This window comes from Psychrobacter immobilis, assembly GCF_904846285.1.
GTDB lineage: Bacteria > Pseudomonadota > Gammaproteobacteria > Pseudomonadales > Moraxellaceae > Psychrobacter > Psychrobacter immobilis_D.
In genome coordinates this window covers 1-457,323 of sequence record NZ_CAJHAD010000001.1, presented here as the reverse complement: position 1 = coordinate 457,323, position 457,323 = coordinate 1, and the positions used below count along the sequence as shown (strand labels likewise).

General features: G+C 42.9%; 387 protein-coding genes, 7 tRNA genes, 1 other RNA gene, 4 pseudogenes and 2 riboswitches. Of the genes and pseudogenes, 187 read left to right on the top strand and 212 right to left on the bottom strand.

Annotated features, from left to right (window positions below):
* Positions 1 to 313 precede the first annotated feature (313 nt).
* The 4 genes from JMX13_RS13745 to JMX13_RS01980 form a co-directional block, all read right to left on the bottom strand.
* Positions 314 to 445 (bottom strand): hypothetical protein, encoded by a 132-nt coding sequence (locus tag JMX13_RS13745; RefSeq protein WP_413786295.1) that lies wholly within the window; start codon positions 443 to 445, stop codon positions 314 to 316.
* Positions 446 to 583: 138 nt separating this feature from the next.
* The gene (locus JMX13_RS01990; protein WP_201609222.1) at positions 584 to 1,156 is read right to left on the bottom strand and encodes a TetR/AcrR family transcriptional regulator; all 573 of its coding nucleotides are present in this window, start codon (positions 1,154 to 1,156) and stop codon (positions 584 to 586) included.
* Positions 1,157 to 1,865: 709 nt separating this feature from the next.
* Positions 1,866 to 2,999 (bottom strand): flavin monoamine oxidase family protein, encoded by a 1,134-nt coding sequence (locus JMX13_RS01985; protein WP_201609220.1) that lies wholly within the window; start codon positions 2,997 to 2,999, stop codon positions 1,866 to 1,868.
* A gap of 1 nt (position 3,000) precedes the next feature.
* The gene (locus JMX13_RS01980) at positions 3,001 to 3,699 is read right to left on the bottom strand and encodes a cupin domain-containing protein (protein ID WP_201609218.1); all 699 of its coding nucleotides are present in this window, start codon (positions 3,697 to 3,699) and stop codon (positions 3,001 to 3,003) included.
* 106 nt (positions 3,700 to 3,805) lie between these two features.
* On the opposite strand from JMX13_RS01980, the gene JMX13_RS01975 reads away from it, so the two are divergent.
* On the top strand, positions 3,806 to 4,741 hold the full coding sequence (locus JMX13_RS01975; protein WP_201609216.1) for a LysR substrate-binding domain-containing protein: 936 nt from the start codon (positions 3,806 to 3,808) through the stop codon (positions 4,739 to 4,741).
* Between the two features lie 160 nt (positions 4,742 to 4,901).
* On the opposite strand, the gene JMX13_RS01970 is transcribed toward JMX13_RS01975, so the two are convergent.
* The 6 genes from JMX13_RS01970 to JMX13_RS01945 all read right to left on the bottom strand — a co-directional run bounded on the left by JMX13_RS01970 (position 4,902) and on the right by JMX13_RS01945 (position 13,694).
* Positions 4,902 to 6,188, bottom strand: a complete 1,287-nt coding sequence (locus JMX13_RS01970; RefSeq protein WP_201609214.1) for an NAD(P)/FAD-dependent oxidoreductase — start codon at positions 6,186 to 6,188, stop codon at positions 4,902 to 4,904.
* A gap of 12 nt (positions 6,189 to 6,200) precedes the next feature.
* On the bottom strand, positions 6,201 to 7,667 hold the full coding sequence (gene nhaC / locus JMX13_RS01965; RefSeq protein ID WP_201609212.1) for a Na+/H+ antiporter NhaC: 1,467 nt from the start codon (positions 7,665 to 7,667) through the stop codon (positions 6,201 to 6,203).
* A 279-nt stretch (positions 7,668 to 7,946) separates the two neighbouring features.
* On the bottom strand, positions 7,947 to 9,437 hold the full coding sequence (locus JMX13_RS01960) for an aldehyde dehydrogenase family protein (RefSeq protein ID WP_201609210.1): 1,491 nt from the start codon (positions 9,435 to 9,437) through the stop codon (positions 7,947 to 7,949).
* Between the two features lie 168 nt (positions 9,438 to 9,605).
* The gene (locus tag JMX13_RS01955) at positions 9,606 to 11,006 is read right to left on the bottom strand and encodes a VOC family protein (RefSeq protein WP_413786298.1); all 1,401 of its coding nucleotides are present in this window, start codon (positions 11,004 to 11,006) and stop codon (positions 9,606 to 9,608) included.
* 199 nt (positions 11,007 to 11,205) lie between these two features.
* A complete protein-coding gene (locus tag JMX13_RS01950) occupies positions 11,206 to 12,477 on the bottom strand; it encodes an aspartate aminotransferase family protein (RefSeq protein WP_201609206.1) in 1,272 nt (423 codons plus the stop codon).
* Positions 12,478 to 12,746: 269 nt separating this feature from the next.
* Positions 12,747 to 13,694: a LysR substrate-binding domain-containing protein gene (locus JMX13_RS01945; protein ID WP_201609204.1), complete on the bottom strand. Its 948-nt coding sequence runs from the start codon at positions 13,692 to 13,694 to the stop codon at positions 12,747 to 12,749.
* Between the two features lie 414 nt (positions 13,695 to 14,108).
* Here JMX13_RS01945 and JMX13_RS01940 point away from each other — a divergent pair, with 414 nt between their 5' ends.
* On the top strand, positions 14,109 to 15,308 hold the full coding sequence (locus JMX13_RS01940) for a sugar transporter (RefSeq protein WP_201609202.1): 1,200 nt from the start codon (positions 14,109 to 14,111) through the stop codon (positions 15,306 to 15,308).
* Between the two features lie 110 nt (positions 15,309 to 15,418).
* On the opposite strand, the gene arfB is transcribed toward JMX13_RS01940, so the two are convergent.
* Positions 15,419 to 15,832 (bottom strand): alternative ribosome rescue aminoacyl-tRNA hydrolase ArfB, encoded by a 414-nt coding sequence (gene arfB, locus JMX13_RS01935; RefSeq protein ID WP_201609200.1) that lies wholly within the window; start codon positions 15,830 to 15,832, stop codon positions 15,419 to 15,421.
* A gap of 366 nt (positions 15,833 to 16,198) precedes the next feature.
* On the opposite strand from arfB, the gene uvrA reads away from it, so the two are divergent.
* Positions 16,199 to 18,766 (top strand): excinuclease ABC subunit UvrA, encoded by a 2,568-nt coding sequence (gene uvrA / locus JMX13_RS01930; protein WP_201609198.1) that lies wholly within the window; start codon positions 16,199 to 16,201, stop codon positions 18,764 to 18,766.
* 125 nt (positions 18,767 to 18,891) lie between these two features.
* Here uvrA and JMX13_RS01925 read toward each other — a convergent pair whose 3' ends face one another.
* The 4 genes from JMX13_RS01925 to JMX13_RS01910 are packed head-to-tail and all read right to left on the bottom strand — an operon-like array spanning position 18,892 to position 23,354.
* The gene (locus JMX13_RS01925; RefSeq protein WP_201609196.1) at positions 18,892 to 19,653 is read right to left on the bottom strand and encodes an SDR family oxidoreductase; all 762 of its coding nucleotides are present in this window, start codon (positions 19,651 to 19,653) and stop codon (positions 18,892 to 18,894) included.
* Positions 19,654 to 19,698: 45 nt separating this feature from the next.
* Positions 19,699 to 20,481, bottom strand: coding sequence for an SDR family NAD(P)-dependent oxidoreductase (locus JMX13_RS01920; RefSeq protein WP_201609194.1), 783 nt, complete (start codon positions 20,479 to 20,481; stop codon positions 19,699 to 19,701).
* A 3-nt stretch (positions 20,482 to 20,484) separates the two neighbouring features.
* Positions 20,485 to 21,492 carry an NADP-dependent oxidoreductase gene (locus tag JMX13_RS01915; protein ID WP_201609192.1) on the bottom strand — a complete coding sequence of 336 codons (1,008 nt, stop codon included), beginning with the start codon at positions 21,490 to 21,492 and terminating at the stop codon, positions 20,485 to 20,487.
* 56 nt (positions 21,493 to 21,548) lie between these two features.
* Positions 21,549 to 23,354, bottom strand: coding sequence for an acyl-CoA dehydrogenase (locus JMX13_RS01910; protein ID WP_201609190.1), 1,806 nt, complete (start codon positions 23,352 to 23,354; stop codon positions 21,549 to 21,551).
* A 181-nt stretch (positions 23,355 to 23,535) separates the two neighbouring features.
* Here JMX13_RS01910 and JMX13_RS01905 point away from each other — a divergent pair, with 181 nt between their 5' ends.
* Positions 23,536 to 24,558 (top strand): GlxA family transcriptional regulator, encoded by a 1,023-nt coding sequence (locus tag JMX13_RS01905; RefSeq protein WP_201609188.1) that lies wholly within the window; start codon positions 23,536 to 23,538, stop codon positions 24,556 to 24,558.
* 130 nt (positions 24,559 to 24,688) lie between these two features.
* Here JMX13_RS01905 and JMX13_RS01900 read toward each other — a convergent pair whose 3' ends face one another.
* A complete protein-coding gene (locus JMX13_RS01900) occupies positions 24,689 to 25,972 on the bottom strand; it encodes an LD-carboxypeptidase (RefSeq protein ID WP_201609186.1) in 1,284 nt (427 codons plus the stop codon).
* A gap of 274 nt (positions 25,973 to 26,246) precedes the next feature.
* On the opposite strand from JMX13_RS01900, the gene JMX13_RS01895 reads away from it, so the two are divergent.
* The gene (locus JMX13_RS01895) at positions 26,247 to 26,657 is read left to right on the top strand and encodes a YkvA family protein (RefSeq protein WP_201609184.1); all 411 of its coding nucleotides are present in this window, start codon (positions 26,247 to 26,249) and stop codon (positions 26,655 to 26,657) included.
* Positions 26,658 to 26,765: 108 nt separating this feature from the next.
* On the opposite strand, the gene JMX13_RS01890 is transcribed toward JMX13_RS01895, so the two are convergent.
* Positions 26,766 to 27,071 carry a hypothetical protein gene (locus JMX13_RS01890; RefSeq protein ID WP_201609183.1) on the bottom strand — a complete coding sequence of 102 codons (306 nt, stop codon included), beginning with the start codon at positions 27,069 to 27,071 and terminating at the stop codon, positions 26,766 to 26,768.
* Between the two features lie 68 nt (positions 27,072 to 27,139).
* Positions 27,140 to 27,697, bottom strand: a complete 558-nt coding sequence (locus tag JMX13_RS01885) for a hypothetical protein (protein WP_413786294.1) — start codon at positions 27,695 to 27,697, stop codon at positions 27,140 to 27,142.
* A 305-nt stretch (positions 27,698 to 28,002) separates the two neighbouring features.
* Between JMX13_RS01885 and dnaQ the strand changes: the two genes are divergently transcribed.
* The 9 genes from dnaQ (at position 28,003) to JMX13_RS01840 (ending at position 37,473) form a co-directional block, all read left to right on the top strand.
* Positions 28,003 to 29,640: a DNA polymerase III subunit epsilon gene (gene dnaQ, locus JMX13_RS01880; RefSeq protein ID WP_201609271.1), complete on the top strand. Its 1,638-nt coding sequence runs from the start codon at positions 28,003 to 28,005 to the stop codon at positions 29,638 to 29,640.
* Positions 29,641 to 29,815: 175 nt separating this feature from the next.
* Positions 29,816 to 31,498 carry a hypothetical protein gene (locus JMX13_RS01875; RefSeq protein ID WP_201609182.1) on the top strand — a complete coding sequence of 561 codons (1,683 nt, stop codon included), beginning with the start codon at positions 29,816 to 29,818 and terminating at the stop codon, positions 31,496 to 31,498.
* Between the two features lie 86 nt (positions 31,499 to 31,584).
* The gene (gene nudC, locus JMX13_RS01870) at positions 31,585 to 32,646 is read left to right on the top strand and encodes an NAD(+) diphosphatase (RefSeq protein ID WP_201609181.1); all 1,062 of its coding nucleotides are present in this window, start codon (positions 31,585 to 31,587) and stop codon (positions 32,644 to 32,646) included.
* Between the two features lie 162 nt (positions 32,647 to 32,808).
* Positions 32,809 to 33,660, top strand: a complete 852-nt coding sequence (locus JMX13_RS01865; protein WP_201609180.1) for an RnfABCDGE type electron transport complex subunit B — start codon at positions 32,809 to 32,811, stop codon at positions 33,658 to 33,660.
* A 53-nt stretch (positions 33,661 to 33,713) separates the two neighbouring features.
* On the top strand, positions 33,714 to 34,409 hold the full coding sequence (gene nth, locus JMX13_RS01860; RefSeq protein ID WP_201609179.1) for an endonuclease III: 696 nt from the start codon (positions 33,714 to 33,716) through the stop codon (positions 34,407 to 34,409).
* A gap of 105 nt (positions 34,410 to 34,514) precedes the next feature.
* Positions 34,515 to 35,111: a DJ-1/PfpI family protein gene (locus tag JMX13_RS01855; RefSeq protein ID WP_201609177.1), complete on the top strand. Its 597-nt coding sequence runs from the start codon at positions 34,515 to 34,517 to the stop codon at positions 35,109 to 35,111.
* Between the two features lie 144 nt (positions 35,112 to 35,255).
* Positions 35,256 to 36,422, top strand: coding sequence for a methionine adenosyltransferase (gene metK / locus JMX13_RS01850; RefSeq protein ID WP_201609176.1), 1,167 nt, complete (start codon positions 35,256 to 35,258; stop codon positions 36,420 to 36,422).
* Between the two features lie 135 nt (positions 36,423 to 36,557).
* A complete protein-coding gene (locus tag JMX13_RS01845; RefSeq protein WP_193031653.1) occupies positions 36,558 to 36,911 on the top strand; it encodes a DUF3144 domain-containing protein in 354 nt (117 codons plus the stop codon).
* A gap of 202 nt (positions 36,912 to 37,113) precedes the next feature.
* Complete coding sequence (locus JMX13_RS01840) at positions 37,114 to 37,473, top strand: hypothetical protein (RefSeq protein ID WP_201609174.1); 360 nt, start codon at positions 37,114 to 37,116, stop codon at positions 37,471 to 37,473.
* A 161-nt stretch (positions 37,474 to 37,634) separates the two neighbouring features.
* Here the strand turns inward: JMX13_RS01840 and JMX13_RS01835 are convergent, their stop codons facing one another.
* The 8 genes from JMX13_RS01835 to JMX13_RS01800 form a co-directional block, all read right to left on the bottom strand.
* The gene (locus JMX13_RS01835) at positions 37,635 to 39,290 is read right to left on the bottom strand and encodes a BCCT family transporter (protein WP_201609173.1); all 1,656 of its coding nucleotides are present in this window, start codon (positions 39,288 to 39,290) and stop codon (positions 37,635 to 37,637) included.
* A gap of 222 nt (positions 39,291 to 39,512) precedes the next feature.
* Positions 39,513 to 41,162, bottom strand: coding sequence for a BCCT family transporter (locus tag JMX13_RS01830; protein WP_201609172.1), 1,650 nt, complete (start codon positions 41,160 to 41,162; stop codon positions 39,513 to 39,515).
* A gap of 263 nt (positions 41,163 to 41,425) precedes the next feature.
* Positions 41,426 to 42,682 carry a PQQ-dependent sugar dehydrogenase gene (locus tag JMX13_RS01825; RefSeq protein WP_201609171.1) on the bottom strand — a complete coding sequence of 419 codons (1,257 nt, stop codon included), beginning with the start codon at positions 42,680 to 42,682 and terminating at the stop codon, positions 41,426 to 41,428.
* Positions 42,683 to 42,887: 205 nt separating this feature from the next.
* Positions 42,888 to 45,485 (bottom strand): ATP-dependent chaperone ClpB, encoded by a 2,598-nt coding sequence (gene clpB / locus JMX13_RS01820; RefSeq protein WP_201609170.1) that lies wholly within the window; start codon positions 45,483 to 45,485, stop codon positions 42,888 to 42,890.
* A gap of 474 nt (positions 45,486 to 45,959) precedes the next feature.
* Complete coding sequence (locus JMX13_RS01815; protein ID WP_201609169.1) at positions 45,960 to 46,523, bottom strand: L,D-transpeptidase family protein; 564 nt, start codon at positions 46,521 to 46,523, stop codon at positions 45,960 to 45,962.
* 132 nt (positions 46,524 to 46,655) lie between these two features.
* Complete coding sequence (locus tag JMX13_RS01810; protein ID WP_201609167.1) at positions 46,656 to 47,435, bottom strand: SDR family NAD(P)-dependent oxidoreductase; 780 nt, start codon at positions 47,433 to 47,435, stop codon at positions 46,656 to 46,658.
* 86 nt (positions 47,436 to 47,521) lie between these two features.
* Positions 47,522 to 49,231: an AMP-binding protein gene (locus JMX13_RS01805; protein WP_201609165.1), complete on the bottom strand. Its 1,710-nt coding sequence runs from the start codon at positions 49,229 to 49,231 to the stop codon at positions 47,522 to 47,524.
* A 202-nt stretch (positions 49,232 to 49,433) separates the two neighbouring features.
* On the bottom strand, positions 49,434 to 50,567 hold the full coding sequence (locus JMX13_RS01800; RefSeq protein ID WP_201609163.1) for a DNA topoisomerase IB: 1,134 nt from the start codon (positions 50,565 to 50,567) through the stop codon (positions 49,434 to 49,436).
* A 179-nt stretch (positions 50,568 to 50,746) separates the two neighbouring features.
* Between JMX13_RS01800 and JMX13_RS01795 the strand changes: the two genes are divergently transcribed.
* Complete coding sequence (locus JMX13_RS01795) at positions 50,747 to 51,214, top strand: GNAT family N-acetyltransferase (RefSeq protein ID WP_201609161.1); 468 nt, start codon at positions 50,747 to 50,749, stop codon at positions 51,212 to 51,214.
* Between the two features lie 90 nt (positions 51,215 to 51,304).
* Here JMX13_RS01795 and JMX13_RS01790 read toward each other — a convergent pair whose 3' ends face one another.
* From JMX13_RS01790 to JMX13_RS01780, 3 genes are all read right to left on the bottom strand, one after another.
* Positions 51,305 to 51,589, bottom strand: a complete 285-nt coding sequence (locus JMX13_RS01790; RefSeq protein WP_201609159.1) for a pyrimidine/purine nucleoside phosphorylase — start codon at positions 51,587 to 51,589, stop codon at positions 51,305 to 51,307.
* Positions 51,590 to 51,808: 219 nt separating this feature from the next.
* Positions 51,809 to 52,904 (bottom strand): peptide chain release factor 2 gene (prfB, locus tag JMX13_RS01785; protein WP_201609157.1). Its coding sequence is split into 2 segments (ribosomal slippage): positions 51,809 to 52,831 and positions 52,833 to 52,904, totalling 1,095 coding nucleotides; the frame shifts between segments, so codons are not numbered across the junction.
* 116 nt (positions 52,905 to 53,020) lie between these two features.
* Positions 53,021 to 53,722 (bottom strand): HAD family hydrolase, encoded by a 702-nt coding sequence (locus JMX13_RS01780; protein WP_201609155.1) that lies wholly within the window; start codon positions 53,720 to 53,722, stop codon positions 53,021 to 53,023.
* Positions 53,723 to 53,919: 197 nt separating this feature from the next.
* Between JMX13_RS01780 and JMX13_RS01775 the strand changes: the two genes are divergently transcribed.
* On the top strand, positions 53,920 to 54,366 hold the full coding sequence (locus tag JMX13_RS01775; protein ID WP_201609153.1) for a hypothetical protein: 447 nt from the start codon (positions 53,920 to 53,922) through the stop codon (positions 54,364 to 54,366).
* 137 nt (positions 54,367 to 54,503) lie between these two features.
* Here the strand turns inward: JMX13_RS01775 and JMX13_RS01770 are convergent, their stop codons facing one another.
* Positions 54,504 to 55,040, bottom strand: coding sequence for a gamma carbonic anhydrase family protein (locus tag JMX13_RS01770; RefSeq protein WP_201609151.1), 537 nt, complete (start codon positions 55,038 to 55,040; stop codon positions 54,504 to 54,506).
* Positions 55,041 to 55,282: 242 nt separating this feature from the next.
* Between JMX13_RS01770 and JMX13_RS01765 the strand changes: the two genes are divergently transcribed.
* The 8 genes from JMX13_RS01765 (at position 55,283) to JMX13_RS01730 (ending at position 67,212) form a co-directional block, all read left to right on the top strand.
* Positions 55,283 to 55,831, top strand: coding sequence for a phosphatase PAP2 family protein (locus tag JMX13_RS01765; RefSeq protein ID WP_201609150.1), 549 nt, complete (start codon positions 55,283 to 55,285; stop codon positions 55,829 to 55,831).
* 545 nt (positions 55,832 to 56,376) lie between these two features.
* The gene (carA, locus tag JMX13_RS01760) at positions 56,377 to 57,609 is read left to right on the top strand and encodes a glutamine-hydrolyzing carbamoyl-phosphate synthase small subunit (RefSeq protein ID WP_201609149.1); all 1,233 of its coding nucleotides are present in this window, start codon (positions 56,377 to 56,379) and stop codon (positions 57,607 to 57,609) included.
* 145 nt (positions 57,610 to 57,754) lie between these two features.
* The gene (carB, locus tag JMX13_RS01755; RefSeq protein ID WP_201609144.1) at positions 57,755 to 61,009 is read left to right on the top strand and encodes a carbamoyl-phosphate synthase large subunit; all 3,255 of its coding nucleotides are present in this window, start codon (positions 57,755 to 57,757) and stop codon (positions 61,007 to 61,009) included.
* A 378-nt stretch (positions 61,010 to 61,387) separates the two neighbouring features.
* Entirely contained in the window at positions 61,388 to 61,864 is a 477-nt protein-coding gene (gene greA / locus JMX13_RS01750) for a transcription elongation factor GreA (RefSeq protein WP_079691347.1), read from the top strand.
* A 406-nt stretch (positions 61,865 to 62,270) separates the two neighbouring features.
* Complete coding sequence (locus JMX13_RS01745; RefSeq protein ID WP_201609139.1) at positions 62,271 to 63,200, top strand: hypothetical protein; 930 nt, start codon at positions 62,271 to 62,273, stop codon at positions 63,198 to 63,200.
* Positions 63,201 to 63,473: 273 nt separating this feature from the next.
* On the top strand, positions 63,474 to 64,742 hold the full coding sequence (locus tag JMX13_RS01740) for a putative DNA modification/repair radical SAM protein (protein ID WP_201609137.1): 1,269 nt from the start codon (positions 63,474 to 63,476) through the stop codon (positions 64,740 to 64,742).
* Between the two features lie 57 nt (positions 64,743 to 64,799).
* Entirely contained in the window at positions 64,800 to 65,672 is an 873-nt protein-coding gene (locus JMX13_RS01735) for a TIGR03915 family putative DNA repair protein (RefSeq protein ID WP_201609135.1), read from the top strand.
* Positions 65,673 to 65,832: 160 nt separating this feature from the next.
* Positions 65,833 to 67,212 carry a glycosyltransferase gene (locus tag JMX13_RS01730; protein WP_227686169.1) on the top strand — a complete coding sequence of 460 codons (1,380 nt, stop codon included), beginning with the start codon at positions 65,833 to 65,835 and terminating at the stop codon, positions 67,210 to 67,212.
* 317 nt (positions 67,213 to 67,529) lie between these two features.
* Here the strand turns inward: JMX13_RS01730 and JMX13_RS01725 are convergent, their stop codons facing one another.
* The 3 genes from JMX13_RS01725 to JMX13_RS01715 form a co-directional block, all read right to left on the bottom strand.
* Entirely contained in the window at positions 67,530 to 68,969 is a 1,440-nt protein-coding gene (locus JMX13_RS01725; RefSeq protein ID WP_201609133.1) for an APC family permease, read from the bottom strand.
* 264 nt (positions 68,970 to 69,233) lie between these two features.
* Positions 69,234 to 70,493, bottom strand: a complete 1,260-nt coding sequence (gene gabT / locus JMX13_RS01720) for a 4-aminobutyrate--2-oxoglutarate transaminase (RefSeq protein WP_201609131.1) — start codon at positions 70,491 to 70,493, stop codon at positions 69,234 to 69,236.
* A 176-nt stretch (positions 70,494 to 70,669) separates the two neighbouring features.
* Positions 70,670 to 72,142, bottom strand: a complete 1,473-nt coding sequence (locus JMX13_RS01715; RefSeq protein ID WP_201609129.1) for an NAD-dependent succinate-semialdehyde dehydrogenase — start codon at positions 72,140 to 72,142, stop codon at positions 70,670 to 70,672.
* A gap of 252 nt (positions 72,143 to 72,394) precedes the next feature.
* On the opposite strand from JMX13_RS01715, the gene JMX13_RS01710 reads away from it, so the two are divergent.
* Positions 72,395 to 73,159 carry an IclR family transcriptional regulator gene (locus JMX13_RS01710; RefSeq protein ID WP_201609128.1) on the top strand — a complete coding sequence of 255 codons (765 nt, stop codon included), beginning with the start codon at positions 72,395 to 72,397 and terminating at the stop codon, positions 73,157 to 73,159.
* Positions 73,160 to 73,221: 62 nt separating this feature from the next.
* Here JMX13_RS01710 and JMX13_RS01705 read toward each other — a convergent pair.
* The 3 genes and pseudogenes from JMX13_RS01705 to JMX13_RS01695 form a co-directional block, all read right to left on the bottom strand.
* Positions 73,222 to 74,175, bottom strand: a pseudogene (locus JMX13_RS01705) (histone deacetylase family protein).
* Positions 74,176 to 74,401: 226 nt separating this feature from the next.
* Positions 74,402 to 75,601, bottom strand: a complete 1,200-nt coding sequence (locus JMX13_RS01700; protein WP_201609127.1) for a CaiB/BaiF CoA transferase family protein — start codon at positions 75,599 to 75,601, stop codon at positions 74,402 to 74,404.
* 294 nt (positions 75,602 to 75,895) lie between these two features.
* Positions 75,896 to 77,080: an acyl-CoA dehydrogenase gene (locus tag JMX13_RS01695; RefSeq protein WP_201609126.1), complete on the bottom strand. Its 1,185-nt coding sequence runs from the start codon at positions 77,078 to 77,080 to the stop codon at positions 75,896 to 75,898.
* Between the two features lie 175 nt (positions 77,081 to 77,255).
* Between JMX13_RS01695 and JMX13_RS01690 the strand changes: the two genes are divergently transcribed.
* The 4 genes from JMX13_RS01690 to JMX13_RS01675 all read left to right on the top strand — a co-directional run bounded on the left by JMX13_RS01690 (position 77,256) and on the right by JMX13_RS01675 (position 81,994).
* Positions 77,256 to 78,083: an IclR family transcriptional regulator gene (locus JMX13_RS01690; RefSeq protein ID WP_201609125.1), complete on the top strand. Its 828-nt coding sequence runs from the start codon at positions 77,256 to 77,258 to the stop codon at positions 78,081 to 78,083.
* A 179-nt stretch (positions 78,084 to 78,262) separates the two neighbouring features.
* Positions 78,263 to 78,721, top strand: a complete 459-nt coding sequence (locus JMX13_RS01685; protein ID WP_201609124.1) for a DIP1984 family protein — start codon at positions 78,263 to 78,265, stop codon at positions 78,719 to 78,721.
* Between the two features lie 569 nt (positions 78,722 to 79,290).
* A complete protein-coding gene (locus JMX13_RS01680; protein WP_201543779.1) occupies positions 79,291 to 81,093 on the top strand; it encodes an FMN-binding glutamate synthase family protein in 1,803 nt (600 codons plus the stop codon).
* A gap of 58 nt (positions 81,094 to 81,151) precedes the next feature.
* Complete coding sequence (locus JMX13_RS01675) at positions 81,152 to 81,994, top strand: phosphodiester glycosidase family protein (protein WP_201609123.1); 843 nt, start codon at positions 81,152 to 81,154, stop codon at positions 81,992 to 81,994.
* A 102-nt stretch (positions 81,995 to 82,096) separates the two neighbouring features.
* Here JMX13_RS01675 and JMX13_RS01670 read toward each other — a convergent pair whose 3' ends face one another.
* The 4 genes from JMX13_RS01670 to JMX13_RS01655 form a co-directional block, all read right to left on the bottom strand.
* Positions 82,097 to 83,320 (bottom strand): vWA domain-containing protein, encoded by a 1,224-nt coding sequence (locus tag JMX13_RS01670; RefSeq protein ID WP_201609122.1) that lies wholly within the window; start codon positions 83,318 to 83,320, stop codon positions 82,097 to 82,099.
* A 93-nt stretch (positions 83,321 to 83,413) separates the two neighbouring features.
* Positions 83,414 to 84,280 (bottom strand): AAA family ATPase, encoded by an 867-nt coding sequence (locus JMX13_RS01665; protein ID WP_201609120.1) that lies wholly within the window; start codon positions 84,278 to 84,280, stop codon positions 83,414 to 83,416.
* Between the two features lie 199 nt (positions 84,281 to 84,479).
* Entirely contained in the window at positions 84,480 to 85,145 is a 666-nt protein-coding gene (locus JMX13_RS01660) for a hypothetical protein (RefSeq protein WP_227686168.1), read from the bottom strand.
* A 304-nt stretch (positions 85,146 to 85,449) separates the two neighbouring features.
* Complete coding sequence (locus JMX13_RS01655; protein WP_201609119.1) at positions 85,450 to 85,770, bottom strand: YcgL domain-containing protein; 321 nt, start codon at positions 85,768 to 85,770, stop codon at positions 85,450 to 85,452.
* A gap of 331 nt (positions 85,771 to 86,101) precedes the next feature.
* Positions 86,102 to 86,237: riboswitch (glycine riboswitch) on the top strand.
* A gap of 54 nt (positions 86,238 to 86,291) precedes the next feature.
* Positions 86,292 to 86,445: riboswitch (glycine riboswitch) on the top strand.
* 164 nt (positions 86,446 to 86,609) lie between these two features.
* On the opposite strand from JMX13_RS01655, the gene gcvT reads away from it, so the two are divergent.
* The 4 genes from gcvT (at position 86,610) to gcvP (ending at position 92,255) form a co-directional block, all read left to right on the top strand.
* Positions 86,610 to 87,782: a glycine cleavage system aminomethyltransferase GcvT gene (gene gcvT / locus JMX13_RS01650; RefSeq protein ID WP_201609118.1), complete on the top strand. Its 1,173-nt coding sequence runs from the start codon at positions 86,610 to 86,612 to the stop codon at positions 87,780 to 87,782.
* A gap of 69 nt (positions 87,783 to 87,851) precedes the next feature.
* Entirely contained in the window at positions 87,852 to 88,232 is a 381-nt protein-coding gene (gene gcvH, locus JMX13_RS01645) for a glycine cleavage system protein GcvH (protein ID WP_011280078.1), read from the top strand.
* Positions 88,233 to 88,512: 280 nt separating this feature from the next.
* On the top strand, positions 88,513 to 89,283 hold the full coding sequence (locus JMX13_RS01640) for a nitroreductase family protein (protein WP_201609117.1): 771 nt from the start codon (positions 88,513 to 88,515) through the stop codon (positions 89,281 to 89,283).
* Positions 89,284 to 89,357: 74 nt separating this feature from the next.
* Positions 89,358 to 92,255, top strand: a complete 2,898-nt coding sequence (gene gcvP / locus JMX13_RS01635) for an aminomethyl-transferring glycine dehydrogenase (protein ID WP_201609116.1) — start codon at positions 89,358 to 89,360, stop codon at positions 92,253 to 92,255.
* Positions 92,256 to 92,367: 112 nt separating this feature from the next.
* Here the strand turns inward: gcvP and JMX13_RS01630 are convergent, their stop codons facing one another.
* The gene (locus tag JMX13_RS01630) at positions 92,368 to 92,844 is read right to left on the bottom strand and encodes a hypothetical protein (RefSeq protein ID WP_201609115.1); all 477 of its coding nucleotides are present in this window, start codon (positions 92,842 to 92,844) and stop codon (positions 92,368 to 92,370) included.
* A gap of 104 nt (positions 92,845 to 92,948) precedes the next feature.
* Here JMX13_RS01630 and JMX13_RS01625 point away from each other — a divergent pair, with 104 nt between their 5' ends.
* Positions 92,949 to 93,671: an esterase/lipase family protein gene (locus tag JMX13_RS01625; protein WP_227686167.1), complete on the top strand. Its 723-nt coding sequence runs from the start codon at positions 92,949 to 92,951 to the stop codon at positions 93,669 to 93,671.
* A gap of 17 nt (positions 93,672 to 93,688) precedes the next feature.
* Here the strand turns inward: JMX13_RS01625 and JMX13_RS01620 are convergent, their stop codons facing one another.
* From JMX13_RS01620 to JMX13_RS01605, 4 genes are all read right to left on the bottom strand, one after another.
* Complete coding sequence (locus tag JMX13_RS01620) at positions 93,689 to 95,020, bottom strand: ribonuclease D (protein ID WP_201609113.1); 1,332 nt, start codon at positions 95,018 to 95,020, stop codon at positions 93,689 to 93,691.
* Positions 95,021 to 95,168: 148 nt separating this feature from the next.
* Positions 95,169 to 95,762: a recombination mediator RecR gene (gene recR, locus JMX13_RS01615; protein WP_201609111.1), complete on the bottom strand. Its 594-nt coding sequence runs from the start codon at positions 95,760 to 95,762 to the stop codon at positions 95,169 to 95,171.
* A 197-nt stretch (positions 95,763 to 95,959) separates the two neighbouring features.
* Entirely contained in the window at positions 95,960 to 96,289 is a 330-nt protein-coding gene (locus JMX13_RS01610) for a YbaB/EbfC family nucleoid-associated protein (protein ID WP_201543753.1), read from the bottom strand.
* 79 nt (positions 96,290 to 96,368) lie between these two features.
* Entirely contained in the window at positions 96,369 to 97,658 is a 1,290-nt protein-coding gene (locus tag JMX13_RS01605; RefSeq protein WP_201609109.1) for an O-succinylhomoserine sulfhydrylase, read from the bottom strand.
* 454 nt (positions 97,659 to 98,112) lie between these two features.
* Between JMX13_RS01605 and JMX13_RS01600 the strand changes: the two genes are divergently transcribed.
* The 3 genes from JMX13_RS01600 (at position 98,113) to dusA (ending at position 102,598) form a co-directional block, all read left to right on the top strand.
* Entirely contained in the window at positions 98,113 to 99,861 is a 1,749-nt protein-coding gene (locus tag JMX13_RS01600) for a phospholipase D family protein (protein ID WP_201609107.1), read from the top strand.
* 258 nt (positions 99,862 to 100,119) lie between these two features.
* The gene (locus JMX13_RS01595; protein WP_201609105.1) at positions 100,120 to 101,421 is read left to right on the top strand and encodes an MFS transporter; all 1,302 of its coding nucleotides are present in this window, start codon (positions 100,120 to 100,122) and stop codon (positions 101,419 to 101,421) included.
* A gap of 205 nt (positions 101,422 to 101,626) precedes the next feature.
* A complete protein-coding gene (gene dusA / locus JMX13_RS01590; RefSeq protein WP_201609103.1) occupies positions 101,627 to 102,598 on the top strand; it encodes a tRNA dihydrouridine(20/20a) synthase DusA in 972 nt (323 codons plus the stop codon).
* 109 nt (positions 102,599 to 102,707) lie between these two features.
* On the opposite strand, the gene JMX13_RS01585 is transcribed toward dusA, so the two are convergent.
* From JMX13_RS01585 to JMX13_RS01570, 4 genes are all read right to left on the bottom strand, one after another.
* Positions 102,708 to 103,511, bottom strand: a complete 804-nt coding sequence (locus JMX13_RS01585; protein ID WP_227686166.1) for a CPBP family intramembrane glutamic endopeptidase — start codon at positions 103,509 to 103,511, stop codon at positions 102,708 to 102,710.
* A 72-nt stretch (positions 103,512 to 103,583) separates the two neighbouring features.
* Positions 103,584 to 104,471 carry an alpha/beta fold hydrolase gene (locus JMX13_RS01580; RefSeq protein ID WP_201609101.1) on the bottom strand — a complete coding sequence of 296 codons (888 nt, stop codon included), beginning with the start codon at positions 104,469 to 104,471 and terminating at the stop codon, positions 103,584 to 103,586.
* A 147-nt stretch (positions 104,472 to 104,618) separates the two neighbouring features.
* The gene (gene sppA / locus JMX13_RS01575; RefSeq protein WP_201609099.1) at positions 104,619 to 105,674 is read right to left on the bottom strand and encodes a signal peptide peptidase SppA; all 1,056 of its coding nucleotides are present in this window, start codon (positions 105,672 to 105,674) and stop codon (positions 104,619 to 104,621) included.
* Between the two features lie 271 nt (positions 105,675 to 105,945).
* Positions 105,946 to 109,107 (bottom strand): ComEC/Rec2 family competence protein, encoded by a 3,162-nt coding sequence (locus JMX13_RS01570; RefSeq protein WP_201609097.1) that lies wholly within the window; start codon positions 109,105 to 109,107, stop codon positions 105,946 to 105,948.
* A 247-nt stretch (positions 109,108 to 109,354) separates the two neighbouring features.
* On the opposite strand from JMX13_RS01570, the gene JMX13_RS01565 reads away from it, so the two are divergent.
* Complete coding sequence (locus JMX13_RS01565) at positions 109,355 to 109,930, top strand: DUF2062 domain-containing protein (RefSeq protein WP_227679215.1); 576 nt, start codon at positions 109,355 to 109,357, stop codon at positions 109,928 to 109,930.
* A 98-nt stretch (positions 109,931 to 110,028) separates the two neighbouring features.
* Here the strand turns inward: JMX13_RS01565 and JMX13_RS01560 are convergent, their stop codons facing one another.
* From JMX13_RS01560 to JMX13_RS01550, 3 genes are all read right to left on the bottom strand, one after another.
* Positions 110,029 to 110,346 carry a hypothetical protein gene (locus JMX13_RS01560; RefSeq protein WP_201609095.1) on the bottom strand — a complete coding sequence of 106 codons (318 nt, stop codon included), beginning with the start codon at positions 110,344 to 110,346 and terminating at the stop codon, positions 110,029 to 110,031.
* A gap of 194 nt (positions 110,347 to 110,540) precedes the next feature.
* Entirely contained in the window at positions 110,541 to 111,221 is a 681-nt protein-coding gene (gene lolD, locus JMX13_RS01555) for a lipoprotein-releasing ABC transporter ATP-binding protein LolD (protein WP_183618766.1), read from the bottom strand.
* 44 nt (positions 111,222 to 111,265) lie between these two features.
* On the bottom strand, positions 111,266 to 112,501 hold the full coding sequence (locus JMX13_RS01550; protein WP_201609094.1) for a lipoprotein-releasing ABC transporter permease subunit: 1,236 nt from the start codon (positions 112,499 to 112,501) through the stop codon (positions 111,266 to 111,268).
* 461 nt (positions 112,502 to 112,962) lie between these two features.
* Between JMX13_RS01550 and JMX13_RS01545 the strand changes: the two genes are divergently transcribed.
* Complete coding sequence (locus JMX13_RS01545; protein WP_201609092.1) at positions 112,963 to 113,946, top strand: hypothetical protein; 984 nt, start codon at positions 112,963 to 112,965, stop codon at positions 113,944 to 113,946.
* A gap of 106 nt (positions 113,947 to 114,052) precedes the next feature.
* On the opposite strand, the gene JMX13_RS01540 is transcribed toward JMX13_RS01545, so the two are convergent.
* Positions 114,053 to 114,442, bottom strand: a complete 390-nt coding sequence (locus JMX13_RS01540) for an SCP-2 sterol transfer family protein (protein WP_201609090.1) — start codon at positions 114,440 to 114,442, stop codon at positions 114,053 to 114,055.
* An 853-nt stretch (positions 114,443 to 115,295) separates the two neighbouring features.
* On the opposite strand from JMX13_RS01540, the gene ccoN reads away from it, so the two are divergent.
* From ccoN to JMX13_RS01510, 6 genes are all read left to right on the top strand, one after another.
* On the top strand, positions 115,296 to 116,777 hold the full coding sequence (gene ccoN / locus JMX13_RS01535; RefSeq protein ID WP_201543736.1) for a cytochrome-c oxidase, cbb3-type subunit I: 1,482 nt from the start codon (positions 115,296 to 115,298) through the stop codon (positions 116,775 to 116,777).
* 9 nt (positions 116,778 to 116,786) lie between these two features.
* Positions 116,787 to 117,425: a cytochrome-c oxidase, cbb3-type subunit II gene (gene ccoO / locus JMX13_RS01530; RefSeq protein ID WP_201609088.1), complete on the top strand. Its 639-nt coding sequence runs from the start codon at positions 116,787 to 116,789 to the stop codon at positions 117,423 to 117,425.
* Positions 117,425 to 117,607, top strand: coding sequence for a cbb3-type cytochrome oxidase subunit 3 (locus JMX13_RS01525; protein ID WP_191690612.1), 183 nt, complete (start codon positions 117,425 to 117,427; stop codon positions 117,605 to 117,607). The genes ccoO and JMX13_RS01525 overlap by 1 nt, the downstream gene beginning before the upstream one ends.
* Positions 117,604 to 118,761 carry a cytochrome-c oxidase, cbb3-type subunit III gene (ccoP, locus tag JMX13_RS01520; protein WP_201609086.1) on the top strand — a complete coding sequence of 386 codons (1,158 nt, stop codon included), beginning with the start codon at positions 117,604 to 117,606 and terminating at the stop codon, positions 118,759 to 118,761. Before JMX13_RS01525 ends, ccoP begins: the two co-directional genes overlap by 4 nt.
* A 517-nt stretch (positions 118,762 to 119,278) precedes the next feature.
* Entirely contained in the window at positions 119,279 to 120,688 is a 1,410-nt protein-coding gene (gene ccoG / locus JMX13_RS01515; RefSeq protein ID WP_201609084.1) for a cytochrome c oxidase accessory protein CcoG, read from the top strand.
* 201 nt (positions 120,689 to 120,889) lie between these two features.
* Positions 120,890 to 121,471 carry a FixH family protein gene (locus JMX13_RS01510; protein WP_201609083.1) on the top strand — a complete coding sequence of 194 codons (582 nt, stop codon included), beginning with the start codon at positions 120,890 to 120,892 and terminating at the stop codon, positions 121,469 to 121,471.
* Between the two features lie 147 nt (positions 121,472 to 121,618).
* On the opposite strand, the gene ttcA is transcribed toward JMX13_RS01510, so the two are convergent.
* A complete protein-coding gene (gene ttcA, locus JMX13_RS01505) occupies positions 121,619 to 122,824 on the bottom strand; it encodes a tRNA 2-thiocytidine(32) synthetase TtcA (RefSeq protein WP_201609082.1) in 1,206 nt (401 codons plus the stop codon).
* A 228-nt stretch (positions 122,825 to 123,052) separates the two neighbouring features.
* Here ttcA and queC point away from each other — a divergent pair, with 228 nt between their 5' ends.
* Together queC and JMX13_RS01495 are read left to right on the top strand one after the other, a co-directional pair.
* Positions 123,053 to 123,832 carry a 7-cyano-7-deazaguanine synthase QueC gene (gene queC / locus JMX13_RS01500; RefSeq protein WP_227686165.1) on the top strand — a complete coding sequence of 260 codons (780 nt, stop codon included), beginning with the start codon at positions 123,053 to 123,055 and terminating at the stop codon, positions 123,830 to 123,832.
* Between the two features lie 387 nt (positions 123,833 to 124,219).
* A complete protein-coding gene (locus JMX13_RS01495) occupies positions 124,220 to 124,549 on the top strand; it encodes a hypothetical protein (RefSeq protein ID WP_201543728.1) in 330 nt (109 codons plus the stop codon).
* 459 nt (positions 124,550 to 125,008) lie between these two features.
* On the opposite strand, the gene JMX13_RS01490 is transcribed toward JMX13_RS01495, so the two are convergent.
* The 4 genes from JMX13_RS01490 to JMX13_RS01475 are packed head-to-tail and all read right to left on the bottom strand — an operon-like array spanning position 125,009 to position 126,226.
* Complete coding sequence (locus tag JMX13_RS01490; protein WP_201609081.1) at positions 125,009 to 125,224, bottom strand: hypothetical protein; 216 nt, start codon at positions 125,222 to 125,224, stop codon at positions 125,009 to 125,011.
* Between the two features lie 3 nt (positions 125,225 to 125,227).
* Positions 125,228 to 125,470: a hypothetical protein gene (locus JMX13_RS01485; protein ID WP_201609080.1), complete on the bottom strand. Its 243-nt coding sequence runs from the start codon at positions 125,468 to 125,470 to the stop codon at positions 125,228 to 125,230.
* Positions 125,471 to 125,473: 3 nt separating this feature from the next.
* Positions 125,474 to 125,728 (bottom strand): hypothetical protein, encoded by a 255-nt coding sequence (locus JMX13_RS01480; protein ID WP_201609079.1) that lies wholly within the window; start codon positions 125,726 to 125,728, stop codon positions 125,474 to 125,476.
* A 9-nt stretch (positions 125,729 to 125,737) separates the two neighbouring features.
* Positions 125,738 to 126,226: a hypothetical protein gene (locus JMX13_RS01475; RefSeq protein ID WP_201609077.1), complete on the bottom strand. Its 489-nt coding sequence runs from the start codon at positions 126,224 to 126,226 to the stop codon at positions 125,738 to 125,740.
* A 192-nt stretch (positions 126,227 to 126,418) separates the two neighbouring features.
* On the opposite strand from JMX13_RS01475, the gene JMX13_RS01470 reads away from it, so the two are divergent.
* Positions 126,419 to 126,841, top strand: coding sequence for a hypothetical protein (locus JMX13_RS01470; protein ID WP_201609075.1), 423 nt, complete (start codon positions 126,419 to 126,421; stop codon positions 126,839 to 126,841).
* Positions 126,842 to 127,095: 254 nt separating this feature from the next.
* Here the strand turns inward: JMX13_RS01470 and JMX13_RS01465 are convergent, their stop codons facing one another.
* The 7 genes from JMX13_RS01465 to JMX13_RS01435 form a co-directional block, all read right to left on the bottom strand.
* Positions 127,096 to 129,201, bottom strand: a complete 2,106-nt coding sequence (locus tag JMX13_RS01465; RefSeq protein WP_201609073.1) for a DUF3987 domain-containing protein — start codon at positions 129,199 to 129,201, stop codon at positions 127,096 to 127,098.
* The gene (locus JMX13_RS01460) at positions 129,194 to 129,394 is read right to left on the bottom strand and encodes a hypothetical protein (RefSeq protein WP_201609071.1); all 201 of its coding nucleotides are present in this window, start codon (positions 129,392 to 129,394) and stop codon (positions 129,194 to 129,196) included. The genes JMX13_RS01465 and JMX13_RS01460 overlap by 8 nt, the downstream gene beginning before the upstream one ends.
* Entirely contained in the window at positions 129,387 to 129,647 is a 261-nt protein-coding gene (locus JMX13_RS01455) for a hypothetical protein (protein WP_201609069.1), read from the bottom strand. The genes JMX13_RS01460 and JMX13_RS01455 overlap by 8 nt, the downstream gene beginning before the upstream one ends.
* On the bottom strand, positions 129,644 to 129,880 hold the full coding sequence (locus JMX13_RS01450; RefSeq protein WP_201609068.1) for a helix-turn-helix domain-containing protein: 237 nt from the start codon (positions 129,878 to 129,880) through the stop codon (positions 129,644 to 129,646). Before JMX13_RS01450 ends, JMX13_RS01455 begins: the two co-directional genes overlap by 4 nt.
* A 2-nt stretch (positions 129,881 to 129,882) precedes the next feature.
* Positions 129,883 to 130,122: a helix-turn-helix domain-containing protein gene (locus JMX13_RS01445; protein WP_201609067.1), complete on the bottom strand. Its 240-nt coding sequence runs from the start codon at positions 130,120 to 130,122 to the stop codon at positions 129,883 to 129,885.
* A gap of 95 nt (positions 130,123 to 130,217) precedes the next feature.
* The gene (locus JMX13_RS01440) at positions 130,218 to 131,186 is read right to left on the bottom strand and encodes a hypothetical protein (protein WP_201609066.1); all 969 of its coding nucleotides are present in this window, start codon (positions 131,184 to 131,186) and stop codon (positions 130,218 to 130,220) included.
* Between the two features lie 128 nt (positions 131,187 to 131,314).
* Entirely contained in the window at positions 131,315 to 132,640 is a 1,326-nt protein-coding gene (locus JMX13_RS01435) for a tyrosine-type recombinase/integrase (RefSeq protein ID WP_201609065.1), read from the bottom strand.
* 355 nt (positions 132,641 to 132,995) lie between these two features.
* Between JMX13_RS01435 and JMX13_RS01430 the strand changes: the two genes are divergently transcribed.
* From JMX13_RS01430 to JMX13_RS01400, 7 genes are all read left to right on the top strand, one after another.
* Complete coding sequence (locus JMX13_RS01430) at positions 132,996 to 133,493, top strand: peroxiredoxin (RefSeq protein ID WP_201609064.1); 498 nt, start codon at positions 132,996 to 132,998, stop codon at positions 133,491 to 133,493.
* Between the two features lie 72 nt (positions 133,494 to 133,565).
* A complete protein-coding gene (locus JMX13_RS01425; protein WP_201609063.1) occupies positions 133,566 to 135,077 on the top strand; it encodes a dihydrolipoyl dehydrogenase in 1,512 nt (503 codons plus the stop codon).
* A 91-nt stretch (positions 135,078 to 135,168) separates the two neighbouring features.
* Complete coding sequence (locus tag JMX13_RS01420; RefSeq protein WP_227686164.1) at positions 135,169 to 136,377, top strand: mechanosensitive ion channel family protein; 1,209 nt, start codon at positions 135,169 to 135,171, stop codon at positions 136,375 to 136,377.
* Positions 136,378 to 136,635: 258 nt separating this feature from the next.
* On the top strand, positions 136,636 to 137,163 hold the full coding sequence (locus tag JMX13_RS01415) for a peroxiredoxin (protein WP_201609060.1): 528 nt from the start codon (positions 136,636 to 136,638) through the stop codon (positions 137,161 to 137,163).
* A gap of 439 nt (positions 137,164 to 137,602) precedes the next feature.
* Positions 137,603 to 139,900: a bifunctional 23S rRNA (guanine(2069)-N(7))-methyltransferase RlmK/23S rRNA (guanine(2445)-N(2))-methyltransferase RlmL gene (gene rlmKL / locus JMX13_RS01410; RefSeq protein ID WP_201609059.1), complete on the top strand. Its 2,298-nt coding sequence runs from the start codon at positions 137,603 to 137,605 to the stop codon at positions 139,898 to 139,900.
* A 330-nt stretch (positions 139,901 to 140,230) separates the two neighbouring features.
* The gene (locus tag JMX13_RS01405) at positions 140,231 to 140,806 is read left to right on the top strand and encodes a TerD family protein (protein WP_025650997.1); all 576 of its coding nucleotides are present in this window, start codon (positions 140,231 to 140,233) and stop codon (positions 140,804 to 140,806) included.
* A 264-nt stretch (positions 140,807 to 141,070) separates the two neighbouring features.
* Positions 141,071 to 142,138, top strand: coding sequence for a DUF475 domain-containing protein (locus JMX13_RS01400; protein WP_201609058.1), 1,068 nt, complete (start codon positions 141,071 to 141,073; stop codon positions 142,136 to 142,138).
* A 263-nt stretch (positions 142,139 to 142,401) separates the two neighbouring features.
* Here the strand turns inward: JMX13_RS01400 and JMX13_RS01395 are convergent, their stop codons facing one another.
* Positions 142,402 to 143,061 carry a 7-cyano-7-deazaguanine/7-aminomethyl-7-deazaguanine transporter gene (locus tag JMX13_RS01395; RefSeq protein ID WP_201543719.1) on the bottom strand — a complete coding sequence of 220 codons (660 nt, stop codon included), beginning with the start codon at positions 143,059 to 143,061 and terminating at the stop codon, positions 142,402 to 142,404.
* Between the two features lie 350 nt (positions 143,062 to 143,411).
* On the opposite strand from JMX13_RS01395, the gene JMX13_RS01390 reads away from it, so the two are divergent.
* The 3 genes from JMX13_RS01390 to JMX13_RS01380 all read left to right on the top strand — a co-directional run bounded on the left by JMX13_RS01390 (position 143,412) and on the right by JMX13_RS01380 (position 145,655).
* Entirely contained in the window at positions 143,412 to 143,987 is a 576-nt protein-coding gene (locus tag JMX13_RS01390; RefSeq protein WP_201543718.1) for a TerD family protein, read from the top strand.
* Between the two features lie 195 nt (positions 143,988 to 144,182).
* Positions 144,183 to 144,935: a TIGR00266 family protein gene (locus JMX13_RS01385; RefSeq protein ID WP_201609057.1), complete on the top strand. Its 753-nt coding sequence runs from the start codon at positions 144,183 to 144,185 to the stop codon at positions 144,933 to 144,935.
* A gap of 111 nt (positions 144,936 to 145,046) precedes the next feature.
* On the top strand, positions 145,047 to 145,655 hold the full coding sequence (locus JMX13_RS01380; protein ID WP_201543716.1) for a TerD family protein: 609 nt from the start codon (positions 145,047 to 145,049) through the stop codon (positions 145,653 to 145,655).
* A 111-nt stretch (positions 145,656 to 145,766) separates the two neighbouring features.
* On the opposite strand, the gene JMX13_RS01375 is transcribed toward JMX13_RS01380, so the two are convergent.
* Positions 145,767 to 147,050, bottom strand: a complete 1,284-nt coding sequence (locus JMX13_RS01375) for a TerD family protein (RefSeq protein WP_201609056.1) — start codon at positions 147,048 to 147,050, stop codon at positions 145,767 to 145,769.
* A 326-nt stretch (positions 147,051 to 147,376) separates the two neighbouring features.
* Between JMX13_RS01375 and JMX13_RS01370 the strand changes: the two genes are divergently transcribed.
* The 7 genes from JMX13_RS01370 to JMX13_RS01340 all read left to right on the top strand — a co-directional run bounded on the left by JMX13_RS01370 (position 147,377) and on the right by JMX13_RS01340 (position 156,030).
* A complete protein-coding gene (locus JMX13_RS01370) occupies positions 147,377 to 148,540 on the top strand; it encodes an ATP-grasp domain-containing protein (RefSeq protein ID WP_201609055.1) in 1,164 nt (387 codons plus the stop codon).
* Between the two features lie 73 nt (positions 148,541 to 148,613).
* Positions 148,614 to 149,867, top strand: a complete 1,254-nt coding sequence (locus tag JMX13_RS01365; protein ID WP_201609053.1) for a trypsin-like peptidase domain-containing protein — start codon at positions 148,614 to 148,616, stop codon at positions 149,865 to 149,867.
* A 64-nt stretch (positions 149,868 to 149,931) separates the two neighbouring features.
* Positions 149,932 to 151,269 carry an NYN domain-containing protein gene (locus JMX13_RS01360; RefSeq protein WP_201609050.1) on the top strand — a complete coding sequence of 446 codons (1,338 nt, stop codon included), beginning with the start codon at positions 149,932 to 149,934 and terminating at the stop codon, positions 151,267 to 151,269.
* Complete coding sequence (locus JMX13_RS01355) at positions 151,262 to 152,581, top strand: phosphoribosyltransferase domain-containing protein (RefSeq protein WP_201609048.1); 1,320 nt, start codon at positions 151,262 to 151,264, stop codon at positions 152,579 to 152,581. Before JMX13_RS01360 ends, JMX13_RS01355 begins: the two co-directional genes overlap by 8 nt.
* Positions 152,582 to 152,689: 108 nt before the next feature.
* The gene (locus JMX13_RS01350; protein WP_201609047.1) at positions 152,690 to 153,511 is read left to right on the top strand and encodes an HAD hydrolase family protein; all 822 of its coding nucleotides are present in this window, start codon (positions 152,690 to 152,692) and stop codon (positions 153,509 to 153,511) included.
* 121 nt (positions 153,512 to 153,632) lie between these two features.
* Positions 153,633 to 154,820 (top strand): cysteine protease StiP domain-containing protein, encoded by a 1,188-nt coding sequence (locus JMX13_RS01345; RefSeq protein ID WP_201609046.1) that lies wholly within the window; start codon positions 153,633 to 153,635, stop codon positions 154,818 to 154,820.
* A gap of 133 nt (positions 154,821 to 154,953) precedes the next feature.
* Positions 154,954 to 156,030, top strand: a complete 1,077-nt coding sequence (locus JMX13_RS01340; RefSeq protein WP_201609045.1) for an HpcH/HpaI aldolase/citrate lyase family protein — start codon at positions 154,954 to 154,956, stop codon at positions 156,028 to 156,030.
* Between the two features lie 189 nt (positions 156,031 to 156,219).
* Here the strand turns inward: JMX13_RS01340 and JMX13_RS01335 are convergent, their stop codons facing one another.
* Positions 156,220 to 157,032, bottom strand: coding sequence for an alpha/beta fold hydrolase (locus JMX13_RS01335; protein WP_201609044.1), 813 nt, complete (start codon positions 157,030 to 157,032; stop codon positions 156,220 to 156,222).
* 318 nt (positions 157,033 to 157,350) lie between these two features.
* On the opposite strand from JMX13_RS01335, the gene JMX13_RS01330 reads away from it, so the two are divergent.
* A complete protein-coding gene (locus JMX13_RS01330) occupies positions 157,351 to 158,148 on the top strand; it encodes an enoyl-CoA hydratase/isomerase family protein (RefSeq protein ID WP_201609043.1) in 798 nt (265 codons plus the stop codon).
* A 92-nt stretch (positions 158,149 to 158,240) separates the two neighbouring features.
* On the opposite strand, the gene JMX13_RS01325 is transcribed toward JMX13_RS01330, so the two are convergent.
* The 3 genes from JMX13_RS01325 to acnB all read right to left on the bottom strand — a co-directional run bounded on the left by JMX13_RS01325 (position 158,241) and on the right by acnB (position 162,142).
* Positions 158,241 to 158,687 carry a PACE efflux transporter gene (locus JMX13_RS01325; protein ID WP_201609042.1) on the bottom strand — a complete coding sequence of 149 codons (447 nt, stop codon included), beginning with the start codon at positions 158,685 to 158,687 and terminating at the stop codon, positions 158,241 to 158,243.
* Positions 158,688 to 158,887: 200 nt separating this feature from the next.
* Entirely contained in the window at positions 158,888 to 159,331 is a 444-nt protein-coding gene (locus JMX13_RS01320; protein WP_201609041.1) for a DUF805 domain-containing protein, read from the bottom strand.
* Positions 159,332 to 159,538: 207 nt separating this feature from the next.
* On the bottom strand, positions 159,539 to 162,142 hold the full coding sequence (acnB, locus tag JMX13_RS01315) for a bifunctional aconitate hydratase 2/2-methylisocitrate dehydratase (protein ID WP_201609039.1): 2,604 nt from the start codon (positions 162,140 to 162,142) through the stop codon (positions 159,539 to 159,541).
* A gap of 337 nt (positions 162,143 to 162,479) precedes the next feature.
* On the opposite strand from acnB, the gene JMX13_RS01310 reads away from it, so the two are divergent.
* The 4 genes from JMX13_RS01310 to JMX13_RS01295 all read left to right on the top strand — a co-directional run bounded on the left by JMX13_RS01310 (position 162,480) and on the right by JMX13_RS01295 (position 166,499).
* Entirely contained in the window at positions 162,480 to 162,875 is a 396-nt protein-coding gene (locus JMX13_RS01310) for a carboxymuconolactone decarboxylase family protein (protein WP_201609038.1), read from the top strand.
* Positions 162,876 to 163,072: 197 nt separating this feature from the next.
* On the top strand, positions 163,073 to 164,116 hold the full coding sequence (gene lipA, locus JMX13_RS01305; protein WP_201609037.1) for a lipoyl synthase: 1,044 nt from the start codon (positions 163,073 to 163,075) through the stop codon (positions 164,114 to 164,116).
* Positions 164,117 to 164,280: 164 nt separating this feature from the next.
* Positions 164,281 to 164,667: a hypothetical protein gene (locus tag JMX13_RS01300; protein WP_201609036.1), complete on the top strand. Its 387-nt coding sequence runs from the start codon at positions 164,281 to 164,283 to the stop codon at positions 164,665 to 164,667.
* Between the two features lie 146 nt (positions 164,668 to 164,813).
* Complete coding sequence (locus JMX13_RS01295) at positions 164,814 to 166,499, top strand: alkaline phosphatase D family protein (RefSeq protein WP_201609035.1); 1,686 nt, start codon at positions 164,814 to 164,816, stop codon at positions 166,497 to 166,499.
* 140 nt (positions 166,500 to 166,639) lie between these two features.
* On the opposite strand, the gene JMX13_RS01290 is transcribed toward JMX13_RS01295, so the two are convergent.
* From JMX13_RS01290 to uvrB, 3 genes are all read right to left on the bottom strand, one after another.
* Positions 166,640 to 167,017 (bottom strand): hypothetical protein, encoded by a 378-nt coding sequence (locus JMX13_RS01290; protein ID WP_201609034.1) that lies wholly within the window; start codon positions 167,015 to 167,017, stop codon positions 166,640 to 166,642.
* Between the two features lie 285 nt (positions 167,018 to 167,302).
* A complete protein-coding gene (locus tag JMX13_RS01285) occupies positions 167,303 to 168,379 on the bottom strand; it encodes a pyridoxal phosphate-dependent aminotransferase (protein WP_201609033.1) in 1,077 nt (358 codons plus the stop codon).
* Positions 168,380 to 168,620: 241 nt separating this feature from the next.
* The gene (gene uvrB, locus JMX13_RS01280) at positions 168,621 to 170,732 is read right to left on the bottom strand and encodes an excinuclease ABC subunit UvrB (RefSeq protein WP_201609030.1); all 2,112 of its coding nucleotides are present in this window, start codon (positions 170,730 to 170,732) and stop codon (positions 168,621 to 168,623) included.
* Between the two features lie 371 nt (positions 170,733 to 171,103).
* On the opposite strand from uvrB, the gene dps reads away from it, so the two are divergent.
* Complete coding sequence (dps, locus tag JMX13_RS01275; RefSeq protein ID WP_201609028.1) at positions 171,104 to 171,601, top strand: DNA starvation/stationary phase protection protein Dps; 498 nt, start codon at positions 171,104 to 171,106, stop codon at positions 171,599 to 171,601.
* A 173-nt stretch (positions 171,602 to 171,774) separates the two neighbouring features.
* On the opposite strand, the gene JMX13_RS01270 is transcribed toward dps, so the two are convergent.
* The 8 genes from JMX13_RS01270 to JMX13_RS01235 all read right to left on the bottom strand — a co-directional run bounded on the left by JMX13_RS01270 (position 171,775) and on the right by JMX13_RS01235 (position 180,138).
* A complete protein-coding gene (locus tag JMX13_RS01270; protein WP_227686163.1) occupies positions 171,775 to 172,506 on the bottom strand; it encodes a DUF2059 domain-containing protein in 732 nt (243 codons plus the stop codon).
* A gap of 105 nt (positions 172,507 to 172,611) precedes the next feature.
* The gene (locus JMX13_RS01265) at positions 172,612 to 173,700 is read right to left on the bottom strand and encodes a cation diffusion facilitator family transporter (RefSeq protein ID WP_201609026.1); all 1,089 of its coding nucleotides are present in this window, start codon (positions 173,698 to 173,700) and stop codon (positions 172,612 to 172,614) included.
* Positions 173,701 to 173,899: 199 nt separating this feature from the next.
* The gene (locus tag JMX13_RS01260; RefSeq protein ID WP_227686162.1) at positions 173,900 to 174,508 is read right to left on the bottom strand and encodes an acyl-CoA thioesterase; all 609 of its coding nucleotides are present in this window, start codon (positions 174,506 to 174,508) and stop codon (positions 173,900 to 173,902) included.
* 195 nt (positions 174,509 to 174,703) lie between these two features.
* Entirely contained in the window at positions 174,704 to 175,114 is a 411-nt protein-coding gene (locus JMX13_RS01255) for a DUF2177 family protein (RefSeq protein WP_201609024.1), read from the bottom strand.
* A 40-nt stretch (positions 175,115 to 175,154) separates the two neighbouring features.
* Positions 175,155 to 176,513 (bottom strand): SAM-dependent methyltransferase, encoded by a 1,359-nt coding sequence (locus JMX13_RS01250; RefSeq protein ID WP_201609022.1) that lies wholly within the window; start codon positions 176,511 to 176,513, stop codon positions 175,155 to 175,157.
* A 61-nt stretch (positions 176,514 to 176,574) separates the two neighbouring features.
* Positions 176,575 to 177,609: a DUF1365 domain-containing protein gene (locus JMX13_RS01245; RefSeq protein ID WP_227686161.1), complete on the bottom strand. Its 1,035-nt coding sequence runs from the start codon at positions 177,607 to 177,609 to the stop codon at positions 176,575 to 176,577.
* Positions 177,581 to 179,368, bottom strand: coding sequence for an NAD(P)/FAD-dependent oxidoreductase (locus JMX13_RS01240; protein ID WP_201609020.1), 1,788 nt, complete (start codon positions 179,366 to 179,368; stop codon positions 177,581 to 177,583). Before JMX13_RS01240 ends, JMX13_RS01245 begins: the two co-directional genes overlap by 29 nt.
* A 32-nt stretch (positions 179,369 to 179,400) precedes the next feature.
* On the bottom strand, positions 179,401 to 180,138 hold the full coding sequence (locus JMX13_RS01235; protein WP_201609018.1) for an SDR family NAD(P)-dependent oxidoreductase: 738 nt from the start codon (positions 180,136 to 180,138) through the stop codon (positions 179,401 to 179,403).
* Positions 180,139 to 180,535: 397 nt separating this feature from the next.
* On the opposite strand from JMX13_RS01235, the gene JMX13_RS01230 reads away from it, so the two are divergent.
* From JMX13_RS01230 to JMX13_RS01195, 8 genes and pseudogenes are all read left to right on the top strand, one after another.
* Positions 180,536 to 180,611 (top strand) — tRNA-Asn (locus JMX13_RS01230).
* A gap of 380 nt (positions 180,612 to 180,991) precedes the next feature.
* On the top strand, positions 180,992 to 182,758 hold the full coding sequence (locus JMX13_RS01225) for an amidohydrolase (RefSeq protein WP_201609016.1): 1,767 nt from the start codon (positions 180,992 to 180,994) through the stop codon (positions 182,756 to 182,758).
* Between the two features lie 106 nt (positions 182,759 to 182,864).
* A complete protein-coding gene (locus tag JMX13_RS01220) occupies positions 182,865 to 183,806 on the top strand; it encodes an alpha/beta fold hydrolase (RefSeq protein ID WP_201609014.1) in 942 nt (313 codons plus the stop codon).
* 149 nt (positions 183,807 to 183,955) lie between these two features.
* On the top strand, positions 183,956 to 184,777 hold the full coding sequence (dapD, locus tag JMX13_RS01215) for a 2,3,4,5-tetrahydropyridine-2,6-dicarboxylate N-succinyltransferase (RefSeq protein ID WP_201609012.1): 822 nt from the start codon (positions 183,956 to 183,958) through the stop codon (positions 184,775 to 184,777).
* Between the two features lie 277 nt (positions 184,778 to 185,054).
* A pseudogene (locus tag JMX13_RS01210) lies at positions 185,055 to 185,795 on the top strand (radical SAM protein).
* 113 nt (positions 185,796 to 185,908) lie between these two features.
* Positions 185,909 to 187,090, top strand: coding sequence for a multidrug resistance efflux transporter family protein (locus JMX13_RS01205; protein WP_201609011.1), 1,182 nt, complete (start codon positions 185,909 to 185,911; stop codon positions 187,088 to 187,090).
* Positions 187,091 to 187,104: 14 nt separating this feature from the next.
* Entirely contained in the window at positions 187,105 to 187,740 is a 636-nt protein-coding gene (locus JMX13_RS01200; RefSeq protein ID WP_201609009.1) for a trimeric intracellular cation channel family protein, read from the top strand.
* Positions 187,741 to 187,818: 78 nt separating this feature from the next.
* Positions 187,819 to 188,481, top strand: coding sequence for a trimeric intracellular cation channel family protein (locus JMX13_RS01195; protein ID WP_201609008.1), 663 nt, complete (start codon positions 187,819 to 187,821; stop codon positions 188,479 to 188,481).
* A gap of 78 nt (positions 188,482 to 188,559) precedes the next feature.
* Here the strand turns inward: JMX13_RS01195 and recJ are convergent, their stop codons facing one another.
* On the bottom strand, positions 188,560 to 190,392 hold the full coding sequence (gene recJ / locus JMX13_RS01190; RefSeq protein WP_201609007.1) for a single-stranded-DNA-specific exonuclease RecJ: 1,833 nt from the start codon (positions 190,390 to 190,392) through the stop codon (positions 188,560 to 188,562).
* A gap of 355 nt (positions 190,393 to 190,747) precedes the next feature.
* Here recJ and JMX13_RS01185 point away from each other — a divergent pair, with 355 nt between their 5' ends.
* Complete coding sequence (locus tag JMX13_RS01185; RefSeq protein ID WP_201543648.1) at positions 190,748 to 191,263, top strand: hypothetical protein; 516 nt, start codon at positions 190,748 to 190,750, stop codon at positions 191,261 to 191,263.
* Between the two features lie 158 nt (positions 191,264 to 191,421).
* Here the strand turns inward: JMX13_RS01185 and JMX13_RS01180 are convergent, their stop codons facing one another.
* The 3 genes and pseudogenes from JMX13_RS01180 to JMX13_RS01170 all read right to left on the bottom strand — a co-directional run bounded on the left by JMX13_RS01180 (position 191,422) and on the right by JMX13_RS01170 (position 193,483).
* The gene (locus tag JMX13_RS01180; protein WP_201609006.1) at positions 191,422 to 192,186 is read right to left on the bottom strand and encodes a DUF305 domain-containing protein; all 765 of its coding nucleotides are present in this window, start codon (positions 192,184 to 192,186) and stop codon (positions 191,422 to 191,424) included.
* Between the two features lie 135 nt (positions 192,187 to 192,321).
* On the bottom strand, positions 192,322 to 192,789 hold the full coding sequence (locus JMX13_RS01175) for a DUF305 domain-containing protein (RefSeq protein WP_201609005.1): 468 nt from the start codon (positions 192,787 to 192,789) through the stop codon (positions 192,322 to 192,324).
* Between the two features lie 148 nt (positions 192,790 to 192,937).
* A pseudogene (locus tag JMX13_RS01170) lies at positions 192,938 to 193,483 on the bottom strand (DUF411 domain-containing protein).
* 390 nt (positions 193,484 to 193,873) lie between these two features.
* Between JMX13_RS01170 and JMX13_RS01165 the strand changes: the two are divergent.
* A complete protein-coding gene (locus JMX13_RS01165) occupies positions 193,874 to 194,581 on the top strand; it encodes a heavy metal response regulator transcription factor (RefSeq protein WP_201609004.1) in 708 nt (235 codons plus the stop codon).
* A gap of 1 nt (position 194,582) precedes the next feature.
* Positions 194,583 to 196,118: an ATP-binding protein gene (locus JMX13_RS01160; protein ID WP_201609003.1), complete on the top strand. Its 1,536-nt coding sequence runs from the start codon at positions 194,583 to 194,585 to the stop codon at positions 196,116 to 196,118.
* Between the two features lie 152 nt (positions 196,119 to 196,270).
* Here JMX13_RS01160 and JMX13_RS01155 read toward each other — a convergent pair whose 3' ends face one another.
* From JMX13_RS01155 to JMX13_RS01145, 3 genes are all read right to left on the bottom strand, one after another.
* A complete protein-coding gene (locus JMX13_RS01155; RefSeq protein ID WP_201609002.1) occupies positions 196,271 to 198,544 on the bottom strand; it encodes a nitric-oxide reductase large subunit in 2,274 nt (757 codons plus the stop codon).
* A gap of 570 nt (positions 198,545 to 199,114) precedes the next feature.
* Complete coding sequence (locus tag JMX13_RS01150; RefSeq protein WP_227686160.1) at positions 199,115 to 200,032, bottom strand: HpcH/HpaI aldolase/citrate lyase family protein; 918 nt, start codon at positions 200,030 to 200,032, stop codon at positions 199,115 to 199,117.
* Positions 200,033 to 200,124: 92 nt separating this feature from the next.
* Complete coding sequence (locus tag JMX13_RS01145; protein WP_201609001.1) at positions 200,125 to 200,574, bottom strand: DUF1971 domain-containing protein; 450 nt, start codon at positions 200,572 to 200,574, stop codon at positions 200,125 to 200,127.
* A gap of 314 nt (positions 200,575 to 200,888) precedes the next feature.
* Here JMX13_RS01145 and JMX13_RS01140 point away from each other — a divergent pair, with 314 nt between their 5' ends.
* A complete protein-coding gene (locus JMX13_RS01140) occupies positions 200,889 to 202,367 on the top strand; it encodes an MFS transporter (RefSeq protein WP_201608999.1) in 1,479 nt (492 codons plus the stop codon).
* 161 nt (positions 202,368 to 202,528) lie between these two features.
* On the opposite strand, the gene narL is transcribed toward JMX13_RS01140, so the two are convergent.
* Positions 202,529 to 203,188: a two-component system response regulator NarL gene (narL, locus tag JMX13_RS01135; protein WP_201608997.1), complete on the bottom strand. Its 660-nt coding sequence runs from the start codon at positions 203,186 to 203,188 to the stop codon at positions 202,529 to 202,531.
* A 129-nt stretch (positions 203,189 to 203,317) separates the two neighbouring features.
* On the bottom strand, positions 203,318 to 205,372 hold the full coding sequence (locus JMX13_RS01130) for a histidine kinase (RefSeq protein ID WP_227686159.1): 2,055 nt from the start codon (positions 205,370 to 205,372) through the stop codon (positions 203,318 to 203,320).
* Positions 205,373 to 205,967: 595 nt separating this feature from the next.
* On the opposite strand from JMX13_RS01130, the gene JMX13_RS01125 reads away from it, so the two are divergent.
* The 16 genes from JMX13_RS01125 (at position 205,968) to modB (ending at position 225,059) form a co-directional block, all read left to right on the top strand.
* Positions 205,968 to 207,347: a NarK family nitrate/nitrite MFS transporter gene (locus JMX13_RS01125; protein WP_201608993.1), complete on the top strand. Its 1,380-nt coding sequence runs from the start codon at positions 205,968 to 205,970 to the stop codon at positions 207,345 to 207,347.
* Between the two features lie 363 nt (positions 207,348 to 207,710).
* On the top strand, positions 207,711 to 211,469 hold the full coding sequence (locus tag JMX13_RS01120; RefSeq protein WP_201608991.1) for a nitrate reductase subunit alpha: 3,759 nt from the start codon (positions 207,711 to 207,713) through the stop codon (positions 211,467 to 211,469).
* A gap of 105 nt (positions 211,470 to 211,574) precedes the next feature.
* Positions 211,575 to 213,113, top strand: coding sequence for a nitrate reductase subunit beta (gene narH / locus JMX13_RS01115; RefSeq protein ID WP_201608989.1), 1,539 nt, complete (start codon positions 211,575 to 211,577; stop codon positions 213,111 to 213,113).
* Positions 213,114 to 213,171: 58 nt separating this feature from the next.
* Positions 213,172 to 213,963 (top strand): nitrate reductase molybdenum cofactor assembly chaperone, encoded by a 792-nt coding sequence (narJ, locus tag JMX13_RS01110; protein WP_201609260.1) that lies wholly within the window; start codon positions 213,172 to 213,174, stop codon positions 213,961 to 213,963.
* A gap of 14 nt (positions 213,964 to 213,977) precedes the next feature.
* Positions 213,978 to 214,703, top strand: coding sequence for a respiratory nitrate reductase subunit gamma (gene narI / locus JMX13_RS01105; protein WP_201608988.1), 726 nt, complete (start codon positions 213,978 to 213,980; stop codon positions 214,701 to 214,703).
* Positions 214,704 to 214,917: 214 nt separating this feature from the next.
* Complete coding sequence (locus JMX13_RS01100) at positions 214,918 to 216,099, top strand: globin domain-containing protein (protein WP_201608987.1); 1,182 nt, start codon at positions 214,918 to 214,920, stop codon at positions 216,097 to 216,099.
* Positions 216,100 to 216,421: 322 nt separating this feature from the next.
* Positions 216,422 to 217,522 carry a peptidylprolyl isomerase gene (locus JMX13_RS01095; RefSeq protein ID WP_201608986.1) on the top strand — a complete coding sequence of 367 codons (1,101 nt, stop codon included), beginning with the start codon at positions 216,422 to 216,424 and terminating at the stop codon, positions 217,520 to 217,522.
* A 164-nt stretch (positions 217,523 to 217,686) separates the two neighbouring features.
* The gene (glp, locus tag JMX13_RS01090; RefSeq protein ID WP_201608985.1) at positions 217,687 to 218,982 is read left to right on the top strand and encodes a gephyrin-like molybdotransferase Glp; all 1,296 of its coding nucleotides are present in this window, start codon (positions 217,687 to 217,689) and stop codon (positions 218,980 to 218,982) included.
* A 291-nt stretch (positions 218,983 to 219,273) separates the two neighbouring features.
* Complete coding sequence (moaA, locus tag JMX13_RS01085; RefSeq protein WP_201608984.1) at positions 219,274 to 220,374, top strand: GTP 3',8-cyclase MoaA; 1,101 nt, start codon at positions 219,274 to 219,276, stop codon at positions 220,372 to 220,374.
* A 57-nt stretch (positions 220,375 to 220,431) separates the two neighbouring features.
* The gene (moaB, locus tag JMX13_RS01080) at positions 220,432 to 220,962 is read left to right on the top strand and encodes a molybdenum cofactor biosynthesis protein B (protein ID WP_201608983.1); all 531 of its coding nucleotides are present in this window, start codon (positions 220,432 to 220,434) and stop codon (positions 220,960 to 220,962) included.
* Between the two features lie 3 nt (positions 220,963 to 220,965).
* Positions 220,966 to 221,712, top strand: a complete 747-nt coding sequence (locus tag JMX13_RS01075; protein WP_201608982.1) for a molybdenum cofactor guanylyltransferase — start codon at positions 220,966 to 220,968, stop codon at positions 221,710 to 221,712.
* Positions 221,713 to 221,771: 59 nt separating this feature from the next.
* Complete coding sequence (gene moaC / locus JMX13_RS01070) at positions 221,772 to 222,305, top strand: cyclic pyranopterin monophosphate synthase MoaC (protein WP_201608980.1); 534 nt, start codon at positions 221,772 to 221,774, stop codon at positions 222,303 to 222,305.
* 52 nt (positions 222,306 to 222,357) lie between these two features.
* Positions 222,358 to 222,648 carry a MoaD/ThiS family protein gene (locus JMX13_RS01065; RefSeq protein ID WP_201608978.1) on the top strand — a complete coding sequence of 97 codons (291 nt, stop codon included), beginning with the start codon at positions 222,358 to 222,360 and terminating at the stop codon, positions 222,646 to 222,648.
* Between the two features lie 136 nt (positions 222,649 to 222,784).
* On the top strand, positions 222,785 to 223,276 hold the full coding sequence (locus JMX13_RS01060; RefSeq protein WP_201608977.1) for a molybdenum cofactor biosynthesis protein MoaE: 492 nt from the start codon (positions 222,785 to 222,787) through the stop codon (positions 223,274 to 223,276).
* A 91-nt stretch (positions 223,277 to 223,367) separates the two neighbouring features.
* On the top strand, positions 223,368 to 224,213 hold the full coding sequence (modA, locus tag JMX13_RS01055) for a molybdate ABC transporter substrate-binding protein (protein ID WP_201608975.1): 846 nt from the start codon (positions 223,368 to 223,370) through the stop codon (positions 224,211 to 224,213).
* Positions 224,214 to 224,357: 144 nt separating this feature from the next.
* The gene (gene modB, locus JMX13_RS01050) at positions 224,358 to 225,059 is read left to right on the top strand and encodes a molybdate ABC transporter permease subunit (RefSeq protein ID WP_201608973.1); all 702 of its coding nucleotides are present in this window, start codon (positions 224,358 to 224,360) and stop codon (positions 225,057 to 225,059) included.
* A gap of 53 nt (positions 225,060 to 225,112) precedes the next feature.
* Here the strand turns inward: modB and JMX13_RS01045 are convergent, their stop codons facing one another.
* The 22 genes and pseudogenes from JMX13_RS01045 to JMX13_RS00940 form a co-directional block, all read right to left on the bottom strand.
* Positions 225,113 to 226,117 carry a D-cysteine desulfhydrase family protein gene (locus JMX13_RS01045; protein ID WP_201608972.1) on the bottom strand — a complete coding sequence of 335 codons (1,005 nt, stop codon included), beginning with the start codon at positions 226,115 to 226,117 and terminating at the stop codon, positions 225,113 to 225,115.
* Between the two features lie 205 nt (positions 226,118 to 226,322).
* Positions 226,323 to 226,910, bottom strand: a pseudogene (locus JMX13_RS01040) (HAD-IC family P-type ATPase); the annotation flags it as partial.
* On the bottom strand, positions 226,871 to 227,026 hold the full coding sequence (locus JMX13_RS01035; protein ID WP_201608970.1) for a hypothetical protein: 156 nt from the start codon (positions 227,024 to 227,026) through the stop codon (positions 226,871 to 226,873). The pseudogene JMX13_RS01040 and the gene JMX13_RS01035, both read right to left, overlap by 40 nt.
* 344 nt (positions 227,027 to 227,370) lie before the next feature.
* Entirely contained in the window at positions 227,371 to 228,027 is a 657-nt protein-coding gene (locus JMX13_RS01030; protein ID WP_201608968.1) for a c-type cytochrome, read from the bottom strand.
* A 105-nt stretch (positions 228,028 to 228,132) separates the two neighbouring features.
* Positions 228,133 to 229,746: a flavin monoamine oxidase family protein gene (locus JMX13_RS01025; RefSeq protein WP_201608967.1), complete on the bottom strand. Its 1,614-nt coding sequence runs from the start codon at positions 229,744 to 229,746 to the stop codon at positions 228,133 to 228,135.
* Between the two features lie 75 nt (positions 229,747 to 229,821).
* Complete coding sequence (locus tag JMX13_RS01020) at positions 229,822 to 231,189, bottom strand: cytochrome c (RefSeq protein WP_201608966.1); 1,368 nt, start codon at positions 231,187 to 231,189, stop codon at positions 229,822 to 229,824.
* 88 nt (positions 231,190 to 231,277) lie between these two features.
* The gene (locus JMX13_RS01015) at positions 231,278 to 231,892 is read right to left on the bottom strand and encodes a YceI family protein (protein ID WP_201608965.1); all 615 of its coding nucleotides are present in this window, start codon (positions 231,890 to 231,892) and stop codon (positions 231,278 to 231,280) included.
* Positions 231,893 to 232,014: 122 nt separating this feature from the next.
* Positions 232,015 to 232,644 (bottom strand): DedA family protein, encoded by a 630-nt coding sequence (locus JMX13_RS01010; protein WP_201608964.1) that lies wholly within the window; start codon positions 232,642 to 232,644, stop codon positions 232,015 to 232,017.
* Between the two features lie 182 nt (positions 232,645 to 232,826).
* Positions 232,827 to 233,525 (bottom strand): VIT family protein, encoded by a 699-nt coding sequence (locus tag JMX13_RS01005; protein WP_201608963.1) that lies wholly within the window; start codon positions 233,523 to 233,525, stop codon positions 232,827 to 232,829.
* A gap of 93 nt (positions 233,526 to 233,618) precedes the next feature.
* Positions 233,619 to 234,302 carry a ferric reductase-like protein gene (locus JMX13_RS01000; RefSeq protein WP_201608962.1) on the bottom strand — a complete coding sequence of 228 codons (684 nt, stop codon included), beginning with the start codon at positions 234,300 to 234,302 and terminating at the stop codon, positions 233,619 to 233,621.
* A gap of 2 nt (positions 234,303 to 234,304) precedes the next feature.
* A complete protein-coding gene (locus JMX13_RS00995) occupies positions 234,305 to 235,447 on the bottom strand; it encodes an FAD:protein FMN transferase (protein ID WP_201608961.1) in 1,143 nt (380 codons plus the stop codon).
* Positions 235,448 to 235,502: 55 nt separating this feature from the next.
* The gene (locus JMX13_RS00990) at positions 235,503 to 235,832 is read right to left on the bottom strand and encodes a hypothetical protein (RefSeq protein WP_227686158.1); all 330 of its coding nucleotides are present in this window, start codon (positions 235,830 to 235,832) and stop codon (positions 235,503 to 235,505) included.
* Positions 235,822 to 236,397 carry a hypothetical protein gene (locus JMX13_RS00985; RefSeq protein WP_201608960.1) on the bottom strand — a complete coding sequence of 192 codons (576 nt, stop codon included), beginning with the start codon at positions 236,395 to 236,397 and terminating at the stop codon, positions 235,822 to 235,824. Before JMX13_RS00985 ends, JMX13_RS00990 begins: the two co-directional genes overlap by 11 nt.
* A gap of 88 nt (positions 236,398 to 236,485) precedes the next feature.
* A complete protein-coding gene (locus JMX13_RS00980) occupies positions 236,486 to 237,964 on the bottom strand; it encodes an ATP-binding protein (RefSeq protein ID WP_201608958.1) in 1,479 nt (492 codons plus the stop codon).
* Between the two features lie 92 nt (positions 237,965 to 238,056).
* Positions 238,057 to 238,731, bottom strand: a complete 675-nt coding sequence (locus JMX13_RS00975) for a response regulator (protein ID WP_201608956.1) — start codon at positions 238,729 to 238,731, stop codon at positions 238,057 to 238,059.
* A gap of 36 nt (positions 238,732 to 238,767) precedes the next feature.
* Positions 238,768 to 239,394 (bottom strand): cytochrome b/b6 domain-containing protein, encoded by a 627-nt coding sequence (locus tag JMX13_RS00970; protein ID WP_201608954.1) that lies wholly within the window; start codon positions 239,392 to 239,394, stop codon positions 238,768 to 238,770.
* 300 nt (positions 239,395 to 239,694) lie between these two features.
* Positions 239,695 to 240,423 (bottom strand): PAP2 family lipid A phosphatase, encoded by a 729-nt coding sequence (locus JMX13_RS00965; RefSeq protein WP_201608952.1) that lies wholly within the window; start codon positions 240,421 to 240,423, stop codon positions 239,695 to 239,697.
* A 47-nt stretch (positions 240,424 to 240,470) separates the two neighbouring features.
* Entirely contained in the window at positions 240,471 to 240,905 is a 435-nt protein-coding gene (locus JMX13_RS00960) for a diacylglycerol kinase (protein ID WP_201609257.1), read from the bottom strand.
* Between the two features lie 318 nt (positions 240,906 to 241,223).
* A complete protein-coding gene (locus tag JMX13_RS00955) occupies positions 241,224 to 241,811 on the bottom strand; it encodes a PepSY domain-containing protein (protein WP_201608951.1) in 588 nt (195 codons plus the stop codon).
* 180 nt (positions 241,812 to 241,991) lie between these two features.
* Positions 241,992 to 242,516, bottom strand: coding sequence for a cytochrome b (locus JMX13_RS00950; RefSeq protein WP_201608950.1), 525 nt, complete (start codon positions 242,514 to 242,516; stop codon positions 241,992 to 241,994).
* A gap of 644 nt (positions 242,517 to 243,160) precedes the next feature.
* A complete protein-coding gene (locus JMX13_RS00945; RefSeq protein ID WP_201608949.1) occupies positions 243,161 to 243,601 on the bottom strand; it encodes a hypothetical protein in 441 nt (146 codons plus the stop codon).
* Positions 243,602 to 243,620: 19 nt separating this feature from the next.
* Positions 243,621 to 244,106 carry a hypothetical protein gene (locus JMX13_RS00940; RefSeq protein ID WP_201608948.1) on the bottom strand — a complete coding sequence of 162 codons (486 nt, stop codon included), beginning with the start codon at positions 244,104 to 244,106 and terminating at the stop codon, positions 243,621 to 243,623.
* Positions 244,107 to 244,416: 310 nt separating this feature from the next.
* On the opposite strand from JMX13_RS00940, the gene JMX13_RS00935 reads away from it, so the two are divergent.
* Together JMX13_RS00935 and JMX13_RS00930 are read left to right on the top strand one after the other, a co-directional pair.
* Positions 244,417 to 245,211, top strand: coding sequence for a hypothetical protein (locus JMX13_RS00935; RefSeq protein ID WP_265088383.1), 795 nt, complete (start codon positions 244,417 to 244,419; stop codon positions 245,209 to 245,211).
* Positions 245,212 to 245,519: 308 nt separating this feature from the next.
* Positions 245,520 to 246,212 (top strand): DUF1345 domain-containing protein, encoded by a 693-nt coding sequence (locus tag JMX13_RS00930; protein WP_201608947.1) that lies wholly within the window; start codon positions 245,520 to 245,522, stop codon positions 246,210 to 246,212.
* A gap of 21 nt (positions 246,213 to 246,233) precedes the next feature.
* Here the strand turns inward: JMX13_RS00930 and JMX13_RS00925 are convergent, their stop codons facing one another.
* The 3 genes from JMX13_RS00925 to JMX13_RS00915 form a co-directional block, all read right to left on the bottom strand.
* Entirely contained in the window at positions 246,234 to 247,538 is a 1,305-nt protein-coding gene (locus JMX13_RS00925) for a sensor histidine kinase (protein WP_201608945.1), read from the bottom strand.
* A gap of 100 nt (positions 247,539 to 247,638) precedes the next feature.
* Positions 247,639 to 248,325, bottom strand: coding sequence for a response regulator transcription factor (locus JMX13_RS00920; RefSeq protein ID WP_201608943.1), 687 nt, complete (start codon positions 248,323 to 248,325; stop codon positions 247,639 to 247,641).
* A gap of 44 nt (positions 248,326 to 248,369) precedes the next feature.
* Positions 248,370 to 250,085, bottom strand: a complete 1,716-nt coding sequence (locus JMX13_RS00915) for a phosphoethanolamine transferase (RefSeq protein ID WP_201608942.1) — start codon at positions 250,083 to 250,085, stop codon at positions 248,370 to 248,372.
* A gap of 165 nt (positions 250,086 to 250,250) precedes the next feature.
* Here JMX13_RS00915 and JMX13_RS00910 point away from each other — a divergent pair, with 165 nt between their 5' ends.
* Positions 250,251 to 251,246: a phosphatase PAP2 family protein gene (locus JMX13_RS00910; protein WP_201608941.1), complete on the top strand. Its 996-nt coding sequence runs from the start codon at positions 250,251 to 250,253 to the stop codon at positions 251,244 to 251,246.
* A gap of 198 nt (positions 251,247 to 251,444) precedes the next feature.
* Here JMX13_RS00910 and JMX13_RS00905 read toward each other — a convergent pair.
* The 4 genes from JMX13_RS00905 to msrB form a co-directional block, all read right to left on the bottom strand.
* A tRNA-Asp gene (locus tag JMX13_RS00905) sits at positions 251,445 to 251,521 on the bottom strand.
* A gap of 65 nt (positions 251,522 to 251,586) precedes the next feature.
* Positions 251,587 to 251,662, bottom strand: a tRNA-Val gene (locus tag JMX13_RS00900).
* Between the two features lie 223 nt (positions 251,663 to 251,885).
* Complete coding sequence (locus JMX13_RS00895) at positions 251,886 to 252,380, bottom strand: glutathione peroxidase (protein ID WP_201547072.1); 495 nt, start codon at positions 252,378 to 252,380, stop codon at positions 251,886 to 251,888.
* 152 nt (positions 252,381 to 252,532) lie between these two features.
* The gene (msrB, locus tag JMX13_RS00890) at positions 252,533 to 252,958 is read right to left on the bottom strand and encodes a peptide-methionine (R)-S-oxide reductase MsrB (protein ID WP_201547070.1); all 426 of its coding nucleotides are present in this window, start codon (positions 252,956 to 252,958) and stop codon (positions 252,533 to 252,535) included.
* A gap of 508 nt (positions 252,959 to 253,466) precedes the next feature.
* Here msrB and JMX13_RS00885 point away from each other — a divergent pair.
* The gene (locus JMX13_RS00885) at positions 253,467 to 255,098 is read left to right on the top strand and encodes an aminotransferase class I/II-fold pyridoxal phosphate-dependent enzyme (RefSeq protein WP_201608940.1); all 1,632 of its coding nucleotides are present in this window, start codon (positions 253,467 to 253,469) and stop codon (positions 255,096 to 255,098) included.
* 120 nt (positions 255,099 to 255,218) lie between these two features.
* On the opposite strand, the gene JMX13_RS00880 is transcribed toward JMX13_RS00885, so the two are convergent.
* The 3 genes from JMX13_RS00880 to JMX13_RS00870 all read right to left on the bottom strand — a co-directional run bounded on the left by JMX13_RS00880 (position 255,219) and on the right by JMX13_RS00870 (position 259,543).
* Positions 255,219 to 256,826: an inorganic phosphate transporter gene (locus tag JMX13_RS00880; RefSeq protein WP_201608939.1), complete on the bottom strand. Its 1,608-nt coding sequence runs from the start codon at positions 256,824 to 256,826 to the stop codon at positions 255,219 to 255,221.
* A gap of 673 nt (positions 256,827 to 257,499) precedes the next feature.
* Complete coding sequence (locus JMX13_RS00875; RefSeq protein WP_201608938.1) at positions 257,500 to 259,146, bottom strand: ATPase; 1,647 nt, start codon at positions 259,144 to 259,146, stop codon at positions 257,500 to 257,502.
* A gap of 229 nt (positions 259,147 to 259,375) precedes the next feature.
* Positions 259,376 to 259,543, bottom strand: a complete 168-nt coding sequence (locus tag JMX13_RS00870; RefSeq protein WP_201608936.1) for a hypothetical protein — start codon at positions 259,541 to 259,543, stop codon at positions 259,376 to 259,378.
* On the opposite strand from JMX13_RS00870, the gene JMX13_RS00865 reads away from it, so the two are divergent.
* From JMX13_RS00865 to JMX13_RS00845, 5 genes are all read left to right on the top strand, one after another.
* The gene (locus JMX13_RS00865; protein ID WP_201608935.1) at positions 259,542 to 260,264 is read left to right on the top strand and encodes an FFLEELY motif protein; all 723 of its coding nucleotides are present in this window, start codon (positions 259,542 to 259,544) and stop codon (positions 260,262 to 260,264) included. The genes JMX13_RS00870 and JMX13_RS00865 overlap by 2 nt on opposite strands.
* Before the next feature lie 103 nt (positions 260,265 to 260,367).
* The gene (gene ubiE, locus JMX13_RS00860) at positions 260,368 to 261,492 is read left to right on the top strand and encodes a bifunctional demethylmenaquinone methyltransferase/2-methoxy-6-polyprenyl-1,4-benzoquinol methylase UbiE (protein WP_227686157.1); all 1,125 of its coding nucleotides are present in this window, start codon (positions 260,368 to 260,370) and stop codon (positions 261,490 to 261,492) included.
* Between the two features lie 167 nt (positions 261,493 to 261,659).
* Entirely contained in the window at positions 261,660 to 262,355 is a 696-nt protein-coding gene (locus tag JMX13_RS00855) for an SCP2 domain-containing protein (protein WP_201608934.1), read from the top strand.
* Positions 262,356 to 262,460: 105 nt separating this feature from the next.
* The gene (locus JMX13_RS00850) at positions 262,461 to 264,119 is read left to right on the top strand and encodes an ABC1 kinase family protein (protein ID WP_201608933.1); all 1,659 of its coding nucleotides are present in this window, start codon (positions 262,461 to 262,463) and stop codon (positions 264,117 to 264,119) included.
* A 184-nt stretch (positions 264,120 to 264,303) separates the two neighbouring features.
* Positions 264,304 to 265,740 (top strand): FAD-binding oxidoreductase, encoded by a 1,437-nt coding sequence (locus JMX13_RS00845; protein ID WP_201608932.1) that lies wholly within the window; start codon positions 264,304 to 264,306, stop codon positions 265,738 to 265,740.
* 106 nt (positions 265,741 to 265,846) lie between these two features.
* Here the strand turns inward: JMX13_RS00845 and ruvB are convergent, their stop codons facing one another.
* From ruvB to JMX13_RS00820, 5 genes are all read right to left on the bottom strand, one after another.
* On the bottom strand, positions 265,847 to 266,827 hold the full coding sequence (gene ruvB / locus JMX13_RS00840; RefSeq protein WP_201609254.1) for a Holliday junction branch migration DNA helicase RuvB: 981 nt from the start codon (positions 266,825 to 266,827) through the stop codon (positions 265,847 to 265,849).
* Positions 266,828 to 267,000: 173 nt separating this feature from the next.
* A complete protein-coding gene (gene ruvA, locus JMX13_RS00835; protein WP_201609253.1) occupies positions 267,001 to 267,624 on the bottom strand; it encodes a Holliday junction branch migration protein RuvA in 624 nt (207 codons plus the stop codon).
* A gap of 119 nt (positions 267,625 to 267,743) precedes the next feature.
* Positions 267,744 to 268,781, bottom strand: a complete 1,038-nt coding sequence (fba, locus tag JMX13_RS00830; RefSeq protein ID WP_201608931.1) for a class II fructose-bisphosphate aldolase — start codon at positions 268,779 to 268,781, stop codon at positions 267,744 to 267,746.
* Positions 268,782 to 269,178: 397 nt separating this feature from the next.
* The gene (locus tag JMX13_RS00825; RefSeq protein ID WP_201608930.1) at positions 269,179 to 269,565 is read right to left on the bottom strand and encodes a hypothetical protein; all 387 of its coding nucleotides are present in this window, start codon (positions 269,563 to 269,565) and stop codon (positions 269,179 to 269,181) included.
* 259 nt (positions 269,566 to 269,824) lie between these two features.
* The gene (locus JMX13_RS00820; protein ID WP_201608928.1) at positions 269,825 to 271,027 is read right to left on the bottom strand and encodes a phosphoglycerate kinase; all 1,203 of its coding nucleotides are present in this window, start codon (positions 271,025 to 271,027) and stop codon (positions 269,825 to 269,827) included.
* 390 nt (positions 271,028 to 271,417) lie between these two features.
* On the opposite strand from JMX13_RS00820, the gene JMX13_RS00815 reads away from it, so the two are divergent.
* Complete coding sequence (locus JMX13_RS00815; RefSeq protein ID WP_201608926.1) at positions 271,418 to 271,747, top strand: TraR/DksA family transcriptional regulator; 330 nt, start codon at positions 271,418 to 271,420, stop codon at positions 271,745 to 271,747.
* A 29-nt stretch (positions 271,748 to 271,776) separates the two neighbouring features.
* Here the strand turns inward: JMX13_RS00815 and JMX13_RS00810 are convergent, their stop codons facing one another.
* Together JMX13_RS00810 and JMX13_RS00805 are read right to left on the bottom strand one after the other, a co-directional pair.
* Positions 271,777 to 272,448 (bottom strand): thiamine phosphate synthase, encoded by a 672-nt coding sequence (locus JMX13_RS00810; protein ID WP_201608924.1) that lies wholly within the window; start codon positions 272,446 to 272,448, stop codon positions 271,777 to 271,779.
* Positions 272,449 to 272,541: 93 nt separating this feature from the next.
* Entirely contained in the window at positions 272,542 to 273,645 is a 1,104-nt protein-coding gene (locus JMX13_RS00805; protein WP_201547049.1) for a serine hydrolase, read from the bottom strand.
* 475 nt (positions 273,646 to 274,120) lie between these two features.
* Here JMX13_RS00805 and JMX13_RS00800 point away from each other — a divergent pair, with 475 nt between their 5' ends.
* The 3 genes from JMX13_RS00800 to JMX13_RS00790 all read left to right on the top strand — a co-directional run bounded on the left by JMX13_RS00800 (position 274,121) and on the right by JMX13_RS00790 (position 278,525).
* Entirely contained in the window at positions 274,121 to 274,756 is a 636-nt protein-coding gene (locus JMX13_RS00800; protein WP_201608923.1) for a response regulator, read from the top strand.
* 97 nt (positions 274,757 to 274,853) lie between these two features.
* Entirely contained in the window at positions 274,854 to 276,671 is a 1,818-nt protein-coding gene (locus tag JMX13_RS00795) for a sensor histidine kinase (protein ID WP_227686156.1), read from the top strand.
* Positions 276,672 to 276,797: 126 nt separating this feature from the next.
* Positions 276,798 to 278,525, top strand: a complete 1,728-nt coding sequence (locus JMX13_RS00790; RefSeq protein ID WP_201608922.1) for a sigma 54-interacting transcriptional regulator — start codon at positions 276,798 to 276,800, stop codon at positions 278,523 to 278,525.
* A 46-nt stretch (positions 278,526 to 278,571) separates the two neighbouring features.
* Here JMX13_RS00790 and JMX13_RS00785 read toward each other — a convergent pair whose 3' ends face one another.
* Both JMX13_RS00785 and gpmI read right to left on the bottom strand, forming a co-directional pair.
* Positions 278,572 to 280,059, bottom strand: coding sequence for a S41 family peptidase (locus JMX13_RS00785; RefSeq protein WP_227686155.1), 1,488 nt, complete (start codon positions 280,057 to 280,059; stop codon positions 278,572 to 278,574).
* A gap of 513 nt (positions 280,060 to 280,572) precedes the next feature.
* Positions 280,573 to 282,231 carry a 2,3-bisphosphoglycerate-independent phosphoglycerate mutase gene (gene gpmI, locus JMX13_RS00780; RefSeq protein ID WP_201608920.1) on the bottom strand — a complete coding sequence of 553 codons (1,659 nt, stop codon included), beginning with the start codon at positions 282,229 to 282,231 and terminating at the stop codon, positions 280,573 to 280,575.
* Between the two features lie 246 nt (positions 282,232 to 282,477).
* On the opposite strand from gpmI, the gene ssrS reads away from it, so the two are divergent.
* Positions 282,478 to 282,673, top strand: a non-coding RNA gene (gene ssrS / locus JMX13_RS00775) — 6S RNA.
* A 134-nt stretch (positions 282,674 to 282,807) separates the two neighbouring features.
* Here ssrS and JMX13_RS00770 read toward each other — a convergent pair.
* A complete protein-coding gene (locus tag JMX13_RS00770; protein WP_201608919.1) occupies positions 282,808 to 283,431 on the bottom strand; it encodes an FxsA family protein in 624 nt (207 codons plus the stop codon).
* 153 nt (positions 283,432 to 283,584) lie between these two features.
* Between JMX13_RS00770 and ruvC the strand changes: the two genes are divergently transcribed.
* Positions 283,585 to 284,169, top strand: coding sequence for a crossover junction endodeoxyribonuclease RuvC (ruvC, locus tag JMX13_RS00765; protein WP_149488967.1), 585 nt, complete (start codon positions 283,585 to 283,587; stop codon positions 284,167 to 284,169).
* Positions 284,170 to 284,453: 284 nt separating this feature from the next.
* On the opposite strand, the gene JMX13_RS00760 is transcribed toward ruvC, so the two are convergent.
* The 5 genes from JMX13_RS00760 to JMX13_RS00740 form a co-directional block, all read right to left on the bottom strand.
* Positions 284,454 to 285,500, bottom strand: a complete 1,047-nt coding sequence (locus JMX13_RS00760) for an META domain-containing protein (RefSeq protein WP_201608917.1) — start codon at positions 285,498 to 285,500, stop codon at positions 284,454 to 284,456.
* Between the two features lie 315 nt (positions 285,501 to 285,815).
* Positions 285,816 to 286,478 carry a glutathione S-transferase family protein gene (locus tag JMX13_RS00755; protein WP_201546880.1) on the bottom strand — a complete coding sequence of 221 codons (663 nt, stop codon included), beginning with the start codon at positions 286,476 to 286,478 and terminating at the stop codon, positions 285,816 to 285,818.
* A gap of 237 nt (positions 286,479 to 286,715) precedes the next feature.
* Positions 286,716 to 287,354: a peroxiredoxin gene (locus tag JMX13_RS00750; protein ID WP_201608915.1), complete on the bottom strand. Its 639-nt coding sequence runs from the start codon at positions 287,352 to 287,354 to the stop codon at positions 286,716 to 286,718.
* 247 nt (positions 287,355 to 287,601) lie between these two features.
* Positions 287,602 to 288,366 carry a phospholipase D family protein gene (locus JMX13_RS00745; RefSeq protein WP_201608913.1) on the bottom strand — a complete coding sequence of 255 codons (765 nt, stop codon included), beginning with the start codon at positions 288,364 to 288,366 and terminating at the stop codon, positions 287,602 to 287,604.
* Between the two features lie 144 nt (positions 288,367 to 288,510).
* Positions 288,511 to 290,250: a glutamine--tRNA ligase/YqeY domain fusion protein gene (locus tag JMX13_RS00740; RefSeq protein WP_201608911.1), complete on the bottom strand. Its 1,740-nt coding sequence runs from the start codon at positions 290,248 to 290,250 to the stop codon at positions 288,511 to 288,513.
* A gap of 273 nt (positions 290,251 to 290,523) precedes the next feature.
* Between JMX13_RS00740 and JMX13_RS00735 the strand changes: the two genes are divergently transcribed.
* Together JMX13_RS00735 and JMX13_RS00730 are read left to right on the top strand one after the other, a co-directional pair.
* On the top strand, positions 290,524 to 291,039 hold the full coding sequence (locus JMX13_RS00735; protein ID WP_201608910.1) for a peptidylprolyl isomerase: 516 nt from the start codon (positions 290,524 to 290,526) through the stop codon (positions 291,037 to 291,039).
* 115 nt (positions 291,040 to 291,154) lie between these two features.
* Complete coding sequence (locus JMX13_RS00730) at positions 291,155 to 291,991, top strand: UDP-2,3-diacylglucosamine diphosphatase (RefSeq protein ID WP_201608909.1); 837 nt, start codon at positions 291,155 to 291,157, stop codon at positions 291,989 to 291,991.
* A 109-nt stretch (positions 291,992 to 292,100) separates the two neighbouring features.
* Here the strand turns inward: JMX13_RS00730 and orn are convergent, their stop codons facing one another.
* Positions 292,101 to 292,694 (bottom strand): oligoribonuclease, encoded by a 594-nt coding sequence (gene orn / locus JMX13_RS00725; RefSeq protein ID WP_201546899.1) that lies wholly within the window; start codon positions 292,692 to 292,694, stop codon positions 292,101 to 292,103.
* A 218-nt stretch (positions 292,695 to 292,912) separates the two neighbouring features.
* Here orn and rsgA point away from each other — a divergent pair, with 218 nt between their 5' ends.
* The 4 genes from rsgA (at position 292,913) to secB (ending at position 295,871) form a co-directional block, all read left to right on the top strand.
* Complete coding sequence (gene rsgA / locus JMX13_RS00720; protein WP_201546909.1) at positions 292,913 to 294,016, top strand: ribosome small subunit-dependent GTPase A; 1,104 nt, start codon at positions 292,913 to 292,915, stop codon at positions 294,014 to 294,016.
* Between the two features lie 157 nt (positions 294,017 to 294,173).
* Complete coding sequence (locus JMX13_RS00715) at positions 294,174 to 294,623, top strand: rhodanese-like domain-containing protein (RefSeq protein WP_201546911.1); 450 nt, start codon at positions 294,174 to 294,176, stop codon at positions 294,621 to 294,623.
* Positions 294,624 to 294,942: 319 nt separating this feature from the next.
* Entirely contained in the window at positions 294,943 to 295,206 is a 264-nt protein-coding gene (gene grxC / locus JMX13_RS00710) for a glutaredoxin 3 (protein ID WP_201546920.1), read from the top strand.
* A gap of 212 nt (positions 295,207 to 295,418) precedes the next feature.
* Positions 295,419 to 295,871 carry a protein-export chaperone SecB gene (secB, locus tag JMX13_RS00705; protein ID WP_149488954.1) on the top strand — a complete coding sequence of 151 codons (453 nt, stop codon included), beginning with the start codon at positions 295,419 to 295,421 and terminating at the stop codon, positions 295,869 to 295,871.
* 190 nt (positions 295,872 to 296,061) lie between these two features.
* On the opposite strand, the gene adk is transcribed toward secB, so the two are convergent.
* The 6 genes from adk to JMX13_RS00675 all read right to left on the bottom strand — a co-directional run bounded on the left by adk (position 296,062) and on the right by JMX13_RS00675 (position 303,222).
* A complete protein-coding gene (gene adk / locus JMX13_RS00700) occupies positions 296,062 to 296,718 on the bottom strand; it encodes an adenylate kinase (protein WP_201608908.1) in 657 nt (218 codons plus the stop codon).
* A gap of 219 nt (positions 296,719 to 296,937) precedes the next feature.
* Positions 296,938 to 298,218 (bottom strand): c-type cytochrome biogenesis protein CcmI, encoded by a 1,281-nt coding sequence (gene ccmI / locus JMX13_RS00695; RefSeq protein WP_201608907.1) that lies wholly within the window; start codon positions 298,216 to 298,218, stop codon positions 296,938 to 296,940.
* Complete coding sequence (locus JMX13_RS00690; RefSeq protein WP_201608906.1) at positions 298,215 to 298,826, bottom strand: cytochrome c-type biogenesis protein; 612 nt, start codon at positions 298,824 to 298,826, stop codon at positions 298,215 to 298,217. The genes ccmI and JMX13_RS00690 overlap by 4 nt, the downstream gene beginning before the upstream one ends.
* Entirely contained in the window at positions 298,823 to 299,491 is a 669-nt protein-coding gene (locus JMX13_RS00685) for a DsbE family thiol:disulfide interchange protein (protein ID WP_201608905.1), read from the bottom strand. The genes JMX13_RS00690 and JMX13_RS00685 overlap by 4 nt, the downstream gene beginning before the upstream one ends.
* Before the next feature lies 1 nt (position 299,492).
* Positions 299,493 to 301,502 (bottom strand): heme lyase CcmF/NrfE family subunit, encoded by a 2,010-nt coding sequence (locus JMX13_RS00680; protein WP_201608903.1) that lies wholly within the window; start codon positions 301,500 to 301,502, stop codon positions 299,493 to 299,495.
* Positions 301,503 to 301,887: 385 nt separating this feature from the next.
* The gene (locus tag JMX13_RS00675; RefSeq protein WP_201608902.1) at positions 301,888 to 303,222 is read right to left on the bottom strand and encodes a hypothetical protein; all 1,335 of its coding nucleotides are present in this window, start codon (positions 303,220 to 303,222) and stop codon (positions 301,888 to 301,890) included.
* 584 nt (positions 303,223 to 303,806) lie between these two features.
* On the opposite strand from JMX13_RS00675, the gene mrdA reads away from it, so the two are divergent.
* From mrdA to scpB, 8 genes are all read left to right on the top strand, one after another.
* Positions 303,807 to 305,798, top strand: coding sequence for a penicillin-binding protein 2 (mrdA, locus tag JMX13_RS00670; protein ID WP_201608900.1), 1,992 nt, complete (start codon positions 303,807 to 303,809; stop codon positions 305,796 to 305,798).
* Between the two features lie 52 nt (positions 305,799 to 305,850).
* Complete coding sequence (gene rsmD / locus JMX13_RS00665) at positions 305,851 to 306,543, top strand: 16S rRNA (guanine(966)-N(2))-methyltransferase RsmD (RefSeq protein WP_201608898.1); 693 nt, start codon at positions 305,851 to 305,853, stop codon at positions 306,541 to 306,543.
* A gap of 211 nt (positions 306,544 to 306,754) precedes the next feature.
* Positions 306,755 to 307,183, top strand: a complete 429-nt coding sequence (rplM, locus tag JMX13_RS00660) for a 50S ribosomal protein L13 (protein WP_201608895.1) — start codon at positions 306,755 to 306,757, stop codon at positions 307,181 to 307,183.
* Positions 307,184 to 307,193: 10 nt separating this feature from the next.
* Positions 307,194 to 307,580 carry a 30S ribosomal protein S9 gene (rpsI, locus tag JMX13_RS00655; protein ID WP_201608894.1) on the top strand — a complete coding sequence of 129 codons (387 nt, stop codon included), beginning with the start codon at positions 307,194 to 307,196 and terminating at the stop codon, positions 307,578 to 307,580.
* A gap of 316 nt (positions 307,581 to 307,896) precedes the next feature.
* Positions 307,897 to 308,997 (top strand): lysophospholipid acyltransferase family protein, encoded by a 1,101-nt coding sequence (locus tag JMX13_RS00650; RefSeq protein ID WP_201608893.1) that lies wholly within the window; start codon positions 307,897 to 307,899, stop codon positions 308,995 to 308,997.
* A 153-nt stretch (positions 308,998 to 309,150) separates the two neighbouring features.
* Positions 309,151 to 310,230 carry a tryptophan--tRNA ligase gene (gene trpS / locus JMX13_RS00645; RefSeq protein ID WP_201608892.1) on the top strand — a complete coding sequence of 360 codons (1,080 nt, stop codon included), beginning with the start codon at positions 309,151 to 309,153 and terminating at the stop codon, positions 310,228 to 310,230.
* Positions 310,231 to 310,410: 180 nt separating this feature from the next.
* A complete protein-coding gene (locus JMX13_RS00640; protein ID WP_201609250.1) occupies positions 310,411 to 311,220 on the top strand; it encodes a segregation and condensation protein A in 810 nt (269 codons plus the stop codon).
* 28 nt (positions 311,221 to 311,248) lie between these two features.
* The gene (gene scpB, locus JMX13_RS00635; RefSeq protein WP_201608891.1) at positions 311,249 to 311,794 is read left to right on the top strand and encodes an SMC-Scp complex subunit ScpB; all 546 of its coding nucleotides are present in this window, start codon (positions 311,249 to 311,251) and stop codon (positions 311,792 to 311,794) included.
* A 180-nt stretch (positions 311,795 to 311,974) separates the two neighbouring features.
* Here the strand turns inward: scpB and lolA are convergent, their stop codons facing one another.
* The 3 genes from lolA to rplU form a co-directional block, all read right to left on the bottom strand.
* The gene (gene lolA, locus JMX13_RS00630) at positions 311,975 to 312,661 is read right to left on the bottom strand and encodes an outer membrane lipoprotein chaperone LolA (RefSeq protein ID WP_201565200.1); all 687 of its coding nucleotides are present in this window, start codon (positions 312,659 to 312,661) and stop codon (positions 311,975 to 311,977) included.
* A 473-nt stretch (positions 312,662 to 313,134) separates the two neighbouring features.
* Positions 313,135 to 313,392 (bottom strand): 50S ribosomal protein L27, encoded by a 258-nt coding sequence (gene rpmA / locus JMX13_RS00625; RefSeq protein WP_055123782.1) that lies wholly within the window; start codon positions 313,390 to 313,392, stop codon positions 313,135 to 313,137.
* A gap of 91 nt (positions 313,393 to 313,483) precedes the next feature.
* Positions 313,484 to 313,795: a 50S ribosomal protein L21 gene (gene rplU, locus JMX13_RS00620; protein ID WP_144297745.1), complete on the bottom strand. Its 312-nt coding sequence runs from the start codon at positions 313,793 to 313,795 to the stop codon at positions 313,484 to 313,486.
* A 793-nt stretch (positions 313,796 to 314,588) separates the two neighbouring features.
* Between rplU and JMX13_RS00615 the strand changes: the two genes are divergently transcribed.
* The 5 genes from JMX13_RS00615 (at position 314,589) to hemB (ending at position 323,957) form a co-directional block, all read left to right on the top strand.
* The gene (locus tag JMX13_RS00615) at positions 314,589 to 315,518 is read left to right on the top strand and encodes a polyprenyl synthetase family protein (protein ID WP_201609249.1); all 930 of its coding nucleotides are present in this window, start codon (positions 314,589 to 314,591) and stop codon (positions 315,516 to 315,518) included.
* 673 nt (positions 315,519 to 316,191) lie between these two features.
* Positions 316,192 to 317,589 carry an efflux RND transporter periplasmic adaptor subunit gene (locus JMX13_RS00610; protein WP_201608888.1) on the top strand — a complete coding sequence of 466 codons (1,398 nt, stop codon included), beginning with the start codon at positions 316,192 to 316,194 and terminating at the stop codon, positions 317,587 to 317,589.
* A 34-nt stretch (positions 317,590 to 317,623) separates the two neighbouring features.
* A complete protein-coding gene (locus tag JMX13_RS00605) occupies positions 317,624 to 320,872 on the top strand; it encodes an efflux RND transporter permease subunit (RefSeq protein WP_201608887.1) in 3,249 nt (1,082 codons plus the stop codon).
* A complete protein-coding gene (locus JMX13_RS00600) occupies positions 320,869 to 322,680 on the top strand; it encodes an efflux transporter outer membrane subunit (RefSeq protein WP_201608886.1) in 1,812 nt (603 codons plus the stop codon). The genes JMX13_RS00605 and JMX13_RS00600 overlap by 4 nt, the downstream gene beginning before the upstream one ends.
* 269 nt (positions 322,681 to 322,949) lie before the next feature.
* Entirely contained in the window at positions 322,950 to 323,957 is a 1,008-nt protein-coding gene (gene hemB, locus JMX13_RS00595) for a porphobilinogen synthase (protein WP_201608885.1), read from the top strand.
* A gap of 97 nt (positions 323,958 to 324,054) precedes the next feature.
* Here the strand turns inward: hemB and JMX13_RS00590 are convergent, their stop codons facing one another.
* The gene (locus JMX13_RS00590; RefSeq protein ID WP_201608884.1) at positions 324,055 to 325,032 is read right to left on the bottom strand and encodes a glutathione S-transferase family protein; all 978 of its coding nucleotides are present in this window, start codon (positions 325,030 to 325,032) and stop codon (positions 324,055 to 324,057) included.
* Between the two features lie 364 nt (positions 325,033 to 325,396).
* A tRNA-Val gene (locus JMX13_RS00585) sits at positions 325,397 to 325,473 on the bottom strand.
* 212 nt (positions 325,474 to 325,685) lie between these two features.
* On the opposite strand from JMX13_RS00585, the gene JMX13_RS00580 reads away from it, so the two are divergent.
* Positions 325,686 to 326,438, top strand: coding sequence for a type 1 glutamine amidotransferase (locus JMX13_RS00580; protein ID WP_201608883.1), 753 nt, complete (start codon positions 325,686 to 325,688; stop codon positions 326,436 to 326,438).
* A 27-nt stretch (positions 326,439 to 326,465) separates the two neighbouring features.
* On the opposite strand, the gene JMX13_RS00575 is transcribed toward JMX13_RS00580, so the two are convergent.
* The 4 genes from JMX13_RS00575 to JMX13_RS00560 all read right to left on the bottom strand — a co-directional run bounded on the left by JMX13_RS00575 (position 326,466) and on the right by JMX13_RS00560 (position 329,416).
* Positions 326,466 to 327,311 (bottom strand): sterol desaturase family protein, encoded by an 846-nt coding sequence (locus tag JMX13_RS00575; protein ID WP_201608882.1) that lies wholly within the window; start codon positions 327,309 to 327,311, stop codon positions 326,466 to 326,468.
* A 117-nt stretch (positions 327,312 to 327,428) separates the two neighbouring features.
* The gene (locus JMX13_RS00570) at positions 327,429 to 328,373 is read right to left on the bottom strand and encodes a DMT family transporter (RefSeq protein ID WP_201608881.1); all 945 of its coding nucleotides are present in this window, start codon (positions 328,371 to 328,373) and stop codon (positions 327,429 to 327,431) included.
* A gap of 104 nt (positions 328,374 to 328,477) precedes the next feature.
* A complete protein-coding gene (locus tag JMX13_RS00565) occupies positions 328,478 to 328,966 on the bottom strand; it encodes a M48 family metallopeptidase (RefSeq protein WP_201609248.1) in 489 nt (162 codons plus the stop codon).
* 105 nt (positions 328,967 to 329,071) lie between these two features.
* Positions 329,072 to 329,416 carry a DMT family transporter gene (locus JMX13_RS00560; RefSeq protein WP_201544929.1) on the bottom strand — a complete coding sequence of 115 codons (345 nt, stop codon included), beginning with the start codon at positions 329,414 to 329,416 and terminating at the stop codon, positions 329,072 to 329,074.
* A gap of 488 nt (positions 329,417 to 329,904) precedes the next feature.
* On the opposite strand from JMX13_RS00560, the gene JMX13_RS00555 reads away from it, so the two are divergent.
* The 3 genes from JMX13_RS00555 (at position 329,905) to JMX13_RS00545 (ending at position 331,505) form a co-directional block, all read left to right on the top strand.
* Positions 329,905 to 329,980: transfer RNA gene (locus JMX13_RS00555), tRNA-Asn, on the top strand.
* 208 nt (positions 329,981 to 330,188) lie between these two features.
* Entirely contained in the window at positions 330,189 to 330,515 is a 327-nt protein-coding gene (locus JMX13_RS00550) for a CopG family transcriptional regulator (protein WP_149488924.1), read from the top strand.
* Positions 330,516 to 330,743: 228 nt separating this feature from the next.
* Complete coding sequence (locus JMX13_RS00545) at positions 330,744 to 331,505, top strand: hypothetical protein (RefSeq protein ID WP_201608880.1); 762 nt, start codon at positions 330,744 to 330,746, stop codon at positions 331,503 to 331,505.
* A 77-nt stretch (positions 331,506 to 331,582) separates the two neighbouring features.
* Here JMX13_RS00545 and JMX13_RS00540 read toward each other — a convergent pair.
* The 3 genes from JMX13_RS00540 to JMX13_RS00530 all read right to left on the bottom strand — a co-directional run bounded on the left by JMX13_RS00540 (position 331,583) and on the right by JMX13_RS00530 (position 335,065).
* Positions 331,583 to 331,673 (bottom strand) — tRNA-Ser (locus JMX13_RS00540).
* 128 nt (positions 331,674 to 331,801) lie between these two features.
* Positions 331,802 to 332,989, bottom strand: coding sequence for a type I glyceraldehyde-3-phosphate dehydrogenase (locus tag JMX13_RS00535; RefSeq protein ID WP_201609247.1), 1,188 nt, complete (start codon positions 332,987 to 332,989; stop codon positions 331,802 to 331,804).
* A gap of 144 nt (positions 332,990 to 333,133) precedes the next feature.
* Complete coding sequence (locus JMX13_RS00530) at positions 333,134 to 335,065, bottom strand: AAA family ATPase (protein WP_201608879.1); 1,932 nt, start codon at positions 335,063 to 335,065, stop codon at positions 333,134 to 333,136.
* A 289-nt stretch (positions 335,066 to 335,354) separates the two neighbouring features.
* Between JMX13_RS00530 and JMX13_RS00525 the strand changes: the two genes are divergently transcribed.
* The 9 genes from JMX13_RS00525 to JMX13_RS00485 all read left to right on the top strand — a co-directional run bounded on the left by JMX13_RS00525 (position 335,355) and on the right by JMX13_RS00485 (position 346,946).
* Complete coding sequence (locus JMX13_RS00525) at positions 335,355 to 336,881, top strand: aldehyde dehydrogenase family protein (RefSeq protein WP_201608878.1); 1,527 nt, start codon at positions 335,355 to 335,357, stop codon at positions 336,879 to 336,881.
* A gap of 97 nt (positions 336,882 to 336,978) precedes the next feature.
* A complete protein-coding gene (gene adhP, locus JMX13_RS00520) occupies positions 336,979 to 338,007 on the top strand; it encodes an alcohol dehydrogenase AdhP (RefSeq protein ID WP_227686153.1) in 1,029 nt (342 codons plus the stop codon).
* Positions 338,008 to 338,218: 211 nt separating this feature from the next.
* Positions 338,219 to 338,545: a DUF779 domain-containing protein gene (locus JMX13_RS00515; protein ID WP_201608877.1), complete on the top strand. Its 327-nt coding sequence runs from the start codon at positions 338,219 to 338,221 to the stop codon at positions 338,543 to 338,545.
* A gap of 231 nt (positions 338,546 to 338,776) precedes the next feature.
* A complete protein-coding gene (locus tag JMX13_RS00510; protein ID WP_201608876.1) occupies positions 338,777 to 340,420 on the top strand; it encodes a GMC family oxidoreductase in 1,644 nt (547 codons plus the stop codon).
* Between the two features lie 547 nt (positions 340,421 to 340,967).
* On the top strand, positions 340,968 to 342,608 hold the full coding sequence (locus JMX13_RS00505) for an ABC transporter substrate-binding protein (protein WP_201608875.1): 1,641 nt from the start codon (positions 340,968 to 340,970) through the stop codon (positions 342,606 to 342,608).
* Positions 342,609 to 342,812: 204 nt separating this feature from the next.
* Positions 342,813 to 343,829: an ABC transporter permease gene (locus JMX13_RS00500; protein ID WP_201608874.1), complete on the top strand. Its 1,017-nt coding sequence runs from the start codon at positions 342,813 to 342,815 to the stop codon at positions 343,827 to 343,829.
* Positions 343,830 to 343,980: 151 nt separating this feature from the next.
* Positions 343,981 to 344,895, top strand: a complete 915-nt coding sequence (locus JMX13_RS00495; RefSeq protein ID WP_025650615.1) for an ABC transporter permease — start codon at positions 343,981 to 343,983, stop codon at positions 344,893 to 344,895.
* A gap of 43 nt (positions 344,896 to 344,938) precedes the next feature.
* Positions 344,939 to 345,985: an ABC transporter ATP-binding protein gene (locus JMX13_RS00490; RefSeq protein ID WP_201609240.1), complete on the top strand. Its 1,047-nt coding sequence runs from the start codon at positions 344,939 to 344,941 to the stop codon at positions 345,983 to 345,985.
* Entirely contained in the window at positions 345,975 to 346,946 is a 972-nt protein-coding gene (locus tag JMX13_RS00485; RefSeq protein WP_201608873.1) for a peptide ABC transporter ATP-binding protein, read from the top strand. Before JMX13_RS00490 ends, JMX13_RS00485 begins: the two co-directional genes overlap by 11 nt.
* Positions 346,947 to 346,958: 12 nt before the next feature.
* On the opposite strand, the gene JMX13_RS00480 is transcribed toward JMX13_RS00485, so the two are convergent.
* A complete protein-coding gene (locus tag JMX13_RS00480) occupies positions 346,959 to 347,990 on the bottom strand; it encodes an NERD domain-containing protein (protein WP_201608872.1) in 1,032 nt (343 codons plus the stop codon).
* A 225-nt stretch (positions 347,991 to 348,215) separates the two neighbouring features.
* On the opposite strand from JMX13_RS00480, the gene JMX13_RS00475 reads away from it, so the two are divergent.
* Positions 348,216 to 348,821 carry a YceI family protein gene (locus JMX13_RS00475; protein ID WP_201608871.1) on the top strand — a complete coding sequence of 202 codons (606 nt, stop codon included), beginning with the start codon at positions 348,216 to 348,218 and terminating at the stop codon, positions 348,819 to 348,821.
* 160 nt (positions 348,822 to 348,981) lie between these two features.
* Here the strand turns inward: JMX13_RS00475 and JMX13_RS00470 are convergent, their stop codons facing one another.
* The 3 genes from JMX13_RS00470 to serS form a co-directional block, all read right to left on the bottom strand.
* Positions 348,982 to 349,302, bottom strand: coding sequence for a hypothetical protein (locus JMX13_RS00470; protein WP_201608870.1), 321 nt, complete (start codon positions 349,300 to 349,302; stop codon positions 348,982 to 348,984).
* Between the two features lie 483 nt (positions 349,303 to 349,785).
* On the bottom strand, positions 349,786 to 351,783 hold the full coding sequence (gene tkt, locus JMX13_RS00465; RefSeq protein WP_201608869.1) for a transketolase: 1,998 nt from the start codon (positions 351,781 to 351,783) through the stop codon (positions 349,786 to 349,788).
* Between the two features lie 305 nt (positions 351,784 to 352,088).
* A complete protein-coding gene (serS, locus tag JMX13_RS00460; RefSeq protein WP_201608868.1) occupies positions 352,089 to 353,375 on the bottom strand; it encodes a serine--tRNA ligase in 1,287 nt (428 codons plus the stop codon).
* Between the two features lie 498 nt (positions 353,376 to 353,873).
* On the opposite strand from serS, the gene JMX13_RS00455 reads away from it, so the two are divergent.
* Both JMX13_RS00455 and JMX13_RS00450 read left to right on the top strand, forming a co-directional pair.
* Entirely contained in the window at positions 353,874 to 354,539 is a 666-nt protein-coding gene (locus JMX13_RS00455) for a YcxB family protein (protein WP_201608867.1), read from the top strand.
* A gap of 352 nt (positions 354,540 to 354,891) precedes the next feature.
* A complete protein-coding gene (locus JMX13_RS00450; protein ID WP_201608866.1) occupies positions 354,892 to 355,380 on the top strand; it encodes a Dps family protein in 489 nt (162 codons plus the stop codon).
* 122 nt (positions 355,381 to 355,502) lie between these two features.
* On the opposite strand, the gene JMX13_RS00445 is transcribed toward JMX13_RS00450, so the two are convergent.
* The 3 genes from JMX13_RS00445 to JMX13_RS00435 form a co-directional block, all read right to left on the bottom strand.
* Positions 355,503 to 356,201 (bottom strand): DUF2057 family protein, encoded by a 699-nt coding sequence (locus JMX13_RS00445; RefSeq protein ID WP_201608865.1) that lies wholly within the window; start codon positions 356,199 to 356,201, stop codon positions 355,503 to 355,505.
* 66 nt (positions 356,202 to 356,267) lie between these two features.
* Positions 356,268 to 357,071, bottom strand: a complete 804-nt coding sequence (gene hda / locus JMX13_RS00440) for a DnaA regulatory inactivator Hda (protein WP_201608864.1) — start codon at positions 357,069 to 357,071, stop codon at positions 356,268 to 356,270.
* A gap of 294 nt (positions 357,072 to 357,365) precedes the next feature.
* On the bottom strand, positions 357,366 to 358,472 hold the full coding sequence (locus tag JMX13_RS00435) for an AI-2E family transporter (protein WP_201608863.1): 1,107 nt from the start codon (positions 358,470 to 358,472) through the stop codon (positions 357,366 to 357,368).
* A 374-nt stretch (positions 358,473 to 358,846) separates the two neighbouring features.
* On the opposite strand from JMX13_RS00435, the gene purM reads away from it, so the two are divergent.
* Positions 358,847 to 359,896, top strand: a complete 1,050-nt coding sequence (purM, locus tag JMX13_RS00430; RefSeq protein ID WP_201608862.1) for a phosphoribosylformylglycinamidine cyclo-ligase — start codon at positions 358,847 to 358,849, stop codon at positions 359,894 to 359,896.
* Positions 359,896 to 360,585 (top strand): phosphoribosylglycinamide formyltransferase, encoded by a 690-nt coding sequence (gene purN / locus JMX13_RS00425; protein WP_201608861.1) that lies wholly within the window; start codon positions 359,896 to 359,898, stop codon positions 360,583 to 360,585. The genes purM and purN overlap by 1 nt, the downstream gene beginning before the upstream one ends.
* A 163-nt stretch (positions 360,586 to 360,748) precedes the next feature.
* Here purN and JMX13_RS00420 read toward each other — a convergent pair whose 3' ends face one another.
* Positions 360,749 to 362,137: an NAD-dependent succinate-semialdehyde dehydrogenase gene (locus tag JMX13_RS00420; RefSeq protein ID WP_201608860.1), complete on the bottom strand. Its 1,389-nt coding sequence runs from the start codon at positions 362,135 to 362,137 to the stop codon at positions 360,749 to 360,751.
* Between the two features lie 396 nt (positions 362,138 to 362,533).
* The gene (locus tag JMX13_RS00415; protein ID WP_201544900.1) at positions 362,534 to 363,523 is read right to left on the bottom strand and encodes a LysR family transcriptional regulator; all 990 of its coding nucleotides are present in this window, start codon (positions 363,521 to 363,523) and stop codon (positions 362,534 to 362,536) included.
* 906 nt (positions 363,524 to 364,429) lie between these two features.
* Here JMX13_RS00415 and JMX13_RS00410 point away from each other — a divergent pair.
* Both JMX13_RS00410 and JMX13_RS00405 read left to right on the top strand, forming a co-directional pair.
* The gene (locus tag JMX13_RS00410) at positions 364,430 to 366,016 is read left to right on the top strand and encodes an isocitrate lyase (protein WP_201608859.1); all 1,587 of its coding nucleotides are present in this window, start codon (positions 364,430 to 364,432) and stop codon (positions 366,014 to 366,016) included.
* Positions 366,017 to 366,281: 265 nt separating this feature from the next.
* Entirely contained in the window at positions 366,282 to 367,898 is a 1,617-nt protein-coding gene (locus JMX13_RS00405) for a CYTH and CHAD domain-containing protein (RefSeq protein ID WP_201608858.1), read from the top strand.
* Between the two features lie 217 nt (positions 367,899 to 368,115).
* On the opposite strand, the gene JMX13_RS00400 is transcribed toward JMX13_RS00405, so the two are convergent.
* A complete protein-coding gene (locus JMX13_RS00400) occupies positions 368,116 to 368,730 on the bottom strand; it encodes a nitroreductase family protein (RefSeq protein ID WP_413786293.1) in 615 nt (204 codons plus the stop codon).
* A 212-nt stretch (positions 368,731 to 368,942) separates the two neighbouring features.
* Positions 368,943 to 369,482 carry a L,D-transpeptidase gene (locus JMX13_RS00395; RefSeq protein ID WP_201608856.1) on the bottom strand — a complete coding sequence of 180 codons (540 nt, stop codon included), beginning with the start codon at positions 369,480 to 369,482 and terminating at the stop codon, positions 368,943 to 368,945.
* Positions 369,483 to 369,628: 146 nt separating this feature from the next.
* On the opposite strand from JMX13_RS00395, the gene JMX13_RS00390 reads away from it, so the two are divergent.
* A complete protein-coding gene (locus JMX13_RS00390; protein WP_201608855.1) occupies positions 369,629 to 370,921 on the top strand; it encodes a hypothetical protein in 1,293 nt (430 codons plus the stop codon).
* Between the two features lie 155 nt (positions 370,922 to 371,076).
* On the opposite strand, the gene JMX13_RS00385 is transcribed toward JMX13_RS00390, so the two are convergent.
* Entirely contained in the window at positions 371,077 to 372,315 is a 1,239-nt protein-coding gene (locus JMX13_RS00385) for an argininosuccinate synthase (RefSeq protein ID WP_201608854.1), read from the bottom strand.
* A gap of 398 nt (positions 372,316 to 372,713) precedes the next feature.
* Here JMX13_RS00385 and pyrC point away from each other — a divergent pair, with 398 nt between their 5' ends.
* The 3 genes from pyrC (at position 372,714) to JMX13_RS00370 (ending at position 375,270) form a co-directional block, all read left to right on the top strand.
* Positions 372,714 to 373,784 (top strand): dihydroorotase, encoded by a 1,071-nt coding sequence (pyrC, locus tag JMX13_RS00380; protein ID WP_201609238.1) that lies wholly within the window; start codon positions 372,714 to 372,716, stop codon positions 373,782 to 373,784.
* A gap of 289 nt (positions 373,785 to 374,073) precedes the next feature.
* Positions 374,074 to 374,733 carry a ribonuclease T gene (gene rnt, locus JMX13_RS00375; protein ID WP_413786297.1) on the top strand — a complete coding sequence of 220 codons (660 nt, stop codon included), beginning with the start codon at positions 374,074 to 374,076 and terminating at the stop codon, positions 374,731 to 374,733.
* 461 nt (positions 374,734 to 375,194) lie between these two features.
* A tRNA-Glu gene (locus JMX13_RS00370) sits at positions 375,195 to 375,270 on the top strand.
* Positions 375,271 to 375,513: 243 nt separating this feature from the next.
* Here the strand turns inward: JMX13_RS00370 and JMX13_RS00365 are convergent.
* The 11 genes from JMX13_RS00365 to JMX13_RS00315 form a co-directional block, all read right to left on the bottom strand.
* On the bottom strand, positions 375,514 to 376,128 hold the full coding sequence (locus tag JMX13_RS00365) for a BLUF domain-containing protein (protein ID WP_227686173.1): 615 nt from the start codon (positions 376,126 to 376,128) through the stop codon (positions 375,514 to 375,516).
* Between the two features lie 426 nt (positions 376,129 to 376,554).
* Entirely contained in the window at positions 376,555 to 377,346 is a 792-nt protein-coding gene (gene ispD, locus JMX13_RS00360; protein ID WP_227686152.1) for a 2-C-methyl-D-erythritol 4-phosphate cytidylyltransferase, read from the bottom strand.
* Between the two features lie 116 nt (positions 377,347 to 377,462).
* Positions 377,463 to 377,771, bottom strand: a complete 309-nt coding sequence (locus JMX13_RS00355) for an FtsB family cell division protein (RefSeq protein WP_201608851.1) — start codon at positions 377,769 to 377,771, stop codon at positions 377,463 to 377,465.
* Positions 377,772 to 377,906: 135 nt separating this feature from the next.
* Positions 377,907 to 379,223: a phosphopyruvate hydratase gene (gene eno / locus JMX13_RS00350; protein ID WP_201608850.1), complete on the bottom strand. Its 1,317-nt coding sequence runs from the start codon at positions 379,221 to 379,223 to the stop codon at positions 377,907 to 377,909.
* Positions 379,224 to 379,554: 331 nt separating this feature from the next.
* Positions 379,555 to 381,903 carry a heavy metal translocating P-type ATPase gene (locus tag JMX13_RS00345; RefSeq protein WP_201608849.1) on the bottom strand — a complete coding sequence of 783 codons (2,349 nt, stop codon included), beginning with the start codon at positions 381,901 to 381,903 and terminating at the stop codon, positions 379,555 to 379,557.
* A gap of 351 nt (positions 381,904 to 382,254) precedes the next feature.
* The gene (locus JMX13_RS00340; protein ID WP_201608848.1) at positions 382,255 to 382,479 is read right to left on the bottom strand and encodes a heavy-metal-associated domain-containing protein; all 225 of its coding nucleotides are present in this window, start codon (positions 382,477 to 382,479) and stop codon (positions 382,255 to 382,257) included.
* Positions 382,480 to 382,731: 252 nt separating this feature from the next.
* On the bottom strand, positions 382,732 to 382,986 hold the full coding sequence (locus JMX13_RS00335) for a heavy-metal-associated domain-containing protein (RefSeq protein ID WP_201608847.1): 255 nt from the start codon (positions 382,984 to 382,986) through the stop codon (positions 382,732 to 382,734).
* Positions 382,987 to 383,013: 27 nt separating this feature from the next.
* The gene (gene kdsA / locus JMX13_RS00330) at positions 383,014 to 383,889 is read right to left on the bottom strand and encodes a 3-deoxy-8-phosphooctulonate synthase (RefSeq protein ID WP_201608846.1); all 876 of its coding nucleotides are present in this window, start codon (positions 383,887 to 383,889) and stop codon (positions 383,014 to 383,016) included.
* Between the two features lie 258 nt (positions 383,890 to 384,147).
* Positions 384,148 to 385,782, bottom strand: a complete 1,635-nt coding sequence (locus JMX13_RS00325) for a CTP synthase (protein WP_201608845.1) — start codon at positions 385,780 to 385,782, stop codon at positions 384,148 to 384,150.
* A gap of 224 nt (positions 385,783 to 386,006) precedes the next feature.
* On the bottom strand, positions 386,007 to 387,056 hold the full coding sequence (locus JMX13_RS00320) for a porin (RefSeq protein WP_201608844.1): 1,050 nt from the start codon (positions 387,054 to 387,056) through the stop codon (positions 386,007 to 386,009).
* Between the two features lie 577 nt (positions 387,057 to 387,633).
* Positions 387,634 to 389,832: a malate synthase G gene (locus JMX13_RS00315; protein ID WP_201608843.1), complete on the bottom strand. Its 2,199-nt coding sequence runs from the start codon at positions 389,830 to 389,832 to the stop codon at positions 387,634 to 387,636.
* Positions 389,833 to 390,546: 714 nt separating this feature from the next.
* Here JMX13_RS00315 and JMX13_RS00310 point away from each other — a divergent pair.
* Complete coding sequence (locus tag JMX13_RS00310; protein WP_201608842.1) at positions 390,547 to 391,260, top strand: tRNA-(ms[2]io[6]A)-hydroxylase; 714 nt, start codon at positions 390,547 to 390,549, stop codon at positions 391,258 to 391,260.
* Positions 391,261 to 391,391: 131 nt separating this feature from the next.
* On the opposite strand, the gene JMX13_RS00305 is transcribed toward JMX13_RS00310, so the two are convergent.
* The 5 genes from JMX13_RS00305 to mtgA form a co-directional block, all read right to left on the bottom strand.
* Positions 391,392 to 391,763: a hypothetical protein gene (locus tag JMX13_RS00305; RefSeq protein WP_227686151.1), complete on the bottom strand. Its 372-nt coding sequence runs from the start codon at positions 391,761 to 391,763 to the stop codon at positions 391,392 to 391,394.
* Positions 391,764 to 391,868: 105 nt separating this feature from the next.
* Positions 391,869 to 392,120 carry a hypothetical protein gene (locus JMX13_RS00300; RefSeq protein WP_201608841.1) on the bottom strand — a complete coding sequence of 84 codons (252 nt, stop codon included), beginning with the start codon at positions 392,118 to 392,120 and terminating at the stop codon, positions 391,869 to 391,871.
* 90 nt (positions 392,121 to 392,210) lie between these two features.
* Positions 392,211 to 392,381: a hypothetical protein gene (locus tag JMX13_RS00295; RefSeq protein WP_201608840.1), complete on the bottom strand. Its 171-nt coding sequence runs from the start codon at positions 392,379 to 392,381 to the stop codon at positions 392,211 to 392,213.
* 346 nt (positions 392,382 to 392,727) lie between these two features.
* Positions 392,728 to 394,950: a polyphosphate kinase 1 gene (gene ppk1, locus JMX13_RS00290; protein ID WP_413786296.1), complete on the bottom strand. Its 2,223-nt coding sequence runs from the start codon at positions 394,948 to 394,950 to the stop codon at positions 392,728 to 392,730.
* A 215-nt stretch (positions 394,951 to 395,165) separates the two neighbouring features.
* The gene (mtgA, locus tag JMX13_RS00285) at positions 395,166 to 395,852 is read right to left on the bottom strand and encodes a monofunctional biosynthetic peptidoglycan transglycosylase (protein WP_201544861.1); all 687 of its coding nucleotides are present in this window, start codon (positions 395,850 to 395,852) and stop codon (positions 395,166 to 395,168) included.
* A gap of 284 nt (positions 395,853 to 396,136) precedes the next feature.
* Here mtgA and JMX13_RS00280 point away from each other — a divergent pair, with 284 nt between their 5' ends.
* The 4 genes from JMX13_RS00280 to JMX13_RS00265 all read left to right on the top strand — a co-directional run bounded on the left by JMX13_RS00280 (position 396,137) and on the right by JMX13_RS00265 (position 399,729).
* Positions 396,137 to 396,451 carry a glutaredoxin family protein gene (locus JMX13_RS00280; protein ID WP_201608839.1) on the top strand — a complete coding sequence of 105 codons (315 nt, stop codon included), beginning with the start codon at positions 396,137 to 396,139 and terminating at the stop codon, positions 396,449 to 396,451.
* A gap of 80 nt (positions 396,452 to 396,531) precedes the next feature.
* Positions 396,532 to 397,719, top strand: coding sequence for an alpha-hydroxy acid oxidase (locus tag JMX13_RS00275; protein ID WP_201608838.1), 1,188 nt, complete (start codon positions 396,532 to 396,534; stop codon positions 397,717 to 397,719).
* A gap of 134 nt (positions 397,720 to 397,853) precedes the next feature.
* On the top strand, positions 397,854 to 398,840 hold the full coding sequence (locus JMX13_RS00270) for a rhomboid family intramembrane serine protease (protein ID WP_201608837.1): 987 nt from the start codon (positions 397,854 to 397,856) through the stop codon (positions 398,838 to 398,840).
* A 76-nt stretch (positions 398,841 to 398,916) separates the two neighbouring features.
* Complete coding sequence (locus JMX13_RS00265) at positions 398,917 to 399,729, top strand: MipA/OmpV family protein (protein ID WP_201608836.1); 813 nt, start codon at positions 398,917 to 398,919, stop codon at positions 399,727 to 399,729.
* A gap of 177 nt (positions 399,730 to 399,906) precedes the next feature.
* Here JMX13_RS00265 and JMX13_RS00260 read toward each other — a convergent pair whose 3' ends face one another.
* From JMX13_RS00260 to fumC, 3 genes are all read right to left on the bottom strand, one after another.
* Entirely contained in the window at positions 399,907 to 400,695 is a 789-nt protein-coding gene (locus JMX13_RS00260; RefSeq protein WP_201608835.1) for a hypothetical protein, read from the bottom strand.
* Between the two features lie 190 nt (positions 400,696 to 400,885).
* On the bottom strand, positions 400,886 to 401,317 hold the full coding sequence (locus JMX13_RS00255; RefSeq protein WP_201608834.1) for an adhesin: 432 nt from the start codon (positions 401,315 to 401,317) through the stop codon (positions 400,886 to 400,888).
* 333 nt (positions 401,318 to 401,650) lie between these two features.
* A complete protein-coding gene (gene fumC, locus JMX13_RS00250; RefSeq protein ID WP_201608833.1) occupies positions 401,651 to 403,054 on the bottom strand; it encodes a class II fumarate hydratase in 1,404 nt (467 codons plus the stop codon).
* Positions 403,055 to 403,194: 140 nt separating this feature from the next.
* On the opposite strand from fumC, the gene JMX13_RS00245 reads away from it, so the two are divergent.
* Positions 403,195 to 403,917, top strand: a complete 723-nt coding sequence (locus tag JMX13_RS00245) for a 5-formyltetrahydrofolate cyclo-ligase (RefSeq protein ID WP_201608832.1) — start codon at positions 403,195 to 403,197, stop codon at positions 403,915 to 403,917.
* Complete coding sequence (locus tag JMX13_RS00240) at positions 403,914 to 404,147, top strand: hypothetical protein (protein WP_201608831.1); 234 nt, start codon at positions 403,914 to 403,916, stop codon at positions 404,145 to 404,147. The genes JMX13_RS00245 and JMX13_RS00240 overlap by 4 nt, the downstream gene beginning before the upstream one ends.
* Positions 404,148 to 404,251: 104 nt before the next feature.
* On the opposite strand, the gene JMX13_RS00235 is transcribed toward JMX13_RS00240, so the two are convergent.
* Complete coding sequence (locus JMX13_RS00235) at positions 404,252 to 405,613, bottom strand: Na+/H+ antiporter family protein (RefSeq protein ID WP_227686149.1); 1,362 nt, start codon at positions 405,611 to 405,613, stop codon at positions 404,252 to 404,254.
* A 320-nt stretch (positions 405,614 to 405,933) separates the two neighbouring features.
* Here JMX13_RS00235 and lon point away from each other — a divergent pair, with 320 nt between their 5' ends.
* The 4 genes from lon (at position 405,934) to JMX13_RS00215 (ending at position 411,646) form a co-directional block, all read left to right on the top strand.
* Positions 405,934 to 408,552: an endopeptidase La gene (gene lon / locus JMX13_RS00230; protein ID WP_227686148.1), complete on the top strand. Its 2,619-nt coding sequence runs from the start codon at positions 405,934 to 405,936 to the stop codon at positions 408,550 to 408,552.
* A 140-nt stretch (positions 408,553 to 408,692) separates the two neighbouring features.
* Positions 408,693 to 409,757 carry an META domain-containing protein gene (locus tag JMX13_RS00225; protein WP_201608830.1) on the top strand — a complete coding sequence of 355 codons (1,065 nt, stop codon included), beginning with the start codon at positions 408,693 to 408,695 and terminating at the stop codon, positions 409,755 to 409,757.
* A 38-nt stretch (positions 409,758 to 409,795) separates the two neighbouring features.
* Positions 409,796 to 410,917 carry an META domain-containing protein gene (locus tag JMX13_RS00220; RefSeq protein ID WP_201608829.1) on the top strand — a complete coding sequence of 374 codons (1,122 nt, stop codon included), beginning with the start codon at positions 409,796 to 409,798 and terminating at the stop codon, positions 410,915 to 410,917.
* 171 nt (positions 410,918 to 411,088) lie between these two features.
* A complete protein-coding gene (locus tag JMX13_RS00215; RefSeq protein ID WP_201608828.1) occupies positions 411,089 to 411,646 on the top strand; it encodes a superoxide dismutase family protein in 558 nt (185 codons plus the stop codon).
* Between the two features lie 130 nt (positions 411,647 to 411,776).
* Here the strand turns inward: JMX13_RS00215 and topA are convergent, their stop codons facing one another.
* Complete coding sequence (gene topA / locus JMX13_RS00210; protein WP_227686147.1) at positions 411,777 to 414,443, bottom strand: type I DNA topoisomerase; 2,667 nt, start codon at positions 414,441 to 414,443, stop codon at positions 411,777 to 411,779.
* 281 nt (positions 414,444 to 414,724) lie between these two features.
* Positions 414,725 to 415,321: a hypothetical protein gene (locus tag JMX13_RS00205; protein ID WP_201608827.1), complete on the bottom strand. Its 597-nt coding sequence runs from the start codon at positions 415,319 to 415,321 to the stop codon at positions 414,725 to 414,727.
* A 370-nt stretch (positions 415,322 to 415,691) separates the two neighbouring features.
* On the opposite strand from JMX13_RS00205, the gene JMX13_RS00200 reads away from it, so the two are divergent.
* On the top strand, positions 415,692 to 416,231 hold the full coding sequence (locus JMX13_RS00200; protein ID WP_227686146.1) for a DUF2799 domain-containing protein: 540 nt from the start codon (positions 415,692 to 415,694) through the stop codon (positions 416,229 to 416,231).
* 270 nt (positions 416,232 to 416,501) lie between these two features.
* On the opposite strand, the gene JMX13_RS00195 is transcribed toward JMX13_RS00200, so the two are convergent.
* From JMX13_RS00195 to JMX13_RS00185, 3 genes are all read right to left on the bottom strand, one after another.
* The gene (locus tag JMX13_RS00195; RefSeq protein ID WP_201608826.1) at positions 416,502 to 416,903 is read right to left on the bottom strand and encodes an ExbD/TolR family protein; all 402 of its coding nucleotides are present in this window, start codon (positions 416,901 to 416,903) and stop codon (positions 416,502 to 416,504) included.
* Positions 416,904 to 417,009: 106 nt separating this feature from the next.
* Positions 417,010 to 417,717 (bottom strand): MotA/TolQ/ExbB proton channel family protein, encoded by a 708-nt coding sequence (locus JMX13_RS00190; protein WP_201608825.1) that lies wholly within the window; start codon positions 417,715 to 417,717, stop codon positions 417,010 to 417,012.
* Positions 417,718 to 417,828: 111 nt separating this feature from the next.
* Positions 417,829 to 418,791, bottom strand: a complete 963-nt coding sequence (locus tag JMX13_RS00185; RefSeq protein ID WP_201608824.1) for an energy transducer TonB — start codon at positions 418,789 to 418,791, stop codon at positions 417,829 to 417,831.
* A gap of 434 nt (positions 418,792 to 419,225) precedes the next feature.
* On the opposite strand from JMX13_RS00185, the gene JMX13_RS00180 reads away from it, so the two are divergent.
* From JMX13_RS00180 to JMX13_RS00165, 4 genes are all read left to right on the top strand, one after another.
* On the top strand, positions 419,226 to 420,278 hold the full coding sequence (locus JMX13_RS00180) for a siderophore ABC transporter substrate-binding protein (RefSeq protein ID WP_201608823.1): 1,053 nt from the start codon (positions 419,226 to 419,228) through the stop codon (positions 420,276 to 420,278).
* A gap of 58 nt (positions 420,279 to 420,336) precedes the next feature.
* A complete protein-coding gene (locus JMX13_RS00175) occupies positions 420,337 to 421,446 on the top strand; it encodes an ABC transporter permease (RefSeq protein ID WP_265088380.1) in 1,110 nt (369 codons plus the stop codon).
* Between the two features lie 120 nt (positions 421,447 to 421,566).
* A complete protein-coding gene (locus JMX13_RS00170; RefSeq protein ID WP_201608822.1) occupies positions 421,567 to 422,661 on the top strand; it encodes an iron chelate uptake ABC transporter family permease subunit in 1,095 nt (364 codons plus the stop codon).
* 52 nt (positions 422,662 to 422,713) lie between these two features.
* Complete coding sequence (locus JMX13_RS00165; protein WP_201589227.1) at positions 422,714 to 423,484, top strand: ABC transporter ATP-binding protein; 771 nt, start codon at positions 422,714 to 422,716, stop codon at positions 423,482 to 423,484.
* A 12-nt stretch (positions 423,485 to 423,496) separates the two neighbouring features.
* On the opposite strand, the gene JMX13_RS00160 is transcribed toward JMX13_RS00165, so the two are convergent.
* The gene (locus JMX13_RS00160; protein WP_201608821.1) at positions 423,497 to 424,912 is read right to left on the bottom strand and encodes a PepSY-associated TM helix domain-containing protein; all 1,416 of its coding nucleotides are present in this window, start codon (positions 424,910 to 424,912) and stop codon (positions 423,497 to 423,499) included.
* 155 nt (positions 424,913 to 425,067) lie between these two features.
* Positions 425,068 to 427,131, bottom strand: coding sequence for a TonB-dependent receptor domain-containing protein (locus JMX13_RS00155; RefSeq protein ID WP_201608820.1), 2,064 nt, complete (start codon positions 427,129 to 427,131; stop codon positions 425,068 to 425,070).
* A 567-nt stretch (positions 427,132 to 427,698) separates the two neighbouring features.
* On the opposite strand from JMX13_RS00155, the gene JMX13_RS00150 reads away from it, so the two are divergent.
* The 5 genes from JMX13_RS00150 (at position 427,699) to JMX13_RS00130 (ending at position 431,903) form a co-directional block, all read left to right on the top strand.
* A complete protein-coding gene (locus JMX13_RS00150) occupies positions 427,699 to 428,004 on the top strand; it encodes a Trp family transcriptional regulator (RefSeq protein WP_201608819.1) in 306 nt (101 codons plus the stop codon).
* Between the two features lie 72 nt (positions 428,005 to 428,076).
* Entirely contained in the window at positions 428,077 to 429,495 is a 1,419-nt protein-coding gene (locus JMX13_RS00145) for an anthranilate synthase component I family protein (RefSeq protein ID WP_201608818.1), read from the top strand.
* 34 nt (positions 429,496 to 429,529) lie between these two features.
* A complete protein-coding gene (locus JMX13_RS00140) occupies positions 429,530 to 430,192 on the top strand; it encodes an anthranilate synthase component II (RefSeq protein ID WP_201608817.1) in 663 nt (220 codons plus the stop codon).
* Between the two features lie 108 nt (positions 430,193 to 430,300).
* The gene (locus tag JMX13_RS00135; RefSeq protein WP_201608816.1) at positions 430,301 to 430,954 is read left to right on the top strand and encodes a lysozyme inhibitor LprI family protein; all 654 of its coding nucleotides are present in this window, start codon (positions 430,301 to 430,303) and stop codon (positions 430,952 to 430,954) included.
* 310 nt (positions 430,955 to 431,264) lie between these two features.
* Positions 431,265 to 431,903, top strand: coding sequence for a hypothetical protein (locus tag JMX13_RS00130; protein ID WP_201608815.1), 639 nt, complete (start codon positions 431,265 to 431,267; stop codon positions 431,901 to 431,903).
* Between the two features lie 380 nt (positions 431,904 to 432,283).
* Here JMX13_RS00130 and JMX13_RS00125 read toward each other — a convergent pair whose 3' ends face one another.
* From JMX13_RS00125 to gdhA, 5 genes are all read right to left on the bottom strand, one after another.
* Positions 432,284 to 433,027 carry an amino acid ABC transporter ATP-binding protein gene (locus JMX13_RS00125; RefSeq protein ID WP_201608814.1) on the bottom strand — a complete coding sequence of 248 codons (744 nt, stop codon included), beginning with the start codon at positions 433,025 to 433,027 and terminating at the stop codon, positions 432,284 to 432,286.
* Between the two features lie 54 nt (positions 433,028 to 433,081).
* The gene (locus JMX13_RS00120) at positions 433,082 to 433,765 is read right to left on the bottom strand and encodes an amino acid ABC transporter permease (protein ID WP_201609226.1); all 684 of its coding nucleotides are present in this window, start codon (positions 433,763 to 433,765) and stop codon (positions 433,082 to 433,084) included.
* Positions 433,766 to 433,818: 53 nt separating this feature from the next.
* Complete coding sequence (locus JMX13_RS00115; RefSeq protein ID WP_201608813.1) at positions 433,819 to 434,655, bottom strand: amino acid ABC transporter substrate-binding protein; 837 nt, start codon at positions 434,653 to 434,655, stop codon at positions 433,819 to 433,821.
* A 458-nt stretch (positions 434,656 to 435,113) separates the two neighbouring features.
* Positions 435,114 to 435,695: a PepSY domain-containing protein gene (locus JMX13_RS00110; RefSeq protein ID WP_201608812.1), complete on the bottom strand. Its 582-nt coding sequence runs from the start codon at positions 435,693 to 435,695 to the stop codon at positions 435,114 to 435,116.
* A 260-nt stretch (positions 435,696 to 435,955) separates the two neighbouring features.
* Positions 435,956 to 437,302 carry an NADP-specific glutamate dehydrogenase gene (gdhA, locus tag JMX13_RS00105; protein WP_201608811.1) on the bottom strand — a complete coding sequence of 449 codons (1,347 nt, stop codon included), beginning with the start codon at positions 437,300 to 437,302 and terminating at the stop codon, positions 435,956 to 435,958.
* Between the two features lie 697 nt (positions 437,303 to 437,999).
* Between gdhA and JMX13_RS00100 the strand changes: the two genes are divergently transcribed.
* The 6 genes from JMX13_RS00100 (at position 438,000) to JMX13_RS00075 (ending at position 442,476) form a co-directional block, all read left to right on the top strand.
* Complete coding sequence (locus tag JMX13_RS00100) at positions 438,000 to 438,362, top strand: roadblock/LC7 domain-containing protein (RefSeq protein WP_010201036.1); 363 nt, start codon at positions 438,000 to 438,002, stop codon at positions 438,360 to 438,362.
* Positions 438,363 to 438,710: 348 nt separating this feature from the next.
* Positions 438,711 to 439,205 (top strand): PAS domain-containing protein, encoded by a 495-nt coding sequence (locus tag JMX13_RS00095; protein WP_201608810.1) that lies wholly within the window; start codon positions 438,711 to 438,713, stop codon positions 439,203 to 439,205.
* 3 nt (positions 439,206 to 439,208) lie between these two features.
* A complete protein-coding gene (locus JMX13_RS00090; RefSeq protein ID WP_201608809.1) occupies positions 439,209 to 439,958 on the top strand; it encodes a PhnD/SsuA/transferrin family substrate-binding protein in 750 nt (249 codons plus the stop codon).
* Positions 439,959 to 440,158: 200 nt separating this feature from the next.
* On the top strand, positions 440,159 to 440,785 hold the full coding sequence (locus tag JMX13_RS00085; RefSeq protein ID WP_201608808.1) for a hypothetical protein: 627 nt from the start codon (positions 440,159 to 440,161) through the stop codon (positions 440,783 to 440,785).
* Between the two features lie 55 nt (positions 440,786 to 440,840).
* On the top strand, positions 440,841 to 441,455 hold the full coding sequence (locus JMX13_RS00080) for a hypothetical protein (RefSeq protein WP_201608807.1): 615 nt from the start codon (positions 440,841 to 440,843) through the stop codon (positions 441,453 to 441,455).
* A gap of 361 nt (positions 441,456 to 441,816) precedes the next feature.
* A complete protein-coding gene (locus JMX13_RS00075) occupies positions 441,817 to 442,476 on the top strand; it encodes a class I SAM-dependent methyltransferase (RefSeq protein ID WP_201544780.1) in 660 nt (219 codons plus the stop codon).
* A 112-nt stretch (positions 442,477 to 442,588) separates the two neighbouring features.
* Here JMX13_RS00075 and JMX13_RS00070 read toward each other — a convergent pair whose 3' ends face one another.
* The 6 genes from JMX13_RS00070 to JMX13_RS00045 form a co-directional block, all read right to left on the bottom strand.
* Positions 442,589 to 443,110 (bottom strand): HdeD family acid-resistance protein, encoded by a 522-nt coding sequence (locus JMX13_RS00070; RefSeq protein WP_201608806.1) that lies wholly within the window; start codon positions 443,108 to 443,110, stop codon positions 442,589 to 442,591.
* Positions 443,111 to 443,292: 182 nt separating this feature from the next.
* On the bottom strand, positions 443,293 to 444,090 hold the full coding sequence (locus tag JMX13_RS00065; RefSeq protein WP_201608805.1) for an NTP transferase domain-containing protein: 798 nt from the start codon (positions 444,088 to 444,090) through the stop codon (positions 443,293 to 443,295).
* Complete coding sequence (locus JMX13_RS00060) at positions 444,087 to 445,340, bottom strand: XdhC family protein (protein WP_201608804.1); 1,254 nt, start codon at positions 445,338 to 445,340, stop codon at positions 444,087 to 444,089. The genes JMX13_RS00065 and JMX13_RS00060 overlap by 4 nt, the downstream gene beginning before the upstream one ends.
* 162 nt (positions 445,341 to 445,502) lie before the next feature.
* Positions 445,503 to 447,923 carry a xanthine dehydrogenase family protein molybdopterin-binding subunit gene (locus JMX13_RS00055; protein ID WP_201608803.1) on the bottom strand — a complete coding sequence of 807 codons (2,421 nt, stop codon included), beginning with the start codon at positions 447,921 to 447,923 and terminating at the stop codon, positions 445,503 to 445,505.
* 2 nt (positions 447,924 to 447,925) lie between these two features.
* Positions 447,926 to 448,918, bottom strand: coding sequence for an FAD binding domain-containing protein (locus JMX13_RS00050; RefSeq protein ID WP_201608802.1), 993 nt, complete (start codon positions 448,916 to 448,918; stop codon positions 447,926 to 447,928).
* Positions 448,915 to 449,589: a 2Fe-2S iron-sulfur cluster-binding protein gene (locus JMX13_RS00045; RefSeq protein WP_201608801.1), complete on the bottom strand. Its 675-nt coding sequence runs from the start codon at positions 449,587 to 449,589 to the stop codon at positions 448,915 to 448,917. The genes JMX13_RS00050 and JMX13_RS00045 overlap by 4 nt, the downstream gene beginning before the upstream one ends.
* Before the next feature lie 373 nt (positions 449,590 to 449,962).
* Between JMX13_RS00045 and JMX13_RS00040 the strand changes: the two genes are divergently transcribed.
* Positions 449,963 to 450,622 carry a DsbA family oxidoreductase gene (locus tag JMX13_RS00040; protein ID WP_201608800.1) on the top strand — a complete coding sequence of 220 codons (660 nt, stop codon included), beginning with the start codon at positions 449,963 to 449,965 and terminating at the stop codon, positions 450,620 to 450,622.
* A gap of 125 nt (positions 450,623 to 450,747) precedes the next feature.
* Positions 450,748 to 450,996, top strand: coding sequence for a DUF2164 domain-containing protein (locus JMX13_RS00035; protein ID WP_201608799.1), 249 nt, complete (start codon positions 450,748 to 450,750; stop codon positions 450,994 to 450,996).
* A gap of 79 nt (positions 450,997 to 451,075) precedes the next feature.
* Here JMX13_RS00035 and JMX13_RS00030 read toward each other — a convergent pair whose 3' ends face one another.
* Positions 451,076 to 452,200 (bottom strand): S-(hydroxymethyl)glutathione dehydrogenase/class III alcohol dehydrogenase, encoded by a 1,125-nt coding sequence (locus tag JMX13_RS00030; protein WP_201608798.1) that lies wholly within the window; start codon positions 452,198 to 452,200, stop codon positions 451,076 to 451,078.
* 196 nt (positions 452,201 to 452,396) lie between these two features.
* On the opposite strand from JMX13_RS00030, the gene JMX13_RS00025 reads away from it, so the two are divergent.
* Positions 452,397 to 453,284 (top strand): LysR family transcriptional regulator, encoded by an 888-nt coding sequence (locus tag JMX13_RS00025; RefSeq protein WP_227686145.1) that lies wholly within the window; start codon positions 452,397 to 452,399, stop codon positions 453,282 to 453,284.
* Between the two features lie 181 nt (positions 453,285 to 453,465).
* On the opposite strand, the gene JMX13_RS00020 is transcribed toward JMX13_RS00025, so the two are convergent.
* The 4 genes from JMX13_RS00020 to JMX13_RS00005 all read right to left on the bottom strand — a co-directional run.
* The gene (locus JMX13_RS00020) at positions 453,466 to 453,753 is read right to left on the bottom strand and encodes a DUF4031 domain-containing protein (protein WP_201608797.1); all 288 of its coding nucleotides are present in this window, start codon (positions 453,751 to 453,753) and stop codon (positions 453,466 to 453,468) included.
* 160 nt (positions 453,754 to 453,913) lie between these two features.
* On the bottom strand, positions 453,914 to 454,147 hold the full coding sequence (locus JMX13_RS13740) for a chlorhexidine efflux transporter (protein ID WP_201608796.1): 234 nt from the start codon (positions 454,145 to 454,147) through the stop codon (positions 453,914 to 453,916).
* Between the two features lie 389 nt (positions 454,148 to 454,536).
* Complete coding sequence (locus JMX13_RS00010) at positions 454,537 to 454,995, bottom strand: outer membrane protein assembly factor BamE (RefSeq protein WP_201608795.1); 459 nt, start codon at positions 454,993 to 454,995, stop codon at positions 454,537 to 454,539.
* A 91-nt stretch (positions 454,996 to 455,086) separates the two neighbouring features.
* A partial coding sequence (locus JMX13_RS00005) for a YadA family autotransporter adhesin (protein ID WP_201608794.1) occupies positions 455,087 to 457,323 on the bottom strand: 2,237 nt, incomplete at its 5' end.

The following is a 457,323-nucleotide window of genomic DNA, read 5'->3' as shown; positions in this document are numbered from 1 at the left end:
TGGATGGAAAATGACTTATCTAAATTGTTTTATGATATTCATCCAAATCATAACTCTTTTGTAGTGCAGTGACTATATAATATAAAACCTGATGAAAATAAAGAGGCTAAAATAAGCCGCGCGACAATTGCTGTCGCTCAATCATTGATTATTAGATTTATCACTAGATTTCTCATTAAATTCACTATTCATTGAACCAATTTATATAAAAAACCCCAATAAGCTGCACGCAACTTATGGGGTTATCTTTTGCCAAATTGTTAATCAAATATCTAAAATCTAGCAAGCCATATACTGGCGTTTGATGAACGAATTAACGTTCTAAATGGAGATACTGCATATGACATTCGTACTGATGCAAAATATCGACCAGCACTTGCTCTTTGGTATAGCCAACTAAGTCATACTCTTGCGAGCCATCACTTAAAAATACCTCAGCTACCAAATAATGTCGTCATGGGTTAAGTATTTAAAAAAATTTATATCGTTTATTTCTAAAATATTTTCTTTCAGTGTTTCTTTGATAAACGTTTGAAGCGCTGTGTTTAAAGCATTGTTTTTGAATCAAAGGAAAACTAGCGTTTTACCCATGCTCAGGTTGGGTCATTTTTAGCAAACGCTCACGTAATGATTTTTTATCGGATATATTAATGCCGGAAAAATCAGAGAGCCAAATACCATCAGCGACCAAACGCACCATACATAGCGTTTCAGTATTATCAGTTGGTTTATGCTTATCTAATTGCGCATTTGACCACTCAGCCCACAGCTTGCGCAGCTCACTGTCCGCCAGCATCAATACATATAAGGTTGCTTGATTATCAAACTCTTCCTGCCCTTTTTCGCCCAAGCTAATCGTGGCATTGATGTAGGCACGGGTAAACGAACCGTAAGGCACTGGGTCTTTGGCCATCGCCGTATCGACCTCTGTCTCAAACTTTTTCATCGCGTCATGAAATACTTCTAAAATCAAAGCATTCTTGGTGGTGAAATGATGCATCACCCCACCTTTGGTCACGCCAACTGCATCAGCCACCGCTTGAAAGGTCACTTTAGACAATCCCTGCTCTAGCGTGATGCGTGATGCCTGATCAAGCAGTGCACGACGTACGATTTCTGGCTGTTTTTTACGTTTATAAGCATTTTCTGTTTTCATTTTTATCTCGATGTTCATGCACCAAAAAGTTTGAGAATAAGTTTGTCGCCACTATTGCTATTATTGCCGCTATCTATGCCACCAATAATTCTGACAATTTTGACAATGCTAGTGATAGCAACTACCACCGTATAACCAGTCTTTAATAAATATCTCGCGCCAAGCATTTAAAAAATAATGACTCTTGCAAGCTCGTCATAAGCTTCCATTAGTGATACTAAGACCCAGCTGTGGAGTTTCAGCTTTAAAGAAAATATGGATTATTTATACTAAGCTCAAAAAGCCGTTTTATAAGGATAAAGTTATCTACCGTCTAAAAGAAACCAAACGGTCGGTATTTTATAGAAATAAAGCAGCAATGTGAAGGGCTAGTATGTATCTGGGTTTTACAGAACATTATTCTAGATAAAGTTGTTTTAGAAAATACTATTTCAGAATATGCTGATTTAGACAACACTGGGTTAGATAAAGCTGCATTGTCTAAATATAAAGAGAAATTAATTTTGAAGTTTTCAATCAAGTAGACTGATGGGAAGTATTAAGTACCAATCTTAGGCTCTGGCATTATCAATCAGCTATAGTAGAATTGCTTTAAAATCGATACAGTGCGACTGGGATGAACTTTTCGTAGCCTCTGTGATAACAGCAAGCAAGGAAAATTTATACCAGTCGCATATAGCTATAACGTAGCGCTTTTATTTTGAACTGACTATACTATCAACTCAGGTAAATTCTTAACGCCGATGCTTGCTGCATCGATAGCGCCCGCAATATAACCAGGGAACTGTGCTGACCACTCGCTACCGATACCGATCAGACCGTTTGCCCATATGCCAGATAGTGCTTTAGACATAGGTGCAGCGGCATGCTGACCATCACTATTAGCATCGGCAGCAGTTGCCGTAAACGTCTCTTGCGCCCAATCTTTAAGATACTCAGCCTTAGGCGCGTCTGCTTGCTCCCCAAATAAACGTACCAGTTGCGCACGGCAATAGGCCTTTAATACTTCTGTAGAGACACTTTGGCGTGCCGCTGCAGGTACACCTATAAAACCAAATAATGCCCCGCTGCCATCTGCCACTGATGCATCATGAATCTCAACCATCGGTCCTTGTCCGCTGCGTGCTGAGCCTGACAACCCTTGTTCTTGCCAAAATGGACTGTCATAAACAGCAAGGTACTTAGCGTGCGGCGCCATCCAAGTGGCCGTCCCTCGCCACTGTGTCGTGATATTGGCGGGTAAGGCTGGCTCAAAGGTTATGCTTTCTGCTACCAATCGAGGTGGTAGCGCCAGTAACACATGCTGCGCTTGCCACTGCTGTGTATGAAAAACAGCCTCTTGCCCAGACTCACCTTCGCTAGTGATTTCAATATATTGACCAGTATTATGCAGCTGACGCACTTTTTGATTGGTCAAAATTCGCGTGGCATCTAAACGCTGATAGAGCGCGTCAATCAATGTCGCCATACCACCTTTAAGCCGCATAGACGGTGGCGCACTTTTATAGCCGTGTGTACGCATAGCAGGCTCATTAGGCGAGCGCTCAACCAGCATATCGCCCTCTTCGAATTGGGCAAAGCTCTCTAATTCCAATTCATCAATCAGACGCGCCAACTGCTGCTGATACTCTGGCCAAAACCATGATGGTCCCAAATCAAAGCCATTCATGCTATTTGTTATTTGTGCAGTATTTGGGTCAGTTGCCCGCGCCGTCACAATACGACCACCCAAAGTTGGACGAGCTTCTAAGAGTACATAATCAACGCCTTTTTTTTCCAATAAATAAGCCGCATACAAGCCACTTAAGCCGCCACCTATAATCGCTACAGATACTGTTTGCATATTATGCTCCTTCCACGTCAGCGCCGATGATATGAGACAAATGACCGGTTTTGAGATAAACCGTAACACCTTGCGCGCCTGCTTTTATTTTGGACAGCGCACCTACTGGTAAGCGTATCCAGCTACCGCGAGTATAGGTTTGAGCATTATCAATTATGTCATCATCTATTAACTCGCCGTCTAGCACTAGTATCTCTGCGCCGCCTCTAACTGTGCCGGTAAATAGCGCCTCATTGGCATTTAAGCGCTTTAAGCTGACCTGTTCGCTGGCGTCTGAAAATAAATGACAAACATCACGATTACCTTGTTTCTGCCAATTTGCCGCATCATTGGTATCGATGGCGACATAACGTGCCTCTTCTGCTGGCATTTGCCAAAGTTTGACAAAAATAACCGCGCCCTCTTTACTATAGGGCTGATGGCCAGAGTTTGGTGGATTGCGTAAGTACCAACCCGCTGGATAATCGATATTATCTGCCGAAAAAGTACCCGACAACACCAAAATCTCTTCGCCGCCCGGGTGCAAATGATGGGGGAAATAAGAATCAGGAGCATAGCGCACAATGCTGGTGGCACGGGCTTTTTCTGCGCCGACACGGTCAAGCATGACCCGTTCAACACCATTTTGCGGTGATGACACCCATTGATAGTTTTCGGATGCTAATAAAGCACGGCGGGTAAAATCTGCATTGATAAGCATAGAATGTTTTCCAAAGATAAGGTTTAATGCCGTCAATTATCAACTGATTTACATCGGTTAACAAACGAGATAATATTCACTTATCTAAAAGAAAATATTTGTCGCTATGAAGAAAGTTGTTTATTTAAATTCCCTACGTGCCTTGGAAGCGAGCGCCCGTCATAAAAGTTTTTCTGCGGCAGCAGAGGAACTAAACGTGACTCCTGCTGCCGTTGGACAACTGGTTCGTAGTTTGGAGGATTCGGTAGGACTACCGCTGTTTTATCGCAAAACCAGTGGTAAATCGCGCTTAATCCCCACAAAAACAGTCGAGCTGGCATTGCCTCATATTCGGGCGGGCTTAGATAACTTGGCACAAGGATTGGCGCAGTTACAAGCAGGATCAAATAGCGGCGTGCTCACGGTGACCGTCAGTCCTGCCTTTGCCGCTAAATGGCTGTTGCCGCGTATCGATCGATTCCAAAGCCTACAACCAGATATCGATGTACGGCTTGATACCAGTGCCAAATCAATAGATTTTTCTGTCCAAGAAGTGGATATCGGTGTGCGCTACGGAGCTGGCACTTGGGCAGGATTGCTGAGCGAAAAGCTGATGGAAGAAGAGATTTATCCGGTTTGCTCGCCGCAATTATTACAAGGAAAAAGCGCGCTTGATTTGACCCAAGAAACGCTCATTCATGACCGCTCAATGGATGGTTATATTGGTTTTCCTTCGTGGGATGATTGGCTTGCACAAGCAAGTTTAACCAATGCAGCGCTCACCAAAGTAGATACCTCGCGAGGGATGCAAATCAATAACTCAGCAGCGGTGCTACAAGCGATCATTAATGGTCATGGTGTTGCGTTGGCGCGTAGTGTGATGGCACGTGATGATGTCGCTGCCGGACGTTTGGTGCGATTATTTCCTGAGATTACCTTTAGCTCGCCACTGGCTTATTACGTCGTTTATCAAGCGGAATCTGCCAATATGACAAAGCTTAAAGCCTTTCGCGATTGGCTATTTGCAGAAGTGTTGTCCACTCATGAGAACAAATTTATTTAAGTATAATCAGCTCAATATAAAAAGGTATAGGCGATTCAATATAAAAAAATATAGCCGATTCAATTTAGAGAAAAATACTGCCTAAACCTATTCAGCGGTTTAGGCAAAGTTCAGCATTCTTCTCAGAATAGGGCGTGTTCTTATTCTCTACCCAACTTTCCTACCCAATGATTCTCAAGCATTGACCCGCATGATACAAAGTCAGTCCCAGCTCAGTAAAACCAGACTTGATGCCTCCAAAAGAGACTTTCGCCTCTTCTAAGGTCTTAAATGGTAAGGGAATACTGTCTCTATTACCCGTCATTATATAATCGGCAAAGCACTTACCCATTAGCGTGCCTGTGGTAATGCCGCGACCGTTATAAGCCGTTGCTGTCAGCAAACCCTCAGCGGGCTCCATGACTCGAAAAATATGATCTTGCGTAAAGCCAAAGCTACCAGTCCATTCATACTGCCACTTAAATGCTGGCAAATCTGGATAATAGCTTTTTTGCACCGCATTGGCCCATGATTGATAAAAGGATTTTGGTTTAAGCTGTGTACCACCCACCGTTCCCAATAATAGGCGATCATCGTCATCACGGCGAAAGCTAGACAAGGCCAAGCGTGTATCCCATGCCCCTGTTTTGTATGGCAAAATCCGATCTGCCGCCTCTCCTCTGAGCGGCTCAGATGCAATCTGATAATAATAAACCAGATAAAATGTCTTTTTAATTTCTGTCCATTCGCCTTCGGTATAAGCGTTGGTTGCAACAATGACGCGCTCAGATTTCACGCGCGCTTTAGAAGTCCTTGCATACCAATAGCCATTCACCTTTTCTAAGGCTTCAACAGCGGAATGCTCATAGATAGTGACGCCAAGATCTTTTGCTACTTTGGCCAGTCCTCTGACATAAGCCAGCGGGTTTATGGTACCAGCACGGTGATCGAGTAACGCCTTGTTGATATTCTTGGTACCACAATACTCATGGCATTTACTGCCAGTTAATACCTCAACATTCGCACCGCGACGACTTAGCTGCTCGTATCTAATATCGACATCGACTTCACCTTTAGCGTTATGTGCCATGTGGATATTACCGGCTTGAGTGGCTTGGGCGTCGATATTATAACGTTTGATTAAGTCGAATACTAAGCTTGGCGCTTGTCCAAGGGCGTCTGTCAAGCGCTCACCTGCCGCTTCGCCTAGCGCAATATTCAAATCATCAGGGCGCGCCCAAGTACCTGCATTGACGAGCCCTACGCTTTTTCCTGAGCCGCCACTGCCTATCGTATGGCTCTCTAAGAGGATGACTTTGACGGCTTTTTCAGCCAAATGAATCGCAGCCGATAGTCCGGTATAACCACCGCCTATGATACAGATAGTCGCTTCAGTATCGCTATTCATCTGGCTGTAGGTATCGATAAGGGGTGCGGTCATATTCCACAAACATTGCTCTTGCAACATCTCATATTCCTTCTAAATTAACACATTGTCTACAGTGGGGAGCTCGCTTGTGTCTTTATTAACAGTAGGTTCTTCGCGGGGGATGAATTTGTTCAAGACCACCCATAACAAACCAAATAGAGGCGATAACCAGCAAGCAAAAGCGAATGGCGCGTAAGTGAGTGTCGCAATACCTAAGGTTGCGGCGACGAAACTACCGCCCATGTTCCAAGGAATAAGGGGAGATAACAGGGTGCCAGTATCTTCGATAGAACGGGTAAGCGTCGTGCGCTTGTAGCCCATCTCTTGATATTTATCTTTCAATAGGCGACCTGGCAACACCAGTGTGGTATAGACGTCACCGATGAGGGTACCCACACCGAGCGTGCTAGCATAAGTGGTAATCACTAAACCGAATCTCGATTTCACCATTTTATTGATTTTTGCCATAATGGCTTTGAGCGTACCGTAATGCTCAATGGCGCCGACGAATGCTAAGGCAAATATGGTTAAGGTCACAACCCATGTCATCGACATGACACCGCCTTTAGACAGCAATTGGTCAACGACAGCAAATCCAGTCTTACTGACAAAGCCATTTTGTAGGACGTTAAAGATATCGTGAACGCCCACACCTTGCATAAAGAAAGCAACCAAGCCTGCAACCACCACACCTGATAATACCGTTGGAATGGCTGGCATTTTCATCACCGCCGCAATGACAACGACAACAGCAGGCAATAAAGTAATAATACTCAGGTTATAGTTAGCTGCTAGTGAGGCTTGAATGTCTCTGATTGATGTTAAATCGACATTTTCCGCGCCGTAGCCCATCCCAATCCAAGCATAGATAATTAGGGCAGTCACCATGGCAGGTACCGTGGTGGGCAACATACCGCGAATGTGTTCCCAAAGGTCAACACCGGCAGCGGCTGGTGTTAAGTTGGTGGTGTCAGACAATGGAGACATTTTGTCACCAAAAAAAGCGCCAGAAACAATAGCACCGCCTGTTAGTGACGGCGGAATACCTAGTCCTAAACCAATACCCATCATCGCAAGGCCGACCGTGCCGACCGTGCCCCACGAGGTACCCGTTGCGACAGAAATGATAGAACAGATAAGACAAACAGAGACTAGGAATGACGAGGGAGAAAAAACGCTAAAGCCATAATATAAAATCGTGGGAACGGTACCAGCGATAATCCAAGCACCAATGAGCATACCAACACCCATCAAGATGATCATGGCAGGTAGACCGATTTTCACGACCTTTAAGAAACTCTCTTCCATGCCATGCCAGTCACGGCGCCGCAGCTTCATAAACAAGCCAGTAATTAAAATACCGCAAGCCAAGGGAATGTGAGGGGTAAAATCTTTGAATACAAAAAACTGAACCATCAGAATAATGGCAGTCAACACCAGAGGTGCAATATCTAATAAAAAACTAGAAGACGGACCATAGCCATCTTTAGCTTCGTCATAAGGTTTATTATCCATCATAAGACACCTACCTTCCTTAGTAGTGGAAACTACTGCCATAAAAATAACAGTAGTAGAAACAACCAATCCATGGCTGCCGATAATTCTGAAAAGAGGATAAAAAGCCTGTTTTTGAAATCATGAATATTTATTCATCACTTCCGCAGGCTTTATTAATAAAATAAAAATACTTGATAATTGGCTTGTTAAATAGGCTCTGAGCCTACTTAACAAACATCACAACACGTGATTGATAAAGACTATTAAATGACACTATTTATTAGTGACATACCGTTGTTATTAGCCAAAGTTGATGCCTTGCGCGAGTGGTAGCTCGGTTGAGTAGTTGACCGTATTGGTCTGACGACGCATATAGGCTTTCCATGCGTCTGAACCTGACTCACGACCACCGCCGGTTTCTTTTTCGCCGCCAAATGCACCGCCAATCTCAGCACCACTGGTTCCGATGTTGACGTTAGCGATACCACAATCACTGCCACGATCACTGAGGAAAGTTTCAGCTTCACGTAAGTCATTGGTAAAAATACAAGATGACAGCCCTTGTGGCACATCGTTTTGCATCGCTAGCGCATCGTCAAACTCTTTATAGGGCATGACATATAAAATCGGTGCAAACGTCTCACTACGTGCTACGTCATTTTGCTCATCAAGCTCAACAATCGCAGGGGTCACATAATAAGCATCTGGGAACTTATCCATCAGAACTCGGTCGCCGCCTGTGACTTTACCACCAGTATTGCGAGCCTTTTCTAATGCCGCTTGCATGTTATTAAAGCTGTCTTCATCAATCAGTGGACCGACCAAATTGCCTTCAAGCGGATGGCCGATGCTCACCGTCTCGTAAGCAGACTTAACGCGCGGTAAGATATCGTCTTTGACCGACTCATGAACAAACAGACGGCGTAAGGTGGTGCAACGCTGACCTGCCGTTCCTACTGCTGAGAATAGAATGCCACGTAGCGCCAAATCTAAATCGGCAGTGGGTGCCAAAATCATGGCGTTATTACCACCAAGCTCGAGCAAACATTTACCAAAACGCTCAGCCACTTTCGGTCCTACTTCTCGGCCCATGCGTGTACTGCCGGTGGCACTGACTAAAGCGATGTTTTTATTTTCAACCAAGGCATTACCGATATCGGTCTTGCCCAATATGATTTGCGATAAATGTGCTGGTGCCTCACCAAATTTTGCCAACGCTTTTTCAAATAATGCTTGGCACGCTAAGGCGACGAGCGGGGTTTTTTCTGAAGGCTTCCAGATGACAGGGTTGCCACAGACGATGGCCAACGCAGTGTTCCAAGACCAAACGGCGACGGGGAAGTTAAAGGCAGAGATGACGCCGATGACACCAAGTGGATGCCATGTCTCACGCATGTGGTGACCTGGGCGCTCTGAGGCGATGGTTAGACCATAAAGCTGGCGCGATACGCCGACAGCGAAGTCACAGATATCAATCATTTCTTGGACTTCGCCAAGGCCTTCTTCTTTGATTTTTCCGGCTTCTAATGATACTAAGATACCCAAATCTTCTTTGTGCTCACGCAGGACTTCACCCAACAGACGAATCAACTCACCACGTTTAGGGGCAGGAACGACACGCCATTCTTGAAAAGCTTGTTTGGCATTTTGGATTTTAGTATCGACGTCGGCGACTGTATCTAATGTGACTTTACCGATGACTGAGCCATCAATTGGGGTGGTGACTTCAAAGTCCCCATTTTGATAGTGTGCTTCTTCTACGCCCATTGCAGACATATATTGCTTAATCATAATCAATCCCTTGCATATTGGTATAATGGTTTACTACGTCCTTGACTGACTTATAAAATTACCCTGCTACCTACTAAGTTGCAAAATAATAAATTTCTTACAGTCATTCCTTTTTGGAATGACGTGCTAATAAGTCGGCTATACGCTAGACATTTCTAGCATAATTTGTTAGATACTAACACTAGACAGGCACTGCTCAAGACTTTGAGCTTGCATCGCTTCATACAATGCCATCTCATCGTGAATAGCTGCTCCCAAATCACGCTCAAAACTTTGTTGGCTTGAGCGACCGTCATATTGGTTTGGCTGCGCCTGTTGTAGGTTTGATTGAAAGATACCGGCGGCACTGACGGGCAAAAAATCCTCATAAACGATAGGTTCAATGCGAAGCACCTCATCATTAATCAGAGCGCTCAGCTTAGCATTAGGCACTTTATTCAAATCATCATTGGTTAAGGTAGCGGCCAATAATGCTTGACCATTTTCAGAATCTAGGGTGCTATCCGTCAACTGGTAATAAAAGTACGCCAGCCCTTCATCGTGTAGAGTTTGATAATTATCAGGAAAAGCGGTAAATACTTCGGCTAAAATTTGATTGTACTGATCCGCATTATCTTCATTTGGGGTAGCGCCAAGCTGGCGGCGAGCTGCAGCCAATAATTCATCATAAAGCGCGCGACCCTTTTGCGTTAACGCCACACCGCGTTGCTCAATCTCTCCAAAGCGCGCGGTATGATACCCTTGCTCATACTTTTCATGGCTAGCGTCTGAGGTATCAGCAACTTTAAAGCCAACCGCTTCTTGTAGCGCCTTAAAACTGGTTTGCCTTAATAAGATAGGACACGCTCTACGTGGCGGCCCTTCGATGATGGCTTTTGATGGTATACCGCGGACTTGCATCCCTTGTTGCACCGCATCAATATCCAAGGTTCGAGGCGTTAAATGATTGATATGCGGGCCCTTAAAGCCGACCACATCAGCGACAAGTGGATGCTGATCTAGTAAGCGCTGATAGAGCGCTTTTGCCACCGGCGTTTTATCATGCCAACGAAATGTCTCTAGCGCTTCTTGGACAAACTGCTGTGCTTGCTCAGTGATCAAGCCACCTTGCGCCTCGAAAATCTTAATTAGCTCAATAACACCAGTAGTGAATATCTGACGCTGCGCCAATGTGGCCGTGGCTTCTTGTTTTAAGGTTTCATCAGCAATCAAATCCAAACGCAATAACGAGGTAAAGACGCGAAAGGGACTTTTATGCAATGAATGGGAGTCAAGCGCACGAAAGGCTGTTGAGTGGACTGGCACACCAGCAGGTGCTAAATCGTAGTAGCCAACAGGGTACATACCCATCACCGCAAAGAGACGGCGCATCATGCTCAGCTCTGCTGCGGTACCCAGTCGAATCGCCCCGTGGCGCTCCATGCTCAGACGCTCAATCTCGCCCGTATGTAGCAGTTGTGATTTGACATCGGGATGTGAGGTCAACACCTCTGCATTGACATCACTGACCAAATCAACCAAGTCACCGTATAGCGGCACCTCATTTTGGTACATGGCTGACATGGCCATAGAAAAATGATGACGTATATCATCGCTGCAGATAAAATCCTCATCTAGACTGACGCTATTATTTTTCACAAATAAACATCCTTGTAATAGAGTTAATAAATTTTTAGCTTAATAATAAGTATTTTATTTCGAGCATTTGGTTATAACGATGCGCTATCTGTCCTAAGTACTCTTAAATATTCCTAAACATACCTAAGCATTAAGCGGCAGGCAATCCATCAGGAAGTGCGATGAGCACCTCTTTTAGAATATCCAACCCTTCTTTTAGGGTGTCAGGCTCTATAGTGAGAGGTGGCAATAAGCGGATGATATGGCGATATTGCCCACTTGGCATCAGCAGCAATCCACGCTTGCGTGCTTGCACTAATACTTGTGCCATCACACTCGGATGCACATCATGCTCAGGATGACGCAGCTCGATACCGCGCATCGCACCGATACCCGTAAGACCAAACAACCAAGGCGAGATACCTTCTTGTTGCCATTGGCTGATGGTCGTCTGAATTGTCTCTGCATAATGTTTGGCTGACTGCCAAACGTCATCGGCTTCCATGATATCGAGCGTGGCATTGGCAGCAGCGCAGGCGACTGGATTGCCCGAATACGTACCACCCAAGCTGCCTTTGGGTAGACCATTGACCACACTAGCCTTCCCTATGACTGCGCCTAAAGGCAAGCCGCCCGCAATACTCTTGCCAACTAATATAAGATCAGGCTCAACCCCTAAATGGGTAAAAGCAAACGGCGTGCCAGTACGTCCATAACCAGATTGGATTTCGTCCATGATGAGTAACATGCCGTGCTCATCACAAAACTTACGTAGATACTGCGCAAAGGTGGGCGACAACAACTGAAAACCGCCTTCCCCTTGTACAGGTTCGACGATGATGGCACCGATATTATCGATATCTGTTTCTATCATAAATAAACGCTGTAGCGCGTCAATCGCTTGCTCGTCGCTGACGTTGTTATCGGGACTGGGGAAAGGAATGTGATAAACGCCGCTGGCCAAGGCACCAAGTCCGCGCTTATAAGGCGCGACCTTACCATTGAGATTGACGGCAGCCAGTGTGCGTCCATGAAACCCACCATCAAACGCAATAACGCCTGTGCGACCCGTTTTCATACGCGCTATCTTTATGGCATTTTCGGTCGCTTCTGCGCCGCAGTTGGTAAGCATGCCTGCCAGCTCGCCGTTGATGGGCACCAGCTCACACAATCGCGGCATAAAGCTTTGATACGGCTGATGCGCTGCCGCATTGTAGGCATAGTGAATCAGCGACTGGGCTTGATGAATGATGGCGTCAACGATGTGAGGGTGGCAATGACCAAAGTTTAAAACTCCAATACCGCCGACAAAATCGATATAGCTGCGGTCATTGTCGTCCCAAACTCTGGCATTTTTGCCTTTGATGAGCGTGAGTGGATGCACCATCGTAAAGGCATCGGTCACTTTATAAAGCTTATCCATGATGAATCTCTATCTCTTCCTTGAGTTAGACTCATTTCAACAAAACATCATTCCAGCAGCAAACGAATAATAGTTGTGGTGGCATTCCTTTTAGTCATTACCAGTAAATTAACTTCCTAGACGAATCCTTTAAAAACAAAAAAACTGCGTATTAAGGCAGTTTTTTGTTTAGCTTATTAAATGTTTACAGCAAAGGACTTTACAGGATGGCATTCACAAGATCAGTGCTATAGACAAATACTTTAGATCATAAATAAACGTAAGTGACATTATAAAACCAGCCCTAATGCCTTTTCACGCTCATCTGAGATTGTTAAATAAGCCGTAATCCATTCTAAAACTGCTTTGACCTTATGCGATTGCCTCGAAGAGATAGGATAAGTCACATAATAGCTGCCGCGACCCTTTGCCGCATAATCCCACGCCATCACCAAAGCGCCTGATTGTAGCTCGGGTTCGACCAAACGTAACGGCACCAAAGCAATACCATAGCCAAGTAAGGCGGCAGAAATGCAAGCATGAAAGGTCTCAAAACGCGGACCTACAAAGGTGCCATCAACGCTGATATCTTGCTGCTTAAAATACTCATACCACGCACTTAAGCGCGAGCTTATTTGCAATAGCACATAGTCATTTAAACACTCGGTACTCAGCGTCTTATCTTGCAAATACTGCGGCTGACAAACAGCAACGCAATATTCATCGAATAATTTTATGGCCTCCATATTGCTCCACATCCCATCACCATATAAAAAAGCAATATCGACATTTTGGTCTTCAGAAAAAAATGGACCTACTAATTCTTTGATATCTATGTTGATAAGCGGGTATTCTTGACTAAAGCCACTGAGTGCTGGAATCAACCAACGAGCACAAAATGTCGGATGCGAGACGATTTTTAGCAGCTCGGTATTACTACTATGCGACATCAAATTGGTGGTCGCCACCTCGATATGTTTTAAAATCTCTAATACTTCAAGATAATATACCTTGCCAGCAGGGGTCAATGAAATCCGGTGCGGTGTCCGATAAAACAAAGACAGGTTTAGCATCTCCTCTAACTGCGCCACTTGCTTACTAATGGCGCTTTGGGTCATGTGCATCTCTTGCGCCGCATTGGTAAAACTCAAATGACGGGCAGCGGTCTCAAAACATTGCAGCGCTGTCGTTGAAGGGTATCTTCTAAAGGCCAGCGGTTTATTGGTGTCTGTTTTCATAGATTGGTTTTCTTTTATCCCATCTTAGTAAAATATCAATAACTCTTTAAAATCACATTATCAGGTATTCCTAGCCTATGGCGTCATCATACCTATACTCAAGCTTAAATAGCGATACCTCACCATAAGCACTATGTAACTGACAATGCTACCATTATCGGTTTTACTTAATCATGAATTTGAAAGTCCACTTAATTATTCAGTCGCCAATTTTAAAGACTCTCCTACAAAAAACACCATCAATTCCTGATAAAATAGTAGGGTCTGATGATAGGCTCTGACATACCGCAACTGATTTGCTATCTTGCCCTCCTCTTTTTCATCATTACGACCTATGCCGCCGTTATTCTTAAACTCAAAATTATTTTAAGCTAACGTTATTTGTTGGCACCTTCTTTATTTGTATTGGATCATATGAAACATAACCTTGAGGTGAGCGCAAATGCTCGCCGAACTCAGTATTTCCAAGTATTTTTGATGGGCGTCAGCGCCTTTATTATGAATACTACCGAATTTGTCCCCGTTGCTCTATTAAGTGATATCGCCCAAGATTTTTCCATCACCACGGCTGAGACTGGCTGGATGTTGACGCTGTATGCGTGGATTGTCGCGGCGATGTCATTGCCATTGATGCTACTTACCAGCCGCTTTGAGCGTAAAAGCTTACTTTTAGGCTTGTTTATAGTTTTTATTGCCAGCCATGTATTGTCAGTATTCGCATGGAGCTTTGATGTATTGCTGATTAGCCGCGTGGGCATTGCACTCTCGCATGCGATATTTTGGTCAATCACCGCAGCGATTGCGATACGCGTAGCACCAGAAGGCAAAAAAGCACTGGCGCTTAGCGTGCTTGCGACCGGAACTTCATTGGCGATGGTGCTTGGCGTGCCACTAGGGCGCTTAGTTGGTCAATGGTTTGGCTGGCGGGCGACTTTTGGTGGTATTGGCGTGATTGCTTTTATCGTATTTATTCTACAAGCAAGGCTATTGCCAACGCTACCAAGTATGTTTGAAGGCTCTTTTAGAAAGATTCCAGAATTGCTTAAAAACCCCTTATTGGTCTGTTTATATTTGCTTATTTTGCTGGTCTTTACTGCTCACTATACCGCTTACTCTTATATCGAACCTTTCATGCGGCAGGTTGGTGCTATTAGTGAAAATTCGGCTACTTTTATACTGCTACTGTTTGGTGTCGCTGGGATTGCGGGCAGTGTAATATTCAGCCGTTGGGGCGATCGTTTTAATACTAAATTGATGCTGATATCGATAATATTAATGCTGATATCTATGCTGGTACTATTGTTTGCCGTGACCTCCATCTGGGCACTGAGCTTGATTGCGTTACTTTGGGGCGCGGCGCTTATGCTGCTGATTATCTCTATGCAAGCCAAAGTCATCATGGTTGATGTCACGGCGCAAGACATGCTGATGTCGATGTTCTCAGGGATTATTAACTTAGGGATTGGTGCAGGTGCGCTATTCGGTGGTTATGCAGTGACGCATATTTCCATATCAAGCGTTGGCTATGTAGGTGCTGCTATCGCCAGTGTGTCGCTGCTCTTGATGTTGTTTATGATAAAGCGCTTTCCTGAATTAAGCAGAAGACTTGGTTAGCTAAGGGCAGATTAACCAAAGTTCATTCAGAGCACAAGAAAATGCCAGCCACTTAAAGGGGCTGGCATTTTGCTGTTTGGTCTATTTGCAAATAGGAAATAAGCCGCCCATTAAAAATCTACTTTACCGCGCAAGGCTTTTGTTTTGCCGCGCTGGGTCTTTGCATCGACGCGCTTACTTTTGGCATTTCTACTCGGTTTGGTAGGCTTGCGAGTTTTATTCACATAAGTGGCTTTTACAATAAAGCTCTGCAGCCGCTCAAACGCATCAATCCTATTGCGTTCTTGAGTACGAAACTGCTGCGCCTTAATAATAAGCACGCCTTCTTTGGTGATTCGGCTGTCTTTACTGTCCAATAAACGCTGTTTGTGCTCATCACTTAGGCCTGAGGTATAAATATCAAAGCGCAAATGAATCGCAGAGGACACTTTATTAACGTTTTGCCCACCTGCCCCTTGTGCGCGTATGGCGCTAATTTCAACTTCACTGTCATTAAGACTGATATTACTGCTGATAAAAATCATAAAATACTTTTATAAATCATGGATAGATAAGGTTAATGATAAAGCATTCTCAATTAACTCGCTACTTGCCTGCTTAACGGTTCTCAAAAATCCATATTTCTTAACATCTATAATCTGCAATTTATAAGGTAAACCTCATAAATGTTATCGTTTGACGTCACTATGTCTATTCTCTGTCTGTAAAGCGTAAGCCCGTCCAAAAATTCTTTTTTGCCATGCTAGGATGATTTTAAATTACTAAGACATTTTTTGATTAGCTGTCTATTTAACAAGCAAACTTTTTAATAAACAAATTCTTAGCCCATACTTTTAAAACTAAAACTAAAACTAAAACTAAAACTACGAGCTGATAGGAATAAGTTCTTTATGAGCAACAATAATAATAAAACTAAATCTTCTTTTACCACCAACCAAGTCTCAGCTGATAACAGCATTCAGGTCAGAGGCGCGCGGGTGCATAATCTCAAAAATATTAATGTTGATTTACCGCGTAATGCGTTGGTTGTTTTTACGGGCATATCAGGCTCAGGCAAGTCGTCATTGGCGTTTGGCACCTTGTTTGCTGAGTCGCAACGCCGCTATCTTGATTCGGTATCGCCTTATGCACGGCGCTTAATTGACCAAGTTGGCGAGCCTGATGTCGATTCAATAGAAGGCTTACCACCAGCCGTCGCCCTGCAACAACAACGCGGTACGCCGTCGGTACGCTCATCGGTTGGTAGCGTGACCACCATCTCAAATGGTCTGCGTATGCTGTACTCGCGAGCGGGCGAGTACCCTGCTGGGCAAGACATGCTGTATGCCGATGCCTTTTCGCCAAATACGCCAGAAGGTGCTTGCCCTACTTGCTCAGGTATTGGTCGCGTGTTTGAGGTCACAGAAGATTTGCTCGTGCCCGACAAGACTAAAACCATTCGAGAACGCGCCATTGCTGCATGGCCACCAGCATGGCAAGGGCAAAACCTAAGTCGGATATTGACGACACTTGGCTACGATATCGATAAACCTTGGAACACGTTACCCAAGCAAACCCGCGATTGGATTTTATTTACCAATGAAACCCCAGAAGTGCCGGTGTACCCAGAATACAATCTCGAGCAAGTACGCGAGGCGATTAAAAAAGGTGAAAAGCCCAATTATAAAGGCACCTTTACCAGTGCAAAAAACTTCGTCTTACATTCTTTTGCCACCACCCAAAGTCCGCGTACCAAAAAACGCGTGGCGCAGTTTATGCAAATTTCAGAATGCCCAAGCTGCCATGGTAAAAAACTCAAAAAAGAATCGCTGTCGGTTAAATTTGTGGGGCTTGATATTGGTGAACTGTCACAATTAACCTTGACTGAACTGACGCTAAAACTTCAAGACGCTGCTAATAAAAAACTCAGCGATGATATGCTCGACCGTGAAAAAGCCATCGTTGCCAAGCGTATTTCCAGTGACATTTTATCGCGTGTGCAAGCGTTAACCAGACTTGGGCTAGGTTACTTATCCCTTGAACGCACAACACCTACCTTATCGCCCGGCGAGCTACAGCGCCTAAGACTTGGCACCCAAATTCGCTCTAAACTATTTGGCGTGGTTTACGTGCTCGATGAACCGTCTGCTGGCCTCCATCCTGCCGATACTCAGGCGCTATTAGGCGCTCTAGACGAGCTGGTAGAGGCGGGTAATTCATTATTCATTGTCGAGCATGATGTCAGCGTCATTCGCCATGCCGATTGGATAGTCGATGTCGGACCAAAAGCGGGCAGTCATGGCGGTGAAATCATGTATAGCGGCCCTGTCGAAGGCTTGCGAGATATCTCTGATTCCTATACTGGACAATATCTTTTCAATCATGATTCCACAGACCATCAATCGAAAAGCCAGCAATTAACAAGCCAGCAGCCAAAACAACCTAATCATTGGCTAAAGCTTGCTAATATCGAGCGCAATAATCTACAAGGGTTAGATATCGCATTTCCTTTAGGGATATTAACAACGGTAACAGGCGTTTCAGGTTCGGGGAAATCGAGTTTGGTCAGTCAGGCGTTGGTTGAACTGGTCTACAATGCGCTAGGGCAAAAAACCGTGATTGAAACGCCCACTGATGAAGCGGCTTTACTTGAGCAAGAGCAACAAACGCCAATAGGCGGTGAGATAGTCAGTGGTATGGAGCATATAAAACGCTTAGTCACCGTCGACCAAAAAGCCATCGGGCGCACGCCGCGCTCGAATTTGGCGACTTATACTGGACTGTTCGACCATGTGCGCAAATTATTTGCCGCTACCAAAGAAGCAAAAGCACGACGTTACGATGCGGGTCGCTTTTCATTTAACGTTAAAAAAGGACGTTGCTCAAATTGCGAAGGCGTCGGTTTTGTCAGTGTTGAGCTGCTATTTCTGCCGAGTGTTTACTCGCCTTGCCAAGCTTGCCATGGTCAGCGCTACAATGACGAAACCTTAGAAATTAATTATCAAGGTAGAAACATCGCTGAAGTGCTCGATTTAACGGTTGAAGCTGCTTCTGAATTTTTCGTTGATGACGCCCCGATAATGCGCGCATTAGATGCCTTGCTAAAAGTTGGGCTTGGCTATCTAAGACTTGGGCAACCAGCGACCGAACTGTCTGGTGGCGAAGCACAGCGCATCAAGCTTGCTACCGAATTGCAGCGTACCCAGCGCGGCGATACGCTGTATGTGCTCGATGAACCGACCACTGGTTTACATCCTTCTGATGTCGCGATGCTGATGGCCCAATTAAATGGGCTGGTCGCAACTGGTAATACGGTGATTATGGTAGAGCACGATATGCAAGTCGCGAGCAACAGCGATTGGATTATCGATATGGGCCCGAGTGCTGGCGATGAAGGTGGTCTTATTGTCGCACAAGGTACGCCTAAAGAGGTGGCTAAGTCCAAAGAGAGTCGCACTGCGCCTTTTTTATTGAGTTAGTATAGATATAGCAATGCAAGAAGTGAAATGGATGAATAAAAACATCGGTATTAAAAAACCGCATTACTATTAAAGTCATGCGGTTTTATATTTAAAAAACTAATTTTTTAAATATAAATCTATAACTAAGCCAGCATACCGCCATCAACAACGATCGTAGCGCCCGTCGTATAACTTGAGGCATCAGACACTAGGTACAATACCGTGCCCGCCATCTCGTCAGGATTAGCCACACGCCCTAGAGGAATAGCGTGTAGCGCCATTTTTAAAACTTTATCATTGGTGGTCAACGCCGAGGCAAACTTGGTATCCGTCAGACCAGGCAATAAGGCATTGACGCGAATATTTAATGGACCGCACTCTTTGGCAAAGGCTTTGGTCATACTAATCACCGCAGCTTTAGTGATTGAGTAGATTCCTTGCTTGTCACCTGCGACTAGGCCATTGACCGAAGCAGTATTTAAAATTACTCCACCGCCCTGCTCGCGCATCATCTTGCCAGCAGCCGTCGACATAAAGAAATAACCGCGAATATTAACTTCCACAGTTTTATCAAAAGCAGCTAAGTCTGTATCTAAGATATGACCGTAGTAAGGATTTGCTGCGGCGTTATTGACTAAGATATCAATTTGCCCAAACTCGTTTTTGATGTGCTCAAAAATCGCCTCAATCTGCGCCATCTCGCCCACATGACAAGCAAAGGCGCTGGCTTTATGACCTTCAGCGACGATGCTATCAGCGACCGCTTGGCAAGCATCAATCTTACGGCTAGACACGATCACATGCGCGCCTCTTGAGGCTAATAAGCGTGCGATAGATTCACCAATACCGCGACTTGCGCCAGTTACTAAAGCAATCTTGCCCGTTAAATCAAATAAATCTTTCATAGCTATTCCTTATATTTTTAAATATTTTAATAAATACTTTTGATGTTAAGCCAACATACCGCCATCAAGGGTAAACGCATGACCATTCATAAAGCTGCTTTCATCGCTCGCCAGCCAAGCAATGGCTCCCGATACTTCATCAACTTCACCCAAACGGCGTAGTGGACTGGCTTTTATCGTCGCTTGCTGGGCGCGCTCGTCCATTTTTGCCATGGTATTACGCACCATTGGCGTATCGATAAAGCTTGGGCAAACGGCATTAAAGCGGATATTGACTCGAGCATATTCATGAGCAGCAGATTTAGTCAGCCCCATCACGCCATGTTTAGCCGCACTATAGGCGGATAACAGCGGCGCAGAACGCAAACCAGCAATCGAGGCAACATTGATCACGTGACCACCGCCATTCGGTGCCATACAAGTAACCGCAGCACGCATACAATGCCAAACACCTTTTAAATTAACGGCGATATTGCGATCAAAATCCTCATCGCTAAGCTCATGCATCGGCGCAGGTTGATGGTCGATGCCAGCGTTATTTATAACGACATCAAGACCACCCAATGTTTCCATGGCAAAGGCAAACAACGCGCGTACTTCATCACCGCTAGTGACATTGACTTTTTTAAAGACTATGCTATTACCAGCATGTTGGGCTTGCTTGGCAACAGCAGCACCCATCTCTTCTGCCAAATCGCCAATCACCACTTTCGCACCGCGACTGGCTAACAATAGCGCACTGGCAGCACCTATACCAGACGCGCCGCCGGTGATTAAAATGCGTTTACCAGAGACGTCTGATGCAATTCCATTTGTATTCAGTGTCATGATTTATCCCTCTACCTTAAGTAGCAGTTTGCCAAAGTTTTCACCTTTAAATAACATCATCAACGTATCAGGGAAGGTTTCGATACCTTCAACGATATGATCTTTTACTTTTAACTCGCCAGACTGAATCCAGCCAGCGATATCTTTCATCGCCGTCGGATATTCTTTGATATTATCAAAGACGACGATGCCTTCCATACGTGCACGATTGACCAATAAAGACAAATAGTTCGATGGCCCTTTGACCTCTGTGGTGGTGTTATATTGGCTAATCGCACCGCAAATCACGATACGCGCGCGCAGATTAATTTGCGTGAGGACGTCATTTAAGATATCGCCGCCTACATTGTCAAAGAATACATCGACACCTTTTGGACAGGTTTCTTTTAACGCTTTTTTTACATTCTCATTTTTGTAGTCGATTGCCGCATCAAAACCTAGCTCATCGACTAAGAACTTACATTTCTCAGCATCACCTGCGATACCGACCACGCGGCAGCCTTTGAGTTTGGCAATCTGTCCAACCAAACCACCAACCGCACCAGCAGCGCCAGAAACAACGACCGTCTCGCCCGCTTTTGGCTCGCCTGTTTTTAATAGACCAAAATAGCCAGTCATACCCGGCATACCGAGTACACCTAAGTAATAAGACAATGGCGCAAGCTTTGGATCGACTTTATGTAGCCCTGCGCCATCGCTGACCGCATACGATTGCACGCCGTTATGACCTACGACATAATCGCCAACGGCAAACTTCTCATGCTTACTTTCGATGACTTTGCCCACCGTTCCTGCACGCATCACCTCACCAATCTGTACCGGCTCGATATAAGATTTAGCATCATTTAACCAACCACGCATCGCTGGATCCATCGAGATGTATTCAATTTTTATCAGTAACTGACCGTCTGTGATATTCGGTAGTTCTGACTCAGTATAATCCCACGTCTCTGCACTCGGCGCGCCAACAGGTCGTTCTTTTAAGCGCCACTGCTTATTGATTGTTGTCATTATTTATTCCTTTAAAGTTGTATTTATTATTAATACAAAATATGATTCAAAATCCCTTAAAACCACTCTGCTTGCATATCGATACATACTGCATTGTCGTTATTTAACAGCTCAATATCGCGCTTGATTAACGGCAATTCCCAATCGATAAAATATTTTGCTGCTTGGATTTTACCTTGATAGAAGTTTTGCTTATCAACGTCAGCCGTATCATTTAATAATTGCTCAGCTTTACTCGCTTGGCGAATCCAAATCCAACTGACCACGATTGAGGCGAAAATATTCATCAAGGCCTGCGCATTACCAGTCAACGTGATGGCTTTTTCCGTTTGTAGGATTTTGCTTAAATGCATGAGCACTTCATGCAAATGACCCATATAAGGCATCAATTTACCAGCGAGTTTTGCGGTTTCAGGTGTGCTGATATTCTCTAAATCTTTGGTAATTTCACGTTTTAGAATTTGAATACCCAGACCACCTTTTTGCCATAACTTACGAAATGACAAATCTAACGCTTGCACGCCATTTGTGCCTTCATGAATGGGATTGAGACGATTGTCACGCCAAAACTGCTCGGCTTGATATTCACGTGTATAGCCTGCGCCGCCCAATACTTGAATACCCAAATCATTGGCTTTTGAACCATATTCAGACGGCCATGCTTTTAGTACTGGCGTAAGTAAGTCCAATAACTCTGACAGCTCAGCTTTTAGCGTAGCATCTTCACAGGTATTGATACGGTCAATCAGATTTGAGCCATATAGACAGAGTGAAATACCGCCCTCGCTATAGGCTTTTTGCGCAAGGAGCATACGCTTCACATCACCATGCTGAATGATTGCCGTTGCTGCATCTTCAGGTTTATTATTGGGTGCAATTCTGCCTTGCGTCCTGTCTTTGGCATAATCGAGCGAGTATTGATAACCACGATAGCCAATCATCGCTGCGCCAAAGCCAACCGCTATGCGCGCTTCATTCATCATCTTAAACATGTAGCGCAGGCCGAAATGCTCTTCGCCGATAAGGTAGCCATAGCACTCGCCTACATCACCGAAACTTAACGCCGTAGAAGTCGCGCCGCGATAGCCAAGCTTATGAATGAGCCCAGTCAAATGCACGTCATTGCGCTCGCCAACCGATAAATCATCATTTAGACGGTATTTTGGTACGGCAAATAAAGAGATGCCTTTGACGCCAGCAGGACCGCCCGGTACTTTTGCTAAAACCAGATGCACGATATTGTCGGACAACTCATGATCACCCGCTGAGATATAAATCTTGCTGCCTTTTATGCGGTAAGAACCGTCGTCCTGCTTTACTGCCGTGGTTTTGATATCGGCAAGCGATGAGCCAGCATGTGGCTCAGTTAACGCCATGGTGCCCGTAAATTCACCCGTCAACATGCGCGGCATAAAGGCATTTTTAATCTCATCACTGGCGAAATGTGAGATAACATTAATCGCCGCCGTGGTTAAAAATGGATAAGCGGTGGTTGATGGGTTGGCTGCCATAAAATAGCCTGCTACCGCCGTCATAACCGTTTCCGGTAATTGCATGCCGCCATCGTCAAAGCTATAACGGCCCGCGATAAAGCCTGATTCACGAAACGCATCAAAGGCAACTTTGACATCGTCAATCATGCTAACGTTTTTACCATCAAATTGCGGCTCGTTTTTATCCGCGACATGGTTATGCGGTAAGAATAACTGAGTCGCGATTTTATTAGCGGTATCTAATACTGCATCGAAGGTTTCGCGGCTGTGTTCTGCAAACTTCGGATGCTCGGTTAAATGTTCAGCGCCCAATACATCATATAATTGGAACGGTAATTCAAAATCATTGATAAGCGTATCTGCTGCCATAGTATTCTCATTAGCTTATGAAATTTAGTGATGTATTGATATTAATCTAATTTATCGCCTTGCCGTATTGTCATTTATGACATAATTATGGTCAAATAAGACAAGCGTAATTACATTTAATTAGAAAAACGTAGTTGGAAAATACTATTTTTAAAACGTTTCTAAAGGAAATTACACAACTATGCCCTACTTTAAACCCTTTAAAGTCATCATTGTCGGTTTCGATGGCGTACTTGGTAGCGCTTTAACAGGAGCGCTAGATTTATTTTCATTTACTGGCGTCAGTTGGCAACGATTTTTAAATGAGGAAGTGGAGCCGAGGTTTAATGTACAGATCGCCAGCCTAGGTGGCGTCGATATTAGATGTAGCAACCGCTTAATTATGCAAGCGCATTGCGATATTCAGGAAGTGACAGAGTGCGACTTATTATTAATCCCAACGATTGGGGATTCGATCGATAAAGTATTGAGCCAAAATAGCGATTTAATTGCTCATATAAAGCGGCTAGCTAACACCAAGGCGGATATTGCCAGCAACTGTAGCGGCGCTTTCTTTTTGGCAAAGGCAGGTTTGTTAGATCATAAGATAGCGACGACCCATTGGGGCTATGCGAGTAAATTTAAGGCAGACTTTCCACTGGTTGATTTGCAAGAGAACCAATTTGTCACTCACTCAAAAAGCCAGTCAAAAGACCAGTCTGGCAACATATTTTGTGCGGCAGGTGGTAGCGCCTTTTATGACTTGGGATTATTATTGATAGAGCGCTATTGCGGGCGCGAGATTTCTACTCAAGTGGCAAAAACTCAGATTATTGATAGTAAACGAGGCAATCAGAACAGCTATACCAATGTGACCTTACATAAGCCGCATTCAGACCCGCTGGTCAAGCGAGTGCAAGAGTTTATCGAGGAAAAATTTAAAAATCCTATTCAAGTGAGCACTTTGGCTGCGATGATTAATATCACCCCGCGCACTTTAAACAGACGCTTTCAGTCGTCTGTCGCTATGCGTCCGATCGAATATATTCAAGCGGTCAGAATTGAACAGGCAAAACGTTTATTAGAGTCAGGAAATGTCACGATAAAATCGCTGGCGGAGCAAGTTGGCTACGATGATATCTCATCATTCACTCGGCTTTTTAAGCGTGCCACTGAGCTGACCCCGAAAGAGTATCAAGATAAGTTTTCGCGCTTAGCGATTTAACTTTATAGCAGATGCCTTTTGAAAGTAATAGGTTGCTGCTGTGATATGTTCTCTTCAGACTCTGAAGTGGCGAAGTTACACAGCAAGCAAAGAAAATTTATCACAGCAAAAAACTTTATAGACCTAAATTTTATTGCCACAACCCTTCGACATGAATCGCATCAGCTTTAATTGTTGGATAATCCGTAAATGTTAATTGGTAGCCGCCGATTGCATTGGGGCTAATTTGACACGTTGCCCCCAGTGGAAAGCTGTGTTTTTGTCCAATATGACCAAAGCTCATACCGCTATAAATAGGCAATCCTGTCAGCTTATGCAATTGACGAACCACCGTGGCAACATCATAACGCTTGTCATAACTGTCCTCACCTGTACTCGATAATGCACCAAATACGATTGCTTGCTGACCTTTAAACGCGCCTCCTAGATACAAATCATACAGCATGCGCTCAATACGATAGGCTTGCTCGCCCACATCTTCTAAGAACACAATACCGCCGTCAATACGTGGTAAATACTCACTACCTGCTAGCGCCGATACCACACTCAGATTGCCACCCCAAATAGTGCCCGTTATCGTTTTTGGCTCAGAATTTGTCAGAATACTCGGTAAATTAGGGCTGGTTAAAGACGCATCACGTATGCTGATAGCTAGATTAGGATTGGTTAGTGCCTGCACAAATTGTCGGCAGCTAACTTGGTCGGGTTTGTTTTTACCAAACTCACTATAAAGCATCGGGGCGGAAAGTGAGCTCATGCCTCCTTTTGCCAGTAGCGCACACTGAATCGCAGTCACATCGCTAAAGCCTGCCAGTATCGTGCCGCGCTCCTTCATAATGCGCCCAAGCGTCGACCAATCAACCATTGGTAATAAACGTACAGCACCATAACCACCGCGTACGCCAAGTAGCAGTTTAGGCGCTTTAATCGCACCCGTCGCGATGTTTTGTAAATCACTGGCTCGCTGCGAATCCGTACCAGCAAAACGTAAATACTGCCGAGTGGTAATCGCAGGATTGTCGACTTTAAAACCTGCACAAGCCAAACGATCTAATGCCAATTGATTGCGCTCGTCACTACCACCGACATTGGAGCTGGCAAAAAGCCGTGTCTCTATACTTGGTGTGATACAACTCGTTTGCGCCTGCAATGTTTCGGGTGCTGCTTGTTTTGATGGCAGGCTCTTATCCATCAAAACCGTTGGCAAATCGTCTTTGGTTAATAACGTATTATCTAGCTCAATAGTATTGGATGCTAATGCTTGACTAATGCTTTGGCTCATCAACAACCCCGCCCCTGCACTGATACCGATTTGACATAAAAACTGGCGACGATTAAGTCCAGAGATGGCTTCACTCGCTGTATGAGCATTTTTACTTTTATCATCTTTTAATAACTGACTCTTGGCACCCATATCTCGCTGCTACCTTATCTTTTTTATTTTAATATACTTTTGAACCATCTTTATGTTTTCGATCTACTTGCTTAATATCACAACAGCATATTGTAGACGTTTTGCACGTGATGATAGTTGCCTAACCTTTGCCCATATTTACTTTTTCGCTACCGTACGCACCAGAAACTTAATGCTACCCAATCCAAGCTATTAATAATACGCAATATTGGCACAGGCCACGACTTTGTTGTAGTATGAAGATACCGATTGCGCTTAAATAAGGATAATAATAATGGCTGATAAAGCGACTGATAAGCAGGAAAAAGATGACATCTTGGATGCTGATTTAGAGTACATCATTCATGAGGAAGAAAAATTACAAGCAAAGCTAAAAGATAGCAGCCACCTTGAACGCTTCACTAAAGATTTGATGCTATTTATGAGCCTTATTAAAGATTACTATAAAGGTAATTATCGCGACATTCCTTACAAGACCATTTCAGCGGGCGTCGTCGGTCTACTTTATACCCTCAACCCGATTGATATCATTCCGGATTTTATCCCTTTTATCGGTCATATTGACGATGCGCTAGTACTCACTTTTTGCTTAAAACTTATCGAAAAAGATTTGCAGAAATATCAAACGTGGAAGAAGAGCCAATCAGCCGTTAAAACTGCTACCAACTTAAAGAAAAAAGCTTAAACGTTCGCCAACTATAAGCTTGGAATGAGTATTTTGAAAAGCCACGACCGATAAGTAAGTTATCAGTCGTGGCTTTTTTATCAATCATGAGCCATTTATCTATACAGGTTAATCTGGAACCTCATAGTTGGCTTTTTCTGGATTTAGACCAAACGAATACACAAAGGTAGCAACCAAGCTATTCACAATGATAAAAGGCAAGTCAACGGCAATATGACCAAGCAAGTAGCGGCCGATGAGCCATGAGACAATCAGCATAATAATAAAGAACCCGCCTAGATATGCTAAAATGGCCGGATGTTTAAGATTATAAGGCTGCTCAGGTTTAGGCTGTTTATCTAAGATATAGGTTCTGACCGCCCAACCCGCCGCATAAGAAAATCCGCCTAACACCACATAACTAAAAAAATTCATATTGCCTGACTCTAATAATAGGATTGCTTGTAAAAAAGGTGTATTTAATACCCAATTATAACGCTTAGCTAAATACTGTCATTCACATTATCAATCACAATGTTTGAGTGAGGATTGGCTAAAATATCCGTATTAACGTCGTCACATTCAATATGGTAAATGGTATTGGCACCGCGATAAATATAGGACAAATACTCACTATCAAGTAGCGGATCGATATTGGCATAGACAGGCTTCACATGCGCCAGTACCAGCACTCTATCTGGACGACCGATGACCGCATCGACATTATCAGGGTCGATAGAGAAATATGTCGGTATTTCGCTATTTTCGATAACCTCTAACGGCTCAGCATCATCCCAAACACGTTTGGCACTTGCTGGCTCTTTCATCTGCATCACCCACGCACCGCCCTGTTGGCTAACTTTTATCTGTGCAGGCTCGTCATGGCTGACGGTGTAGCAGCCTTCAAATATGGATAAATCCGCTGTCGTTTCTATCTGTTTAGTATCAGCTTGCGTATTACTATCATTGCAAGCACTTAAAAACATCGCGCTACTTGCCATGATAGCGACCATCAAGGGCAACCATCTTTTATAAAACACGTTTGGGCGTACGGACATCATAGGGTTATCCTGCATTTAGACATAAAAAGCTGATATTGAGCGCATGACTATTAAAGACAATTAAAAAAACAATAAAACTGCACCATCGCACTATCATCAAAGCCATTTTAACAGAAAACCACCGCGTTACTATTATCATCACTACTATCATCTGTGCTTTTACGATTTTGTGCATGGCAGCTGCCCATAGCTGGGATAGATTTGCTATACTCAACCCTAAAATATACCGTGCTAGTTGGTGTAAAAACGGCACTACCGAAACCGCCCTGCTCCACGTTTACCATTTATTAGGTCAATACGCTTTTATGTCAGACACTTCTACTTCAGCGCAGTCATTTAATACCAACAACGCCATAAATCCGTTGGCCGCGAAACCCAACACGACGGTTGCTTATACAGACGGTGCTTGTAAAGGTAATCCGGGTGCTGGCGGCTGGGGCGCGCACCTGATATTTAGTGATGGACGCACGCAGGATTTGTATGGTGGTGATAAAGAAACCACCAATAATCGCATGGAGCTGATGGGCGCGATACAAGCACTGACCCATACTCCACACGAGCATAATCTCGAGATTTGGACAGATTCAAGCTATGTCAAAAAAGGCATTACCGAATGGATTGAGGGCTGGAAAAAAAAGGGCTGGAAAACGGCGAGTAAAAAACCTGTCGCCAACCAAGATCTTTGGCAGCAACTCGATGAGCTGTGCCAACAGCGCGCTGTTGATTGGCATTGGGTCAAAGGTCATGCTGGTCATGCGGGCAATGAAAAAGCGGACGAGCTGGCAAATTTGGGCGTGACCTGTAGCAGTGAAGATTTATCAAAAATAGACTCACAAGAGTCTGCTAAAAAAAAAGAGCAAATAGTGACCGATAACACCCAAAATACTAGTGATGATTGGCTAAAATTTGATCCATTAGGCTTCGATATGATGGATGATGAGCTTGATGCCGAGTTAGAAAGCCATACAGCAGAAAACAACGTATTAGAAGACGATGATAATAAGTATGACAATACTATAAATAATAACATGTTAGTCGAAGAAAACCGTCATCAATATGAAAACCAACATCAGTATAATGCTAGCGAAACAATGAGAAATACCGATATGTCAGATATAGATACCAATATGGATACTGAAGTAGAAGCTAAAACGGAAGCTCGCATAAAAACTGATACACCAACATTCGATGGTGACACCAGCCGTGCCAATCCGTATTTTATACCGCTACTGCCAAAACCTATTCATCGTCATGAATCTGACCGCCAGCTTATTATGGATACCGAGACTACAGGTCTTGACCCAATGAAGGGTGACCGTATTATTGAAGTCGGTATTGTAGAGATGATCGGGCGTAAATTTACTGGCGAAAAGCTCCACGTCTATATCAACCCGCAGCGCGGTATGGATGAAGAAGTGATTCGTATTCATGGTATCTCTGAGGCGTTTTTAACCGATAAACCAACCTTCGATCAAGTCGCTCAGGCGCTGTATGATTTTATGGACGGTGCCGAAATCATCGCTCATAACGCCACCTTTGATATGAACTTCTTAAACATGGAGTTCGCTAAAGTTGGCATGCATGACTTTGCTGAGCGCGTCCAAGTGACTGATTCACTGGTTATGGCCAAGCAGCAATATCCGGGGCAGAAAAACACCCTAGATGCCCTTGTTCGCCGCCTAGATGTCGGTAAGCAAGACCGTACTTTCCACGGCGCTTTACTTGACTCAGAGATTTTGGCTGAAGTTTATTTGGCAATGACCGGCGGACAAGTGACCCTTGCTATAGAGGACGACGCCCAGTCTGATGGCGGACATACAGCGCATGCAAGCTTTGCTGATTTGGCCAATTTATTAATGACGTCAAACAGCAATGAGAGCGCCAATCAAAGCTGGTATGCCGCCCTTGCAGACGATTATCCTGCGCTTAAAGATAAAATGTAGCGGTTATAAAAACTACCATTAAAATCATTTTTTATTAAAATAACCCCTTATGCTGGTAGTTAAGTCAGTTAGTCTTTATTATGACAATAAAGGTCGAAATCTTACTCATATAATTTTTTAATCTATCTTCCAAATTATTGCTATTTTCATCAGTACGTCATGGGAAAAAACAACTATGAACCATTCTACACAAATGAAATTAACTGCCCCAACCTTGAGTGTGACTGATTTTAACTTGCCATCGCTGCATTTATTGCACGATGAAATTAACGTCATCTTAAAAGACACTGAGATTCATTTGGGCGAATTCAATGATGATAATAGCCAAGCGCCTTTACTGTTAGACTCTATTATTGTGTTAAAACAGCTGTCTTGTATTTTTGAGCTGATTGCTTTGGCCGGTGCTGAGGCGCTGAATAACGCAATCGTGCATGGTTTACAACAGCTGTATGATAGTGGGGATAATAGCGATACTGCTCTAATTATGGACTTATCAGAAGCCATTATGACGCTTGATCGCTATATTGAATTTGTCCTACTGACAGAGTCGGTAGAGCCAACATTACTACTGCCTATCATTAATAAGCTCAATGCTCACGGGCAAGGCGAATCTATCGCTGCCGATTATTTTTCCACTTTTGGTAGCAGCAGCGTCATCATTGCCAATCCTGAGAACAACTTTCAACCCCTTAGCGAGCTTAATCTTGACAGCGACTTACTGACCTACGCTTATCGTAGTGGGCTCGGGGTTGCTTTATTAAATCAAGACGGTAATGTGAGCGACGATGAGCAGCAAAAATTGGATGCCATGTCAGCAGCTTGCGCCTTGATAGCGGCAAACTCTAATTGTTTGTTTTGGCAAGCAGCAACCGCCGCCGTTGCCGATATCGCCAGTATCTTACCGCTAAATTTAAGCCAAAAGCATACGCTTATTTACTTAGAGCAGCAATTCCAAAGCTATCTGCCCGTAATGGATACGCGCTTTGCGGACTTGGTTAGCTTTGCTTGCCAGCGTGATACGGCAGAGGCCAAAATCCTGCGTGAGCAATATGCTGCCAATCAGTTAGAGACACCGCAACTTGAGCAAATGGCGCGTTTCTTATTTGGCCCTAACCGTGCTTTAACTGACACTTTAAACACTATTATTCAAGCACAAATCAATAATATTAAAGAAAATGTCGATAGCTACGCACGCGGTGACTCCATCAATCCTGTCGATATGCAAACCTCGCAAATTACCGAGCAGCTTATCGAACTGCGTTCAGCGTTCCAGTTATTGGGTTTAGCAAATGCAGCAAAAAGCCTGAACGCTGCCGCAGAGGCAGTGAGCAAATGGCGCGCACCTACGCCAGAAGATTTTGACCATTTATTATTGGCATTAATGCATGCTGAAAATGCCACTATCGCTATGGCAGAGATGCATACGCCAGGGGCAATTTATTTGCCTTTGAATAATCCGCATATTTCATTACATCAGCTAAACACAGCGTATGATACGCTAATACAAGAAAGCCGTACCGCCATTGCCAGTGCCGAACAAGCCATCAATGATTATTTGGCGGAGCCTGAGCGTGATATCCTCAATATTCAAAATATCCCTGAGATGCTGCGCCAAGTAGCAGGTGCGGTGCGCTTTTTACAATTACCAACCCCTGCCAGTATGCTCAGCCAATTAGCGAGTTATTTGCAGCAGCGCATTGATAGTGGTACACGAATAGATGACGGCACTTTAGCTTATATCGCCGATGTTATTATGGCCGTTGACCATCATTTAGATGGTTTTGAGAATAATCGTCCTGTGAATAAACAGGCACTAGATGTCGGCCAACAAAGCTTAAGCCAACTGCTTGCAGCCTAAGTGCTTAGCTTCTTAACTGCTTATTTTCAACAGACTCTTACCCAAGCGGATATGAGTCTGTCTTTGATTGTTTGGAAACTTATCCTATGACCCATGCCTTTATACTTCGTGACGAGACGGTTTTATGTCGTCAAACGCCTAATGGCTGGTGGCCTGTGGAGATTCAGTTACCAAAGTCGGTTAATGATACAGCGTTAAACACTCATGACATTCAGCCAGCCTATCAAGTTGGACGAGTCACACTATTTGAAAGCTTAGCCCCTAATCATTGGTTAGTTAGCGATGATAGCGGTCAAGTTGAAGATAGTTTGAACGATTTTAAAACCGAGACTGACAATACTTTTACGGCACAAGCCACCATAGCGATTACTTATGACTATGCCATAGCTCATCATATTGATTTGCCTATTGTTTTAGAAAGCGACGATTCAGAAAATAGTAATTTAGAAAGCAATGTTCTAAATAATAGAGGTTTAACAACTAATAGCGAAGAAAGAAACACTCTAGATAATGACGAGTGCGCTTTTATTGCTTATCGCCTGCTTATCACGCAACTGCCATTCGCGTTATCTGACCAACTTAGTCAAGCCATACAGCTGTTACGTTGGCAAGCAGATACGCAGTTTTGTAGTCGCTGCGCCGCTCCAGTGATGCATGCCTCACGTGGTGAGCGCGCGATGGTTTGCCAAGTTTGCCGCTTACGCCAGTATCCGCGCGTGCAGCCATGTATCATTACCGCCATTACTCGACCCAATCCGCAAACGGGTGAAATGCAGATATTATTGGCACACCATCACCGTTATGGGCAGCAAAAAACCCCTCAACAAGCGCTACAATATGGTTTGATTGCTGGTTTTGTAGAAGTCGGTGAAAGTTTAGAGCATGCTGTGGTACGCGAAGTGGCAGAAGAGGTGAATATTAGCCTCAAAGATATTCGCTATGTCAGCAGTCAACCTTGGCCGTTTCCGTCTAATTTAATGCTTGGCTTTCGGGCAGCGCATGCTGGTGGTGACATCGTCATACAAGAAGATGAGCTGTCACATGCCGATTTCTTTGACTTATCAGATTTGCCAAAGATACCGTCAAAAGGCAGCATTGCTTATGCACTGATTGCACAAATTGCTACTGAGCATGGCATATTACTTTAATTGATAATGGCAAGAGAGCATTTATAAATGCAGCTATTGTTTATGGATGTTTACGGACTTAATCTAGCAGCGCTTATCTCATTTACAGATTTAGCGCTCCTTACTATTACCCTATTTATTCTAATGTCAGTACCTAGCACTGATATCAAGGTTTTACATTAAATGCAAAGCACCATGAGTAAAAAAAGCAATCTTATCCGTCTGACCAATCTACCTATTTTGTTCGATAGCTTGGACGTAGAGAGCTTACCTCACGCCACCCAAGAAAAGATTGCGCGCATTGACGCCTGCTTGCCGCAAACCCAATGTGGACTTTGCGACCATGCTGATGGCTGTTTACCGTATGCGGTGGCGATCGTTATCGACAAAGAGCCCTATAATAAGTGTGTACCCGGCGGTCAGCCGGTGACCGATGCGATTGCGCAAATTATCAATCAAGATGGCAGCGATACACAAGCATTTAGCGCTGCGCCGTCAAAATGGCCGATAGATGCTAGCTCGCAGCGTCCAGTAGAAGTGCGCGCGGTGATTCGAGAAGATGATTGTATCGGCTGTACCAAATGTATCCCTGCCTGCCCTGTTGACGCCATCGTCGGGACTGGCAAGCACATGCATACCATTTTTACGGACTTGTGCACGGGTTGTGAGCTATGTATCGCGCCCTGCCCGGTTGATTGCATTGACTTAGTCACCGTTGAGCGTACCCTATCAACATCTGAGCGCATACTTGAACAAGATGACTTGCGCCAACGTTATCATACGCATTTGAGACGCGTCAGTGAGCAGCTGGCTGATAGCAGCAATAGCAAACCTGTGGTCAGCATGGTGGAGGCAAAACTGAATAATGCCGCCAGTCAATCGTTAAATATCAGCGAAGCACAAGCAAAAAACACCATTGCCGCCGCTAAACTACGCAGTAAAATTAAGAAGTTAGAAAAGCAGCTTAGCGTACGTCCAAATGACAGTAAACAACTGGAACTCGAAGGATTACAAACAGAACTCGCGCAACTTTAATAGCAAATATCTGCTTCTGAATAACCAATAAATAAAGTAATGGTAAAAATGCCATGAGTAAAACTGTTAAACATAAAACTGCCGATACACCGCCATCGAGGCGTATGCCCAATCGTGATGTGCGCCCGTTTTTTGAGAAGTTGGCTGCGACGATTGATGAGCCAGTAACTGAGCTCAATTATAACAGTAACTTTGAGCTGCTTATCGCGGTCATATTATCGGCGCAGGCGACCGATGTCAGCGTCAATATTGCCACCGATCAGCTTTATCCGGTGGCGAATACGCCTGAGTCCATTTTGGCATTAGGCGAAGAAGGACTGAAAGCATATATTAAGAATATTGGCTTATTTAATGCCAAGGCCAAAAACGTCATCAAAACCTGCCGCGACTTGATTGAGAAGTTTGATAGCACCGTCCCTGATAACCGTAAAGACTTAGAGTCTCTAGCGGGTGTCGGGCGGAAGACGGCGAATGTGGTGTTAAATACCGCCTTTGGGCAGCCGACGATGGCGGTCGATACCCATATCTTTCGTGTCGGCAATCGTACGGGACTTGCAACAGGTAAAAACGTCTTAATCGTTGAGAAAAAACTGCTCGAACGTATCCCCGATGACTTTATCGTTGATGCTCACCATTACTTGATTTTGCATGGGCGCTATACTTGTCAGGCTCGCACCCCAAAATGCGGCGCTTGTCCTGTTTATGAAGAATGTATGTTTAAGGACAAAGCGGCATTTTTAGAGCTTTAAAGGCTTTTAAATATTTAGAGCTTTAAAGACTTTTAGAGCCTTAAAAACTTTTAAACATCTCCTTTCTAAACACTTCGACTTAATACTTTAATTTAAGGAAGCAGAATGCAGACCCTGACCGCACTCGTATTTGACGACTTTGAAACCTTGGACTTATTTGGGCCTATTGAGCTATTTGGTAGCTTACCTAACGATTTTCGCATTCAGTTTGCGTCAATGAAAGGTGGTATCATTCATAACCATCATGGTGTTGCCTTACAAACTGTCGCAGTAGCAGAGTTAGCCCAGCAAACGGATATATTATTGGTCGTCGGCGGTAAAGGTACACGTCCACTCATCAATGATAGTAGTTTTTTGCATACCCTGATAACGCTCGCTGATAACGCCGACTGGGTACTTAGCGTCTGTACGGGTAGTGCTTTATTGGCGAAGGCAGGCATTTTAGACCATAAACGAGCCACGTCAAACAAGCGTGCTTGGCAATGGGTAACCGAACAATCAGATCAGGTTGATTGGATAAAGCAGGCGCGCTGGGTGGTAGATGGCAAGTTTTATACTTCTTCAGGTGTCACGGCTGGCATGGATATGGCGCTTGGCTTTATTGCTGATAGACAAGGTCGCGATAGCGCAAAAGAAGTCGCTGACTATACAGAATACCGCTGGCAAGAAGACAGCCGCCTCGATGATTTCTACAATTGTTAGCCGTCATGGCTGACACTAGAGTTTTACCTCGATTCACGGTAAAATATCATAATTTTTTGATTCACTTTTACCTTCTATTTTCCGTTAACATTTAATAATGACTGATTTTATATATTACAGTCCCTGCAATTAAGCGATCCCACTATGCGCGAATATAATTTATTTACCTCAGAGTCTGTGAGCGAAGGCCATCCTGATAAAATGGCTGACCAAATTTCAGATGCTATCCTTGATGCCATTTTACGTCAAGACATCCATGCTCGTGTGGCGTGCGAAACATTAGTTAAGACTGGCGCGGTGATACTGGCAGGCGAAGTCACCACGACTGCCAATATCGACGTTGAACGTATCGTGCGTGATACGGTAAACGGCATTGGTTATCATCACTCAGACTTGGGTTTTGATGGTGAGACGTGTGCCGTTATTAATATGCTCGGTAAGCAGTCGCCAGAAATCGCTCAAGGGGTCGATCGTAGCAGCCCTGAAGAACAAGGTGCCGGCGACCAAGGCTTAATGTTTGGTTATGCCAGCAATGAGACCGAAGTATTGATGCCAGCGCCGATCGAATATGCGCATCGCTTGATGGAGCGTCAATCTGAGCTGCGCCGTGGCGGTGATCTGCCTTGGTTACGTCCAGATGCCAAAGCCCAAGTGACCCTTAAATACGACGGTAATAAACCGGTTGCCATTGACGCCGTGGTTTTATCAACGCAGCATGATCCAAGCATCTCGCAAGCAGATCTGCAAGAAGCGGTAATGGAATCTATTATTAAGCAAGTATTGCCAGCAGATTTATTGCATGCCGGTACACGCTATCATATCAATCCAACGGGCAAATTTGTCATTGGTGGTCCTGTTGGTGACGCAGGATTGACTGGTCGTAAAATTATCGTTGATACTTACGGCGGTATGGCGCGTCATGGTGGCGGTGCATTTAGCGGTAAAGATCCTTCAAAAGTCGATCGCAGCGCTGCTTACGCGGTGCGTTATGTGGCCAAAAACATCGTTGCTGCCGGTATTGCAGATCGCTGTGAGTTACAAGTGAGCTATGCGATTGGGGTTGCTGAACCGACTTCGATTTCAATCAATACTTTTGGTACTAACAAAATCAGCAACGATGAAATCATTAGCTTGATTCGTACCCATTTTGACCTACGTCCTTACGGTATTACGCGCATGCTGAATTTATTGCAGCCGATGTACCAGCAAACGGCAACCTTTGGTCACTTCGGTCGCCAAGGTTCTGAAACTGCCTTTACCTGGGAAAAAACTGACAAAGCAGAAATCTTAAAAGCCGATGCAGGTTTATAAGCCTAAGGTTAGATTTTTTACTATTTTATCCATTTTTTGATTTATCCAGTCTTTACCCTTCTTAAGTTTAAAGACTGCCGTAATATATTTAAATTTACTTACCCTTATTAGGAGTCGCTTATGTCTCAAGACAATATGCCAAACAATGCCCAAAATGACGATATTGATGCCGCTCTTGAAATCACCCCTGAGATGCAAGCCTTTTATCAGCGTGCTGATGCGATTATTGGCGTTGCAAACAGTCAACTAGGCCCTGAAGCACATTCAGGTCAAGTAGGCGCGTCACTGCTTTATGCGGCGGCACGCTATAGTGCGTCAGTTGCCTCGATTGGCTTTGTAAAGGGTGATGATTTCGCCAAAGAAAAAGACGATATCGTTGAGTTTTATACCAAACAATATCGCCAAATGCTAAGCGATAACTTGACTGACTACGCACAAAATTTTGATAAGTATGTACAGCTTAATAAAGATGATAAACCTGCACAGTAAGCTTTCTAAAATCTTATTCAAGAATTTTATTAAGAAGTAACATAAATAACCCAAGCCTTATAAGCTTGGGTTTTTTATTGTTCTAATACTGCGCTTATTAAATATGAGTAGCGAATTGAAAACTCAGTTGTGCATTTGCTTTTTGTTAAAAACTGGCGTTTAATACAAAACAAATAACAAAAACTGTATAAGGATATTTATGATGAGCGCTCTATCTAAACCATTGCTATCTTTATTAAAGCCTTCTACCCTCGCCCTATCACTCACCATAACTTTTACACTTGGTTTAGCAGGTTGTAATAATATCAGCCCTAACTCAAACCCTATGCCTGATAGCACACCTATTCAGCCGCCCGCTTCTAACACCAGTCAGCTTCCCAAAGGAATCGTTGCCCAGTGTCCAACCTTTAACCCTGAAAAAACCATGTGTACGGCGCAATACGATCCGGTCTGCGTAAAAACTCAAGTCGGCTCAGTAACAAGCTATCGTACCGCTGGCAATGCTTGCTCAGCTTGTAGCACGCCTGAGGCAATTAGCTATGTAAAAGGCGAATGTTTATAACAGTAATAATTTCGAAATCATATTGTTAAATATCTATCATTCGCTAAATACCAATACATTATTAAACGCTAATAGAAAATCCCAGCTCAAAAACTGGGATTTTTCACATTATGAACTATTAGCATTTTTCAGAAAATTAAATTTTTGAGTTATCTAAATAGTTACTCATCAATTTTCTTAATGCTCGGCGGTCCCGTCAATAACTCTTCATCACGGAACTCATTGGCGGAGTTGTGCTCAGCCGATTCTTCAGTGATAAACCACTGCTGATTACGATAAAGTATCAATCTATCACGGCTCAAGCCCCGCAGTAATGAATACATCATAATGACAATGACCACGGCAAATGGAAGGCCAGAGACGATAGAAGCGGCTTGTAGCGCACCCAAACCGCCTGCGGCTAATAGCACCGCCGCTATCACGCCTTCTGTGCCCGCCCAGAATAACCGCTGGATTTTCGGTGGGTTGGTGTCACCGCCCGAGGTCAGCATATCAATGACAAAACTGGCAGAATCTGATGAGGTGACAAACCAAAGTACAATCATCACCACGATAAGTCCGTTTAGTGCTGCGGTCAGCGGATACGACTCCATCAATTTAAAGATAGCACTACCAGTATCTGCTCGCACTGCTTCAACCAGTCCTGGTCTTGCGATATTTGGGTCAACCGCTGCCATCAGTTCCATATGAACGGTTGAACCACCAAAGGCGGTGAACCATAAGAATAAAATAGTAATCGGGATTAATAACACCCCTAGGATAAACTCGCGAATGGTACGACCACGAGAAATACGGGCAACGAACACGCCAACGAATGGTGACCAGCTAATCCACCAAGCCCAGTAGAACACCGTCCAAGACGACTGCCAGTTGGCTTCCCCTTCATAAGACTCTGTCCACAGACCAAGTGGAATCACTTGATGCAGATAATTGCCAATATTCTCAAAGAAACTGTTAAAAATAAACTGGGTTGGACCCAAAATAATGACAAAGCTTAATAGCACAATGGTGAAGAAAATATTGATATCACTTAAGCGCTTAATCCCTTTATCAAGTCCCATTAATAGCGACAATCCTGCCAGCATAGTGATAAAGGCAATCAAGATAATTTGCACGGTGATGTTATTTGGAATACCAAATAAACTCTCAAGCCCCGAGTTAATCTGTAGTACCCCAAGACCTAATGTCGTCACCACACCAAACATGGTACCAAAGACTGCCAGTGTATCGACCGTATGACCCATAGGGCCGTAGATTTTTTTGCCAATTAACGGATATAGGGTTGAGCGAATCGCCAACGGCAGACCACGGCGATAATGAAAATACGCCAAGGATAATGCCACCATGCCATAGAGTGCCCAGACATGCAGACCATAATGCAAGAACGAGATGTTCATCGCTTGCTTAGCGGCGGCAACACTTTCAGGCTCACCTAACGGCGGCGCCATAAAGTGATATAGCGGCTCAGCCGTACCCCAATAGAGCAAGCCAATACCGATACCTGCGGAAAATAGCATGCCAATCCAAGACACCAGATTGTATTCTGGGTTCTCGTTCTGGTGACCGAGCCTAATATCGCCATAGCGGCTAAATATCAGATAGATACTCATCACCAACGTTAAGTTGACCACCATGATAAAAAACCAACCAAAGCGCATCGATACAAATGCCTTCGCTTGGCCAAACACTTCGGTTGCTAATTCATTAAAAAAGGCACCGAAAATAATAAACGCGAGGATTAAAATCGCTGAGGTTAAAAAAACAGGTCTACTTACCCGTGGAAAAGGGCCCAATCGGCCAACTTTAACGTGATCCATTCAGTCGTCTCAATTTTTTAGGACGCCAACCTTAACAAGATATCTACAAACTATCAAATCGGGCCAGTCATCTGTTAATGATAAAAATGAAAAAATCCTAAGATAACGATGCATCTTAGGATTTTAAATGACAATTATTATATTTTTTTAAGTAAAACTTATAGTAGCTAACTACATGATTAGTTTAATAAAAATGCTTTTAAACTTGCTATGCGTAGCCTATCAATCACCTTTCGCAATTTTAGGCGGGCCTTTTAATAGCTCTTCATCAACGAACTCATTGGCCGAATTATGGTCGGCTGACTCGTCAGTAATGTAACGCTGCTGGTTGCGATATAAGATAAGACGGTCGCGACTCATGCCACGTAATAGCGCATACATCATCACAAATATAACCAAAGCAAACGGCAATCCTGCCACGATGGCCGCCGCTTGTAATGCGCCTAAACCACCTGCTGCTAATAAAATTGCCGCAATCACGCCCTGCATAATTGCCCAAAATAAACGCTGAATTTTAGGTGGATTGGTATCACCACCAGCGGTCAACATGTCGATGACAAAACTGGCCGAATCTGATGATGTCACAAACCAAAGGACAATCATCACCACAATTAATAAGGTGATGGGTTTGGTAAATGGATAGTATTCAACCAATTTAAAAATAGCACTACCCGTATCGGCTTGCACCGCGGCGACCAATCCTGGGCTGACCAAATCAGGACTGATAGCGGCTAGCAGCTCCATCTGAATGGCAACGCCACCAAAAGCTGTAAACCAGAAAAACAATATCGTCATAGGGATAAGCAGCACGCCAAATACGAACTCGCGAATGGTACGACCACGGCTGATACGCGCGATAAACACGCCGACAAACGGTGACCAACTGACCCACCATGCCCAATAAAATATCGTCCAAGCGCTTTGCCAATCAGTGCCACTATAAGCTTCGCTCCACGTCGATAACGTGACGATGTTTGCCAGATAGTTACCAATATTTTCAATAAAGCTGTCAAAGATAAATAACGTGGGACCCAAAATCACCATAAAGGCTAATAGAATACCGGTCAGCCCCATATTGATATCACTGAGGCGCTTAATACCTTTATCAAGACCTAACATTAGCGAGCCACAAGCCAATGAAGTCACAAAAACAATGATAATAAACTGTACGGTCAAGGTATTAGGGATACCAAACAAGCCTTCTAGACCCGAGTTAATCTGCATAACCCCAAGACCTAAAGACGTCACGACGCCAAACATCGTGCCAAATACCGCCAAAATATCGACGGTATGTCCCCATTTACCATAGATCTTTTGTCCAAGGATGGGATACAAGGTTGAGCGAATCGATAACGGCAGACCACGGCGGAAGTGAAAATAGGCTAACGACAAAGCAACGACGGTATAAATCGCCCACGCATGCAGCCCCCAATGTAAAAATGACAGATTCATCGCTTGCTTGGCCGACTCTACAGTCTGTCCCTCACCAATGGGAGGCGCCATAAAGTGGTACAAAGGCTCTGCTGTGCCCCAATAGACCAATCCAATCCCGATACCCGCCGAAAAAAGCATCGCAATCCATGAAAACAAGCTATATTGCGCTCGCTCTGTTTGTTTACCTAAGCGAATATCGCCGTAGCGACTGGCAGCAAGGTAAATACAAAACACCAGCGCCACGTTAAATAAGATGATAAATAACCAGCGGAATTTTTCGGCGATAAAGTCCTGTAAGAAACTAAAAAGCGCGGCTGCAGTTTCAGAAAATAACGAGCCAAAAATGATAAAGCCGACAATTAAGATACTTGAGGTGATAAACACAGGTTTATTTACCCGTGGAAATGGGCCGAGCTTACTTATTTTTATGTCGTTCATTCGCTAAAACCTTATATTTAAGAAAGGTTACCTTAACAAACTAACCCTTAATTATCAATTAACTACCAAATAAACTCGATAAAAACATTTTTTAGTCACAAGTTGATTGGCTGTTTTAAGGCTCTATTAAGGTTGGATTTAGAGATGCTAAGCGATTATTTTAGTTAGATTGTTTAGCTCGCTATTTATATACCTCCTGTTATATAGAGCGCGTTATATAAGGCATGTTATATAGGTCATGATGCAGATTATTAGAAAATCCACTAATTGGGTAATAATCGTAGCAGCCTACCATTAGCGCCATCTTCTAATAACCACACTTGCCCATCGACGTTTAAGACCCCACGAATACGCTCACCCATATCATAGCGATAGCGTTCTGCCGCTCCGTTATTTTTATCAAAACTCACTACGATGAGCGCCTTTGATGATAAGCCACTGATGAGTGCGTTGCCTTGCCACGCTGGAAAGTCATTGTATTTACCAGCTTCATAAATACTCATGGCAGAAGGTGATATGACGGGCGTCCAAGTAATTTTAGGCGCTGCAAAATCAGGACGCGTATCGTGGTCAGGGATATCCGTCCCTGTATAATTACGACCATTCGAGACGATTGGCCAGCCATAATTATTGCCTTTTTCAATGAGATTAAATTCATCACCGCCGCGCGGCCCCATTTCGTGCGCCCAGAGCCTACCTTTTTCATCGAAAGCCATACCAAGTACATTACGATGCCCGATGGTCCAAAATTGGGTGGCAATGCTCGTATCACTGGTATCTTTCGCAAATGGATTGTCGGCTGGCGCTGAGCCATCAGGATTTAATCTAATAATTTTGCCCAGATTTACACTCATGTCCTGCGCAGGCGTTTTTTCTTGGCGCTCACCTGAGCTGATATATAAATACTTGCCATCAGGTGAGAAGAGCAAGCGATGACTAAAGTGCCCTTGTCCTTTTAGTTTTGGAAATTGCTCCCAAATTGGCGTTATGGCTTGTAAGCTTGGCGCGTCAGTATCCAATCCTGACAGCTTGGCCTTGATAACTTGTGCACCAAATTTATTACTATCAGCGCCCTTACCTGCTTCGACATAGCTGATATAGATATTACTAGAAGTAGCAAAATCTGGTGCAAGGATAATATCGCCAAGTCCGCCCTGCCCGCCATAAGCCACTTTTGGAATACCAGTCACGGCTGTTTTCATTCCTGTTACCGTATCAACAATCAAAAGCTCGCCTGTTTTTTGGGTCACCAGCAGTTTGGCCGCTTTATCCTTAACAGTAGGTAATGCGGTCATTGCCCAAGGTTCATTAAAGGTAGCGATAGACTCGGTTGCAAAGGCAGGTTTTTCAGTGCTTGCTACTGATTTATTAGCCTCAGCTTGTCCTTGTTTATATTCTGTCAGATCGGTATCGGTATTGACGGCTGAAGGATTGGAGCACGCAGAGGCATTAAACAGTAGTGACGTCATGAGTAACGATAATAGTAATGGCGTATTTGTCTGTTTTTTATTGGTCATCATCCTGATGTCATCTCCCTTAATTTTGTCGTATTCTTATCTGCACTATCATTATTTATACCATAATCAATACAGGCAAACGGTAAATAATAATGGCGCACAAAAAAACCCCTTACTTACCATAAAAATAGGCAAGTAAGGGGTTGGTTTTAAACCATAACCGTCATTTAGCGACAGTCGTTTAGTGACAGTCATTTAGCGTTTACTATTAGCTCATTCTAAGCTTATCAAAGGTCAGCTTATCATCAGCGCCAACATCGACTTTGATGATATCGCCAGCGACAAAATCACCCGCTAATAATTTCAATGATAATGGGTTTTCAATTTCTTGTTGGATAGCGCGTTTTAGTGGACGCGCACCATACACAGGATCGTAACCCACTGCCACCAGCTTGTTCATCGCATCGGCTGATAGCTCGATATCGAGTTCCCGCTCCTGCAAGCGCTGACGCAAGCGATCCAACTGAATCGCCGCAATACCAGACATCTGCGACATACCGAGCGGATGGAATACCACAATTTCGTCGATACGGTTGACAAATTCAGGGCGGAAATGCTGTCCAACCGATTCCATAACCTCAGCTTTAATACTCTCGTAGCTTTCGCCGACCATTTCTTGGATTTTGTGCGAGCCCAAGTTACTGGTCATGATGATAACGGTGTTTTTGAAGTCAACCACGCGACCTTGCGAATCCGTTAAGCGACCATCGTCCAATACTTGTAGCAAGATATTGAACACATCAGGGTGTGCTTTTTCAACCTCATCAAACAAAATTACACTATAAGGCTTACGGCGTACGGCCTCAGTTAATGCACCGCCTTCTTCATAACCAACATAACCTGGAGGCGCACCCACCAAACGACTGACGCTATGCTTCTCCATATACTCACTCATGTCGATACGGACAATCGCATCCTCACTATCAAACAAGAAGTTCGCCAGTGATTTGGTTAGCTCTGTTTTACCAACACCCGTTGGTCCTAAGAATAAAAACGAACCTGAAGGGCGATTTGGATCCGATAAGCCCGCACGACTACGGCGTACCGCATTGGCGACCGCCTCGACCGCTTCATCTTGACCGATGACACGCTCATGAAGTTTTTCTTCCATCGCTATCATCTTGTCACGCTCGCCTTGCATCATTTTATTCACTGGAATACCAGTCGCAGCCGCCACGACCTCAGCGATTTCATGATCGGTGACTTTATTGCGCAGCAATTTTACAGTGATTGGCTCGCCAGCTTGCTCTTTTTGCTCTGCCGAATCAATCTCGGCAATTTGTTTTTCAAGCTCAGGTATCACACCATATTGTAATCGAGACATCTCTGCATAATCGCCTTCTCGACTGGCTTTCTCTAACTGAATACGTGCTTTATCCAAGTTTTCTTTATGCTGTTTACTGCCTTCAACTAACGCTTTTTCGGCCTGCCAAATCTCATTAAGATCCGCGTATTCCTTCTCTAACTCTTCGATCTGAGCATCTAGTATTTTAAGCTCTGCTTGCGCGCCCGCATCCTCTTCATTTTTGAGCACTTCGCGCTGCATTTTCAGCTGAATACGGCGACTATCGAGCTTACCTAAGGCTTCAGGTTTACTGTCCATCTCCATGCGCAAACGACTTGCCGCTTCATCAATTAGGTCAATCGCTTTATCTGGTAGTTTGCGATCGGTAATATAACGATGGCTCATGCGCGCTGCCGCTATAATCGCGCTATCTTGAATAACGACACCATGGTGCAGCTCATAACGGTCTTTTAGACCACGCAAAATTGCAATAGTATCTTCAACTGTTGGTTCATCGACCAGCACTTTTTGGAAACGACGCTCAAGCGCGGCATCTTTTTCGATATATTGGCGATACTCATCTAGAGTCGTTGCACCGACGCAATGTAATTCACCACGAGCCAGCGCAGGTTTTAGCATATTACCAGCGTCCATCGCACCATCCGCTTTACCGGCACCGACCAAGGTATGTAGCTCATCGATAAATAGAATGATATTGCCTTCTTGCTTTGATAATTCGCTGAGTACCGCTTTGAGGCGCTCTTCAAACTCACCACGGAATTTGGCACCCGCAATCAAAGAGCCCAAATCTAACGACAATACTTCTTTATGGCGTAAACCTTCTGGCACCTCACCACTGATAATTTTCTGTGCCAAGCCCTCAACAATAGCGGTTTTACCAACGCCTGGCTCACCGATGAGCACTGGGTTGTTTTTGGTACGACGTGACAATACCTGAATGGTACGGCGAATCTCTTCGTCACGACCAATCACAGGGTCAAGCTTACCAAGTTCCGCCTGTTCAGTTAAATTAATCGTATATTTATTCAGCGCATCACGCTGATCTTCGGCATTTTGATTGTCCACTGTGTCATCACCTCGCAATTGCTCAATCACGGCTTTTAACTTACTTGCGGTCACACCAGCACTTTCAAATATCTTTTTAGTGTCGCCTTGTTCAGCGAGCGCCAACATCACCCATTCAGTGGCGATAAAATCATCGCCTTCTTTTTGTGCTTGACGATCTGCCAAGTTCAGAATTTTAACTGAATTGGGGTTTAAATTAACGTCGCCTGTTGGCTCGCTAATCGTTGCTTGATTCTCAAGCGCTTTTGCCACGCCATTTTTTAGCGCAGGGATAGACGCGCCGGCTTGCTGACAGATAGATAAGTTAGACTCATCTTGCAGTAATACCGCAAGCAAATGCACAGGGTCAATACCTGTGTGGTCGCGACCTAGTGCCAAACTTTGTGCCTCTTGAATCGCCGATTGCAGTTTTTGGGTAAATTTCTCAAATCTCATATTTTTGTCCTCTTATAATTGATAATAATTTATATCTGATAGTAGCTGCGGCTTTTTATAAGTATTAAGATGCCGTAAGCTTTTCGTTGTTATCTATATCGGGTTTATTGAGTAATATTTCAATGTTAATTTAACTTTAATAAATAATTATTACAGGCTTATGAATGTCAATTCCTATCAGTTAAGAAGCCAATACACAGCGCTGAAATATCAACTTATTAAAATAAACCTTACTTATAACAATGATATGACGATAAAGCATTAATAGGCACATTTATGAGAGATTTCAAGGGAATATAGAAAAGAAAAGATAGGAATTTTTGAGTGTGTGTAAAAAGAGAAAGATATATTTTAGAGTATGATTAAACCAATAGAAAATACTATAAAACAGCATGCATTTGAAGTTTATAAAATATCTATAAAAGTAAACTATAGGTTATATATGAGCTAAATGAGAATACGCTAACAAGGTATTTATTCTACAATTTCGATCGCGGTGCCAATCTTTACCGCAGCCATGATTTCATCCATCTCATCATTGGTCACTGCCATACAGCCTTCTGTCCAATCGCGTTGTTGGTTCAGTATGCCAAATGCACCAAAGCCGTTTTTCTGTCCATGAATCATGATATCACCACCAGCACTGACGCCTCGCGATTTGGCGCGGGCTTTATCCGCCGCGTTGGGATAACTGACGTGAATAGAACGGTAATATCCAGATTTTTCATTTTTATAATCAAGTATATAGTTGCCAACAGGTGTACGTTGATCGCCTTGTTGTTGCTTATGTCCAATAGGATTACCACCGAGCGCAATGTGATAAGATTTGATCACTTTATCATCACTTAGCAACTGCAGGGTGCGAGCGGATTTATCGACAAAGACTTTATCAATCATCATACTTTTCGGCATAGCTTGTTTGTTCTCTGAAGTACTCTCAGCAGCAATGACACTCGTGCTAGTAATGATAGAGAGGCTAAAACCTATGACGATAAATAACCAATGTGAATATTTATTATTTATATTAAAAAAAGACATAGCATTTGCTTCTTAAAATTAAGCGTTAATTGATAAAACCATCTTTGATAAGATAGCAAAAGACTATGTCAATTTGTATACAAATTTTATGAATTAAACTTAAAGTTATTGCACTCAAAATCTAAAATCACCTTACACCATGCGAATCGCACCATCTAAACGAATCACTTCACCATTTAGGTAGGCATTATCGATAATGTGCGTGACCAATTTGGCAAACTCATTTGGATTACCCAAACGCTTAGGATACGGTACCGCAGCCTCTAGCTGCTCACGCGCCTTTTCAGGCAGACTTTGCATCATAGGCGTTGCAAATACACCCGGCGCAATAGTCATCACTCGGATACCATGACGAGTCAGCTCACGTGCGAGCGGCAACATCATACCAACGACCCCAGCTTTAGATGAAGCGTAACTTGCTTGTCCTACTTGCCCATCAAAAGCAGCGATAGAAGCCGTATTAATGATAATTCCGTTGTCAGCATTGACTTCGGCAGGTGTGCTAGCAGCCACACGCTTAGCAATACTGGCTGCCACCAAACGCGCCACGTTAAAAGAGCCAACGAGGTTGATATTAACGCCGCGGCTAAAAGCATCAAGGTCCGCTGGATTGTTTTCACGATCAAGCAGCTTTTGTACCACAGCGATACCTGCACAGTTAATAGAACCTTGCAAACCGCCAAATTCTTTTTCCGCCAACTCAACAGCCGCTTGTACCTCATCACCACTGGTCACATCACAACGTGCAAAGCGTACATTGTCACCTAGCTCATTAACCAAAGCTTGCCCAGTTGATTCGTTTAAATCAGCAATAACGACCTTACCGCCTTGCGCGACGATAGCACGAACCACTGATTCACCCAGACCTGATGCACCGCCGGTGACTAAAAAACTGTGTTGTTCAATTTGCATAATTATTCCTTTAATTGATGTTTTATTACTATTTTTATAAACTCACTATTTTATTATTTTCAACTACTATTAAGACTTCGATTCGCTTAAACAGCAGACAAACTGCGCAGCAAGAAACGCTGAATTTTACCACTTGGCGTTTTTGGTAACTCAGCGACAAATTCAACCTCACGCGGATAAGCATGCGTCGATAAACGCTTACGTACCAAGTATTGAATCTCTTTGGCAATCTCATCTGTCCCAACGATACCATCTTTTAGCACCACATAAGATTTAATCGTATGACCACGCACCTCATCTGGTACACCAACCGCTGCTGACTCTGCAACCGCTTCATGCTCAAGCACGGTGTTTTCGACATCGGTCGGACCTACCCGGTAGCCTGCCGTAATAATAATATCATCATCACGCCCTGAGAACCAATAACTGCCGTCGCTATGACGCTCGACCACATCGCCTGTCAGATAATAATCATCAGTGAACGCATCTTTTTCATTCCAGCTATAGCCGCGGAAATAAAACGCGGGCGATTGACTGACCACCACTGCCAGTTGTCCTTGCTCGCCATCAGGCAAGATGTTCATATCATCATCTAACACCACCAGTGTATGTCCCGGTAGCGCCATCCCCATCGAACCGACTGGACATTTATGCTCTAAAGCATGGTGCTCGCAACATGTCATGCCTGTTTCTGTCTGCCCATATTGATCACAAACTTTACAGTTTAAGTAGGTTTCAACCCAGTTGACCACTTCGGTATTCAAGGTCTCGCCTGCTGAATTGGCACAGCGTAACGATAGCTTGGCATTGGCATCGTCTTGAGCACTTTCAAATACACCACTCGATTTCATCATCCGAAATGCCGTTGGTGAAGAAGCCAAATTGCTAATCTTATGGCGGACCATAAAGTCGCGGGTATTGGCAGCATCAAAGCCCGATTCATTAAAATAAGTGGCGACGCCCATCAGTAAGGGACCCGTAATCGCGTAATATAGTCCATATGCCCAACCGGGATCCGCCATATTCCAGTAGTTATCATCGGCGCGCAAGTCAATCGCATAGCGCATATACAGATAAAAACCTGATAGCGCACTTAATGGCACGCTGACGCCTTTTGATTTACCTACGGTACCTGAGGTAAACATTTGCAAAAACGGCGCATCGGTATCCAATAACACTGGCTCGATAGCTTGCGGCTGCGTCGCCATCATTTGTGCATAGTTATCATCACCCCAGCTTTGCGCATCTACCTTACTACCAATCAACACCATTTTGGTTTGCTTAGCCAAGTCGTCAAACTTGCCACGATTTTCTTGATTGGTAAAAACAACTTTAGTATTGGCTTTATCCATCCGATACTTAATCGAATCATAACCAAAGGCAGTAAACAGCGGTTGATAGACCGCGCCAATCCGCCAAGTGGCTAATACAATAGTGAGTAGTTCAGGGGTACGCGGTAGCATCGTTGCTACTTGGTCACCCGCTTGCACGCCATAAGACAGTAATAAATTGGCAACCTGTGCACTTGCCTTGTCCAGTTCAGCAAAGCTCATACGCGTCACATTACCCGCTGTATCTTCATGCACCAGTGCAATATTATCACCGCGACCATCACGCACATGACGACCGCAGCACGCCATATAAGCATTCAAACGGTCGTCTAAATGCTCACCAAATATTTCTGTTAATAAGGCATTCATATCAAAGTTATGATAGTAATCGCTGTAGCTCATTGGTGTATGGGTAATGTCTTTAACGGAGCTTACAGATGAATGGTTCGAAGAGGAGGTGTTCATAAGCTAATCCTTTAGCAATAGAGAGTCACTGACGCTATCAGTGCTTTATCAGAAGTAAAACAGTCGTATCGTATTAACTATTTTCTCTTATGGTTCGCACATATCAAAGTGCGTATGCTCTATTAGTAACGCATTTTTATATTTATTTCAATACATAACGTATCATTTTTATAATTAATACGATTTTTTGATAACATTAAATTTATTGTATGGCACTTAAAAATCCTAGCAGCGCTTTCTCTTCACAGCTTTGATATTGCTTGGTACGTCCACGGCGTGCTTGTTTATAAGGCTCAAAAAACTGCCCTGCTAAAAACTTATTGATAATAACGGGATTGATATAAGATGCGCGGCAGACAGCAGGCGTATTGCCAAGCTCTTCTGCCACCGCTTTAACCATATTCGTGACCAGTTGCTGACGCTCATTGCTGTTAGAATCACTGGCTAATATTGCGCTGCCATCAGCAGTCTGCAGCTCATCGTATAAATAACTGGCAGCAAGGACACTCGCCATCCATGTACGAAAATCTTTTGCGCTATATAAATCGCCACTATACAGCGCGCGCTCATTATCATAAGCGCAAGTATGCGACCGTAGATAGTCATTGATATCGCTACTATCGACAACTTGCTTATTACCATTATCATCTAAATATTTAAAAACCTGATAACCCGGCAACTCCGAACAGGCTTGCACAATCTCAATTAAACGTTCGTCTTGCAGTTCGATATGATGCGCTTTAGCACTTTTACCCACAAAATCAAACGCCAAACCATTATCCGTTTCGCTGACGTGTTTGCTGCGTAAAGTGCTTAAGCCATAGCTTTTATTCATCTTCGCATAGCGGCTATTACCGATACGAATTAATGTGGTTTCCAGCAATTTAACCACGGCGGCAAGTACATTGGCGCGTGATAACGACTGCGCTTCTAAATCTTTTTCTACTTGCGCACGTAAGTTTGGCAACGCCTGAGCAAAACCTATCATGGCATTAAACTTAGCTTGATCACGGACGCGGTCCCATTCAGGATGATACAAGTACTGCTTGCGTGCTTTATCATCGCGGCCTGTCGATTGCAGATGCCCTTTATCATCTTGGCATATCCAAACCTCTGACCACATCGGCGGTATCACTAGCGCATCAAAACGCTGGCGCAACGCTTTGTCTTTGACCGTTTTGCCGGTGGCGTCTTTATAAGTAAAGCCGCGGCCCCAACGCCTACGCGTAAACCCTGGCTCATCATCGCTGACGTAACGTAAGTTGGCCAAGCGCGCCAAATGTTCATAATCATGGCGCACATCTTGCGTGGTTGTTTGGTCATCTAGCTTCGCCATAATACATACTCAATTAATCAAATAGTCGTTTTAGCATAATGAATTGCGGCTATTTTTGCTGTTTGTTTGCCACAAGCAAAGTGTAATCGATGTGTAAAAGCACTCCTTCAAAAGGTTCTAAACGATGAGATTTTAAGCCATAATTCGCTGAACCCCACAACTTAAGTCAAATAAATATAATGAAAAATACTTCGATAAAAATAGCCCCGTTATTTATAGCTCCATTGTCTAAAGCGGATTACGACGCTTGGTTAAAATTGTGGCAAAGTTATTTAACCTTTTATGAAACTCGTCTGCCACTAAGCACTACAGAAAAGACATGGCGCAACCTGCTTGATGACGATATACCGATTTATGGATTTGGCGCTTGGCAGAACGACATACTAGTAGGTATCACGCATGTGGTGCTACATCCAAATACATGGAATACCGCAGAATGTTGTTACTTAGAAGATTTATACGTTAGTGAAGCGGTTCGCGGGCAAGGCGTTGGACGCGCACTGATCGAACAGGTGTATGAATTTGCCAATAACAAAAACTGCAACCGTGTTTATTGGACGACGCAAGAAGGCAATGCGACGGCGCGCAAACTCTATAATGTAATCGCTACTCAAGCGGACATGGTGCAATATCGCAAAAATTTGTGACTCAAACTCAAATAAAAACACAGCTATAAAAAAACGCCAAGCGTTAACCACTTGGCGTTTTTTTACGACACAAATCTAAACTAAAAACGATTATTGACCATAAGTACATAAATAAGCACTTTCCACTTCTACTTTAACACCAAATTTTTGATTGGCTTCAACGGTAAATTGCTCGCCCGCATTAAAGGTTTGCCACTCATCACTTTCTGGCAGTTTTACCGTCAATGCTCCACTGACTACGCTCATGGTTTCAAATTCGCTAGTACCAAACTCATACTCGCCAATTTCCATCACGCCGACGGTAGCGGGCTTGGTTGCCGTTTGAAAAGCAATAGAAGTCACTTTATTATCAAAATAGTTATTAACGCTTGGCATAATTTTCCTTAAGTCGTTCCGTTTAAAGTTTGATTAGTGATTAAAAAGTTTGAGTGGTGATTAAATAGAATCAATAGTCTATCTATAACAACATAGCAATTTAATAAAGAACACTCGGCTCGGTTGTTCGTAAACTCTCAAAGTCGCTCGTTTATCTTTATTAAATCGCATTTCCAATATACTACTTTTAATGTTTTTAAATAAGGCTATTAAAAACCTCTATAATCCCGCTTTTAAGCTTGCTTCGATAAATTGATCGAGGTCACCATCGAGTACCGCGCCGGTATTAAAGGTTTCAACGCCAGTACGCAAGTCTTTAATGCGCGAGTCATCAAGTACATAAGAGCGGATTTGACTGCCCCAACCGACATCAGATTTATTATCCTCGACCGCTTGCTGGCTCTCCATACGCTTTTGCATCTCAAGCTCATACAACTTGGCACGGAGCATTTTCATCGCCGTCGCTTTGTTACCATGTTGGCTGCGCTCGTTTTGACACGTCACCACCACGCCACTTGGCTCGTGGGTGATACGCACCGCAGAATCGGTGGTGTTCACGTGCTGACCACCCGCGCCTGATGAGCGGTAAGTATCGATACGCAAATCGGCTGGATTGATATCAATCTCGACGTTGTCATCGATTTCAGGTGAGACAAAAACGGCGGCAAAGGAAGTATGACGACCATTATTACTATCAAATGGCGATTTACGCACTAAGCGATGCACGCCAATTTCGGTACGTAACCAACCAAAGGCATAATCGCCTTTAATCTCAATCGTCGCTGACTTAATGCCAGCGACACTACCTGACGATACTTCGATAACTTCGACTTTAAAGCCATGCGCCTCGGCCCAGCGCGTATACATTCGCAGCAGCATTTCTGCCCAATCTTGCGCTTCGGTGCCGCCACTACCTGACTGAATATCCAAGTAGCAATTGTTTGGATCCATCTCACCGCTAAACATCCGGCGGAACTCTAAATCAGCAACGCGTTTCTCTGCATTGTCGAGCTCTGCTTGCACATCCGCAAGCAAGGATTCGTCTTCTGCTTCTACTGCTAAATCAAGCATGGCAGCAGCATCTGCCAAAGTCGTTTCAAGCGAAACCACCACGTCGATGACGCTATCAAGCTGGCTTTTTTCTTTATTAATCTTGGTCGCGCGCTCTGGATCGTTCCATAGCTCGGGGTTTTCCAGTTCTAAATTGACTTCCTCTAAGCGTTCTTGCTTACCATCGAAGTCAAAGATACCTCCGAAGGTCCTGTCCACGCTCAGATAAATCTTTGATACGCTCTTGATAGGGATTGATTTCCATAAAGTTTCCTGTCTTTTTAAATAAATATCTTACTGATATGACGCTATTTTAAATGAGATTGATGCTAAATAGTTGGCTAATTAATACTGCCTTTATATTAAATAGTTATAGACCAGCTAAATCGACCAATCCTCTACTGCCCAGCGATGGGCCAGCGCGTGCGCATGCAGGGCATCATCGGGTGACACGCAGATAGCCACATCCGCCCATTCGAGTAATGGAATGTCATTTTTGGAATCTGAATAGGCATAAGTTTTATCAAAAATGATACCCGCTAATTGCTTTTTATTAAGCCACTTGTCTAGATGGTAGATTTTACCTTCTTTAAAATTGGGCTTATCGGTTAATTTACCGGTATAACGCTCGTTTTGTATCTCAAGTGGTGTCGATAGTACATTACTATCTTCAATACCAAAACGCTTAGCAATTGCCGACACCACAAAATCATTGGTGGCAGAAATAATCACTACGTCGTGACCCTGCTCAACGTGATGACAGAGCGCCTCCATGGCTTTTGGGCGAATGTGCGGCTCGATTTCCGTCTTAATATAATCTTCGCGTAGCTCATGCAGTCTGTCCATCGGCAAGCTACTCAAAAATTGCGCGACAAACTCATTGTATTCGGTCGCATCAAGCGTACCTTCGATATAATCTTGATAAAACTTTTGATTGGCGGTACGGTACTCGGCTTCGTCAACCAGATTGTGCTTGACGATATACTCACCCCAAAGATAGTCGCTATCGACGTCAAGTAACGTATGGTCTAAATCAAAGAGTGCCAACTCTTTCGACGCTTGTTCTGCTTGTGCTGCCTGCATAATGGAACCTTATTTTTTGTTTATTAAAGAGATAATTTTTTGACTATAAAATGTTTTAGAAAAAATATTGAATATAAAATGTGCTGCATCATGCGCTATAAGTCTACTGTTTACCGAACATAATTATGCTAACTTGTTTACTTTAATATCTCATTAGCTTATCTTTAGCCTGCTTGATAATAACAATAGAGAAATTTATGAAAGCGCCTGATGATAAAACTGCTTTGTCCAACCGACCGCGACGTCCTGCCCGCTCCATCAGAGAAATCAGGCGACGGCAGTTAGGCAAAAGCTATCAATCGCCTTTAGAGCGTCTGCTTTATGCGCTGTTAAATGGCTTGATGTATGGTTTTGGCGGCTTACTTATCGACCTTGCCATCGTTGTTATTCGCTCAATCGCCGGTATGGGCAATGGCGAGATATTCTGGTTATTTACCCCATTTATGTTAGTTTTGGGGGCGTTAATGGGTTTTATCGTCGGTAAAAGCGCCGGTGCTGAAAGCGTCAATGCCTTAAATATCGACGAGACGGGTAATAATCGTTACCTTAGTGACCACTCTATACGCCATGATATCTTTCGCGGCCTGATTATTGGCATTATCATTTTTGCCATTATTTGGCTTATCATGATGCTAATGGCATAACGACCGTTTGCATAAAAAGCATCACAACATAAAAAAACAGCTATAATTTAACATCTATAAAGAGAATGGGTTACTATAAAACCATCCTCTTTTTTATAAAATTGCTCTGACTCCTATTGTTCTAACATCTATAGCAATTAATCAGGCATCGCTATTTCTGTTAGGCCGGTTTTAAATTTCTGACAACGTTCGCTATAGTGCAGCGCTGATAGTTTTAACATTGCCGCCTGCTCATCGCTCAAGGTTTTGACCACTTTTGCCGGCGCGCCCATCACCAGCGAATTATCCGGAATCTCTTTACCTTCGGTGACTAAAGCTTTGGCACCAATGATACAGTTTTTACCGATTTTGGCATTATTCAATACCACCGCGCCAATACCAATCAAGCTATTATCACCAACTTCGCAGCCATGCAGCATCGCTAAATGGCCAATGGTGACGTAATCGCCGATTTTAACCTCAATCCCTGCATCGGTATGAATGACGCTGTTTTCTTGCACGTTACTATAATCACCGATATGAATACGCTCGTTGTCACCGCGAATCACCGCCCCAAACCAGACGTTGGCCTTATGACCCAAATACACATCGCCTATCACCCGTGCAGTATCAGCAACCCAACCATTAAATGGGACTGCAAACTCTGGCGTTTTGTCTAAATATTGATAAATCATCATCCATCCTTAGTAGTTATTTTTATACAAGTATATATATGGTAAAAAGCGTGCCACAAATAAATGTGACTTAAAGCATGATAGTTGTAAAGAAAGATAAAAACTTTATAGTATAATGCTGCCGCCAATCAATAGAGCAATGAGAATTTAGAATAAAGCCGTATGCCATTTATCCCTATAAAGTAACTATAGAATTTTATAGAGGCAATCAACGCTCACCAACCCTTTTTAGGATCGCAGTGATGATCAGCAAAAAATACGCCCCTATCATTTTATTATCGACCAGCTTGATGGCTGCCATCCCTGCCCACGCTGACAGTAGCACTACTAGTAAGGTAGGCGATGTGCTGGCCTTTGCCATTCCAGCTGCTGCTTACGGTAGCACTTATTATATGGATGATAAAGAGGGTCGTCAGCAATTTTACTATTCATTTGCGACCAACCTTGCTGCGACACAAGTGCTAAAGTCAGTGATAGATAAAGAGCGCCCCAACGGTCGTGATGAGGACTCCTTCCCTTCTGGTCATACTTCAGTGGCATTTCAGGGTGCCAGCTTTATTCATAAACGCTATGGTTTAGAATATAGCATTCCTGCTTATATTGGTGCAGGATTTGTGGCATATAGCCGCGTTGAGGCCGATGAGCATGATGTGACTGACGTTCTGGCGGGCGCTGCCTTAGGTATTGCCAGCAGTATGTATTTAACCAAAAGCTATTATGACGACCAATTGCATATCGCCACCAATTTATCACCCGACTATTATGGCTTATCGGTACATTATAATTTTTAACAGTCAGTTATTTGGCTTATTTAAAAACGTGTCTGATTTAATAAAGTGACAGCAACGCTATAGTAGAATTACTCTAAAATCGATACAGTGCGACTGGGATGAATTTTTCGTAGCCTCTGTGATAACAGCAAGCAAGGAAAATTTATACCAGTCGCACATAGCTATAACATATCGCTTTTATTTTGAACTGACTATACTGTCTCATCTGATTGGTCTTAAGACGTGTCCTTATCTTAAAATGGCGCTAAATATAGATCGAAAAATAACAGACGAGAGAAGGTGCTAGCCCTTAACGCAAAACTCTAGTATAATGCGCAAAATCTGTGCCAAAGCGAGCGGACATGATGTAAGTTACTTATTCACCCCTTAGTGAATCCTGTACCTTTTCATCGATGATGTCTTCTCGCTTTTTTGTGGAAAAAATTTGGCTTTAACACTTTTTTATCATTATTTAACAGCCGTTAGGTAGAGATTAAAACGCACTTTAGAGCAAGTTTTTAACCGTAAAACATCATGGCACTCACCAATAACAGCGGAGGCAACCCTTGAATTCATCGGCAGAAATACAAGCAATTTTGGCACTAGCAGACGGTACGATTTTTCGCGGTTTGAGCATCGGTAGTCTCGGTCATCGTGTCGGTGAGGTGGTATTTAATACGGCCATGACAGGGTACCAAGAAATCCTAACTGACCCAAGTTATGCGCGTCAGCTGGTCACGCTTACTTATCCGCACATTGGCAATACTGGTACCAACGCTGAAGATGTCGAGTCTGGTAACGGTCATCAAGTGTGGGCTGACGGTCTTATTATCCGCGATGCAACGATGGTCACTTCAAACTTCCGCAACTCTCAATCATTGAGTGATTATCTACAGAGCCATGATACGGTCGCTATTGCTGATATTGATACCCGCCAATTGACCCGCCTACTACGTGATAAAGGTGCTCAAAACGGCTGTATCATGACCGCTTCTAACGGTTCAACGATTAGCAGCGAAGATGAACAGCAAGCCATCAAACTGGCGCAAGAGTTCGCTGGTATCGAAGGGATGGACTTGGCAAAAGAATGCTGTACACCGACGACGTTTGAATGGACAGCCGGTAGCTGGGATTTATCAGACACTCTACTGAACCGCGATGTACCAGGTAGCCATGATAGCGGTACGGGTGGCTTCTTTAAGCATTTGGGTACGCATGTCGAAGCAAAATATAACGTGGTCGCCTATGACTTCGGTAGCAAAACCAATATCCTACGTATGCTTGTTGACCGCGGCTGCCATGTAACCGTCGTACCAGCGCAAACACCTATCGCAGATGTGTTAGCAATGAATCCAGACGGCATTTTCTTATCAAACGGCCCTGGCGACCCAGCTGCTTGTGACTATGCTATCGATGCGGTACGTCATATCATTGAAGAAACGGACATTCCAACTTTTGGCATCTGCCTAGGTCATCAGCTGATTGGTCTTGCCAGCGGTGCAAATACCATCAAAATGAAAACCGGTCATCATGGTGCTAACCATCCCGTACAAGATTTGGCCACGGGTACCGTTATGATTACCAGTCAAAACCATGGTTTCGCGGTTGATGAAGACACACTACCTGCCAACGTCAAACCTACTCATCGCTCATTATTCGATGGTACCAACCAAGGGATTGAGCTGACCAATAAGCCAGTCTTTAGCTTCCAAGGTCACCCAGAAGCAAGCCCTGGGCCGCACGATGCCGCGCCACTATTTGATAAATTTGCAGAGATGATGGCAGCCGCTAAAGCTTAAGTTATCGCTAATTAACTACAAGCAACATATAAGCATAAAGCTTGAAGCACAGACAGTGTTTCAAGCTACTCCAGACCAAACACGATAAGCTCTATTGAAAATACAGATTAATCAAAATATCACCCAAACGAAGGTAGCCTTAACTATGCCAAAACGTACCGACATAAAAAGTATTCTTATCATAGGCGCAGGTCCTATCGTCATCGGTCAAGCGTGTGAGTTTGACTATTCAGGTGCCCAAGCTTGTAAAGCACTAAAAGAAGAAGGCTACCGCGTCATCTTGGTCAACTCAAACCCTGCGACCATCATGACTGACCCTGCTATGGCTGATGCGACTTATATCGAGCCAATTACATGGCAAACGGTTGAGCAAATTATTGCTAAAGAACGTCCTGACGCTATCTTGCCAACCATGGGTGGACAGACGGCGCTAAACTGTGCCTTAGAACTAGATAAGCATGGCGTATTGACCAAATATAACTGCGAATTGATTGGTGCAACCAAAGACTCAATCGAGATGGCAGAAGACCGCAACTTATTTGATAAAGCAATGAAACGCATCGGCCTTGAATGCCCACGCGCTGAAACGGCTGAGACTATGGAAGAAGCCTTTGCAACCCAAGAAAAAATGGGCTATCCATGTATCATTCGTCCCTCATTTACGATGGGTGGTTCAGGCGGGGGCATCGCTTATAACCGCGACGAATTTATCGAGATTTGTGAGCGCGGCTTTGACTTGTCGCCAAACCATCAATTACTGATCGATGAATCGTTAATCGGTTGGAAAGAGTATGAGATGGAAGTGGTTCGTGACAAAAACGACAACTGTATCATCATCTGTGCGATTGAGAACTTTGACCCAATGGGCGTGCATACAGGCGACTCAATCACCGTTGCACCAGCACAAACTTTGACGGATAAAGAATATCAAATCATGCGTAATGCTTCATTGGCAGTACTGCGTGAGATTGGTGTTGAAACGGGTGGCTCAAACGTCCAGTTCGGTATCAACCCTGATACTGGTCGTATGGTCGTTATCGAGATGAACCCACGTGTATCACGCTCATCAGCATTGGCATCAAAAGCCACTGGCTTCCCGATTGCTAAAATCGCGGCCAAACTAGCGATTGGTTATACGCTAGATGAGTTGCAAAATGATATCACGGGTGGCAAAACGCCAGCGAGCTTCGAGCCTGCGCTTGATTATGTCGTCACTAAGATACCGAGATTCAACTTTGAGAAATTCCCGCAAGCCGATAATGTTTTATCAACCCAAATGAAATCGGTTGGTGAAGTGATGGCGATTGGTCGTAACTTTCAAGAATCGATGCAAAAAGCACTGCGCGGCATGGAAACCGGCAATGATGGTTTTGATGAGCAAATTGACTTATCAAAAGTGAGCATTGAAAAGGCACGTAGCGAAATTAATAATCGCTTAACTATTCCAACGCCTGAACGCATTTATTATATTGCAGATGCTTTCCGCATTGGCATGAGCGTCGATGAAGTATTTAACTTAACCAAAATCGACCCATGGTTTTTGGTACAAATTGAAGATATCGTCAAAACCGAAGCGCAAGTTAAAGCCTTAGGTTTTGGTAGTTTAACTGAAAAGAACTTACGCAGCTTTAAGCGTAAAGGCTTATCAGATTTGCGTTTGGCGAAACTGCTTGGTGTCTCACAAAAGCAGCTACGCACCAAACGTTGGGATTTAAACGTTTATCCAGTATATAAGCGCGTCGATACCTGTGCCGCAGAATTTGCCACCAGTACTGCTTATATGTACTCAACGTACGACAGCGAATGTGAAGCCAACCCAACGAATAACAAGAAAATCATGGTGATCGGCGGCGGTCCTAACCGTATCGGCCAAGGTATCGAGTTTGACTATTGCTGTGTCCACGCAGCACTTGCCATGCGCGAAGACGGCTACGAGACCATCATGGTCAACTGTAACCCTGAAACGGTTTCAACCGATTATGATACTTCTGACCGCCTCTACTTTGAGCCAATCACGCTTGAAGATGTGTTAGAGATTGTCCGTATAGAAAATCCTGATGGCGTGATTGTACAGTTTGGTGGTCAAACACCATTGAAACTGGCCCGCGCCCTTGAAGCTGCTGGCGTCAAAATCATTGGTACCAGTCCGGATGCGATTGACCGCGCTGAAGATCGCGAACGCTTCCAACATATGATTCAGCAATTGAATCTTATTCAACCAACCAATGCCCTAGCCACCAGCTTAGAAGATGGTTTGGTCAAAGCAAAAGACGTTGGTTATCCATTAGTAGTACGCCCATCTTATGTACTCGGTGGTCGCGCGATGGAGATTGTCTATAACGAAGATGAGCTCAGACATTACCTACGTACTGCCGTACAAGCCTCAAATGAAGCGCCAGTATTGCTCGATCGCTTCTTAGATGATGCCATTGAAGTCGATGTTGACTGTGTTAGCGACGGTACAGACGTCGTGATTGGCGGCATCATGCAGCATATCGAACAAGCGGGCGTACACTCTGGTGACTCAGCCTGTTCACTGCCGCCTTACTCATTATCTGATGAGCTGTGTGATGTGATGCGCGCGCAAACGGTTGCGATGGCAAAAGAGCTTGGCGTTATCGGTCTGATGAACGTCCAGTTTGCGGTAAAAGGTGAAACGGTTTATATTTTAGAAGTTAACCCACGTGCTGCGCGTACCGTGCCGTTTGTTTCTAAATGTATTGGTACTTCTTTAGCGCAAATCGCAGCTCGCTGTATGGCTGGCACGTCATTGAAAGACCAAGGCTTTACCACAGAAATTGTACCGTCATTTTTTGCCGTCAAAGAAGCGGTATTCCCATTTGCTAAATTCCCTGGTGTTGATCCAATCTTGAGCCCTGAGATGAAATCAACCGGTGAAGTCATGGGCGTTGGTAAAACCTTTGGCGAAGCATTCTACAAAGCAGTTATCGGTAGTAATGAGCGCTTGCCAGGTCTGCCAACTGAGGGCGAAACCAAAACCGTCTTTATCTCTGTACGTGATAGCGATAAAGAACAAGTTGCCCCTATCGCCCGTCAGCTAATCGACTTTGGCTTTGATATCGTTGCGACTGCTGGTACGCAAAAAGTATTGGCAGACAATGGTATTGAGTGCAAACAAATCAATAAGGTCACTGAAGGTCGTCCGCATATCGTCGATGCCTTGAAAAATGGTAAAATCGACCTTATTATCAATACCACTGAAGGCAAACAGGCACAAGAGGATTCATTCTCTATCCGCCGTAGTGCTCTACAAGGTAAAGTGTTTTATGTGACGACTTTGGGCGCAGCAGACGCGGTTTGTAAATCTTATGCCATTGACTTACCATTTGATGTGTATAAGCTACAAGATTTGCACGAACAAGCAAAGACTATCGCATAGCTCTATTGACTTGGCAGCATAATTTCAGTAGATTAAGCATAATTGCAGTGCTTGTTGAATAGCTAATGCAAAACTTGTTATCTATTTTTATATAACACTAGTGCTTTAAAAAACGTATTACTTTAAAAAAACAAATTTTTAAAAAGATAGACCTAAAAAGCATAGTGGCTAAACTGCGACTATGCTTTTTATTACGTAAGGTTAATGTGCATTATCTAGCAGTGTATATACGCTCATAGATAAGCGCGCATTTACTGATGACGCAATCTAAGTCTAAACCTCATTCTTTTTATATCTTCACATACTCATTGCAACAACACTGACACCATCTCACTAGGAGTAGGAGATGGTGTGGTGTTATTGGTTTAAGGAAAAAACATGCAACGTTATCCCATGACTCCGCAAGGACATGCGGCTCTAGAAGCCGAATTAAAGCAGTTAAAAAGTGTCGACCGTCCACGCATCACCGCTTCTATCGCTGAAGCTCGCGAACACGGCGATTTAAAAGAAAATGCTGAATATCATGCAGCCCGCGAACAACAAGGTTTTTGTGAAGCGCGTATCCGTGATATCGAAGCCAAACTTGGCGGCGCGCAAGTGATTGACCCGACGACGTTACCAAAAGATGGCCGTGTTATATTCGGTGTTAGTGTCGTTATCGAAAACATGGACACCGAAGAAGAAAAACAATACAAAATCGTTGGTGATGACGAAGCGGATTTTAAAGCCGGTAAAATCTCAGTCAACTCGCCTATCGCGCGTGGTCTGATTGGTAAATCTGAAGGCGACGAAGCTCGTATTGAAACACCAAAAGGCGTGGTCGAATACGAAATCATGAAAGTGATTTATGATTAATCTGGTTGGCTTTTATAGTGAGTAAAATAGTAGTTTTCTTAAGAAATATATAAAGCAAAGCACACAAAAAGTTATTGTTTATAGGAGAGCAGTTACACAACGCTGCTTTTCTACTCAATTCGTTTTAGCGCATAATTGTTGAGTTGAAATGGCTAAATAATTGGGCGCATGGCACATACTTAGCTATTCATTAAAGTAATGACGGATAAATTAGTAATTCGATAGTTTATGATTTTATCGTTTGATAACACGCTTCGATAGATAGCTTATATCGTTTGGCTGTTTCTGACTATTATTAGTACTGCTACCCTCGTTAATCTGCTCTATAGAGTCAATTAACGAGGGTATTTTTATCTAAGTGTTTGTCATTTTTGTTTTACTTATTATAACTTTAAAGGACTTTATTATGACTACTACTATTCATCGTTCATCAGGTAGCATTCAAAAAACAACGGCATTTACCGCAGTATCAGCACTGTTGGCAGGCGCAGTGATGTCTATCGCCACAGCCAATGCCGCGCCTGAGATAGCGGTTAGCTCGTCTGTTGGTAGCACGACGGTGGTTGAGCAGTATTCTGATGGTAAAACGGCGGTCATCACCGCAACGCCTAATAGCATTACCATGCAAGATGGCATGCCGTTTGCGGTGACACAAGTGACCAATGTTCCGCGCTATACGGTTCGCCAAGTCGCCAGTAACGGTGTTAGCAATACGGTCGTTACCCAAGGCAGTGCCACGGTTACGAGCGTGCCTGTGACAAACCAGATGACCAATCAAACCAGCAGAGTAGATGTCATAGCCGTGCCAATGACTAGCGTGACAGAAGTCTTGCCTGTGATGACAGCTACCCAATTGCCAGTCATCAATGCGCCAACGACGACCATAGTGACTAACCAACCGGCAACGACGCAAATCGTATCTACCTCTTTAGACGCTCTGCAACTGGTCCCAACGTTTAGCACCCCTGGTGTGGTCAATGCACAAACCAAAGTCATGAAAATATTAAAAAACAAAGATGGTCGCGAAGTAGCCGTACCAGCCAATCATATCGCGCCTGGCGACATCATCGAATATCACACCACTTATACCAATACCACAGCGCAGCCTGTTACTGATATCAATGCGATGGTGTCATTACCAAACGGCGTGCAACTGTTATCATTAAACAGTCCATTGCCAACGCTTGCCACCACTGGCGGCGACAGCTATCAAACTATCCAACAAGTTGGCAATACTGTAGTCATCACAGAAAACTATTCTGGACTAAAATGGAACTTGGTTGACCTTCCTGCTAACGCACCGCAAACGGTGGTTATACGTGCGAAAGTTCAATAATAGTTATCTTGTATAAAAAATATCTGCTGAATAACTACTCTAAAAGTCCTGCTAATGCAGGGCTTTTTTGTTTATAGAGAATATAAACAACTAACCTATTTTTGATAGTAACTTTTCGGCAGTAATTCTTCAGCTATAACTTCTCGATAATAAACTACTGTCACCTAACGACACTATCTGTCGTATTGTTCTTGAAATTCTCCAATACTTACAATGACTTAATGCCAATTTTGTTAAAATAGTCGTTCATTAATGCATTGGTAAATACCGCTCATGGCAACCATCAATTATGAACGACTGCAAGGCAAACTTAATATCTTAGCCGATGCTGCTAAGTATGATGTCTCTTGCTCCTCCTCCGCTGGTACACGAAAAAACCAAGGCGGTGGGCTTGGCGATGCTTCAGCAACTGGTATTTGTCACAGCTATACCGAAGACGGACGCTGCGTCAGCCTTCTTAAAATCCTCTTAACCAATCACTGTATTTACGACTGTGCTTATTGCACGTCACGCAAAAGTAATGACACCCCGCGTGCAGCTTTTAGTGTCGAAGAAGTGGTTGATTTAACCATGCAGTTTTATCGTCGCAACTATATCGAAGGGCTGTTTCTCAGCTCTGGGATTTTTAAAAGTGGCGACTATACGATGGAGCGCTTGGTCGAGGTTGCCAAGATATTGCGTACCCGTGAGCGTTTCAATGGTTATATTCATTTAAAAACTATTCCCGGCGCGTCAAAAGAATTGTTATTAGAAGCGGGGCTTTATGCCGATCGCCTTAGCGTCAATATCGAAATCCCTACTAAATCAGGCTTGGCTTTACTCGCACCAGAAAAATCTCATGAGCAATTAAAAGCACCAATGCAAACGGTGAAAGAAGAAATCATCACCATTCGTGAGAGCCGTAAAACGCATAAAAAAGCGCCGAAATTTGTGCCAGCAGGTCAGACCAGTCAAATGATTGTTGGCGCCAGTAATGAGACTGACTTGCAAGTGATTCAGCTATCGAATCATTTTTATAAGCAATATGATCTTAAGCGCGTTTACTACTCTGGCTATGTGCCGATGTTGTCTGATAGTCGCTTGCCAGCTATCGGTACGCCTGTCCCTATGATACGTGAAAATCGTCTGTATCAAGCTGATTGGCTGATGCGTTTTTATGGCTTTGGCGCGCACGAAATCGTTGAGCCAGATTCGCCATTTCTAGACTTGGATTGCGACCCGAAACTTGCTTGGGCAATCCGCCATCGCGAGCATTTTCCGGTTAATATTCAAACCGCCACTTACGAGATGATTGTGCGTATTCCCGGTATCGGCACCAAAACCGCTAAAAAGATAGTCAAGGCACGCAAGTTTAATCAATTGACGCTTTATCATTTGAAGAAAATGGGTGCGGCGGTTAATCGCGCCAAATACTTTATCGCAACGACGGGTAAAAACGAACATCTTGCCCATTTAACGCGTGACAACTTCCGTCAATACGTACTGGCACAAACGCAGACCAAATATAAAGATCAACGCAGTGGGCAGTTAGCACTGTTTTAGTCAGCATGGTTTTAATGAGTACGGTTTTAATTACCGCTATTTTAAATAGGAACATAAATGTCACAACTGATGCAAAGTCATGACTATCTTATCGGTCAATTAACGCCCAGTATTGTGCTTTATGAGCCCAGTTTTGAAGGTTGGCTCAGTGCGGTATTTTATGTCTATGCTAATAAGTTACAGGACGATGAATCCTTACAGCTAATTGCTCAAGACTGTTATACACCTTCATTGATAGCTCAGGCAGACAGCGTTACTACAGATAAAAATCATGCCGAACGCGTACTCACCAAGCTGCATAAGTTATTAGGTCGCTCAGGTATGCGCAACATTCTGTGGGGATTTTTATCAGAAAAAGACCATGTCGGCACGACTTTATTTCAGGTGGTTAAATATGCCATCGACTACCCTAGCCGTGCCATTATGGAAGATTTGGGTAATCTTAATGTTTTAGAGCTGGTGCAAACGGTCAAGTCCGTTGGTCGTGAGAAGCATCGTATGGAAGCCTTTGTACGCTTTGAGCATACGACTGACGATATTTACTTTGCCCGCGTTGAGCCTGACTTTAATGTCTTGCCATTGATTGGTGAGCACTTTCGTCAGCGTTATCAAGATCAGCATTGGGCGATTTATGATTTGACTCGTAATTATGGTATTTATTATGACAAAAGCCAAAGCACGCCCAAGCGCCCCGCTGCCCTGCAAACGATTACTGACCTTGATGATGCGGTACTGCGCAATCCTGCCAGCATTCATAGCGAAGATGAGCAGCGCTATCAGAAATTCTGGCAAGGGTACTTTACCAACGTCAATATCAAAGAGCGTAAAAACCCACGTCTGCATAAGCAGTACCTACCGCAGCGCTATTGGAAATACTTAAGTGAGAAGCAAGTACTACCAAATGCTGAACATCTACAAAAACGTCGCTAGCTTTTTAAGATTGATACTAAGTTAACTGTCATTAAATGATTGCTTTTAGCTAAAAAAAGCATGGCAAATTTGACCTTATCTTTTTATGTTGGTGGTTGAGTTTTCAGCACTTTTAACTGACAATAGCAGCTTGATATCTTATTCGGTGACCAACGCTATTATGAAAGTTATGCGCTTACTGTCGTCTTTAAAGCATGATGAATCCGAGCGCGGTATTTTTCATCTGGGACGCGCTTTGGTTAAAAACGAGCATACTTCTATCATTATCTCCAGCGCTGATGAAGAAAACGACTTGGTCAAACGCCTAAAGCGTGACGGCAATATTTACCATCAGCTTTATATGAATAAGAAATCTTGGCTGTCACTGCTACAAGTTGCGCCGCTGCGTCGCCTGATTGAAAAATATGACCCTGATGTCATTCATGTGCATTCGCGCACACCTGCATGGGTACTACATTTAGCACTGCGCCGAGCGCGCGTCAAGCGTCGACCAAAACTGGTCTCGACCATGTATGGCTTTTATCCCATTAATAAATACTCGCAAGCGCTACTCGATGTCGATACCATCATCACGGTCTCTGATAGCGTCACCAATTATCTAAAAAAAGGCCTGCGCCGTGAGGAGCTAGAACCCAAAGTCATTAAACGCATTTACCGCGGTGTCGATACCCGCCGTTATCCGTATCGGCATAACCCTTCTGTTTATTGGTTGCGGCATACGTTTGCCGAATATCCTGAGCTTGAACATAAAAAATGGCTGGTTTTTCCGACCATCATCGGCAATGAATATGGGCAAGAATGGCTGATTGATATTTTGGGTAATCTACAAGGACAATTTCCCAATATCCATGTCATTATTATGGATGAAGATTACCGCGAGGGTGATGTGGCGCATGAAGACTTCCGCCAACGTAGCAATACGCTTGGGCTTTCTGAGCATATCACCTATGTCGGTAGCAAACGTAATGACATGCGCGAATGGCTGTCAGCTGCTAATATCGTCATGGCGCTTGCCAATGAGCCTGAATCGATCGGTATCAATGCGCTACAAGCCATTCATTTAGGTACGCCAGTGATTGGCTGGGATCAAGCGGCCTTTAGCGAGATTTTACAGCCACTCTATCCGCAAGGATTGGTGAAAAAATATAATGCTAAAGCGTTATGTAAAGCGGTACGCAACCAGCTAGAGAGTGTCACGCGCCCTGAGATGACCAATAAATTCACCATGCGTGAAATGATTGACGAAACTCTCGCCGTGTATCGAGGTCTATATGACCAGTCGCTTGCAGAAGAACAAGCGCAGGCAGATGCAGCAGCAGTTAAAAGAATTAAAAAGAGTCTGAAACCGACGCTAAAACCTTTTGATAAACTCTCTGAGCGCTTGGTCACTACAGAGCCTGCAACAGCCGTTAATCTCAAAAAGAATAGAGCAATTGAGCATAATAATCGTGCTATGAAACCTGGCAATGAAGTGGTGGAAAATAAACATAGTATAATTTTAAAAGATAAAAAACTGGATACTGAAGCATTGGATAAGTAGTCTTTAGATAAAGATTCTTTGAAAAGTGACATATTGGATAATGAGCGTTTGTAAGATACTAATCTGGCCAATCATAGTAAATCCACTATAAAATAAACGCAGTGCTACTAGTATAAACTTTACGAAGCCTCTGGCGTGCAAAGCGCACAGCAAGCAAGGAAAATTTATACCAGTAGCGCGTTAGAATATTTGTACTTATTTTATTTCAAGCTGAATATATTTTTAGTGAATTTGCGAATCATTAAATAGATTCTATTAATGCACAAAACAAGCCTAACATTTAACGCTAGGCTTGTTTTAACGGTAATACTTTTCTTTTATTTAGGCGGATTGTCCTTTAACCATAGCTGATTGACAATTTTTAATTCGCGTAGCTCTTCTGCCATAATCGCTTCACTAATACCAGGATATTTTATTCTTGCATAGCTATATAACACGATACCTAAGACAGTCCAACCAAAGAAAATCCACCATTCAACAGCGGTCAATGCAGATGGCATACCTGGCATATATAGCATCAATAAACCAAAACTTAGCACAATCGTCACCATACCGACCAGTTTACCTGCTGGTATTCTGAACGGACGAACCATATCAGGCTCACGGTAGCGCAGTACTAAGAATGAGATAGCAACACAGGTGTAAGCGATAACGATACCAAAACCACCGGCATCGACAATCCAAACCAACATTTTGCGGCCAAATAATGGCGCAAGCGTTGCCAAACCACCGATTAATAAAATAGCATTTGATGGTGTTTTATATTTTGGGTGCAATTTACCTAAAAAGGCTGGCAACATATGCGCTCTGGACATCGCATACAGCAGACGACTACCACCGATTAAAAAGGCGTTCCAGCTGGATAAAATACCAAGCACACCGCCAATGACTAATAAAATACCTGCCCATTTGCCTTGCCACGCATTGGTCATGGCATCAGCAGTGGCGAGAGTTGAGCTCTCTGCTTGTACCAGTGGCAATGTCGTACCCACACTCCAAGCGATACCCACATACCACATCACCGCAACGATAATCGAGATAATCAAAAACTTGCCGATATTGGGGCGCGTTAAATCAATCTCTTCTGCTGCCTGCGGGATAACGTCAAAGCCGACAAACATAAAGGGCACCATGACAATAACCGCCATTATACCGCCGATACCGCCGATAAATGCTGGCGCTTGTACTGAGTTTGAGCCTTCAGGATTAAACAGTACCGCACCGACAAACAGTAACGTCCCAACAAATAAAATACCCAATACCGCGGTCTTTTGGAACCATGCACTGACCTCCATACCGCGGATATTGAGCCAAGTCACAATGACGGAGCCTAGCATACCAACCCCGACCCAAGTAGCATAGACATCCCAGCCAGCGATGGTCCAGAGATAGCCTTGGTTATAATTAGGGATAAAATATTCTACGACTGTCGGCAAGGCAACTGCCTCAAATGCAACCACTGAAAAGTAACCAAATAGAATACTCCATGAGCAGATAAAGGAGACATTGACCCCTAATGCGCGATGCGTATAAGTATGCTCACCACCAGTGACTGGCATCGATGCCGCAAGCTCTGCATAAGTCACCCCAATCAGTATCACTGCCAGTCCGCCTATGAAGAACGCGAGCATCGCGCCCCACGTACCAGCGGATAAAATCCAGCCCCCAGCTAAGACGACCCAGCCCCAACCTACCATCGCACCAAATGCTAAGGCGATAACATCCAGCGTCCCTAACGATTTTTTTAATTCAGACATAACTTACTCCTTGTCCGTGTTTCATCCTTGTGACCCTCTTGCTTATTACACTTAGAGTGACACTATTTTGTATTTAACAGGGCATTGGCCCTCATTTTTATCTTTCCATACTTCTCGGTAGAGAAGCTTGATTGTATTTTTATATCTCGATAGCAGAGACAACAACGGCGTCTTGATTTGCAAGGCGCCGCTGTAAAACCACCACTCAAAGCAGGACTTAAAAATCCTAACCTCAAACATTTATTATCTTAAATCGTCATGCTTTTAAGCGGTCAAAATACCTTTGATGATATCTAAGCCTTCTTGTAGCACTTCATCTTCGACCGTTAAAGGCACCATCACACGAATAGCGTTACCATACATACCGCAAGACGCAAGCAGCAATCCTTGTTCAAAGGCTTTGGCTTTTAAATTAGCTGTTGCTTCAACATCCGGCTTGCCTTCGCTATCGATTAGCTCAAACGCTAGCATGGCGCCTTTATGTCGAATATGACCGATGCTGCTTAAGTTTAAATCCTTTAAGAAAGCTTCAATTTTGTCGCCAATCTCAATACTGCGCTCAAGTAGGTTTTCTTCTTCGATAACTTCCATGACGGCTAAAGCTGCCACACAAGCCAGTGGGTTACCAGCATAAGTACCACCCAACCCACCGACTTGCGGCGCATCCATAATATCCGCGCGACCGATCACGGCAGAGATAGGATAACCACCCGCCAAACTCTTGGCACTGGTCATTAGATCCGGCTCAACACCCAATTGCTCAGACGCAAACAACGTACCCGTACGGGCAAAACCACACTGTACTTCATCAAAAATCAGTACAATGCCATGCTCATCACAGATATCGCGTAGAGACTTAGCAAATGAAGGGGTAACTTGATGGAAACCGCCCTCGCCTTGTACTGGCTCGATAATCATCGCCGCCACTTCGCTTGGGTCGATATCCGCTTGGAAAATCATCTCAAGGCTATGCAATGCTTGTGCTTCAGTGACATTTAGCTCTTCAGCTGGGAATAGCGCATGGAATACAGGACCTGGCATCGGACCAAAGTTCTTTTTGTAAGGCAATACTTTACCCGTCAGGCTCATGCACATAAGCGTGCGACCATGCCAACCACCGACGAAAGAAATCACGCCTGGACGACGGGTTTTTGCACGAGCAATTTTGATACAGTTTTCAACTGCTTCTGCACCAGTGGTCAAAAAGAAGGCTTTGGTATCACCGCTGATAGGGGCTTTTTGGCAAAGCTTTTCAGCAAGCTCAACATAGCATTCATAGTTAATCATTTGCGCGGCAGTATGGGTAAACTTGTCTAGCTGCTCATGTACACGCTGAGTGATTTTTGGATGGCTGTGACCAGTATTTAGTACTGAGATACCACCGACGAAATCGATATAACGATTGCCTTCAATATCCCACACTTCTGAGTTTTTGGCTTTTTCTGCAAAGATAGGGAACGCTACGCCTAGACCTGTTGGTAGGACGGCTTTGCGGCGTGCAAGTAATGATTGATTGGTGGTCATAAGAATATCCTTTTCTTTATTTTACGTAGATGCCAGTGAAGTTATGGCAGCTTATAGGGTAAGGTCTAGTGTTATCTGGGATTCATATTGTGTACTTCAGTACTATGAATCCCGTTTCATGCCGTGTGACTATTAAAAATGCTATCTATATAAAAATTTAAAATATGAATTAGATCTTAGCTGACATCAGAGCACCAGTACTTGGTCACGACATATTCTTCGATGCCATATTTTGAGCCTTCACGACCAAAGCCAGATTGCTTAACGCCGCCAAATGGCGCAACTTCAGTAGAAATCAAACCGGTATTATGGCCGATGATGCCGTACTCAAGCCCTTCGGTCATACGCCATGAGCGCGCATAACTGCCGCTATAGAAGTAAGCAGCCAAGCCATAAATCGTATCGTTAGCCTGACGAATAACGTCTGCCTCATCTTTAAAAGTAAAGATGGTAGCGATAGGACCAAAGATTTCCTCAGAAGCGATATCCATATCACTAGTGATATCACTGATGATGGTTGGATTATAGGTCAGCTCTGAGGCGCCGTTGGTGCTGCCACCAGTGATAAGCGTTGCACCTTTATCTAAGGCATCTTTTAGCAAGGCTTGAACTTTCTCTAACGCTTTTTTATTAATTAACGGACCAATATCCACACCTTCGTCCATACCATTACCGACCGTTAGCTCAGCGACTTTTTGCACGAATATATCTAGGAACTTGTCTTTAATACTGTCTTGTACATAGACACGATTGGCACAGACACAGGTTTGACCGGCGTTACGATATTTAGAGGCAATCAAACCTTCAGCAGCTTTTTCTAGATCAGCATCATCAAAGACGATAAATGGCGCATTGCCGCCAAGCTCTAATGACAGTTTTTTGATGGTTGGAGCGCACTGCGCCATCAAGGTACGACCGACTTCGGTAGAGCCTGTGAATGACAGCTTATGAATGCGCGCGTCGCCCGTTAGGATATCGCCGATGGTTGAGGACTTACCCGTCACTACTTGGATAACACCTGCTGGAATACCGGCTTGCTCAGCCAATGCAACAAGTGCCAATGCAGAAAACGGCGTTTCAGTCGCAGGTTTGATAATCATGGTACAGCCTGCCGCTAATGCAGGAGCAGCTTTACGGGTAATCATCGCTGCTGGAAAATTCCAAGGCGTAATCGCCGCGCAGACACCAACAGGCTGTTTTAAGATAACATGACGCAGCTGTGATTGGTTGGCAGGAATAACATCACCGTAGATGCGCTTGCCTTCTTCGGCAAACCAGCGGATAAAGCTATTGGCATAACCAACTTCACCACGTGATTCGGTTAAAGGTTTGCCTTGCTCGGCGGTCATGATGATAGCCAAATCTTCTTTATTGGCATCAATAAGGTCTGCCCACTTTTGTAGCAGTTCAGCACGTTCTTTTGGCGTTTTTGCTGCCCAAGTGATTTGCGCTTCATGGGAAGCAGCAACCGCATCATTGATATCATCAGTTGTTAAACTTGGCACGGTACCGATAAGTTCACCGCTAAAAGGATTGCTGACCTCAAGCGTCGACTCGTCACTAGCGACATGCCAGCCATCTTTGATGAAGCACTGCTGTTTTAGTAATTCTGGGTTTGCTAGCGGTAACGTATGTGGCAGTTGTGACATGTTGACACTCCTTGTCAATGTTGTTGTGCAAATAGAAGTTTTAGGTTTATAGCGATAAATGAATAAAAGGTAATGGATCAAATAGTTATTGATAACTTGTTAATTGTTCAATATACTGAACATATATTCTATATATGAGACATCATTATAAGAACGATGGATGTATATTTGCAACCCCTATTATCAACTTTGTGCTAATTTATCGCTTAATTTTGATACCTTTTTAATTTCACCGACTTTTATAGGTTCCTTATGAGCACCACTGCCGTTCCTGCCTTGGACAAAACCTTTCAGATTTTAGATTTGATTACCGATAGTGCACAGCCTTTAACAGCGGCTCATATTGCCAAAGAGCTCGACTTGCCTCGTAGCTCAACCCATAATATTTTGCAGAGCTTACTTACCAAGCATGTCATTTATAAAGATACTGACAACCGCTTTTATTTAGGTTCATACCTGATGTACTGGGCAGGCAAATATGAGCAGCAACAAGGCGTTATCCAGTTATTTAAAGACCTTATTGTCCAGTACCCAACCCTTTTGCAGCATACCGTCACTTTATCTAAACTAGATTTAGGTGAAGTGGTGTTTTTGGCCTGTCATGAAGCGCCGGCTCCACTCGGTTTTACCTTCCGCGCTGGTGTACGCGTACCAGCGGTATTCTCTGCTACAGGTAAAGCCATGCTCTCAACCTTATCTATGGACAGTATAAAATCCATTTATGCTAGCGGTTTCCCTACGCCAATTACTCAGTACGGTGTCGATAACTTTACCGATTTATCCAACGAGCTAACCGCTATTCAAGACAGCCGTATTTCACTGGACGATGGGCAACTGCGTGAAGGTATGTATTGCTTAGGTACTTATATACGCAATGCTTCAGGCATTGCAGTTGCCGGTATGGCAGTGAGTTTTTTGCAAGCAGAATATGAGGCAAAATACGCTGAAGTTAGTGCCGTGCTGATTGAGTTGGCTGAGCAAATTGAAAAGCGTTTAGGTTTTATTGCTAATAAATAAAGTCTAAACGCTGCTAGTGCTTTGTTTATTTCCAATAATTTCCGTTATTCTGAGGCTAATTATTAATCTTCAGAGATAAGCCCTGATAAAAATGCTTGCAAATTGTCATTGAGCTTTTCTAAGTAATAGCTGCCTTCGACCAAGACAATCAATGGCTTATTTAACGCGGTCAACTTTTGCGCCAATACTTTAAAACCTTCTGTATTCACAGCACATCTGGCTTCTGGATCGTCTTTATAGACATCAAAGCCCAAGACATGAACGATGACGTCGGGGTCAAATAGCGTTATCGCCTCGATGGATTTATCAACATATTCAAAGAATCCCGCTTCATTGGTACCATGCGACATCGAGAAGTTAACGTTATAACCCTCGCCCTCACCCGTGCCCCTTTCAAACGCATGCCCAGTCACCGCTGGATAAAAGTTAACGGGGTCATTATGTACAGAGGTATACAGCACATCTTTGCGCTCGTAAAATATCTCTTGGATACCCTGTCCATGATGCATATCCGTATCTATAATGGCGATTTTTGCGTATTTCTAACGCAGATGCTCAGCGATAATGGCGGCATTATTAAGATAGCAAAATCCGCCCGCTGCGCTCTTACGTGAATGGCGACCAGGAGGGCGTGAAAAGCAAAGCTGGATATTATTTTGAGTCCACTTAGCGTTTGATGCCTCTTCATTTAATAAAGCTTCAGCAGCATTTAGTGCTGTTTGTGCAGACCAATAGATAGAGGTCCAAGAATGCTCACTGATAGGCGCGCTATAGTCTGCCTGATACTTCGCTGCCTTTGCCATGATACCAATGCCAGGATTATCATACGGCACAAAAATCCCCGTCTGTACCTGCGCGCCTAAATCTTCCTCGAGCGCCATCCATTCATCATAGCCATGTTTGAGAAACTCCACATAACCGAAGTCATGAACCGCTAATATTGGTCCGACTCCGACATCGGTAGCAATGGTTACTTCTAAGCCGAGTGCCACTGGTGCTTTTAGCAACTCAACCATGCGTCCCGGTATCTCAAGCGGCTCGTGCATCTTGCCATAAGAAAAATAAGGCAGCGGTCTATGTAGGCTTAGGTTTTCGTGGCTGTATATTTTCATGTTTAATATTCCTTTGTTTAACACTGATTATTTAACATTGTTTTGTTCGAGAACTTCCATGTGCTAGATTTTATTTTCAGTACTTAATATTGCAAACACTGATACGTCTCATACTGCTTATATTTATGAATTAAACAATCCCATCCGCTTTAAGCTTGGCTATCATCTCGCTGTCATAGCCTAAATCAGTAAGCGTGCTATCGGTATGCTCGCTGAGTCGCGGTGGCGGTGACCGGTAAGTGACCGGTGAGGCGGATAATTTTATCGGACTACCAAGTGCTCTTACCGGACTGCCTTGTGCGGCAAAATCAACCACCATCTCACGTGCCAGCGCTTGTGGCATAGCTAACGCCTCAGCGATGTTGTGAATCGCCCCACATGGAATACCCGCTTTATCCAACACCTCTAACCAATAAGTACGAGGTTGCTCGGCAAATTGCTTAGTCAATTCATCACAAAGTAGCTCACGATTGGCAACGCGTTGTGGATTGGTCGCAAAACGGCTGTCGCTATGCCAATCAACGCCCAACATATTACAAAGCTTGGCGAACTGACTGTCATTACCACAAGCTAAAATAAAGTGCTCTTCTCCTGCTGCTGCAAATACTTGATAAGGCACGATATTGGGATGTTGATTACCCAGTCTTGGCGGGACTTTGTCGGATGCCAAATAATTCATACCGACGTTAGCTAACATCGCAAGCGCGCTATCAAGCAATGCCACATCGACATGCTGCCCAAGACCAGTATTTTGACGCGCTAATAATGCCGCTTGAATACCAATGGTCAGCTGCAAACCTGCAAACAAATCGACCACTGCCACGCCAACCTTATGCGGTTCGCCATCACTCGGACCCGTAATACTCATCAAGCCTGATAAACCCTGAATAATATAGTCATAACCGGGACGCTTGGCATCTGGTCCTGTCTGACCAAAGCCCGTCAATGAGGCATAAATCAGGCGCGGATTTTCTTGTTTCAGACTGTCATAATCTAAGCCGTACTTCTTAAGACCACCAACCTTAAAGTTCTCAACCACAATATCGCTCCTAGCGATAAGTTGCTTGATAATGGTTTGCCCTGCAGGGGTAGTGATATCGACAGTAAGGGATTTTTTATTGCGGTTAATGGTGGCGTAATAAGCGGAGGTGTCATCGCTGAATTTTGGCGGTGCCCAATGACGCGTTTCATCACCGATATGTGGACGCTCAACCTTAATGACTTCAGCGCCCAAATCTGCAAGCACTTGTGTACAAGAAGGACCGGCCAATACTCTCGATAAATCGAGCACCTTAATACCGTGTAATGCGCCTTTTGCCATATCAGTCATAATCTTCCCTTATTATGTCACTTATTCTTTTATAAAAATTTGATAAAAAATTGCTATGTATCATTTAGCTTTTAGCTTTTAGCTTTTAGCTTTTACTGTCTTTTCTTCAATACCTTAATACCTTTTAAGAACAGGCACTGCTAAATAAATGATGCATAACAACGATGGATAAAAATAATTAACAAAAACTCAGAAACGTACGTTCCTGTTTATAACAGCTTATGAAAAAGCCAAACAGTAACGTACGTTAATGGTCTAAAAACTAGCCAATACTTATTACCTAACAACCATTAATTAATAAAACGCTTGAATCCCTGTCTGCGCACGACCTAAGATGAGCGCATGAATGTCATGCGTCCCTTCATAGGTGTTTACTGCCTCTAGGTTCATCACATGACGGATAATGTGGAACTCATCAGAGATACCGTTGCCGCCATGCATATCACGAGCAATACGCGCGATATCAAGCGCTTTACCGCAGTTATTACGCTTAATAAGTGAAATCATCTCAGGTGCTGCATTATCTGCATCCATCAGACGACCAACGCGTAGCGCCGCTTGCAGACCCAAAGTGATTTCTGTTTGCATATTGGCAAGTTTCAGCTGTACCAATTGCGTTGCAGCTAGTGGACGACCAAATTGCTTACGGTCTAGCGTATACTGACGGGCAGCTTTCCAGCAGAATTCAGCCGCCCCCATTGCACCCCATGCGATACCATAACGGGCTTTATTTAAGCAACCAAACGGCCCTTTGAGTCCACGGATATCTGGGAAAGCATTGGCTTCAGGTACAAACACTTTGTCCATCACAATCTCACCCGTGACTGAAGCACGCAGTGAAAATTTACCTTCAATCTTCGGCGCTGACAAACCTTTCATGCCTTTGTCTAAAATAAAACCTCGAATCTCATCGGCATCGTCTTTTGCCCAAACGACAAACACATCTGCGATAGGACTGTTGGTAATCCACATCTTATTACCCGTCAGCTCATAACCGCCGTCAACCGCACGCGCACGTGTCGACATTGAGGCTGGATCTGACCCTGAATCTGGTTCTGTCAGACCAAAACAGCCCACATATTCGCCAGTAGCAAGCTTTGGCAGATATCTCTCTCGTTGCTCTTCAGTACCGTACGCCCAGATAGGATGCATGACCAAGCTTGATTGCACACTCATCGCTGAACGATAACCTGAGTCAACCGCTTCAACTTCCTTGGCAATCAGACCGTAAGCGACACTAGATAAACCGGCACAGCCATAACCTTCAATCGTGACGCCAAGCAAACCCATCTCACCCATCTGACGCATGATATTACGGTCAAATTTCTCGTTACGATTCGCTTCAATAATGCCAGGCATGAGCTCGTTTTGAAAAAACTGACGAGCGCTATCGGTTACCATGCGCTCTTCATCCGTCAACTGATCGCGCAATAAAAAAGAATCTTCCCAGTCAAAACTTGGACGCGTAGATGTTGCCATGTGGATCTCCTTGATGTCAGTCATCCTGACCGACGAGTAGTGATTAATGAGTAAATTTACTTCATAAGGTATTGACTTGCTAATTCCGCTGTGTGAAACTTAGTTTCATAAGTTAAATCTATTTAAGCAAAGTTTTACGGCGCTGTAAACCTTTATCAAAGAAAATGAGTGCAAAATGACAAAAAACGTATCAGCGGCTCTCCCATTACTGGGTCGAATCAATAAAGTCCTTGCACAAAGTAAGGAAGATAACGATAGACAGTTTGTGACTGCCTTAGGCCGTGGACTGACTTTGTTAGCGGCGTTTGAGCAGCATCAGCAGCTTAGTCATCAGCAATTGTGTCAAATGACTAATTTGCCAAAAGCGACTATCACTCGGCTTATTCATACTTTGATGACACTTGGTTTTTTACGCGTAACCGAGCACGGACAGTATCAATTGGGCAGTAGCGCGGTGCGACTCAGCGCGACTGCATGGAGTCGTCATGATATGGTCGCGGCAGCTGAGCCACTATTACGTCAGTTTGCCAGCAGCAATGAGGTGTCGGTAAACTTAGCCACCGAGGTCGAAGGAGAAATGCGCTATCACGCTTGCTGTCGTAGCCCTGCTCGCTTATCGGTAAATTTGCAAGTTGGCTCAGCAGTGCCCGTCGCCCTTACCGCTATTGGGCGTGCCTTTTATGCAGCTAGCTCGCCAGCGAGACAGGCTTCAATTCGTAATAACTTACAAGAGCACTTATCTACAGAAGATTATAACCATGCGCAGTCTGCTCTATCTGACGCTGCAGAGCATTATAGATTGCATGGCTATACGGTATCAGATGGTGATTTTTCTACGGATATATTGGCAGTAGCCGTTGGGGTATATGATGTTGCCACTGGGCAGTATGCTTATTCGCTTAATGCCAGTGTGCCAAGCGCTAACTGGCAAAGCGACGACTACGCAGCGGTGATTGTGCCTAAGTTGCAGGCATTGGCTGAAAAGATTGGCAGTGGTGGTTAAAAAAGACGATTGAATTTATTGTTTTTCATTGGCGTATAAAGATACTTGTAATGTGATGACAGCGTAAAGTGATTTGGTAGAAGTGGTGTATACGCTGTGGCAGGTAATTTGTGTTAAAGGATGAGAAGCGTTAAACTTTAACGTAAATATTAATAATAATAAAAATATTGGAGTAAATAATGAAACTCGCCGAAGCCCTACTCATCCGTAGCGATATGCAAAAGAAGCTCGCCCAAATTAAAGGGCGTATTCGTAGCAACGTCAAAGTCCAAGAAGGCGATACCCCAAACGAAGACCCAAACGCGCTGATGATTGAAGCCAGCCAAATTATTACCGAATTATCCATTCTCATTGAACGTATTCACCGTACCAATGCCATTGCAATGACCGATAAGGGTCAGTCGATGCTGACGCTATTGGTCGAGCGTGATACATTAGAAATGCGTCATAAATTATTAATGGAGACCATTGAAGCTACGGGCAGCGAGGTTGACCGTTATAGCCCTCGCGAGATTAAATGGCGTGTTATGGTTTCGGTTGCAGACTTACAAAAGCAAGCCGATGACATTGCAATGAAACTACGCAAGATTAATATTGTCATTCAAGCCAATAACTGGCAAATTGACCTTGTTGAATAACTACCTTTTGAACTGTTAGTTTTAGAATTTTCTATGTGCTTTATATAAGTGCATGGACTGCCTCTTTGGAACCGACTGGGCGAGTGTCAGACCCCAAACCTACACAGCAGGGGGTTGAAAATATACTGTAGTGTCCGTCACGCGTTGCGGGCAGACGCTTTTTTACTACTCATGTCCTGCACCCGTCACCGCTCACAAGGCACTATTTAGACCTTACCACCAGACACTGACAGTCGGTTTCAATCTTAGTTTTAATACTTTGCACCTTTTCGCTAATGCCACTGAATGCCATTTTCTTATCTGCTGCGCCAAAGCGTCAGCAGAATATCGTTTAAGATAATTAATCGAAGCAGTTTACGTCTAAAAACCGTCATTCTGAGAGCAAAATTAGCACTCTGTTACCCAATTAAACCGTCGCAGTGATATCATATGTGTATGATGTACGCGATAAATTTAAGCATTTAAACCACACTCAATAACCATGTTTATGACATGGTTATTTTGTTATTGAGGGTTTATTTTCTTACCGTCGCGTTTTTATTATTTACGTATCACTGTTGAGTATCGTTATGCCCCAATCTCGTACCAATCTAAATCCAAAACCCAAACATGACTCTCCTTATTTAGTCGGCGTCATGTTGCGCTATAGTACTTTTGCCGCCGCCGCCTTGTTGTTTATAGCAGGGCTGTTATTGATGAATTGGTGGCTGATCATTCTTGGCGGGCTGGGTGTATGTTTGGGAATTTATGATGTCATACAATCAAAGCATGCCATCTTAAGAAACTATCCGGTTGCTGGTCATATTCGCTATGTGCTTGAAGACTTCCGTCCTGAGATTCGTCAATATTTATTAGAAAATGACAAAGAACAAGTGCCGTTTTCACGCCAGCAGCGCGCGCTGGTTTATCAACGTGCCAAAAATGTCAGTGATACCAATGCTTTTGGTACGCTTGATAATTTATACGCGCACGGTAAAGAATGGTTTTTACAATCAGCCGTCAGTCAACCTTTAGAAAATAAAGACTTTCGTATTATCGTCGGCGGTGAGCGTTGTCAGCAGCCGCATGATATGTCAGTATTTAATATCTCAGCGATGAGTTTTGGTAGTTTATCAGCCAATGCCATTATGGCGCTCAATCAAGGCGCAAAAATGGGCGGCTTTACTCATGATACTGGCGAAGGCGCGATTAGCCCTTATCATCGTAAGTTCGGTGGCGATTTGATTTGGGAGCTGGGTACAGGTTATTTTGGTTGCCGTGATGCAAATGGTAATTTTGATGCACAATCCTTTGCCGAAAAAGCGGTCGACCCACAAGTAAAAATGATTGAGATTAAACTCTCACAAGGCGCAAAACCTGGTCAAGGCGGCGTATTGCCAGCAGAAAAAATCACCCCCGAAATCGCTGAGACACGCGAAGTGCCGCTCGGACAAGATTGCGTCTCGCCCTCGTCGCACAGCGCATTTAATACACCACGCGAGTTGGTTGCTTTTTGGCAGCAGCTGCGTGATTTATCAGGTGGCAAGCCCGTCGGCTTTAAGTTGTGTGTCGGTCAACCGTGGCAGTTTATGGCAATCGTGAAAGCTATGATAGAGACGGATAACTATCCTGACTTTATCGTGATCGATGGCGCAGAAGGCGGTACAGGCGCAGCGCCCGTGGAATTTATGGACAACGTTGGTATGCCAATGGTCGAAGGGTTTATGTTAGTTCATAATACCTTGGTTGGTGCTGGTATCCGCGACAAGATTAAAATTGGCGTCAGTGGTAAAATCGTTTCAGGCTTTGATATTGCGCGTATGATTGCGCTAGGTGCTGATTGGTGTAACTCAGCGCGCGGTTTTATGTTTGCCGTTGGTTGTATTCAATCGCGCTCATGTCATACCAATACCTGCCCGACAGGGGTTGCGACCCAAGATCCATATCGTCAAAAAGCGCTCGATGTGCCAAGTAAAGCTGAGCGCGTGGCAAGCTTCCATAAAAACACCCTTAAATCACTTGCCAGTATCGTGGGCGCGGTTGGTCTTCAGCATCCAAGCCAGTTGCAGCCTTATCATATTGCGCGCCGTTTGGACGATGGCCAAATCAAGCTGTTATCGAAGTTCTTTTACTTTGCCGACCAAGGCGCATTGCTTGAGCAAAATGCCCGTGCCGACGTCTTTAACCAAATGTGGGTCATGGCAAATCCTGATAGCTTCCTCGCCAATAATGATGCGCTGATTGCTTATAACAAAGACTCGCGTGATCGAGGTAAAGAAACCAGTGCCCCTACAAACTTGCACCCAGATGATTCGGTAGATCTTATCGATGGTGGTTTATTAATTGGTAACGTCAATAATACTTTTCGTGAAATTCCATCACTAGATGATTAAAGGTCATTAAATCCTTAAGACAGATAAACTTTATCCCTACCATAAAGATAAGTCATCGATGCCAAGTTCTATTTTTAATTTATCTTACTCACTGTTGACGGCAGCGCTCGTTGCATTAAGCATCAGCGCCTGTCAGCCAATAGACGATGTAAACAATGACGCGATAAGCAATGATAGCGAGAACTGGTCATGTCAGTCGCAAAAAATGCCCCTTGCTTATAGCGTTTGTCGTATCGAAGCGCAGACGTTATCAGACCCACGCTATTCATTACAGCTGTTTTGGCAGCAAGCGGATAGCAGTGCTAATAACAACCAGCCACTGCTAACTTTCGATACTTTATTAGCGTCACTGCCCTCTAACCAAACGCTGAATTTTGCCATGAATGCAGGCATGTATAATGAAAATTATGCCCCGATTGGCTATACCGTTATCGAAGGTAAAGAGCTGCGCGCGTTAAACCTTAACGAAGGCGGCGGTAACTTCCATCTATTGCCCAATGGCGTGATGTGGTGGGATAAGTGTGGCGAGGTGCAAATTACTGAAAGCAACGCTTTAAATGAGCAGCTCAAAAGTGGCAGCGCACAACCTTGGTATGCGACGCAATCAGGTCCTATGTTGGTCATTAATAATGAGATTCACCCACAGTTCAATCCTGACAGTACCTCGCTTAAGCTGCGTAATGGTGCCGGTGTTTGCAGTGATGGCAGTATACAATTTGTTAATAGTGAAGCTCCGGTAAGCTTTTATCAATTTGCTGCGCTGTTTAAAGATGAATTAAACTGTCCAAATGCATTATTTTTAGATGGTGGTATTGCTTCAGCACTCTATGCACCGATCATCGACAAGCAGGATAAAAAAGAGATGGGTGTAATGATTGGGCTGACAGAAACAAAGAATTAGAGAAGAAAGAGTAAGAACAAAAAATAGCCGCTATATTTTACAGCGGCTATTTTTATGAGTGTTTCAATAATAAATAAAGCAAATGATTCTTACAGTTATCAATTAGCGCGCCAGATAATTGGTCATCTCCTCTACCCCATGCAAGGTCATCGGATACATTTTATTGTCGAAGAGTTTTTTAATCTCAACGATGGTTTGCGTATAATTCCAATACGCAGGATTCTCAGGATTGAGCCAAGCGACTTTATCAAAATGCGCCAATACCCGCTTGAGCCATACGATACCCGCCTCATTATTCATATATTCGACACTACCGCCGACCGTCATCAGCTCATACGGCGACATCGACGCATCTCCAACGAATATTACCCGATATTCTCTACCATACTTGTTCAGTAGCTCAAAGGTAGGCATCGGTGCACTATGGCGACGCTCGTTGTCCTTCCAAACATAGTCGTACAAACAGTTATGGAAATAAAAAAACTCTAAGGTTTTAAATTCATTTCTAGCGGCAGAAAACAGTTTTTCTAAAGCTTCCACATGGATATCCATACTGCCACCAACATCAAATAGCATCAGCACTTTGACGCGGTTGCGACGCTCAGCTTGCATATGAATATCGAGCACGCCTTTTTTTGCGGTGCGCTTAATAGTCTCATGAATGTCTAGCTCATCGGCGCTACCGGTACGCGCAAACTGGCGTAAATTCCGCAGTGCCATCTGAATTTGGCGCGTACCAAGCTGACTATCATCATCAAGATTGCGATATTTACGCTGCTCCCAGACTTTAGCGGCGCTACGCTTACGCGATTCTCCACCAACGCGAACCCCTTCTGGATGATCACCATAAGCCCCAAATGGTGAGGTGCCGCCAGTGCCGACCCATTTACTACCACCTTGATGACGCTCTTTTTGCTCTTTAAGACGCTCTTCGAGCGCTTTCATCAATTCCTCTAATGAGCCGTATTTTTTCAGCAAGCGCCGCTGCTCTTCGGTCAGATTTTTTGGGTCGAGCTTGAGATCTAGCCATTCTTTAGGGATATCAGTCAGCTTAGCCAATAGCTCATCCATATCAAGGCTATCGACCCCTTCAAAATAATCTGCCATGGCGCGATCAAACTTATCAAAATGGCGCTCATCTTTAACCATGCAAAGTCGAATCAGCCTATACATGTCTTCGCGGCTGGCAAAGGTAGACAGTTCTGGGTTTTCAGAATGTGGCTGCATCATCAGCCCTTGATCTAACGCAGCATTTAGATCAAGTAGCTCGCGCGTACTGACAGGCACGCCGTAAGTACGTAGGGTATAGAACAATTTGATAAACATAAGAGTCGCATCGCTTATTGGCTGATATGGTGACGAGTGAAGCCGTTTATTAACTTCAATCATGAGCTTTAATCATGACAAATGGTTTATCGCTTAACGACGCATCATATTGGCAAAACGCTGCAATAAATTCACATCGGCTTCGTTTTTGAGCAGCGCACCATATAACGGCGGAATAGACTTCTCACCGCGCAAGTTTTCTTCTAACTCTGCTTGCGCCATATCGTCAGCCAGTAGCAACGTTAACCAATCGACCAATTCTGAGGTTGATGGTGGCTTTTTAAGCCCTTGGACATTACGCAGCTTATAAAAGATATCGAGCGCATCATTGACCAATTTTTCTTGAATATTAGGGAAATGCACCTCAATGATTTGACGCATGGTTGCTTCTTCTGGGAAGTCGATATAATGAAAGAAGCAACGACGCAAAAATGCATCTGGCAGCTCTTTTTCATTGTTTGAGGTAATAATAACGACTGGACGCTGCTCGGCGGTGATGGTCTCGCCTGTCTCATAGACATAAAACGACATTTTATCGAGCTCATGCAGCAAGTCATTCGGGAACTCGATATCAGCTTTATCAATCTCATCAATCAATAACACACTGCGCTCGCTGCTAGTAAAGGCCTCCCATAGCTTACCGGGCTTAATATAGTTGCCAATCTCATACACCTTATCATCGCCCAATTGAGAGTCTCTTAAGCGCGATACCGCATCGTACTCATACAGCCCTTGCTCAGCCTTGGTGGTTGATTTAATGTGCCACGTAATCAGCGGCATACCCAGACTTTCAGCAACTTCTTCAGCGAGTAACGTCTTACCGGTACCAGGCTCACCCTTGATAAGTAGCGGCTTTTGTAGCGTCATTGCCGCGTTGACTGCCAGTTGTAAGTCATCGGTAGCAATATAGTTTTGCGTACCAGTAAAGCTTTTCTTGGTTTTATCAGTCGTGGTGGTCATAAATTAAGTCTCAGTTATTGTTATAGATTAGAGGATTGAAAGGCAACTTTTGCATGATAAATAATGAATTAGACTAGCACAGCTACATTGATTGCCAAAATACTCATGCGTTCGCAGTTGCTCACAAATAAAAACGGCTTGGCATAAAAAAAGACACGCAGGGTGTCTTCTATCTTAGTCAATCAAATCTAATATTATTCTAAAGCTGGTCAGATTTATCATTCTCAGCTCGTTTCGATAGCTTATCGCCTTTTGCTAAACTAGCTTCTGTCTTACTTATTCCAGTTTTAACCATTTCAGGTTTGGCAATTTCAGGTTTAGACATCAATGCTGAATTATTAGATGGCTCGACTAAACTAGCATCGTCTACCAAGTAGTTACCTGTAGTTAGCTGCATAGTCGCTTGCGTATCTTCTGCGGTACGGCTGCGTGCTTTATCTAAACTTGACTCAAACGCGCCGCGTATCAGTTGCCAAACAAAACCAACAAACAAGCCCACGACCAATACAACGAGTATAGGTAACATATTAGCAATCGCGCCAGCCGTATCTTTCATCATAATAGCGTAGACAACACTGATACTGGCCGGTGCAATCACGCTGGGATCACCAAGCGCTGTACCTGGAGCAAGCAAAACAGCAAATAATATCATCCAACTCATGCCGCCGAGTGGGCGCGGCAAAACGCGAGCAACCAATACCCAGAGTATCAAAACGATAATGACGCCGCCAAGATACGCATACATAGGTAAGTCTGCGGCTGGCACATCTTTTACCAGCTGCCCCCACCAAATCGTAATCTCACCGAGAATATCACTAATGGCTTCCAGCGGTAAGCTGCTTACAATACCTTTTAACCAGTCCATGCGTGTTTAGTTACCTACGTTGATAAATCGTGCGTCACTTTTTTGTTTTTAAGCCTAGGTCTTTAAGCCAATGTATCTAAGTCTTTAAGTCTGTCTTGCCATATATTGTATTTTGTCACGTATATGGCCTGCTAGTTTATCACGACTTCCGAATAAAATGCATGCTGGCCACTGCTTAGTAACGTTTTTTAGCAATTGGCGGTTCGCTACTTACCTACTTATTACCACTTGCCTATCAGTGTCTTCTATAATCGGACACCGTCTTAAATCACCTTGCTATAAAACTCTCTTTAAAAAATGCCCATTAGTCATAAATATTGTCTTGTGCTTCACGAGCGCGTAATTCTGCTTGGCGGCGCATAACATCTTGTGGTGGCATTTGTACAAAATACCCTTGCGAGTTTAACTTTGCCAATACTTCTTCTTTATCGACACGAGCAAGCGTTGGCGTGGTTGCCAAGTCTAAATGCATTACAAACTGACTACGCCCTAAGCCTGCGCGGAAGTCTTTAGGTAATACCCCAAGCCAGTCTTTAATCTCGTCGGTATCGTCAGGATAATCAGGACGCGCGATGTAAACATACATATCATCGTGCTTGGGAAACTTATAAATATCGCAATGCATAAAGACACCTATTGCACACTAAAGGTTAAAATCATCTATCAAAATCGCTATTAAATGACTGCTACTAAATAGCTTAAATTAAATGAATAAGAAAGATAGGAATAATGGCTGCTAGCCTAGCATAATTTGTCTGATTTTCAATAGTAGCTTTGCGTAGCAGGTTTTGCATAGATAGCTTTTGATGACTTAATTTTGCCTTATAGAAGTGCAAGAAATTGGCTTTTTTAGCGGTTTATTTACCTCAATATCTCTAGAAAAGCGCATTTTGGTTAAATTATTCACTTTAATGCATGCGGTGGCTTGTAAAAAAACCATTAACCTTTCATAATAAAAGCGTTTTTCAGGAGAGAGTCTTTAGCGCGATATCGAGTGCGCTCATTTAATGATTTGCATTAATCATTGCGACAAGACCACCGAAGGCGCATCCACCCTGCCAATCGCTCAGGTAAAAGGACTGAAAAACACATGCCACGACTGTTTCGCTGTCTACCATCAATCGCGTAGCACACCCAAATACAAGGCATAACAAATCTGGAGAGCGGTAAGTGCGGACGACGCCTTACCCACCGAAGGGGAGAAAATGCGACATCATTGCTATTGTTCCGCAAGCAAATGCTTAGACAAAAAATGATGGTTCGTGTTGAAAATCTCAGGTCACAGGACAGATAGGGCTTTTGCTTAAACCGACGTTCAACGTCTGTTTGGCGTATTGTTCTATTTTTTCTGTGCTACCCTTGGTTGCAATGCTTGCACCCTGCAATATTGCTTCTCGTTACTATGATAATGCACATCGCTCATTACTCTACCGAGTATAACTGATGTTCACATAAGGATTTGTCATGACTGACACTCAAAACACTAACACCTCAGCCCCTAAACGCACGCCTCTTTACCAGTCTCACGTTGATAGTGATGGCAAACTGGTGGATTTTTCTGGTTGGGAATTACCAATCCATTATGGTTCACAAATCGAAGAACATGAAGCGGTGCGTACCGATGCCGGTATGTTTGATGTCTCACATATGGTTGTCGCCGATGTTAAAGGTAGCGATACCAAAGCATGGCTACAAAAGTTACTGGCCAATGATGTCGATAAACTAAAGACCGTTGGTAAAGCGCTTTATTCAGGTATGCTCAATGAGCAAGGCGGCATCATCGATGATTTAATCGTCTACCTAATGAATGAAGACGCGACCGAATATCGTATCGTCTCAAACGCTGCCACTCGCGATAAAGACATGGCACAATTTGAAAAAGTCGCTGAAGGTTTCGATATCACCATCACCGAGCGCCCAGAGCTTGCCATGATTGCCGTTCAAGGCCCAAATGCCGTTGAAAAGCTAGCGCAAACCAAACCAAGTTGGGCCGATACCTTGGCTGGTCTTAAACCTTTCGTTGGTGCTGACTTGACAGACATCGAAGGCACGGATTGGTTTGTTGCTCGTACGGGCTACACGGGTGAAGATGGTGTCGAAGTGATTATGCATGGCGACGATGCCCCAGATTTCTTTGAGCAATTAAAAGCCAACGGTGTTAAACCTGCGGGCCTTGGTGCGCGTGATACCTTGCGTATGGAAGCGGGCATGAACCTCTATGGTCATGACATGGACGAAGATATCAGCCCTTATGAGTGCAACATGGGCTGGACACTGGCGCTAAAAGACGAGCGTGACTTTATCGGTCGTGAAGCCTTAGTAAGTAAACGCCAACAAGCAAAAGACGACAACACCGCCATGAAACAAGTTGGCTTACTATTGACGACGCGCGGTGTATTGCGTGAAGGCATGACTGTGACTATCAATCAAGGATCAGACAATGAGCAAACTGGTCTGATTACCAGTGGCACCTTCTCACCGAGCCTAAAAAACTCCATCGCTATTGCCCGTGTACCTGCCAGCTTATCAGATGACGATAGCGTGCAAGTCGATTTGCGCGGCAAAGGTAAGTTCGTTGATGTACGTGTGCTTAAGCTACCGTTTGTCCGTAATGGTAAGCAACAGTTTGACGCGTAGGCATTATAAATTCTATTATTAGCTTCCACTATTTTTGTAAACCATCCTCTATCACTTAGGAGAGAGACCATGAGCAATATCCCAGCAGAACTAAAATACATCGCCAGCCACGAGTGGCTACGCCTAGAAGACGACGGTACTATCACTGTTGGTATCACTGACCATGCTCAAGACCTATTGGGTGACGTGGTATTTGTTGAATTGCCAGACGTGGGTGACATCATCGCTGTTGATGACGAAATCTCAGTAGTAGAATCAGTAAAAGCGGCCTCTGACGTTTACGCGCCTATCTCAGGTGAAGTCGTTGCGATCAACGAAGCACTAGAAGACGATCCGGAAATCATCAACTCTGACCCATACGGTGAAGGTTGGTTCTTTAGAATGAAGCCTGACAACATCGCTGACTACGAAGCGCTGCTGACTGCTGATGAGTACGAAAACGAGCTGTAATATCAGCAGCTTTGCTCATCCCTTTAAAAGCGGTATTTGACTGAAATAAAATATCACTATTTGCAACCTTAAAAAATGTAGCTTGAAAAATATAACTTGTTATGACAGATATTGGCGTCAGCCGATATCTGTACGCATTTATCTAAAATATTTATCGCTCAATTGACTACTGCCAACTGCTATTCGATTTACTCGTATTCATCACTTGTCAGACACTATTGAAAAGAGACACTCAATACTGACCTAAGTTGATCATTCAATTCCCAGTATGGATTCTAATATGACCTCTAGCACTGATAAGCAAGCAAGTTCTCAAGCAAGCTTTGCCACGCCTGATAATACCCCGCAGCTACAAGCGTTTCGCGAAGTGGTTGAATCACGTCGTTCCGTTCGTCGCTTTACCGACACAAAGATACCGGATGACGTGTTAGCAGATTGTCTGCGTTTGGCCATACTCGCGCCGAACTCGAGCAATCTACAGCCGTGGGAATTTTATGTGATTGATGATGCGGACAAGCGCAAACGCGCGGTAAAAAACTGCATGAATCAAAACGCGGCAAAAACTTCAGCTCGCTTAATCGCGGTCGTTGCGCGTACGGATATCTGGCAAGATCACGCCAAGCAAATCTTACGTGAATACCCCGATACGCCAGTGCCAAAAAAGGTCAAAGACTACTATAACAAAGTTGTGACCATGGACTTCTTGCGAGGACCGGTCAATGTAATCTCAGCAGCTAAATGGGGCGCGACGCAGGTGGTCAGACGAGTAAAAGGTCCGATCAAATCACCTTATTACACCTTTGAAGACACCAAAAACTGGGCTACCAACAATACTGCTCTTGCAGCTGAAAACCTAATGCTTGCCCTACGCGCGCACGGTTTTGATAGCTGTCCGATGGGCGGCTTTGATGAGCCTGCTATGAAGCGCTTATTAAATTTAAGCGACGATCACCATATCATTATGATGATTGGTGCTGGCGAGCGTGCTGATAATGGTGTCTACAACACCCAGTTCCGCTTTGACCAAGAACAGTTTGTGCATTACGTATAAAAACGTAAGCCGTCATTATTTATTATCAGTTATTTTAGCCATCTCCTTTATCATCCCTTTTATCAAGGACTGTTATGACTATCTCTCAAAACCCAACGTTTGATACTTTCAAAGGTTTATTCAACGAAGCTGAATTTGTCTATCGTCATTTGGGCTCAAATGATGCCAAACAAGCTGATTTGCTCAGTGCGATTGGTTATAACGATATGGCAAGCTTTATCAATGATACGGTTCCTGAGCCAGTGCGCTTGCATAAAGAGCTAGATTTGCCAGTGGCAATGAGTGAGCATGCTGCGCTTGCTAAATTGCGTACCATGGCAGACGACATCACGGTTAATAAGAGCTATATCGGTCAGGGCTACTCGCCAGTGCGTATGCCAGCGGTCATTCAACGCAACGTTCTTGAAAATCCAGGCTGGTACACCGCTTATACCCCTTATCAAGCAGAAATTGCCCAAGGTCGCCTAGAAGCCCTGCTTAACTTCCAACAAGTATGTATTGATTTAACGGGTCTTGAGCTTGCTGGTGCCTCATTACTTGACGAAGCAACTGCTGCGGCAGAAGCGATGGCCATGTCAAAGCGTGTAAGCAAAAGCAAATCAACGCAGTTTTTTGTTGATGACCGTATCTACCCGCAAACCTTAGATGTCATCAATACTCGTGCCAAATACTTTGGTTGGGAAGTAATCGTTGGTGATTTCGAATTGGCTAAATCAGGCGATTATTTCGGTGCTATTTTCCAATACGTCGGTCAAGAAGGCGATGTAAAAGACTTAACCGACGTTATCGCGGCGGTGAAGAAAAATAAAACTTATGTGAGTGTCGTGAGTGACATCATGAGCTTGGTGTTATTAAAATCACCAGCCGATATGGGCGCAGACGTGGCATTGGGTAGTACCCAGCGTTTTGGTATTCCAATGGGCTTTGGTGGCCCACATGCCGCCTACTTTGCATTCTCTGATAAAGCCAAACGCTCAGCCCCTGGTCGTATCATTGGCGTCTCAAAAGACTCGCAAGGCAATACTGCATTACGTATGGCACTGCAAACTCGCGAGCAGCATATCCGCCGCGAAAAAGCCAACTCAAACATCTGTACTTCGCAAGTCTTGCTTGCTAACTTAGCTGGTATGTACGCCGTTTATCATGGTCCAAATGGCGTCAAGCGCATTGCGACACGTATTCATGCGTTTGCCACTGCCTTTGCGAACGTTATTAAAGAAGCTAACGATAACAATCTAAACGTGGTACATGATCAATTCTTTGATACCGTCGTGGTTGATTGTGGTTCAGAAAATCTTGCGACGCAGATTTTTGAAAATGCGGACAATGTTGGTTATAACTTATGGCGTTTGGGCGACAGTAAGCTTGGCGTCGCGTTCAGTGAAATCAGTGATGAGCAAGACTTTAACGTTTTAACTCAGCTATTTGTTAGCAAATCACACGATTTACCTGAAACAGCTAGCGTATCACTCGATAGCGCTCACTTGCGTACTGATGACATCTTGAGCCATCCAGTATTTAACTCGCATCATACCGAACATGAAATGCTGCGCTACTTAAAGTCGCTTGAAGATAAAGATTTGGCGATGAACCGTAGTATGATTTCACTTGGTAGCTGTACCATGAAATTGAATGCTACCAGTGAAATGCTACCTATTACATGGCCTGAATTTGCCAATGTGCATCCATTTGCACCGCGTGATCAAGTCACTGGCTATATCGCTATGATTGATAGTTTGCAAGAGCAACTTAAAGCCATCACCGGTTTTGATGAAGTGTCTATGCAGCCAAACTCTGGCGCTTCAGGCGAATATGCTGGTTTATTAGCAATCCGTCGTTACCATGAATCATTGGGCGAAACTGACCGTGATGTTTGCTTGATTCCAATGTCAGCGCACGGTACCAACCCTGCTACTGCCATGATGATGGGTATGCAAGTGGTGGTGGTCAAAACTGATGACAATGGTAACGTTGATATCGACGACTTAACCGCTAAATGTGAAGAGCATAGCACCAATTTAGGTGCCTTGATGATTACTTACCCATCAACGCACGGTGTGTTTGAAGAAGGTATCCGTCATATTTGTGATTTGATTCATAAGCATGGCGGTCAAGTCTATATGGACGGTGCTAACATGAACGCGCAGGTCGGCATGATGCAGCCTGCTGATGTTGGTGCTGACGTACTACACATGAACTTGCACAAGACTTTCTGTATCCCACATGGCGGCGGCGGTCCAGGCATGGGCCCTATTGGCATGAAGTCACATTTGGCACCGTTTATCGCTAGCCATACTATTAGCCCGGTACATAACGCGCAAAATGATTTTTCAGCCGTATCAGCAGCACCTTATGGTTCGGCAAGCATCTTACCTATCTCATGGATGTATATTGCCATGATGGGCCGTGATGGTTTGCTAAAAGCCACTGAGCTGGCGCTGTTAAATGCCAACTATGTTGCCGCGCAGCTTAAAGACCATTACCCTGTGCTTTATACCGGCAAAAACGGCCGCGTCGCTCACGAATGTATCATCGATATTCGCCCGTTAAAAGAAGAAACTGGCATCAGTGAAAGCGATATCGCCAAGCGCTTGATGGATTATGGTTTCCACTCACCAACGATGAGCTTCCCAGTCGCGGGCACTTTGATGATTGAGCCAACTGAGTCTGAGTCGAAAGAAGAGTTAGATCGCTTTATCAGTGCGCTAAAATCCATCAAAGCCGAAGCGCTGAAATCCAAAGCCGGTGACGATGGTTGGACGTTAGAGGACAACCCATTGGTCAACGCACCGCATACTGCGGCGATGATTACCAGCAGCGAATGGTCGCATCCGTACAGCCGTGATACCGCCGCATTCCCACTGCCATACATCCGCGCCAATAAGTTCTGGCCGAGTGTGGCACGTGTTGATGATGCCTATGGTGATAAGAATCTCATGTGTTCTTGCCCAAGTATCGAAAACTACATGTAGTTTTCAAACAACTATAAACAGTTAATATAAAAATAAACCTCCAAGTCAGCAGCTGATTTGGAGGTTTTTATTTTGCATATAGAATGTCAACGTTTTTCGCTGTTGCTTAGGATTAACCACCTAACCAACCTTTATCTAAGCCACATTCTATCCAGTTCACTTTTACCTGATCTGTAATGTTAGCATTAGGATAAGTAAATGCCCCGCCACCAAGATAAAGCTCATCGCCAATCTTATAAGGCTTTCCTTCAAACAATAGAATCTCTTTATCTGCATCCCACGAAAATGAATCATCCGCTAATACCAATAAATATGTATTGTCTTTCGTCGTTAGCTCTTTACTATCCCTAGTCAAAGCAAGACTGTTATTAACAACTGTTAAATATCCAGATACCATAGCGGTAAATCGACCGTTATATTTAGTTGGTGACCAAGTAGCAATTTGCAGAGGTGGCTCAACTACTAACGGTTGGCTCACTATTGGTACGCTTGCGAGAACAGACACAGGCTTTTCTAACTCTTGACTGACGCACCCTGATAGCGATAGAACCGCGGATATTAAGAAAAAAGACCCTAGATAATTTGACAACCTTTACTCCTAAAGAGTTAATATAAAAGAACCTGTCTGTCCGCTTATTTTAATAAACAAGCATCGATAATAAATATTATGATATTACTCATTTGGACACTGTGATGACACAAAAAGATATGCAACAAAAAGCACCTAAACAAAAAAGCCGCGTTATTCTGATTCATGGTCTGCATCAAACGGCTTGGATTATGCGGCCATTGGCCAAACGCTTGCAAGTAGCAGGATTTGACACCCATCAGTATGGCTATCGTAGTATGCGTGATAGCATCAAAACCAATAGCGCCCGCCTAAATGACTGGCTAGAAACTCATCATCGTCCAGACCAACCGATAGATTTGGTCGGTCATAGTTTGGGTGGTTTGATTATTCGTAATTTTGTTAATGAATATCCACAATGGCAAATTGGACGCTGTGTGACACTTGGGACACCGCATTTAGGCAGTGTTTGTGCAGATTATATTTGGCGCTTGACCCCAGCTGTGGTGGGACGCTCATACATCGATGCACTAGATGGCACCGTCGCACCTTTACCGGAGCATCTTACCTTAGGCGTAATTGCCGGTAATCGCCCTTACGGTTTGGGGCAGTTGTTTCTGCAATATCATAATCGCAAACTGCGTCAGGCAGACAACATGCTATCAGTAGAACATCTACTACACGATGGCACAGTATATATAGAAGAAACCAAAATAGAGGCAGCCACCGATCACATTATTTTACCAGTCTCTCATACTGGCATGCTGGTCGATAAAACAGTGGCCGCACAAACCAAATATTTTTTACAACATGGAAAGTTTAACCATAGCGAGCTTAAGCACTTATAAATTCTAATCTTTATTGCTTATCGAACATTGACACCCATACCCTGCTGCAACTCGGTTTTATGCGCTTGAATCACCGGAATCAAGGTTTGCATCACCCAGTCATTGCGCCAGCCTTTTAGCCCCTCTGGTAATTCACTTAGGTCTTTATCAAAAGCAATCACTTCATATAATTGCCCTAGCCATTTTTTACGCATCAAGACACTAGCCGGTACGCCGGTTTTTTCTGCTTGGTCGTCTATTGCTTGTTGCACCGCTTTTGATAGCACTTTATTTTTTGAGCGATACGGCGGTAATAGACAGTCTGGATGCTCAGCAGGATGCAGGTTTTTGGCGTCTTTGATTACTTTCAGTAGCTCGTCGCCATATAAGCGTAGCATGCTACGATGCATAGTTGTCTTATGCGCCAGCTCACGCATAGTGTTTGGTTTTTCAGTGATAATCTCGCGCACTGCTTGTTTTTTTATCACAAAGGTACGCGGCTGATTGGTAGAACGCGCCAGTTCCTCACGCCACGTCGCAACCGCTTGTAGTATAGCCATTTGCTCAGAGGTATAACGATAATCCGCCATCGTTAGATACATCGCCTCGTCTTCAACATGCTGCGCGTCATATAAATCACTAGCATAAAGCTGGCAGTCCGCCCATACATAATCGTATAAACCTTTCTTTTTTAACTCATACTCAAGGCTCAAATAAAGCGCTGGCAAAAATCTTACGTCATCAATCGCATATTGCTCTTGCTCATCTGATAGCGGACGTTGCAACCAATCTGACTGACTATGCTCCTTATCAATGTGCATATCTAGCTGGTCATCAAGCGCCTGCTGATAGCCCATTTGTAATTGACCCGTTAAATAAGATAGGGCAATTTGCGTATCAAAGATATTGGTCAATGGCGGACAACCTGATAGCAGATAAAAAATCCCTAAATCCTCACCGCACGCATGCCAAATAGCAACATCTACTTTCATCAGTGCCTGCCACAGCTCAGCCAATTGCAATTGCGGAGCATCCAATAAATAAACATGATTGCCAGTGTTGAGCTGCACCAATGCCAAACGTGGATAATAAGTATCGCGCTTGATAAATTCAGTATCTAAGGCCACTCGCCCGCAAGTCGCCAAGGCATCGATAACTTCAGCCAAACCATCTTGCTGACGCACCCAAGTGACAGCAGCTTCATCAGCAATGTCCAATAGCGCATCGATATCCGGCTCTGGCGGCAAATCTGCTGGCGCTACCTCATTATTAATTGATAGCTTTGAAGGTTCATCATCAGTAGCAGTAGAATTGTCTGAGTGGTTTGATTGGGTGGCAGCGACTGGAGCTGTTGAAGCATGGTTGGACACGGGCAGATACCTGCATAAATAGGAGAAAATAAAACGCTAAATTGCGTCTTAATAAAAATAAATAAGAAAGCAATTATAACAATTTCATCAAATAAAATGGACAAGACTTGGTTTTTATAGAGAATTTATGGAATTACTATAAAGAATACTATAAGAAAGAACGATTTTGCATGGCTTGGCCAAGGGTCATACTATCAAGATACTCAAGCTCACCGCCCATGGGCACGCCTTGCGCCAAACGCGTCACTTTATTGACATGACGACTGACCGCTTCACTGATAAAGTGGGCGGTAGTCTGCCCTTCGACAGTGGTGCCAGTATCCAGTATTAACTCCTCAACTGGCTCTTGTTTGACACGCCAGACCAGCTGCTCAATATTTAAATCATCGGCACTAATGCCATCAATCGGTGATAAGTGACCACCTAACACAAAGTAGCGTCCACGATAGCCTGCCGTTTGTTCGATAGCCATCACATCTGCGGCGGTTTCCACCACGCATAATAGTCCATCATCACGCCTTGGGTCTTGGCATAATGGACAAACCGCCTCATCACTAAAGCTGTGGCAACGCTGGCATTCGACGATATCACGCATCGCCTCATCAAGCGCTTGGGCAAGCGCCATGCCTTGGGGACGTTTTTTAGTGAGTAGATGCAGCGCCATACGTTGGGCACTTTTTTGCCCCACGCCCGGCAAAATACGCAGCTGTTTGACCAGCTGATCAAATTTGGCTGTCAGCAAAGTAACTTCCTTTATTTAACTTAATTTATAAATCTTAGCTATAAAAATGGGGTCGTATCATGTCGATAACAACCCCGTTTTTGTGCTCAATCCGCAGTTTTTCGCGCTTAAAAGATTAATATTTAACGGCTTTGTTTTTAAAAAATTAGTCTTTAAAATTTTCGGCTTTAAAAACTTAGCGCTTGAAATCTAGCTATTTAGAACATACCTTGCATACCTGGTGGTAAACCCATACCTGAGGTCGCACCAGCCATGGTTTCTTCATATAGCTCATCTGCTTGACGCACCGCATCATTGATCGCAGCAGCGATTAAGTCTTCGATCATATCTGGCTCATCTTCCAATAAACTTGGGTCGATGGTTAAACGCTTAACCACATGACGACCCGTCATAGTTACTTTTACTAGACCACTGCCCGCTTCGGCGTGTACTTCTTTATTGGCCAATTCTTTCTTAGCGTTTTCAACGTTTGCTTCAACTTTCTTTTGCATCGTTTGTGCTTGTTGCATCAATGCTTGAATATTCATAGTTGCCTCTTTTGTTTTTAATCATAAATGATTGGTATTTTACTAAAATAAAATGCTAACAGCGATTATACCGTTATCTTTACAAACTGTCTAAACCACGCGCCAAATCTTTGATGATATCTTCCACATCTTCCAAACCCACTGACAAACGGATAAGGCTATCGTTGACACCTGCTTCTGCGCGCGCCTGAGGCGTCAGGCGAAAGTGGGTGGTGGTCGCTGGATGGGTAATCGTGGTCTTGGCATCACCCAAATTATTGGTAATAGACAGCATTTGCGTTGAGTCAATCACATGCCAAGCAGCAGCTTTTGGATCAGAGTCCTTTAAATCAGAGCTAGCCGACGGCTTAACTTCAAAGCCCATGATAGCACCATAACCACCTTTCATATGATGTTGGCGCGTAGCCAATTCGTGAGCGGGATGATTGCTTAATCCTGAAAAATGTACGGTACTGACATTAGGATGATTGACTAAGAATTCTGCCACTTGATTGGCATTTTGACAATGCGCTTGCATACGTAACTTCAGCGTCTCAAGCCCTTTAGTAAAGACCCACGCGTTAAATGGGCTCATGCTGATACCACCTGAGCGCACCACGGTAAATGCCTCTTGCATCAGCTTATCACTGCCGACCAATGCGCCCCCCAATACCCGACCTTGTCCGTCTAAATATTTGGTCGCAGAATGAATGACCACATCAGCACCCAAATCTAATGGGCGCTGCAATGCAGGCGTGGCAAAGCAATTATCAACGACCAGTAAAATATCATTGGCTTTACACAGCTCGCTCAAATAACCAATATCACAAATCTGTGCCAACGGATTACTGGGGCTTTCGCAATAAATCACCTTGGTATTCGCCTGAACCGCATTTGCCCACGCCTCATTATCGAAGCAATCGACATAGCTAACTTCAACGCCGAACTTTGCCATATAGTTATTAAACAAGCCAATTGATGAGCCAAATAATTGATTGGCAGCAAGCAGGTGGTCGCCTGCTTTTAAGTAGGCTAAGCACATTGTTAAGATTGCGCCCATGCCTGAGGCAGTCGCCACAGCACGCTCGCCATTTTCAAGTGCTGCCAAACGCCGCTCAAAGGTACGCACACTAGGATTGGTATGGCGCGAGTAAACGTTGCCCGACTTTTCGCCATTAAAGTGGGCAGCGGCATCTGCCGCTGACTCATACACATAAGAGCTGGTGGTAAAAATAGCTTCTGAGTGCTCGCCCTCGTCAGTGCGATGTTGCCCTGCTCGTACCGCAATGGTCTGCATGCCATAATTGAGGTCTAAATTGAGCGCGTCACTGCGCCAGTTTGGATCTATTTTATTCAAATTGCTATCATCATGCGTTTGCGACTGACTCATAAGTTTTCCATTGCACGGGTTATTATTAAACATACGGCTTATTTTTGATTATAAATACCATTCATTCGCGTTATCATAGCATGCCAACTTATTCCAAACAGCTGCTTTCAAAGCCATGCTAAATATTATTTTTGCATACTATTTAGTAAGAAGATTCTTAAGCATTTACAACCAAGACTGGTTAAAGCATTTGTAAGGGTGCAATGCAAGCACAAACGATGACCGGAAGATATTTACAGCATGGCTAATAAAGCGCGGCATCTAACAAAAATAACGTATTTATAATAGGCACAGATGACGACAACTGCTAAGCTTAGCGGCGCTTTGAATATTGCTTTGAGCGATATTATCATAGGCTACATTATCAGTGCTATCATCGCTAAAAATAGCCAAAAAATTCAACCCCATTTAACAAGCGCTGCGTTATATTCAGGCTCACGAAGGTAGCTCATTTATGTCGATATTCAGTATAGAACCAAGCAACTTATCGTTGAGTTTAACGCTTGGGCTCACCTTAAGTCTTAGTGGCTGCCAAACTTTGCCAAAACAGCCACATTTGCCTGAAAGCCAAGCATTATCGGCACGCGTTGACGCTTTATACCAACAGAATGATAGCCAACAGGACGCTAATCAACAAGCGGATAGCCAACAAACAGATAATCAGCAAACTGCTACTCTAGAAGGCAGTAGTAATCAAGACAGTGCTAATAAAAATAGTAGCCAAGATAATAACGCAAATATCAATCCTCAAAGCAATAGTACGGATTTGGTGGCAGCGATTAGTGAACAAAACGAGATTCACCCTGATCTATCTGGTTACCACCCGATTGTGACGGGAGCCAATGCCTTTGCGTCACGCAGTATTTTGACCAATATGGCCACCCGTAATATCGATGCGCAATATTATATCTGGCATAATGACCAAGCTGGACAGCTGATGCTAAAGGACTTGTGGGATGCCGCCGAGCGCGGGGTCATCGTGCGCCTGTTACTCGATGATTTTAATAACAGCGCCAAGTTTGATCAACATCTATTACGTTTTGCCAGCCACCCTAATATTGCGGTACGTATTATCAATCCATTGATGTACCGTAAATTTCAAACTTTAAATTTCGTAACTGGTTTACCGCGTATCAATCGCCGCATGCACAATAAAAGCATGATTTTCGATAAGCAAATTACCATTATTGGTGGGCGTAATATTGGCGATGAATACTTAAGTAACGATAAAAACAGCCAATTTGCGGATTTAGATGTTTTACTGATAGGCAAAGTCGTCGCCGATATTGATAACAGCTTTGCCAGCTACTGGTCGGCACCGATCTCATTTGATATTCAAACTTTAGCCACTCTTGATAGAGGTAAAACCACTGACTTTTTAGAGGGCTTAGATAAATTAAGAAGTGATGAGAAAAATGATAGCAGAAGTAGTTTGGAAGTCTATAAAACTGCTATCGAAGATTCGTCTATTGATACTGATTTAATCAATAAACGTGTGCCCTTTCGCTGGACGAACATGCAGTTTTTGAGTGATGATGTCGGAAAACTGACCAAAACTGTGCCAGCGGATACCAATTTGGTGCATCAGCTGCGCACCCTATTGGGTAGCCCAAGCAAGCGTCTGACTATTATCTCATCCTATTTTGTACCCACCAAAGATGGTGTTAATACCTTGGTAGCGCTGGCAGAATCGGGTATTGAAATCAATATTTTGACCAACTCTTTTGATGCTACCGATGTGACCGCCGTGCATTCTGGCTACAGTCAATGGCGTCCTAATCTGCTACGTGCAGGGGTAAAAATCTACGAGCTAAAATCTACGGCCTCTGAAGAAAAACGTGAAAACAAGCTATGGAAAGCGCGCAGCCAGTCGTCAACCAGCTTGCATGCAAAAGCTTTTGCCGTTGATGACTATCAAGTATTCATCGGCTCATACAATGTCGACCCGCGCTCCGCTAATATCAATACTGAGATGGGGGTGATTATCAATGATGATGAGCTCGCAAAACAGTTACATGATGCGCTGAGCGATGACTTGTTGACCCAAGCGTACGAAGTAAAGTTATTAGAAAACGGCAATTTACAGTGGCATACAATAGAAGATGGCAAAAAAGTGGTCTACGATTCAGAGCCGCTTGTTGATATCAGTGACCATGTTTGGCTGACCATCATGTCATGGCTACCGATTGATTGGTTGCTATAAGGGTCAAACACTTTATCGAATAAATTTTATTCGATAGAGCTTATTTAATTACTTTTAAATAGCTTTTCAACAAACAGAGCAAGCTTCAGCGCGCCATTTTAAATAGATGAATTATCGCTCATGTTTTTTTTAGCGCAAAACTTTACGTCTTCAGCAAATTATTATCCAGCTATGCTGGTTTCTTGTTTTTTACTATAGTCGGTTATCTAGATAATAACCGTCTTGATAAACTCTTCTTTATGTGGTGCTTGATTTATTATGCCTTCTCGTTCTCAATATGCACTAATGTCTTCTAAAGATAGAAATGCCGTACTATTTATCTGCTTTAGCAGCGCAGTCGCGTTTTTTGATTTTTTGATTTATTTATATCTTGCCGATATCATTGCAGCCGCTTTTTTCCCCGCTAATACCAGCGCGGCGATGGCGAAAATACAAGGGCTGGGACTGTTTGCCATTGGTTATTTGGCCCGTCCATTTGGCGGCGTTATCTTCGGGCGCTATGGAGATAGCAAAGGTCGTAAACCGATACTATTAATCAGTATCTTGGTGACCGCAGCTAGCTTACTGGCGATGGCTTGTTTGCCCACTTATACACAATTGGGCTTGTTTGCGCCAGCGTTATTTATTATTTTACGCCTGATACAAGGGATGGCATTTGGGCTTTTTGTGCCACTGGCTTGGGTTTTTGTCTCAGAACACGTGCCGCGTCAATATTTATCAATCGCCTGTAGCTATGTGACCGCCAGCTTTTTTGTCGGTGTCCTATTCTCTAACGCCTTTTTTCTTTGGCTGACCAACTCCATGACCACAGAGCAATTGGCTGACTATGGCTGGCGTGTACCATTTTTTGCCGCAGCGATATTCAGCGTTTTACCACTGTTGGCATGGCGCTGGATAGACGAGTCGCCGTTTTTCATTGCTATGAAAGCCTCAAAACCAAGTGATTATATTGCTAAGCCCTTTACCTTACTCTTTAAGCATTGTAAGCATTCTATTTTTATCGGCTTGCTGCTTACCCTTATTATATCGAGTGTCACAACCGTTATTGTCCTGTTATTACCTGATTTAATTGAGTTGCGCTTTACTTTAGACAATGATTTATTTGGATTTTCACACAGTCTAGGCATTGTATTTATGATTTTTGGCTGTGTATTTTATGGACTTATATCTAATCATCAAAACTTCGGTAAAGTGTTGGCAATTGGTTCTATGTTATTGATTGCCCAGATGTTTGCCTTCTTTTATCATCTGCAAGCAAGTGGCGATTATATTCTTATCATGTATGCGCTGTTAGGGTTTTGCTCTGGTATTGTTGGCATGGTACCGGCCATCTTGGTGCAATTATTTCCAACCAATGTGCGACTTACTGGCATGGCGCTTTGTTATAATGTCGCTTACGGTATTGTCGGAGTCTTAGTGCCTTTTGGGCTTGGTTATGCCACTTTATATATCAGTTTTTCGCCTGCCCTTTATATAGCCTTTATTGGCTTTATTGGTATCATCATGGGCATTTATTTTTATAATTTGCCCGAATTCAAAAAAATCGATGAGGTAATTTAGAGAATAGCTGTTTAATGTGACCACTATTCAATTTATTTCTATTTGGCTGTTGCATTGATTTTTTTACTATTTAACCTATATAGATAAAGTGATAAAAAAAAGGCGTCATGGACATACAAACCATGGCGCTTTATCTATTATCACTTTAACTATTCTTAAAAATGCACTGAAAAGTATGCATGCTTAATAACGAGGCTTAATTCTAATGGTTGATATGACCAACAAACGACTCTCAGTTGCGCCCATGATCGATTGGACTACGACAGATTATCGCTACTTTGCACGGCTGTTTAATCCGCACGTTTATCTTTATACCGAGATGATTAGTACCGGTGCGCTGATACATGGTAATCGCGCGCGGCATCTGCGCTTTGATGCGCTTGAACATCCGCTGGTGCTACAACTGGGCGGCGCAGATATTAGTGAGATGACCCAATGCGCTGAGTTTGCGCAGCAGCACGGCTATGATGAGGTCAATATCAACGTTGGTTGTCCCTCTGATCGCGTCCAACATAATAAGATTGGCGCTTGCCTCATGGCAGAGCCGCACACGGTTGCCGATTTGGTCAAACACATGCAGGCGGCGGTCGATATTCCGGTGACGGTCAAGCATCGTATTGGTATCGATGATTTTGATAGTTATGAGTTTATGGTAGATTTTGTTGAAAAAGTCGCGGCAGCAGGCTGTACGCGCTTTATTGTCCATGCTCGTACAGCGTGGCTACAAGGCTTGAGCCCGAAGCAAAATCGCGAAATACCGCCCTTACGTTATGATGATGTTTACCGGCTTAAACAAGACTTCCCGGCGCTTGATATTGAGATTAACGGTGGTATCGAGACAGTTGCTGATATCAAAGCGCATTTGCAGCATATCGATGGGGTGATGATTGGACGGGCGTTTTATCATAACCCGTACTTATTGGCAGAAACCAATATTTTATGGGGTGCGCCGAGTCCTAAGCGCTCAGATATTTTAGCGAAGCTATATCCTTATTTAGAAGAACAAGTCGCTAAAGGTGAAGCGCTACCAACGATGACGCGGCACTATTTAGGATTGTTCCAAGGTTTGATGGGCGCACGCAGGTGGCGACAGGCACTGAGTGGCAAACCGCAATTGAAGATTGACGATATTAAACGAGCCGCTGCCGAAGTCTTAGTATTAAATCCAGAGGCATGAAAATAAGCGACTAATTTTCTCGCATAAAACAATGGCTAACTGGTGAATGGCTAATTTGTGAAAACACTCACTAATTAGCCGTTAGCGTTAGCCGTTTATAGTTAAGCATTTAAGCAACTTGCGCTAAATACTGCCACATAGCTGCTCCATTATTAAGAATATGTAGCAACATCGGCAGCACTAGCGAGCCCGACTTAATACGTGCGTAGCAAAATAGCAATGCCAGCACCACAATGGTGCTGATTTCATAAAGACCATATTGCAAATGAATAACCGCAAATATCACGCTAGTCACTAGGCTAGCGATGACTGCCCCGCGATGCTCTGCATAGGTTGCGTCCGAGAATTGCTCTGCGATAGCCGACCACAATAACCCACGAAATATAAGCTCTTCATAAATTGGCGCGACAATCACCATCGCAAATATCAATAGCCATACTGAGCTCACAGACTGATATAAAGGGTCGACAAAGACCAATGGCGATTTATCGAGCAGGTAAGTTAATGCCTGACTGCCAATCATAAATATCAGCAACAGTCCTAGCATGCCGACACCGACTGTCCATGAAAATGACTTTAACGCCAGATACTGTTTTACATTTCCGCCTCTCACACGAATCAACAAGACGCTGATTGCCACCAATAATACACAACCAATAATGATAGAAAGACTGACCACTGTGCCATCGTTACTACCAAAAAAGAAAATATCGCCCATAGTTGCATTTTTAGTGGCGGGTAATACCAGTTTGCCGGCGATATACACGCCGATTAATTGACTAATAAAAAATGTAACCACCATCCCAATGAGTAGAAGCAACGCACCCAAGCGTGAAAATAGCGCTGCAGGCTTAGGTGCTGTAGTCATAACAGATGAGGTCATAGCAGGTGCAGGGTTCGCGTCTTTTAGCATAAAGTATCACTCAAAAGGGTGTACGAGCTGCCCACATTATATTTATGATGAGCATTAGTATAAAAGATCAGCTTATTTTGGTAACTGCTGTTTGATAAGCTCAAGCACTTGTAGCGCCACAGACTCTGGGTGCTCAAGTGGGAACATATGACCACCTGCATGGGTTTCGTAATCGATATTAAGGCGTGATTTGATTTGCTGCGGAAATCGGCGTTTAAGAAATATACTGTCTTCACCAATGATGAGTGTTACCGGCGGCTTAGGCGCACGGTTTGGGGTCAGCCAATACCATGATGGATTGGTACGAAAAACTTCAACTTCTCTTGCTTTAGGAATGGCCAGCGTTACCTTTCCATCAGCACGCTCATGTAAACCATGCTCGATATAGCCATCAAAGCTACGCTCATCGAAATCTTTAAAAAAGCCTTTATGACGCAGCTTATCATAGGCATCTTCGCGGCTATCCCAAACATCACGGCGATGCTTAGACACGCCCGCTGGCGACAGTTTATCCATCAAACGATTATTCATTAGCGGTAATCTATCTGCGGTTTTAGCCAAATGCCATAGCAGGCTAACTTTGCCATAAATCCAAGGTGGATCCATCAGCACCGCTTGCGCAAAGATTTCTGGCGCACGGTATAACGCCTGCATAGTACACATCGCACCAAGCGAATGACCGACACCCACCACCTGACTAACGCCATGCTGCTCACAAGTACGTTCCACACTATCAATAATCTGCTGCGTCAGGCTCTTCCAATGATCATCTACTGGATAATCGGGCGTATTACCCAACATTGGAATATATTCAATGGTAAAAAATTCAGCAAGCGCTGCAAAAAACGGCGCATAAACAGCACTTGGCATACCATTAGCATGGGCAAAATGAATGACCGGTTTTTGGGTTATTTTAGATTTGGGTAATGACGCAAAGGTCTGTAAATTAATGGCACTCATGACAGGCTCTCAGTAATTTAAATAGTAATTTAAACAGTTATTTGGAATAGTTATTATAATAATCTAAATTTATATACAATTAAGGCTGAGTATAATCCTATACTCAGCCTTAACAATCATACACATTAAATCTAAAATATAAAGGGCTTAGCGCATCTGCGCATTACCCTCTTCTTGTGGTAACACATCAAGCTTGATGCTTGAACTAAGGCCTGCACCTAGCTTAACGGCGAAGCGATCCATAAATAAACTAAATGGATCAGTTGGCGTGTAATTGACCACATTTTTAAGCTTAAGCTGCTTCTCTAAACTTGAGATACTGCCCTTTTTGTCTGCTAAACCAAGCTCAATAGACTGCTCGCCGGTCCAAAACAGCCCTGAAAACAGTTTGTTTTCCTCAGGGTTTTTCAGACGATCACCGCGACCTTGTTTGACCGCATTGATAAAGTGCTTATGAGTATTATTCAACACTTTTTCGACGTGCTGCTCTTCATAAGCAGTAAGCGGACGTGACAAGCTTAAGATATCTTTATACTCGCCTGCGGTAATAGTACGGTCTTCAACACCGAATTTATCCATTAAGCCTTCAATATTATAGCTTGGCATAATCACACCAATCGAACCAACCAAGCTTGATGGATTGACATAAATCTCATCCGCTGCCGAGGCAATATAATAAGCGCCAGAAGCACCCATATCACCAATCACAGCGTAGAGTTTTTTATCAGGATATTCTTTACGTAAATCCATCATCGTCTGCCAGATTTCATCAGATTGTACCGGCGAGCCACCAGGTGAATTAATATCGAGCGCCACCGCTTTGGCATTGCTGTTTTTAAAGGCACGCGTCAAGGCTTCATTGACATCATAAGCATTGGCGGTATCCCCACTACTAATCGTCCCTTGGATTTCAACCACTGCCAAATGCGGCTTGCTGGTATCTACGCCATCAAGACTGGTTGGTGTTTTGGTGCTGCAACCGCGGCCAAGGGTTAAAAATATCAATAAGATATAACCAAAGGTCAATAGCTTAAAGAAAATACTCCAGCGACGGGCGCGTCGCTGCTCAACCACACTGGCTAATAACGTATTTTCAATCAGTCGCCACTCTTGTCCGCTCGGCTGATTTGACTGCTGCAGGGGCGTTGGCTGATTTGCCGAGATGTCAGGACGTTTGTTAGGGTCTGGTGGCCAGTTGGGCATATAACTTCCTAAGTCAGAAACAATGTAAAACGATAAAAGAGAGGGTCTTAAAACTTAATCGAGCAAAAACTTAATACAACCGCAATAAGTATATTTACTTATAGAAGTGCGTTTTGTAGCGCTTTCATAAAAGTCAAACAAGCTACTAAGTATGGTGCCATTTCCCTCATGGTTCAATAGCAGAACTGTGAAATAGCTTGATATTATAAGGGCGACACCTTTAGACGCAAGGCATTTTATAAGAACAACACTATAAAGGTAAAGCTTAAGGTTAATCCTTACTATCAGTATTAAAAGATAAAGCGGCATCTAGCGGCTTATTATCGTAAGTGATTATCTCATGGATTTGTTGCTCACTTATTACATCTGCAGATATATGCGAAGTGCTGTGTCCAAGCCATGTTGTACTATTTATGGCATCATCTAAGGTATTGTTTAATGCGTTGTTTAAAGTGTCATTTTTAGCATTCGATTCAATCGCACATAATAACGACCACATTTGCCAAACGCGCGGATGCGTATCGGCATTCAGAATTAAGCGTGATTGAGGATTTTTAGCTTGAGAAGGTGGCACTTCTACATAGGACTGAAGCGTTTGTATATCAGCAGGTAATGATTTTAGTGGCTCAGCCGCATTATAATTTATCACTTGAATAGGCAGTCGACTATCAATAGCAAGTGTACAATCCCACACGCTGGCATCGTTTATTTTGCTCCAACCTGTTATTGCTTGCAAAGTTAGATTACCATTTGCAAGTTGCCAGACTTTACCTTGCTCACAACCTTGGGCGCTGATGGTTGCATAAGCTTTAGCTTGACTGGTTGTTTGATAAGCGCGCTGAAGCTCAGGCCAGTGTTCACTACGTCCTGCTTGCCAGTATTGAGCCGTTGGAAAACGTTGACTTAATTGCGCCACTGTCATTGGTAGTAATTCAGAACTGCTCGGATTATAGTTATCTGTCTTAGAAGTAGCGGTCTTCAATGTCTTGCTGTTGTTAGTCGAACTTGTCGCTGATGTTGACAATTTAGCAGTCAATGCAGCGCTACTACTTTGCACCACGATACCTTCTAAGCGCTTAATGGATAAGCTGCGTAATTGCTGCTCTAGCGTCGCGGAAAGCTTATCAGCCGTTAGCGTACTTGGCATCGTACGGACACCATTAAGTCTATGATCGGCTAAAAACAACCAACTGACATTTTTCTTATTTACCCTTATAGCGGATGCGCCTTTATTATTATCTTTAGGCACATTTTCACTATCTATCACAGGATATTGCAGCAAAACCGCACTCACATATTGGTCACCCGTCGGCAAAATATAGAGAGTTGGCGTCATAGTTAACGACTGCTGATTGGCATATACCGTCATAACCAGCAGCGTTAATGGCGGTAGCGCGAGCCAACGACTGATAAGCCCGCGAGGCAATAACCACGGCAACATAGCCAATGAAACCATCAGTAAAATAGCCGTATTGACTGGCGTATATAGCCATGCGCCTGAGAATATAGGTAATGCTGTCAGCCACGTGATTATCTCGTGTAAATAAGCAACGATGGCAATCACCAGCGTCCAAATAGCATCTGCTAACGTGGGCAAGATAAGATAGCAAAGCCCCGATAGTAGATTCAGCGGTACAATCACCCAGCCAAATAAACCAATGGCAAATAGGTTGACGATAAGCCCTAACAGTGAAGCCTTGCCAAACAATAACAAGGTAATGGGCAACAGCGCAATGAATAGCCAAAACTGTAATTTGAACAACTTTTTAAATCCAAGCGCCATGCGTTTAAGCATCTGCTTACTTGTATTATCATTATGACTAAAAACCGTTAGCTGGGTGAATTCTGCTTGACTCGACTGTACTAAGCTATCCTCATATTTTAACAATAGCGCCACTGCTATAAAAGACAGCCAATAACCTGCCTGCCACAAGACATAAGGGTCAAGCCATGCCATTAATACCGCCAGCGCCAACAATATACGCATGGTACTAATCGGTAGTAGTGTCAGACGTATCAACCCTATCGCTAATAGCATCCATGCGGTACGTGCAGCCGGTACATCAAACCCCGTAAATAAGGCATAAATAAAAGCTGCGCTAATCATGACCCACCAGCGTACTTGCCAGCGCGGGATATGACGATAAAGCGATGGATAAAAACGATTCAGCAGTAAGACCGCCAATCCCGCTAACACAATCGCTAAAAATAAAACATGCGTCCCTGAGATAGCCAATAAATGAGAAATACCGGCCAGCTGATATAAATCTTTGGTATCGCGATTGATTAAACTGCGGTCACCGGTCAGCAAACTTAAAGTCACTGCTTTTGCTTGCTGCTGTGCGGTGGTTTGCGCTACCCAATCTTGATAAAAGTGTTGGCGCAACTGCCAACGCCCTTGTTCTATAGCGCTACGAAAACGTTGTAGATAAGAATTGTCCGCTGTAGATAATGCCAATGAGTCATCAAAGGGAATAGTCGCAGTACTGGTCGCTAATATATTAGCAACCCCATCGATATGCCGCCCTCGTAACCACCGATAACTATCAAACCCCGTTGGATTATTCATCGCTTGCTCAGAGCCAACAAGAGGTGCTAGCGTCAAGGTCATAAACAACTTGTCACCAGGCTGCAAATGATTTAAGTCTATAGTATGCGATTGCTTAAATGGGTTTTTGGCTTGTTTCGTAGAATATTTTTTGAAAGGTTTTTTAGGCTTTGGCTTTTTTGGATAGGCGTTTAGCAATACACGGTATTCAGTTTTATCAAAGCCCGCAAAATTTTCAGCACTATCTCCACTCAAATCATCTTTATTTTCTCTATTATTGCTTAGGCTATTATCCAGAGATTCTCTATAATTGGCAGCGTATTGTGCCGTCAATTTGTCCAAATCCTGCGCTGTCAATTCAGACAATAACGGTGATATTTGACTGATGGTGGCGACCTGTCGATAGCCACTATCGCTTGTAATATCATAGACACTATCGCTTATTCCTTCGATACTAACTAGCGCTTGTACACGCAAAGGTTGCTTTATGGCACTATTTTGCGCCTCCTGATGGCTCATTAAAGCGAGCAGCCCACTACCTATAATCAGCACCAACGATAATCCTGCCAATAAGAAATAGCGGATACATTTAGACAGTAGTGACAAGTTATAAGATGAGGTTGTTGTAGAATTTAGAGAAGCATTTTGAGCAAGAGGTATTTTGACGTTAAAGGAATGAGGAAATGAAATAAGAAGTTGACTGACGACTAATAAGACAATAGTAAGAATCGTTAATAATAGCGGTAATATCGTAGCAGCGCTGAGCCCTGCTACGCTGAGATGCGCTAATAAGGAGCTTACAGGCAGCGCCATACTATCAGCAGCGGCCAAAACGCCCATCATAACGATGATTATTAAGCTACCAAGTAACCAGTACACCAGCATTCCTTGCTTGATACTCTGTTTGGATGACGACTGACTTTAGTCTTAATAGTAGACAATAGCGTCAGGCGATGGCATTTATTCTACTATTACCCTATACTGAGCAGAAATATTGCGACGATGATTATTCAACATTATCCTCCTGCTTTTCTGATAACATTCTTATCTGTATTTTTTATTAATAATATCACTGCATAACAGCCTAGCAATATATTTGAGCGGGCTGCAGATAACGAGTAAAGGCAATTATGTGCCAAATAAACGTCTAAAAGACCTACTTCCCACTCCTGAAAAAATCTTAGCCAGTCGCACATTAAAATGGTTTGCGCCGCAACTTGCCGACCCGCGTTTATGGCATTTTAATCGCCACAGTTTAAATAAAGCGGTTTATATCGGTGTGCTTAGCGCGTTTTTTCCGCTACCAGGACAGATGTTACTGGCATTAATTGGTGCGCTCATTTTTCGTGCCAATGTACCGATGGCGCTCGGTTTAACATGGATTACCAATCCAGTAACCAGCTTACCGGTCTTTTATGCTGGCTACTATATTGGTGCCAAAATCCTTGATGTACCAATGATTAGCTTGCGACTTATCGGCAGGATGATTGCGGATTTTAGCCTATGGGCATTATCAGACGGTGCCAACCCCTTTATTACTTATAAAGGTACGGTATCAATCGCTGCATTTTGTTTAGGGTTGACGATTTTAGCTATTATCAGCAGCATCGTATGTGGCTTAGCATTTAAAGCCATCTGGCGCTATAAAACCGTCACCAGTTGGCAAAAACGTCAGAAAAAGCCTTCTGATAAATTAACCAAGCGTTAGTAGATTTCTATTATTAATAACTATTCGTTAAAATGCAGTCTTATTATAAAAACAGTTTCATTGAAAAAACACAGAAACCGCTTATTCCTTACGCAACGTTATAGCTCATCTTCTTGCTCTTTATGCTTTTCAATAGCATTGAGAACATTATCAGTAAGATTAGTATCCATCACAAAAATATCAATCACTTTTTCATCTTTCAGCAGCGTATAGCGCTTGCCGGTTGCACTGTCCTGCGCTTTTAAATCGTAATCCGCACCAGCCAAAGTAATCGAGTCAAAAACCGGCGTGAGCAACTCTATTTGTGCCTGTTTATCAATGGTATCGAACAGGGTCGGATCCATATAAGGTTTTAATGGCTCGTTGCCTTCTTCGATACTGCCAAACGCTTCAATTGGGTCGTCATCTTTATCCATCTTATCAATCCTTATTTATGGCTTTATTTATTAGTTAAGGCTGCTAGATGCAGGCCATTTTTTTCGCATTTTTTATAAGCAGCTCTTATAAGAAATCCAACCGTATCATGCTACGGCTAAGTTACGGCAATCATGCAACTTTTAGAAGAAACGGTTAAAAATATTATTAAAAACGAAATATTAAAGATAAAGGTTTAATAATCTTCCCAATGACCATTACGCAAGAGTAGCTGACGATCAGCAAGCGCCGCTAAGCTACGGTCATGCGTCACCATTAATAGTGCTGTTTGCATGGTACTTTGTAGCTCTGATAACAGGCCAAACACGCTTTGGGCATTGTCATAATCCAAGTTACCCGTTGGCTCATCTGCCAAGATAAGCGAAGGCTTGGTCACCAGCGCACGGGCAATCGCCACACGCTGACGCTCACCACCTGATAGCTCACCCGGCCTGTGTGCCAAGCGATGCTCTAGACCAACACTGTTTAAAATATCGATAGCTTGTTGGCGCGCTTCTGTGGTCGACATTTTTGGACGCATCAATAGCGGCATAGCGACGTTTTCAACCGCAGTAAATTCCGCCAATAGATGGTGAAACTGATAAATAAATCCTAAGTGCTTATTGCGCATCGCGCCGCGCTCAGTTTCATTCATCGTATTTAGCAGCTGTCCGTGTAGCCATACCTCACCGCTGGTTGGCGTATCAAGTCCGCCGAGCAAATGCAATAAGGTGCTTTTTCCTGAACCACTGGTACCAACAATCGCAATGCGCTCACCGGCATTGACGGTCAAATCTAAACCTGTCAATACTTGGGTACTCACCGCCCCTTCATCGTAAATCTTATTAATATTGGTCGCTTTTAAAATCGCAGACATAGCGCTTCCTTTATTGTATTTATCATGGCATTAACGCCTGTAGATTACTCGTAACGTAGCGTTTGAGCGGGCTGAATTTTAGCCGCTCGTCGTGCTGGATAAATGGTCGCCAAAAAGCTCAATACAAATGACGCACTGGTAATCAGCACCACATCGGTCAAACGCAGCTGCGATGGCAGATAGTTGACGAAGTAAGCATCAAATAAGTTTAGACCAAAGCTATTATTGATAAAGCCCAAAATATCACTGACAGTCAGGGCAAAGATAATCCCAAGTATCGTGCCTGCAATCGTACCGATAAAACCAATAACCACACCCTGTACCATAAAGACATGGGTAATCAGACGCGGTGAAGCACCAAATGTTTTTAAAATGGCAATATCAGCTTTTTTGTCAGTGACTAGCATCACCAGACTTGAGACAATATTAAAAGCCGCAACTAAAATAATTAAGAATAACAGCAAGCCAACCATGGCTTTTTCCATTTGAATAGCACCAAACAGATTGCCGTGGGTTTGGGTCCAATCGCTAGGATATAATTGCTCAGGGGCGATGGCAGCAGCTCTTTGGGCGGCCATCGGTGCTTTAAAGATATCATGAAGCTTCATACGGATGCCCTGAGCACCCTCTGGCAGACGCAGTAATTTTGCCGCATCACCCATTGGAATAAACGCCATCAGACTATCTACTTCTGGACTGATGGTAAAGATACCCGTCAAGGTAAAGCGTTTAAAGCGTGGTATCACACCTGCTGGTGATGGCGACGCTTCTGGCAGCACCAACGTCACTTTATCGCCTAAGCGCAGCCCCAAAGACTGCACCATCTCTTCGCCAAGCACAATACTGAATTCGCCATTTTGCAGCGTATCAATACTACCTTCCACCATATGCTCGTTGATGATAGAGACATTTTTTTCGTATTCAGGATCAACACCAGTGACCATAATCCCAGCTACCTGACCGTTGGAGGTCAACATACCTTGCAGCTGTATAAAAGGCGCAACAGCGGCGACTTCTGGATCTTCTTTTATCTTGTCTGCCACCTGCTTCCAATCACCGATAATCTCGGTTGAGATCACCGTCGCTTGCGGCACCATACCCAAAATACGAGTCTTTAACTCACGATCAAAACCATTCATGACCGATAGCACCGTAATCAATACCGCTACGCCAAGCGTCAGACCAATCATTGAGATCAGCGATATAAAGGAGATAAAGCCATTACTACGCTCTGCTCGGGTGTACCGTAAGCCGATAAATAACGCTAAAGGACGAAACATATTCAAACTCTTTATCTTATCCACGTGCGACTTTATTTATGTTATAAAATCAGATGCAACAACCGCCTCGTAGCATTACGCTTAACAAAGCAGTTGTCGCAAAAACATATCAATCGAACACAAAAACAGGGGTTATGACCAGCAAAATGCCGCTGTCAAAAGGGAGCTAGTTTGACACAATTTGACTTATATGTGCCAGTCATTAGCGCAAACTGCCGGTATTTTTTAATAAAAACTTAACTTTTAGCATTATTTTTCATGAGGGGCTTGCTATTAGTTGCGTCTATACCTATATATTGTATGCTAAGGACAATTGTCATTAACCCCTCATTGTTGTTTGTTGCCTCTTTACTGACGACATTGCTGGTTATCATAAACCAATCCGCTCATATATTGGATAATGGTCAGCAATCACAGTTTTAGACCCAAACCTCATGGCTGACTTAAGTTTGAGTATATTCATGACCATTAATTATCAATATAAAAACATCCAATCCCCTATCAAAATCACCTTAACTGACGAGCAGTCTGCCGGCCATGCCGATCATTGGCGCATTTTGACCGATGACATGAGTCAAGACGTGCCAGAATGGCTACAAAAGATGATTGAAAAAGCGGCCATGCCAAAAGGTCTCAATAGTAATGTCAGTTCTACAAAAGACAGTTGCTTACTCTTATCTGAAGACCAGCCTTGTCATATCAATCAGGTGCTGGCGATGAAAGATGGCAAGCCTGAATGTTTTATCAATGCTTACCCTTGTGTCGATAGCCCGTATGGATTGACGTGCAAAATCGAACGCATGATTGTCAATGACAATACCCATGATGCGGTCTTGCGCTTACGCACCGCTGATGGCAGTATCATCTATGCATTCGACCAGCTTTATACCGCTAACCGTCATTTATATCAGCAGGATATGGCGTATTATGTGAATTTTAGTGCTTGGGCGCATGAGATTAAGCTGAGCGAACAAGACGAGGTGATTATGGTCGAAGACCAAGAGGCCATTCGCTATCATCGTGCTTTTAACGACATTGTCGCAGCCAATGATGGAAAAATGCCTGATGATTTACAAGAGAAAATCAAAGCATGGCAACCAGAGACCAAAGAGCAAATGGCACCAGTTGAGATTAATTTGGGTCATATGTGTGCCTACCTGTTTGGCGATACTTTAGGGCAAGAAGATGAAGCTTGGTGTCAAGGTCAAGTGCTTGGTAAGCAAGAAACGGTATTTAATGGTCAAGCCATTATCTTATTTGATGTGGTGGTACTGCGCGAGCAAGATGCTGATCCGTTTGTGATTCGTATTGGCGCACCTAAAACCTCAACGACTGCTGCTATTCAAGTGCATGATTATGTACAAGCCAATATTTGGCTACAAGCGGCGATTTATAAAGAAAATCAAAAATCGCAAGCCAGCGTGCAACAATCAAAAGCCAGTTAATTCAGAAATTACTTTACTGTTAAATTCTTTGACGAAAAAGCCCTTAATATGTATTAAGGGCTTTTTTGTGTTCAATGTTATTTATATAAAAATGAAAAGCAGACCATTAAGCCATCGTGGTCATTGATTTAATATTACTATACAGCTCTTTTTGCTCAGCACTTGGGCGCGCCGTTTGTACGGCCATTAATTGTGACATATCGCCTTCAACACGAATCTTACCACCCATAAACGCACCCATGATTTCATTGGTATCAAAATTGGTGATGATTGATTGCAAGATGCTGCGATCAAGCAATAAAGTGGTTGTCGCTGCGTCATTTAGCCCACGATGTAACAAACCATCTGCGAAACTCGCTTCAATATCTTGTTCTGTGTCAGATACCTTTAGGTTAACGATCATATTAGCCAATGCTGGTGGTAAATTTAATTCACCGGCTTCGTTGCCCATTTGTTCAACTTGCTCAAACCACTCATCTGTCAAAAAAACTGCCATATTATTATCCCTAATACTTATTATGGTAGGCTGTTGCTGTGTAGCGCTCTAGCCTAACCGCTATTTAAATGGTTAAAAGTGTCACTAACATTAATGCCAAAAGCACTTTATGACTCATCATGCTAAGTGTCATTATAAGATGCGACTTGATAATAAGTAAAACCTATTTATAGCACTAAGGCTGTAATTGTTACAAAACCTTCGTAACAATTTGTTTTTTCAGCTTGCTAGCAGTATATTTTTTCAACCCTAGAATAGTATGAAGATTGGGTATAAAATAGAGGAACAACGCAGCAATAATAAGTTGTTTGCTAATATTTTTACCAAAGAGTTTGTATTTTGGCGCATAGTTCTGATGATATTTGATTAGGTTTGCGTTACAATACCCTTAAACAGAGTCGGGAGTTTTAACTAAACATTACGTAAACATGTGTTTTTGTCAGCCGCCGCTAGCATACATCAATGGTCTATAAGCTTTTTATCATCCGTTGAATATTAGTATCTATCTTCGTTCATACTACTTTCAGTAGTAATAATTAAGATACATACTCAGCCTCAATAGATGCTTGATGCTCAAGGAAGGCGTATTTTCTTATCAAATCTGACCGTTTATTAACAATCCTACTATCGACTAGCTGTGAGCGCAGTGCGTTTTTATCGCCGTCCTCTACTCATCAGCGACAGCTGATTACTAGCGAAAGCTTAGCTTGATAGTTAATAATGTAAGAATGATAAGAGTAGTCAAAAAACAGCATGTACCGCAATCATTATCTACTTATAGATTTCTATAGGACAGATACCGCGGAGAGTTAGTTAATTCTGTTGATAATTCGGGCTGTAAAGGAATCATCCAATGAGTTTACAAAACACAGCAGTCGCCCCAGTTGACCGTGAATATGAAATCACTGTCGTAAGATTCTTTACGATAATGGCCGTGATATGGGGCATCGTCGGCATGAGTATTGGTGTGTTCATTGCTTCACAGTTAGCATGGCCAGCACTAAACTTTGACATTCCATGGCTGACATTCAGTCGTCTAAGACCGCTACATACCAACGCGGTTATTTTCGCGTTTGGCGGTTGCGCCTTGTTCGCGACGTCATACTATATTGTTCAACGTACGTGTAAAACGAGGCTATTTGCCCCTTATTTAGCTTGGTTTACCTTTTGGGGTTGGCAAGCGGTTATTGTATCAGCAGTTATTACCCTTCCTTTAGGTCTGACGTCGACTAAGGAATATGCTGAGCTTGAGTGGCCAATCGATATCTTGATTGCTTTGGTGTGGATCTCTTATGCCATCGTGTTCTTTGGTACGCTCATCAAACGTAAAACCTCACATATTTATGTGGCTAACTGGTTCTTTGCTGCTTTCATTATTACGATTGCACTACTGCATATCGTAAACAGTATGGCTATCCCTGTTAGTGCGTTTAAATCTTACTCATTATTTGGCGGTGCAACCGATGCGATGGTGCAATGGTGGTACGGGCATAATGCGGTAGGTTTCTACTTGACGGCAGCTTTCCTTGGAATGATGTATTACTTCGTTCCGGTACAGATTGGTCGTCCTATTTATTCTTACCGTTTATCTATCGTTCACTTTTGGGCATTGATTGCTTCATATATGTGGGCTGGTGGTCACCATTTGCATTATTCAGCGCTTCCAGATTGGACGCAGTCACTTGCAATGGTCTTCTCAATCATCCTATTTGCTCCATCTTGGGGTGGTATGATTAACGGTGTACTAACGCTATCAGGTAGTTGGGATAAGCTACGTACCGATCCAATCATTCGCTTTATGATTGTGGCATTGTCGTTCTACGCGATGTCGACGTTTGAAGGTCCGATGATGTCTATTAAGACGGTCAACGCCTTATCTCATAACACGGACTGGACAGTAGGTCACGTACACTCAGGTGCGCTTGGTTGGGTCGGTATGATTACCATTGGTTCGCTATATGTACTGTTACCCCGTATTTATAACAAACCAAAAATGTATTCTATCAGCTTAATCACCACGCATTTCTGGTTAGCAACAGCGGGTACTATCTTCTATATCGTCTCTATGTGGATTTCAGGTATTGGCCAAGGCATGATGTGGCTTGCAACCAATCCAGACGGTACATTGGTATACAGCTTCGTTGATACGGTTGAGTTCTCACATTTCCCATATATTGGTCGTGCTTTTGGTGGCCTATTGTATGTATCGGGTATGTTTGTCATGGCATATAACGTTTATAAAACACTTAAGATGCCAGAAGGTAAGCCTGTCAGTATTGCAGATCCTACTGATCATGAACCTAGTGTTGATAAACCTTCGGCAGCTAACGTATAAGGAGCGATCATGTCTGGTACACCGCATGAAATTATTGAAAAAAATACAGGCTTGTTGGTTATCTTTATCGTTATCGCGATCAGCTTTGCAACACTTGTTGAAATCGTACCGCTGATTTATGATAACAAGGGTCCTGAAGAAGGTGGGGTGAACGCTCCCCTACCTGCTATGGAGCCGTGGACGGCGCTTGAGTTTGAAGGTCGTGATATTTATATCCGTGAAGGTTGCCACGTTTGTCATACGCAAATGATTCGTCCGCTACGTGCTGAAGTTGAACGTTATGGACCATACTCACGCGCCGCTGAATCAACGTGGGATCACCCATTCTTATGGGGCTCAAAACGTACGGGTCCTGACCTTGCACGTGTCGGTGGACGCTATTCTGAAGATTGGCAAAAACAGCATCTGATTGCGCCACGTTCTTTAGTACCTGAGTCAGTAATGCCTGGTTTCCCTTGGCTTGCAACCAACGAAGTTAATGGGTCCAATGTGCAAAGCAAAATGCGTCTATTCCGTGATCGCTTCGGTGTGCCTTACACTGAAGAAGATATCGAAGGAGCGCCAGATGCTGTACTTGGTGCCACTGAGCTTGATGCTTTGGTTGCCTACTTACAGCAATTAGGTACCGCGATGGAAGGACAGCGCTAATGGGTATTGGTGAATTACAAACAATTGCGACCGTTTCTGCCTTTATTGCCTTCGTAGGCGTTGCATGGTGGGCGTATTCGCCAAAAAACAAAAAACGCTTCGAAGAAGATGCACAACTTGCGCTTGATGACGAAGATATCGAATCTTTGTCTGAAGAGCAGCGCAATAAGGATAAACGATGACATTTTTTTGGAGTTCTTGGATCACCATACTAAGTATTATGTGTTGGGCGGGTATCCTCGGTGTTTTGCTAATGGTTTTAAAGTACAAGCCAGAAGTAGAAGAAGACGGTACCACAGGCCACACCTACGATGGTATTCAGGAATACGATAAACCGCTGCCTAAATGGTGGTTAGTGATATTTTTTGGCTCAATCATTTGGGGTGTCGCCTATTGGGTGTTATTCCCTGCTATCTTTCCATCAAAGTGGGAAGGTATTACAACCGTAGAAGTAGATGGTAAAACTGTGCCATGGACTTCTCATAATGAGTTGAACAGCGAACTTGAAAGTAATAACAAAGTATTTACCGATAACTTTGAGCAAAACATTTTGGCCAAAGCCGATGCGAGCGGTGCAACTAAGACCTTAGCAACGCTTTCTGAGATGCAAGCAACGATGCGTCGCAGCGAAACACCGCCTGCCAATCTGCAAACCGAGATTGATGAGAAAATCGCTGAACTTGCGCCATACGTAGAAAAGCTTTCAGAAAACCCGAATGCGTTGAAAGTTGGTAGTCGTCTGTTCTTACAGAACTGTGCGGTCTGTCATGGCTCTAATGCTAAAGGTGCACTAGGCTATCCAAACTTAACGGATAATGATTGGCTATATGGTGGCGAAGCGTCAAACATCTTAACCACACTACATAATGGCCGAGTCGGTGGCATGGCCGCATGGCGTGATCAAATCGGTGAAGATGGTGTGCGTGCAGTGGCTGAATATGTTCTATCAATCTCTGGCAACCAACCAGGTTACGAGCTTGATAAAGCTAAAGTGACTCAAGGTGAGGCCATCTTTAATGAGCCTACTAACTGTGTGCTTTGTCATGGTTCAGATGCGAAAGGTATGACCTCTACTGGCGCGCCAAACTTAACAGATAATATCTGGTTATATGGTGGCGATCGCGAAACTATCCGCGAAACCTTGCGTTATGGTCGTGCAGGCGTAATGCCTGAATGGGAAACCAAACTGGGCAATGAGCGTATTATGCTACTTGCTGCCTATGTTTATTCACTATCAGACAAAACGGCTCAACCTGCTAAAGCGCAACCTGTTTCTGCTACTGCTCCTAAAGCAGCAACAGTAGCAGCCACATCAAAAACTAGCGCCACTAACTAATAATTTTTAGTCAGTCGCTATATCGTAAAAGTAAGTTTATAAAAGGGAGGGCTGTTATTGCAGTCCTCCCTTTTTGATTGTTTATCAGTTTTGCTTCTCATTTTAGGTTCTGATTTCTATTTAGAGCTCCTTCTTATTATTAACTAATGGGATTAATATATTTATAATTTCATTAATTAATAATAAATTTTTAGGATTGATTATTCCTGACTACTGTTACCCACTTATCTATCAATAATTATGATATAAATGTTGCTTTTTAACATTCTCACCCCATTTATAGTAGGGAGAATGCTAAAATAGCAATCTATTAGAAACACTATTGAATCATCCATTTAAGCATATTTAACTCAATTATTTACAATCGCTCATTTGGTAGCTAAGCCCGCAGATTTTGGCTTTTATTATATTTCGCTACTTACTGACATTGATAACATCGCACACTCATATACCTAACGATTAATGGTATTTGTTCATCATGCCAGCAGACTGATTCTTTTTTTAAAGAGGCACGTTTATGTCAGCACAACCATCCAATAAAATCCCTGTCGTTGAGGTCGATCTTAACGCCAATAAAAAACGCATCCACCCTAGATTTGTTACCGGATTTTACCAAAACATCCGTGTTATTAGTATGTATGCATTTTTGGCGTTATTTTTGATTTTACCGTGGTTACGCTATAACGGTCGGCAAGCAATCTGGTTTGATGTGCCGTCACAGCACTACTATATTTTTGGTATGACCTTCTTAACGCAAGATTTTTATTTTATTGCCGCCTTTGCGCTTATTGCTGCCTTTACACTGTTTATGGTCACTGTCTACGCCGGACGAGTATGGTGCGGCTATGCTTGCCCGCAGACTATTTGGACGCATATGTTCCAATATGTCGAAAAACTGGTCATTGGCGATCGTAATAAGCGTATCAAGTTCGATAAAGAGCCGATGAGCGCACAGAAAGCGTTTAAGCGTTTTTTGGTATATTTTATTTGGTTTGTGTTCTCGATGATTACCGCCACGACTTTCGTCAGTTATGTGTCCGGTACAGAGGCGTTGTATCAAAATTGGCAGATGATAGGGTTTATCCCTTTCCCTGATTGGTCAACGTGGATTTGGGTATCAATATTTATTTTTGCTTTCTCTACCTACGTCAATGCAGGCTATATGCGTGAGCAGATGTGTGTTCAAATCTGTCCTTATGGTCGTTTTCAAAGTGTGATGTTTGATAAAGATACGTTAATCGTTTCTTACGATTATGAGCGCGGTGAGCCTCGCGGCGCCCGTAAAAAAGGCACCAACCCTGAGAATTTAGGCGACTGTATCGAATGTCAGATGTGTGTACAGGTCTGCCCGACGGGTATCGATATTCGTGATGGCTTGCAAGTCGCTTGTATCCAGTGTGCCGCCTGTGTCGATGCCTGTAATGACGTCATGGATAAAGTCGGATACCCACGTGGCTTGATTCGTTATACCACCGAGCGTCAATTGGTAGAAAAAGAACCAAGTCGCCTATTCCGCCCCCGCTTTTTTGCCTACTTAACCTTACTGACCGTACTTTGTGGCGGCGTTATTTATGCCTTGAATGATCGTGTACCGCTAGAGATTGACATTCGCCGTGACCGCAACCAGTTGTCTTCATTGAATCAGCAAGGCATGATTGAGAACAGCTATATTGTTAAGCTGACCAATAAGACACAAGACGCTCATACTTATAAAATAAGCCTTGAGCCGCAAGACGGTCTAAGCTTAGAGCTGCGTTTTAACGATGTACCGTTAGAAGCTGGCGAAAGCTTTGATATGCCGGTCAGTATTTATGGTGACCCTGATGTGATTGAATTTGGTCAGACACCGGTTACCTTAATGGTGAAGAGTGAAGATGGTAAATACAATGTCAGCAAACAAAACATCTTTACCACGCAAGGGCAATAAGCCTTTGTGTGCTTGTTGAATATATTTTACAACTCTCATGCGTTAATTATTGATTATTATTTAAAGCTATTTATCATTAATTAATGGGTGAATCATTTGGCAATAAACTGGCCGCATTTAGCTGTCAGCTTATCCGTTGATACGACTTATAGTGATTCTTAACAGGCATCTATAAGCGAATATCTGATTAATAGGTATGTTATGTCTAGTCCAGCACCAAACTTTAAGCATCGAGACAGCCAACCATGGTACAAAAACTATATGGTGGTTATCTTTGTCATTGGCATGCCCGCTTTTGTGGTAATCGCTTGCATCTGGTTTGTTTATTATTCTTATCAAATCCGTGATAGTGTGGTACGAGACGACTGGTATATGGATGGTAAAACCCTTTACCATGACGTTTCGCGCGACAAGCTCACTTATGATTTAGATTTACACGGTAAGATGCAGTTTGCTGATAATGGTGATATTATTTTTTATTTAAACTATCCAGAGCAAAGCTTGCGGTCTGGTAAGTTATTGAACGGCGAGCCGGTAACTTATCCTGATACCTTAGATTTATCTATCTCGCACGCCACTGACATCAAAAAAGATCGTGACGTGGTCTTAAAGCATGAAGAAGGCAACAAATATAGCGCTCAGGTAAATATCGATCCTGTTAAAGCGAAGTACTATTTACAAGTTAGTAACGATGGTAAAGACGATTGGCGCATGCAAGATGTAGCAAAACTACCACGTTCAGAGGTAAGTTTTAATCCATTACAGGTTTTTGCAGAAAGCTAATACTATTTAAATAGCTACCGTTAAGATTAAAAAAACCAGCCCTTAGTTATTATGGGCTGGTTTTTTATAGAGCTAACTTTTATGGATTTAACTTTATCAAATTAACTTAAGATTATCTAAGCAACATAGCTTTAGACGATCAACTCATTAAATAACGGGGTTAATGGTTGGAATTTTCTGCGTCTTAGGGCTATTTTTCGTTATCTCATCCGCTGCTTCTGCCTGCTGATTAGGGTTCTGATTACTGGCGAATTTAGGATTAAATATTTGAGTTTTTGGTGCTACAGGTAAGCCAATTTCAGCCAGACCATCGGTCTGCCCTGCTTGGATATTATCGCCTTCAAATAAGCGCTCATTATCATCACGCTCAAGGCTTAATGTCTCAAAATCAAATAACTCACGATCCGCTAATTGTGACGGTGCCACGTTTTGCATCGCTTTAAAGATAGACGCTAAACGCTGCGGATGGGCATCATCCCATTCGCGTAACATGTCATTGATAATCGCCCGTTGTAGATTGGTCTGGCTACCGCACAGATTACATGGAATAATTGGAAATTCTTTTAAACGCGCGTATTCAATAATGTCTTTTTCTTCAACGTACGCAAGCGGACGAATAAGCAAGTTTTGCTTATCATCGCTCAGCAGTTTTGGTGGCATCGATTTAAGCGCGCCACCGTGGAATAAGTTTAAAAAGAAAGTCGCGAGCATATCATCGCGGTGATGACCAAGGGCAATTTTGGTCGCGCCAATTTGTTTGGCAAAACCGTATAGCGAGCCGCGACGCAGACGTGAACAGGCCGAGCAATAAGTTTTACCTTCTGGCACCACGCTTTTGACGATACTATAAGTGTCTTTTTCTAAAATATAATGGGCTATACCTTGTTCGTTAAGATAAGCTGGCAAAACATCTTCAGGATAACCGGGCTGCTTTTGGTCGAGATTCACGGCGACGATATCAAAGCTAATCGGGGCAATGCGCTTAAGTAGCAATAAAATATCGAGCAACGTATAGCTGTCTTTGCCGCCTGACACACAAACCATGATGACGTCGCCATCTTCAATCATATTAAAATCGCGAATCGCCCATGATACTTGACGACGAAGCTTTTTTTGTAGTTTGCGAAATTGTGCCGTTTCAGTAGGTAGCAGTTGCGTAGATGGCGATTGCTCAGCCGTACTATTATTGTTTGTGGCTTCGTCAGCGATATCGGCATATTCCATGCCATCAGTATCTTCAGCATAGCTATCCCAGCCAGCATCGGTAGAGCTAATATTTGTATAAGCAGTATCGATAGGTGCAGCATCAAACTGAGGGGTGATTTTTGGCGTAAACAAGGTCGCTACGGTCATAAGTTACTCAATATCTTTACAAGGTTAATTTTGCTACAAAGTCGTTAACAATATTTTTTGGCAGGCGCGCTTTAAAAGCAGCGATTATAACAAATTTTGCTAACGGATTGAAAACTAGCACAAAATTAGTAGCACTTTAATCCTACTTTAATAATACCCCCAAGCTTATGTAATGATGCTATGTTTGCTAGAATAAGCATTTTTCATAGACTAATAATAGATCCTAATATGACTCTCGTCACTGCGCAGACCTCCACTACCAATCCAAAAAACGACGCTAACTCAACCGCGCTGCATAAAAGCCAAAATGCCGTGGTGCTACTATCAGGTGGCCTTGATTCCGTGACTTGTTTATATTGGGCAAAGGCACGCTATGCGTCTGTGACAGCAGTTAGTTTTAACTATGGTCAACGTCATAATAGTGAGCTTGTCGCTGCCAAAGCCATCGCTGAAAGCGCAGGAGTCAATCATCGTATTATTGATATCGATATCGCGCAGCTTGGCGGCTCATCACTCACTGATCACAGCATGATTATCCCTGACGGCGATACTGATAAATTCCCGAGTAAAAATCGTGATGAAGTTGATAACGATGCTATCCCAAATACCTATGTGCCTGCACGTAATACTATATTTTTATCTTATGCGTTGGCAGTCGCGGAAGTGACCGACGCCAACCATATCATCATTGGCGTAAGTTCAGTCGATTATTCAGGCTACCCTGATTGTCGCCCAGAATATATCGCAGCTTTCGAACACATTGCAAATCTTGCCACCAGAGCTGGCGTTACCGGTCATCATTTATCGATTCAAACACCGCTGCAGCATTTAATCAAAGCCAAAACTATCGAGCTCGGTTTATCGCTAGGGGTCGATTATGGGCAGACGATTTCTTGTTATCAGGCAGATGCCAATGGTCTTGCTTGCGGTGTCTGTGACAGCTGTTTGCTACGTCGCCAAGGATTTGCTCAAGCTGGGGTTACTGACCCTACTCATTATCAGCCTTAATAGTATTAATAAATACTGTAAAAACAGGCTTATAGCTATCTTAAAGTAAGAGTATAATTGCCTTTAAGCAAAAGCCCATTAAACATTTGCGCAACATTTGCTTGCATTAACACAGCACGCTGCCGTTGTATTTTAAGCGATTTCCTTGCTATGGTATGGGCGACTATATCAGTGACGACTGTTAACTGCTCATGGTTAGGTAAATATAATGAGTCATATATACATAGAAAATTTCCTATATATTTATCTATAGACGTTATAACATGAGTGACAAAATCATTAAAAACACTATTAATTAGATCTATTAATTTAAAAAGTGACAAAATAAAACGACCAAGATTTTTATAAAAAAATCTGAGAAATCGACGCGACCCGTAGAGGATGTTTATGAAGTTTTTGCCCGTATTACCCCTAGCCCTAGCTGCTCTGTTTGCATTGCCACAAGCAAATGCTGCCGATATCAAACAGGCTAATATCAATACCTGTGTCAATGGCGCGGTCAAATATAAAGTCGCTGACAAAAATACGGCGACCAAACTATGCAAATGCACCATCGGTGTCCGCAGCAATATGACCATCGGTCAGATGTGGGAAATCGAAAGCTACGCGCAAGATAAAAAAGACCCATCAAGCTTACCTTATGTGAAAAAAATGCAAAAAGACTTGCAGCAGTGCACGGTTGGCTTGGATTTAAAGCAGCCACAAAAACCCGCATAAGCTACTTAAAAAATACTTGCTACAAAATACAAAAGACTGGTCATTGCCAGTCTTTTACTTATACCTAAGTCATTGTTTTTATTGTTTATATTTCAATAATAATATTTATTGGTAGCCATTTTGGTAGCCATTTTCATAGTTACCTATGCTTACTGGTGGCCATAGGGCGGTGTGATTGTTTAGCTCTTTATTAGTAATGACCGCTGCCATATGCATATTTTTGCGCGCGCGTAATTAAAAGTTTAGTTATTGCTTTCTGCTTTAACTTTTCTTAACTTCTTAACCTGTCCGCTTTAACCAATTATAGACGCTAAGCTATACGCTTTAAGGGTTCGGCTGTGCTGACCGCTTTAACCTATTTTTAAAACGGCTTTTATTTTGCGCGTGGCAATAGGTGGGGTGTCCGTTGGTTCGAGCGTAAATATACCAAACAATACCCCCCTCTAACGTGTCCGAAAACTAACACACTCTATCAGGATTGCGAGCGTCCACCGTTTGAATAACGATTTTAACGGGCATTACCTCGCTGTCCTTATCACTATGACCTTTATCTAGCCCCAGTAGCTTTGCTTTGCTCATCGTAGCAGCAACCATAGCAGACGCCTGTCCATTAGCCTTAGCGGTCAATCTAGCATCGTCTAATTCTGTCATCAGGTCATCAATACTTATTTTCATTCTTTACCCCATAATATTTTTATAGGCTTGGCTTGCTGCCTCAGGTGATACACCTGCAACCAACCTTATCACTGTAGGTCTGTTTGCTATCGGCTCAACGTCTTTAATCACTGGCTTATCAAGTCCTGTCAGCTTTGCCATAGTAGCAGTGGCTTGTATCATGGCTGTGGGCTTGCGTTCCTCTATCGCCATTTGCCTTGCCTGTTCTAACTGGTCAAGTAGGTCATCGAGCGTCAATCTGCTCATGGTTCAATACTCCTCATCTAATCGCTTACTGATTGCCAGTGCTGCCTCAGGTGTTAGCTCAGGAATGCGTCCGTAAAAATGTCCTAGTCCTGATTTTATATTACTGTTTGGCGTTACGTCCCTCATGTTATCCATGCCTAGTAACTTGGCTTGGCTCATTGTGGCTGTGACTATGGCGTTTGGATTGCGGTCATCAATCGCTATCTGCTTTGCTGTCTGTAAGTCTGCTATCAGGTCATTTAAATCAGGTATTCTCATTTGTTAGCCTCAACTGGTGCAACCTAGTTTATCGAGTGTTGATTGCCATATCTTAGCAGTCAGTCTGTCATGCTCATTCACTAGCCTATCAAACGTCTTTGAGTGCATGCCTTTTGGCTTTGAGCCGTTGCCGTATGCAATGCCTGATTGCCACCCTAAACGCTGTCTAATGGTATCAGCACGACTGAATACGCGGTCAATCGGTTGCTGTAACTGACTCCCATAGTTTGCACCAATGCAATGACGGCAAACATACAAGCCAGCGCAATATAAGGTCGATGTTCTTTGATAACACTTAGGGCATAGCCACCAGTAACGATGACCGCCATAGTTGCATGATGTTTTTGTTAGCTGAATAGAGTATTGATAGGGTTTGCTGCGATGGGTGTAGCTTACTTCGATACTTTGAGCATTACCTTGTCTTAGCTGCTCACGATAGCGTGATATAGGTAATTTAGCGTAGTCGTTTAAGCTGTGAGTTGTGGCAAGTGCTGGCATGTTATCTAAATCATTAACTAATTTGTTATATTATAACATTACAAAGGAACTATGTGATTAAGAGCTATTGCATAAAACATAGTTATATCTATCGCATTGATTGCTAATTTGTATACTTTAGTTGGTTTGTATAATACTATCTATAGTACAAATTAATTTAGTCATCTTGACAAAATCACTAAGGTTTCATATATGAATAAATTCTTTATCATTAGTTCTTTATTAGTTTTTGCCTCAGTTCCTGCATTTGCTCAGGAAAGATGTAGTCCACGATATGGTGGTGGTTACAACTGCTATGACTCTAATACCGGTAGTAACACAACACACACCCCACGATATGGTGGCGGTTATAATTCATATAATTCCAGCACTGGTAGTAGCACGACACACACCCCACGATATGGTGGCGGTTATAATTCATATAATTCCAGCACTGGTAGTAGCATAACAACTACTCCTCGATATGGCGGTGGTTCTAACTCATATGATTCTAGCACTGGTACTTCCATAACAACTACTCCTCGATATGGTGGTGGCTCTAACTCATATAATTCCAGCACTGGTAGCATGACAACTATCACTCCACAATATGGTGGTGGTTTTACAATAGATTAATGAAAACCTTTAATTTATTTATATATCCATAAGTCGGGAAAATGGGGAAAGTAGGAAAGTGAGTTACTAAAGCATTGGTGTATATGGCTTATAGTGTTTTCCCTTATAAATATAAAAAGGCAAACAAGGAAAGTTAGCAGCTGGTTAGCTTTTGACTTTCCCCACTTGCCTAGTAGGTTAATATTTAGGAAAGCTGGCTAGTGCATGCATGGCAAGCGTTCTAGTTATCGTTTTCCTATTTTCCTAGCTTTCCCTTATCTAGCCTCTAATAACTCAGGTCTTACTTGTATGGTTCTAGCCCTGCCATTGGTTATGATCTTAATATAGCCCTCGCTTTCTAATACCTCAGCTATCAATTCAAAGTTATGCTTTTGCCGTAAATGCTTAGGGGTAACTTTGCTTTGAGCCGTTGAGTAAGCCAGTTCTTTAATAGATTGCCTATTACAGTATTTCACTAGCCAGCTGATTAGCTTTTGAGCGTCATTGTCACCAGCTTGGGGTTTGTCCGTGTATCGCATGCGTTCGCTTATAGAGTAGTCAGTCAATTTTGATGCTCTATGTATATCATCAGCTGATATAACGCGTCTACCATCAAAGTAAGCGAGTATTGAGGCGATACGGCTAGCATTTTCATGTAAGCGTCTGGCATAGCTTGCGTATTTCTCTAACTTACCACCTTTGCATAACTGGCTTTCTTTATCGGTTTGATAATTGGCTAAAGCCTTTCTAGCCTGCCTATCCTTAAAGGGCATATTAAAGCGGATAATATTGCCCTCATTATCTCTATCTACACTATCAGCAATGGGGTCTAGCAGCGTTCTGCACCTTTGCCAGTAAGCCTGCAATCTTGGGTCTTGCTCGGGTTTAGCGTCTAGCCGTTCATCAGTGTTATAAACTATCTTACCGTTCATATTGTCAGGAAAGGCAAATAAAAAGCGAGGTAACAATCCTTGACCGTTCATAGCCTCATCATTTAACGCTGGTGCGATTACTGGTGGCTGTCCTTGCAAGTCTAGGATAAACCTAACCCCATTCATGCTGTTTTGCTCTATGGTGTCATATCGAGGGGATAGCAGCCTATCAAACGAGCCACTACTCCATATGTCACATATCTGGCTAATGTTACTTTTGGCGGTGTCACTGGTTAAGCTATGACCACTTAAAAATAGGGCTGCCTCAGCCGTTGACCATGCTATATCGGTGGTATTACCGATCAGCATATTGTCTAAAAATCCTTGGATAGTGCCAGACTTAACCAAAAGTATCGTTTGCTTAGGCTTGGGGTTTTCAAGTAACCATAGCTCTAAATCTTTTTTTGGGGTGCTGGCTTTTTGCGCAAGCCATTCATCTAGCAAAGTTCGGTATTCTTTGCGCTTGTCATTTTGATAACTGAATAGCTCTTTATGGGTAAAGTCTACCGTTCTGCTTTTACCGCCTCCGCTTTCTGCCTCAGTGAGTAAAAATAGCGAGGCTGGCATAAACTTATTACCTAACGCATAAGGGGCGTTAATATATTGCTGAATAATAGTACCTAAAGCCCCTAGCATGCATTGACCTGCCATTGCTGGCGGTACTTGTGCATGATAGATAATAGCCGTTAAAGCATCTCTTAGTACTTGCCCATCTTTGCCCCATGCCTCTACTGGATAGGGTGTGGCTTTGGTGTGTTGGTCTGCAATATCGCCTAGCTTTTCCCATGCCTCCGCTAATAAGTCTTTTATGATCGTGTCAGGGTCGCTCAAAACATCATCAAGCGTCTGGTGATTGTCAAATGATAGCAGCAAGTCAAAAGTAGTAATAATAGCTTTGACGTTTACTCCTAGCAGTGGCTTTGTGATCTCATCTTTTTTATCTATGGTAGCAGTAACGATAACTTGCTTAACCTCAGCAAAATGCTTGACCATATTATTAAAATGAAAGGGGTTAATACTCACTAAAATAGTGACGTTTAGCCCTTGGCTGGCTAGCTGCCTGTATAGCTCTATGCCCTCAGCTAGGCTCTTTACTGCATACCATTCACTATCTAGGTTAAGACTGCCAATAACAAAAGCGCATGGCTGGCTTGGGTCGGTTACCTCTATAGGTTTATCACTATTAGGCGTGTAAATACCGATATTGGCTGGCTGGTGCAAGTTATTGCTTAATACCATAGCCACCTTGCCAGCGGTATTAATAAATTCACCTGCTACACTAAAAGTATCATCAAACTGTCTTAGCTTATCGCCTTGACCTAGTGCTATAAGGCTGGTTAATACTTCATCATTTGCTATAATCTTATCTGTAGTTTGCTTTGAAATGCCTAGTAAATTGCTTAGCCCCTTGTCATCAGCTTGGGGCTTTGCTTTGTCTGTATTACTCATGATTACCCCCTCGCTGCTCATAAGTTACCCCTTGCTCTTTGGCTTGCTGGCATGATGGTATAAGTAACAATGAAAATAAAATTGTCATTAGCAGCATGTAAACGATAAAAGCACGGTTAATATACTTGCGTTGCTGAGGCTGTCTGTGTGCTTTGTCACGGGCTTTTAGCTTGTCTTTGTTATCTTTACTCATAGCGCGTCACCTCCATTTCAGGCGTTGATAACACACTGTCCATCTGTTCGCTTGCATCAGTGGCAAATAGTGAGTCCCTAAACAATGCAGCTATGACTGCTTGAATAACGCCTTGAGATACGGGGTCATTTGTCTGCACGGCTTGCAATGCCATAGCGTAATGTTCGGTATCAATTGACAATAAAATTAGCTGCTCGTTGATATGCTCGAGCGTGTCCGCTATCTTCAATAATCTATCGTTTGATTGGCTCATGATTGCACCCCATTAGCTAGATTATCCGTATCAATCCAATAGACGTTCCAGTGCTTGCCGTCTTTATCTACTCGCTTGCGCTGTATGGTTAAGCCTGTATTTTCTAGCTGATTAATGCGAGTGGGTAGCGTGGCTATTCTATAAAGTTCGATAGCTTGCCAGCGTGTGATTGATTGGCCTGTCAAAAGATGATCTTTAATGATTTGGTTTTGAGTGCGTTTTGGCTTATCCATGACTATATCCCCTCATTAGTAGCGTTTAGATAGTCCACAATGTCGCTACCTTTGAAGTAGTAAACGCCATTGATAGATAACGGCTTTGTTATCGTGCCAGCTTTGATCCAGCGTCTAATGGTTTCAGGGTGTTTTTGGAATACATCGGCTATCTGCTTAACCTGATATAGCTCTTTTGGGTTCGCTAATAGGTAAGCTAGGTTTAGCTTATTGAGGGGTGCTGCGTGGGTAGTGTTAGGCATTGCCTTAACTCCTATTCAGTTGATGAAAGTTGTTAAGGCTTATTGTGCGGTGTGGGGTGTTGTTATAAATTAAAGTTAATTAATTAAAGTTAAAGTTAGGATTTTTTCAGAGGTTGCTTGTAAAGAATGTCCGTATATTCTTGAATAGACTCGCTGATTTTAGCTATATTGGCTTTTAATCCATTAGTATCTTCATCAGCTATTTTTAAGTCATCAATTGCAAACTGATAAATAGCTTTGCTGATTTGAGTAGCATTTGGTTTGTTGTCGCCAATGGTATAGGCGCTAGATTTACTGGCAAGTAGTAAAGCTAAAATCGCTATCAGCTTTCTATCTTGTGATCTGCTATTTAGCGGTTCATTATCATGGCTTTCTTTGTCCTGTTTAGCTTCTTTAATATCCTGTGGTAGAAGTTCACCAGTAGCTATACGTTCAATTGCTGCTCTAATTCCTTCATAGTTAAGTGACTCATGTGCTACAGGCTTATATTTATCATTAATAGAGAGCAGTTTTCTTTCTTTTAACATTTCCTCATGCTTAGATAGACTGTCATTAATTAGCCTAAAAGCTCTTACAGGCATATCTAGGCTCATATCAGTTAACTTTGCCGTCACTGAGTCGCATAAATAAACTACATAGTTATATTGATGGGCCTCGTTAAAGTCAAGGTTATCTATATATTCAAGATCCTCTAAATCATTAATATTTAGATAAAAGCTATTATTTACTACTTCATATTCATCGTACTCTAACGTTTCTTTGCCTTCATGATGATATTCGTGGTTGTTTAAGTATTCAATATAAAAGTAATAACCATCTATGCTGATTTGATTAAAAAGATCATCTATATTCTTATCAACTCCATCTACTTGTACGCCTTTATGTATTCGATAATGCTTATCGACTTCATAAGAATTTATATCCTTATCAAAACCATTGTATAGCAGCCATGAAATAACAATTTCAACTGGTTCTTTCAACTTAAACGCTAAATAAAGAATAAAATCATCAATAAATACGTGATCTCTTCCAAAATCTTTTTTTGGCTTATCCATTAATCCCATAATCATGCCTTACTTGTTATTCATACCTTAGTTAAAAATAGGTGCAAGGCATGCCAGCCTAAGGCATGAAATGGCTGGCGTTCGGGTAATTAATCCTAGCCTTGCATGGTCATTGTAGCAGTAGTGTTTTACCCCTGCTTTTGTGCTTTTTGTTTAAAATCTGCATGAATAACATTATCAAACTTACCAGCCTTGATAGCGTCTAGGTAGTTGGCCCATGCTGTCATCATTTCGGCTCTTTGCTCTAAGCCTGTCATGCGATTGTATGCAGTGCCATAAGCGTTAAGCATGCGGTGACCTAGTGCCAATTCGGTTATCAGTTCATCGTAACCTAGCCGCTCCATTAGCATGGTTTTTGCTGCACTCCTAAACCCGTGTGGGCTATGAATGTCCTTATAGCTTTTGCCATTATTCATTAAATCACTATTCAATACTTTATTAATTTCTTGCGTATGATGGTAAGGCTCTTTTATACGCCTTGGATTATGAAATACATAGTCGCTATCACCTGTTAGCGGTTGCATCTGCTCTAATATGGCTATGGCTTGCGGTGCTAATGGTATAACAATATTTTCCACCATGTCGGCCCTAGTCCCTGATTTTTGCGGCTTAAATTCCCATTGTCTTTTTAGCCATTTAATATCCCCCCATTTCATCATGCAAGCGTCACCAACTCGAACAAATGTAAGGGCCAATAGCTGCAATACATGCTTGTTATATAGCTGGCTTGTATCGTCTAGCTGGTCAATGTCTTTTAGCAGTTCGGCAAATTCTTTGGGGTCTGTTAATGATGGGTAGTGTTTAGGCTTGTGAGTTTTAAGAGTGCCTTGCAAGTCGCTGGCTGGGTTGTACTCAATAACTCTATGCTTTTTAGCTAACTGTAGAATACTTTTTAACAAAATTTTGACTTGTAGGCCTTTAACGGGGCTTGTCTTTTGTATGTCAGTTATGAATTTTATAACCATACTGGGTGCTATTTCTGTAACCCTTATATGTCCTAAGTGTTTTTTGATAGGCTTTAATAATATTTCATTGTTATATAGTGTCTTAGGGCTTAAGTTTTTACTGTCCTGTAGTGTCTGCCATTCATTTATAAAGTGATCCAGCGTATTGAGCCTATCTAATAGCTCGTTTTGCTTTTCCATTTCTTTATGCTCTAAGGGGTCTATGTCCTTAGCTAGCAATGTCATGTTATTTCTATACATATCTTTAGCATCAGCAAGGCTTAAGGCTGGGTATTGTCCTAGCGTCATGTAAGGGCGTTTGCTTGTTATTGGGTGGGTATATCTATGTCTAAAATCTACTGCAGCATCTAGGCCGTTCTTATGTGGTCTTATCCGTACTTCTAAGCCTTTATAACCAGCGATGGGGTAACTAACAACCTTGCCAGCTTGGATAGTGTCTTTAATAGACTTTTGAATTTGCGAGTCTAATTTAATCGCTTTCTTGGTCATATCTGCTTGCCCCTTTCATAGTAGCCAATTTGGTAGCCATTTTGCTAATACTGGTAGCCACCTTGGTAGCCATTTTAAATGCTTTATATCGTGGCATAATGTTGCACGTTGTTAGCTATGATATAGCCAAATCCAATGTATATCAAGGTTTTATAGGGGTTATGGCAGTATTTTTATAATCTCTTATTTGTTGAAGTGGTAACTGATAACATTAAAAAAGACTGGTCATTGCCAGTCTTTTTTGTTGCGAATGAATAAGTGAAGTGTAAAACTGGCTAGTTATTGCGATGAATCTGCCTATAATAAGACCACTGAGCATAATATACGCATAAGCGAAACTAATAAGGATTTTATAATGGCCAAGCCGACTACCGAGACTATTGCCCTACCCGATTTTCCAGTCACCATCGTACGCGAGCTTGACGGCAACTTTATTCATGACGATATCAGCCTAAAAGAGCTGGTTACTCATACCGATAAAGGACTGATTCTCTATTTTTATCCCAAAGACAATACTCCAGGCTGTACAACCCAAGCGACAGATCTTACCGCGCGGCTTAATGAATTTGATGAATTGGGCTACGATATCATCGGTGTCTCGCGCGATAGCGTTGAATCTCACGAAAAATTCATCGCCAAGCACAATCTGCATATTCCACTTATTAGTGATAATGACGAGAAATTGTGCCAATACTTCGATGTTATTAAAGAAAAAAACATGTATGGCAAAATCAGCTTAGGTCTTGTACGTTCTGCCTTTGTCTTTGATAAAAATGGCACCCTTACCCATGCGCAGCGCAATCTGAGAGCAGCAGGCTATACTGATCGTTTACTTACGACGCTAGCAACCTAGTTTTATTAATGTTTTTTTGATAATTTTTAAAATCTATCCTCTACGATAAAATCCTCCTTATTTGAGAATAATATGAATAAACAGCCTGATAGCGCTGCTGATAATAGCAACAGTAAAAAAGTGACACGCAATGTATCGGTTGCAGTCATTGGCGCCGGTACTGCCGGCCAAAACGCCTTTCGCCAAGCCAGAAAATTAAAAGACGACGTCCTGATTATTAACGATGGATTTTGGACGACTACCTGTATCGCCGTCGGTTGTATGCCAAGCAAGCTCCTGATTGCCGCCGCTGACCGAGCCCACGATGCCAATCATTCTGGCGAGTTTGGTGTGCATGCCAGCGCGCAAATAGATGGTAAACAAGTCATGGAGCGCGTACGCGCAGAGCGTGATCATTTTGCCAGCTATGTTGAGGAGCAAGTAGAGAGTTGGCCTGCAGAGACAAAAATAGCCGGTCGCGCGTATATCAATAAACAAGGCTTGATTGAGGTCAATGACGAGCTGATCGAAGCGGATAAAATCATTGTTGCCACTGGCAGCTCAACCTTTATCCCAGATGGTTGGGCTGATAAGCTTGGTGATACCTTACTTACCTCCGATAGCGTCTTTGAGCTACCCGATTTACCAAAGTCATTGGCTGTGGTTGGTGCAGGCGCCATCGGCTTAGAGCTTGCGCAAGCCTTTACTCGTTTAGGCGTCGACGTTACTTTATTTAATCGTGTCAAACGCGTGGCGGGTCTAAAAGACGATGACATTAGCAATAAAGCCATTGATTGCTTAGGTCGTGAGTTGACCATACATTTGGGTAGTAACATTACCGACGTTGGCACTCAAGTAGATGCAGATAATAAAGACTCAAATGAAGGCTCAGTTGCCTTTATTGATTATGAAGATAGCGCCGGTCAAACGCAGCAATGGCAAGGTCAGTACGTTTTGGTCGCCACCGGTCGCCGCAATAATATCGATGCACTTGGCATTGAAAACCTAGGCGTTGAGCTTGATGATAAAAATCGCCCAAAACAGCTTGATAAAAAAACCGGTAAAATCGGTGATTTAGAAGTCTATATCGTTGGTGATGCCAATGCCAATCTCCCTTTATTACATGTTGCCAGTGATGAAGGTTTTAGCGCGGGTAGCATGGTTTGTGAAAATAACCAAGATGCTCATATCCGTCCGCCTGCTACGCCATTTTCTATCGTATTTTGCTCACCGCAAATCGTTAATGTCGGCATGTCGCTACCTGAGATCCAAGCAGACTCAGAACTTGAACATGTCATCGGAAGTGTGAGCTTTGACAATCAAGGACGCAGCCGCGTGATGGGTGTCAACTGCGGTTTATTGCATATTTATGGTTGCAAAAAGACAGATAGAATCTTGGGTGCAAGCATGGTTGGCCCAGATGCTGAGTATATCGGGCATATATTGGCCATGGCGATTACCAATGATATGAGTATCAAAGACATGCTTGATACGCCTTTTTATCATCCGACGATATTAGAAGGCTTGCGTACCGCATTACGTGACGTGCAGCGACTGATGAAGATACCTTATCAATCGCATGATACCCAAGAGGGTAATTTTTAAACATCTGTTTGGCTGAGTGCTTTAAGTTAATTTACAAGCAGATTTTTTATTACCCATCTTATTTAGCCCTAAACTTTGCATGGATAAAATAATGGCAATCGCTAGTATTACTGACTTCTTTCAAGAGATTGTTCGCGACCTACATACTAGCCTATACCTTGCTATTGGCGGCACCATAGATGAAGACTCTTTAGATTGGTCAGCTAAATCGGTAGAATTGGTGAGTACGGGTATCAAAATCCTCATACTGCTGGCGGTATTGGGGTTTTTTTATTGGCTTGCGATTTATATTGTCAAAAAAAGCAAAACCAGAATCCGCCTAAATGAACGCCGGTCTAAAATTGTTCGCTCAGTGCTGCGCTATATTTGGATTGTGACCAGCTTGATAGCTATCATGAGCCAGCTAAATTTTGAGCCGGAGACGGTCAAAGCTACTGCCAAAGCCAGCACTTGGGCGGGTATTTATTATGTGCTGTGGACATCATCAGGGCGAATTATTCATAAAGTCCTGCAGCATTATGGTCTGAACGCTTCTATTGAGCAGCTGCTTAAAAATATTTTATCTGTGCTGTTATTGGTCTTAGGACTTGCCAGCGTCATGGCACAATTTGGCTTCGATATCGTTTCATTGGTAGCAGGTTTGGGTATCGCTGGTTTGGCGGTCGGCTTTGCTGCTCAATCTACGCTTGCCAACTTTATAGCTGGCATTACTATCTTGCTTGAGCAATCGTTTCAAGTGGGCGACTGGGTCAATATTAATGATAATGAAGGGCGCGTCGTGGTTATCGCTTTACGGACGACCCATGTCTTAACCCGCGACAATATCACCGTTATTATTCCTAACTCAAACGTTGCATCCTCTGTGGTCACCAATTTAACCTCAAAAAACTTTATACGCTTTGATATTCGTATGCGTATTGCTTTTGAAGATGATATCGAGAAAGCGCGCGAAGTGATTTTGCAGGTATTGGCTGATAGCGAAGTGGTGCTAAAGCGCCCTGAAACGTCAGCGACCATCGACGAAATTGGCGAATATGGTGTATTTTTTATCGTGCGTTTTTGGGTCAAGCCTGCGGCGGTGGCGCGTATGCCGAAAATTAAAGAAGGCTTACGAGAGCATATAAAAAGTGCCTTTGATGCGGCAAACATCTCCACGCCCTACCCGCATATGCGCCTGCTGATGCCAAAAGATGTCGATTATCCTATTGCCACCAAACCCTTTGCCACTACTACCCAGTTGGTTACAGAAGAGGTATCGTTAAAAACAGAAGAAGTATCGTTAAAAAAGGATGATAAATAACGTTTTATTAAAGCGTGTTCCTAATCTAGAGAAGTAAGTTTAAAAGCCTTAAACGACAGAGACTACTTCAAACATAGCTCTCTAGGATATGAGCAAAGCAGCTAACGTAGCTTGTAAGGTCTAAAAAAAGCTCATATATTTTGATAGCTTATATCGCGAATATACCCTTACAGATTTGCTTATGGATTGCTATAACCATTATTATATAAATGCAGCATTTTTAAAACAAAAACACAATAACCTAAATCGGAGTAAATAATGATTACCCATGTACCTGATATGACTTTCAAAACTCGTGTTCGCGATGACTCTATCGGAGGAGACAACCCATTCACATGGTATGACCTAACAACAGATGAGTTATTTGCCAATAAAAAAGTGGTTGTGTTCTCACTACCAGGTGCCTTTACGCCAACATGTTCGACCAGCCATCTACCGCGTTATGAAGCGCTTTACCCTGAGTTTAAGGCGTTAGGCATAGATGAAATCGTTTGCATTTCTGTCAATGATGCATTCGTCATGTACCAATGGGGTCTAAAGCAAAACCGTGAAAACGTTTTCTTGCTCCCTGATGGCAATGGTGAATTCACTCGTAAAATGGGCATGCTGGTTGATAAGAGCAATCTTGGCTTTGGTATGCGCTCATGGCGTTATTCGATGCTTGTCGACAATAAAGCCATCAAAAAAGTGTTTAAGGAAGCTGGTTTTGACGACAACTGCCCAACAGACCCGTTTGAAGTATCAGATGCAGATACCATGTTAGCGTATTTGAAAAGTAATGCTTAATTACACTCCTTAAGTACAATACTTAAGTACATTGGCTCTTGACTGATATTGTCAGGGGTCGATAGAGGCTCGAATACTGTCGAACGGCTTAGTCCTCAAATATAAGGGCTAAGCCGTTTTTTTATGGTTTTTTACAGGAATCTCTATCACTGAGCGGTTTTTTTTCCTCGCTTGACTGCAATTTATCTCATATTTATTACCATTTTTAAAATGAGGACATGCTCTAGATTAAAAACCAATAATGAGCCATTTTTTTAATCTCACCCTAGATAGCCATGCTTTTAATAATGCCTTAAAGGCAAAATTTTAAACCTCATCTTTTAATCAAAGCCACTTAAACCATCCATAGCGTAATTATGGTAAAATTAGCGGTTAAACATCTTATTTTATGATGTACTTTATTTATCAATATTTATCAATTTAGCCCACAGGTATCCGTATGACCGAAACAACCACGCCCAACTCCTTACCAGCCGCTACAGCAGAGTTGTCGTTTGACCTTATTATTACCTGTGCCGATGGGCTTGAGGCACCGCTACAAACTGAGCTGACCAGTTTCGGTATTGCAAGCGAGATCAAGAGTACCGGTCGTTTGGCAGTCACCGGTACATTGCGCGACCTATATACCATTTGCTTATGGTCGCGGGTGGCATCGCGGGTATTGATGCTGATTAAACGCAAAAATATCAATGCCGAATACGATGTGGCAGAGCAGCTTTATGGTTTGGCAAAATCGGTCGATTGGACGCAACAATTTAGCTTAGAGCAAACGTTTGCGATTCGTCTATCGGTTGATAAACGTGTGGCCGTCAGTCAACAATTTGCCATGCTGCGTATCAAAGATGCGATTGCCGATACCTTTAACGAAATCTATGACAGCCGTCCTAACGTCGATAGTAAGAACCCAGATTTTTCCGTGTTTGCCACGGTCAATGACAAGCAAGCTGAGCTGTATTTAGATTTATCAGGCACCAGTTTGCATCGCCGTGGCTACCGCGTGGCCATGACTGAAGCGCCATTAAAAGAGAATTTAGCAGCGGCGTTGCTCTATAGCGCAGGTTGGCATAAGAAAAACGAACAAGGTGATGCGCCTTTCTATAATGCCTTAATTGACCCGATGTGTGGCTCAGGCACCTTTATCATTGAAGCATTGCTGATGCATTGCGATTATGCCGTCGGTATCGATAAAGCCGCCAATCAATTTGGTTTTTACGAGTGGCAACATCATGACGATGTGTTATGGAAACAAATGATTGATGATGCGCAAATGCGTTTTCGTGAAGCATTAGAAATTATTAACGAACAACCAGATACTTTGCCACTGATTTTAGGCTTCGATGCCGACAGCGGTGCGATTTTGGCGACAGAAAAGAACTTAATTGCCGCAGGTTTGCAGGATTTATTACCACTACTTGATCTTGAAACCCGCGCCCTTGACCGACTCAGCAGCATCTTAAAGCCATTGGCTGATGATGGTCGATTGAGCAATCCTTTAATCATCACTAACCCGCCTTATGGTGAGCGTTTGGGTGATGAAGAAATGATTAAACCTTTATACCAAGCGATTGGGCTGATTTTACAAGACAGTTTTGCGGGTAGTGATATCAACCCAATGCTCGGAATCTTGGCGGCCAATGTAGAACAAGTGGACATCTTGCCGATTAAAGAGCCAAAAACCTTACGTTGTCATAATGGTGCTATCACGGTTTATTTCCGCTATGGCACCTTGATTGCTGGGCAAACGGGTAACCTGGTCAGTCGCTTTGAGAAGCGTGAGATTGAAGTGGAAGAAGGACAAGACTTCATCAACCGTTTGCAAAAGAATCTTGCCAAACTGAAAAAGCTGGCTAAAAAAGACACTGTCAGTAATTTACGCGTTTATAATGCGGATTTGCCCGATTTCAAAGTAGCGGTCGATTTATATGGCGATTATGTGCACGTGCAAGAATACGCACCACCAAAAACCATTCCACCTGAAACGGCGAAAAAACGCTTTAATTTGGCGTTAATGGGTATCCGTGAAGTGTTTGGGATTAACCGTGAACAAATCTTTATCAAAACTCGCGCGCGTCAGTCTGGTAATGACCAATATAGCAAGCAAGGCAATACGGAAAAGCGTGGCAAGTTCTATGTCGCTCGTGAAGATGGCGCGTATTTCTATGTCAACTTTACCGATTATCTCGATACGGGTTTGTTTATTGATCACCGTAATATGCGCGCCCGTATCAAAGACAACAGTCGTAATAAATCCGTACTGAACTTATTTGCTTATACCTGTACGGCAAGTGTCCATGCGGCTTTAGCTGGCGCGAAAAAAGTCACCAGCGTTGATTTATCACAGAATTATCTCGATTGGGGCAAGCAGAACTTTGCCTTAAATGGCTTAAATGTCAGTGGCAATAAATATCAATTCGTCGCGGCTGATATTTTTGAGTGGATTAAAGACAATACGGAACAATTTGATATTATCTTTATCGATCCACCAACCTTTTCGAACTCGAAAAAGTTCCAAGGTACCTTTGATGTCCAGCGTGACCACTCTGCCATTATTAATCGTGCAATGAATCGCTTGACCGCTGATGGTATTTTGTATTTCTCCAACAACTTTACCCGTTTTGAGCTCGATGAGCAGTTAACTGAGCGCTATGACGTTGTTGATATCACCCAAAAAACCATTGGTTTTGATTTTGATGTTAAAAAGCCAATTCATCAGAGCTTTGAGATTCGCCATCGTTAAGGCTTATAGTTTAGGTTTATAGATGCTTATAAAGGTTAATCAGCGCATTTAGGCATTGTTTTCTAATGTGAATATCGTATTCGCATTTAAAAACAGTCTTTTATAGTCAGTCTTATCGTATACATAGCCGTACACATAACAATGACCCAATCAGCTTTGATTGGGTCATTTTTTGTTGCTATGATAGAGCGTCACTAAATACTAGCTAGGTAATAGCTAAGCAACTGTGAAGCGTAGATTTACGAGCGCTTTAATCCCACTATTGCGATTGTTTTTATTTATATAATTAACCATCAAACCCTTAATCACTCTAATAACAAGGATAACCCCATGGCTTTATCACTTAATAAAGGCGGTAACTTATCGCTTACCAAAACCGACCCAAATTTAACCAAGCTACTTATCGGTCTTGGTTGGGATGAGCGCGCAACGTCTGGCGCTGAATTTGATTTGGATGCCAGTGTATTTTTACTCAGCACGGCGGGTAAAGTACGCGGTGACCATGACTTTATCTTTTACAACCAGCTTAAATCTGACAATGGCGCGGTTGAACATACCGGCGACAACCGTACTGGTGAAGGCGATGGTGACGATGAAGTCGTTAAAGTAAACCTAACCCAAGTACCTGCTGATGTCGATAAAATCGTCGTCACGGTGACCATTCATGATGCAGCGGCTCGTAGCCAAAACTTTGGTCAAGTCGCCAACGCTTTTATCCGTGTTGTAAACGAAGAAACCGGCACGGAAGTGGTACGTTTTGATTTAGCAGAAGACTACTCTGTTGAGACGGCAATGGTATTTGGCGAAGTCTATCGTCATAATGGTGAGTGGAAATTCCGCGCCGTTGGTCAAGGCTATTCAGGTGGCTTGCAAGCCATGTGTCAGCAGTATGGCGTCGATATCTAAATTGATATTTAGCCCGTGTTAACAGCTTTAACTAGACAATAAACACGTCCAAAACTTAAAGTTATGCTACATCACTATGCGCTGTGATTATGACTGTAAAATGTGGTTGCAAAATAGTCACAATTTTCAGTCGTTAAATGATTGGTAATGCTTTATGTTTCGTTTAAAATTATGCAAAAAAAGCGGTTAGCCATAACCGCTTTTTTTGTGGTTAGTGTCTATAATAGACCGACCTTAGCTTTATGCAACCAGACAGGATGTGTCATGAGACATTTTTATTTAGACTTTATCTTCACAGCCATTGCCCTAGCGGTCGCGGCATGGTGGGGATATTCACATGGCGGTATGGGCGGTATGATAACCACCTTATCTATTACCGCTATTTTGGCCGTCATGGAAATTTCATTATCGTTTGATAATGCGGTGGTCAACGCTTCAGTCCTTAAAGGCTGGGACGAATTTTGGAAAAAGATATTTTTAACCGTTGGTATTTTAGTCGCCGTCTTTGGTATGCGCTTGGTATTTCCTATCGTTATCGTTGCGGTCACTGCTGACTTGGGTATTATGCAAGTGGTCGACCTAGCGCTAAACGATCCTAAAGAATATTCAGCCAGATTATTGGCGCATCATGCTGAAATCTCAGCATTTGGTGGTATCTTCTTATTGCTGGTGTTCTTGAACTTTATCTTTGACGATAAAGAAGTACATTGGTTTGATTGGCTTGAGAGCCGTTTGGCAAAACTGGGTAAAGTCGATGCCATGAGCGTGTTTGTAGCGCTTATCGTGTTGATGATTGCGGTATCATTTGCCAATCCTGAACAGTCAAATGCTGTCTTAGTCGCCGGTATTTGGGGTATTTTGGTATACCTTGGCGTACAAGTGGTTTCGGGTATGCTTGAAGGCGACCTTGAAGCAGATTTAGAAAATGAAGAAAATGGCTCGGGCGCTGCAGCGACCAGCGCAATTATGAAGGGCGGTATTATCGGCTTCTTATACCTAGAAGTTCTTGATGCTTCATTCAGTTTCGATGGTGTGATTGGCGCATTTGCGATTACCAATGACGTTATCGTGATTATGCTTGGTCTTGCAATCGGTGCGATGTTTGTGCGTTCGATGACTATCTTCTTGGTCGATAAAGGCACGCTTGATGAGTTTGTTTACCTTGAACACGGCGCGCATTATGCCATTGGCGCTTTAGCTATCATCATGTTGTTATCGGTGAAATTCCATGTACCAGAGATTATCACTGGTCTGATTGGTATTGCGTTTATTGGTTGGGCGTTTGTCGCTTCACTCAATTATCGTAAGCGCGAAGCGAAGTCGATTACTTAGTCTTAATTTTAGTTTAATTTTTACTACTAACTTCAAATTAAGTAAAAAGAACTTTGATAAAAGATATTAGCAATGACAGGTTATATAAAGCAATTGGTATAACCTGTTTTTGTATCTGTATTTGCATACTCTGAATAATTGAATGTTTTTGAATAATTAGCTAAATCTTCGGCGTTAATTTGAGTTTATATACACATTTGATGCATGAAAAACACCTTACCAATATATACCATCTTCAATACGCTCAACCTAGCTGTTTATTTTTACTTCCCTGCCAGCACTTTCTGCAATTTCGCCAATATCACACCATATAAAGGTAAAAAGATAAGCACGCCCATCACTATCTTAAACAAGTAGTCCATCGCGCCAATCTCAACCCAGTGCGAGGCCATAAAAGGGTCTGGGCTTTTATAAAAAGCGATGGCAAAAAAGCAAAAGCTATCGACCAGATTACCAATAAACGTCGATACTAAGGGTGCAATCCACCAAGTTTTAAGTTGGCGCAATTTATTAAAGATTTGGATATCTAAAAGCTGGCCAACGACATAAGCGCTGAAGCTTGCAAGAACAATGCGAAAGACAAATAAATTGAAATCTAGCAGATGCTCATGACCGACAAACTGTCCATCAGCAAATACGACCGAAAAATAGTACGAAATTGCTAGTGCAGGAAGCATCGCAAAAAAGATAATACGTCTAGCCAACTGCTGACCAAAAATTCGCACAGTCAAATCAGTAATCAGAAAAATAAACGGAAAGGTGACGGCGCCCCATGTGGTAATAAAACCAAATAGCCCGACAGGTATTTGCACTAAGTAATTACTGATAGCGATGATAAAGATATGCAGACTCGCAAGCCAGAATAAAGCACGGCTGTAGCGAATAGATTGAATCGGGGTGGTCAAAAGTGTACTACTGCTCATAGAAGAGTCCTTTTTTTAAGTCAGGGTAGAGGGAACCTGGGCGCGCTATTATAAATCATAATAAGATAAATAGCCAAAATAGGTCTAATATCGCCATAAATCACTTTTTTATAAACAAAAATATAACTGTCAGATAGGCACACAAAATACGCCTTGCTTAGTAAGCAAACGCTTAGTATAGTAAAACGTAATGATAGGCAGGACATGGCGTACAGGTCGATTTATTGACCTTCTGCGCTCAGATACTTTCGCTAAGTCAGTTACTTTCGCTAAAAGAGTAATCACTGCCCTATTTTTAGTTTATTTTATAAAACCAAATCCACTTAACTATTAATCCAAAGGATATTTATATGGCTATTAGCTTAACAAAAGGCGGCAACGTAAACTTATCAAAAGAAGCGCCAGGTCTCACCAATATCACTGTCGGTCTTGGCTGGGATCCACGCGCTACTGACGGTCAAGAGTTTGACTTAGATGCGATTGGCTTTTTGGTCAATGAAGCAGGTAAAGTCCGCAACGACCAAGACTTTATCTTCTTTAATAACTTAAAATCAGACAACGGCGCGGTTGAACACACAGGCGATAACCGTACTGGTGAAGGCGACGGCGATGATGAAAAAATCAAAATCAACTTAGCTAGTATCCCAGCTGACGTCAGCAAAGTGGCTATCTGTGCCATTATTTATGAAGGCCAAGCTCGTAACCAGAACTTTGGTCAAGTTGGCGACGCTTACATCCGTGTGGTAAATGATAATGGCGAAGCTGAAATTGCACGTTATGACCTATCAGAAGACGGTAGCACTGAAACAGCGATGATTTTTGGTGAATTATATCGCCATGCTGGTGACTGGAAGTTCCGTGCAGTTGGTCAAGGCTTTAGCGGCGGTCTAGGTCCATTAGCGTCATCTTTTGGCGTTAATGTTTAAGATTAAAAGCTGAATTTGTAGAATCAAAAAAAGCCATCAAGTGTGTCCAATTATCACATTTGATGGCTTTAAAATTAATTGGCTAGCAAAAGTTTGCTTTTAGATAGAATTCTTTATACAGGTGTTTAAAAACAAAGAAATAACTTTAAAAAAATTAAATCACTATTCTAATATTGATATAAGGATTTGCACCCTATGGCCGCAACGTTTAGCTTAATCGGCACTATTGAACCTTTTTTGCATTGTAACTTAAAAAAAGGCGACTCCATTTATTGTGAAGCCAATGCCATGGTGATGATGGAGTCGAACCTTGAGCTAAAAGGTAAGCTACAGGGCGGACTCATGCAGTCACTGATGCGCCGCTTTGCCAATGATGAATCATTATTTCAACAGCAAATTGAAGCAGTAGATGGCGAAGGTGATTGTCTACTCGCGCCAACGCTCGATGGCGATATGCAAATACTTGATGTCGGCGCGCAGCAATATACGCTTAGTGACGGTGCATTTGTAGCGGCGCAAACAGGTGTCGAAGTCAAAGCTAAAATTCAGCGTAACTTAGGTGGCGCGGTCTTTGGCGATACTGGTGGCTTTATGGTGATGCAAACCCAAGGTAATGGTCAGGTAGTGGTATCGGGCTTTGGCTCACTATTTGAGATTGATGTCGAACCTGGCAAAGATGTCATCATTGATAACGGTCATGTGGTCTGCTGGGACTCGCGCTTGGAATACAAACTATCGGTCGCCACCAGTAAGAAAAAAGGTTTTATGGGCAATATCATCAATTCGGTCACTAGCGGCGAAGGGATGGTTTTAAATTTCTCAGGAACGGGCAAAGTCATTATCTGCTCGCGCAATCGTGATAGCTATCAAGGCTGGCTACAAAGCATTTTAGGTACTAGCTCAGGTGGTCGCGGTGGCAGCAGTGGTTTTTTAGATAATATCTTATAATTTAAGTTTATAGCCGAAATTTATAGCTATAAAACAGCGCAGAGATTGATAACTAAAAACCAGCACTAAAAAATTAATTACTCCACTCACAATTATTATAAGGATTTTCCCATGGCAGTTAGTCTACAAAAGGGTCAAAAAATCTCTCTCAGCAAAGAAGCTGGCGGTGAGCTTACTCAAGTAAAATTGGGTTTAGGTTGGGACGTATTTCAAGGAGCACAAGAGAAAAAAGGCGGCTTCCTAGGCAAGTTATTTGGCGGCGGTAGCGGCGGCGACTCTATCGATTTAGACGCTTCATGTATTATGTTTGATGCCAATAAACAAGCTGTCGATGCGATTTGGTTCAACCAGCTACAATCAAAAGATGGCAGCATCCTCCATACGGGTGATAACCGCACTGGTGATGGCGACGGCGACGACGAAGTCATCAATGTTGATTTATCGAAAGTTCCAGCTAATGTAGTTTCACTGGTCTTTACGGTCAATAGCTTCACTGGTCAGACGTTTGAAACGGTAGAAAACGCCTTTTGCCGTATCGTTAATGCCAATAATAACACTGAAGTGGCGCGCTATAACTTATCGTCGCAAGGTACTCATACGGCAATGATTATGGCAAAAGTGTATCGTCATAATAATGAGTGGAAAATGCACGCGATTGGCGAAACCGCTTCTGGTCGTACTTTTCATGATTTGATGCCGGCTATCACACCGCATGCGTAAATAGTTTAAACAGACTGAATAATGAGGACTGTTAGTAATCTATAAGCAATCAGCCCGTCTATTTATAATAGACGGGCTGATTTTTTGTATTAAATAATACTATTAAAGCGCTTACTTGCTACCACGCTTCCAGCTAAAGCCCCAATTAAAGGCTTTATCCATCTCTTGATGGCCTTTAAAGTACTCATTAATACGTTCAACGTTGATACTGCCATTTTGATTGACCAAACGCGCAATCGCACACATTGGTAAATTACCCGCACCTTCTGTCAAACGGGTTTCAATCGGTGGCTGGTCGGGTACATGAATGGTTACGACGCCATCGGTTTGCGCCCAGTTTGGTGCACCTTCATAAATGAAAGCAAAGATAAACACTTCCTCAATCTGCGACCACTGTTGTCCATTGATATCGAGCCACTCACCGCCGCTGACTTGTCCGGTTCTATCATCGGCACGTAACAATACATAAGGCGCTGATTGTAGATTACCAAAGCGATTGCCCAAGGCCTGAATCAGCGTTTTTTCACCATTTTTCAGATGAATCATCGCCCCAACATCAAGGTCAATACCAGCGGCTTTATGCTGCTTAAACAGGTCGCCTAGCAAGCCTTTTTTAGGGGCTTGTGTGCTGCTATCTGGGCGCTGATTCCAATTAAGATTGACAGAAATTTTACCAAAATCATCGCGTTTTTTTAGATTGATGCTAGATTGGTTTTTGGTTAAGGTGATTTTACTTAGGTTAATTGACGGATTTTGAGAAGCTGTAGGAATTGGCGGCGGAGTCGTTGTTTGAGGCGCACTACCCGCTTTTTGCGTATTGATAGGTCTTTGCGTATTGATAGATTGAGATTGGCTTTGCGCTTGATTTTGTGACTGGCTTTGAGCTGGGGCTTCATCGGCAATTTCAACACCGAAATGTTCAGACAAAGGCTTTAAACCACCTTCAAAACCTTGGGCGATAAAACGGAATTTCCAACTGCCTTGGCGGCGGTAACACTCTGCTAAAATGATGGCTTTTTCATTACGTCCAGCAGCACTTAACTGACAAGTCATCAGCACTTGGCTGCCTTGTAAAACCTGAATATCCACATCGCCGACTTGCGCAAGCGTTTGCGCACTAGAAAACGCAAGGGCTATCTTCTCAATACTCGCAGGCTGCGCTGGTAAGTTAATATCAAAAAATCCATCGCTATCATGACCACGGAAACTGACGCTGCCATCATCGCTACGCGTCTGCCCATAAAATATCATGTCGCCATCGCCACGTACCTTACCGTCAGTGGTCAGGCGATAAGCGGCACAATCGATGGCGCTTTGGCTTAAAATACGAATGCTGATATTATCCGTTGGCAGCGGTGCATTAGCGCCAGCAATCAGTTTTTGAGGTTGACTCATCATTTATCCTTTAGGTTATTTATTATTTGTTTATATAGGTGAGATTGGCTATCGCTATATAGTAGCATGGATAGCGCCTGATTTTTACAGTGCACGGCCGTTCAACAAGGCATTAACAACGCTGCAAAAACATTTTTACAAATCCTTAATGCTATTTTGTCAGCAGCATTTATAACGCTTAGCATTTGTATATAATAGACCCTGCTATAACCCATACTGTTAATCAATACTGTTAACCAACGCCGTATCGCGCCTTGGGTTATTACCTTATTAAATGCCAGTCCCAGTTACTCCCTTCTAAAATTTATGATAACGCTGAGAGAATTATGAAAACCCCTGCTAACGAAAGCCCTCATACAACGTCGACTGCCGTGCCACCTGCCGCTTGGTTAGCTGAAGGTCAGTCAAGCCAGCGTGATATGTTAGCCAGCCTGCAAACCCTAAAAGCCCAATCTGATATGCCATTTAACATCATCGCGTCACACCGCCATAATAGACCTGAGATTTTTGAATTTGCCGATAGCATTTACCGTGAGCCTTCTGCGAGCGCCACAGATAGCGATGAGCAAGCAATGCTCGAACCTTTAGAGCCATTGATGCCGCGTTGGCAGTTTGTCTTAGAGCAAGCTCAGAAAAACAACGTGAAAGTGTTACTGACTGGACGCAATGGCATTGATTACGAAGCCCACCGTGAGGCATTTGAGGCAGCTGGTATTCGTTTATTGACTGGCGCGACGAGTGTGGCGGCGTTAGAAGCGATAGATGATAAATTTGCCTTTATGCAGCAGTGTCATGAGCATGATATTCCCGTGGCAGAAGCGTGGCGCTTTGATAATGTCGCAGAGCTTGAGGCGTTACTTGCTACGCACGGTCATCAGCCTTTATGCGTTAAACCGGTTACGGGTATTTTTGCCCAAGGTTTTTGGCGGCTAGATTTAGCCAAAAACCTTGGTGAACAGTACGATAGCTTTGAGCACTTATACTTTACCGAAGAGAAAAAAATCAATACCACGCAGTTTATCAATGCCTATGCAAACAGTGTTATGGTGCACGAGCGCCCTATTCCTATGTTACTGATGCCTTATTTATCAGGCCAAGAATACTCTATCGATGTCGTTTGCGAATATGGTGAAGTATTGGCTGCCATCACCCGTTATAAAACAGGGAAAATTCAGCATATCGGCTACGAGCAAGCGGTTATGGATGTGGTTATTCCACTGATTAAAGCCTTTGGCTGCGATGGTATCGTCAGCGTACAAACCAAAGCCGATGATGACGGGCAGCACCGTGTGCTTGAAATTAACAGTCGCCCCTCTGGTGGCATTGATTACACCACTCATAGCGGGGTCGATTTAACCCAAGTTGGATTTGGCTACTGGCTGGGCTTAACCGATAAACCAAAACTTGCGGATATTGCACAGCAAATCACTCCCTGCCAAGTACGCTCAATTATGGTTAGCGTAAAGATTGAAGAAGATGCTAGCGAGTAAGTAAAAACAATGAAATAAAAAATCGGCAGTAATAAATCGGCGGCAACCGAATATGTTCAATAAGAGGCAGGCGATGACAGCACAAACCACGTTAGTGTTAGGGGCAAATACGGTTATCGCCCAATCGAATTGTTCGGTCGCTTTTGCGACGACAAATCAGCTAAAGTTTGGCGAGCAGCTTGGGCTATTATGGCTGCCTTTAGATGAGCATCGTAAAGCGGCTTGTAGCCCTGCTTATCTGCATGAACCAAAAGAGTGGGCACAGCTCAATAGCAAGGATAACCCAAACACATGGCAATTGGATTTGCCTGCATTATTTGATAAACAAGGCGTAAGCTTTGTACAACTGATTGCTTATGTTTATCATGAGCCAAGCCTCAACTTACCCGCTGTCGAATTAAGCAAAGTAAATTTAACGCTAAACAATGGCGATATTCGTTATGAATTTATCGCAAGTGAGCGCCATGTTAAAGCAGCAATCATATTAGAAATATATCGGCGCAATGGACAATTTAAATGCCGCGCCCTTGGTGAGAGCTCTACGCAAGGATTGGCAAGTCTAGAGCATCATGTGCAAATTAGCCTCGATATGCGTCCGCCAGATACGCACGCCCTTATCCAAGATGCCCAGCGCGCGCAGCAGCAAGATTATCCTAACAGTGACGCGCGCCCGCCAAGACATGTTCAGTCTGGCGAAACTTGGACAGGGACGGCTTTTGCTATTGACCCTTATCATCTATTGACTTGCTATCATGTCATTGAGTCGGCGGCAATGATTGGAATTCGACAACAAGGTCAGCCTGATCGTGAGGCGCAAGTGGTGCTTAGCGATATCGGTAGTGATTCAGCCATTATTAGAGTAAGCGAGCCGCTGCCAAGTTATTTACCCTTAGCACAGCGTTGTACTGATAATTTGGGTGAAACCATTACGACTTTAGGGTTTCCGTTATCAGGATTGAGTAGTCAACTCCAAGTGACACAAGGCTGTATCTCAGGTTTGACAGGGTTTGGTGATGATATTCGCTATATGCAATTTACCGCGCCCATTCAACCCGGTTCTAGTGGCAGCCCTTTATTACTACCGACTGGCGAAGTTATCGGCATGGTAACGTCCAGCCTCGTCCACGAGCATGCACAAAATATGAACTATGCGGTGAAATTTCAGTTATTATCCGCCCTACTCGCGAGCGCTGGAATGAGTTTAGATAACTTATCTGAGTCCTCTAGCTCAGATGGCATGTCAGGCACGACAGCTGCCGCGTTGACCACACCGCAATTGAGTAAGCAAAGTCGCGGTGCTTTGTGGTTAGTAGGATGTCAGGGTTAAGTAGTCATTGCAAATTAAAAGAATATGAAAGAGTCACTTTAAGAAAGTGTATTAAGGAAAATAAATGCCCGCTAAACTCAAAAGTATAGCCGTACTTATTGATGCCGATAACGCCTCAGCAAAGAATATTGATTATATTCTGCAAGAGATAGAGAATATTGGACATATCACTTGTAAAAAAATCTATGGCGACTGGGGCAATGCACATATTCAGAGCTGGCAAGAAGCATTACTTAAATACGCCATCGACCCTATGCAACATTTCGCTTATGTAAAAGGCAAAAACGCCACTGATATCGGCATGGTTATCGAAGCCATGGACTTGCTATATAGTAACAATTACGATGGTTTTTGCCTGATATCAAGTGATAGCGATTTTACTTCACTGGCCCTACGTATTCGCAAAAACCATGTAAAAGTATTTGGCTTTGGCAAACGTAATACGGTTAGCGCGTTTTCACAGGCTTGTGATAAATTCTTTTATGTAGAGGATTTGCTAAGTGCTCATAAAAAAGCTGAAAGCGTAATCAATCCTCCTATTTATGATAGCCACAAACTAAACCAAAATAGTTCTAAAACAGTATCCGCTTGGGGTGAGAAGCGTCTAAAATGTGATACCAAGCTACTCAATAGCTTACGCGCTTCTATTATTGACCACCCTAAAGCAGAAGATGACCACTGGGTAAACTTTGCTTTGGTAGGCAGTGGAATAAAAAAACATTACCCCTCTTTTGACCCTAAGTATTATGGATACTCTAAACTTGCCGATATTATTAAAAACATTGATTTATTTGAAACAAAGTTTATAAACTCCACACTATATGTACGTGATAAGAATTACTCAAAGATAGGAATACAATCAAATGCAAGCACTATAAATAAAAATATGGACAATACTAAATCTTATCCAGTTTTTATGAATTCTAACATTGAAGTATCTTTACGAAGTCCAAGTTCCTCACATATAGATTACATCGCTTTCAGATTGACCAATGAAAACGTAGTTAGAGGTGACCAAGATATGGTTTTCTATGGTCAGAACGAGAGCCCTGATGCTAGTCTTATACTCAAAGACCTTCAATTAGCACCTTCTTCACGAGCAACTTACTTTAGCTGTAATCTTGCAGAGCAAGATAAAAAAATTACTCAGATAGTTTTCGTTGCCACCGCCCAAGATAGTAACTTAAAGTCTGCCCATCCAATAAAAGTTAGCATTAGAAACTCTAAGAAAATTATATATGAAGGAGAGTTTGGTACAGACTTAAAAAGTGCTCAAACTCGTAAGCTTTTTGTCTTAGTTAAAAAAAGCAATGAATGGCATATGCACCCTCAAAACAGCGTTATAAAAGGCGATTTACGATTTTTGTGCGAAAAATATGGGATAGAAATAAGCGATGACTGATATTAAAAATAATATGACGGCTAATAAAATGTATAAGCATAGCATCACCCTACCACGTGGCACTCTTGATTTAACCTATCAAACCAATTCAGCCACTGCAAAAGATGGAACAGAACAAAGCAATCACTATCAATTAGAAGACTTGCTTGGATTTGCGCAGCGCATTAATCCTAAACGCGCATTTTTGTTTGTCTCAAAAGTCTTAGGTCGCCATATTCCAGTCGCGCCTAGCACCATGCGTGATGCTTTTAGTGATTTGGCAAACTTAGTACCAGATGATTTGCCTGAACCTATTTTGGTCATCGGTATGGCAGAGACGGCGGTTGGGCTATCTGCGGGGGTACATCAAGCGCTACAAACTCGCTATCCACAAGCTTTATTATTAAATTCTACGCGTCATGCGCAACATGATGACAGTCATGACAAAAGCAGCCACTCTTTATTGACCACGTTTAGCGAAGACCATAGTCACGCCAGCCAGCATCTGATTTATCAAAGTGCAGATAACGTCACTCAAGCGCAGCTACTAGCGAGTAAAACCTTGATTATGGTGGATGACGAAGCGTCAACGGGCAATACTTGCGTCAATGTTGTCACGGCCTTACGTAACGCAGGGCTTGATCAATTAGAGCAAGTACATCTGACCACTTTGGTTGATTGGTCCCTAAATCAGGAACGACATCAGCATCAGGATACAGCTGACTCGGATGACGCTGTGCCTGATCAAATCGCCAAACGTCTACCTAATATCAAGTTTCAACGTCATCACTTGTTATCTGGTGCCTGGACATGGACGGATGCGCCCAATCCTGAGCCGATTACGATGCCATCGGTCGATACCACTGAGGCTGGCAGTCATACGCTAGGTGATACTGGCAACTGGGGACGCTTCCCAACCCTAGACAGCACCGATGGCTTTGATAATTACCTTTTGAAATTTCAAACCGCATTCAAGGTGTTTAATAATCAAGCCCAATCTGAGAAAGAGCAGTTGCCCAAGCGGATTTTAGTATTGGGCAGTAATGAGTTTGTCTGGCTGCCGTTTTTATTGGCTGAATGGCTTGAGACGCAAACTCAAAACTCTACCGTTAATTTTAGTGCGTTAACACGTTCACCGATTGCCCTTGGTGGCGCGATTACCACTATGCTCAGTTTTAGCGATAACTATGGGCTTGGTATGACCAACTTTGCTTATAATGTTGAGCCTAACGATTGGGACTTAATTGTTTTGTGCGTTGAAACATCGGCGGATAGTGTTGATGACATGTGGAAAGATTTGGATAATATCTTGGTGGTGAGTCCGACACTTTAAGCTGTTTTATAAAAGCTAGCTTATAAAAGCTGTCCTATTAAAACTATTCTTTAAATCCTACTTTGATTTTCACATTCAACACTTACGCACGCTTTTATGGCAAATACTATGACTACCCCATTTTTTCAAACCAATCTCGATATCACCAAACCCTACGCGCTGATGGATTTGGACGATACACTTTTTCAAACCCAACGTAAAATTGACGCATGGGATTTGCCAACGGCTAAAACTGAAAATCTAGTTTGCGCGACCGTTAATAAACAAGGCGAGCCATTAAGCTTTATGACTCAACGCCAAGCGGTATTTTTTAATTGGCTACTTACTAGTACTGAGCTGATAGTGGTCACCGCACGCGACCGCAGTGAAATTAAACGCGTTAAATTGCCTTTTGACAGTTGGCAAGTCTTAACTCATGGTGCCATTATTCTTGATAAAGACGGTACGTTACAAGCCCAGTGGCAACAGCGTATGCATAGTCAGCTTGCACCACTGCAAGATAAATTGCAGCAGCTAAGCCAATTATTTGCTAATCATAGTAGAAATGACAACAGCCAGCTGGTATTTACACCGCATATTGATAGCTTTAATGATGGCACTGTTAATGAAGAGCTAACCATTTATTTGGCTATTAAGCACGCAGAAAAAGACCATAAAGCGTTAGTAGAGCTAGCTAAAAAGTTGCCAACGTTAATACGTGACTTTGAGCAAGATTTTTATGTGCATGTGAATGCGAATAATCTGGCGATATTGCCGCACGCGGTTCATAAGCACCATGCAGTACAGTTTTTATTAGACCATCATTTAGACAGTCAGCGTCCAAGCTTTGGTTTTGGTGATAGCTTGGCCGATTTACCATTTTTGCAATTGCTTGATTGGTATGGCATGCCCAATCATGGTCAGTTGCACGATAGCTTTAGCTCTCAGTAATTCTAAACACTCAATAACTTTTAATCCTCAATTATTCTCAGCTTTTAATCGCTTTAAAATCTAAATAACTATAATAATAACCACTATTTATAGAAGTAGAAAACATCTTATGACCAATCATATGACGAACCCTAATATTCAAAAACTGGAGACATATGGCTCAGGCAGCTATCTTGCCAGCGATGTGACCGTACTACTCGATATCGTCGATAAAGCGTCAGTTGCCGATGTACCGGTTAGCCAAAAAGAAGCGCTGATTCAAAGCGGTCAGCGTCATTATTCAGACATGTTGACGTTAGAGCAAGCACCAACTGCCATGCATGAGCAATTGTATCAGCAGGCATTAGCGCAAGGTACAACGAGAACCGCGACTGATATTGCGAACTTGGCTTATACACTACATCATACTTTTCAAAACCCTCTAAACGAACGCACTGTTAATAATGAACGTCCATTAATATTAGTCAGCTTAGTACGCGCAGGTTTACCAGTTGGCGTATTGTTGCAGCGCGCATTAGCAGATACTAATAGCAGCTATGCGCTGCCAAGCATGCATTATGGTATCAGTATCATTCGCGATCGCGGACTTGATTCGGTTGCCTTACAGATGATATTGGACACTCATCCAGAGAGTTCTATCATCTTTATCGATGGCTGGACGGGTAAAGGGGCTATTTACCAAGAGTTGGCTCATAGCTTAGACGTTTTTAGTAACCCTAATCATCCAAATTTTGCCAATATTTTTCATCAAGGTGAAAATGTTATTCCCTTATTAACCCTTGCTGATCCGGCTGGCGTTGCTTGGCTAGCAGCTAGTGAGGATGACTGGCTGATTCCTTCAGGTTTATTGAACAGCACCATATCGGGACTGATATCACGCAGTTTATATACTGAGCCACAATCGGGGCTACATCGTAGTGTCTTTTATGATAGCTTGGTTGAGGTAGATCATAGCCTAGCCTTTGTTGATCATATTGATACTGCACGGCGGGCATTGTCTACGCCTCTCCAATACTTGCAAACGTTTAAGCAACCACGTTATCAGACCGCGGATTTAATCGATATGCTGGCAGCAGAGTATGACATTAGCAACCGCAATCGCATTAAGCCGACCATTGCAGAGGCGACACGAGCGATATTACGCCGTGATCCTGAGCACATCTTGCTCGCAACCGCCGATCACCCTGATACGGTGTTATTGCGCCATTTATGTAGCGAGCGTGATATCAATATCACGGTATTAGGTGCTAAAATACTCCCCTATCAAGCGATTACATTGATCAAGCAGCGCGCAACAGATCGTTCATGATTTATTAATGTATTGATGCATTGCGAAAGAAATGTATCCATATTGCACTAGCAGCGCTGTTTTTATCATACGTCCTTATGCTATGACCTTCCCTCTATAAACCATTCATTTATCACTATTTACGATGCCAACTATGTCCGATATACCGCACAACGAGTCCAACCTTTATAATAACGATCAGTCTTACGCCCACCTGATTACTGAGCGTCATGCGATGCTTAAGCCGCATACTCATCACCCGTATCAATTGGGTGCCAGCCTTTACATGCCTGCGACGCGGCAAGATATTTGGCAAGTCATTACGCGCGAAAAATTATCGACGATTAACAGTATTATTATCTGCTTAGAAGATGCGGTCAGCCATAGCGATGTTGAGCTAGCGCTCATACGACTGCAAACGCTGCTACATACGTGGGCGGCGCATGTCGATAGTATCAATGACCCAGCAAAAAAACATGGCATTCAATCAAAAGAGCAAACCGATCAGCCAACCAGACCTTTAGTATTCATACGTCCGCGTCATCCAGCGATGTTAGAGCAGCTGGCAGATTTTGCCCATATTGATTTGGTCGATGGTTTTGTGATGCCAAAAGTCGATATGTATAGCTTGTCTAATTGGCGCATGGCGTCTCAGAATTTAAGTACTGAGCATTTATTAATGCCAACGCTTGAGACGGCAGCGCTATTTAACCCTCATCACAATCAAGAATTGGCAATCGGCTTTAAAGAAGCCTTTAGCCAGCCCGTTTTTGCCTTGCGTATCGGTGGTAACGACTTATTTGCAGCGCTACGTTTGCGCCGTCCTAAAAATAGCATCGTCTATGATACCCCGATTGGTACGCTCGTCTATCAGCTGCTTGGCTGCTTTGTACCGCATGGTTTTTATCTTACCGCTCCAGTATTTGAATACTTAGAGCAGCCAACGCTGTTTATGAAAGAGCTGATGCGTGATGTAAACTTGGGACTGGTCGGCAAAACAGTCATTCACCCAAGTCAGATTGCTTTGGTACAGCAAGCGTATTGTGTGCCGTTAAGTACCTTGGATGAAGCTCAGGCAATCTTGCATAGCGAGGCAAAAGCGGTATTTAAATATAACGATACCATGCTCGAGCCTGCCACACACCGTGCATGGGCAACAGAAATCGTCAATCGCGCCGAGGTCTTTGGCACCCTTGATGATATCAATACTGACTATACGACTAGATTATAAATAAAGACATTAACCTTACTGCTTTAGAGTATGTTTTTAAAACTGCCACTTTAAAGTTAATCTGTTAATCTAAGTTTCAATAAAAAAGCCGTTATCCTATTTAAGATAACGGCTTTTTTTAGTATAAAAGATTCATCACTTTATAAATTATGATGCTTTATTCAAGACTGGTTCCAGTTTAGCTCAAAGTTAGACACAGTTTGCTAAAAAGGTATTAATCACCTTATTTACCTGCTCAGGTTCTTCTACCGTCGCCGTATGCCCAGCGCCTTTGATAACCGCAAGCTTCGAGCCTTTAATTGCAAAATGCATCCGCTCCGCCTTTGCATAAGGCGTTGCCGTATCTTCATCGCCAACGATGATTAGTGTCGGCGTGGTAATCTCCCCTAGCTGATCATAAGTGGCCGAGCGCTCAATCACGCCTGTGGTCGCCTTAACGACCCCGCCTTTACGATTACTTTGTAGCATCGCGAGCCACTCTCTGCGATCAGCCTTACGTGACTTATCAGTCAAAAAGCTATTGCCAAACATAATAGGCATGACTTTTTGGCTGACCCGCTTCATTCCCAACCAACGAATGGCTTTCATCAACTTACGATATTGTGGCACGTTTTTAGGATCTTCAGGGTCTGCTGACGTTTCAAGTAATGTTAGCGATAGCAGTAGCTCTGGACGTTTTAGCGCGATACGCTGAGCGACAAAACCACCCATGGATAACCCTAAAAAATGGCATTTATCAATATCCAGCGCTTCCAGTAATGCTAGCGTGTCTTCGGTCAGTGTCTCCATATCATAGCCAGATTTGGTGATTTCAGACTGACCTTGTCCCCGAAAATCAAATGCAATACAGCGGCAGCCAGATTTAAAATACTCAACTTGCTTGTCGAACATGCGCGTATTCCATAGCAAACCATGGGCGAATACCATGACAGGTTTTTGCTTATCCTCGGGCGCACTGTCTTCATAATAAATATCGACATTATTTACATTTATCATTGGCATAACCACTTCCTTGTTGGTGTCATAAAAAATCAAACCTTTTAAAATCTGCCTTCTATCATAATGCACCAAGCAAATACTTCATAGCGTTATTTTGGTACGGCAGATAGTATATATTCGATAATATAAATATATTAAAATAAGGAAAAATGAAATATTTTTGTCCGTGCCTTAAGCGCCCACAAAACTCGCTTCTATAATCATAACAAGCTGCTATAGTAATCAGCTTGAATGACTTGTTACACCTAACCACCCTATCCATCATAACGTCCATTGTTATCAGCAATGCTTATCTGAAACTTCTCACTAAGGAAACCAAATATGTCACAACCTCTGGTCGAATATCATAGCGAAAACCATATTGCCACCATTACCATGAATGACCCTAAGACGCTAAATGCCTTTAGCACACCATTAAAAGGCGCAATGATGGACGCGCTTGATCAGGCGGATCAAGATGCTGACGTCCGCGTGATTGTATTGCAAGGGTCGAATAATAACTTCTCTAGTGGTGGTCATATCGGCGAGATGTTAGAAAATGGTATGGAACCTGAGGCGTTGGTGGCGAAGCTTGATTTTATGCTCAGAGAAGTAGCAGAAGTAAGCCTAAAACTGCGTAATATTCATAAGCCAATTATTGCTAAATTAGAAGGGGCAGTAGCTGGTGCTGGGATGAACTTGGCATTAACGTGTGATTTCCGTATTGCGGCTGATAATGCCAAATTTGTGCAAGCCTTTGTCAATATCGGTTTGATTCCAGATGCGGGTGGCATTTACTTATTGAATCAATTGATTGGTGCGGCGAAAACGACTGAGCTTGTGATGCTGGGCGATAAACTCACTAGCGCTGATGTCGCGCGTCTAAACTTAGTCAATAGCGTCGTGAGCAAAGATGAGCTTGACGCCAGCGTACTGGCATTGGCAACACGGCTAAGCAACTTACCGGGCAAAGCCTTGGCATCAATGAAGCATATGATTAATGTTCATGCTTTTACAGGCTTAAATGAAGCGCTCGATATGGAAGTGGATCAACAAACCATGATGGCCAAAACCGCTGACTTTGCTGAAGGTATCACCGCCTTTATGGAAAAACGTAAGCCCGTTTATCAAGGTAAATAAAAACCTAATAATGCTATCATCTGTACTACTAAAAAAAGGCTACCTAATGCCAGCCTTTTTTTTGGGTCATTTAATACCATTAATCTCTTTATTCATGAAGAAGCAGATGCGGTTTTATAATGATGCGGCAAGGTAAATATCTTGTCAAAACCCAAAGTAAATACAAAGGTATAAACCAAGAAAAATAGCAATAACGCTGCTTCCATCATAAAGGCTTTGATTAAACCGACATCATACCAAATCATATATAGCGGCAAGCAAATCAATACCAAGCCGCCTTCAAACCCTAAAGCGTGAGCACTACGGATTAACAACGTGCGCTTAGTCACTTGCTTGCGCCGCTCCCACGCTTCAAAAGCCGTATTGTATAAAAAATTCCAGATAACCGCAGCCAATGACACCATCACAGCAACGGGTAACGACTCTGCCGCATCGCCGCCGCTTAGTTTCATTAATACAAAGGTAGAAGCAATGACAGCGATAAGCTCAAAGATGGTCACATAAACGATACGACGTTTGAGTGGGGATAAAATAATCAACCAAAACTCCAAAGCACTTGGCACTTTAGTATAAACAAAAAATTGCCTAGAAAAGTATCGGTTCGTCCCGAGATAGAAAAAGATAAGTCACATACAGAGCCACGGTTTCCGCCTGCCCCTATATTATACAGGAGCCAAGATAAGAAACCAAAGGCGAGAAACCAGTCGACGCTTATCGCAAAACAAGACTAATAAAAGGCTTATTTTGCTGGTGGACCCCATTGATTGGTTTCAAGCTTGGTATCGCTCGCTAAGAATACCAGTAATATAATAGAGCCTATCAATGGCAAAATGGATAGCAAAAACCACCATCCTGAACGGCTGGTATCATGTAATCTGCGAATAGTCACCGCTAAGGCCGGCAAAAACAGAGCAAGTGCTACGACGACATAAAATAGACCCGTTTCTGAGCCAAATATAGTGGCATCTAAAATCATTGCTACGATGATTAAGCCCATTTGCACTAATACGAAATACCAATACTCTTTACGTCGAGCACGACCAGAGAAGTTGATATAATTTCTTAATCCTTTTTTAAACCAATCAATAATGCCATAGTTTGCTTCAAAACTATGATTATTAACCATCCTAGTATTCGGTAAAGGTGGTGGCGTTACTTTATCAAGCATATTTTTATTTTCCATAACTTAAGTGATTTTTAGTCTCTAAAAATAAGAGTTAGTAATTAAAGATGAATGAGCGACTTTGATTATAAGCACTCAATAAAAGTTTGCAAATCATTATTGGTATATTTTAAATTTAAAAAAAACCCCGCATCATAGTGATACAGGGTTTCTATTTAAATAAGAATTGTAAAACTTAAAAATACTTAACTTAAGCTTTAACCAAAATTAGGTTAACTGAGCAACGTTAATTTTATCCGCTTCTTCAGTATAGGTTTCCATACGGTCGAAGTTCATGTATTGATACACCTCTTCGCCCATGCTATCAAGCATACCAGCATACTGCTGATACTCTTCGTTAGTTGGTAGTTTACCAAGTACCGCAGCAACAGAAGCCAATTCAGCTGATGCTAGATAGACGTTAGCACCTTGACCGAGACGGTTCGGGAAGTTACGAGTAGACGTCGAAACGGCCGTAGAGTTCGGCGCGATACGCGCTTGGTTACCCATGCATAATGAACAACCTGGCATCTCAGTACGAGCGCCGGCTTGTGCATAAATGTTGTAATAGCCTTCTTCCATCAACTGACGCGCATCCATTTTAGTTGGTGGCGCAATCCATAGACGAGTTTTCAAGCTACCCGCTGGTAAGTCTTGTAGCAGTTTACCGGCTGCACGGAAATGACCAATATTAGTCATACATGAACCAATGAATACTTCATCAATGGTGTCGCCTGCGACATCTGCCAAAGTTTTAGCATCGTCTGGATCGTTCGGGCAGCAAAGAATCGGCTCTTTGATATCAGACATATTGATGGTCATGTCAATAGCATATTCTGCATCTTCGTCAGCACGCATCAGGCTTGGATTAGCAAGCCACTCTTGCATTTGCTCAATACGGCGACTAATGGTACGTGCATCGCCATAACCTTCTGAAATCATCCACTTAAGCAAGGTGATGTTTGACGTTAGATACTCAGTCACTGACGCTTCAGATAGAGTGATGGTACAACCAGCAGCACTACGCTCAGCAGAGGCATCAGACAATTCAAACGCTTGCTCAGCCGTTAAGTCTTCTAGACCTTCGATTTCAAGAATACGACCGTTAAACTCGTTGATTTTACCTTTCTTATCAACCGTTAACAGACCTTCTTTAATCGCTTGGTAAGGGATTGCATGAACTAGGTCACGTAGCGTGATACCAGGTTGACGCTCGCCAACGAAGCGTACACGAACCGACTCAGGCATATCAAGTGGCATAACACCAGTCGCAGCAGCAAAAGCGACTAGACCAGAACCCGCTGGGAATGATATACCAATTGGGAAACGGGTATGCGAGTCACCACCAGTACCAACGGTATCTGGAAGGAGCATACGGTTCAACCATGAGTGAATAATACCATCGCCTGGACGTAAGCTGACGCCACCACGATTCATGATAAAGTCAGGAAGCGTATGCTGAGTTTCGATATCAACTGGCTTTGGATAAGCAGCCGTATGACAGAATGATTGCATCACCAAGTCTGCTTGGAAACCTAAGCAAGCTAAGTCTTTTAACTCATCACGGGTCATTGGACCTGTGGTATCTTGACTACCGACAGTAGTGATTTTTGGTTCGCAGTACATACCAGGGCGAACACCTGCTAGACCACACGCTTTACCAACCATTTTTTGCGCTAGGGTAAAACCTTTACCAGTATCAGCTGGCTCTTCTGGCTTAGCAAATACGTCTGAATGACCAAGACCCATATATTCACGGGCACGATTGGTCAAACCACGACCAACGATTAATGGAATACGACCACCTGCACGAACTTCGTCAAGCAAAGTTGGCGAGTTTAGCTTAAAGGTTGATAGTACTTCATCAGAGTCATGCTTAGTGATTTTGCCATCATACGGATAGATGTCAAACACATCGCCCATATTTAGGTTATCAACCGCTACTTTCTCGATTGGTAATGCGCCAGAATCTTCCATAGTATTAAAGAAGATAGGTGCGATATTGTTACCGAGTACTAGACCGCCGCCACGTTTGTTTGGCACGTTAGGGATATCATCGCCCATCAACCACAATACTGAGTTAGTCGCAGATTTACGGCTAGAACCGGTACCAACCACGTCGCCAACATAGGCTAATGGATGACCTTTTTCTTTTAGTGCTTCGATCTGTTTCATTGGACCAATTTCACCCTCAACGTCAGCAGTGATACCGTCGCGAGAGTTTTTGTGCATGGCTAATGAATGTAATGGGATATCAGGACGACTCCACGCATCTTGCGCAGGAGACAGATCATCGGTATTGGTTTCGCCAGTGATTTTAAACGTCGTATAAGTCGTCTTTGCTGGTACGGCATCACGGCTCAAGAACCACTCTGCATCTGCCCAAGATTGAACGACTTCTTTAGCGATAGTATTGCCCGCTTCCGCTTTTTCAGTCACGTCATTGAACGCGTCAAATACGAGTAATGTCTTTTTCAACGCATCAGCAGCTTCTTGTGCAACTTCAGCATCATCAAGAGCAGCAACTAGCGGTTGAACGTTATAGCCACCTTGCATGGTACCCAAGATTTGGACGGCTTTTTTCTTACTAACTAGTGAAGATTTCGCTTCACCTTTAACGATAGCGGCTAAAAATGCAGCTTTAACATAAGCGGCTTGGTCAACACCGGCAGGAATACGGTTTTCTAACAAGTCCATTAAGAACGCATCTTCGCCCGCTGGTGGGTTTTTAAGTAGCTCAACCAATTCTGCTACCTGCTTCTCATTTAGTGGAAGTGGTACAGTCCCTAGCTCAGCACGTTCTGCGACATGTTTACGATAAGCTTCTAACACAATAGTCGTCCTCGTCGGTTGGTGACCAGTACATCACGTGAGTCGTCAGGATGACAGCCTACATCGATGTACTGCATTGAATAATTATCCGTGCAATCATATCTCAAATCGCTCAAAATGTTAATGGCTGAGCCGCGAAAAGGCGCAGAATAAGGCCATATTGGACATTTATTATAAAAATAGTGCCATAACCAATATGATTGACGCGGTTAAATAAAAACCGCGTGCCTGCTATACTCTTATCCTATAAGAAATTATCAGATGGATTTCATCAGCAAGTTTTTGTATATATGACTTGATAAAATAGAATTTACCCGTAAATATTAAGGATAATAAGATGGACGATAATGCCAATTATAGAAACGGTCTAAAAGTTCGTACCGAAGTGATGGGCGAGGCGCATGTCAAAAGCTCGCTTGACTCAGCGACGCCATTTACCCAACCTTTGCAAGACTGGATTATCGAACACGCTTGGGGCAGCACGTGGCAAGATGACGCCATACTGCCACGCAAATATCGCTCATTAATTACCATGGCTTTTTTAATTGCACAAAAAAGTCCGGCTGAGCTAAAAGGTCATATCCGTGGGGCAATTAATAATGGTGCCAGCGTCGCTGAAATCCAAGAAGTATTGATGCATAGCCTGCCTTATTGCGGCGCACCTGCCACCCAAGAAGCATTTCGCGCTGCCATAGAAGTGCTAAATGACATGGACATTGATATCAATAAATAAAACTAGGGTAAAAATGAGCTTCGTAGTAGTCTTATTATTTATAAAAACCTTATTTATTCCTAGTAGCTTTCTTAGTTATCTTAACAAGATTGCCTAAAAAACCTTGAGCCATTATCTGCTATAATAGCTTCATTCATAAAACATTCTAATAATTCCATAAACCCTTATGCTATCAAGGGTTAAGAGAACATTTGATTATGACAAACGCCGTACAAACCCACGTCCCCGCTGCCCGTGCAAAACCGAAAAAAGCCATCCAAGGCGAAAAGCTACGTGGCTACGACAAGGTAGCGCGTATTCCAATTAAAGTGATTCCGACCGTCGAGGCGAAGAAAAAGCCAGATTGGATTCGGGTCAAAATGTCGTCACCTGCTGAAGTGGCGCGTATCAAAGCCACGCTGCGTGAGCAAAAGCTTTATACCGTCTGTGAAGAAGCTGCCTGCCCTAACCTGCCGCAGTGCTTTGCCGATGGTACGGCGACCTTTATGATTATGGGTGATATCTGTACCCGTCGCTGCCCGTTCTGCGATGTCGGTCATGGTCGTCCGAATGAATTAGATAAAGACGAACCACGCCATACCGCCGAAACCATTCAAGGTTTGGGGCTTAAATATGCCGTTATCACTTCTGTTGACCGTGATGACTTAAAAGACGGCGGCGCGATGCATTTCGTCGAAGTATTGAATGAATCGCGTGCGCTTAGCCCAAATTGCTTGATTGAAATTTTGGTGCCAGATTTCCGTGGTCGTATGGAGATTGCTTTAGATTTATTGACCGAAACGCCGCCAGATGTGTTTAACCATAACATTGAAACGGTGCCGCGTTTATATAAAGCTTTCCGTCCCGGCTCTGACTATCAGCATTCGCTCGATTTGCTTAAACTGTATAAAGAGCGTCGTCCTGATATCGCCACCAAATGCGGCTTTATGGTTGGACTTGGTGAGACTGAAGAAGAAATCTATGCGCTGCTTGATGATCTAAAAGCGCATAACGTTGATATGATCACGGTTGGACAGTATCTACAACCTAGTAAAGACCATGCACCTGTCGATCGTTATGTACATCCAGATGAGTTCCAGCGTTATATGAACTATGGCAAAAAAATTGGTTTCTTCAGCATCTGGGCAGGACCAATGGTACGCTCAAGCTACTTTGCTGATCGTCAATACTATGGTGAAGACTGCCCAGCACCAATTCGTAGCAAAAAGGCGTTAGAAGCGGAAGGTAAGCTTGGCTGCTAGATTTTAAAACCTTTATTAATATAAAAAAGAGACCTATCATGGTCTCTTTTTTTGTCTTTATTTTTTATCTTTGCCGTTATAGTCTTAAAAATCTGTAAAATAAAACCGCCACTGATATCAATAACGATACTCAAACCAATACTGATAAACAGTAAGGAAAACTTATGAAAAAACTATTTGCTTCAACTATCATGCTTGCTACATTTGCGCTGGCTGGCTGTGCCACCAATGATATCAATACCAATGCTGGCATGGCAATTGGTTCGGCAAACGAGATTGGTATGAATATCTTTAAAGCTGCGATTGATAACCAATGCCGAAGTCAGATCGAAAAACAAAACGCATGGCGCATTGCCAGTGTCGCTATGACGGATGCCCAAGAGGAAGAAGTAAAAGGTAGAGTTTGTGGCTGCGTCAGTGAGCAAGCCCCGCAGCAAGTAACTATCGTCGAGCTCGGTAATGCTGCAATAGATGCCAACTATCGCACACAGCTGGTCACTAGAGTGGTGGCAAAAACCCTACAAAGCTGTTACGGCAGTATCGTTAAATAGGCTGCTTATTAAGCTCGCTATGAAAGATTTTCATGTTTACGAAATAGGCTGGGTTGGCGATTGCTAAACCCAGCCTATTCATATAGATTATTTACTATTACGAATGATAAATGGAATTTATCTTTAACTCATATCAAGGATGACTGATGAAAAGACGTGCATTTATAAAACTGGGTGGCCAGGTAACGGTAGCCGGTACTCTACTCACGCAGCTCAGCGCTTGTTCGTCAGATGACGATGACATCAAACCGCCAAATAGCCTCGATGATTTAGATGACTTGGGTTATCAAGGTGCAGCACCTTTCGTACATGGTATCGCCAGTGGTGACCCGCTGCATGATCGCGTCATACTATGGACACGGATTACCAACGACGGTAGTATCGAGGCTTCCAGTATCCCTGTGGCTTATACAATTGCAACAGACCAAGCGCTTAAAAATATCGTCGCTCAAGGTCGCGCAATAGCGACAGCGCAATCTGACTTCACGGTTAAAGTCGACCCTAAAAACCTGCAACCCAATACCACTTATTATTATGCTTTCGAAGCATTGGGCTATCTTTCTCCTATCGGTCGTACACGCACTATACCGCATCAAGACCTCCCAGCAAACGAAGTCGATCGCGTGCGCTTAGCAGTAGTTTCCTGCTCGAACTATGGTTTTGGTTACTTTAACGGCTATGCCAATATCGCCAAGCAAGCTGATATCTCTGCCGTCATACATTTAGGCGATTATATCTATGAGTACCCAGAAGGCTTTTATCGCGATAACGATTTAAAAGAAGAGCGCCCTTTAGAACCCAAAAATGAAATCATTAGCTTAGACGATTATCGTCGCCGTTATGCTTGCTACCGTACCGATATCGACTTACAAGAATGCCATCGCCAGCATCCGTTTATCGCCGTTTGGGATGATCACGAAATAGCGGATAATTCATGGAAAGGTGGCGCAGGTTTTCATACTGAGAGTAAAGGTAGCTATATAGAACGCAAAATGTCCGCCGTGCGCGCCTATCATGAATGGATGCCTATCCGCGACGACAGCAGTAACGAGCTAGACAGCCAACTACGCATTTATAGACGTTTTGAGTTTGGTAAATTGTTTGATTTAAACATGTTAGACACCCGGATATTTGGTCGCGAAAAGCTTGATGCCAAAGCCAGTAATGAGCCTGAACGCCAATTATTAGGTCTTGAACAAGAAAACTGGCTTTATTTAAAGATGCTGGAGGGCAAGCGCCGTCAAGCAACATGGCAAATACTCGGGCAACAAGTCATTTTAGCGCCATTTAAAGGGTCTTCTGCGACCAATTCTGGGGATATTTGGAATGGTTATGCCAGTGCGCGTACACGTTTATTAGATTTCATCGAAGAAAATAGCATCGATAATACGGTTGTCTTAACCGGCGACTATCATGCATCGTTTGCTTTTGACGTCGCAAAAAATCCTTTTGATACTAGCGGATATAACTCTCTTACAGGTGAAGGCTCATTAGCAGTAGAATTTGTCTGTCCTGCCCTAACTTCTCTAGCCTTTCCAGAAAGCGGCGCAGGAATAGAAGAAAATCCACATCAAAAATTCAATAACCAAACCGATCACGGTTATATGTTATTGGACATTAACGAACAGGCTTTACAATGTGAGTGGTATTATACCGAGACCTTAAAAAAGCGTGATAATAGCGTTAGATTTGCAAAAAGTTTACTTACTCAAACACAGACTAATCACCTGATTGACGGTAGTCAATCTCGCCCGCTTACCAATGTTGCAGCCTTGTCTGCTGCTAATAAATCTATGGCAGTGAAAAAGTCTGCCGCTTTAAATGGTGCTTAAAACCATATTTTACACACTCAATGTGAAAAAAATATAAGCCAATAAAAAAGGGTAAATCATATATGATTTACCCTTTTTTATTGGCTTATATTATTATTAATAGTCTCTATAAAATGCTGATGCACTTATGGCGAGTCAACTTATAATTTACTATTAGGCAATGGACTAATAGGTAAAGAAGCTGTCGAAGGCAATATTTTACTACGATGAAAATACTTGGAAGAGCCGTCAATTATCTTATCTACTTCTTTAACCAAAGCGTGGATAACATCATCATAAACGCCATGATATAACTCGGTCTCAAACGCTGTAAAAGGATGCTTACGCGATGCTGAGCTCACTTCTGTCACGCCTTGCTTAGTATAAAAAATATCGACACGACCGTCACTGTTGAGTACACAGTTTAATAGACCGCCTTCTAATTCCATCTCTACACGCTCAGGCATAAAGATATAATCATCCACATCCATGAGCTTTTTTTCTACCTCTCTCTTAAAAAAAGATTTGATATCAAACATATATACACCCTTTGTCTTAAAATTTTAAAAACCTTTAGCACGCCTATTCTTATGGTCTTGGTCTAGCACTTATTTTTAAGATTAATAGGTCGTGCTTTATTAACCTATTCTATAAGCTGGGCGGCTGATTTTTAAGACAGAATATGTAAAACTGCGTTTGATGTTGGTAAAAATTGCGTGCTCGTTCTATCTATAGGCTATAAAAATGATTGGAAAAATAAAAAAGGAAAGCTGCCATCTAAGCCATTCACTTTTAAATTAATTAAACCATACGATTAAGCTTATTCACACCCAGCCTTTCTCACGAAATAACTGCAACGTATCGATAACCACCATCATCTCTTCGGGTGTACCGAGGGTAATACGATTGAAACCTGGGATAGAAGGAAACTCACGACCGACCGCGATACCATGCTCTTTCATTCTATCTATGTATGTTTTCACATCGCCGTTTACTTTATAAAAAATAAAATTGGTTTGCGAGGGCAAATAACGCAGTCCTAGCTTATCGAGCGCCGTCTCCATCATTTGCCTTGCTTTATTGGTGGTTTGTAAACTGTGCGCTAAAAAAGCTTCATCTTCGAGCGTTGCGATTGCGGCAACCGCACCTGATACGTTAATATTATCCGTAGACATTAAAGACCCAATTTCTGCAATAAGCTGCGGATCTGCAATCGCATAGCCAACGCGTAGACCTGCAAGTCCAAATAGTTTTGAAAAGGTGCGAACGACAATCAGGTTATCAGATAGCCCCTGCTTTACCCACTCAATGCCACTCTCAAAACTTGGGTCCGTGACATAGCCAAAGTAGGCTTCATCCAGTAAGAAGTAATGGTCCTTTGACGCATTTTTTATCCAAGCTTTGAGCGTATCCGTCGCAGTAATAATTGCCGTGGGATTATTAGGATTGCACAAATAAAACAGGCTAATACCATCAAATGCAGCGGCAGCTCTTTGTAGGTTGTCGAAATCTAAGTCATAGTCATCGCGTGTTAGTGGTACTTTGACCACTGTTACGCCAAGAGAGATTGCATACAGCTCTGCACAGCCAAAAGTTGGATCTGGAATGACTAGCTGAAACCTTTTATCTGTCTTTAAGGCTTTATCATCCAGCATTTGTACGATAGCTCTGATACTCTCGATTGAGCCATTACCCAATAAAACCTGATTTTCAGGTACGCCATTTATAGCGGCTACTTTGGTCATCAGTTGAGCGCGCTGCTTATCGGGATAGCGAGCAGCGCCATCTAAAGCTTTGAGGATAGCTTCTTTGGCAGAGTCTGACATGCCTAAGGAGTTTTCATTGAAGTCCAATCTTAGTAATTCATCAGTTTTATTATGAGTACTGGTATTTATATGCATGATAGATAATCCGCCTAAGTCGTCCGTGAGTAATAAAGCGAATGCAGCTGCTTGATATTATCTTAAGGGGCATTTGGTATAATTACAAGTTATCTAACGGCAAATTATTAGTTATCAATCTATACAGATAACGGCATCTTTGGCTTTAAGCATTAAGCATTAAGCATTAAGCATAAAAAAGGTGAGCTGCAAACTATGCAACTCACCCTATCGACGATTAAATTCAGTCCGCATTAAGCTATTAGATTAAGTGTGCTTTTAATTCCAACACTTTATCACGCGTTTTTGCTGCATCTTCAAACTTCAAGTCACGCGACATCTGCTTCATCAATTTCTCAAGACGATTGATTTCTTTAGCAAGCAAATCAGGGCTACGTAAGATACTAATATCGACATCAGGTAGATTACTCTTGATAGGAATCACTTGATTGTCGTTGGCATCCAAATCGTCACCTGTATCGATTTTATCCGTGATACTACGGCGTGCGCCTGTTGGCGTGATGTTATGCTCAAGGTTAAACGCCACTTGTTTTTCACGGCGACGATCCGTTTCATCAATCGCTTTTTGCATACTGTTGGTAATACGGTCGGCATAGAGAATGGCTTTACCATTAATATGACGCGCAGCACGACCAATAGTCTGAATTAAGGCACGTTCCGAACGCAAAAAGCCCTCTTTATCAGCATCAAATATCGCGACCAATGATACTTCGGGCATATCAAGCCCTTCACGTAGCAAGTTAATACCGACCAGCACATCATGTACGCCCGTACGCAGTTCATGAATAATCTGCATACGCTCAAGGGTATCAATATCCGAGTGCAGATAAGCGACTTTGACATCGTATTCTTTGAGATAACTGGTCAAATCTTCTGACATACGCTTGGTCAAAGTCGTGATTAATACACGCTCATCTTTTTCACGGCGCTTGGTAATCTCAGACAGCACATCATCGACTTGCGTTAAGACGGGACGAATCTCAATCTCAGGGTCAATCAGACCCGTTGGACGCACGACTTGCTCAACTACTTGCTCACTATGCTCAAGCTCATATAATGCAGGCGTGGCGCTAACATAAATAGTTTTGGGCTTAATACGTTCCCATTCTTCAAACTTCATCGGGCGATTATTCATCGCACTCGGTAGACGAAAGCCGTAATTGACGAGATTCTCTTTACGCGATCTATCGCCTTTATACATCGCACCAATTTGCGATACTGTCACGTGAGACTCGTCAATAAATAGCAACGCATCTTCTGGAATATAGTCAAATAGCGTCGGCGGTGCTTCGCCTGACGGACGACCAGAGAGATGCTGCGAGTAGTTTTCGATACCATTACAATAGCCAAGCTGCTGAATCATCTCAAGATCATACTGGGTGCGCTCTTTTAGACGCTGCGCCTCAACCAGTTTGTTATTCTCACGAAAATATTCAAGACGCGGCTCAAGCTCAGCACGAATCGTATGGGTTGCCGCTTCTAACTTATTACGTGGCGTCACATAATGCGACTTCGGATAGATAGTAATACGCGGCACCGTACGCACCGTTTTGCCCGTTAAAGGATCAAACCAGGTGATTTTTTCCACTTCATTGTCAAACAGATGGACGCGTACCGCCAGCTGTTCAGACTCAGCAGGATAAATATCCAGTAGCTCACCGCGCAGACGATACGTACCACGCCCAAAGTCGAGTTCATTACGTTCATATTGCATCTCAACCAAGCGCTTAATCGTCGCAGTACGGTCTATTTTGTCACCGACTACAACATGTAGCAGCATTTTTAGGTAACTTTCCGGATCACCCAAGCCATAGATGCACGATACCGACGCGACGATGATCGCATCACGACGCTCTAATAAAGCACGCGTGGCTGACAGACGCATTTGGTCAATATGATCATTAATGGCACTGTCTTTTTCGATAAAGGTATCGCTCGCTGCGACATATGCTTCCGGCTGATAATAGTCGTAATAACTGACGAAATACTCAACCGCGTTATTGGGAAAGAACGATTTAAACTCCCCATATAACTGCGCGGCAAGCGTCTTATTATGCGCCATGATAATGGTAGGACGTTGAGTCTCAGAGATAACCTTTGCCATGGTATACGTCTTACCAGAGCCCGTCACACCCAGTAGTAACTGCTCATCCATGCCAGAATTAATACCGTTGACGAGCTTTTTAATCGCTTGCGGCTGATCGCCTGCTGGCTCAAATTCTGTGACCATCTCAAAAGCACGACTTGATATTTGCGTACCAGACGCATTGACACCACTAATTTCAGCTTCGCCTTGCAGCTGAGTGGCCAATTGGTTTAACTGACGCGACGAGCGCGGTTCAGGCATTCGCATAATGGCTTTCTTCTTTTGAATGTTTATAACAATGTGGGGCCTAAGCTAGGGTTTTTAAAGGTAATTAAGGGTTTTATCTTACCATCTTCTCTTACAATACGAGCACCTAGACATGAGGTCACAGGCCCTATTTCTAATTAATAAATAGTACCTTCGTTATAAAAAACGCACACAGCATCCGCTAAATTTACAAAGCTTTTCATGATTAACAAACTCATTACACGACCACCTAATAAAGCCTAACGCTTGAGGGTTCCAACCTTCATTTAAGCTGCTATTATTCATAACGAATCAACAAGTAGTTCATCAGCAAAATACCAATAACAACAAATGAAGTTTTCATTAAAATAATACACATAACGGAGTAGAACATGAGAGAACGTTACGCAAGTGGAATAGATGACGCAACCGCAAAGAAAATGATTGATCTATTAAACGCTAACTTAGCGAATCTGATTGATTTAAGTATGGACAGCAAGCAGTGCCATTGGAACTTGCAAGGTACTGGCTTTATTGGGGTGCATCAGCTATTAGATGACACTTATGGGCGCTTGACGGAGGCTTATGATACGGTCGCTGAGCGCATTGTTATTCTTGGTGGTAAAGCCAATGGTATCTCTAAGCGTGTCGTTGAGGATTCTATCTTAGAGACTTACCCGACTGATATCACTGACGTTGACCAGCATGTTCGTGAGCTGACCAATCGTTATAAAACCATTGCTGCGTCTTTGCGTGAAGGGATTGATGCTGCTGGTGATGCCGGCGATGAAGATACCGCTGACCTGTTAACGGAAGTCAGCCGTATTGTCGATAAAGATGCTTGGTTTATCGGTGCAAATGCCCCTAAAAAAGATACGTCTAAAAAATAAGTCTATATTAGAAATATCTTAACTTACTTTGCTAAATAGAAAAGGTTACCTAGATGGTGACCTTTTCTATTTACGAGTTTTTATGCATGAAGATTTTAATTTTTAGTTGCAATCACATCTAAAGGAGTTGACTTTGAAGACAAGCGTTGAGATTAGACTTTAAAATAGCAAAGTTAAAAAATACCTTTAATAATCTGCTTCATTTGCGGCAACAGCTCGCCCAGCTGTGCATCAGTTTCACTGGTATCATCAGGCAAGGATTGCTGTAAAAAAGCGGCGGTAATTTGTGGTTGCTTAGCAAGAATACTTTGACCCGTTTCCGTATCATAAAACTTGATTTGGGCGTCAACTTCCGATTGCGTATAGTAAGTCTTAGCCGCACTGATATAAGCTTGCGTCAAAGTTTGCGCGTCTGTTGCATTGCCTATCCCATTGCTCATAATCTTAGCGTATTGACCTAGAACACTTTGAATTTGCTCCTGCAGCTGACGTTGACGCTTATTTAGTGGCTTATCATTTACTTGATGACTGGCGTTTTGAGCCTGTTGTTGTGTTTGCATATTGATGGCATCCATAGCCGCCTGTTGGCCATTAACGATAGATTGTATTTGCTCGTCAATATGCATCACCTGCATAAGCTTAATAATAGAAACATCGGTCGGTGCTTGTTTATTATTATTTTGCTGATTGGCGATATTGTTAATAGCATTATTTACTGGCGTCGCGACTTGTTGGTTTTGATTAGACTGACTGGCTTGCTTAGGCTCACTATGGATAATCAATTCTGCATTGGCATGGACTATAGGAGCTGACATAAGCGTCGCCACAACCAAGCTAAGTAATGGACTGATAATGGTCGTACGTTGGTTTGATTTTTTTATAGTAGCGGCATTAGAACGTTTCATATTAGGCTCTCATTATTATAGTTTTCGGTATTATAATTTTAAGTAGTACGGCTATCAGTTTTCAGTTATGAATGTTCAGTTACTAAATAGACCTTTTAAACAGTATCAGCTATCTGGTGGGCGTAAAATCTCAGCATTAGGAATTGACAGCGTTAGGATGGCTTCTTGAAATAGCGGATTGGCGCGAAACTGATTTTCAATATCTTCAAATTTTTGCGCGATTTGCTGTTCTTTCTGGTTACCAGCGATATCTACTGCAGCGACCATAAATACTTTTTTGGGTCCGACCCATTCCAAATGTAAATAAGAGACGCTATCAATATCCGGATGATTTAATAACTCAGTCAATATGTAGCAATGCATCTTTTCTGAGACTTTATAGCCCACCAAAAAGTCGCGATTGCGGCTGATTAAAAAGATGGCGACCATACCCAACAGTATACCGACAACAATTGACCCAAGCGCATCCCAAAAAGGTTGTCCGGTATAAGCATGCATGCCCATCGCCGCTGCGGCAATGACCAAGCCAATGACCGCTGCTAAATCCTCAAAGAAGACGCCGCGCAAGGTTGGGTTTGAGGTATCAATAACATAACCAAGGGCGCTAAGGTTGATAGCCTCGCCATGTTTTTTACTTTGCAAATAAGCTTGCAACAGGGAAAAGCCTTCAAGTACAAAGGCCACTGCTAAGACAATAAAGCCGATGGTATAGTTGGTGTCAGTTTCGGACGCATTCCATTCAGTAATACCGGTATAAATAGAAACAATGGAGCCCGCCATAAAGACGCCAAAGGCAGCAATCATCGACCACACGTATGATTCTTTACCATAGCCTAATGGATGGCTTTTATCAGCAGGTTTGATCGACTTTTTTTCTGCAACGATTAACAAAGTACCATTACCCGCGTCTGCCCAAGAGTGCGCGGATTCCGCTATCATAGAAGCAGAACCGGTCATAAAGGCCGCAATTGTTTTGGCAATCGCAATAATAAGATTTGCCCCAACCGCAATCAGCACAGTGATCAATGATGAAGATTTATGATCATCTTTTTTGTCATTATCATTGGGTGCAGGGTGAGAAGAAGTATTCGTGACATCAAGACGCGTGCTATTACCACCGCGAGTGCGACTGGCCTGCAGTATTGACTGCTCTGTAGAGTAGGATTCTGATAATCCTGAGGGTTTTGAACTCATATGAGTCTCTGTTTTATATAATGGGTTAAAGCAGCCAAATAAAACAGTCGAGCTATAAATGTTAGCCGCTTTACCTGTTTTTTTATCTGCCTTATTTACCATTAAATTTAACCAAAAACCAAGCGCTGGTCAGTAAGGTTTTCGTGAGACTTTGTTTAAGTATTGATAGCTTTAATAGACGCGATAGTTTGAGAGCGCCCTATTTCGCATTGCTACGCTGAGAAAGCTCGCCAACCATGCCTTTATCCGCCTTGTTTTCAGCGTCTAGATTTCCAGCGCCTAAACTTTCACCAATCATTTGATTAATATCACAACTGGGACGATGCGAGCCTTCCATACGTAGGTTTTTACGCGCTAAGCCTGAATCAAAACGGCATTGTTGCATCTCATTTTTAATTTCAAGCTCAGGCACAGGGGTTGGCTTACCATTATCATCAATTGCTACCATAGTAAAATAGCAGCTATTGGTATGGCGAATCGTACGGGCGCGAACATCTTCGGCTTCCACACGAATCCCCACTTCCATAGACGTTCTGCCGACATAGTTGATACTGGCTGCAAAGGTAACCAACTCGCCGACATAGATAGGCTCACGGAACATTACCTGATCGACCGATAGCGTCACGACGTAACTACCACTATAGCGACTGGCGCAAGCATAAGCGACTTGATCAAGCATCTTGAGCAAATCACCGCCGTGCACATTGCCTATGAAGTTTGCCATATCTGGCGTCATTAACACCGACATATATAACTCATGGTTTAAAGGTGCATTTTTGGCAGTAGAGCTGGTATTGTATTGCGACATAATATTCCTTACCGTTATCAGAAGCCTATCTATTTTGAATGTCCGTTATACAGCAGCCTCTAATAAATCGCAAATAAATGCCCGCTAAAGTACAGTCTTACGGGTATAAATGCCAAATTTTATGTCATGATAATAAATAGCAATTAATCAAAACGTCTTTGATTAACTCGTAAATGCGCTCACTGACTCGGCTCATTAGCTCAACCAATGAAAACGATATGCAAGCCAAGCGACAATCGCGCTAACCGTGCCTGTTAACAGTCCGCCCCAGACAAAGTCTACCAATGCAGTATCTAAGGTATAACCTTTATACAGTGCCAAGCTGGTAAAGTCATAAGTACCGTAAGCCATCAATCCTATCAGACCACCCATTAAAAAAATATGACCGAGCGAAGCCTGTGCTTTGATTTGTGGGTATAAGATAATGATGCACAGCGCCAATAGATAAAACAGATAAAACACGCCCGCTGCAATCATATTGGGCTCATCGGCAAGCAGATGCCCGATACGCTTTTCATAAAAAAGACCAGTCATCGTCTTTAGCCAGACCGCATCGATGCCTAAAAATATAGCCACGGCAGCAAGATAGATATATACATAACCCATAATAATATCCTTTTATACTAGGGACTAAAAATGCAGCCTATTAATGCCATACATCAATATTGTTTGGCTTGACCGCGGTGACTTGTACTACTCCAATCGTCCGCTCCAAAAATCCGCCTTCGCAGTAGCAGAAGTAAAACTCCCATAGGCGAATAAACGCTTCATCATAACCGAGCACTTTAATCTCTTCACGCTGTGCCATAAACGCAGTACGCCAATCGCGCAGTGTGTAAGCATAATCAAAGCCGTAGTCATGCAACTGCTTAATGACCATATCTGTCTGTTCGGTAAATTGCTTAGTCAATTCCTGATTAGACAGCAGACAACCACCGGGGAAAATGTGGGTCTGAATAAAATCGACTGACTTTATATAATCTTGATAATGTTGATCATTAAAAGTAATGGCTTGCAATACCATCAAGCCTATCGGCTTCAGCAGGCTATTGCATTTGGCAAAAAACGTCGGCAAATATTCGTGTCCAACTGCCTCAATCATCTCGATACTGACCAATTTATCGTACTTTCCGGTCAGCTCACGGTAGTCTTGTTTTAATAGCGTGACTTTATCTGATAGCCCAGCCTCTGCAACACGGCGCTGCGCCTCTTCATATTGCGCGTCCGATATAGTTGTGGTCGTTATTTGACAACCGTAATGCTGCGCGGCATAAATGGCAAAACCGCCCCAACCAGTGCCAATCTCTAGCACAGTATCTTCAGGTTTGAGTTGTAGACGCTCACAAATCAAGGCCAGTTTGTGCTGCTGCGCCTCAGCCAATGTCGTATCTACATTTTTATAGACTGCTGATGAATACATCATCGTATCGTCTAAAAAACGCTGGTACATATCATTGCCCAAATCATAGTGCGCTAAGATATTGGATTTCGCGCCAGATTTATCATTGCTACGCAGCTTATGATTGGCCCGCTCAAACGTTTTATTGATACCCGCAAAACGGCTTTCTAACTGATTAAGCACTGCCAAATTACGTGCCGCCAGTCGAATCAAACCCGTCAAATCGTCGGTATCCCATTCGCCATTGATATAGCTGTCCGCTAGCGCAATAGAACCGCCAAATAACAACTGACGATAAACGTTGCTGTCATGAATCATAAGTGTGATGTCTAACGGATGACGACCGATAGCTGAGCTGCTCATGTTGTCAGAAGATGGTTTGCCAAAAATATGCGGCTTAGCATCTTGTCCAACGAAATCTTCAATAATAGTAATACTGCCAAATTGAATATGAGTGAGAGCACGAAATATGGCCTGTTTTGCCACATAATTCACGCTGCTATTGATAGGTTGCAAAATAGCGCTTTCATTAATCGTTCGGCTCATGCGGGCGCTAATTCTTCCTAATTTTGAGGCGGGTGCTCTGTCGGTTGGTCGTGCTGACATTCTATAATCATCCTTGTTTAAATGCATCATGCTGAATATTAGACTTCTAAAGTCATGGAGCTTATTTTTGCAGTTTATTTTTCATACCCGGTTTTTTACCCGCCTTCGATTGTTGCTGTTGGCTATTGGCTAACTTTTCATCATAGTTAATATAAGGCACTTTTTTAATGGCATAGAGTTTGAAAGCATGCCAATAGATACGGGTCAAAGACGTCACATTCATCAATGGGTTTTTGCGCAAACTTTCGCGAATGGTGATTGCTGTCATTGGTGTACCAGACATTTTTATACCTGTTTTTAAAACCTCACCGCGCGAGTCACTGATATTAATAGCAATCCGAACTTGTAAACCGTTTCGCGACTGTTTTTTTGTCTCAGTTTTTACTGTACTTTTTATCGCAACTTGCCAGCAATACTGCTGATCAATGGGATTAAACGGCGACACATGAAAGTCTTTATCATGACAAAATTCTGTATTTGCGCCGTCTAATAGAAACCCATAATAATGGCGTTTGTCCCATGGAGTATTTGACACCTCTGCTAGCAGATGGGTAGGATTTTGCTCGCTATCAAAACCTAGATAGAAATTCACTGGGCTAAAATAAATACCAGCATTGCGGCAAACAAGCATCCCAATCATATCGCCTGTTGGCGCACTACCCGTCTGTTTAGTAAATGCCTGTATTAAACGCTGCTCTAGCGCTTGGTCAGCGCTAAATGCCTTTGCTGTATTTGATTCTGTATTCTTATTTTTACTTAGGCTATTTTCTTCTAAACCTAACCCTGGTAAATAATCATTGGGGTGGAATTGCTGCAAGGCCTTTTTGGTACCAGAGAATAAGAGCAGTTTTTTTAAAATCTTACTTTTGGGAAAAACTGACGTATTAATATTAACTTCTGGGAGTGGTTGCCCTGCCGCTAATGCACTAATATTGACCCCCCAATAACGATAAGGATAAGCAAATTTATGCATACTGGGTAACAAGCGACTGTGCCATGTACTTCCATGAAAAATTTGGTGCGGCAATCTAGTATGAATATCATCTAAGTCTTCATTTGACTTAATATTAGACGGTTGTAACGCAGTATTCATCATGCCCTCCTTGGCTAAGCCTACTAAGTGTTTTGGCTTTACGACGCGTAAAAAATCCCAGTTTTTTCTTACTGTCTACTTTGGCAGATGGCTCTAGAGTTGCAATATATACCACTAATTCTTGATTGGTCGTGGCAGTGATTATCTGACGTTTTTTAAGTTTACGTAACTGTTTGTCTGCCTTTATTGGCAAGTCTTTATATCGGAACGGCGTACGAGCACTCTCGGTATCAGGCAGATGATTTGGGTCAACGGTATCCTTAATATCGACGTCGCATCCTAATGCCTGACAGACGCGTAGCGCACTTCTTACGCCATCTTCATGAAAGCCATTGAACCAATAAGCACCGCAAAAATGGGTATGCAAATCAACACCAGAAATACGTGACCACTCATCTTGTGCAGCAATCATCTGGTTATTAAACACTGGATGGCTATAGTCTATACGCTTGATAACTTGACTTTCGTCCACCTCATGATTGAGCGTCACTAAGTAATTATGCTGTTTGGTCAAGCGCTGCAAAATATTCATATGATAGGTCAATACAGGCTTTATGGTAGTTTTAAGGGGTTCTTTATCATTGTTAATAGAATTTCTATTACCGATTAAATAATTCCAACTTGCCCAAGCGAGCGACCTCTTTGGTAAGACTGAAGTATCGGTATGTAAAACAGCAGTGTTATTGGTAAAGGTAAAATGACCCAATATCTCTTGCTCAATAGGATTGGCATCCTTTAATATTTTAAGCGCCGTATCTGCATGACAAGCGAAGATAACCTCATCAAAAATCAGTGCTTGCACAGCTGTTTTAGCTTCATTATTCATACCACCTTTGTCATTGACATCAGTCTTATCAGCGATAGTCAACGTGACTTTATCATTAAGACGGATGACAGACTGCACCGGAGTATTGACCAAAACGGTACCACCCATTTTTACAAAGCGTGTCACCAGCTTATTGACATACTGTTTGGAGCCACCCTTGATAGTGAACCATTGCGGTCGATTGACCACATCTAGCAGACCATGGTTGTCAAAAAATTGCGCAAAAAATATCAATGGAAAGTCTTGTACGTCATTCAAGCTGCTTGACCAGATAGCAGACACCATCGGCAGTAAATAATTGTCCGTGAACAAGTCACCGTACTTTTTAGTATCTAGATACTCGCCTAGCGTTTGCTTGGTAAAAACACTGATATCCTGCCCTTTTGTACGAGCTGCCTCATAATCTTGGCGCAGCTGGCGCACCTGCTTATTGAACTGCAAAATATCGGTGATAAATGCCCAAAACTTAGGACTAAGAATATTTTTGCGCTGCGATAACAAAGTATTGAGCGTATGACCGTTGTATTCAAAATTGCGCGCGGTATTCTTGACAGAAAAACTCATATCCGTCGATTGAAACGGCACTTGCAAATCATAGAGCAGGCGAAAAAAATTGGGATACGTTCGCTCATTAAAAACAATAAAACCCGTATCTATGGCGCTTTTTTCTACTTTGCTAGATTTCGCCTTTTTGCCCTCTTGTAGCGCCACATCGATGGTATTGACGTGTCCGCCGATATAATCATTGGCTTCAAATACCGTGACATCAAATTGCGCTGCTAGATAATGCGCACAAGTCAGTCCTGATACGCCCGAGCCGATGATAGCGACTCGTTTTTTCTTATGGATAGCGGCATGGCTAGAGTCTAGCAAAACACTGGGAGACTTTTTAGCCGTCTCTTCTATACTGCTACGTCTGCGGCGGATGAACGACATAAAAGATTTCCCTTGTTAGACATTTTACTCTGTTATTTTTTATTGATTTTTTCACTGACGTGTTGCCAAACCACATCAGGTAATGTCCCCAATACCTTTAATGGTAAAGTCAATTTTTTAGGAAATTCAATGACGTCATGACCGCTCTCAATACCAGTACGAATCGCTTGGCTTGCCTGCTCAGGCGTTTGTAAAAACGGCATCGGAAAATCGTTTTGCTTGGTCATTGGCGTCTCAACAAAACCAGGTACGACCAAACTTACTGACACGTCATACGGTGCAAGGCTGATCTGCAAGGTTTTCATTAAATAATGGATTGCTGCTTTTGAGCTACCATAAGCTTCAGCGCGAGCAAAAGGCACATAAGCTGATGCTGAACCCATCCCAACCAAACGCCCGCGTGAAGCGATAAGCTTAGGTAACACACCCTCGATAGCATGAGACAGCGTACCCATATTGACCGACATGACTTTCATAAAAACACTACTATCGAAGTTTGGCATATCTAAATATTCACACATGCCCGCCCCACAAATCGCCACATCTATCTGGCTAACTTTGTCAAACGCTGCTATTACCTTCTCTCGATCCATCAAATCAACATTAAGCGTTTCTGCTCCTAGTGACTTCAATTCAGCTAAGGCGTGCTCATCACGACCAACCGCATAGATATGATGTCCTGCTATTAGATAATCTTTTGCTAGCTGATTACCGATGCCTGAGGTTGCACCAGTAATAAGAATATGCTTTTTTTTAGAAGAATCTGTCATGGTGAATGTCCTTTTTAGTCGTTTTAGTTTTTTTATCATCCGTGTAGTTTTATTTTGAGCGTGCCGTCTTATTTTGATAACGTTTTAACCCTCTCATTTTTATTGTTATTACGCCCAAGCTATTAGCAATGTTTTTATTAACCAAGCCCTACACTTATTTATCAAATCTAAATAATTATAGTATAAGGTGTCAGCTTGATTTGTTGTTACTTCGCAATCATGCCTATAACAGCTGACCTGCAATAACGCTTATCTAATAAATAAATGCATAATCTTTGCTAAATATGAAAAAAAAGCTTGACGTATTTTTTATCTTTGCTAGAATACGCCCCACTTAGCAAGAACTCGTTAGAGACTTTCTAAGCTCGCAGTAAGCAATAAAACTCTTACCGCTTATTCTCCAATAGCTCAGTTGGTAGAGCAACGGACTGTTAATCCGTGTGTCCCTGGTTCGAGCCCAGGTTGGAGAGCCATATTTTAGTAGTAAATTTTTTGAATCTTTTTTGATTCGATTATGGCATTTGCCAAGACCCTCATCACTTTGATGGGGGTTTTTTTATGGCTGTTGTTTTTATTTTATAACCCGACAAGCCCTAAAAAATAGTTTGTCGCCTGCTAACATTCATCATTAGATTATTCATTTTTTTACACAATAAAATCCGTAAATAAAACAAACTTAACCATCAGCACTTCATCAAACTTCAATAGAAGTCGAAACATCATTTAAAGGATATTTGAGGTTCATAGATTATATGCTGACGATAAAATCATAAATAGCATTGACCCCTTAAAGCTTTGTCGTTAAATTGGTGATAGTAGTTATTTATCTAAAAACAATATTAAGGATAGCGCCATGACTATAAGCATCATTAAGCCGACGTTACTGAGTATTGGAATGATGGGCATGATTGGCTGCACTGCGATGCAAACCACCACAGAACGGATAAATACGGAACAGGCAAATACAGAACAAGCAAGTAATTCAGCTACTGTTTATTACAACGGCAATATCATCACGATGGAAGGTGAGCAACCGCAGTTAGTTGAAGCGTTAGTCACTCAAGCAGGCAAGATTGCTTACGCTGGTGATTTGAATACTGCTCAATCAAAATATAAAAATGCGGCGCAAGTTAATTTAAACAGCAAGACGTTATTACCAGGCTTTATTGATCCGCACAGCCACTTTGATATGGTGTCAAATACCATGGGGCAGGTAAACTTAAACCCGCCACCAGTCGGCAAAGTCAATAGTATTGAAAATATGCTGCAAGCCTTAAAAGCTTATAAAACAGATAACAAGATTGCTGATGGGGAGTGGATATACGGTTGGGGCTATGATGAGAGTCAATTAGCTGAGGAACGTCATCCAACCAAAGCAGACATCGATAAAGTATTGCCGAATAATCCTGTTTATTTGCAACATACCAGTGGCCATATGGGTGTGGCAAACAGTAAAGGCTTGTCGGCTATGAAAGTGACTGCGGCTAGCAAAAACCCAGATGGTGGTAATATTGCACGGGTTAAAGGCTCTAACGAACCAAATGGTCTCGTCCAAGAAACTGCTATGTATCCATTCGTTCGTCGTATGCTAGAGGTATTGGAGCCCAATCAAGCCAAATTCTTTGAGAAGACACAAGATTATTATGCCGAAAATGGGCTGACTACCGCGCACAATGGCTCAACGGCTCGTAATACCATTCAGTTTTTCCAAAAACAAGCCGATGCGGGCAAGCTTAAAATAGACTTGGTCGCACTGGCTGGTGTCAGTGATTTAGATGAAAACTTAGCGGACAAAAACTTTGTATGGAAAACCTATCAAAACGGCTTTAAAGTACAAGGTACTAAAATCATTGCCGATGGCTCGCCGCAAGGTAAAACCGCCTACTTTAGTCAGCCTTATTTGACGCCAGTGCCAGACTGCGAAAAAGACTGTCGCGGATTACCAAGTGTTAGCCAAGATGAGCTCAATGAGATGTTTGTAAAGGCTTATCAGCGTGATAACCAACTGTTTATTCATAACAATGGCGATGGCGCGACAGATATGATTATCAAAGCACATGAATATGCGGTTAAGAAGACTGGACAAGCCGCCGATAAAGATCGCCGTACGGTGCCTATCCATGCCCAGTTTGCGCGTCCTGACCAGCTAGAAGCCTTTAAAAAATATAAGATGCTACCGTCATTTTTCACCAATCACACCTACTTTTGGGGTGATGTGCATGTCAATAATCTAGGTAAAAAACGCGCTGATTTTTCAAGCCCGATAGCGACGGCGGATAAGATGGGATTAAAATACACCAACCATTCTGACGATACCGTGACGCCCGTCGATCCGTTATTTACCGTTTGGTCAGCGGTCAATCGCACCTCGCGCTCAGGCAGGATTATCGGTATCGATGAGCGCGCGACCCCTTATCAAGCGCTTAAAGCCATTACGACCAATGCTGCTTATGAGTACTATGAGGAAAATAGTAAGGGTACATTAACGAAAGGTAAGCTGGCTGATTTGGTTATATTAGATGCCAATCCGTTGACGATAAATGCAGATAAGCTTAAAGATATTAATGTTGTAACTACTATTAAAGAAGGTAAAATAATCTATCAGCGCCCAGCAAAATAAAACTATAATGACAGCATACTAAGACTGAATACTTTATAGTTAAATCCCTATAAGTTTGACTATAAATTATTTTATGTCTCTTTTATATCAACATCAGGATTCGTTTATGAGTAACACCGAACAAATTACCTCCTCTGACAACACCCATTATTTGCATCATACTTTTTTTGAGCCAAGTGATAATACGACGCCGATTATTGCTACCCTACTGATTGTGCATGGTATGGCAGAACACAGTGAGCGTTATGCAGAATTTGCGCAGTTTTTAGCAGATAACGGTATTGCGGTCGCCACTTATGATCAGCTTGGTCATGGACAGACGGTTAAATCAGCCAGTGATTTGGGATTCTTTGCTGAAGAACATCCGGTGCAGTCATTATTAAAAGACGTCATTATCATGGCAGACAGCCTAAAGGCACGCCATCCTAACGTGCCGCACTTTGTCATGGGGCATTCGATGGGCTCGTTTATCGTGCGCAACGTCCTCAAACATCATGCGCGTAACTTTAGCGGTGCAATTTTAATGGGCACCGCTGATGCCAATCCATTGACCAAAGTGCTACTACCGATTAATAAAGTACTGGCAAAAGTGGCGCCTAAAAAGCCAAACTCAGTTTTTGCCAATACGATGAATAAAGTGCTAAACAGCAAGCTTGATAATCGTATTTCTTCTTCAAAATTTGCCTGGTTAAACGAAGACCCTACAGCTGTCGAAGCCTACGAAGCCGATCCATTAACTGGCTTTGAATTTACTAATAATGGTTTTCTAACCTTGTTTACCTTGATGGAAGCTGGTCTCAATAAAAACTGGGCGACAACGATTACCAAAGATTTCCCCATATTATTGGTCAGCGGCGAGAATGATCCTATTGGCGATATGGGTAAAGGCATCCGTAAAATTGCCAGCCGTTTAGAAAAACAGAACTTTAGCAATGTTGCGCTACAACTCTACCCGCATATGCGCCATGAGCCAATTCATGAACAAAATAAAGCGTTGGTTTATCAAGATATTTTAGAATGGATAAAAATTAACAGCGCTGATCATTAATATCAGCATTAGCAATAATAATAGCTCTGATAATGCACCTAACCTATTTGCTAAAACCCGCTAAATTATCGGCAATACCCAAAACTTTTTATAACCGACCACACTTATTACCATCGTTTTATTTACCTTTACCAACTTTAGGAATATTTATGTCATTGCAACAAACCATTGAACAAGCCTTTGAAAATCGTAACGAATATAGCCCAGCAACCATGCCAAAAGACGTACGCGATGCCATCAATGAAGTGCTTGAGCAACTAGACAACGGTAGCTTGCGGGTGGCAGAGAAAAAAGATGGCGAATGGGTGGTCAATCAGTGGGCTAAAAAGGCCGTTTTATTATCATTTCGTTTAAACGATAACTATGTCCAAGCTGCGGGCGAACACGTGCAGTTCTATGACAAGGTACCAACGAAGTTTGCCAATTGGACAGAAGCGCAATTTAAAGCAGCCGGCGTACGCGTGGTACCACCAGCGGTTGCTCGTAAAGGTTCATATATCGCAGCTGGTGCCGTATTAATGCCCTCGTATGTCAACATTGGCGCCTACGTCGACCAAGGCGCGATGGTAGATACATGGGCAACAGTTGGTTCATGTGCCCAAATCGGTAAAAATGTGCATCTATCAGGCGGCGTTGGTATCGGCGGTGTGTTAGAGCCGCTGCAAGCCAATCCAACCATCATTGAAGACAATTGCTTTATCGGTGCGCGCTCTGAAATCGTTGAAGGCGTGATTGTAGAAGAAGGCTCAGTGATTTCTATGGGTGTTTTTATCGGTCAATCTACGCGTATTTATGATCGCGAAACGGGTGAGATTCATCGCGGCCGTGTACCAGCAGGCTCAGTCGTTGTACCGGGTAGCTTGCCATCAGAAGACGGTACGCACAGTTTATACGCCGCTATCATCGTGAAAAAAGTCGATGCGCAAACCCGTGCTAAAACATCAGTCAATGAGTTATTACGTTTGGCCTAGCTTTTTAGTTATCACGTTTTAATTATTACATTAATTGTTTTTATCATAAAAGATGCTAGGGCTGACTCGAGCATCTTTTTTAATGCTTTATGGCAGGTTAATAACAGCTTAATATCAAGTTTAATGGCAAGTTTAATGGCAGTTTGATGTAAGAGATTACGTTATAATCTTTGCCTCGTTTGGAGGCTGAAACTCTTAGCGTTAGATAGATTATTAAACCTTTTTTATTTGATAAATGCTTACGGCATTATCAACCTCTACCTGTGTTTGAAATATTATGAGTGAGTTATCTTTACACACATCATTCATTCCTGTCACCAATCCTGAAACAGGGTTACGTTTGACCGAGATTTTTTATTCTCTGCAAGGTGAAGCACTGAGCTCAGGCTTGCCAATGATATTTGTGCGCTTGACCGGCTATCCGCTGCGCTGCGTCTATTGTGATACTGAATACGCTTTTAGTGGCGGTGAGCGTCAATCACTTGAGACCATTATGGCGACTATTGCAAGCTTTCCCTGCAAGCGTATTTGCTTGACCGGTAGTGAGCCATTAGCACAGCCAAACGCCATTGAATTAATGACGCGTTTATTGGATGAGGGTTAGGAGATATCGCTTGAAACTGCAGGGGCATTAACGGTAGAAAATGTACCACCCGCGGTCAGCAAAGTCATGGACCTTAAAACGCCAAGCTCGGGTGAAGTCGATAAGAATCTTTGGTCAAATCTTAGCTACCTTACTCAACATGACCAAATCAAATTTGTCATTATGAACCGCACTGATTATGAGTGGGCGAAAGAAAAACTGCTTGCGCATCAGCTGGATAAATTGGTTGGTACGGTTTGGTTTTCACCGATGTTTAATGTCGCAGAAGAGTTACCTGATAGTGAAGCAATGAGCAGACCTGAAATGCCAGTATTGGCACGTGAGTTAGCTGAATGGATGCTGGTAGATGCTTTACCGGTACGTTTTCAATTACAATTGCATAAGATTATTTGGGCCGATACCAAAGGTAAGTAACTAAATGACTTTTACGCAAGTTATATAAGTCAACAGTTCAGATAAGCAAATATCCAAAACAACAAACTAAATATACTCTAAATAGCTAACAAGCCGACTGCAAGGACGCATGCATGGTCAAACTGATTTTATTGGGCTTATTGGCGGGGGCGTTCTTTAGCTCGACATTTATTTTAAATGAGCTGATGAGTAATGCTGGCGGTCATTGGTTTTGGTCAGCGAGCCTACGCTATGTCTTTATGTGGCTGATTATCACCGCCATTATTATCCTGCAACACGGCTTTGGTCGCATCAGAGAGCTTGCGAGCATTTTTCGTAAGCATTGGCACTTTTGGTGTCTTACCGGCAGTATTGGCTTTGGGGTATTTTATACAGGCATTTGCTATGCGGGCGACCACGTCGCTGGCTGGGTCGTTGCTGCTACCTTTATGTTTACTGTCGTCACTAGCCTATTGGTACTACTGGCTTTTGGGCAACGTTTTGATAAAAAGTTTCTCATTTATGCCTTTTTGGTGTTTATCGGAGTGGTATTGGTCAACGTCAGCGAAGGCTTGCGCGCCTCTGCCCTCGCCGATATTGATAGCGCGCCGATGGCAGAAATGCTGCTTTACGGTGCCCTACCTGCACTCATCGCGGCTTTTAGTTACCCAATCGGCAATCAGCTGGTTTGGCAAGTCTCACACAACTCACGCAAACGCAATTCTCGTAAACACAGCGAGAAGCTGCAACAAGCGCGAGAAGCCGATATTAAACTCAATAATAATAAAAATCATAACGTCGATGCTAACCAAGTACTTGTCGCAGAAGCTTTCGATTTATCTACATTCATATCTAGTACTTCGGATAACAATGTTACTTTAAAAACAACCTCTAGCATCGAAGCTAAACACTCCTCTCCCCTACAAAACCTCATCGCCCGTATTCCTGCTATCGAAACGACACTATTACAAAATGCCTTTAATAAGGTTTGGCTCATGACATTGGGTAGTTTTCCATTTTGGCTAATTTTAGGCGTTTTTATACAACCTGAACCTCCTGCAACCACCCAGTTATTTAATATCTTGCTAGTGGCATTGCTGGCTGGCGTTGCAGCGACGAGCATATTTTTTTATGCGCGTGAACAAGCAGTGACCTCAAGTGAAGTCGCAGGCGTTGACTCGACCCAAGCCAGCGAGGTAATCTTTGCTTTGATTGGCGGTATACTATTGTTGAATAACGCGCTACCTTCAACATTGGGATTGGTCGGTATTGGGCTGATTATGGTAGGCCTAATATTATTTGCAAAAGACGGTTGAGGCTCATATAAATCATGATAAGTAACTTTATTTTCCCCGATATTCTGCTGTATCTATTAGATATGGTGGGCGTTATTGCTTGTGCCATTGCCGGCACCTTACTTGCGCAGCATAAAGGCTTCGATATTGCGGGCTGTATTTTGGTTTCTATGGTCAATGCCATTGGCGGCGGTACATTACGTGATATGGCGCTCGATCGTCATCCGCTATTTTGGATGACTGACCTCAACTATGTCATCGTCATTACCCTCACCTCTCTTATTCTACAAATTTTCTTTCATTTGTATCATAAGATTGATAAAGCGCTTAAGCTGTTTGATGCGATTGGTCTGGCGGCCTTTAGTGTGATTGGTTTTAAGGTGGCTTTGGCACAAGATATGTCGCCAGTTATTGCGGTTATGATGGGGGTTTGGACGGCGATTATTGGTGGCTTATTACGTGATATTATCTGTAATGAGATACCGCTACTGTTGCAGCGCGAGATTTATATCACAGCCAGTATTGCAGGGTCTTTGAGCTATTTGGCGCTTGATTACTGGGGCGTTGACGCTATTACCAATGAATTTATGATGTTATTTATCATCTTTGCCGTGCGTATGCTGGCACTTAAATTCGACTGGCATCTGCCTTCTATCCGTTTGGTTGATTAATTAGTCGTTTAGCCGATTTTCATGATTAGCGAAGAAAACATCAGTATTTTAATATCAGTGCTTTAATGAGAAAAACGCATGCTCACCATCGCTTTAGATTCTGAATTGATTACTACTTTTGACCCGCGCTCGCTGATTTATCTGTTTGATATGATTGGGATTGTCGCTTGTAGTATTTCAGGGACGATATTGGCCAAGCATAAGAACTTTGATGTCTTTGGCTGCTTACTGGTATCGATTGTGACTGCCATCGGCGGTGGTACGGTGCGCGATGTCATTCTGGATCGTCATCCGCTGTTTTGGATGGTGGACATGAGTTATCTGACAGTTATTACTATCTCATCGCTAGTGATGCAGATATTCTTTCATCCCAACTCTAAACGTGTCGATAAGTTCCTAAAACTCTCCGATACCATTGGCCTGTCAGCCTTTACCTTAATCGGCATCAAGGTTGCTGATAGTATGGGCACCAATGTGCCGGTGGCATTACTACTCGGGGTGATTACCATTATTGTCGGCGGTATCATCCGCGATATGATTTGTAATGAGATTCCGCTGGTGTTACAGCAAGAAATTTATATCAGTGCCGCTTTGACAGGAGGTATTCTCTACTTTGCGCTGCACAATCTTGGCGTGACCGCTTGGATTGCTGATATCTCGGCAATGGCGACGATTTTTACCTTACGTATGCTTGCTATCCGTTATGACTGGCAATTTCCGACTATTGAATGGAAATATTAAAGCCATAGAGTTATTAAAGCATGGAAGCATGAAAATCTAGCAACTATTAATAAAATCACTGCCAGTCACATCAAATCGCTAGCTTTCTGCTACCGTCTCTTTTACCAGCGCTAAGTCTTTTACCATCAACTGTAAGCTTTGTTTACCATTCCACTCGTTAATATCTAGCTGAAATAATAAATGTACTTTTTCGGCGCGGTAATCCCAAGCACTGCTATCAAAATTGAATTGGATTGCCTCAATTGGATATTGCACATCAGGATAACGTAGCGACAATTTAAGATGCTTATCCTTTAATACCTTAAAGCTTAATACATCAAACACGCCATCAAATATCGGCGGCGCAAAGCCATGACCCCAAATACTGGCATTGGCTAAATGCTCCGCAAACCATAAGCTAAAGTCACCCGCTTGTAGTGCTCCATCGGTAAATTTCTGCTCGGCAAAGACTTCATCATCCATCTGCGCCATCACTTCGTTAAACGCGCTCACAAAGCCATCAAAGTTGCAACGTTTGATGGTCAAACCTGCTGCCATGGCATGACCACCGAAATGGCTGATTAAATCAGGATATCGTTCGGCAACTTGCTCAATCGCATCACGAATATGTACGCCAGCGATAGAGCGCGCCGAGCCTTTAATAGCATCGTCGTCACCCGTACGCTCTGTGTCTGCTGGCGCAAAGACGATACTGGGCAGATAATGGCTTTCTTTTAGACGGCCAGCGACGATACCGATAACGCCTTGATGCCAATCATCTTGATATAAAATAATGCTGCGATTTTGATTATTAACAGCTGGCTTTTCTGTTTTAGGCTGAATAAGAGTTTCATCGCTCTCGTCAGCATCAGTATTAACATCAATATCAGTAGCAGCTAACGCTTGCACAATACTATCCGCTTGTGCGCGCATCTCACCTTCGACATGGCGGCGGGTTCGATTCAGCTGTTCAAGCTCTTGCGCCAGACGCTGTGCGGTGCTCCAGTCATCGGTTAACAAGCACTCGATACCGATGCGCATATTATCCATACGCCCAGCAGCGTTGATACGCGGACCTAAAACAAAACCAAAATCCTTCGCCTGTAATTGCTTAGGGTCACGACCCGCTTGTTCAAGCAATGCCAATATACCGAGCGAGCAGCGCCCTTGACGAATGGCGTTCAGACCATGATGGACTAAAATGCGATTGTTTTTATCAAGTACGCCTACATCAGCAATCGTCCCAAGTGCCACCAAATCCAAATACTGGCTGACTTGCACGCTAGACTTGCCTGCTTCACGGCGCAGTTTTGCCAAGCGTCCGAGCACATAAAACGCCACGCCAACCCCTACCAATGCCTTACTGCTAAAGTTACAGTCGAGCTGATTGGGGTTGACTACTGCTTCTGCGGGCGGTGTTTCTTTGGTAGTCAGGTGATGGTCAGTAATAATGACAGTGATGCCATCAGCTTGCGCCCGCGCCACCCCTTCGTGACTCGAGATACCATTATCCACCGTCACAATCATGTCGGGCTTATAAGTCTTGATACCTAATTCGACAATCTCTGGCGTCAGCCCATAGCCATATTTGAAACGGTCAGGTACTAAAAAATCAACCACCGCACCCATCTTTGTCAGGGCGCGCATCATAAGCGCCGTACTGGTTGCCCCATCGCAATCAAAATCACCGACAATTAAGATACGCTGACCTTCATCGATAGCAATATCTAATAGACGCACCGCTTCGGTGACGCCATGCAGCATCTCAGCAGGTAGTAAACCAGATAATGCTGTTTCGAGCTCATCAGGCGCAGTGATACCGCGACCGGCATAAAGCCTAGCAAGGGTGAATGATTGAGCGGCAAGCGATTGCAAGGCGGCGGGCAACTCGTCGATGCGAGTGCTGGTATAACGGGGGGTTAAATTTAGCATGTTGGTATTCTACTGGCTTTGAAAGATAGCCACAATGGGAATTTTTAGCACTGTCGTCTAGGTTTAACGATTGCGTCGCTGCGTCTGATGGCGTAATTTATATTCCATGCTTGGCACACAAAGTTTAAAAACGGCTTATTTCTAAACGCCTTCTTGCTAAGCCGTTACTTATTTACAAAAACGGTGCAGAGTGACTGTAATTTTCTGCATTTTGCTACAAAGCAATGATTGTACAAGGCTTATAAATCCATAAAATGGTAAACATCTAAGAACCTATAAGATACTTATCATTTTGCCATTTTTGCTTTTACTATATTCACTATTTTCTGTTTTTTAAACATTTTAAGGACGCTTTATGAAAACCACACCAACTGCTGAAAAACTGCCTAATACCATTGATCCGAATTTAGATCTTGAGCAAGTGAAAAAAGAATGTCTTGCTATGGTCAAAAGACGCGCTAGAGTCTCTGCTGGTGTTGCTATCGTTCCTGTGCCGTTTTTTGATGTGGCAGTCGATGCCAGCATGCTGACTATGTTATTGCCTGAGATCAGTGAGCGCTTCGGGCTTCTAAAAGATCGTCAAGGCGCTGTTGATTTAGAATCACGTGCAGTACATTGGAAAGAGTTAAAAAATCGTACGATTGATTTTGCCGGTTTAATGGCAACTCGTGGTATCGTCAAAAAGACGGTTCAAGGCTTTGGTGGTCGTATCGCAGCCAAGCAAGTGACCAAGTTTATCCCATTAGGTGGTCAACTGGTCGCAGGTACAATGGGCTATATGATTTTCAAAAAAATTGCCACCGACCATATCAATGAATGCTATAACTTGGCAAAAGATATTCAGCAAAAGCAACATGGTAAAAATGTCTAAAAATATAACGAATCAAAAGCTTAACAATTGATTAACAGTTGAATAATAAGCTAAAAATAAACCCAGCTAAGAAGCTCTTAGCTGGGTTTTCTATTGATATTTAATTAAGCAAAATATTACGCCAAGCTTCTAGCGACTTTATTCTAGCTACCTTGCTTCTAACTATCTTGTTTGCCAATCCAGTTTTGCATCTGCTCAATCTCAGACTGCTGAGCATCGATGACAGCTTGCGCCAGCTGTCGCATTTCGGCATCTTTACCATATTTCAGCTGAACCTTCGCCATATCGACCGCGCCAACATGATGCGGCAACATGCCACGTGCAAATGCCATATCAGGATTAGGATCAGCAATACCCGCCATCATCTCATCATGCATGGCGTCCATACCATCGGCATAGGCTTGTTGCATGGCTTTGGTATCCGGTGTGGCTTCAGATGTATCAGGATGACTGGCTAGCCACGCTTGCATTTGCTCAATTTCTGCTTGTTGAGCATCGATGATCTCTTGTGCCAGTTGACGCATCTCTTTATCAGTACCGTATTTCAGCTGAATCTCTGCCATATCAACCGCGCCAATATGATGACCTAGCATCCCTTTTGCAAAGGCAGCATCTGGATCGTTATATTCCATCCCGACCATCATCTCGTCATGCATCTTTACCATAGAGTTATTGTACGCTCGATGCATCGGCGTCATATGTTCAGCATCTGCCATTGCGCCCGCAGACATATCGTGACTGGCGTGCGGACCCGTAGCCTCGGCTGCATCGTTAACATTATCAGTATCATTAACTACCGCTGTGTTTTCTGTAGCAGGCGCTGTCGCAGCCTTTTCATTGGCAGGCTGACAGGCACTGATTAGTAATGTCGCACTGATGCTAGCGGTGAGCACGGCAAGACGTGAATAATGAGTGATTTTCATGGTATATCCTTTATGTAAGTAGAAAATAAAAAATAGTAAATCAGTTAAGATTTACCAATAAAAAAACTATCAAACGAACGGGTTAAATAAATGGATTAAATCCCGTTATTTCAAAATAATTACTTATGAAACCATCTATTTAAGCGCTTCAATAAGCGCCTGCATCTCAGCGATTTCACGCTTTTGCGCCTTGATAATATCATCGGCAAGTTTCTGTACTCTTGGGTCTTCGATATCAGCGCGACTACTGGTCAAAATAGCAATCGAATGGTGTGGTATCATCGCTTGCATCCAGTCAACTTGATCGACGGTTGCTTGAGATCTGACGCCCCAAATACCCACGGCAAACATCAAAACGCTAAGACCATAAATCATAAGATTGAGCTTGGCTTTTTTATACATATTGCCCATAAATACCAGCATAATAACCGCCATGCCAGCGCCCATATACAGCGCCATATATGCTCGAGTCTCGCTAAAATACACGTGCTCCCATTGATAGGTATTGAAGTACATCATGATATACATGACTATCGTCGATGTTAAAATCATCAATGAGAATTTCACATACGGGTTCATTTTTTCTTGTTCTGAATGCTGCATACCCTAGCGTCCTTCTTTACTTAAATTATTTTTCTTATTTAGATAGTACTTAGGCTATTTAAAAGTTAATTTATTATTAAAGGTGTTTAATCAAAGACTTTTCTTCTTTTATTAGTTTCTTCCTTTATTCGTTTCTTATGCTATGAGCTTATAACTGCTGCTCAGCAGACTCAATATCTGCATATACTTGGTTGGTACCATCTTTGTTTATTTGCATAATCTGATAAGGCGCAAACTGCCCTTGATACTCCATCCACGGACTGCCCATTGGCATACCAGGCACGGCAAGCCCGATGGCTTGTGCCGGTGGATTAGCTAAAAACTGAGCAACATATTTAGCGGGTACATGACCTTAAAACACATAACCATCAGTCGTTACCGCAGTATGGCATGAGCGCATTTCAGTCGGCACGCCATAGCGATCTTTGAATAATGACAAATCCTTTGGATGTTGGCTCGTCGCTGTCAGACCATTATTTTGCGCATGTTCTATCCAGTCTTTACAGCAGCCGCAATTGACGTCTTTATAAACGGTCGCTGAGACGTTTTTGAGTAAATCAGAATGCTGGGCTTTAGCATTTATCGTAGCAGATTGGTTGGTGTTTTCTACATTATCTATCGACGTATCTACATCAGCATTTGCCTTAATATCGGCTTGATTACAGGCAAAAAGTGTCGACACTGCTAATATCATCAAGCTGCCGCGTAGAGATTTCTTTACGAGCTGATTAGGTTTTAGCTGACCGGACTTAGATTGACGACCAAATTTAGGGGCAAGGATAACCATAGTAAATGTCTCATTAATGGTAAAAATGGCAGGTATTTTTAGAAATGCATGGCATTGGTAGTTGTAGTAACAGTAATAGCAATAAGGCCTAGCGTTAAAACATGATATAAAAATCATAACAACGTCAGCCTGACAAGCAGATGACGCTAAGATGACAATTTTGTCATCTTGCCAGCTTAGCATGGGAATAGCGCTGCCATTGCTCTATGATTGATGGCAGAAAACCTAGCAATATCGCAACTGTACGAGTATAAAACATCATAAATAATGAGCACGAATAATGAGCATAGATACGCTATGAAAATACTATTGGTCGAAGATGAAATATCGCTTGGCGACTATATTAAAAAAGGCTTAAGTGAAGCGGGTTTTATCGTTGAGCATCATACAACTGGGTTAGACGGTTATCATGCTTTGATGACCGAGGATTTTAATGTGGTCATTATGGATGTGATGTTACCCGATGTGAGTGGCTTTGAGTTGGTGCGCAATTATCGGGCAGCGGGCAAACTGACACCAGTATTATTTCTAACGGCAAAAGATGATTTAAGCGACCGCGTAAAGGGCATAGAAATCGGCGGCGATGATTATCTAACCAAGCCTTTTGCCTTTGCTGAGCTACTGGTCAGAATCAAAAACCTATTGCGCCGCGTCAATCAAACCGATTATGCCAGCACAGTGCTACAGATTACCGATTTAAAAATGGATATTGCTAAACGCACAGTATCGCGTGGTGGGCAGATTATTAAATTAACTGCAAAAGAGTTTGCGCTATTGCAGTTTTTCCTTGAGCGACAGGGTGAGGTGCTGCCGCGCTCTGTGATTGCCTCGCAAGTATGGGATATCAATTTCGATAGCGACACCAATGTGATTGACGTGGCGATACGGCGTTTGCGGATTAAAATCGATGATGATTTCGATATTAAGCTGATTCATACGGTGCGCGGCATGGGTTATCGGCTCGACCATATTGATAATAGCGACATCACAGCGATGAGTCAGTAATATGACACCGATTGCGACAGATGGTCGCTTATCTTTATTGTGGCGCACTATTCTATTATTAAGCCTGTGCGTTATCGTCACCCAGATATTTCTATATATTTGGATACAGCGCTCGGTTAATGACCATTTTGAGCAAATGGATGCAGAGATTTTGACCCATGCGGCGTTTAATTTACGCCAATATATGGACAGCAATCACATCGGCGACACTGGTAACACTGGTAACACTGGTAACACTGGTGACATTGCCAACATTAATAATATTGCTACTACCGATGCTGACTCTAAAAAGGAAAAACTACTTTCTCAGCAGACGCTAGCATTACAGAACGCTAGCATCGACTATGAAGTCAAAACTGTCATTACCGATAATAACGGGCAAGTCCTTATTAGTGTGCCCGCAGGTTTTATCAATCAATCGAGCAATGATGGTGCCGTTAAAAATCTGTGGCAAAAACATCATGAGCAGCCGTTTAATTTAACTATCAACGAGCGCCACTATCGCGCTATTATCATTCAGCACGCCAATCGCTTGGCACTCATCGCCCTACCCATCGATGTTCATCATCAGTATTTGGCGCAATTTAACCGTCAGCTGATTATGATTTTAATCGCCATTACCTTTATTTTAGTATCTATCGCCGCTTTTAGTGTGCATTTGGGCTTTGCGCCGCTGGCGACTATTAGGCAAAAAATGAGCGGCATCAATGCCGAACAGCTCGACGATAGAATTGTGATAGCTGATATGCCCAGTGAGTTGCGCCCGCTTGCTGAGACGTATAATGCGATGATGGATAAGCTGGCGCACAATTTTGCATCGCTTTCACGCTTCTCAGACGATATCGCCCACGAGCTGCGCACACCGCTTGCTACTCTTAGCACCCAAACCCAAGTGATGCTTAGTAAACCGCGAGATAGCCAAGAATATATCGAGCAGCTGCATCATCAGCATGACACCTTAGCGCAGTTATCCAATCTCATTAACAATATGCTGCTACTGGCAAAAACTCAAAAAGGGTTGATTCATTCGCAATTTCATCGCGTGGATAGTGATCTACTGCTAACTAAGATGATTGATTATTATGAATGGATAGCGGAAGACCGTGCTATCTCTTTTGAGAAAACAGGTGAGTTTAAAGCTGTGCTTGGTGATGAAAGCTTATTGCAAAGGCTGTTTGCCAACTTACTTGCTAACGCGGTCTATTATGCCGCCAGTGATAGTATTATTTATATTAGCGCCGCAACTGTAACGGATAACGTTGCAAGTAGTGGGCAGGTTTTATCTTTATCAGGCATGCCTATCTCGTACCTGCAAATTACTTTTACCAATCGTCTAACCGCACCAATGACGCAAGCAGAAGTAGATAAATTATCAGAGCGCTTTTATCGCCATCATAAAACCATATCGATGCATGCAGGTACAGGCCTAGGTTTATCGATTGTGCACGCGATTGTCAACGCCCACAATGGTAAAATAGCCATCACTGTCAAAGATGAACATTACTTTGCGGTCAGTATCAAACTCCTGATTGCTTAATAAAAAAAGTAAAGAGTTTAACCTTAAACCGTATTTTCATTAACAGCTTTTTATTAAACGTTTTTTATTAGAAAATACTTTTATTTAAGCCCTAAAAAAGCCCTGCCATTGCAGAGCTTTTTTATTCTTTAACCTTGTTAATGACTTAGATACTAATCATTTACAGGGTTTTCAGGTTGGTAGTTTGAATGTGATGGTTTTGCAAAGGCAAACTTAACGACCTGCAATGCCACACAAACGGCACCAGTGATCAAGACCACGTCACCAAAGGTACGAATCCAACGTAGTGTCTGTAAGAAATCTTGCTGTAAGAAACCTTCACTACGAGCGTACCATAGACCTTCGGTCATTGATGCGTGCGCTTGGAAAATACCGATCGGTAATAAGCTGGTGACAATCATCAATACCAAGCCTGCATTTAGCGCCCAAAAACCGGTTTTGATAAGGTTTTCACTAAACACATAATCTGGGCGGATATAACGCATGACCAGTAAGACAAAGCCGATTGCTAAGAATCCATAAACTCCGAATAAAGCGGCATGTGAGTGAACGGCTGTGGTATTTAACCCTTGTAAATAGAACAGCGACACAGGTGGGTTAATCATAAAGCCGAACACCCCTGCACCCAACATATTCCAGAAGGCGACCGCAACGAAACACATGATAGGCCATTTAAGTTTATTCATCCATGGCGCTTGACGCTGCATAGACCAATGCTCATAACCTTCGTAACCTAATACGACCAAAGGTACAACTTCCAAGGCACTAAATGAGGCGCCGATTGCCATGACTGGCGTGGTTGTACCTGAGAAATATAAATGGTGGAAGGTACCTGGGACACCGCCGAGCATAAATAGTGCGGCTGAAGCGATGGCAGAACCAGTGGCGATTTTTTTATTGACCAAGCCTAAGTTATAGAAAATGAAAGCCAATGAGACGGTGGCGAATACCTCAAAGAAGCCTTCTACCCATAAATGTACCACCCACCAGCGCCAGTATTCCATGATGGTTAAGTGTGTACGCTCGCCGTAGAACAAGCCGGCACCGTAGAATAAACCCACGCAAACGACTGAGGCAAAGAAGATGGCTAATAAGTTTTTATCGCCTGGCTCTTTAAATGCTGGTAAGCAACCACGGGTCATTAATACCAACCAGAATAATACGCCAACCCATTTTAAAATCTGCCAGAAGCGACCAAGGTCAATGAATTCATAGCCTTGATGACCAAACCAGAAGTTATATTTTGCAGGCATAATGCCAGCAATCGCAAAGTATTGGCTAATAAACGAGCCAACGACCACGATGATTAATGCCACCCAAAGTATATCAACGCCCAATTTTTGGTATTTAGGATCTTTACCACCATTGATAAGCGGCGTTAAGTACAAGCCTGCCATTAAGAAAGCGGTAGCAATCCAAAACAAGGCTGCCTGAACATGCCATGTACGTACTAACGAATATGGGAAGTAATTGGAGACGGCGATACCGTAAAACTCTTGTCCCTCAACGGTATAATGCGCGACGAAACCGCCAATAAATACCTGAAAGACAAACAGCCCCATCACTAAAACACCGTATTTTGCCAACGCTTTTTGCGAAGGTGTTAACGCTATTTTGGTTAATGGGTCAGCATCTGGTGTGATTTCCTTAACGTCTTCTTCTTTACGTAAGAATGACCAACCCCAAATGAGGAAACCAACCCCAGCAATTAAGAACACCACACTGGCGATAGACCACATGATATTTTCTGACGTTGGTACGTTATCAATTAGCGGCTCATGCGGCCAGTTATTGGTATAAGTTGCGTCAGTACCCGGACGGTTGGTAGACGCAATCCAAGTGGTCCAAAAGAAAAAATTGGTCAGTTTTTGTCTGTCTTCAATATCTGCCAAAGTATTGTTTTTCATGGCAAAGTTTTCACGCGACTTTTGCAATGAAGGCTCATTACCGTATAGACCGATATAGTAAGGCGCGACTTCATTGATGGCGGCGATACGCGTATCAGACAACACCACTTGATTTTTATCATTGGTATTGCTACCACGATATTCTTTTTTCAACTGCGCATTGAGCACTGCTTTTTGATCGTCTGTTGCAGTGGCAAAATCATGCCCATATAACTCTTGTGCTCTGATATCTAACCAAGCCACAAGCTCTCTGTGTAACCAATCTGCCGTCCAATCAGGCGCTTGATAAGCCCCATGCCCGAGCACTGAGCCAAGCTGCTGTCCACCGGTACGCTGCCAAGCAGATTGACCGTCTAAAATATCTTCTTCTGTGATTAAAACCTTCCCATTGCTGTCAATATACTGATCAGGGATAGGAGGTGCGGTACGATAAACTTCCACGCCGCCCCAGCCTAAAAAGGTAAAGGTGACCACGAGGACGGCGATTAAGCCCCACCAATACTTCTTATATTCGCCCATATCTTGCTCCTAATGGCTAGATAGATAATTTGAACACTTAAACATACATTTAAAATGAATTTTTATAAGTGTAATAACGTTTCCAAGAATAAAAAACTAATGTTGCCTATTGCGATAAATCTATGAATAATCATGTATGATATTAAGCCTAATATAGATTGAGAATTGAAAGTAAAGGCTCAAATTCAAGATGATGTCATTGCCAAATGGATAGATTTTATTGCTTCATTGGCTAAAATTATTTGATGAGTATTTACATCTAGCATCAAATTGGAAACATCTTAACATTCATTTAATATGAATGTTAAGAGTTATTTCGATTTATTCTCATTTTTATCATAAACTGCACCGTTCACTCTTTATAAAACCGCCAGTTATCTTCTTTATTCATAACCAAATTTAGATAAAAAAACTTAGGCTAACAAAAACTTGTGCTTAATTAATGTGCTTAATGAAGAGGCATAAAAAAACCAGACAACGCTACGTTGTCTGGTTTTTTAAGTCTACTTTATCTACTACAATCTTTTCGAATTTTTGTTAAATAGATTACGCGGAACTTGATTTCTCTAATTACTCGGCAAGCGCTAACAGCTGATAACTGCGCTCAATGACCGGCGCATCGACCATATTACCCTCTATTTTAAAGACTGCTTGCCCACTGCGCTCGTATTCTTCGATTACCCGCTGCGCAAATTCAAGCTCACTATCTGTTGGTTGCAGTGCTTGCTTGACGATGTCTACTTGCTTAGGATGGATACAAAGCATGCCAGACATACCCATCTGTGACCATAACTGCACGCGCTTATGCAGACCTTTACTGTCATTAAAATCCGCATAAACACTATCAATCGGCGCGAGCAGTTGATGGACTTTTGAGGTCAAAATAAGCTGATAGCGAATTTGATTGGCGATGATATCCGCTGACGCGGTACCCACTTGCACCTGTAAATCATTGCATAAATCTAAAAATCCATAGCTAAATGCAAGCAGTCCTGAGGCTTTTGCCATCTCGTTGGCACGGTATAAGCCGATGGCATTCTCTATCACCGCAATCACTGGCAGCCGCGTTTCTTGGTAGACTTTCTCAATATCTGCTGCCTGTTCCGCTTTTGCTAACACGACACCTGCCAGCCTAGGCAACTGTTGACATAGCGCTAAATCTTTAGCAAATTCAGCGCTATCTGCTTTATTAATACGCAGCCAAATCGGGCGATAGCTTTTAGCCTCATGTTGAGCATCATAATAGTCTTTTAATGCCGCGCGAGCTTGGGCTTTGTCTACTTGCGCAACCGCATCTTCTAAATCAACAATCACCGCATCCGCACCACTGGCAAAAGCTTTTTCTACCCGATCTATTCGCGTTGTTGGCACAAATAACCATGTCTTGGTATCAGCAAGTGATTTAATCATCACTCGGACATTTTGCGATTCAGTATGGGTATCGATGCCCATGTTTTTATGCTCAGGCTGATTGATAGAAGCTGACATGCTTGATTCCATAGTTAAATAGTTATCTTATCAATACTTAGCGTTATTGTGCCATGACAAAGGCACTTGTAATAGCACAATAACTTTAACGATTAAGATTCTTCTGGTTTATCAAACAACTTTTCGATAGGTTCACTGTGGATTTTAGAGCTATTAAACAGTGATTTATTACCGCTATCACCTTCTGTCCAAAAGTTGATATTAAATTGAGCATCGTCACTTAACTCTACACGGTGCCAATATTGAGGCGGGCTGACCGCAAACTGTCCGGCGTTAATAACGACTGTTTTTTCCGGCTCAGTGGCCGCTTCGTCTGCAAAACCGTAAAAGGTCACCGTACCTTGCATGACACAAATTTGTCCGTAGACGCCTTCAGCCGTATTGTGATGGGTCAATAAGGCGTTAGGCACTTTATCTTTGGTGAAGAAGTGGGTTGAACGTTTTATTTTCCAATGGCTTGGAATGACGGGATTAGGATTAGTGCTGTTAGAGATATTGTTGGTATTGGCGTTCGTGGTATCAGTATGGATAGCGGAACTCATGATAACTCCTTGGCTAGTTTGATTGATGTAGATTTTTATCTCAATCTACCTTAAAAACTTAATACTCAATTGAGAATAATTATCATTAATATAAAATAGCACCTTTTAAATGGTTTTACTACCCTTGTATGTTTTTGACTATTAATAAAAATGTAACGCCCTAAATGCCTTTGCTGTCTCAATTAACCTTTGTCCTCCCCATTAAGTAGTATGGAAAGTAAACCCTATACTGCTTTCGCTCAATGGTTATGATTCTCCTTTATTGCTATTTTGTATCCATTATCAGCATCAGAATTTATAATGGGGACATTATCATGCATGCAAAAGAATTACTCGAGGTTGAACGCCGTGATATTAGGGCACTGCACTATACGTGGATTGCCTTTTTTCTCACCTTTTATGTCTGGTTTAATATGGCACCGCTTGCAACGTCGATGCTACAGACAGAAAGTTATTTAACCCCTGATCATATCAAATTATTTTTAATTGCTAACGTCGCGCTAACGATTCCGGGGCGCGTCATCGTCGGCATGGCATTGGACCGTTTTGGTCCACGGCGCGTGTTTTCTATACTGATGGTAGTGATGGCGATACCGACGTGGTTTTTCGCGTTTGGTAACTCTGCCTCGCAGCTATTCGTCGCGCGTTTATTTATGTCTATCGTCGGTGCAGGTTTCGTCGTTGGTATTCATATGACGACCTTATGGTTTAAACCAAAAGACATCGGTTTTGCTGAAGGTTTTTATGCCGGTTGGGGCAATTTTGGTTCTGCGGCAGCGGCGATTACTATTCCAACCGTTGCCTTGCAGTTTTTTGGCGGTGATGATGGCTGGCGCTGGGCAATTGCTTTATCTGGCTTATTAATGGCGTTATATGGTGTGGCATATTGGTTTTTAATCACCGATGGACCAGAAGTTGGTACCCATAAAAAATCTCGTAAAGCGGGCGCGTTAGAAGTATCTACGTGGAAGGACTTGTGGTTATATTGCTTGTTTATCATTCCTTTATACGGCGTGTTGTCGTTGCTGGTATATCGCACACAAGCAATGGGCTTTTTGAGTGCAACAGGCGCTATCATTGCTTATAGCACGATTGTATTAATGGTTGTTTATCAAATTTATAAAGCCCTGAGTGTCAATCTACCGATGCTTAAAGCCGGTATTCCAGAAGATGATAAATACCCCTTTAAATCAGTTGCGGCGCTGAATGTCAGCTATTTTGCCAACTTTGGCGCAGAGTTGGCGGTGGTTTCTATGCTACCGATGTTCTTTGCCGCGACTTGGAAACTTGATCCAACCGCTGCGGGCTTGATTGCCTCTACCTTTGCCTTTGTCAATTTATGGGCGCGACCACTCGGTGGTTATATCTCTGATAAAGTCGGTAATCGTCGTTTGGTCATGCTGATTTATATGTTTGGTATCGGCATTGGTTTTGTGCTGATGGGCGTGCTCAATGCCGAGTGGCCGCTATTTATCGCCGTGGTGTTTACCATTCTGTGTTCGGTATTTGTACAAGGGGCAGAAGGCGCGACGTTTGGGATTATTCCTTCGATTAAGCGTCGTCTAACCGGTCAGATATCAGGTATGGCAGGCGCTTATGGTAACGTCGGCGCAGTATTTTACTTGTTCATTTACACCTTTGTAGAGCCCAACCAGTTCTTTTATATCATCGCGGTCGGCGCATTTATTGCGTGGATTGTGTGTTATTTCTGGTTGGAAGAACCTGAAGATGCCTTTGGTGATGAATATAAAATGTCCTCTGTCGATCGGCAGATTGCGGCAGAACAAGGCTAGTTATTCTAAGGCTAGTTATTAATAATATCTTCGATAAAAAACAAAAACCCACTTAGCCAGAGTTAAGTGGGTTTTTGTTTTAGATAAAGGCGATAGATGCTTTTAACTTAACTATCATTATTTAAAAAAACAGCTACTTAAAATAGCTTGCTTAAAAACAGCTACTTAGACAAATGGTTCACCGTCCACACCGCCGCTTCTACTCGTGTGCGCAGACCGGTTTTATTGAGGATATGCTTAACGTGTACTTTTACCGTTGATTCGGCAATATCTAGATTATTGGCAATCATTTTATTACTCAGCCCTTCAGCAATCATCTGAATGACTTGTAGTTCTCTACTGGTCAGATTACTGGCGATATCTTCAATACTGGGTGTGCGCAACGTTTGGGCAAGTATCGAAGCTAAGTTGGGACTAATAACCAACTCGCCACGCAGTATTTTTCTGATATCAATAATAATCAGCTCAGGCTCCATATCTTTTAACAGATAACCGTCGACGCCCAATTTTAACGCCTCTTGTACGTCCTCACCGCTATCTGAAACCGTAAACAATACGGTCTTAGTATTAATATTTCTGGCTTTGATTTCTCGTAAGGTTTCGATACCGGTGAGCACTGGCATTTTATGGTCTAGTATCACCAAATCGACGTCGTTATTTTCCAAAAATACCAATGCCTCTTGACCATTGCTGGCTTCACCAACGACTTTGACATCGTCCTCAAGACTTAATAATTCAGAGATGCCGCGGCGTAACATCGGATGGTCATCGACCAATAATAGGCGCGCGGGCGACGTACTGGTATAAACTTTGGTGCTCATAACATACTCACAAATAAAAAAAATGGTACAAGGATTTTATTATTTAACACGAAACTAACTCAAAGAATCAGGCAAAAAATTAAATGTCATAACAATAAGTTAAGCGCTTAACACTATCGTTCTCTTAACTTATAAATAAGCGTCCTGATTATTTTCTTCATCAAAGAAGTTGGGCTCAAACCTGACGGTGATAATGGTGCCGCGTGGTTTATTATCAGTCACGATGAGCTCGCCGCCGATATTGTGAGCGCGCTCCTTCATAATCATCAAGCCATGGTGCTGGGTTTGATCGACACTGCCTGACATGCCAACGCCATCATCGATGATACGCATGAGGATATGCTTATCACCTTCTTCATACCGCAGATGAATCTCGACATTTTGCGCTTGTGCATGCCGACTGATGTTCGATAGCGCTTCTCTAGCAATCTGAATTAAATCTATCTGTTCATGAGCACTCAAATTGAGCGTCATAATGTCATTGTTTACCTTTATTATAAAACCGCCTTTTAAGGCGAATTCACTAGCGGCTTCATGCAATGCTTCATCAAAATTATCATTATCAATGGTTAAACGAAACGTTACCAATAAGTCTCTTAGCTGCCGATATGCCGAACCCAAACCTACTTTTATTTGTTCGATATTCTGATAGATAGCGGGTGCCTCCGATTCACTCATTTGGTTTTTGAGGTGGCGCTCTAAAACACTGACTTGGATTTTTAAATAAGACAACGACTGCGCCAACGAGTCATGCAATTCTCTGGCAATCGTCGAACGCTCTTCAAATAAAATCAGCTGATGCTCTTGTTGTCTTTGTTTACGTAGTGATAGCGCGGTACTGATTAAATTGGTCAGCGAGACGATGAGCTCGTTATTTTGTGCATCTAATTCAGGACTGCTAAACGGGAAAATACTCCCTGCCTCTGTCATTCTTATGCGCTGTTCAGGCGTTATATCATTACTTGTTTCATTATTATTAATGCCATTATCAGCGATAAAAGAGCGATTCATCACCAGTGCCGACTTTGGTCGTACGCGCAATTCTCCAAACGCTTCTTGTTGATGGACGATGGGATAGGTCTTGGTATGCTCGCCATTTTTAGTAATACAACTATCACAGCTAAGCTTTTTACACAGCTCTTTCATTTGGTCGCCATGCAGCACGATTGAGTTTTTATTGGTGATATATTTATTCTGGATACACAAGGTAAATTCTAAATGCGGCAAGGTTTTACTAAAATCTGCAATCAAAGCATCGAGGCGATATAAGCTCACTTGGCTGGTGGTCAGCGATTTTGAAAAGTCATAAAACAGTGACAGTACTTGGTTGGCTTTGACTAGATGCTGGGTTTTTATCTGCACTTCACTTTCAAGCGAGCGCTGATAGGTTTCAATCGTACTTGCCATGTCATTAAAAGAATTACCCAGCACTTCAAACTCTCGATAGCCCTTGATTGACACCCGAGTCTGGCTCTTACCTCTTTTAAATTCATTATTGGCTGTAATTAGTTGCTTAATGGGCATGAGTACCAATTTTTGCATTCGGCGCATACCGATTAATACCATAATAACGATGAGTATCAATGAAAGTATTTGCAGGTTTTGCTGCCAGGTCTGGCGCTGCTCGTTTCGGTACTGCAGCTCACCGACAAAGTGATTCACATCTTCGATATAGCGCGATGAAACGCTATAAAAACCTTGCTTGTCTTGCGCTAATAACGCCGGCTTTAAATCTTGATACCATTGCTCTTTTATCTCATTAAGCTGCTCATTGATGCGCACATGTCTATTGGCGCTCGTCAGCTGATAAACCTGTAATTCTTCGAGTCGATTTTCCATGTCTCGACTGAGAATATCTATCTTTTCAGGGTTAGTTTTATTAGCGAAGTCTAATTTGTCTTGTTTGGCGCTCTGCTTATTCTCTTTATCGCTTACGTCGTTTTGGCGAATACTTAAACTTGGGCTAAAAGGATGGTCATCTGAAAAATCTGTCGCTATCTGAAAGTTGATACGATAGGTTGCCATGCGTATTGAGCCTGCCGTATTAATGGCTTCCGCATCAGATTTTGCGACCCACGCCAGTGCCCCACTACCTAGCGCCGACATCAAAGATAAGATGGCAATGATGATAATAGCGCCCCAAGCATGAAGGGCCAAAGACTGCCTGCGTTGATTAGAACTCATGAATAGCATTCACCCAGCAAAATTAGTGGAAAAAAGGGTTAAATATGGCCAGTGAAGCGCTCTGTTTAAAAGCTAGCGCACTTAAAGTAAATTAAACGTAATTAGATTCAAAACTGCCGCACTTCAATACTTCAATACTTCAAAAGAGACCACTTTAAAAACAGGCCTTTAAAAACAAACATTTGAAATAACAAAAGCGCTTACTAATCAATAAAAAAGCAAACTTTTAGTAATAACTCTGCCCCTAATATACCCCTTTTAGCCATCAGTATACCACTATGTATGAATACTCTTTATCGCGATAACGAAGTACTGTGAGGTATCATTTTTATAAGATTGATAGTTATCATCATTGGTTGTCATGATTGCTTGACACGATTAACTGTCAAGATTGGCTGTGCTTATCAAGTGTCATGGCTAATGCTCACCAAAAACGCCTTGGCAACCAATATAAATTTTCCGCACCAATCTAACATATACATAAGCAGTCATCATAAATCAATAAAACGACTGCCTATGACAATTTTTATAGCTGCTTAGCGTTATAAAAATATCCATTATAACTAAGCATAGATGATATTAAGTGAGGAATAGTATGGGCAATGATTACAACTCCAAAGGTGGTAAGCTCATCACTGAATGGCGACCAGAAGTAAAAGAGTTTTGGGAGGGTGGCGGTAAAAAAGTTGCCCGTAGAAATTTATGGATATCTATTCCATCCTTACTATTGGCATTTGCGGTATGGATGGTATGGAGCGCGGTCATCGTGCGCTTACCAGAGATTGGTTTTGATTTTGATGGCGGGCAGCTATTTTGGTTAGCGGCGCTGCCCGGTCTATCAGGCGCAACGCTACGGATTTTTTATTCTTTTATGGTACCGATTTTTGGTGGTCGTCGTTGGACCGCGATATCGACTTTATCTCTGTTGATTCCAGCGTTATGGATGGGCTTTGCGGTACAAAATCCTGAAACGCCGTTTATGACATTCGCCATTATTGCGCTGCTTTGCGGCTTTGGCGGCGGTAACTTCGCCTCGTCCATGTCCAATATCTCGTTCTTCTTTCCAAAAGCAGAACAAGGCACTGCACTTGGTTTAAACGCCGGCTTAGGTAACCTTGGCGTCTCGGTCATGCAGTTCGTGGTACCGATGATTATATTGGTGGCAGCCTTTGGGAGCTTAGGCGGCAACCCACAAGTAGCTGCAAGCGGTAAACTGTTTTATTTGCAAAATGCTGGCTTTATCTGGGTACCCTTTATCCTACTATTTTCAGCGCTGGCTTGGTTTGGCATGAACGATATTGCCACCGCCAAGGCTTCTTTTAAAGACCAAGCGGTTATCTTTAAACGCAAACATAACTGGATCATGTGTATCCTTTATATGGCGACGTTTGGCTCGTTCATTGGTTTTTCAGCCGCGTTTCCGATGTTGATTAAGAACTCGTTCCCTGCTATTGATGCGCTTAAATTTGCCTTTTTAGGTCCTCTGGTGGGCGCACTATTTCGTCCACTAGGTGGCTGGATATCTGATAAAACCAGCGGCGCAAAAGTCACTTTTTGGAACTATATTGTGATGGTATTGGCAGTATTTGCGGTGATGTATTTCCTACCTAGCGAAACCCATGAGGGCAGCTTCGTCGGCTACTTTATCTCCTTTATGGTGCTATTTATTACCACAGGTATCGGTAACGGCTCGACCTTTACCATGATTCCGGTTATTTTTAGAACCTTTCATGACCGCCGTGAGCCTGAAAAAGCAGGGACAGAAGAGTTGTTTGTCGAGATACGTAAAGAGTCTGCAGCGGTGGTTGGGTTTACCTCGGCAGTCGCCGCCTATGGCGCGTTCTTTGTACCGAAGATGTTCGGTTCAGGACTGGGCGTCGATGGCACTTTTATAGCATTAATTGTCTTTTATGTTCTATGTATTGTATTAACTTGGTGGTATTACAGCCGTCCTAACGCTGAGATTCCTTGTTAAGCTGATTCACTTATATAAAGCTATTAAGGATATTTCTTTTAATTCAAACGTCTCTCTTTATAGTGCTACTTGCCAGCGTAAGTAGCACTTTTTTTGTTTTAAATACTTGTTAACGACTTTTGAGTTATTAATCATCATTAATAACTTAGATTTAATAGTGTTTTAAATGAGTTCTCAGTTTTAGCAGCTACTACTAAGGTGGTAGGGCTCTGCTCATGTTAGCTGATAGTAACAGCGTGATGGCTTAACTAAAATGACACCATCGAAAAATATTTACGGCTTATGTGCATAGCAAGATAAAGATAGAAGCATTCTGCACTCAGCTCTAGATACACCATAGGCAATAAAACAGAGGATAGCGAAATGAGCCATTTACTCGACCAATTCCGTTTTTTTAAACGTAAACAGGGCGAATTTTCCGATGGGCATGGCGAGACGCGTGATGAAGCTCGTGATTGGGAAAACGTATATCGTAGCCGCTGGCAGTATGACAAAGTTGTGCGCTCAACGCATGGTGTCAACTGTACCGGTTCTTGCTCGTGGAAAATTTACGTGAAAAACGGCTTGGTGACGTGGGAGACGCAGCAAACCGACTATCCTGAAACCCGTCCAGATCTACCAAACCACGAACCGCGTGGCTGCCCACGTGGCGCAAGCTATAGCTGGTATATGTATTCAGCCAACCGTGTTAAATATCCTAAGGTACGTAAGCCGCTTCTAAAATTATGGCGTGAAGCCAAAGCGCAATATCCTGATCCGGTCGATGCATGGGGCAGTATTGTCCAAGACCCTATCAAAGCAGAACAGTACAAATCCAAGCGCGGCTTGGGTGGTTTCATTCGCTCAACGTGGGCGGAAGTCAACGAAATCATCGCTGCCAGTAACGTTTATACCGCCAAAACTTTTGGCCCTGACCGTATCGTTGGCTTCTCTCCGATTCCTGCGATGTCGATGGTCAGTTATGCTGCGGGTAGTCGTTATTTATCGTTGATTGGCGGTGTTTGCTTATCATTCTATGACTGGTATTGTGACCTGCCACCAGCCTCGCCAATGGTTTGGGGCGAGCAAACTGACGTGCCAGAATCAGCCGATTGGTACAACTCTGATTATATTATCGCGTGGGGCTCAAACGTTCCGCAAACGCGTACACCTGATGCGCATTTCTTTACCGAAGTGCGTTATAAAGGTACCAAAACCGTTTCAATCACGCCTGACTACGCTGAAGTCTCTAAACTTACTGACTTATGGTTAAATCCAAAACAAGGTACTGATGCGGCAGTTGCGCAAGCATTCTGTCATGTGATTATCAAAGAGTTTTATCTTAAGCAGCCAAGCGATTACTTCTTAGATTACGCCAAACGCTACACTGATTTACCTGTGCTAGTTATGCTAGAAGGTGAAGAAGGCGCGCGCCATGCGGGTCGCTATCTGCGTGCTTCTGACTTAATCGATAATTTAGGTCAAGAAAACAACCCAGAATGGAAAACCATCGGTCTAAATAGTGATGGTGAACTGGTTTCCCCACTCGGCTCTATCGGTTATCGTTGGGGCGAAAAAGGCAAATGGAATCTTGAGCAAAAGAATGGTACGACAGGCGCAGATATTGACCTAACACTGACGTTAAAAGATAGCAATGAAACCTGCATAGTCGGCTTTGATTACTTTGGTCATGTGTCACACCCACACTTCACCTCTGTACCGGGCGAAGCAATACAGCAAAAAACTGTCCCTTGTAAAACCATTACCCTTGCCGATGGCAGCACCGCTATCGTCGCCACTGTATTTGATCTAACCGTTGCCAATCTTGGCGTGGATAACGGTGTTGGTGGTGAACATGTCACCGATGATTACAATGACGAGACGGTTCCGGGCACGCCTGCTTGGCAAGAAGTCATCACGGGTCTTAGCCGTGAGCGCGTTATCCAAGTCGCACGTGAGTTCGCTGAAAACGCTCATAAAACGCATGGTAAATCGATGATTATCATCGGCGCTGGGATGAATCACTGGTATCACCTCGATATGAACTATCGCGGCGTGATTAACATGCTGATGCTGTGTGGCTGTATCGGTAAATCTGGCGGTGGCTGGGCACATTATGTTGGTCAAGAAAAACTACGCCCACAAACCGGCTGGTTGCCATTGGCATTTGCCCTCGACTGGATGCGTCCACCGCGTCATATGGCGGGTACCAGTTTCTTCTATACGCACAGCTCACAGTGGCGTCATGAAACTATTTCTGCCCATGAAATCCTATCGCCACTCGTCAATAAAAAATTCTTCCCAGAGCATATGCTTGACTACAATATTCAAGCAGAGCGTGCAGGCTGGCTGCCTTCTGCGCCACAATTAAACCGTAACCCATTGACCATCGCGGCCAAAGCCAAAGATAGCGGCAAAGATATAGAAGAATATGTTGTCGACTCTCTCGAAGATGGCAGCTTACGCTTTGCTTGTGAATCTCCTGATAATCCGGCCAACTTCCCGCGCAACATGTTTATCTGGCGCTCAAACTTATTGGGCTCATCAGGTAAAGGTCATGAATATATGCTCAAGTATTTCTTGGGTACCAAAAACGGCCTGCTTAATGAAGAAAACGCCGAGGGTCATCTGCAACCAAAAGAAGTCGATTGGGTAGAAAAAGGTCCTACCGGTAAATTGGACTTAGTTGTCACTCTAGACTTCCGTATGTCGTCGACCTGTCTGTATTCTGACATCGTGCTACCGACTGCTACATGGTACGAAAAAGATGACATGAATACCTCAGACATGCATCCGTTTATCCACCCACTTACTGCAGCGACCGACCCTGCATGGGAATCTAAAACCGATTGGGAAATTTATAAAGGGATTGCCAAGAGCTTCTCTGAAGTTTCAAAAGGTCATTTAGGCGTTGAAACCGATGTCGTCACCTTGCCGATGCAACATGATACCCCGGGTGAATTAGCACAGCCTTTTGGTGGCACTGACTGGAAAACCGCTGGCGAAAAACCAGTACCGGGTAAAAACTGTCCGATGATTATGGTGGTTGAGCGTGATTATCCAAATACTTACAAGAAGTTTACTTCTATGGGTCCTGCTTTAGAAAAATTAGGCAACGGCTCAAAAGGTTTGAACTGGGATATGAAGACCGAAGTCAAACAGCTCGGTGATTTAAATCATAGAGTGACTGATCCCGGTATTTCTGAAGGCAGACCAAGCCTCAATACCGCTATCAATGCTTCTGAAATGATTTTGATGCTCGCACCTGAAACCAATGGTCATGTCGCGGTAAAAGGTTGGGCGGCATTGTCACAGTTCACCGGTCGCGACCATACTCATCTTGCCAAATCTAGCGAACATGAAAAAATCCGCTTTAAAGATATCGTCGCCCAGCCGCGTAAGATTATTTCAAGCCCAACGTGGTCAGGGATTGAGTCGGATCAGGTGAGTTATAACGCCGGCTATACCAACGTTCATGAGCTGATTCCTTGGCGTACCCTGACTGGTCGTCAGCAGTTTTATCAAGACCATCCTTGGATGCAGGCGTTTGGCGAGCAAATGCAGCAGTATCGTCCACCGATTGATACTAAAACCACTGAGCTGCTTAAAGATGCCAAGCCAAACGGTAACAAAGAGATTGTACTGAACTTCTTAACACCGCACCAAAAGTGGGGCATCCACAGTACCTACTCTGAAAACTTATTAATGTTGACCCTAAGCCGCGGTGGACCTTGTGTTTGGATGTCAGAAGTCGATGCGGCAAAAGCAGGTATCGTCGATAACGACTGGATTGAGCTATTTAATGCCAACGGCGCGCTGACCGCTCGTGCCATCGTCAGCCAACGGGTAAAAGAAGGCATGACCATGATGTACCACGCTCAAGAAAAACTGGTCAATATCCCAGGTTCCGAGCAAACCGGTACGCGTGGTGGTATTCATAACTCAATGACCCGTACTATCTTGAAACCGACACATATGATTGGTAGCTATGCCCAGCAATCTTATGGCTTTAACTACTATGGCACCGTGGGTTGTAACCGTGATGAGTTTGTCGTGATTCGTAAGATGTCAAAAATCGACTGGCTCGAAGACAAGCCTGATAACGAATTACCGCGTCCACTACCAACCACCATTGAGGATTAAAGCGTTTTCTTCTATTGCAAATAGGTCGTTTTAAAATCTTCTTTTTAAAACGACCTCAATGAAGAATAGAGAGCTGCTTTTTCTACTAAAATTTGGAGCACATCAATGAAAATTCGTTCGCAAGTCGGCATGGTGCTTAACCTTGATAAATGTATAGGTTGTCACACCTGCTCAGTCACCTGTAAAAACGTCTGGACCAGCCGTGAAGGTATGGAATACGCGTGGTTTAACAACGTTGAATCAAAGCCCGGTATCGGCTACCCGAAAGAATGGGAAAACCAAACCAAATGGAAAGGCGGTTGGATCCGTAATGCCAACGGCACCATCAATCCACGCATCGGTGGTAAATTCAGAGTATTGGCAAATATCTTTGCTAACCCTGATTTACCAGAGATTGATGATTATTACGAACCGTTTGATTTCGATTATCAGCATCTTCATACCGCACCTATCAGCAACCATCAGCCTATCGCCCGCCCGCGTTCAGCCATCACTGGCAAGCGCATGCAAAAGATTGAATGGGGCCCTAACTGGGAAGAGATCTTAGGGACGGAGTTCGAAAAACGCCGCAAAGATAAAAACTTTGACAACATTCAAGCCGACATCTATGGCGAGTACGAAAATACTTTCATGATGTATTTGCCGCGTCTATGCGAGCATTGCTTGAACCCAACGTGCGTCGCAGCTTGTCCTAGTGGCGCTATCTACAAGCGCGAAGAAGACGGTATCGTCCTAATTGATCAAGAAAAATGCCGTGGCTGGCGTATGTGTATCTCAGGCTGCCCTTATAAAAAGATTTATTACAACTGGAAATCCGGAAAGTCAGAAAAATGTATCTTCTGTTATCCACGTATTGAAGCTGGCTTGCCAACTGTTTGTTCAGAAACCTGTGTCGGTCGTATCCGCTATTTAGGTGTCTTGCTATATGACGCTGACAAAATTGCTGAAGCCGCTAGTACACCAAATGAAAAAGACATTTATCCGGCGCAATTGGATTTATTCTTAGATCCTAACGACCCTGCTGTTATTGCTCAAGCATTAAAAGACGGTGTCCCGCAGTCAGTGATTGATTCTGCGCAGCGCTCACCAGTCTATAAGCTTGCAGTTGATTGGAAACTTGCGCTACCTCTACATCCTGAATACCGCACGCTACCAATGGTTTGGTATGTGCCGCCATTATCACCGATTCAAAATGCGGCTGAAGCAGGCAAAGTCGGTATGGATGGTCTGATTCCAGATGTCGACAGCTTACGTATTCCGCTACGTTATTTAGCCAACCTCTTGACCGCTGGTGATGAAGAGCCTGTACGTTTGGCGCTAAAACGTCTGCTTGCGATGCGTAGCTACAAACGTATGCAACTGGTCGAAAAACAAGAAGTTCAAAGCATTTTAGATGATGTTGGCTTAACCAAGCTACAAGTTGAAGAGATGTATCGCTATCTCGCTATCGCCAACTACGAAGACCGCTTTGTGATTCCAACGGCACATCGTGAAGAGGCGTTAAGTGACGCTTTTGCTGAACGTAATGGTTGCGGATTTACCTTTGGCGAGGGCTGTTCAGGACATTCTGACAACAGTATGTTTGGACAACGTAAAGCCAATCGCCGCGATTTCATCGATACTGTCCAAAAGTGGGAGTCATAAGATGCAAACTACTCAAGTTCGTACCAGCAGTTCAGTAAATGACATTATTGAGACGCCGATGATTGGCGCTTCAGACTTAAAAATACTCAAAGTCCTAAGCTTACTTATCGATTATCCAAGCAATGAGTTATTTTTAGGCGATACGCTTGCTGATTGCACAGAGATTGTTGCTAGGTCAACCATTATTAGCCCCGAAGTACGTGCGCAAATCATTGACTTGATTGAAGATTTAATCGATACCGGCTCTCTTGAAGCGCAAGCGCGTTATGACGGACTTTTTGAGCGCGGTCGCTCTTTATCACTATGGTTGTTTGAACACGTGCATGGCGAGTCGCGCGACCGTGGTCAAGCGATGGTCGATTTGATGGGTCAGTACGAAGAAGCTGGCTTTGCCATTAGCGTCAAAGAGCTGCCTGATTATCTACCTTTATATCTAGAATTTTTAGCCTATCAAGCGACCGTTATCAACGATGATATTCAGATTCGTATGGATATCGCCGATGTCAGCCATATCATTGCCTTGCTCGCTGCCAGACTTGAGCATCGCGGCAGTATGTATAAAGGCTGCTTTAATGCGCTATTGCAGATTGCTGGAAAGCCTTTAGACATAGTCGAAGAGTATCAAGAGAAAATCAGCAAAGAAAAGCCCGATGATAGCTTTGAGGCCTTAGATAAAGAGTGGGAAGAAGAAGTCGTGACGTTTTTGGATGCGCAGCAAGAAGAGCGTTGTTCCTCTCAAACCAGCACCCAAAACCTTGCTGCAAAAGCGGGTGTTAGAGCCAATCCAAATGCTGTCGATGCCCCTGTGCACTGGGTAGACTTTAAAACCACCTCAGCGGTTAAACCATAATAAGGAGAAAGGACATGAATATTGCAGATCCTAGTGTACAGTCTTTAGCCAATCTCAGTTGGCTGCAAATTTTCCTTTTTGGCGTTTATCCGTACATAGCATTGACCATCGCTATCATTGGTACTTGGGTACGTTTTGATTTATCTCAGTATTCATGGAAATCTGGTTCGACGCAAATGCTCAGAACCAAAAACATGCGCCTTGCCAGCAACTTATTTCACGTCGGTATTATCGTGGTATTGCTTGGACATTTATTTGGCATGTTGACGCCGCATTTTCTTTATGACCGTTTTATCAGTGCCGGCCATAAGCAAATTTTAGCGGTGGTTGTCGGTGGTATCGCGGGGGTATTTTGTTGGTTTGGTTTGGCAATGCTGATATGGCGGCGCTTTACTGATGACCGCATCTCAAACACTTCATCGTTCTCGGACAAATTGGTACTGGTGCTGTTATTTATTCAGCTTAACTTAGGTCTTATTTCCATCTTTACCTCAGTGAAGCATTTAGATGGCTACACCATGATGAATTTGGCAGGCTGGGCACAAGACATCACTATCTTAAGACCTTGGCAGGCAGCGGCACGTATCGAGCAAACTGACTTGATTTATCAGCTACATATGGCGCTCGGTATCACCCTGATTGCGATATTCCCATTCACACGCCTTATTCATATTATCAGCGCACCAATCTGGTATTTCGGTCGCCGTTACCAGATTGTAAGAGAGAAACGTTCGCAATAGAAATATCCACAATAGTGATACAGCATTGATGTTTAGATAAAGTTACGATACCATAAGATTCATTTTTAATGAATCTTATGGAAACCACTCAATTATTAGACGGTTACAGGCTCAATCCCAGCGCTTTTATAACGTCTAATAATGTTTGTCAGGTTCTTAAAAAGAACTTTAATCCCTAAACTTATCAATGTGAAATATCACTAAAGGATCCACCATGGCGTCACCACAAACATTAGAAATCGTGAAAGCAACCGTACCTGTGCTCGAAGAACATGGGACCGCGATTACTACCGTATTTTATAAAAACATGTTCAACGAACATCCTGAACTGCTCGATATTTTTAACGAAACCAATCAAAAATTAGGCCGTCAGCAAACTGCACTGGCTATGACCGTTTTGGCAGCAGCCAAGCATTTGGAAAACTTAGCGACACTATTGCCGCAAGTTACCCAAATAAGCCATAAGCATCGTGCTTTGCAAATTTTGCCTGAGCACTATCCTATCGTTGGTCATCATTTATTGGGTGCTATCAAAGAAGTACTGGGTGAAGCGGCAAACGATGACATCATCGATGCTTGGACAGAAGCCTATGATGAAATTGCCGATATCTTTATTCAGTTAGAAAAAGGCATGTACGAGCAAGAGATGTGGGAAGGTTTCGCCCCGTTTACAATTACCGAAAAATCAGAAGCTGCGACTGATATTGCCGCATTTACTGTCGTTCCTGCAAACGATGATATTGATTTAAACAAACTTAAACTGTCTGCCGGTCAATACATCACCTTTAAAACTGATCCAACAGACAGCGACCATATTGCCCTACGTCATTATTCTTTATATTCAGCCAATAGCGATAAAGGCATTCAGTTTGCCGTTAGACGTGACAACCGCAATGAATATAATGGTTTAGTGTCAAACTATTTACATGATCACTTAGATGTTGGCGATACGATTTTATTATCTGCCCCTGCCGGTGATTTTGAGCTCAATCAAGATTTGGTACAACAAAACGAAATCCCATTGGTATTGGTCAGTGCAGGTGTCGGTGTCACCCCAATTTTATCGATGTTAGAGGCGCAAGTAACTGCCAACCCGCTACGCCCTATCGTTTGGGTTTATGCCTGTCAGAATAAAGAACATCATGCCTTTGACAGCAAAGTTAATGAGTTGCTTGCCGCTGCCGAAAATGTAGAAAAGCACATCTTCTACTTTGACTCTGGGCAAATCTTAGATGAGGCGTGGCTTGCCAATTTACCGAAGCCTGCCGATATTTATGTCTGTGGCTCTATGATGTTTATGGAAAGTATCATTGATGGCTTAATGACTCTTGACCATGGCGTTGATAGCGTTCATTACGAACCCTTTGGTCCGAAGATGAGCCTAGAGCTGGCTTAGTACTATCAGTCTAACTAAGCATTGAGTAAGATAGAAAATACGCTCAATACTTTGTTAAAGATAGTATAAAGTCACTTAGCAACAGCCATAGAGCCACCTTTAAATGCTTCATTAGCAGTAACATCATTTAAAGGCGGCTCTATTTTTTTATTTCGCTTTAATACTCATGATTTTTAGTACAAATAGTTTTTAGTATAAATAATTTGTAACGCAAGTAGCTTTAGCACAAATATTTTTAATCGTCATACTCATATTAACTGTAGTTTAAGATTGACTGTATTTTAAAATTCCTATTACCAGAACCCTTAGTGGAGCAAAAGCCATGACTGTCAGTACCTACAATCCAGCCGACCACACGACGACTAATAACGTAAATAATCACGTTAGTAGTGACACTCATATTGACCATGCTGCTCATGCCCCTACTGGTGCTGATAACACACACAGCAGTCATAATTGTGGCCATGACCACAGCCATGATCATAGCCATGAGCACAACCATGGTGATGATATCGTGCATCTGATGCCAACCTTGACGGATTTACAAAAACCACATTCTGATCAAGAATTTATCGAAAAAGCGATGGCCGAAGAACGCAGCAACCATAAGAACCTGATTGCTTCTAGCCGTGATGAGCTGCCTTCAGTGACGGTTAATGGCGTGATGATAGATAGAACCAATATCGCCCAAGAGCTACAGTATCATCCAGCCGAAAACAAAGAAGATGCGGTATATTTAGCGACACAAGCGCTGGTTGTGCGTGAATTACTTAGATTGGCAGTTTTAGATGAGCCAAGCCTTGGTGAAGCGGCATGGGAAAACGACGAAGAGCAAGCGATCTCGAGCCTGATAGACAAAAACGTTGAAGCGACGATGCCAGATATGGCAACTTGTGAGCGCTATTATAATCAAAACATCACTGATTTTAAGACCGACCCCATTATGACCGTACGCCATATTTTATTGGCATGCCTGCCTGAAGATGGCGATGAGCGCTTAAAGCTTAAAAAGACCGCTTACGAATTAATTGAACAAATCAAAAACAATACCAATCCTGACGCCGAGTTTATTCAATTAGCACGCCAGCATTCAGCTTGCCCTTCAAAAGAGCAAGGTGGCGAGCTGGGCGTTATTAGCAAAGGGCAAACCGTACAAGAATTCGAAGGTGCGTTATTTAAATTAGACGCAGGACTTGCTCCAAGCCCTATCGAGAGCCGTTACGGTTTTCATATCGTTGATGTGCTCAATAAAGAACCTGGCATACAGATGACTTATGAGCAAGTTAGCCCTGCTATCCACAATAAGCTGAGCCAGCAGGCGTTTCACCAGTCATTATGCGACTACTTATTTACTTTAGCGAACGAAGCTGAAATCGAAGGTATCGACATGACGCTTGAGCAAGAGAATATTTTCCGCGGCTAAGCAATATACTGTCAGTCGCTTACTTCTTATGATATAAAGTAGCTCTTATGTTATAAAGTAGCTGCTACGGTATAAAGATTGCCAGCATATAACCTATTCTTTATACCTATATGCAGTTTCATATTAATAATACAGTTCAATTTTGATAAAATGAGTAAACGTTTATGATTACGGTTGCAGGGCTAATCTTTGAAATACAGCAGCGTATAGAAACTTATAATACCAACGACTATCCGCTCAATAAAAGAGCAGTCGCGTGCTACCACTTATTAGACAGCCGTAATCATATATTGGCAGAAGATATTGTCTCGCCTTTTGCGATACCAAGGCAAAACCTATCGGCGATGGATGGTTATGCGATTGCTAAAGACAGCATACTCTCAGCAAACAGCACGATTGATATCGTCGGTGAATCACAAGCGGGCAGCCCTTACAGTGGTAATATACAATCAGGGCAAGGCGTCCGCATTTTTACTGGTGCGGTCGTTCCTGATAGCTGTGATACGGTCATTATGCAAGAAAACACCAATTTTGCCGCGATAAAAGACAGTATTGATAAATCACAGCCCTATGCCATCACTCTCAGTCAAAACGCTAAGCATGATGATAATATCCGTAAGCAAGGCGAAGAAATTGAAACTGGCGAAGCGGTTTTATTAAAGGGTAAGCGCTTAAATCCTAGTGATATCAGCCTACTGGCTAATTTAGGGCTAGATAAAGTCAATGTCTATCAGCCTTTAATCGTTGGTGTGCTCGCGACGGGCGATGAACTGGTTGCGATTGGTCATGAGCTGAACAGCTTGGCGCAAATCTATAACTCTAATACCCCCACTTTAAAAAGCTTGCTATCTGACTTGCCCGTCACTATTCGAGATTATGGCATCATTGCTGATGATTTAGATAAAACTACCGCTGCCGTAACTCAAGCGATGCAAGAGTGTGACGTACTTATCTCTACTGCGGGCGTATCGGTTGGCGACTATGATTTTTTGACCACTGTCATTGAGCAGCTTGGGCAGATTAACCATTATAAAGTCGCGATGAAACCCGGCAAGCCGTTTGTCTTTGGTGAGCTGACGCAAAATCTTGCTAAGCCAGTACTATATTTTGGCTTACCCGGTAATCCGCTATCGACCGTGGTTGGCAGCTTGCAATTTGTCATTCCAGCCTTGTGGCAAATGGCAGGCGCTGTGCCACAAGAGCGACCCATGCAGCTCAGCCTAATCGCCACTCTTAAAAACGATATAAAAAAATCAGCCGGACGGATGGATTTTCAAAGAGGTATTTTGTCGCAGAATGCAGCGGGCGAGTTTGAAGTTGAAAGCTTTAGCAAGCAACAATCACACCGTATTAAACAGCTTAGCCACGCCAATTGCTTTATTGTTTTGGCACAAGATTCTGGCAATGTAGCTGCTGGCGAAACAGTAACCGTACAGCCCTTCCCTTGGTTGCACTGCTAAATAACAGCTAAATAATTGATTCATTGATAACTGTATAGCTAAAAAGCTGCATGGCTAATCAACGGTATAAAGAGTTACACAGTTAATAACTCTTTATACCGTTAATCATGAGAAACTGATTGTTTACTATCAAATACTATCTACTACTTTGGTAGTAGTTTTTAGCTCACTTACGGTGAATAGTTATTTGCTTGCCAGCTGTCATAATCGTATCTAAATAGAAATTCCCACTCACAACCTGAGGCAACGCCTAAAAGTACACACTATACTTAATATTAATGGTAATCATCTATGAACCATCTTGCCCCCAACGCAGGCAACGTGCAATTGTATTCGCCTGCCGCTGCACCCGCTGTTTTTGATGCTGACTCATCGAAAACTGCTATCACGTCGACGTATTCTCCGGTCACGCTCTCTCAACCATTAACCGATGGTTTCGCACGACGTCTAACCTATTTGCGTCTATCGATTACTGATTTCTGTAATTTTCGCTGTGAATATTGCCTGCCAGATGGCTATCAAGGCAAACCACCACAAAACGAGCTCAGTATCAGCGAAATTGCCACCTTAATCCGCGGCTTTGCCGAAGTTGGCACTAAAAAAGTCAGAATTACTGGCGGTGAACCCTCTATACGCCGTGATGTGGTAGAAATTATTAAAATAATCAAAAACACCGAAGGCATTGAAACCGTTGCCATGACCAGCAATGGTTATAAGCTTGGCAAGCACTTAGCCAATTGGCAAGCCGCTGGGCTTAATCAGATCAATATCAGTATGGATAGCTTTAATGCTGCTACTTTTCATAAGATGACTGGCTTTGACATGTTGCCTCAGCTCTTGGCTGATATGGATACTTTACTTGCAACCACAGATATTAAGCTAAAAATAAACAGTATTTTAATGGCAGAAACGGCCTTTGAAAATCTGATGAATGCCATCGAATACATCAAAGACAGAGCCGTTACCTATCGATTTATTGAATTTATGCAGACCAGTGACAACAGTGACTTATTTTTTGCGCAGCATGCACAGTCCGATATTATTACCAATTACTTATTAAAAAACGGCTGGCAAACCCATATACGTGGCAGCAATGACGGTCCAGCAATAGAATATAGCCATCCAGATTATAAAGGCCGTATCGGTATGATTGCCCCTTACGCTGCTCATTTTTGTGATAGCTGCAATCGCCTGCGGGTCAGTAGCCAAGGCAAGGTGCATTTGTGCTTATTTGACCAAGGTAACTACGATATTCGTCAGTATCTCGAACAAGACGATGTGGCTGGTCTCGTTAATACCCTGCACAGCTTTATGCCAATCAAACCTGAACATCATCATCTTCACGAATCAAACAGCGGCATGATGAATAATTTGTCGATGATTGGTGGTTAATTTATTAATAATAAAAACTTTTATTTTCACAACGAGCGTATTTATTAAGGAACATCCATGAGTAAGCTGCAAGCCCCCTTTACCCCGCTTAATATCGCCATCTTAACGGTTTCTGACAGTCGTACTCTTACAGAAGATACTTCAGGGCAGTATTTGGTCGACCAACTGACCGCAGCAGGGCACCAGCTGGCAGATCGTCAGCTGATTATTGATGATATTTATAAAATCAGAGCCGTGATTAGTGGCTGGATTGCAGACCCAGATGTGCACGCTATTATTACCACTGGCGGTACTGGCTTTTATATTAGAGACAGCATGCCAGAGGCGGTTAGCGTATTATTTGATAAATCGGTCGATGGCTTTGGTGAGATGTTCCGCTTAATCTCAAAAGACGATATCGGCATGTCTACCATCCAATCTCGCGCCGTCGCTGGCATGGCAAATGGCACAGGTATTTTTTGCCTACCTGGTTCTTCAGGTGCTTGCCGCACCGCTTGGGAAGGTATCTTAGAAGAGCAGCTCGATAGCCGCACGCGTCCTTGTAATTTTGTACCGCACTTTATGCGCACCAATCCAGGTCATGATTGATTCATGGTTGAAGTTTCGGATAGCTTAATTGAAGTAGATAGATTGAACCGCTTAGCCGGTATCGTTATCTTGGCAGGCGGCGCATCCAAGCGTATGGGGTCGCCAAAAGCTGAGCTTATATTACCAACAGGCGAACGTTTGCTTGATTATCATGTCAGACAAGCGCTTGAATTAAGTGCCGCAATGATGAGCAATCTACCTATCATGATTGCAGATAATGGACGTGGATTTAGCGTCAATGTAGATTTGACTAAGAAAAAACCGCAGTCGCCAATCATTCATATCGCTGATTATCTGTCTAGCAATACTCTTTATGGTGATGATGACGAGCAGATGGAAACCGGCGGCGCGTTGGTAGCGATTGAAGCAGCATTGCAATCTTTGGCAAGTTCAAACCAATTAACGAAAGATGCAAACTGGCAGCAATCTTGGTTGATGGTCATTAGCTGTGATAGCTTGATTCCTATAAGCGATTTATGGCAAAAACTGAAACCTTATATTACGCAAGCTGCAGACAAATCTATCATTTGCCTGACCGATGACAGTCATTTATATCCATTATTAGCCGTTTATCGTTTGAGTATTGAACCTGAGTTAAAGCAGTATATTGACGCTGGACAGCGGCAAGTAATGAAGTTTATTAAGCCGATTGTGCAGCCTGTCCCTTTTGCAAAAGCATGGCAAAATTTAACCAATTTTAATACGCCTAAAGATTTTGCACGTGCTTGTTTAGCTTTGGGCGACCTATAAAAATTTTGGTTGATAGCAACATGCTTTAAGAAAAATCTGCCATTTAAGAGAAATAAAGAATGAATAGCGACAGTCAAAACAACAGTAACCAACTAACCAAGCAGTCAAGCAAGCAGTCGGGCTTATCACATTTAGATAGCGACGGTGATATCACCATGGTTGATGTGAGTGGCAAAACGCCCACCACCAGAGAAGCACATGCAAGCGGACAGGTCGTTTTTCCTGCAGATATTTATACGCAAATCAAAGCCGCTGACGGTATGACCAAAAAAGGCAGCATCACCCAGACCGCTCATATTGCCGGTATCATGGCCGCCAAACGCACCCACGATTTGATTCCACTTTGTCATCCTCTGCCCCTAGATAAAATCAGCTTAAGCTTTATTTACGATGATACTCACCGTAGCATTACCGTGACCGCTACCGTTAAAGTCACCCATAAAACTGGGGTAGAAATGGAAGCGTTAACCGCCGTTAGTGTTGCCTGTTTGACCATTTATGATATGACTAAGGCAATCTCGCATGACATTGTGATTGATAATATCCATCTCATGAAAAAAACCGGCGGTAAGTCCGACTATCAACATGCCTGAAAATAATTTGAAAACTATAAAGTTAAGCAGTTCATAAATAAGGGAGATTGCTATGAGCACTTTAATAGAAAGCAATACACATTCTAAGTTAGACACCACGATGAATATTAACGTCTTATATTTCGCTAGCTTAGCCGATGAAGCCAATTGTCATGAAGAAAAAATCACTGTGCCACAGTTAACTTCATTGACCGAACTGTATGAGCAGCTGCGCCAAAAGCATCGTTTTAGTCGCCCGCAGTCAGAGCTACGCGTGGCAGTAAATGATTACTTTGCTAAGTGGACAGATGAGATTTATGAGGGCGATAGTGTGGTTTTTATCACCCCAGTTGCTGGTGGTTAATTCAAAATAGCTTTTTATTAAAAGATTCCTTTATCCTTCTTTATCAATCTACTTTTTATAAACGGCGTTACTTTATCGCTATGCTTAAAAGTTAAAAACCTCGTTATACCATATTTTTAAATAATAGGCAGAAGAAATGACAGACAATGTACATGGGCAGTCGATGAGCATCAAGCGTAGCATCGATGAAGCGTATCTCATCGCTGAACGTGATGGTTTTGCACTGTTAGATACTGATATTGATGAAAGCCGCCTTAAAAAAACGCTCGATAATGACAGCTGCGGCGCATTTGTGTGCTTTGAGGGACGGGTACGCAATCATAATAATGCCAGTAGCGTCAATCGTTTGACCTATTATGGTTATGAAGACCTCGCCATCAATCAGGGTCGCGTCATTATCGAAGAGGCCAAAAAGCGCTTTGAGATTACTCATGCCATTGCCATTCATCGTATCGGTGCGTTAGAGATTGGCGATGTAGCTGTTTGGGTTGGCGTTGTCTCCGCCCATCGCTATCCTGCTTTTGACGCTTGCCGCTGGATATTAGATACTATCAAAACAGACATTCCGGTTTGGAAGCAAGAATATTACCAAGATGATTCCTCCAAGTGGCTTAGTAATAACGGTTAAAAATGTAATTCAAATAACTGCTCAAAGCGCTAGCTAACATTTAGCAATAACAGTGAGCAATAACGAGCAATAATAGGAAGGTTCCATAATAATGATTAAAATAATAACCATAACCTCAGCTTGCTTAGCGTTAATGCTAACTGCTTGTAGCAAAGAGCAAACCTCACAGCCTATTCAAGCGGACACCGACAACACTACTAAGCAGAGTCAAACGCTGCGCATCGCTGCTGCTGCCAACTTATCTGATGTATTGCCTGAGATTATTGCGGGTTATAAAATGGATAAAAATTTGCCTGCGCAAGAGATTGAGGTGAGCTATGCTTCTTCAGGTAAGCTATATGCACAAATTACCTCTGGCGCACCTTATGATATATTTTTGTCCGCCAATCAAGAATTCCCTGCCAAACTTGCCAAAGAAAAGTTAGATAACGCCAATTCTGCTGATGAAGCAACCCATCAGCCGTTTACCTATACCCAAGGTCAACTGGCGCTGTATAGCACTACTAAATCTCTAAAAGAGTTAAACCCTACTACTTTAAACGAATTATTAATGAATGGGTCTGATAGCAAAATCACCATTGCCAACCCAGAACTCGCCCCTTATGGCAAGTCGGCACAAGCGTATCTACAGGCGCAAAATATCTTTGACACTCTCACTGAGCAAAATCGTATTATACAAGCTGAAAATATTGGGCAAGCGTTTCAATATGCCCATACTGGCAATGTCGATTATGGCTTTGTTGCCCAATCACAGCTGACGGCGATTAAAGCCACGCCTGAGCAGTTTTATACGTTAGCGCCAGACTCTTATCCAGCTATTTTGCAAGATGGGATAGTACTTAATAATAATACTGCCGCGACAGATTTTTCGAACTATTTGCGCTCACCTGCTGGACAGCAGTATTTTTCTAAAGCCGGCTACCTTGCAGTGAACTGATGTGGCGTTAATTGATTGATTGATTGATTGATTGATAAATTAAATATATTCGTTTATCGATAAACTTGCACATAAACTCAACGAGTAGACGGTTAGGATAAATGAAACGGTTAGCATGGACTAAGCCAGTTGATAAGTAACGCTATGATTGCTCAATCTTTGATAGCAGACATGCTAAGCCCCGTTTGGGTAAGCATCAAGCTTGCGGCTATCACCACCTTATGTTTGCTGCTGTTCGCTACGCCTGTGGCATATTGGCTTGCCAAACCCAGTCGTGGACAAGCGGTATCTCGTCTTAAGGTTTTGCTGATCGGCATCATTGCCATGCCACTGGTTCTGCCGCCTACCGTGATTGGTTTTTATTTATTATTGCTACTGAGCCCCAGCGTCGGTATTGGCAAATGGCTTATCGAGCATAATTTCAGCCCCTTGGTTTTTACCTTTGAAGGACTGGTTATTGGCTCTATTATCTACTCCCTACCCTTCTATATTCAGCCCGTCTACGCGCAGTTTTTACGCATTCCAGCAAGCGTGATGGAGGTCGCAAGCTTACTAGAGCCTAGCCGTCTTAGACGCTTTATAAGGGTTGCTCTACCACAAGCGCGCATTGGTATTATTTTGGGCAGTTTAATCAGCTTTGCCCATACCATTGGCGAGTTTGGCGTGGTGCTTATGATAGGTGGTAGCATTTCAGGTGAAACCAAGGTTGTGTCGATTGCGATATATGAGCAAGTAGAAGCGCTAAATTATGAGGCAGCGCACATGATGTCGGGGATTCTTATCATTATGGGTATTATTATGGTGGCGCTGATTGCCAGTGTTAGCCGGCTTAATCAACGCCCATAGCCATTTAATTAATAACAAGTTAAACTTCTTATTTAAGAAATTAAATTTCTAGATTACTGGGTTTTTTTCGCCAAATCCAGCTCGTTGGCATAAGCAAATAAAGCCGGTGCACCGCCAGTATGCCAAAATAAAACGCTGTCAGTTTTGTTGATTTTCCCTGTACGAATCATATGTATGAGCCCGCCCATCGCACGACCGGTGTAAACAGGATCCACCAATATCCCTTCTGTTTGCGCAGTCATGGCAATAGCCTCATTTTCTAATGCGCCCACCACGCCATAACCTTCGCCAACATAATCAGAGTTAAGAATCAAATCTGAGGCGAAAAACTCGCAATCTGCACCGATTAGTTTTGCCGTTTTATTAGCAAGCGCCAGAGTATATTCATCGAAAGAAACTTTATCGGTTTCACCTTTATCAATATTGATGCCCACGATTTGATAAGGTGAGTTAAAGATTTTGTTGCCAAGCATTAAGCCTGCTTGTGTGCCGCCAGAGCTTGACGCAAACACGATATGCGTAAAGGAGATGCCCATGCTTTGGCGCTGCGATTCTAGCTCTTTAAACGCTTCTACAAAGGCTAACGCACCTTGCTCACTTGAGCCACCGTACGGCACTACATAGACATTCTTACCTTGGTTGGTTAATTGCTCAACGATGCGAGGAATGTCTTCGCCTTTGCGATTGGCGCCTGCCCAGTGAATATGACAACCGAATAGCTTATCTAGCAACAGATTGCCACTTGCCAGCTCCGGCTCTTCGCCGCCCAAGACTAAATGACACTCCAGCCCTAAGCTCGCCGCCGCAGCAGCCGTCTGACGACAATGGTTTGACTGTATCGCGCCTGCGGTGATAATGGTATCAGCGCCTTTGGCAAGCGCGTCACCGAGGATAAATTCAAGCTTGCGAGTTTTGTTGCCACCCAATGCTAGTCCCGTATTGTCATCTCTTTTCATATAAACTTTGGGACCGCCCAAAGCTTTACTCAATCGTTTCAGCTCAATTAATGGGGTTGGAAAAAAACCTAACGGCTCTCTAGGTAGGTGATTATAGTCCATGGTATATTTTTATCCCTATGATATTATTTATCTAAATTGACCTGTTAGCACAGCCCGTAAAAGCATGATAAGCAACAATCGCTTCCATTTTAGCTGAATAATATGATTTTCTGTCTGTTAATTATTACCTTCTAATTGCCCCTTGCTGCAATTTATAAACATTAACGCCGTTTAATTAAAAACGTTAGGTCAGCCGTTATTAGAACTATAAATCTAAGCGACGTAATCTAAGGGCATTCCCAATCACCGACACTGACGATAGGCTCATCGCCGCTGCCGCTATCATCGGACTAAGCAGCAGACCAAACGCTGGATATAGCACTCCTGCGGCAATCGGTACGCCAATCGCGTTATAAACGAAAGCGAAAAATAAGTTTTGTCTGATATTACGCATGGTCGCGTGGCTAAGCTTATAGGCTTTAGCAATACCCATTAAATTCCCTTTTAGCAAGGTAATTCCTGAGCTCTCCATTGCCACATCCGTACCTGTACCCATGGCAATACCGACATTAGCCTGTGCCAGTGCAGGCGCATCGTTGATACCATCGCCTGCCATCGCTACTAATTTACCATTATCTTGCATCTCTTTAACAATGCGGTTTTTGTCCTCTGGTGAGACATCGGCATGGACTTCATCGATGCCTAATTTATTGGCGACAGCTTGTGCGGTTTTTTCGTTATCTCCTGTTAGCATGACGACTTTTAGCTCAGCCTCGCGTAGCAGTTTTATAGCATCAGCAGTACTTGGCTTAATCAGATCAGCAACCGAAACCAAACCCGCCGCTTTACCATCTCAATATCTCTAACTTCTGGATGCATCGGACAAATATAGACTGTACCAGTATAATTTTCTGGTACTTTATCGTATTTACCAGCTTTGATAGGCATTTTCTCGGTAACATGTTTCATAAAATCATTCCTTAAAGACAGCAAGTGCAGATAATCAGTCAGGATTTCAAAGTACTATCAACCATCCTAGACTGCTATTTATCATACTGTCAAATGAGGTTTTTTATAAAAATTCGCTTAATACAAATTTTAATTTTTAGTACAAAAATAGTTAGGTAATGCCGTCATAGTTAATATCAGTATTTGTTAATAATATAATACTTAAGAGTATGAATACTTAAGAGTATGAATACTACATTTAACGCTGAAGTTACTGCCTAACGTTTTATAAAGGCATTTGATAGGAAGCGCTTAATAACAGGCGCTCTTTTTATACATTTAGTTTGGTTTCTCATAAAATCAAACTACTCACTAGGATCAGAACCCGGTGGAAAATCATGACGGAGCTGAGCGACATTCGCATCAGTGACTTTATCGGTAAATTTATTCAGATCACTATGCACATATTGAGTGACCGCTGCTATTTGTTCATCGTTCATCATGCTATGAAAGGAAGGCATACCGCGCAGCCCATTCATGACAACACTAATAATATAATATTTTGATTGCATCTTACTGTTATCGGCAAGCGGCGGATAGTAACCAGCGCCTTGTGCACCCTTACCATCTTGCATATGACAGCCAGCGCAGGAATCGTCATAGAGCTTTTTGCCGTTGGTCGTTATAAATCCCTTTTTACCTTCAGAGCTACCTTCAAATTTTGTAAGCCATTTTTTCAGGCTAGCATCTTCTGCCATTTTTGGCAGCGAGCTGACATCAACGATATTAACTTGCGGCGACCTAAGCTCTTCTTTAGTCATATAGACGGCACCCCACGCACCGTTATTGCGGCTGGCTTGATTATCAAAAACCATTTGCGTGGCTTGTTGCTGACTGGCAAGGGTGGCTGTTGTATGATCGGTTTGGTCTTTTTTGTACTGACTACAGCCAGATAACGCGACTGTGACTCCAATAGTTAATATCATTACCACAGCAAGCAGGTTTGGTTTGATCACGTCCATGATTACCTCTACATTCATTATTATTATCACTACTTAAGCAGTGTTACCCATCAATGCTATTAATCAACGCCACCAATCAATGCCATTAATCAACAACCACTCCGACTAGCCGAGCTTTTTTGCCTTTTGATGTAGTCGCTGAGCGGCATCCATGCCAGATAAAATTGCGCCTTCTTGCCATGCTGGGATATGTGAGCAGTGTTCACCTGCCAGCACGATACGGTGATCAATCGCGCATAGCGTATCGTAGTACTGATCACGGCTCGACTCACTCCAAATACCATAGCAACCGAGCGACCATGGAATACGATGCCAAGCGACCGAGGTTCCAGAGCGGAACTCTTTGGTATATTGCGGATGGATATGTTTGCCATATTGTAGTGCCGCATCGATACGCTCTTTTGGATTGAGCGTATTAAATCTATAAGAAGCTTCTCCAAATCCATAGGCACCGAGCAGCACCCCTGAGCCGGTGGTAAACATATCATGTGAAGGATAAGAGATTTGGGAGATAGGCATGTCGGTATAGGTGATACCGCCATAAATCCACTCATCTTCTTCCCAAAAGCGACGTTTAAACTCCAAACCTACTTTATAAGAGGTATCATAAGGGACTGCTGCCATTGCTTGTTTCATTGGCGCTGAGACGTTAATGTCAATCTGGGTCAATACCGACAACGGAATATTACAAATACACCAGTCAGCGCGCACGGTTTTAGTGGCGCCATCAGGATTGTTACTATTGCTGCTACTATCGACGTAATCAACAGTGACGCCGCTCTCATCTTGATAAATCTTAGTGACTTTAGCGTTGAACGTAATCAGGTCTCGGCATTCACGGGTGAAGGCATCACCGATTTTCCCCATGCCGCCAACCGGCTGAAACATCGCTGGTTGATGGTCATATGTCGTATAGTTGCTATAGATATCTGACCACATGCCTGAATTTAATAGCTTATCCATCGGTATCAGCGTCGAGGGTTTGGCATCGGGCATTAAACCACCACCCGGATAAACGCTATAGCCACGATGCTTGCTGGTTTCGTGGCTTTTAACATAGCGATAATTATTATCAAGGACACCCCAACCTTTTAAGCCTTCTAAAAGTTTCTCTTTGTCCTCTTTACTGACTGTCTTATCGAGGCTACCGGTATTAACCGCTTTAGATAATAGCTCTGAGACATAACCGCGGATATCGCTTTGTACCTCGCCTAAGCGCTGCGGTGCGCCATTAAAATGGCTGGTACGGTGCAAATAGGCGCGGTCATTGGTTTGGATAAAAGGCTGTAGTGCTACACCGAATTTTTTACAATAATGGAATACCGCATAGTGATGAACAGGCAGACGCCATGGTCCACCGTTAAAGTAGTTGCCTTTTTTAAAGTCGCAAGTCACCTCGCCGCCACCAAGCTCGGTATATTTATCACCAGCATTTAGTGTCCAACTGCGACCACCACCGCGATTCTGGAACTCTAGAATAGTCACTTTATAGCCAGCTTTACGGAGCTCATAAGCAGCGGTAAGCCCGCCCAATCCTGCACCAAGTATCACAATACTTGCACCAGCAGGCGCATCCTTTAAATCCATCTCTTGTTTAAAGCTAGATTCAGAAGCAAAGCCTAATGTGGTCATCGCCTGGTACATTGCTGTCGCTCCTGCAGTCTTACCAATCATTGACAATAGTTGCCGACGTGTGGGCGATTGAAAGATCTCATTCATTTTATTATCCTTATTATAGAACCTTATCTATGACATCAGGTGATACTAAGTGATTTATAGCTAATTTAATATCATCTACTTTAAGATGCGTTTGACGTCAGCAGCACTGACATCACTAGTTTGCAGACCACCGAAATTTATCCGCACGTAATTGGTAATACTGGCAATCTGCGCATGACTTAACTCTTTCTCAAAGCCGGGCATTTTGGGTGCTGTGTTTAACGCTCCTTTTGCACCATAAGCAATGACATTAATCAGCGCGTCTGGCTTAACGCGGCGAATACTACTCAGTCCTACAATAGAGGCGTAACGAGCATCGGGCTGCGCGTAGCCATCCACTCCGTGACAGCTGCCACAGGCAGAAAGATATAGCGCTTTTGATGAGTTGCTAGCATTATTATTAGCACCAGCATTAGAATTAATAGTCGCTTTTGCCTTTGCTAAGTAGTCTTTTTGCTCAATTAAATTATAAGTAATAGAGCTGCTGACTGGGTTTGGCAGTCGTGACGTATCTACGGGTATCACGTAATCGTCCGTCTTGAGGATAGGTACGACTTTTAAATAAGCAGCCACTGCACTCAAGTCTTCATCGCTTAGATAGCGGGTACTATGGGCGACCGCTTCAGCCATAGGTCCACCGGCATAAGCACGTTTATCGAGCATGCCGGTACGCAGATAAGTGACGATATCATTCTCGCTCCAACGCCCGATACCACTGTCATTATCTGGGGTGATATTGGGTGCATACCATTTACCAAGCGGCGCACCGGATAAATATTTTTTCTTATCAAGACCTTGCGTAAGGTTGCGCGGGGTATGACAAGTGCCGCAATGTTCTAAGTTATTGACCAAATATTCACCGCGTTGCTGGGTTTGGGTGAGCCCTGCACGGTTTTCGGTAGAAGGTACATTAATCACATTCCAAGCGAGCATTAAAGTGCGGATATTTAACGGAAATGGTAGCTTAGTTATTTTTTCAGGTGCCTCCTCTACTGGAGGTACGGTTTGAAAGTAAGCAAATAACGCGCTAATCTCCGCATCAGCCATACCATGATAAGAAGGATACGGCATCGCAGGATAAAGCTGATGCGTAGGCGCCCGACCTTTTTGCAGAGCTTTTCTAAAGTCGTTTTCGGTATAATTGCCGATACCATAACGTTGAGAAGGTGTGATATTAGTCGAATAAATATTGCCAATCGGTGTTTCAATCGCGACGCCGCCGCTATAGTCCTCGCGATGACAAGCCATACAGTCAGCGGTACGGGCGATATAGGCACCGCGATTGGCTAAATCGCTATTCATAGGACTTATATTGGGTAAGCTAGTAGCAGGACTGATATTAAGCAAGTTCGTCACATGAGGTAAACCAGAGCTATCAGCCATAACAGCGCTAGAAGCCATACTCAGTGCAAGTGCTGATAACATTATAGAAATTGGCTTCATAGTATCCTCGCTAGGCTGGCAAAAACTCATTTTTAATAACGTTGGCTATGACTCTATGACACGCTAAATATTTACTAAACTTAAAAAACTACTGTTTAGCTGCTTCAACTTGAATATTTAACGTCAGATTTTTAGTCATACCGAATAAGACATATTTTTTGATGTTCCACTGAGTACGGTCAATCGTGGCGGTAAAATTGCCGCCACAGACCGTTCTATTAAGTGGAGAGCTAAGGTAACAATTAAATTTGGTCGCCAGTAAGCTAATAGGACGGGTCTGACCGTTTAAAGTTAGCTTGCCATCCACTCGTGTGACCTTTGGGTTGTCTTTGTCAGAGCTGAAATGCCATGTGGTAGATTCAAAACGAGCCAATGGGAATTGATCCATATTAAAAAAATCAGGCCCCATCAGTTTAAGATTAAAAACCTTGTTGCCGGTGTTTAAGGACTTTATGGGAATAATAAGGGAGATGTCGCCGGTCTTTGCACTCGGGTCATACTGGAGTATTCCCGTCACATTATAGAAGCCGCCAGTGGTGGCAGAGGTTTTGAGGTGGTCAATAGCGAAGCGTACGTTGGAATGGTCAGGCTCGATTTTATAGGTAGCAGCATGGCTAATCACCGTACAACCTGCCAGCAATAATAGTGCCCCTAATCGCTTGTAGTAATGTAATACGACTTTGTCAAATACAAGCTGGCTCATGACAACATTCCTTTGTTGTATAATCTTACTTATGACACGCTTCGTAAAATTTTACTAGCCCTATCTTATTAAACTGAATACAAGGGTCGTTCACTACAGCAGATAAACAACTATGTTTTCAATTAAATATTATTGATATTACGTCGAGCCATTAAACGACGTTTCATAAACCAACCAATAATAATAACCACAGCGAGTAATAAGAAACCCTTAGAGTACGGCGCTAGCATAGTCTCAATAATTTCGTAGTTCTCACCAAAATAATAGCCAGCAATGGTTAATAAGCTTGTCCAAATGCTTGAGCCCAAAGCAGTAAATACTAAAAAAGGAAGCATCGGCATTTTACTCATTCCCGCAGGGATGGATATAAATGAGCGAATACCCGGCACCATACGTCCAAAGAAGACCGCTTTGCTGCCATGTTTATCAAACCAAACACTAGAGGAACGTATATCACTAGGCTTAACGAATACGTATTTGCCGTATTTTTCAGTAAATACCATTAGGCGATCTTCATTCAGTAAGCGCCCTAGATAATATAACGGCAGTGCTCCAAGTACCGAGCCAAGCGTACCTGCTAGGATGACTAATATTAAGTTTAAATCACCTCTTGCTACCGCAAAACCAGCGGCAGGCATGATTAGCTCAGAAGGTATGGGGGGAAAAACATTTTCGGCAAACATGGCAAAAATAATACCGAGATAGCCAAATTTTGCCATGATAATTAGTACCCACGCGCTTACCTGACTCATTGAAATACCTTGTTAAGTAACCGATGTAATTTTTGAATCATGTACCATGAGCCAATATATCATGTACTTCTATTTCTACCTCTATTATCATAACTTAGCTTGGCGTTAAGATAGCGTTAAGGTGATGGCTAATATTAGGAATAGTTTGAAGTGATGGCTTGTTTTTAGAGATGTAGTGAACGTTAGACTGCCACGCCAAATAACCCTCCAATCAATGAGGTTGCAACCATCGCTAGCACGCCCCAAATGACTACTCGAGCAGTAGCAGGAATAACAGGTGCGCCACCCAAACGCGCCGATATTACCCCAAGTAGCGCTAAGCCTATTATGGTCAAAGATGATAATGACCAAACCAGTGTTTGTGCTGGCAACAGCAGAATACCAATAATCGGTAATATCGCCCCAGCAATGAAAGATAATCCAGAAGCTACTGAGGCATGAATCGGTTTTGCTTGACTTAAATCTGTTAAGCCAATCTCATCGCGGGCGTGAGCTTCAAGTGCATTGTGCTCAGTCAATGCTACCGCAACTTGATGTGCCAATACGTGATCGAGTCCGCGTGTCTCATAAATTTTTGTCAGCTCAAACAGCTCGCGCTCAGCGTTATGAGTCAGCTCATGTAACTCTTTGTCTAAATCTGCCTTTTCGGTATCTGCTTGAGATGATACTGAAATATACTCGCCAGCAGCCATTGATAAAGCGCCTGCTGTCAACGCTGCCATTCCTGTTAGTAGCAATGTTTGGCTGCTTGTACTTGCTGCAGCGACACCAACCAGTAAACTAGCGGTAGAAATCAAGCCATCATTCGCCCCCAGTACTGCCGCTCTTAACCAATGATTACGATTGCTTAAATGTACTTCATCATGAATAGAATGGTGCATAAATATCTTCAAACCTCAAACGGTGTTGACATGAATTAGAATATGTCAGTGTAGCTTATAACTGCTTACAACTTCACAACTCTTCATGCATAATTATTTGGCTTGTTTTAGCGCCACCAATCGATAGGTCATCAGTACAAAGACTGTCGTTTGACTAGCTGCATAAAATAACAATAAAGGCAGCGCTCGACTGTCTGAGCCCACCATAAATACATGAATGCTGATAAACATGTAAGCCATAAAAGTTAAAAAGTGCAACCAGCGCCATGCTGATTGCCCAATATACTTTTTAATATAGAAGCTAAAGGCGCAGATGAATAATAGCCAAAACCCCAATTGTCCCAGTGCAACCCCTACACGCTCAGTCTGAAAACCAAAAGGCAGTAAAATTTGCCATAGATTAAGATTTAAGAAGTTATCTGCTAATAAGATACCCGCATGGAACGCGGCAAAACCCACTGCTATCAGACTTAAATACTGATGTAAGGCAAATACTCGTGCCATATTAAAATGCTTGCCTAAAAGAGTGCTGAGCAATAAACCAAAAACGACTGCCAGCCAAAATAACGTATAAGCGATAACACCACTTGCCCGTGATAAATACCAGAAATGTTTATTCGTGGCTGTCAGTAGCTGAGAAACTGTTTCTCCCCAAGTTAACAACGCATAGCTGCCGACCCCGATAGCAATACTTAAGATTAAGCCAATCCATAGCACTTTAGTAAGAAGGGTTGTATTGGAAGCAGTATGACTGTTGGTAAGATTATTAATGTTCATAATTATGCTCCCATGCTAGCAATCAAGTTGGGCTGAACTAGTTTTGGATGCATAGCAGATGTCACTAGCACTTTGTTATTCGTATCGATTAACAATGCAGCAATAGCATGTTTATTAAGCCATGCCATCGCCTCTGTCACACCAAGAAGCACGCAGTATTTTGCGTAGACCTCTGCGATTAGTGTATCTGTGGCAAGTACGGTGGCGGTTAGGACATCACTGGTTACCGGACGAGAATAATGAGGGTGGATTAAATGGTGTTGCCAACGACCGTCGTGCCACCAGCGCCGATAATCTTGCCCAGATGTGGCGACAGCACCAGAGCTAAGGGCAAGAATGGCGACATCTTCTTCCTCTTGAATGTGCTTACTATTAGCAAAGTAAGGTTTGGCAATAGCAACTCCCCAAGTAATTGGTTTATCTATTTGGTCTCTTGGAACACCGATTGCCATATCTCCGCCCATATCTACTAAGCAAGGAAGTTGCCAGTCATGAACGTGGCTAATATGCTCAGCCAGTTGCATGGCGCACCAGCCTTTGACGTAACCATTCAAATCAAGCGCCATTCCCGCTGGCAGGTATACTTGATGCTTTCCATTAGCTAACTGGCGCAGCTGAATAAGTCCTATCTGCTGACTGTCGTTACTCGCCCTAGGGGTATCTTGCAGGCTTGCACTGGTATTTAAGGTCATATTTGAGGATGTATTTGAGCTAACCTTCGAGCCAGTCATGGGCGCGGATGGCATAGACATTTTGGGTAAAGTCTCAAATGAATGCTGATAACCTGCTGCCCAAAGTTCTTTCAGTAAAGTCGGGGTTACCAAACCTTGAGTCTTTGAGGTAAAGTGAATCGCGCGTTGTAAAACCTCGAATAATTCTGGGCTCACCTTAATCCATTGGTTGGTTTGGTTATTCAGTTGTATCAGCTCACTGGTATCATCAAAACGACTGAAAATGTGTTCCCATTGCGCTATGCGTTTTTGAATATCACTTGTTAGCAAAGCAATCTGCCGATCTATTACTACCTGTGAATAACGCGGGTTCAGCCTTGTGGTATTCAAGCTGATTTGAATATGACAACCCATGGCGAATAGTTTAATCGTTGCCAGTTCAGATGTGTTTTTATTGGGCATATTGGTTTTCATTTGCCGTTTCCTTTACTACAAACTTAAATTCAGTCACCGTTAACTTCCTCTTCACTTATTGAGAAGAACGTGTACGAGCGACCACTCTTATTGCTTCGGTAGGTGCTACCTCATTGACCTGTCTCAACTGGCCAATATCAACAATTGGCATTGGCTCAACAGCCATCTCGCTATTCTGAGAGACGGTAGTACTCAACACAGCGGTATCTATAGCTGGCGTATCTGTCTCTTGATTGAGTAATACTAGCCATCCCGCCATCGTGCCTGCAATCGAGACAATCATAATGCTGCTTTTAAGAGAGGCAAAAGGATCTGCTTTTTTAACAGTTTTGGTAGCGGCTGTATTAAGGCCTTTAGCCTGATTTGATTTGGTATTAGTCATCATAGCTATCCTTATCAAAGCCATCCTCATGATGTTGCTGATAGCTGGTAGCGATTAAACGCTCACTGTCTTTATAACGTTTGTCGTCGTGTTTTTTACTGCGGTGCTTATCATCTTTATGTTTGTCAGCATGCTTATCATCATCGTGATGCTTATCTTTATCGTCATCATGATCATCGTCTTCATAAAAGCCCTCAGCACGATAGTCACTAGTAACAACTGAGCTGGAAACTGGATTTAGGACTGCACCAAGATTGGCATCAATATACGTAGCGCCACTGTCTAATAGCACTTCATAGGCAGCTGTGCCGTTATAGTTGATAAGCTCTGGGGTAGCCTGCAATATCGCATTAGGCGCGTCTTGTTTGGCAAGCACAGTTGCTTGCGCAGCGCTGAGGGCTGCAAGCGATAACGGCTGGGTAGATTGAGATTGTGTGACGAGGTTTGCCACTGATAGGACGTTATCAGCGTTAGGCGACTGGGTAGATAAGGCGATAACGCCACCAAAGAATACTAGTGAGGTGGCACCGACTGTTAATAATAAGGGTTTTAATAGAGGTAGGCTCATAATATGTACTCCGTATATGTTATTAGGGAATACAAACAGCATACGGGGTGAATATTAACTCAAGCTTAAGACAGCTTATTTTAAATGCTTATAGTTCATTTTTATTTCTTATGGTTACGATAAAGCCCGTTTCTGGCTCGGAGCGGTTGATAAATTCCAATTTGAGACCATGCAGCTCGGCAATTCGATTGGCGATTGATAGCCCGAGACCGCTACCTAATTGGCTTTGACCTGCTGGACGATAAAAGCGTTCGCTTAACCGAGTGAGTTGTTCTGGCTCTACACCTAAGCCATTATCAACCACACTAATGGCATTGCTATCCAGCTGCAGCTCAATCGATGAGCCTTCGGGACAATAGCGAATAGCATTGTCTAACAGGTTGCGGATTAACAGCTTAAATAAAATGGGATTGATAAGAATGGGGAGAATATCAGCAGGATTATCACAGTTCACGGTACGTTTTAATTGAATGTGCTTTTCGCGAGCGAGGCGGTTGACGTCACTAAGTATAATATCTGTCAGCAGTAGCCAATCCGGACTTTCTAATTGTTCAGAGGGCAGCTGCTGTTGTGGTTCTATTTTGGCTAAAATCAGCAGTTGGTCGACTAAATGCGTGGCACGCTCTATACCGTCGCTGATTTTTTGGGCATGATAAAACAGCTGATTATTATCTTCGACGCCAGCTTCTAAGCCAGACAATTGCAATATCTGCTGCTGTAATAAGTCAGCTTGTAATTTTAATGCCGCCAATGGACTTCGTAACTCATGCGAGGCGTCAGCGGTAAAGCGTTGCTCACGGGCTAAGGTATCCGCAACTTTCACAAACAAAGCATTCAATGCTATCACCAAAGGCTGAATCTCTTTTGGTACATCGGCAGTGATAGGACTATCATCTTGTGGTTGACGTTGCTCAAGCTCCGCACTTATCTGTGTTAACGGCATAAAGCCGCGTCGAATCAATAGAATAACCAAAGCCATAAACGCAAATAGACCAATTAGCATTGGTAGTACTTGTACAGACATAGCATCAACAATCATCCCTTGGCGAGATTCAAGGTTTTGGCCGACAGCAATCACCCGACCTTCATGCTTATCATCGTGGTTATCATGCACATAAAATAAACGCCAGCGCTTACTAAAAGGGTTTAGGCGCTGATAGGCAGAATCCTGTTCTTCTAAAAATCCACGTTGGTCTGGCAAAAAAGCAAATGACTGACCATTTTCATCAGCCATTAATAGACGTCCTTTTTTATCCCAAATGGCAAAGCCCATATAGTCGTCTTCAGCTTCGCCGAGATCACCTGATAGCTGCTTACTTTTTAAATTATAGATTTTGGCCGCATGCTTTTTATTATGTTTACTGTCATCTTGTTCATGATTGTCTTTATCATGCGCTTCTTTAGGGGCGATACCGATTAAGTAACGGGCAACTTGGGTAATCTGCGTATCATTCATTTCATTGATTTCGTGCCATAAACGCCACGCAATAAAGCTAGAGGTGAGTACCCAAAGCAGAGGTAAACCAATCAGTAGAGATGTTAATAGCCGTTGCTGGATACTTTTCATAGGCGTACCTATTAGGAGGCAAAGTTAGGATGCAAAGTGTTAGAGGGCAAGGTAGATAAGCCAAACGTAGACGTAAGTCCTGTTAGTGACTGCTAACTATGACTATAAGCTGGATTGAGATAATAGCCGATACCACGTTTGGTTAAGATAAAATTATTGCCCAGTTTTTTACGTAAATGATGGATATGTACTTCGATGGCATTACTTTCGATATCTTGTTGCCAACCATACAGTTTATCTTCTAAACTTGCTCGGCTATGTATCTGCTTAGGATGGGTCAGCATTTGCTCTAATATGGCCACTTCCTTGACGGTCAATTCAACGACTTGACCTTGATAAGAGACTTGCTGAGTGTGAGGGTGATAGGACACTTCGCCATAGCGGATTTCAGGCTGACTGCGTCCCTGACTACGTCGCATTAAGGCTTGCAGACGGGCAATAACTTCATCTAAAGCAAACGGCTTGACCAAATAATCATCAGCGCCAGCATTGAGTCCCGCCACACGATTGGCAATCGCATCGCGCGCTGTGATAATCAATACTGGCGTATCTATCTGTTTGTCTCGCCAGTTTTGTAGCACGGTCATACCATCCCCTTTTGGCAAGGTCAAATCAAGCAGTACCGCATCAAACATGCCCTCTTGCAGCGCCATTTCTCCTTGCTTGGCATCGCTAAACCAATCGACCATCATACCGTGACTTTTTAAGCCGAGGATAATACCTTCAGCAATGCTGCTGTCGTCTTCTATCAATAATATGCGTGCCATGTTTATTCCACCGCTTTATTTATTCCGCCGCTTCGTTTATTTCACATCGGACGGCTTATCTAGCACCTTTTTCTTGCCCGTTATCATTGATTTAATCAGGTTTTGGCGTTGCCAATAGCTCATAGCAATCGCAGCGACGATATGTAAAGGAACGAGTAAATATAAACTGTTGGCTAATAACTCATGTATTTCTTCAAGCACATCTTTATTACCAAGCAGCTGTATGTGACTAAAAATATCTGTTTCCATCAGATAACCGGTGACTCCTAACCCTATAATCACTGCCCATAACGATAGCATCATAATGGCTGCCAATGGGTTATGACCGAGGTGCTGTTCATCAACGCGGCGAACACTTAAAGCCGATAAGTGACGTTTAAGTCGTGTCGGTGTTGGGAAGAAGTTCGTAAAGCGCGCATAGCGTGTTCCAACGAGACCCCAAAGTAAACGTACGACTACCAGCCCCAAGACGGTATAGCCTACATAGACGTGAAGATCGCTGCCGTCCTCGGTAAAGAATAGATTGGCAATAATACCAGCCGCGACTGTCCAGTGGGTAAATCTTACTAGAATATCCCAAACTTTGACCTGCCTAGTTTTAGGATTGCTAGGTAATTTTATGACAGAATCGTCGACCACATCAAGCATGTCTTGTTGGCGCATGGTTGTCACTCCCTTAGTAAATCGTTTATTGATTGACGATATCCTGCTGCTAAAAACAAAAGCTAAGCGAGATATCGTAAGCAGACTAGCGTTAGCATCGTCTGTCTTATCGCTATTACAACAAACAAATCTTAAGATGAGCTTAGGAAATGAAAAAATAGGAATATTTAGGTAGTGGTTAAGCGGTCATAGTATTCAGCGAGAATAATATGGTATTAGTTAGAGATACGGCTTAAGTGAATATGCTGGTTTGATGTGTGACTAGGGTCATCATCTTATAATACGGTTAAAGTGAGAAATTCATTCTTTGTTTATCTTGGTTCTACCAAAAAAAACCATCGCCAATCCACATGCTAGCGTCCATGCCAGCAGCATCGATACCAAGGTATGACTGAAAAAATGGTCGCCAAAGAGCATTTTGTACAGCCCCATCGTCCACCCTACGCCCGTAACTATCATAAAAATTTTATAGCGGTGTTTTTGTAGTGTCGGTAAAAATGCTAACCCATATAAAGAGAATCCTGCGCTGGCATGAGCCGCTGGGAAGCACTTTGCTGGTGTCATGGCTACTATGCTTTGCCAAAGATTAAGATAAGGTAAGTCACCATTGAATAGAGATAAATGATTGGGGCAACTGACATGGGTGAAGCTTTTGAGCGTCGCGATAACCGTGGGCACCATAATTATAGTGATCAATAGATACCCTATCTCTCGGCTAGACAATGCTGCGATTGGTCTAACAAAGTATGGTTGAGCATTCACGTTAGTAGAGTATCGACTTTGCCAATAACGCCAAGTTAAAATGGTTATTAAATAGACGCCGAATGATATTAGTAATAATTTAGGCAAGTCATAAAAAATAAACGCATAAGGCTGCGCGTCTTTTTCAAGTAGCCAATGTCCATTTTTATAGAAAAGCTCACTAATATGAACATCAAATTGGCTGTGTTCAAACGTCAGTGTGGCGATAATCGTTAAGCACAATAATTTGAGCCACATCCAATCAGTTGAATTTTTTGCTAGAGTCATTGAGTCACCTTTTAAAGTACATTAAGCCAAAAATATCTAAGTATTGCTCAATATAAAAGGTGCCATAACGCCATCATCCATAAGATAAACAACAGTGCTAACGCCAAAAATTGCGCTGCAGAACCCACGTCTTTAGCTATTTTGGCAAGTGGATGCTGCTCTGTTGAGGCATGGTCAACACTGGCTTCAATACCCGTGTTGAACAGCTCCACAATAAGGGATAAGAAAGAGGTAATTATCAGCATCATTTTTATGCTGATATCAAAAGGGATAAGTATGATTGCAATAAATAACACAAGGTTGAGCCAGAACACTTGTCTAAAAGCAGCCTCATATTTATAAGCGGCTTTAAAACCATCTATAGAATAACCGGCGGCTTTTATAATACGAGAAAGACCTTTGTTGCCTTTAGCAATACTGGCATAACTATCGGGTGCAAGCAGCTGGTTAGAGGTTTCTTGGCTCGAAGTATCATAATTCATCTTTTCGTCGTCAAGATTGATAGGGTTGTCATTGCTCATATTGAGTGCTCAATAGTCATTATTATCAAGGTATATGGTAAATTTTAAGTAGTATAAGATAGTAGAGATTAAGAAAGCGTTAAGGGAGTATTGACTTATAGAGGTAGCAAACGCAACAAAATAATTACTCTAGAGATATTATGATAGTGTTATCACTGATTACTTAAAATCTAAACACTAAACGAGCAATAGCCGATACCATATCTATCACAGTATCGGCTATTGCCTGCTATTTGGGTTATAAATTAATAATTAACAGTGACAATTTAAGCGTTTGGTTTAATCGTCATCTTCTACATCTACTTGACTGCTTAACACTTTGCCAGTATTGGCATCTATGCTCACATCATATATTTGATTGCCTTTGACAACTTCGATGTCATAAACAGACTGCCCTTTTTCTACCTCAAACTCAGCACTGATGACTTTACCATTCAAACTTTGTGCTGCTTTTTGCATGGCACTGGTCAACGACACTTTTGCTTGCTTCATGGCGTTATACTCAGCCAATTCCTTTTTATCTAGTTTCTCTTGCTTAGTCTTAAGAACTTTACCGGTATTGGCATCAATCTTCACTTCATATGACGTACCGTTAGATACAAATTCGACTTCATATTTACCGGTACCTTTATTTTTGCCATCGTCGTCATAATCAAACTCTGCACTGACCAGATCGCCTTTAGCATTTTGTTTGGCGATATTGATTGCCTGCGTTAGGCTAATTTTACTTTGCATAGCACTGAGCGCTTCACTTGAGCTTGCCACAGCTTTGGTATTGGCAACAGGCGCTGCAATAGCAGTTGCGCCGATACCGGCAACAGTCAGAGCGACAATCATTGATTTGGTTAACATTGATAAGTTTTTCATAAGCTTTATCCTTTGTATTAAGTCGATTTGTGACATTCCGTTCAGTGGTTTTGTCAGCTACCTTTTTGGTATGAATCCATAATACGACCTGAAACTTAAGAGAAGCTTAACGGGAATTTAGAGTTTGATTAGTAAGTAAAAATAATAGAGCTACCTTTACTGGACAAGTGATTGAAACAATTATTTCATACGATTGATGAGCTTATCTTTTAAAATAAACTGATGATAGAGTGCTGCGCCAATGTGCAATAAAGTAAGGCCTATAATCATCGGCCAAATAACACCCGTATGTATATTTTCATAAAAGCGTGCTGTACTACGATTAGGGGTTACAAAAACAGGAATTTCGAACAGTCCAAACATATCGACTGGATGACCGCCATAGACTGACGTTAATAGGCCAGCCACAGGCATTGCAATCAGAATCATATAAAGAGCTAAATGAGTCAACTGCGATATTTTTTTTTGCCAAGGCGGCATGACAACAGCTGCTGGTACTTTAATCAACAAGCGATTGAATGCACGTGCAATCATCCAAAACAACACACTGAGACCAAAGGCTTTGTGTAAATTAATATATAAGTTCTGATCAGTATTTTGGTACACAACTATTAGTATCCAAGTTATCAGCAATAAAATCGCACTTATCCAGTGAAATATTCGGCTGCTAACTGGCCATTTTTGTACTTGTATTAGCTTTTCCATATATCACCTCATATATAAACATATTTTTGTTATTATTAGATTTTTCAGAAACAACTTAATATAGCGATTTTTCATAGATACAGTAGATTTCTAAGAGTATTCAATAGCTGTTTCATGCTCATTCTAAATATATTGCTTGATAGTCAATATAATCAAAGTACATGGCAGGTTATTTAAAATAAAAAGTGCAATCAGTCATATGGCTGTTGTCAGTATCCCAGTGTAGGAGGTCACAGGTTAGCACTTGGGTATGAGTATGAGCTTGGGGTTGTTAAGAAAATGTTAAGGTTAAATACTTTTCATTTATTCTTTAATCCTCATCCTCCATATCGACCTGACTGCTTAAAACCTTGCCAGTATTGGCATCTGTGCTTACATCGTATATCTGATTGTTTTTGACCACTTCGATATCATAGATAATAAATCGATTTCTGACAGACTTTTCGTGGTGTTGTCAGCTACCTTGTGGGTATGAATCTATAATACGAGAGATGACAGAGGAGAAACTTAGCGAGGATTAAGAGTTTGATTAGCCGGGGTTGGTTAAGTATGTTTCGGAGACAAAAAAGGTGAGTGAAAGTACTACGAATAGTAGACTAAGCGAGCCTGATGCTATTTCTGATTTATATAGGATTTGACTATATTTAATTATCGTTTGGGTGGTTTAAAGCCCACTCATAGAGTTTTTTGAGTCCATAGCTTCCGGGGTCAACGAGTTCAAGCATATCTGCACAAGCTTCAGCACACGATACTCGGTATACAGGATTGTAAAAGCCAGGTGTCTTTGGTCTAAATAGAGCGAGATAGTCATATTTAAAGTGTTGGCGCTTTTGAAACCAGCGCAGAACGTAACCCATATCGCACATCACTGGTATCAGAACCCAATGACTGCGTGACATATCAATGCTCTTGCGTCTCAGTCCGCCATCACGGTGGCTTGAGCCAATACAATCGTAGCATCCATTACCAAGATCCTCGACTACCAGCTCGCAGTGACTATAAGGTGAGCCGTCAATCAGACTAATAGCTCGATCTAACAGCGTTCCATGCGTCGCCGTATAAAAAGCCAAATAGGTAGGTTGCATCAAAAACCTCCTTTAAGAATTATAGTTTGCTAGGGAGTTTGCTTATATCTTTAGCTATATTCGTCTGAGTAGCCCACTCATAGAGTTTTTTGATTCCGTAGCTTCCAGGGTCCACTAACTCTAGCATATCTGCACAAGCCTCAGAACAAAATTGAAAATGAGCAGGTTCGTAAAAGCCGGGAATGACGGTTCTAATGATACCAAGATAGTTATATTTGAAGTGTTGGCGTTTGTTGAACCAACGCAGAACATGAGCCATATCGCACATCACCGGTATCAGAACCCAATGATTGTCTGACATATCAATCTTCTTACGTCTCAGTCCACCATCATGATAGCTTGAGCTAATACAATCGTAACACTGATTACCAAGATCCTTAATGACAAGCTCACAGTGACTAAAAGGAGAGCCATCAATCATACTAATAGCTCGATCTAAAAATCCTCCATGTTTGGCAATGTAGAAAGCAAGATAGGTGGTTTGCATTACATAATCGTGTCGCATATTAAGCCTCCAAAAGTCCTTTTTCTTAAACTTGATACTAGGGTGAAATATGGTTGATAACAGCGATTTTCATAGACTTTAGCATAGCATTTGTCGATAGTATTGGTACAAACCCTTGACACAGATTACAAATAAAGGAAAAAGTCTTAAAGAGTAGTGGATGTTAATAATTTGATTAGGAGAACCTGTTTATATTAAAAGGTAAATGATGACGTCTTAACACTTTCTTAATAGCTGGGTGGCTACTATAAGTCGAGAGCGTAGCAAATATAGTGCTATGTCTTAACCATCCTAAAAAAGGAAAGCACTCATGTCTACGTCCCGTCAAATACTTGCATCAGAAAATAGCCTATCTAAACCGTCTAAGCTTGGTCATATGCTTAATAAAGTGCCTGAAATTACGATCGTGTTTTGGCTGATCAAAATGATGTCAACCACAGTCGGTGAAACTGCCGCCGATTTTATGATTTTTAATTTCAAGCTAGGTCTGCCGACGACGTCTCTTATTATGACCGTGCTATTTGTAATCGTATTAGTAGTACAACTAAAAGCTAAAGAATATATACCGTGGAAATACTGGTTAACCGTCGTATTCGTCAGTATTCTTGGTACGCTGATTACCGATAATATGACAGATAACCTTGGCATACCATTAGCGTACTCAACGATAGGATTTAGCATACTCCTTGCAGTAGTCTTTGCGGTTTGGTATGCCCGAGAGAAGACTTTATCTATTCATCACATTGATACTTTTCCTCGTGAATTATTCTATTGGATAGCTATCTTAGCTACTTTCGCGCTAGGTACTGCCGCAGGTGACTGGTTTGCTGAAGGGCTTAATATCGGCTATCAAAACTCTACATTGATATTTGCGGCAGGAATCGCTCTTATTACAGCTGGGTTTTATGTGCTTAAGTTAAACAGCGTTTTATGCTTTTGGTTGGCTTATATTTTGACCCGTCCTTTGGGCGCAGCGCTTGGTGATTGGTTGTCACAACCGATAAAAAATGGAGAGTTGGCTCTAGGCGTGACCAGTAGCAGTATTGTATTTTTATTGATGATTGTGGGCTTGGTAGGCTATGAGACCTATAAAAAAAGATTGTGAAATTGAAGGCTGTATATGAAGTTAATCTCATCTCTGCTAGCAGCCTATGCTATAGATAATAAATTATGATGAAAATAAAAATCAACTGGTAATGGTTCATTGCCCTCATTAACATCGAAAGAAATACAACCCTCATTGGGAAGCTCGTTATATGGGGATCGAGACTGGACCTGGAGCTGGCATGAGGCCTATTAAATGACTAACAGGTACCAAATAACTTATCTGCGATGTATTTGGAAGCTTGGTTAAAAATAGCGCGCAATAGATACTATAATCTGAACCATAATGAATACAGTTTGATTGACACTATGATAAGAATATCAAATACGTTTCTTAGCCACTGGCGCTTATTAGGCAGTCTACTAGGTGGAGCAGTTATTGGCTTAATAGTAGCGGCAATATGGCCACTCTCTTTTAGTACCAGCTTTATTATTGGTTGGGACAGTGCTATTTTGATCTATATCGTCAGTATCATCATGATGATGCGTGCTAATACCATTCATGGTCACCTAAACGAAGATCATGAAGGCAAAGTAATCATCTTGAGCCTCATCAGTACTGCAAGTTTAATCTGTTTATTAGCGATCTTTAGGCAAACTCAGATTGGCAAAGACTATCAAGGTACGGCACGCATTTTAATTATTGCACTTACGGTCGTTACTATTTTTATTACTTGGCTGATGATACAAGTCATTTTTGCTATGCAATACGCTTATTTATATTTCTCTAAACAACGTAGTGAATCAAATCTACCTTTTATGTTTCCTGAGGCAATGGTTGAGGATAAGGGTAGCAGCGCTGAGTCAGCAACCATAGTAAGCGCTAAGTTTGAAGATTTCTTTTATTGTGCAGTTGCCATTGGTACTTCAGGCCAAACTGCTGATATTGCTTTTACTTCAAAGGCAGGTAGAAAGCTTGCTACCCTACACAGCATCATCGCCTTCGTATTTAATTTGGTTATTATCTCTTTATTAATTAATATTATAGCCAGCTATATATAATTGATTTGAGATTGCACAATCCTACTTGTAATAAATACTAAACGTACTACCACCTGTAGCATTGGCTTGATGGATAAGCTCCCAGTCCATATGAGTCATGATACGTTGCACAATGCTAAGACCCAAACCGCTACCTTCTACCTGATCGGCTGTGTTTACCTCATTTAGACGTTCAAATCTCTCATAGAGTAGCGGCATCATGGCTTCAGGAATACCAAGACCAGTATCAGTCACCGTAATTTTTTCAGCATCAATAGTTACGATCACTTCACCATCATCAGTGTATTGAAAGGCATTTTTTATTAAATTACCCAACGCCATTTTTAACAGCTCAGGTCGTACATAAGCCACATACTCTTTATCAGCGACTACTTTACAAGTTACCGGTTTATGGCGGAGCAAATATTGTAAGCGTGATACTTCGCTCATAGCGATGGTGTTGATAGAAGTTGGCGGTGTGTCCAACTGTTCAGGCGCGCGCGATAACAGTAATAAGGCACTGATGATTTCAGAGGTTTCTTTGGCAGTCGTGCTAATACGGTTGGCGAATTCGCCCAAGTAACCGTTGTCTTCAAGCTGTGAGGCTAGTACTTCAGATGCGCCCATGATGATAGTCAATGGGGTACGCAATTCATGACTGACATCGCCGGTAAACAGCTGCTCACGTTTTAGATATTGTTCTAGTTTATGGTTTTTTTCATCGATAGCTCGTGCTAACACCCCAACTTCTGAAGGTAGATGGGTTAATTCGGTTAAATTTTGATGATCGGTTTCTACTGCCTTTTTTAAATCTAGTAAAGGCTTGATGATTTGCTTAGAGGATAAATGCGAGAATAGCGCAGCAATGAGCAAACTTAGGATAACCGCCATTTTCAATGCGTCGGCAAATATACCCTCTAATTCTTCGAAGATGGCCAAAACAGGATAGTGTTCCATCACCATTTCAGACCCTTCTAAGTAGGTCAAAACATACTTTTGCTCATTTTGTTGATAGGCAAAAAAGTGCAGATTAGCCTCAGTGTTGCCCGCTTTACTATTCACGCTCACCCGCATCTCTTGAACCGTTCCATTGGCTAGCGCTTTTAAATGCTCGGGCGCGCTATCATAATGATAAATTTTAATACCGGGATCTGCTGTATAAATAGCCTGCTCGCCATATTTTTCTTGACTGAGTTGCAGCTGTTGCAGTAGACGCCCTTTCACTAAGTCCTGTTCAATTCGCATCTCAGCATACATAAAAATACTGACGAACGTGGTGCAAAGCAGTAAGGCGAATAAAAAATATGAGATTCGAAACTTATTAGCGATTGAGTCTATAGTGAACATGGCGTGTGCTTATTTAGTGTAAGTCAGTAGATGGCGTAAGAAAAAATATAGATACGACTGTTTATAATAGACTCTAATCTGTAAATGGTATTGTGAAATTTTAGACTTTGTCTGGGTCAATAATTTGATAACCAACACCAGCTATGGTTATTATCATAGGCTTAGCGAACGGCTTATCAACTTGTGCACGCACACTGTGCAAATGTGTTCGAAGCGCATCACTACTTGGTATATCCTGTCCCCATACCTTTTCCTCAAGCTCAGTTTTACTAACCACTCTAGGCGAGGCACTCATTAAGGCATGCAAGATTTTAAATCCTGTCGGGGTTAGTTTTAGCAGCTTGTCTTCTCGTTTGATACTGTGTTGCTCAGTATTTAAAGACAGCTTACCAACTTCAATAGTATGTTGAAAATGTTCATCCTGATTACGACGTATTAAGGCTTTAATGCGCGCTTCTAATTCAACCAATGAGAAAGGTTTGACCAAATAATCATCCGCACCACTATCAAACCCTGCCACTTTGTCCAAAACAGTATCACGCGCGGTTAGCATCAATACGGGCGTTTTATCATGCAATTCTTCTCTGAGCGTTTTGCACAGCTTAGTACCGTCCATACCGGGTAGCATGACGTCTAGCAGTATCACGTCGTAACGGTTGCTCGTTGCCAGTGCCAAGCCACTCAGACCATTATGCGCATTATCTAGCTCAAAGCCTTTTGGCTCAAAAAAAGCATAAATATTTGCTACGATATCAGGATTGTCTTCAATAATAAGTATCTTATACATAATGGCTGCTATCTACAAAAAGTGTGAATTGGATAAAAAACAGTTTAATGGGTAGTCTTAAAAAAGGTTGGTTCTGACTGAACTTCTTTAGTCGTAATATTAAAAAATCTGAGCAGGGTTGGCGTAATGAAATCATGTGATACTGGTTGATTGATCATATCAGATAGACTCTTGGTATTAATACCGTTGTTTTTAGGCGACCAAATAATCACTGGCACCTGCTTTTGAGCATTCGGTGCAATATCATACGGTAAACCATGTAAATACACGTTGTTTTCACCCAAACTCTCTCCATGATCACTAATATAGACCATCACCACATCATAGTCCTGCTCGTATGATTTCAGCTTATCGATAGTGGCATTTAAAAAGTAATCGGTATAGCGAATCGCATTGTCATAGCCATTAATAACTGACTGGTCATCGCATTTAGACAGCTCATTGGTCATACAGACGGGCTTGTATTCCTCAAAATCTTTCGGGTAGCGTTTATAATAAGCAGGACCATGATTGCCCATTTGATGTAGTAAAATTAGGGTATCTTGTGGCTGAGCCGCTGCTTTGCCCGCTGTATTCGACTTAACTAAAGTATCAAAACCATCGAGCATACCTATATCGCGACATTCAACATCACAATCGGGGTTTGTATCGGATGTTCTATAGTCCTCAAAAGTGACGCGGTCTGCCACGCCTTTAGAGCTAGAATTGTTGTCCCGCCAAATGACATTAACACCTTGTTTGTTGAGGGTATCCAGTACATTTTCATGATACTCAGCAGTGTCTATGTCGTAGTCTTCTCGGTTGGCATAACTGAACATACAAGGTACTGAATACGCTGTAGAGGTTCCACAGGAAGTAGCATCTTTGAAGCTATAGATATCCGCTTGCTTAGCAAGTAGCGGCATCGTATCGCGCTTATAACCGTTTAAGCCAATATGGTCAGCGCGAACGGTCTCACCGACTACAAATACCATAAGCTTAGGTTTTACCTTGCCAACCGTAGTTGTCCGCTTAGCATCTACAGCATGAGCAGTCATCGTATCAGGGCGACGCAATTCATCGACATAGTCGGTACCGAGTTTTATGACTGAATAAATGGGCGTAATGGGATTGGTATAACTACGCACCATTTTATGTTGACGAAAGAAGCTGGCATACTGGTCACCAAACGGCAATAGGCAAACCGCTATCAACACAATAGACAAAATCAAGGTAATTGCCTTTTGTACGATTGAGCGACCTATAGACAAACGCTTTATTCGCAGCTTACTGATAATAAAAGCAGGTAACACCCCTAATAATAGCAGTCGAATAACAAAGCTTGGCGCCATCAGTCCCATCGCTTCTGCTTGGTCCGTCTGTAAGCTATTAATCAACATACCGCTATCAAATATTGTTCCGTAGCCATCGGTAAAATAACCACATATGGCCGCAATAATGAGCATTATGCTAAGCACAGGTTTTGCTATCGGGCGGTAGCACAATAGCTGAAACAATAACCACATCAGCCCAAACAGTAAGCCAGTAAGAGATATAATAAAGCCAACATTGTCAGCAAACGGATATATAGCGAGTACTTGCTTAAAGAAACCTATATTTGCCGTAGCAACCAGATATAGCGCCACCACTATAATCAAGTAAGCGAGGTTTACCTCACGATTATAGAATCTTCTTTTCTCGCTAGTTGCAGTATTGGCTGTGACAGAATCTATACTATTGGCTTCTGCAATACTGGCATCAGTGACTAAGTGTTTTGACATACACGGACTTCTTAATAGAATGAGGGAAATTTCATTCTTTAATTTAGCAATTACCCTGTTAAGAAGATGTTAAGAAGACTAGATAATAAAATTTATAAAGTATTTAATGTTTTAGGAATTTATAACACATCTACAACCACTGTTTCCAGAAGAGAACTCTTACCCATGACCAACTTTATCCAAGAAAATCAGCCGTTGCTCATATTAGGAAGCTTAATTCTATTAGTGATGGTTGTGTTATGGGTTTTGCAATATGGATTGATTCGTTATGGTAAGAAAATACTGAATCACGCGCTGCGATATTGGACGGCGATTAAACAGTACTGTAGTCAAAGCAAACGACTTATTCGATTAAGAAATAATTATCCAAAGCTGTATCATGTTTTATCGCAAAGGCTTCATATACAGCATTTTTATGGCTTACCTCTGACACTTTTAGTGCTAGTCATGGGTTATATTCTATTTTTGTTTCTCGGCTTGGTTGAAGATGTCGTCACTTCAGATACTATTGTGGCGATGGATCACTTTGTGTCACAGCAGATGAGTATGCTAAGTGAGTCGCCCCTAGTAACGTTTTTCATCCTAATTACCAGCTTCGCCTCTACTGCAACGACATGCTTAGTTGTATTTTTAACTTGTATTTTATGTTGGGTAATTCGCCAGCGTTATATATTGATAGGGTTACTGGTAGCCACTTTAGGAAGTACAATATTTACCTTTCTTAGTAAACTATTATTTCAACGCGATCGACCAGTTCATATTCTGCTGTTCGAGCAGACAGATTCCTTTCCGAGTGGACATGCAACGATTACAGTTGCGCTATATGGATTTCTTGCTTATACGGCCATTCGTTTTAGCCGCAACTTTAGTCAGCAAGTCCGTATAGTGGTAATGACTGTCTTTTTTTCTATACTGGTAGGCTTAAGTAGAATTGTACTCAATGAGCACTATTTGAGTGATGTGCTAGGAGGTTATTTGGTCGGCACATTATGGCTCACGGTAGCGATTAGTGTGACAGAGTGGCTAAGAGCGAGTGATAGAATTGATTGGCAAGCAGAATGGTCAGTTGCTCATCTTCGTCTGGTCTGGCTCAGTGTTGTATGTGTCATCATTGGCTCATTTATCTATGCGCTATTTTATCAATTTCCCCTCTTAGTATAATGAGAGTTGAGTCAGTAGTTGGATGCTTAATACGAAAAAACCAGCGCGAATTTAACGGACAGATAACTTATCTCACCATTTGGTTAATTTAACACCAGATAGCTATAATAGTATTTTAGAGACACAAAAAAACCTCAAGTAAACGAATACTTGAGGCGAAACTTGCTTAAACTCGAAAGTTTAAATTCGTTTTAAATATGGCGCAGCGGACGGGACTCGAACCCGCGACCCCCGGCGTGACAGGCCGGTATTCTAACCAACTGAACTACCGCTGCTTAGGTCATACTTAGTTTATTTAACCACTTAGCCTACTACTTAAGAGTAGCACTATACTAAATAGTGGTGGGTGATGACGGATTCGAACCGCCGACATTCTGCGTGTAAGGCAGACGCTCTACCAACTGAGCTAATCACCCTTCGAACAATTGCTAGGCAATTTATTCAACATTAACAGAGCTCTAAGTTTGTCACTAAGCTCTGCTGCTGTGGGTGTGTATTATATAGATTTACACATGGCTGTCAAACACTATTTGCCCTTTTCTTACGAATTTTTCCTGAATTTATCAATTCTATAGGCAAGCCTCTGTTTTCATTGGCTTTATATTTTATACAAAACCAATGATTTTTGCAGCTTATTCTCTATTTCCCTGCTAGCGCTTGCTCAATATCGGATTTAAGCGCTTCAGGCTTGGTGGTTGGCGCATAACGATCAATCACTTGTCCATCTGAACCAATTAAAAACTTAGTAAAGTTCCATTTGATGCCGTCTGTCAGCATGCTCAGCATACCGCCCTTCTCTTCCTTTAACCACTCAAAAATAGGATGAGCATCTTTACCATTGACATCAACCTTCGCCATCATCGGAAAGCTGACGCCATAATTCTTTTGACAAAATGCGCCAATCTCTTCATTACTGCCAGGGTCTTGAGCGCCAAACTGGTTACAAGGAAAACCGATCACCACCAGTCCTTGATCTTTATATTGTTGATACAACGCCTCTAGACCTTCAAACTGCGGCGTAAAGCCACATTTGCTAGCGGTATTGACGATTAATAACACTTTGCCTTTATAATCGGCAAAGGCTTGCGAGGTGCCGTCCATACGTTCAGCGGTAAAATCATAAATAGTGCTCATCATTCATCCTTAAATTAATTGTTTTATTGTTTTCAGGTTTATAAGAAATTTGCAGGTTTATAAGAAAAAAGGAAGCACCACGTACTTCCCTCTTCTCAGTCTAACTTTAACTAAAATACTGATTTTAGCCAAACTACTGACTATATTGACATTTATTCTTCAGTTTTATCCAAATCAATAGATAAAGAGTTGATGCAGTAGCGCATGCCAGTAGTCTCACGAGGTCCATCAGGAAATACGTGACCCAAATGCGCGCCGCAATTGCTGCACGTTACTTCGGTACGGCGCATGCCCAACGAGTCATCAACATGCTCATCGATGGCACCATTATCGATACCTTGGTCGAAGCTTGGCCAGCCGCAACCTGCGTCAAACTTACTGTCCGACTCAAACAAGCTTGCACCGCAGCCTTTACAGCGATAGATACCTTTATCATTGATATCATTATAGACGCCAGTAAATGGACGCTCTGTGCCCTTCTCACGCATCACATGATACTCATCGGCACTCAAGCGCTCTTTCCAGTCCGCTTCGGTCAACTGGCTGATTTCTTCTTTGCTTAATTGGTTGTCTTGCATCGTATATCCTTATGGAATGTTTGGATGAAATGATTGGTTATCTCATTTGTTTTACGTCATCTAATAGCAAAAATTTATCGTTCGTTTTTATAAAAACGATGACCTTTATCTGCTGCTTATCGGCTGACTATTCAAGGTCATTATTATAAAACTGCTCAATCTACCAGCTGAAAGCCTAAGGTTTTGAGAAACTGAATAAGAGATAGAGAAGTAAAATATAACAAATTATTTTGCCGATTAAATAAGTAAAGTTGTAATTTTATTGGGTTTCTATACCTGCTTACTTAATCATCAAGAAAGATAGATAAAAGACTGATTAGAGTTGTCTTTGCAAGTTATTCTTGCATTTTTCTATAAATTGAAAACTAATTTGTTGATATCCATCCTAATACTTGCATTATAAGGTTATTTGCAATAATATCTTGCATTAGTAATGGTTTATGGCTAATCACTCTATTAGTCGTCTGCTATTACAAACGCATTGATTGGTTAATAAAAGGTATAAATAATGATGGCTGACAGTAAAGGCACGCAAGCCGAACGATTGGTACAATTGCGCCGCGATAAGGGCATGACTGCCGAGCAATTGGCGCAAGCGATGACCGCAGCAGGCGCAAAGGTCAGTCGCGGGGCTATTTCTAACTGGGAGCGCGGAACCAATGGCATCGTATCATCAAAGCTGCCGACCTTATCGCGTATCTTAGGCTGTAGCGAAGGCTATCTGTTGCGTGGTGAGCTGCCAAGTGAAGCTAATATCGAGAGCAACATTGCTAGCAACCCAGATTCAAATCAAAGCATAAATGCTCATAATAAAAATGCAGTATCTAGCAAACAAGTTAACGCCGCTCAACCAATAAAAAATCAAGCAGCGCCACATTCACAAAACAACCCTATGAGTGGTCACTCTATGAACACAATAAAAAAATCCGATAAATTACAAAACGTTTGCTACGATATTCGTGGTCCTCTGCTGCAAACGGCAAATAAAATGGAAGCCGAAGGTAAGCGCATTTTAAAGCTTAATATTGGTAACCCTGCCCCTTTCGGTCTTGAAGCACCGCATGAGATTTTGCGTGATGTGGCGATGAACCTGCCAGAAGCGACTGGTTATTCAGACTCACAAGGTATTTTTGCCGCTCGTAAAGCCGTTTTGCAATATTATCAATCAAAAGGCCTGCTATCTGCTGTTGATGTACGCGACGTGTATTTGGGCAATGGCGTCTCTGAGCTGATTGTTATGACCATGCAAGCGCTCATGAATGATGGTGACGAAGTCCTTGTGCCAATGCCTGATTACCCGCTTTGGACGGCAGCGGCCAACTTAGCAGGCGGTACCGCCGTGCATTATCGCTGTAATGAAGACGACAATTGGCATCCTGATATCGAAGACATCAAGTCTAAAATTACCTCTAAAACCAAAGGCATCGTGGTTATTAACCCCAATAATCCAACCGGTGCGCTGTATAGTGATGAATTGCTGCTGCAGATTATCGAAGTGGCAAAAGAGCACGATTTAATCATCATGGCCGATGAGATTTACGACCGTATTCTCTATGATGATATGGAGCATACGCCGATGAGCACCTTGACTGATGATGTGCTTGTGCTGTCTTACAATGGTTTATCAAAGTCGCACCGTATCGCAGGTTTCCGTGCTGGCTGGATGATGGTTTCTGGTAAAAAACACCATGCATCTGACTTTATCGAAGGCTTAGATATGTTGGCATCTATGCGCCTATGTTCAAACGTCCAAGGGCAATATGCGATTCAGACGGCGATGGGCGGTTATCAAAGCATGAAGGATTTAACCTCTAAAAAAGGCCGTCTTTATAAGCAGCGCGAAATGGCGGTCTCACGCCTCAATGCCATTAAAGGTATTTCTTGCACCATGCCACAAGGGGCGTTTTATTGTTTCCCAAAGATGGATCCTGCGGTCTATCCTATCGAAGATGATATGGCGTTTATGATGGATTTATTGGTCGAAGAAAACGTTTTACTGGTGCAAGGTACTGGTTTTAACTGGGATGCACCCGACCATTTCCGCTTAGTGTTTTTACCCAATCTGCACGATTTAGAAGATGCCATGGATAGATTGGACCGCTTTTTTGCCAAAAAACGTAAGCAGTTTGGTACTGAATAAAAATTCAAAAATCATAAAAAAACGCTTATCGGCATAAGGCTGATAAGCGTTTTTTATTTGAAACGTGCTTATAAATAACTTTAAATAAGACTTATGTAAAAACCTTAATAAGCGTACGTTTTAAAAGATATTGACCAAAATAATATAACTGATTGCAGACATTGCCGCTGCTGCAGGAAGAGTAATTATCCATGCCAAACCGATAGGTTTCATCAGTGCCCAATTGGTATCTCTATTGACAATACCGATGCCAAGTACTGCGCCGACCAAGGTATGCGTACTCGATACTGGCAGACCCATGGTCGAAGCGCCCATCACCACAGCAGCAGCAGCCAATTCCGCTGAGAAGCCAGAAGCCGGATGCATTTTTGCCAAATTGGTACCGACGGTTTGAATGACTTCTTTACCAATAAACCATAAACCAACGATCAACGCTACACCAAAGGTCAGCATCACCGCGGGCGGTACTGCCGCTTCAGTCGCAATGCTATTGGTACGAATAACGTCCATAATCGCCGCAAAAGGACCGACGGCGTTGGCGATATCGTTTGAGCCATGACTAAAGGCGAATGCTGATGCGGTAAAGACTTGCATCCAGCTAAACATAATAAAGGTGGCTTTGGTCAAATCTTCTTTATGCTTACCGCGGATACTCTTGGTATAGATATAGGTCGCAAGCCAAACTAGCGCTGCAATCATGCCCATGATTAAAAAGCCTTGCAGCGTTGTCATGCCATTATTGACATTCTTTAAGCCTTTAAAGATGACCAAAGAGGCCATGACCGCGCCGCCTGCAGCCGCAATGATAGGTACCCATTGCTTCAATGCCTTTAAGGTATCGAGGTTGCTGCGCTCGTTTTCAATTTCATAAAGCTGTTTGTAATAGTCGGTTTCTAAATCTTCAACGTCACAATCATCATCTTTATAAATTTCTTGATCACGTAACATCGCTGAGGTATAAGCCAGTTGTTCTGACTCAGTCAGACCATCCAGATATTCTTTGTGATTTTGCTTTAGCGTTTTTTTATCGCCTTTTAGGGTCGCAATGTGTGCCTCGGTTCTATCATTATATTCAATGATATTTTTCTTAATCTGACCATATAAAAGGTAGGAAAATAAGCCGCCGAGTAGCGGTGATATAACCCAAGAAATAGCAATCGTACCAATCGTACCCCAATTTACCGTCGATAGCGCCATTTCAGTACCACCTAAGGTGATACCCAAAACCACGGAGCTACCAACGACACCGCCGATGATGGCGTGAGTGGTCGAAACCGGCAGACCTTTTTTGGTCGCAAACAATAACCAAAATGCAGCAGCGATAAGCGCTGAAAGCATGACATAAATAAATTGGTTGGGCGATACCGATAGACCATCTAAGTCGACAATACCGCTACGAATGGTATCGGTGACTTCACCGCCTGCTAACACCGCTCCTGATACCTCAAATATCGCTGCGATACCCAAGGCTTGCGGAATGGTCAACGTCCCCGCACCCACTGAGGTACCAAAGGAGTTGGCGACGTCATTACCACCGATATTGAATGCCATAAACACACCAAAAGCCGTCGCTACGATAAATAGCGTCGTCTGCTGATGCATGGTGTAATCCAGACCCCACCATAAAAAGTAAGCGGTCATCGCAATCAGTAAAATGGCAAAAAATAGATTGATTCTTATAGAACCGACTGCTTTGGTTGGTCCTGTAGAACTGCTGCTAATACCCATACGTTAATACGTCCTGCGTAAGCTGATTGAAATTATAGGTGATTGATGACATTGCGGCGCTATTGATGATGTCATTGATGGTATCGTTTTCACCATCTAACATGATGATAGCGTGTACGCAACATGTCTTTGAAATACTGTTTTGAATTTCTTTCTCGAAATACTGTTTTGAATTTACTGATTCGAAAATATGGTTGTAAAAAATTGCTCTATTGCTATCTATATTGTCCCAATAGTTTTGGGCGCTTATTAATATTTGCTTTAGCTTGCCCACACATCAGGTAAAAACCTATCACACAAAATGCCATAAAGCCGCAAGTAGTCTTGCCAAATCGTCCGATTACAGCAGCTTGCGGCTTAGGTTTTATAGTGATAGCGTTGATTATAAAAGATATATTGATAATGATTAGAGCATTTATATGATAAATATAGTATCCGACTGCTCAGCCATTTTGCTAGAAAGCAGAAGTTATTACGCGCCTATTATATTAAATATAGACACAGAATGCATGATGATATTGCGAGATTTGTAACTGTAAATTTATGGCTTAGAAAAGCTAGACATTTAATAGAAAATTGTTGTTAATTTCTATTAAATAACTAAGCAAAAATACCATTAACTATCAAGCGTACCTAACGCTTTCATCACTATTACCAATCACTTATTGGTCACCTATTTAGTATGAGAAAGTGCTGAAGATAACTGCTCAATCGCATGGTCTAATACATCTAAGCGCGCTTGGCGCTTTTCATTGGTGGCAATGACGCACCAAGGGGCATCGTCTGTATGAGTGCGTGCCAGCATATCAGCCGCCGATTGCACATAATCTAACCATTTATCACGATTGCGCCAATCATCATCGGTCAGCTTAAACTGTTTATGCGGCGTCTCTTCACGTGCTTCAAAGCGTTTGAGCTGCTCTTTTTTATCAATAGCGAGCCAATATTTGATGACTATCGTGCCAGCGGCTACCAAATCTGCCTCAAAACGATTGATTTCAGCATAAGCGCGCTGCCATTCTCCATCAGTCGCAAAGCCCTCGATACGTTCGACCAATACACGCCCATACCAAGTACGGTCAAAGATAGCGATACGGCTAATACGATCAGTTTGCTCATTGGGCAGTTTGGTCCAAAAGCGCCATAGGTAAGGGTGCTGCAACTCATACAGCATCGGTGCGCCGATATTATAAATCTGATACTCGCGAGGGTCGAGTGGCGCAACCAGTCTTTTGATAGCCCCGCCTTTGCCAGCGGCATCCATGCCCTCAAAAGCAAATACCACATGACGACCTTTGCGCGCACGCAGCAATTCAGCAAGGCGTGCTTGCTTTTCGGCCAGTGCTTCATGATAGTCAGACTTATCTATCTCGGTATCGTCAATATTTATCAAAGTTTTAGGTATTTTCACAGGCTCAAATTTTGCTACCTTTTTTGCATTCTTACTTTCTGCTTTACTGCTTGCTAGTGCTGTTTGCATCGCCTGCAACACTTTATGACAGAAATGGGTAGCCGCTTGTGATTTATCCTCACCGTTAATAATAATCCAGTCATCCTGTTGGCGTAATAAAGCCGTTGCCACCTCATTAAAAGTGTCGACGACCTTTTTACTTTTCCAATCAATTTGATATAAAAATTCTGGATCAGATTCATCATCGTTAAGCCGCGCCTGTAAGGTTTCGATATCGACATGAAACCAGCATTTGAGCAGCTTGGTTTGATTAGCAGCAAGGTCTTGCTCAAAGGCTTGTAGCTTAGTCAGTTCTTTCTGTAAATAGTCTTGCCATTGGGCAATAGGCAACGCTTTATTTTTCAGCTTCTTATTATTTTTATCCCCACTTTCTTTAGGTTCATCGCCTTTATTATCTAGAGTTGCCATACGCATAACGTTATAGAGCAAATCGGCATACCAGTTGCCAAAATACACCATCACATCGCCATGACGCGGCAGCGCCTTGGTATGCGCTTGCCAAATCGGCTGATGCTCTAAGGGACAATCACCAACCGTTGCCTCAACCTTGAGTAAGCGCGGGTCTACCCATTGCCGCAGTTGGGTGACCGCTGTGCCCTTGCCTGCCTGCTCCATGCCGTTGACCAGCACCAATAGCCCGGTTGGTCTATTGATGGTCGGCGGTGTTTGTTGCCGCGTGGCTCGCAAGGCAAATTGGGCAGTGACTAATGCCAATCGCAATGCATCTTTGTCCATAGAAAAAATATTTAACGGATTGGGTGTTAAACGCTGCTCGACGACTTGCTCACTAAATTGGTCACTTACCGCTTCTTGCGCTTGGTCTTTAGTGGTATTATTTTTTTTGCTCATGTCCATACTCGCTTTATTATTAGATAATGTTTTATAGTTTTTTATGCGGTGTTATACATTTCTCGTTTATGATTTTTATACGCTATTTTCTTTGCATAAAAACTTCATATTTACATAGCTATTTTATAAATGCTTGGTTTTTATAATATTGATTACAACACTGACTACCGCACTTAAAATCACCATGTCAGTTAATCATAGCATTGAGTAAATATAGTAAATAACCCTGCTATGTAACAGTTTGGCATTTGTATTCTGAGGTATTTTCTTTTAAGGTGAACAAAATTTTGCGCGCATGCTTTAATAGCTGCCCACAAGCACAAGAATTTAGTATCATTTCAACCCTTTTATCATCAATTTGATTGCCATTTTTACTTTTTATAGGATTACCTGCCATGTCTGCCTTAGCCAATTTACAACAGCACTTAAACCGTTTTTGGGCGCTGCCACACCATGAAGATGCTGCCTTAAATACCAAATTAAAAGAAGTGCAAGCATGGCAACAAGCGCGTATCAAACGTACCCATAGCGCGCTATTTCAACAACCAAAAAATAAACCGATGGCAGATTATTTTTTAACGCAGCTATATGGTGGTGATGAATTTAAAGTATTGGCAGAGCAATTAGGACGCATCCTTCCTAAAGCTAAAAAATTAGAGCGCCTTGCCAAAGAAGCTTCTTTAGAAGCGGGCAGCATGGGCATTCAAGCGTCTATCTTGGCCATTGAGCTTGATTTACATTTAGCCGAGTGGTTGGTTGCTCAAGATTTAGCGGTTAATGAAGAGAATATGCTCGCCGCTTACCGCGCTGTCGATGAGGCCAATGAGCGCCGTGTGCAGATTAACAATCTAAAAGAGGTCTGCTATCGTACCGATAAAGATTTGAACTCGTTTATGCTCAAAAAAGCCTTTGGTCTCGCGAAAGGCACGGCTTATCGCCATAACTTCCAACCGCTTTACGACTTTATCGATTCAGGCTTTAAAGCGATGAAACCACTAAAAAGTGTCAGCAGCTTTATTGAACCGTTTTGTGAACGTGAGCTTGAGATTATTGACGAAGTTCATGCCGAGGTTCATGACAACGATAATGGCGGTAAGCCAACAACGTTTGGTGTATGATAGGGTCAATAATGCCCATGGCTAACGGCGCTGTGTAGTGATTCAATGATGCTTAAACAGCGCTCAAATACGCCATCATAAAAACCAATAATAGGATAATCGTATGACTGATCATTCAAATAACAATACTGAAACTCATGCTACTTCTCATGCTCATCTGCAAGATAAATTGATCAAAGATAGCATCACTAATAATCAAAGCATCACCGCTCAAGTAAAAGCTTGTCAAAGCCATGTTTCTAATACGACGCTTAATGAAAATGCCGCAGTCGATAACAGCAAAAACAATGACTTTACGCAAGTGCAAGATCTACCAACCGGAACCCCACAAGGTCAACAAACGACTATGCCAAACCATATAGATAACGCTAACAACATCCCAAATAACAGCGCAAGTAATACGTCTGCGCACGCACAAACTGCCAAACAAACACTTTTTAATCAGCGTGATGACATCAATAATCCCCATACGCCTGATACCGACGGTAATGAGCAAACGCATTTTGGTTATCAAACGGTCAATAAAGCTGAAAAACAAGCACGCGTTGCTGATGTCTTTACCTCAGTTGCCAAAAAATATGACATCATGAATGACTTAATGTCATTTGGTATTCATCGCCTATGGAAGCGTTATGCGATTAGCTTATCAGGTGTACGTGCCGGTCAGCATGTGCTTGATATCGCTGGTGGTACGGGTGATTTGGCCAAAGTATTCAGCCGCGAAGTTGGTCGCAACGGTAAAGTCGTGTTATCTGATATCAATGCGGCGATGTTAGAAGTTGGTCGTGAGCGCTTGATTAATGCTGGCTGTAACAACGTCGATTTCGTCTTAGCAAACGCTGAAACATTAGCGCCATTTGACGATAATAGCTTTGATCTGCTAACTATCAGCTTTGGTCTGCGTAATGTCACGGACAAAGATGCTGCTTTAAAATCTATGTATCGTGTGCTAAAGCCAGGCGGTCGTTTATTGATTTTAGAATTCTCAAAACCTGTGTTTGAGCCATTATCAAAAGCTTATGATTTGTATTCGTTTACTGCTTTGCCAATTATGGGCAAGCTGATTGCTAATGATGCAGAAAGCTATCAATACTTGGCGGAATCGATTCGTATGCATCCTGATCAGCAGACGCTGAAGCAAATGATGCAACAAGCAGGCTTTGAAAATTGTGATTATCATAACTTGACAGCTGGTATCGTCGCTGTCCATCGTGGTTTTAAAGCATAATTTTAGAAAAGAATAGTTTTAGAGCTTAGTTTTAAAAGCTACTTATACAAAGCTTATTCATAATGTAAGAACGTTTGCCACTAGGCAGGCGTTTAATCATCGTCATAACAGCCAATATGTAAATATGCGCCACGCTTATGGCGCTCAACCAAACATGCGAGAGCCTTATGCTGACTGTATTACTTTTGGCGGGTGCCGAAAAGCTGATTAATATCGCCATTGCTAGCGATGAGATTACCAAAGCTGGTCTGGCACCACTTGCGGGTAAAGTGCTGCGTTTAAATATGGGCACGCCTGAAGTGAATTTGGACGTGTTATTTACCGAGGAGCGTTTGCGCTTTGAGCCGGTCATGACTGAGAGTGTGTTTGAGCCAAGCGGCAATATGAATGAGCGCCAAAAGGCTAGCCTAGAGCGGTCGCGTCTTGGTCATAGTCATCCAGACTGCATCATTAGCGTTGATAATCCTGCGCAGCTGCTGAACCTGATACGCGGCACAGAGGGTAATTTACCTATCGCTGGTGACTACAAAGTACTGATGCAGCTGAAACAGCTGGTCGCAGGTTTTGACCCTGATGTCGCCGGACAGCTTGAGCCTTTTATTGGTAAGCAGATGGCCAGTCAATTGCATCTGCTCATCTCGCAGCTAAAAGGCAGCTGGCGCCATAACGCCAAACGCGCTTTTAACGATGTCAGCGACTGGGCAAATGATGTAGCGGGTAATGTCACTCCTGACCCGCTGGAAGCCGCCGAAGTCAACGATCTGAAGCAGCAACTATTGAAACTACGTGCTGACATTGAGCGTGAAGAAGCTAAGCTTGCGGCTATTAAAGATGAACAAGCACGTTTAACCAATAATAGATAATAATAAGTAGATGCTACGATTGTTTAAACGCTCTTTATAAACACATACCGTTATAAAGAATACAACATCTAGCCTATTTTCGACTTTTTAGAGTAACTATATCTCATGCTACTATCCCATCGCGCCCGCTTACTTGAACTTTGGCGTATTGCCGCCGCTTATCGCATTGATACCCATCTTTCTGTCGAAGAAGCGCCGCAGCTGCAACCTTTAGCGCGTTTAATTCGTTTGCATCCGGCAGCGTGGGGTAAAAAACATCAGCCCAATGCCATTAAATATGCGCTTGAAGATATGGGTACGCTGTTCTTAAAGCTTGGACAACTGCTTTCGACGCGACGCGATTTAGTACCGCCTGAGATTATCGAGCAATTGGTACAGCTACAAGATAAGGTCAAACCTTTCGACCCCGACGTTGCCATTGCCCAAATTCAAGACCCGAAACATGGTCTTGGTCAATCTATTGCGACTTTGTTTGCGCGTTTTGACGTCAAACCGCTAGCGGCGGCTTCTATTGCCCAAGTACATACGGCCGCCTTGCATGATGGGCGTGAGGTGGTGGTAAAGGTGGTTCGCCCTGATATTCGCACCACTATCGTGGCTGATTTTGAGCTACTGCGTGAGCTTGCCAATTGGGCATCGGCGCGTATCGAAGCGGCGCGCGCTATACATATCGTTGATATTGTCGAAGATTATCGCCAAGTCATGCTCAATGAATTAGATTTGACCTTAGAGGCAGACAATACGACGCAGATGCGCAATAACTTCTTGGGTTCAGCATTGATGTATGTACCTGAAGTCTATGATGCAGCTAAAAACGTCATGGTTATGGAGCGTATCCAAGGCGTTCCTATTTCGCAGGTTGAAGTCTTTGATAAGCTAGGTTATGACCGAGCAGCATTGGCAAAGAAAGGCTTAACGATATTTTTTACCCAAGTTTTTCGCGATAACTTCTTTCATGCCGATATGCATCCGGGTAATGTCTTTGTAGAGACGCCACCGGTTAAAACGCTCACTACAGATATGAGAGCGGTTGACTTGGGTCATGAGCCACGCTATATCGGGCTTGATTGCGCCATCATGGGTACATTATCAAAAGACGACCAGCTTATTGTCGCGCGCATGCTGTTGGCGGTGATGAATAACAACTTTACGGCGATGGTTGATATCGTCAGCCGTGCTGGATGGATACCGCCCAATACCGATAAGCATGCCTTGATGCGCGATATGAAACGCACTGTTGGACCTATGCTACAAAAATCTATTAATGATATCGACTTTGCTGGTGTCTTAATGCAAATTTTAGATATCGCTCGCCGCCACCATATGAGTATTCCGCCGCAGCTGATGCTACTACTTAAAACTCTAGTACACGTGGAAGGACTCGGTCGCGACTTATACCCTGACCTTGATATCTGGTCACTGGCTAAGCCCATTTTAAGTAGCTGGATCAAAGAGCAGCTCGATCCGATGCGTAATTTGCAACACTTACGCCAACAGTTGCCAGAGATTTTATTATCAACCACTGATATCCCTAAGCTGCTAGATCAGGGTTTACAAAGCCTTGCCTCACAAGGTTCGCGCCAAGACAGTCAACTGCGCGAGATCCAACAAATTCGCGCCGACATGCTCAACGACCGCCGCCGAGATTGGCTAGCACTTTCGGGTTTTGCCGTATTTATTGCCATTGCGACACAAGTCGGTTGGTTTGCGCCTATCTTTTATCTGTTAGCTATGATTGTCGTTATTTGGCGGGTTCTAGCCTAGATTTCTGATTTTTAATGGCAATGAATACTCGTTAATAGTTATAAAATTTAAATCTTAATTTAATAAGCTCTCAGTCATTTTAATTGTTGTTAAAGAGCAATCAAAATGACTGAGAGCTTAATTTTTTATCTTATTTGATAGCGTTTACTCAGTTAAAAACACGTTTTATATGGAGAATTCATCTATGTCGACCGTATCAGCTACGTCGCCTGCTCAGCCTAATCATTCCGTAAAACCAAATCATAATGAGGCTATTGCCGCTTTGCATACACGCTTTGGTAAACAACTTAGCCTTAATCAAACCATACGTGAGCAGCATGGTCATACCATGACGTGGCTTGCCAACCAGCCGCCCGACGCGGTATTGACAGTACAGGATAAGCACGAGGTTGCTGCGGCCGTTGAGATTTGCCATCAGTATCAAATGCCAGTAATTGCCTTTGGTATTGGCTCATCCTTAGAAGGTCAGTTAAACGCGCCCTATGGCGGACTATGTATCGATATGCATGCCATGGATGCGATATTACAGGTTAATAATGAAGACCTGACCGTTACCGTACAACCTGGCGTCACACGTGAGCAGCTCAATCATTATTTGCGTGATACCGGACTGTTCTTTCCTATAGATCCCGGTGCCAATGCCAGTATCGGCGGCATGGTTGCGACTCGCGCATCAGGTACCAATGCTGTCCGCTATGGCACCATGAAAGATGTAGTACTCGCGCTTGAAGTGGTGACTGCGAGTGGAGATATTATCCGCACCGGTACGCGTGCCAAAAAGTCTGCCGCTGGTTATGATTTGACGCGATTGATGATAGGCTCAGAAGGCACGCTTGGTATCGTCACCGAAGTTACGCTCAAGTTATTTGGTATTAGCGAATGTATAGGCAGTGGCATCTGCCACTTCCCAACGATTGAGGATGCTTGTCAGGCGGTGATGTTAACCATTCAAATGTGCTTGCCAATTGCTCGTATCGAGCTGCTCGACGCGATGCAAATTAAAGCGTGTAACCTATATGACAAACTCAATTTGACTGAAACGCCTACCTTATTTGTAGAATTCCATGGCACAGAAGGCAGCGTCGCTGAGCAAGCGCAAATCTTTACTGATATCATCGAGGAATTCGGCGGTACGGATTTTGCTTGGGACACCAATGAAGCTGAGCGTAAACGTTTGTGGCAAGCGCGGCATAACGCTTACCATGCCAGCTCTGCCCTACGACCTGAGGCTAGCGCCTTATCGACCGATGCCTGCGTGCCCATTTCACGCTTAGCAGAATGCGTCAGTGAGACGGCAAAAGATATCGAAGCATCTGGTATGATTGGACCTATCGTCGGTCACGTGGGCGATGGTAATTTTCATGTTTTATTATTGGTCGATACCAATAACCCTGAAGAAGTCGCTACCGCTGATGGAATTATTAGCCGTCTTGCCAGCCGCGCGATTGAAATGGACGGCACCTGTACCGGTGAACATGGTATTGGACAAGGCAAGCAAAAATATATGCAGCAAGAGCACGGTAATGCTTTGGTGATAATGCAAGCGATTAAATCAGCACTTGATCCAAAAAATATTTTAAATCCAGGAAAAATATGGCCTGAGACTGTATCTAAATATTAACAATGTTCAGTAATAGAAATATTTATAGCAATAAAAATGCGCCTACCTTTAATTTTTCAATTAAACGTAGACGCATTTTTTATGTTTACTATGTTAATTTTTAACACTATAACATCTGATCAATCGCCATCTGCGTCAATACCCGACCACGTGCCGTACGTAATACATAACCTTGCTGAATAAGGTACGGCTCAATCACATCCTCTAACGTACCGCGATCCTCAGCCATTGCTGCTGCTATCGCTTCAACGCCAGCTGGACCACCATCAAAACGCTCCTGCAATATTTCAATATACCGTCTGTCTAAATGATCAAGACCGCGTCTGTCCACGGCGAGCATATCGAGCGCACTACCTGCTATCACGCCATTGATACTGCCGTCGCCTCTCACTTGCGCATAATCGCGTACGCGGCGTAATAGTCGATTGGCAATCCTTGGTGTCCCACGTGCCCGGCGAGCGATCTCTACCGCGCCATCTTCACTCATCGGTACCCGCATCAAGCGTGCGGCACGGCTAACAATCGTCGTCAGATCAGCGATATTATAAAACTCAAGTCGCTGCACGATACCAAAGCGATCACGTAATGGCGAGGTCAATAGTCCGGCGCGCGTGGTGGCTGCGACCAAGGTAAACGGTGGCAGATCAAGCTTAATAGAACGCGCCGAAGGTCCTTCACCAATCATAATATCGAGCTGAAAATCTTCCATCGCTGGATAAAGGATCTCTTCAATAACCGAACTCAAGCGATGAATTTCATCGATAAATAACACATCACCTTCTTCTAAATTGGTCAACATCGCTGCCAAATCGCCCGGACGCTCAAGTACTGGCCCTGACGTTGAGCGCAGATTGCCACCCATCTCACGAGCAATAATATTGGCAAGGGTTGTCTTACCTAAGCCCGGTGGACCAAAGATAAGTGTATGATCCAACGGCTCGTTACGGCCTCTGGCAGCGCTAATAAAAACTTCCATCTGCTCACGCACCACCGGCTGACCGATGTATTCCGCCAATAGTGCTGGTCGAATATTGGAATCAGGCGCGTCACCTGATCCTTCTAACGGATTAATCAAACGATCTTGCATCATAGGTTTTATCATTTTATTTAAATCATTATTTTCAAAAGACTAGGTAATAAACAGCATAACCAAACGCCACGCATAAGTCATGCAAAACCTTATTAAGCACCTACTAAAACGAAAATAAGCGACATCTAATGTCGCTTATTTTCTTCTCAGTTTATACATAAAAAATAGCGCTATTTAAAACTCTGAAACTGCTGCAGCGTCGCCTTTAATAAGCTTTGTGTATCTGTAAATATTTCGCCGTCAATTTTCGCCGCTTTAATCGCTTGCTGCGCTTCTCTTTCTTTATAGCCCAAGCTAATCAAAGCGCCTTCCACCTCAGCAATGATACTGCCTTCAGCAGAAACGGGCGCAGGCTGAAGCGCAAATTCTAAATGACTGTTATCAACCTCGATATTTTTTAGCTTGTCTTTAAGCTCAATCAATAAACGCTGTGCTGTCTTTTTACCGATACCCGGAATACGCGTTAATGCGGTCTCAGACTCTTGCTCAACATGCATTTTTAGCTCAGCCGCTGACATCGCAGACAGCATAGCCAAAGCCATTTTTGCGCCAACACCATTAATCTTAATCAATTGGCGAAAGACATCGCGCTCTTTGCGATCGATAAAGCCATAAAGTAGCTGCGCATCTTCACGCACATGAAAATGCGTCCAAATACTCGCCTGCTCGTTGAGACGCAACTGACAAAACGACGGTAGCGGCAGCTCAATATCGTAGCCAACACCAGAGGTGGTCATGACACAGGCAGTTGGCGCCATCAAATACTGCACCTGTCCGCTAATCAATCCAATCATCATCCACCACCTTTTATAGAAACTAAATATAAAACATAAATACAAAAACTACTTATGGAACCTGCGATAAAAATAAGCGGCTCTACTATTATTAAATGAGCATGCGTTGTTGGCAACGCTTATTTATAAAAATCGACCATACCTTCGAGGGTAATCGGGCGAATTTTATGCGCTTGACCAGCAGAACCAAAGGCCTCAAAGCGATTGGTACAGATATCTGACATCGCAACCATAGAGGCTTTAAAGTATTTACGCGGATCAAATTCACTAGGATTTTCGGCAAGGAATTTACGGATTGCGCCCGTTGATGCCAAACGTAAATCGGTATCGATATTTACTTTACGTACGCCATGCTTAATCGCTTCAACGATTTGCTCAACGGGCACACCATAAGTCTCACCGATGTTACCACCGTTTTCATTGATGACTTTGAGCCATTCTTGCGGCACTGATGATGAGCCATGCATGACCAGATGAGTATTCGGAATACGGGCATGAATCTCTTTTACGCGCTCAATTGATAAGATATCACCTGTCGGTGGACGCGTGAATTTATAAGCACCATGACTGGTACCGATAGCAATGGCTAGCGCATCAACGTTGGTATCTTTAACAAACTGCTCAGCTTCATCAGCACTGGTCAATAGCTGATCGTGGTCTAATATACCCTCTGCGCCAGAACCATCTTCTTCGCCTGCCATACCGGTCTCAAGACTACCCAAACAACCAATCTCGCCTTCTACAGAGACGCCACACGCGTGTGCCATTTTGACCACTTCGCGAGTCACGCTAGCATTATAGTCATAGCCCATAGGCGTTTTGCCATCTTCACCGAGCGAGCCATCCATCATTACTGATGAGAAGCCAAGCTGAATTGAGCGCTGGCAGATAGCAGGTGACATACCATGATCTTGATGCATCACCACTGGAATATGCGGCCACTCTTCAATCGCAGCAATAATCAGATGACGTAAAAACGCGGATCCTGCATAACTACGTGCACCAGCACTGGCTTGAACGATGACAGGTGAGTCACAGGCGTCGGCTGCCATCATGATGGCACGCATCTGCTCTAAGTTATTGACGTTAAAAGCAGGGACACCATAGCTGTGCTCAGCGGCATGATCCAAAAGTTGACGTAAAGATATTAAGGCCATAAAACGCTCTCTGATTAGATTTTAAAATAAATGCTTGTAAATGATAGAGGGTAGCAATTGCCCTATAATCGCTGTCACGCTATATTAAAGATAGTTGCGACGTCATAGAACGATCGATAAAAATGCAGGATTTTTGCTAGTATTCATCACACGCAGATTATAGCAAATTTTGCCCACGCTTCGTAGCGGTTGCGCGACTATTTATTAGACTGACAGTTTTACTATGGCAAGTTATTCACTCTATTGTTGCTTTTAGATTTGTTAATTGATGAAACGCAAAAAGCCTTGGTCATCACCAAAGCTTTTTTAGTATTTTGAGGGCTTATAAAATAGCTATTAATTAAAGCGCTATTAATGCGAGTTAGTTATTAAAGTAATATAACTCCTTAGCAATTAATTAGTACTGCTGCTCTGCTTCTACTGCGTTTTCACTGGCTTTATCTTCAACAGCAGATGCGCCATCGGCAACCACTCCAGCAGTATTGGCAACGGCTTCATTTGCGCCTACTACAACCGCTTCACCCGTGTTTTCTAGGGCAGTCGTAGCAGCAGCACCGGCTGTTTCAGCATTATCTGCAATGTCAGCACCAGCGTTTTGTGCAGCGACTTCAGCGTCAGCAGCAGCAGCTTCAGTTTTAGCAGCAGCTTCTTCAGTATTGGCCGCAGTGTCTTCAGCAGCAGAATCAGCAGCAGCTGCTGTTTTATCTTGTGTTTCCTGGCTACATGCAGTGATTGCAAAAGTACCAGCAAGTACGCTAGCAAGTAACAAATGGCGTTTTAACATAATAAACCTCTCATAAATAAAGCATGTCAAATACATGATTTGCGCTATTTTATAGAGTGCAAATTAGACATGCAATAACAATTTTCAGTATAGAAACAAATAATTACTACTTAATAATAATCAATGACAATTCCTGCTTATCGTACTTAAAACAATAAGATAAGAATAGTAGTCACAATATTATCGTTACAGCCTACCTTAGATATTGGGGCTAGGTTGTACGGCTAATGTTACTCATCTACTAAGTATCGTTAAGGCGTTACTCACTAATCTGTAGAGCAGCGACGGCAGGCAAAACTTTACCTTCTACAAATTCTAAGAACGCGCCGCCACCCGTTGACATGTAGCTGACCCCATCAGCCACTTGATATTTATCAATCGCTGCTAAAGTATCGCCACCGCCAGCAATCGAGAAGCCTTGGCTGTCTTTGACCGCATTTGCCACGATTTGCGTACCTTGACCAAAAGCATCGACTTCAAAAACACCGACCGGACCATTCCATAAGATGGTTTTTGCGTTGATGATGGCATCAGCCAGTTGTTTAGCACTCTCTGGGGCGATATCTAATATCATGTCATTGTCGCCAATTGCATCGACAGACTTGATAGTTGCTGCAGCTTGTTGTAATGAACCCGTGAAGTCCGCAAAATCAATATCGTTTTTATCAGCGACAACCACATATTCTGGCAATAAAATCTCAGTTTTACCCATGATGTCACGAGCAGTATCAACCAAGTCCGCCTCATATAAAGAAGCACCAACGCTATAACCTTTAGCTGCTAAGAAAGTGTTGGCAATACCACCACCAACGATAATTTGCGAGCATACTTCAGCCAAGCTATGTAGTACTTCTAGCTTAGTCGATACTTTGGAACCACCAACGATTGCCAACATCGGCTGTGCTGGGGTTTCAAGTGCTAAGCTTAATGCATCAAGCTCAGCCGCCAATAAAGGTCCGGCGCAAGCTGTTTTTCGCGCTTGATGCATGGCTTGGGTAACGCCTTCCGTAGATGCTTGCGCACGATGAGCAGTGCCAAAGGCATCCATCACAAATATGTCGCACAAATCAGCGTATTTCTGTGCCAAATCCGCAGCGTTTTTCTTCTCGCCCTTATTAAAGCGCACGTTTTCTAGTAACACGACTTCGCCTGCTTTGATTGCCACACCTGCATTTAGATAGTCAGTATTTAAGCTTACTGGCGCGGCTAATTTATCGCTTAGATAATCCGCGACCGGTGCGAGCGAATACATGGCTTCAGGATTGCCTTCAGTCGGACGACCAAGATGTGAGCACACAATCACTGCCGCGCCTTTTTCTAGCGCCATTTTGATGGTAGGCAAACTGGCTTGCAGGCGAGCGTCACTGCTGACTTTACTGTCTTTGATAGGCACATTTAAGTCTTCACGAATCAATACCACTTTGTCCGTTAAGCTTAGCTCACTCATACGCAAAAAATTCATTACCTGCTCCTATGCATCATCTATGGTTAATCTACCATGTAGCTTTTTAATCATTGCTGAAAAATATTATTTAAACTATCTAATCGGCTGTTTTTAGGCTGTTGTTGCTAATGGTTTTATACAATTAGTCCAACAAGAATTTGAGGCGGTGTATTCTAGCAGTTTTCGAGCAGATGCTCATAACGAAGCTGATATAAATTTTGCTTAATTGCTTATTATCAAAGAAACTTGCGGGCTTTCAATAAAAATCAGTAACATTTCGTGGTGGTACTTAGCAATGAGGCCGTTTATGATGGCATGAGCCTTTATGATAAAAACCAACCTTTGTAGAAAAGTCGCTAGTGATAACAAATGACCTTAACAATAAAAATAACTTATTAGGAGAATACAATGAGTATCGACTTTGAAGCTGCTAAACAAGAACTATTAACCCTAAAAGAAGAATATGAAACCCGTATCAATAAAATCGAAGATCATATTCAAAACCCGCAAGACGATCTCAATGAACATTGGGAAGATCAAGCTATCTCTTATCGTCAAAACGATATGCGCACAAACTTAATGGGCGAAGCCCGTCAAAGCTTAATGTACGTCGAAAATGCGCTAAGCCGTATTGAAAACGGCACTTATGGTGAATGTGAAGTATGCGGCGAGCACATTGAAGCGCAACGCTTGCAGGCTTTACCTTACGCCACACTTTGCATGAAACATGCTGAATAACCCTCAATCGCTACTATTAAAATAGCCTTTTATCTAGCAGGCGCATACCAAGTATCAAGCGCCTGCTGCCATTGCTGACAACGCATAGCGATTTTCTGCACTGGCAAATCCATAATATCACCAACGACTGCCACATAAGCAATTGGTAAGCCTGACAATTCAGTAATGTTCTCTGCGCTCAACCCGCCAATTACACAGATATCAATCCCTTGCTGACAGCCCTCTACAAGCAGCTGACGCGAGATGATATCGGCGTTCGGTTTGGTATTTGAGGCAAAAATCGCCCCCATCGCGGCATAACTTGCACCCTCTTTTTTGGCTTCTTTGACTAAATCCACATCACTATGGCAGGTACGACCAATAGTCTGTTCAGGTTTTAAATGACGTTTGGCATCATTAATATCGCCATCTTGCTGACCTAAATGCACACCAACACCGAGTTTTTCGGCAAGCTCAATGTCATCATTGATGACAACTGGGACATGATGGCTTTTTGCCAAGCGCACTATTTGCTGCGCTTCAGCATAGAGCTCTGCTGCGCCATCAGGTAGCTGTAAAGTTTTTTTACGGCGGATTTGCAATAGCCCTATCAACCCTGTGGCTAATGCCGCTTCTAATTTGGCATATAAAACCGCAAACTTATCGTCATTGGTGAGTAAATATAGTTTGGGAGCTCGAGTAACAGCCAATGCTTGAGTCATATAGTTTTTCCTAATACACACCCTAAATTCGACACAACAAAAAGGCTGTTATATTGCATAACAGCCTTTTTGATAAATACTAAAGCAGTAAGCCTACACCGTACGGCGAGTCGCCAAGCTATTTAGAATGTTCTTAGCATCACCCCAGCGCGTTGCTGAGCTGTTCGCGCCTAAAATCACAATAATCGCAGGACGATTATTAACGCGAGTTTCCATCACCACGCAACGACCGGCTTCATTGATAAAGCCTGTCTTTGAGATACCAATTGGGTAGCTGCCATCACGCACTAGGCTGCTAGTATTATTCGCTTTGTAAGTACGGTTGCCGCTTGAAGCGTTAGAAACGTAAAAGTCATAGCTTTTGGTTGTCGAAAAACGACGAATGACATCGTAGTTACCAGCAGCACGAACCATTTTGACCAGATCATTTGACGAAGCAACGTTACGTTTATCAAGACCCGTTGGATCACCAAAGAACGCAGTACTCATACCCAAGTCTTGGGCTTTACGGTTCATGGCACGTATAAAGGCGCTATAACCGCCTGGATAATTACGCGATAGACTTTTGGCGGCTGGGTTTTCTGATTTCATCAATGCCATTAACAGCATCTCAGCACGGTTTAGACGGTCACCTGACTTTAGGTTTGAGCTGGCACGTTTAGGACCGACGAAATCTTCTGGCTCAAGGGTAAGCTCTTCACGCATGTCAAGACCGGCATCTAACACTACCATTGCCGTCATGACTTTGGTGATACTGGCCATTGGACGAGCAATATCAGCATCCTTTTCGTAGATAGATTCGCCCGTTTCCGCATCGATAACCGCGACACTGCGCGAATCGGTGCTGATTGGAATCATACTGCTGCTACCAAAACTGCCACGATAGCTAGTATTATAATTATTGGTAGTATTGTTAAAGCTATTATTACTACTGCCAAAACTATTGGTATTGGTGATATTAGTGGTACCAAAGCCGCTATCTACTTTCTTTATCGTAGAGCCACTATTACTATTATTGGCTTTGTACATGATACTGCGAGCTTCAGACAGGTTGTCGGCACCGCCCCAGCTCACACGAGCATTAGACTCTGAACCAGAACTACCATTAATCGTAAGTGCGGCTTGTGCGACACTGCCCAAACTCAATGAAATCATAGCAGCGATTAATTGCTGTTTGGTTAATGGTAGTTGCTTCATTATGCCTCCTGCTGTCGCGCTGCCATTAGTTAGTAAATCAATTATATACTAACTAATGGCAACCACGTACGTAGCGTTTGTGGATGTGTTTGTAGATACTCACATAGAGTTTTTGTATTTTTAGTGTATCATGGTTTGCATTTAAGTTTAATCTACTAAATCAATTAGATGTCATTTTTTAGCCACATTCAAATTTTACTACATTTACTTTATATTACAGCAATATTTATTAACATTGGCGCAATATAGCATTACATTTAAGCTTATAAGTGCTTAATTGCAAAGTTAATATTAAAATATGATGCTTAATATAAGTGCCTTTGTTAGCTGATAGTTAGCTGATAGTTAGCTGATAGTTAGCTGATAGTTAGCTGATATATTTATAATAATTAATATAACAGCTCAATAAAATTATCCAAATAACTTAAGATTAGTAATGCACCCTTTATTCTGACCGATAGAAAAGAGTATAACGATGATTCGAGTATTAGTAGTAGATGATCATGATTTGGTGCGGATGGGTATCAGCCGTATGCTGGCAGACAGTGCAGATATCGAAGTGGTCGGCGAAGCTGATAGCGGTGATATGGCGATTAAACTGGCCAAGCAGCTGCGCCCTGATGTGATATTGCTAGACGTTAATATGCCAAATATTGGCGGGCTCGAAGCCACCAAACGCTTGGTTCAGCTAGATATGGGTTTTAAGATATTGGCGGTCAGCAGTATGTCGGCGCAGCCTTATCCTTCCATGCTTATCAAAGCCGGCGTCAATGGTTATATTACCAAAGGTACGCCGCTTGATGAGATGATACGCGCGGTGAAAAAAATCTATCAAGGTGGGCGTTATTTTAGCCAAGACGTCGCCGAGCAATTGGCTGATGTACTCCTATCTGATAATGCTAAATCGCCTTTTGACTTATTAAGTGACCGCGAAAAACAAGTCGCCATGATGGTAGTCAACTGTCAAAGTCCGCAGCAAATCGCTGATCAGTTGTTTGTCAGTGTTAAAACCATCAATACCTACCGCTATCGCATTTATGAAAAAGTCGGGGTTGATAGTGATGTGAAACTGACGCATTTGGCCATTCGCCATGGTCTTATTCAACCGTAAGTCATCAGCACATTAAGCACTTCTGCTTTCATTACGGCCAACTTATAGAGGCTTTAAAGTCAGTAAAAACCTTAACGCTTATCAAACATTAAAGCCTATGAAACCGCTAAAGCAGATGCAAACGGAAAATCTTAATAAATCTAAAAACTCTGCTACTAGCTTTGTAGCCGCTATTACAGATTATTTACAGCGCGATGATACCTTGCCGTTGCCGCAGCTGCGCAGATTAGGTTTAATATATAGTAGCTACCGTTTTGTTGTCAGCCTGTTTTCTATGCTGATGGTCTATATCACAGCTCGTGCTAGCGATGGCACCTCATTACCAAGCTTTTTACAGCAAACTGCGCTCAGCTTTTATGTATTATTAAGTTTAATTCTGCTTGGTTTATTTTATGTGGTGACCAAGCATTTACGGCGACAGCTGGCTTTTGGCTTAGTGGTAGATGTCATTATTTTAAGCTTACTGCTTTATACTGCTGGTGCGCCTGATTTGCAGTTGACCATGCTATATATGGTGGTGGTTGCCGCCAGCTTTATGCTCCTGCATAGCTCGCAAGCGCTCATTATTACCTTACTTGCAATTATCTTTGTTATCTATCAGCAGTTTTTTTATGCTATCGCTAATAGCATGAATTTGACAAATTTAGGCGATGCTCTACTCATGTCTGCCAGCTTTTTGGCAGTGGGTGGTTTAAGTTGGACAATCTCGCAGCGCTTGGTACAGGTTGAGAAAGTAGCCGCCAGCCACGCCAAAGAAGTCGAACGCCTTAACGTGATTAATCAAGAAGTCATTGCACAAATGGCCAATGGGGTCATCGTTATTGATGCTAAACAGGTAGTCTTAGCCAACCTTGCGGCCTATCAACTGCTTAGCATTTCAAATTCTTCTCTACAAGCCGTGACAGAGGCTACTAACACAAACGATAGGTTAAACAGCTCGCCAAGCGATATCGCAAATAATGGCTCAAGCAAAGATGATAAAAACCCCTTATCTGACTTTCAGCAGCAGGTACGCGAACAGCACCTACAGCTATTTGATGCCTGTTTATCCGTAGAAACGGGGCAGTCTCGCACTTTTATCTATGAGTTACCAGCCGTTGCCAATGTTTCCGTCGTTGGCAAGCTGCGTGTCGAAATCATCCCGTTAAAAGATGACAGCAAGCTTATCATATTAGAAGATTTACGCCGTGAACAAGCCAGTGCCCAGCAATTAAAACTGGCGTCTTTAGGACAGCTTACCGCCAGCATTGCCCATGAAATAAGAAATCCTTTAGCCGCAATCTCCCAAGCTAGTCAGTTATTAATAGAAGATATTGAAGAAAGCCAAATAACACATGACGATACAAGTGCAACTGAGGAGATGGCTGGCAACCATGAACTTTATAAAATAATATTCATGCAAACAAAACGCGTCAATCGCATTATTGAAGATGTCCTAAAACTATCGCGCCAACAAACCGCCAACCAGCAAATGATTGTCCTTGCTGATTGGATGCCAGTATTTTTAGCTAACTATTTTCAAGGTCACGATGTTTTTTTACACGTCAAGACGCAGCCGACCATCTCATTTGACACTCACCAGTTAGAGCAAATTCTTATTAATTTAATTAACAACGGCTTACGTCATAGTAGCTATGCTCACCCTCATGCTGTTGTGGAAATCGAGATTTATTGTGCTGACAACGATGTTATAATCGACATATTAGATGATGGTACCGGCGTTAATACGGCGGATTTAAGCCACTTATTTAATCCATTTTTTACTACTGATAAAGCTGGCACAGGTTTGGGATTGTATTTATCGCAAGCATTTTGTGAGGCCAACCACGCACGCCTGCTTTATATTCCGGAACATACAAAAACCTGCTTTCGATTGATTGCCCCTGCCATTCATAATGAAGCGGTTGATAACTGAGATAAAGCGCTTGCTGAATAATTACGCATAACTATGAATGCCATAAGCGCTAATATTGACAATTTATAAAACTCGTTAAAGTTATTTTTTAATACCTTGTATTACTTGAAGACAATGAGATGATGTATGACCACAACCGCACTAGTCGTTGATGACGAAATAGATTTATGCCGCTTGATGCAAATCACCTTGACCAAAATGGGCATCAAAAGTGATGTGGCCTATACTTTGTCACAAGCTAAAGCCTATTGGCAAGAAAACGACTATGACTTTTGTTTAACCGATTTAAAACTACCTGATGGTTCAGGGTTAGAGTTGGTTAAGTATATTAGCGCCAGCTCAACGACGCCCATTGCGGTGATTACGGCACACGGCAGTATGGATTTGGCGATTGAGGCGTTAAAGCTAGGCGCTTTTGATTTCGTTAATAAACCGCTTGAGCTGCCGCGTTTGCGTCAATTGGTTGAAAGCGCCCTCAAGGTTATTCACCAAGATAATGCAGCCAAATTGACATCAGAGCGTTCACCTGAGCAGCAGATGCTCGATAGTCGCTTGATCGGCGACTCTGCCGTCATGCACCCGCTAAAAAATACCATTTTAAAGTTAGCGCGCTCACAAGCGCCGGTTTTTTTATCGGGTGCATCAGGAACAGGCAAAGAAGTGGTTGCGCGCTTGATTCATGATTTGAGCCCGCGCCGAGATGGCAGCTTTGTGCCGGTCAACTGCGGAGCGATTCCGTCTGAGCTGATGGAGTCGGAATTCTTTGGTCATAAGAAAGGTAGCTTTACGGGCGCTGTCGCCGATAAACAAGGGCTTTTTCAACAAGCCAATGGCGGCACGCTATTTTTGGATGAGGTTGCAGACTTGCCATTGGCGATGCAGGTCAAATTACTGCGTGCTATTCAAGAAAAAACCGTACGAGCAATTGGTGATACTAAAGAACTACCGGTCGATATTCGCATCTTGTCGGCAACCCATAAGGACTTGAATCAGCTGGTTCAAGCGGGCAATTTTCGCCAAGATTTGTATTACCGCATCAATGTCATTGAGCTTAAACTACCAACGCTAAACGCGCGGCGTGATGATATTCCTGTATTAGCCAAGCATTTTTTGATACTCATCGCCGATGAATGGCAATTGGATTCGCCGCCTTTACTGACTGAGGCTGCTTGCGCGCGCCTGCAACATCATGACTTTGCCGGTAATGTTCGCGAGTTGCGTAACGTCCTTGAGCGCGCGATAACCTTAGCAGAAACGTCGACTATTGATGCCAGTCATTTAGGTCTACCTGATTTAGATAGTCATGAAGAAATGGTAACCTCTGCCAGTCAAAATATTAGCACTAATAAAGCGACATTCTCGAACGCTTCTTTTTCAAATCAAAATGAAAGCACAGTAGCGGAATCAATAAAAGATAATTCAATAAAAAGCTACGTAGAGACAGACAGCACGCAACAAACAAAAGCCAATATACATCCTTATCGAACCACGACTCAGCATTATCCTTCAATGAATACAAGCCCAGCGAGCAAGCGCTCAGTAGAAAATGCTGCAAAACTTGCTGATGCTGATAGCTCGATGGTTAGTAATTTAGAGGATGCGTTAGGCAATAAAGCTGATGAGCAAGAAAGTGTAATTAAGCCAGTCGATACAGAAAATATGACCACTGGTCAATTACCCGCTCAAGGATTAGAGCATTATCTGCAAGAGCAGGAAAGACGGCTTATTATTACAGCTCTTAAGCAAACAGGTTGGAATAAAACTCAAGCTGCTGAATTATTAGGTACGACTTTCCGTTCGTTACGCTATCGCATGAGCAAGCTAGAGATTGCTGAAGATCAATCTGAAACATAAATATAGAGTAGGTTAAAGCTCAGGCTTAATTTAAACTCTACTGCAATCAAAGTTTATCTTTGGCAGTTGGTTTTTCAATCACATGATCGATGACCGTATTGTTTTGAGTGACTTTCTTTTTGATAGCTTTGTTCTTAATAGCTTCGTTCTTAATAGACTTATCTTGCTTAGCATCGCTTTCTGTTTGTGCCTTACGCACAAAGCGAATACCCGACGGCAGTGCCTGCTGCCTGAGTAAATCAAGCGCCTGTTGCTCCCATGTACTCTGATTACCCAATAAAGTCACATCAGGCGCTACCCCAACTCCATCTATTTTTTTACCTAGCGCGGTCATATAATTGGCAACCGTCAGTTTGACCGCTTGCTCGTCATTGAGCGGTATGACTGACTGTACTGAGCCCTTGCCGTAACTGACTTCGCCCAAGATAGTAGCGCGCTTTTGCGCTTGCAAGCTGCTGGCTAATACCTCGGCAGCGGATGCTGAATATCGATTTTGCAAAACTACCACGGGCAACGCTTCTAATAATGCTGCGCCTTGCGTCGATAGCGTGCGCGAATCACTTTGGCGACCCTTTACTTGTACCACATCGGTATCGGTCATAAACAAACTGGCAACGCTTACAGCCGACGCCAATACGCCACCTGGATTATCACGCATATCTAATAATACTCCAGTGATAGGCGCATCTAATTCAATCAAACTTTGCAGTAATTTCTCGCGGCTATTGTTTTGAAAGGCGGGCAATCTAATAATCGCCATACCATCAACTAGCCGAGTTTCAATAATTTGCGGATGATTGTTATTGCGCTGTAAAGTCGTGCTATGTTTACGGCGACCTGCTTTTGATGTCACTACATCTACTTGCGTGCCAGCAATCCCCGTCAGGAGTTGCTCGATATCATTACTTTCTTCCTCTTCACCAAGCTTAAACTCATCCACTTGATGCAAATAATCCCCAACGGCAATGCCCTTTTTATCAGCAGGTGAACCATCAATCACCTCCGTAATGACCCAATAACCTTCTTTTGGCTGATACTGAACTTTGATACCGATATCACCGACATCGCCTTCGGTAAAAGCACGTAAGTTTTCGTACGCATCTGCATCCAAAAACTCAGCATGGCTATCGAGCTTGGTCAACATACCACTCATGGCATTGTTAAATAATTCTTCATCCTTTACCGCGTCAACATATTCGCGGCGCACCAAATCAACGACGGCAACAAAGGTTTTTAGGGTTTCAGGAGAAATGGCATTTAATGACACCTGAGCAACTTCTGCTGGAATGTCTGTATTTATAACATTGGATTCACCATTTAAAGCACTTTCATCAGCCACGGCATCTATTGAGTCATCGACTTGGTCCGCAGATTCCAACATATCTGCAATATCTGATAAATCGTCCTCGCCATTATTTAAGGGCACATCATCGGCATTTAGACTGATTAGCTTCACACTTGCAGTAGGGTTTTTGCCATTATTGTCGATTCTGCCTTTATTATTGCTAGCCGCCTGCGCAGATATATTGATCACGCTTAAACCCAGTAAGCTTGTAATAAGCACTGGCTTTAATACATGAGAAGTAATAAATTTAAAGCTGAAAGATTGAGAATTGATAAATTGGGAACTTATCGATGATGTCATCACTGGATTTTTCAATTTTCTAACCCTCAATAAAGATAAAGTGCTAGTTGGACGCATAAAAGCAATCACTCCAAAAAATTGGTTCAATTTTTGTTTTTATAACTTTTTAGATTTATAACGTTATTATATGGGTGTTTATGATTATAAGGTTATTAATGAATAATATCTTCTAAAATAACATCAGGCTGCTATCTACAACTAGGATAGTCTTGCAAGTAACTTATGCGAAATGTATCGGGCAAAAGGTATAAGAAACAATGTATCGAAAACAAGATAACAAAAACTATAAAAATAGACGTAAAAAAGGGAAAGATAATCAATATCTTCCCCTTTTTATCATGCTTAGCGGTAATATTACGCTGTAAAAGCATCGACCTTAAGCATTAATACTATATGAGCGTATTATGATGCTGGAACCAATAGATTTTCACCAGTCATCTCAGTTGGTTGCTCAATATTCATCAACGCCAAAATAGTTGGCGCAATATCACTGAGCTTACCGCCGCTACGTACTTCTAGTTTTTTCTCACCGATATAAATCAGTGGCACGTGTTCAGTAGTGTGTTGAGTATGTACCTGCCCGCTTTCATAATCTTGCATCTGCTCACAGTTACCATGGTCAGCGGTGATAAGCATATCACCGCCAGCGGCACGCACTGCTGCCTCAACGCGACCAACGCATACATCCAACGCCTCTACTGCTTTAACCGCCGCATCAAAGATACCTGTATGCCCAACCATATCACCATTGGCATAGTTGACTACTAATACATCATATTTACCTGACTCAATGGCAGCAACCAACTCATCCGTCACTTCAGGGGCACTCATTTCTGGCTTTAGATCATAAGTCGCGACATCGGGAGATGGGATTAAAATCCGTGTCTCACCTTTATACTCTTCTTCACGGCCACCACTAAAGAAAAACGTCACATGCGCATATTTTTCAGTTTCGGCGATACGTAGCTGGGTTTTACCTTTATCCTGCAAATACTCCCCAAGCGTATTGGTCAACGAGGTTGGATAATAAGCAATGCTGGTTTTTGGATTGTTTGCTAGAACGTCAGAGTATTTGGTCAACATTACAAAAGCGGCAAGCTTTGGCTGTTTATGACGAGCAAAACCCGAAAATTCATGATCTGGTAGCACAAAGGCTTGCGCAAGCTCACGGGCACGGTCGGCACGGAAGTTCATAAAAATAAGCGCATCATTATCATCGACGGTATATGGTACTTCATCGCGGCCAATGACAATCGTTGGATTGATAAACTCATCGGTTTCGCGCGCTTTGTAAGCAGCTTGTACCGCACCATCTGCACGCGTCGCTAAGCGATCGGCTTTACCTTCAGTGATAAGCTCATAAGCTTTTTGCACGCGATCCCAGCGATTGTCACGATCCATCGCATAGTAGCGCCCGATAATACTGGCAATTTGGACGCGACCACCTTCGTAATGGGCGTTGAGTTTCCCAATATGCTCCCGTAAGCGATTGATATACTTATCAGCAGACTTTGGCGGCGTATCACGGCCGTCTAAGAAGCAGTGAACAAAAACATTTTTGGCACCGTGCACCAATGCTGAATGACACATCGCTTCGATATGGTCTTGATTAGAATGAACGCCACCATCTGATAGAAGCCCCATAATATGCACGTTACCGCCAAGCTCGTTTGCCGCTTTCACCGCATTTACCAAGGCTTCGTTTTTATAAAACTCGCGATTGGCCACTTCACTTGAGATACGGGTTGAATCTTGATAAAGAACGCGACCCGCGCCCAAATTCATATGCCCAACCTCTGAATTACCAAACTGACCATCCGGCAGACCAACATCTTCTCCTGAAGCAGATATTAACCCATGCGGATATTGCTGATAGATCTTATCCAAATTTGGCATATTAGCGGCAGCAATCGCATTATCCTTGTCATCTTCACGGTGCCCAAAACCATCTAATATCATTAAGACATGCGGCACTTTTTTATTTTGCTCGCTATTGTGTTTATTATTGAGCTGGGCCTGACTATCGTCGATAAATTCTGATTGTGGCTGGTTATGGGTCATGGATTACCGCTCCTCAAGTGAATGAACGCTTATAATGCTATATTAGGGTGTTTAAAGCCCTCTATATTACCACACATCTCCAAATAGCTGAAAAATCGCCCCTTTAAGCCCGTCATTAAGGGCTTTAAGCACCTTTATCTGATAGAAAATGCGCTTAAAACTCAACATCAATAATGCTAATAACTACACCTACGTAGTAATCTGTAAATCGTACTTGCAATCATTCAAACCATTGGTTAAGATAATTATATTCTGAAGTGTTGGCTAGTAGATGTTTATTCCCTGAGCCGATAATGCTTTACCAGGATGTGGTACCTATTGCTTCATTGTGTATGCCTGCACCGCTTGCGGTGTCTCAGGAAACCTGCAGAGGCAGTGACGCATCCGCCCTGAACTTCACGGTTCATGGGTCACCATCTTACGGCGGCACTTCGGTTGTTTCATTCAGTTATTAGCTATTCTGTTTATAAGCCTTAACTTTATAAAAATAGTATTTAACGATCAAAAGCCCCTTTCGTCATTGACGAAAGGGGCTTTTCTTATGTTTGATTATCTACTTACTTATTGATAAATCAATTATTCATCATTGGCAGACTTGGTGATTTTTTTCACATCTTTCGGAATGGTTTTTGCGGTACCATCAACGGTGGTATGCTGTTTAAACACATCGCCGAATGGGTTTTGCTGTTGCTGACCAAATGGGTTCTGGTTATTCATACCACCTGCGCCACCAAACGGGTTTTGACCGCCCATGCCGCCAAATGGATTTTGTCCGCCGCCCATTTGTCCACCCATCTGCTTAGCCATCATTTCCATCATTTTCTGCTGATTATTCATGACATAATTATTGGCAAAGTCTTTGAGCTTTTTCTGCACTGGCGGCAATATCACAAGCAATGCTAATAAATCACTCAATACACCCGGAATGAGCAGCAAAATACCAGCAGCTGCCATGGCGACACTTTTAATCATGGTTGATTCTTGTGGACGCATCGCAGGATTCATCATGCCGCCCGCCTTCATCTGCTGTGCCATTGGATTAAGTGCTGCCATCCCTTTACGCATGAGAGATATACCGATAACTGCGGCGATGATAAACCACATAAACACCCACCAACCGCTCATAAATTGAGCAAGCAAATACCACAGTAGCATCTCGATAATAAACCAAACGATGGCAATACCAACTATCTGACCCATAAAGTGTCGTCCTATAAGATAAAATCTAAAAAATTAAGCGCCATGCAAATTAAAATGGCTAACATATGATGTATATGGGGATTGATTGCTATACTATCAAACTTAAGGCTGATTTTTAAGCCATAAAACAAAATGTAAGCAAGACGGAATACTATGGCAATTATTATCGGGATTGATCCGGGTTCGCGCATGACCGGTTATGGCATTGTTCAACAAACGGGTGACAAACTGACGTATATAGACGCAGGTACTATTCGTACGGATACCAAAGAGATGCCTGAGCGCCTAAAACGTATTTTTAATGGCTTAACGCGTATTACGCAGCATCATTTAAAATATGCCGACGAGCCCATTTATACCGCGATTGAGCAAGTGTTTATGGCAGAAAATCCGGACTCAGCGCTTAAACTTGGGCAAGCACGTGGTGCAGCCATTGCTGCCATGGTCGCCTTGGATTTGGAAGTATCAGAATATACGGCACGCCAAATCAAACAAGCCGTTTGCGGCTATGGTGCAGCGGCAAAAGAGCAAGTGCAAGAAATGGTCTGCCGCATCTTGTCTTTAGATGTCGTGCCACAACAAGACGCCGCTGATGGTCTTGCCTGCGCCATTTGTCACGCGCACTCAAGTCACTCCATGAACAAGATTCTGCTCAATAGCTCAATGCGCGGACGTGGTGGCTCTAAGAAAAAAGGTCGCTGGCGTTTGACAGAAGAAGACTTAGGCAATTTGCGTTAAAGCAATTAGGTAATTTTCGTTAACGCAGTTAGGCAAGCCACCATAAAAAAACACGCGTCCAAACGGCGCGTGTTTTTTGTTTACGACATTTGAGCTATTTAGGCTATCTTTTTCCTATGGTCGATTCGCTTTAAAAAGAAGGCAGTGCTGCTGAGATAAATTTTTCAAAGCCTCTGGAGTGCGAAGCGCACAGCAAGCTAGGAAAATTTATCTCAGCAGAACGTTATATTAAAAGTATCTCTTTTATACTAAGCTGACTATATAATAAAAAACACCTAATTCACCTACTCTACTACAGCACTCTCAATCACCGCATCCAACACATAAGCATACTCTTCGTCTTCTGCGCTTTCGTTATAGTCTAACTGATAACGCTGGAGACGTAATACTTCGTCATGCATGCCATCGTGCTGATAACCATCAATTTCACCGGTAAATGCCGACCATTTCCCTTCACTCACTTTAATACCTTGATCATCATAAGTAATGGGTTTCACTTGTAAACACATCTCTGAGCTATTTTCGGCGCAGGCTATTTTCTTAGCATTTACTGCCCAAAATACCGTTTCACCCTTACTATTATATTTGGCCTGTGAGGTAAGTTTTCCTTCCCAAACTAACGTCGTTGCATCGATAGTGACTTGGGTCAATATCGGTTTAGGACTTTGAGAATTAGCATCTTTAGCATTATTATCTTTAGAATTGTCATCTTTAGCGGTTTGCTCGTTAGGATTTTCTTTTGTAGCACTATTATCTACCACTAACGTTAATTGGCTCTTACCCTGCATCATCTGACTTAAATCATTTTCTGCTTTATCAAGTTCACCACATGACATTTTGGTACTCATACCGTCTTCGATAGTTAACGTATGACCTTGCAACTCATAACCTGCGCTCATGGTATTGCAGCCAACACTATAGCTTAAGGTGTTCTCGCCTTGGTATTGGCTAAAAGATAAGCGCACTTGGTCTTTAATATCTAACAGCCTATTTAATGGCTGGGCGCCTTTATCGGTTGCCAATATCAGTGTCCAGCGATAACGAGAAAGACTGGCTATCATTTGTTCTTCAGCGCTCATCTCATCTGCCTTAGACTCAGCGTTTATAGTAGCATCGATAGTAACCGTATTACCATCCGCTGCGCCCGTAGTCGTATTAACGCTTTCTTGTAGGTCATTTTCATTGGGCACAGAAGCATCTTGACAGGCGCCTAATGCCAGACTCGCTGCTAAAATACTGGGCAATAAAGCAAACTTCGCTAGTCGCTTGGTAAGCGATAGGGTTGTATAAGATGGTTTTTTATAAGATACAGCTTTAAAAGATGAGGCCATAACAATCATACCTTGTGATTAAACTTTTTCCATAATCAATTTTTCACCATACAAATTTTCTATAATACAGACAGCGGTCGTATCTATAAGTGAGCGTATCTATTTTTGTAAAGTGTTCATAATTTGACCACTATAGCGCTGATGATAGGTATAATTGTAACGAAGTGTTTAATTTTATATATCGATAGTAACGCTTCTTGTTAATTTTTCTGATTTAATTACTGGATTAAAAAAGCCCTGAGTAGCTAATAATACTCTTAGCTACTCAGGGCTTTTGCATGCATATAATGCTAAATGTATAAAAAAATTCTATATTCACTCACTTTCATGAGCAGGTTTGGCTTTTGCCATGTTTTTAATGCTAAAACGCTCATTCATCATCTGATAAAAACGCGCCAGATTATCCCCTTGCTCATTCGGGTTAACCTTAAGTATTTTGCCAAAATCTAAACCTAAATACAGCACAATATCAGCGAAACTTAACTGATCACCAACTAAGTAATCATGACCATTTAAGGCGTTTTCGAAATAAGGCAATGCTTTAAGCGCGCGGGCGATAGATGGCGCAACAAACTCTGGCACTTGTTCAACCCGCTGTGCTTTAGAGGGATGACTGTGCTGAAATGCGAGCATAAAATTATACAGCACCTCAAACTCAGCAATACGGCGCATAGAACATACTTGCGCACGCTGTACCACATCATTACCCATTACCGAGCGCTCGCCATAGACACGGTCAAGATACTCGCACACGGCTTGCGAATCATTAAGCACCGTACCATCATCTAATGTTAAAACTGGTACGGTCTGCATCGGATTTATTTTGGTAAATGCCTCGGACATCTGCTCATTAGTAGCAAAGTCAATATCGACCAAATCGAGGTCATCCATATCATCAACATTAATTCCTTTTGATGCCAGTAAGATAAGCGCTTTACGTGGATTGGGCGCGGTACGGGTGACGTATAATTTTTTCATAGCAAACTCCTTGTAAGATGATCCAAAAGCGACTTAACGCAGCTAGGCTTTATTGTGATTATTGTAGGATAGCGCATCTCTAAGGTGCTCAAAGCGCTATACAACCGTTATAGCCTACTCAGTTTATCATAGCAAAACCTTAGCGCTAATAAAAAGCTGAAACATAAAAAAAGCCCCATAACATTAAGTTATAGGGCTTGTATTTATTAATCCATTACAACTATCAGTACGCTTAATTTATTTGTTAGGCGCAGGAGTAGTACGTAAATAAGGCTTAATTTCGGTATGACCTTTAGGATAATTTGCTGCGATATCTTCGTTTTTCACGCTTGGTGGAATGATCACGTCGTCACCATCTTTCCAATCAACAGGGGTTGCAACATTATACTCATCGGACAACTGCATCGCATCGATAACACGAACAATCTCATCAAAGTTACGACCACAGCTGGCTGGATAAGTCAGCGTTAAGCGGACTTTTTTCTTAGGATCAATAATAAACACACTTCTGACCGTCGCTGTATTATCAGCATTTGGGTGAATCATGTCATAAAGATCCGCAATTTTGCGATCAGCGTCAGCGATAATAGGGAAATTAACAGCTGTACCCTGAGTTTCTTCGATGTCACTTACCCACCCTTTATGATCTTCTAAACCATCAACTGATAAGGCGATTGGTTTAACATTGCGCTTTTGGAACTCACCACCTAATGCTGCCGTACGACCAAGCTCAGTGGTACATACTGGCGTATAATCTGCAGGATGTGAGAAAAATACTACCCAACTATCCCCTGCCCAATCATAAAAATTAATATCCCCATCAGTAGTGATTGCATCAAAATTTGGTGCGGTATCACCCAAACGTAAATGTGCCATACTTAATTCCTTATTTATATTAGTGATGAGCGTTAGTATTTATTAATACCTAAAGGTATCTATGCGCTCTATTGTTATAAGCTTACCTAGTTATAAACGTGCTCAGTTAATACTACACAATAACTCAAAGCACGTCAGCAAAAACGCTATCCTATCTTAGCAAACTGGTTATGAATGTCTTGTGAGGGATTGTAATGCGCTTATGCCATTTATTACTAAGTGCATAAGTTTACAGTTAAGAGAGTAACTAAATTACCATTCCTGCGTCCCACAAACAAAACTCGCCAAACTTACCTTTTTTACTGGTACCACCAGCGGCACGTCCCGCATCTGTTAATACAAGCTCACCCTCTTGCTCTTGTACATAACCAGCGGCTAGCAATTTGTCATTTAACTCTTGGGTTTTAAAGCCAAGCTCTTTAGCAAGCTTTGCGGTTGTCAACTTTGAGTAATTAGGCGCCGCCATTTCTGCAGTAGGCTTAATCGCTACATTAATATCAGCATTGGCGTTAATATTGGTATTATTAGAAGTGGCTTTATCGTCAGCCGCACCTTCAGATCCAGTCACCTTTTCAAGCGACATGCGCACTTCATCACTAATACGAATGATACGTTGGGCTTCCTCATAAGTATCGGCATAAAGTTTGGCATCTTCATTACGGTAAATGAGCACACCCATTTCATTATTATTCACCTGACTAAACTCATAAAGATTCAAACTGGTAATAATGCACTCATTTTCATTTAAATAACATTTCGCATGGAGATTTTTACAAAAGCTGGTACGAATAAAAGTCAGATTTTTGAGCCAGTTGATTTCTTCAGGTTGTAAATCATTCTTACCATAAACGATACGAATATCAATTTTTAAGCGATTCCGATCTTCTAACAGCTCTTTAATACGATCATTTAGTTTGAGATAAGGGCTAATAATAATCAGCCTATCAGACGCATTTTTAATCAACTCTTCTAAATGATAGGTTGTACCGCTACTGTTCAAAAACTTTGCCATGATTGCACCCTTAAACCTTACGATTAAAATTTATATTTATTCAAAAAAAAGCCCATCCCTAGCGTACTAGAAATGGGCAAGCTTGCAAACCACTATTGTTCAGCAATAGCTTAAATAAATATTAGCGGTGCTAACCTTTATCAATTAAGCGGGTTTATAGCTATCACGTAGGCTAACAACTTGGTTAAAGACGGGCTTATCACTGCTATGATCTTCACTATCAGAGATAAAGTAACCTTCACGCTCAAACTGGAAACGCGTGCCAGCGTCGGCATTGGCAAGTGATGGCTCAACCACCGCTTGCAGCTCAATCAATGAGTTAGGATTTAGTGCTTGATGCACGTCAGCGACGCTACTTGGGTCTTCAGCACTAAATAACTGCTCATACATACGCACAGTAGCGGGGACGCCTTGGGTGGCTGATACCCAATGAATAACGCCTTTAACCTTGCGACCTTCAGGATTATTACCTAGTGTTGCAGAATCAATCGTCGCTTTTAGCTCAACCACATTACCAGCGTCATCTAAGATATGCTCAGTCACTGCCAATACATAAGTATTACGCAGGCGAATCTCATTCTTTTCTGGTGATAAACGCTTATAACCTGCTGGCGGCTCAATCTCGTAATCGCCTTGGTCGATATACAAAGTCTCAGTGAAAGGAATCTCGCGCTCGCCCATATCGACATTCGGATGGTTTGGCTGGGTTAACCATAGCGTTTGCGACTCATCGTCAAAACGCGCATTAACGCTATCCGCTTTTTCAGTTTCCCAACTGCTGACCGCTTCGGCAAAGTTAGTAATCGTCACTTTTAATGGCTTGAGCACGGCCATACCACGCGCAGTCGTCGTCTCTAATGACTGACGAATACTAAACTCTAATAAGCGAAAATCAACGACGCTGTCTACTTTGGTTACACCCACACGCTCACAGAAGTCGCGTAAGCCTTCTGGCGTATAACCACGGCGACGCATGCCAGCAATCGTTGGCATACGTGGATCATCCCAACCGCTGACGATATTTTCATCGACCAACTGCTTCAGCTTACGCTTACTGGTCATGGTATGGTCGACATTTAGTCGGCTAAACTCGTACTGGTGCGGCGGTACGTCAAAGCCAATCTTATCAACCGCCCAATCATAAAATGGACGATGGTCTTCAAACTCTAGCGTACATAGTGAATGAGTAATACCTTCGAGCGCATCAGAGAGCGGATGGGCAAAATCATACATCGGATAAATGCACCATTTATCACCGGTTTGATGATGGGCTTGATGCATGACGCGGTAGATAACGGGGTCACGCATGTTCATGTTTGGGCTTGCCATATCTATCTTGGCGCGCAAAACCGCTTTACCTTCCGCAAACTTGCCATTTTTCATATCATCAAAAAGTTGCAGATTTTCTTCGACACTGGCATCACGATGTGGTGACGGCGTGCCTGCTTCGTTAAATGAGCCACGGTTTTCTTTAATCTGCTCAGGCGACTGCAAGTCTACATAGGCATCTCCCTGCTCAATCAACTGTACGGCCCATGCATACAACTGGTCGAAGTAGCCTGACGCATGGTGCGCCTCTCCTGCCCACTCAAAGCCTAGCCATTTCACATCATTCTTAATGTTATCGATGTAGTCTTGCTTTTCTGCGGTTGGATTGGTGTCGTCAAAGCGCAAATTACAAACACCGCCAAACTCTTCAGCCACGCCAAAGTTTAGACAGATGGATTTAACATGACCTAAATGCAAGTAGCCGTTTGGCTCAGGTGGAAAGCGTGTCACAATTTGGGGATATTTTTGCGCCTTGACATCGTCACGAATGATATTACGAATAAAATCGTTTTTTTGTTCGTCTTTTTGTGCATTGTTGCTTGAGTGCTCACTCATCGGGCATTGCTCCTAACGCAAATTGTCAGTTCACACAGCGTGACATCACGCAGCATGGAAAATTCAAACCAAACCATTAAAAACAGGTTATCAAAAATTATAATAAAAAGGTAAAGTTGCGTTATTCTATCAGCTTTTGCAAAGGCATTAACAGCCTGATACATGACACGGGATAAAAAAGCCGTTAGACTAGCCATAACTTTTTAACCACCAACTTTTTAATCACCACTTAACAGCGTCATTTTAGGCGCTGCAATCAAAAAGGAACATCACATGGTAGACATGCCACCAGTAGTAGAATTAGACACCAATATGGGTGCGATCGTTATCGAACTTAATGAAAAAAAAGCGCCAAAAACGGTAGAAAACTTTTTAAACTATGTAAAATCTGGTCATTATGACGGTACGATTTTCCATCGCATCATTGACGGCTTTATGATTCAAGGCGGCGGAATGGACGCTGAGATGAATGAAAAAGCGACTAATGCGCCAGTTGAAAACGAAGCTGATAACGGCTTAAAGAATGACAAAGGTACGATTGCAATGGCGCGTACGCAAGATCCGCATTCAGCAACCAGCCAGTTTTTCATTAACGTTAAAGACAACGATTTCCTAAACCATTCTGGCAAAAACATGCAAGGTTGGGGCTATACGGTATTTGGTAAAGTAACAAGCGGTATGGACGTCATCGAAAAAATGCGCGGCGTACCAACGGGTCGTTTCGGCATGCATGCTGATGTGCCAAAAGAGCCAGTCGTTATCAACTCAGCGACTATTATCACTAAATAACTGTCACTAAATAACTGTTTCTCAGTAATCATTATTCAATAGTTATTACTCAGTAGCGATGAGTCTGTAAAAGCTTATGAGTCGTTACTGTTTAAAGTTACGAGGATAAGGATAAATGCAAAGTTTTGACCATCTAATTACCACCCGCCCTCATGAGGTGCGGCAAGTATTGATTAGCGATTTGCATTTATCACCTGAAGAGCCTGCCTTAGTGCAGGCTTTTTTGGCGCTGCTTGATGATTGCCTTGCCTTGCCGTCACTCAAGCGCTTATTTATCTTAGGCGATTGGTTCGAGGTATGGCTAGGTGATGACGTTTACCTATCGTTATCAGAAGATGAGCGCACAACACATTGGCTCACGCCTCTTATTGTAAAATTAAAAAAGCTGCGTATCGAAGGTTGTGAGATTTTGGTTATGCATGGCAACCGTGATTTTTTGTTGGGTCAGCCATTTTGCAACTTATTCGGTGGTGCGCTAATTTATGAGCCGTATATCTTAACTATTGGACAGCAAAATTATCGCTTAGAACACGGCGATGGATTATGCATTGATGATAAGAAATATCAGTTTTTTCGAAAAATCATGCGTAACCGTTTGACTCAGTGGTATTTGCTTAATAAGTCGTTAGAAAAACGCTTAGCCATTGCCGATAATCTTCGCCAAAAAAGTCAGCAGAATAATGCCAATAAAGCCGCTTATATCATGGATGTCAATGAAAATGCGGTGCTGCAAGCAGTAGCTGATAGCGATGCCTTACTACATGGACATACTCATCGTCCAGATATTCATAAAACCATTCACGGCAAAATACGCTACGTACTTGGTGATTGGCGATTGCTAGATAGCGACAAACGCCAGCCAAAAGTCAGTGCGGTGATTGGCGCGGTGATAGAGGAAGCAGACTCAAACCATATCAAGTTTGATTTATTCGAATTCAAAATACAGGTTTAGTGCATCGCTGTTATCAGAAAAACACTTTTATTAAAAAAGGGTCTACTAAATATTTAATAAACCCTTTTCATATTTGGCGTTTAACCTATCTACTCAAACCCACGGCTGATTAATCCTGCGGCATCAATTTAAAAAAGTGCTGACGATAGTGCTTTAGCTCACGGATAGAATCGCGAATATCATCTAACGCTAAATGACTACCGCCTTTTTCAAAGTTTCTGAGAATATCAGGACGCCAGCGGAAGCACAGCTCTTTAATCGACGACACATCAAGGTTGCGATAATGGAAGAAGCGCTCAAGCTCAGGCATTTGGCGCGCCATAAAGCGGCGATCTTGGCAAATGGAATTGCCGCACATTGGCGACTTGCCACTATCGACCCATTTATTGAGAAACTTAATAGTTTCAGCTTCCGCTTCTGCCAATGTCACGGTACTACGGCGCACACGGTCGACCAGTCCCGACTGCCCATGCTGCTTAGTATTCCAGTCATCCATTTTATTTAACACTTGATCTGATACTTTAATGGCAAATACAGGCCCTTCGGCAAGGACGTTTAAATCTTCATCAGTGACGACGGTGGCTATTTCGATAATTTCATCGTTTAAGGTATCAAGTCCAGTCATTTCTAGGTCAATCCATACCAACCCTTTTTTACCTTGGTTTCTGATTTTAATTTTATTGGGATGGTCGTCGGTACTCATAAAATATCCTATGGTCAATAAATTTTGGAACAACTTGCGAGCAATGTTAGCCAATTAAACTAACTACAAATGGTCGTGCTCAAATCATATATTTTGCGCTTGGTTGGCTATAATGTCTAAAACATTACAAAACCACTATCTGCTAGCGGCGCTTTAGGCTGTATGTTAGCAAATTTTCACGCTACACTTAGCAATATTTTTTTAATAGGTCACAACCCATGGCATTAATCCGGCAACGCAAACTGACTAAACAGCAGATTCGTCGCATTGATAAACAGCAGCTTGACAGTCAAGACAGCATCGATGACAGTTTGATGGATGGCGTGGTCATGGCGCATTATGGTAAGCAGCTAGAAGTACAGGTGACTAGCTTGCCGGCAGTAATTCCCGTGCAGCCGGAGATTGCGCCCGATGATCCTGAGCCGTTTTGGCAGGAGCTGGGGTTAGGTGATATCTGGCGCTGTCATGTGCGTACCAATTTACCGATGCTAGCAGCGGGCGATCAAGTGCGCTGGAGTGCTGACCCTAATACTGGCTTTGGACGTATCGAGTCGGTCAAGCCACGTACTTCTCTGGTTTCGCGTCCTGATCGCTATCATAAGCTCAAACCCGTCGCCGCCAACGTCGATATTTTGGCGATTGTGTTTGCGCCGCTTCCTGCCGCTGCACCGACGCTCATTGACCGCTATTTGGTCGTTTGCCATCATGCCGGTGTCAAGCCGCTATTGGTACTTAATAAAGCCGATCTGCTGGCGCAAGAAAACGGCGTCGATACCAATGAGCTACTCGCACAGTATGCAGCGCTTGGTTATGAGAGTGTGCTCACCTCGGTCGCTTGTCCTGAAAATATTGCTGATAGCGATGAGCAAGAAGGACTAGACGAGTTAAAGCGTTACATCGATAAAAAGCTGGTTATTTTTGCTGGGCAATCAGGTGTCGGTAAAAGCAGTCTCATTAATGCTCTCCTACCCGAATCAGCACAGAGCGTAAATATTATCTCTGAAAACTCAAAACTTGGTCAGCATACCACCACAACCAGTCGCTTATTGCCATTTAATCCAGATGACTTAACCCAAGGCGGTATTGTTGATACCCCTGGTATTCGCGAATATGGCATTTGGCATTTAACCCCTGATGACATCATCTCAGGTTTTGTTGAGCTTGTACCACTGGCAGGTGATTGCCAGTTCCGCGATTGTCGCCATACGCATAACAGCAAAGGCTGCGCCTTATGGCAAGCAGTGGCGGATGGTGAAGTACTACAGCGGCGTGTTGAAAACCTGGTAACGCTACGAGAAGAGGCAGATACTAAGCCTTATTAGCAGAATTAGCAGATGTGTCTAAAGGTTATTGATAAAGTAACGGCGAAGTCATCGCCCGTTTACTATAGATGACCTTATCGGTATAATAGCGCCTTGTTCACTATCGTTGGGCTGTATTCTCAGCTTAACCGAACACTTATTTTTTTGGAGGTATGGTTTGGATCGTGCGCTGGAATTTGTGGGCAACCACCCGTTTTTATTTGGTATATTAGCCGTACTTGCCGTGCTGTTTTTTGCTATTGAAAACAAACGTAGTGGCAGAAAAATATCGCCCAACACCTTGGGTATGATGGTTAACTCGCAAAATGCGCAGCTGATCGATATTCGCACCAAAAAGAAATTTGAGACCGGTTATATCCAAGGCAGCCGCAATATACCTTTTACTGAACTTAAAGACCGCATTGAGGAAATTCGTGCGATTGAGCACCCAGTCATTATCATCTGCGATATGGGCATACAGGCAGGTGCGGCAGTACAGATGATTGGTAAAGACAGTGTCTATCGCCTAGAAGGCGGTATCGGCGGTTGGCAAGGCGCTGGTATGCCATTGGTTGGGATAAAAGATGCCAAACCTAAAGGCAAAGCCAAGCCAAGTTTGCATAAGTAAGACAATCGATTAAGCTGTGATTTCAATCATGCTAATAGCTATACAGTCTTAGCAACCTGCAGCGTTAATAAAAAAGACACCTTTTAAAGGTGTCTTTTTTTATGTGCTAATGATGCTACCGTCAGCGCTTTTCAGCCAACACTGCTTGAATTTGAGACAGCCATCCCCACTTTATACTGAGCAGCAGCAAATATAGCTGCTATTTACGTATTGATAACGGATTGTATTAATGACTACCCTATGATTTCTTAATCTCATTATTTATCATATTACTTATAATAAAACGATTCACCCATAAATTTATAATTAAGGATTAACCATGACTGTCTCTGTGCAAGTTTATACCACCCCTATCTGCCCATACTGCTCAAATGCGAAGAAATTATTGCAATCTAAAGGCGTTGATTATGAAGAAATCGGCATGCATGACATTAGCCGTGAAGAGCGCCAAGCATTGATGCAAAAAACCAATAACTATCGTACTGTGCCACAAATTTTCATTGGTGATACCTTTATCGGTGGTTTTGACGAGCTCAACCAAATGAACCAGCAAGGCAAACTTGACGAGCTATTGGCGGGTTAATTTGCTATCTTGTTTTACGGTCTGTTTTTATCTAGGTAAAAATGGACCGCAGCAAAGATAAATCGTCTGGCTAAAAGACAAGCTTGCCAAAAAAAATTGGCTAAGAAACATCGAGATAAAATCTCAAACCTTAATCTCGATTTATATTACAATGATATGTTGTTACAATAACAGTTTGCCCCATTATTTGATTAACTTTTAGAGGAATTACCATGGCTGAAGAACAAGCACAACCACAATTGGCACTAGAACGCATTTATGTAAAAGATATGTCACTTGAAGTCCCAGGCGCGGGCGTATTCACCAAAGAGTGGAACCCTGAGCTTGATATCAATCTATCAAGCAATGCCGAAAAACTAGATGACGACCATTACCAAGTGGTATTAACAGTAAGCGTCAACGCTAAAAACGCTGAAGAAGCGGCATTTATCGCCGAAGTTCATCAAGCGGGTATCTTCTTATTAAAAGATATCCCAGAAGACCAAATTGGTCAGATTCTAGGCGCTTATTGCCCTAACGTGTTGTTCCCGTATGCGCGTGAAGTGATTAGCGACATCGTCACACGTGGTAGCTTCCCGCAGTTATTGCTTGCGCCAGTCAACTTTGACCAAGCGTACGCGCAAAGCCAGCAGCAAGCCCAAGTTGATGCACAAGGTAACGCGTAACACTTAGCAAGATAAAGCATTAGCTTATTTATATCAAAAAGCCGTTTACTTCTCTAAGTAAGCGGTTTTTTTATGGACATTTTCTAGCGTTTATTTTAACCATTAAAAAACCCTGCTGCTTATTAATATAAGCGGCAGGGTTTTGAGTATCACTGTTAATCGACAAGCTCTATCAGCAGCTATAAAAGCCTTAGCCTTTTAGTGCAGATAGGATTTGCTGTTTAACATCATCAATGCCTTGGGTGCCATCGAATTTGTCATATTTAGGCGCATCGCCGCCCTCAGCCGCTTTATCTTGATAGAAACCAACCAAGGTTGACGTCTGCTCATGATAAGTCGCTAGACGGTCACGAATGGTCGACTCTTTGTCGTCTTCACGCTGAATCAGTGGCTCGCCCGTCACATCGTCAATACCTTCTTGCTTAGGTGGATTGTGATCAATATGATAAACGCGACCAGAACCTGCATGCTGACGACGACCTGATAAGCGCTTAACGATTTCGTCATCAGGAACGCTAATTTCAATCACATGGTCAATGGTCACGTTGGCATCTGCAAGCGCTTGGGCTTGTGGAATAGTACGCGGGAAACCATCTAAAATGCAGCCGTTGACACAATCAGGCTTAGCGATGCGTTCTTGCACGAGGTTAATGATCAAATCATCAGAAACCAAACCACCAGCGTTCATCACGTCTTTGGCTTGTTTGCCAAGTTCAGTACCTTCTTTGATTGCGGCACGCAGCATATCGCCCGTTGAGATTTGCGGGATATCATACTCTTTAGAGATGAACTGGGCTTGGGTGCCTTTACCGGCGCCTGGTGGACCTAGCAAAATAATACGCATCATTACACGACTCTCCTTAATAGATAGGATTTTGGGACTAATAAAACTTAGGGATTGGTGGGTTGCAGAGCTTACCTTACCTTGTGGCTTTCAAAAGCTCAAGTATTTTTAGTCTTGATGCGGCAAGTTACGATGACTTATCTGTTCATGGGACAAGGTTGCGCGCCGCTGAAAGCACAACGGCGCGCATTTATTAGTTATTTAGAAGTTGATATAAGCTCATTAAGGAACCTGTTGATTAATAGCCACATTGACCTGATTTTGGTCGGCGCTAATCACCACAGGATTACCCGATAAATCGCCTGACTCCGCATTGGCGGTACCGCTATGGCTGATACGCGCAATGACCGCAAGCTGGACTTTATCGCTTCGAGCAGAAGCTAACGTGCGCTCAGGCATCATAGCATCTAAGTCGCTTAGGCTAATATTTGCTTCACCCTGCTTAATGACACTAATCGGTAGACGCTTGGCGGCAAATGGCGGTCCACCTTTCACATCGCGGATAGCGACAAACAGCACATCATCCGCTTTGACTAATGGTAGCAAACTTGAATTAATAGAAACAGTCACCTCAATGCCTTCAGAAGCTTGCTGCTGCTGAGCCGTGACACTTGCACTCAACTCATCCAGACTTGTCAGCGCTTGGCTATGGTCACCCGGTTTGGCAGCAATACTAGCACGTAAACGCTTAATCCAGCCTTGTGCTTGCTCAAAGTTATTACCACGTGCTTCACCCATTGCCATCAGCATTTGAGCGCCTTCATGTTGCGGATTTTTCGCCAGTACGTCCTGCAAGACGCGGCGACTATTGGCATCGAGCTGACCTTTATTGGCAAAAAAGCTGATTTGCGCGTAAGTGGTGGCAATCTCTTCGTTGTCTGGTGACAAACGATAAGCCCGTGATAAGGCTTCAAGTGCTGAGTCGGTTGCTTCTAATGATAAGAATAGTTCAGACAGACGCATCCAGCGATCAGGGTCATCAGCATGACGATAAACGTTGGTCTGCATAGCACTAATAAGTTGCGTGCCATCTTCAATCGCCCAAGCAGGCGGCTGATCAATTTTACCAGTTAACAAGTCATCTGCGACTTGTGCGACTTTATCTTCAGCCGCCCACAGATTAAATACTGGCGTTCGGTCGCTGATTAAAAAGTACGCTAGCCCCGCTAATACTGGTACCCATACCATGATAATCAGACGGCTTTTGATACCGGGTGCAACCATTGGTGTCACAATACGCTGCGCATCCAATAGCTGGCGCTCAAGCTCGAGCTTTTGATTTTGGTAATGCACTTCATCGATAGTGCCACTGTCTTTATCAGTCTGCAGCTCTGCTAGGCGTTCACGGAATACCGCGATATTGATGTCTAGCAGCTGATTGTCAACCGGCTTATCTCGTAAGCGTGATGCCCGCAGCCATGGCATGATAATAATCACCGCCAGTAACAGCGCAATAAATAAGCTTAGGGCAATAAATAAGCCAAAAGTAGAAAATAGGGTCATTTTTTGTCCTCTGTACTGGTGATGTCATGTTCGCTATTAGCATTGCTAGTACTATCGTTATTGCTACGCGACAATAAACGATCAAGTTCCGCTTTTTCTGTAGCTGATAACGCCGCAGCGCCATCTACAGTGACGCCACTTTGACCACGGGCAACGCGCTGGCTGCGTTTACTTTGCCAAAACCAGCCAATCACCAATACAATCAATAATAATGGCGGAAAAAACCATAGTATCCAAGTCGAAGGACGTACGGGCGGTTTATACGTAATAAAGTCGCCATAACGCTCTTGCATGTAAGCACGGATTTCACTATCACTACGACCTTCTTTAATCATGTCATAGGTTTTTTGCTTTAAATCTTGCGCAATAGGCGCATCAGAACCTGCTAGGTTTTGGTTTTGGCATTTTGGGCAGCGTAGCTCTTCGATAAGACCGCGATACTGCGCTTCTTGCTGAACTGAGTCAAAATCATAAACTTCAATCGCTGCCTGCGCACTAAAACTAATGGCCAAACTGATAACAAAACTCAGTAAACACCCAAGCACTAAGCCTGCAAGCTTTATTGCGATGCTTTTTACCTGTATAACTTTTAAGTAGAAGGCATTCATTTACAAACCTCCTGAACTTGCTTGGGGTCTGGACTGACATTTTTCTTGTCGGCTTCATTAAGCACCATCAAACAAGGTGTGATACGGCTTTGCCAATTGCTCTCGTTAATCTCACCAACAATATGCTGACGAATAATGCCTTCACCATCAACCACAAAGGTTTCAGGCGCTCCCGTCAGGCCCAAATCTAGAGCAAACTGACCGGATAAATCCTGAATAGACATCGAAAATGGATCGCCGCCGCGGTTTAAGTAGCCTAGCGCATCGCCAATGTCATCTTTATAGTTCACCCCAACCAAATTGACACCGCGCTCTTCTAATTGCATTAAAAAGGGATGCTCGATGATACAAGTTGGGCACCAAGAACCCCAAATATTCATCAAAAACGGCTGATCAGGGAGATTGTCATTGGTCATAATACGACTGGTATCTGACAATAACGGTAGCTCAAACGTCGGTACTGGACGCTCAAGCGCGGTGTTGGTAACGATTTCCGTTGGCTGACCCAAACGCAGGTACAGCATGACCATAAAACCAGCAAAAACAATCAGCGGAATTAAAAACCATATTCTAATTTGGCCTTTTTTCATCGTTTTAGGAGCTTTGTTCTTAGCAGCACCTTTGTTTTCAGGTGCTTTTTGGGAAGAATTATCTGATTGACTCATTTTATTTCTCCCCTATTTCAGCTTCAGTGATAAAACCTGCTTTATTCGCCGCCATTTGAGCGGACGTTTTGGTTTTTTTAATACGATAACGGCTATCGAGCATACTTAATAAACCACCTAATGCCATGATAATCGCGCCAAGCCATATCCAGCGAATCAGTGGCTTAACATAAATACGTACCGCCCACTTATTACTGTCTTCAGCGATAGGCTCGCCGAGTGCCACATAGACATCGCGCATAAGGCTGGCATCAATCGCCGCTTCAGTCATTGGCATCATACTAATCACATAAGTACGTTTTTCAGGATACAAGGTCGTCACTTTGCGACCGTTTTTGGTCACCTCGACCTGTGCTTGCACGCCATCAAAGTTACTGCCTCTGACCTCATGAAAATCTTTAACTTCAAAGTCATAGCCTTGTACATGCACGGTATCATTTTCGCCCAGTGCCACATCGCGCTCAATACTCAAAGTACTGGTAAAGGCAACACCGATGACGGCTATTATGACCCCAATATGCGCAGTCTGCTGACCCCAATAGCTCAAACGTAACTGACCTAGACCCTTAAAGAAACTTGGTGCATTTTTGGTTTTGTCTTTAAAATCAACAACCATCCAAAACAACACCCAAAAACTCACGGTTAGCGTCACGCCAATATTAAGCATGTCGGACGGGCTGACAAAATAAGCAATAATCGCCGCCAACACGAGACTACTGACCGCAATGACCATGCCAACGCCCAATAACGGACGACTGTCTTTCTTCCAGCGGATATTAGAACCCATACCCATCGCGATCAACAGCAACCACGTTAATGGCACAAATAGCGCATTAAAATATGGAGGGCCTACAGAAACTTGACCCAAATTAAAGGCGTCAGCGATGATAGGATACAGCGTACCGAGCAGTACCACTAAGGTTGAAATTAGGATAATAACGTTATTAATCACTAAAAATGATTCACGCGATATCAGCTGATATTGACTTTCAACCGTCAAACGCCAACCACGGATGGCAAACATCAGCAGTCCACCACCAACGATAATGCCTAAAATCACTAAGATGACCAGACCGCGCGTTGGGTCGGCAGCAAACGAATGCACCGAAGTAATAACGCCAGAACGTACAAGGAAAGTACCCAATAGACTTAAGGCAAAAGCAAAGATGGCCAGCATAATAGTCCACGCTTTAAATACCCCGCGCTTCTCAGTCACTGCCAACGAATGCAGCAAGGCTAAACCGGCAAGCCAAGGCATTAACGAAGCGTTTTCTACCGGATCCCAGAACCACCAACCGCCCCAACCAAGCTCGTAATACGCCCACCACGAACCCAAAGCAATACCAAGGGTTAAAAACCCCCATGCTGCCAGCGCCCATGGACGCGACCAACGGGTCCAGACTGCATCCAAACGCCCTTCCCATAATGCTGCCATACAAAAGGCAAATGGCACGACCATGCCCACATAGCCCATATATAGCATCGGCGGATGGATAATCAAACCGAAATCTTGTAGTACAGGGTTTAAGTCCGCGCCATCGACCGGCAAGTTTGGTAAAGTGCGGTCAAACGGTGATGAGGTGAAGATTAACATCGCCAACATCATCATTTGTACGCCAGCCAGTATCACCAGTACGCGTGCGCGCATTGACAATGGCAAACCACGGCTAAAGTACGACACCAAGGCACACCAAGTGGCCATGATGGTCATCCAAAGCAGTAGCGAACCTTCATGCCCGCCCCACGTCGCGGACAATTTATAATACCAAGGCAGCAAGGTATTAGAATGCTGAGTGACGTAGACCAAGCTAAAGTCATTAAAATAAAAGCCTGCCATCAAAGCGCCAAACGAGATAGCCATGGCCGCAAACTGCGCCCACGCTAAACTTGGTGCGAGACGCTGCCAAGCAACTTGGTCACGCATAACGCCGATCGTTGGTAATACCACCTGCAAAATCGCCAATACAAAGGCGGTCAGCAAGGCAAAATAACCTAATTCTGTGATTAACATACGGTCTAACCTTGTTTACCTTGGATACTGTCTAGGTTTGCTCGAGCGCTGTTATTTTATGAATAATAAAAGCTACCGAACTGTAGTAGAGAATCCTTAATGCGGTCATAGTTTACGGTTGTAAATTCAGGTTTTGTGGCTATAGCAGCCGCTAAAACCCGCTACTATTATCATGATTTTTATTAATAGTTCTTATTAACGGTTTTTATTAATGATGTTTATTAACAGTGTTTATAAATGTCGTTTATAGCTGTGATTTATTACTATCATTTGCTTACCTCTCAATTAGAAAAGGTATTTTAATTATTATCTTTTACTTACATTTATTACTTGTTTAACGTCTAAAGCACAAAGGCTTAAAGGTATTGTATAAAGCGTGCCCACCTTACTGCATTGCGGGGAAAAACACCAAAACCAGATGTAACCAACCTGCAAAAAAGCCAGTCAAACCGCCAAGTACAATCAGCGTCATCTCATCTTCACGAAACGCAGGACGCAATAGGTTTTGAAACTCATCGGGTGATAGCGCGCGAATACGGTCGCGAAACAATCCAAATATTTTACTGGCTCGGCTTTCATTGAGCTCAGGGTCGCGCAGTGGCACCATGGTCGCGACGATGGATTTGTCGATAATAGTATTTTTCAATTGCCCAAACTCGCGGCGACCTAGCCCTACTCTTAACGTCGTACTAATGACTGGCGATTCTAGCACTTTATACAGGTGTGATTTCATCAGCTCACGCGTTTCCGCAGCGCGGTCACCGTACATCATCTCATTCATGATGTTCTCTAAAGTCACCAAATCCTTGACCACAATTTCAGCAAAAACTTCAGAGACTTCCTCTTGGCGCTTCATAAAGCCGCCTTGGAAACGGTACCGCGCAATATGCGGCAGCTGCGGCTTAATAAACGGGAAGCGACTTTGCAGCGCGAAAAACTTTACATACGGAATATAATGCGGCTCTACGGGATTAAATACCATCCAAATCGCAATCCAGTTGGTGAGGAAACCCCAAATAGCGGCAAAAAATGGTACCGTCCAATGCTGCGGTACCACTAAAAATATAAACATTTGGATAATACCGAATATCAAGCCAATCAAAGCACTGATATGCCAAATGAAATCAATCTCTTTTTGCCCAACTTTTAGAAACATATTGACCATCAAACGACGATCGCTTTCCATCTTATTGACAATCATCTTACGCATATCGACCAAATCTTCGACATGATAGGTCAAATCCGTCACCAAAGACTGCATAATATTTGGCAATTCTTGGTGCGCTTGGGCATAAACGCGGCGCTTTAATGCATAAGGAAGATTGCCCCACAGCGCTGGCGAGTGGTCAAACATAATCTCATCAATCAAGATTTCAAGATTTTCATCGACCGCATTGGTGATAAATACCGCCATCTGATCCGGTTCCATTGCTTTAAAGAACTCATCGAGCGAGCCGAGCTTTGAGAGCGTCTGGTCAACGATAACGCCAGATATCTTGCCAGCTTTGCGCGGCACAATCCCTTGCCAGCCTAATCCTGGCAAGCCAAAGAATGGGAAGTTTGGAATCCGAATACCCCAAAACTTAACCGGATAAAACAGCATTTTGAGTGCCATCCACACGTGTATCCATGTGACAAATGCGGTCACTGGTGGGATGGTCAGCATGGCGAAAAACTCGGGGTGCTCCGCTATCGTCTGCCACAATGAATTTGCATCCATGACTCTAATTATCCTTGAGGTGATGATTGTCGTTGTTAAGCAAATATCCTTAGTCGATTAAGAACGCTCAGTAAAAACGCTCTATCCTCAATAACCACTGAATTAAATAACGCTGTAACTGGCTAAAATAAATCGCCTGATTTTAGCATACTTGCCATTCATTAGCACATATCCAGCCTAGGCAAGTTGTGACTAGCGATGACACGTTTTAGCCACCCTTCTCAATCTTAAAACCTTTATTATCGTCTACCAGCATTAACCATCAAAATATCGATAACTATAGCGTTAACAATCACAATCATACTCCCATCAAATAAACGACGGGATACTGCGCCAGCGCATTTGTTCTGTTATAATTTATGGTTGAGTGGCGCGGATTGTTAACAGCCAAATGCAGACAAATGAATTGACGGCTTATGGATAAAATTTCCCGCTATGTTATTGAAAGACTTTGCCTTATCCTTTATGCTCACCTCGCTTTGAATGAGCGCATCGCGCTATCTATCTTTCACAGACTCTTACTGATTTATTGACCATCGATTTATCAACGACCGCCTCACTGACCGTCCGGGTACTGACTTTATATGAAAAAACCGCTCGCTCCCGATACCGAACAGGTTAATCGTATTTTTACCAGCCGTATTATTATCCTTGGACTGTTGATGTTTTTGGGTTTGATCGCTTTGATCGCGCGTTATGGTTATCTGCAAGTGTATGCCCACGATAAATACACTACCCAAGCCGATAACAATCGTATTAAGCTGATTTCTGCGCCGCCCAGTCGTGGTTATATTTACGACCGTAATGGCGTTATCCTCGCTGACAATCAGCCGGTATTTACCGCTATGCTCAGTCCCGATGAAGTCGAAGACCCAAAACGTACGCTAAATCTGCTTGCGCCTATCTTTGATTTAACAGATGAAAATATCACTGATATTTTGGCACGCTTAAGTAAAACCAAAAATGACCCCGTGACCATTAAGATTGATTTGACTGAGGCACAATTGGCGCAGTTTAGTGAACGTCAGCCTTTTTTTCGTGGCGTCAGTATTCAGAGTAAGCTCACACGCTCTTATCCTTATGATGAGCTGTTTGCACATGTGATTGGTTATGTCGGACGTATTAACGATAAAGAGTCCAAGCAAATCAATAAAGATCGCTATGCGGGTACCGACCTCATCGGTAAGATTGGTATCGAGGATTTTTATGAAGATATTTTGCTCGGACAGCCGGGTTATCAATCGGTAGAAACCGATGCGCACGGCAATATCTTACGTCAACTCGATACCAAAGCGCCTATCGCGGGCAATGACATCACCTTAAGCTTAGATTATGGCTTACAGGTCGTGGCTCAGCAGCAGCTTGATGGTCGCCGCGGGGCAATCGTTGCTATTGACCCAAAAAATGGTGATGTATTGGCGTTCGTCAGTAACCCAAGCTACGACCCCAATCCCTTTATATCCGGTATCTCCTTTAGAGATTATGGTGACCTGCGTGAGGACCTTGATCAGCCGCTTTATAATCGTGCGCTACAAGGGACTTATCCGCCCGGCTCAACCATTAAACCTTTTGAAGGTCTAGGCGGTATTCATTACGGTTTACGTGATTGGGAAACAACCATTTACGACCCCGGTTATTTTAGTCTGCCTGGTGATTCGCACCGTTTTCGTGATTGGAAAAAAGGTGGTCATGGCACGGTTGATTTGAAGAAATCTATCGTGATGTCGGTCGATACTTATTATTATAAACTGGCTTATGAGATGGGCATTCAGCGTTTGCACGATTGGATGGTGCGCTTTGGCTTTGGCGAACAGACTGGTATTGACCTGCCCAATGAAAAACCAGGAATTATGCCATCACCAAAATGGAAAAAAGACACCTATGATAAAGGTTGGCTACCCGGTGAAACCATCTCGGTCAGTATCGGACAAGGTTATTTCTTAGCGACACCCCTGCAGATTGCTAATGCTACTGCCATGACCGCTAACAAAGGCTACCATATCACCCCGCATTTATTAAAAAGTAGCGATGGCGCAGCGGCGGTCGATGTGATTACCAAACCTGATGGTAAAATCGACTATAACGGCAAACCTTCTGATTGGGTGCGCATGCATGATGCCATGGAACAAACCGTTAAGGCGGGTACAGGACGCGGTATTTATACGCCGCGCTATCGCATTGCCGGAAAAACAGGTACAGCACAGGTAAAATCAATTGCACAAGGTAAAAGCTATAATAAATCTGCGCTGGATAAGCGCCACTGGGATCATGCTTGGTTCAATGGTTTTGCACCCGTAGAGAACCCCGAGATTGCCCTAGCAGTATTGGTCGAAAATGGCGGCGGAGGTAGTGTTGTTGCTGCGCCTATCGGTCGTGCGTTGTTTGATTATTGGATGTTACAGCGCGAAAAAAATCCTATTTTGCCACCTACTCCCGATCAATTAAAAGTCATCAAACGCCAAAAAACCTTTGATAAAGCCATGCGTGACGCCGTACGTGATAAAGAACAAGCGCTCGCAGAGCAAAAAGAAGCACAAAGCGCTGAAACAACTACTACCGCTGCTACTTCTGAGTAATGTTAGAGTCAATCAATAAAAAAGTTAATGAAATAATGACTAAGAAAACACTATGAAAAAAACATCCAGTACGCGACAACCTAAAAAAACGCTTAAAGTAAAAACAAAAAACAGTGCTGCTGGTGATGTGCGTATTATCGGTGGGCAGTTTAAGCGCCGTAGCGTCAGTTTTATCGATGCCGAAGGCTTACGTCCGACCCCAGACCGGCTGCGCGAAACTTTATTTAATTGGTTAATTGCTGATATTCATGACGCCCAAGTGCTTGACAGCTGCGCTGGTAGCGGCGTTTTAGGCTTTGAAGCGTTATCGCGCGGCGCCGCTCATACAACCTTTATTGAAATAAACCCTGCACAAGTCAATATGCTGCGCCAAAGCGCCGAGCAATTACGCTTAGACGCCAATGCTTGCCAAATCATTCAAGGCACAGCTGAACAAGTCCTGACCCAAAACCAGACTATTCAGCGTCATTTTGATATTGTCTTTATCGATCCACCTTACACGCAAGATTTGTGGCAGCCTATTTTAATGGCATTGATAAAACAATCCTTAATCAGCGCAGAAACGCTTATTTATTTAGAAGCGGATAAAGATTTAACCCTTCAACTTAATCAATTAGTAGTAAGTCTTAACGAAAGCTCTAAGCCTCAAACAGAGACAACACAAGACATTATAGCTTTTGAATGCTTAAAACAAACTAAAGTTGGACAAGTTGTCGCTGGACTTTATCAGCTTTCACCGTCATAATTGTCAGGTTAACGAAAGCCATTAACAAATTTTACAAATGTTTAAAACCGCTAAAAAACTGGCCAACGCTGCAGTTTAATGTATATAAGGCGAAAATAAACCCCAATGCAGCTTGCAAGCGTAGGCGCTACTGCTTATAATGTGCAGTCTGTTTTTTGAGAGCCCCGTTCCCAGCTAAACTCTCAACGAATTCTAATTTTAAGGTTTTATCATGAAAACACTTAGTGCAAAACCAGCTGAAGTGACCCATGACTGGTATGTCGTAGATGCTGACGGCAAAACCCTTGGTCGCTTAGCTACTCAAATCGCTAGTCGCTTACGTGGCAAGCATAAGACCAACTATACTCCACACGTAGATACTGGTGATTTTATTGTTGTCATCAATGCAGAAAAAATCGCGGTAACGGGTAAAAAAGCGCAAGATAAAAAATACTATCGTCACAGTGGTTACCCAGGCGGTATTAAAGAAACCAACTTCACGAAGCTGATTGCACATAAGCCTGAAGATGTTCTACACAAAGCGGTTAAGGGTATGCTTCCTAAAGGTCCTCTTGGCTATGCAATGATCAAGAAGCTAAAACTTTATGCGGGTACCGATCATCCACATGAAGCTCAGCAACCTAAAGAACTAGACATCTAAGGATACACTTATGGAACGCAATTACGGAACTGGTCGCCGCAAGACCTCTACTGCTCGTGTCTTTTTAGCGAAAGGTACTGGTAGCATTGTTGTTAACGGCAAACCACTTGATGAGTATTTCAGCCGCGAAACGTCGCGCATGGTTGTTCGTCAGCCTTTAGAATTACTTGACTCACCTACTGCTTACGACCTTTACATCACTGTAAAAGGCGGCGGTATTAGTGGTCAAGCTGGCGCAATCCGTCACGGCATCACGCGTGCATTGATTGAGCTTGACGAATCTAACAAACCTGCTCTAAAAGCAGCTGGCTTTGTTACTCGTGATTCACGTCAAGTTGAACGTAAGAAATTGGGTCTACGTAAAGCACGTAAACGTCCACAATTCTCAAAACGTTAATCAAAGCTATCGCTTATATTTTTGCAGCCGTTGTCTTTATCTCAGAGCAACAGCTGCAGCATTAAATATAAGAATAGATTTGCAAAACCTTATAAGCTGGTCACAGCTTATAAGGTTTTTTTATGGCTGTTTTTTAGCTGTAATTTTTAATTATGGCTTTCAATGATATTTTTTATTGATAACTTTTAACAATAGCTTTTTAGAGAAGACCTCTAACAACGATTCTTATTGGTGCCAGTTTTTATGTATAAATCTCCTTGCAAAGCTACGCGCACTCCTCCATCATAATAGTAACTTTTGTCACCTTACCCTCATTATGAAAGCCCCCGAACAATACGACCCTAGTAAGCATGACTCAAAAACGAGCATGCTAGCGCCTGATGCTACAGCGCATGGTAAATCTACTAAATCGCCAGCCATTCCTGCAGGCATGCCGACGATTACGCAAACGCATAAGCAAACGGCACAAGCGGAGAAAAAACCCTTTCAATGGCAGTTTTTATTGCCTCAATATTGGGGTATCTGGCTATTATTAGCTATTTTTCTGCCCATGATATATTTGCCGTTACGTTGGCAATTTTGGCTAGGTCGTAAACTGGGTATTTCAATATATAAAATAGCAGGCTCACGCCGGCGTGATACGTTGATTAATCTAAGACTGGCTTTCCCAGAGAAACCTGAAGCCGAGCGTGAGCTCATGGCAAAGCAAGTTTTTGTCAATCAAGGTATTGGTGTGTTCGAGACCTTATGTGCTTGGTTTCGTCCCAATGTTTTTACACGTACCGTTTCTATCTCGGGCTTACAGCACTTAGTGAATGCCCAAAACCAAGGTCGTCCTGTTATTTTGTTAGGTGCTCACTATACGATGCTTGATTTGGGCGGATTATTTTGTGCGCAATTTTTTGCCGTAGACTGTATGTATCGAACGCAGAATAATCCCTTACTTGACTGGTTTATTTATAATGGTCGCACCAATATATTCGGCACACAGATTTCTAGCCGAGACATGCGTAGTTTGGTCAATTCTATCAAAGCCGGACATGTTGTCTGGTATTCCCCTGACCAAGATTACGGGTTGAAACAAGGCGTCATGGCACCGTTTTTTGGTGTACCGGCAGCCACAATTACCGCTTCTCGTCGTATGGCAAAATTAGGCGACAAGCAGCATCCACCCGCACTCATGGCACTGCATACCTATCGACAAACGCCTGACAACCTGCCGCGCGGCAAACGTCCGCATTATCATTTGACCATTACGCCAGAGTTAGAGAACTATCCAAGTAATGATGAAGTCGCTGATGCAACGCGTGTTAATGAAGTGCTAGAAGGATTGATTCGTATCGATCCCACCCAGTGGATGTGGTTCCATCGCCGCTTTAAAAACGGCCCTGATGGTCGTACTGATATTTATAAGTAGGCATTTATACTCAAACAAAGCGGTAGAGAAATTTGCTATAATTTGCGCCATTGATTTGAGTCGTTGAATTCAATATCACTCTTTTACTTAAGTAAAAATACTAAAAAAACAGCAATCTAATAAATTAAAAATTAAACCAACTACGGATTTTCCATGAGCAATCAAACTGACGCAGCTGTAGACGCCCCTAAGAAAGAAAGCAAACGTATCCTAACCGGCATCAAACCGACAGGCATTCCGCATTTAGGTAATTACGTTGGTGCCATTCGCCCAGCTATTCAGTCTATCCAAGATAGTGATGATGAGGCATTTTTCTTTTTGGCCGATTATCATGGCATTATCGGCTGTTACGACCCTGCTATCATTCATGAGTCGACCAAAATCATTGCCGCAACGTGGATTGCCTGTGGTCTTGACCCTGAACGTGTGACTTTTTATCGTCAGTCCGATGTACAAGAGATTCCAGAACTTGCTTGGATTTTAAATTGCTCATGTGCCAAAGGTCTGATGAACCGCGCGCACGCTTATAAGGCGGCGGTCGATATTAATACCGAAAAAGCAGATGTCGATCCAGATCAAGGTATCAACATGGGTCTATTTGGCTATCCTGTGCTTATGGCGGCCGATATCTTGATGTTTAATGCCACTCATGTACCCGTCGGTCGTGACCAAGTACAGCATATTGAGATGGCCCGTGATATCGCTGGTACGTTTAACCATCGTTATAAACCTCTCTTTACGCTACCATCAGCGGTTGTTGATGAAGATATTCCGCTACTGACAGGACTTGATGGTCGTAAAATGAGTAAAAGCTATAGCAATACCATTCCTCTATTTGGTGAGCCTAATCCACAAGTCAGTCCTGAAAAACAGATGCATAAAGCCATCATGAAGATTGTGACCAACTCACAGTTGCCGGCTGAGCCAAAAGACCCTGATGACTCTGCACTCTTTGAGATTTATAAAGCCTTTGCAACGCCCGCAGAGATTGCCGAGATGCGTGCGCAGTATGCATCAGGTATTGGCTGGGGTGATGCTAAGCAAGCATTGTTTGATAAAATAAATAGCGAGATTGCGCCATTCCGCGCGCGTTACGAAGAGCTGATGGCTAATCCAAAAGAGCTAGAAGAAATCTTACAACTGGGCGCAGAAAAAGCCCGTCGTCATAGCCGTAAGCAGCTTGATAAGACGCGCCGTGCTATTGGTATCCGTCCACTTGCTAAACTTAAATAAGCCTTTGACTGCTTTGACTGGTCGTAATCTGGACGGATGCTAAGCGTGCAGACTGAGCTAAAAAATCAACCAGCGGCTTTACCGAAAGCTGCATTTTGTGTAGCCGCGCATCAACCCTCTGAATTTTCAGATAGCAAGGGCGAACATGATGGCCAACACGACTATTTAGTTGTTAATGACATGTCGCTGCGTATTTATCAGACGCCAGTGCAGCATCTACCAGAAGATTTATATGTGCCGCCGCAAGCGTTTGCCATTTGGTTAGAGCAGTTTGCTGGGCCATTGGATTTTTTATTATATCTGGTCAAAAAAAACAACGTTGATCTGACCCAAATGCCAATATTGCCAATTACGGAGCAGTATTTGGCTTATATCAGTGAGCTGGATACCGAGCATTTTGAATTGGCCGGTGACTATCTGCTGATGGCATCAACCTTGATTGCGATTAAAACCGAGCTGCTACTGCCAAAGCCCGAAACGCCGAGCGATGAGCGTGATCCAAAAGCTGAGCTGATTGAGCGCCTTGAAGAATATGCGCAAATTAAAGTAGCCAGTCAGCGTTTGGACAATCTGGTGCGTCTTGAGCGCGATGTGTTTTTAGCGATGGTCAGTATGCCCAGTCAAGACGTTATGAATGCGGAATTACCCAGTTACTCGCCGAACCTTTTGATTGATAGCTTATTTAAAATGCAGCTGCAGCCTGATTATCAGATGCATACCATCAAAGTTGATGCCGTGCCCCTTTCCGACCGTATTGCCAGTATTAGTAGGCAGCTAAGCACGGATGGCGCGCACTCGTTTTATGATTTACTAGATAAAACTCAAGGTAAGATAGGTGTGGTGGTTAGCTTTGTCGCAGTCTTAGAGCTGATGAAACGGCAGTTGGTTGGTGTTATAAACGCTGATTTAAAAGGTCACGGTACGGCTGCTGACGATGAGTTTGCAAAAAACAGCCACATAGGGCAGTTAACGTTACAGTGGCTGGCTTAATGGTCTTCTTTAATAGAGAATATATGCAATGACAGATACGCAGCAGCGACATTTAGATGAGATAAGCAAGCATATCGAGGTGCTCCTGCACGCCTCTGAAGCGCCCCTTACTGCCAATGTGCTAAAGAAGCAGTTATCGTTAAATACTAACGAGCTTGCGCGAGTGTTGGAGATATTACAACAGCGTCTAGATTCTGGTGTACTGACCTTACATGAGACGGCCAGTGGTTATCGGCTACAAATCGCAGATAGCTATAGTCCGTTAATTCAGCGTGTATTCCCGCAGCGACAAGAACGCCTCAGCCAAGCCCTGCTTGAAACGTTGAGTGTCATTGCCTATAAGCAGCCAGTGACACGCGGTGACATCGAGCACGTGCGCGGTGTGACGCTATCGAGTAATATACTGCGCCAATTATTTGATAAAGGTTGGATTGAAGAGAAAGGTTACAAAGAAACCTTGGGTCGCCCTGCACTGCTATATACCACGCCGCAATTTTTAGATGCGTTTGGATTGACCAATTTAGATGAGCTGCCCGCACTGCCAGATATGGAAGCCATCAAAGCGTTGTCTTAGCATCAAAGCATTCTCTTAGATAGCTTAAAATAAGACCTGCATATTATTCTTGCCATAATAAAAAAGGACAAACCGAATAGGCTTGTCCTTTTTTTGAAACCAGTTTTTAAAGCAAATTTTTAAACCAGTTTTTTTTAAATCAGTACGGTTAGATTCACAGTACTGATTATTGATTAATAATTATTGATTAATAATATCAACGCCCTTTGGTGGCGTAAATTTAAACTGACTGCTACCGATACTTGGGTTCATTTTGATACCACTAAACTTAATCGTCGTGGTTTGTCCTAAACTATCATTCAATACCATCATCACAGGCTTACCACCGCTAAAGCTCATCGATAAGCTCTTAAAACTGGCACTCTCTGACTTTGGATATAATACATAGTAGTTTTTATTGGCGTATGGCTGAGTGATTTTAAAGTTCTTATCAATTTTGCTTGGATCACCTGACAACAATAGCGCTGGGGTATTACCCACTTGGCTATCGACATTTTGCTTGGTCGCTTGCTCCAAATCCTTATCATAAACCCACATCGAGCTGCCATTTGCCACAATCAGCTGCTCTGACGGTGACTTGGTTTCCCAGCGGAAGTTATTTGGACGCTGGACGCTCATCGTACCCGTAAAGGTACCACTATTTGCGCCTTTGGTGGTTTGGCTAAAGTTAGCCGTCATGCTTTTGGTATTACTTAATAGCTTGTTTAAGCGTTTGGCAGCGGTCAGATTATCAGCCGGAGCTGCCGTTGCCGATTGCGTTAAAGCCATCATCGGTGCAGCAACGCCAAGTGAGGTCATCAATACACCCGCTAAAGCACCGCTCATTACTTTTTGTTTTAAGGTTGTTTTGTTTGTTAATAAAGTCATTATAAATCCTCTTTTAAATGCAAAATAGCATAAAGATAAAACGTTTTAATTAAAATTTTTGTTTTCAATAAGTGCTTATCTCACGATAGTCAGTTCAGAATCAATAAACTTAAACTGACGTGATTAAACAATGCAGACAGTGTGCCAGTTTTTTTATTACGCGCCTAGTCATGATTTGCAATCATTACTACCGCTGCCATACACGCTTGTAACCAGTAGCGTTACATAGCATTCACTGTTATTTGTTGTCTGTTTTATATATAAATTAGTGTTATTTAAAAGCAGTTTGCGAGCTATTGCTAATGTCATGACCTACTATTTATAATCATTTGCTTTTGATAGTCTGCTTTTAATAATCTGCTTTTACTAAAGAACCAGCACCATAAAAAAGCCCTTACTACCAAACGGTAATAAGGGCTTTTTTTAGTCATCAAGCTATTTTAATCTTCGATTAAAATAACCCAGATGGGCAATTATGCGCTTTCAACCATAACATAACGACGGTTGAATTTACCTTTGGTCGCAAACTTTACCACACCGTCATTTAGTGCAAATAAAGTATGGTCACGACCCATGCCAACGCCTTCGCCTGCGTGGAATTCTGTACCACGTTGACGAACGATGATGTTACCAGCTGTGATAGCTTGGCCACCAAAGATTTTAACGCCTAGCATTTTTGGGTTTGAATCACGACCGTTACGGCTCGAACCGGCAGCTTTTTTATGTGCCATGAGAAAATCTCCTTGTTAATGTGACTTGTCGCTAATGCGACAACTCTTAAGCATTTAGTGCGCTATTTAGCAATAATTGCTAAGTGAATAATTAGGCATTAATAGCTTTGATTTTTAACAAGGTATACCATTGGCGGTGACCTTGCTCTTTGTGATAATGCTTACGACGGTTGTGTTTGATGATACGGATTTTTTCGCCGCGACCATGTTCAACCACTTCAACTTCTACGCTAGCGCCTTCAACGACAGGCTGACCGATTTTGACAGTTTCACCGTCAACAACCATCAACACGTCTTCAAATTTGATTGTTTCGCCTTTTTCTGCTTTTAGTAGTTCAACTTTAAGCAATTCATCGACGACTACACGGTGCTGTTTACCACCAGTTTTGATTACTGCGTACATTGTATGACTCCGTTTAACCCGTGTGCCGTGGCTGATATCATACCAACGCTTTTACGACGAACACGACAGGGAAAAATTAAAGGCAAGATTTTACGGCTTTTTGCTCATAAAAGCAAGCCGCATCTCTTGTTTTGCTCAGGTGGTAATACCAATAATACTGGCTCAAATGTTTGTATATACTTATATATAAAAACGATGTGATTGATTAACAAGGGTATAAACCACCGCTGTTAAGACCACTATCTTTATTCAAGTATAAGACATCAAACCATCATTGGTTAAAATCCAACAGCGGCTATTATAACTTATATAATCAGTTACTTACAGTTTTTTGTAAATATTGGCTTATTATTACCCAATGCGGGTGAATAAATTCCAATCGATACGATAAACGGCTTAATAAACATCCACTCATTATTGTTTAATTAGACGACCAATATATCAAAATATAGGGCTAAACAGATGGCTGCATATAAAGACAGCCCTGCATTCTGCTATACTTAAATCAACAATTGACCCAGATAGCTATGCTATTATGCGTCAAACGATAGCCTTACTATCAATACTTGCAATAAGCACTTACTATAAATAGATAGACCGCTATTCAAACCCTCTTTTATTTTCATTGGTATGACGACTCATTATGACCAGTAACTCTTTATCTAACGCCGCTGCAGCATCAACCACACCCTTAACTAACTTAGCAAGCACGCCAAGCAATGCTGAACCAAACCATGCTGACACCCTAAGCTATGCCGATATTCAAAGCATCGTTGCTGATGATTTTGACATTATGGACAAGCAAGTTTTTGGCAGTTTGAATTCCAAAGTTCAACTGGTCATGAGCGTATCCCAGCATGTGATTAATGCTGGCGGCAAACGTATGCGCCCGCTCATTACCTTATTATGCGCGCGGATGTTTAATGATGAACCGTCGCAGCAAGCGATGCATTTGGCGGCGATTACTGAGATGCTGCATACCGCAACCTTAGTCCATGATGATGTGATTGACGAATCAGGTCAGCGCCGTGGTAAGCCAACCGCAAACGCTACTTGGGATAATGCCACGGCAGTGCTGGTCGGTGACTATCTGATTGCTCGCGCCTTTAACTTACTGGTTGGGTTTCAGAGCTTACCGTTATTACAAGTGTTCTCAGATGGTACCTGTGATATCGCCGAGGGCGAAGTGTTACAGCTACAGCATCAGCACAATCCTGAAGCCACTGAAGCCGATTATCTAAATATCATCGATGGCAAAACGTCGCGCTTATTTATGATGGCGACCCAAGGCGCGGCTATTTTGCAAAATAAAACTGAGCACCTGCAAGCATTGGCTGATTTTGGTCAGCATTTCGGTAATGCTTTCCAAATCGTTGATGACGTGCTCGATTATAGTGGCGATAGCGAGCTGATGGGCAAAAATCTCGGTGACGATTTGGCGGAAGGTAAACCAACGCTGCCAACCATTAAGGCGCTTGAGCTATTAAAAGACAGCGATACCGCAGGCTATGAGCAGTTACGTATCGCCGTGCAAACCGGTAAAACACCAAATGCTGAGCAGCTTATCGAGCTGGTACGTCATTCAGGCTCGCTTGAATACTGTAAGCAGCGCGCGTTAGAAGAGACCAAACTTGCCCAGCAAGCGCTTAGCAGCTTACCTGATAATCGCTACCGCCAAGGGTTATATCAATTGACGGAACTTGCCAGCGCGCGTTTATTATAAAGGCTATTTATTTATCTTATATATTGGACTTTTTATATATTTTTCATATACCAAGATTTCAATATATCAGATAAAGACCACTTTATTTATTAAAGGTTAAGTTAAGCCTGACTTTATAATAATAAGACATAAAAGATGAGGAGAGCTTGGCTATGATACTAGCAGCCTCCTCATTACTCATACCAAACGCTGACTTAAGCGCATACGTTTTGCCTCCATATTTTAGCGTTCACACTTAAGTATTGCTAATACAGAATTTTTCTGTCTCCTTTGTTTTCTACTGTATTTTTATACAGCTTTCTTGCTACTATCTCTGAATCTCATTTAAAAAAACAAAAATTAACAATATTCTAGTTCAGCATTCATTACGAATTTTACAAGGTATTTTTAACGCTATGCTTGTATTATCAATGGCTGTTAGGCATTTATTGAGCTAGAAGACAATTGTGAGACGCAAAAACGGTTTTTTACACCTTGACTGTAGGGTATACCCTATAGTTTATAATCATTCATTAAATTAAATCTGCTTATCCGATTGTTACGCGTTTAGCGACTGATATATTGGCAACGGTAAATGCATATTACTTTTCATATCTACCACGTTAAGATTTACCCCTAAACTTTTAATACTGTAATTATTTATTATATGATATTTATATTGCCGAGGACATTGATGAAGCACTCTACTCTTGCGCTTGTAATAGCATCTGTACTATCTGGAGCTGTACTGATTGGCTGTGACAAAAACGAGGACGCAGCTGGTGACGCAGCCGCACAGCAGCAAATGCCACCTGCTGTCGTCAACGTTCAGACTGTCACTCTAGATACCGTACCCCAAGTACAGACCTTTGCTGGACGTACCGCGGCTTATCAAACCGCAGACGTTCGCCCACAGGTTAATGGCATTATTGACGAGGTGTTGTTCCGTGAGGGCAGCAACGTCAAAAAAGACCAACCTTTATATCGTATCAATACTGATAACTACGCGACGTCTATCACCAGTGGGCAGGCGGCTATTCAGCAGGCTCAAGCCAACTATCAGACAGCGGTGGCAAATAATGCCAATGCTAAAGCTGAATTGGTCAGCCGCCAAGCATCATTATCACAAGCGCAAAATGATTTACAACGCTTGCAAGGTTTGATCGAAATTGATGCTATCTCAAAGCAGCAATATGACCAAGCTGTCACCCAAGTTCGTACCGCTCAAGCGGCAGTCGAAAGTGCGCGTGCGGCTATCGGACAAACGGAAGCAGGTATTGAGAGTGCTAAAGCGGGCATCCAAACTGCCAAGGCAGGTTTACAAGCCAGCACGCTGGATTTAAACCGTACTATCGTACGTGCGCCGCTCTCAGGTCGTACTGACCGCTCTAGCGTGACTGCCGGTACGTTGGTTAGCGCCGGTCAACCTGATCCTTTAGTGACTATCTCACGTCTAGATCCTATCTATGTCGATATCAGCCAGTCTTCATCTGAATTGCTTAAGTTACGCCAGCAAATCTCTGCCGGTAAAGCACAAGCAGGCATGAACTCGGTTGAATTGGTGTTAGAAGATGGCTCAACTTATCCCGTACGCGGTGAACTTGCTCTATCTGAAGCAAAAGTTGATGAGTCAACCGGTGCGGTGACTTTACGCGCGGTCTTCTCTAATAAAAACAATATCTTATTGCCTGGTATGTATGTCAGCGCTCGCTTAACCCAAAGCGTCATTACCAATGCCGCCTTGGTACCGCAAAGTGCCGTGATGCGTACCCCGAAAAGTGAAACCCAAGTTTATATCGTTGATGAGAACAATAAAATTCAAGTACGTCCTGTCACTATCAATGGTACCTATAAAGGGCAATGGGTGATCACAGACGGCCTACAAGCAGGGGATAAAGTGGTGGTTATTGGCGGTGCAAAAGTGAAGCCTGAGCAAGAGGTGGTCGCCAAACCATTACCAGATGCCAATGCAGCCCCTGCTAAGCCAGGTGCACCTACTGCCCAAACGCCGCAGCAAGCTGCAAAAGCGATGGATAAGCCAGCTAGTAAAGATGCCGCTGCTAAAAAACCTGCAGAATCTACCGCTAACTAATTCCATTCAAAGATAGGAAGACTAGGGATATACTATGTCACGTTTTTTTATTAATCGCCCTATTTTTGCATGGGTGATGGCTATTTTGGTCATGCTCATCGGGGTGATATCGGTCATTAATTTGCCGATTGAGCAGTATCCACGTATTGCACCACCAACGATTTCGGTTAGCGCAAGCTATCCTGGTGCCAACGCTCAAACCGTTGAAGATTCCGTTGTGCAGATTATTGAACAACGTATGAAGGGTCTTGATGGTCTGATGTATATGTCATCGTCAAGCTCGTCAAACGGTGGCGCGTCAGTAACCTTAACCTTTGAAAACGGTACTGATTCTGATACCGCGCAGGTACAGGTACAGAATAAACTTCAAGCCGCCATGAGCTCATTACCTGAGTCGGTGCAGCGTCAAGGCGTCAACGTCAATAAATCCTCTAGCAGCTTTTTAATGGTGCAAGGTTTTATTTCTGAAGACGGCAGCATGGATCGCGCGGATATCGCCGATTATATCAACTCAAACGTCGTTGACCAGTTAAGCCGTGTTGAAGGCGTGGGTGAAGTACAGGTGTTTGGTTCGGCTTATGCGATGCGCATTTGGCTCGACCCTGCCCGTCTACGTAGCTATAACATGGTGCCATCTGATGTGGTCAATGCTGTGCGCTCGCAAAACGCGCAAGTGTCGGCCGGTCAGCTAGGACAAGCGCCTGCTGATACCGACCAACAGGTTATCAACGCTACCGTTACGGTGCAAAGCTATCTACAAACCCCTGAAGAATTTGAAAACATTCTCTTAAAAACCGATACCTCTGGCGCAAAAGTTCGCTTAGGCGATGTTGCAAAAGTTGAAATCGGTAGTGAAAACTATAGTGTTATTTCACTATATAACGGTAATGAAGCGGCCGGTCTAGGTATCTCATTGGCCGGTGGTGCAAACGCACTGGAAACTCGCGAAGCGGTTGGCGCACGTATGGCCGAGCTGGAAGCAAACTTCCCAGCGGGTCTGGTATCAGTCGTCCCTTATGACACCACGCCGTTTGTACGTTTGTCTATCGAGCAAGTGGTCAAGACGCTGATTGAAGCAATTGTCTTAGTATTTATCGTCATGTTCATTTTCTTACAGAACTGGCGTGCGACCATTATTCCGACCCTTGCCGTTCCTGTGGTTCTATTAGGTACCTTTGCGGTACTCTATATTGCAGGCTTTAGTATCAACGTCCTAACCATGTTTGCCATGGTACTGTCCATCGGTCTACTGGTCGATGACGCCATTGTGGTGGTAGAAAACGTCGAGCGTATTTTGGAGGAAGATCCTCATATCTCCATTAAAGACGCTACCCTACAATCGATGCGCGAGATTAGTAAAATCGTTATCGGTATTGCCTTGATTCTATCAGCGGTATTCGTACCGATGGCCTTCTTTGGTGGTTCAACTGGTGTGATTTATCGTCAGTTCTCAATCACCTTGATTACTGCCATGGTCTTATCAGCACTGGTCGCGCTTATCTTTACCCCTGCTCTGTGTGTGACCTTGCTCAAACGTAGCAAAAGCCATGACAAAGCCTCGACAGAAGAGAAAAAAGGCTTCTTTGGTTGGTTTAACCGCTCTTTTTATAAAGTCAGCCGTAGCTATGAAAATTCGGTTGGTAAAAGCTTCCGCTTTAAATGGTTATACTTAATCGGCTATGCTGCCATCATCGGTATTATGGCAGTGGTATTCTTACGTATCCCCGGCTCGTTCTTACCAGAAGAAGACCAAGGTATTATGTTTACCTTAGTTCAGCTTCCTGCTGGTGCGACGCTGGATGAAACGCAAGATGTACTCGATAAAGTCAGTAATTATTATGATACCCAAGAAGGCGATAATATTGCCTCTGTCTTTACCATTGCAGGTTTCAGTTTTGCTGGACAAGGGCAAAATATGGGACTGGCGTTCGTACGTTTATCTGACTGGGCTGATCGTCCTGGTGCAGAAAACACCGCAAAAGCGGTGGCCGATCGTGCCATGGGTTACTTCTTTACCCAGTTAAATGAAGCCCAAGTATTTGCGATTGTACCGCCCGCGATTACCGAACTTGGTAACGCCAGTGGTTTTGATTTAATGATTCAGGACACCGGCAACCTTGGGCATGATGGGCTACTTGAAGCTCGTAACATGCTCCTCGGTATGGCGGCGCAAAATGACAAAGTCGCAGGCGTTCGTCCGAACGGTCAAGAAGATGCACCGCAGTTAAAAATTAATATCAACCAAGAACAAGCTGCTGCTTATGGTTTGTCATTGGGTAATATCAATAGCGTCATCTCTACCGCTTGGGGTTCAAGCTATATCAATGACTTCGTCGACCGCGGTCGTATTAAGCGTGTGTTTGTCCAAGGTGAGCCAAGCAGCCGTACCAATCCTGATGATATCGGTAAATGGTTTGTCCGTAACGATAGCGGTGATATGATTTCATTCGATGCTTTCTCTAGTAGCGAATGGCAATCAGGCTCTCCGCGTCTGACCCGTTATAACAGCTTACCGTCGATGAATATTCAAGGTAGTGCAGCGCCCGGTTTAAGTACGGGTGAAGCAATGAGCTCCATGGAAGCCATAATGGAGAAGATGCCTGAAGGTGTTGGCTATGAGTGGACAGGTATGTCACTTGAAGAGCAAAAGTCAGGTGCCCAAGCGCCGATGCTTTATGCGCTGTCAATCTTAGTGGTATTCTTATGTCTAGCCGCCTTGTATGAAAGCTGGTCTATCCCCTTCTCTGTCCTATTGGTTATCCCACTTGGGGTATTAGGTGCAGTGATATTTACGTGGCTACGCGGCTTTAATAACGACATTTACTTGCAAGTTGGTCTACTGACGGTGGTTGGTCTATCGGCCAAAAACGCCATCTTGATTATTGAGTTTGCAAAGGAACACCAAGAAGAAGGCTATAGTCTAAAAGAGGCGGTCATGACAGCGGCGCGTCAACGTCTGCGTCCGATTATTATGACCTCACTTGCCTTTGGACTCGGTGTTGTGCCATTATTCATCGCCACAGGTCCGGGCTCGGGCAGTCAAAATGCCATCGGTACTAGTGTGGTTGGTGGTGTTGTCACCGCAACTATCTTAGGTATCTTCTTTATTCCGATGTTCTATATTTGGGTACGTAGTATGTTCCCGCATAAATATGAGAACAACAAACCAAACGATAGAGATGATGGCAATGACGGCACATCTGGCCCGCAAAACCCAACGCCTTCTGACCCAATGCCTTCTGAGAGTTATCAGCCTGTAAGCCTTGGAGATAATACACAATGAGTGCTCAAAAAAACATTACCTTAAGCTCAGCAGCGGTAGCAAACATTGCTACCACTGCGCAACCGGCGCTTGCAGTACTGCGCAAAAATGGCGGTCGTCTAATCGGCTTGACCGCTTTAGCGTTAAGCATGGCGGCTTGTAATACCATTCCAAAAGCGGATATGCGCCCTGTCCTTGCTGAGCCGAATATACCTATCGAACAAACTTATGGCGCGTTTGATAAAGAAACCGTGAGTAGCGCTGATCAGCCAAGTATCGCCAGTCAACGCTGGCAGAATTTCTATAGCGACGAGCGCCTAAAGGGTCTGATTGCCCTAGGTTTAGAGAACAACAAAGACTTTGAAAGCGCCCGCTTAGCAATTGAAAAGGCACGCGCCCAATATCAAATCACCGATCTTAATGATCTACCTAGAATTGATGGTAGTGGCAGTTACGCGCGCCAAGCGCAAAACAGAACTGACAAAAACCCTAACAGCTCATATAGCGTCAATCTTGGTCTGGCCAACTATGAGTTAGACTTTTGGGGTAAAATCGCCAGCTTAAAAGACCAAGCGTTACAGAATTTCTTGGCCACTACCGCGGCAAAAGATTCGACCCAAATCAGTCTAATCAGTAATATTGCTCAAAGCTATGCCAACTTAAGCTATAGCTTAGCGCAATTAAAACTGGCAGAAGCCACGGTTGAAAGTCGTGAGAAATCACTATTTATTGCCGATAAACGCTTTGAAGCAGGCATTGATCCTAAGCTGCCATCTTTGCAAGCCAGTGCGTCGTTAGAAAATGCCAAACTTGCTGTCTTACGGGCGCAAAGCAGTATTCTAAAAGCGCGTAATGCCTTGCAGTTTTTGGTCGGTGGACCGATTCCAACCAACCTTATTCCAACGCCTGCGGTCAGTAACATCACAAATCAGCAGATATTTAACGCCGGCTTACCAAGTGAGTTGCTACGCTATCGTCCTGATGTGTTGCAAGCAGAATACAATCTAAAAGCTGCTGGTGCCAATATCGAAGTAGCACGCGCATCTTACTTCCCGTCTATCAGCCTAGCCAGTAGCGTAGGTTTGAGTAGCGGCAGTTTAGATAACCTGTTTAAGAGTGGTTCGGTCGGTTGGTCATTTGGCCCAAGCATTAGCGTGCCTATCTTTGATGCTGGTCGCTTGGATGCCAATTACGATGTGGCGAAAATTGAGCGTGAACAGACACTAGCTGGCTACGAGAAATCTATCCAAACCGCGTTCCGCGAAGTATCAGATGTGTTGGCAACACGCGCAACATTGGGTGATCAGCTCGCTGCGCAATACCGCTTGCAAGATAACTTTGAGCAAACCTATCAGATTGCCGATGCACGCTTTAAAGCAGGTATTGCAAACTATCTAGACGTGCTCGATGCACAGCGCTCGTTGTTCTCAACGCAGCAAGGTATCTTGGACTTAGAGCTACAAAAAATCATTAGCCAAGTCGAGCTTTATCAAGTCTTAGGCGGCGGCGCTAACCTTGACGTGCCAACGGTGATTCCTGTACCGCATAAAAACTTAGTGCAATTGGTCAATCTACCTGCCAATAGCAATAAAGCAAAAGCGGTCGATGCCATCGATGCAGCTAGCTCAGCGCGGGTTGCTTCTGTGCAAGAAGCGCAAGCGATTAAGCGCGCGCAACCAACACAAACAGCGACCTTTAATCCAACCGCAGTCGTCGATGTCAATAATGATGGCAAGACAGATGCTGCGGTAGGCGTGGTCACTGAAAAGACTACTTTTAATGAGACCAGTGTTGAGCAAGTACCGGTCACGCAGATTGTTGAGCCTTAAGCAGTCCTAGATGTTGTGAGATAAAGTTCCTCGCATAAACAGTCGATAATGACAATCAGCCCTACCGACTTGGTAGGGCTTTTTGCTTTCGATAGTGAATATTGGTTATAGTGGCTATTCGTTATAGTAGTGCTGGGTATAGTAGAACATTATATTAACGACACTTTTATCATTTTCGCTGTGCCAATTTTATAAAAACTCATGCTTTAAAACAGCTGATTCCATAAAGCTGATGAATAACAATGCTTAGAATCAAATAAGGAAAAATTATGACTTATACTTTTAACCGCCAATTTCCTGAAACACGCTTACGTCGCTTGCGTTATAACGATAACGTCCGTGCGATGATTCGTGAGGTTGAGTTGCATCCCAAGCACTTTATTGCCCCTGTCTTTGTTATAGAAGGCAAAAATAAGCGTGAAGCAATCGCTAGTATGCCCGGTGTTGAGCGTCTATCGATTGATCTGCTGATCAATTACGCCAAAGAATTATTAGCAGAGGGTGTCACCACGATCGACATCTTCCCTGTTATTGATAATTCATTAAAAACGCCTGATGGCAAATCCGCTTATGATGAAAATGGCCTTAGCGCACGCGCCGTCAAAGCGGTCAAAGATGCCGTGCCAGAAATGGTAGTGATGACTGATGTGGCGCTAGACCCTTATACCTCACACGGTCAAGACGGCCTGCTCGATGATAGCGGCTATGTGGTAAATGATGAAACCGTCGAAGTCTTGGTCAAGCAAGCGCTTGTCCACGCCCGCGCTGGCGCTGATATCATCTCGCCAAGTGACATGATGGATGGCCGCATCAAAGCCATGCGTGACGCCTTTGAAGCCGAAGGCTTTGTCAATACCGCTATCATGGCCTACTCTGCCAAATACGCCTCTGCTTACTACGGTCCGTTCCGTGATGCCGTTGGCAGTGCCGGTAATTTAAAAGGCGGTCATAAAAAGCAATACCAGATGGACTTTGGTAATCGCGCCGAAGCGCTGCATGAAGTTGCTATGGATATCAACGAGGGCGCAGATATGGTGATGATTAAACCCGGTCAGCCGTATTTAGACCTTATACGCGAAGTCAAAAATACCTTTGGCGTACCGACTTTTGCGTATCAAGTGTCTGGTGAATATGCGATGCATATGGCTGCCATTCAAAATGGCTGGCTAACCGATGCAGTAATTTTGGAATCCTTGATAGGTTTCCGCCGTGCGGGCGCTGATGGAATTTTGACTTATTTCGCCCTAGAAGCGGCTCGTCAGTTAAATAATGCTTAATATGCATTAAACGGCTTTGTATATAAAAAAACCGCGCTAGCTAATACATAAGCTGGCGCGGTTTTTTATGAGCATTATTTAAAAAGTTTAATAAAATCTATAAATGCGCACGGTCATGCGGCTCGTTAAAGTCGAGCACGGGGCCGACAGGGATAATACGCGTAGGATTGATATTGGCATGGCTGGTGTAATAGTGCGCCTTAATATGCTCGATACTGACCGTCTCGGCAATACCGGGCACCTGATATAAATCACGCATATAACCCCAAAGGTTGGGATAATCAACAATGCGGCGAATATTACATTTAAAATGCCCAACATATACGGCATCAAAGCGCACCAACGTGGTAAATAAGCGCCAGTCCGCCTCAGTAATCATATCACCTAGTAAGTAACGTTGGTCTACCAGACGCGATTCTAACGTGTCTAGCGCATCAAATAACGTTATTACCGCTTCTTTATAAGCGGCTTCGGTTGTAGCAAACCCTGCTTTATAAACGCCGTTATTCACCGCTGAATAAACAAACTCATTAACCGTATCGATTTCTGCTAGCAACTCTGCTGGCAAAAAATTAACTGCTGTTGCCCCTACTTCGTCAAAGGCTGAGTTAAACATCCGAATAATCTCAGACGATTCATTACTGACGATGGTATTGGTTTTTTTATCCCATAATATCGGCACTGTCACGCGTCCCGTATAATCAGGCTTCGCGGCAATATAAACCTCATATAGATAGTCTGCTTTGACAATCGGATCAGCAATGACGCCTGCGCCCTCTGCAAATGTCCAACCTTTATCGCCCATAAAGGGATGCACTATAGACAGTGAAATCATATCCTCCAAGCCCTTTAACTTACGATAAATGGTGGTGCGATGCGCCCAAGGACATGCAAGCGAGACATATAAATGGTAACGATTGGGCTCAGCTTTAAAGCCACCGATACCTGATGGGCCCGCCCTGCCATCAGCCGTGACCCAGTTTCTAAAACCAGCATCTTCGCGCTCAAAACGTCCTTCGCTCGCCTTGGTGTCATACCATTTATCTTGCCATTGACCGTCGACTAACAATCCCATATCTTGCCCCGCTTTATTTTAGTTATAAATCTATTTGATTAAAAATGACTACTATCAAACGATGCAAATAAAATAATTGCTATCGTCATATTTATTCAACTTTAAAGCTCATAGTAACATTTCTATGTTGCCCAGCCATTAAGCTTTGTTTGTTTCTCAAATAGCATTTATCTTAAAAGGCAAAGTTATGGTGCGGATTAAATTGAGATAGATTTTTTTAGAAAAAGTTGAAAACTTTACTTAGAGAGGCAGGCGAATTATAAAGTTTGAGAGTCTAACTGATACGAAATTTCGATCTCCGCTACAACCCTTATAAAACGGGCATAAAAAAAGCCCCAATCATAAAGATTGGGGCTTTCGAATCTGGTAGGCGTAACTAGATTCGAACTAGCGACCTCTACCATGTCAAGGTAGCGCTCTAACCAACTGAGCTATACGCCTATTTAGGTCATGCATTTTAGCAAGTTTTTAAAACTTTGCAAGCCTTTTCTATCACAATATTGACTTATTATGAGAATACCTAATTTTAAGCTTTATAATGAAGCACTTAAGAAAATACAGCGTTTCTAAATATTTTCCGCTATCTAAGATAGCTCATACCTTGTAGACTTTTAATACAACCGAAAACACAACTTCCTAATACAGGCCATCACATGACTCTACGCATTCATGCCTTATTTCATACAGATTACGAAGACCTCAGCTTTATTAAGCACTGGGCAGTTAATCATCAGCACACCGTTACCTACACCCGCTCTTATAATAAAGACACCTTGCCAGCGCTCGCCAGTTTTGATTGGTTAATCATAATGGGCGGGCCGATGAGCGTCCATGATGAGGACGACCATCCTTGGTTAAAAGAGGAAAAACGTTTGATTAAGCAAAGTATGGATAGCGGAAAAACAGTAATCGGTGTGTGTTTGGGTGCACAGCTTATTGCGCATTGTTTGGGGGCGAGCGTAGAGCCAGCGGGCGTAAAAGAAATCGGCTGGCTACCTATTCAGTTGACCAAAGACGCTCAGACGCATCCTTTATTACAGGACTTACCAAAGCAGCCCTTTACCGTTTTTCATTGGCATGGCGATGGGTTTGAATATCCACAAGGCGCGATTCCGTTAGCGACATCAGCAGCATGGCCCAATCAAGGCTTCCTTTATCAAACGCCGCAGCAAAAAGCGCTCGGTACTTGGGTTATGGCTTGGCAGTGCCATTTTGAAGTGACCGAAGAAAGTATCGTTAAGATGGTGGAAAATGGCAACCATGCTATTCAAAAAGGGCGGGTCGACTATCCTAAAACGGTACAATCAGCAGCTGAAATAATAGCGCTTGGCGATAAATATATCGCCGATAACAACGCGCGCTTAGCAGCCATGCTCAATCGTATGGCAAAGACTGCTAATATTTAAAGCCAAATACCTGAAACACAAAAAAACTTAATTATTCAGATACTTTTTGCGTTTTTCAGCGGCTAACTCGTTTTGCTCAATCTCTAGCGGCGTTAAGCCATCCTTCTTGCCTTTAAGATAACTAAGATACGCGGGGATATGGGTCTTACCCAAGTATTTATCCAAGTAAGGTAGAAACCCCGCATAATTGCCTTTAAATTTGGCATGATGAAAGTCATGGTAAACAGGGCCTTGATATACAGGCAATAAATGCGCAGGATTCCAAGGGATATCGTAGCCAATATGCCCATCGGCGCCTTCGATTTGACGTAGAATCACCCACATCCATACTACATAGATATGCGTCCCTAGAATGATTGGACCTACTAACGTGAGCGTCGCCGTCAATGAATACTCAACCCAGTGCATATAATTGCCATTGATACCGCAGGTATTGCGAATGCGGTGGTGCACACTGTGGATATTTCTTAGCAGCCACTTATTTTCGTGCATATAACGGTGCATACAATAGTATAAAAAGTCATCGAGCAGCACGAAGAAAATCAACTGCGCGATGATAATATACCAAACAGGCATCTCACCATTATGAACGCCTGTCAGCTTTAATAGCGGCCAAGCCAGCATCAATAATGCGGCTAAAATAATATTGTTAATAATGATGCGACCGATAGACGGTAATAGAAACTGTTTCATCTCAAACGGTTTTTGTTGAATCTTATATTTACGCAAGGATACCGGATCGCGCCAAGCCACTATCGTCCATGGAATAGCGACTGCTAGAAAGGCTGCCGTGCTGATTGCAAGCGTTGCCATGGGGAACTGCCAAAACCAAGGGTCGTTATAAAACCCTTGCCAATACGAAAACACATCCATATGTCACCTATTGAACATTACGTTTGCAGGTAAAAATCTTTGAAAGCAAATGAAGAGATTAAGAGCCTTTATAATGTATTAATAATACCAACATAAGTTAATTAATATATTTATATCTTAGCGCTTATCTGCTACTGATGTCGCCATTTTTACTCCGCCATATGTGACTAATACGACACCTAGCGCTATCAATGACGCACCTAAAAACAGCCCTTCTGGCGGACTTTCCCCTTGCAAGAAAATGGCAACAGGTACACCAACGACCGCTCCGACCGAACCTAATAAGCTGAGTAGCACTGGGCCGCCGGTTTTTTGTAGTAAGAATAATAGTAAGAACTGACCAGCAAAAACGAATGCCTGCACCACAATCAACCCTAACGGTAATATCTCTGTCGTCGGCACTGCCAGTGAAAAGTGCGGCATGATACTGACTAAGCCCAGGAGCATTGAGGCCGCTATGAGCATACCAGGTGCAAGCGCGCTTGGCGAAAGATTATTGGGCCAATATAAAGTGCGATAAATATTACCAATCGCCAGTAATACCGGGCCAAAAAGCGCAAGACCAATCCAAAACACACTGGCATCAGGCGTGGAAAATTTACGCGCCGCTAGTACCCCTACTCCAGCAAGTGCAGCGACCACGCCAAGTGCGCGCAGCTTAGTAAAGCGCTCTATTTTTAAGATGATGGCTGCCAGATACGTCAGGAGCGGCGGCAGCGAAATAATCAGCGCGACAAAACCTGCGCCGACATGTGGAATAGCGGAGAAGAAGATTAGATTGGAGCCTGCCACACTGACTAATGCGGCAACCAAATAATAGCTCAGGGTTGCTTTACTTAAAGGCGGCAGCTCATGACTTAGAAATGCATAACCAAGTAAAATAAACGCCGCGCCAGTAATGGACCAAAACAGAAATGCTAGCGGCGTCAGACCTACTTCGCCGGCAAACTTTGCTAGATTGGTAGAAATACCGATCAATCCACCACCAGCGATGAGACATAACGCAGGAATGAGCCACGCTTTTTTACCCTCAGCCATACCCTGCTGCGCTGACTCATTCATAGACTAGCTTAACCTTAAAAAAGCGATTTGATTCATCATAGTCAGCCCCATTATTTTGGCCTAGCTTGCTAATAATTAGATAGATTTCATGTTACCAACATAGATTAGCGTTCGCGCCAATACAACCACAAACGGGTATCGAGCTCAAACTGATGATAATCGGGTTCCATATGACAGCACAGCTGATAAAAAGCCTTGTTATGCTCTTGCTCCTTAAAATGTGCCAACTCATGCACCACAATCATACGCAAAAACTCAGGCGGCGCTTCTTTAAATAGACTTGCCACCGTGATGCTATTATGTGATTTCAGCTTACTACCTTGCACGCGTGATTGATAAGTATGTATGCCAAGTGCATGTTTGAGCACAGCAAGTTTACTATTATAAGTCACTTGCGACAGCGGGCTACTTTTACGCATATACTGATTTTTGATGTCGTTAATATAATGATACAGCGCTTTATCGCTTTGTATTTGATGGCGATTAGGATAATTCTTATCCAAATAATCGCCCAATCTGCCACTACTAATAAGATTCGCCGCTTGGCTTTGAATCTGCTCAGAGTAATGAGCGATATACTTTAATGTGGTCAATATGGTCACCGTTTTTATCTTTGACGTTTTATCTTTTAAATTGTGAGTTATAGATGTTTTTTGCTTTTAAGTCGTGCGCACGCTCTCATATTGTATGATTAATGGTTAATGCGCCACCGAATCAGACAACAAGTTCATCACCACGACACCGCCAACAATCATCGCAATACCAACCACGGCAGCGGTATCAAGCGTTTGCTTAAAGAAGAACAGCCCTACTAATGAGGTTAGCACGATACCGAGCCCGCCCCATAACGCATAAGCAATACCGATGGGTATAGTTTTTATGGTTTGGGTTAATAAATAGAACGAAATTGCATAAAGCACCGTCATAATAAGCGTGGGAATAAAGCGCGTAAACTGTTCTGACTTGACTAAAAAAGTGGTGCCAATCACTTCACAAACAATAGCAATGGCAAGGTAACCGTAAGCAATTGTGGTTGGACTCATATTGAAGGTACCTATATCAGTTAAAACGTGTTGCTCGATAGCAAATAAAGTTAAAAAACAGCCAATTAAAGCCAAAATACTAAAGAAACGCTCGGCTGGCTATTTTATAGGTTTATATGGGCGCTTGAAATAGAGATTTTAAGCTTTACAGTAATGCCATCTTTTTCTTTACATTCAATTAGATAGTCTGGTGAAACAAGATAATAAAGTAAAAACCTATAATCCTTGTTGTAAGATGGTTTTATCTCTCTCTTAGTCGTACTGTATTATGGCCATTGATTGAAACATTCAATAAAGCATCTACTTTAAAAGTAATTATGCTCAACTTCCTATAGATTTTGATTATATTTATAATTAATCACGTAATAAGGTTGACAGCTCACAACTACTTGGCTAAAATGTGCCCCACATAACGCAAACAAGACAAGCAATCGCGCTCACCAAAGCCTTTGTAAAACTTGCGATAGTAACCGTTATAAACAACTTATTCTCCAATAGCTCAGTTGGTAGAGCAACGGACTGTTAATCCGTGTGTCCCTGGTTCGAGCCCAGGTTGGAGAGCCATTTTATAAAAGACCTTCATCATTTATTTGATGGAGGTTTTTTTATGGTCGTAGCTTTTAGCCACTAATCGCATCGGTCTAAGGCCGCACAATATTAATACGGCCATGGTGTTCTTTTAGCGGCTTTTGTTGTATGGTAAGGTTAGCTGTGACTGAGTCAGTTTTTCCCTGAGTGCTTTACTCCTACTCACTAAAAGTAATGGTTTACTATGATACCTGTGCGCATAAAAAATAAGTTCTCTGATCACCCGCAAAAAATCACGCGTCCGATCAGTATTCGCTTGTCTGAAGAGATGATTAGATTATTAGAGTCTACCTCGTCAGAGTTGGGCTTTAAACGTATTCAAGGACTAATTCGTCTTTATATTCGTCAAGGACTGGATCGCGATCATCAGGATTATACCCTAGCTCATGATGAGGTTTTTATTGAAAGTCTGCGTAAGCGCGGTGTCAGCCAACGTATTATTGATGAGGCGATTGTAGTGACTCATAATAATAACACTACTCACCCGTTGTCTGAATTGCAAGATAAATAATAACGCTAGTGGTTGGCTGATCATACATACAGAATAAAAAAGACTAAGTTTGCTTAATAGCGCTTAGTCTTTTTTTATTACTTAATTTGCTATTTAAGATATACCCTCCTCAATGAACCTAATAACATCAAATGACTATTAGCGATAAACAAACATACAAAATTATCATAAGCGCTATATTGGTATAAAAGTTATTAGTATTTATATAGGTTGAGAAGGAGGCATACGATGATTGGTTCATACAAACCTGCAAGCAATGCACGCCATGTAGGCCATGTGAGAAAGGCCATATTATTAGCACTTACTTTGGTGATACTGACTGCTATCAGTAGCTGCTTACAACCGCCAGCGGATCCAACTAAGCAGACCATACCGACCAACTCTGACCAATGGCAGAAAAAGTTGGGTGATACGTTTGAGCGTTTGCCTGAAGATGATAGGCTGCTGCTAAGCCGCTATATGCTGCGTATGAAGCTCAGCGGGGCTTATGAGTCCGGCGCAATGACTAGTATCACCATCAAACAAGCTCTCGTTCAACAGCGTGAATATGAGCGCCTGCATCCAAATAATCCAACCGGCAAAAAAAGCCCTATTGTTACCAGTCAGCAAGTGGGTACGGCCAAAGCGCAAAACTACCCTGTTGCCTTACTGCCAGTTAAGACCAGTGATAGCGATAGCTTAAATCAAGTGAAACTACAATTTATGCTCTCAAACCACGGTAAGGTGGCGATTAAAAGTTTTAAAGGTAAGCTCACTATGAAAGAGAAGAACTTAACCAAAAGTAAAACCTTTAATGTGCCGTTAACTCAGTTCAAACCACCAATCGAACCAGAACAATCTGGCAAAATAATCATTGAAAGCAGTATTGAAGATATCAATGTGATGCGTGCGATTAAAAATAACACAGGGATAAGCATTGAGATTAGCAAAGGTAAGCTAGTGTTAGTGGATGGGCAAGAAATTGAGTTTGATGAGCTGCTAACGAAATAAGCCGATGGTCATAAAACCTGCAAAAACATCGCATAAAAAAAGCCCCAATCAATAGTTGATTGGGGCTTTTTCGAATTTGGCGGAGACGGAGAGATTCGAACTCTCGAAGGGCTATGAACCCTTGTCGGTTTTCAAGACCGGTGCATTCAACCGCTCTGCCACGTCTCCATTGGTGCATCATTATATAGATATCGTTAGATAATGCAAGCGTATAATATAAAAAAATGAAATTAATTTACAGCTGTTTTTAAATCAATAACTTACCGTTTGCTCGAAACTGTTTACTCAAAGCTATTTTATTTACTTGAAGCTAAGTGCAAGCACATATCAAGCAACCTATTGGCATAGCCCCACTCATTATCATACCAAGCGAAAACCTTATATTGCTCGCCTACTTGCATTAGCTGCTGCCCATCGATAATCAGCGATTCAGGCTGATGGATAAAATCACTGGAAACTAGCGGCTCATCGGTATAAGCCATAATATTTATCAAATGACCAAGGCTAGCAGCTTTTAGCTTTTCTCGAATAGCATCAACACTGACATCTGGGGTATCAAAGACAAAAGTAACATCAATCGCTGCCACATCGATGGTTGGTACACGTATTGAATGACCATTTATCTTACCTATCATCGCGGGCAATACCCGTTCTGTCGCAGCGATACTACTAGAAGTGGTCGGAATAATATTATGACCGGACGCACGCGCGCGTCTTGGGTCTCGATGCGCTTGATCGAGTACCGTCTGGTCAGCCGTTACTGCATGAATCTCAGTCATCATCGCCGACTTCACGCCAAATACTTTATCAAGGGTATCAATTAGCGGCACCAATGCCTGCGTGGTGCAGGAGACACTTGATATAATCGGCAGCTCACGCGTGAGCGTATCGGTATTGACACCCATGACGATACAAGCATCAACATCATCGAAAGGTGCAGCACTGATAATGACTTGCTGCGCGCCAGCTTCGATATGCAATTGCGCTTGTTCATAAGAGCGAAAATGTCCGGTACACTCTAGCACCACATCGACGCCTAATTCATGCCACGGTAAGTTTTTTGGGTCAGATTCTGAGAGCATTTTAATGCAGTACGTTAAGTTGTTTTTAGTCAGACACAGCTGAGTGTCTTTGTTAATAGTGGTATCAATAGTCGTATTGCTATCATTTTTATCAGTATCGACTTCACCCATTACAATATCAGCACTGACACCAAGTCGGCTTAAGCGACCGTGCGTACTATCAAATTTTAATAGATGCAGCAGAATATCAGCCGGTGCCAAATCATTAATCGCCACCACATGGATAGCGCGCCCTAACACCTCGAAGCGCTCTAACAAGGCACGCAGTACATTGCGCCCTATACGGCCAAAGCCATTGATAGCCACTCTCAGTGGCTGCGTGTGCTCGCCAGTCGCGTGCAAAAGTGTTGCTGCTTGCGAAATCGCGTTCAATTGATAGGTGGCGCTAGAAAAATCAGGCATAACGTTAGGTATAACATTGGGCATAACAAAGCATCGCTATAAAAAGTATCGCTATAAAGGGATATAAAAAGAGTGGCGCGCTACATTGGACATTATCAACGTGTTGGCAGTATTTATTTAGAGATTTTTCTCACTGACTTGGTGCTATGGTGTAATAAAAATCAATGCCAAACGAATGGTATTATAGTCAATCGTTTGCTTAAGATGGTCAAATATCGGACGCAGCTTAATACTACCATCATCATTAAAGTCATTTGGATTATTGGCGACTTTAATCGCCACATAGGCATTACCCACTGCCGTCATCACCTCGTCTTCTGGGCGCAAATGATCACAGGCAAGGCTTGGGTCTTGAGATTTTAGATCGCCAATATGGCGCATAATAGTCGATTGCGACAGCTGACGCGCTTGCGATATTTCTGCAATAGATAAGCTTTCTTCTAATAAAATTCGGGTTGCGAGCAAGGTGCTGTCCGACTTATCAGAGACTTGATTGCCGAGTTTCTGTTTTTTATCTATTTGCGCTTGCTGGTGCTCGCGGCGTTTTTTCTGCAGGTTGGCATAAGCTTCAATTACTGACTTACTCAAAGTTCCACCTGATTTTAAAATAAACTTTTCATGTGCTTGCGTCATGCTTTCTTCATCGAGCATCGCATAATTGGCATCAGCCTCATCAGACAATGCTAAAAAGCGTTTGTCCGCACCCCGTGCTAGCGGATCAAGTTGCAAACTCATGTCATTCATACCGAGCAGTTGCAGACCTGCCAGCGACTTTAGTCGTGACAATGCCACATAACCTTGGCCAAGCTCAAAGGTACGTGACAAGTCAATCTCCGCTGCATCAAGAGTCATACCTTGCGATTTATGAATGGTAATCGCCCAAGCTAGACAGAGGGGTACTTGCTCATAGCTCGCTAGCACGTCACCGGTCTCATCTTCGATAATCCATTCTTCCGGTTCAGCGATGACTTCACGACCAGAATTTAGCCTAACCACAGGCATTTTTTGCGTGCTTGGTTTTTTAACTTTTGGTTTATCTTTGTCTTTGGTAGTCTTTTTACCTTTGCCTTTTGTACTCTTATCAGCGTCATTTTCAGTGCTTTCACTATCGTCTTCTATCAAATCATTACTATTATCTTTATCATCATTAATTTTTACCGCAGCAAAACCAATCAGCTCGCCCATCGTGCCATTAGAGACGCTAAGCTCGGTATTGTTTTTAATAAACATTACCTTGGCACCAACTTTTAATACCAAATCATCTTGGGTACGGACGGTCTTCTTCAGGGTCTCAACCAGTTTACTATCGCCTGTAGAGGTGGCGATGAAACGCATCATCTCGCCATCTAACGCCGCAAGCTCTTTATCATTGATGCTATTAACGTTGAGATTATGGGTATAAAGACGAGTGCGTTTGATATCAACATTTTGATCAAAGGTCGCCTCTAAAGCTGCAATCGCTTCAAACGTCACTTCTTGACGGCGGATTTGATTGAGAATATCGTCCAAATCAAGTCCGCCATTAGCCGCCTCGCTCACCTGTCTGTGTTGCTCGGATAAATAGCAAATATGGAACTTGGCTTCTAACCACGCTTCCGACATAAAGGCAAATTTCTCGCGGTTGGTCTCGCCCTTACTACCAATCGGTGGTAGCTGAAAAAAATCACCTGCCACAACCACTTGAATACCACCAAAGGCTTTATCATTCTTACGTACATGTTTAAGGACTTGGCTGACCAAATTAATCTGCTTAGCATGCAGCATTGATATCTCATCAATGATGAGTACAGCCGTATCTTTTAAACGGTCTGCCAAAAACTGCTTGCGTGATAAATTGCTTAAGTCGCGATCAGTCAGCTCATCCTTGATACCAATGCCCGACCAGCTATGAATGGTCGTACCATTCATGTGCGTGGCAGCGATACCCGTACTGGCGGTCACAGCCACAGGGACACGGCGCGCGCGCAGATAGTCAATATATTGATTGAGAGTATAAGTCTTACCTGAACCTGCTGAGCCAGTCAAAAACACGTTTTGACCCGTTTTTAAGATATCGAGAGCAGAAGATTGACGCATATATCCAAACCAATTTAGTTAATAGTAATAAGAAAAGGAGCTTAAGTACAAATTATGAGGGAAAAGCTGTCCACAATTATAACAGCTACGCCGGTTTTGCGAACCACTTTAACCACCTCAGATCACATAACCTAAAGTTATACGATACAAAATATATCATTATAAAAAGTCATTATCACTCAGCGCCAAAGCTCAGTACGATAGAGTCACAGCTTGGTCAGGATGGCCAAATATTTATGCTTAAGTCGTTTGCTCTTAAATAGCCATAATACACAACAAGGAATCGTTCATGTTATACGCCTACCCCAATACTGAAAATAGTCCCGTCCAATTTCGCAAAAAATATGACAACTTCATCAATGGTGAGTGGGTCGCGCCAATCGATGGCGAGTACTTCGACAACTCAAGTCCTATCGACGGTAAAATCTTCTGTCAAGTTGCGCGTTCAAAAGAAGCCGATATTGAAGCGGCGCTGGATGCCGCTCACGCCGCCAAAGACGCATGGGGCAAAACCAGTGTCACTGAACGCTCTAAGATGTTGCTCAAACTTGCCGACGGTATCGAAGCCAATTTAGAGGCTATCGCTATCGCCGAGAGCTACGAAAACGGTAAACCGGTACGCGAAACCCTCGCAGCTGATATTCCAATCGCTATCGACCATTTGCGTTACTTCGCTGGCGTTATCCGCGCACAAGAAGGCGGCATCAGCCAAATTGATGAAGATACCGTCGCCTATCATTTTCATGAGCCACTAGGTGTCGTTGGTCAAATCATTCCTTGGAACTTCCCTATTCTGATGGCGATTTGGAAAATTGCCCCTGCGCTTGCAGCGGGTAACTGTGTCGTCCTTAAGCCTGCCGAGCAAACCCCTGCTTCTGTTCTGTACATGCTTGACTTAATAGGCGCGGCGGACATTTTACCAAAAGGCGTACTAAACGTCGTTAACGGTTTTGGTGTTGAAGCCGGTAAGCCAATCGCTTCTAACCCGCGTATCGATAAAGTTTCCTTTACTGGTGAGACCACCACTGGTCGCTTAATTATGCAATACGCCAGTGAAAATATCATTCCGGTAACGCTAGAGCTGGGTGGCAAAAGTCCAAACATTTTCTTTGCCGATATCATGGATGAAGACGATGACTTCTTAGATAAAGCCGTTGAAGGCTTGGTCATGTTTGCGCTCAACCAAGGTGAGGTCTGTACTTGCCCATCACGTGCCCTCGTGCACGAAAGCATCTATGATGAATTTATGAAACGCTGTATCGCCCGCGTTAAAGCCATCAAAATGGGTAACCCGCTCGATACCGATACCATGATTGGCGCTCAGGCCAGCTCAGATCAATTAGAAAAAATCCTCTCTTATCTCGATATTGGTAAAAAAGAAGGGGCAAAAGTCCTTGTCGGCGGTGAAATTGCCAAACATGATGGCGACATGGCAAACGGTTACTATGTACAGCCAACCATCTTTGAAGGCACCAATGATATGCGCGTGTTCCAAGAAGAGATCTTTGGTCCTGTGCTTGCCGTCACCACTTTTAAAGACGATGAAGAAGCCATGGCGCTTGCCAATGATACCTTATACGGTCTAGGTGCTGGTGTCTGGACGCGTAACGGCACTCGCGCTTATCGTTTCGGTCGCGGCATTAAAGCCGGTCGCGTTTGGACGAACTGTTATCACCTTTATCCTGCGCATTCAGCGTTTGGTGGGTATAAGCAGTCTGGTATCGGTCGCGAAAACCATCTGATGATGCTTGATCACTATCAGCAAACCAAAAACATGCTCGTATCGTACAGTCCTAAAGCGATGGGCTTCTTTTAATTCTGTTTTTCAAAGCACTTTATGGCAAAACTGTAAAGTGCGACCTCGATGCTCGCTGAGCATCTTAATGTAAAGAACGATGACAAGGAGTTACAACGTGAGTAATAAAATGAAAGCGGCCGTGCTGCATGAATTCGGACAACCCTTAGAAATTGAAGAAGTAGATATTCCAACCGCAGGTGCTGGTCAAATCGTCGTAAAAATGCAGGCATCAGGTGTCTGTCATACCGATTTGCATGCCATTGAGGGCGATTGGCCAGTCAAACCTTGCCCACCGTTTATCCCAGGCCACGAAGGCGTTGGTCTTATCACTGCCGTTGGTGACAATGTGCACCATGTCAAAGAAGGCGACCGAGTCGGTATCCCTTGGCTCTACTCTGCTTGTGGCCACTGTACCCATTGCTTAGGTGGTTGGGAAACTTTATGCGAAAGCCAACAAAACTCTGGTTATTCCGTAAACGGCAGCTTTGCAGAATATGTACTAGCAGATGCCAACTATGTCGGTATCATTCCTGAAAGCGTTGACTCTATTGAAATTGCACCAGTGTTATGTGCAGGCGTCACGGTTTACAAAGGTCTTAAAATGACCGACACCAAGCCAGGCGATTGGGTTGTCATTTCAGGTATCGGTGGACTGGGACATATGGCTGTTCAGTATGCCATAGCAATGGGATTAAACGTTGCTGCTGTGGATATTGATGAAGAAAAACTGGCATTCGCTAAAAAACTGGGTGCCAAAGTCACTGTCAATGCGAAAAATACTGACCCTGCTGAATATCTACAAAAAGAAATCGGCGGTGCTCACGGTGCGCTCGTGACAGCGGTATCTTCAAAAGCCTTTGATCAAGCGTTGGGCATGTTACGACGCGGTGGTACTTTGGTCTGTAATGGTCTACCAACGGGCGAATTCCCAGTATCCATTTTTGATACTGTTTTAAACGGTATTACCATTCGTGGCTCAATCGTTGGTACGCGTCTCGACTTGCAAGAGTCGCTAGACATGGCAGCAGCAGGCAAAGTAAAAGCCACCGTTGCCGCTGAGCCACTAGAAAATATCAATGATATCTTTGATCGTATGCGTGATGGCAAAATCGAAGGTCGCATTGTCATTGACTATAGTATGTAGCAACAATTATGTTGCCACATGCTTTATAATATTTTGAGATCCGTAACACCGTCTCAATGACTGGCTAGATTAATCATTAGTAAAGGGTCGTATCATTTTCAACCACATATGATAAATGATGTGAGTGAATATGATGCGACCCTTTATATTTTATTTTACTCAGTATGATTATGAAAGGCATCCGTTCGGGTCTAACGATAAGGAAATCATTATGAAAGTCACGGCAACAGAATCCTGCAAAGCATTAATCGAATTACTCAAATCTAAACATGGCGAGCTGATGTTTCATCAATCAGGCGGCTGCTGCGATGGTAGCTCACCGATGTGTTATCCATTGGGCGAGTTCAAAGTGGGCGGCCAAGACGTGCTCATCGGTGAGCTAGCTGGCTGTCCTTTTTATATGGGTAAAGCGCAGCATAAACTCTGGCAACATACCGATTTGACCATCGATGTGGTCGATGGACGTGGGGCCAGTTTTTCGCTTGAGATACCTGAAGGTAAGCGCTTTATTGTGCGCTCAGAAGTATGTGCGCTATAAAATGCGACTTTATTCACAATACGCTATAAGTCTCATATCAGCGCATTTTATGTCTTATCGGACATTGAGTTTTTCATAACACTTTGAGCAATATCACTTTGCCAAATACCACTTGGTCATTTTTATTGCATTATTTGAGCAAAATAATAGATACTGTAAGACGGAAGCGATTTTAGAAGCTCGCTTTAATGAGCGCGTTTTAATAAGCATGGATGCTATAAGGAAGATAACATGGAAGTTGATCCAAAGTTTGATTACGTCATCGTGGGTGGCGGTTCTGCAGGCTGCGTGCTTGCCAGCCGGCTGACAGAAAATCCAGACATCAGTGTCTGCTTATTAGAATATGGCGGCGAAGGCAAAGACCTTGCGGTTCGTGTCCCTGCAGGTTTGATTCTCCTAGTCCCAGGCAAACCGCTAAAATTGAACAATTGGTGCTTTCATACTACCCCGCAAGCGCATCTGAATAACCGGCGTGGCTTCCAACCACGTGGGCAATGCTTGGGTGGTTCATCAGCGATTAATGCCATGATTTATACCCGTGGCAGTGCCTTAGACTATGAGCGCTGGGTTGAGCAAGGCTGCGAAGGTTGGGGTTTTGACGATGTGTTGCCCTACTTTATCAAAGCTGAAAATAATATCCATGGCGCAGATGAGCTGCATGGTGATAGTGGACCTTTGCATGTCAGCGACTTATTAAGCCCGCGTGATATCTCAAAAGCATTTGTAGAAGCTGCCGTTGCCAATGGTTTAGATCAAAATGATGACTTTAATGGCAAAAAACAAGACGGTGCAGGCTTATATCAAGTCACCCATTTTCATGGCGAAAAACAAGGTCAACGCTGCTCTGCGGCGGCCGCTTATTTGCATCCAGTTCAAAGCCGACCAAATCTGACCGTCATTACCCACGCCCAAGCCAACCGAGTCATCTTTGAAGACAAACGAGCCGTTGGCGTCGCTTATGAAAAAGATGGCGTCGAGCATACGGTGATGGCAAACCATGAAGTGATTTTATCAGGTGGCGCTTTTGGCTCACCCAAAGTTCTGATGTTATCGGGTATTGGTCCTGCTGAGCATTTGCAGTCTCATGATATCGATGTCTTAGTCGATGCGCCCGAGGTTGGCGGTAACCTACAAGACCATTTAGACGTCGTCTTTGATTATAAGGTTAATACCACTGATGTCATCGGTATTGGTATGGCAAGCATTTCAACCTTAACCAAAAGCATTCGCCAGTGGAGAAAGGATGGCACGGGCCTCTTGTCTACCAACTATGCTGAAGCGGGCGCGTTTTTTAGTGTCGGTGACGACCCAAAAGAATGGCCAAATACTCAGTTGCATTTTGTCATATCGCGCGTGATTGAGCATGGTCGTGATCTTAGACGCGGCTTTGCCGTCTCTTGTCATAGCTGTTACTTAAGACCCGAAAGTCGCGGGACAGTAAGGCTTGATTCAGCCGACCCATCAGCGGCGGTATTGATTGATCCAAACTATCTCTCGCATCCCAAAGACGTAGAGTATATGGTGGCGGGCGCTGAGCGTACGCGCGCTATTATGCAAGAATCGCCCATCGCAAAATATATCACCGAAGACTACCCTGCTCCTTATATCGAAAAAGACGGTATGCTCGGCTATATCCGCAATAAGTCAGATACCATCTACCATCCTGTCGGTACTTGTCGTATGGGTTCAGATGACAAATCAGTGGTCGACTTAGAATTAAAAGTACGCGGCGTCAGTGGATTACGGGTTATTGATGCGTCCGTAATGCCGACCTTGATTAGCGCTAATACCAATGCGCCAACGATTATGATTGCTGAAAAATTGGCCGACCTTATTAAAGCCAACCACAACCATATTGAGCTAGCCGCGTCATAAAATACGTTAGGATAGGATGGAATGGGATAAGCAGCTTATTATGGCTGCTTTTCTTTAACAAGCTTATCTATTCAAAACTTTATATTCAATAAAATGAGAATAAGCTGATGGTATAAAAATATGGCTCATATTTTTTCGTTGCTATCTTTAGAACTTATTTAGGCAATTTTATATTAACAGTCTATGTTCTGGTTTTTAGAATACTGAAAAAAATCGACAAGCGACGTTAGTTTACTGAATTCAGTAACGACTAATAAATTCGGCAATAAAGATATTAAAACGAAACGTTTTCTATCAAAATTAGTTTATAGATGCCTTGCATTAGCAGTGTTTAACAGAGTATATTTAAACGACTTATTTATATCAGTATTTTTTGCAAACCTGACTGACGGTTTATAGAACCTGACGCATTTTTTATTTGCTTATCAACAATACGATATAAACAATTGCTTTAAAGGGAATTAAAAGGACGTCAAGCATATTTATGGTTCGCAAACGAACTTATAAAGATGCTTGGCAACTAATTATAATTACATAGGATGTAATAATGCAAAAATCACTTTTCAAATTGACCCTGTTGGCGACGGTTATCTTAGGTATCAGCGCCTGTAGCGGCGACAACAAAACCACTGACGGAACTGCTGCCAGCTCAGACGCCAAAGCCGCGAAAACCCTACTTTATTGCTCAGAAGGCAGCCCTGCTGGCTTCGATCCCGCACAGTATACGGCAGGTACTGATTTCGATGCGAGCGCCTATCCTATTTACAACGGCTTGGTAGAATTCAAAAGAGATGGCACTGAGATTCAGCCAGCCTTAGCCGAAAGCTGGGATATTAGCGAAGACGGCAAAACCTATACCTTTAATCTACGTAAAGGTGTCAAATTTGGTAAAACCGATTACTTTACCCCAACCCGCGATTTTAATGCGGACGACGTAGTCTTTACGCTAGAACGTATCACCAATCCTGATTTTGAATTTAATAAAGCCTATCCTGCTGAGTTCCCGTATTCTGTCGGCATGGGATTGCCTGATCTGATATCTACTATCGAAAAAGTCGATGAAAATACCGTAAAAATTACTCTCAGCGAGACCAATGCGCCGTTTTTACAAAACCTAGCGATGGCCTTTGCTTACATCGATTCTGCTGAATATGCAGACAAGTTAATGGCTGCTGGTAATGCTGCTGATATCAACACCAAACCAGTAGGTACCGGACCTTTCGTCTTTACCTCCTACCAAAAAGACGCGCAAATTCGTTATACCAAAAATCCAGATTATTGGAACAAAGACGATATTCATATCGATAATCTTGTATTTGTTATCACTAAAGACTCGGCGGTTCGTGCGCAAAAAGTGCAAGCTGGCGAATGTCATGTGTCCGCTTATCCAAAACCTGCCGAAATTGAGTCTGTTAAAAAATCTGGTAAGGCCACCGTGCTTGACCAACCCGGCTTCAACATCGGTTATGTCGGCTATAACGTTGAAAAGCCAAAGCTTAGCGACCTTAAAGTTCGTCAAGCATTAGATATGGCCATCAACAAAGAAGCTATTATCAACGCCGTTTATCAAAGCGAAGGGCTTAAAGCCACCAATCCTATGCCACCCACGCAATGGGGTTACGATAAATCGATTAAAGATGCCCCTTATGACGTCGAAAAAGCCAAAGCGCTTATGAAAGAAGCAGGAGCTGACAAACTTGCCATCAACCTCTGGTATATGCCAGTTCAGCGCCCCTACAACCCGAATGCCAAGCTCATGGCTGAAATGTTGCAAGCAGATTGGGCGAAGATTGGTGTTAATACCAAGCTGGTCACTTATGAGTGGGGCGAGTATCTAAAACGCGCCGCTAAAGGTGAGCCTGATGTTATCTTAGCAGGTTGGACGGGTGACAATGGCGATCCAGATAACTGGCTTGGTTCGCTATTATCTTGTGATGCGGTCGGTGGCAATAACTACTCACGCTGGTGTAATAAAGACTTTGACAGTTTAGTAACCAACGCCCGTCAGATTACCAATCAAGATGATCGCGTCAATGACTATGTAAAAGCTCAGCAAATATTTAAAGAGCAACTGCCTTGGACCACGATGGCGCATTCGGTGGTAACGGTATTCACCGCACCAAACGTCGTCGATTATAAAATCAGTCCACTTGGCTCAATACGCTTCGATGGTGTAAAGATTGAATAATCTTAACTGATGAAGTCCGGTAAAACATGCACGATTGTTTAATTGCTATTCGGCTGGGTCAGATACTCTGCTCCAGCCGTATTTATATGAATTAAGCGCTTTGTTAAGCATCCTGTCACCGACACTCTCATCATTATCAACATTCTAGTCATCAACTTAGAATTATTAAACCATAACTATTGAACCACAACTATTGAGCAGCCCATGCTACTTTATATTTTGCGTCGTATTGCCATTCTCATTCCTGTCTATCTTGGCTTAACGCTATCGACATTTACCCTGATTCGGCTCGTCCCTGGAGATGCCGTCGAGATTATGATGGGTGAGCGTATGGTCGATCCAGAGCTGCATGCTCGTGCCTTAGAAAGACTTGGTTTAGACAAACCTCTTATTATCCAATATTGGGATTATTTAAGCGGTATATTGACCGGTGATTTTGGCACTTCTTTTCGTACCCGTACCCCCGTATTACCAGACTTCTTTGCCCATTTTGTACCAACCTTAGAGCTAGCTGTGTGCGCCATTGTCATTGCCAGTATCATTGGGGTGAGCTTAGGTATTTTTGCCGCGCTGCGCCGTGGTACATGGATTGATTACACCTTGATGTCAGGAGCGCTGGCTGGCTACTCTATGCCCATTTATTTATTAGGACCTATCCTAACCGGTATATTTGCCCATTATCTAGGCCTATTACCCGTCGCCGGTGTGATATCTGTCGCGCAGTTTTTGGACGTTAAACCTTTATATGGCTCATGGCTATTAGGTTCCTTGACCTCAGGTGAACCGGGCGCATTTTGGGACGTGGTAAAACACTTTATCTTACCGTCTATTGCTTTATCGACCATACCACTCGCGATGATTGCACGTATGACGCGCTCGGCGATGCTAGAGGTATTGGATGAAGACTATGTGCGTACTGCGCGCGCCAAAGGCTTATCGCCGCGCCGCGTGATATTGGTACACGTCATGCGCAACGCCTTGATTACGGTGGTGACTGTAATTGGCTTACAGATGGCAACCTTGCTCGCTGGCGCTATTATCACTGAGACTATCTTTAGTTGGCCAGGTGTTGGTAATTGGCTACTCGACGGCTTCTTTACCCGTGATTATCCTATTGTGCAAAACGGTATCTTATTGGTCGCCACCGCCTTGATTTTGGTTAGTTTATTTATTGATATTTTGTATGGTCTGATCAATCCGCGCATCAGACATACTTCTTAATTTAACATTGATAAATACTCATATTATAAATAGTGGCTATTGTTGTTTGCATGGTTTTGAGTGATTTTTTAGCAAATGCTTAATACTTATTAAGGCTAAAACTCTAAAACTTTAAATATTAGCAAAGCACTAGCCACTGTAGGAAATGCTCATGAAGCCTTCTGTTCTTCCCTCTGATCTTAAGCTGATGGCAGCGACACCGCCGTCATCTTGGCAGCTATTTTTATCCACATTTTGCCGCAATAAAGGCGCGGTACTTGGTTTTATAGTACTGGCCTTGATGGTGATTATCGCCATACTCGCGCCCGCCCTTGCGCCGCATGACCCTTATGAATTATTTACCGGTCAAGAGCAATTGCCGCCCGCGTTTTTAAGTGGCGGCGATACGATGTTTTGGCTTGGGACTGATGATGCCGGTCGAGATACCTTATCTCGGGTGATGTATGGCGCACGTTATTCCCTATTTATCGGTCTAAGTGCGACGACCCTTGCTATGTTGGTTGGCGTCTCGTTAGGACTTAGCGCCGCGTTTTGGCCAAAGGTTTGGGGCAAGGCGGTGATGCTAGTCAATGATATTTTGATGTCCTATCCAAGCTTGCTATTGGCGATTATTATTGCGGCTATCTTAGGGCCGTCTATGACCAACACCATTATTACCATTGCATTGGTTTGTACGCCGCCTTTTATCCGTCTGACACGCGCTACCGCCATGGTAGAGCTACAACGTGAGTACTTTGTTGCTTCGCAAGTCATGGGGGCTGGCGTGCTGCGCTTATTGTTTATCACCATTTTGCCAAATTGTATGGCGCCGCTCATCGTCCAAGCAACAATGATTTTTTCCTCTGCTATTTTAGAAGCAGGTGCGATTGGTTTCTTAGGCTTTGGCGTGCAACCGCCAGATGCCGAATGGGGCGCAATGCTCGGTACAGCGCGGCAATATATTCAAAGTAATGTTTGGCTCGCTATTTGGCCGGGTGTCGCCATCTTCTTAGCTGCCTTGTCGATTAACCTGACGGGTGATGGCTTACGTGATGCGCTAGATCCCAAATTAAAGCAGGTGACCTAAGATGACTGATACCTTAGATAAAACAGCGCTTACCAATACTTCTATGAATGGCTCGTTAATAAAAGAAGCGCCACTGTTGTTAGATATTGAAAATCTTTCGGTCACTTTTGGTCAAGGCGCGCGTGCTTTTCGCGCCGTCGATGATGTGTCCTTGAAAATCACCCAAGGCGAAGTCATCGCCGTCGTCGGTGAATCAGGCTCGGGTAAATCGGTCACTATGATGGCGCTCATGGGACTATTGCCGCCCTCTGCGACAGTTCGTGCCAAGCGGGTGATGTTTGATAATAAAGATATGCTGAGTATGTCAGCCAAAGAAAAGCGCGGCATCATTGGCAAAGACATTTCTATGATTTTTCAAAATGCCATGTCTTGCCTAAATCCAAGCTTCACCATTGAGATGCAGTTGGGTGAAGTACTACGCAAGCATCTTGGACTGCGCGGTGCAGCAGTACAGGCGCGTATCTTAGAGCTGCTAGAATTGGTTGAGATGCCGGATGCTAAAAATCGACTCAAAGTATATCCGCATCAATTATCGGGCGGTATGAGTCAGCGGGTTATGATTGCGATGGCGATTGCATGTGAGCCAAAACTGCTTATCGCCGATGAGCCAACCACGGCGCTTGACGTCACGGTGCAAGCGCAAATTATGGATTTGCTCGGGCGCTTACAACGTGAAAAACAAATGGCAATGGTATTAATTACCCATGACTTGGGTTTGGTCGCGCAAAACTCACGCGATGTCGCCGTTATGTATGCCGGACAAGTGGTCGAAACCAGTACAGTGCCGGAGATTTTTCAACATCCTGCCCACCCTTATACTGAAGCTTTGCTACAAGCCATCCCTGAGCTAGCTATCGGTCAAGATAGACTCAATAGCTTGCCGGGTGTCGTACCCAGCCAATATGATCGCCCAAGCGGTTGCTTATTGTCTCCGCGTTGTCCGTATAAAGAACCGGCTTGTGAAGTACCGCCGCCCATTTTAGATACGCCTAATGGCAAAGTGCGCTGTATTCACTCTGAATTGCCTAATCTACCTACTCGCACCTCTACCCATCACCCTGCTACTTTGGAGTCACAGCATGAGTCATAAAGTGGTCTTAAAAGCAGACAACCTACACAAGCATTACCCCGTCTCACAAGGATTGGGCAAGCCTAAAGCTTATGTTAAAGCGTTAAATGGTATCTCGTTTGAGCTTGAAGCGGGAAAGACGCTTGCAGTCGTTGGTGAGTCAGGCTGCGGTAAATCAACGCTTGCCCGCCAGTTGACGCTTATTGAGCAGCCGACTAACGGCGAGCTGTTTATCAACGATGAAGCAACGACCGGCTACAGCCGAAAAGCGCTCAAAGAATTGCGTACCGAAATTCAGATGGTATTTCAAAACCCTTATGGCAGCCTAAACCCGCGTCATACGATTGGCTATCAATTGACTGAACCTTTAGATATTCATACCAAGCTATCTAAAGAAGAAAAGCGTGACAAAATAAACGATATGATGAGAAATGTCGGTCTACGTCCTGAACATGCTGGCCGTTATCCGCATATGTTTTCGGGTGGTCAGCGCCAACGGATTGCCCTCGCCCGCGCAATGATGTTAAACCCTAAAATTGTCGTCGCTGATGAGCCGACCTCCGCGCTAGATGTGTCGATTCAAGCGCAAGTGTTAAATCTATTTATGGATTTACAGGATGAATATCATACCGCTTACGTTTTTATCTCACATAATTTGTCAGTAGTGCGCCATGTCGCTGATGATGTCATGGTAATGTACCTCGGTCAAGCTGTTGAGCATGGGTCTAAAGAAGCGATTTATAATGCGCCAAAGCATCCTTATACCATTGCTTTATTAGCGGCCGCACCGACTGTCAGTGGTCATAAAAATGATTTAACCCTACATGGTGAGCTTCCCAGTCCGCTTAATCCGCCAAGTGGCTGCGCCCTGCACAAGCGCTGTCCTTATGCCAAATCACAATGTAGTGAAATAGAGCCAAAGTTGCGCGAATGGGACGGTCGATTGGTTGCCTGTTTACGCTTAGAAGAGATTTACGGGTAAAGTCGTTATTTGCTAATCAACATTCACCACCCCGCGACACTTCGGAAATCGACTACAACCAAAAAAGGTCTGGCCTTGGCGAATACTTTTTTTGGCAACGCGTTTAACCATCTCGCTATTGCACTTCGGGCAATTTGGCGCTTGAGCTAAAATAGTTACATAATCTATTGGCTCAATGGGCACCGTTTTATGTGTTTTTAGCTCCGACTCTATAATCTCAAACGGTGTAAGAAAAACATCATTTTTGCTGAACTGCTTGTGGCTAGGCTGTTTATTGCTAGGCGGAATACTGGTAGACGGTGTACTCACTATGTCAGCCTGCGCCACTTCTGTTTGACCAGACCATCGCAGCACTTCTCTGCTTTGAAGAATGGTTTTTTTAGGAGGCTCTTTTACTAATGGCTCAGACGTAGGCTGATTAGCTGGTTTAGTCACTGCTTTAGCATCTGGCTTATCACTAGCTTGCTTGTTTGACGGGCTATGCTTGTCTTTTAAATAGGCTCTGTGCTGCTTATTGGTTTTCCAAGATTTACTAAATCTATTGCTTTCAATCTGCTCAACGATATCCCTGACTTCATCTTCGCTCAATAGCTCATGTTGTTTTTTCTTAACGTAAGATGCCATGTCGCTCGTCAATACATGCTCTGGCAACTCATCGCGAGTTTTAAGCTCACACTCACCAATGAACGCAATCATCGAATGGAAATAACTCAAATCCAGCTCTAACAAATCTGCTAATGTTTTGATATGCAGATAATTCTGCCGCAGTGGATTTTGAAATTTATACTTACGACCCATGATGACCTGCGTCCACTGTCTTTGTTTCTCATTACCGAATATCCAGCCTTTATAGTTTTTGGTTTCGATGACAAAGATGCCATATATAGAGACGATGACATGATCAATTTGGGTACTGCCACCATTTGCCAATGGCAAAGTGATATTATTCAGGCGATGATAAACATCTTTTTCAAGTTTTAACCACATGGCAATGTTAATGACGGTTTCGCCTAAAACACCTTTAAAGCTGGACATTAGCGACATGATTGTTTCTACTATATAGAGAATTACATTATTTATTTTAAGCGATAATCCCTTACTAATGCTTACTTTTATAACAACCCATAACTTTAATAATACATTGAAACAGCACAGTTGTAGTACGCTATCGCATTATTATTTAAGCTATAACGCTCAGTAATACTTTAAAACCACTTTAAAAGTACTTTCAATACTGACGACTTTAATACTACCCTTTGGATCATACGTATGAATACACGCGCCGCTTCTTGGCTTAAAATCACGTTAAGCACCTCTTTATTATTCTCCTTACCAGTAATGGGGCTGGCCGCAAGCACGATGCCACAAAAGTGGAAGCTGGATGTACCAAAAACCAATGTGGATTTTGAGGTCAAATACTTAGGCAAGGCGACCACCGATGGTAAGTTCCGTAAGGTAAATGGCGCCATCAATTATGATGTCAAAAAACCGGCAAGTACGACCATTAATTTTACCGTGCATACCAATAGTATCGATACCGAGCGCGGTTTACGCGATGCCTTTTTGCGCCGAAAAGAGCTACTAAATACTCAGCAATATCCGACGATGACATTTGTCTCAAAAAAAGTCACGATGATTACGCCTAAAGAAGCCAATGTGACCGGTGATTTTACGGTTTTAGGTCAAACCAAACCGTTGACGGTGAGAGTTACTCTATCGGATGTCGAAATTGACCCTGCAACCTCTCAACCGACGTTAAAGTTTCGCGCCACGGGCATGGTAGATCGCTATAGCTACGGGGTGACGGCTTTCCCGAAACTGATTAGTAATATCATTCCGCTTGAAATATCAGGTAAGCTGATTGCTGCTAATTAAGTGACAAAAAAAACTCAACTTAGAAGTTCTAAGTTGGGTAGATAACACAATAGATTTTTAAGACGCTCTTTTACAGAAACGCTCCATTATTTAGAATCATTATGACCTGAAAAATCAATCGAAAACCTATTAAATATTAAAACCATATTTTTTAAAATTTTTAGTACTGCCATATTTGATCTTCTGCTATACCAGCTTTGTCTATTTTATTTCTTCTTTTCTGAATTTTGGTATCTATTTTTTCTTGCTTTTTCATTGCCTTTTGGTTGATATCGTCTATCATTGCTTGAATCTTCTTATCCACTTTGTCTTGTTCTTTTTGACGCTGTTTATCTAACTTTCCTAGCTCTTTTTGACGCACCTTGTCTACTTTATCTTGCTCTTTCTGACGTTGCAGATTCAGCTTACTTAGCTTTTTTTGAACCTTTTTACTTAACGTAGTATCATCTTTCGCTTGTTTTTTAACCGATTTATTCGACATGATAACTCTCCTGAATCATATTATATAAGACATTTAGATACTTGATGGTAAGTCAATCTTCATGTCTAATCAACGTCCCAGTACAAAACAGGTACACGTCCTTAAGCTCGCTTTAAATTAGCAAACCAGATAGAACACTAATAACGGCTCGATATAGAACACCCTATTAAGCTTGATTAAAACCGAGAATTAATTAATATAAACTATTTCGGAATTAAAACTATATCCATCATTAGCTTAGCGCAGAGTTTTTACGTAAATAAGTACATTCATTTTATTGTTTCATGTTTATACTTTGGGGCGCGCGTGTCGCACCTTACGTTACAGCTTAACAATTCATTGTGTATCACGCCTCAACACCAAACTAATCATCAATCCATTTATAATCATTCAAAACCAAAAATTAATCACAAAAAAAAGAGCCGCCAGATTACTCCAGCAGCTCTTTCATAAACTCAAAAACTAAGTCTAAGCTTTGATTAATTACACCAAACTATTTACCGCATCAACCACAGCTTCAGCGGTAATGCCAAACTCTTCATAGAGCTGATCTGCTGGCGCTGACTCGCCATAAGTCGTCATACCGATGACTTTACCATCAAGGCCAACGAACTTATACCAGTAATCTACATGTGCCGCTTCTACAGCGACGCGAGCGCGGATATTGGCTGGCAATACGTCTTCACGGTAGCTAGCATCTTGCTCCATAAAGATTTCTGCACATGGCATAGATATTACACGTACGCCAACACCATTTTCGCTCAACGTTGCATACGCTTCCATGGCTAAACCTACTTCTGAACCCGTTGCAATGATAATGGCTTGTAGCTCGCCTTGCTCTTTCGCTAGGACATAACCACCTTTAGTGATATTAGCGACTTGCTCAATATCACGTGCTTGATGTGGCAAGCTTTGACGGCTGAAAATCAATGCAGATGGATTGTGTTCAGACTTAATCGCTTCTACCCAAGCAGTAGCAGATTCAGTCGCATCACACGGACGCCAAGTACGTAGATTAGGCGTGGTACGTAAACTGGTTAGTTGCTCGACTGGCTGATGCGTTGGACCATCTTCACCCAAACCGATTGAGTCATGCGTATAAACGTGGATAATGCGCTGCTTCATCAATGCGCCCATACGGACAGCGTTGCGCGCGTATTCCATAAACATCAGGAATGTGGCCACGTAAGGGATAAAACCACCATGCAGCGCGATACCATTGGCAATCGCCGTCATACCAAACTCGCGGACGCCGTAATAGATATAGTTGCCATCGGCGTCTTTCTCAATGCCTTTCGCGCCTTTAAATAGCGTAAGATTCGAGCCAGCCAAATCTGCTGAACCGCCTAACAGCTCTGGCAATAATGGCTGCAAAGTATTAATGGCATTTTGACTGGCTTTACGACTGGCAACATCACCGCCCTGCGCTTGGGTTTGTTGGATATACGCTTGTGCTTGGCTATCAAATTCAGCAGGCAATTCGCCATTTAAACGACGTAGTAATTCAGCTGCCAATTCTGGATAAGCCTTTTTATACGCTTCAAAGTCGGCATCCCAGTTCTTTTGTTGTACATCGCCTTTGGCTTTGGCATCCCACGCTTCATAGATTTCGTCATCTAATTCAAATGGTGCATGCTTCCAAGATAGCGCATCGCGGGTTAAGACAATTTCATCATCACCCAATGGCGCACCATGGCTAGCCGCTAAGCCTTGCTTGTTTGGACTACCAGCACCGATCGTGGTTTTACAAATAATTAAGCTTGGCTTAGAGGTTTCTTTGATCGCCTGTTCAGTAGCTTGCGTAATCTGATCAGTATCATGACCGTCAACTTTAATCACCTGCCAGCCATAGGCTTCAAAGCGGGCTTGCGTATCATCAGTAAACCAGCCTTCGACATTCCCATCGATTGAGATGCCATTGTCATCATAAAAGAATACCAGCTTGCCAAGACCTAACGTGCCAGCTAGCGAGCAAACTTCATGGCTGATACCTTCCATCAAGCAGCCATCGCCTAGGAATGCATACGTATGGTGGTCGACGATGTTATGACCATCACGGTTAAACTGCGCGGCAAGCGTCTTCTCTGCAATAGCAAAACCAACGGCATTAGCAATACCTTGACCTAATGGACCAGTCGTTGTCTCAATACCTGGGGTATAGCCAAGCTCAGGATGGCCTGGCGTTTTTGAATGCAACTGACGAAAGCCTTTTAGATCATCAACGCTGACATCGTAACCTGTTAAATGCAGCAATGAATAAATAAGCATTGAGCCATGACCGTTTGATAACACAAAGCGGTCACGGTTATGCCATTGTGGATCGGCTGGGTTGTGCTTTAAAAACTTACGCCACAAAACTTCAGCAATATCAGCCATGCCCATCGGCGCGCCCGGATGTCCAGAGTTGGCTTTTTGAACCGCATCAAACGACAACACACGGATGGCATTGGCTAATTTACGTTCGCTAATTGGAGCTGGCATAGAGTGTCCTAATATTCAAATGAGAAGTATGGATGACAAGCAAAAAATCGACTGAACAGTACAATAAGAGCGCGATAAACGCTCTTAAGAATTAGGGATTTAATTAAACGACCATATTAAATGACAATCTTAACATATTTGCCATAAGCCAAACTAAAAATGCGCTGACAGGAGCGTTTGTATTTAGCAATCACTCCTATCAGTTTTGTTAAACGACAAACAATGTTAGATTGCTAATCACAAACTGCGAGTCAACATAGAAACTCGCCGCTTATTGTTGAAAATTATGATAGATAACTGACTTATTAAGCGCTAATGGTTTCAATACCACCCATAAATGGACGCAACACTTCTGGAATCGTGATACTGCCGTCAGCGTTTTGATGATTTTCCATCACCGCAAGTAAGGTACGACCAACGGCCAAACCTGAACCATTTAACGTATGCGCCAAACTGGTCTGCTTACCATCTTTAACGCGCGTACCCATACGGCGTGCTTGGAAATCGCCACAGTTTGAGCAGCTAGAGATTTCACGATAGGTCTCTTGGCTTGGTAACCAGACTTCGATATCGTAAGTCTTTTGCGCCGCAAAGCCCATATCACCCGTACATAATTTGACCACGCGGTACGGCAGATTAAGCTGCTGTAAGATGTATTCTGCTTGTCCAGTCATCGCCTCAAGCAAGTCATCTGATTGCTCAGCGGTAGCAATATTGACCATCTCAACTTTTTCAAATTGATGCTGACGGATCAGACCACGGGTATCACGCCCATGTGAGCCCGCTTCACTACGGAAGCATGGGGTATGGGCGGTGAATTTTAATGGCAACTCTTTGATATCCAAACGCTCACCACGTACCAAGTTGGTCATCGGTACTTCCGCGGTTGGAATCAGATAAAAATCTGTACCTTCATTATTGGTATGATTGGTCAATTTAAACAAATCATCTTCAAATTTCGGTAATTGACCCGTACCTTTTAAACTCTCAGAGTTCACAATATAAGGAACATAGGTTTCAGTGTAGCCGTATTTGATGGTATGGGTATTGAGCATAAACTGAATCAAAGCGCGATGCATTTGCGCAAGCTGACCTTTTAATACATTAAAACGGCTACCGGTCAACTTAGCTGCCGCTTCAAAGTCAAGCATACCGAGCGTTTCGCCGATATGAGTATGATCTTGTATCTCAAAGTCAAACGCGCGCGGCGTACCCCATTTGCGCACTTCGACATTATCGTCTTCTGACGTACCAAATGGCACATCTGCTGCTGGGATATTTGGGATTTGCATTGCCGCTTGGCTAATACGCTCTTGCAAGGTACGCAGCTCATCTTCGGCTGTTTTCATCTCACCGCTGACACTTTGCATTTCTGCTAATAATTCACTGGCATCTTCGCCGGATTTTTTGAGCGCACCCACTTGTTTAGCACCCGCATTACGGCGCGATTGCAGCTCTTCAGTTTTGACTTGCAAGGATTTACGTTCGTTTTCAATATTTTGCCAAAACGCCATATCAAGCTTATAACCACGCGTGGCCAGCTGCTGTTGTAAATCCGTTAAATCACCGCGTAAGAGTTTTGGGTCAATCATAATAGTTGCCTGTAGCGCTAAAAGTGAGTGAAAAATAAAAAGGGAAAATAGTAGCCAAGTTATACTGAAAAAATACGAAATGGCGCGCAAAGCCTTATAATATCGTTATAAAGCTGCGCAATGATGCTATGTCAATCATAAAAATAAATAATAGTCACTATCATACCAAGACCCAGCAGATTTGACCATATTTTGGCTATATTTCAGCTAAATCTCGCCTGTTTTTTACGGCAGCTTTGCTAAGTAAAGACGCCGTAATATAAGCCGCATAATTCTCTTATTAACCAAGCCATCTGATTAACTATCCCATAAATAACGATGCTATCTGAGAAATAACCCTGCTATCCGTCAACAGACCCGCTTATATGTTTCATTTAAGAGCAGTTTTCGGTAAGATAAGCGCATATCTTTATTCTACTGCCAGCCAAGCACGGCATCGCAGCTTCGCTTTGGCGCTTTTCATCCCACGCTTTTAATCTAAGTATCTGAGAAACCTTTATGGCCCTGTACCCCTACACGCTACAACCTGTCGCCTTAAACTTAACTGAGGCTGAATTTCACCAAGCACAGTATGAGCTATTTGCCAGTGCCAGCCCCTCTTTTGGCCTGTCGAGCATTAAAATAAAAGAGTGGATTATTATGGCAGTAGCTGTCATTTTAGCCCTTGCTGGTCTGGTTTTTTTGACCGGTTATTCGACCATTATTTTCTGGCTCATGCTAGCGTCTGTGGTCATTTATCTGTTGGTTCGTACCCTTGGCTTTAAATGGTATGTCAAAAGAGAGTTTGAAAAACAAGTCGCTGACCAAGAAATGCCCGATGAAATGCGCCAGATGAAATTGGGGGTGCAAAAGCACGGTCTAGTGATGGCAATGCCGGTCAATCAGCCTGATATGTTTAATAGCAATCAGATGCGCGGCATGCAAATGCGTCCCGGTAGCACTCAGCAAGCGGTTATTCCATGGACTGCGATTAAAAGCTGGGATGAAACCGATGACTATATCTTTATGATGTTTGAGATGAAAGGTCAGCAAGGCAGCCAAATCGTTCCGAAACGCTTACAAGCGCAGAAATTTCCAATCGATACGGTACGTCAGCATTTACTAGAAGTGATTCCTGCTAAAGGCTTAAATCCTGAAAACTTGCAACCACCTGCAAAAGTATAAATCGGCTGCTAGGTTGTTAGCATGACTTATTAGCCTTGTACGATAGCTTGAATTGTATAATATAGACTGAATAGCCAAAACTAAATAATAAAGACGCCGTGGTTTAGGTAAATCAATTAGAGAATTCGATTAATTAAATTTAACTTATCATGGTTTCTTTGCTATTATAATAAGCATGAACAGATAAAGTGTAGAAGCAATAAAAAGCATAGAAGATATATAACGAGCATAGCAATGCAGGAGACGACTTGCTACACTCTTAGGCTTCTACATTTATGTCAGGCTGTTAAAGTTTACATTTATAAAAATAATCAGCCTATTAAATGAACACTCAAACTATAAGGATAATATTATGAGTAATACTAATAATGCGACCAACCAAATCGGTCTAGAAAAAGCAGATATGAGCGAAGTGATTGCGAAGCTAAACAATTTATTATCAAGCTATCATATGTTTTACATCAACGTACGTGGCTATCACTGGAACGTAAAAGGTGAGCATTTCTTCACTTTGCACCCACAGTTCGAAGAGCTGTATACCAATTTGCAAGTTGAAATTGATGAAATCGCTGAACGTATTTTAACCTTGGGTGGCACGCCGCTTCATGCTTATAGCGACTTTAGCCAACATACTAGCATTCAAGAAGATAAAAACGTAAAAGACGGTAATGCTTGTGTGAAAGGCGTGGTGACTGGCCTACAAGCGCTGATTGAAGAGCAACGTGAAGTGTCAGCGTTAGCACAGAAAGCTGAAGACCAAGGTACGGCTGACTTAGTTGATGAGTACGTACAACAGCAAGAAAAGCTGATTTGGATGTATAACGCTTTTTTGGCTAAATAACTGCTGAAGAATCGGTTATCACTAAATTACCGTTTATAAAAACGTCATTAGTGAATGAATAAGTAAGAAAAAAGCACCTAATAGGTGCTTTTTTTGCGCTGGGTTTGCCAATTAATTACTTTTTACTTCTGAATCCACTGACGCATTTTCTCGCGCTCAGCTGGGGTTGCTTGGAGCCAAATTTGCATAAACTGATCTAAAGTATTGGTAGATGCAGCAGCGCTTGTGGTTTGCGAAATCGTGGTCACTGCGCCTGTATTTACAGTGCTGGCAGTAGGTTGACCTAAAGCAGCTATCGCACGTTGGTTTTGTAGCTCGGCATCATCAGCGCCACCAAATACGCCGCCCAATGTTTTACCCAAACCTGACAACAAACCACCTTGATTACCCCCTAGACTCTGCTGGCTTGCCACGATAGTGTTATTCTGCTGCACTGCCAGTGTTGGACGCTTAGCATATTCTCTTGCCGCTTCATATTTTTCTGGCTGATTTGGCATGGTGAGACGGTAGGTTTGATTGTCTTTCAATTCTGCCGTCACACTCACATTACCCGAGCGCAAATAATCGTGTTCATCACGGCGCAAGTTATATAAACGATCATATTTAGCGGTAATCGCATGCTGACCCGGCTCTAGAGTAAAAGACTTCTTCAATGGCTGAAACGCGCTTTGCTGGATTTCTTGGCCATTAATCGCAGTCACTTTGATATGGTCATCAACCAGCAAGGTCACTGCAGCATGCGATAACATCGATACTGAGCCAGCAGTCATTAGTAACGAGCCAACAGTCAGTTTTTTTAGCAAAGAAGCGTTTGGTTTCATAAGTTATTCCAGAGATAGTAAGGTGGCGGTATAAAGGGCGTGTTTATGATTGTTAAAAACTAAAGATTAAAAATCGAGCGGCATAGTATGTTGGTCTTGATTGGCGACCTCATTATCTACTTGCGTTTCTTGGGCGATATCGGCAAGCTCGGCGGCAAGCGTTTGTTCATCGATGGTGCGCAGCGCATCACTGATGACCGCTTTGGATATATTACTACGCCCAAGATTGGAGAACATAGGCTGGATATAGTTCAGTACGTCCATCATAGCGCCGATACGATGCGGGCCTTCAGTAAGCAAATAATCAATAATGCGCTCATCGAACTGCCAACCACGCCGGCGTAAGATAGATTGCAACAATGCCTGACGGTCTGCCAAGTCGTGACCTGTCGGCACTTTAAAGCTTGGCGATTGCGCCAAACGGGTAAGCAAGTCTGTTAGCTGAAATGGTAATTCGGTCGCCGGTTTGTTAGAAGCAAAAATCAGCTGACGCTGCCCTTCTCGGCTACGATTAATCAGGTGAAACAATGCTTCTTGCCATTGACTGCTTTGCTCAAGCACCTCTAAATCATCAATCGCAAGCAGGGAAAAATTCTCTAGAGAGGATAGAACATTGACATCGGTATGAATCAGCTCATTCAATGACAGACAAATTGCCGATTTGTCCATCTCAATAAACGACTCACAAATGGCGGATAATAAGTGCGACTTGCCCGTCTCTGGGCTGCCAAATAGGTACAGCTGACCAATCAGGCCGACATGGAGCTGCCGCACTGCATCGATAATAGATATCCAACCCGGACCGGCAAAGTCGCTGAGACTCGCATCATGCTTAATGTCCAGATTGAGACTTAGCTGTGCTTCTGCCATGAATCATCAACTCGGTTTGCGTAGCGCAATCACTAAAAAGGCTAAACGACTAATATTCTGTAAACTGGCTTTGCTAACTTTTACACTTAGCAAAGCCAACCTAGTAACGGCAAATACCGTTGATACTGCGCCTATATATAACATATTTGCAAAATGACTGACAAGTCTTTTACCCATTAAGCCCAATCAATCCCTATTTATCCATTTTACAATAAATTATAAATGATTGATGAGGTGCTAAAATTCACACTTAACTAGCAAAAAAAAGCGCTACAAGGTCACTTTATTATAAATTTATTTTTCTTCAAATAAAGCCAACTGTTTACGACCTTTATAAAAGTCAGTAGATTGGTAATAAGCATACAGATGACGGAATAAAACATTAAGCACAGCGGACACCGGTAACGCGATAAGCATACCAACAAAACCCAGTAAACTTGCCCCTGCCAATACCGCAAAGATAACCCATAACGGTGACAGACCAATCTTGTCACCTAACAATAGTGGCTGCAAAACATAACCTTCTGCCGCTTGCCCTACTAAAAATGCCCCAACAATCAACGCTAGATAAGTCCAGTCTAAGCCAAACTGGAACAGACAGGCAATAATCGCGGAAATAAAACCGATACCAAAACCCAAGTACGGAACAAAGCTAGCAACCCCAGCGACCATACCAATAATCAAGCCAAGCTCAAGTCCGATAAGCTGCAACTGTATCGCATAAATCGCGCCCAGTAGTACCATGACCAACAGCTGGCCCTTAATAAATGCCATCAGCGCCTGATCACATTCTTTGGCAATCTGAACGACTTTTTCATTATAAGCCGCCGGAATAGCGAGCCGCCACGTCTGTAAACGCTTGTCCCAATTAAACAAGAAATAAAAGGTTAAAATCGGCACCAAGACAATCAAGCCAGCATTATTGATAAAATTCATACTAGAAGCCAGTATTTGACTCATCATAGTACTGGCGTCAGCAAACTTGTAATTGGTCTGCATATAATCAACCAAGGTTTCAGAAAAACCTTTAGCTTCTAGTTCTGGCAGACGAATGCGGCTATTATTGGCAAACCACTCACGCACAACTTGGTTATACCAATTTAATACTTTGGGCAGATATTCCCACGCCGCTTGCAGTTGGTGCCATAAGGTTGGTATTAACCACCAAAGCAGCAGCACCATACCAAGCGTAATGGTCGAATAAACAATAATAATCGCCATCCAACGCTTGATATATTTTGATAAACGCTTGACCAGCGGATTGAATAAATAAGCCAGTACAAAGGCAACGATAAACGGTACGATAACCGGCATCATCAAATACAATAAAAACACGGTCACAACAATCGCAACGACGATGAATAAGCGCCGGAAAAAGGGATCTATTGGTTGGTTTATCATTAAGGGTAACCCTACGATTAAGTCAATGTAAAATGCTGGCTTATGATGGTTTTTAATCAAGTTATGTCGTTAGCAACTTTATATTTATGATGTTATTTAGCAGTGTCATTGTCGTAGGTTTTGCCAACGACTTTGGCGTTCTATTATCGCAGAGTCCAACAAAAAAGCAGTCATTTTTTGTTTCTTAATTTTTTATTGAGCCTGATACAGTCTTTATTAGCAATCTTCTTCAAATATCAGCCAAATATTGCTAAGTTGCTTTGCGGGCAAGGGTCATTTTTGGGTATAATGCGCGCACTATCTGCGAAATTAACACGACCGATCCGCTTTTCTACTGACAGACCTTCATTCCCTATAAAATTTGTGAGATGACCATGAGTAACAAGCCTTCTTTAAGCTACAAAGATGCTGGCGTTGATATTGATGCTGGCGATGCGTTGGTACAGCGTATTAAATCAGTGGCAAAAGCCACCTCTCGTCCTGAGGTTGTGGGCGGACTTGGCGGTTTTGGGGCGCTTTGTCGTATTCCGACTGGTTACACCTCACCGTTATTGGTTTCGGGTACTGATGGTGTCGGCACCAAGCTTAAACTGGCATTACAATTAAACCGTCATGACACTATCGGTATCGACTTGGTTGCTATGTGCGTAAACGATTTATTGGTTTGCGGTGCTGAGCCATTATTCTTCTTAGATTATTATGCGACAGGCAAGCTTGATGTCGATGTTGCTGCTACTGTTGTCACTGGCATTGGTGAAGGCTGTAAATTATCAAATTGCGCACTTATCGGTGGCGAAACGGCTGAGATGCCTGGCATGTATCAAGATGATGATTATGACCTAGCGGGATTCTGCGTCGGCGTAGTCGAAGAAGCGGAAGTTATCACTGGTGAAAACGTGGCAGAAGGCGATGTATTAATCGCCCTTGCCTCAAGTGGCGCGCATTCAAACGGTTATTCATTGGTACGTAAAGTCATCGAAGTCAGCGGCGTTGATATTACTATTAGCAATGAGCAATTAGACGGCCAGCCTATTCAAGACGCACTAATGGCACCTACTCGCATTTATGTTAAAGCGATTAGAGCATTGCAAGACACTCTTGGTAGCTCATCTTTACATGCCATGTCACATATCACCGGCGGCGGTTTAACGGATAATTTACCACGTGTACTACCGGAGAATCTAGCCGCTAGCATTGATACCAACAGCTGGAAGTTCTCAGAGCTGTTCACTTGGCTACAAACCCAAGGTAATATCGAGCAAAGCGAGATGTACCGTACCTTTAACTGCGGTGTTGGTTTTGTCATCGTTGTCCCTAAAGATAAAGCAGATGCTGCTATTCAAACCTTGACCGATGCTGGTGAAAAGGCATGGAAGTTAGGCGAGATGGTTAGCCGTGAAGCGGACGCCGTGGTGTACCATTAATGTTAGACAGTCAGACAAAAGTTAATAATAAGTCGTTACGCATTGCCGTTCTGGTATCTGGTAGTGGTAGCAACCTGCAAGTATTGATTAATGCCATGCAAGCTGGGGCATTACCGATTGAAATAGTAGGTGTCATCAGTAACCGTGAAGACGCTTATGCCATCACACGTGCCAATGACGCATCTATTCCAGTCGCTGTGCTGTCACACGTTGCGAGCGGCAAACGCATGGGCATCAAAACCTTTGAAACCCATGCCAGCGCGCAGCTAAGCGCTTGGCAGCCTGATTTGATTGTCTTAGCGGGCTTTATGCGCGTATTAAGTGGCGCATTTATCGAGAATGCCCCTGCGCCGATGATTAATCTGCATCCTGCTCTGCTGCCTGCTTATAAGGGTCTCGATACCCATCAGCGTGCCATACAAACTGGTGAACGCAACCATGGCTGTAGTATCCATGTGGTCACCGCCGAGCTTGATGCCGGTGCTGTTTTGACCCAAGCCCTGCTTGAAGTCAATCAAAAAGACACTGCTGATAGCCTACAAGCACGCGTACAACAGGGTGAACATCAACTGCTACCATGGACGATATTACTGATTGCTAAAGGTATCATTGATCTGAATAATCCGCATAATAATGCTGAATCATCTTATTTACCCGCTTTACCTTTAAAGCTATGGATAAATAATTAGGCACTGAAGCCTTAAATATAGAGCTATATTTTATAGAAAAGCAGAACCGGTTATGGTTCTGCTTTTTTTATGTGCTTAAATGATCGGTAATTTATAGCAAAAAAAATGCCCCATTACTGAATAACAAGGCATTTAAAAAAACAAGGCTAAAACATTTTAATAATTAAATAGGTTTTTTACCAACCACGTGCACAGCTTTGATATTGACAAACTCTTTGATACCAAAGCCACCATGCTCACGACCATAACCTGAGTCTTTAACACCACCAAATGGCAATCCTGGATTGACTAAGTTATAGCCATTGATGTAAACCATACCGGTGTCAAAATGCTGCTGGGCTAAATTAATTGCCTTCTCTTCGTCCTTTGAAAAGATAGCACCGCCCAGTCCATAACGGCTGTCATTAGCAATTCTGAAAGCATCGTCTTGGTCTTTGGCACGAATAAGTGCCGCAACCGGACCAAATAACTCATCTTTATAAGCAGGTTGATCTGGTTTGATATTTTCCAAAATCGTTGGTGGATAAAAGGCACCCGGCTTATCAGGTACTTCACCACCTAAAGTAATGGTCGCACCTTTGCTGACACTTTCTTGCACTTGCTTATGCAACTCATCACGCTGCTTGCTGCTTGACATCGGACCTACGTCAGTCGATTCTTCCATTGGATCGCCGACCTTGTAGCTGTTGAATTTCTCAATAACCAGATCACGGAATTTATCGTAAACACTATCGACGACCACAAAACGTTTAGCTGCGATACAAGTTTCACCGTTATTGTATAAACGTGCATGCGCACAAGTAGTAGCCGCTAAATCCAAGTCCGCATCTTCTAATACGATAAAGGCATCGTTCGAACCAAGCTCCATAACGGTCTTTTTCAGCACTTTAGCCGCTTGCTGCGCTACCACTCGGCCGGCGACATCACTACCGGTTAAGGTAACACCGCGTACTTTTTCGTGCTCAATGACTTGCTCTGACTGATCATGATTAATGATGAGCGTACGGAACAAATCGTTTGGTAAATCAGACTCATGCATGATTTTTTCAATCAACAACCCTGAACCTGTTACGTTTGAGGCGTGCTTAAGCAGGATACTATTACCAGCCATTAAATTAGCAATGGTGTAGCGGAATACTTGATAAGCGGGAAAGTTCCATGGCTGGATACCATAGATAATGCCGATAGGATTGTAGCTAATCAAACCTTTTTTAATACCTTCAATATCGCGCTCATCATTCGCTAGAGCGGCAATTCCTTCAGCAGCGGTGAAATCACAAATTGCTTTACATAGATCTACTTCGCCTAAGCTCGCCTCTAACGTCTTACCGCGCTCTTCGGTCATCAGCTTCGCGAGCTCTTCTTTATACTTCATTAGCGTATCGCCAATCGAGTTGATTACTTTGGCACGCTCATCGGCACTGACCAAACGCCATTCTGAAAAGGCTTTGTGCGAGGCATCGATGATTTTATTGACTTCATCGCTACTCATATAAGTATAGTCTTTAATGTCTTTACCCGTCGCTGGGTTCACAGTAGTAATATCTGCCATGATAGTTATCCTTATTTATTTGATTATTATTTAATGAATACTTAATCAGCGAGGCACAATTGTTAAAAAACAATCTATCATCAAATAAGTCGATATTATCGAATCACTTAACAATGCCCGCTATAATTGTCTTTTTTCTTAACGTCTATTTAGCATAACAAAATGTATTGGCTATAGGTTTACAAGTTATAAAGAAGTGTGCGTATGATGTTAATAATGTGACAGTCTTATAAAAACTATCTGGAACCTTATAATCTTAAATGACCTTATAAGCTTGAATGATAGGTAAAGCTTAAAAGCTAAATCACCAAGAAAGTAGACAAATAAAAAAAACCAGCACATGAGACATGGGCTGGCTTTTTTGCGTTATTAAATGCTAATTTTATTGTTAGCGCATTAGAATAAGTGATTAATAATTGGTATCTCTTGCGGTGGATTCTCTTCATCATCGACGATTTGGCGAGCAACGTGCATGATAAGCTGACGCAACCAGCGATGGGCTGGATGATGCTGCAATAAAGGCGACCATGCCATGGTCAGCTCAAACTCTGGGATAAAGAATGGCGGTTCTTCCATGATGATACTGTCGTTATTTGCCTGCATTTTTGCCACCCGAGTGGGCAAGGTTGCAACCAAATCCTTATTTGCCGCGAGCATAGCGGGCATTTGATAATGGCGGGTAAAAACACTGATTTGGCGTTTTTGCCCTAAGCGTTGCAGCGCCTGATCGATAGAGCCAAGTCCGCCAGATTTTTCTGGATTAACCCCAAAGCCCACACCCATACCAGTTTTAGACACCCAAACATGTTGAGCTTTTAGATAGTTTTTGAGATTAAAGCGATGAGCATAAGGACTTTCAGAAGACAGTAGGCAGCTAAAGGTATCACGCCATACCAATACTTGATGGAAGCTTTGTGGAATCTCGTTAAAGCGGTTGATTGCCAAATCTACCCGCCCCTGCTCCATATCTCTGTATGAAACGTCAGATGGCGTCAAGAAATCCAAAATAACATTGGGCGCTTCAGAACGCAGTGCTTTAACCAGTTTTGGCACCAAAGTCGCCTCAGCGTAGTCTGAAGTCATAATACGGAAAACGCGGGAGGTGCTATAAGGGCGAAACTCGGTACGCGGCTCAAGCACTTGGGTCAAATCTGCCAGTATCTCACGAATGCGTGGTTGCAGCTCAAGCGCACGCTCAGTTGGCGTCATACCTTCTGATGAACGTACCAATAATGGGTCATTAAACAGTTTGCGTAAACGTCGCAAAATATTACTCATCGCAGGCTGGGTAATGCCAAGCTGCTCAGCAGCACGTGTCACATTTTTTTCGCGAAGCAGCACATCTAAATGTACCAATAAATTCAAATCAACCCGCTGCAAATTCATATATTTTTCTCTTTGCCTTAGAATAAATACCACAATAAGCTTGAGCAAACTTGGTATTTTTCGCACTGTTATTTTAACTAAACCTACTATAACAGCATAATATAAGTATATTTTTTACTGAATTCTTCTAGAATACCTCTATTATAACCTAGTTTAACCATCATAAGCCATTGTTTTATATACACTATAACCAAATAAAATACCCAAGATAATAATCATAAATTAGATAAATCTTGGTAAGGCAGTTATAGTGATTGCCGTAGACCAAATACAGCCAAGACTGTAAAAACAAGCTTTTAGCATTAAATATAATGAGTCTAAACGCTTAATAATAAAAGTATTTTGAAAATAAGTCGGGATAGCAGATACGATTGAGTGGACAATAAACCATCATAAACTATCTTCTCATCGCCTATTTTATAGATAGACAGCATTGATTATTGTAACACCTCTTATCATTAAATATGCCACCGCTGACCCATAAATACTCAACGCTTTCATAGATACTTTCTAAGCATAGAACATTTTTAATAAATACTACTATCAGCTAGCTACGGTTACTTAATTATAATCATTTAATAGTTAGCACATATTTTTACCCACTAGCTTTTACCTGAATAATTTTTAACTGGCAAGTTCAGTAATCCCCTTGTATTAATAGGCAGGTTTGTTTAGGGTAAGTAAGATTATATGATTAAGCGGCAACCTAGTTTGAGCGATATTAAATTGACTAGATCATGCAAACTGTCATATTTGATGTCATACAAGCTTGATATAGTGACAATAAGAACTAGGTTTAGGTTTTAGTAAAATACAAAGTTCGTAAGATAACAAGTTAGTTGCCCCATCTTTAATTATTTTAACAATTAAATTTTCGTTTTTTACACCCCACCAAGGAGACTATAGATGTCAACTGCATATAAATCAGCGATCGATTTAGTACGTGAATTAAAGCAAAAGCACGGTAACTGGCAGAACATTAGCGAGACTGATGCGGCACGTATGATGTCACAAAACCGTTTTAAAACCGGTTTGGATATCGCCAAATATACTGCAAAAATCATGCGTCAAGATATGGAAGACTATGACAATGATACGTCTCAGTACACGCAGTCTTTAGGTGCATGGCATGGTTTTGTTGCCCAACAAACCATGTACGCTAAGAAAAAATACTTTGGTACAACGTCTAAAACTTACATCTACCTATCAGGTTGGATGGTTGCAGCTCTACGTTCTGAGTTTGGTCCTCTTCCTGACCAATCTATGCATGAAAAAACGTCTGTACCTAAGCTAATCGAAGAAATCTACACTTTCTTACGTCAAGCTGATGCTAAAGTACTAAACGATTACTTCCGTGAGCTAAACGCTGCAGAAGAAGCCGGTCAAGACACTTCAGCTATCGTAGAAAAAATCGAAAACTTTGATTCGCATGTTGTGCCAATCATTGCTGACATCGATGCCGGTTTCGGTAACGAAGAAGCGACTTACTTGCTAACTAAGCAAATGATCGAAGCGGGTGCTTGTGCTATTCAGGTTGAAAACCAAGTATCTGACGCTAAACAATGTGGTCACCAAGCGGGTAAAGTAACGGTTCCGCATGAAGACTTCATCTCTAAACTAAATGCTATTCGTTATGCATTCCTAGAGCTAGGTGTTGAAGACGGTATTATCGTTGCTCGTACTGACTCTGAAGGCGCATCACTAACGCAAAAAATCCCAGTATCAAATGAGCCAGGCGATCTTGCTTCTAAATACATCGACTTCATCGAAATGGAAGAAGTGACTTTAGAAAACGCGAAAGAAAACGACAGCTTACTTAAGCACAACGGCAAACTAGTACGTCCAGTTCGCTTGCCAAACGGTCTATACCAGTTCCGTGAAGAAACGAACATCGACCGCGTTGTCCTTGACTGTGTCACTGCTCTAGAAAACGGCGCTGATCTACTATGGATCGAAACACCAACGCCAGACGTAGAACACATCAAAATGATGGTTGATCGTATTAAAGAGCAACAGCCTAAAGCCAAGCTTGTATACAACAACAGCCCATCATTTAACTGGACGCTTAACTTCCGTAAGCAAATCATCGCTCAGTGGGAAGAAGAAGGCAAAGACTTGTCTGCCTACAATAAAGATGACTTGATGAGTGCTGATTACGATGGTACTGAACTTGATACCGCAGCTGACGAAGCGGCTAGAAACTTCCAACGTGATGCATCACGTGAAGCAGGTGTATTCCATCACTTAATCACGCTACCTACTTATCACACTACTGCTCTTAGCGTTCATGAACTTGCTAAAGGTTACTTCGGTGAAGATGGTATGCTTGCTTATGCAGCTGGCGTACAACGTAAAGAAATCCGTGAAGGCATCGCTTGTGTTAAACACCAAGCAATGGCAGGTTCTGACCTTGGCGATGATCACAAAGAAATCTTCTCTGGTGAAAACGCCCTTAAAGCTGGCGGCGGCAAAAACACGATGAACCAGTTCTAATTACCGACCACCTATAAGTACATTTTATAAGTAAAAGTTTTAAGAAAAGCCGTCCTATATTGTAGGGCGGCTTTTTTATGTGCTATACGTAAATCTATCTACTGCAATAACAGTGCTACTTAAGCAATCGTTTAATTAACTGCCATTCATTTAATCAATGCTCCTACAACTTGAGCCAACCAAAACAAAAGTTTTACTTGTTATTCACCGGTAGCTTTCATACGATGGTAATCAATTATATTTACTAAAATAATCGGGAGCCATCATGCAAGAGATAGAGCTAAAGTTTTTGGTACCAGAATCACGATTAAAAGGCTTGCTACGCCAAGCACAAATTAAATCATCTGAGTTGACGCAACTGGCTGCCCATTATTATGATACTCCTGATCAGAAGCTTGCACAGGCGGGTATTGGCTTACGTATTCGTAAGGAAGGTGATGCGTGGGTACAGACCATCAAAGCAGGCGGCGACGGTATAGCGGCACGTTTAGAACACAATGCGCTACTGGATAATGAACAGGTACAGGCAATGCTCGATACTAATACGCTCATGCCAGATTTAAGTATTTATAAAAATACCTCTGTCGCCCCTGCTCTCGCAGAATTTAAACTAAAAAAACTGGCCAAAAAACTTGTACGGCTATATGTGACCGATGTAGAGCGCACCACCCGATTGCTGGTAGATGATAGTGACGATGAATCGAATAACCATATTGAGATGGCATACGATTATGGAGAAATTATCCACGGTAATGATGATAGCCAGCGCGACGCTATTCAAGAGATTGAGTTTGAGCTAATATCAGGCGATATAGACTTTTTATTTGCCACTGCCAAAACTTGGTGTAAACGCTATAAACTTTGCCTATCTACGGTGACCAAAGCTGAGCGCGGTGGTCTGCTAATCACTGAGCAAAATCATAGCCCAGCGGTTAGCGCTGACCTCAACCAAATGACTGTCAACAAAAACAGCAGCATGCCTGCATTTATACGGGCAGTAGTGCATAACTGTCTGTTGCAAATACTACCAAATAGCAGTGCTATCGTCGCTGGCAGCGACGACGATGACCATATCCTGCAACTGTATATCGGCACTGCCCGCTTGCAAGCTGCTCTACAAGTATTTTCCAGCTATTCTGACGAGATCAATCCAGACTGGTTACCAATATTAAAACAAACAGCGGCGTTACTGAGTGAGTACCGAGAGCTTACCTATCTCGCCTTACACATAGAGCCTGACTTACAACAGCAAGGCGCGCCTATCGTCAATTGGACAACAGACATTGATGCGCTAAAGATGACCCCAAAGGATGCCGTCAGCGCCAATGGTTTTCAGCTTACCTTACTTGAGCTGATTGCTTTTACCATGAGTGACCCAAGCCTTGAACCGCAAGCTGATAAACCCGTCATTGATAAGCTGGCAAAAACGCTATCTAAACAGTATGCGAAGCTTGGCAAAACAGCGCAAATGTTACAGAGTAAAAAGGGTGCTGACTTTGATAGCATCATGATAGAAAATAATGATTTAAAAAATGACGATTTGAAAAATACTGATATAAATGACCATAATTCAGAGCAAGCAATGGATGAGCTGCATCAACATTTAACAGCTTTACTTTATATCAGTGAATTTGCTGCGCCATTATTAGATAAGAAAAAGTTAAAAAAGAAAACCAAACGCTGGCTAAAACGTGTGGTCAAAGCGCAAACGGCCTTGAATCAATATCGCAATCATCTAACATATCAACAGCGCTATCAGTTGAAATCAGAGACTGATATCAATGCCTTATATGGCGATGGCTGGTTTGTGGCAATGCTTGCGATAGACTATAAGCATACCGAAAAATACTTGGCTAAGGTGACAGACAGCTCAATATTTTAGTAAAAATATTCATATCAGAATGATAAAATTCTTTCATAGAAAAGACAGCTCACTTTATATGGGCTGTCTTTTTTTAAGGTACTTTTTTTAAAGAGCTTTTTTCGCTTGGATGAATAAACTAAGCCATGTTGAAAACTTAACGACTCGACTCAGTCAATCATACATCAAAAATTAGCACGCATTTGCTACGCCCAGTTCTTGTATGAGCTTAGCTCTTTTATAAGCCTAATACTTTCATACGCTCATTGACTGGCTGATAAGTTTTCTTGCCAGCAGGCTCAACAATATTACCAAACGGCATTTGCGCCACCAATTCCCAGCTATCTGGGATAGAAAAAGCCTTAGCCACATCTTCATCAACAAGCGGATTATAGTGCTGTAGGTTGGCGCCAACGTTCAAGGTACGTAGTTCTGTCCACATCGCATATTGATGCATGGCCGAGGTTTGCTGTGCCCAAACTGGGAATCTATCTGCATATAACGCAAACTGCTCTTGCAGTGACTCAGTCACGTTTTTATCTTCATAAAACAGCACAGTGCCTGCAGAAGCACGGAAGCCGTCTAGCTTTTGCTTACTGCCAGAAAAATCGCCATCACCAACGGCTACACGCAGCTTTTCTTCAGCGATATCCCACAGCTTCTGATGCTCGGCACCAAACAATACGACCAAGCGCGAAGATTGTGAATTAAAAGAAGAAGGAGTATGTAATAAAACCCTCTCTGCCATATTTACAATCGCTTGTGGCGCTATTGGTAGCTCATTGCCCAATGCATATATTGAACGGCGCTCATCAAAGGCTTGTTGTAAAGTTACTAGGCTTTCTTTAGACATCATCATTATCCTTGTAATTATAATAGAATGTAGATTAAACGAGCCATGCTTGGCATGACACGTTAATTATGAACAAGGAAGCTATTATATCAATATACTAAATAACATCTAGGGTCTATAAAGTTTATTTTATCAATCACGCTATGAAGTAATTCTGTTTTACTTAAGCCTTTTAGAAAAAAATTTCATCCGCAATCGTTACTGGATAGTAGTTAATTAGCGGTAATCGTCACCGATGTGCCCTCTTGCACGTGCTCAAATAGCTCAACAATATCTTCATTGCGCATACGTATACAGCCATGCGAGAGGGGCACGCCCATCGGCTCAGTGTCTGGCGTACCATGAATATAAATATAACGCTGATAGGTATCACAGCCACCTTGGCTATTACTGCCTTTATTACAACCTTCTTCGAGACCACTTAGCCAAAGAATGCGGCTCAATATCCAATCGCGCTCAGGGTGTCGCTTACCAAGCTCTGCATCATATACCTCGCCAGTGGGTGTGCGTCCTACAAACACCGCATTCATGGGTTCACCTGCGCCGATTTTTTCGGCGATAAAATGTTTGCCAAGTGGCGTGCAGCCGCTATCTTGCTGACTGCCTATCCCGTTTTTAGCCGTAGAAACCGTATATTGAGTCACTTCTTTATTGTGTTGGTAGAGCGTGAGCGTTTGCTGAGCAATATTAACAACCAATTGCACATTAGAACTTTCGTTAAATTCTTCGGTAAATTTTTCATTATTTGTCATAAATAGATTCCGGCGGTCATTCATCTAATGGATGTCATTGTTGACCGCGTGATGAGTAAGTTGATTGAATTTTTCTATTATTAAGGGATTGTATCAAGGCCTTTGGCACCGTAATATAGGGACACATTTTTTGATGCTAGCAGATTATGACGACTATTTCACCGACACGTGTGTCGATGTATGATTTTCTCTATCAAGATACTAAGCCGATGGTGTCATTATTGGCAGATGCGGCCAAGCTTTCATTACCACAAGCGCGACTGGCGATGGATGCAAGTTTGCAGGCCATTGTCAGTGCCTTGCTTGCTTATCAGCAGCACAATGATGGGCAAGCCGTGAACAAAAAGCTGTTTGGTCGCGGCGCTGTCAAAGAGCTACGCCAATATAACTCAATGAATTTTTCCACCATTAATGCGACGTTATATCATCGTCATGAAGCCGCGGATGCGATATTTCATGATAATGCCCGTGTGGTTAAAGCCAGTGATTACATTGCTGAGCAGATTGACGCGACGACGCAGCAAGTGCAGATACTCCTCACCTCTTTATGCGTGATTGTCTTACGTGAGCTGGCCATTTTAGCCGAATATAGCCAACTTGATAACGACGAGATAGATAAATGGTTTTCTCTACAGCCACAGTTTTTATCAGCTACTCGCTTTGCCATCAATGAGCCAGCGTCTGTCTCTGTTAAATTGAATGAGGTTAATGAAGATAACGGTCTGATTGCAGCAGAGGTCAATTCAGACTTGGCAGTAAAAACAAAAGCAGCAGCCGAATCCGAAAACAGTCCTAACACAGAACGTTCGTTATTGAGTATAGAGCAACTCGCTGATAACCCGCCAGCTTTCAATCCTTACTGGCATGAGTTGACAACATTCAAGCCTGAAAATCAACAGCCTGTGCAAGACATGCAGCTAGCGACCGGTAATTATTTAAAAGTCATCGGGCGCTCCTCTACGAATGCCCAACAAGGTAAACATAACGACTTGCTCACGTTTGCAGAAATGAGCGCCATCAGCTTGCCGCACCGACGCTGGCTGCTGCAACTGGCTAAAATTTCAGAAATATACTTGCAGCGTAACCGCCTACGCATTACCTCCGAACCTGCCAGCGCACCAAAACCCCCTTTGGTCAGCTTAGGTCTAATCGGTAGCAATAACGACAATACGCCGACTACCACCAGTGAAAAACCCATTGAATACGACGCACCTATACCTCTCTGGAAAAATCCCATTATCCTGATTATTATTGTTATCGGGGTTCTCGGTGGGCTAGCCGCTCTCAAATATCAAAGCCAGAAATCTGACGGTATGTTACTGGCGACAGAAGAGGTTGTAGAACAAGACCTGATAAAAGAGCGTCAACAGCAAGATGTGGCCATTGTTATGATGGACGATGATGAAGCTGATGCTAAAGACGCAAAAGCAGCTCAATAATAAGTGACAGCACTTAGTACATAATCTCTTAAACATCAAGAAATAGTCGAATAAATCTTCAAAAAATCCATAACAAAAGGCGCTATCTTAATAGCGCCTTTTCTATTTATATATTTTTATTTATGCTTTATCTAGCCCAGTTTAGCAAAACCTGCTTACTTTGATAAATCACGACCACGGCTGGCTTCAATCGCCAAACGTAGACCATTTAAGCGAATGAAGCCTTCTGCGTCTTTTTGATCATAGGCGCCAGCATCGTCTTCAAAAGTCGCAATTTTTTCATCAAACAATGAATCATCTGACTTACGACCGACGACGCTTACAGAACCTTTGTATAATTTTAAGCGTACCGTACCATTGACATATTCTTGTGATTTGTCAATCAATGCTTGCAACATCATACGCTCAGGGCTAAACCAATAGCCGTTATAGATAATTTTAGCGTAACGGGGCATCAGCTCATCTTTTAAATGCGCCGCTTCACGGTCAAGCGTTAATGATTCGATACCGCGGTGTGCTTTCAACATAATAGTACCAGCTGGGGTCTCGTAGCAGCCGCGTGACTTCATACCAACATAACGGTTTTCAACGATATCTAAACGACCAATACCATGCTTGCCACCAATTTCATTCAATTTAATCATAATCTCGAAAGGCTTTAGCTTTTCACCATCAATAGCAACGATGTCGCCTTTTTCATACTCTAGTTCTAGATATTGCGCTTTATCAGGTGCTTCTTCAGGGCTGACTGACCAGCGCCACATATCGTCTTCTGCTTCGGCGTATGGATCTTCTAAGATGCCGCCTTCATAAGAAATATGCAGTAAGTTGGCGTCCATTGAATACGGAGATTTTTTCTTATTGCCGGCATAGTCGATGGCAATATTATGTTCTTTAGCATAGTCCATCAAGCTTTCACGGCTTGATAAATCCCACTCACGCCAAGGTGCAATGGTGACCACGTCAGGAGATAAGGCAACGGCACCAAGCTCAAAACGTACTTGGTCATTACCTTTACCGGTTGCGCCATGACTGATGGCATCAGCGTTATGTTCTTTAGCAATTTCAACCAGACGTTTAGCAATTAGTGGACGCGCGATAGACGTGCCTAGTAAATATTCGCCTTCATAGATGGCATTGGCACGGAACATTGGGAATACATAATCACGGGCAAATTCTTCACGTAAGTCTTCGATATGGATATGTTTGATGCCCATCGCTTCAGCTTTGGCACGCGCCGGCTCAACTTCTTCACCTTGACCGATGTCAGCGGTGAAAGTAATCACTTCTGCATCATAGGTTTCTTGTAGCCATCTGGCGATAATTGAGGTGTCAAGACCACCCGAATATGCCAAGACGATTTTATTAATAGTTTTTGGATCAAGCTGAGCCATGAAGAACTCCTAATATAAGAATTTATTATCGAATACATTTAATGGGACGTAAAATGCGAATGATGGGATGAAATCAATAAAAGACAGATTGCCTACTCAGTGTACATCATATTTACTAGCGGCAAAAGTGGCACGGCTATCAGCCACTAGGTTTTCCTTTATATTTGAGGTTAATTCTAGAAATAGGCTTATTTAAAATATCAGACAACCTAATCAACCATCATTTCTAACCACATTCTAAAAACTCTAGCAAAAGTTAATCGGGCAAAAAATCGCTTATCATTTATGTACAGATATTTCGCCGCATATTTAGTCAAGTAGGCAAATCTGTTATGATAGCAGCACAGCAAGACTGCCCCTTCACTCCCGTATATGACAATATAGAGCGCGATGACACCATGACCGATTCGATTAGAGAATTAACCATCCTGCAGCCAGATGATTGGCATATTCATTTGCGCGATGATAAAGCGTTAGCAACCACCGTTGCTCATGCCGCCCAAAGCTTTAACCGCGTTATCTGTATGCCAAACCTTGTGCCACCAGTTAAAAATATCGATGATGCTCATGCTTACCGTGCGCGTATCATACAGCAGCTAGAAGCAAGTGATTTAAGTGCTGCGCGTAAAGCGGCTTTTGACCCACGCATGACTCTGTATCTCACCGATAACACAACAGCCAATGATATCGAAATGGCGGCAAAATCAGGTATCGTCCAAGCGGCCAAGCTTTACCCTGCGGGTGCAACGACCAACTCTGCTGATGGCGTCACCGATATCAATGCCCGTGTCGATATCTTTGAAGCCTTAGAAAAATATAATCTGCCCTTATTACTCCATGGTGAAGTGACTCACGACCATGTCGATATTTTCGACCGTGAAAAGCGCTTTTTAGATGAAGTGTTGGCGCAAATCATCGTCAAATTTCCGACTATGAAGATTGTACTAGAGCATATCACCACCAGTGATGCCGCTGACTTTGTCTTAGAACAAGGCAACCAAGTCGCTGCTACGATTACGCCGCAGCATTTGATGTTTAACCGCAATCATTTATTGGTCGGTGGGATTAAGCCGCATTTTTATTGCTTGCCTATTTTAAAGCGTGAAAGTCATCAAAAAGTATTGTTAGATGTTGCCACCAGTGGCAATCCGAAATTCTTTTTAGGCACGGATTCTGCACCTCATGCAACGGATGCGAAAGAATCTGCTTGTGGCTGTGCCGGTTGTTATAGCGCTGCCAATGCGCTACCGCTATACGCCACCGCTTTTGATAGTGTCGGTAAAATAGACAAATTAGAAGGGTTTGCCAGCCGCTTTGGCGCTCAATTTTATGGCTTACCGGTACACGAGAGCACCATTACTTTGATAAATACGCCGATGCAAGTACCAACCGACTATCCTTACTTTGATGGCTCGTCGTTAACGCCATTGATGGCTGGTGAGATGTTGCCTTGGTCTATCAAAGACTAATAGAGACGACGTAAAGTCATCTACGCTTCTATTGTATCCTATGATAAGCAATGCTCTTATGCTAAAAAAGCCATACGCTTAGCAAAGGCAATACTCCTATCATAGGATATTTATTTTTTAGCGATTTTTAACTTAATTTTTACCTCAATTCAATGCCACAGCACGACTGATAAAAGCGATTTAACTTGATATGACCATTCAAAACGATACCGCCCTACCTGAAGACAACACAAACAATCCTAGCAAAGTCCCAAATACGACCGATAGCAACACAGACGTACAAGCACCGATGACCTTAAAAGAACGTTTTCGTAAGTTCCTGCCTGTGGTCGTCGATGTCGAAACAGCGGGCTTTAATGCGCAAACTGACGCCTTACTAGAGATTGCCTGTATTCCTGTGCTATTAAATGAGCAGGGCGTGTTTTATCCGGGTGAGGCACTGAACGCTCATATCGAACCTTTTGAAGGGGCGAATCTCGAGCCAAGCGCGCTTGCCTTTACCGGCATTGATCCAAATAATCCATTACGTAAAGCCATTGCCGAAGATGAAAAAACGGCGCTACGTCGTATTTTTAAAGGCTTAAAAGAAGTACGCCGCGCTGAAGACTGCCGCCAATGTGTTTTGATTGGACACAATGCGCATTTTGACTTAGCATTTTTAAATGCGGCAGTACTGCGCACCAATAGCAAAAGCCACAATCCGTTTCATAACTTTTCAGTCTTTGATACCGTAACACTGTCGGCCTTGGCATTTGGGCAAACGGTACTAGCACGGGCTTGTAAGGCCGCTGGACTCGATTTTGATGGCAATGATGCGCATTCAGCGCTCTATGATACCCAAAAGACCGCTGAGCTGTTTTGTCATATCCTGAACAGCTACCCTATGCTGGCTAATGCGATGCATAGCGAATCTGAGTCTACCGAAGTAGCTATTGAAAATAATCAATAAATTCTTTATTACAGATTATGTATTGTTCATCATGAATAATAGTGGTACTTGTAAGGTTTACTAACTTTAACCGTTCGATTTAAAAGTATAATTTAACCTTTTATAAACGCGCTATAAAAATAATGGGTTAAATCTATAGATGGTTTGAGTTGCTTACTGTGCTTTAAGCACCTTTTATAGGCGCTTAAAGCTTAATAAAAGGGACTTTATTATGGAACCACAGTTTAAGTTATGGGCAACCATAATCGGCTATATGCTGCTGGCATTAACTATTAGTACTTGTACGTCGTTATGGATTCGGTATCATTTAAAGCGTAATGACCTACATCCACGTCGCGCCCTCAAAAAAAGATATTTAATTTTGAAAAGACGTAGAAAAAGGCTTGACAGTAGACACGGACGCTATTAGAATACGCACCACTTCAACATAAATGGTGAAAGCAGTTGAAGCGTTGTTACTAGTCCCCATCGTCTAGAGGCCTAGGACACCGCCCTTTCACGGCGGTAACGGGGGTTCGAATCCCCCTGGGGACGCCACTATTTGGCGTCACTTATTAGCAAGTTTGCTATAAAGCATCGATAAGACTAATAAGCGTACCATCAAAAAGCCCATTCACATTTTTGTGAGCGGGCTTTTTTTATGCCTGTTTATTTTTTAGAATTTTATATAAAAGCTCTTACGCATCAAAATAAAGTATTCTAGAGTGGTTTTATGACAGCAAAAAGCCAGCAATTTATGCTGGCCTTTTAAATATATACGGGCTAACTATTTAAAATAGCTTACCAAATTTTATCTGCTAGCATCAACCAGAGTAGCGCCAATACAATCAAGCCGCCTAGCACAGTCTGTATCAGGAAAAAAGCTTGGTGCTGTCCGACTACTTTGCCCAAGGTTACCCCTAGGGTATTATATTTTATAGGTTGGGTATCAAGCTCACCGCTTCTTTCTTGGTCTTCATAATAACCTTGCAGAATATCTAAAAACTGCTGCCATTCATTGGTGTCCCACATATTGGGCTTAAACGGCATAAAAGTTTTAAGCTTAGGCTCATTCATCATCCAACGCTCAAGAGTAATTGAACGTAGTGACCAGCCAGCAAAACGGCGCTCAGCGATGGCTGAAAAATCCAATATTTTTAAATCTTTATGTCGATCATCTACCAATAAGCGGTTTTTTAGATTGGTTAATGCTTGTTCCGAGCCTTCCACACATTGCAAAAAGTAGCCATTGCCGTAGCAAAGGATACCCGTAATATTATCGGCTTTATTATGCTTAATGGCGACTTCTGCGATGTCGTTAAGCGTACTCGCACTTGCAAGACCAGTCGATGTAATGTGGCTCAGATATACAAACTGGCAGAGATCTGGCGTTACTGGATTTGTCGAATCATTCACTGTTGACAATCAGCTTCTCCCTATTATCAGGTAAATGTAGCTAAGACAACCATACTAACTTTAGAAAAAATAGAGCAACAAGGCATTCAAAGGTAACAAATTGGCTTGTTATATTATTGATTTATAAATGTTTATATTAATTGTATTAAGTTGGTTACATCATAGGCTAATTTCGTCATCAAAGCAATATATGTTTATCTTAAGCCTCTATACTAAGCTATGCTTTAGAATTATTTATATGCAGAATATGACATGAATATGTCTTCCTAGAATAAGCCCTTTAAAAGTTTTAGAGACATAAAGAAAAAAAGGCGCATTAAGCTATAAGCCCTCAATTTCAATATCAAGGACAAAAAGGTTTATAAAAAATAGTTAGAAAGGAAAACAATAATAAAAATGATGAGTACTGTAAAATGCCTAGGAGAGTTAGGATTGGGCGCTAAGAATCGCTGTGAGCAAAATAGCGTCATCAGGATAAGTCAGTTTGATATTTTGGCGGCTGCCAGACACTAAGCGAATCGGCATTTCTAAATACTCAAACGCACTTGCCTCATCGGTAATTTCTAGCTGGTTCTCAGCAACATAGGTTAATACTCGCTGCAACTGATCGAGGCGAAATACTTGCGGGGTTTGTGCCTGCCACATATTACTGCGGTCAATAGTACGTCTAGCATAAGAATATGAGCTACTGTTAACAGTAGAGTTAATTATAGCAGGCTCGTTTACAGGGTTAGATTGAGTGGTAGAGTGTGCATAAGACTGTTTAAGAGTATCCGCCACTGGTGTGGCAAGAATAGCGCCATAAGGCTCTAGCATCGCCGCTTCAATCACTTTATCAATATCTTGTTGAGGCACCGCTGGACGCGCCGCATCATGAATGAGTACCAAGTCCGAATCCTCAGCCCCTGACTGACGAATGGCTTCTACCCCGGCTTGTACCGATTGCCAACGCTCAGCGCCGCCAATAGCATATTCTATAGGTAGTGCAAATTTAAGCGCTTGTGCTGTATTATCATCCGCTGCTATAACGAGTAAGCACTTGTTAATATACGCGCTACAAGCAAGCCGCGCGACGCTATGCTGTAACAAGGTCTGTCCTTGTAGCAGGGTATATTGCTTGGCAATAGAGGCACCAAAACGACTACCACGACCCGCAGCGACAATCATGGCATGTATATTAGGGGTGGTATTCATAGGGTGGTTTTGACTAGTACTCATGGGCGGATTCCATGATGATATGACTGGATTGAATAGAAAGGAATCTTAAAAAGAATAGTAATTTAAATATAAGCAAAACAAACTATAGATGACCGTTTATCTTGAAGTAGTTAAAATCAATAACGGCTATGCGTCGTAGGCGCCGTTGATACTTGTACAAAGGTCTCATTTGGCTTAATCAAGCCTAAGTCTAAACGCGCGTGTTCTTCTACCGCTTCAAGACCGGTCTTTAGGTCATGAACGTCAGTGCGTAGCAAGTTGTTTGCTGCCACTTGATTGTCATTTAAACGTTGCTGCTCATCAATCTGTGTCAGCAATTTATTATGCTCAAACTGACCATTTTCACCCAGCCAATACTGGTATTGTAGTCCTAACAACACCGCAACGGCTAACGCAAGTAGGATAAATTGGCTAAAGTATTTCATAAATTGTTAACGCCAAATGATGAAAGGACAATGAATTAAAGTGAAAACTGGCTAAGCTTAATAACGTTGTTAAGCGATATACCCTCATATTTATGAAAATATATCGCTTAGCTTTAAGCTCAACTTCTTAGCTTTTTAACCACGTAGACCGATGAACTCTTCACGGCCACGGTAGCTTGCACGAACTTGTTGTTCGATACGCAATAGCTGATTGTATTTCGCGACACGGTCTGAGCGGCATAGTGAGCCAGTTTTGATTTGGCCTGCTGCTGTACCTACTGCCAAGTCAGCAATGGTGCTGTCTTCAGTTTCACCTGAACGATGTGAGATAATCGTTGCATAGCCATTTTTCTTCGCCAGATAAATCGCATCTAGGGTTTCTGATAAAGTGCCAATCTGGTTAAACTTAATCAAAATCGCATTGGCAATATGCTTATCGATACCTTCTTGCAAAATAGCAGGGTTGGTCACAAATAAATCGTCGCCGACCAACTGGACTTTATCACCAATCTGCTCAGTCAAATACTTCCAGCCATCCCAATCTGACTCATCAAGACCGTCTTCGATAGAGATAATAGGATATTGACGCGTTAAGCCAACGAGATAGTCAGAGAAACCTTGGCTATCAAAGGACTTATTACCCTCGCCTGCTAAGATATATTGACCATCTTTATAAAACTCACTAGCGGCACAATCTAGGGCAAGATGGATGTCTTCGCCTGCTTTATAGCCGACTTGCTCAATCGCTTGCATGATAACGGTGATAGCTTCTTCGTTGCTACGCAGGTTTGGTGCAAAACCACCTTCATCACCGACGGCTGTATTCAATCCTTGCGATTTTAGGACAGATTTTAAGCTGTGGAAAATCTCTGTACCCGCACGCAGCGCTTCTGAGAAGCTGGTAAAACCAACGGGCTCAATCATAAACTCTTGGATATCAACCGTATTATCCGCATGCTCACCACCATTGATGATATTCATCATCGGTACAGGCATCGTCAATGACGTCTGATTGCGTAAGTTTGCGATATATTGATGTAGTGGCAGACTTTGTGACTTGGCAGCAGCTTTTGCCGTTGCAAGAGACACAGCCAATATCGCATTAGCACCAAGGTTGTCTTTGTTTTCTGTACCATCGAGCGCAATCATAGCGTCATCAATGGCTTGCTGCTCAGTGACATCTTTATCCATTAGCGCACTGCGAATCTGGCTATTGACGTTGGCAACGGCTTTTTTGACGCCTTTACCCATGTAGCGATTTTTGTCGCCATCACGCAGCTCAAGCGCTTCACGTGAGCCTGTTGACGCGCCACTTGGGGCAGCAGCACGTCCAACCGTGCCGTCAGCTAAGATCACATCAGCTTCAATCGTTGGGTTACCGCGCGAGTCTAAAATTTCACGAGCGCGAATGTCTTTAATTGCGGCGACGTTGGTGGTTTCTTCAGCGTACATAATGTCTGTTAATTCCTTTGGTCATGCCAAGTTTGTGGGATAAATAACGGCAACTAGAATACAAAAAAGATAATGCAAAATATCGTATAGCGCTTATAGCAAAACCAGCCTTACCTATTCATATAATTGGCTAGTTTCATGCATTGTTAAAGGTTTATCTAATACTTTAAGGGTCAGCTATAGTGCTTGGCATCATAGCATAAATTTTGCCAAACTTCCCTTATCTTACACCAACTTGCGCCCATAAAATTCAATATAGACAGCAATATCAGCCATTAAAGATGCGTTTTAACCCCTATTAACAGTGACGATATGACAGGTGATTTAGCATTTATACTTTTGTTAAACGCTTACTATCAGTATGAGAATTAGATACAGTATTATTTAGCTCAACCTTGGTTTTAAATCGTGTCAAACGTAACGCATTCATCAATACTGAGATAGAGCTGAGCGCCATTGCAGCAGCGGCAATCATAGGGTTTAAAAAACCAAAAGCGGCAAGCGGAATACCAAGGCAATTATAAATAAAAGCAAAGAATAGATTCTGCTTGATATTACGCACTGTTGCATTCGCAATTTTTTGCGCCGCATCGATATGCATCAGCGACTCACCCATCAAGCGCGCAGAGGCACTATGCTGGGCGACATCCGTACCTTCAAACATGGCAAAACTGGCATCAGCGGTTGCCATTGCTGGCGCATCGTTGACGCCGTCACCTGCCATCGCCACTTTGTGACCAGCTGTTTGCAACAGGGCAATTTGGCTCGCCTTATCACGTGGGCTCATTTTACCGTACGCTTGTTCGATACCTAGCTGACCTGCCACATGATCAACGACCGACTGCTTATCACCACTCATCAAGATGACATTGATACCCGCATCCTGTAGTGCGGTAATGGCTTGCGGCGTGTCATCTTTTAAATCGTCAGCTAAGGCAAACGCGCCCAAAGCTTCATCGTTGATACTAATGGCTACGGTACTGGCAATTTGCCATACTTTTGGCATCAGTTTTGGCAGCATTAAATGAGCAAACTCCGCAGTACCAACCTTTACCACACCTAAGCCTTCGATATTTGCTTGTATGCCCGCACCTTTGATGACACTGATATCAGTCACAGTCATCAACGGCAAGTTTCGTTCAGTAGCCGCGTTAATCAATGCCGTCGCTAAAGGATGGCTAGCATGCGCTTCAACGCTTGCGGCTATTTGTAAGACATCATCAACCGCAAGTGACTTATCCACCATGACCTGATCGACGATAGTAGGCTTACCAATGGTTAAAGTACCCGTTTTATCGAGTACCACTGTATCAATATTGCCTGCCGCCTCTAAGCTTTGCGCATCTTTAAACCAAACGCCATGACGCGCGGCGACGCCCATACCAGCCATGATAGCAGCTGGCGTTGCTAAACCAAGGGCACAAGGGCAAGCAATGACCAATACCGACACCGCATGCATCAAGGCGGTATCGACCATACCCGTGAGCCACCACGTCAGCCCAAATGTGACCAAGGCAATTGTCACCACTACTGGGACAAAAATAGCCGTCACTCTATCAGCAAGGCGCGCTAAATTAGCTTTTGAGCCTTGCGCATCGCTGAGCGCTTGTACCATATCACCGAGCTTGGTATCGCTACCTTTAGCACTGACACGATATAGCAAGCTGCCATTTTCAACGAGAGCGCCTGCTAGCAGTCCCTCACCTACTTCTTTTTTAAGTGGTACGGACTCGCCGGTTAAATGACTTTCCACACACCAGCCACTACCATCGATAACGACACCATCGGTGGCGACACGGCTGCCTTGTTTAGCACGCAGGATATCGCCTACTTGCACATCCTGTAGCGCGACATTATGAAAATCGCCATTTGGCTGTTGCTGCTCGACTTCATCAGGCGTTAAGGACAATAATAAATCGATACTGTTTAAGCTGTGCTTTTTGGTGCGCTCTTCAAGATATTTACCCGTACGCACAAAAGCAATAACCATCACGCCGGCTTCAAAGTAAACGGCTGGTCCGTGTCCGCCTGCATGCCCGCTTTGCAATAAGCTGCTTAACGTGCCATCGCCATGGGTCAACCATAGATAGGTCGAATATGCCCAAATGGTTACCGTACCAATGACCACCAATACGTCCATATTGGCAAGACCACCTTTGATAGATGCCCAAGCGCTTTTATAAAAAGGTAACGCCAATCCAAATTGTACAATCGTCGCTAAGATAAATTGAATCCAAACCGGTGGCATCCACGCCATACCTTGTCCGACAAGCATGCCAGCCATACCCACTAAAAACGGCAGCAAACACACCCACAATCCAATCAAACGCCACGGATATTCAGTTGCCGTATCTTCATCCGACTTAGCAAACAAACTATCGGCTGCCTGCAAATTGGCCACGAAACCGGTTTTATTTACCCATTCTGTGACTTGTTCAGGCGTGGTTTGCGTCGGATCATAATCGACATTGGCGGTCTCGCCAGCGAAGTTGACATTTACCTCATACACCGCTGGCTTCTTATTAAGGACTTTCTCGATTCGAGACGCACAAGCCTGACACGTCATCCCCTCAATCGCCAGTTGCAGATGGGCACGCTCGGGCGTCAGCGGCGTATTTGACTGAATATCAGTTTCAACTTCATAGGATTGCTCGGTGTCGGTACGGGTAGCATCATTCATAAATAAAACTCGTTATTACATTATTACGTTATTGCGCGTTATAGCGTTTATAAATTCGTTTGAGCTAACAGAAGAGCTCAATGGATAGCAAATCTAAATCAAACAATCCAGTCATAAAAAAACATACAATTAGTCTACGTTTTAGACTGTTTAATACTTCTACGATTTTATTTCTACAAAACTTAAATGGTCATGATTAGCAGCAATTCAACATTCATTCATCTGCTAGCAAGCGGGCTTGTTAATAAATACAAGCTAGGAAGATAAAGTATATTCTCATACCGCTAGCGATATTTTAGCCATTAAAAAAACCAGCCATGATAGCCGGTTTTGGTATAAATACGAATAATATTAAGCGTTGGGAACAGTGGCATCAAAGCCTGCATCGTCGATAGCCGTTGCAATAGCTTCGGCGCTGGTCTTGCTGTCATCAAAGGTGACGGTCGCTTGGTTATCTGCCAGCTCGATACTGATATCATCTAAACCATCAATATCAGCGGTGGCATTATGGACGCTTGCCACACAGCCACCACAAGTCATGCCGTCAATTTTAATAATACGTGTTTGGTTTGCCATGAGAGGCTCCTTATTTTTGTAACTGAGTTTTTATTAATGAGTATTTTTATCACTTAAATAAACTGCTTTTATCGCTGTTTTTTAAGACACCATAAAAACAGCACTTAACTAGCATAAGCCGAATGAAGCCTAACAACAAGTTTGATTGCTTGTATATTTATGAAAGCCCCTTATTAAAGTGCGTTTTATTTAAGTATTTTTAATAAAGGTTTCGTCATAAAAACCATCACTCACAATCCAATGCCTCATTTGCTAATCATGGTAACGTGGGTTTTGCGGGGCATCGATAGGAAACGGCTGAGTAACGTAATCGACCATACTGATGGCCGCAACAAAAGCATGGATGGTTGTTTGCGTATCATCATAACGGATAAATGCAATACCATTCTCAGGTTCTAGCTCAATTTCAGTAACACCAGTAATGTTTTTTAACGCCGTCATCACGCTCTCAAGCCCTTCGGTATCATCGATATTTTCAATACTTACTTGTGCAACTTTAATCGCCATGGTCTTATCCTCTTATCATTTATAGCATTAATGCGTATCTAATACCTCAAAGCCTTTGACCAACTCATCGATCTGCTTTAGCTGACGCAAGAACGGCTCTAACTGACTGGTTCTTAATGCACACGGGCCATCACACTTGGCAGCTTCTGGGTTTGGGTGCGCCTCTAAAAATAACCCTGCCAATCCGGTTGCCATCCCTGCGCGGGCAAGCGTAGTAATTTGCTCACGGCGGCCGCCAGCACTATCACTACGTGCACCCGGCTGCTGCAAACTGTGCGTTACATCAAAAAACACAGGAATATTCATCTGCTTCATGGTATCAAAGCCCAGCATATCGACGACCAGATTATTATAACCAAAGGCGCTACCACGCTCACAAAGAATCAGCTTATCGTTGCCACCTTCAAGGCATTTATTAACAATATGACGCATCTCATGTGGCGCTAAAAACTGCGCCTTTTTAATATTAATAATCGCGTCTGTTTTAGCCATTGCATGGACCAAATCTGTTTGACGTGATAAAAACGCAGGAAGCTGAATAATATCAGCAACTTCAGCAACGGGTGCGGCTTGATAGGGCTCATGCACATCAGTAATAATCGGTACTTGAAACTTTTCTTTAATCTGACCTAGCCAGTCGATACCCTGCTCTAGCCCAGGACCTCGATACGAATGCAAGCTTGAACGGTTGGCTTTATCAAAGCTGGCTTTAAAGACATAACCGATACCCAAACGCTTGCATATCTCCACATACTGCTCAGCAATTTCAAACGCCAACTCTTTGGACTCTAAGACATTCATACCACCGAATAGTACAAACGGCTGGTCATTACCAATATTAATCGTCTTGCCATTTGGCGTATTAAGCTTGATATGTGATTGCGCCGTTAATAAATTTTCCATGAAGTGGTGACCCTCGTTATTGTTATTTACTGTCGTTATCAACAGTTATTATTAATATGACTTTTTTATATTGTAACCGATAGCCGCATTAAAAAAAGTATCCAAGCGTAATTAGACATTACCATGAACCACAACTCACCAATAATAAAAACTGCATGTATAAAAACCACCATCAAAAAAAGGCTAAATAAAAAACAAAAAAAGACCAATCCGAAGATCAGTCTTTTTCATCACTATCAAGCTGTCGTAAGATACAGATTATTTGTTATCGCTATAGGTTCTTGCTGCTTTTACAAAGCTGTTAAATAGTGGGTGACCACCGCGTGGCGAGCTGGTAAATTCAGGATGGAACTGTACCGCGATAAACCAAGGATGGTTAGGAATCTCAACTGACTCAACCAAATGCTGCTTGGCAGAATAACCGGATATATTCATACCTGCTTGCTCTAATGGCTCGATATAGCGATTGTTCATCTCATAACGATGGCGATGACGCTCAGTGATATTGGTTGCGCCATAAATTTGGGCAAGTTTACTACCAGCAACCAGTTCTGCTTGCTGAGCGCCTAAACGCATAGTGCCACCAAGGTCTGAATCATCGCTACGTATCTGCAATTCGCCACGCTCATCTAACCATTCGGTAATCAGACCGATGATAGGTTCAGCCGCTGTACGCTGGAACTCAGAAGAATTGGCATCGATGTGTAGGACATTACGCGCATATTCAATCACTGCTAACTGCATACCAAGGCAGATACCAAGATAAGGTACGTTATTTTCACGTGCATAGGTAATGGCTTTCATTTTGCCATTGGTACCGCGCTCACCAAAACCGCCCGGTACTAAAATAGCATCGGCATCGTTAAGACGGGCAAACAAAGCATCATCAGTTTCTAACAGCTCTGCATCGATATAGTCGATTTTGACGTCTGCTTTATGGGTGATGCCAGCGTGTAGCAAAGCTTCGTTAATAGACTTATAGGCATCCGGTAATTCAACATATTTACCAACCATCGCTACCGTTACCGTCGCTTCAGGATTCAGCTGCGCTTCGACCACTTTATCCCAATCGCTTAAATCTGCTTCCGGCAAATCAAGACCAAAACGCTCACAGATTAAGTCATCAAGATCTTGCTCATGCAGGGTACGCGGTATTTGATAGATACTTTGCGCATCTTCACACATGATAACCGCACGCTCTTCGACGTTGGTAAATAGCGCAATCTTGCGGCGATTGTCTTGTGAGATATGATGATCAGAGCGGCAGATTAAAATATCAGGCTGCAACCCAATAGAACGCAGCTCTTTTACCGAATGTTGAGTAGGCTTAGTTTTGGTTTCACCCGCACTAGCGATATAAGGCACCAATGTTAAATGCATCAGCATGGCGCGATTGCGTCCAAGCTCTACTTGCATTTGGCGTACGGCTTCCATAAAGGGAAGTGACTCGATATCACCAACCGTACCGCCAATCTCGATAATGGCAATGTCATAGCCTTCGCCACTGGCAAGAATTTTACTTTTAATTTCGTCAGTGATATGCGGAATCACCTGCACCGTACCGCCCAAATATTCACCGCGACGCTCTTTATTTAAAACGTTTTGATAGATACGACCACTGGTGAAGTTGTTGCTCTTGCTCATCTTTGAATGGCGTAAAAAACGCTCATAGTAGCCCAAATCTAAATCGGTCTCAGCACCATCTTCGGTCACGAACACTTCACCGTGCTGGAACGGGCTCATCGTACCTGGATCGACGTTGATATACGGATCCATTTTGGTCATGGTCACGTTTACGCCACGCGCCTCTAAGACGGCTGCAAGGGAAGCTGCGGTAATACCTTTTCCTAGTGAGGACACTACCCCACCGGTCACAAATATAAACTTGGTCATAGTACTCTGTCGGTAATTGGTAAAGAAGGATTCTACTAAAAATACGCCACAAAATATAGGGCAAAAGCGCAAACTCTTTAAAACACTCAGTTTTTAACGCTTAATTGTCATAAGGGCGTCGTCGTAAATACATAGCTATTATACCCCACTGCAGCTTTAAAAAGGTCACAACAAAAAACTCACCCCGAAGGATGAGTTTTTTTAGAGTCAGTTTCTAGTTCATACTAGAATAAGTATTCTAGACCAGTACCAATGACGAATACATCAGCGTCGCCTCTTACAGTACTACCAGCAGTAACTAAATCATAAGCTGGAACCTTATCAGCTTTATTCATGCCTGCATAGGCATGAGCAATGATATTGTCTTTGTAGAAGTATTTGCCACCAACAACGATTTGATTTGAATCAGCGTTATCTAAACCGTCTAAATTATCAGTTTTGTTATACTGTGCGTAAACAGATGCTGGACGAGCGAAGTTAGTTAAGCCCATCTCACCACTAATTACCAAACCTTTTTCTTTAGCATTACCGTAGTCGTAATCACCTACTTGGTATAGCGCACCTAACGTTACTGGAGCTGCCATGTATTTGCCTAGATCTACAGTAGCAGTACCACGAATGATATCACCTTCAATATTTTGATCTTTGTCATACGCTAAGCCAGCAGTGAAGCCTGTACCTTGGTCAAATAACATTGCAACGCCAAAGCCAGAGTTATCATTGCCGTTAGCATCATCAGAGCTATACATAGCTGACAATTGTAATGGTAGACCGTCATACTTAGGTGCAGTCCAGATGATTGAGCTTGGGATACGGTTACTATCAGCCATGTTTAACGCTGAAACAACTGCATTCTCGTTTTTAGTCTGACCTAAGTTATCAAAATAACCTTGGTTTACAACAACGTTATCAATACGAGCTAGGGTTGATTGGTTTTTACCAACACGGAACTCACCAAATTGTTTGTTGTTTACGCCAAGATATGTATCACGGTTAGTGAAACCATTGCTATCACCATCAATCTTTGTGCCATACTCTAAGCGATAGATAACGTCAGTGTTAGCTGTCATGGCTTCAGAGCCTTTAAGACCGATACGTGAAGCATGAGAGTTGATTTCTACTGTGTCTTCATCATACATGTTGCCACCAGGGCCATCAAACTCAGCATTAACATAATCCATAGCTAAAAAAGCTTTACCGTAAACAGTCGGTGCGGCGTTTGCTGCAGATACAGATAGGGCAGCGATTGCTGTAGCTAAAAGTAGTTTTTTCATGGGGGTATCTCCACTTTACAATTTTAGTAATGAGCGAGCTATTATTAGCCGGTGCCCAAAATGGTATCGTCACAAATCCTCAAAGATATAATGTGTAACTGGCTACCGAGATTAGTCAGAAACAAGTGTGGCGAAGTTCTATTACCGTAAGATGAAAAGAACCATGACTTACATAACTGGGATCAAAATCGTAACTGCCATGTAAATGCTGGTCTTTATCGCTCTGTTGCGTAACATCCGTTACCAAACTCATACTTCGAGTACAAGCATAACAACTTTGACATAATTTGCAACATATTTTTAAGCCTTAAATAATAAAAAATCTTAAAAGCCATGCTCGCTATGAGGTTTAACCTGTGTTTAAATAATGGCAAAAAAAATACCCCTATTCGCCATAGGCAAATAAGGGTAGCACTGATAAATATCAGTAATAATACTATAAACTGTCTTTGACAGGCTCATTAAGACCTAAGCAATAAAGAGCTACTTATGCATTGATAAGTAGCTCTAAAGCAAAGTCTGCTAATAACCAACAACGCTAGCCCTATTATTTAATCAAAAATATAGCTAGATCGATTTAAGAATGAGCTTTTAAATCAAGGCGTGCTTGATGCAATAATGGCTCGGTGTAACCACTTGGCTGCTCACGACCTTTAAAGACCAAATCACAGGCGGCTTTGAAGGCATAAGAGTGCTCAAGGTTGTTAGCCATTGTCTGATAGCCATTATCGTCAGCATTTTGCTCATCGACGACCTTTGCCATGCGCTTCATGGTTTCCATGACTTGCTCTTCACTCACCACGCCATGATGCAACCAGTTAGCGATATGCTGGCTTGAGATACGCAGTGTCGCGCGGTCTTCCATTAGACCCACATCATTAATATCAGGTACTTTAGAGCAACCAACGCCTTGGTTTACCCAGCGTACGACATAACCTAAGATGCCTTGAGCATTATTATCAAGCTCTTGCTGCTTCTCTTCTTCCGTCCAGTTGGTGTTTTTTGCCAATGGAATGGTCAAGATGTCATCTAAGCTGGCACGCTCGCGTGATTTTAGCTTGTCTTGGACCTCAGCGACATTCACTTGATGATAATGCATGCTGTGTAAGGTGGCGCCCGTTGGTGATGGTACCCACGCTGTGCTAGCCCCCGCTTGTGGATGCGCGGCTTTGGTTTCAATCATCTCTTTCATCTCATCAGGCTTCGCCCACATGCCTTTACCAATCTGAGCGTGACCTTGTAGACCCGTCTCTAAACCGATATCGACGTTCCACTGCTCATAAGCTGGCTGCCATGCTTCTGACTTCATATCGCCTTTACGTACGAAAGGTCCGGCGTTCATGCTGGTATGCATCTCATCACCGGTACGATCTAAGAAGCCGGTATTAATAAAGATAACGCGCTCTTTGGCTTGGCGAATCGCTTCTTTTAGGTTGACCGTCATACGGCGCTCTTCGTCCATGATACCGATTTTAAGGGTATTACGTTCTAAGCCCAATAAGTCTTCTGAGGCATTAAACAAGTCGTTCGCCATTTTGACTTCTTCAGGACCATGCATTTTTGGTTTAACGATATACATCGAACCTTTACGCGAGTTTGATAGCTGGTTATTACCTTTTAAATCGTTTAAAGATAGTAGCGGTGTAATCAAACCATCCATTAAGCCTTCAAAGATCTCTTCTTGACCATTACCCAAATCGACTAAGATCGCAGGGTTTTGCATCAAATGCCCAACGTTACGAATTAATAGTAACGAACGACCTGGTAAGGTAAGTGTACCGCCATCTGGTGTGGTGTATTCACGGTCTGGGTTTTGTTTACGCGTACGGGTTTTGCCGCCTTTTTCGAAAGTTTCTTGCAAATCGCCATTCATCAAACCAAACCAGTTGCGATAGACTTCCACTTTTTCTTCAGCATCGACCGCAGCGATTGAATCTTCACAATCTTGAATCGCTGTAATGGCTGATTCTAATAGCACGTCTTTAATATTGGCTGGATCGTCTTTACCGACTGGATGGCTGCCATCGATTTGAATTTCAGCGTGTAAGTTATTATTCTTTAATAAGATACCGGTTGGGCTTGCTGCATCACCGACAAAACCTGCAAACTGAGTAGCATTTTTTAGCTCAGTGCTGGTATCACCTTGTAGCACTTCAAGCTTGCCATCGACAACTTTAAAGCCGGTTGCATCGTTGTATGAACCTGAGGCTAGGGCAAAGTTTTCATCTAAGAATTTTTTGGCATAGGCGACGACAGCAGCGCCGCGAGTTGGGTTGTAGCCACCTTTTGCTTCTTGACCATTTTCATCGCTGATCACGTCTGTGCCATACAAGGCATCATATAAGCTGCCCCAACGAGCGTTTGTCGCGTTCAATGCATAGCGCGCGTTACGTACGGGTACGACTAACTGCGGTCCTGCGATATGGGCAATCTCGTCATCGACGTTTTGGGTGCTGACTTTGAAATCTTCGCCTTCTGGTAACAGATAGCCAATTTCTTGTAAAAACGCTTTATAGGTAGGATAGTCAATGTCGCCGTCTTTGGCAGGATTGTCTAGATGCCATTGATCAATCTGGGCTTGGATTTTGTCACGGGTCGCAAGCAGCGCTTTATTACGCGGCGTAAACTCCTTAATGACCTTTTCAAAACCTGACCAATAACTGTCTGAATCCACACCGACTTTCGGCAGCACTTCGTTTTCAATAAAATCGAACATCTGCTTATCGATGGCAAGAATGCCCTTCTGAATACGATTGGCGTTAGAAGACTGGCTCATATTGTTATCCTTATCTGTTCGTGAAGTGTTTTAATCCCGGGTTACTACTATGGCAATTAAAATCTAAGTTGCTACTATTTAGACCAGCTTTAAGCAAATACTAAGGTGATAAACCTTACTTTTTGCGATAGCATGGATAGTTGATATAATGCTGAGTATCAACTACTCATTAGCAATCAATAGTAAGACAGAATGTCCCAAAAGCAAAATCTCATCCTACTATCAAATAATGAAATAAACAAGGAAACATCATTCAGCAAGTAAATACTTAGGCTGTAGATAAATGATACCCTATAAGACGTATGGCTTTAGATGCTATAAACGCCTTGTTTAAGCACAATGATGGAAACGATGGATAAACTGTAAGTAATCATTACCATAGTAATTTATGCTTAACGGTTATCTATTAAGCTAAGGCGTTTAAAAGTACCAAACACGTCAAATGATCCATCATGCCAAATGCTATTAAAGATATTTGCCGTTATATAGTCAGTCCAATATAAAAAAGGCACGTTAAAAATAGCCTGCTGCTGGGATAAATTTTTCTTGCTTGCTGTGCGCTTCGCACTTTTCGATGCTTCGTAAAATTTATCCCAACAGCCATGTATTCTTTTCAAGTTGAATCGACTATAGCAGACTTATTTATTTTCAGACCTTTTTATCATTATCCAATAAACGCTGTCTTACAACTACTCAATAAAGCCCAATAAAACTATGACTATCAATACACAAAACCTTGCAACTTTAACCCAAGAAAATGGCGCTCAAGAAGAAAACAATCAAGAAGACAGTGTCGATATTGCGCAATTACGAACGCCTATAAAGGTCGATTTATCCCCTATTTATGAATTTTTAGGTGCGCGAACCACACAAGCGTGGGTAAATGCCGCCATTGCTGACTTGCCATTAATCATTCAAGATCATGCCAATTGTGAAAAAAAAGCGGCTGGTACAGCAATGAACTTATTATTTCGCTATGAGTTTTCTTATGATTTACAACGTAAATTGGCGCAGTTGATACGCGAGGAGATGCTGCATTATGAGCAGGTGCTCGGCATCATGAATGAGCGCGGGCAAGAGTGGAGATATCTAAGTGCCGGACGTTATGCTAAAGGTATGCTGAAACATAAACGTACCTACGAGCCAGCAGCGATGATAGATGTATTGATTATCGGGGCGTTTATTGAAGCGCGTTCTTGTGAGCGTTTTGCTGCATTGGCTGAAGTCATCAACGATGAGCGTTTGGCGAAATATTATCGCTACTTACTTAAATCAGAAAGCCGTCATTTTGAAGATTATCTGGCATTGGCGCAGTCATTGTCAGAGGATAATATCGACGAGCGCGTGGCGTTTTTTAAAGCGGTAGAAGCGGAGCTGATATCGAGCCCAGATACTGAGCTGCGTTTTCATAGCGGTGAACCGGCTTAGTTTTTATTAATTTTATTTGAGCTCTTAATAGCTATAAATAATCATTAAAAAAAGGTGCTGCAATCAGCGATACTCTTATCAACTGATGGAAGCACCTTTTTATTTTTGACTTAATACCTAAAATCTAACTATTAAGAATCTTTTTCATCAGGATTTAAGACACGGGTTTGGGCATTATCAACATTTGCATAGCGGTTTAAGTCATTGATACCTGCGCTTTTAGGAGTACTACCCACAATCGTATGCTCATTGATGCCTTCGTCAAAAGCATTGCCATCTTGGTCACGTCGATCTGGCTGACGCGCAGGGTTGTCATTGTCATTGACGTGCTCTGAATTTATCACGCCTTCTTTAAAGGTATCGGTACCTTTATTCTCAGTAATGCTATTTTCTATTTCAGTGTGAACATCAGATGTGTGAGTATTAAGTGTATTAACATCAGAGTCATCAATCCGCGTTTTGGTTAACGCTGGATCTTTGGTTTGCATCTTCTCATTTTGCATTATGGTGTCCTTGTCATTTTTAATTGTTGTGATTATCGTTATTATTATTTTTACTGAATTTCTAAAATCAATTACTTAAATAGTTTGTTAAAAACCTACCAAATGCTATTCATTGCCTTTTTGGGATAAATCATAAGCATTTAAGTCTGCTACATTCTTACCGCCATCTGGTAAATTCTCTTCCTTACGAGGATCGGAATATATCTCGTCCGTTTCCTGTGATTTCTGCTGTGGTCCATCGATATCGGGCTCGTGTTTACGACCTTCGTAACTGTCTGGTGCATTGTCTGGATGTAAGGCTGCTGGATCACGGACAGGTACCGCTTCTTCATTGTTTGGTCGAGTATTGTCTGGCATAGCGCGTCCCTCGCATTTATGGTTTAGAATATTATTTAAGTGTTAAATTATTAGGTAATCCATGCTCATTTACTTATTACTAAAGTAATATTACTTATCAGTACGTAAGTCATCGTCGATAAAAGAAGTCTGTTCTTCTTCACTCAATTTCTCCGGCACATTGACTTGCTTATTATCTGCTAGGTTTTTTTCGATTTGCTGACTGTCTGCTTGCTCAGCTGCTTTTTTAATATCTGAGGTATCGTTATTAGTACTACTCATGATTAGTGTCCTGTTTTTTATAATTGATGAAAAACTCTTTGTAAATTGTGAGCCTTGCATCAATTATAAGGAGAATTTTCCACTGCTCACCAGTGTACTGCGGTATCAATGTGTGAATAAATGTGAGGTTACCAGACATTTTGTAACGCATGTTTCGTTTTTATACTGCTTATTATTATTCCTAATAAATACGATTAACACGAAAAAGCCAAGCGTAGGTTATATCCACGCTTGGCTTTTAGTCAAAATAATTCGTTTGAGAATGTTAAAGGTTAATGCTATTTAGTTTAATCAAAGATACAACTAATTAACCAAAGCTAGCAAAGCCGTAGTTAAAACGATTCTTCTAAACTGGGTCACCAACGCCGTTAATCACTTTTAATAAATGCTCCTGCGCGATATGCGGCAGCTCGCCTGCGGCAGGTTCAGTCTGCCGCCAGACACCATTACCGTCAAGCGTCCACGCTTGTACATTGTCTTTAAGATAATTCAATAAACCATCTTCATAAATCTGCTTAAAGAGCTTTTTATCTTCAATAGGAAATGCCACCTCGACGCGATGGAATAAGTTGCGATCCATCCAGTCAGCACTGCCGCAATATAGCCGCTCGTTCCCATCGTTATAGAAATAGTAAATGCGCGTATGCTCCAAAAAGCGCCCGATGACAGAACGCACGGTGATATTTTCAGACAGCCCTTTGACTTGCGGACGCAGACAGCACATGGAGCGCAAAATTAGCTCAATCTTAACTCCTGCTTGCGACGCATCATACAATTTATCAATCAGACGGCGCTCGGTCAGTGCATTGACCTTAACCATGATATGAGCGCGCTTGCCTGCTTTTGCATGGGCAATTTCATCATCGATAAAGCTCATCAGTTTTTCGTGCAAAGTAAACGGTGCATGCAGGAGCTTTTTCAGATTGGCCGGTTTGCCCATTCCCGTCAGTTCTTGAAAGATTTTATGCACGTCTTCTGAGATATCAGGGTCAGCACTGAATAAGCCGTAATCGGTATAAACTTTGGCATTGGCAGCGTGATAGTTCCCTGTGCCTAAATGCACATAACGGCGAATCTTATCGTCTTCACGGCGCACGATGAGCATCAGCTTGGCGTGGGTCTTGTAGCCCACAATGCCGTAAACCACGACTGCGCCTGCTTCTTGTAGATAGTTGGCAACCGCGATATTAGACGCTTCATCAAAGCGGGCGCGTAATTCAATAACCGCTGTCACCTCTTTACCATGACGCGCTGCTGCCGCTAGGGCTTTGACGATTTCTGAATTGGTACCCGAACGATATAAGGTTTGTTTAATGGCCAATACTTTTGGGTCGCTTGCCGCCTGCCATAATAAATTAATAATCGGTGAAAACGCATGAAACGGATGATGAACCAAGACATCACCTTTACGCATCGCAGCAAACATACTGGTTGCTTTATCGAGCTTATCGACTTCACGGCGAAAAGGCTTAGGTACGACATGGGTAAACGGCTGATAACGCAGCGCTGGAATATTAAAATCAAACAATAGGCGCGTTAGGTTCACCGGTCCATTGACGCGGTATAATTGATTGTCATGCAGCTCAAACTCATTAAGCAAATAATCACTAATGGGCGTCGGACAGTCAGTGGTGACCTCTAAACGCACCTTATCACCAAAGCGGCGGTTTTCAAGCTCGCCTTCTAAGGCCTTGGCAATGTCATCGACATCGTCTGCTAGGTCTAAATCTGCGTTGCGTGTCAATCTAAACTGATGACAGCCGGTGACATTCATGCCAGGGAATAGCTCACCAATATGTTCATGAATCACGGCTGACAGCATCACATGGTGCTCTTTACCACCCGTCAGCTCATCAGGCAGACGAATCACGCGCGGCAAGCTGCGCGGTGCTGGCACAATCGCTAGATTGATATCGCGGCCAAAGGCATCTTTGCCTTCTAAGGTAGCAATAAAGTTTAAGCTTTTATTCACCAAGCGCGGAAATGGATGCGCAGGGTCAATGCTAATGGGAGTTAAGACTGGGGATACTTGCTCAGTAAAATAGCGCTTCATCCATGCCGATTGCTCGCTATTTAGCTCATCACGTTTTAGATAACGAATATCTTCTTTAGCAAGTGCTGGCAGGATATCTTCATTGAGAATGCGATATTGCTCATCGATGGCATCATGGGTTATTGCTGATATTTCATTAAGAATCTCACTGGGGCGCATACCATGGACACTGGTCGATACATCGCCTAGATTGAGTTTTTGCATAATACCGGCAACGCGAATCTCAAAGAACTCATCGATATTGGAGGAAAAAATGATTAAGAAAAACAACCGCTCTAATAAAGGATGGCGCGGACTGGCCGCCTGTGCTAAAACCCGCAAATGAAACTGTAGTAAAGAGAAATCGCGATTGATATAACTGCTCGGCGAATAGCTGCCGTCTTCTGAACGTTGCCACTCAATTTCAGTTAGGTTCTCAGTTAAACTGTTAGTCGTACTATCGGTTAAACTATCGGTCGAATTGTCACTCACTTCAATAAAGTTTGGGCTTGTTTCATTGTCAGATTTTATACTCATATCAATACTGTCATTAACTTCATACTTATTGTCCATCTCTGCCATTTTCCCACTCCTTTAGCGTTATCGATACGCCATCATCTTTTATTTTTATACTCAAACCCGCTTAAGAAATTTTTATACTAATTTTTTTAAAGAGGCTAATTCTATATCCTATAACATAGCACAATTAGGCTTACTGCTATTTAAAATCACTAACAGTTTAAGCGAGCAATTTAAGCCGATTGCGGCAAAACGGCATTCTTCATTCGTTTTTTAATGATACGTTGCTTATTACGCAAGCGTTTGTCGCTTTGATGACTTTCATAGTATTTTGGATTGGTCAGCATGGCGATGAGTAAAGCGGATTCATCACGGTTTAGATTGGCTGCTGATTTATCAAAATAATGCTGGGCTGCAGCATCGATACCGTAAATGCCATTGCCAAACTCGGCGACATTTAGATAAGCGGTCAAAATACGCTGTTTATCCCAAAAGGTTTCTATCATTATAGTGAGAATAGCTTCTTCGGCTTTACGGGTATAAGAGCGATGCGAGGTGAGAAATAGGTTTTTGGCCAATTGCTGCGTTATCGTTGAGCCGCCCGCTGACATTTTCCCAGTCTCTTCGTTCTTTTTCTGCGCCGCCTTAATACCCTTCATATCAAAGCCATTATGTTGGCTAAACGTCGAATCTTCACTGACAATCGCCGCTTGCTTGGCAGATTTGGCAATGGCGTCATATTCCGCCCATGTCTGCGTGACTGTGCCGCCTGTCAAACGGTGGGTCAGCATAAACATACTATTATTAATCGGCTGAGTCTTCCAGATTAACAGTAACCCTGCGACCAACACATGGAATGCCACCACCAGCACTATAAATGCCAATAATAAGCGTTTGATAAATTTGCCAAAACTTGTCATGCGTGCGATATCCGAGTGGTTAAAAAATAGTCATATAAAAAGCGGCTGTCTATAAACGACTCACTATAAACTGCAAGCTATCAATAAGACGCTAATAATGCGCTAATAATGCGCAATGATAAATAGCAGGTCATCTTACCTAATCTCACAATCGCTGTCATTATTTACCCCATTTCTTTATCATGTAAATATTGCCAAGTGATATGAATGCTTTTTCTTAAAAGACTTAAGATAAGCACTTGGCGACAAATGCGATAAACGGATATAAGAACAAGAGCGTGAATATGGATAATGATACTACGATAGCAATGCTACGGGCACGTATGAGTGCCGCCAATACCAATCTTGGTACGGCTGAAAATCAGGATAAATGGTGGCTACTCGGGACGACTGGCTGCCATCTTTGTGACATCGCTGAGCAGTTGCTCACCCAATTTCAAGCGGTGCAGCCGATAAGCTATCAGCATGTTGATATTGCTGATTTTGATGAGGCACTTATGATGGATTTTGCCACCACGATTCCTGTGATATTAACGCCATCAAAACGTTTAAATTATCCGTTTTCAGTGCTAGATTTGCAGCAATTATTAGCTTCATAAAGCAGTCTTGATAAAGTTATCTTTATAAATCAGCCAGCATAAGACAGCTATTATAAAACAATCATAATAATGAGAAACCTATGAAAGATTTAAAGAAAATAACGGAAATTGAGGATTTGCGCTGTGTTGCCGAGCGTAAAGTACCGCGGATGTTTTATGACTATGTCGATTCAGGCTCATGGACTGAGACCACTTATCGTAATAATGAAACTGACTTTGACCTTATTAAATTGCGCCAGCGGGTATTGGTCAATATGGAAGGGCGCTCGCTTACCACTGATATGCTAGGCTCAAAAGTCAAAATGCCGGTTGCTATCGCGCCTACTGGCTTTACCGGTATGATGTGGGCAGATGGCGAGATTCACGCCGCACGGGCAGCGGAAAAGTTTGGTGTGCCTTTCTCGCTTTCGACCATGAGTATCTGCTCTATCGAAGATGTGGCAGAAAACACCAGTGCGCCGTTTTGGTTTCAGCTGTATGTGATGCGCGACCAAGAATTTATGGCGAACTTGATTCGCCGTGCTAAGGCTGCCAATTGTTCCGCGCTTATTTTAACCGCGGATTTACAAGTGCTCGGACAGCGCCATAAAGATATTAAAAACGGTCTTTCTGCGCCGCCGAAACCCACCATTGCCAATATACTGAATCTCATGACCAAGCCGCAATGGTGCATGAATATGCTCGGCACCAAACGTCATAGCTTTGGCAATATCGTTGGTCACGCCAAAAACGTCGATGATATCTCATCGCTATCGGCATGGACGGCTGAACAGTTTGACCCTGCGCTGAGTTGGGATGATGTCGCGCGTATTAAAGATATGTGGGGCGGCAAGCTGATTATCAAAGGTATTATGGAACCTGAAGATGCCATCATGGCTGCCCGTAGCGGTGCCGATGCGTTGGTCGTCTCAAACCATGGCGGCCGTCAGCTCGATGGGGCACTATCTTCCATTGCGGCGCTCGCTGATATCGTGCAAGCGGTACGAGCGGAAAACAGCAATATCGAGATTTGGCTCGATAGTGGTATTCGCTCCGGTCAAGATGTGCTCAAAGCACTAGCCGTAGGCGCTACTGGTACGATGATTGGTCGCGCGTTTTTATATGGGCTTGGTGCTTACGGTGAAGATGGCGTGCGCCGTGCGCTAGAGCTTATTTATAACGAATGCGATATCAGTATGGCGTTTTGTGGTCATACCGATATCAATCAAGTGACCGATGATATTTTGGTTAAAGGCACTTATGAGAATCTTAAGACTAATTCTTATTAAAAACTGGTTCTTATTAAACTGGTTCTTATTAAAAAGGCAGCCTTTATTAAATATTCATAACCAGCTTATGGGTGACACGCCCTAACCCTAGCCTTTATACTGTATTGATAATTTTTTATTGATAATTAGATTTTATGACCATTCAACAATTATTAAAAACAGCACCCGTCACCACTTTGCTATTAGTAAGCTTTATCGTGCTATTTATAGTGCAGGTGCTGACTGGCGTCGATGCCAATAATCCATCGACTGCAGAATTGCTAAAATGGGGCGCCAATGCTTTGCCTTATACCATGGATAGTGAACCATGGCGCTTGGCAAGTAGTGCCTTTTTGCATATCGGTCTGATGCATTTATTGTTTAATGGTTTTGCCATGTATTTCTTTGGGCAAATTGCCGAGCCGATGTTTGGCTCAGCAAAGTTTTTGGCACTATTTTTACTAGCGGCAATCGGTGGCAACCTACTGAACAACCATATTACGTGGCAAGGTATCTTAGATGGCACTGGACAACCTGGACTATCGGCGGGCGCGTCTGGCGGCATCATGGGTATCGGTGCTGCGCTATTGATAGCCGCACTGTTTAAAATCTCGGTCAACGGTATAGTGCTGAATCTTAAAAGCCTAATCATTATTATGGGCATAAACTTAGTATATGGCTTTGCCGTACCGGGTATTGATAATGCCGGACATATTGGCGGCGCAGTAACGGGATTGGTGATTGCATTGGCGTTCGTGATTGCTTACCGTCAGCGGTTGGCTGCTACGCTACAGAATGCACCTAGCCGAGATGGAGACATTTATCAGACGACGTATATCAACTCTGCAGTAAACAGCGACCCTGACTTTTCTGCCGACACTCCTCGCTTTGATAATGATGGTAATTTTGATAATAACAGCAGTTTTAATCATGACTCTGCTGTAAACTTGCCTATAAATGTGAATGCTAATCAAGCAAGCCTTAATCACCCTAACTCTAACGAACAACAAACAGCGACCAAATCCATCTTTATTTGGCAATTGCTACCGTGGCTGGTCATGCTGCTGATTAGTATTGGCTTTATATGGTGGTGGCAAGATATTCATCAGCAAATACTACAAGTGTTAGCAGCCATTGAGTAAAGTGCCAGACTTATTTATCATTCTATTTATCGACTCTGTTTTAACCATTTATCCCACCCACTTATGAGAGCAAACCATGTTTAAATCATCAGCACTATCGCAATCGTTAACGCGTACTGTCCTTAGCGCATTGACCGCCACCGCCCTAATTAGTGTCGCTAGCTTCTCTAATGCTGCACTTTTTAAGAACAACTTACCGACTGATAAAGATGCAATTTTAAGCGTCGGCGTCAACGTCATGGCGGTCAAATCAGCTTATGATTTGGAAGATAGCACTGAGATAAAAGTATTGCCGGGTGTGTTTTATGATAACAACAGAATCTATGCACGCGGTGCGCAGGCTGGCGCTTATATCATCAATGATGGCACCAATCAGCTAGCGGCTTACGTGCAGCTTGATGGCAGTGAGTTCGACCCTGATGATGCAACTGGCGCGCTGCAAGGTCTAGATAAACGTAAAGCATCAGCCGCTGCCGGTCTATCGTATCTACGTCGTACGCCTGTTGGCGGCTTCCGCCTGCAAGTCGCGACTGACGTTTTAGATAATAGTGGTGGTAATACGGCGCGCTTGACCTACCTTGCCAAAATCACTAAAGATAAGCTGACGGTCTATCCAAGCATTGGCTTTGAGTATCATGATGCTGACTATAACAACTATTATTATGGCGTTACTGAACAAGAGTCAGCGAAAACAGGCGTTGTGGCTTATACCTCTAATTCAAGCTTGAATCCGTATATCAATATCAGTGCCAACTATGATTTCAATGAGCGCTGGGCGGGATTTGCCAATCAAAGTTTAAGCTATCTGGCCAATGAGCAACATGACAGTCCAATGGTAGATTCGCGTACGGATGCAACAACGACGCTAGGTTTGCTTTATAAATTCTAATAAATCTTAGATTTAGATAAAAAAAAGACCTTGTCGCGTTATGTGATAAGGTCTTTTTTTATATCTACTTTAATTATAGGGTGCGCCTAGCTAGCTCACCGATAAAATACATATTTCTTAAAATAGGTGCGTGGGACACACCCTACAATACTTTTAAATATATTATTAATAATTTTTTTAAGAAAGTTCCATATTTGTTGATCTTTTCAGAAGTTCTAAGATATCTGGACGTTCTTTTAGAAGGACTTTATTTGCCATTTCCTGAATGAATGGAGCTACCCAGTATTGGCTACTTTCAGGTGGCGACATACCAAGGTTCAGATGGTCTAAATAATCAGAAGACACCATATAGTGTTCATTAATCGTCAAAATGTATGAAATATTAAGTATAAACACATCTCGAATATCGTTTCGTAACTGCTCAAGATTCTGAAAACGCTCTTTCAAATATACCCTGCCATCGTTGAGCAGTATCAAAGCAAAAAAATTGTAGTGCATATTGTCATTACAACGATCTCGAATACCTTCATAGCGCCTGTCTAAATCAATTAACTTATTAAGCTTGGATAAAGATGAAGAGTTATTTAGATATTTTGCCATCTTAGACATTCTTGGTAACGGTTTTTTTCCATGAAGCCAATTATTGATTTCAGTAACATAAAAATCTGCTATTCCTGAGTTTTGATTGATATATAAGTTTGTATATGCATTAATCATGACTGAATCATAATACTTCCTTAATAATGCATAGGCATCATTTAAATTACCATTTTTTAAAACTAAATTTATAGACTCTAGAGTACCTCTCATCGACATATAGACATAGGTATCCATATTAACAACTGCTGTTGTACCTTTAGTTGCAAAGCTCATAACAGAATTCGACAAAGACTCATAAAAGTTGACATAATAATTCAGTTCTTCAAATATCGTATAGTTAGTATATTTGGTATCAGTTGAATTCATAGTTTAATGCTCTGTAGATTTGGTAGTTTATTATCTTTTAACAAGGTTTTATATATCATAACTTAAAAACATAAATGAAATCGTTGGGTGTCACAGGCTCTACCGTTAAATCTAAAAAATAAAAAAAGACCTTGCCACATTTCATGACAAGGTCTTTTAAAATTCTCTACATCTATCAGCTTGTTAAAAACTAGCCTTTAAGCTTTTTGGTAGAAGCAACATTACAACCTTTATAAAGAATTTCACTCTTAGCGTTTTGGATATTAGCCGATGATTTATGATAATTATTTAAACGCAGTGCACCAGTCATAATACTGAAGTTTTCTTCATCACCAAACACGGTATCAACATCGTCAGAGCGACCTAAGTTAATCGGTAAAAATCTTTTTTTACCATTTAGATTGGCTTCTGCAAAGGTCGGTAGGTTTTGCTTATTAAAACCATAAGTCACGCTGACTTTCTTGTTGCTTTGGCAAGTATAGTTGACTTGTCTAATTTTAACAGCAGTATCATAACTCTCGCTAGCTTCCATTACTTTGTCCGAGTAAGCCATTGCAGAACCAGAACCCAACATTGCCATCAAAATACCAGCTGATGATAGAGCGGCCGTTAACTTTTTCATAAATTACCTCAATGATATAATTAGAATGGTCATAGATAAGAGAATACAAACATGGACGTTAGCGGCGAACTATTTTTAGTTAGTCTCATCGTTCGCTCTTATTGTCTTTGTCGTGATTTATAACTGTTATTCACGAACTCTTACCTATGCGCTCATTATAAGCAAAATTTTTGTTGGCGCTGTTATAAGTATTGGTTTGCTTGTTGTATGAGCGTAAGACATTGTTTCTCTCGATGTATGTGCTTCAATTGATAGATAAAAAAAAGACCTTGCCACATCCATTTATAAAGGATGACAAGGTCTTTTCACTATTCTAAGAAAGTATTAAATAGCTTACTTAGGGTTTACCATATCAGCAGGAATAACCCACTTATCAAACTGCGCTTCAGTTAATAGCTCTAGCTCAACCGCAACTTGCTTCAAGGTTTTATTTTCTTTATAAGCCGTCTTAGCGATTTTCGCTGCATTTTCATAACCAACATGACGGTTTAATGCGGTAACTAGCATTAATGAGTTATGCAAGAAATCATCGATTTTGTCTTTTACTGGCTCAATACCAACGGCACAGTTTTCGTTAAAGCTATTACACGCATCGCCAAGCAGTTTAATAGATTGCAACAAGTTAAACGCGATAACTGGCTTATAAACGTTTAGCTCAAAGTTACCTGACGCGCCTGCCATGCTGATAGTGACATCATTACCCATTACTTGAGCGACAACCATGGTCATCGCTTCTGACTGAGTTGGGTTCACTTTACCCGGCATGATAGATGAGCCTGGCTCATTTTCAGGAATCGTCAACTCGCCTAGACCACAACGAGGACCTGACGCCAACCAACGTACGTCGTTAGCGATTTTATTTAAGCTACCCGCTAGGGTTTTGAGTGCGCCTGAAGCAAATACTTCGGCATCACGAGCGGCTAGAGCTTCAAATTTATTTGGTGAGGTGACAAATGGTAGATCCGTCAAGGTTGATAATTGCTCAGCTGATTTTACCGCATAATCAGGATGAGCATTTAGACCCGTACCAACCGCCGTACCGCCTAGTGGCAATTCATACAAACCTTGTAAAGCGTTGTCGATACGAGTTAATGAATGATCAAGTTGGCTGACATAGCCGCTAAACTCTTGACCTAAGGTCAAAGGCGTAGCGTCTTGTAAATGCGTACGACCGATTTTGACAATGCTATCAAACTCTTTAGCTTTAGCAGCCAAGGTATCACGTAGTGCTTTTACCGCTGGAATCAATAAGCCATTGATTTCACGAGCAGCAGCCACACGAATCGCAGTTGGGAAGCTGTCGTTGGTAGATTGCGCATGGTTGACATGGTCGTTCGGGTGAATCGGCGTGTAGCTGCCACGCTCAGAACCAGCGATTTCGTTGGCACGATTGGCCAATACTTCGTTCATGTTCATATTTGACTGGGTGCCAGAACCAGTCTGCCATACAACCAATGGGAACTGATCCGTTAGACCACCGTTGATGACTTCATCAGCAGCTTGGACGATTAAATCGCGCTTATTGCCTTCGATACGCTCAAGGCTGGCATTGGTAATCGCAGCGGCTTTTTTAACCAAAGCCATTGCTTCAATCATTGGACGTGGCAAAGTCTCGCCACCGATTTTAAAGTTTTCACGGCTACGCTGAGTTTGCGCACCCCAATAAGCATCAGTTGGGACTTCCACGTTGCCCATGGTATCTTTTTCGGTACGAGTTGCCTGATTCTGTGTCGACATAACTACCCTCTTTGATGGTTTGTTGTATAGCTGCTTCGAAAAAGTGCAACACACGCTGCACATAAAGGAAAATACGTTTTAAAGTGCCGTTATGATAGCATGACTTATTATAAATTTCTCCAAGTCCGTGAGGCTAACTGATGTCTAAAAACACCAGCCAACAACAATCTGCTACTTCGTTATCTGACTCGTTACCTGAGTTATCGACTCATGACGCTCACTCTAAAAAAGAGATTAAAGTCGCTGATAGCTTGGCCAATCCACCCAGACGGCAATTTACCCGTCAGCGCCGTAAGCTCACGGATGGCGAGCGCAGACAATACGCACGTATGGCAAGTTTGCATTTAGTTAAATTGCAACAGCGCTTACCACCGCTCGCCCGTATCGGCTTATATTATGATGGCTTTGGCGAGCTGCCCACTCAGCTACTGTTGGACTGGTGTCAACGCTTAGGCTATTTACCTTATCTGCCTGTGGTTGGTTCGCTCGGACGTACTAGAAATGGCAACGATGATAAACGGCTGCGCTTTGTGCCTATCTATCAGTCGAAACTATTGAATATACCGACGCGTATTCACGGCTTAGGTATGAAGCAAAATCATCATCGACGATTATTGTGGGCAGCTGAATTAGATGTCATTATCTGTCCATTAACAGCAGTTGATAAAAACGGTAACCGTATGGGTATGGGTGGCGGATTTTATGATACGACCCTTAGTAAAAGCCATCAAGCAGGGTTAAAAAAGCCATTAAAAATTGGTTGGTGTTACGACTTTCAAGTAGTAGAACAGCTTGAGCGTCAACCGTGGGATGTGCCATTAGATGGTTTGATAACGCCGAGTGGCTTGAGGTGGTTTCGATGAATGATAATAAGAAATCTCTAGATACTAACTCTAGTGCAGAGAATGTCGAACAACATTTGCAAGAGTTAGAAAAAGCGGATTATGAGCTGCTATATTATAGTCAAGAGCAGACTTTTAGCGCTGATGAGCTGGCAAGAGTTATCAATGAACGCCGCTTAAACGAATTACTGGCGCAGAGTGATGAGTTTTTGAATGGCTTGAATAGTGAGATTACCGATTTTGACGAGTAGTGTTAAGAAAGGCATACATGACTCTATGACAAAAAATCAAAAAGGCGAATGATTATAAAATCACTCGCCTTTTTTATATCTATTATCAAAGTTTAGATTATTGATTAAAGCACCATCGCCGCAATCCAGCCAAATACCAATAATGGAATATTGTAATGAATAAAGGTCGGTACCACACTGTCTTTAATATGGTCATGCTGACCATCTACGTTTAGACCGGAAGTTGGTCCGAGCGTCGAGTCTGACGCTGGCGAACCGGCATCGCCAAGCGCGCCAGCTGTACCAATAATCGCCACTGTGGCGAGTGGTGAAAACCCTAAAGAAATACATAGTGGTACATAAATCGCTGCCAAAATAGGAATGGTCGAAAATGACGAACCAATACCCATGGTTACAATCAAACCGATCAAGAGCATAATAAATGCGGCCATCGCTTTATTACCTGCAAATAAAGACGCAGCACCATCAACCAATGGTTGAATTTGTTCGGTCGCTTTCATGACTTCGGCAAAACCTTGCGCGGTAATCATAATAAAGCCAATCATCGCCATCAGCTTGATGCCGTCATTAAAGACCGTATCGGCATCACGCCATTTGACCACGCCCGTTGCCATAAACACGCCAAAACCAAACATCGAGCCGAGTAATAGTGAGTCGGTATAGAGCTGTACAACAAAGGCGGTGACAATAGCAATCAGTGCGACGATGGTTTTCATCTTGCTTTGCGTTTGTGCGTCGGCGGCTGTTTTGCTTAAAGAATCATTTTGTACTACCGCATCGCGCGCTTGTTTATCGATTGCTAGCTGCTGATACTGACGCGGCTTACGATAGCTGATAAATACCGCCACTAGCAAACCAACGAGCATGCCAAGTGCTGGAATCGCCATGGCTTTGGTGACCGAAATATTCGATACATCAATACCGGCTTCACCAACGTTTTTAAGCATGATTTGATTGAGATAAATATCGCCAAAGCCATAAGGGATAAACATATAAGTGGTGACGAGACCAAAGGTAATCAGACAGGCAATCAGGCGTCTATCGATTTGCATGCGGTTAAAGGCAAGCAATAAGGGCGGCACGAGCAATGGAATAAAGGCGATATGAATAGGAATTAAGTTTTGGCTAAAGCAACTTATGGTAACCAGACCGGCAAACAGCATGTATTTAATCATGCCACTAGTGCCACCGGCATCAATGCGCTTAATGACTGCTCCTGCCAAAGATTGCGGCAAGCCCGAATGTGCAATCGCTACTGCAAAAGCACCCAACAAGGCATAAGACAACGCGATTTGCGCGCCATTACGGATCCCTTCTTGAAAGGCATTTAAGGTATCGGTCATGCCAAGACCAGCAATCAGCCCACCTGCTAGCGCCCCGATTAATAAACTGAGTACCACGTGTACCCGCGCTAAAGACAGCCCTAGCATGATGACTACCGCTAGTAGCACCGCATTGATGGTCATATTCTCGCCCCTTACCCTATGTTTTGTGGCCCGCTATTGTCACATTGCCGACCTATTTATTTCGCCCTCGCGTTTTAACTCACACTTTAATCCATATAGTTGCTATTTGAACGGAGCGGTTAAGACGCGCGTCATTTTACCTGATTTTGCCCATAAAGCCCACGCGCAGAACCTAACAGACATAAGAGAAAATACCAATAAAGGCTTAATATTCTCATTACTGTTCGTGATAGAGCCTTGCAATTTCATTCAGCAGCACCATTTATCTAAACATGAACCACTAACTTGACTTTACAAGTCTGGTGAACGAGGAAAAATATATGAGTGAACATAAAATTGCCCAAGACAATATCGACATCGATGTCGACGTTTCATCTAACGTTTCTGATGATAGTGCGCTAAATAATTCATCTGACGATATGTTAGAAAACGAGTCGGCGTCTGAAACGGTTGAAAATAAAACTGTCGAAGACAATAAGAGTAAAGACAGCGATTCTGAAGATATTAAGGATAAAGACGCTGAAGAAAACTATCTTCCGCTACTGGCATTGCGCGATGTGGTTGTTTATCCGCATATGCAAATTGCCTTATTTGTTGGTCGTACGCCATCGGTGAAAGCTGTTGAATTGGCACAAGCTGAGTACGGCAATAAAGTATTAGTCGTGGCGCAAAAAGACTCACTGACTGAAGATATTGATCAAGACAACTTGTATCAGTACGGTACGGTTTGCCGTATCGTCAGCACCATACCACATGATAGCGATGAGAATTGCATCAAAGTACTGATCGAAGGTCAATACCGCGCGCGTGTTGACTCGATAGAGAGTCATGACGGGCTATTGATGGCAAAATTTGAACGTGCTGACCTTGATGTCGACATGGATGAGAGCCAGCAAAAAAATACCATTCAAGCATTAACTACGTTGTTTGAAGGCTATGCTGACGCTCGTCTACGTAATGCCCGTGAGCTAACCCGCGTGGCCAAACGCATCGATGACTTACTTGAACTGGTCTATTTTATCTCAACCCGCGTGTCGATGGATTTGGATATTAAGCAATCGTTCTTAGAACAAGACGATATCAAAACGCATATCAATACTTTAACTGAATACTTGGTTAAACAAAGTGCTGAACAAAATATCGAGCAAGATATCCAAGATGCGGTTCGTCAGCAAATGGAAGATAACCAGCGCGAGTACTTCTTAAACGAGAAGATGAAAGCCATCAAGAATGAGCTGTCAGATATGAATGACGGTGCGTTCGATGGTGAAGATGACGTGGCTGAGCTTGAGCAGCGTCTAGAAGATGCTGACTTGCCAGAAGATGTGCGCAAAAAAGCTGAGCAAGAGATGAAAAAGCTCAAAATGATGCCACCTGCTTCATCAGAGTCTTCAGTGGTACGCAACTATATTGAATGGATTTTGGACACACCGTGGAATGCCACAACCAAAGTTTCGATCAATTTAGATAAAGCTAAAACCGTCTTAGACGAAGACCATTATGGCTTGCAAGATGTTAAAGACCGCATCTTAGAATACCTCGCCGTACAGTCACGCGTGAAAAAACTTCGCGGTCCGATTCTTTGTTTAGTTGGTCCTCCGGGTGTTGGTAAGACTTCATTAGGTGAGTCGATTGCGCGCGCTACCGGTCGTAAGTTTGTGCGTATGGCACTTGGCGGCGTACGTGATGAAGCGGAAATTCGTGGTCATCGCCGTACGTATATCGGCGCAATGCCAGGTAAAATCGTGCAATCACTGGCGAAAGTGGAAGTTAAAAACCCGCTCTTCTTGTTAGATGAAATCGATAAGATGGCGCAAGACTTCCGTGGCGATCCAGCATCAGCGTTGCTTGAAGTGCTAGATCCTTCACAGAACGATACTTTTAATGACCATTACTTAGATATGGACTTAGATTTATCACAAGTGATGTTTATCTGTACCGCTAACAGTATGGATATTCCAGCAGCACTGCTCGACCGTATGGAAGTGATTCGTCTACCGGGCTATACCGAAGCAGAAAAAGTCAATATCGCGCAGAAATATCTCGTACCAAAAGCCATTAAAAATAATGGTCTTAAAGAAGGCGAGATTGAGATTGTTGAAGCGGCGTTGCATAGCATCGTTCGTAGCTACACGCGTGAAGCAGGTGTGCGTAACCTTGAGCGTGAAGTCAATAAAATCTGCCGTAAAGTGGTTCGCGGTTCGGTTGAAACGCATGGCGCTCGCGCTCCGAAAAAAGCAGAGCGTCAACTGGTCGTGGTCGATGACAAAAACATCGATGACTATCTAGGTGTCCATCAATATGACTATGGTCTAGCGGAAGAAGAGCCTGAGATTGGTCGTATTACTGGGCTTGCTTGGACTCAAGTCGGTGGCGAGCTACTCACTATCGAAGCGGTCGCGATGAAAGGTAAAGGTGAGCTTATCTTTACCGGTTCACTTGGGGACGTGATGAAAGAGTCTATTCGTGCTGCCATGAGTGTGGTTCGTGCTCGCGGTGACAGCTTAGGTATCGATTATGAGACCTTTAAAACCACGGATGTTCACGTCCATATGCCAGAAGGCGCAACACCGAAAGATGGTCCATCAGCTGGTGGTGCGTTAACGACAGCGCTGGTATCTGCATTAACTGGTATTGCGATTCGTCCCGATATTGCCATGACAGGTGAGATTACTTTACGTGGTAAAATCCTACGTATCGGTGGTCTTAAAGAGAAGCTGCTCGCGGCGCATCGTGGCGGTATCAAGCATGTGTTGATTCCAGATACCAACGAGCGCGACTTGGCGGATATCCCTGATAACGTCAAAGAAGGCTTAACCATTCAGCCAGTCGCGACGATTGATGAGATATTAAAAGTAGCGTTGGTCAGTATGCCAGTGCCGCTTAAGCCTGCCAAAGTAACGGTTGATAAAACCTCAAGCAAAGCGCTGCATAACTAATCTGATTAGTTAATAATCCAGTCTTACAAATTAAAGAGCCGCTCATCGTCATGATGGGCGGCTTTTTTTTGGTAATAATAAAAACAATCTAGTTAAGACCCTGTGCTATATTTTAGACAAATGTTTATATGGTAATGAAAATGACTTTAAATCGCTTAACTCTATCCTTATTGCTCGCTATCTCTTTTCCGGCAGCGCTAATAGGTTGTCAGTCTAATATTGCAAAAGATAATTCTACACCTGCTAACTCAATAGTGACTGGCTCTAGCACTTCTGCTCCAGTACTATCTGAGCAAGTAATAAATGTTGAAAGTGTCAATCGCTTTGATTGGAAATTGGTGCGCTGGATAGACAATCAAAGTATTGTTAATGATGTCGATACCGTACCGCCGTTAATGCTTGACGTGCGTCCTAGCAATTTAGTGTTTAAATATGACTGCCAGCGCTATCGCTTAAACCATGATGGTTATCAAGATTACACTTACAGCTCATACGGCGTAACTACCATTACGCAGCCTTCTTGCTTAATAACTAATAAACAAGCAGCTCACAATATCTTTCAGTATTTAGAACGATTATTTCCTGAATACGGCAGAGGACGTTTTAACCTTAGAATCACTTCACCATCTACACAAACAAAATCGTTTTCATTTTTGAATAAACTTACTCCAAAAAAACCAACCCCTTATGAGCTGGTCTTAAATGTTCAGGACAAGCAGCTTGTATTTGAAGGTACATTTAAGACCCTACAACCAGTAACGGGACTAGCCATTACTTATGAGTTTCTAAAAGAATATCAATGGCGATTGGTAAGCGCAGTCGATAGCAATCAAAAAACCATCATTGAGCTTAGTCGTCCAGATTTTCCAGTGACTGCCTATTTTGCTTACCCAATGTATAACGATGAGCATCATGTTGGCTTTAGCTCTGATTGTAATGGTGTTGGTGGTTCTTACATTTTAACGCCTGACAATAAATTGTTGATTGGCTCAAGCCCCCAAACTATGATGGGGTGTAGTCCTAAACGTGAAGCGGCAGAAGATAAAATCAGAGAACTTGAACAGTTAAGCAAAAGCCAATTGACCTTACAAAGATTACCAAATACCAATCTCGACTCCTCAAGCTTACCCTATTATTTACTTACTCAAAAACTTGATACGGGCGAAACGCTTATCTGGAAGAATGAAATAAAGAAAACACCTTAGCCTCTATTCATTTTCATATTTTTTAAAAGGATTTTACAATGCTCCTGCCAACTATAAAGCGCTCATTAACTATTATCAGCTTGTCTGTAGCAGTGGGATTAATGGGTTGCCAGTCTGCGCCATTGAATAGTATCCAGCAGACCACTATCGTCAACGCACCTGTTATTAAAGATAAATCTAACTTTACTGACGAGATAGTAATTAAAGAATCACAAGTAATGCAATGGGTAGCTCACTATGACTGGCAATTGGCGCAAGTAATTAATCAAAACGGTAACATAGTCGATATCGAAAATTTTGCACCGATTACCTTAGCAATAGAACCTAGTGCAGTCAGATTTTATCAAGGCTGTGAACAATATATGATGGATTTTCAGTCGGTGTCCGCGCCGCCTTATCCCTATTATTCTCATCTTGCCAAAGTTCCAGCGAACTGTAACGATGACAATGACCTTGATAATAAAACTGTGATTACAGAGGATAATAGTATTCAATCGTTATTTGTTAAGTACGCACCTGTTAGGCTTAATTTTGAGTTATTGCCAACTTCGCATTTAACATCAGAATCAGCGCCAGTCGCCATACAAGCTGCCCCTAAACGTTTGGCACTTAATATCGAAAACGGTAATCGCCTAATTTTTATAGGCTCACCTAAAGCATTAGCAGCTCCCACTGGATTGCCCATTACTAACGAGTTATTAGAGCAGTATCATTGGACGCTGGTGAGTGCCGTCAGTAATACTTATGAGGCAAAAGGGGAATTAACTAGAAAATCTTTGGGCAATTTTTATCACCCTGAGCACCCTATTTCAGCGAGCTTTGAGAGTTGGCCTAACAATCAATACGCATCCTTTAGCTCAGGCTGTAACGGCTCGCGCGCGCCCTATTTTTTACTCAATGATAATACTTTCAAAGTCGGCACCATCATCAGCACTGTAATGGGCTGCGGTGAGACAGGCAATAGAATCGAGTCCGCTTTGTTTGATTTGATGCGTGATAGCAGCAGTCAGCTAACGCTAAGTTTGCAACCCTCACAGCCAATATCGCCAATATCGCCAATAGCAGACAATCAGACCGATATGCCTCGTTATAATTTATTGCAAACGATGGCAACAGGCGAAACCTTAGTATGGCAAAACGAAGTAAAGAAAATACCGTAAACCATTTGCAAACCCATACGATACTTACATTTATTAACCGATTGTTGCGCATTTGATGAATAACTATATCTAACGCTTGGCTATACTGGTTGCGGTATTAGGTAATATTTGAATATTTTAACTAAAACTATAGAAATTCATCATAACGATTAAATATAAATGGAGATAATAATGAATAAGACGATGCTTGCAAGTGCCCTATTATGTGGTTCAGCGTTTGTAATGACGGGTTGTCAAACCGTCGAAGGTCAAATGCAAACCGGCAATCCACTTAGCCAACCTGCGCTAAAATCTACTATCAATGCAGTCGCTGGTAATAAAAATGAAGTGGGTCAAGTATTCCTACGTCCAGTTGATGGCGGCGTACAAGTCTACGGTAAGCTCATGAACCTGCAACCAGGTAAAACGGTATCACTACACATCCATGAAACGGGTAGCTGTGCTGATATGGGTAAAGCGGCAGGTGGTCACTTCAATCCAGATAATAAACCGCACTCTAACCCTGATGATATGAATGGTCATGCGGGCGACTTGCCGAACTTAACCGCCAATGCCGATGGTGTTGCTACTATCAACTTTGTAAATAAGAAAATCTCCGCTGCTGATGCCGGTAAATATAGTGTTAACCGTTTAGCATTTATCGTGCACAGCGGTGTTGACGACTATACTAGCCAGCCAGCTGGTAATGCAGGCGATCGCGTTGCTTGCGGTATCATCGAAAAGAACTAATCGTATTTAGCCAATAACTTTTAAAGCTCAATACTGTTAGTATTCTTCAAATTGATAGCATAAAAAAACCTCTTAGATTATCTAAGAGGTTTTTTTATTTAAAGCGATTTATGGTAAAAGTAAAACAGGCTTACTCTTCTACCCATTCACCATTACGCCAGTACACCCCCCAACGGGTGGCTTTGCCGTTTTTCTCAGAGCCGATATACTGCTCTTTTTTCTTGCGTGACCAGCGTAGAATCGTTGGATTGCCATCAGGGTCTTCATCTGGACCTTCAAACAAATACTGGAACTTATCTTCCATTTTATTTTTGATCTCTCGCAGCTCAGCAAGCTTTGGCGGACGTGTTTCGCGTACTTTCGGGAACTTAGATGCTGCTAAGAACATCCCAGCCGCGCCCTCACGCAAGATAAAGTAATCATCGTGCTTGGTTGATTTTAGCTCTGGCAGATGAATAGGATCCATACGCGGCGGTGCAGCTTCGCCGGTTTTGAGCACTTTACGGGTATTGTCACATTTCTGACAAGCAAAGTAAGGACCAAAGCGTCCGGTCTTTAGCTCCATCTGTCCATCACATTTATTACAGTCAATGGTCGGTGCATCTGACCCCGGTACTTCAAATTTACCTTCTTCTAGTATATAACCGTCGCAATCTGGGTTATTACCACAGATATGTAGCTTGAGACCACCGTCGACGATATAACCATTCATGGCCGTACCGCATTTTGGGCAGCGCTTTTTCTCCATCAAATCTTTAACTTCAGCCGCTTCGTCATCACCCTCGGCATCGTCAAGATTGGCAAACGCTTCGACCGGCATTAAGTTCTTAGTGCCTTTACAGCGCTCTTTTGGCGGTAAATTATAGCCAGTACAACCTAAGAATACACCCGTTGAGCCGGTACGTAATTGCATCGGACGATCGCAAATATCGCAATGTACATCTGGCACATCGGTTGGATCATTCGGACGCATGCCGTCTTTTTCTTTGGCACGATCTAGGGTCTTTTTAAAGTCGCCATAAAAGTTATCGAGGACATCTTTCCAGTCGGTATCGCCTTCAGCGACATGGTCAAGCTTGTCTTCTAGCGCAGCGGTAAAGGTATAATCCATCAAGTCTGGGAAACTTGCCGTCAATCTATCAGTGACGATATCACCCATTTTTTCGGCAAATAAACGCTTATTTTCAAGCTTCACATAACCGCGATCTTGAATGGTCGAGATGATAGAAGCGTAAGTCGATGGACGACCGATACCTTTTTTCTCAAGCTCTTTGACCAAGCTTGCCTCAGTATAGCGCGGAGGTGGCTTGGTAAAGTGTTGGCTTGGATCAAGCTTATCTAGCGTTAATTTATCGCCCTTTTTAACATCCGGTAATAAAGTATCGTCGGTCTTCGCCGGTGGCATAACTTTAGTAAAGCCATCAAATACTAAAGTGCGACCACGCGCTTTTAACTCCACATCATTGGCAGCAACAAACAGATTCACTGACAAGTATTTTGCTGGCAGCATCTGACAGGCAACAAACTGACGCCAAATCAACTCGTACAGACGGATGGCATCACGCTCAACGCCCTTAAGCTGTGTTGACTTCATATTGACGTTAGAGGGACGAATGGCTTCATGCGCCTCTTGTGCGCCTTGTTTATTGCCATAGAAGTTTGGCTTTTCTGGCACGTATTTTGCGCCATAGCTGTCTTCAATATAGCCACGTACCGCCGCCAATGCATCACCAGACAAGAAAGTCGAGTCGGTACGCATATAAGTAATATGACCGGCTTCGTATAAACGCTGCGCCAAAATCATGGTTTTCTTAACTGAAAAACCCAATCTTGTACTGGCTGCTTGTTGCAAGGTCGAAGTAATAAACGGCGCACTTGGACGTGATTGCGTTGGCTTCTCTTCGCGCTCTTTAACAATAAAGTCGCTTGAGTTAAGTACTGCTAAGACTTTATCGGTCTGCTCTTTATTGACGAGCTTTAGCGTTTTGCCACCTTGCTTGGTCGCTTCTAGACGAATGGCAATTTGCTCAGCATCTTTTTTACCGCTAGCGACGTGAGTATCAGCATGAATCTGCCAGTATTCTTCTGGAATAAAGGCGCGAATCTCATGCTCTCTTTCCACAACCAAACGCATGGCAACCGATTGGACACGACCTGCTGACAGACCGCGAGCAACCTTTTGCCACAATAATGGCGATACCATAAAGCCAACGACACGGTCTAAAAAACGCCGTGCTTGTTGGGCGTTAACACGGTCAATATCGAGCTTCGATGGTTGTTTAAAAGCATTTTGGATGGCAGATTTGGTAATCTCGTTAAAGACCACGCGCTCATATTTACTGTCTGGACCGCCGATAACTTCTTTTAGGTGCCAAGCAATCGCTTCCCCTTCTCTATCCATATCCGTTGCGAGATAGATCTTGTCAGCGTCTTTGGCTAAGGCCTTAAGCTCTTTGATAACCTTGGTTTTATTGGGCAATACTTCATAGACTGCTGCCCAGTTATGTTCTGGGTCGACGCCCATGCGCCGGACCAATGCTTGCTGGGTTTTTTCTTCTTTGCTTAGGCTGTCATCTTTTTTGCTTGCGGCAGGCTTCTTCGCGCTTTTGCTCGCGCCCACTGGCAAATCACGGATATGACCGATACTTGAGCGTACGATAAAGTCGTCGCCTAAGTATTTGTTAATGGTTTTTGCCTTGGCGGGTGATTCTACAATCACCAAAGACTTGCCCTTTGGGCTGTCTTTAGTTTTGTCAGCAGCCGCAGCTGGACTTTTTTTGGTTGCGGGTTTTGCCATAAGTGACGACACCATAATAAGTAAATTAAAATAAGGATAAATTCGGCAGCTGGCAATTTATAATAGTTAGTTATAATGGCTCAGCGAATTATTGTAGTAAGGGCTGCCGATAAAAACGGTTATAAAACAAACAATAACCATAACGCATAGATACAGTTATAAAGACGTTACACTGCTAAGCATTAAGCTGTCAACTTAAAATGACTGAGAGTTTGCCAAAAGGACTTGCATATTGCCTCTTAATGGAGACGAAAAATTGATTTACTACCCTGACACGATTTTCATAAGCTCTTTTGCATCTGTAGCGCCCACTCTTCAAGCTTCTGTTTAAGCAATAATAAATCACTCTCAATCAATTTTTGCTGATAAGCAGGATTGGTCGCAGGACGCACATAGGCAATATCTTCCCAATAAATTACAATGCTATTAGCCTTTGTCAATAAGCCTTTTACATAGGGCTCAATACTGACGGGTAAATCTAGTGGCACTTTATCCAAACGAAAATTGGTCTTCTTAACCGTCGTATGATTATTGCTTTGACTAGACCGAATAGTAGTTGGAATATTGAGCTTAGTCGCATCTGTAGTGGTATCGACAAAACTGCTATCTGGTCGCCATTGCCCATCAATCACTTGATAGCGTGTATATGGCAGCTGTGTATCATCGAGCACCAAGCAATATTGACCCATCATCCCGCGACCATACTCGTTGTCTTTACCCTTTACCCAATCTGGGCAAGTCACCAATTTAGGATTGAGTTGTAAGCGACGCGCGGTCATGCGCAGCTTATCCAAACGCTGGTCGATTCCGCTAGGTTTGAGCGCCATCATACTCCCTAATACGAATAGTACAATGGCGATCGCAATCCACATGCCCATAACAGTCTGACCTTTTAACTTAATTAGTGTAGTCCTAGCAATTAAAACAGGATGAATAACCTATTAACGTGGTTATTTATATAAAAAGCTTAATTATAAACCTCTATTAGCGATACAGCTTTTATCAGCTATATAATAGCTACGTGCTTATAATGCGCGTAAACCTTTAAAAATCAAGCGGTCGCAAATACTATCGCTGATAAGTAGCTAAATATTGAGCAAGACTGATACCCACCAATGCGCTGCTATTTATAGTGCTATATCAAATACTTAGTACAGAAAACGCCTCATTTACCAACAAGATGCAAGAAGTTGACTATATAAAAAAGTGCTATGATAAACCATAATTTTAAACACGCGCAGGTTTATTATGAATTATCTTCTTAAGCGAAACTCATCGACCGCCTCACAAAAGAGTAAATGCGTCGGTAAAATCATGCGTAAACCTCGTCTTACTATCTCGCTAATGGGCGCGGCTTTATTTGCCTTATCCGGCTGCGCAACCACCCAAAGTCCAACGCCTGAACAATGCCAAAATAGCAACTGGCAAGAGGTCGGCTATGCTGATGGTATCCGTGGGCGCTCAGGCGCTTACTTTGGTAACTATACCAATCAATGCGCAAGCGTCGTTGGCGCAACGCCAAACCGCGTATTGTGGGAGCAAGGACGTCAGCAAGGGCTGAAAAATTACTGTACTGAGCTCAATGCTTATAAACTTGGTCGCGAAGGTTATGATTGGCAGCCTGTCTGTCCGCTCGAAGGTATCGAAAAGCTCGAGGAAGCGTACTCCCAAGGGCGCTACTATTATATCCGCCAGCGTGACTTTGATTATCTGCGCTCGCCTTATCCGTTTGGTTATGGCTCTGGACGCTTAGGTTACGGTTATCGCCCATTTGGCTATGGCTGGTAATCGCTATATAAAGCATTCAACTTATAAGCTATTCGCTTCGCTCAAAGGCAGCCGAAAAAAAGATAACCTCGCAAGGTTGCCCAAGCGAGGCCGGAGAAAAGAGTTATTATTTTAATTATTCTTGTTATTGTCTTGGTTATTTTTTTATTGCTAAGCCTACTGGTTTATCTTGGCAGTCTGTTTTTCTAGAGACTGTTTTTCTAGAGACCATTCTTCTAAAGGCTTTTTTTCATAGCGCATTTACTTTTAAGTCCTGCACGTTTTAAAAAATTACTCGTTAACAAAAGCAATCTTACTTAGCCCCGCTTGGCTGGCAGCCGCCAATACTTGCGCCACGGTATCATACTTACCTTCTTTATCAGCGCGCAGCTGGATAGACGGATCCTTACCGCTCGCCGACTGCGCTTGCAGACGCGCTGCTAATTCCTCCATGCTAAGAGGCTCATCATCCCAAAATAAACCTGCATCTTTATCAATGCTAATTTGAATGGCTTCTGGCGGCGCTTGGTTTAGCTCAGCACTGGTCTTTGGTAAATCTAAGGGTACGGTTGGGTTTAGCACCGTCGCCGTCAATAAAAAGATAATCATCAATACCAGCATGATATCGATAAGCGGAATAAGGTTCATCTCATTCATGCTTTGAACGTCATCATCACCCAATTGAAATGCCATAATTATTCTCAATATCGTTAATTAGAATCTTTGCCACTCGTGCTTTTAGCTGATTTTCGCGTTGCTTTTCTAAACTGCTTTAGCTTAGCGCTTCTTTGTTAAACAATCATGACAACTGCGATGGCGCTGACTTACGATAAAGTTCAGATGACTGAACAGCTTGTTGCTCAGAGCTCACACTTTTGGTTGATTGTGTTTGAGTCGTACTAGACTTACTGTTTGCTGTTGATTGCTGAGCTGATGGTTGCTGAGAAGCCGCGATGTCGGCAGATTGCGCCAACAAATCATGCGCTCTATCGTTGGCATGGTACATCACGCGGCGATTGATGCGCACCGCTAGGTTATAAAACACCACCGCTGGAATGGCAACAGCAATCCCCAAACCCGTCATAATAAGGGCTTCACCAACTGGCCCTGCTACTTGTCCCAAGCCCGCTTGCCCACTAACGCCAATATTATGTAGCGCATGAAAAATACCCCACACCGTGCCAAACAATCCGATAAATGGTGCAATTGCTGCCGTTGTACCAAGGATAGGTAAACCGCGCTCACTGGCAAAACGGTAGCGACCGATATGCTTAAGTAAGGTCTGCTCAATCACCAAACGCCGCGTCGCACCATCCGTATCAATCAAACGTGCGCGCCTGCTATGAATCTGCGCACTCAAATCATCGGCGACACTAGCGGCCAGTTTGCGACTTTGCAGTATACGAATGATACCGGTCACCCAAGAGACGATAGATAAGGCAAGGAGCAAGAAAAATAAGGTTCTGGTCACCATATCGCTATATTGCCAGTAGGTCGTAAAGTCCATGTCAGACTCCTTAAAGTGGGATGTCATTACTTGTTATTTTATAATTATCGATAACAGTTGGCGGCAATAATGTGTGCCACTTAGATATCTTGATAACTGGTTTTTGTATCTCTATGGAACTGCATAAGCGATGGGCAATGTCACATTACCGACCACTGGCACACCGTTTTTGCTAAAGGGTTTGAACCTACCAGAGCGGACTTGGCGCTGTGCCTCTTTATCGACCAGTGAATTTCCTGATGATTGGGCAATTCGCACGCTATCGATACCACCTTGTTTATTGACCCTTAGTATTAATACCACATTAAGCGTATCGCCTGAACGGGCTCGCTTGGCGGCACGCTCAGGGAAGCTAAAGTTTGGTGCTGATGCCCAATTGGCATTGCTGGCGGTAAAATTGACAGGCTCATTACTGGCCGCCGCCGCAGCTTTGGCGTCGGCATCTGCTTTTGCTTGAGCCGCAGCTTCCCTTTCAGCCTTTGCTTGTGCGGCTTTTTGAGCGGCCTCTTTTGCAGTGTTCGCATCTGCAGCAGCTTGTGCCTCGCGGGCAGCTTTGGCGTCTGCGACTGCCCTAGCATGGGCATCTTGAGCGGCTTTTTCCGCTTGTGCCGCTATTATCTTACGTTGCTCATCGGCCATCGATGTATCTATTTTAGGGGATTCTTTCTTAATAACGTCAGGCTTTTTGTTTTCTACTTTAGCAACAGGTTCGACATCAGCCGTTTTGTTCCTTATCTCTGTTGGCTTTGCTGTCACTACTTTAGCCTTCGGCTCTGCTATTGGTTTTTGTTTTGGCTGTGGCTTAGGCGGCTCTATCCGCTCAGGCTCTACTATTGGCTGAGTCTTTTGCTGAGCGGCTGGTTGGTCCGCTTTTACCTCAGGCTCGGTATTTTGAGCAGGCAATGAGATTAACTCTATCTCGATAGGCAGCGTTTCTTTGATAGGCTCAATTTTAGGCTCAGACGGTTTTATCGTTACCAAAGCAACGGCCGTGAGCACATGTAATCCCACCACAACGATAATAGCGATAAGTATTGCTTTCAGTGGTGGCGCGTCTAAATCCGTTGAACTCATAACACCCTAACATTTAACCGTCATAGAATGGTGTCGATAATAATGCAAACGATAATTATTATCAATAGTAAATTTCCAATATCTTTAGTCTAATATCTCATATTCTAGAAGATTCGGGTCAGCAAAACCCAATCTAACTAATCGCTACCACCTTATAGCGTAAGCATTTTATAAGATTAATATAGTAAAAACTGTCAACGTTAATAAAAACCATTATCATTGTTGTTGATAATAAGTCTCAATTACTTTATCATGATGGCTGTTTTATGATACTTATATAAGCAATTTATAGAAGCAACTTATCATAAAAAACCAATTATAAAGCAACGATAGAAAACAGCCTTGATAAGTTATAAGTTGATTCATTATTTAGCAGTTTTTATTTAGTATTTTTCCTATAAGACTGCCCAACCCTTTGATAAACCGAGTTATTTATGCCTAATACTTTATGCTCAAACCACAACGCTAGCCCCCTTTTTAAGCGTCCTTTATTAGCTGCCATGATGACAGCGCTGATTGCCAGCATTGGCATGGCGGGTTGTAGCTCGCCTGAATCGAATGACTCTGAGCCAGCAGATGCCAAGACTGAGAACCAAACGGCTGATAACGCCTCAAATGTTGCCAATAATGACAATGTTTCTGTGGCGACTATTGCCGTCGATACGACAAAAGGTAAGGTCGACTTGGCAATGAATCCGTCACCATTGGTCGTTTATGACATGACCTTGATGCAAGATTTGGCGGCACTTGATGTGGCTGTCGATGGCATGCCAAGTGGGCTGCATTTAGATAATCTACACTCAAAAACTCAGCCTGAACCAAAAGCCGTCGGTACGGTATTTGAGCCAGACCTTGAAGCCTTGAACGCTATGCAGCCACAAGCTATTTTGGTCGGCTCACGGATGGCAGAAAAATACGACGCGCTATCAAACATTGCGCCAACGCTTGATATGACCATTGATACGGCAAATATTTATGAGTCGAGCAAGCAACGCCTGCATGATTTGGGCGCTTTATTTGGTAAAAGCGCTCAGGCAGCGAAACTACAAGGCAATATTGATGGTCTTATCGCTGACACTAAAACCCTAACCAAAGATAAAGGCAAAGGCTTAGTGGTTATGGTGAATGGCAATAAGCTGTCCGCTTATGGTGATAAGTCGCGCTATGGTTTTATTCGTACGGTATTAGATATCCCGATGGCTGATGACCAAATCGCCGACGCGCGTCACGGTCAGCCAGTATCTTTTGAATATCTACAAAAGACCAATCCAGACTGGCTATTCGTCGTCGATCGCAGTGCAGCAATTGGGGAAGATGGCGCTGGTGCAAAAGCAGTATTGGACAATCCATTGGTCGCCCAAACCAATGCTTGGAGTAAAGGACAAGTGGTTTACCTTAGCCCAGACTCTTACCTAGCATTCGGTGGTTATTACCAATGGATAAAGGATTTGACCACCATCAAAAACGCCTTTTCTGGCACCAAATAAACGCGATAACTATATAAGCCATTCTTCTTAGTTACCCATTAATAAGCCAGTAGCCGTTATGTCGTTATTTTCACCTCGTGCTCAAGCCAGCGTTAAAACCAGCTCTACTCTGCCAGCTGCGCCATCAAGCTGGCAGCCGAGTGCAAGTAGTGTCAGCCGCTACGCCCGTGATAAAAAGCGCCGCGCTGCGATACCGCCGTGGTTAATAAACACAGCCAGCCTCATTATTATGGGGCTTTTGGTATTACTAAGTTTATCTATCGGAGTGGCAGATTTTTCGTGGTCAGGTATTTTGCAAAGCCTTGTGAATCACAGCGCCAACTCTGATAGCTCACTGTTGTTGGTCAGCCGCATACCGCGTACCGTTGCCATTATTTTGACAGGTATCGCCATGGCGGTGGCAGGGATGATTATTCAAGTGGTGCTCAAAAACCGCTTCGTTGAACCATCTATGGTTGGGGCGACCCAAAGTGCAGCGCTGGGATTACTGGTTGTCAGTTTATTGTTCCCTGCCAGCGCGCTCATCGTAAAAATGGGCGTTGCTACCATTGCGGCAGTCGGTGGCATGATGCTCTTTATGCTGCTGATACATCGCGTTCCGCCGACGGATTTTTTGATGATTCCACTGATTGGTATTGTCTTTGGTGGCATTATCGAGGCGATAACCACTTTTATCGCCTACCAAACTGAATCATTACAGATGCTTAGCGTTTGGCAATTTGGCGACTTCTCTTCGGTATTAGCCGGACGTTATGAGCTACTTTGGTTGACGGGCGCACTGTGCGTGCTGGCTTATATTATCGCCGATAAACTGACCATCGTCGGTTTGGGCGACAATATCGCGCTAAACTTGGGGATTAGTAAACGGCAAGTAACGGGGCTTGGTGTTGGCATGGTGGCGATGATGAGTGCTGTGGTCGTCGTAACGGTTGGTATGATTCCCTTTATCGGCTTGGTCGTACCCAATATCGTTAGTCGCATCATGGGCGATAAGTTACGCCGCAGCTTGCCCGCAGTTGCACTCTTGGGCGCATCAGCCGTATTACTTTGTGATATTATCGGGCGCTCGATTCGTTATCCCTTTGAAGTGCCTGTGGCGACAGTTTTTGGTGTGGTCGGCACAATGCTGTTTTTATGGCTATTATTGCGTGCGCCTGCTGAGCAATAAGCTATCTCACAATCGTGTAGCGCCTTAACTATTAACACTTTTCTTCATTTATTCGTCCTGTTGTCTGACTAGATAAGCGTGGCGTTGTTACTATTAAAGGTAGCAAAGTAGGATTTACGTATGTTTTCACCGTCTAAGCATAACTTTATAAATGACAATTCTACCAAGACTGGCTCGGCAAAAAAGAGCGCTCTAGCAAATGCTACTTTAGACAATGACAGCCTTGAAGATACTCCTCGTCAAAATCCTTTAGCAAAACTTTGGACCTTTATCGCTGGTCATCCAAAATCCATTGCCGCGATTATCTTACTCATCTCAATGACACTGTTTTTGACACTTAACGTCAATGGCTATTGGGACTTTGCCCTGCCATTACGCGGTAAAAAATTACTGGCGCTACTGGTCGTCGGTTATGCCATCGGCGTATCGACCTTACTTTTTCAAACCTTAACCCACAATCCTATTTTGACGCCCTCCTTATTGGGCTTTGACTCACTGTATGTGTTATTACAAAGCTTATTGGTGTTCTTTTTGGGCGCCATTAGTTTTACCAGCATCAACCCCATTGCTAAATTCACCCTTGAAATCGTCCTCATGTTTGGCGCGTCGTTATTGTTATTTCGGCTGTTGTTTTCAAAAAGCAGTCAGGATTTGACGCGGCTGATACTGGTAGGCGTTATCTTTGGCGTGTTGTTTCGCAGCTTATCGGCGCTGGTTGCACGGCTCATTAACCCCGATGACTTCGTGGTTGTCCAATCGGCCAGTTACGCGCAGTTTAATACGGTCAATCCGCAGCTTTTGGGCATTAGCTTTGTTATTTGCGTCATCAGTGCGCTATTTATCTGGCGCTGGCGCTATCAATGCGATGTCTTGATGCTGGGCAAACCACAAGCAATTAACCTTGGTATCAACTATCAACGCCTCGCATTCGGGCTATTAACGGTCATTGCGGTATTGGTCGCTACGGCAACTGCCTTGGTCGGTCCGGTGACTTTTTTTGGCTTACTGGTCTGCGCCTTGACCAATCGTATCGCGCGCCATATGTATCACAGTGAGCGTCTGATATTGGTCAGCTTGGTGGCGATGATTTGCTTGGTCCTCGGTCAAACCATATTTGAGCAAGTGCTCGGCATGGCAGGCGTATTGTCAGTGGTGATTGAACTGGCGGGCGGCTTGGTATTTTTATTATTAATATTTATGACCTATCGCCGCTAATGATGACTTTTTAAAGCGCAATGGTTAAATTTTTCTAAAAACAAGAACTGCTATGATTAAAATAAATAATGTCTCCCACCATATTGGCAAACAGCAAATCCTGCATGACATTAGCCTGTCTTTACCGCCCTCGCAAGTGATTGCCTTAATAGGGCCAAATGGTGCGGGTAAATCGACGCTGTTTTCGGTGATGGCGCGCTTGCAACCGTTACAATCAGGGCAGGTCAGTTTCGTTATAGGGAATGAGGAGCATGATATTGTCAGCTGTCATGCACGAACGCTGTCTAAGACCGTAGCCATGCTTGGGCAAGACAACCAAGTACAAGGTAGGCTGCGTGTGCATGAGCTGCTGATGTTTGGGCGCTATCCTTATCATCAAGGACAACCAACGGCTGATGATCAGCAAAAAGTGCAGGAAATTATCGAACGCTTTGAGCTTGAGCCGTTAGCCGAGCGCTTTTTATCGACGCTCTCTGGGGGTCAGCGTCAACGCGTGCTGATTGCGATGATTGTCTGCCAAGATACACCGTACCTACTCCTTGATGAACCGCTCAACAATCTAGATATGTACCATGCTGGCCGTCTGATGCGTGAGCTGCGCGAATTGAGTCATACTGAGCAAAAAACCGTGGTGATTGTCTTGCACGACATCAATCAAGCTGCGCAATTTGCCGATACGGTAGTGACGATGAAAGAGGGTCGCGTACTGGCAACCGGTGCGCCTGTTGATGTACTCACGCATGAAACCATGAAAGAGCTATACAAAGTCGATGTGACTGTCCTTAACCATCAAGGCCGACCCGTGATTGTCGATACGGTTTAAGTACGGGGTGTTTTATAACTGTTTTTTAATAGCTGGTTTTCCGTAATGGTTTGAAAATTTATTTTTAATGGTCAATTTTTGCTTTAATCGGCTTTGACGAGCTTTGACCCATAAATACACACCGGTAGCGGACAAAACTGCCACGGCCAATCCTATCATTGCTAAGAATATTTGATACAGTAAATGAGCATTACCCTGTCCAATATGCCCCATGTGCAAGGTTGAGAACCATTGGTCGATTTTATTGCCAAATGCGCTTTGATAACCCAAATTAACCTTTTCGACTTTGCTAGTCGCCGCAGCCACGGTGATAGACGAAGCACCACCGTGAGTGCCGACATCTTTATCGGTTTTAAAGCGCATTTGCCATTGTCCCTCCTCCGCAAGCCAGCGTATACCCAATGTCTGCTGTAAGGTTACGCCGTTTTTTTGCGCAGCAATATGCGCTTGCTCAGTTAAATACGCAATACTATTAGCTTTATTGATCTTGGATTTATTAGCAAAAGCTTCACTACCCGTTTCAGTGTTCATTGGTGCAACGGCTGACATAACCTGCTCGCTCGATCTATCTGTTGTCTTTGACTTGCCTTTTTCTTCTCTTTTACCCTCTCTACCTTCAAACCCGACCACTACTTGCATCACAGGTTGATAGACCGATTTTAAATTAAAACCGACACTCGACCACGCAATAATAAATAGCATCAGCCACAGCCATAAACCAAAAGCGTGATGCAAATCATAATTGAGCTTAAAGGTATTGGTTTTGCGGCGGATTTTCCACGCCGGTAGCCAGCGCTTAATAAAAGACGCACGTTTTTTAGGCGTAGTTTTAGGTACAGTTTTTTGCGACACTTTTTTATTGTTAACCGCCCTAGGAAAGGTCAAGTAAAAGCCAATAAAGCAGTTAATCGTCCAAATAAGGGCTATCACACCTAGCATCAGCTTACCGATATCGCCAAGCAATAAATCACGGTGTAACCAAAACACTTTCCACATGGTATTACGCCACGCCCACGCGTCTTTATCACGCGTTCCTACGATATCGCCGTTATAAGGATTGACATAAACCTCTTGAAACAGGGCTTTAGGTTGATTTCTAGCGCTTTGACCTCTGGCTCTATCGACCGAAAATAATGCAGATTTATCCGCTTCTAATGATGTTGGCATACTAGAAAAATTGTACTCTGGATAGGCGGCGACCACCTTATCGTGCAGGGTTGCAATAGGAAGCTGTGGCGCATCTTGCCGCTCAATCTGAGCCAATTTATAATTAAACATATCATCTAGCTCTTTATGGAAAGCCAATAACGAGCCAGTAATGCCAGCCATGATTAAAAAGCCTGCCATCACAAGCCCAGTATAACGATGAATCCATAGACAAATACGGCGCATATTCGATGCAAAAGAAGATAATGAAAGTGAAGTCATGAGTGCTGATTCTTTATGAATATATAGGGTTAATGGGGCTACAGCCGAAGCGTAATGTTTAAAAATAAAGCTTGAGTGCCAAAAAATGGTGATAAAAAAGCCAGCTCTTTTTTATAAAAAGCTGGCTCTTTTGCGACTAGAAAATAAATACAGGCTTAAAACTGATACGTCAATGACGCTTTGATATTACGACCTGGCTCGAAGTCAGTAGCAACATCATCAATCGGGTTTAGGCGAGATGAGTGGCTAGCGTAAGCTTCATCGAAAAGATTGTAAACGCCAACCGTCGCTTTTAGTCCTTCAATTTGTTTTGGCGAATAGTTCATAAAGATATCATGAACGTCATAGCTTGGTTTTTCAATATCATTCGCGCTAGTATTTGGCATCACTGAAGCGACATAGGTACTGCGCCAGCCAATATCTGTGGTCTCCGTTGGACTATAAGCCAAATTGACCATATATTTATCACCTGATTCTGAGCTGCTTCCGGTCACTGATGGAATACTATAGCCTGTTTTATCGCCTTTACTGCGCGCTCGTGAATAGCTCAAACCCATACTAAAGTCATTCATTTTATAGTCAGCAGCCAGCTCGACGCCTTTGATCTTATAATCTTCATCTTTATTGATGACACCTTGGCAATCGCCACCTGGCTGTCCATTTGCACAGTTCAAGCCCGGTCTTGTCCCACCTGATCTCACAAATTCAATGTAGTTTTCAATATCAGTTTCAAAGTATTTACCGCTTAGTTGCAGTGCATCACCAGTTACTGTTAGGTCGCGCAAGGTTGTGATAATACCTACTTCAGCGTTAGATCCTTCTTCTGCTTTTAAGTCATTATTAACGTACGTTTTATCACCATCTGAATTAAATATTGTTTGGCTTAAATCCGGACCATTAAATAACTGTGTGTAGCTAGCGAATACTTGCGTTAGTGGTGCAATTTCATAGCTTGCAGCAAGTGCACCGACGACATTATCATAGGTTTTGCCACCAGAAATAAACTCAGGAGATTTGTAGCGGTCATAACGCACACCAGGCGTTAAAGTAAGCTTACCATTTTGCCACTGGTCTTCTAGATAAACAGAAGTATTGGTTGCCTGATCTGAGCCTTTTTTGACGAAGTCGCGCTCCATCTCTGACTCTTTTTTATAATGCTCAATTCCAGATATCAGCTTGTGCGTGCCAACATTGGTAGCGATATCACTGGTATTTTGGATTTTTGCGCCTGTGGTTTGGACTTCAGCGTTAAAATCGAAACCTGGATTTGTAAGATATTCAGAATCGCGCAAAATACGGGTTTTAGTCTGATACACATTGGTATCTATATCAATCAGCGGATTGCTAGGATTAAACTTATAATCAATACCATAAGTATCGCGCTTCACCTGTTGCGGAATTGGAGCTTCCGAGCGACTCGGAAAGTCTGGACGGAATGGAAAAATCCCTTCTTTCTCAGTACGGCTAAAGCTTGCGCCTACATGATGGTCATTACCAACATAAGCACCGGCTTTTAATAAGAAGCTCTCGCTCTCACTGTCTTCAAACAACTCACGGCCTTCACCGTCTTCACCCGAACTGGTATCACGCTTGCCATAATAAGCCAATAAATCGACATTATCAGATGGTGCGCCAAAAACGGTGGCTGACGTCAATAGCTCATCATTATTACTGGCATAACCGGCTTTTAGCTTGGCACCAATCTTTTGACCGGGTTTAAGTAAATCAGCGGCATCGACCGTTTTAAAAGCAACCGCGCCGCCAAGTGCATCATTACCGAGCGTGACAGAGTTGTTACCCACCGCCACATCCGCTTGTTTGAGCAAATCAGGATCAATGGTGATATCGCCCATATGATAGAACAGCTTGCCTTCTTGGCGCGCGCCATCAATGGTGACTTTTAGGTTGCTGTCTTCAAGACCGCGAATACGAATGCGCTGGTTGACCGATGACGTACCGCCTATGGTCACGCCTGGTACCACATTTAAAAAATCGCTTAAATGGCTCGCTTGCTGTGCAGGCGTATAGTCTTCGACATCGACGCCATCCTCTTGCACCTTTTCACGTACCGAGCTATTGGCCGTCACTGTGATGGTTTGTAGGGTGGTACTAGGCACGTCCGCTGCCGCAACCGCCAGATGTGAACACAGGATTGCTGAAACAGCGACCGATAACACCGTTAATTGATTAGAAAATGTTGCTGACTTAACTTCACGCATAACACACTCACTTTACTTACTATTAGGATTGAAGGATTTAAGCGCCACTTTAGAAAGACAGTTTGAAAAAGATCGTTTGGGACTTTGCTTTCTTATGCTCTATTAAAATCTTTATCATTTTTTGATTTATAACACCTACGAAATCAATCTATATACAAATGACATGATTAATAATAATGATAATGATTAGCATTTAAAATATGACAGGCATAATAACGAAGTATTAACAATTTGGCAATAAATAATGTGAGAAATTGAGGTTTTTGATAATCTCGCTCAAAAACAAGGGAGTGAGAGTTGCTAGAGTTTATAAAAGCGCGGTTAAAAAATAGTTAAAAGGATGGGGATAAAAGCATTGGGATAGAAGAATTTGAACGTAAGGCATCCCTGATATTGAGTTAATAATAAATTGATGAGAAAATCGTGAATATAAAGGTTGGTCGCCATGCTAACGACATCTCTCGTACCAATACGCTTATGACTTGTTTTTCTTGTACTACTGTACTAGAATACTGAAACAAGACAGCATCTTGCTTATTATCCTGCCTACTACTAAGATTAAATATTATGAGCACCAATCCTTATCGCAGTTTACTGAACCATTTAGCCAACTGTAATGACAGCGCCGCTATCGACGAGCTATTTACTGCATTATTGACCGATAAAGAACAACAAGAAATCTCCAATCGTATTCGTATTTTTGACTTACTTGAACGCGGCATAACCCAGCGTGAGATATCTGAGCAGCTCGGCGTTGGTATCGCCACTGTGTCGCGTGGTGCTAAAGCCATGCAAGCGCACGATGTCAGCGCTTTACTAAAGTCTCATAGAGACAATATATCTATAAAAAGCACACCTATAAAAGACGCTTAATTCATCAAAAATTATGATTTCTTTTTGCCATATTTTTATATGATAAATCATTGAACTATTTTGGATATTGTTATGACCTCTCCTACTTCCAAGCCTGACCAACCTGCTGCTATCGATATTCCTAGCAAACCACAACGTATTAAACTCACGCAAGATATTGACTTTTTCGCCTTATTTAAGCGCATTGAGCGTGCTTTTGAGACCTGTTATTTACTCGAATCATTGGGTGAAGATGGTCATATGGCGCGCCATCATGCCATTGGTTTTGACCCCGTTATGACCATTGCCGCTATCGACCGTACTACCTTAGCGATTACCGATAATAAAACGGCTGAAACCAGTCATTATCAAACGGACAACCCGTATCAGCTACTACGCACAATCACCCCGCAACACGTCATTGCTCGCGACCAAAGCGGTGGACTGGTCGGCTATTTGGGCTATGACAGTGTCAATTTCTTTGAGCCAAGTGTCAATGCGAAGTCCAGTGATGATTTTGAACCCTTTAAATTTGGCGTCTATTTGGATGGGCTGACCCTTGATAAGATGACCGGTGAGATTTTCTATTTCTATTATCCAACTGCGCAGCAAGACAATCGTATCGAGCAAATCAAAGCCTTGCTTGATGCGCCCATTCCAAGTTACGAGCCGCCCACCGTTGAGTTTTTGGGTGATGGTATGAGCCAAGAAGAGCATGCTAAAGTCGTCATGCAAGTGAAAGAAGACATTATTTCTGGGCGTATTTTTCAGTGTGAGGTGGGCTTTAAATCCAAATATCGCATTGTAGGCGACAAGATGCCGATTTATGAAAAGCTGCGTACGGTCAATCCTTCACCGCATATGTATTTTATGAAATTTGCTCAGCAGTGCATCATTGGCGCTTCCCCTGAGCTGCTATTTCGCTTGCGTCAAGGTGAGATGGAAACCTACCCACTGGCAGGCACCGCCAAGCGCGGCGCCGATATAGTGGAGGACCGTAAGCTTGCCCGTGCTTTGCTAAACGATGCTAAAGAGATTGCCGAGCACAATATGCTCGTTGACTTGCACCGTAACGATATCGGCCGCGTCGCGCGTTTTGGTACGGTAAAGGTACGTAACCTAATGGATATCAAACGTTTCTCACACGTCCAGCATATCTCCTCAGAAATCGTCGGGATTTTGCATCCTGATGAGGATATGTTTAGCGCCCTTGCCAGCAACTTTCCCGCCGGTACTTTATCAGGTGCGCCGAAAGTAGAAGCAATCAAGGTTATCAATGAGCTAGAGCCTGATGGTCGCGGTGCTTATGGCGGCGCGCTAGGCTCATTTAATTTTAATGGCGATTGTATTTTTGCCATTCCTATTCGCAGTCTATTTATCAATGGTGAGTCGGCTTATGCGCAAACCTGCGGCGGTAATGTTTACGACTCCAACCCTGCTGATGAATACCTAGAAATCCAGCGCAAACTGTCGGCTATGAAAGTAGTCTTAGACAGCTTTATGCCTACGTAAATTCATTATATTTTTGCTAAAGAGCTTATGCCTTATGAATGTTTTAATTATCGACAACTACGATTCTTTCACTTTTAATCTTTATCAATATATCGGTGAGATTTTACAGACGATGGACAGTGATAAAGACGGCGCTAAAGAAGCAGCCAACGTCATCGTCAAACGCAATAATGAGATTACCTTGGCTGATGTGCAGGCGATGAACCTTGACCGTATTATCATTTCACCCGGCCCTGGCGCACCTGATGACCCCGCCTATTTCGGTATTTGCGCCGAAGTGATTGAGGTGATGGGCAAAACAACGCCGCTTCTTGGTGTTTGCTTGGGGATGCAGGGTATCGCCCACGTATTTGGCGGTGATGTGGTGCGAGCCAGCGTGCCGATGCATGGCAAGGTTTCAGCCATTCGCCATGATAACGCAGGTGTCTATCAAGGCTTGCCACAAGAGATAGAAATCATGCGCTATCATTCGTTAATGGTAAAAGCAGATACCTTACCTGACTGCTTAAAGGTCACTTCAGTCGTTGCTAATGATAAACATCATGATTTAAGTTTGGCTGAATCAGCGCAAGCAGGTGATGAGATTATGGGGCTACAGCATAGAGACTATCCGATTCAAGGCGTCCAGTTTCACCCAGAGTCGTTTGCGACTGAAGGCGCTAAGCGTTTATTAACGAATTTTTTATTACAGGTATAAATCATCATGCTTTTAAACCTAAATAAATCTCGCTTACTGACATATCAACGGCTGTGTTATACAAGTGTATTTACCAGCCTAATACTAGCTGCTTCTGTTAGCTCGGCCGTGACGCCTGTAAAAGCAAATTTTATATTAGGGATGGACGTACAAGGTCAACGCTTAAACCTTTACCATGGTTGTGGTGAAGGCCACGTCAGTTGTGATGATATGCTACTGGTTGCGCCAGATTTGGGACGCTTATTACAAACAGAGCAGCTTAGAGAAAGAAAAGATAAGTCGCCATATACCGTCAAGCTATATCCTACCAAGACCAAGCATAGCTTGTGCAACGATGGCGTGACTCCTTGTGGCTTTCAGGGCTATCGTTTCAAGGGTAAGGAGGTCAATGGTTTTATAGATCCTGCAAATAGCGAAACATATATAGAGAATAATCGGACGCAAGAAAGCGCTACTTTCTCCTATAAAGAAAACTCAAATTATTTGCCATTGGCTTCGCAAGCTGAACTTATTGATAGGTTATACCGAAATTCTGACAAGGAATTAAATGATAACTATCTATCGGTTCGAGGTAACATAATAAAAGTATATGGACCAGTTTTGGCCAATAAATTCAAAGAAGATCAGCTTAAATGGGTTGTTAATCGTTCAAAAGATTGCGGCGCTGATGCTAAGCATCTACCAAGAACCCAAGCTGAAAAAGTCTGTTTTATTCAAAAGAACATTAAACAAATGGAAAATTATTTTTATTGGATTGATTAAGGTATGTCTTCATTTTAATAATAGACTTCTTACATAAAATAAGTGTTTTAGCAGTATTTTTCAGGCAGTATCGAGTTACTTTAGCATCAATAATACCTATTTAGGAATCATCAAACACGTTCTGATATAAGTGGTTCCATTATAGCGGTCTGTTTTAAGTGGTCTACTAATAGATTTAAAGGCTAAAATAACTGGTTGCACTGGGGTATTCTATTGAAAAGCCTTGAATCAAAAGCTATCACTGGCTATTTAGAGAGCTCAAATTACCCTTTTCCTCATCCACTTACAAAATAGCATACAAGCCATAAATATGATGAATAAAAAACCAGCTCTGCTTGTATCAGACAAAAACCTAAAGTTAGTAACTCAATTTTTGATGATAACTTATGTTCTTTGTTTATTATTGCCTGCTTACAAACTAAGTATAATGGTAGGAGATGGTCAAGACGGTGGAGGTATGGGTACTCTAATATTGGGTACGTTATACTTACCTTTTGGTCTGATGTATGGAGACTACGGGATATTAGCTATTTGTGGTAACTATATATTCTTCTACCTTGTTATTCGGTTACTTACCATACCAAACTATTCGACCAAATTTTCAGTCGTTTTAGCTATCTTGTTGTTATGTTCGATAGCTTTAAGTTTCTATGATGTTTTTCCTGTCAACTACACTTCAAACGGGCATATAGTGGCATGGGGATATGGTGCTTTTGCTTGGTATTTTAGTTTGTGTGCCATGTCTTTTTTAATACTTTATCGTTTTTTTGTTAAAAAAACACCGCATATTTCATGGTTTATATTGGTATTGGTAGTAAGCTTCTTGTGCTCTCTAGGTTTGCGATATTATCAATATCACTATTGGGCCGATGAATACCACAAAAAGTATTTCTTTGACGCTGTATGGTTGATGCGTATGCGTATGCTGAGCCACATTGGGATTGTTTAAGATTCAACAATCTGAGAGAGTATAGAAATTCCGAGGTGCTTCATACATCTGCCAGATCGATGCCTATACAGCGCACTAGTACATCTAAAGATTCAAGTCCTCATAGGGAACCATGCTCATTCCCATAACAGTCTTTATAGTAAGCGATTTTAGAACAAAAAAGCCACTGGATTGGTTGAGCTAAAATAGCGATACATTCATACAGATATATTTAACAGGTATTAGGTAATATTTAACATATACTCATTTCGAACGTAAACGATAAAGGCTCATGCAAGTGGTCTAATGCTGGTAAAAATAAGGAATAAGCCAAAAAAAATCATCAGCCGATTGACTGATGATTTTTTTATAGCTTAGTACCTGACAACTGAATATATGGCTTATAGCTGAATGCGCTGCAAGAATGCTTGCGTACGCGGATGCGTTGAATCTTCAAATAGCTGCTTGGCGCTACCCTCTTCGACTATATGACCGTCTTCAATCAAGACCACATGATCAGCAACATCACGGGCAAAATTAATCTCATGGGTCACCACAACCATCGTCCAGCCTTCAGAAGCCAGCTGCTTCATCGTTCCAAGTACATCTTGTACCAATTCTGGATCAAGTGCCGAGGTTGGCTCGTCAAACAACAATAACGACGGCTCAATAGCGAGCGCACGAGCAATACCAATACGCTGCTGCTGACCACCAGACAACTGGAACGGATACAGATCTGCCTTATCAGATAAGCCGACTTTATGGAGTAATGCCAACGCTTGCGTGCGGGCTTGCGCTTTACTTTGCCCTTGTACTACCGTCGGCCCAAGCATGAGATTTTCAATAGCCGTCTTATGAGGGAACAAGTTATAAGACTGAAACACCATGCCAGATTTGCGTTGCAGCGCGAGCAAGGTTTTCTTTTTCGGCTTAGTAGCAAAATCGACCGTCAAGCTACCATCATCAAAAGCTATAACCCCTTGATCAGGAATTTCGAGCGCATTTAAACAACGCAAAAACGTGGTTTTACCCGACCCTGACGGCCCTAAGATGACCACCACTTTGCCTTTTTCGATGGTCAAGTCGATACCTTTTAATACTTGATTGCTACCAAAGGCTTTATGAATGTTGCTGACTTGAATCATAAGGTTTCCTGTTGCACAGATAATGCTAAAACTATCATAAAGTGAGTCAGTAAACTACTTAGCCACATAGCGATCGAGTCTGATTTCAAGCTTACCTTGGATAAAGGTCAAGAACAGACAGATACCCCAGTAAATAATCGCCGCTTCAGTATAAACCAGCATAAATTCATAATTACGGGCGGTGATAATCTGTGCTTGTTTAAAGAGCTCAGTGACCAGCACTAATGACGCTAACGACGTATCTTTTACCAGACTAATAAAGGTATTAGATAACGGCGGCACTGACACCCGCAGCGCTTGCGGTAAAATGACATGGCGAAAAGTTTGCAGGTAAGTCAAGCCAACCGTCGAGCCTGCTTCCCACTGCCCTTTTGGAATAGACAGAATCGACGCGCGTACCGTTTCCGACGCATAAGCGCCAATATTTAGGGAAAAGGCGATAATCGCTGAGGGGAACGGATCAAGCTTGATACCGACACTAGGCAAGCCATAAAAGATAATAAACAGCTGTACCAGCATCGGCGTCCCGCGAATAGCGGACACATAGATGCGGGCAAGCCGATAAATAATCTCATGAAACCAGCCCGCACGCGGTACGATACGAATCAGCGCCACTGTCAGCGCAATCACCATACCAATCGCAAATGAGATCAATGCCAGCGGTATCGAATAATAGATACCGCCTTTGAGCATTGGCCAAAATGAATTGATAACAATTTGCGCCCGCGCCGCATCCATAAATGGCAATATGGCTAATAAATCAGTTAACACTGAGGTGATAGAAGCTAGCATTATTTTTGTTGACTTATATCAGCACCAAAGAACTCATCGCTTAGCTTGGTTAGCGTGCCATCAGCTACAAGCGCTGCCATTGCTTCATTTAGCTTTGCAACAACGGCATCATCACCTTTGAGCAATACCAAGCCTGAACCCGTCTGCTCACTAGCAGGAGCCACCAATTTAATCTCAAGATTGGCGTCTGGGAATTTTTTTAGATAATCCAATACGGCAAGATTGTCATTCATCGTAAAGTCAGCGCGGCCTTGTTTGACCAATTGAATCGCTTGCGCCATACCATCGACAGGAACAATTTCGGCTTCGTAACGTTCTGCAAGCTCGCCATAGTTACTGCTCAGCGACTGTGCTGAACGCAGCCCTTTTAAGCTTTCCCATGAGCTATAACGACTATCAGCAGTCGGAGCCAATACCACAGCGCCTGACCAGCTATACGCTTGAGCTTTATCGTATTTTGCTAAGCGCTCAGGTGTGGTCAAACTCACTTGATTGGCAACCATATCAAAACGCTTGGAATCAAGTCCTGCTAGCATCGCATCCCACTGTGTTTCTTTAAACTCAACCTTTACGCCTAGCTTATCAGCGACCGCGCGTGTCACTTCGACATCATAACCGGTGAGCTTTCCGCTCTCATCATGATAGGTAAACGGCGGATAGGTTCCTTCAGTACCGACGTTGATGGTGCCCCCACTATTGATACGTTGGAGCAAATCAGAACCACCAGCCGCCGCACTGTCGGTCGCAGTGGTATCAGCGTCAGTAGTAGGTGATTGATTACAAGCGGCAAGCAATACGGTGCTGGCAGCAAAAGCTAAAAGAGTACGACGTTTCATAAGACGTCCTTATAAAGTAGATGAATAATGCAAAAAATATCAGAACAACAAATAGGGAGAAAACCTAGCAAACCGTTTTGACTAAAAAGCGTACCTGCCTTCTGTCATGCTTGTGTCTATCATGCTGGGCTTTGGTTTCCCGATTTGAGGATACTACGACTATTTTTCAATGCTATTTTTATATTATGTTGCAGCGTTCACGCTAAGTGACGGTTAACATTGATAATAATTCTAACCGTCAGCGCTGCTTATGCAACCAAGACTTGCTCATATACTATCGTACTTGGGTAAGAATAAACGTACAAAAACAGTGAGTATGCGTAAGATTTCTAAGGTTTATGACGAATACTTTCGATAAGGTAAACACAGACACTCTTCTATGCACTATTTTTAAGAAAAAAAACATCAACTGATATACTCAGTTGATGTCTTTTTTACTATCTTTATAAATATGCCTGCTATTTTTTAAACTTATTGGCAAATGTCTTACCCGTTTTGGCATCGACATTTATACTGATAATCTTATTAGCTTTTAAAAGGTCAGCTTTATAGTATAAAGGATGGTCAGCATAATCACGGTTATTCTTAAATTCAATTGCTAGGATTTGACCACCTGTTTGCTTTTCAGCAATATTCATCGCCGTCATAGTAGTGGTTTTTGCTTTTTTCTGAACTTGGTAATCATTAATATCATCACCGCCTAAACGCTCAGATTCCGTTTTTACCACTTTACCAGTATTGGCATCAACTTTGATTTCATAACTCATGCTGTCTGTACTAAATTCTAACTCATAAACACCGCCCTTGCCCACGGCGTCGCTATCATCGTCATCAAACTCTGCACTGACCAAAATGCCAGAAGCCTTTTTACTAGCAATAGTAATGGCTTGTTTTAAGCCAATCTTTGCCGCTTGCGCAGCGCGTATTTCATTCGTATCACTGGATGCATTAGCAGTTGTACTTATTACACCTGTCGTTAAAGCCAATGTCAGACACGTACTGAGTGTCGCTATTTTAAAGCCATTTAAAACCTTACTCATAAGATTGTCTCCTTATTGATACTGTGTTTTTCTAACGATATTTCTGTTGTTCAATTTTTTATTTAACGTGGTTTTATTCTTTATCATAACCTTGATAAGGTAAGCCTGCGAGGTAAAAAGGTATCCAAGTGTATCGTCGGTGTTTGCAAATAAAAAACCGCGCCTACTTATCGAAGTAGACGCGGTTCTGTTTAATCGGGGAATATCAGCTATTGAGAATAGTATCAGGCGCTATTATATCTAGCGCCCATTAACGCTACTTAGTTCAAGATACCATAAGCACATAACGCATCAGCAACGCGTTTGAAGCCAACAATATTTGCGCCTGTCATATAGTCGATATAACCGTTATCCGTTTGATGATATTTCTCTGAGGCTTCAGCGGCGCAATCATGAATATTTTTCATAATGCACTTTAAGCGCTCATCAACTTCTTCAAAGGTTTTATATTGGCGTACTGAGTTTTGAGACATCTCAAGACCAGATACCGCGACACCGCCAGCATTGGCCGCTTTACCGGGTGCATAATGCACACGGTGCAAACGCACATGATCAATCGCTTCAGCGGTCAATGGCATGTTAGCGCCTTCGGCAATATACTTGATACCGTTTTCGACCATCAGTTTGGCATCGTCTTCATCGACTTCGTTTTGGGTCGCTGATGGAATGGCGATATCCCCTTTAAAATGCCAAGGTTTTTGATTAGCCAACCATTCGCCGCCAAACACACCAACATATTCAGCCAACGGCTTGCTATGTGATTTCTGCTCTTTTAGCCAGTTAATTTTTTCTTGATCCATGCCGTTTTCATCGTACAGCGTACCTTGTGAATCAGATACGGTCAGTACCGTTGCACCCAGCATATGGGCTTTTTCAGCGGCATGTAAAGAAACGTTACCGGCACCTGATATCAATACCTTTTTACCTTTGATATTGTCGTTTTGGGCGGCAAGCATATTTTCTAAGAAATATACGGCGCCATAACCAGTCGCTTCGGTACGCATCAAGCTACCACCGAAACCAACACCTTTACCAGTCAATACACCGCCATGCTCACGCGTCAAGTTTTTATACATCGCAAACATATAGCTGATTTCACGGCCACCAACGCCAATATCACCAGCAGGTACGTCAATATCTTTACTGATATACGGATGCAGCTCACGCATAAAGGCATAGCAAAAACGGCGGATTTCATGATCCGACTTACCTTTAGGATCAAAATCAGTACCACCTTTACCGCCACCCATTGGCAAACCCGTCAAGGCGTTTTTAAAGATTTGCTCAAAACCTAAGAACTTGAGTACCGATTGGTTGACGGTAGGATGGAAGCGGATACCACCTTTATAAGGACCTAAAGCGTTACTGAACTGTATACGCCAGCCGCGATTTACCTGTACTTCACCCTTATCGTTTTCCCAATTGATACGAAAAGCGATCACACGGTCAGGCTCAACAAGACGCTCAAATATTTTGAACGTTTCGTATTCGGGGTGGGCGTCGTATAGCGGAGCAATAGTGATTGCAACTTCTTTTACTGCCTGAATAAATTCAGGTTGATGGGCGTAACGTGCTTCGACTTTTTCGATTGCCTGACTGATACTCATATAGGTTCCTTAGGGGAAAAATGGTCATCATGCTGATTTACACCGGCGTTTTATCGCTTAAACACAAACGATGGGATTTAAAACGCGAATGTGGGATTGAAATCGCTCCTATACGTTATGAGCTATAGAAACTGCTGGGATGAGAAGCCAACTGCTCGTGTCTCTAAATCATAAACTCAAAAGCACAAACAATTTTTATCTCATATCTATATATCATTTTTTTAAGGTATAAGTCTAGTAAATATCGCCATCATCAAAAGTTATGAGGGATTTTTTTATAATTATAAGCTATAGATACCTTTAGAATGGAAACTTGTTAGTCAGAAAATTTATGCGGATGGTGTAAATTGGTTGGTGCAATCTTATAAAAATCTGGTCGTTCTATAAACTTATTATTATGATATTTACTGAAGCTTATAACCCTTTCGAAAAAGCCAAACCAATTTCAGCAAAGGCTAAATAATGAAAAATAGCATTTAAATCAACTTTTATTTGCTATTAAAACAAACTTAAAGATAAGCGGTTATAAAAACACGCTAAAAGGTAAAAAACGGGCAATATTAAGGCTTTGATTGGCGTTCTGCCATATCAATATTAATGGTAAGGGTTTATAATATCGTCCACTAGTTAAAGCCTAAAATTAGCACATTCCCAATCCCAATTTACCCCTTTATTCATTCGTCACAGAGAAATCGTTATGCGTACAGATTCATTCCAACAAATCTTGGAAGACCTAAACAGCTCATCAGCCGATGTTGAAGCATCTGCTCTTATTTCTAACGATGGTCTTATGATTGCATCTGCGCTGCCAACAGGCGTTGATGAAGACCGCGTCGGCGCTATGTCTGCCGCTTTATTGTCACTAGGTGACCGTGCAGGTCGTGAATTGGCTCGTGGTAGCATCGACCGTATCATGATCCAAGGCGAAAAAGGCTACGTGATTATGACCTCATCAGGCGATGAAGCAGTACTGACCATTATGGCAAAACCAAACGCCAAACTGGGCTTGATATTCTTAGATATTAAACGTGCATCAGAAGCACTGGCAAAACTCATCTAATATTTATTTTTAAAGTTCTGTTATTACGGTTTTATGCGGTATCAGCGCTATAAACTACTTCATTAATAACACTTTAAATGAAAATTGAAACCTTGTCTTATAAAAAATTTTTAAGGTAATGCATACTGTTTATATTGAATGAGTGATTAGGTTTTCTAAACGTTCATTTACCAAAAGCTTTGAGTGCCTTATTAAAAGCTTTGAGAGTTTTGCAATCTTAATCAGCACAAAGTATGTATTTAAAGCCTAATTTTAAGCTTAGGTTTAAAAATTAACTTAAGACAGTATGCTTTAACCAATTCCGCTTTTTAATGATTATCACTAAGATGATAACTAAAGGAGATTACAATGGGTTCTCCACTCCCCGACGCCATGAAGCCTGAGATGCCAGCCGAACAAGTCACCATGACTTATCACGATGGCACTTCGCGCACTGTCTATGATACTGGTATCGAACGCCCTTACCCTGACGGTAAATTGATTGTGTCACGTACCGATTTAAACGGTGTTTTGACGCACGTTAATGATGCCTTTGTCGAGATTAGCGGCTATGACGTCGATGAATTAATCGGCAAGCAGCATTATATTTTGCGTCATCCTGACATGCCAAAAGCGGCCTATAAAGACTTGTGGTCGACTGCCGATGCTGGGCAAAAATGGCACGGCTATGTCAAGAACCTATGCAAAGACGGTAGCCATTACTGGGTTTATGCCACTGTTGTGCCGAACGTCCGCCGCGGCGAAACCGTTGGCTATACTTCGGTACGCCGTAAGCCATCACGCAGCAAAATTGATGCGGCAATCGCTCAATACGCCCAAATGAAACAAGACGAGGAAGCGTAAATCATGACGACACATAATATGTTAATCGCCCCTGATTTTTCGCCGGAGCGTTTTGCAGGCTGGCACATGTTTAATATCTTGATTCAAAAGCGTGCCAATCTCAATATGCACCTAAACATCCCCGCCTCGCATGCTGAACAAGAAGCCATTATCAATCAAGGCGACATTCAAGTCATTTATGCCAACCCTTTTGATGCTGCCACACTTATCCGTGAGCAAGGCTACCGTGCGGTTGCGCGTCCTATCGGTAAATCGGATGAAATGGTCATTGCCGCTGCTGCAAATAGCGACATCAATCACTTAGAGGACATCAAAGCTGGCGCTACCATAGCGATGGCTGATAACCGCGATGTAAAATTGATTGGTTTGCGTTTACTTGAAGCAGTCGATATCGAAGAAGCTGACCTTAATTGGACAGTCACTGAGACTTATCAAGCAGCAGCACGTCAAGTGATTAAAGGAGAGGCGCAAGCCGCTTTCTTTTTAGCGGAGATTTTTCATAGCTTTTCACGCTTAACCAAAGCGCAATTGTCGGTGTTAATCGAAAGTGACTTAGCAGATATCAGCCACGTCTTGCTCATTAAAGACGGCTTTCCTGATACAGAAATTCTTATGAATGCCATTCTGAATATGCATAACGATGATGATGGCAAAGAAGCGTTGGCTGAACTTGGTATGCCGCAAGGTTTTGAAGCCATGGATGAAGAAGACGCTGAATTTATGATTGATTTGATGCAAACTTTACTTGATTAGCCTATTTGTGATTCATGGTTAATTGGCATCTTACTTAAGTTGTAGCCTATTACGCTACAATAATGCTGAACAACAATCGTTATCTCATATAAAGTCATAGCGATTGTTCAAAGCGATGGTTTAATAGCATTTTTACGAATGTTCTTTTAATAACTTTTTAACAGATTCTTTAATCGTGCTATGAATAACAGGACACGCTTATGTCTGATTTAGATCTCATCAAAGAAAGTGAAATGGCGGCGCGGCGTGTCTATCGTCTTTATTCGCGTAAAATATTTATCGCTCCAAACAACCGCCATTTTCACGAACAACGTATCAATGCTGCGCTACTTTTAAACGAAAAAGAGCCGCTGCAAGGTGCCGTAGCCGATTTCTTTTATGGCTGCTGGTACGACATCCCCTATGATGTCACCAATATGTTTACCCGCTTGCAAGGTCGACTGCTGCCACATATCGAGCAAGGCTTTCGTGATTGTATCGATAAAAAAAGCTATATCCAAAAAAACAGCATGCTAGCAACGCGCTGGAGCGTACTGGTATCGCCATCCTTAAATGAACAAACCCAGCGACTGCGTATCAGTAGTGATGACGCCAAAGAAATCGCCAAAGATATCACCAGTGACTTGATGCTCGCGCGTGATAACCAAGACTTTGACACCATAGAACAAATTGAAAACGAGTTTTTTGCCCATTGTATCGCTCGCAACGACCGTCTGGCGTTCTCATTAGTTTGGTTCCGCTTGGGTAAAAGTGATTGGCAATTCAATGACCGCTGGAATAACTGTCAGCAAAAACTTGATCAAACTAAAAATGTACAAAACGCTTAAATCCTAAATCGTTTTTCTCATAGCATCATCAACATTCATCTAACGGGTAGCCGCTATGTCTTATTATTTAAACGCTGATAAAACCTATCTGACCTTGACCCCAGCCGGTATTTTTGAGGCATTTTCGCAAAGTGAACCAACGCCTGAGCAGCTATCCTTGCAAGATTTATTGTCGCATAACGAGACGCTGTTAGCCGCTGATTGGCTCGAACGCTATTCTGATGAGTGGTTAGACAGCTTTTTAGAACATGGCTGGATTGAAAAACTTTCGCTGTTTTTGCCAGCCCCGAACTTGCCACTGGATCAGTTTTTACCCTATGTGGTTTCAAGCTTGTCCGGTAAACGCCGCGCGGCGATTGGTTCTGATGAAGGGTTTTGTCTGGCACGGATTGGCTATAGCCAAGGAGAAGCGGACATGCTGAGTGTGGCGGCGGCTGACTTTTCAGGCTTTATGCTGCGCCAAAAACAACGCGGCTGGGCGGTAGAGAGCCAAGCTATCTCTTTCTTTCAGCAAGTCGATTTGTTGATTCCTGAAACCAGTTTTGTATTTCTCTGGATTGATGGCTCAGGCTACGTGCTTATCATCGATGGTGAACCTTTGACCAACAATCGCGCCTTTGTTGAGCTGGTATGGGCGCTCAAAACCTCTGGGCTTAGATTTACTAATTAAACTCATCTTTTATCAATACCATATTTAATTAGACCATTACTGTATCAAACTAGCTGCCTAATATAAATGCATTCTTTAACCATAAGAGGTGCATTTTTTATGTCTGTATCTAAATTTTATGATGATTATGTATCTCAAATCGGTCTCTATTTTTATAATCTCATAGCGTAATAAGAACACCCTTAAAATTAACAGCAAGTTGTCAAATGTTAGGTCATACTGCCTATAACCATTTAACAGTTGTCCGTGATAGACATCTACACATTTTCGAGCTTCAAACCACCTTTTGTAATACATATATTCCTCGAAAGTGGCATCCTTTGCTAACCCTTGCATTCTTACTTATTTTTTAGGACAGTTTATGACTTCGCTGACCACCGTGCGCGTGCGTTATCAAACCATTGAAATTGGCAGTACCGATATCCATATTTGCACCCTACGTGACAATCAACAATTTAGTGACCCTGATAATGAGGCATTAGACCTCGGTATTTGCTCGGCGTCATGGCCGATGTTTGGCGTGATTTGGCCATCAAGTTTGGTGCTAGCCAATCATATGCTTGATTATGATATTGCTGGCAAACGTATCTTAGAAGTTGGCTGCGGTATGGCATTATCCAGTTTATTACTCAACCACCGCCATGCCGATATCACAGCGACCGATTATCACCCAACGGTTGAGTACTTTTTGGATCGAAACACCACGCTCAATAATAATAAAGAGATTAACTTTGAGCGTTTAGACTGGGCAGAAGACAATAGCCATCTTGGCAAATTTGATATCATTATCGGTAGCGATTTGCTTTATGAAGACCAGCATATCGATATCTTGGCAGAGTTTATCGAGCGTCATGCTTTACCAACTTGTGAGGTCATCGTCGTTGACCCTGGGCGCGGGCGCAAAAATAAGCTGACCAATAAAATGGTTGAGTTTGGCTTTAGCAGTAAGCACGTCAAACCTGAGGATACTTCTTATCTTGAGCTACCTTTTAAGGGGCATATTTTGACGTTTTCGCGTTAGATTTTTATAAGCACTAATAGGTTATAAATAAAAAAAGACGCCATTTTACGGCGTCTTTTTTATGAATTTTATAGCATGACTTATTGTTCGTGTCATTTATAAGTTTATGAACTTATAAGCGGCTAACCAAAGGTGATTGTACACGTGAATAAATGATTAATGAAATACCATTAGATATCAGCTCAACCGCTAATAGGACGCCGAGAATATAGGTCGCTGATTGCGGATAGCTGGTAAAAATCATGATAGCCAATACAATCGAGATAAGCCCTGAGATTAATATTGGAACAAAAGCGACTGTTCTGCGTAAACCAAAAGCAACCATCACTCTCACAATACCGGTTACCATAAATAAAATAGCAATCACCATGGTCAAGGTTAAGATACCTTGCAGTGGGTTTTGTAGCAGCTCAATACCGATTAATATACCCAGCACACCGCCAATAGCAGCCAACACTTTACCCGTAGTGGTATAAGCACGAAACAGGGCAATGAACTGCAATATACCGACGAGAAGAAATACAAATCCAGCCAATTGTTCGGCGGCGAAACTGGCGCTAAGAGGGTTAAAAAAAGCAAAGATACCACCAAGAATACTGATGATACCAACTACTAGCCATAATGTATGACTCATAAGACGCCCTTATTTCATAGTTAACAAAAATCAAATTATATATCAGACAATTTGCACTCTTGTACGACCGTAGTAATAGATTCGAGTATTCCTGTTACTATTTAAGTTTGAGCATTGCATTGTAATCATAAGCCTGATATCTGCTATTTGAGTGACACTCCTAGCTCTTCTCTCTTAACTATCTAATACCATATTACGCCACATAGCACATCGTCAACCCAGCCCTGTTGTCTGGCATAAGCGAGCTGCTCTGAGGTATCGATATCGTAGCTAAGCTTAGGATTATTCACCACTGTCAATTGATGCGGCGGTAACGCTCTAATTAAATGACGTAGGCCTTTGTCTCCACTTAAATTAAACTGCCACTGTTTAAGTAGCAGATAATCAATAACCAATGGTAGACCAACGATAAGATTTGTCGACTCATGACTGGCACCAGCTTTACGCTCACTATGCCCATCTTTTGGCAACGTATCGAAAATCTGCCAATGCTCATAACCGCTGGCAACCACTAAATGCTTATCGGCTAGCAACTCTTTTGCATGTTCAAGATCCAATAGAATTTGGTCAACACCCATGATTAACACTCGATCAACCACTTTATGATTAAAGTTTTTATCATTAACAAATTGAGTTAGCGCCTCAATAGCAATATAAAGACTGTGTCCCATACCTATTTCGGGAGTTTGGTTGATAATAATTTTGACATTTAGATGGGTGTCGCTCAGGTTTGCTACCTCACTGGCTATCTTCCCTGCTCCTTTAGGAATGACAATGATGATAGCTTGCGGACTTGTAGTTATTGCGAGTTGTAGCATATGCCTAATGAGAGGAACACCATTTTTACAAATTAGCTGTTTGGATTGACCAAGACGGCGACTGAGTCCACTAGCTAGAATAATAATGGCATGGTTGGTTTGCTGGCTAGAGTTTTGATTTGGTATTGCGGCGCTATTTGACGTTGAATCGTTTTCCTTCATACCCAGCTCAATATTTCGGGTTTGGTATTATTGCTATCTAAAAAATCAGCGGGCGCAGTTTGCTCGTGCATAACGGCGCTTATTTGTGCCATGATGCCAAGTGCTAAGGCTTCAGGGCCGTCGCCACCTAATTTATAACCAATAGGATAATGTAGCTTTTTCACGCCGTCATTTAGACGCTCAGAATTATTTTTGACAGCACGAATCTCATTAACTAAGCGCTCGGTTCGATAACTTGGGCCTAATTGTCCAAGATACTTATAATGAGTCGAATGCTCTAGCAATAGCGAAAGACGGGCGCGGTCTTGGGTCAAACTGTGCGACATCAACGCGACCGCCGCATTATTACTCAGTTTAAGCAGTTTTTCATTATCGTCCAATGCTACTGGCATCACGATATCAGCTTCGGGAAAACGCAATCGCGTGGCATATTGAGCGCGGCTATCGATAACGATGACGTGCCAGTCCTGTAGCTTGGCCATGGTCACAAGCGGCATCACATCATTCCCTGCCCCGCAAATAAGCAAACGGTGTTGCGGCTGTAGACGCTGGATAAGCCATTCTGTGGTTATATCACCATTTTTTAAGATAACGTATTCGGTTTTTTTGTCAGAAAATTTATACGTTGATAGAGTTTTAACTAACTCTTTAATCTGATAAGTAAAAGCATTCGAGTCATCAATTAATACTTGATTACCAGTGCAACCCTCACTGATAGACGTTATCTTTCCGCTAGCAATATATTCTTCTAAATCTAGCCGCAGTCCAATCGGCAAATAACAATTGTCATTTGAGCGAATTAACGTTGCTATCGCTGCAGGTTGTTGGCTACGACGAACATGGCGAATAACTTCTAAAAACGGCATTGCAGCTGTCAAACGCTCAAACAGCACATTCACCTTGCCGTTACAGCCCAAACCAAAATTTAGCTCACTGGCCAAGTTACTTTCATTCCCAAAATCGCTATTATCGCCATATCCGACCTCTTCATCCAACTGCTCATCACCAGTTTGATAAACCTGCACATTAGCGCCGTTACGCGTCAACCAAAAAGCGCGTTTGATAATATGCGGCTCCAAGCAGCCACCACTAATCATCCCAACCGAGCGCCCATCAGCGCAGATAAGCATTATTGCGCCAGCCCGACGATATGCCGAGCCTTCGGTGCGCACTACCGTTGCTAACACCGCATCGATGTTTTGCTGCTGTACTTCGCTAGCTAGTTTCAGAATATCAGCGACCTGATTCATAACCCCTCTTATATGCTATTTATTCTTATATTAAAATTACGTTTCGCCTTGTAAAAAACCGCTAGTAATAATCGCTAGCGGGTTGCTGATATCAGTTATCAACTATGAGTTACCAATTCGTTTATTCCAATTGTCCTATTCATCTGGATTACGTAAGGATAACTACTCGGGCAATTCATAAAGGAGCTTATCAAGTGTGATGGGGAAATCATAAACTCGCACGCCGACCGCATTATAAATCGCATTGGCAATAGCAGCGGCAGCACCTGATATAGCGGTCTCGCCAATCCCTTTGATATGCATTGGGTTGGTATAAGGATCGTCTTCTTCCACCAATATCACCTCCAGTTGCGGTACATCAGCATTGACTGGAATATGGTATTCAGCAAGGTCATGATTGCATAGGCGACCATCGCGCTTATCATGGATGACCTCTTCCATTAGCGCGGAGCCGATGCCAAACACCATACCGCCGTAGCACTGCGAGGTAGCTGTTTTTTGGTTGAGAATACGTCCAGCGGCGAATGCACCTACCATGCGTTTCACGCGAATCTCGCCGGTCACTCTATGTACCGCTACTTCTACAAAGTTAGCACCAAAAGACGCCTGACGGTGGCTTTTGGCATTTTTACCCGGCGCGATTTGACCTTTAGCACTAATCTTTTGCTCATCGTATTCAGCGATAATATCTGCCAGTGCATAAGACTGAAAATTGCTAAAATCGTATTTTTCTGCAGCAGACTTGGGTAACGTTAAGCCGGTTTTTTCAGTGACTTTGTGTTTTAAACCTAGCACTTTATCTTTAAGCGTTTCTACCGCCGCTTCTGAAATACTAGGATCATGCTCGCCTGCTTGTTTAATCTGACCTTTATCAAGCTGAATGGTATCTGGATAAAGACCAACTTTTTCTGCCAGCATTTCACGCAGTTGCTCACAGGCGAGATAAACCCCACTACCAGCGCTTGCTGCGCCCATGCTACCACCTGAACCAACTGCAGGCGGCAATTCACTATCGCCCAATTTCATCTCGATGTGGTCTATCGGCAAGCCCAGTAAATCAGCGGCCACCTGAGAAAAGACCGTATAAGAGCCAGTACCGATATCAGTCATATCGGTTTCGATAATGGCTTTAACGCCAAGTGCTTTCGAATGATCAATTTTCAGTGTCGCCCGCGCTTCTGAAGGTTTCAACTGGTTACCACGAGCAGATGCCGCCATACCCGTGCCAATCCACCAATCGTCCTCTAACTGGCTGGCAGGTTTAGGGTTGCGCTGCTCCCAACCAAACTGTGCGGCCCCTTGCTCCATACACGCAAGCAGTTGCCGCGTTGAAAACGGGATATCTTGGCTTGGATCTTGCTCAGGCTCGTTACGGCGGCGCAGCTCAAGCGGATCCATATTCAATTGCGTGGCCAATTCATCCATCGCACATTCAACCGCAATCATACCGACCGCTTCGCCAGGCGCACGCATAGAGCCAGAAAGCACCTGATTCATATCTACTTTTTTATAATTCACCCGGCGATTTTCACCGCGGTATAAATATTTAGTAGACAAAGCCGTCGGCTCAAAAAATGCCTCACCCGGTAAATTACTACTGACGGTATCGTGAATCATAGTATTGATGATGCCGTCTTTATCACAGCCAATAGCAATACGTTGACGAGTGTTTGAGCGCCTGACGGTCGCCTCCATCACTTGCGGACGCGTCATACTGATTAGCACAGGGCGACCAAGCTCTTTTGCCGCAATCGCTGCTGCAATCGATTCAGGTGCAATGCCTAATTTACTACCGAAGCCACCGCCGACAAAATAAGAGATCAATTGCACCTGATCTTTATTTAAAGCCAAAGCGTCCATCACTTGCTGCTTACAAGAGGCGATCATCTGGTTTGAGGTGTACATGATGAGCTTATCGTCTTCCCAATAGGCCAGCGTGGCGTGCGGCTCCATCGGCGAATTGCTCTGGCTTGGCGTATGATAAAAGCGGTCAAGCGTAACGGCAGAATCGGCAAGCCCTTGTTCTGGATCACCTTTTATAGCGTTTTTATCTGCGCCTTTTTTTTCATCGACATCATGGGCGCTTGCAAGCTCTTTGGTAAAGTTCATTGCCGCTTGTTCAGTTTCGTCTTTATAAATGACTTTGATAGCGTTGGCGCCTTCGGTTGCCGCTTCAAAGGTTTCGGCAATGACTACAGCAATCGGTTGCCCATGATAAAAAATCTCGCTGGCGCCCTGTGTCGGCGCTTTGGTTTCGCCGCCTTGCTGTGAGTTTCGCAAAAAATGCTGCGGATCGGTAACGACTTTAATGATGCTAGGAATATCATCTAAAGCGCTACTATCGATATTTTCCACTTGTCCTTTGGCAATCTTGGCACTGACCAACACGCCATACACTTGATTTTCTCGATAAATCTCTGCCGAATAAGGCGCTTGTCCGCTGACCTTTAGTGAGCCATCGACACGGTTAATGGGTTTACCGACCAAATTGCTTGCCGTTTTGTCAAAAAGCGAATCGACAGGCTCATTCATCATCATTTTTTTGGTAGGTTCTGATGGCAATACTGAGTCCAATAAAGACATGATTATGCTCCCTCGCCCGCTAAGGCGCGCTGAATGACTTGTTTAAGTAGGCGACGTGTCAGTGGTATCTTAAAATCGTTTTGACCGTGACCTTTGGCATCTTGTAATAATAAATCTGCGGCTTGCCCGATAGTAGCGTCATCACCTGTGGTATTGGTTAATAATCGCTCTACCGCTTCATTGCGCCATGGCTGAGTGCCGATACCGCCAAATGCCAAACGTACGGTTGCCAAATTACCATTATCATCGCTATCTATGACGGCAGCGCAAGAGACCAAAGCAAAAGCGTAAGAGGCGCGGTCTCGAACTTTGTCGTACGTATGCATACCTTTGATAGGTGCTGGCATTACAATATGAGTGATAAGCTCGCCTGACTCTAAAACGTTTTCGATATGCGGTGTGTCTTTCGGCAAACAATAAAAATCCTTAATCGCAATATTACGTGTGCTGCCATCTGCTTTCACCGTTTCAAGCGTCGCATCAAGCAAACGCATCGCCACCGCCATATCGGAGGGATGTTGGGCAATACAAGCATCACTGGTACCTAAGATGGCAAGGGTGCGGTTCTCGCCATTGATAGCGGGACAGCCGGTACCGGGTTCACGCTTATTGCACGGGCTATCGGTTTGATAAAAATAATAACAACGCGTACGCTGTAAAAAGTTGCCGCCAGTTGTGGCTTTATTACGCAATTGCCCAGTCGCGCCTGCCAAAATAGCCCGAGATAATACTGGATAATTGGCAATCACTTCTGGATGCGCCGCCAAATCACTATTGGTCACGAGCGTACCGATTCGTAATCCACCATCAGCGGTCGTTTCGATTTGCTCGAGCTCTAGGCGAGTCACATCAACCAGTTTGATAGGCGTTTCAATTTCTAGCTTCATCAAATCTAGTAAGTTAGTACCTCCAGCGATAAATGACGCTTCCTTTGAACTGGCAGAAATTGCCGCTTGCTCAGGCGCAGTAGCACGGATATATTCAAAGCGTTTCATGAACGACCTCCTACTTGCGCCGTATGGCTTTTATTTTGTGACGGTTTGTTTTTTGAAGGTTTGCTAAGCTGCGTTTCACTGGGCGGAGGTGACCAAATACCTGTGACGCTTGAAACATCGGAGCCTTTTTGGGTTACAGTTTTAGCAACAGCGTTATCTTTTATCTCACTCTCCAAAACCTGCGAGATGGCATTAATAATATTTGGATAAGCAGAACAGCGGCAAATATTGCCACTCATACGTTCAGAGATTTCTTGTACTAGCAAGCCGTCAGGATTTTGCAAATCTGTAGTCACGTAGCTTGGCCAATTTTGCTTAATCTCTTCTATCACGGCAGTCGCTGAACAAATTTGCCCCGGCGTACAGTAACCACACTGAAACGCATCATGGTCTTTAAACGCTTGCTGCAATTCAGATAGCGATTCAGGCAAGCCAATGCCTTCAATTGTTGTAATCTCATCACAGTCGTGCATAACCGCAAGGGTCAGACAAGAATTGACCCGTCGGCCATTAATCAGCATGGTACAAGCGCCACATTGACCGTGGTCGCAACCTTTTTTGGGTCCAGTTATTTGTAGATGTTGGCGGCAGACATCAAGCAATGTCGTGCGCGCATCAAGATTGTTGAGCTGATACTCTTGCTTATTAATCGTTAACGTCAAAGTAGACATGCTGGCTTCTCGCTGGCAGATAATAGATGAAAGTGATGAAAGTGATGAAAGAATAGTTATAGACGCTTTTGAACAAGCGTTAATCAATTTATTATGTCTTATCAAAAACGGCACTTTGTTTTTACTTTGTTGTCATTACAGTGTAGTTTTTTAATCAAAATTCGTTGACAAATATTTTTTTACCCTGCATTAACCTTAGTTCTAACCTATTTAATACCTACTTAATACCTGCTCTCGGTCATGTTAATTTTTAAATAGAACCTGTAACTCAGCAGCCATTGTAATCACCGCCCCATTCTCTTAATATCGATTGAATCTTATAAAAAAACTTCATAAATAAATAAAGCATCACCAATAAAATAGGTAGGAAAATATGGACAATTCAAAACAGCCACTGCGCATAGATATCGTCTCAGACGTGGTTTGCCCTTGGTGTATTATCGGCTACCGTCAATTGGCTGAGGCGCTTAAGCAAACCAATACCGAACATGAAATACATTGGCATCCGTTTGAGCTAAACAGCAATATGCCAAGCGAAGGACAAAACTTACGCGAGCATATTATGGAAAAATATGGCTCTAGCAAGGAAGAATCAGATGCGAGTCGCATTAGAATGACGGAAGCAGGCTCTGAAGTCGGCTTTGAGTTTCATTTCAACGATGACACGCGTATGCATAATACTTTTAATCTGCATCAGTTGTTGTACTGGGCTGGTCAGCAAGGGCAAAAGCCAATGCATGATTTAAAGCAGGCGTTATTCATTGCTCACTTTACCGATGGTCGCAATATTTCTGATAATACAGTGTTGGCCGATATTGCAGCGGAAGTAGGACTTGATCGTGACGAGGCGCTCGCGGTATTAGAAGAGCAGCGTTTTGCCAAAGAGGTACGCGCAGAAGAGCGGCACTGGCAGCAGCAAGGTATTCAGAGTGTACCAGCAATGATTTTTAATGAGCGGCATTTAGTCAGTGGCGCACAAGGCGTGGACAATTACGTCAATATTTTAGAACAATTGGCCACTATGCAAGATTAGGTAATGAAAAGTATAGCTCAGTTTAACGGTTATTTAACATCCAGATACCCTTGAAACTTCAGTCATTATTTAAACCACTTAAATATTAGACATCGTTATTGGCATGTCTATTAGGACAGTTTTATATGAGCAAAGACAAACTGATCACCTTATCAGATGAAGCAGAAGAAATTGTTTTGGATAAGCTTAGAGATTATATGAGCGAGGAATTTGATGTCGATATTGGTAATTTACCCGCCAAGTTTTTATTAGACTTTATCATCGAAACCATAGGACCACATCTATATAGTCAAGTGATTGATGATCTTGAACCTTGGCTATACGATAGGTTTACGGCAGTGCTAGAAGATATGCACAGCTTTAAAAAAGATTAAAAAACTAATAAAAAAATGCCGCCCTGTAATAGGAGCGGCATCTTCGTTTTATAACGCTAAAACAAACCTAGTTAAACTTTTAGAAATGCACCACAGAGCGAATACTCTCGCCTTTATGCATCAAGTCAAAGGCTTCATTGATGTCTTCTAATGGCATGGTGTGGGTAATAAAATCTTGTAATGGAATCTCACCCGCTAAATAACGCTCAACGTAGCCTGGCAACTCTGAGCGACCTTTGACACCGCCAAATGCTGAACCGCGCCAGACGCGCCCAGTCACGAGCTGAAATGGACGGGTTGAGATCTCTTTCCCTGCGCCAGCGACACCGATAATAACTGATTCGCCCCAACCTTTATGACAGCACTCTAGCGCTGAGCGCATGATATCGACGTTACCGATACATTCAAATGAATAGTCAACGCCGCCATCTGTCATCTCAACGATGACATCTTGAATGGGTTTGTCGCAATCTTTTGGATTGATACAGTCAGTTGCACCAAGTTTTCTTGCTAGCTCAAACTTGCTTTCGTTAATATCAATAGCAATGATACGGCTGGCTTTGGCCATTTGCGCGCCAATAATCGCTGATAGTCCAATACCGCCTAGACCGAAGATGGCAACCGTCGCGCCCTCTTCTACCTTGGCCGTATTCATCACCGCACCCATACCGGTAGTAACACCGCAACCGAGCAAACAAACTTCTTCTAGTGGCGCTTCTTTATTCACTTTTGCCAAGGAAATTTCTGGCAACACGGTATATTCAGAGAAAGTTGAGCAGCCCATATAATGATAAATTGGCTCACCGTCTTTATAAAAACGCGTGGTGCCATCCGGCATTAAGCCTTTACCTTGGGTCTCACGTACCGCTGAGCACAGGTTGGTTTTGCCTGATAGGCACATTTTACATTCGCCACATTCTGCGGTGTATAACGGAATAACGTGATCGCCGACTTGAACGCTGGTCACGCCTTCGCCGATTTGCTCAACGATACCGCCACCTTCATGACCCAAAATTGCTGGGAATACGCCTTCTGGATCTTCACCTGATAGGGTAAAGGCATCAGTATGACAAACGCCACTAGCGACGATTTTCACCAGCACTTCGCCTTTACGTGGCAGCATGACATCCACTTCTTCGATAGACAGTGGCTGGTTAGGACCCCACGCAATAGCAGCTTTCGATTTAATAAATTTATCTGACATATTATTCTCTCTTTTTTAATTAATTTTATCGTTTATTACCCGCAGACCAATTTAGCTTATAGCGCTTGCTTGATAGAGGCAAGTGCTAGTTATATCAGTCTGTAAAGTGTTAATTTTATACTGTCCATTATAGTTGTTTCTGCTGCGATAACAATATGCTATATTTGCAAATATCTTTTACACAGTGGTAATAATCATGCGCTGGGATGGCATTAGCGAGTTCGTTTATGTGGCGGAGTACGAAAGCTTTACGCGGGCGGCAAAAGAATTGGGTATTTCAACCGCGCAAGTCAGTCGGCAGATAAGCGCTTTAGAAAAACGCCTTAATATTAAATTGCTCTATCGCACGACGCGCAAGGTATCGCTGACAGAAGAAGGTCGGGTGTTTTATCAGCACTGCCGCAGTGTGCTCGATGGCTTGGATGCTGCCGAACAAGCAGTGAGCAATTTACAGTCAAAGCCCCAAGGCAGAATTAAATTGACCGCCCCTGTCACTTATGGCGAGCAGCAATTGTTGCCACTGGTCAATGACTTCATGGTGCAGTATCGCGATATTGAAGTAACGGCTTTTTTGAGCAATCAAAAAATCGACTTGGTCGAGGGCGGTTATGACTTGGCGATTCGTATTGGCAAATTAAGCGACTCAACGATGATGGCAAAAAAACTTAGTCATCGCACCAACTTTGTTTGCGCCGCGCCCGCTTATCTAGAAAAATACGGTATACCATATTCTCTAGCCGATCTAAGACAACATAATTGCTTACTGGGCACGCGTGATTATTGGCACTTTATAGAACATAGCGACAACGCTAACAATGCTGATAAAGAAACAAACCTGCGGGTCTCTGGTAGCGTGCAATATAACAGTGGTCACAGCCTAGTCGATGCCGCCTTAAAAGGTCTAGGTATCGTCCAGCTGCCTGATTATTACGTGCAGCAATACTTGACATCAGGTGAGCTGGTCAGCTTACTAGATAACTATAGAGAGCCTGAAGAAAGTATCTGGGCCGTCTATCCGCATAATCGTCATTTATCACCGAAGATTAGATTATTGGTAGATTATTTGGCAGAGCGCCTAGCGTAAATATAAAAAGTTATGGTCGGATTTTACTTAATATGAATGTTTTCCAATACTTTTAAGAAATGTCTATAGTATTAGAAATAAGACCATTTGACACAACCATCACTCATTGAATAAACACTCATATTAAAAGGACTTTTTATGCTTAAGACTATCTCTTTTATATCTTTAACAGCTTCACTTATTAGCAATGCTCAGACCGTGCGATTTGCTCATGCAACTCTACTTTTAACTTCTTGGCACATTCGATAATCTTTTTTCGACCGGCAGGTATAGCGCCATACTCAATTGCTATTTCACGCATTTGCACGGTGACATCATAATGTGGATAACTGGCGTTTCGATGGAATAAGCGCTTATCTACGTCAATAAGTGCGGCAAAATCATGCAATTCTTGCAGGGTATCGGCCAACATATGGCACCATTTATAGCCTTTAAATTCTATCTGCATAAAATCAACGTAAATTGACATAGAGCTGATTCCTTGGTACTTCTATTTTTCGCCTTAACATTTATTTGCTTCAGCTAATAATCTTAGCTTGTTATTTTAAAGCATTTACTACTCACCAATCAATTTAGCCTGGGTAAACGAAGCTTGCTAAGCTAGCATTGAATGTAAGAGCTGTTTTAAGCTAACTACTTTGAGGAATAGGAAACACCTTGTCATAAATCCAGTTGTAAACAAAGGTATAAATCAGATAAAAGGTCGACATCGCGATATCCATCTTAAACGCTTCCCTCAGGCTGATATTCAAATACCATGCAATCACGGGTAAAAATAGCAACAATAGCGCGCCCTTAAATAAAACTGCTTGAAGCACGCGTATTGCTACGGTCTTTTGCACCGCGCCGCGTAGCCTGAGCATAGCTCGGTCAAACAAAATATTATAAAAGTAATTTCAAAAAGTCGCGACGATAGAGCCCGCCACTGCCATTACGCCCATCAGATGCAGCTCAAACTCCAATACTAAGCTCGCTAGCGGTGCAAAGATATTAGACCTATAATCTCAAACCCTAAGGCGTGACGAATTCGGTCTTTTTTGTTACGCATGAAACTTCCTACTTTATTTATCAGCTTTTTTTATAGACTTTGCTAATAGCTTATCCTCTTACCACTGCACCTAAAATCGTTTGATTTTTTGATGTAATGAATCCTAGCACTCATAATTGATCAGATAAAAAATTGCTTTATAGAAAAAAGATGCAAACCAGTTCATGGGTTGCATCTTTTACAGTAGAGATTCAGAGATTACTATTATGAGTTTTCGTGTTTAGCGCAAGAAGCAGGTTTCCAATAAACCTCTGATACACCAAAAGCATCATCTCGCATTCTGCCTTCATAGCCTTTATCAAAGATGATTTTATATTGGCAAGTCTCTACCTTATTGTTAGCATCATAGAACTTAAGAATATAATCCCATTCGCGCGCATTAAAGCCTTCACTAAAATGAGGAGTTCCTATTAATTTATAAATCTCATCTTTGGTAGTCCCTACTCTAATTTTTGCCACATCCTGATGATTAACGATCGTGCCACCTTTCTGCCAAGCTTTATTAGGGTCAGGGAATACTAAGTCATCAGGATTGACAGAGCCTGTTTGTGCGCTAGGTGTCAAATGCCAAGTTGGCATTATATTTTTTTGCGCACAGCCAGACACCGTGAAAAGCAATGCGGTCGTTACTAACAAACCATAATGAGCGACAGGTTTTTTCATTATTCATTCCTTAATATTTTTTATGGGTAATATGGCAACGCATCTCTATTACAAATAAGCGCTGCCATAAAAAGATATAGCAATACTAGTTCTAGAAATGAAAGCCTGCGCCAATCGCTCCGCCCGCATTCCCCTGTGTATCTGCTGTACCATTTGCCTTAATTACCCAGCGACCATTATCAGAGACTTTAGATACACCAACTGCAACAGCACTTTGACCATTATAGGTAGCGATACCACCACCTACCATTGACTTGCCAGGTATATAAGCTTGTGGGAGAGATGACATTGCCATAGCAGCTGAGATGCCTGCATTCGCATCATCTTCTACTTCATTAATTTTATAACCTAGCTCATTGATACTGTTACCAAGACGCTTATCTAAAGCATTTAACTGCCCAAAGTTGACCGCATCTTTCACTTCGATACCATCAGCGACTCCAGTAATGGTTTTGTCACCAGCATATATGCCATCGACAGTCATACTCGGACCATCTTTAATAATCACACCTTTATTGTTGATCGTCGTATTGCCAGTCGTCACACTATCGACACTAATATTACCGTTTAAATCAAACTTAATGCCGTTACCAGTCGCCGTGGTGGTGATATTATTGCCGCCTTCAAACTTAAGAGCAGTACTATCGCCTACTGATTTATTGATATCGTTACCACTATCAGCACCGAAGCTTAGGCCAGAATTAAGTCTATTAGTGTTTGCTTTGATGTCATCGGTATTTGCTTTGATACTGTCATTATTGGCTTTGATGTTGTTAGCATTAGTTTTAATACTATCAGTATTGGCTTTAATACTTTCATTCGCCTGAGCGTTACCATTATTAATAGAAGCGATAGCATCATGAATAGTGGATTCACCTGTATTGCCAATGCCATTACTACCAGCTACCAATTTGCCATTTTCATATTTAGCGCCACCACCGATAATACCAGCGACACCACCACCCAGACTATCTAGTTGTCCTTTATTGACGGCATCTGATACGTTTAATCCATTGGCTACGTTGGTAATAGTAGTTCCTCCACTAGTGACAACAGTATTGCCATTGTTGCCGGTGCCAGTCGAAACAGAAGTACCAGCCAAGGTAATATTGCCTTTATTGATATTGCCATCTTTTTTATCATACTGAACGGCCGCATCATTAAGTGTGGTATTGCTCCCACCGATGTTATCAATTTTGGCATTGACGGCCTTTAGCTGAGAGACGTTAACGGCATCAGAATCGGCAGTACCGGCTGCAACACCTGTGATTTGACGGTAAATACCAGCCTCCGCATTACCTACAGCAACCGCGCCTCTATTACTCCTAGTCGCTAGTATGAGATCATTGATATCATTAATATTTGCTAGATAACCGATAATACCACCTTTGGTAGTTGTACCGGATTCGCTACCCAATACTACTGAACCAGCGACTGTTTGTATAACATTATTCCCTAGAACAAAAGTATCGTCACTATCGATATTATTGTTGTTACCTACAGAATAACTACTACTACCGTCGATAATATTTGGATCACCAAAAGCGCCAGAGTTATCGCCATTAACAATATTGCCAGTACCAATGGCAATGGACTGATTACCGTTAGCTTGAGAGCCGTTACCAATGGCAACCGAAGAAGCGCCTTCAACACGTGTGTTATGACCTAAGGCAATCGAAGACTCACCGTTTCTAGTAATAATGGCATTGACGCCAATCGCAGTTGAGTTATCTCCGCCAGCACTAGAATCGTTAGTTAATGCATCGCCAACCGGAGGAGCAACTCCATTGGTATGAGAGAACTTAACACCTTCAGTATTCATTTTTTGTACAGTTTCACCAATAGTTAGGCGATCTGTTACTCCTTGCCCTCTAACATTATAAGTCAGGAATAAGGAGTCTAAATCCTCATTATTCACATTATTGTTAACAATTTGGTCCGCGATATTGACGGTGATTTCATCACCATTTTTATCAAATATCTTGACTTTAGTGACGTTATCTAGCTGACCTTTATTCACTGCATCAGCAGCATTAATACCGTTTGCAATGTTAGTAAGCGTAGTTCCACCACGGACAACAATATTGTTATCATTTTTATCTTTACCAATAACAGCTGGTGCGCCCGCAAAACTGACTCGGTCGTAATTCACTGTATTATCCGTATTACGATCATACTGAACTCCACCTGCTGTTATATTCCCAGTAATAGCATCTAACTGGCTTTTATTAACAGCATCAGTTGCGTCCTCTCCTGCTAACACACCGGTGATCTTCTTATTGCCAGCATCAATGCCTGTCGTCGTGATGCTTGGGCCACCTGTGATGC

What these genes read in the sequence shown, in the direction of transcription:
- JMX13_RS01195 (WP_201609008.1), top strand. Translation starts at nt 187,819, where the DNA reads ATGCTCACCATCGCTTTAGATTCTGAATTGATTACTACTTTTGACCCG.
- JMX13_RS00165 (WP_201589227.1), top strand. Translation starts at nt 422,714, where the DNA reads ATGATTAAAATAAATAATGTCTCCCACCATATTGGCAAACAGCAAATC.
- JMX13_RS01220 (WP_201609014.1), top strand. Translation starts at nt 182,865, where the DNA reads ATGAGTAACACCGAACAAATTACCTCCTCTGACAACACCCATTATTTG.
- JMX13_RS01025 (WP_201608967.1), bottom strand. Translation starts at nt 229,746, where the DNA reads ATGAATGAGATCTTTCAATCGCCCACACGTCGGCAACTATTGTCAATG.
- JMX13_RS00035 (WP_201608799.1), top strand. Translation starts at nt 450,748, where the DNA reads ATGAGCAAAGACAAACTGATCACCTTATCAGATGAAGCAGAAGAAATT.
- JMX13_RS01010 (WP_201608964.1), bottom strand. Translation starts at nt 232,644, where the DNA reads ATGAGTCAGGTAAGCGCGTGGGTACTAATTATCATGGCAAAATTTGGC.
- JMX13_RS00305 (WP_227686151.1), bottom strand. Translation starts at nt 391,763, where the DNA reads ATGCAAAATGAGAAGATGCAAACCAAAGATCCAGCGTTAACCAAAACG.
- JMX13_RS01955 (WP_413786298.1), bottom strand. Translation starts at nt 11,006, where the DNA reads ATGGCCATGTCAGCCATGTACCAAAATGAGGTGCCGCTATACGGTGAC.
- JMX13_RS00805 (WP_201547049.1), bottom strand. Translation starts at nt 273,645, where the DNA reads ATGAAGCAACTACCATTAACCAAACAGCAATTAATCGCTGCTATGATT.
- JMX13_RS01945 (WP_201609204.1), bottom strand. Translation starts at nt 13,694, where the DNA reads ATGAAAACAGACACCAATAAACCGCTGGCCTTTAGAAGATACCCTTCA.
- JMX13_RS00145 (WP_201608818.1), top strand. Translation starts at nt 428,077, where the DNA reads ATGACCTCTCCTACTTCCAAGCCTGACCAACCTGCTGCTATCGATATT.
- JMX13_RS00870 (WP_201608936.1), bottom strand. Translation starts at nt 259,543, where the DNA reads ATGGCAGGTAATCCTATAAAAAGTAAAAATGGCAATCAAATTGATGAT.
- JMX13_RS01900 (WP_201609186.1), bottom strand. Translation starts at nt 25,972, where the DNA reads ATGGGTGCCAAGAGTCAGTTATTAAAAGATGATAAAAGTAAAAATGCT.
- JMX13_RS00510 (WP_201608876.1), top strand. Translation starts at nt 338,777, where the DNA reads ATGGAAGTTGATCCAAAGTTTGATTACGTCATCGTGGGTGGCGGTTCT.
- JMX13_RS00970 (WP_201608954.1), bottom strand. Translation starts at nt 239,394, where the DNA reads ATGCGCCAACAAGACATGCTTGATGTGGTCGACGATTCTGTCATAAAA.
- JMX13_RS01970 (WP_201609214.1), bottom strand. Translation starts at nt 6,188, where the DNA reads ATGTTGCAAGAGCAATGTTTGTGGAATATGACCGCACCCCTTATCGAT.
- JMX13_RS01165 (WP_201609004.1), top strand. Translation starts at nt 193,874, where the DNA reads ATGAAAATACTATTGGTCGAAGATGAAATATCGCTTGGCGACTATATT.
- uvrA (WP_201609198.1), top strand. Translation starts at nt 16,199, where the DNA reads ATGAGCAACAATAATAATAAAACTAAATCTTCTTTTACCACCAACCAA.
- uvrB (WP_201609030.1), bottom strand. Translation starts at nt 170,732, where the DNA reads ATGCGAATGCCTGAACCGCGCTCGTCGCGTCAGTTAAACCAATTGGCC.
- JMX13_RS01510 (WP_201609083.1), top strand. Translation starts at nt 120,890, where the DNA reads ATGTCTAGTCCAGCACCAAACTTTAAGCATCGAGACAGCCAACCATGG.
- JMX13_RS01890 (WP_201609183.1), bottom strand. Translation starts at nt 27,071, where the DNA reads ATGAATTTTTTTAGTTATGTGGTGTTAGGCGGATTTTCTTATGCGGCG.
- JMX13_RS00415 (WP_201544900.1), bottom strand. Translation starts at nt 363,523, where the DNA reads ATGAATTTGCAGCGGGTTGATTTGAATTTATTGGTACATTTAGATGTG.
- JMX13_RS01420 (WP_227686164.1), top strand. Translation starts at nt 135,169, where the DNA reads ATGGCAATCGCTAGTATTACTGACTTCTTTCAAGAGATTGTTCGCGAC.
- JMX13_RS01290 (WP_201609034.1), bottom strand. Translation starts at nt 167,017, where the DNA reads ATGTTTGATATCAAATCTTTTTTTAAGAGAGAGGTAGAAAAAAAGCTC.
- JMX13_RS00915 (WP_201608942.1), bottom strand. Translation starts at nt 250,085, where the DNA reads ATGTCAAAACACTTAGTCACTGATGCCAGTATTGCAGAAGCCAATAGT.
- JMX13_RS00275 (WP_201608838.1), top strand. Translation starts at nt 396,532, where the DNA reads ATGAAAGATTTAAAGAAAATAACGGAAATTGAGGATTTGCGCTGTGTT.
- JMX13_RS01015 (WP_201608965.1), bottom strand. Translation starts at nt 231,892, where the DNA reads ATGAGCCAGCTTGTATTTGACAAAGTCGTATTACATTACTACAAGCGA.
- JMX13_RS00190 (WP_201608825.1), bottom strand. Translation starts at nt 417,717, where the DNA reads ATGGACTTTACGACCTACTGGCAATATAGCGATATGGTGACCAGAACC.
- JMX13_RS00600 (WP_201608886.1), top strand. Translation starts at nt 320,869, where the DNA reads ATGAGTGCTCAAAAAAACATTACCTTAAGCTCAGCAGCGGTAGCAAAC.
- JMX13_RS01285 (WP_201609033.1), bottom strand. Translation starts at nt 168,379, where the DNA reads ATGCATATAAATACCAGTACTCATAATAAAACTGATGAATTACTAAGA.
- JMX13_RS00020 (WP_201608797.1), bottom strand. Translation starts at nt 453,753, where the DNA reads ATGTCAATTTACGTTGATTTTATGCAGATAGAATTTAAAGGCTATAAA.
- JMX13_RS01885 (WP_413786294.1), bottom strand. Translation starts at nt 27,697, where the DNA reads ATGATGTCCGTACGCCCAAACGTGTTTTATAAAAGATGGTTGCCCTTG.
- lolA (WP_201565200.1), bottom strand. Translation starts at nt 312,661, where the DNA reads ATGACTTTATTAACAAACAAAACAACCTTAAAACAAAAAGTAATGAGC.
- ubiE (WP_227686157.1), top strand. Translation starts at nt 260,368, where the DNA reads ATGACTGATCATTCAAATAACAATACTGAAACTCATGCTACTTCTCAT.
- purM (WP_201608862.1), top strand. Translation starts at nt 358,847, where the DNA reads ATGAGTAACAAGCCTTCTTTAAGCTACAAAGATGCTGGCGTTGATATT.
- JMX13_RS00515 (WP_201608877.1), top strand. Translation starts at nt 338,219, where the DNA reads ATGAAAGTCACGGCAACAGAATCCTGCAAAGCATTAATCGAATTACTC.
- JMX13_RS01375 (WP_201609056.1), bottom strand. Translation starts at nt 147,050, where the DNA reads ATGAGTCAACCTCAAAAACTGATTGCTGGCGCTAATGCACCGCTGCCA.
- ccmI (WP_201608907.1), bottom strand. Translation starts at nt 298,218, where the DNA reads ATGACCCTATTTTCTACTTTTGGCTTATTTATTGCCCTAAGCTTATTT.
- JMX13_RS00200 (WP_227686146.1), top strand. Translation starts at nt 415,692, where the DNA reads ATGAATTATCTTCTTAAGCGAAACTCATCGACCGCCTCACAAAAGAGT.
- JMX13_RS01125 (WP_201608993.1), top strand. Translation starts at nt 205,968, where the DNA reads ATGGGCAATGATTACAACTCCAAAGGTGGTAAGCTCATCACTGAATGG.
- nhaC (WP_201609212.1), bottom strand. Translation starts at nt 7,667, where the DNA reads ATGATGGATAATAAACCTTATGACGAAGCTAAAGATGGCTATGGTCCG.
- JMX13_RS00960 (WP_201609257.1), bottom strand. Translation starts at nt 240,905, where the DNA reads ATGAATTATGATACTTCGAGCCAAGAAACCTCTAACCAGCTGCTTGCA.
- JMX13_RS01665 (WP_201609120.1), bottom strand. Translation starts at nt 84,280, where the DNA reads ATGACCACCACGACTGATAAAACCAAGAAAAGCTTTACTGGTACGCAA.
- dusA (WP_201609103.1), top strand. Translation starts at nt 101,627, where the DNA reads ATGGTTGATATGACCAACAAACGACTCTCAGTTGCGCCCATGATCGAT.
- JMX13_RS01205 (WP_201609011.1), top strand. Translation starts at nt 185,909, where the DNA reads ATGGTCAAACTGATTTTATTGGGCTTATTGGCGGGGGCGTTCTTTAGC.
- JMX13_RS01385 (WP_201609057.1), top strand. Translation starts at nt 144,183, where the DNA reads ATGGCCGCAACGTTTAGCTTAATCGGCACTATTGAACCTTTTTTGCAT.
- nudC (WP_201609181.1), top strand. Translation starts at nt 31,585, where the DNA reads ATGACCCATGCCTTTATACTTCGTGACGAGACGGTTTTATGTCGTCAA.
- ccoO (WP_201609088.1), top strand. Translation starts at nt 116,787, where the DNA reads ATGTCTGGTACACCGCATGAAATTATTGAAAAAAATACAGGCTTGTTG.
- JMX13_RS01925 (WP_201609196.1), bottom strand. Translation starts at nt 19,653, where the DNA reads ATGAAAGATTTATTTGATTTAACGGGCAAGATTGCTTTAGTAACTGGC.
- JMX13_RS00435 (WP_201608863.1), bottom strand. Translation starts at nt 358,472, where the DNA reads ATGATAAACCAACCAATAGATCCCTTTTTCCGGCGCTTATTCATCGTC.
- JMX13_RS00995 (WP_201608961.1), bottom strand. Translation starts at nt 235,447, where the DNA reads ATGAAAACCAATATGCCCAATAAAAACACATCTGAACTGGCAACGATT.
- JMX13_RS01020 (WP_201608966.1), bottom strand. Translation starts at nt 231,189, where the DNA reads ATGAAGCCAATTTCTATAATGTTATCAGCACTTGCACTGAGTATGGCT.
- JMX13_RS01095 (WP_201608986.1), top strand. Translation starts at nt 216,422, where the DNA reads ATGACTGTCAGTACCTACAATCCAGCCGACCACACGACGACTAATAAC.
- JMX13_RS01780 (WP_201609155.1), bottom strand. Translation starts at nt 53,722, where the DNA reads ATGCAGGCAGCACAAGCAGAACAAGCGTCGAAAGAGTTGGCACTCTTT.
- JMX13_RS01180 (WP_201609006.1), bottom strand. Translation starts at nt 192,186, where the DNA reads ATGAAAATCACTCATTATTCACGTCTTGCCGTGCTCACCGCTAGCATC.
- JMX13_RS01805 (WP_201609165.1), bottom strand. Translation starts at nt 49,231, where the DNA reads ATGAACACCTCCTCTTCGAACCATTCATCTGTAAGCTCCGTTAAAGAC.
- JMX13_RS00855 (WP_201608934.1), top strand. Translation starts at nt 261,660, where the DNA reads ATGCTGACTGTATTACTTTTGGCGGGTGCCGAAAAGCTGATTAATATC.
- JMX13_RS01380 (WP_201543716.1), top strand. Translation starts at nt 145,047, where the DNA reads ATGGCAGTTAGTCTACAAAAGGGTCAAAAAATCTCTCTCAGCAAAGAA.
- JMX13_RS01075 (WP_201608982.1), top strand. Translation starts at nt 220,966, where the DNA reads ATGGTTGAAGTTTCGGATAGCTTAATTGAAGTAGATAGATTGAACCGC.
- JMX13_RS00820 (WP_201608928.1), bottom strand. Translation starts at nt 271,027, where the DNA reads ATGAATTTTTTGCGTATGAGTGAGCTAAGCTTAACGGACAAAGTGGTA.
- JMX13_RS00685 (WP_201608905.1), bottom strand. Translation starts at nt 299,491, where the DNA reads ATGAGTCAATCAGATAATTCTTCCCAAAAAGCACCTGAAAACAAAGGT.
- JMX13_RS00260 (WP_201608835.1), bottom strand. Translation starts at nt 400,695, where the DNA reads ATGAATTCAACTGATACCAAATATACTAACTATACGATATTTGAAGAA.
- JMX13_RS01240 (WP_201609020.1), bottom strand. Translation starts at nt 179,368, where the DNA reads ATGTCGTTCATCCGCCGCAGACGTAGCAGTATAGAAGAGACGGCTAAA.
- JMX13_RS00025 (WP_227686145.1), top strand. Translation starts at nt 452,397, where the DNA reads ATGCGCTGGGATGGCATTAGCGAGTTCGTTTATGTGGCGGAGTACGAA.
- JMX13_RS01065 (WP_201608978.1), top strand. Translation starts at nt 222,358, where the DNA reads ATGAGCACTTTAATAGAAAGCAATACACATTCTAAGTTAGACACCACG.
- sppA (WP_201609099.1), bottom strand. Translation starts at nt 105,674, where the DNA reads ATGCCCAACTGGCCACCAGACCCTAACAAACGTCCTGACATCTCGGCA.
- JMX13_RS00310 (WP_201608842.1), top strand. Translation starts at nt 390,547, where the DNA reads ATGACTATCAATACACAAAACCTTGCAACTTTAACCCAAGAAAATGGC.
- JMX13_RS01030 (WP_201608968.1), bottom strand. Translation starts at nt 228,027, where the DNA reads ATGGACGTGATCAAACCAAACCTGCTTGCTGTGGTAATGATATTAACT.
- JMX13_RS00345 (WP_201608849.1), bottom strand. Translation starts at nt 381,903, where the DNA reads ATGAATGATGCTACCCGTACCGACACCGAGCAATCCTATGAAGTTGAA.
- JMX13_RS00490 (WP_201609240.1), top strand. Translation starts at nt 344,939, where the DNA reads ATGAATGGCTCGTTAATAAAAGAAGCGCCACTGTTGTTAGATATTGAA.
- JMX13_RS00010 (WP_201608795.1), bottom strand. Translation starts at nt 454,995, where the DNA reads ATGAAAAAACCTGTCGCTCATTATGGTTTGTTAGTAACGACCGCATTG.
- recJ (WP_201609007.1), bottom strand. Translation starts at nt 190,392, where the DNA reads ATGCTAAATTTAACCCCCCGTTATACCAGCACTCGCATCGACGAGTTG.
- JMX13_RS00385 (WP_201608854.1), bottom strand. Translation starts at nt 372,315, where the DNA reads ATGGCTCAGCTTGATCCAAAAACTATTAATAAAATCGTCTTGGCATAT.
- JMX13_RS00075 (WP_201544780.1), top strand. Translation starts at nt 441,817, where the DNA reads ATGACTTCGCTGACCACCGTGCGCGTGCGTTATCAAACCATTGAAATT.
- JMX13_RS01465 (WP_201609073.1), bottom strand. Translation starts at nt 129,201, where the DNA reads ATGAGTAATACAGACAAAGCAAAGCCCCAAGCTGATGACAAGGGGCTA.
- JMX13_RS00420 (WP_201608860.1), bottom strand. Translation starts at nt 362,137, where the DNA reads ATGGCAGATATTACTACTGTGAACCCAGCGACGGGTAAAGACATTAAA.
- JMX13_RS00865 (WP_201608935.1), top strand. Translation starts at nt 259,542, where the DNA reads ATGTCTGCCTTAGCCAATTTACAACAGCACTTAAACCGTTTTTGGGCG.
- JMX13_RS00560 (WP_201544929.1), bottom strand. Translation starts at nt 329,416, where the DNA reads ATGAGTCCAACCACAATTGCTTACGGTTACCTTGCCATTGCTATTGTT.
- gcvP (WP_201609116.1), top strand. Translation starts at nt 89,358, where the DNA reads ATGACTATCTCTCAAAACCCAACGTTTGATACTTTCAAAGGTTTATTC.
- JMX13_RS00405 (WP_201608858.1), top strand. Translation starts at nt 366,282, where the DNA reads ATGCAAGAGATAGAGCTAAAGTTTTTGGTACCAGAATCACGATTAAAA.
- clpB (WP_201609170.1), bottom strand. Translation starts at nt 45,485, where the DNA reads ATGAGATTTGAGAAATTTACCCAAAAACTGCAATCGGCGATTCAAGAG.
- JMX13_RS00680 (WP_201608903.1), bottom strand. Translation starts at nt 301,502, where the DNA reads ATGTTAATCACAGAATTAGGTTATTTTGCCTTGCTGACCGCCTTTGTA.
- JMX13_RS00355 (WP_201608851.1), bottom strand. Translation starts at nt 377,771, where the DNA reads ATGAAATACTTTAGCCAATTTATCCTACTTGCGTTAGCCGTTGCGGTG.
- JMX13_RS01950 (WP_201609206.1), bottom strand. Translation starts at nt 12,477, where the DNA reads ATGGATAAGCTTTATAAAGTGACCGATGCCTTTACGATGGTGCATCCA.
- JMX13_RS00125 (WP_201608814.1), bottom strand. Translation starts at nt 433,027, where the DNA reads ATGATTCAAGTCAGCAACATTCATAAAGCCTTTGGTAGCAATCAAGTA.
- JMX13_RS01455 (WP_201609069.1), bottom strand. Translation starts at nt 129,647, where the DNA reads ATGAGCCAATCAAACGATAGATTATTGAAGATAGCGGACACGCTCGAG.
- JMX13_RS01680 (WP_201543779.1), top strand. Translation starts at nt 79,291, where the DNA reads ATGCCCCAATCTCGTACCAATCTAAATCCAAAACCCAAACATGACTCT.
- JMX13_RS01855 (WP_201609177.1), top strand. Translation starts at nt 34,515, where the DNA reads ATGCAGACCCTGACCGCACTCGTATTTGACGACTTTGAAACCTTGGAC.
- JMX13_RS00255 (WP_201608834.1), bottom strand. Translation starts at nt 401,317, where the DNA reads ATGAAAAAGTTAACGGCCGCTCTATCATCAGCTGGTATTTTGATGGCA.
- nth (WP_201609179.1), top strand. Translation starts at nt 33,714, where the DNA reads ATGAGTAAAACTGTTAAACATAAAACTGCCGATACACCGCCATCGAGG.
- JMX13_RS00110 (WP_201608812.1), bottom strand. Translation starts at nt 435,695, where the DNA reads ATGAGTAAGGTTTTAAATGGCTTTAAAATAGCGACACTCAGTACGTGT.
- JMX13_RS01660 (WP_227686168.1), bottom strand. Translation starts at nt 85,145, where the DNA reads ATGGACTGGTTAAAAGGTATTGTAAGCAGCTTACCGCTGGAAGCCATT.
- modA (WP_201608975.1), top strand. Translation starts at nt 223,368, where the DNA reads ATGATTAAAATAATAACCATAACCTCAGCTTGCTTAGCGTTAATGCTA.
- JMX13_RS01735 (WP_201609135.1), top strand. Translation starts at nt 64,800, where the DNA reads ATGTCACAACTGATGCAAAGTCATGACTATCTTATCGGTCAATTAACG.
- JMX13_RS01740 (WP_201609137.1), top strand. Translation starts at nt 63,474, where the DNA reads ATGGCAACCATCAATTATGAACGACTGCAAGGCAAACTTAATATCTTA.
- rplM (WP_201608895.1), top strand. Translation starts at nt 306,755, where the DNA reads ATGAAAACACTTAGTGCAAAACCAGCTGAAGTGACCCATGACTGGTAT.
- JMX13_RS01980 (WP_201609218.1), bottom strand. Translation starts at nt 3,699, where the DNA reads ATGCTTATCAATGCAGATTTTACCCGCCGTGCTTTATTAGCATCCGAA.
- JMX13_RS00340 (WP_201608848.1), bottom strand. Translation starts at nt 382,479, where the DNA reads ATGGCAAACCAAACACGTATTATTAAAATTGACGGCATGACTTGTGGT.
- JMX13_RS00815 (WP_201608926.1), top strand. Translation starts at nt 271,418, where the DNA reads ATGAGTATCGACTTTGAAGCTGCTAAACAAGAACTATTAACCCTAAAA.
- JMX13_RS00755 (WP_201546880.1), bottom strand. Translation starts at nt 286,478, where the DNA reads ATGAAAAAATTATACGTCACCCGTACCGCGCCCAATCCACGTAAAGCG.
- fumC (WP_201608833.1), bottom strand. Translation starts at nt 403,054, where the DNA reads ATGTCGACACAGAATCAGGCAACTCGTACCGAAAAAGATACCATGGGC.
- JMX13_RS01295 (WP_201609035.1), top strand. Translation starts at nt 164,814, where the DNA reads ATGAAAAGACGTGCATTTATAAAACTGGGTGGCCAGGTAACGGTAGCC.
- hemB (WP_201608885.1), top strand. Translation starts at nt 322,950, where the DNA reads ATGACTTATACTTTTAACCGCCAATTTCCTGAAACACGCTTACGTCGC.
- JMX13_RS00925 (WP_201608945.1), bottom strand. Translation starts at nt 247,538, where the DNA reads ATGTTCACTATAGACTCAATCGCTAATAAGTTTCGAATCTCATATTTT.
- adk (WP_201608908.1), bottom strand. Translation starts at nt 296,718, where the DNA reads ATGATGCGTATTATTTTGCTAGGTCCACCAGGCGCCGGTAAAGGCACC.
- ispD (WP_227686152.1), bottom strand. Translation starts at nt 377,346, where the DNA reads ATGAGTACTAGTCAAAACCACCCTATGAATACCACCCCTAATATACAT.
- JMX13_RS01140 (WP_201608999.1), top strand. Translation starts at nt 200,889, where the DNA reads ATGCATGCAAAAGAATTACTCGAGGTTGAACGCCGTGATATTAGGGCA.
- JMX13_RS00170 (WP_201608822.1), top strand. Translation starts at nt 421,567, where the DNA reads ATGTTTTCACCGTCTAAGCATAACTTTATAAATGACAATTCTACCAAG.
- JMX13_RS00335 (WP_201608847.1), bottom strand. Translation starts at nt 382,986, where the DNA reads ATGGCGATTAAAGTTGCACAAGTAAGTATTGAAAATATCGATGATACC.
- JMX13_RS00985 (WP_201608960.1), bottom strand. Translation starts at nt 236,397, where the DNA reads ATGAGCCTACCTCTATTAAAACCCTTATTATTAACAGTCGGTGCCACC.
- JMX13_RS00845 (WP_201608932.1), top strand. Translation starts at nt 264,304, where the DNA reads ATGTCGACCGTATCAGCTACGTCGCCTGCTCAGCCTAATCATTCCGTA.
- ruvB (WP_201609254.1), bottom strand. Translation starts at nt 266,827, where the DNA reads ATGCAAGATCGTTTGATTAATCCGTTAGAAGGATCAGGTGACGCGCCT.
- JMX13_RS01480 (WP_201609079.1), bottom strand. Translation starts at nt 125,728, where the DNA reads ATGAGAATACCTGATTTAAATGACCTGATAGCAGACTTACAGACAGCA.
- JMX13_RS00650 (WP_201608893.1), top strand. Translation starts at nt 307,897, where the DNA reads ATGAAAGCCCCCGAACAATACGACCCTAGTAAGCATGACTCAAAAACG.
- narH (WP_201608989.1), top strand. Translation starts at nt 211,575, where the DNA reads ATGAAAATTCGTTCGCAAGTCGGCATGGTGCTTAACCTTGATAAATGT.
- JMX13_RS00220 (WP_201608829.1), top strand. Translation starts at nt 409,796, where the DNA reads ATGCTCCTGCCAACTATAAAGCGCTCATTAACTATTATCAGCTTGTCT.
- JMX13_RS01845 (WP_193031653.1), top strand. Translation starts at nt 36,558, where the DNA reads ATGCCAAACAATGCCCAAAATGACGATATTGATGCCGCTCTTGAAATC.
- JMX13_RS00610 (WP_201608888.1), top strand. Translation starts at nt 316,192, where the DNA reads ATGAAGCACTCTACTCTTGCGCTTGTAATAGCATCTGTACTATCTGGA.
- JMX13_RS00400 (WP_413786293.1), bottom strand. Translation starts at nt 368,730, where the DNA reads ATGTCTAAAGAAAGCCTAGTAACTTTACAACAAGCCTTTGATGAGCGC.
- JMX13_RS00270 (WP_201608837.1), top strand. Translation starts at nt 397,854, where the DNA reads ATGACCATTCAACAATTATTAAAAACAGCACCCGTCACCACTTTGCTA.
- JMX13_RS00690 (WP_201608906.1), bottom strand. Translation starts at nt 298,826, where the DNA reads ATGAATGCCTTCTACTTAAAAGTTATACAGGTAAAAAGCATCGCAATA.
- JMX13_RS01035 (WP_201608970.1), bottom strand. Translation starts at nt 227,026, where the DNA reads ATGAAACATGTTACCGAGAAAATGCCTATCAAAGCTGGTAAATACGAT.
- JMX13_RS01370 (WP_201609055.1), top strand. Translation starts at nt 147,377, where the DNA reads ATGAAAACCCCTGCTAACGAAAGCCCTCATACAACGTCGACTGCCGTG.
- JMX13_RS01470 (WP_201609075.1), top strand. Translation starts at nt 126,419, where the DNA reads ATGAATAAATTCTTTATCATTAGTTCTTTATTAGTTTTTGCCTCAGTT.
- JMX13_RS00880 (WP_201608939.1), bottom strand. Translation starts at nt 256,826, where the DNA reads ATGGGTATTAGCAGCAGTTCTACAGGACCAACCAAAGCAGTCGGTTCT.
- JMX13_RS00150 (WP_201608819.1), top strand. Translation starts at nt 427,699, where the DNA reads ATGAGCACCAATCCTTATCGCAGTTTACTGAACCATTTAGCCAACTGT.
- moaB (WP_201608983.1), top strand. Translation starts at nt 220,432, where the DNA reads ATGAGTAAGCTGCAAGCCCCCTTTACCCCGCTTAATATCGCCATCTTA.
- JMX13_RS00470 (WP_201608870.1), bottom strand. Translation starts at nt 349,302, where the DNA reads ATGTCGAATAAATCGGTTAAAAAACAAGCGAAAGATGATACTACGTTA.
- JMX13_RS00730 (WP_201608909.1), top strand. Translation starts at nt 291,155, where the DNA reads ATGCAAAGTTTTGACCATCTAATTACCACCCGCCCTCATGAGGTGCGG.
- JMX13_RS01350 (WP_201609047.1), top strand. Translation starts at nt 152,690, where the DNA reads ATGACTACCCCATTTTTTCAAACCAATCTCGATATCACCAAACCCTAC.
- JMX13_RS01405 (WP_025650997.1), top strand. Translation starts at nt 140,231, where the DNA reads ATGGCTTTATCACTTAATAAAGGCGGTAACTTATCGCTTACCAAAACC.
- gdhA (WP_201608811.1), bottom strand. Translation starts at nt 437,302, where the DNA reads ATGAGTATCAGTCAGGCAATCGAAAAAGTCGAAGCACGTTACGCCCAT.
- JMX13_RS00875 (WP_201608938.1), bottom strand. Translation starts at nt 259,146, where the DNA reads ATGAGCAAAAAAAATAATACCACTAAAGACCAAGCGCAAGAAGCGGTA.
- JMX13_RS00115 (WP_201608813.1), bottom strand. Translation starts at nt 434,655, where the DNA reads ATGAAACGTCGTACTCTTTTAGCTTTTGCTGCCAGCACCGTATTGCTT.
- JMX13_RS01570 (WP_201609097.1), bottom strand. Translation starts at nt 109,107, where the DNA reads ATGCTGGTGTACTGGTTACTTGGTAGCTTAATAATCATCGTTATGATG.
- narL (WP_201608997.1), bottom strand. Translation starts at nt 203,188, where the DNA reads ATGAGCACCAAAGTTTATACCAGTACGTCGCCCGCGCGCCTATTATTG.
- JMX13_RS01605 (WP_201609109.1), bottom strand. Translation starts at nt 97,658, where the DNA reads ATGAGTCAGTCGCAAACGCATGATGATAGCAATTTGAATAAAATAGAT.
- JMX13_RS01435 (WP_201609065.1), bottom strand. Translation starts at nt 132,640, where the DNA reads ATGACCAAGAAAGCGATTAAATTAGACTCGCAAATTCAAAAGTCTATT.
- JMX13_RS00225 (WP_201608830.1), top strand. Translation starts at nt 408,693, where the DNA reads ATGACTTTAAATCGCTTAACTCTATCCTTATTGCTCGCTATCTCTTTT.
- JMX13_RS01765 (WP_201609150.1), top strand. Translation starts at nt 55,283, where the DNA reads ATGATCAGCAAAAAATACGCCCCTATCATTTTATTATCGACCAGCTTG.
- trpS (WP_201608892.1), top strand. Translation starts at nt 309,151, where the DNA reads ATGAGCAATCAAACTGACGCAGCTGTAGACGCCCCTAAGAAAGAAAGC.
- lon (WP_227686148.1), top strand. Translation starts at nt 405,934, where the DNA reads ATGAGTGAACATAAAATTGCCCAAGACAATATCGACATCGATGTCGAC.
- ppk1 (WP_413786296.1), bottom strand. Translation starts at nt 394,950, where the DNA reads ATGAGTATAAAATCTGACAATGAAACAAGCCCAAACTTTATTGAAGTG.
- JMX13_RS01460 (WP_201609071.1), bottom strand. Translation starts at nt 129,394, where the DNA reads ATGAGTAAAGATAACAAAGACAAGCTAAAAGCCCGTGACAAAGCACAC.
- JMX13_RS00895 (WP_201547072.1), bottom strand. Translation starts at nt 252,380, where the DNA reads ATGAGCACTATTTATGATTTTACCGCTGAACGTATGGACGGCACCTCG.
- JMX13_RS01775 (WP_201609153.1), top strand. Translation starts at nt 53,920, where the DNA reads ATGAAAGCGCCTGATGATAAAACTGCTTTGTCCAACCGACCGCGACGT.
- JMX13_RS01600 (WP_201609107.1), top strand. Translation starts at nt 98,113, where the DNA reads ATGTCGATATTCAGTATAGAACCAAGCAACTTATCGTTGAGTTTAACG.
- JMX13_RS00060 (WP_201608804.1), bottom strand. Translation starts at nt 445,340, where the DNA reads ATGAATCAGGTCGCTGATATTCTGAAACTAGCTAGCGAAGTACAGCAG.
- gcvT (WP_201609118.1), top strand. Translation starts at nt 86,610, where the DNA reads ATGACTGACACTCAAAACACTAACACCTCAGCCCCTAAACGCACGCCT.
- JMX13_RS00505 (WP_201608875.1), top strand. Translation starts at nt 340,968, where the DNA reads ATGCAAAAATCACTTTTCAAATTGACCCTGTTGGCGACGGTTATCTTA.
- JMX13_RS00800 (WP_201608923.1), top strand. Translation starts at nt 274,121, where the DNA reads ATGATTCGAGTATTAGTAGTAGATGATCATGATTTGGTGCGGATGGGT.
- JMX13_RS00825 (WP_201608930.1), bottom strand. Translation starts at nt 269,565, where the DNA reads ATGTTAAAACGCCATTTGTTACTTGCTAGCGTACTTGCTGGTACTTTT.
- JMX13_RS00500 (WP_201608874.1), top strand. Translation starts at nt 342,813, where the DNA reads ATGCTACTTTATATTTTGCGTCGTATTGCCATTCTCATTCCTGTCTAT.
- ruvA (WP_201609253.1), bottom strand. Translation starts at nt 267,624, where the DNA reads ATGATTGGATTGATTAGCGGACAGGTGCAGTATTTGATGGCGCCAACT.
- JMX13_RS01825 (WP_201609171.1), bottom strand. Translation starts at nt 42,682, where the DNA reads ATGATGACCAATAAAAAACAGACAAATACGCCATTACTATTATCGTTA.
- JMX13_RS01130 (WP_227686159.1), bottom strand. Translation starts at nt 205,372, where the DNA reads ATGAGTTCTAATCAACGCAGGCAGTCTTTGGCCCTTCATGCTTGGGGC.
- JMX13_RS01485 (WP_201609080.1), bottom strand. Translation starts at nt 125,470, where the DNA reads ATGAGCAGATTGACGCTCGATGACCTACTTGACCAGTTAGAACAGGCA.
- JMX13_RS01910 (WP_201609190.1), bottom strand. Translation starts at nt 23,354, where the DNA reads ATGGCAGCAGATACGCTTATCAATGATTTTGAATTACCGTTCCAATTA.
- ccoG (WP_201609084.1), top strand. Translation starts at nt 119,279, where the DNA reads ATGTCAGCACAACCATCCAATAAAATCCCTGTCGTTGAGGTCGATCTT.
- JMX13_RS01595 (WP_201609105.1), top strand. Translation starts at nt 100,120, where the DNA reads ATGCCTTCTCGTTCTCAATATGCACTAATGTCTTCTAAAGATAGAAAT.
- JMX13_RS00570 (WP_201608881.1), bottom strand. Translation starts at nt 328,373, where the DNA reads ATGAATGAGTCAGCGCAGCAGGGTATGGCTGAGGGTAAAAAAGCGTGG.
- JMX13_RS01675 (WP_201609123.1), top strand. Translation starts at nt 81,152, where the DNA reads ATGCCAAGTTCTATTTTTAATTTATCTTACTCACTGTTGACGGCAGCG.
- JMX13_RS00750 (WP_201608915.1), bottom strand. Translation starts at nt 287,354, where the DNA reads ATGGCACATTTACGTTTGGGTGATACCGCACCAAATTTTGATGCAATC.
- grxC (WP_201546920.1), top strand. Translation starts at nt 294,943, where the DNA reads ATGACTGTCTCTGTGCAAGTTTATACCACCCCTATCTGCCCATACTGC.
- JMX13_RS00325 (WP_201608845.1), bottom strand. Translation starts at nt 385,782, where the DNA reads ATGACCAAGTTTATATTTGTGACCGGTGGGGTAGTGTCCTCACTAGGA.
- rsgA (WP_201546909.1), top strand. Translation starts at nt 292,913, where the DNA reads ATGGCATTAATCCGGCAACGCAAACTGACTAAACAGCAGATTCGTCGC.
- JMX13_RS00795 (WP_227686156.1), top strand. Translation starts at nt 274,854, where the DNA reads ATGAAACCGCTAAAGCAGATGCAAACGGAAAATCTTAATAAATCTAAA.
- JMX13_RS00675 (WP_201608902.1), bottom strand. Translation starts at nt 303,222, where the DNA reads ATGGATGCAAATTCATTGTGGCAGACGATAGCGGAGCACCCCGAGTTT.
- JMX13_RS01690 (WP_201609125.1), top strand. Translation starts at nt 77,256, where the DNA reads ATGACAAAAAACGTATCAGCGGCTCTCCCATTACTGGGTCGAATCAAT.
- JMX13_RS00475 (WP_201608871.1), top strand. Translation starts at nt 348,216, where the DNA reads ATGAATACACGCGCCGCTTCTTGGCTTAAAATCACGTTAAGCACCTCT.
- JMX13_RS01265 (WP_201609026.1), bottom strand. Translation starts at nt 173,700, where the DNA reads ATGAGTTCAAAACCCTCAGGATTATCAGAATCCTACTCTACAGAGCAG.
- JMX13_RS01145 (WP_201609001.1), bottom strand. Translation starts at nt 200,574, where the DNA reads ATGAGTTCCGCTATCCATACTGATACCACGAACGCCAATACCAACAAT.
- JMX13_RS01255 (WP_201609024.1), bottom strand. Translation starts at nt 175,114, where the DNA reads ATGGGTTATGTATATATCTATCTTGCTGCCGTGGCTATATTTTTAGGC.
- JMX13_RS01250 (WP_201609022.1), bottom strand. Translation starts at nt 176,513, where the DNA reads ATGTCAGCACGACCAACCGACAGAGCACCCGCCTCAAAATTAGGAAGA.
- JMX13_RS00920 (WP_201608943.1), bottom strand. Translation starts at nt 248,325, where the DNA reads ATGTATAAGATACTTATTATTGAAGACAATCCTGATATCGTAGCAAAT.
- JMX13_RS01685 (WP_201609124.1), top strand. Translation starts at nt 78,263, where the DNA reads ATGAAACTCGCCGAAGCCCTACTCATCCGTAGCGATATGCAAAAGAAG.
- JMX13_RS01895 (WP_201609184.1), top strand. Translation starts at nt 26,247, where the DNA reads ATGGCTGATAAAGCGACTGATAAGCAGGAAAAAGATGACATCTTGGAT.
- JMX13_RS00790 (WP_201608922.1), top strand. Translation starts at nt 276,798, where the DNA reads ATGACCACAACCGCACTAGTCGTTGATGACGAAATAGATTTATGCCGC.
- JMX13_RS01725 (WP_201609133.1), bottom strand. Translation starts at nt 68,969, where the DNA reads ATGTCTGAATTAAAAAAATCGTTAGGGACGCTGGATGTTATCGCCTTA.
- JMX13_RS00215 (WP_201608828.1), top strand. Translation starts at nt 411,089, where the DNA reads ATGAATAAGACGATGCTTGCAAGTGCCCTATTATGTGGTTCAGCGTTT.
- moaC (WP_201608980.1), top strand. Translation starts at nt 221,772, where the DNA reads ATGAATAGCGACAGTCAAAACAACAGTAACCAACTAACCAAGCAGTCA.
- purN (WP_201608861.1), top strand. Translation starts at nt 359,896, where the DNA reads ATGTTAGACAGTCAGACAAAAGTTAATAATAAGTCGTTACGCATTGCC.
- ttcA (WP_201609082.1), bottom strand. Translation starts at nt 122,824, where the DNA reads ATGACCGTAGCGACCTTGTTTACGCCAAAAATCACCCCTCAGTTTGAT.
- JMX13_RS01770 (WP_201609151.1), bottom strand. Translation starts at nt 55,040, where the DNA reads ATGATTTATCAATATTTAGACAAAACGCCAGAGTTTGCAGTCCCATTT.
- JMX13_RS01300 (WP_201609036.1), top strand. Translation starts at nt 164,281, where the DNA reads ATGAAAAAACTATTTGCTTCAACTATCATGCTTGCTACATTTGCGCTG.
- JMX13_RS01585 (WP_227686166.1), bottom strand. Translation starts at nt 103,511, where the DNA reads ATGCTAAAAGACGCGAACCCTGCACCTGCTATGACCTCATCTGTTATG.
- JMX13_RS00760 (WP_201608917.1), bottom strand. Translation starts at nt 285,500, where the DNA reads ATGGCCTCATCTTTTAAAGCTGTATCTTATAAAAAACCATCTTATACA.
- JMX13_RS00175 (WP_265088380.1), top strand. Translation starts at nt 420,337, where the DNA reads ATGTCGTTATTTTCACCTCGTGCTCAAGCCAGCGTTAAAACCAGCTCT.
- JMX13_RS01425 (WP_201609063.1), top strand. Translation starts at nt 133,566, where the DNA reads ATGAATAAACAGCCTGATAGCGCTGCTGATAATAGCAACAGTAAAAAA.
- JMX13_RS00280 (WP_201608839.1), top strand. Translation starts at nt 396,137, where the DNA reads ATGGATAATGATACTACGATAGCAATGCTACGGGCACGTATGAGTGCC.
- orn (WP_201546899.1), bottom strand. Translation starts at nt 292,694, where the DNA reads ATGAGTACCGACGACCATCCCAATAAAATTAAAATCAGAAACCAAGGT.
- JMX13_RS01365 (WP_201609053.1), top strand. Translation starts at nt 148,614, where the DNA reads ATGACAGCACAAACCACGTTAGTGTTAGGGGCAAATACGGTTATCGCC.
- JMX13_RS00990 (WP_227686158.1), bottom strand. Translation starts at nt 235,832, where the DNA reads ATGATGACTAATACCAAATCAAATCAGGCTAAAGGCCTTAATACAGCC.
- JMX13_RS01160 (WP_201609003.1), top strand. Translation starts at nt 194,583, where the DNA reads ATGACACCGATTGCGACAGATGGTCGCTTATCTTTATTGTGGCGCACT.
- JMX13_RS00640 (WP_201609250.1), top strand. Translation starts at nt 310,411, where the DNA reads ATGTCGCTGCGTATTTATCAGACGCCAGTGCAGCATCTACCAGAAGAT.
- JMX13_RS01840 (WP_201609174.1), top strand. Translation starts at nt 37,114, where the DNA reads ATGAGCGCTCTATCTAAACCATTGCTATCTTTATTAAAGCCTTCTACC.
- JMX13_RS01155 (WP_201609002.1), bottom strand. Translation starts at nt 198,544, where the DNA reads ATGGGCGAATATAAGAAGTATTGGTGGGGCTTAATCGCCGTCCTCGTG.
- JMX13_RS01940 (WP_201609202.1), top strand. Translation starts at nt 14,109, where the DNA reads ATGAAACATAACCTTGAGGTGAGCGCAAATGCTCGCCGAACTCAGTAT.
- JMX13_RS01200 (WP_201609009.1), top strand. Translation starts at nt 187,105, where the DNA reads ATGATAAGTAACTTTATTTTCCCCGATATTCTGCTGTATCTATTAGAT.
- JMX13_RS01310 (WP_201609038.1), top strand. Translation starts at nt 162,480, where the DNA reads ATGGACGATAATGCCAATTATAGAAACGGTCTAAAAGTTCGTACCGAA.
- pyrC (WP_201609238.1), top strand. Translation starts at nt 372,714, where the DNA reads ATGACCGATTCGATTAGAGAATTAACCATCCTGCAGCCAGATGATTGG.
- JMX13_RS01495 (WP_201543728.1), top strand. Translation starts at nt 124,220, where the DNA reads ATGAAGTTTTTGCCCGTATTACCCCTAGCCCTAGCTGCTCTGTTTGCA.
- JMX13_RS01060 (WP_201608977.1), top strand. Translation starts at nt 222,785, where the DNA reads ATGACAGACAATGTACATGGGCAGTCGATGAGCATCAAGCGTAGCATC.
- rplU (WP_144297745.1), bottom strand. Translation starts at nt 313,795, where the DNA reads ATGTACGCAGTAATCAAAACTGGTGGTAAACAGCACCGTGTAGTCGTC.
- JMX13_RS01960 (WP_201609210.1), bottom strand. Translation starts at nt 9,437, where the DNA reads ATGATTAAGCAATATATGTCTGCAATGGGCGTAGAAGAAGCACACTAT.
- eno (WP_201608850.1), bottom strand. Translation starts at nt 379,223, where the DNA reads ATGTACGCTGAAGAAACCACCAACGTCGCCGCAATTAAAGACATTCGC.
- JMX13_RS00530 (WP_201608879.1), bottom strand. Translation starts at nt 335,065, where the DNA reads ATGCGTCAATCTTCTGCTCTCGATATCTTAAAAACGGGTCAAAACGTG.
- JMX13_RS01450 (WP_201609068.1), bottom strand. Translation starts at nt 129,880, where the DNA reads ATGGATAAGCCAAAACGCACTCAAAACCAAATCATTAAAGATCATCTT.
- JMX13_RS01045 (WP_201608972.1), bottom strand. Translation starts at nt 226,117, where the DNA reads ATGGACTATAATCACCTACCTAGAGAGCCGTTAGGTTTTTTTCCAACC.
- JMX13_RS01225 (WP_201609016.1), top strand. Translation starts at nt 180,992, where the DNA reads ATGACTATAAGCATCATTAAGCCGACGTTACTGAGTATTGGAATGATG.
- JMX13_RS01640 (WP_201609117.1), top strand. Translation starts at nt 88,513, where the DNA reads ATGACCTCTAGCACTGATAAGCAAGCAAGTTCTCAAGCAAGCTTTGCC.
- dps (WP_201609028.1), top strand. Translation starts at nt 171,104, where the DNA reads ATGAGAGAACGTTACGCAAGTGGAATAGATGACGCAACCGCAAAGAAA.
- rpmA (WP_055123782.1), bottom strand. Translation starts at nt 313,392, where the DNA reads ATGGCACATAAAAAAGCTGCCGGTTCGAGCCGTAACGGTCGTGATTCA.
- JMX13_RS13740 (WP_201608796.1), bottom strand. Translation starts at nt 454,147, where the DNA reads ATGCTCAGGCTACGCGGCGCGGTGCAAAAGACCGTAGCAATACGCGTG.
- JMX13_RS01345 (WP_201609046.1), top strand. Translation starts at nt 153,633, where the DNA reads ATGACGAACCCTAATATTCAAAAACTGGAGACATATGGCTCAGGCAGC.
- JMX13_RS01005 (WP_201608963.1), bottom strand. Translation starts at nt 233,525, where the DNA reads ATGCACCATTCTATTCATGATGAAGTACATTTAAGCAATCGTAATCAT.
- JMX13_RS00080 (WP_201608807.1), top strand. Translation starts at nt 440,841, where the DNA reads ATGTCTTATTATTTAAACGCTGATAAAACCTATCTGACCTTGACCCCA.
- JMX13_RS00300 (WP_201608841.1), bottom strand. Translation starts at nt 392,120, where the DNA reads ATGCCAGACAATACTCGACCAAACAATGAAGAAGCGGTACCTGTCCGT.
- JMX13_RS01475 (WP_201609077.1), bottom strand. Translation starts at nt 126,226, where the DNA reads ATGCCAGCACTTGCCACAACTCACAGCTTAAACGACTACGCTAAATTA.
- JMX13_RS01320 (WP_201609041.1), bottom strand. Translation starts at nt 159,331, where the DNA reads ATGGAAAATAAAAATATGCTTGATAAAGTAACGCCACCACCTTTACCG.
- JMX13_RS00085 (WP_201608808.1), top strand. Translation starts at nt 440,159, where the DNA reads ATGTCTGATTTAGATCTCATCAAAGAAAGTGAAATGGCGGCGCGGCGT.
- ccoP (WP_201609086.1), top strand. Translation starts at nt 117,604, where the DNA reads ATGACATTTTTTTGGAGTTCTTGGATCACCATACTAAGTATTATGTGT.
- JMX13_RS01540 (WP_201609090.1), bottom strand. Translation starts at nt 114,442, where the DNA reads ATGGCAGTTTTTTTGACAGATGAGTGGTTTGAGCAAGTTGAACAAATG.
- JMX13_RS01395 (WP_201543719.1), bottom strand. Translation starts at nt 143,061, where the DNA reads ATGAGCAGTAGTACACTTTTGACCACCCCGATTCAATCTATTCGCTAC.
- JMX13_RS00195 (WP_201608826.1), bottom strand. Translation starts at nt 416,903, where the DNA reads ATGGCATTTCAATTGGGTGATGATGACGTTCAAAGCATGAATGAGATG.
- JMX13_RS01695 (WP_201609126.1), bottom strand. Translation starts at nt 77,080, where the DNA reads ATGGCAACATCTACGCGTCCAAGTTTTGACTGGGAAGATTCTTTTTTA.
- JMX13_RS01175 (WP_201609005.1), bottom strand. Translation starts at nt 192,789, where the DNA reads ATGCAGCATTCAGAACAAGAAAAAATGAACCCGTATGTGAAATTCTCA.
- JMX13_RS00740 (WP_201608911.1), bottom strand. Translation starts at nt 290,250, where the DNA reads ATGAGTGAGCACTCAAGCAACAATGCACAAAAAGACGAACAAAAAAAC.
- JMX13_RS01150 (WP_227686160.1), bottom strand. Translation starts at nt 200,032, where the DNA reads ATGTCAGCTTCTATCAATCAGCCTGAGCATAAAAACATGGGCATCGAT.
- JMX13_RS00885 (WP_201608940.1), top strand. Translation starts at nt 253,467, where the DNA reads ATGATGGCTGACAGTAAAGGCACGCAAGCCGAACGATTGGTACAATTG.
- JMX13_RS00120 (WP_201609226.1), bottom strand. Translation starts at nt 433,765, where the DNA reads ATGGATGCGGCGCGGGCGCAAATTGTTATCAATTCATTTTGGCCAATG.
- JMX13_RS01985 (WP_201609220.1), bottom strand. Translation starts at nt 2,999, where the DNA reads ATGCAAACAGTATCTGTAGCGATTATAGGTGGCGGCTTAAGTGGCTTG.
- JMX13_RS00155 (WP_201608820.1), bottom strand. Translation starts at nt 427,131, where the DNA reads ATGCGTGAAGTTAAGTCAGCAACATTTTCTAATCAATTAACGGTGTTA.
- moaA (WP_201608984.1), top strand. Translation starts at nt 219,274, where the DNA reads ATGAACCATCTTGCCCCCAACGCAGGCAACGTGCAATTGTATTCGCCT.
- JMX13_RS00050 (WP_201608802.1), bottom strand. Translation starts at nt 448,918, where the DNA reads ATGAAACGCTTTGAATATATCCGTGCTACTGCGCCTGAGCAAGCGGCA.
- JMX13_RS00130 (WP_201608815.1), top strand. Translation starts at nt 431,265, where the DNA reads ATGATGAATAAAAAACCAGCTCTGCTTGTATCAGACAAAAACCTAAAG.
- gpmI (WP_201608920.1), bottom strand. Translation starts at nt 282,231, where the DNA reads ATGACCCATAACCAGCCACAATCAGAATTTATCGACGATAGTCAGGCC.
- JMX13_RS01440 (WP_201609066.1), bottom strand. Translation starts at nt 131,186, where the DNA reads ATGGGATTAATGGATAAGCCAAAAAAAGATTTTGGAAGAGATCACGTA.
- JMX13_RS00930 (WP_201608947.1), top strand. Translation starts at nt 245,520, where the DNA reads ATGATAAGAATATCAAATACGTTTCTTAGCCACTGGCGCTTATTAGGC.
- JMX13_RS01340 (WP_201609045.1), top strand. Translation starts at nt 154,954, where the DNA reads ATGTCCGATATACCGCACAACGAGTCCAACCTTTATAATAACGATCAG.
- gcvH (WP_011280078.1), top strand. Translation starts at nt 87,852, where the DNA reads ATGAGCAATATCCCAGCAGAACTAAAATACATCGCCAGCCACGAGTGG.
- JMX13_RS00945 (WP_201608949.1), bottom strand. Translation starts at nt 243,601, where the DNA reads ATGCAACCTACCTATTTGGCTTTTTATACGGCGACGCATGGAACGCTG.
- JMX13_RS01975 (WP_201609216.1), top strand. Translation starts at nt 3,806, where the DNA reads ATGAAGAAAGTTGTTTATTTAAATTCCCTACGTGCCTTGGAAGCGAGC.
- JMX13_RS00185 (WP_201608824.1), bottom strand. Translation starts at nt 418,791, where the DNA reads ATGAGTTCAACGGATTTAGACGCGCCACCACTGAAAGCAATACTTATC.
- JMX13_RS00205 (WP_201608827.1), bottom strand. Translation starts at nt 415,321, where the DNA reads ATGGGCATGTGGATTGCGATCGCCATTGTACTATTCGTATTAGGGAGT.
- JMX13_RS00535 (WP_201609247.1), bottom strand. Translation starts at nt 332,989, where the DNA reads ATGCCTGATTTTTCTAGCGCCACCTATCAATTGAACGCGATTTCGCAA.
- JMX13_RS01715 (WP_201609129.1), bottom strand. Translation starts at nt 72,142, where the DNA reads ATGTCACAACTGCCACATACGTTACCGCTAGCAAACCCAGAATTACTA.
- JMX13_RS01915 (WP_201609192.1), bottom strand. Translation starts at nt 21,492, where the DNA reads ATGACAACAATCAATAAGCAGTGGCGCTTAAAAGAACGACCTGTTGGC.
- JMX13_RS01335 (WP_201609044.1), bottom strand. Translation starts at nt 157,032, where the DNA reads ATGCCAATGATAAATGTAAATAATGTCGATATTTATTATGAAGACAGT.
- JMX13_RS00245 (WP_201608832.1), top strand. Translation starts at nt 403,195, where the DNA reads ATGTCTAAAAACACCAGCCAACAACAATCTGCTACTTCGTTATCTGAC.
- narJ (WP_201609260.1), top strand. Translation starts at nt 213,172, where the DNA reads ATGATTGGCGCTTCAGACTTAAAAATACTCAAAGTCCTAAGCTTACTT.
- JMX13_RS01710 (WP_201609128.1), top strand. Translation starts at nt 72,395, where the DNA reads ATGAGCACCACTGCCGTTCCTGCCTTGGACAAAACCTTTCAGATTTTA.
- JMX13_RS00580 (WP_201608883.1), top strand. Translation starts at nt 325,686, where the DNA reads ATGACTCTACGCATTCATGCCTTATTTCATACAGATTACGAAGACCTC.
- fba (WP_201608931.1), bottom strand. Translation starts at nt 268,781, where the DNA reads ATGGCCTTAATATCTTTACGTCAACTTTTGGATCATGCCGCTGAGCAC.
- msrB (WP_201547070.1), bottom strand. Translation starts at nt 252,958, where the DNA reads ATGCAAGACAACCAATTAAGCAAAGAAGAAATCAGCCAGTTGACCGAA.
- JMX13_RS01865 (WP_201609180.1), top strand. Translation starts at nt 32,809, where the DNA reads ATGCAAAGCACCATGAGTAAAAAAAGCAATCTTATCCGTCTGACCAAT.
- JMX13_RS01830 (WP_201609172.1), bottom strand. Translation starts at nt 41,162, where the DNA reads ATGAACGACATAAAAATAAGTAAGCTCGGCCCATTTCCACGGGTAAAT.
- topA (WP_227686147.1), bottom strand. Translation starts at nt 414,443, where the DNA reads ATGGCAAAACCCGCAACCAAAAAAAGTCCAGCTGCGGCTGCTGACAAA.
- JMX13_RS00615 (WP_201609249.1), top strand. Translation starts at nt 314,589, where the DNA reads ATGGACAAGCAAGTTTTTGGCAGTTTGAATTCCAAAGTTCAACTGGTC.
- JMX13_RS00975 (WP_201608956.1), bottom strand. Translation starts at nt 238,731, where the DNA reads ATGGCACGCATATTATTGATAGAAGACGACAGCAGCATTGCTGAAGGT.
- JMX13_RS01185 (WP_201543648.1), top strand. Translation starts at nt 190,748, where the DNA reads ATGAAAACCACACCAACTGCTGAAAAACTGCCTAATACCATTGATCCG.
- JMX13_RS00055 (WP_201608803.1), bottom strand. Translation starts at nt 447,923, where the DNA reads ATGTCTTTATTGGACTCAGTATTGCCATCAGAACCTACCAAAAAAATG.
- JMX13_RS01525 (WP_191690612.1), top strand. Translation starts at nt 117,425, where the DNA reads ATGGGTATTGGTGAATTACAAACAATTGCGACCGTTTCTGCCTTTATT.
- JMX13_RS00160 (WP_201608821.1), bottom strand. Translation starts at nt 424,912, where the DNA reads ATGACTTCACTTTCATTATCTTCTTTTGCATCGAATATGCGCCGTATT.
- JMX13_RS01545 (WP_201609092.1), top strand. Translation starts at nt 112,963, where the DNA reads ATGACCATTAATTATCAATATAAAAACATCCAATCCCCTATCAAAATC.
- JMX13_RS01400 (WP_201609058.1), top strand. Translation starts at nt 141,071, where the DNA reads ATGAGACATTTTTATTTAGACTTTATCTTCACAGCCATTGCCCTAGCG.
- JMX13_RS01790 (WP_201609159.1), bottom strand. Translation starts at nt 51,589, where the DNA reads ATGCCAAGCGTTAATAACTATTTTGATAATAAAGTGACTTCTATTGCT.
- greA (WP_079691347.1), top strand. Translation starts at nt 61,388, where the DNA reads ATGCAACGTTATCCCATGACTCCGCAAGGACATGCGGCTCTAGAAGCC.
- JMX13_RS00320 (WP_201608844.1), bottom strand. Translation starts at nt 387,056, where the DNA reads ATGAAAAAACTACTTTTAGCTACAGCAATCGCTGCCCTATCTGTATCT.
- JMX13_RS00445 (WP_201608865.1), bottom strand. Translation starts at nt 356,201, where the DNA reads ATGAAACCAAACGCTTCTTTGCTAAAAAAACTGACTGTTGGCTCGTTA.
- JMX13_RS00140 (WP_201608817.1), top strand. Translation starts at nt 429,530, where the DNA reads ATGAATGTTTTAATTATCGACAACTACGATTCTTTCACTTTTAATCTT.
- JMX13_RS00455 (WP_201608867.1), top strand. Translation starts at nt 353,874, where the DNA reads ATGGCCCTGTACCCCTACACGCTACAACCTGTCGCCTTAAACTTAACT.
- JMX13_RS00605 (WP_201608887.1), top strand. Translation starts at nt 317,624, where the DNA reads ATGTCACGTTTTTTTATTAATCGCCCTATTTTTGCATGGGTGATGGCT.
- JMX13_RS01730 (WP_227686169.1), top strand. Translation starts at nt 65,833, where the DNA reads ATGAAAGTTATGCGCTTACTGTCGTCTTTAAAGCATGATGAATCCGAG.
- scpB (WP_201608891.1), top strand. Translation starts at nt 311,249, where the DNA reads ATGACAGATACGCAGCAGCGACATTTAGATGAGATAAGCAAGCATATC.
- JMX13_RS01655 (WP_201609119.1), bottom strand. Translation starts at nt 85,770, where the DNA reads ATGCATTGCGATATTTATAAGTTTCCCAAGCACGATGATATGTATGTT.
- JMX13_RS00940 (WP_201608948.1), bottom strand. Translation starts at nt 244,106, where the DNA reads ATGCGACACGATTATGTAATGCAAACCACCTATCTTGCTTTCTACATT.
- JMX13_RS00065 (WP_201608805.1), bottom strand. Translation starts at nt 444,090, where the DNA reads ATGAAGGAAAACGATTCAACGTCAAATAGCGCCGCAATACCAAATCAA.
- JMX13_RS01245 (WP_227686161.1), bottom strand. Translation starts at nt 177,609, where the DNA reads ATGATGAATACTGCGTTACAACCGTCTAATATTAAGTCAAATGAAGAC.
- JMX13_RS01560 (WP_201609095.1), bottom strand. Translation starts at nt 110,346, where the DNA reads ATGGATAAAGATGACGACCCAATTGAAGCGTTTGGCAGTATCGAAGAA.
- JMX13_RS01550 (WP_201609094.1), bottom strand. Translation starts at nt 112,501, where the DNA reads ATGTTTCGTCCTTTAGCGTTATTTATCGGCTTACGGTACACCCGAGCA.
- JMX13_RS00965 (WP_201608952.1), bottom strand. Translation starts at nt 240,423, where the DNA reads ATGACTCTAGCAAAAAATTCAACTGATTGGATGTGGCTCAAATTATTG.
- JMX13_RS01360 (WP_201609050.1), top strand. Translation starts at nt 149,932, where the DNA reads ATGCCCGCTAAACTCAAAAGTATAGCCGTACTTATTGATGCCGATAAC.
- JMX13_RS00410 (WP_201608859.1), top strand. Translation starts at nt 364,430, where the DNA reads ATGTCAACTGCATATAAATCAGCGATCGATTTAGTACGTGAATTAAAG.
- JMX13_RS01905 (WP_201609188.1), top strand. Translation starts at nt 23,536, where the DNA reads ATGCCCTACTTTAAACCCTTTAAAGTCATCATTGTCGGTTTCGATGGC.
- JMX13_RS01800 (WP_201609163.1), bottom strand. Translation starts at nt 50,567, where the DNA reads ATGGCGAAGCTAGATGACCAAACAACCACGCAAGATGTGCGCCATGAT.
- secB (WP_149488954.1), top strand. Translation starts at nt 295,419, where the DNA reads ATGGCTGAAGAACAAGCACAACCACAATTGGCACTAGAACGCATTTAT.
- JMX13_RS01445 (WP_201609067.1), bottom strand. Translation starts at nt 130,122, where the DNA reads ATGCCTAACACTACCCACGCAGCACCCCTCAATAAGCTAAACCTAGCT.
- arfB (WP_201609200.1), bottom strand. Translation starts at nt 15,832, where the DNA reads ATGATTTTTATCAGCAGTAATATCAGTCTTAATGACAGTGAAGTTGAA.
- JMX13_RS00395 (WP_201608856.1), bottom strand. Translation starts at nt 369,482, where the DNA reads ATGACAAATAATGAAAAATTTACCGAAGAATTTAACGAAAGTTCTAAT.
- metK (WP_201609176.1), top strand. Translation starts at nt 35,256, where the DNA reads ATGCGCGAATATAATTTATTTACCTCAGAGTCTGTGAGCGAAGGCCAT.
- JMX13_RS01815 (WP_201609169.1), bottom strand. Translation starts at nt 46,523, where the DNA reads ATGTCTTTTTTTAATATAAATAATAAATATTCACATTGGTTATTTATC.
- JMX13_RS00045 (WP_201608801.1), bottom strand. Translation starts at nt 449,589, where the DNA reads ATGTCTACTTTGACGTTAACGATTAATAAGCAAGAGTATCAGCTCAAC.
- JMX13_RS00910 (WP_201608941.1), top strand. Translation starts at nt 250,251, where the DNA reads ATGACCAACTTTATCCAAGAAAATCAGCCGTTGCTCATATTAGGAAGC.
- JMX13_RS00315 (WP_201608843.1), bottom strand. Translation starts at nt 389,832, where the DNA reads ATGAGCCAGTCTTCTAACGCCAATCGTATTCAGAAGGGCATTCTTGCC.
- JMX13_RS00240 (WP_201608831.1), top strand. Translation starts at nt 403,914, where the DNA reads ATGAATGATAATAAGAAATCTCTAGATACTAACTCTAGTGCAGAGAAT.
- JMX13_RS00485 (WP_201608873.1), top strand. Translation starts at nt 345,975, where the DNA reads ATGAGTCATAAAGTGGTCTTAAAAGCAGACAACCTACACAAGCATTAC.
- JMX13_RS00265 (WP_201608836.1), top strand. Translation starts at nt 398,917, where the DNA reads ATGTTTAAATCATCAGCACTATCGCAATCGTTAACGCGTACTGTCCTT.
- dnaQ (WP_201609271.1), top strand. Translation starts at nt 28,003, where the DNA reads ATGTCAGACACTTCTACTTCAGCGCAGTCATTTAATACCAACAACGCC.
- JMX13_RS01580 (WP_201609101.1), bottom strand. Translation starts at nt 104,471, where the DNA reads ATGAGTGCCATTAATTTACAGACCTTTGCGTCATTACCCAAATCTAAA.
- JMX13_RS01700 (WP_201609127.1), bottom strand. Translation starts at nt 75,601, where the DNA reads ATGACTGATATGGCAAAAGGCGCATTACACGGTATTAAGGTGCTCGAT.
- narI (WP_201608988.1), top strand. Translation starts at nt 213,978, where the DNA reads ATGAATATTGCAGATCCTAGTGTACAGTCTTTAGCCAATCTCAGTTGG.
- hda (WP_201608864.1), bottom strand. Translation starts at nt 357,071, where the DNA reads ATGGCAGAAGCACAGCTAAGTCTCAATCTGGACATTAAGCATGATGCG.
- kdsA (WP_201608846.1), bottom strand. Translation starts at nt 383,889, where the DNA reads ATGGAAAATTTATTAACGGCGCAATCACATATCAAGCTTAATACGCCA.
- JMX13_RS01990 (WP_201609222.1), bottom strand. Translation starts at nt 1,156, where the DNA reads ATGAAAACAGAAAATGCTTATAAACGTAAAAAACAGCCAGAAATCGTA.
- JMX13_RS00770 (WP_201608919.1), bottom strand. Translation starts at nt 283,431, where the DNA reads ATGGGTCAGATAGTTGGTATTGCCATCGTTTGGTTTATTATCGAGATG.
- JMX13_RS00575 (WP_201608882.1), bottom strand. Translation starts at nt 327,311, where the DNA reads ATGGATGTGTTTTCGTATTGGCAAGGGTTTTATAACGACCCTTGGTTT.
- JMX13_RS01875 (WP_201609182.1), top strand. Translation starts at nt 29,816, where the DNA reads ATGAACCATTCTACACAAATGAAATTAACTGCCCCAACCTTGAGTGTG.
- mtgA (WP_201544861.1), bottom strand. Translation starts at nt 395,852, where the DNA reads ATGACAAGTTTTGGCAAATTTATCAAACGCTTATTATTGGCATTTATA.
- JMX13_RS00180 (WP_201608823.1), top strand. Translation starts at nt 419,226, where the DNA reads ATGCCTAATACTTTATGCTCAAACCACAACGCTAGCCCCCTTTTTAAG.
- JMX13_RS00030 (WP_201608798.1), bottom strand. Translation starts at nt 452,200, where the DNA reads ATGTCAGATAAATTTATTAAATCGAAAGCTGCTATTGCGTGGGGTCCT.
- JMX13_RS00450 (WP_201608866.1), top strand. Translation starts at nt 354,892, where the DNA reads ATGAGTAATACTAATAATGCGACCAACCAAATCGGTCTAGAAAAAGCA.
- JMX13_RS00390 (WP_201608855.1), top strand. Translation starts at nt 369,629, where the DNA reads ATGACGACTATTTCACCGACACGTGTGTCGATGTATGATTTTCTCTAT.
- JMX13_RS01810 (WP_201609167.1), bottom strand. Translation starts at nt 47,435, where the DNA reads ATGCAAATTGAACAACACAGTTTTTTAGTCACCGGCGGTGCATCAGGT.
- JMX13_RS00095 (WP_201608810.1), top strand. Translation starts at nt 438,711, where the DNA reads ATGGGTTCTCCACTCCCCGACGCCATGAAGCCTGAGATGCCAGCCGAA.
- JMX13_RS01430 (WP_201609064.1), top strand. Translation starts at nt 132,996, where the DNA reads ATGGCCAAGCCGACTACCGAGACTATTGCCCTACCCGATTTTCCAGTC.
- gabT (WP_201609131.1), bottom strand. Translation starts at nt 70,493, where the DNA reads ATGACCACCAATCAATCATTACTTGCACGCCGCAAAGCCGTCCTACCA.
- JMX13_RS01000 (WP_201608962.1), bottom strand. Translation starts at nt 234,302, where the DNA reads ATGAACATTAATAATCTTACCAACAGTCATACTGCTTCCAATACAACC.
- JMX13_RS01670 (WP_201609122.1), bottom strand. Translation starts at nt 83,320, where the DNA reads ATGTTTATCAAATTGTTCTATACCCTACGTACTTACGGCGTGCCTGTC.
- JMX13_RS00950 (WP_201608950.1), bottom strand. Translation starts at nt 242,516, where the DNA reads ATGGAAAAGCTAATACAAGTACAAAAATGGCCAGTTAGCAGCCGAATA.
- JMX13_RS00100 (WP_010201036.1), top strand. Translation starts at nt 438,000, where the DNA reads ATGCGTACAGATTCATTCCAACAAATCTTGGAAGACCTAAACAGCTCA.
- glp (WP_201608985.1), top strand. Translation starts at nt 217,687, where the DNA reads ATGATTACGGTTGCAGGGCTAATCTTTGAAATACAGCAGCGTATAGAA.
- JMX13_RS00040 (WP_201608800.1), top strand. Translation starts at nt 449,963, where the DNA reads ATGGACAATTCAAAACAGCCACTGCGCATAGATATCGTCTCAGACGTG.
- JMX13_RS01415 (WP_201609060.1), top strand. Translation starts at nt 136,636, where the DNA reads ATGATTACCCATGTACCTGATATGACTTTCAAAACTCGTGTTCGCGAT.
- carB (WP_201609144.1), top strand. Translation starts at nt 57,755, where the DNA reads ATGCCAAAACGTACCGACATAAAAAGTATTCTTATCATAGGCGCAGGT.
- JMX13_RS00295 (WP_201608840.1), bottom strand. Translation starts at nt 392,381, where the DNA reads ATGAGTAGTACTAATAACGATACCTCAGATATTAAAAAAGCAGCTGAG.
- JMX13_RS00235 (WP_227686149.1), bottom strand. Translation starts at nt 405,613, where the DNA reads ATGACCATCAATGCGGTGCTACTAGCGGTAGTCATCATGCTAGGGCTG.
- JMX13_RS00850 (WP_201608933.1), top strand. Translation starts at nt 262,461, where the DNA reads ATGCTACTATCCCATCGCGCCCGCTTACTTGAACTTTGGCGTATTGCC.
- JMX13_RS00735 (WP_201608910.1), top strand. Translation starts at nt 290,524, where the DNA reads ATGGTAGACATGCCACCAGTAGTAGAATTAGACACCAATATGGGTGCG.
- JMX13_RS01270 (WP_227686163.1), bottom strand. Translation starts at nt 172,506, where the DNA reads ATGAAACGTTCTAATGCCGCTACTATAAAAAAATCAAACCAACGTACG.
- JMX13_RS01330 (WP_201609043.1), top strand. Translation starts at nt 157,351, where the DNA reads ATGTCACAACCTCTGGTCGAATATCATAGCGAAAACCATATTGCCACC.
- JMX13_RS01625 (WP_227686167.1), top strand. Translation starts at nt 92,949, where the DNA reads ATGACACAAAAAGATATGCAACAAAAAGCACCTAAACAAAAAAGCCGC.
- JMX13_RS00525 (WP_201608878.1), top strand. Translation starts at nt 335,355, where the DNA reads ATGTTATACGCCTACCCCAATACTGAAAATAGTCCCGTCCAATTTCGC.
- rlmKL (WP_201609059.1), top strand. Translation starts at nt 137,603, where the DNA reads ATGACCGAAACAACCACGCCCAACTCCTTACCAGCCGCTACAGCAGAG.
- rpsI (WP_201608894.1), top strand. Translation starts at nt 307,194, where the DNA reads ATGGAACGCAATTACGGAACTGGTCGCCGCAAGACCTCTACTGCTCGT.
- mrdA (WP_201608900.1), top strand. Translation starts at nt 303,807, where the DNA reads ATGAAAAAACCGCTCGCTCCCGATACCGAACAGGTTAATCGTATTTTT.
- JMX13_RS01100 (WP_201608987.1), top strand. Translation starts at nt 214,918, where the DNA reads ATGGCGTCACCACAAACATTAGAAATCGTGAAAGCAACCGTACCTGTG.
- modB (WP_201608973.1), top strand. Translation starts at nt 224,358, where the DNA reads ATGATTGCTCAATCTTTGATAGCAGACATGCTAAGCCCCGTTTGGGTA.
- JMX13_RS00745 (WP_201608913.1), bottom strand. Translation starts at nt 288,366, where the DNA reads ATGGCAAAGTTTTTGAACAGTAGCGGTACAACCTATCATTTAGAAGAG.
- JMX13_RS00480 (WP_201608872.1), bottom strand. Translation starts at nt 347,990, where the DNA reads ATGTCGCTAATGTCCAGCTTTAAAGGTGTTTTAGGCGAAACCGTCATT.
- JMX13_RS01610 (WP_201543753.1), bottom strand. Translation starts at nt 96,289, where the DNA reads ATGAATATTCAAGCATTGATGCAACAAGCACAAACGATGCAAAAGAAA.
- JMX13_RS01390 (WP_201543718.1), top strand. Translation starts at nt 143,412, where the DNA reads ATGGCTATTAGCTTAACAAAAGGCGGCAACGTAAACTTATCAAAAGAA.
- serS (WP_201608868.1), bottom strand. Translation starts at nt 353,375, where the DNA reads ATGATTGACCCAAAACTCTTACGCGGTGATTTAACGGATTTACAACAG.
- JMX13_RS01120 (WP_201608991.1), top strand. Translation starts at nt 207,711, where the DNA reads ATGAGCCATTTACTCGACCAATTCCGTTTTTTTAAACGTAAACAGGGC.
- JMX13_RS00810 (WP_201608924.1), bottom strand. Translation starts at nt 272,448, where the DNA reads ATGACTCAAGCATTGGCTGTTACTCGAGCTCCCAAACTATATTTACTC.
- JMX13_RS01745 (WP_201609139.1), top strand. Translation starts at nt 62,271, where the DNA reads ATGACTACTACTATTCATCGTTCATCAGGTAGCATTCAAAAAACAACG.
- ruvC (WP_149488967.1), top strand. Translation starts at nt 283,585, where the DNA reads ATGGCAATTATTATCGGGATTGATCCGGGTTCGCGCATGACCGGTTAT.
- dapD (WP_201609012.1), top strand. Translation starts at nt 183,956, where the DNA reads ATGTCATTGCAACAAACCATTGAACAAGCCTTTGAAAATCGTAACGAA.
- JMX13_RS00550 (WP_149488924.1), top strand. Translation starts at nt 330,189, where the DNA reads ATGATACCTGTGCGCATAAAAAATAAGTTCTCTGATCACCCGCAAAAA.
- JMX13_RS01835 (WP_201609173.1), bottom strand. Translation starts at nt 39,290, where the DNA reads ATGGATCACGTTAAAGTTGGCCGATTGGGCCCTTTTCCACGGGTAAGT.
- JMX13_RS01920 (WP_201609194.1), bottom strand. Translation starts at nt 20,481, where the DNA reads ATGACACTGAATACAAATGGAATTGCATCAGACGTCTCTGGTAAACGC.
- JMX13_RS00070 (WP_201608806.1), bottom strand. Translation starts at nt 443,110, where the DNA reads ATGAGTCATACATTATGGCTAGTAGTTGGTATCATCAGTATTCTTGGT.
- lipA (WP_201609037.1), top strand. Translation starts at nt 163,073, where the DNA reads ATGACAAACGCCGTACAAACCCACGTCCCCGCTGCCCGTGCAAAACCG.
- JMX13_RS00090 (WP_201608809.1), top strand. Translation starts at nt 439,209, where the DNA reads ATGACGACACATAATATGTTAATCGCCCCTGATTTTTCGCCGGAGCGT.
- JMX13_RS01235 (WP_201609018.1), bottom strand. Translation starts at nt 180,138, where the DNA reads ATGACAGATTCTTCTAAAAAAAAGCATATTCTTATTACTGGTGCAACC.
- JMX13_RS01490 (WP_201609081.1), bottom strand. Translation starts at nt 125,224, where the DNA reads ATGAAAATAAGTATTGATGACCTGATGACAGAATTAGACGATGCTAGA.
- JMX13_RS01795 (WP_201609161.1), top strand. Translation starts at nt 50,747, where the DNA reads ATGAAAAATACTTCGATAAAAATAGCCCCGTTATTTATAGCTCCATTG.
- ccoN (WP_201543736.1), top strand. Translation starts at nt 115,296, where the DNA reads ATGAGTTTACAAAACACAGCAGTCGCCCCAGTTGACCGTGAATATGAA.
- JMX13_RS00935 (WP_265088383.1), top strand. Translation starts at nt 244,417, where the DNA reads ATGTCTACGTCCCGTCAAATACTTGCATCAGAAAATAGCCTATCTAAA.
- queC (WP_227686165.1), top strand. Translation starts at nt 123,053, where the DNA reads ATGACTCTCGTCACTGCGCAGACCTCCACTACCAATCCAAAAAACGAC.
- JMX13_RS00590 (WP_201608884.1), bottom strand. Translation starts at nt 325,032, where the DNA reads ATGGGATTGTTAGTCGACGGTCAATGGCAAGATAAATGGTATGACACC.
- JMX13_RS01355 (WP_201609048.1), top strand. Translation starts at nt 151,262, where the DNA reads ATGACTGATATTAAAAATAATATGACGGCTAATAAAATGTATAAGCAT.
- JMX13_RS01260 (WP_227686162.1), bottom strand. Translation starts at nt 174,508, where the DNA reads ATGTCGCAATACAATACCAGCTCTACTGCCAAAAATGCACCTTTAAAC.
- rnt (WP_413786297.1), top strand. Translation starts at nt 374,074, where the DNA reads ATGACCTTAAAAGAACGTTTTCGTAAGTTCCTGCCTGTGGTCGTCGAT.
- JMX13_RS00495 (WP_025650615.1), top strand. Translation starts at nt 343,981, where the DNA reads ATGAAGCCTTCTGTTCTTCCCTCTGATCTTAAGCTGATGGCAGCGACA.
- rsmD (WP_201608898.1), top strand. Translation starts at nt 305,851, where the DNA reads ATGAAAAAAACATCCAGTACGCGACAACCTAAAAAAACGCTTAAAGTA.
- tkt (WP_201608869.1), bottom strand. Translation starts at nt 351,783, where the DNA reads ATGCCAGCTCCAATTAGCGAACGTAAATTAGCCAATGCCATCCGTGTG.
- JMX13_RS00545 (WP_201608880.1), top strand. Translation starts at nt 330,744, where the DNA reads ATGATTGGTTCATACAAACCTGCAAGCAATGCACGCCATGTAGGCCAT.
- lolD (WP_183618766.1), bottom strand. Translation starts at nt 111,221, where the DNA reads ATGTCTGCGATTTTAAAAGCGACCAATATTAATAAGATTTACGATGAA.
- JMX13_RS00955 (WP_201608951.1), bottom strand. Translation starts at nt 241,811, where the DNA reads ATGAAAAACTTATCAATGTTAACCAAATCAATGATTGTCGCTCTGACT.
- JMX13_RS00980 (WP_201608958.1), bottom strand. Translation starts at nt 237,964, where the DNA reads ATGAAAAGTATCCAGCAACGGCTATTAACATCTCTACTGATTGGTTTA.